This window comes from Burkholderia orbicola, assembly GCF_900100915.1.
GTDB lineage: Bacteria > Pseudomonadota > Gammaproteobacteria > Burkholderiales > Burkholderiaceae > Burkholderia > Burkholderia orbicola.
Genome location: NZ_FNKW01000003.1, coordinates 739,699 through 1,081,412 on the forward strand (window position 1 = coordinate 739,699; position 341,714 = coordinate 1,081,412).

The 341,714-nt window shown below is 66.9% G+C and carries 304 protein-coding genes, 2 tRNA genes, 3 rRNA genes and 1 pseudogene (1 of these 310 running past the window's edge); 166 read left to right on the forward strand and 144 right to left on the reverse strand.

The features are described 5' to 3' along the window. The 18 genes in view from BLS50_RS33175 to BLS50_RS33260 are tightly spaced (at most 58 nt apart) and all read left to right on the forward strand, a layout consistent with a single transcriptional unit that may run on beyond the window. A protein-coding gene (locus tag BLS50_RS33175) for a hypothetical protein (protein ID WP_074808071.1) crosses the window boundary here: on the forward strand, positions 1 to 925 show its 3' portion. 173 nt of this gene lie to the left of the window's left edge; the window shows 925 of its 1,098 coding nt (coding positions 174-1,098); its start codon lies beyond the left edge, outside the window; the stop codon is at positions 923 to 925. Positions 926 to 983: 58 nt separating this feature from the next. Further along, positions 984 to 1,238 (forward strand): acyl carrier protein, encoded by a 255-nt coding sequence (locus BLS50_RS33180; RefSeq protein WP_006481176.1) that lies wholly within the window; start codon positions 984 to 986, stop codon positions 1,236 to 1,238. Positions 1,239 to 1,245: 7 nt separating this feature from the next. Next, positions 1,246 to 2,121 carry a hypothetical protein gene (locus tag BLS50_RS33185; protein ID WP_074808074.1) on the forward strand — a complete coding sequence of 292 codons (876 nt, stop codon included), beginning with the start codon at positions 1,246 to 1,248 and terminating at the stop codon, positions 2,119 to 2,121. A gap of 1 nt (position 2,122) precedes the next feature. Beyond that, positions 2,123 to 2,752 (forward strand): hypothetical protein, encoded by a 630-nt coding sequence (locus BLS50_RS33190; protein ID WP_074808077.1) that lies wholly within the window; start codon positions 2,123 to 2,125, stop codon positions 2,750 to 2,752. Between the two features lies 1 nt (position 2,753). Further along, on the forward strand, positions 2,754 to 3,737 hold the full coding sequence (locus BLS50_RS33195) for a ferritin-like domain-containing protein (RefSeq protein ID WP_034176080.1): 984 nt from the start codon (positions 2,754 to 2,756) through the stop codon (positions 3,735 to 3,737). A 3-nt stretch (positions 3,738 to 3,740) separates the two neighbouring features. Beyond that, positions 3,741 to 4,724 (forward strand): ketoacyl-ACP synthase III family protein, encoded by a 984-nt coding sequence (locus BLS50_RS33200; RefSeq protein WP_074808079.1) that lies wholly within the window; start codon positions 3,741 to 3,743, stop codon positions 4,722 to 4,724. Continuing rightward, on the forward strand, positions 4,714 to 5,889 hold the full coding sequence (locus BLS50_RS33205; RefSeq protein WP_074808082.1) for a PLP-dependent decarboxylase: 1,176 nt from the start codon (positions 4,714 to 4,716) through the stop codon (positions 5,887 to 5,889). Before BLS50_RS33200 ends, BLS50_RS33205 begins: the two co-directional genes overlap by 11 nt. A 16-nt stretch (positions 5,890 to 5,905) precedes the next feature. After that, positions 5,906 to 7,489, forward strand: a complete 1,584-nt coding sequence (locus tag BLS50_RS33210; RefSeq protein ID WP_074808085.1) for an acyl-CoA ligase (AMP-forming), exosortase A system-associated — start codon at positions 5,906 to 5,908, stop codon at positions 7,487 to 7,489. Then, the gene (locus BLS50_RS33215; RefSeq protein WP_074808087.1) at positions 7,486 to 8,580 is read left to right on the forward strand and encodes a beta-ketoacyl-[acyl-carrier-protein] synthase family protein; all 1,095 of its coding nucleotides are present in this window, start codon (positions 7,486 to 7,488) and stop codon (positions 8,578 to 8,580) included. The genes BLS50_RS33210 and BLS50_RS33215 overlap by 4 nt, the downstream gene beginning before the upstream one ends. Next, entirely contained in the window at positions 8,580 to 10,430 is a 1,851-nt protein-coding gene (locus tag BLS50_RS33220; protein ID WP_074808091.1) for an acyl-CoA dehydrogenase, read from the forward strand. Before BLS50_RS33215 ends, BLS50_RS33220 begins: the two co-directional genes overlap by 1 nt. Position 10,431: 1 nt before the next feature. Then, positions 10,432 to 11,682: a citrate/2-methylcitrate synthase gene (locus tag BLS50_RS33225; protein WP_074808094.1), complete on the forward strand. Its 1,251-nt coding sequence runs from the start codon at positions 10,432 to 10,434 to the stop codon at positions 11,680 to 11,682. 28 nt (positions 11,683 to 11,710) lie between these two features. Further along, positions 11,711 to 12,373, forward strand: coding sequence for a class I SAM-dependent methyltransferase (locus tag BLS50_RS33230; RefSeq protein WP_074808097.1), 663 nt, complete (start codon positions 11,711 to 11,713; stop codon positions 12,371 to 12,373). Between the two features lie 3 nt (positions 12,374 to 12,376). Then, positions 12,377 to 13,450, forward strand: coding sequence for a TauD/TfdA family dioxygenase (locus BLS50_RS33235; RefSeq protein WP_074808100.1), 1,074 nt, complete (start codon positions 12,377 to 12,379; stop codon positions 13,448 to 13,450). 11 nt (positions 13,451 to 13,461) lie between these two features. Then, the gene (locus BLS50_RS33240; RefSeq protein WP_074808727.1) at positions 13,462 to 14,475 is read left to right on the forward strand and encodes an ATP-binding cassette domain-containing protein; all 1,014 of its coding nucleotides are present in this window, start codon (positions 13,462 to 13,464) and stop codon (positions 14,473 to 14,475) included. After that, positions 14,468 to 15,547, forward strand: coding sequence for an ABC transporter permease (locus BLS50_RS33245; protein ID WP_074808103.1), 1,080 nt, complete (start codon positions 14,468 to 14,470; stop codon positions 15,545 to 15,547). Before BLS50_RS33240 ends, BLS50_RS33245 begins: the two co-directional genes overlap by 8 nt. A gap of 36 nt (positions 15,548 to 15,583) precedes the next feature. Next, positions 15,584 to 16,126 carry a permease gene (locus tag BLS50_RS33250; RefSeq protein ID WP_074808106.1) on the forward strand — a complete coding sequence of 181 codons (543 nt, stop codon included), beginning with the start codon at positions 15,584 to 15,586 and terminating at the stop codon, positions 16,124 to 16,126. 2 nt (positions 16,127 to 16,128) lie between these two features. After that, positions 16,129 to 17,547, forward strand: a complete 1,419-nt coding sequence (locus BLS50_RS33255; protein WP_074808109.1) for an FAD-binding oxidoreductase — start codon at positions 16,129 to 16,131, stop codon at positions 17,545 to 17,547. Between the two features lie 32 nt (positions 17,548 to 17,579). Further along, positions 17,580 to 17,822 carry a hypothetical protein gene (locus BLS50_RS33260; RefSeq protein ID WP_074808112.1) on the forward strand — a complete coding sequence of 81 codons (243 nt, stop codon included), beginning with the start codon at positions 17,580 to 17,582 and terminating at the stop codon, positions 17,820 to 17,822. A 102-nt stretch (positions 17,823 to 17,924) separates the two neighbouring features. On the opposite strand, the gene BLS50_RS33265 is transcribed toward BLS50_RS33260, so the two are convergent. The 3 genes from BLS50_RS33265 to BLS50_RS33275 are packed head-to-tail and all read right to left on the reverse strand — an operon-like array spanning position 17,925 to position 20,837. Continuing rightward, a complete protein-coding gene (locus BLS50_RS33265; RefSeq protein ID WP_006481162.1) occupies positions 17,925 to 19,277 on the reverse strand; it encodes a TRAP transporter large permease in 1,353 nt (450 codons plus the stop codon). 4 nt (positions 19,278 to 19,281) lie between these two features. Beyond that, a complete protein-coding gene (locus BLS50_RS33270) occupies positions 19,282 to 19,854 on the reverse strand; it encodes a TRAP transporter small permease (protein WP_074808115.1) in 573 nt (190 codons plus the stop codon). Beyond that, a complete protein-coding gene (locus tag BLS50_RS33275; protein WP_027805969.1) occupies positions 19,851 to 20,837 on the reverse strand; it encodes a TRAP transporter substrate-binding protein in 987 nt (328 codons plus the stop codon). Before BLS50_RS33275 ends, BLS50_RS33270 begins: the two co-directional genes overlap by 4 nt. Positions 20,838 to 21,421: 584 nt before the next feature. On the opposite strand from BLS50_RS33275, the gene BLS50_RS33280 reads away from it, so the two are divergent. Together BLS50_RS33280 and BLS50_RS36485 are read left to right on the forward strand one after the other, a co-directional pair. Next, a complete protein-coding gene (locus BLS50_RS33280; protein ID WP_074808118.1) occupies positions 21,422 to 23,599 on the forward strand; it encodes a glycoside hydrolase family 28 protein in 2,178 nt (725 codons plus the stop codon). A gap of 90 nt (positions 23,600 to 23,689) precedes the next feature. Continuing rightward, complete coding sequence (locus BLS50_RS36485; RefSeq protein WP_074808121.1) at positions 23,690 to 23,884, forward strand: hypothetical protein; 195 nt, start codon at positions 23,690 to 23,692, stop codon at positions 23,882 to 23,884. A gap of 20 nt (positions 23,885 to 23,904) precedes the next feature. Here BLS50_RS36485 and BLS50_RS33290 read toward each other — a convergent pair whose 3' ends face one another. Both BLS50_RS33290 and BLS50_RS33295 read right to left on the reverse strand, forming a co-directional pair. Further along, positions 23,905 to 24,990 carry a helix-turn-helix transcriptional regulator gene (locus BLS50_RS33290; protein WP_244109199.1) on the reverse strand — a complete coding sequence of 362 codons (1,086 nt, stop codon included), beginning with the start codon at positions 24,988 to 24,990 and terminating at the stop codon, positions 23,905 to 23,907. Between the two features lie 299 nt (positions 24,991 to 25,289). Continuing rightward, positions 25,290 to 25,541, reverse strand: a complete 252-nt coding sequence (locus BLS50_RS33295) for a hypothetical protein (RefSeq protein WP_027805970.1) — start codon at positions 25,539 to 25,541, stop codon at positions 25,290 to 25,292. A gap of 507 nt (positions 25,542 to 26,048) precedes the next feature. On the opposite strand from BLS50_RS33295, the gene BLS50_RS33300 reads away from it, so the two are divergent. Both BLS50_RS33300 and BLS50_RS33305 read left to right on the forward strand, forming a co-directional pair. Next, positions 26,049 to 27,107, forward strand: a complete 1,059-nt coding sequence (locus BLS50_RS33300) for an NAD-dependent epimerase/dehydratase family protein (RefSeq protein WP_175849104.1) — start codon at positions 26,049 to 26,051, stop codon at positions 27,105 to 27,107. Further along, positions 27,104 to 28,093 (forward strand): AraC family transcriptional regulator, encoded by a 990-nt coding sequence (locus BLS50_RS33305; protein ID WP_074808127.1) that lies wholly within the window; start codon positions 27,104 to 27,106, stop codon positions 28,091 to 28,093. The genes BLS50_RS33300 and BLS50_RS33305 overlap by 4 nt, the downstream gene beginning before the upstream one ends. Positions 28,094 to 28,135: 42 nt before the next feature. On the opposite strand, the gene BLS50_RS33310 is transcribed toward BLS50_RS33305, so the two are convergent. Continuing rightward, positions 28,136 to 28,624 carry a RidA family protein gene (locus tag BLS50_RS33310; RefSeq protein WP_074808129.1) on the reverse strand — a complete coding sequence of 163 codons (489 nt, stop codon included), beginning with the start codon at positions 28,622 to 28,624 and terminating at the stop codon, positions 28,136 to 28,138. A 227-nt stretch (positions 28,625 to 28,851) separates the two neighbouring features. Here BLS50_RS33310 and BLS50_RS33315 point away from each other — a divergent pair, with 227 nt between their 5' ends. Then, on the forward strand, positions 28,852 to 29,151 hold the full coding sequence (locus BLS50_RS33315; RefSeq protein ID WP_006481154.1) for an H-NS histone family protein: 300 nt from the start codon (positions 28,852 to 28,854) through the stop codon (positions 29,149 to 29,151). Positions 29,152 to 29,323: 172 nt separating this feature from the next. On the opposite strand, the gene BLS50_RS33320 is transcribed toward BLS50_RS33315, so the two are convergent. Continuing rightward, positions 29,324 to 29,656: a cupin domain-containing protein gene (locus BLS50_RS33320; protein WP_011549219.1), complete on the reverse strand. Its 333-nt coding sequence runs from the start codon at positions 29,654 to 29,656 to the stop codon at positions 29,324 to 29,326. A gap of 741 nt (positions 29,657 to 30,397) precedes the next feature. Here BLS50_RS33320 and BLS50_RS36490 point away from each other — a divergent pair. Then, the gene (locus BLS50_RS36490; RefSeq protein ID WP_234044130.1) at positions 30,398 to 31,399 is read left to right on the forward strand and encodes a hypothetical protein; all 1,002 of its coding nucleotides are present in this window, start codon (positions 30,398 to 30,400) and stop codon (positions 31,397 to 31,399) included. Positions 31,400 to 31,497: 98 nt separating this feature from the next. Here BLS50_RS36490 and BLS50_RS33330 read toward each other — a convergent pair whose 3' ends face one another. After that, positions 31,498 to 32,421 carry a LysR family transcriptional regulator gene (locus tag BLS50_RS33330; RefSeq protein ID WP_074808131.1) on the reverse strand — a complete coding sequence of 308 codons (924 nt, stop codon included), beginning with the start codon at positions 32,419 to 32,421 and terminating at the stop codon, positions 31,498 to 31,500. A 66-nt stretch (positions 32,422 to 32,487) separates the two neighbouring features. Between BLS50_RS33330 and BLS50_RS33335 the strand changes: the two genes are divergently transcribed. Beyond that, the gene (locus BLS50_RS33335; RefSeq protein ID WP_074808133.1) at positions 32,488 to 33,105 is read left to right on the forward strand and encodes a LysE family translocator; all 618 of its coding nucleotides are present in this window, start codon (positions 32,488 to 32,490) and stop codon (positions 33,103 to 33,105) included. A 49-nt stretch (positions 33,106 to 33,154) separates the two neighbouring features. Here the strand turns inward: BLS50_RS33335 and BLS50_RS33340 are convergent, their stop codons facing one another. Then, positions 33,155 to 33,787 carry an FMN-dependent NADH-azoreductase gene (locus BLS50_RS33340; RefSeq protein WP_074808137.1) on the reverse strand — a complete coding sequence of 211 codons (633 nt, stop codon included), beginning with the start codon at positions 33,785 to 33,787 and terminating at the stop codon, positions 33,155 to 33,157. Between the two features lie 132 nt (positions 33,788 to 33,919). On the opposite strand from BLS50_RS33340, the gene BLS50_RS33345 reads away from it, so the two are divergent. Then, complete coding sequence (locus BLS50_RS33345) at positions 33,920 to 34,798, forward strand: LysR substrate-binding domain-containing protein (protein ID WP_074808139.1); 879 nt, start codon at positions 33,920 to 33,922, stop codon at positions 34,796 to 34,798. Between the two features lie 52 nt (positions 34,799 to 34,850). Here the strand turns inward: BLS50_RS33345 and BLS50_RS33350 are convergent, their stop codons facing one another. Next, positions 34,851 to 36,326, reverse strand: coding sequence for a coniferyl aldehyde dehydrogenase (locus BLS50_RS33350; protein ID WP_027805981.1), 1,476 nt, complete (start codon positions 36,324 to 36,326; stop codon positions 34,851 to 34,853). A 99-nt stretch (positions 36,327 to 36,425) separates the two neighbouring features. On the opposite strand from BLS50_RS33350, the gene BLS50_RS33355 reads away from it, so the two are divergent. After that, positions 36,426 to 37,079, forward strand: coding sequence for a TetR/AcrR family transcriptional regulator (locus BLS50_RS33355; RefSeq protein WP_074808142.1), 654 nt, complete (start codon positions 36,426 to 36,428; stop codon positions 37,077 to 37,079). A gap of 132 nt (positions 37,080 to 37,211) precedes the next feature. Further along, positions 37,212 to 37,919, forward strand: coding sequence for a type 1 glutamine amidotransferase domain-containing protein (locus BLS50_RS33360; protein ID WP_041489521.1), 708 nt, complete (start codon positions 37,212 to 37,214; stop codon positions 37,917 to 37,919). Here BLS50_RS33360 and BLS50_RS33365 read toward each other — a convergent pair. From BLS50_RS33365 to BLS50_RS33380, 4 genes are all read right to left on the reverse strand, one after another. Next, a complete protein-coding gene (locus tag BLS50_RS33365; protein WP_175849106.1) occupies positions 37,916 to 38,395 on the reverse strand; it encodes a MerR family transcriptional regulator in 480 nt (159 codons plus the stop codon). The genes BLS50_RS33360 and BLS50_RS33365 overlap by 4 nt on opposite strands. Before the next feature lie 123 nt (positions 38,396 to 38,518). Next, on the reverse strand, positions 38,519 to 39,769 hold the full coding sequence (locus BLS50_RS33370; protein WP_074808149.1) for a saccharopine dehydrogenase family protein: 1,251 nt from the start codon (positions 39,767 to 39,769) through the stop codon (positions 38,519 to 38,521). 43 nt (positions 39,770 to 39,812) lie between these two features. Continuing rightward, positions 39,813 to 40,730: an acetoacetate decarboxylase family protein gene (locus BLS50_RS33375; RefSeq protein WP_074808152.1), complete on the reverse strand. Its 918-nt coding sequence runs from the start codon at positions 40,728 to 40,730 to the stop codon at positions 39,813 to 39,815. A 158-nt stretch (positions 40,731 to 40,888) separates the two neighbouring features. Further along, positions 40,889 to 41,338: a MerR family transcriptional regulator gene (locus BLS50_RS33380; RefSeq protein WP_074808155.1), complete on the reverse strand. Its 450-nt coding sequence runs from the start codon at positions 41,336 to 41,338 to the stop codon at positions 40,889 to 40,891. Between the two features lie 167 nt (positions 41,339 to 41,505). On the opposite strand from BLS50_RS33380, the gene BLS50_RS33385 reads away from it, so the two are divergent. Then, a complete protein-coding gene (locus BLS50_RS33385; RefSeq protein ID WP_074808159.1) occupies positions 41,506 to 42,336 on the forward strand; it encodes an alpha/beta fold hydrolase in 831 nt (276 codons plus the stop codon). A 221-nt stretch (positions 42,337 to 42,557) separates the two neighbouring features. Further along, positions 42,558 to 42,965 (forward strand): DUF3224 domain-containing protein, encoded by a 408-nt coding sequence (locus BLS50_RS33390; protein WP_074808162.1) that lies wholly within the window; start codon positions 42,558 to 42,560, stop codon positions 42,963 to 42,965. A gap of 9 nt (positions 42,966 to 42,974) precedes the next feature. Here BLS50_RS33390 and BLS50_RS33395 read toward each other — a convergent pair whose 3' ends face one another. The 4 genes from BLS50_RS33395 to BLS50_RS33415 all read right to left on the reverse strand — a co-directional run bounded on the left by BLS50_RS33395 (position 42,975) and on the right by BLS50_RS33415 (position 46,666). Further along, positions 42,975 to 44,540 (reverse strand): methyl-accepting chemotaxis protein, encoded by a 1,566-nt coding sequence (locus BLS50_RS33395; protein WP_074808164.1) that lies wholly within the window; start codon positions 44,538 to 44,540, stop codon positions 42,975 to 42,977. 412 nt (positions 44,541 to 44,952) lie between these two features. Then, the gene (locus BLS50_RS33405; RefSeq protein WP_074808166.1) at positions 44,953 to 45,798 is read right to left on the reverse strand and encodes an MBL fold metallo-hydrolase; all 846 of its coding nucleotides are present in this window, start codon (positions 45,796 to 45,798) and stop codon (positions 44,953 to 44,955) included. 18 nt (positions 45,799 to 45,816) lie between these two features. Further along, positions 45,817 to 46,143, reverse strand: coding sequence for a hypothetical protein (locus BLS50_RS33410; protein WP_027805988.1), 327 nt, complete (start codon positions 46,141 to 46,143; stop codon positions 45,817 to 45,819). Next, complete coding sequence (locus BLS50_RS33415) at positions 46,136 to 46,666, reverse strand: sugar ABC transporter (RefSeq protein ID WP_074808170.1); 531 nt, start codon at positions 46,664 to 46,666, stop codon at positions 46,136 to 46,138. Before BLS50_RS33415 ends, BLS50_RS33410 begins: the two co-directional genes overlap by 8 nt. Positions 46,667 to 46,835: 169 nt before the next feature. Here BLS50_RS33415 and BLS50_RS33420 point away from each other — a divergent pair, with 169 nt between their 5' ends. Then, complete coding sequence (locus BLS50_RS33420) at positions 46,836 to 47,729, forward strand: LysR substrate-binding domain-containing protein (protein WP_074808735.1); 894 nt, start codon at positions 46,836 to 46,838, stop codon at positions 47,727 to 47,729. 57 nt (positions 47,730 to 47,786) lie between these two features. Here the strand turns inward: BLS50_RS33420 and BLS50_RS33425 are convergent, their stop codons facing one another. Further along, the gene (locus BLS50_RS33425; protein WP_074808174.1) at positions 47,787 to 48,692 is read right to left on the reverse strand and encodes a LysR family transcriptional regulator; all 906 of its coding nucleotides are present in this window, start codon (positions 48,690 to 48,692) and stop codon (positions 47,787 to 47,789) included. A gap of 116 nt (positions 48,693 to 48,808) precedes the next feature. On the opposite strand from BLS50_RS33425, the gene BLS50_RS33430 reads away from it, so the two are divergent. Both BLS50_RS33430 and BLS50_RS33435 read left to right on the forward strand, forming a co-directional pair. Further along, positions 48,809 to 49,399, forward strand: a complete 591-nt coding sequence (locus BLS50_RS33430; RefSeq protein ID WP_023476726.1) for a flavodoxin family protein — start codon at positions 48,809 to 48,811, stop codon at positions 49,397 to 49,399. 74 nt (positions 49,400 to 49,473) lie between these two features. Then, positions 49,474 to 50,529 carry an aldo/keto reductase gene (locus tag BLS50_RS33435; RefSeq protein WP_027812068.1) on the forward strand — a complete coding sequence of 352 codons (1,056 nt, stop codon included), beginning with the start codon at positions 49,474 to 49,476 and terminating at the stop codon, positions 50,527 to 50,529. Positions 50,530 to 50,616: 87 nt separating this feature from the next. Here BLS50_RS33435 and BLS50_RS33440 read toward each other — a convergent pair whose 3' ends face one another. Continuing rightward, positions 50,617 to 50,844 (reverse strand): tautomerase family protein, encoded by a 228-nt coding sequence (locus BLS50_RS33440; protein ID WP_023476728.1) that lies wholly within the window; start codon positions 50,842 to 50,844, stop codon positions 50,617 to 50,619. 42 nt (positions 50,845 to 50,886) lie between these two features. Continuing rightward, positions 50,887 to 51,588 (reverse strand): carboxymuconolactone decarboxylase family protein, encoded by a 702-nt coding sequence (locus BLS50_RS33445; RefSeq protein ID WP_230462051.1) that lies wholly within the window; start codon positions 51,586 to 51,588, stop codon positions 50,887 to 50,889. On the opposite strand from BLS50_RS33445, the gene BLS50_RS36140 reads away from it, so the two are divergent. Beyond that, positions 51,587 to 51,931, forward strand: a complete 345-nt coding sequence (locus BLS50_RS36140) for a hypothetical protein (protein ID WP_175784825.1) — start codon at positions 51,587 to 51,589, stop codon at positions 51,929 to 51,931. The genes BLS50_RS33445 and BLS50_RS36140 overlap by 2 nt on opposite strands. Here the strand turns inward: BLS50_RS36140 and BLS50_RS33450 are convergent. Continuing rightward, positions 51,891 to 52,301: a (R)-mandelonitrile lyase gene (locus tag BLS50_RS33450; RefSeq protein WP_027812070.1), complete on the reverse strand. Its 411-nt coding sequence runs from the start codon at positions 52,299 to 52,301 to the stop codon at positions 51,891 to 51,893. The two genes, BLS50_RS36140 and BLS50_RS33450, sit on opposite strands and share 41 nt — an antisense overlap. A gap of 130 nt (positions 52,302 to 52,431) precedes the next feature. On the opposite strand from BLS50_RS33450, the gene BLS50_RS33455 reads away from it, so the two are divergent. Next, entirely contained in the window at positions 52,432 to 53,340 is a 909-nt protein-coding gene (locus BLS50_RS33455; RefSeq protein WP_027812071.1) for a LysR family transcriptional regulator, read from the forward strand. A gap of 218 nt (positions 53,341 to 53,558) precedes the next feature. On the opposite strand, the gene BLS50_RS33460 is transcribed toward BLS50_RS33455, so the two are convergent. Continuing rightward, the gene (locus BLS50_RS33460; protein ID WP_074808177.1) at positions 53,559 to 54,242 is read right to left on the reverse strand and encodes a TetR/AcrR family transcriptional regulator; all 684 of its coding nucleotides are present in this window, start codon (positions 54,240 to 54,242) and stop codon (positions 53,559 to 53,561) included. Positions 54,243 to 54,294: 52 nt separating this feature from the next. Here BLS50_RS33460 and shc point away from each other — a divergent pair, with 52 nt between their 5' ends. Next, positions 54,295 to 56,349 carry a squalene--hopene cyclase gene (gene shc / locus BLS50_RS33465; RefSeq protein WP_074808179.1) on the forward strand — a complete coding sequence of 685 codons (2,055 nt, stop codon included), beginning with the start codon at positions 54,295 to 54,297 and terminating at the stop codon, positions 56,347 to 56,349. 85 nt (positions 56,350 to 56,434) lie between these two features. Here the strand turns inward: shc and BLS50_RS33470 are convergent, their stop codons facing one another. After that, on the reverse strand, positions 56,435 to 57,349 hold the full coding sequence (locus tag BLS50_RS33470; protein ID WP_074808183.1) for a LysR family transcriptional regulator: 915 nt from the start codon (positions 57,347 to 57,349) through the stop codon (positions 56,435 to 56,437). 149 nt (positions 57,350 to 57,498) lie between these two features. On the opposite strand from BLS50_RS33470, the gene BLS50_RS33475 reads away from it, so the two are divergent. From BLS50_RS33475 to BLS50_RS33490, 4 genes are read left to right on the forward strand one after another with little or no spacing between them, the layout of a single operon-like run. Further along, on the forward strand, positions 57,499 to 58,623 hold the full coding sequence (locus BLS50_RS33475) for an NAD(P)/FAD-dependent oxidoreductase (RefSeq protein ID WP_074808185.1): 1,125 nt from the start codon (positions 57,499 to 57,501) through the stop codon (positions 58,621 to 58,623). Further along, positions 58,616 to 58,915, forward strand: a complete 300-nt coding sequence (locus BLS50_RS33480; protein ID WP_074808188.1) for a (2Fe-2S)-binding protein — start codon at positions 58,616 to 58,618, stop codon at positions 58,913 to 58,915. Before BLS50_RS33475 ends, BLS50_RS33480 begins: the two co-directional genes overlap by 8 nt. Then, complete coding sequence (locus BLS50_RS33485; RefSeq protein ID WP_074808191.1) at positions 58,912 to 60,348, forward strand: FAD/NAD(P)-dependent oxidoreductase; 1,437 nt, start codon at positions 58,912 to 58,914, stop codon at positions 60,346 to 60,348. The genes BLS50_RS33480 and BLS50_RS33485 overlap by 4 nt, the downstream gene beginning before the upstream one ends. A 40-nt stretch (positions 60,349 to 60,388) precedes the next feature. After that, positions 60,389 to 61,171, forward strand: a complete 783-nt coding sequence (locus BLS50_RS33490) for an ABC transporter substrate-binding protein (RefSeq protein WP_027812078.1) — start codon at positions 60,389 to 60,391, stop codon at positions 61,169 to 61,171. A gap of 32 nt (positions 61,172 to 61,203) precedes the next feature. Here BLS50_RS33490 and BLS50_RS35775 read toward each other — a convergent pair whose 3' ends face one another. Then, positions 61,204 to 61,437, reverse strand: a complete 234-nt coding sequence (locus tag BLS50_RS35775; RefSeq protein ID WP_124623268.1) for a hypothetical protein — start codon at positions 61,435 to 61,437, stop codon at positions 61,204 to 61,206. 26 nt (positions 61,438 to 61,463) lie between these two features. Between BLS50_RS35775 and BLS50_RS33495 the strand changes: the two genes are divergently transcribed. Beyond that, positions 61,464 to 62,375, forward strand: coding sequence for a LysR family transcriptional regulator (locus BLS50_RS33495; protein ID WP_011549250.1), 912 nt, complete (start codon positions 61,464 to 61,466; stop codon positions 62,373 to 62,375). 218 nt (positions 62,376 to 62,593) lie between these two features. On the opposite strand, the gene BLS50_RS33500 is transcribed toward BLS50_RS33495, so the two are convergent. Together BLS50_RS33500 and BLS50_RS33505 are read right to left on the reverse strand one after the other, a co-directional pair. Beyond that, entirely contained in the window at positions 62,594 to 63,010 is a 417-nt protein-coding gene (locus BLS50_RS33500; RefSeq protein ID WP_011549251.1) for an SRPBCC family protein, read from the reverse strand. 17 nt (positions 63,011 to 63,027) lie between these two features. Continuing rightward, a complete protein-coding gene (locus BLS50_RS33505) occupies positions 63,028 to 64,047 on the reverse strand; it encodes an aldo/keto reductase (RefSeq protein WP_074808194.1) in 1,020 nt (339 codons plus the stop codon). 334 nt (positions 64,048 to 64,381) lie between these two features. Here BLS50_RS33505 and BLS50_RS33510 point away from each other — a divergent pair, with 334 nt between their 5' ends. From BLS50_RS33510 to BLS50_RS33525, 4 genes are all read left to right on the forward strand, one after another. Then, the gene (locus tag BLS50_RS33510; protein ID WP_074808196.1) at positions 64,382 to 64,723 is read left to right on the forward strand and encodes a DUF4148 domain-containing protein; all 342 of its coding nucleotides are present in this window, start codon (positions 64,382 to 64,384) and stop codon (positions 64,721 to 64,723) included. A gap of 293 nt (positions 64,724 to 65,016) precedes the next feature. Further along, positions 65,017 to 66,216 (forward strand): efflux RND transporter periplasmic adaptor subunit, encoded by a 1,200-nt coding sequence (locus BLS50_RS33515; RefSeq protein ID WP_074808199.1) that lies wholly within the window; start codon positions 65,017 to 65,019, stop codon positions 66,214 to 66,216. Next, on the forward strand, positions 66,213 to 69,404 hold the full coding sequence (locus tag BLS50_RS33520; RefSeq protein WP_074808202.1) for an efflux RND transporter permease subunit: 3,192 nt from the start codon (positions 66,213 to 66,215) through the stop codon (positions 69,402 to 69,404). Before BLS50_RS33515 ends, BLS50_RS33520 begins: the two co-directional genes overlap by 4 nt. Next, on the forward strand, positions 69,401 to 70,795 hold the full coding sequence (locus BLS50_RS33525; RefSeq protein ID WP_074808206.1) for an efflux transporter outer membrane subunit: 1,395 nt from the start codon (positions 69,401 to 69,403) through the stop codon (positions 70,793 to 70,795). The genes BLS50_RS33520 and BLS50_RS33525 overlap by 4 nt, the downstream gene beginning before the upstream one ends. Positions 70,796 to 70,900: 105 nt before the next feature. Here the strand turns inward: BLS50_RS33525 and BLS50_RS33530 are convergent, their stop codons facing one another. The 4 genes from BLS50_RS33530 to BLS50_RS36145 form a co-directional block, all read right to left on the reverse strand. Next, a complete protein-coding gene (locus tag BLS50_RS33530) occupies positions 70,901 to 71,803 on the reverse strand; it encodes a LysR substrate-binding domain-containing protein (RefSeq protein ID WP_074808208.1) in 903 nt (300 codons plus the stop codon). Between the two features lie 208 nt (positions 71,804 to 72,011). Then, positions 72,012 to 72,923 (reverse strand): NAD-dependent epimerase/dehydratase family protein, encoded by a 912-nt coding sequence (locus tag BLS50_RS33535; RefSeq protein ID WP_011549258.1) that lies wholly within the window; start codon positions 72,921 to 72,923, stop codon positions 72,012 to 72,014. A 343-nt stretch (positions 72,924 to 73,266) separates the two neighbouring features. After that, positions 73,267 to 74,436 carry a class C beta-lactamase gene (gene ampC, locus BLS50_RS33540; protein WP_074808211.1) on the reverse strand — a complete coding sequence of 390 codons (1,170 nt, stop codon included), beginning with the start codon at positions 74,434 to 74,436 and terminating at the stop codon, positions 73,267 to 73,269. A 92-nt stretch (positions 74,437 to 74,528) separates the two neighbouring features. Next, on the reverse strand, positions 74,529 to 74,837 hold the full coding sequence (locus BLS50_RS36145) for a hypothetical protein (RefSeq protein ID WP_175849108.1): 309 nt from the start codon (positions 74,835 to 74,837) through the stop codon (positions 74,529 to 74,531). 210 nt (positions 74,838 to 75,047) lie between these two features. On the opposite strand from BLS50_RS36145, the gene BLS50_RS33545 reads away from it, so the two are divergent. Genes BLS50_RS33545 through BLS50_RS33555 form a run of 3 tightly spaced genes read left to right on the forward strand, consistent with a single transcriptional unit; the run spans position 75,048 to position 79,143 of the window. Continuing rightward, positions 75,048 to 76,364 (forward strand): hypothetical protein, encoded by a 1,317-nt coding sequence (locus tag BLS50_RS33545; protein WP_074808214.1) that lies wholly within the window; start codon positions 75,048 to 75,050, stop codon positions 76,362 to 76,364. Beyond that, positions 76,358 to 77,140, forward strand: coding sequence for a DUF1266 domain-containing protein (locus BLS50_RS33550; RefSeq protein ID WP_027812087.1), 783 nt, complete (start codon positions 76,358 to 76,360; stop codon positions 77,138 to 77,140). Before BLS50_RS33545 ends, BLS50_RS33550 begins: the two co-directional genes overlap by 7 nt. Positions 77,141 to 77,154: 14 nt before the next feature. Then, positions 77,155 to 79,143 carry a DUF4034 domain-containing protein gene (locus BLS50_RS33555; RefSeq protein WP_229278430.1) on the forward strand — a complete coding sequence of 663 codons (1,989 nt, stop codon included), beginning with the start codon at positions 77,155 to 77,157 and terminating at the stop codon, positions 79,141 to 79,143. A gap of 46 nt (positions 79,144 to 79,189) precedes the next feature. Here BLS50_RS33555 and BLS50_RS33560 read toward each other — a convergent pair whose 3' ends face one another. After that, the gene (locus BLS50_RS33560) at positions 79,190 to 80,002 is read right to left on the reverse strand and encodes an alpha/beta fold hydrolase (RefSeq protein WP_027812089.1); all 813 of its coding nucleotides are present in this window, start codon (positions 80,000 to 80,002) and stop codon (positions 79,190 to 79,192) included. A 70-nt stretch (positions 80,003 to 80,072) separates the two neighbouring features. Then, positions 80,073 to 80,546, reverse strand: coding sequence for a hypothetical protein (locus BLS50_RS33565; RefSeq protein ID WP_027812090.1), 474 nt, complete (start codon positions 80,544 to 80,546; stop codon positions 80,073 to 80,075). 406 nt (positions 80,547 to 80,952) lie between these two features. Between BLS50_RS33565 and BLS50_RS36495 the strand changes: the two genes are divergently transcribed. Next, entirely contained in the window at positions 80,953 to 81,087 is a 135-nt protein-coding gene (locus BLS50_RS36495; RefSeq protein WP_006767081.1) for a hypothetical protein, read from the forward strand. Positions 81,088 to 81,223: 136 nt separating this feature from the next. Here BLS50_RS36495 and BLS50_RS33570 read toward each other — a convergent pair whose 3' ends face one another. The 8 genes from BLS50_RS33570 to BLS50_RS33605 form a co-directional block, all read right to left on the reverse strand. Then, a complete protein-coding gene (locus tag BLS50_RS33570; protein ID WP_074808216.1) occupies positions 81,224 to 82,411 on the reverse strand; it encodes a beta-propeller fold lactonase family protein in 1,188 nt (395 codons plus the stop codon). A gap of 148 nt (positions 82,412 to 82,559) precedes the next feature. Beyond that, on the reverse strand, positions 82,560 to 84,062 hold the full coding sequence (locus BLS50_RS33575) for a M81 family metallopeptidase (protein ID WP_074808218.1): 1,503 nt from the start codon (positions 84,060 to 84,062) through the stop codon (positions 82,560 to 82,562). Beyond that, positions 84,059 to 85,348 (reverse strand): Zn-dependent hydrolase, encoded by a 1,290-nt coding sequence (locus BLS50_RS33580; protein WP_074808738.1) that lies wholly within the window; start codon positions 85,346 to 85,348, stop codon positions 84,059 to 84,061. The genes BLS50_RS33575 and BLS50_RS33580 overlap by 4 nt, the downstream gene beginning before the upstream one ends. Before the next feature lie 34 nt (positions 85,349 to 85,382). Then, the gene (locus tag BLS50_RS33585) at positions 85,383 to 86,084 is read right to left on the reverse strand and encodes an ABC transporter ATP-binding protein (RefSeq protein WP_074808221.1); all 702 of its coding nucleotides are present in this window, start codon (positions 86,082 to 86,084) and stop codon (positions 85,383 to 85,385) included. Continuing rightward, positions 86,081 to 86,848, reverse strand: coding sequence for an ABC transporter ATP-binding protein (locus tag BLS50_RS33590; RefSeq protein ID WP_074808224.1), 768 nt, complete (start codon positions 86,846 to 86,848; stop codon positions 86,081 to 86,083). Before BLS50_RS33590 ends, BLS50_RS33585 begins: the two co-directional genes overlap by 4 nt. After that, positions 86,845 to 87,888 (reverse strand): branched-chain amino acid ABC transporter permease, encoded by a 1,044-nt coding sequence (locus BLS50_RS33595; protein ID WP_011549271.1) that lies wholly within the window; start codon positions 87,886 to 87,888, stop codon positions 86,845 to 86,847. Before BLS50_RS33595 ends, BLS50_RS33590 begins: the two co-directional genes overlap by 4 nt. Then, the gene (locus BLS50_RS33600) at positions 87,885 to 88,745 is read right to left on the reverse strand and encodes a branched-chain amino acid ABC transporter permease (protein WP_027808159.1); all 861 of its coding nucleotides are present in this window, start codon (positions 88,743 to 88,745) and stop codon (positions 87,885 to 87,887) included. Before BLS50_RS33600 ends, BLS50_RS33595 begins: the two co-directional genes overlap by 4 nt. A gap of 70 nt (positions 88,746 to 88,815) precedes the next feature. Further along, on the reverse strand, positions 88,816 to 90,024 hold the full coding sequence (locus tag BLS50_RS33605; RefSeq protein ID WP_023476392.1) for an ABC transporter substrate-binding protein: 1,209 nt from the start codon (positions 90,022 to 90,024) through the stop codon (positions 88,816 to 88,818). 229 nt (positions 90,025 to 90,253) lie between these two features. Between BLS50_RS33605 and BLS50_RS33610 the strand changes: the two genes are divergently transcribed. Beyond that, on the forward strand, positions 90,254 to 91,111 hold the full coding sequence (locus BLS50_RS33610; RefSeq protein WP_011549274.1) for a FadR/GntR family transcriptional regulator: 858 nt from the start codon (positions 90,254 to 90,256) through the stop codon (positions 91,109 to 91,111). A 130-nt stretch (positions 91,112 to 91,241) separates the two neighbouring features. Here the strand turns inward: BLS50_RS33610 and BLS50_RS33615 are convergent, their stop codons facing one another. From BLS50_RS33615 to BLS50_RS33625, 3 genes are read right to left on the reverse strand one after another with little or no spacing between them, the layout of a single operon-like run. Continuing rightward, positions 91,242 to 92,681, reverse strand: a complete 1,440-nt coding sequence (locus BLS50_RS33615; protein WP_074808228.1) for an aldehyde dehydrogenase family protein — start codon at positions 92,679 to 92,681, stop codon at positions 91,242 to 91,244. Positions 92,682 to 92,709: 28 nt separating this feature from the next. Then, on the reverse strand, positions 92,710 to 94,107 hold the full coding sequence (locus tag BLS50_RS33620) for an aspartate aminotransferase family protein (RefSeq protein WP_012337078.1): 1,398 nt from the start codon (positions 94,105 to 94,107) through the stop codon (positions 92,710 to 92,712). Between the two features lie 51 nt (positions 94,108 to 94,158). Next, positions 94,159 to 95,547 (reverse strand): APC family permease, encoded by a 1,389-nt coding sequence (locus tag BLS50_RS33625; protein ID WP_074808230.1) that lies wholly within the window; start codon positions 95,545 to 95,547, stop codon positions 94,159 to 94,161. A 251-nt stretch (positions 95,548 to 95,798) separates the two neighbouring features. Between BLS50_RS33625 and BLS50_RS33630 the strand changes: the two genes are divergently transcribed. Continuing rightward, the gene (locus BLS50_RS33630; RefSeq protein ID WP_074808232.1) at positions 95,799 to 96,893 is read left to right on the forward strand and encodes an AraC family transcriptional regulator; all 1,095 of its coding nucleotides are present in this window, start codon (positions 95,799 to 95,801) and stop codon (positions 96,891 to 96,893) included. Between the two features lie 481 nt (positions 96,894 to 97,374). Here the strand turns inward: BLS50_RS33630 and BLS50_RS33640 are convergent, their stop codons facing one another. Further along, positions 97,375 to 97,557 carry a hypothetical protein gene (locus BLS50_RS33640; protein ID WP_023476396.1) on the reverse strand — a complete coding sequence of 61 codons (183 nt, stop codon included), beginning with the start codon at positions 97,555 to 97,557 and terminating at the stop codon, positions 97,375 to 97,377. Between BLS50_RS33640 and BLS50_RS33645 the strand changes: the two genes are divergently transcribed. From BLS50_RS33645 to BLS50_RS33660, 4 genes are read left to right on the forward strand one after another with little or no spacing between them, the layout of a single operon-like run. Continuing rightward, positions 97,556 to 98,272, forward strand: a complete 717-nt coding sequence (locus BLS50_RS33645; protein ID WP_012337081.1) for an ABC transporter permease — start codon at positions 97,556 to 97,558, stop codon at positions 98,270 to 98,272. The genes BLS50_RS33640 and BLS50_RS33645 overlap by 2 nt on opposite strands. Further along, positions 98,269 to 99,180 carry a glycine betaine ABC transporter substrate-binding protein gene (locus BLS50_RS33650; protein WP_074808238.1) on the forward strand — a complete coding sequence of 304 codons (912 nt, stop codon included), beginning with the start codon at positions 98,269 to 98,271 and terminating at the stop codon, positions 99,178 to 99,180. Before BLS50_RS33645 ends, BLS50_RS33650 begins: the two co-directional genes overlap by 4 nt. Before the next feature lie 11 nt (positions 99,181 to 99,191). Beyond that, positions 99,192 to 99,845 carry an ABC transporter permease gene (locus tag BLS50_RS33655; protein ID WP_074808240.1) on the forward strand — a complete coding sequence of 218 codons (654 nt, stop codon included), beginning with the start codon at positions 99,192 to 99,194 and terminating at the stop codon, positions 99,843 to 99,845. Then, positions 99,842 to 101,020 (forward strand): ABC transporter ATP-binding protein, encoded by a 1,179-nt coding sequence (locus BLS50_RS33660; protein WP_027808150.1) that lies wholly within the window; start codon positions 99,842 to 99,844, stop codon positions 101,018 to 101,020. Before BLS50_RS33655 ends, BLS50_RS33660 begins: the two co-directional genes overlap by 4 nt. A gap of 155 nt (positions 101,021 to 101,175) precedes the next feature. Here the strand turns inward: BLS50_RS33660 and BLS50_RS33665 are convergent, their stop codons facing one another. Further along, complete coding sequence (locus BLS50_RS33665) at positions 101,176 to 101,553, reverse strand: sugar ABC transporter ATPase (RefSeq protein ID WP_074808243.1); 378 nt, start codon at positions 101,551 to 101,553, stop codon at positions 101,176 to 101,178. Positions 101,554 to 101,839: 286 nt separating this feature from the next. Between BLS50_RS33665 and BLS50_RS33670 the strand changes: the two genes are divergently transcribed. Next, entirely contained in the window at positions 101,840 to 102,820 is a 981-nt protein-coding gene (locus BLS50_RS33670) for a bifunctional helix-turn-helix transcriptional regulator/GNAT family N-acetyltransferase (protein ID WP_074808245.1), read from the forward strand. A gap of 96 nt (positions 102,821 to 102,916) precedes the next feature. Here the strand turns inward: BLS50_RS33670 and BLS50_RS33675 are convergent, their stop codons facing one another. The 13 genes from BLS50_RS33675 to BLS50_RS33735 all read right to left on the reverse strand — a co-directional run bounded on the left by BLS50_RS33675 (position 102,917) and on the right by BLS50_RS33735 (position 115,876). Then, positions 102,917 to 103,474: an SLOG cluster 4 domain-containing protein gene (locus tag BLS50_RS33675; RefSeq protein ID WP_234044126.1), complete on the reverse strand. Its 558-nt coding sequence runs from the start codon at positions 103,472 to 103,474 to the stop codon at positions 102,917 to 102,919. 44 nt (positions 103,475 to 103,518) lie between these two features. Further along, positions 103,519 to 104,766 carry an MFS transporter gene (locus tag BLS50_RS33680; RefSeq protein ID WP_074808249.1) on the reverse strand — a complete coding sequence of 416 codons (1,248 nt, stop codon included), beginning with the start codon at positions 104,764 to 104,766 and terminating at the stop codon, positions 103,519 to 103,521. A gap of 285 nt (positions 104,767 to 105,051) precedes the next feature. Further along, positions 105,052 to 105,381, reverse strand: coding sequence for an H-NS histone family protein (locus BLS50_RS33685; RefSeq protein WP_011549287.1), 330 nt, complete (start codon positions 105,379 to 105,381; stop codon positions 105,052 to 105,054). Positions 105,382 to 105,699: 318 nt separating this feature from the next. After that, on the reverse strand, positions 105,700 to 107,049 hold the full coding sequence (locus tag BLS50_RS33690; protein WP_074808252.1) for a reverse transcriptase family protein: 1,350 nt from the start codon (positions 107,047 to 107,049) through the stop codon (positions 105,700 to 105,702). Between the two features lie 252 nt (positions 107,050 to 107,301). After that, entirely contained in the window at positions 107,302 to 107,874 is a 573-nt protein-coding gene (locus tag BLS50_RS33695) for a plasmid fertility inhibition factor family protein (RefSeq protein ID WP_074808256.1), read from the reverse strand. A gap of 222 nt (positions 107,875 to 108,096) precedes the next feature. Further along, positions 108,097 to 108,852, reverse strand: coding sequence for a histidine utilization repressor (gene hutC / locus BLS50_RS33700; RefSeq protein ID WP_011549290.1), 756 nt, complete (start codon positions 108,850 to 108,852; stop codon positions 108,097 to 108,099). A 50-nt stretch (positions 108,853 to 108,902) separates the two neighbouring features. Then, on the reverse strand, positions 108,903 to 110,396 hold the full coding sequence (locus BLS50_RS33705) for an HAL/PAL/TAL family ammonia-lyase (RefSeq protein ID WP_074808260.1): 1,494 nt from the start codon (positions 110,394 to 110,396) through the stop codon (positions 108,903 to 108,905). A 7-nt stretch (positions 110,397 to 110,403) separates the two neighbouring features. After that, a complete protein-coding gene (locus BLS50_RS33710; RefSeq protein ID WP_006481065.1) occupies positions 110,404 to 111,195 on the reverse strand; it encodes an ABC transporter ATP-binding protein in 792 nt (263 codons plus the stop codon). A gap of 27 nt (positions 111,196 to 111,222) precedes the next feature. Next, positions 111,223 to 111,969, reverse strand: a complete 747-nt coding sequence (locus BLS50_RS33715) for an ABC transporter permease (RefSeq protein ID WP_006481064.1) — start codon at positions 111,967 to 111,969, stop codon at positions 111,223 to 111,225. A gap of 12 nt (positions 111,970 to 111,981) precedes the next feature. Then, positions 111,982 to 112,704, reverse strand: coding sequence for an ABC transporter permease (locus tag BLS50_RS33720; RefSeq protein WP_006481063.1), 723 nt, complete (start codon positions 112,702 to 112,704; stop codon positions 111,982 to 111,984). Positions 112,705 to 112,793: 89 nt separating this feature from the next. After that, a complete protein-coding gene (locus tag BLS50_RS33725) occupies positions 112,794 to 113,654 on the reverse strand; it encodes a transporter substrate-binding domain-containing protein (protein WP_012337095.1) in 861 nt (286 codons plus the stop codon). Positions 113,655 to 114,172: 518 nt separating this feature from the next. Continuing rightward, positions 114,173 to 115,138, reverse strand: coding sequence for a dTDP-4-dehydrorhamnose reductase family protein (locus BLS50_RS33730; RefSeq protein WP_074808741.1), 966 nt, complete (start codon positions 115,136 to 115,138; stop codon positions 114,173 to 114,175). Between the two features lie 324 nt (positions 115,139 to 115,462). After that, the gene (locus BLS50_RS33735; protein ID WP_006481060.1) at positions 115,463 to 115,876 is read right to left on the reverse strand and encodes a DoxX family protein; all 414 of its coding nucleotides are present in this window, start codon (positions 115,874 to 115,876) and stop codon (positions 115,463 to 115,465) included. Between the two features lie 591 nt (positions 115,877 to 116,467). On the opposite strand from BLS50_RS33735, the gene BLS50_RS33740 reads away from it, so the two are divergent. Next, complete coding sequence (locus tag BLS50_RS33740) at positions 116,468 to 118,693, forward strand: LamG-like jellyroll fold domain-containing protein (RefSeq protein WP_074808263.1); 2,226 nt, start codon at positions 116,468 to 116,470, stop codon at positions 118,691 to 118,693. Between the two features lie 216 nt (positions 118,694 to 118,909). On the opposite strand, the gene BLS50_RS33745 is transcribed toward BLS50_RS33740, so the two are convergent. After that, positions 118,910 to 119,752 carry a formate/nitrite transporter family protein gene (locus tag BLS50_RS33745; RefSeq protein ID WP_027808142.1) on the reverse strand — a complete coding sequence of 281 codons (843 nt, stop codon included), beginning with the start codon at positions 119,750 to 119,752 and terminating at the stop codon, positions 118,910 to 118,912. Between the two features lie 328 nt (positions 119,753 to 120,080). Next, positions 120,081 to 121,517 (reverse strand): nitrate- and nitrite sensing domain-containing protein, encoded by a 1,437-nt coding sequence (locus BLS50_RS33750; RefSeq protein WP_234044124.1) that lies wholly within the window; start codon positions 121,515 to 121,517, stop codon positions 120,081 to 120,083. 466 nt (positions 121,518 to 121,983) lie between these two features. Between BLS50_RS33750 and fliD the strand changes: the two genes are divergently transcribed. Then, a complete protein-coding gene (gene fliD / locus BLS50_RS33755) occupies positions 121,984 to 123,498 on the forward strand; it encodes a flagellar filament capping protein FliD (protein ID WP_074808268.1) in 1,515 nt (504 codons plus the stop codon). Between the two features lie 124 nt (positions 123,499 to 123,622). Here the strand turns inward: fliD and BLS50_RS33760 are convergent, their stop codons facing one another. From BLS50_RS33760 to rbsK (BLS50_RS33780), 4 genes are all read right to left on the reverse strand, one after another. Next, positions 123,623 to 124,270 (reverse strand): hypothetical protein, encoded by a 648-nt coding sequence (locus BLS50_RS33760; RefSeq protein ID WP_074808273.1) that lies wholly within the window; start codon positions 124,268 to 124,270, stop codon positions 123,623 to 123,625. A 418-nt stretch (positions 124,271 to 124,688) separates the two neighbouring features. After that, entirely contained in the window at positions 124,689 to 125,636 is a 948-nt protein-coding gene (locus BLS50_RS33770) for a dihydrodipicolinate synthase family protein (protein WP_027808139.1), read from the reverse strand. Positions 125,637 to 125,679: 43 nt separating this feature from the next. Beyond that, on the reverse strand, positions 125,680 to 126,999 hold the full coding sequence (locus BLS50_RS33775) for an MFS transporter (protein ID WP_074808277.1): 1,320 nt from the start codon (positions 126,997 to 126,999) through the stop codon (positions 125,680 to 125,682). Between the two features lie 60 nt (positions 127,000 to 127,059). Next, complete coding sequence (gene rbsK / locus BLS50_RS33780; RefSeq protein WP_074808279.1) at positions 127,060 to 127,986, reverse strand: ribokinase; 927 nt, start codon at positions 127,984 to 127,986, stop codon at positions 127,060 to 127,062. Positions 127,987 to 128,227: 241 nt separating this feature from the next. On the opposite strand from rbsK (BLS50_RS33780), the gene BLS50_RS33785 reads away from it, so the two are divergent. Continuing rightward, positions 128,228 to 129,319, forward strand: coding sequence for a LacI family DNA-binding transcriptional regulator (locus BLS50_RS33785; RefSeq protein WP_074808281.1), 1,092 nt, complete (start codon positions 128,228 to 128,230; stop codon positions 129,317 to 129,319). A 96-nt stretch (positions 129,320 to 129,415) separates the two neighbouring features. On the opposite strand, the gene BLS50_RS33790 is transcribed toward BLS50_RS33785, so the two are convergent. Next, positions 129,416 to 130,540, reverse strand: a complete 1,125-nt coding sequence (locus tag BLS50_RS33790; protein WP_074808284.1) for a Fic family protein — start codon at positions 130,538 to 130,540, stop codon at positions 129,416 to 129,418. A 90-nt stretch (positions 130,541 to 130,630) separates the two neighbouring features. Beyond that, a complete protein-coding gene (locus BLS50_RS33795) occupies positions 130,631 to 131,548 on the reverse strand; it encodes a LysR family transcriptional regulator (RefSeq protein ID WP_012337107.1) in 918 nt (305 codons plus the stop codon). Between the two features lie 129 nt (positions 131,549 to 131,677). Here BLS50_RS33795 and BLS50_RS33800 point away from each other — a divergent pair, with 129 nt between their 5' ends. Together BLS50_RS33800 and wrbA are read left to right on the forward strand one after the other, a co-directional pair. Then, positions 131,678 to 132,403 (forward strand): pirin family protein, encoded by a 726-nt coding sequence (locus tag BLS50_RS33800; protein WP_011549308.1) that lies wholly within the window; start codon positions 131,678 to 131,680, stop codon positions 132,401 to 132,403. A 62-nt stretch (positions 132,404 to 132,465) separates the two neighbouring features. Next, positions 132,466 to 133,068, forward strand: coding sequence for an NAD(P)H:quinone oxidoreductase (gene wrbA, locus BLS50_RS33805; protein ID WP_006481047.1), 603 nt, complete (start codon positions 132,466 to 132,468; stop codon positions 133,066 to 133,068). A gap of 105 nt (positions 133,069 to 133,173) precedes the next feature. Here the strand turns inward: wrbA and BLS50_RS33810 are convergent, their stop codons facing one another. From BLS50_RS33810 to BLS50_RS33840, 7 genes are all read right to left on the reverse strand, one after another. Further along, positions 133,174 to 133,479, reverse strand: a complete 306-nt coding sequence (locus BLS50_RS33810) for a hypothetical protein (RefSeq protein WP_011549310.1) — start codon at positions 133,477 to 133,479, stop codon at positions 133,174 to 133,176. 228 nt (positions 133,480 to 133,707) lie between these two features. Then, positions 133,708 to 134,442 carry an LrgB family protein gene (locus BLS50_RS33815; protein WP_011694966.1) on the reverse strand — a complete coding sequence of 245 codons (735 nt, stop codon included), beginning with the start codon at positions 134,440 to 134,442 and terminating at the stop codon, positions 133,708 to 133,710. Further along, positions 134,439 to 134,810, reverse strand: a complete 372-nt coding sequence (locus BLS50_RS33820) for a CidA/LrgA family protein (protein ID WP_011549311.1) — start codon at positions 134,808 to 134,810, stop codon at positions 134,439 to 134,441. The genes BLS50_RS33815 and BLS50_RS33820 overlap by 4 nt, the downstream gene beginning before the upstream one ends. 234 nt (positions 134,811 to 135,044) lie before the next feature. Then, on the reverse strand, positions 135,045 to 136,079 hold the full coding sequence (locus tag BLS50_RS33825) for an alpha/beta hydrolase (RefSeq protein WP_074808287.1): 1,035 nt from the start codon (positions 136,077 to 136,079) through the stop codon (positions 135,045 to 135,047). A gap of 57 nt (positions 136,080 to 136,136) precedes the next feature. Then, the gene (locus BLS50_RS33830) at positions 136,137 to 136,562 is read right to left on the reverse strand and encodes an organic hydroperoxide resistance protein (protein WP_006481042.1); all 426 of its coding nucleotides are present in this window, start codon (positions 136,560 to 136,562) and stop codon (positions 136,137 to 136,139) included. 223 nt (positions 136,563 to 136,785) lie between these two features. Then, entirely contained in the window at positions 136,786 to 137,352 is a 567-nt protein-coding gene (locus BLS50_RS33835) for a TetR/AcrR family transcriptional regulator (protein WP_012337111.1), read from the reverse strand. 150 nt (positions 137,353 to 137,502) lie between these two features. After that, entirely contained in the window at positions 137,503 to 138,099 is a 597-nt protein-coding gene (locus BLS50_RS33840; RefSeq protein ID WP_074808290.1) for a TetR/AcrR family transcriptional regulator, read from the reverse strand. Positions 138,100 to 138,246: 147 nt separating this feature from the next. Between BLS50_RS33840 and BLS50_RS33845 the strand changes: the two genes are divergently transcribed. The 5 genes from BLS50_RS33845 to BLS50_RS33865 all read left to right on the forward strand — a co-directional run bounded on the left by BLS50_RS33845 (position 138,247) and on the right by BLS50_RS33865 (position 144,627). Continuing rightward, positions 138,247 to 139,266: an alpha/beta hydrolase family protein gene (locus tag BLS50_RS33845; protein ID WP_074808293.1), complete on the forward strand. Its 1,020-nt coding sequence runs from the start codon at positions 138,247 to 138,249 to the stop codon at positions 139,264 to 139,266. 90 nt (positions 139,267 to 139,356) lie between these two features. After that, positions 139,357 to 141,210, forward strand: a complete 1,854-nt coding sequence (locus BLS50_RS33850; RefSeq protein ID WP_074808296.1) for an ABC transporter ATP-binding protein — start codon at positions 139,357 to 139,359, stop codon at positions 141,208 to 141,210. Between the two features lie 176 nt (positions 141,211 to 141,386). Continuing rightward, positions 141,387 to 142,559: a porin gene (locus BLS50_RS33855; protein WP_074808298.1), complete on the forward strand. Its 1,173-nt coding sequence runs from the start codon at positions 141,387 to 141,389 to the stop codon at positions 142,557 to 142,559. A gap of 103 nt (positions 142,560 to 142,662) precedes the next feature. Continuing rightward, the gene (locus BLS50_RS33860) at positions 142,663 to 143,307 is read left to right on the forward strand and encodes a glutathione S-transferase family protein (RefSeq protein ID WP_074808299.1); all 645 of its coding nucleotides are present in this window, start codon (positions 142,663 to 142,665) and stop codon (positions 143,305 to 143,307) included. Positions 143,308 to 143,469: 162 nt separating this feature from the next. Then, positions 143,470 to 144,627, forward strand: coding sequence for an acyltransferase family protein (locus BLS50_RS33865; protein ID WP_074808747.1), 1,158 nt, complete (start codon positions 143,470 to 143,472; stop codon positions 144,625 to 144,627). Between the two features lie 35 nt (positions 144,628 to 144,662). Here the strand turns inward: BLS50_RS33865 and BLS50_RS33870 are convergent, their stop codons facing one another. The 3 genes from BLS50_RS33870 to BLS50_RS33880 all read right to left on the reverse strand — a co-directional run bounded on the left by BLS50_RS33870 (position 144,663) and on the right by BLS50_RS33880 (position 147,073). Continuing rightward, the gene (locus tag BLS50_RS33870) at positions 144,663 to 145,136 is read right to left on the reverse strand and encodes a sodium:proline symporter (RefSeq protein WP_074808301.1); all 474 of its coding nucleotides are present in this window, start codon (positions 145,134 to 145,136) and stop codon (positions 144,663 to 144,665) included. A gap of 57 nt (positions 145,137 to 145,193) precedes the next feature. Next, the gene (locus tag BLS50_RS33875; protein ID WP_006481034.1) at positions 145,194 to 145,862 is read right to left on the reverse strand and encodes a hypothetical protein; all 669 of its coding nucleotides are present in this window, start codon (positions 145,860 to 145,862) and stop codon (positions 145,194 to 145,196) included. A gap of 233 nt (positions 145,863 to 146,095) precedes the next feature. Next, positions 146,096 to 147,073 (reverse strand): LysR substrate-binding domain-containing protein, encoded by a 978-nt coding sequence (locus BLS50_RS33880; protein WP_074808304.1) that lies wholly within the window; start codon positions 147,071 to 147,073, stop codon positions 146,096 to 146,098. A gap of 57 nt (positions 147,074 to 147,130) precedes the next feature. Between BLS50_RS33880 and BLS50_RS33885 the strand changes: the two genes are divergently transcribed. From BLS50_RS33885 to BLS50_RS33895, 3 genes are all read left to right on the forward strand, one after another. Further along, entirely contained in the window at positions 147,131 to 148,030 is a 900-nt protein-coding gene (locus BLS50_RS33885) for a DMT family transporter (protein WP_074808306.1), read from the forward strand. 625 nt (positions 148,031 to 148,655) lie between these two features. Further along, positions 148,656 to 149,810 (forward strand): branched-chain amino acid ABC transporter substrate-binding protein, encoded by a 1,155-nt coding sequence (locus tag BLS50_RS33890; protein ID WP_006481031.1) that lies wholly within the window; start codon positions 148,656 to 148,658, stop codon positions 149,808 to 149,810. An 87-nt stretch (positions 149,811 to 149,897) separates the two neighbouring features. Then, positions 149,898 to 150,200, forward strand: coding sequence for a DNA-binding protein (locus tag BLS50_RS33895; RefSeq protein ID WP_074808309.1), 303 nt, complete (start codon positions 149,898 to 149,900; stop codon positions 150,198 to 150,200). Positions 150,201 to 150,302: 102 nt separating this feature from the next. Here the strand turns inward: BLS50_RS33895 and ydiJ are convergent, their stop codons facing one another. Then, complete coding sequence (ydiJ, locus tag BLS50_RS33900; RefSeq protein ID WP_074808313.1) at positions 150,303 to 153,359, reverse strand: D-2-hydroxyglutarate dehydrogenase YdiJ; 3,057 nt, start codon at positions 153,357 to 153,359, stop codon at positions 150,303 to 150,305. A gap of 153 nt (positions 153,360 to 153,512) precedes the next feature. Here ydiJ and BLS50_RS33905 point away from each other — a divergent pair, with 153 nt between their 5' ends. After that, complete coding sequence (locus BLS50_RS33905; protein WP_074808316.1) at positions 153,513 to 154,403, forward strand: LysR substrate-binding domain-containing protein; 891 nt, start codon at positions 153,513 to 153,515, stop codon at positions 154,401 to 154,403. Positions 154,404 to 154,425: 22 nt separating this feature from the next. Here BLS50_RS33905 and BLS50_RS33910 read toward each other — a convergent pair whose 3' ends face one another. After that, positions 154,426 to 155,274, reverse strand: coding sequence for a LysR substrate-binding domain-containing protein (locus BLS50_RS33910; RefSeq protein WP_074808319.1), 849 nt, complete (start codon positions 155,272 to 155,274; stop codon positions 154,426 to 154,428). 111 nt (positions 155,275 to 155,385) lie between these two features. Here BLS50_RS33910 and BLS50_RS33915 point away from each other — a divergent pair, with 111 nt between their 5' ends. Beyond that, the gene (locus tag BLS50_RS33915) at positions 155,386 to 156,033 is read left to right on the forward strand and encodes a LysE family translocator (RefSeq protein ID WP_027808119.1); all 648 of its coding nucleotides are present in this window, start codon (positions 155,386 to 155,388) and stop codon (positions 156,031 to 156,033) included. Positions 156,034 to 156,090: 57 nt separating this feature from the next. Here BLS50_RS33915 and sfnG read toward each other — a convergent pair whose 3' ends face one another. Together sfnG and msuE are read right to left on the reverse strand one after the other, a co-directional pair. Next, positions 156,091 to 157,194: a dimethylsulfone monooxygenase SfnG gene (gene sfnG / locus BLS50_RS33920; RefSeq protein ID WP_027808118.1), complete on the reverse strand. Its 1,104-nt coding sequence runs from the start codon at positions 157,192 to 157,194 to the stop codon at positions 156,091 to 156,093. A 38-nt stretch (positions 157,195 to 157,232) separates the two neighbouring features. Then, on the reverse strand, positions 157,233 to 157,793 hold the full coding sequence (gene msuE, locus BLS50_RS33925) for an FMN reductase (RefSeq protein WP_011549327.1): 561 nt from the start codon (positions 157,791 to 157,793) through the stop codon (positions 157,233 to 157,235). A gap of 453 nt (positions 157,794 to 158,246) precedes the next feature. Between msuE and BLS50_RS33935 the strand changes: the two genes are divergently transcribed. Then, positions 158,247 to 159,356, forward strand: a complete 1,110-nt coding sequence (locus BLS50_RS33935; protein ID WP_074808322.1) for a sigma-54 interaction domain-containing protein — start codon at positions 158,247 to 158,249, stop codon at positions 159,354 to 159,356. A gap of 252 nt (positions 159,357 to 159,608) precedes the next feature. Next, positions 159,609 to 161,318: a dihydroxyacetone kinase subunit DhaL gene (dhaL, locus tag BLS50_RS33940; protein ID WP_074808326.1), complete on the forward strand. Its 1,710-nt coding sequence runs from the start codon at positions 159,609 to 159,611 to the stop codon at positions 161,316 to 161,318. A 19-nt stretch (positions 161,319 to 161,337) separates the two neighbouring features. On the opposite strand, the gene BLS50_RS33945 is transcribed toward dhaL, so the two are convergent. Beyond that, positions 161,338 to 161,625, reverse strand: a complete 288-nt coding sequence (locus BLS50_RS33945) for a DUF1330 domain-containing protein (RefSeq protein WP_011549330.1) — start codon at positions 161,623 to 161,625, stop codon at positions 161,338 to 161,340. Positions 161,626 to 161,888: 263 nt separating this feature from the next. On the opposite strand from BLS50_RS33945, the gene BLS50_RS33950 reads away from it, so the two are divergent. After that, positions 161,889 to 163,274: an MFS transporter gene (locus BLS50_RS33950; protein WP_074808329.1), complete on the forward strand. Its 1,386-nt coding sequence runs from the start codon at positions 161,889 to 161,891 to the stop codon at positions 163,272 to 163,274. Between the two features lie 401 nt (positions 163,275 to 163,675). Here the strand turns inward: BLS50_RS33950 and BLS50_RS33955 are convergent, their stop codons facing one another. Further along, a complete protein-coding gene (locus BLS50_RS33955; RefSeq protein WP_074808331.1) occupies positions 163,676 to 165,019 on the reverse strand; it encodes an aminotransferase-like domain-containing protein in 1,344 nt (447 codons plus the stop codon). Positions 165,020 to 165,321: 302 nt separating this feature from the next. On the opposite strand from BLS50_RS33955, the gene BLS50_RS33960 reads away from it, so the two are divergent. Together BLS50_RS33960 and BLS50_RS33965 are read left to right on the forward strand one after the other, a co-directional pair. Next, positions 165,322 to 166,104: a sulfite exporter TauE/SafE family protein gene (locus BLS50_RS33960; RefSeq protein ID WP_074808335.1), complete on the forward strand. Its 783-nt coding sequence runs from the start codon at positions 165,322 to 165,324 to the stop codon at positions 166,102 to 166,104. Between the two features lie 423 nt (positions 166,105 to 166,527). Continuing rightward, the gene (locus BLS50_RS33965) at positions 166,528 to 167,460 is read left to right on the forward strand and encodes an MBL fold metallo-hydrolase (protein ID WP_074808338.1); all 933 of its coding nucleotides are present in this window, start codon (positions 166,528 to 166,530) and stop codon (positions 167,458 to 167,460) included. A gap of 141 nt (positions 167,461 to 167,601) precedes the next feature. On the opposite strand, the gene BLS50_RS33970 is transcribed toward BLS50_RS33965, so the two are convergent. From BLS50_RS33970 to BLS50_RS34030, 13 genes are all read right to left on the reverse strand, one after another. Further along, entirely contained in the window at positions 167,602 to 168,996 is a 1,395-nt protein-coding gene (locus BLS50_RS33970) for an aspartate aminotransferase family protein (RefSeq protein WP_074808341.1), read from the reverse strand. 20 nt (positions 168,997 to 169,016) lie between these two features. Beyond that, on the reverse strand, positions 169,017 to 170,495 hold the full coding sequence (locus tag BLS50_RS33975; RefSeq protein WP_074808344.1) for an NAD-dependent succinate-semialdehyde dehydrogenase: 1,479 nt from the start codon (positions 170,493 to 170,495) through the stop codon (positions 169,017 to 169,019). Between the two features lie 121 nt (positions 170,496 to 170,616). Continuing rightward, the gene (locus BLS50_RS33980; protein WP_074808346.1) at positions 170,617 to 171,087 is read right to left on the reverse strand and encodes an Lrp/AsnC family transcriptional regulator; all 471 of its coding nucleotides are present in this window, start codon (positions 171,085 to 171,087) and stop codon (positions 170,617 to 170,619) included. Positions 171,088 to 171,100: 13 nt separating this feature from the next. Next, the gene (doeB, locus tag BLS50_RS33985; RefSeq protein ID WP_006481017.1) at positions 171,101 to 172,129 is read right to left on the reverse strand and encodes a N(2)-acetyl-L-2,4-diaminobutanoate deacetylase DoeB; all 1,029 of its coding nucleotides are present in this window, start codon (positions 172,127 to 172,129) and stop codon (positions 171,101 to 171,103) included. A 4-nt stretch (positions 172,130 to 172,133) separates the two neighbouring features. Beyond that, entirely contained in the window at positions 172,134 to 173,342 is a 1,209-nt protein-coding gene (gene doeA, locus BLS50_RS33990) for an ectoine hydrolase DoeA (RefSeq protein ID WP_074808349.1), read from the reverse strand. A 10-nt stretch (positions 173,343 to 173,352) separates the two neighbouring features. Continuing rightward, positions 173,353 to 174,357 carry a cyclodeaminase gene (locus tag BLS50_RS33995; RefSeq protein WP_074808351.1) on the reverse strand — a complete coding sequence of 335 codons (1,005 nt, stop codon included), beginning with the start codon at positions 174,355 to 174,357 and terminating at the stop codon, positions 173,353 to 173,355. A 1-nt stretch (position 174,358) separates the two neighbouring features. Then, a complete protein-coding gene (eutB, locus tag BLS50_RS34000; protein WP_074808353.1) occupies positions 174,359 to 175,330 on the reverse strand; it encodes a hydroxyectoine utilization dehydratase EutB in 972 nt (323 codons plus the stop codon). Between the two features lie 107 nt (positions 175,331 to 175,437). Then, complete coding sequence (ehuR, locus tag BLS50_RS34005; protein ID WP_027808488.1) at positions 175,438 to 176,850, reverse strand: MocR-like ectoine utilization transcription factor EhuR; 1,413 nt, start codon at positions 176,848 to 176,850, stop codon at positions 175,438 to 175,440. 179 nt (positions 176,851 to 177,029) lie between these two features. Beyond that, entirely contained in the window at positions 177,030 to 177,833 is an 804-nt protein-coding gene (locus BLS50_RS34010) for an HpcH/HpaI aldolase/citrate lyase family protein (protein WP_074808356.1), read from the reverse strand. Further along, positions 177,830 to 179,221 (reverse strand): MmgE/PrpD family protein, encoded by a 1,392-nt coding sequence (locus tag BLS50_RS34015; RefSeq protein WP_074808750.1) that lies wholly within the window; start codon positions 179,219 to 179,221, stop codon positions 177,830 to 177,832. Before BLS50_RS34015 ends, BLS50_RS34010 begins: the two co-directional genes overlap by 4 nt. A gap of 19 nt (positions 179,222 to 179,240) precedes the next feature. Next, on the reverse strand, positions 179,241 to 180,419 hold the full coding sequence (locus BLS50_RS34020) for a CaiB/BaiF CoA transferase family protein (protein ID WP_074808359.1): 1,179 nt from the start codon (positions 180,417 to 180,419) through the stop codon (positions 179,241 to 179,243). A 12-nt stretch (positions 180,420 to 180,431) separates the two neighbouring features. Next, the gene (locus tag BLS50_RS34025) at positions 180,432 to 181,595 is read right to left on the reverse strand and encodes an acyl-CoA dehydrogenase family protein (RefSeq protein WP_034175416.1); all 1,164 of its coding nucleotides are present in this window, start codon (positions 181,593 to 181,595) and stop codon (positions 180,432 to 180,434) included. A gap of 38 nt (positions 181,596 to 181,633) precedes the next feature. Then, positions 181,634 to 182,494 (reverse strand): HTD2 family dehydratase, encoded by an 861-nt coding sequence (locus BLS50_RS34030; protein WP_074808361.1) that lies wholly within the window; start codon positions 182,492 to 182,494, stop codon positions 181,634 to 181,636. A 322-nt stretch (positions 182,495 to 182,816) separates the two neighbouring features. On the opposite strand from BLS50_RS34030, the gene BLS50_RS34035 reads away from it, so the two are divergent. The 7 genes from BLS50_RS34035 (at position 182,817) to BLS50_RS34065 (ending at position 189,395) form a co-directional block, all read left to right on the forward strand. Further along, positions 182,817 to 183,296 (forward strand): MarR family winged helix-turn-helix transcriptional regulator, encoded by a 480-nt coding sequence (locus BLS50_RS34035; RefSeq protein ID WP_053526009.1) that lies wholly within the window; start codon positions 182,817 to 182,819, stop codon positions 183,294 to 183,296. Continuing rightward, positions 183,293 to 185,416, forward strand: coding sequence for an FUSC family protein (locus tag BLS50_RS34040; protein ID WP_074808364.1), 2,124 nt, complete (start codon positions 183,293 to 183,295; stop codon positions 185,414 to 185,416). The genes BLS50_RS34035 and BLS50_RS34040 overlap by 4 nt, the downstream gene beginning before the upstream one ends. A gap of 34 nt (positions 185,417 to 185,450) precedes the next feature. Then, complete coding sequence (locus BLS50_RS34045; protein WP_006481008.1) at positions 185,451 to 185,663, forward strand: DUF1656 domain-containing protein; 213 nt, start codon at positions 185,451 to 185,453, stop codon at positions 185,661 to 185,663. 1 nt (position 185,664) lies between these two features. Continuing rightward, positions 185,665 to 186,639: an efflux RND transporter periplasmic adaptor subunit gene (locus tag BLS50_RS34050; RefSeq protein ID WP_074808366.1), complete on the forward strand. Its 975-nt coding sequence runs from the start codon at positions 185,665 to 185,667 to the stop codon at positions 186,637 to 186,639. Further along, positions 186,636 to 188,132: an efflux transporter outer membrane subunit gene (locus BLS50_RS34055; RefSeq protein WP_074808369.1), complete on the forward strand. Its 1,497-nt coding sequence runs from the start codon at positions 186,636 to 186,638 to the stop codon at positions 188,130 to 188,132. The genes BLS50_RS34050 and BLS50_RS34055 overlap by 4 nt, the downstream gene beginning before the upstream one ends. A 174-nt stretch (positions 188,133 to 188,306) precedes the next feature. Continuing rightward, positions 188,307 to 188,732 (forward strand): TOBE domain-containing protein, encoded by a 426-nt coding sequence (locus tag BLS50_RS34060; protein ID WP_074808370.1) that lies wholly within the window; start codon positions 188,307 to 188,309, stop codon positions 188,730 to 188,732. Positions 188,733 to 188,807: 75 nt separating this feature from the next. Then, the gene (locus tag BLS50_RS34065) at positions 188,808 to 189,395 is read left to right on the forward strand and encodes a nitrogen fixation protein NifQ (RefSeq protein ID WP_074808373.1); all 588 of its coding nucleotides are present in this window, start codon (positions 188,808 to 188,810) and stop codon (positions 189,393 to 189,395) included. 94 nt (positions 189,396 to 189,489) lie between these two features. On the opposite strand, the gene BLS50_RS36150 is transcribed toward BLS50_RS34065, so the two are convergent. The 3 genes from BLS50_RS36150 to BLS50_RS34080 form a co-directional block, all read right to left on the reverse strand. Continuing rightward, positions 189,490 to 189,732 carry a hypothetical protein gene (locus BLS50_RS36150; protein ID WP_176934357.1) on the reverse strand — a complete coding sequence of 81 codons (243 nt, stop codon included), beginning with the start codon at positions 189,730 to 189,732 and terminating at the stop codon, positions 189,490 to 189,492. A gap of 11 nt (positions 189,733 to 189,743) precedes the next feature. Beyond that, positions 189,744 to 190,805, reverse strand: a complete 1,062-nt coding sequence (locus tag BLS50_RS34075) for a DMT family transporter (protein WP_074808376.1) — start codon at positions 190,803 to 190,805, stop codon at positions 189,744 to 189,746. 489 nt (positions 190,806 to 191,294) lie between these two features. Beyond that, entirely contained in the window at positions 191,295 to 191,969 is a 675-nt protein-coding gene (locus tag BLS50_RS34080; protein ID WP_027805478.1) for a ProQ/FinO family protein, read from the reverse strand. A 654-nt stretch (positions 191,970 to 192,623) separates the two neighbouring features. Here BLS50_RS34080 and BLS50_RS34085 point away from each other — a divergent pair. Next, positions 192,624 to 193,208 carry a DUF2889 domain-containing protein gene (locus tag BLS50_RS34085; protein ID WP_074808380.1) on the forward strand — a complete coding sequence of 195 codons (585 nt, stop codon included), beginning with the start codon at positions 192,624 to 192,626 and terminating at the stop codon, positions 193,206 to 193,208. A 117-nt stretch (positions 193,209 to 193,325) separates the two neighbouring features. Here BLS50_RS34085 and BLS50_RS34090 read toward each other — a convergent pair whose 3' ends face one another. Together BLS50_RS34090 and BLS50_RS34095 are read right to left on the reverse strand one after the other, a co-directional pair. Beyond that, positions 193,326 to 193,817 (reverse strand): flavodoxin family protein, encoded by a 492-nt coding sequence (locus BLS50_RS34090; RefSeq protein ID WP_074808383.1) that lies wholly within the window; start codon positions 193,815 to 193,817, stop codon positions 193,326 to 193,328. A 203-nt stretch (positions 193,818 to 194,020) separates the two neighbouring features. Beyond that, positions 194,021 to 194,674 (reverse strand): TetR/AcrR family transcriptional regulator, encoded by a 654-nt coding sequence (locus tag BLS50_RS34095; protein ID WP_027811953.1) that lies wholly within the window; start codon positions 194,672 to 194,674, stop codon positions 194,021 to 194,023. 83 nt (positions 194,675 to 194,757) lie between these two features. Between BLS50_RS34095 and BLS50_RS34100 the strand changes: the two genes are divergently transcribed. From BLS50_RS34100 to BLS50_RS34120, 4 genes are all read left to right on the forward strand, one after another. Beyond that, complete coding sequence (locus tag BLS50_RS34100) at positions 194,758 to 195,882, forward strand: MBL fold metallo-hydrolase (protein ID WP_074808385.1); 1,125 nt, start codon at positions 194,758 to 194,760, stop codon at positions 195,880 to 195,882. Between the two features lie 127 nt (positions 195,883 to 196,009). After that, positions 196,010 to 197,026, forward strand: coding sequence for an AraC family transcriptional regulator (locus BLS50_RS34105; RefSeq protein ID WP_027811951.1), 1,017 nt, complete (start codon positions 196,010 to 196,012; stop codon positions 197,024 to 197,026). Positions 197,027 to 198,787: 1,761 nt separating this feature from the next. After that, on the forward strand, positions 198,788 to 199,483 hold the full coding sequence (locus tag BLS50_RS34115) for a ParA family protein (protein WP_074808390.1): 696 nt from the start codon (positions 198,788 to 198,790) through the stop codon (positions 199,481 to 199,483). Beyond that, a complete protein-coding gene (locus tag BLS50_RS34120; protein ID WP_074808392.1) occupies positions 199,476 to 200,507 on the forward strand; it encodes a ParB/RepB/Spo0J family partition protein in 1,032 nt (343 codons plus the stop codon). The genes BLS50_RS34115 and BLS50_RS34120 overlap by 8 nt, the downstream gene beginning before the upstream one ends. Positions 200,508 to 200,602: 95 nt before the next feature. Here BLS50_RS34120 and BLS50_RS34125 read toward each other — a convergent pair whose 3' ends face one another. Beyond that, complete coding sequence (locus BLS50_RS34125; protein ID WP_006480994.1) at positions 200,603 to 201,919, reverse strand: replication initiation protein; 1,317 nt, start codon at positions 201,917 to 201,919, stop codon at positions 200,603 to 200,605. 2,391 nt (positions 201,920 to 204,310) lie between these two features. Between BLS50_RS34125 and BLS50_RS34135 the strand changes: the two genes are divergently transcribed. After that, positions 204,311 to 204,673 (forward strand): hypothetical protein, encoded by a 363-nt coding sequence (locus BLS50_RS34135; RefSeq protein WP_034175899.1) that lies wholly within the window; start codon positions 204,311 to 204,313, stop codon positions 204,671 to 204,673. A gap of 165 nt (positions 204,674 to 204,838) precedes the next feature. On the opposite strand, the gene gcvA is transcribed toward BLS50_RS34135, so the two are convergent. Continuing rightward, positions 204,839 to 205,729, reverse strand: coding sequence for a transcriptional regulator GcvA (gene gcvA / locus BLS50_RS34140; RefSeq protein ID WP_027811947.1), 891 nt, complete (start codon positions 205,727 to 205,729; stop codon positions 204,839 to 204,841). A gap of 140 nt (positions 205,730 to 205,869) precedes the next feature. On the opposite strand from gcvA, the gene BLS50_RS34145 reads away from it, so the two are divergent. The 3 genes from BLS50_RS34145 to BLS50_RS34160 all read left to right on the forward strand — a co-directional run bounded on the left by BLS50_RS34145 (position 205,870) and on the right by BLS50_RS34160 (position 209,663). Further along, positions 205,870 to 207,168: an adenylosuccinate synthase gene (locus tag BLS50_RS34145; protein ID WP_074808395.1), complete on the forward strand. Its 1,299-nt coding sequence runs from the start codon at positions 205,870 to 205,872 to the stop codon at positions 207,166 to 207,168. Positions 207,169 to 207,468: 300 nt separating this feature from the next. Beyond that, positions 207,469 to 208,419 carry a LysR family transcriptional regulator gene (locus tag BLS50_RS34150; RefSeq protein WP_011549364.1) on the forward strand — a complete coding sequence of 317 codons (951 nt, stop codon included), beginning with the start codon at positions 207,469 to 207,471 and terminating at the stop codon, positions 208,417 to 208,419. A gap of 272 nt (positions 208,420 to 208,691) precedes the next feature. Next, positions 208,692 to 209,663: a sulfonate ABC transporter substrate-binding protein gene (locus tag BLS50_RS34160; RefSeq protein WP_074808398.1), complete on the forward strand. Its 972-nt coding sequence runs from the start codon at positions 208,692 to 208,694 to the stop codon at positions 209,661 to 209,663. Positions 209,664 to 209,724: 61 nt separating this feature from the next. Here BLS50_RS34160 and BLS50_RS34165 read toward each other — a convergent pair whose 3' ends face one another. After that, on the reverse strand, positions 209,725 to 210,705 hold the full coding sequence (locus tag BLS50_RS34165; RefSeq protein ID WP_175849125.1) for an AraC family transcriptional regulator: 981 nt from the start codon (positions 210,703 to 210,705) through the stop codon (positions 209,725 to 209,727). A 597-nt stretch (positions 210,706 to 211,302) separates the two neighbouring features. On the opposite strand from BLS50_RS34165, the gene BLS50_RS34175 reads away from it, so the two are divergent. The 4 genes from BLS50_RS34175 (at position 211,303) to BLS50_RS34190 (ending at position 218,384) form a co-directional block, all read left to right on the forward strand. Then, entirely contained in the window at positions 211,303 to 212,184 is an 882-nt protein-coding gene (locus BLS50_RS34175; RefSeq protein ID WP_074808404.1) for a LysR family transcriptional regulator, read from the forward strand. Positions 212,185 to 212,409: 225 nt separating this feature from the next. Then, on the forward strand, positions 212,410 to 213,648 hold the full coding sequence (locus BLS50_RS34180; protein ID WP_074808407.1) for an efflux RND transporter periplasmic adaptor subunit: 1,239 nt from the start codon (positions 212,410 to 212,412) through the stop codon (positions 213,646 to 213,648). 15 nt (positions 213,649 to 213,663) lie between these two features. Continuing rightward, complete coding sequence (locus BLS50_RS34185; protein WP_074808411.1) at positions 213,664 to 216,855, forward strand: efflux RND transporter permease subunit; 3,192 nt, start codon at positions 213,664 to 213,666, stop codon at positions 216,853 to 216,855. Between the two features lie 2 nt (positions 216,856 to 216,857). After that, the gene (locus BLS50_RS34190) at positions 216,858 to 218,384 is read left to right on the forward strand and encodes an efflux transporter outer membrane subunit (protein WP_074808414.1); all 1,527 of its coding nucleotides are present in this window, start codon (positions 216,858 to 216,860) and stop codon (positions 218,382 to 218,384) included. Positions 218,385 to 218,490: 106 nt separating this feature from the next. On the opposite strand, the gene BLS50_RS34195 is transcribed toward BLS50_RS34190, so the two are convergent. From BLS50_RS34195 to BLS50_RS34210, 3 genes and pseudogenes are all read right to left on the reverse strand, one after another. Then, the gene (locus tag BLS50_RS34195; protein ID WP_027809700.1) at positions 218,491 to 219,204 is read right to left on the reverse strand and encodes a dienelactone hydrolase family protein; all 714 of its coding nucleotides are present in this window, start codon (positions 219,202 to 219,204) and stop codon (positions 218,491 to 218,493) included. A 275-nt stretch (positions 219,205 to 219,479) separates the two neighbouring features. Further along, positions 219,480 to 219,791 carry a DUF4148 domain-containing protein gene (locus BLS50_RS34200; protein WP_074808416.1) on the reverse strand — a complete coding sequence of 104 codons (312 nt, stop codon included), beginning with the start codon at positions 219,789 to 219,791 and terminating at the stop codon, positions 219,480 to 219,482. Between the two features lie 288 nt (positions 219,792 to 220,079). Continuing rightward, a pseudogene (locus BLS50_RS34210) lies at positions 220,080 to 221,044 on the reverse strand (GlxA family transcriptional regulator). Positions 221,045 to 221,217: 173 nt separating this feature from the next. Between BLS50_RS34210 and BLS50_RS34215 the strand changes: the two are divergent. Beyond that, on the forward strand, positions 221,218 to 221,859 hold the full coding sequence (locus BLS50_RS34215) for an HD domain-containing protein (protein ID WP_011549374.1): 642 nt from the start codon (positions 221,218 to 221,220) through the stop codon (positions 221,857 to 221,859). A 71-nt stretch (positions 221,860 to 221,930) separates the two neighbouring features. Here BLS50_RS34215 and BLS50_RS36155 read toward each other — a convergent pair whose 3' ends face one another. After that, on the reverse strand, positions 221,931 to 222,266 hold the full coding sequence (locus tag BLS50_RS36155) for a hypothetical protein (RefSeq protein WP_176934359.1): 336 nt from the start codon (positions 222,264 to 222,266) through the stop codon (positions 221,931 to 221,933). Positions 222,267 to 222,624: 358 nt separating this feature from the next. Between BLS50_RS36155 and parS the strand changes: the two genes are divergently transcribed. Together parS and BLS50_RS34230 are read left to right on the forward strand one after the other, a co-directional pair. Then, the gene (gene parS, locus BLS50_RS34225) at positions 222,625 to 223,080 is read left to right on the forward strand and encodes a type II RES/Xre toxin-antitoxin system antitoxin (RefSeq protein ID WP_027809696.1); all 456 of its coding nucleotides are present in this window, start codon (positions 222,625 to 222,627) and stop codon (positions 223,078 to 223,080) included. Next, complete coding sequence (locus tag BLS50_RS34230) at positions 223,077 to 223,556, forward strand: RES family NAD+ phosphorylase (protein WP_011549376.1); 480 nt, start codon at positions 223,077 to 223,079, stop codon at positions 223,554 to 223,556. Before parS ends, BLS50_RS34230 begins: the two co-directional genes overlap by 4 nt. 47 nt (positions 223,557 to 223,603) lie before the next feature. Here BLS50_RS34230 and BLS50_RS34235 read toward each other — a convergent pair whose 3' ends face one another. The 4 genes from BLS50_RS34235 to BLS50_RS34250 all read right to left on the reverse strand — a co-directional run bounded on the left by BLS50_RS34235 (position 223,604) and on the right by BLS50_RS34250 (position 227,948). Beyond that, positions 223,604 to 224,539 carry a tyrosine-type recombinase/integrase gene (locus BLS50_RS34235; protein ID WP_074808425.1) on the reverse strand — a complete coding sequence of 312 codons (936 nt, stop codon included), beginning with the start codon at positions 224,537 to 224,539 and terminating at the stop codon, positions 223,604 to 223,606. 79 nt (positions 224,540 to 224,618) lie between these two features. After that, a complete protein-coding gene (locus BLS50_RS34240; RefSeq protein ID WP_074808752.1) occupies positions 224,619 to 225,131 on the reverse strand; it encodes a DUF2165 family protein in 513 nt (170 codons plus the stop codon). Positions 225,132 to 225,409: 278 nt separating this feature from the next. Then, on the reverse strand, positions 225,410 to 226,765 hold the full coding sequence (locus BLS50_RS34245) for a uracil-xanthine permease family protein (RefSeq protein WP_074808427.1): 1,356 nt from the start codon (positions 226,763 to 226,765) through the stop codon (positions 225,410 to 225,412). 58 nt (positions 226,766 to 226,823) lie between these two features. Beyond that, on the reverse strand, positions 226,824 to 227,948 hold the full coding sequence (locus tag BLS50_RS34250; protein ID WP_074808429.1) for an aryl-sulfate sulfotransferase: 1,125 nt from the start codon (positions 227,946 to 227,948) through the stop codon (positions 226,824 to 226,826). Positions 227,949 to 228,050: 102 nt separating this feature from the next. Here BLS50_RS34250 and BLS50_RS34255 point away from each other — a divergent pair, with 102 nt between their 5' ends. The 7 genes from BLS50_RS34255 to BLS50_RS34285 all read left to right on the forward strand — a co-directional run bounded on the left by BLS50_RS34255 (position 228,051) and on the right by BLS50_RS34285 (position 238,877). Beyond that, a complete protein-coding gene (locus BLS50_RS34255; RefSeq protein ID WP_074808434.1) occupies positions 228,051 to 229,016 on the forward strand; it encodes a LysR family transcriptional regulator in 966 nt (321 codons plus the stop codon). Between the two features lie 223 nt (positions 229,017 to 229,239). Beyond that, the gene (locus BLS50_RS34260; RefSeq protein WP_074808437.1) at positions 229,240 to 231,225 is read left to right on the forward strand and encodes a gamma-glutamyltransferase family protein; all 1,986 of its coding nucleotides are present in this window, start codon (positions 229,240 to 229,242) and stop codon (positions 231,223 to 231,225) included. Between the two features lie 410 nt (positions 231,226 to 231,635). Next, on the forward strand, positions 231,636 to 232,178 hold the full coding sequence (locus tag BLS50_RS34265; RefSeq protein WP_011549383.1) for a hypothetical protein: 543 nt from the start codon (positions 231,636 to 231,638) through the stop codon (positions 232,176 to 232,178). A gap of 642 nt (positions 232,179 to 232,820) precedes the next feature. Then, positions 232,821 to 234,071: a metallophosphoesterase family protein gene (locus tag BLS50_RS34270; protein ID WP_053526451.1), complete on the forward strand. Its 1,251-nt coding sequence runs from the start codon at positions 232,821 to 232,823 to the stop codon at positions 234,069 to 234,071. A gap of 3 nt (positions 234,072 to 234,074) precedes the next feature. Then, positions 234,075 to 237,545, forward strand: a complete 3,471-nt coding sequence (locus tag BLS50_RS34275) for an ATP-binding protein (protein WP_074808439.1) — start codon at positions 234,075 to 234,077, stop codon at positions 237,543 to 237,545. A gap of 120 nt (positions 237,546 to 237,665) precedes the next feature. Continuing rightward, positions 237,666 to 238,190, forward strand: a complete 525-nt coding sequence (locus tag BLS50_RS34280; RefSeq protein ID WP_006489846.1) for an HD domain-containing protein — start codon at positions 237,666 to 237,668, stop codon at positions 238,188 to 238,190. Between the two features lie 9 nt (positions 238,191 to 238,199). Next, positions 238,200 to 238,877, forward strand: coding sequence for a DUF429 domain-containing protein (locus tag BLS50_RS34285; protein ID WP_074808442.1), 678 nt, complete (start codon positions 238,200 to 238,202; stop codon positions 238,875 to 238,877). A 153-nt stretch (positions 238,878 to 239,030) separates the two neighbouring features. Here BLS50_RS34285 and BLS50_RS34290 read toward each other — a convergent pair whose 3' ends face one another. Continuing rightward, complete coding sequence (locus BLS50_RS34290; protein WP_011549388.1) at positions 239,031 to 239,501, reverse strand: hypothetical protein; 471 nt, start codon at positions 239,499 to 239,501, stop codon at positions 239,031 to 239,033. 206 nt (positions 239,502 to 239,707) lie between these two features. Next, positions 239,708 to 240,052 (reverse strand): hypothetical protein, encoded by a 345-nt coding sequence (locus BLS50_RS36160; RefSeq protein WP_176934346.1) that lies wholly within the window; start codon positions 240,050 to 240,052, stop codon positions 239,708 to 239,710. Positions 240,053 to 240,111: 59 nt separating this feature from the next. Between BLS50_RS36160 and BLS50_RS34300 the strand changes: the two genes are divergently transcribed. The 5 genes from BLS50_RS34300 to rrf all read left to right on the forward strand — a co-directional run bounded on the left by BLS50_RS34300 (position 240,112) and on the right by rrf (position 245,355). Continuing rightward, positions 240,112 to 241,644: ribosomal RNA gene (locus BLS50_RS34300) — 16S ribosomal RNA — on the forward strand. 63 nt (positions 241,645 to 241,707) lie between these two features. Beyond that, positions 241,708 to 241,784 (forward strand) — tRNA-Ile (locus BLS50_RS34305). Between the two features lie 42 nt (positions 241,785 to 241,826). Continuing rightward, positions 241,827 to 241,902: transfer RNA gene (locus BLS50_RS34310), tRNA-Ala, on the forward strand. Between the two features lie 331 nt (positions 241,903 to 242,233). After that, positions 242,234 to 245,115, forward strand: a 23S ribosomal RNA gene (locus BLS50_RS34320). Between the two features lie 127 nt (positions 245,116 to 245,242). Next, positions 245,243 to 245,355, forward strand: a 5S ribosomal RNA gene (gene rrf, locus BLS50_RS34325). The 16S, 23S and 5S rRNA genes sit together here with 2 tRNA genes alongside, the layout of an rRNA operon. A gap of 186 nt (positions 245,356 to 245,541) precedes the next feature. Here the strand turns inward: rrf and BLS50_RS34330 are convergent. The 4 genes from BLS50_RS34330 to BLS50_RS34345 all read right to left on the reverse strand — a co-directional run bounded on the left by BLS50_RS34330 (position 245,542) and on the right by BLS50_RS34345 (position 248,357). Then, complete coding sequence (locus BLS50_RS34330) at positions 245,542 to 246,021, reverse strand: GNAT family N-acetyltransferase (RefSeq protein ID WP_074808753.1); 480 nt, start codon at positions 246,019 to 246,021, stop codon at positions 245,542 to 245,544. Between the two features lie 131 nt (positions 246,022 to 246,152). Beyond that, on the reverse strand, positions 246,153 to 246,524 hold the full coding sequence (locus tag BLS50_RS34335; protein WP_074808450.1) for a nuclear transport factor 2 family protein: 372 nt from the start codon (positions 246,522 to 246,524) through the stop codon (positions 246,153 to 246,155). A 53-nt stretch (positions 246,525 to 246,577) separates the two neighbouring features. After that, the gene (locus BLS50_RS34340; protein WP_074808454.1) at positions 246,578 to 247,177 is read right to left on the reverse strand and encodes a hypothetical protein; all 600 of its coding nucleotides are present in this window, start codon (positions 247,175 to 247,177) and stop codon (positions 246,578 to 246,580) included. Between the two features lie 175 nt (positions 247,178 to 247,352). Continuing rightward, positions 247,353 to 248,357, reverse strand: coding sequence for an AraC family transcriptional regulator (locus BLS50_RS34345; RefSeq protein ID WP_027807596.1), 1,005 nt, complete (start codon positions 248,355 to 248,357; stop codon positions 247,353 to 247,355). A 143-nt stretch (positions 248,358 to 248,500) separates the two neighbouring features. Between BLS50_RS34345 and BLS50_RS34355 the strand changes: the two genes are divergently transcribed. From BLS50_RS34355 to BLS50_RS34365, 3 genes are read left to right on the forward strand one after another with little or no spacing between them, the layout of a single operon-like run. After that, entirely contained in the window at positions 248,501 to 250,168 is a 1,668-nt protein-coding gene (locus BLS50_RS34355) for an acyl-CoA synthetase (protein WP_074808457.1), read from the forward strand. A 13-nt stretch (positions 250,169 to 250,181) separates the two neighbouring features. Continuing rightward, positions 250,182 to 250,949 carry a 3-hydroxyacyl-CoA dehydrogenase gene (locus BLS50_RS34360; RefSeq protein ID WP_053525812.1) on the forward strand — a complete coding sequence of 256 codons (768 nt, stop codon included), beginning with the start codon at positions 250,182 to 250,184 and terminating at the stop codon, positions 250,947 to 250,949. Positions 250,950 to 250,967: 18 nt separating this feature from the next. Beyond that, the gene (locus BLS50_RS34365; RefSeq protein ID WP_074808463.1) at positions 250,968 to 252,158 is read left to right on the forward strand and encodes an acetyl-CoA C-acetyltransferase; all 1,191 of its coding nucleotides are present in this window, start codon (positions 250,968 to 250,970) and stop codon (positions 252,156 to 252,158) included. Positions 252,159 to 252,283: 125 nt separating this feature from the next. Here BLS50_RS34365 and BLS50_RS34370 read toward each other — a convergent pair whose 3' ends face one another. Beyond that, entirely contained in the window at positions 252,284 to 252,976 is a 693-nt protein-coding gene (locus BLS50_RS34370; RefSeq protein ID WP_074808466.1) for a TetR/AcrR family transcriptional regulator, read from the reverse strand. A gap of 319 nt (positions 252,977 to 253,295) precedes the next feature. Here BLS50_RS34370 and BLS50_RS34375 point away from each other — a divergent pair, with 319 nt between their 5' ends. From BLS50_RS34375 to BLS50_RS34410, 8 genes are all read left to right on the forward strand, one after another. After that, a complete protein-coding gene (locus tag BLS50_RS34375; protein ID WP_053525815.1) occupies positions 253,296 to 254,576 on the forward strand; it encodes a Zn-dependent hydrolase in 1,281 nt (426 codons plus the stop codon). 127 nt (positions 254,577 to 254,703) lie between these two features. After that, a complete protein-coding gene (locus BLS50_RS34380; protein WP_074808472.1) occupies positions 254,704 to 256,041 on the forward strand; it encodes an NAD(P)-dependent oxidoreductase in 1,338 nt (445 codons plus the stop codon). Positions 256,042 to 256,096: 55 nt separating this feature from the next. Continuing rightward, positions 256,097 to 257,410, forward strand: a complete 1,314-nt coding sequence (preA, locus tag BLS50_RS34385; RefSeq protein WP_027811374.1) for an NAD-dependent dihydropyrimidine dehydrogenase subunit PreA — start codon at positions 256,097 to 256,099, stop codon at positions 257,408 to 257,410. Between the two features lie 100 nt (positions 257,411 to 257,510). After that, positions 257,511 to 259,019: an NCS1 family nucleobase:cation symporter-1 gene (locus BLS50_RS34390; protein WP_074808475.1), complete on the forward strand. Its 1,509-nt coding sequence runs from the start codon at positions 257,511 to 257,513 to the stop codon at positions 259,017 to 259,019. A gap of 69 nt (positions 259,020 to 259,088) precedes the next feature. Beyond that, complete coding sequence (gene hydA, locus BLS50_RS34395) at positions 259,089 to 260,546, forward strand: dihydropyrimidinase (RefSeq protein WP_023476503.1); 1,458 nt, start codon at positions 259,089 to 259,091, stop codon at positions 260,544 to 260,546. A 247-nt stretch (positions 260,547 to 260,793) separates the two neighbouring features. Continuing rightward, complete coding sequence (locus BLS50_RS34400) at positions 260,794 to 262,068, forward strand: NupC/NupG family nucleoside CNT transporter (protein ID WP_011545785.1); 1,275 nt, start codon at positions 260,794 to 260,796, stop codon at positions 262,066 to 262,068. Positions 262,069 to 262,103: 35 nt separating this feature from the next. Beyond that, positions 262,104 to 263,420: a thymidine phosphorylase gene (gene deoA / locus BLS50_RS34405; protein WP_074808478.1), complete on the forward strand. Its 1,317-nt coding sequence runs from the start codon at positions 262,104 to 262,106 to the stop codon at positions 263,418 to 263,420. Positions 263,421 to 263,445: 25 nt separating this feature from the next. Next, entirely contained in the window at positions 263,446 to 263,835 is a 390-nt protein-coding gene (locus tag BLS50_RS34410) for a cytidine deaminase (protein ID WP_012337201.1), read from the forward strand. 26 nt (positions 263,836 to 263,861) lie between these two features. Here BLS50_RS34410 and BLS50_RS34415 read toward each other — a convergent pair whose 3' ends face one another. From BLS50_RS34415 to BLS50_RS34435, 5 genes are all read right to left on the reverse strand, one after another. Further along, the gene (locus BLS50_RS34415; protein ID WP_011545782.1) at positions 263,862 to 264,977 is read right to left on the reverse strand and encodes an aromatic ring-hydroxylating oxygenase subunit alpha; all 1,116 of its coding nucleotides are present in this window, start codon (positions 264,975 to 264,977) and stop codon (positions 263,862 to 263,864) included. A 235-nt stretch (positions 264,978 to 265,212) separates the two neighbouring features. After that, positions 265,213 to 265,956: a peptide-methionine (S)-S-oxide reductase MsrA gene (gene msrA, locus BLS50_RS34420; protein WP_027807586.1), complete on the reverse strand. Its 744-nt coding sequence runs from the start codon at positions 265,954 to 265,956 to the stop codon at positions 265,213 to 265,215. 60 nt (positions 265,957 to 266,016) lie between these two features. Continuing rightward, complete coding sequence (locus tag BLS50_RS34425; protein ID WP_074808479.1) at positions 266,017 to 267,876, reverse strand: cytochrome c biogenesis protein DipZ; 1,860 nt, start codon at positions 267,874 to 267,876, stop codon at positions 266,017 to 266,019. Between the two features lie 35 nt (positions 267,877 to 267,911). After that, on the reverse strand, positions 267,912 to 268,442 hold the full coding sequence (gene msrB, locus BLS50_RS34430; protein WP_074808481.1) for a peptide-methionine (R)-S-oxide reductase MsrB: 531 nt from the start codon (positions 268,440 to 268,442) through the stop codon (positions 267,912 to 267,914). Positions 268,443 to 268,649: 207 nt separating this feature from the next. Further along, entirely contained in the window at positions 268,650 to 269,582 is a 933-nt protein-coding gene (locus tag BLS50_RS34435) for a LysR family transcriptional regulator (RefSeq protein ID WP_074808488.1), read from the reverse strand. 68 nt (positions 269,583 to 269,650) lie between these two features. Here BLS50_RS34435 and BLS50_RS34440 point away from each other — a divergent pair, with 68 nt between their 5' ends. Beyond that, on the forward strand, positions 269,651 to 270,427 hold the full coding sequence (locus BLS50_RS34440; protein ID WP_027809461.1) for an SDR family oxidoreductase: 777 nt from the start codon (positions 269,651 to 269,653) through the stop codon (positions 270,425 to 270,427). Beyond that, positions 270,420 to 270,818: a GlcG/HbpS family heme-binding protein gene (locus tag BLS50_RS34445; protein WP_011545776.1), complete on the forward strand. Its 399-nt coding sequence runs from the start codon at positions 270,420 to 270,422 to the stop codon at positions 270,816 to 270,818. Before BLS50_RS34440 ends, BLS50_RS34445 begins: the two co-directional genes overlap by 8 nt. 144 nt (positions 270,819 to 270,962) lie before the next feature. On the opposite strand, the gene BLS50_RS34450 is transcribed toward BLS50_RS34445, so the two are convergent. Beyond that, positions 270,963 to 271,241, reverse strand: coding sequence for a hypothetical protein (locus tag BLS50_RS34450; protein WP_012337208.1), 279 nt, complete (start codon positions 271,239 to 271,241; stop codon positions 270,963 to 270,965). After that, positions 271,235 to 271,558 (reverse strand): hypothetical protein, encoded by a 324-nt coding sequence (locus BLS50_RS34455; RefSeq protein ID WP_074808756.1) that lies wholly within the window; start codon positions 271,556 to 271,558, stop codon positions 271,235 to 271,237. Before BLS50_RS34455 ends, BLS50_RS34450 begins: the two co-directional genes overlap by 7 nt. Before the next feature lie 446 nt (positions 271,559 to 272,004). Between BLS50_RS34455 and BLS50_RS34460 the strand changes: the two genes are divergently transcribed. The 3 genes from BLS50_RS34460 to BLS50_RS34470 all read left to right on the forward strand — a co-directional run bounded on the left by BLS50_RS34460 (position 272,005) and on the right by BLS50_RS34470 (position 274,429). Continuing rightward, positions 272,005 to 272,322: a co-chaperone GroES gene (locus BLS50_RS34460; RefSeq protein WP_006482399.1), complete on the forward strand. Its 318-nt coding sequence runs from the start codon at positions 272,005 to 272,007 to the stop codon at positions 272,320 to 272,322. Between the two features lie 80 nt (positions 272,323 to 272,402). Further along, positions 272,403 to 274,025, forward strand: coding sequence for a chaperonin GroEL (gene groL, locus BLS50_RS34465; RefSeq protein ID WP_011545773.1), 1,623 nt, complete (start codon positions 272,403 to 272,405; stop codon positions 274,023 to 274,025). Positions 274,026 to 274,141: 116 nt separating this feature from the next. After that, positions 274,142 to 274,429 (forward strand): hypothetical protein, encoded by a 288-nt coding sequence (locus BLS50_RS34470; protein WP_027809463.1) that lies wholly within the window; start codon positions 274,142 to 274,144, stop codon positions 274,427 to 274,429. 199 nt (positions 274,430 to 274,628) lie between these two features. On the opposite strand, the gene BLS50_RS34475 is transcribed toward BLS50_RS34470, so the two are convergent. Further along, the gene (locus tag BLS50_RS34475; protein WP_027811247.1) at positions 274,629 to 275,534 is read right to left on the reverse strand and encodes a manganese catalase family protein; all 906 of its coding nucleotides are present in this window, start codon (positions 275,532 to 275,534) and stop codon (positions 274,629 to 274,631) included. A gap of 252 nt (positions 275,535 to 275,786) precedes the next feature. On the opposite strand from BLS50_RS34475, the gene BLS50_RS34480 reads away from it, so the two are divergent. Then, on the forward strand, positions 275,787 to 275,960 hold the full coding sequence (locus BLS50_RS34480; protein ID WP_256334295.1) for a manganese transporter: 174 nt from the start codon (positions 275,787 to 275,789) through the stop codon (positions 275,958 to 275,960). Between the two features lie 141 nt (positions 275,961 to 276,101). Here the strand turns inward: BLS50_RS34480 and BLS50_RS34485 are convergent, their stop codons facing one another. After that, positions 276,102 to 276,383 carry a hypothetical protein gene (locus BLS50_RS34485; protein WP_027809465.1) on the reverse strand — a complete coding sequence of 94 codons (282 nt, stop codon included), beginning with the start codon at positions 276,381 to 276,383 and terminating at the stop codon, positions 276,102 to 276,104. A 528-nt stretch (positions 276,384 to 276,911) separates the two neighbouring features. On the opposite strand from BLS50_RS34485, the gene BLS50_RS34490 reads away from it, so the two are divergent. Together BLS50_RS34490 and BLS50_RS34495 are read left to right on the forward strand one after the other, a co-directional pair. Beyond that, positions 276,912 to 281,054, forward strand: coding sequence for a CheR family methyltransferase (locus tag BLS50_RS34490; RefSeq protein WP_074808491.1), 4,143 nt, complete (start codon positions 276,912 to 276,914; stop codon positions 281,052 to 281,054). A 166-nt stretch (positions 281,055 to 281,220) separates the two neighbouring features. Beyond that, the gene (locus BLS50_RS34495; RefSeq protein WP_074808495.1) at positions 281,221 to 282,225 is read left to right on the forward strand and encodes a chemotaxis protein CheB; all 1,005 of its coding nucleotides are present in this window, start codon (positions 281,221 to 281,223) and stop codon (positions 282,223 to 282,225) included. A gap of 33 nt (positions 282,226 to 282,258) precedes the next feature. Here the strand turns inward: BLS50_RS34495 and BLS50_RS34500 are convergent, their stop codons facing one another. The 3 genes from BLS50_RS34500 to BLS50_RS34510 form a co-directional block, all read right to left on the reverse strand. Next, the gene (locus BLS50_RS34500) at positions 282,259 to 283,551 is read right to left on the reverse strand and encodes an NRAMP family divalent metal transporter (protein ID WP_074808500.1); all 1,293 of its coding nucleotides are present in this window, start codon (positions 283,549 to 283,551) and stop codon (positions 282,259 to 282,261) included. 83 nt (positions 283,552 to 283,634) lie between these two features. Next, positions 283,635 to 284,150: a hypothetical protein gene (locus BLS50_RS34505; protein ID WP_074808503.1), complete on the reverse strand. Its 516-nt coding sequence runs from the start codon at positions 284,148 to 284,150 to the stop codon at positions 283,635 to 283,637. 61 nt (positions 284,151 to 284,211) lie between these two features. Next, positions 284,212 to 284,814, reverse strand: a complete 603-nt coding sequence (locus tag BLS50_RS34510; protein ID WP_027811252.1) for a TetR/AcrR family transcriptional regulator — start codon at positions 284,812 to 284,814, stop codon at positions 284,212 to 284,214. 423 nt (positions 284,815 to 285,237) lie between these two features. Here BLS50_RS34510 and BLS50_RS34515 point away from each other — a divergent pair, with 423 nt between their 5' ends. The 3 genes from BLS50_RS34515 (at position 285,238) to BLS50_RS34525 (ending at position 287,713) form a co-directional block, all read left to right on the forward strand. After that, the gene (locus tag BLS50_RS34515) at positions 285,238 to 285,825 is read left to right on the forward strand and encodes a tetratricopeptide repeat protein (RefSeq protein WP_074808505.1); all 588 of its coding nucleotides are present in this window, start codon (positions 285,238 to 285,240) and stop codon (positions 285,823 to 285,825) included. Between the two features lie 119 nt (positions 285,826 to 285,944). Then, positions 285,945 to 286,772, forward strand: a complete 828-nt coding sequence (locus BLS50_RS34520; RefSeq protein WP_011545763.1) for a hypothetical protein — start codon at positions 285,945 to 285,947, stop codon at positions 286,770 to 286,772. 137 nt (positions 286,773 to 286,909) lie between these two features. After that, on the forward strand, positions 286,910 to 287,713 hold the full coding sequence (locus BLS50_RS34525; protein WP_074808759.1) for a hypothetical protein: 804 nt from the start codon (positions 286,910 to 286,912) through the stop codon (positions 287,711 to 287,713). A 135-nt stretch (positions 287,714 to 287,848) separates the two neighbouring features. Here the strand turns inward: BLS50_RS34525 and BLS50_RS34530 are convergent, their stop codons facing one another. After that, entirely contained in the window at positions 287,849 to 288,793 is a 945-nt protein-coding gene (locus BLS50_RS34530; protein ID WP_074808507.1) for a LysR family transcriptional regulator, read from the reverse strand. A gap of 182 nt (positions 288,794 to 288,975) precedes the next feature. On the opposite strand from BLS50_RS34530, the gene BLS50_RS34535 reads away from it, so the two are divergent. From BLS50_RS34535 to BLS50_RS34560, 6 genes are all read left to right on the forward strand, one after another. Beyond that, on the forward strand, positions 288,976 to 289,899 hold the full coding sequence (locus tag BLS50_RS34535) for a dihydrodipicolinate synthase family protein (protein ID WP_011545759.1): 924 nt from the start codon (positions 288,976 to 288,978) through the stop codon (positions 289,897 to 289,899). Between the two features lie 233 nt (positions 289,900 to 290,132). Continuing rightward, positions 290,133 to 291,575 (forward strand): MFS transporter, encoded by a 1,443-nt coding sequence (locus tag BLS50_RS34540; protein WP_074808509.1) that lies wholly within the window; start codon positions 290,133 to 290,135, stop codon positions 291,573 to 291,575. 186 nt (positions 291,576 to 291,761) lie between these two features. Then, on the forward strand, positions 291,762 to 292,835 hold the full coding sequence (locus BLS50_RS34545; RefSeq protein ID WP_074808512.1) for a porin: 1,074 nt from the start codon (positions 291,762 to 291,764) through the stop codon (positions 292,833 to 292,835). A gap of 234 nt (positions 292,836 to 293,069) precedes the next feature. Beyond that, on the forward strand, positions 293,070 to 295,151 hold the full coding sequence (locus tag BLS50_RS34550) for a bifunctional diguanylate cyclase/phosphodiesterase (RefSeq protein WP_074808515.1): 2,082 nt from the start codon (positions 293,070 to 293,072) through the stop codon (positions 295,149 to 295,151). A 173-nt stretch (positions 295,152 to 295,324) separates the two neighbouring features. Further along, positions 295,325 to 296,044, forward strand: coding sequence for a response regulator transcription factor (locus BLS50_RS34555; protein WP_011545754.1), 720 nt, complete (start codon positions 295,325 to 295,327; stop codon positions 296,042 to 296,044). Then, positions 296,044 to 297,555, forward strand: coding sequence for a sensor histidine kinase (locus BLS50_RS34560; RefSeq protein WP_074808518.1), 1,512 nt, complete (start codon positions 296,044 to 296,046; stop codon positions 297,553 to 297,555). The genes BLS50_RS34555 and BLS50_RS34560 overlap by 1 nt, the downstream gene beginning before the upstream one ends. 15 nt (positions 297,556 to 297,570) lie before the next feature. On the opposite strand, the gene BLS50_RS34565 is transcribed toward BLS50_RS34560, so the two are convergent. Continuing rightward, the gene (locus tag BLS50_RS34565; protein WP_074808522.1) at positions 297,571 to 298,671 is read right to left on the reverse strand and encodes an AraC family transcriptional regulator; all 1,101 of its coding nucleotides are present in this window, start codon (positions 298,669 to 298,671) and stop codon (positions 297,571 to 297,573) included. Positions 298,672 to 298,855: 184 nt separating this feature from the next. Next, positions 298,856 to 299,647 carry an HAD-IIB family hydrolase gene (locus tag BLS50_RS34570; RefSeq protein ID WP_012337237.1) on the reverse strand — a complete coding sequence of 264 codons (792 nt, stop codon included), beginning with the start codon at positions 299,645 to 299,647 and terminating at the stop codon, positions 298,856 to 298,858. A gap of 301 nt (positions 299,648 to 299,948) precedes the next feature. Between BLS50_RS34570 and BLS50_RS34575 the strand changes: the two genes are divergently transcribed. Together BLS50_RS34575 and BLS50_RS34580 are read left to right on the forward strand one after the other, a co-directional pair. Beyond that, positions 299,949 to 301,583, forward strand: a complete 1,635-nt coding sequence (locus BLS50_RS34575; protein ID WP_074808523.1) for an AMP-binding protein — start codon at positions 299,949 to 299,951, stop codon at positions 301,581 to 301,583. After that, positions 301,583 to 302,743 (forward strand): AraC family transcriptional regulator, encoded by a 1,161-nt coding sequence (locus BLS50_RS34580; protein WP_074808526.1) that lies wholly within the window; start codon positions 301,583 to 301,585, stop codon positions 302,741 to 302,743. Before BLS50_RS34575 ends, BLS50_RS34580 begins: the two co-directional genes overlap by 1 nt. Positions 302,744 to 302,955: 212 nt before the next feature. Here the strand turns inward: BLS50_RS34580 and BLS50_RS34585 are convergent, their stop codons facing one another. After that, a complete protein-coding gene (locus BLS50_RS34585; protein ID WP_074808529.1) occupies positions 302,956 to 304,158 on the reverse strand; it encodes an FAD-dependent oxidoreductase in 1,203 nt (400 codons plus the stop codon). A gap of 111 nt (positions 304,159 to 304,269) precedes the next feature. Between BLS50_RS34585 and BLS50_RS34590 the strand changes: the two genes are divergently transcribed. The 5 genes from BLS50_RS34590 (at position 304,270) to BLS50_RS34610 (ending at position 310,946) form a co-directional block, all read left to right on the forward strand. After that, on the forward strand, positions 304,270 to 305,106 hold the full coding sequence (locus BLS50_RS34590; RefSeq protein ID WP_027805602.1) for an AraC family transcriptional regulator: 837 nt from the start codon (positions 304,270 to 304,272) through the stop codon (positions 305,104 to 305,106). 204 nt (positions 305,107 to 305,310) lie between these two features. Further along, the gene (locus BLS50_RS34595) at positions 305,311 to 307,101 is read left to right on the forward strand and encodes an acyl-CoA dehydrogenase (protein ID WP_074808531.1); all 1,791 of its coding nucleotides are present in this window, start codon (positions 305,311 to 305,313) and stop codon (positions 307,099 to 307,101) included. A gap of 81 nt (positions 307,102 to 307,182) precedes the next feature. After that, positions 307,183 to 308,811, forward strand: coding sequence for an electron transfer flavoprotein-ubiquinone oxidoreductase (locus BLS50_RS34600; protein WP_124625373.1), 1,629 nt, complete (start codon positions 307,183 to 307,185; stop codon positions 308,809 to 308,811). 48 nt (positions 308,812 to 308,859) lie between these two features. Further along, on the forward strand, positions 308,860 to 310,053 hold the full coding sequence (bktB, locus tag BLS50_RS34605) for a beta-ketothiolase BktB (RefSeq protein ID WP_074808536.1): 1,194 nt from the start codon (positions 308,860 to 308,862) through the stop codon (positions 310,051 to 310,053). Between the two features lie 38 nt (positions 310,054 to 310,091). Further along, positions 310,092 to 310,946 (forward strand): 3-hydroxybutyryl-CoA dehydrogenase, encoded by an 855-nt coding sequence (locus BLS50_RS34610; RefSeq protein WP_074808540.1) that lies wholly within the window; start codon positions 310,092 to 310,094, stop codon positions 310,944 to 310,946. Positions 310,947 to 311,016: 70 nt separating this feature from the next. Here BLS50_RS34610 and BLS50_RS34615 read toward each other — a convergent pair whose 3' ends face one another. Continuing rightward, on the reverse strand, positions 311,017 to 311,682 hold the full coding sequence (locus BLS50_RS34615; RefSeq protein WP_074808543.1) for a TetR/AcrR family transcriptional regulator: 666 nt from the start codon (positions 311,680 to 311,682) through the stop codon (positions 311,017 to 311,019). Between the two features lie 95 nt (positions 311,683 to 311,777). On the opposite strand from BLS50_RS34615, the gene BLS50_RS34620 reads away from it, so the two are divergent. Continuing rightward, the gene (locus tag BLS50_RS34620) at positions 311,778 to 312,602 is read left to right on the forward strand and encodes a Rossmann-fold NAD(P)-binding domain-containing protein (protein ID WP_074808546.1); all 825 of its coding nucleotides are present in this window, start codon (positions 311,778 to 311,780) and stop codon (positions 312,600 to 312,602) included. A 2-nt stretch (positions 312,603 to 312,604) separates the two neighbouring features. Next, positions 312,605 to 313,090 carry an anthrone oxygenase family protein gene (locus BLS50_RS34625; protein ID WP_011545743.1) on the forward strand — a complete coding sequence of 162 codons (486 nt, stop codon included), beginning with the start codon at positions 312,605 to 312,607 and terminating at the stop codon, positions 313,088 to 313,090. A 20-nt stretch (positions 313,091 to 313,110) separates the two neighbouring features. Here the strand turns inward: BLS50_RS34625 and BLS50_RS34630 are convergent, their stop codons facing one another. After that, positions 313,111 to 313,911, reverse strand: a complete 801-nt coding sequence (locus BLS50_RS34630; RefSeq protein ID WP_074808549.1) for an AraC family transcriptional regulator — start codon at positions 313,909 to 313,911, stop codon at positions 313,111 to 313,113. Positions 313,912 to 314,001: 90 nt separating this feature from the next. On the opposite strand from BLS50_RS34630, the gene BLS50_RS34635 reads away from it, so the two are divergent. Further along, positions 314,002 to 314,910: a DMT family transporter gene (locus tag BLS50_RS34635; RefSeq protein WP_074808553.1), complete on the forward strand. Its 909-nt coding sequence runs from the start codon at positions 314,002 to 314,004 to the stop codon at positions 314,908 to 314,910. A 26-nt stretch (positions 314,911 to 314,936) separates the two neighbouring features. Continuing rightward, positions 314,937 to 315,878, forward strand: coding sequence for an ATP-binding protein (locus BLS50_RS34640; protein ID WP_074808762.1), 942 nt, complete (start codon positions 314,937 to 314,939; stop codon positions 315,876 to 315,878). Between the two features lie 8 nt (positions 315,879 to 315,886). On the opposite strand, the gene BLS50_RS34645 is transcribed toward BLS50_RS34640, so the two are convergent. From BLS50_RS34645 to deoC, 3 genes are all read right to left on the reverse strand, one after another. After that, positions 315,887 to 316,753, reverse strand: coding sequence for a DUF2071 domain-containing protein (locus BLS50_RS34645; RefSeq protein ID WP_074808555.1), 867 nt, complete (start codon positions 316,751 to 316,753; stop codon positions 315,887 to 315,889). A 110-nt stretch (positions 316,754 to 316,863) separates the two neighbouring features. Next, a complete protein-coding gene (locus tag BLS50_RS34650) occupies positions 316,864 to 317,775 on the reverse strand; it encodes a phytanoyl-CoA dioxygenase family protein (RefSeq protein ID WP_074808558.1) in 912 nt (303 codons plus the stop codon). A 238-nt stretch (positions 317,776 to 318,013) separates the two neighbouring features. Next, positions 318,014 to 318,694 carry a deoxyribose-phosphate aldolase gene (deoC, locus tag BLS50_RS34655; protein WP_074808561.1) on the reverse strand — a complete coding sequence of 227 codons (681 nt, stop codon included), beginning with the start codon at positions 318,692 to 318,694 and terminating at the stop codon, positions 318,014 to 318,016. A 146-nt stretch (positions 318,695 to 318,840) separates the two neighbouring features. On the opposite strand from deoC, the gene deoR reads away from it, so the two are divergent. Continuing rightward, positions 318,841 to 319,611, forward strand: a complete 771-nt coding sequence (gene deoR / locus BLS50_RS34660) for a DNA-binding transcriptional repressor DeoR (protein ID WP_012337409.1) — start codon at positions 318,841 to 318,843, stop codon at positions 319,609 to 319,611. A 58-nt stretch (positions 319,612 to 319,669) separates the two neighbouring features. On the opposite strand, the gene BLS50_RS34665 is transcribed toward deoR, so the two are convergent. From BLS50_RS34665 to rbsK (BLS50_RS34675), 3 genes are read right to left on the reverse strand one after another with little or no spacing between them, the layout of a single operon-like run. Then, complete coding sequence (locus tag BLS50_RS34665; protein ID WP_074808564.1) at positions 319,670 to 320,722, reverse strand: aldose 1-epimerase family protein; 1,053 nt, start codon at positions 320,720 to 320,722, stop codon at positions 319,670 to 319,672. Between the two features lie 2 nt (positions 320,723 to 320,724). Further along, entirely contained in the window at positions 320,725 to 322,098 is a 1,374-nt protein-coding gene (fucP, locus tag BLS50_RS34670) for an L-fucose:H+ symporter permease (RefSeq protein ID WP_074808567.1), read from the reverse strand. 40 nt (positions 322,099 to 322,138) lie between these two features. Further along, positions 322,139 to 323,065: a ribokinase gene (gene rbsK / locus BLS50_RS34675; RefSeq protein WP_074808570.1), complete on the reverse strand. Its 927-nt coding sequence runs from the start codon at positions 323,063 to 323,065 to the stop codon at positions 322,139 to 322,141. A 606-nt stretch (positions 323,066 to 323,671) separates the two neighbouring features. Between rbsK (BLS50_RS34675) and dapA the strand changes: the two genes are divergently transcribed. The 10 genes from dapA to BLS50_RS34730 all read left to right on the forward strand — a co-directional run bounded on the left by dapA (position 323,672) and on the right by BLS50_RS34730 (position 335,546). Continuing rightward, complete coding sequence (gene dapA, locus BLS50_RS34685) at positions 323,672 to 324,568, forward strand: 4-hydroxy-tetrahydrodipicolinate synthase (RefSeq protein WP_074808573.1); 897 nt, start codon at positions 323,672 to 323,674, stop codon at positions 324,566 to 324,568. A gap of 13 nt (positions 324,569 to 324,581) precedes the next feature. Then, the gene (locus tag BLS50_RS34690) at positions 324,582 to 325,748 is read left to right on the forward strand and encodes an iron-containing alcohol dehydrogenase (protein WP_074808576.1); all 1,167 of its coding nucleotides are present in this window, start codon (positions 324,582 to 324,584) and stop codon (positions 325,746 to 325,748) included. Then, positions 325,745 to 327,022 (forward strand): four-carbon acid sugar kinase family protein, encoded by a 1,278-nt coding sequence (locus BLS50_RS34695; protein ID WP_074808579.1) that lies wholly within the window; start codon positions 325,745 to 325,747, stop codon positions 327,020 to 327,022. Before BLS50_RS34690 ends, BLS50_RS34695 begins: the two co-directional genes overlap by 4 nt. A gap of 11 nt (positions 327,023 to 327,033) precedes the next feature. Beyond that, positions 327,034 to 328,059, forward strand: a complete 1,026-nt coding sequence (gene pdxA, locus BLS50_RS34700) for a 4-hydroxythreonine-4-phosphate dehydrogenase PdxA (protein ID WP_011545728.1) — start codon at positions 327,034 to 327,036, stop codon at positions 328,057 to 328,059. A 111-nt stretch (positions 328,060 to 328,170) separates the two neighbouring features. Further along, positions 328,171 to 329,589: a sodium:solute symporter family protein gene (locus BLS50_RS34705; RefSeq protein WP_074808582.1), complete on the forward strand. Its 1,419-nt coding sequence runs from the start codon at positions 328,171 to 328,173 to the stop codon at positions 329,587 to 329,589. A gap of 24 nt (positions 329,590 to 329,613) precedes the next feature. Beyond that, positions 329,614 to 330,801: a sialidase family protein gene (locus tag BLS50_RS34710; protein ID WP_074808585.1), complete on the forward strand. Its 1,188-nt coding sequence runs from the start codon at positions 329,614 to 329,616 to the stop codon at positions 330,799 to 330,801. Positions 330,802 to 330,905: 104 nt separating this feature from the next. Next, complete coding sequence (locus BLS50_RS34715; protein ID WP_012337418.1) at positions 330,906 to 331,712, forward strand: DeoR/GlpR family DNA-binding transcription regulator; 807 nt, start codon at positions 330,906 to 330,908, stop codon at positions 331,710 to 331,712. An 11-nt stretch (positions 331,713 to 331,723) separates the two neighbouring features. Further along, positions 331,724 to 332,428 (forward strand): SDR family NAD(P)-dependent oxidoreductase, encoded by a 705-nt coding sequence (locus BLS50_RS34720; RefSeq protein ID WP_074808588.1) that lies wholly within the window; start codon positions 331,724 to 331,726, stop codon positions 332,426 to 332,428. A 391-nt stretch (positions 332,429 to 332,819) separates the two neighbouring features. Continuing rightward, entirely contained in the window at positions 332,820 to 334,241 is a 1,422-nt protein-coding gene (locus BLS50_RS34725) for an APC family permease (RefSeq protein ID WP_074808592.1), read from the forward strand. 141 nt (positions 334,242 to 334,382) lie between these two features. Further along, a complete protein-coding gene (locus tag BLS50_RS34730; protein ID WP_074808595.1) occupies positions 334,383 to 335,546 on the forward strand; it encodes an MFS transporter in 1,164 nt (387 codons plus the stop codon). 360 nt (positions 335,547 to 335,906) lie between these two features. On the opposite strand, the gene BLS50_RS34735 is transcribed toward BLS50_RS34730, so the two are convergent. Next, on the reverse strand, positions 335,907 to 336,866 hold the full coding sequence (locus BLS50_RS34735) for a helix-turn-helix domain-containing protein (protein WP_226110029.1): 960 nt from the start codon (positions 336,864 to 336,866) through the stop codon (positions 335,907 to 335,909). Positions 336,867 to 337,155: 289 nt separating this feature from the next. On the opposite strand from BLS50_RS34735, the gene BLS50_RS34740 reads away from it, so the two are divergent. The 5 genes from BLS50_RS34740 to BLS50_RS34760 form a co-directional block, all read left to right on the forward strand. Then, positions 337,156 to 338,085, forward strand: a complete 930-nt coding sequence (locus BLS50_RS34740) for a carbohydrate ABC transporter permease (RefSeq protein WP_050768789.1) — start codon at positions 337,156 to 337,158, stop codon at positions 338,083 to 338,085. Between the two features lie 79 nt (positions 338,086 to 338,164). Next, positions 338,165 to 338,980, forward strand: a complete 816-nt coding sequence (locus tag BLS50_RS34745) for a carbohydrate ABC transporter permease (protein WP_212113526.1) — start codon at positions 338,165 to 338,167, stop codon at positions 338,978 to 338,980. A gap of 2 nt (positions 338,981 to 338,982) precedes the next feature. Continuing rightward, positions 338,983 to 340,074, forward strand: a complete 1,092-nt coding sequence (locus tag BLS50_RS34750) for an ABC transporter ATP-binding protein (RefSeq protein WP_074808600.1) — start codon at positions 338,983 to 338,985, stop codon at positions 340,072 to 340,074. An 82-nt stretch (positions 340,075 to 340,156) separates the two neighbouring features. After that, positions 340,157 to 340,963, forward strand: a complete 807-nt coding sequence (locus tag BLS50_RS34755) for an inositol monophosphatase family protein (RefSeq protein WP_256334300.1) — start codon at positions 340,157 to 340,159, stop codon at positions 340,961 to 340,963. A gap of 65 nt (positions 340,964 to 341,028) precedes the next feature. Further along, positions 341,029 to 341,714: LacI family DNA-binding transcriptional regulator (locus tag BLS50_RS34760; RefSeq protein WP_176934361.1), on the forward strand; the 686-nt coding region annotated here is incomplete at its 3' end.

The following is a 341,714-nucleotide window of genomic DNA, read 5'->3' on the forward strand; positions in this document are numbered from 1 at the left end:
CGAGATGGTGATCGCACTGCGCTCCACGGCACCGGACGTGCTGCCCGACGCGTCCGCGTCGACCCCGCTGCGGCACGACGAAGCGCCGCTCACCGAAGCGCTGCTCGAGCAGATCGGCCGCGAAGGGTTTCATCACCTGTTCAAGCCGTTCATGCGCGCGTTCATCCGCATCATGTTCGGGCTGTTCTTCTCGGACGACCAGAATCGCCGCGCCTGCGAGTGCATCGACGCCGGCCACAACTTCGCGTTCCTGATGAGCGACGGCGGCGGCCCGACGCTCGCTGCCTGGCGCACGGTCGTGCGCAGCGACGACAACGGCCTCGCGCTGACCGTCGACAAGGTGTGGGGCATCGAGGCGCATCGCGACTGCATGGCCGTCGTCGCCGCGCGCTTGCCCGGCGTGATGTTCCCGGCCGCGTACCTCGTGTGGCCCGACGAATACCGAAAGCTGAAACGCTCGACCTGCGGCGCGCCGTTCCTCGCGGGCAACCTGCAGCTCGCGAACGTCGGCGGCCAGGTGCGCGTCGCCGCCGAGGACCGGCTGCGGATCGGCGGCCCGACCGTATTCAACAAATACCTGACCGTCGTGCGGCCGTACTTCGTCCGCGCGCTGATGGCGCACGTCGGCTGGCTCGAGCGGACCGGCCGCGTCGAACTCGACGCCGATGCGCGCGCCGTGCACCGCTTCATCGCGGACGCCGCGCGCAGCCAGACCGACGATGCGCACTACAGCTTCGGCAAGGTGCAGCGCGTGCTCGCGATCAAGCTGCTGTCGAACGAGTTCCTGAGCGCGCTCGTACGCGACGGCAAGGTGCCGCTGTTCGACGACCAGCGCGACCTGCTGGCATTTTCGAAGATGGAAGGCAGTTCGTACCGTTGTTATCACGAGCTTCGCAAGAGCCTGCGCTGCGAAGCCGGCAGTTGACCCACGCGACAGGCCGATCGATCCCGATCAAATCCACTCAACTTCAGGAGCTCCCCTCATGACGACCCAGAACGTTCCGGCCGACGCGCTCGACATCCTGTCCCGCGAAGTCGCGAAGATCCTCAACGTCGAAACCGTCGACACGGACGCCGGCATCGGCGAACTCGGCATCGATTCGCTGAACATCGTCGAGCTGATCGTGTTCTGCGAACAGCTTTACGGTTCGATCGATCCGGAAGCGCTGAACATCACGCAGTACACGACGCTGCAGCAGCTCGACGCGCAACTGCGCAGCCAGCAGCACGCGGCCTGATACGGCGATGCTCGCGCCCCTTGCCCCCGTGGCGGCCGCCGCCGTCCAGCCGGCCCCGGCGACCGCGCTGACCGTGCAGGCGCTCGCGTACCGGCGCGTCGCGCCGTCGCGCGACGGCGCGGCCGTGCCGCTCGACGATACGGCCCGCGCGATCGGCACGCTCGCGTGCGCCGAACGCGAGCGGCTGTGCGGTGCGATCGGCGCGGACGACTACGTGGTCAGCTCGACGATCCTGTCGATGCTGCTGATGAACGATTCGCCGCAGCACCGCGTGTTCGCGCAGGCCCTTGCCGGCGCGAACGACTACACGCCCGACTGGATGACCTGCTCGTACGAATGCGCGGGCTGGGGCTACGTGCTGCGCCGCGCGCTCGCGACCGCGGCCGAGACCGGGCCGCGTACGCTGCTGCTGCAGATCGTCGACGTCGACGTGCACGGCTACACGTACTGGCACGGCAATCCCGCCTGGGGGCGCTCGGGCTTCGGCGTCTGCACGCTGCTCGTCGACGTCGACCGCGAACCGGCGCAGTCGGTCATCGCGGACGCCGCGCCGCCGGCCAGCGCGGTCGTGCGGCTCGGCCGCGACATCCGCACGTTCTGCGCGGCGCGCCCCGGCCTGCACGCGGCGCTGCCGTTCTTTCCGGCCACGTCGCGCCGCGCGCTGCTCGCGTCGGTCGGCAAGACGCCGCTGCTGCCGGACGGCCACGGCGTGTTCGGTCATGCGTTCGGCAGCGACCCGTGGCTGTCGGTGCTGCTCGCGCACCGCGACGGCGACACGCCGCGCCGCGCGGCCGTCTGCTCGCTCGCGCTGAACGGCTATTACGCGATCGCCGACGTCGCGTTCGCGCCGGACGCGACGTTTTCTCTCGACGGCGAGGCGTGACATGGTGCGACCCGTTCACTTCACCTACCGGATCGAGCGCGACGCGCGACAACCCGTGGCGGTCGCGGCCAGCGCGTACCGGATGCCGCTCGACACGCCGGCCGACTATGCTCGCGCCGCGCTCGCGGAAGCGGCCGGCGATGCGTACGACGCGGGCAATACGTACGACGTGGCCGGTGGCGAGCGCCGCGTGCTGCTCGACCATGTCCAGTATTTCGCATTCCTCGCGGAAGTCACCGCGCGGATTCGCGACGCCGTGCATCCGGATGCCCGCCTGTTCATCGAAGTCTGCGCACCGTATTTCGGCGCGCTGCCGGCCGAACTGCTCGCCCCGCACGTGCTGCTCGGCGTGCACCTGTACGACGAAGCATTGCGCGACGCATCGCGCGGCGCGCCGGTCGTGTGGATCGGCGACCGCATCCTGCGCGACGCGGAGTTCGCCGGCGACAACCGCGTGTGCTGCGCAATCTGGCCCGCGCGGCTCGCCGATGCATTCGACGTGCAACTGCGCGGCGCGTGGCCGTCGTTCGCGATCCGCCTCGAACCGCACCCGGGTGCGTCGCGCGCCGCCGCCCCGTTCACCGATTCCGCCCATCATTCCGGCGCCGCCGCGCGGCCGGGGAGACCCTGACATGAATGACACGCTTACCGTGATGCAGGACACGGCCGACATCCGCTGGTCGATGCCCGTCGACGCGCTGATGTCGAACGACTACGCACTGCGCGAAGAGGCGCTGAACCGGCTGTACGAGAAGGCGAAGGCCGCGCAGTGGGACGTCGCGACCGACGTCGACTGGAGCCACGACCTCGACCCGGCGAACCCGCTCGGCATGCCCGACCCGACGCTGCTGATCTACGGCACCGAGCTATGGGGCAAGCTCGCGGACGCCGACAAGCGCGAGGTGCGCCATCACGCGCAGGGCTGGCTGCTGTCGCAGATCCTGCACGGCGAGCAGGCCGCGCTGATCTGCGCGTCGAAGCTCGCGTCGGCCGAGGACGGCCTGAGCGCGCGGCTGTGCGCGGCCGCGCAGATGATGGACGAAGCGCGCCACGTCGAGGCGTACGCGAAGCTCGTCAACGAAAAGCTCGACGTCAGCTACCCGATGAGCCGCTCGCTGAAGGGGCTGCTGCACGACACGATCACGAGCAGCGCGCTCGACATGACGAACCTCGGGATGCAGGTGCTGGTCGAGGGCATCGCGCTGTCGATCTTCCAGAGCGTCGTCGCGTACAGCACCGATCCGTTCATCAAGGACCTGTTCCTGCGAATCCAGCGCGACGAAGCACGCCACTTCGCGGTCGGCCGGATCACGCTGTGCCGCGTGTACGCGGAGATGAGTTCGCACGAACTGCGCGAGCGCGAGGAGTTCATCTGCGAAGGCGCGGCCGTGCTGTACGAGCACCTGTGCGCGGACGACATCTGGGAACCGATGGGGCTGTCCAAGCGCGAATGCAGCGCAATGGTGCGCGAATCGCCGGTGTCGAGCTCGATCCGCCGCTCGATCTTCCGGCGCCTGGTGCCGACGATCCGCGAGATGGGGCTGCTCACGCCGACCGTGCAGGCGACTTTCGAAAAGCTCGACGTCCTCGACTACGCGGCGATGCCGCTCAACTGAACCATGACGACGACCTCCTCCCAAGCGTCACGCGATTTCTGGATCGGCATCGACGCGGTGGCCTACGAGCTGCCGGGCCCGCCCGTCGATATCGAGGCCTGGGCCGCCGAACGCGACTATCCGGCGCAGCGGGCGGCCGCGATCGCGCAGTCGGGCAGCCGCTATTTCCACATGGCGCTCGACACCAGCGAAACCGATCTCGCGATCGCGGCGGTCGGCCGGCTGCTCGACACCGCGCGCGTGCATCCGTCCGACGTCGGCGCGATCGTGCACGTCCACACGCAGCAATTCAGCGTGCCGCCCGCGCCGCGCAGCCTGCCGCACGAAGTGGCCGCGCAATTCGGCATCGAGCCGCTGTGGCTCGGCTCCGTCGCGCAACTGAACTGCGTGTCGGTCGCGGCTGGCATCGAGACGGTTCGCGCGCTGATGCGCCGCCATCCGCAGCTCGACGCGGCGCTCGTCGTGTCGTCCGACCGCGTGTACGGCGAGGATTACCGGATGCGGCAGATGACCGGCGTGCAGTGCGACGGCGCGGCCGCGATGCTGATCACGCGCAACAGCACGAAGAACCGGCTCGGCGGCATTGCGATCGAGACGCATGCGAAATGGCATCGCGGCTCGGACACGGTCGCCGCGAACGAGGCGGACCTGATCATGATGGAATGGCCGTACACGCGCCGTGCGATCGACGCGGCCGTCGCGCTCGAGCCTCATGCGCTCGACGCGTACGACCTCGTGCTGCCGCACAACGCCGACCTGCCCGGCTGGAACGCGCTGTGCCGCGCGATGCGCGTACCGGCCGAGCGGCTCTACGCGGACAACATCCGTGCGCGCGGCCACGCGTGCTGTTCGGATTTTCCGATCAACCTGGCCGACGTCGGGCTCGATGCGCTCGCGCATGGCCGGCGCGTGCTCGGCGTGATGCAGTCGAACTGCGGCGCGTATGCGGCCGCCACGCTCCATCCGGTGGGCCGCCATGACGCCTGAGCGCCCGCTTCCGCCCGCCGCCGATCACGCGTGGATCGCCGATCTGCGCACGCCGTGCTACGTGTACGAGCCGGAGGTCGCGATCGCCCGCTACCGGTCGCTGAAGGCGCGGCTCGGCACGCGGCTGATCGTGTCGCTGAAGGCGAACCCGAACCAGGACATGCTCGCGCGCTGCGCGCATGCGTACGAGGACGGCGTCGAACTCGCGAGCCGCGGCGAACTTGACGCGGTGATCGGCCGGATCAAGACGGCGCGCTACCTGAACAATCCGTCGATGGACGAGATGTTCATGCGCGCGGGGCTCGCGTCGCGCTGCCATTTCGTACTCGACAACCCGGACGCGGTCGCGCGCTTCGTGCCGCTCGCCCGCGAAGCGGCGGCCGGCGGCAGCACGCCGGGCGCGGTGCTGCTGCGCGTGAATGCCGGCGCGCTGGCGGGTGAACAGGCGCGCGCGCTATGGCACGACCACTTCGGGATGACGCCGAACGAGACGCACGACGCGGTGCGCACGCTCGCGGCTGCCGGCCTGCCGGTGGCCGGGCTGCATGTGTTCTCCGGCCCGCATTCGTTCATCCGCCAGGACCCGACGCAGCCCGACACGCTCGTGTTGCCCGAATTGCTCGCCGCGCTGGCCCGCGATCTCGCACCCGCCAACGGCGCGCCGCTCGGTTCGTTGAGCCTCGGCGGCGGTTTTGCCGACGATCACCCGGGCGATGCCGCGTTCGACCGCTATGCCGCCGCGCTCGCGCCGCTGGCCGGCCCCTATTCGCTCGCGCACGAATCGGGCCGCGCGATCTTCGCCGATGCGGGCGTGTTCGCGACGCGCGTCGTCGCGGTCAAGACATGGCAGGACCGCACGATCGCCGTCTGCGACGGCGGGCTGTCGCATGCGTTCCTGCTCGCGCAGACCGAATCGGTGATGCGCCGCCTCGCCGCGCCGTCGCTCGTGCGCCGCACGCCCGCGCCGCCGCCCCGTGGCGTGCCGACGCTCTACGTCGGCAGCACCTGCAGCCGCGCGGACGTGATCGGCCGCGACGACACAGGCGCACCGCCGCAGGTCGGCGACATCGCGGTGTTCGAGCGCTGCGGCGCGTATCACCGCACGTACTCGATGGCGCATTTCCTGTCCCACGAAGCCGCGCACGTGTACGTGCGGCCGGCCTGAACCCGAGGAGCCGATCATGAACGCATTGATCAGCATCGCCGACCTGCTCGAACACGGCGCCGAGCGCTGGCCGCATCATCCGGCGTATGCCGACGGCGGCGGCACCCTGACTTACGACAAGCTCGCCCGCGCGGTCCGGCGCGCCGCCGCCGTGCTCGCGGCGCGCGGCGTGCAGCCCGGCGAACGCGTCGCGATCTACGCGCCGAAGCGCATCGAAACCGTGGTCGCGATACTCGCGGCCAACGCACTCGGCGCGATCTTCGTACCGGTCAATCCGCAGTTGAAGGAAGCGCAGATCGAACACATCGTCGCCGACAGCGGCGCCGCGCTGTTCGTGACCGGCGCGCAGCGGCTCAAGCGCCTGCCGGCGCTCGCCGCGCTCGTCGGCACGCGCACGCTGCTGATCGAGGAGCTGGCCGACGCGATCGACTCGCCGGGCACCGATACGCCGGCGACGGCAGCGGCCCCCGCCGGCCGCCCGGTCGACGACGATCCGGCCGCGCTGCTCTACACGTCCGGCTCGACCGGCAAGCCGAAGGGCGTCGTCGTGTCGCATCGCAACCTGGTGTCGGGCGCGTTCAGCGTCGCGGCGTACCAGCGGCTCGCCGACGACGACGTCGTGCTCGGCGTGCTGCCGCTCAGCTTCGATGCGGGCCTGAGCCAGCTCACGACCGCGCTGGCGTCCGGCGCGTGCTACACGCCGCTCGACTTCCTGCAGCCGGCCGAGGTGCCGCGCCATTGCGACGCGTTCGGCGTGACGTCGATCACCGGTGTGCCGCCGCTGTGGATGCAGATCGCGTCGGCCGGCTGGAGCGACACCGCACGCACGCGGCTCCGCCGCTTCGCGAACACCGGTGGCCATCTCGCGACGCCGCTGCTGCACCGCCTGCAGGCGCTGTTCACGCAGGCTTCGCCGTACCTGATGTACGGGCTGACCGAGGCATTCCGCTCGACTTACCTGGCGCCGGCCGACGCGGCGCTGCGCCCGACGTCGATCGGCAAGGCCGTGCCGAACGCGGAGATCCTCGTGCTGCGCGCTGACGGCAGCGAATGCGCGGCCGACGAACCCGGCGAGCTCGTGCACCGCGGCGCGTTCGTCACGCTCGGCTACTGGAACCGGCCCGAGCTGACCGCGCAGCGCTTTCGTCCGCTGCCGCGCCGGCACGGCGAGATTCCGCGCCCGGACGTCGCCGTGTGGTCGGGCGACATCGTGCGGCGCGACGCGGACGGTTACCTGTACTTCGTCGCGCGCGGCGACGACATGATCAAGACCTCCGGCTATCGCGTGAGCCCGACCGAGGTCGAGGACGTGCTGTTCGCGCTACCGCACATCCGCGAGGCCGCGGTATTCAGCGTCCCGCATCCCGCACTCGGTGAAGCGATCGCCGCGTGCGTCGTGTCGACGCTCGACGCCGACGCGTGCCGCGCCGACATCGCCCGCGCATGCCGCGACGCGTTGCCCACCTACATGAACCCGCTCGTCGTCGAGCCGCTGCCGACGTTGCCGCGCAACCCGAACGGCAAGATCGACCGACCCGCATTGAAAGCGCAGTATCGCGACGCGTTCGCGCGCCCGAACCTCGAGGAGACCGCAGCATGAGCCTGTCGACGCTCGATGAAACCTGTGTCGGCGCGCCGCGCGTCGCCGCGCCCGGCACGCTCGCGTTGTCCGGCGGCGTCGTGGTGCTGCCGCCCGCCGTCGTGTTCAGCGCGATCCAGGCGCAGGAGCGCCACCCCGGCTACCGGCACCTGCTGCTGCCGCAGGCGCGCTTTGCGCGGCCGCGCGGCATGGGCGCGCTGACGCCCGACGAAGGCACGCGCCTTGCGCCGGGCGGCCGGCCCGCGCTGCGCGTCGCGCCGCCGGGGCGCAGCCTCGCCGATCTCGCCGCCGACGCGGCGCTGGACCTGCGCGACCAGCTCGGCTCCGGCGCGCTGGCCCGCACGACGCACGTGATCGTCGCCAGTTGCGCGCTCAACGAAGGGATCGGCGACTCGGTCGTCGGCCGCATGCAGTACGAACTCGGGCTGCAGCGCGTGACGCCGTTCGCGCTCGGCCAGAACGGCACGCTCGGCTGGTATTCGGCGCTGATGCTGCTCGACGGGCTGCTGCTCGACGAAGGCGACCAGGCGCTCGTGATCCTCAGCGACAAGTGGCTCTACCCGTTCTTCCGCCAGTTTGGCGACCTGGTCGGCTACGGCGACGCGGCCGCCGCGCTGCTCGTGTCGCGCGCGGGCCCGGCGCCGGAACCTGCGGCGTGGGGTGGCATACGGTCCGTCGCGCTCGAATTCGGGCCATCGATCACGGACCCGTGGGCCGATGCGCCAACCGCGCTGCGCGACACGCTCGCGCCGGTCGCCGCCCGCGCGATCCGCCGCGCGCTCGAACAGGCCAACTTGCGCGCGAACCAGATCGACTGGTGCGTGCCGCCCGGCTTCGATCCCGGCTTCGCGGCGCGCGTGGCCGACGCCGCGTCGATTCCGGTCGCCGCGCGCATCCAGCACGACGGCTCGGGCCATCTGTCGTCGGCCGAATCGGCCGCCGCGCTGATCCGGCTCGCGGGCGCGCTCGACGAAGGCGAGCGCCGCACGGTGCTCGTGTGGGACGCGGCGCTGCATGGCGCGGCGGCCGCCGCCGTGGTCGACCTGGCCGGCGGCCTCGACGCCGCACTCGATATCGAAGGAGACGCATGATGAGCGCATACAAGGTGAGCCTGCGCGAGCTGCGCTTCTTTCTGTGGGAACTGTTCGAGGCCGACAAGCGGTTCCTGGCGGAACACGGCCTGTACGGCACGCACGATCGCGCGTCGATCGATGCGCTGCTCGAACGCGCCCGCGATTTCGCGCTCGACCTCGGCCGCAGCTACCAGCAGGCCGACGTCGAGGGCTGCACGCTGCTCGACGACGGCCAGGTACGGATTCCTTCGCATTTCCACGCGCTGTGGGCGCGCTTTCGCGACGAATGGTCGAACACGCTGTTCGGCACCGCGCACGGGCTGCCGCCGATCGTCACGCAGATGATCTACGAGATGTTCATGGGCGCGAACCCGTCGTTCATGACCTACGGCGGCTTCACGCGCCCCGCGGTCAAGCTGCTGCAGATGCACGGCACGCCGCACCAGAAGGCGCTGATCGCACCGCTCGAAGCGTATCGCTGGGACGCGTGCTTCTGCGCGACCGAACCGCAGGCCGGCACCGACCTCACCGCCGTGGCGCTGCGCGCGACGCCGCTCGAACGCGATATCTACGCGATCGACGGCGAGAAGGTCTATATCTCGGCCGGCATGCACGAACTGACGGAAAACACGCTGTATTTCGTGCTCGGGCGCATCGATACCGCGTCGCCGGATTCGTTCTCGCTGTCGTGCCTCGTCGTGCCGCGCTTCTGGCCCGACGAGGAAACCGGCGAGCTGCAGCCGAACCACGTCGACTGCATCGGCCTGCCGCGCAAGATGGGGCTCAAGGGCTGCGCGAACACACATCTCGTGTTCGGTTCGAACGGCACGACGAAAGGCTGGCTGCTCGGCGGCCGGCGCAACGTCGGCCTGCTGCAGCTGATGCCGCTGATGAACCAGGCGCGGATGAGCACCGGGATGTTCGGCGTCGGCGTCGCGTCGAGCGCGTACCTGCACGCGGTCGAGTATGCAGGCCGCCGGCTGCAGGGCCGGCCGATCGAGCGCGCATCGAATACCCACGCCGCGCGCGTCGCGATCGTCGAGCACGCGGACGTGCAGCGCATGCTGGTCGACATGAAAAGCCGCGTCGACGGCTGCCGCGGCCTGCTCGGCAAGCTCGCGGCGACCGCGACGCGTGCGGCGATGCTCGAAGCCACGCCCGACGCCGACCCGGCCGAGATCGAGCGCCATCGCAAGCTGCAACTGTTGCTGACGCCGATCTGCAAGGCGTTCATCTCGGACCAGGCGTGGCGCATCTGCGAAACGGCGATCCAGGTGCACGGCGGGCTCGGCTATACCGATGCGAGCCCGGTCGAGCAGAACGCGCGCGACGTGAAGATCCTGTCGATCTGGGAAGGCACGAACTACATCCAGGCGCAGGATCTCGTGCGCGACAAGCTCGGCTTCGGCCGCCATTCGCGACTGATCCAGTACTACCGCGACGAACTCGACGCGTTCCTCGCGCAGCAGCATCACGCCGGCACGCACGCGGAGTTGCGGCCGCTGTTCGATGCGCTGCGCGCGGGCGCCGACCGGATCGCCGCCGCGCTCGACGACATCGCCCGCGACGTGCAGGACGGCCACACGCATCGCAGCAGCCAGTTCTATACGCGCTTTCTGGAGATGTTCGGCGTGGTCACGTCGGCGTGGGTGCTGCTCGAATCGGCGACGATCGCCGCGCGCCGGCTCGATGCGCCGGAAACGGCCGACGCGCCGGCCGAACTCGCGTTCTATCGCGGCAAGCTGAAGAGCGCGCGCTACTACTTCGCGAACGTGCTGCCCGTCGTCGATCAGCACGCGGCCGTGATCGCCGCGATGGCGCACGCGGCGATCAGCGTCAGCAGCGACGAACTCGCCGCGGTGGAATGACATGGACACGACACTCGACTCCGGCACCTCCGCCACCACGACCGCGACCGGCGCTGCGCCGCGCAACCTGCTCGGCCGACCGACGACGCGCCATCGCGGCACCGATATCGACGGCGCGACGCTCGACCCCGAAGCGCTGCGGGTACGCGATCTCGACCTGAACGCGCTGATCGGCGCGGCGACGTTCGAAGGCGCGCTCGCGCATCTGTGGTTCGACGTCGCGCCCGGCCGCGCCGACCATCGCACGCACGAGGCGGCGATCGCCGCGCGGCTCGCGGCGTTCGCCGACGCGCTGGCGCCGGGCTCGGTCGCCCAGTCGGTCGCCGCCGACCTCGGCGCGGCGGGCGTCGCGCCGGTATTCGCGGCGGCGTCCGGCCTGCTGCGCGGCCTCGACGACGTGGCCGGCCGGGTGCACGGCCCGGCGCCCGACGATGCCGATCTCGACACGATGCTGCTGTGCGCGGCCGCCGCGCCGTTCCTGCTGCATGCGGCGATCGAGGGCCGGCCGTTCACGGCCGGCCCACAGGGCCGCGGCGGCACGGCGCTCGATGCAGCGCAGACGCAAGCGCAACGCATGCTCGTGCTGACCGGCGCGACGCGTGCCGATGCACCGGCGCAAGCGGCGATGGACATGCTGCTCGTCGCGTGGCACGCCGGCTTCGGCTACATCACGCCGACCGTGCTCGCGCCGCGCGTCGCGATCGGCACCGGCGTCACGCTGACGCAGGCGATCGCGTCCGGCTTCCTCGCGAGCGGGCCGTCGCACGTCGGCGCGGCACTCGAAGCGATGCAGTGGCTCGCCGCGCTCGCACGGTCGATACCGAGCGGCACCGACGCGCCGGCCGCCGCGCTCGACGCGGCAGGCCGCGCGGCGATCGATGCGACGCTCGACGCGAAACGCACGCTGTACGGCTTCGGCCATCCGCTGTTCGTCGCCGATCCGCGTCCACCGCATATGCGCGGTCAATTTGCGAAAGCAGGCTTCGACGGCGCATACGTCACGCTGTTCGACGCGTGCTGCGCGCAGGCCGACGCGCGCCGCGCGCTGCGGCCGAACATCGATTTCCTGACCGCCGCGACGCTGCTCGAACTCGGTGTCGCCGCGCCGTCGTGGGGCGTCGGCATCGGGCTCGGCGCGCGCATCGCGGCGATGGCCGCGCATGCGGTGGAACGCCGCCGCCGCCCGGCGTTCGGCGTCAACAGCGCGACCGCGCGACGGCTGCTGGCCGCCGTGCCGGTCGGCTGGCTGTGAACCCTCACTCTCTCGCACAAGGAACGTCATGCTGCTCAAGAACCTGCGCCCGGCGAACGACTACGATCGCTTCGCCACCGAAACGCTCGAACCGTGGGACCTGCTGTTCATCAGCCGCATCCGCCAGCTGGCGCGCGGGATGACGGCCGGCACGATCGCCGACATCGGCACGGCCACCGGCGTCGTGCCGGTGCGGCTCGCGACCGATCCGGCGATGCGCGGCTGGCGCTACGTCGGCATCGACCTCGATCCGGCGATGCTCGACGAAGGTCGCCCGCGCATCCACGAACTCGGGCTCGACGACACGATCGAGATGCGCGTCGGCGACGCGCTCGCGCTGCCGTTCGACGACGGCACGCTGACGATGGCGGTCGGCCGCGCGACGCTGCACCACCTGCCCGACAAGGCGCTCAGCCTGACCGAGATGTACCGCGTGCTGGAGCCGGGCGGCATCGCGCTCGTGCACGACATGCGCCGCGACGCGCCACAGCACCTGCTCGACCGCTTCACCGAGATGCGCGCCGCTGCCGACTATCCGCCGACCCACGTCGAGGAAAAGATCACGCTCGACGAAGCGCATGCACTGGTGGCCGAAGCCGGCCTGACGGCGGTGGCGTCGATCTACAGCCCGAGCATGGGGCTCGGCGCGCTCGGCTTCGAAATCCTGCTGAAGAAACCGGCGCTGGCCTGAGCGATGACCGATCTCGCCTTCCTCGCCGCGCATGCCGCCGTGCGGCTCGGCGCCGACGACGTGCACTGCGCGCCGGTCGCGCCCGGCGCGACGCTGCCGCTGTGCGTGACGCCGCGCAGCGCCGAACTCGCGACGTCGCCGGAGATGTTCGTCGCGTGGTACCGCTCGCGGCTCGACACGATCGACACGCTGCTCGACGCGTGCGGCGCGCTGCTGTGGCGCGGCTTCGCGGTGCCCGACACCGCCGCGTTCGGCCGCCTCGGCGCGCTGTATCCGGCGCACGCGAACGGCTACACGGCCGGCGCCGCGCCACGCAAGCAGATCGACGGCCAGGTCTATGAATCGACCCGCATGCCGCCGCCGTTCAGGATCGGGCTGCATCAGGAGATGGCCTACATGCCCGCGTTTCCGCGCCTCGTCGCGTTCTACTGCCGGCAGCCGGCCGACGCGGGCGGCGAAACGCCGATCTGCGACATGCGGCGCGTGACCGCGCGCGTGCCGGCCGCGCTGCGTGAGCGGTTCGCCGAACGCGGCGTAATGTACCTGCGCAATTTCGCGGCGCCGGGCGACCGCGCGGACGGCCTCGCGGCGAACCCGAACCTGCCGTTCGCCGCGTACCACCGGCCGTGGGACGACGCCTTCGGCACGACCGAGCGCGACGAAGTCGAGCGGCTGTGCGCTGAGCGCGGCGTCGGCTGCCATTGGCTCGACGACGGCAGCGTGACGGTATCGCACGTCGGCAGCGCGCTGCGCACGCATCCGCGCACCGGCGAGACGGTGTGGTTCAACCAGGCGAGCGCACAGCACCCGAACCCGCGCTCGATGGGCGAGCTCAGCTATCGCTACCTGCAGCGCATGTACGGCGCGCGCGCCGCGTTCCCGTACGAGATCCGCTACGGCGACGGCACGCCGATGCCGTTCGACGATCTGGTGGCGATCTACGACGCGCTCGACGACGAGGAATGCGCGTTCCCGTGGCAGGCCGGCGACGTGCTCGTCGTCGACAACATGCTGGTCGCGCACGGCCGCAACCCGTACCGGGGCGCGCGCGACACGCAGGTCATGCTGTTCGACTGAGGATGCCGACGATGAGCGTTTCGTTTCTTGCGTCCGTGCGCGCGATGTTCGCCCCGGCCGCCGCGTTCGACCGGCCGCGGCGCGCGGGCACGCCGCCGTTGCCCGACGCACATGCGCCGGGTGCGGCGCTCGGCGCGCGCGCGATTGACGTCGCGGCCGGCGATTTCCGCTTCTCCGCGCGCCACGTGCGGTTCCGGCTCGGCGCGATCACCGCGATCGTCGGGCCGAACGGCTCGGGCAAGACCACGCTGCTCGAAACGCTGCTCGGCTTCCGGCGCGGCGGCAGCGACGTGCGCGTGCTCGACGTGCCGGCCGAGCGCTTCATGCGCGATTCGCGCTCGCTGCAGCGAATCGGCGCGCAATTGCAGAAGGTCGAGTATCCCGATCATCTGCGTGTATCCGAGATCGTCGCGCTGCACCGCGCGATGTATGCGCACACCGATGCGGCGATCACCGACGCACTCGGCATCGCCGAGTTGCTCGACAAGCCGTGCCGCGCGCTGTCGAAGGGGCAGCGCCAGCGCGTGGACCTGTACGTCGCGCTCGCGCACCGGCCCGAGCTGGCCGTGCTCGACGAGCCGTTCACGGGCCTCGACCGCCGCTATGCGGGCGTCGTGATCGACCTGCTGCGCCACCGCGCAAACGGCACGAGCGTCGCGATGATCTGCCATTCCGAGGAGGAACTGAGCGTGGTCGACGATCTCGTCTGGGTGCGCGACGGCGGCGTGCGCTACCAGGGCGACCAGGACACGCTGCGCGCCGAACTCGTCGGCGATGCGCGCGCGGTCCTGCATTGCCGCGACGCAGCCGATGCACGCGCGCTGCGCAAGCGGCTCGCGGCGCTGCCCGGCGTGACCGGCGTGCGCGTGTCGGCCACGCATGTGGTCGAGGCGTTCGGCGATGCGACGCTGCATCCGAACGTGCACCGGATCGTCGGCGAACAGGGTATCCAGCATCTCGCGCTCGCGCCGAGCACGCCGGGCGACCTGCTGCGCCTGTGCACCGAGGGCCCGACCCATGACTAAGGTGTTCCTGATCCTCGTGCGCAACGAGCTGCTCGGCTATCTGCGCAGCCGCTCGTCGCTGTTCTGGACGCTGGTGTTCCCGGTGTTCTTGCTGAGCGTGATGCTGTTCGCGTTCGGCGGCTCGGGCTCGCTCGGCACGGCCGACATCGCGTTCGACGTGCCCGGCGGCGCGACGCCGTACAACGAGGCGTGCAAGGCGCAGATCGTCGCCAGCCTGTCGCACAGCGACACGGTGAAGGCGACCTTCGGCGGCCGCGGCACGCCGGCCGAGCGCGTGACCGTCGTGCTCGGCGCCGACGAGCGCACGCCGGCGACGATCCGCTACGACTTCAACGGCTCGCTCGCGGTAAAGGCCGCGTCGCGGGTCGTCGAGATCGCGCTCGCGCGCTGCGCCGCGCAGCGGCTCGGGCTGCCGGCCGCGCAGGCACGCTTCGAGAATGCCGCGCCCACGCGCCGCCCGTTCGACTATGGCGCGTTCTTCGCGACCGGCATCCTCGTGATGGCGTTCATGGCGATCGGCCTCAACTCGACGACCACCGCGATCGCCGCGCTGCGTGAGCGCAATACGTTCAAGCTGTACGTGTGCTTCCCGGTGTCGCGCGGCGTGTTCCTCGCCGCACTGATCGTCGCGCGGATGGCGATGATGGCGCTGTCGGCGCTCGTGCTGCTGACGGTCGCGCGCGTCGCGTTCGGCATCGCGCTGCCGATCGCGACGCCGGACGGGCTGCGCGCGTTGCCGATCGTGCTGCTCGGCGCGGCGATGGTGCTGAGCATCGGCGTGCTGCTGGCCAGCCGCACCCGCTCGCTCGCGGCCGCCGAACTCGCGTGCAACGTCACCTACTACCCGCTGCTGTTCTTCAGCGACCTGACGATCCCGATGCACGACGCGCCCGCATGGCTGAAGGCCGGGCTCGCGTTCCTGCCGACCAACCAGTTCGCCGTCGCGCTGCGCGGCGCGCTGGTCGACGGCGCGCCGTACGCGCAGCTCGCGCCGCAACTGCTCGGCATGACCGCATGCACCGCGCTGTTCCTGTTCGCCGCCGCGCGGCTGTTCCGCTGGCACGACGCCTGACGCGTCGCCACGCTGTTTCGACGAAGGAGAGACACGATGAAATCGAACCATCCCATAACCGACTACCTGCTGCACGCGAGCAACTTCCTGCCGGCGATCGTGTTCCTGTTCTACGGCCGGCTCGGCCCCGAGCAGCCGGACCTGCGCTGGACCCACGCGTTCCTGATCGGCGGCGTGCTCGCGCTCGTGCACGGCGCGTGGCTGATGCGCCGCGCGGAGCGCAACAGCATCGCGCTCGGCGTCGACCTGTTTCTCGTGATCGGCGCGGTGCTCGCGCTCGTGTCGCCGACAGGTAGCCGTCTGTGGGGCGAGGAACTCGGGCCGGCGGCGATGCTCGTCTGCGTGCTGGTGGTCGGCATCGTGCATACCGCGTGGTCGGACGGCGGCTTCGTCGACGGCACGTTCGTCGACCACGCGCGTGCGCGGTCGCTGTCGCTCGTGCTGCTCGCCGTCACCGTCGTCGCGCTCGCGGTGTCGATCGCGATGCGCCACAGCCCGCTGTGGGGCGGCGTCGTGCCGCTGATCGCGCTGGTCGTCGTGCGCGGCCGGCTGCGCAAGCAGCTCGCGCGGGCCAGCTGACGATGAACGCGCTGCCCGCCCCCGCCGCACACGCCGCGCAACGGCACGCGCTCGCCGCGGCACTCGGCGACGGCTGGCTCGAAGGCGCGGCCTGCGAGCCGTATGCGACCGACGTCGTGCAGCACGGCGGCGTGCCGCTCGGCGTCGCGCGGCCGGGCTCGACCGCCGACGTGCGTGCGCTGGCACGCGTCGCCGTCGCGCACCGGATCGCGCTCGTCGCCCAGGGCGCGCGCACCGGGCTCGTCGGCGCGGCCGTGCCCGATCGCAGCGGCACGCAATGCGTGGTGTCGTTCGAGCGGATGCGCGCCGTGCGCGCGTTCGATCCGGCCAATCGCAGCATCACGGTCGAGGCCGGCGTACGGCTGTCCGACATCAACCGTCTGGCGGGCGAAGCGGGGCTCTGCGTGCCGATCGATCTCGGCAGCGATCCGGCGGCCGGCGGCCTCGTCGGCGCGAACGCGGGCGGCAGCCGCCTGATCAAGTACGGCGACGTGCGCCGTCACGTGCTCGGCGTCGAAGTGGTTCTCGCGGATGAAGCCGGCACCGTGATCGACGCGCTCGCGCCGCTGCGCAAGCGCAACGCGGGCTTCGACGTCGCGCAGTGCTTCATCGGCGCGAATGGCGCGAACGGCCTCGTCACCGCCGTGTCGTTCGCGCTCGCGCCGCTCGAACGGTCATCGTGCGCGGCGTTCGTCGCGTTCGCGTCGTACGACGCGGCACTCGCCGGCCTGCTCGCGTTCGAGCGCGCATTCGGCGAGTTGCTGTCGGCATTCGAGTTCATGTCGGCGACGGCGGTCGGCTGTGTCGCCGCCGCGTTTCCGACATTGCGCGTGCCGTTCGAGGCCGACGCTGCCGCGTGCTACGCGCTCGTCGAAATCGCGACCGGCATGCCTGGGCTCGATGCGTTGCTCGAGGAACGCACCGTCGCGACGCTCGACGCGCTGGCGAACGAACGCGTCGTGCTCGACGCGGCGTGCGCGCCGGCGGAACGGTTCTGGCGGATTCGCGACGCGCTGCCGGCCGCGGTCGCGCAGGACGGCCTGCCGCTGTCGTTCGACGTGTCGTTTCCGCGCGGCGCGCTCGCCGGATTCGTCGCCGCCGCCGAGCAGTGGCTCACCGCCGTGCATCCGTCGCTGCGCTGTCATGCGTTCGGCCATTTCGGCGACGGCGGCTGCCATCTCGTCGTGTCGATTCCGCATGCCGAGGCAGCACGCTACGGGCCGCTGCAGCAGGTGGCGCTGCGCGGCGCGCTCTACGACCGCGTCGTGCAGGCAGGCGGCTGCTTCAGCGCGGAACACGGCGTCGGGCCGGTCAATATCGCGTACTACCGCAAGCACGTGCCGGCCGCGCAACGACAGGTCGCATCCGCCATCCAGCACGCCGTCGACCCACTCGGCCTGGTCGGGCGGGTCCGCTACTGACGCGCCGATTCGCGGCGCCACGGAGATTTCGCATGATGTTTCGACACTCGCCCGGCCCGGGCACGCCTCCCGAACCCGATGCCGACCCTTCGTCCTCCGGCATCCCGGCCACGCTGCCCGACTCGGGCGTGGTGGTCAGCGTGCGGGGCGTCGCTTGCGTGATCCCGTTGCCGCCGCGCGACCATGCACGCCCGGCGCTGTGGCGCGAACTGGCGGACTGGCGCGACGAACGGTCGGTCGCTCGCGACCTCGAGGCGGATGGACGGCAGGATTGAGCAGCCGGCTCGCGACGGCCCGGCGAACGCGCCGCGCATGCAACCGCGGCGCCGGACCCCCTCGGTCGTCCGGCGCCGCAGCGGGCGAAACGCGCGACGCAATCAGAACACCGCGTGCCCGCTGATCAGGCTCGGCAGCCACGTCGAGAAGAACGGCATGTACGTGACGATGTTGATCGCACTGAAGATCGCGAGGTAGTACGGCCACGCCATCTTCGTCGTCTCGCCGATCGACACGTTGCCGATCGCGCAGCCGACGAACTGCACCGACCCGATCGGCGGGTGCACGAGACCGAGCGAGCAGTTCAGCAGCAGCATGATCCCGAACTGCACCGGCCCGACGCCGCACGCCATCGCGATCGGCAGGAACAGCGGCGTCGTGATCAGGATGTGCGCGGCCATGTCGACGAACGTGCCGAGGAACACCTGGATGATGTTGATGTACAGCAGCATCAGCCACGGCGCCGCGGTCGACTGCTTCAGCAGCCCTTCGATCGCATCCGGAATCTCCAGGTACGACATCTGGAAGCGCAGCATGTTGGACACCGCGATCAGCAGCAGCACGACGCCCGTCGTGCGTGCCGCATGCGACAGCGCGCGGCGCAGCTTCTCGGCCGTCAGCGTCCGGTAGACCACCGCGGTCAGCACCAGCGAGTACACGACGGCGATCGCGGCCGCTTCGGTCGCGGTGGCGATGCCCTTCGCGACGCACACCAGGATGATCGCGATCACCATCAGCCCCGGCACCGCGCCGACGAAGCTGCGCAGCACCGCATACCAGCCGGGAAACCGCGGCAGCGCGGACGAGCCGTCCTCGCGGCGCGGATAGCCGTGACGCACGGCCTGCCAGTACGCGGCGGCGAGCACGAAGCCCATCACCCACAACACCGGCAGGAGCCCCGAGAACAGCAGGTCGCCGATCGACACGCCGCTCACCGGCTGGCCGTGCAGCATCCCGGTGATGCCCTGCGCGGCGAACGCGTAGATGATCATGTTGGTCGACGTCGGCATCAGCGCGCCGGCGAGCGACGCATGCGTCGTCACGTTGACCGCGTACGCGGCGCTGTAGCCTTCGCGCTTCATCAGCGGAATCACCACGCCGCCCATCGCCGACGTATCGGCGGTCGGCGAGCCCGACACGCCGCCGAACAGCGTGCACGCGACGACGTTCGCCATCCCGAGGCCGCCGCGGAAGTGGCCGACGGTCGCCTGCGCGAAGCGCAGGATGCGGTCGGCGATGCCGCCGTGCAGCATCAGTTCGCCGGAGAAGATGAAGAACGGCACCGCGAGGAACGAGAACGCGTTCATCCCCGAGATCATCGCCTGCATCGCGGTCGCGATCGGCAGGCCTTCGACCATGTAGGTCAGCACGCACGCAATGCCGAGCGCGAACGACACGGGCACGCCGAGCACGAGAAATATCAGAAAACTGACGGACAGGATCGCGAGTTCCATGGCGTTATTGTCCCGACGAAGAACGACGAAGCGCGAGCAGGTGCTCGAGCGAGAAGAAGATGATCGCAACCGCCGCGGGCATCGTGATCAGGTAGCGCACGCCTTCGGGCAGCCCGATGATCGGGATGCGGTCGCCCATCGTCTCGACGGCCATGCTGCCGCAGCCGATCATGATCATGATCGCGAACGCGATCAGGCTCAGGTGCTGGATCGCGATGACCACCGTACGCGCCTTCGGCGACAGCCGGCGCACCAGCGAATCGAGGCCGATATGGCCGCCGTCGCGCACCTTCATCGCGGCGCCGAACATCGCGATCACGATCACGAGCAACAGCGCGATCGGCTCGACGAAATCCGGCGCGTTCTCGAACACGTAGCGCATCACGACCGCGTAGAACACCAGCACCGTGAGCACCGCGAGACACGACGATGCGATCACCGCCAGCACGCGGAACAGCACGTCGTTCACGCAGCGCAGCAGCGGCGCGGCATGCGGCCGCGCGGGCGGCGTGCCGTCCGGGGCGGCGGCCGACCCGCCCGCGGCCGCCGCGCTGTTCAGGGAAGTGCGACGCGTCACTTGGTGGCCTCGATCTCGTCGACGATCTGCTTCATCTGCGGCGTCTTTTCATACTTGGTCCACAGCGGCTGCATCGCCTTCACGAACGCCGCGCGGTCGATCTGCGCGGCCGGCAGGATCTTCGCGCCGCCCTTCGTCACCAGCTGCTGCGCGGACGCCTCGCGCGCGGTCCACAGCTTCTGGTAGTACGGCACCGAGTCGGCCGCCGCCTTCCGGATCGCCGCCTGCTCCTGCGGCGACAGCGTGTCCCAGATCTTCTTCGAGAACACCAGCACTTCCGGCGTCATCGCGTGCTGCGTCTCCGAGTAATCTGGCGCGACTTCGTAATGCTTGGTTTCCTCGTACGACGGCAGGTTGTTTTCCGCCGCATCGACGAGGCCCGTCTTCAGGCCCGTGTACACCTCGGCGAACGGCATCGGCGTCGGCGTGCCGCCCATCGCGCGGATCTCGTCGACCATCAGGTCGGACGGTTGCACGCGCACCTTCAGCCCCTTCATGTCGGCCGGCGAGCGCACCGGGCGCTTCGCGTAGATCGAGCGCGCGCCGCTCTCGTAGAACGTCAGCGCGATCATCCCCTTCGCGGTGAACGCATCGAGGATCTTCTGGCCGGCCGGGCCGTACATCGCCTTGCGGAAGTGATCGACGTCGCGGAACAGGAACGGGAACGACGGAATCAGCGACTCCGGCACGATCTCGTTGAACGATGCGCCGTTCACGCGCGCCATGTCGATCGCACCGATCCGCACCTGGTCGACGGTGTCCTTCTCGGAGCCCAGCGCGCTGTTGCCGAACACCTTGATCGAATCCTTGCCGCCCGTCTGCTTCGACAGCGCGTCGCCCATGAACTTCACGGCCATGTTGGTCGGGAAGTTGTCGCCGTGCACGTCCGCCGAACGGAACACGCGCGCCTGCGCGGACATCGCGAAGCCGGCCATCAACGCGACGGCGAGTGCGGTACGGGAGCCGGTGAATCGGTGCTTCATGGTGAGTCTCCTGGATGGTCGATCGTTGTTGTGCGGCGATCCGTCGGCAGGCGCCTGCTTCACCTAGGCGCGTCCTTGAACCGCAGAGTCATACGTCGTATGACGTGTTGAACGAATGTACGTCGGTTAACCGTTTAACTCACTTGGTGCATACCCCTATAACCCCAACTACCAAGGGCTTTTGGCGGAAATCGGGGAATCGATTTCTCTGTTTATAGGTTTTTCAGCGAAACGTTTTCCGGAAACGGGTCGGAAGGCGAATGGGGCGTGATCGTCACGGTTTCCTGACACTCGACGGCCTTCTTTCGCTTCGTTTGCCATCGTTATAGGATGACTGACCACGAAATCGTCACGCCATCGCGATGCCACGAGCGCGTGCCGGCCTGCCTTCCGCGCGACGCGATTTCGCGTCCGTGGCGCTCCGCCCGGCGCCCGCCCGCGTCGGCGGCCGCATCCGCTCCGCCTCAGCCTGACCGGCAGCCCGTCTCCAGCCCGCACGCACGCGTCGCGGAGCACGCGCCGCCCGAACGACCCGATACCAACCCGGCATCGCGCAGCCGATGCCTCTTCAGGAGATCTCCGTCATGACACTCCCCCTTTCCCGGCCCAATGTCGGGCCCAATGCCCGGCCGAACCGGCGCCCGCGCGTGCTCGGCCTGCTCGCCGCGCTGCTCGCCACCGCCGCGGCGCTCACCGCGTGCGGCGGCGACGATGCGAGTACCGGCGGCGGCGCGTCGTCCACCGCACCGCCCGCCACCAGCGTGTTCCAGGTCGGCACGACGACCGTCGACCCGAACCTGCCGGCCGAACCGGCGCTGCCCGCCGATACGCAGGTATGCAGCACGCTCGAAGCCGCCAATACGCTCGTGAGCCGCCCCGACGGCTCGCTGCCGCCGGAGGCCGACCCGTCGACGGCCGGCGTCGGCAAGGCCGTGCCGGCCGCGACGGCCAACCCCGACCAGGCGCGCATCCAGGCCGCGCTCGACGCGTGCGGCGCGGCGGTCGACGCTGAAGTCGGCGCGACGATCGCGGCGGCGGACGCCGCGGCCACCGCCGCGCAAAAGGCGGCCGCCGCGCCGAACGTGAACCTCGCCGGCGCGTCCGGCGAGGAGTTCGCGAAGCCGAAGTACCGCGCGGGCAAGTTCGCGGTGCGGCTCGTCGTCAATCACGCGGGGCCCGGTAACGGCTTCATCAGCGGGCCGCTGACGCTACCGTCCGGCGTCACGCTGTGGATCGACAAGGGCGTCACGCTGTATGCATCGCGCGACGTGAAAGCGTATTCGCCGAACGCCGCCGGGCCGTACTGCGGCAACACGGCCGTCAGCGCGACGAAAGCCGGCAGTTCGTCGAACTGCACCGCGCTGATCACCGGCACCAACCTCGTCAACGCGGCGGTGGTCGGCGACGGCCGGATCGACGGCCGCGGCTACGCGGAGCTCGTGACGTCCGACGCGAAATACCCGCTGATGAAGGTCGACCTGACGTGCTCGAACACCTACGCGGCCTACAAGAGCGGCACCGTGGCGCCCGACGGCACCGCATGCGACGACGGCGGCACCGTCGTCGACTCGAAATCGACGGTGCGCAACATGACGTGGTGGGATCTCGCGTATCTCGGCAACATGGTGCAGAACGGCACGACCGGCTTCGGCTCGCAGTCGAATTTCCGGCTGATGGTGTTCAACTACGCGAAGAACCTCACGCTGTACCGCATCACGCTGAACAACAGCCCAAATTTCCACGTGGTGCCGAGCGGCGTCGACGGGCTGACGATCTGGAACGTCAAGGTGCAGACGCCGACGCTCGCCGCGTTCGCGAACCCGGCCGGCAACGGCAATCCGCTGTACAACGGGCAGACCTTCAACGCGGACAACGTGAAGAACACCGACGCGTTCGACCCGGGCGCCGCGTCGAAGCCGACCTCGGCGGCGCTGTCGACCGGCAGCACGACGACGTCCGCCGCCCCGATCTCGTTCGACGGCTACCTGAAGAACTTCGTGTTCGCATACAACTACGTGAGCACCGGCGACGACGACATCGCGCTCAAGGGCAGCAACAATCCGGCGCCCGCCGGCTCCGGGCTGTTCGGCATCGACGGCAATCGCGACGTGCGCGCCGATCGCAAATGGGGCGTCGTGATCGCGCACAACCACATCTACTGGGGGCACGGCATCTCGATCGGCAGCGAGACCAACGGCGGCGTGACCAACGTTCAGGTGTACGACAATGCGTTCCGCGATTCGGAAGAAGGGCTGCGCATCAAGTCCGACTATGCGCGCGGCGGCGAAGTGAGCAACATCCACTACGCGAACATCTGCATCCGCGACGCGAAGAACGCGCTGCTGTTCACGCCGTACTACAGCACGAAGGCCGTGCCCGCGAGCGGCCCGCTGTACCCGAACTTCCACGACATCTCGCTCGCGAACGTCGTGATCGAGGGGGCGGCCGGCGTGAAGCTGCAGGGGTTCGAGGCGAACACCGGCGGCTACGGCGAGCCCGCGTTCCCGCTCGTGATGTCGCTGACCGACGTGGTGGCCGATACGCCCGACAGCATCGCGACGATCGCATCCGACGCGAACCTCACGCTGCGCAACGTGAACCTGCCGGTGTTCCCGTCGACCGCGAACCGGGTCGCCGTCAACGGCACGGCGGTCCATGCGATCGACCCGGCCAGCGTGCTCGACTGCAGCAAGGCGTTCGTCGACTTCCCGGGCATCGACCAGTCGAACCCGTTCGGGTCGACGTGGGCGCCGGCGCTGTAGCGCGCGGTCGTTCCGTCGTCATCGCGCGTGCCGCCTGGCAGGCACGTGCGATGCTCGCCGCGACATCATGCAACGCAAAAGGAGCCAGTGATGTCGACCACGAAGCCATCAGCGCCCCCCGACCCGGCTACCCCGCCGAACGCCGGCGACGAAGGCCCCGCAGGCGCGCCGGGTATCGGCGAGGACACGTGCCGCGTCTGCCGCGGCACCGGCAGGGTGGAGGGCCAGCCCTGCACCGTCTGCGGCGGGACCGGCAAGATACTGCAGGGAATCGGCGGCGGATAGGTAAAAAGGCCGGCGCGCGCTCAGGTCTGCATGACCAGCGACGTCAGTTGCGCGGCGCGCGCCACGTCCGTCTTCGTGTAGATCGACTTGATCTGCGCGCGGACCGTGCCGATCGACACGCCGCGCAGCGCCGCGCACTCCTGCGGCGAGCGTCCGTCGCAGCACAGCAGCACGGCCAGCTCGGCTTCCGCCGACGACAACCCGTAGAACACCCGCAAGCGTTGCGCGCGCGCCGACGGCGCACGCAGGTCCGCTGCCGTCATCAGCGCCGCGACGCCGGGCCGTTCGCGCGCGAGGCGCGACTGTTCGGGAACGGGGATCAGCGCAAGCGGCAGCGGCTCGCCCGTCGTACGCCGCAGCAATAGCCCGCCGCGCGCGAACGCGTACCGCCATTGCGTGTCATCGACGCAGCCTTCCGGCGCGAAACGGCCGTTGACGATCCGCAGCGCCGGTTCGGCGGCGATCAGCTGATCGGCCGCGCGGTTCGTATAGCGCAGTTCGCGCCGCGGGCCGAGCAGGAACACGGGCACCGGCACCGCATCGAGCGCCGACTCCGCGGCAGCCACGCGCGCTTCGAGTTCGCCGATGCGCGCATGGATGCGCAGCGCGCGACTGATGTGGCCGCCCATGATTTCGATGGTGCGGCGCTGCGCGTCGGACAACCCGTGCGATTCCGGGCCGCTCTGTACGCTGAGGAAAGCACCGGCGCCCTCGCCGCGATGGATGTACAGGCCCGAGACGCCGCCGAGCCCGAACGGATGCATGAATTCCCGATAGAACACGCCATGTGTACGCTGCCGCACCGACAGGTGCTTGACGTCTTCGAACCAGCGCCCTGCCGGCCAGTCGGCGGCAACCGGTACGACCGGGTCGTACAGGTAGAACTCGGTGTTGTAGCGGTGGTGGCATGCGGCGACCCATGACGGATCGTCGCCGGCTGCCCGCTCGATTGCCGGCATCCGCGCCGCGTCGTCGAACGACAGCAGTGTGGCCATGCGCGTGCCGACCGTCAGACGCAGCCCGTCCAGCACCGCTTCCCATCGTTGATCGCCCAGTGCCGCAGCGTAGACGTCATCGATCCATGCCGAGGGAATCAATCCGTTCATCTGCATCTGGCCACCCCGCGCCGTGCGTTTTTGTCGAACGCCGTTCGGGCATCTTACTCAATCGGTCTGATTGTTCAAATTGCCGATGCGGATTTGGCCGAAATACCACGTTTGTCACCGTTTCTCGTCAGACGTAATGGCGGTTTTTGACACGGCGGGCGTGGAATCGGTGGTGATGCAGACGGCGGATGGCGGCCTGCTGCGCGGTCGCGCGGAACGAAATCTTGTCGCAGGTAGAGGGGTTCGAGGCTGGATGCGACGCGATGAAACGCGGTTCGGTACCCGCCCCGACGATGCACTTACTTCATCGTCAAGAACCGCGCTTCCATCTGGTCGATCTTCGCGAGCACGGCTTCGCTCAGCTTCCTGACGTGACGCGGCACGTCGGGCGTCGACAGCAGTTCCTCGATACGTCCGCGCCAGTATCTCGGATGCCGGACGCGCCCCGCGCCCGACATCGATACATCGTCGACGTCCGTCTCGCTGTCCAGCAGCGCCACCATGCGCTGGATATGGGAGAGCTCTCGTTCTACGTAGTCTCGTGCGAGCATATTGATTGAAATTCCCCGAAATACGACATCAGGCCTTCCGTCATCAACGCGCCGTCGGCCGCGGCGCCAACGACGCACTGCGGACCTGTACATCAGCGTACGCGACGACCGTGTCAATCGACTGTGGGAACGCTTACAGCGATCGACACGCAACGACAGGCCTGTTCGATTGTTCTGGTGATATCCGGTCCCCGGCGCCTTGTAGACCATCGTAGGCGTACCGCTCGGCGACGGCATCCCCAAAAGTGGGGATGGCGGCCAATATGGGTCGGGGAATCGTTGCCGGAAACGACGAGGGCGAAAAACGCAAGCGGGCGCGACGGCGCGACGGACCATTGTTGTCCGGCAATACGATGGGGACGATTCCGGCGCTCCGCTCACTTTCACCTCCGACGAATCGGCCGTCGTGCCTGTCGCCCCTCGCATGTCGATTGGCGCGCTTTGCGAGTGAAGTGGCGCGCAAAAGGCGGCATCATGGCGCATCACTTCTGCAACGGAATCCCGCCCATGAATATCGATACCGACCTCCCCGTCATGGTGACCGGCGCGACCGGCTACGTCGCGGGCTGGCTCGTGCAGCGGCTGCTCGAAGCTGGCGTGACGGTCCATGCGGCCGTCCGCGACCCCGACAGCCCCGACAAGCTCGAGCATCTCCAGCGCATCGCGGCCGGCAAGCCCGGCACCCTCCGCTATTTCCGCGCGGACCTGCTCGAACCCGGGTCGTACGCCGACGCGATGGCCGGTTGCGGGACCGTGTTCCATACCGCGTCGCCCTTCACCGTCACCGTCCGCGATCCGCAGAAGGAGCTGGTCGATCCGGCGCTGCTCGGCACGCGCAACGTACTCGAGACGGCCAACCGCACGCCGTCGGTGCGGCGCGTCGTGCTGACCAGCAGCTGCGCGGCGATCTACGGCGACAACGCCGACCTCGCCGCGACGCCCGATGGTGTGTTCACCGAAGCAATCTGGAACACCAGTTCGTCGCTGACCCACCAGCCCTATTCGTATTCGAAGACGGTCGCCGAGCGCGAAGCGTGGAAGATCGCCCGCCAGCAGCAACGCTGGGATCTCGTCACCATCAACCCGTCGCTCGTGATCGGGCCCGGCATCAACCCGTACGCGACGTCGGAAAGCTTCGAAATCGTGCGGCAGATGGGCAACGGCACGATGAAGGCCGGCGTGCCGGATCTCGGCCTGGGTGCGGTGGATGTCCGCGACGTGGCCGACGCGCATCTGCGTGCGGCGTTCCTGCCGGGCGCCAACGGCCGCTACATCGTGTCAGCGCACGACACGAACCTGCCGGCGATGGCCGCCACGCTGCTGGAACGGTATGGCGCCGACTATCCGATTCCGCGGCGCATCCTGCCGAAGTGGCTGGTGTGGCTGATCGGCCCGCTCGCGAACAAGAGCGTGACGCGCCGCGTGGTCGCCCGCAACATCGGGCTGCCCTGGCGCGCCGACAACAGCCGCAGCCGCAACGAGCTCGGGATGCGCTATCGCCCGCTCGCCGAGTCGATGAACGACTTCTTTCAGCAACTCGTCGAAACCGGGCAATTGCGGCAATGAACCGCTTCGCGATCTCGCCCGGCTGGCAGGTCATGATGGTCGACCTTGGTCTGCGCGCCGACGAACTGCTGCGACGCGCGCAGTTGCCCGCCGATCTGTTCACGCGCCCCGAGAACGGGTTGACGACCCGCGAGTACTTCGGTCTGTGGCGCGCGATGGAAGACATGGCGAATACGCCGGCCGTCGCGCTGCGCATCCTCGATCTGCTCTCCGTCGAAACCTTCGATCCGCCGCTGTTCGCCGCGTTGTGCAGCCCGAATCTGGAGATCGCGATCCGGCGCATCGGCCAGTTCAAGCCGCTGATCGGCCCGATGCGGTTGCGTGTATCGCACGAGGCCGACGCGCTCACCCTCGCCGTCGACTTCCTGGAACGCGACGTACCGCCGCCCGGCATGCTGGTCGCGGCCGAACTCGGCTTCTTCGTGAAACTCGCGCGGCTGGCGACCCGCACCGAGTTGCCGGCGCGCGCCGTCACGCTGCCGCGCGAAGTCAGGCCCCATCCCGGCTATGCGCGTTTTTTCGGCGTGACGCCGCAGTACGGCGATGCGCCTTCCGTGAGCGTGGCGCTGCAGGATGCGCGGCGTCCGTTCGTGACCGCGAACCATGCGATGTGGCAGATTTTCGAACCCGACCTGCGCCGCCGCCTCGACGCACTGTCGGCCGAGGCCGGCATCGTCGAGCGCGTGCGCGCGGCGCTGCTCGAACTGATTCCGGGCGGGCTCGCCACCGCGGACGGCGTCGCGCAAACGCTTGCGATCAGCAAACGGACGCTGCAGCGGCGGCTCGGCGACGAAGGCGCGAACTTCAAGACCCTGCTTGCGGAAGTCCGCGAGAAGCTCGCGTGGCATTACCTCGATCGCTCGGATCTGCCCTACAGCCAGATCGCTTTCCTGCTCGGCTACCAGGACCCGAATTCGTTCTTCCGCGCATTCAATGAATGGACCGGAATGACGCCCGAAGCCGCCCGTTCACGCACGGCGCGTTGATCGACGCGAAGCGGACCGCCCTGTCTATCCGGCCATTCCATATCAGCCGGGCGTGCCGCTGCGCTTCAAACCGAAAATGAAATCGGCTTCGACCGACGCACCCTTCGGCAATTGCAGCACGCCCACCGACGAACGCGTATGGATGCCGGCGTCGCCGAGCACCGCGACCAACACGTCCGACGCGCCGTCGGCCACTTCGCTCTGCATCGTGAAGCCGGGCGCACTTCGCACGTACACGGTCATGCGCGGTACCGTCGCGATCGCATCGAGCGTGCCGCAATGCTTGCGGATCAGCGACAACGCGCGCAGCGTCGAGATACCGGCTGCCCGGCGGCCATCGTCCAGCGAAACGGATTCGCCCACGACGCCGACGAAATGCACGACTTCACCGATTCGCGGCACCTGGCCGGCAATGTAGGCCGTGCTTCCGTCGACCAGAACGGGCGTGTACTTTCCGCCGATCCTGATCGTTTCGTCCGGATCGAATCCGAATTCGGCTGCGACCTGTTTCAGTTTGTCATCCCTGTTCATCAGTGAATTCCCCAATCCCTCTGAAAAAAGATAAAGAATAATTGAGTCTCCGAAGCTTGTCCCGCACGAAAAGATCGGTCACGAACGATCCAGTCAAACCACTTCTCAGGTGTTCGAAGCAGTCGCGGATTGCCATATCGGCAATGGAATTCACCGTCTCAGCAATTTTCTTCATCATTTCGGTTGAAACCGCTATCATGTATGGACACAAACCTGAAGAGTGATATATGGCAACTTACAAGGAACTGAAGGCTCAAATGGACGCTTTGGCCGAGAAAGCCGAAGCCGCGCGCGCCGCTGAATTCCAGGCGGTCGTCGACGACATCCGCACCAAAGTCGCGGAATACGGCATTACCGAAAAAGACATTTTCGGTACACGCCGTGGTCGGCCGGCCAAACAAGCGGGCGCCCCCGTGCAGGCAAAGTATCGCGATCCGAAGACCGGGGCGACCTGGTCGGGCCGCGGTCGCGCGCCCGCATGGATCAAGGATGCGAAGAATCGCAATCGATTCCTGATTCAGGAATAAGCATCCCGGCATGGGCCGACGCGCGATTCAACGCGCCGTCCGGCGATTTGGGCATTGATTGGCGCATCGATACCGGCGGGTTTCCAACGCCGCTCCGGTTGACGAGGTCTTGCCCGATCGGCGTGTCGCGCACTGGCCAATCGGCCAATCGCACCGCACGCCAATCCTTTCTTCAGCGTTCGTAATAGACGGCAAGCCAGACGGTTTGCACTTCGTCATGCGTCCACGCGACACGATGACGGCAATGCGGCTCGATCAGCACGTAATCTCCCGCGCGCATATCGAGCCGCGTTGCATCTTCTTCGAATTCGAGCACGGCCGCGCCGGACAGCAACACGACCCATTCGGCCCGCGCGTCGTCATACCAGAACCCGTCCGGGCTCGCATGGCCCATCGATACGATGCGCTCGACGTTCACGCGCGGGCTCGTCACGAGCAGGTCGATTCGCTCGTCGCCGCCGCGCCGCCCGTCGACGCTGAATAAATTACCGGTTTGAAGTTGCATGGCTTCGCCTCGTCGTTGATCGTCGGGTAAATGCTGCGGCTTTAAAGACGACGGGAAATGTTCGCTGCAGCCCGACATCGCCCAGGGTTGCACGCGCGTCGTTAAATGTTTTGTAAAAAAGATGAAGAATGAGTGCAACTTTATCCACGCTCATTCACGGGTGCGATAAAGCACATCGCAACGATCTTTTAGCGACGTGCACGCCATCATGCGCCATTTCGGCAAAGTCGGTCGAAATCTGCCACGCCCGTGCGTCTGGCCGGCTATCCGGTATTGCCCTTGCAACACTCGGGGTTTGCACGCAATGGTGCCGATTTCGATCTTTGCGCCAACTCTGTTCGTCGCCTGCAATGTCGATCGCGACGGCTTGTCCCCGGGAAAACCCCGCGTCGTGTGCAATTGAATTCGGCAAAGACCAGTCTGGCATCTGCGTCGATCAATGCCGACGAGCGTAGCGCGGAACCACTGCGCTGCCCATTCCGGATACAGAGACAATCGTCGCTCCCCTGCCCAAGGCGACCTTGAAGCCGCTCGACGAACTTGCCACAATCCAAAAAATCCTCGAATGCTATATCGTCGACTGAACTTTCCTTGCGCTCGGGCAGCGCGATCAAGATCGCGCATCGGCCTGTTTGATGAACGACGCGAACGTTCAGCCTCAGGCTGCAAGCCACATGACTATCCTCGAGTGGCAGGACAGCGGCGACTACGGTATCTGATATCGGTACATCGGGAACTACCATGCGATATCCGCAAACTTCTTTCATTCTGTCGGCCATCGACGCGGATCTGCTTTACCCGTGCCTGGAAGTTCGCTTCGAAACCGACGACCTCGATACGCTGCGACGACTCGTCGATCTGGACGCACCCGAAGAGGCGAAACTCGACGACTGGTATCGCCTGACTTCGGCGCAGGTCATCGCCGTGTGCGAGGTCTTCGGGATCGAGTTCGGACATGATTCGCGCCAGGGATACCTCCGCAGGCATGTCGATACAGGCGCTCACATGCCTTACCTGGTCCATACCGGTTACGAACTGGCTTTGATGGTGCACGGGCGGAAGCCGTTCGGGTTCATTGAATTCAACAGCGAATGGTTACCGTCGGTGGAACTGAAGGCACGCTTCGACGCGTATGTCGCTCGAGGTGTCCTGCACGCTCACGAAATCATCCAGGACGCACCGGCTCGCCCGGCTCGTCGCGCCCGTCGTATCGGGCAAATCTTCTATGCGCGCAAAGGTGAGGAGTGGCGCTTCCGCGCGCTGGAATTGATCCGGCAGCACATCAACCTGGAAGGGGACGGTTGCGAGAACATGGAACGCCTCGAGGGCGCGTTGCTCGGATACGAGCGATGGCAGAACGACTGGTGGATCGACCACCTCGCGCGCAGTGGTATCAGCCTGTACGGTGCATCCTGTATCGTCAAGGCGAACCGGACGCAATTCGAGTGGCTCGTTCATGCAGGTTTCCGGGCGCTTCCGCCAGTCGACACGCCCACGTTCACGCTGTATTGGTCACACTGGCTCGATGATGACGCAATGAAAGCGGCCATCCGGGACGACCCGGACATCGAAGCATTCGTTCAGTTCAACGTCGGGTTGGTTCATATCGTGCACGTAGCCGATTTTCGAACTGCCGGCCCTCACGAGATTCCCGCCTCGCTGATTCCGACGATCAATCGCCATCTCGTGCGGGCGGTACGAGTCCTGGTTCAACGCGACGACCGGTCCGTGCCGGCCCCTTGACAGCGGCGAGGCATGCCACGCCTGGCATCGCATGAATCACCCCGGCTCTTCGGGCACACGCTTCGCCGCCTGTTTGAAAGCCCGCTTGGCAACCGCCGTCAAACCCGCCCCCTCAACCACGCCAGCAACGCCGCCTGCGCACTTCCTTCCGCCACCGGCGCCGGCGTCAACAGGTAGTAATCCGATCCATCCTCGACGAACCCCATTGGCGCGACCAGCGCACCGCTTTCGATGTCGTCGCGCACCAGATGCCACGGCCCGATCGCGACGCCCAACCCCGCAACGGCCGCCTGCAAACTGAAGTAGAAGTGATCGAACCGCTGCCCGCGCCCGTTCGCGGCCGGCTGATTCGACGCCGCCGCCCACGCGTTCCATGCGTCCGGCCGGGTTCGCGTGTGCAGCAGCGCGGCGTCGGGCTTCAACGCGCGGCCGCCGCGCCGCGATGCAAACCACGCGCCGACCTTGTCCGGCCGGCAAACCGGCCCCACCCGCTCGGCGAACAGATGCTCGGCGTGATACCCCGCCGGCCACGCGAAATCGTTGCGACGTATCGCCATGTCGATACCGCTGTCGAACGAGAACGGGCCGCCCGCGGCGGCCAGATGGATATCGATGCCCGCATGCCGCGCCTGGAAATCCGGCCAGCGCGGGATCAGCCAGCGCATCAGCAGCGTCGGCTCGCACGACAGGACCGAACGCCGCGCACGGGCGGCCTCGGTGCGCAACGCGTGGGCGGCGTGACGCATCAGGCCCAGCCCATCATGGACGGCCCGGGCGAGTGTGCGGCCCGCCTCGGTCAGGAACACGCGACGACTGCGCCGCTCGAACAGCGCCACGCCCAGATCGTCCTCGAGCAGACGCACCGCGCGGCTGACCGCGCCGTGGGTCAGGCACAGCTCGTCGGCCGCGCGACTGAAATTCTCGTGACGCGCCGCCGCGTCGAAACAACGCAGCGCCATCAGCGACGGCAGGTTCGTACGAATCGATTGTGATTCGAACTCACTATTCTGGTCAGAAATCATCGTTTTTCCTGGTGAAGCACGATCGATACGATTGTGCCATCAACCCGTTCAGCGCAGGAGAAACGCATGACCGAATGGATAGTCGTAGTCACCATTACGCTGCTGGCCGTCATCAGCCCGGGGCCGGACTTCGCGATGGTCACGCGCAACAGCCTGATGCTGTCGCGTCGTTCCGGCGTGCTCACCGCATGCGGAATCGGGCTCGGTGTAACCGTCCACGTGAGCTACACGCTGCTGGGCGTCGGGCTGCTGATCCGCCAGTCGCCGTGGCTCTTCAATGCCGTCAAGCTGATCGGCGCGATCTACCTGATCTACCTCGGTGCGAAGATGCTCATGACGAAAGCCGGCGGCGTGCAGGCCGACAGCCGCGTGGCGGCGCTGTCGGATCTCGCCGCGCTGCGCACGGGCTTCCTGACCAACGCGCTGAATCCCAAAACCACGGTGTTCATCGTCAGCCTGTTCATGCAGGCCGTCCGGCCCGACACGCCGTTGATCGTGCAACTCGGCTACGGCGCGTTCATCGCGGCCGCACATGCCGGCTGGTTCAGCCTCGTCGCGATGTGTTTCTCGGCCACGACTGTCCGCGATCGGCTGCTGTCGCTGCGACACTGGATCGATCGCACGTTCGGCTGCCTGCTGGTGGGCTTCGGCGTCGCGCTCGCCATCGCACGCGGCGGGCGGTGACGCTCGACCCGTACGGACGCGCGGCGCCGGGTGCTCCGCGCCACCAACCTCAGAACGTCCGTGCGATCGTTCGTGCCTCGTCGATCGCCCGACTCCGGTCGACCTTCCCGTCCGGGCCGAACAGCGTGCGCTCGACGACGATCCCCGTGATGTCCGTCACGCCCACGAACTTGAGCCACGTTTCCATGTAAGGGCGCTGCAGATCGAACTCGGCGGCCGGCGTAAACGACCCCGGCGACTGATAGGCGAGCCCGCGCGCGTAGACCACCGCCGCCTTTTTACCGGCCAGCTTGCCGGTGAAACCCGTTCCGTCGAACGTGAACAGCACGTCCTTCTGCGAGATCACGTCGATCAGGTGCTTGAGCTTGTACGGAATGCTGAAATTCCACAGCGGCACGCCGAACAGGAACTTGTCCGTTTCGTGGAACGGCGCCGCGAGCCGCTCGATCTGCTGCCACGCAGCCGCCTGCTCCTGCGTCAACGCCGTGCCGCTCAGTCCGGCATATTTCGCGGCCAGCGCGGCGCCATCGAATTCGGGCATCGCCAGATCCCAGATGTCGAGCTTCCGGATCTCGTGATCGGGATGGGCCTGCCGGTACGCGTCGAGAAACGCATCGCACACCTCGATGGACGCCGAATAGGCCTTGTTGGGTGAGCCTTCGATATAGAGCACGCGTGTCATGGCGCCGATCCTTGTCAAGCGTGACGGCGGCGCGCGGGATGCGCGCTCGCCCACTGCCCTTCGCAGCCTAGCGGGTCGGCCTATAATCCGGAAACGATATTAATTGATCAAACTAACCCGGATTGGTGATGAATGAACGCTCCCCTCGACACGGCGCTGCTTCATACGTTCGTCGCGGTCGCCGACGTGCGCAGCTTCACCGGCGCCGGGCGCCGGCTGAACTTCAGCCAGTCCGCGGTCAGCGCGCAGATCGTTCGCCTCGAAGAACAGGTCGGCCAGGCGCTGCTGGTGCGCAACACGCGCAGCGTCACACTCACCGCGCATGGCGAGACGCTGCTCGGCTACGCGCGCGCGATGCTCAATCTGAGCGAGGAAGCGCGCGCCAGGCTGGGAACGGGTGACGCGATCGACATCAAGCTGCGGATCGGTGTATCGGAGGACTTCGCCACTGGCTGGCTGCCGGACCTGATGCGCCGTCATGGCGCCGCGCGGCGCGGCCTGCGGCTGGATCTGGTCGTCGACATCGGCGACAGCCTGTTTCAACGGCACGCCAATGGCGAATTCGATCTCGTGATCGGCAGCCGGTGCTCGCACGCGGGCCACGGCGCGACGTTGTGGCAGGAACCGCTCGTCTGGGCGTTCGCGCGCCACGAGCCGCTTCCGGAAGGCGACGTGCCGCTCGCGTGCTTCCCCGATCCGTGCCCGTACCGCGGCGCCGCCATCAAGGTGCTCGCGCTGGCCGGCATGCGCTACCGGATCGCGTGCGAAAGCCCGAGCGTGGCCGGCATCCGCACCTTCGCGCGGGCCGGCATCGCGATCGCGCCGGTGCCGCGCAGCGCGATCGACGACACGCTTCGCGAATTGGGTTTGCCCGAGGGCTTGCCGGAATTGCCGGCGATGGAATTCGTGATGATGCACGACGCGCGGATGCCGGCGGCCGCCGAATTCGCCGCGATGATTCTGGACGAGACGGCTGCCCGCACGGGCGCGGGGAAGCGCGGCCGTGCGTAGCGGGTAGCGCCCGCGAAGATACCCGCGGGGCACGCCCGGCGCCCCGCCTCGCTCAACGCTTCGCACTCCATTCGATACGTCCGCCGGCCGGCTCCCGGCTCCGCCCGAGCAGCGCCGCCAGCGACATGTCCGCGAGCTTGCCGAACGGCGCGCGCAGCAGGCTCGGCAGACTCCAGCGCCCCTGCACGAACACGCCCTTCGCATGACTCATCGCGCGGAATCCCTCGATACCGTGATACGCGCCCATCCCGCTCGGCCCGACGCCGCCGAACGGCAAGTCTTCCTGCGCGACGTGCAGGACCGTGTTGTTGATGCCGACGTTGCCCGACGTGGTCCGCTTGAGCAACGTCTCGCAGTCGCCATCCCGCACACCGAAGTAATACAGCGCCAGCGGCCGCGGCCGCGCGTTCACGTAATCGACGACCTCGTCGATCGTGCGATACGTGCGCACCGGCAGGATCGGCCCGAAGATCTCTTCGCGCATGACGGCCGTGTCGTCGGCCGCGCCGACGATCAGCGTCGGCGCGAGCGTCCGCTTGCGGGTCGCCGCGCCTTGCGGATTCACGCCCGCCTCGATCACCCGCGCCCCGCGGCTGCGCGCTTCGTCGACGAGGCCTTTCAGGCGGTCGTAATGCCGGTCGCTGACGATCGACGTGTAGTCCGGGCTGGTCGGCCCGTCCGGATAGAAACGCGCGACGGCCGCGTCGTATTGCGCGACGAACGCGTCCAGATCGTCTTCGTGCACCAGCGCATAGTCGGGCGCCACGCACGTCTGTCCGCCGTTCGACAGCTTGCCGAACACGATGCTCGACATCGTGCGGCCGTCGACGTGCCCCCTTGCGACGATCGCCGGGCTCTTACCGCCCAGTTCGAGCGTGACCGGCACGAGATTGTCGCTCGCCGCCTTCATGACCTGGCGGCCCACCTGCGTGCTGCCGGTAAACAGCAGATGATCGAACGGCAACCCGCTGAACGCGGCGCCGACGTCCGGGCCGCCGAGCACGACCGCGACTTCCTCGCTCGGGAAGGTATCGGCAAGCATGCGGCGCATCACTTCGCTGGTGCGCGGCGTCAGCTCCGACGGCTTGAGCATCGCCCGGTTGCCGGCGGCCAGCGCGGTCGCCAGCGGAATGAACGTCAGCGCGAACGGGTAATTCCACGGCGCCATCACGCCGATCACGCCCAGCGGCTGGTATTCCACGTGAGCCTGCCCTGCGCGATAGAAGAGGCCGACGTGCCGGCGCTGCGGCTTCATGAAGCGACGCAGGTTGCGCGTCAGGTAATCGATCGCCTGGATCACGCCGACCAGTTCCATGATCGCGGTTTCGTGGCGCGAGCGATGGCCGAAATCGGCGCTGACCGCCTCTTCCACGTCGCGGCGGTGGGCCAGCACCACGGCCCGCAATCGCGCGAGCCGCGCCTTGCGCAGTTGCAGGCTCGGCGGCCCCTCGGCGACGAACGCGCTGCGCTGGCGGGCCAGCAATGCCGCCGGATCGATGCTCGAAGGGGATTCTGCGGGGACGGCCATGGTGCACCTCACGAGGTTGCGTCAATGTAGACACTGTCAACTTGCCTGCGACGGATCATAGGACCACAATGTGTTCCTTGTCAACATAGGGGCAATACGATGTCGTTGGATGAGGATGCGGATGCCGGACAAAAGACTTATCACCACGGGGATCTGCGTCGCGCGATCATCGAAACGGCGCTCGATACGCTGCAGGAACAACAGGGCTGGCAGTTCACGTTGCGCGAAATCGCGCGGCGCGCGAACGTCAGCCACTCCGCGCCGTACCGGCATTTCCCGGACAAGGCCGCGCTGCTGCACGAGCTCGCGCTGATCGGTTTCGATCGCCTGCACGACGATCTCGTCGCGTCCGTCGATCCCTCGGCCGATGCACCGGATGTCCTGCTGGCGCTCGCCCATGCCCATCTCGCGTTCGGGCAACGCAACCCGGATCTGTATCGCCTGATGTTTGCCGCGGACGCGGGAGAACCTTCGGATATCCATCTCGACCCGCGCGTGCAGGCCCCCTTCCTGCTGGTCGTCGAGATCCTCGAACACGGGCAGCGTGCCGGCACGATTCGCCCGCGCCCGGCGCTGGGTCAGGCAACCGCGTGCTGGGCCCACCTCCATGGCCTGACGATGCTCGCGATCGACCGGCGGCTGGTGCGCGAGAAGGTCGGCGATCACGCGATCGAAGATGCGCTGACGACGTTGCTGGACGGACTCGTGCTGCCTGAGAAGCGCGCGCGGGCGACCAAGGCGAAAAAATCTTGACCTTTAACTTCACTTGAAGGTTATGGTTTGCCTCGGCAGCGTATCGAGGCCATGGATATGTGTACTGCCATCCGACAATCAGGCGGCGCGTCGAAGACGTCCGCCCGTGGCCGGTCACCAGGAAACCGCATCATGAGCAAGCGTATCCTTCACGTCGTCAGCAATGTCGCGCACTACGCCGATCCGTCGCAACCGACCGGCCTGTGGCTGTCGGAACTCACCCATGCCCATCACATCTTCGCGGCAAGAGGCTATGAGCAGCAGCTCGTGAGCCCGAAAGGCGGCGTGTCACCACTGGAACCGCGCTCGCTCAAATGGCCGCACGCCGACGCCGCGTCGAAGGCATGGCGCGCCGACAAGGCGAACGCGGCGCTGCTCGCGCACACCGCGCGCCCGGACGAGATCGATCCGGCCGGGTTCGACGCGATTTACTTCACCGGCGGCCATGCGGTGATGTGGGACTACCCGGACGATGCGGGACTGCAACGGCTCACGCGCGAGATCTACGAGCACGGTGGCATCGTGTCGTCGGTCTGCCACGGCTATTGCGGGTTGCTGAATACGAAGCTGTCGAACGGTTCGCTGCTGGTCGCCGGGCGCCGGATCACCGGCTACTCGTGGGTGGAGGAAATCCTGGCCGGCGTCGCGAAGAAGGTGCCGTACAACGTCGAACAGCAGATGCGGGAGCGTGGCGCGCGCTACGAGAAGGCGCTGCTGCCGTTCACGTCGAACGTCGTCGTCGACGGCCGCATCGTGACCGGCCAGAATCCGCAATCGGCAAAGGCAACGGCCGAACAGGTCGTCGCGCTGCTGTCACTCGGCGCGCCGGCGCACGTCTAACGGCCGGTCGTCCGGCGCGGCACCGGTTCGTCGCCGGTGTCGGCAGCGGCGGCATCGCCCGGGTGCGCCGCATGCTCCGACCGGATTCGCGACAGCGGTCTTTTCGCGCGTGCCGCACGATCGACCGTATCGGGTTTCGCGCCGAGCCCGGCGATCAGTGCGACGACGTGCGCCTTGCTGCGCGCGAGCCGCACCTCCAGCGCCTCGATGTCCCGCACCTTGCGGTACAGTGCATCCAGCAACGGTCCGCATTGCCACTGCGTCAGGTCGGACGGCACCAGCGTGCGAATCTCGTCCAGACTGAAGTCCGCCCTCTGCGCCGCCGTGATCAGATCGAGCACCGTCACCGCTTCCTGCGGATACGTGCGATAGCCGTTCGCTTCGCGTTCGACCAGCGTCAACAAGCCGATGCGTTCGTAGAAACGGATGCGAGAAGGCGTAATTCCGGTGCGTTGCGCCAGTTCCCCGATCTTCATGTCCCGATACTCCCCGGCCGGAACGGTTCCGGCCATTCATCCCCACCGCGACAGCCAGCAATCTCCTCACGTTGATTCACTATCCGATATTTATCGTTACCTGCCCGATGACTGGATTCGCGCTCAGATCACCTCGAAACGCAAGCCCGCGTGGCGAACGAGACGGTCGATGAAACGCTGGTCGAACATCGTCGCGGGCGTCCAGAAACCGCCGCCGCGCCCGGTCTTCACACCGTCACGGCTGCCATCGAGCGCGAGACTGATCGCAGCCTGGCCGAGCATCTTGCCGGTGGAGCCATACCCCGGATCGCGATCGCCGGCGACTTTCACACGCAAGGTGCGCCCGTCGTCGGCGCGGCCGAAAAAGCGCAAATCGTAGCGGCCGGCCTGCTGGGCTGCGACGCTCGGCCCCTCGCCGGGCTTCGGCAGCAGGAAGCGCTCCATCAGGCCGCGCACCGGCCCGATGAGGACGCCCACCATGAACGCACCGAGGCCCGCCACCATCGTCAACGCGGTCACGCGCCCCTTCAGGCCCGTGCCCGTCATCACGGCTTCGTCATAGGTGAAGCGGCTGCCGTATGCATTGCCTGCCAGCGCATTGGAGCGGTGCACGACGCGCTCGTTGATCGCCGCCATCACGAACGGTGCGATCCACGCATCGCAGTCGCGATCGAATTCGGCGGATCGAACCGCATGCTGCCGCACCGTGAAGCCATGTCCTGGCGGGCACAGCGAATAAGGATCGAGGAGTTCCCGGCGCAATGCCGGATCGGCCGCCGCTTCGCGCACGACGTTGATCACGCTGGCCACGGTGCCGCCCGACGCCCCGCCCTTCAGCGTCCTGACGCGCATCTTCACGTGAGTGGCCGGCACACTCCACTGCTGCCGCGCCTGTTGCTGCAGGAAGAACACGCCCATGTCCGACGGCACCGAATCGAAGCCGCAGCAATGCACGATGCGCGCGCCCGATTGCCGGGCCGCGGGCTCGTACTTGTCGATCATTCGTCTGATCCACTGCGTCTCGCCGGTGAGATCGCAATAATCAGTGCCGGTCTGCGCGCAGACCCTGACCAGCGGCTCGCCGTACAACGCGTAGGGACCGACGGTAGACACCACCACCTGCGTTTGCGCGCACAGCGCCCGTAGCTGCGCTTCGTCGGCCGCGTCGGCGACGAGGATCGGCACCGACTGTCCGGCCGCGCCGAGCGTATCCCGAACTTGCCTGAGCTTTGCGTCGGACCGTCCCGCGATCGCCCAGCGCAGCGTCTCGCCAGCACCCGCGCCGGACAGATAGTCGGACAGATAGCGGGCCAGAATCTGCCCGACGAAACTGGTGGCGCCAAATACGACGAGATCGTAGCTCGGTTGCGGCATGGATGACTCCTTCGGCGCGCGCACGTCGCACGCAGCCGTATCGTTAGCGTGGCTTTCGGGGTTCATCGAAGGCCGTCAACGGCGTCGGCAGATTCAGCACCAGTTGCGCATCCTCGACCACGTCGAGACGCATGATCGTGGATGCACCGAGCCCGTCGAGCAACTGGCTCAGCGGGCCGCCGTGCCGCACCAGCTCGACGTTGCGCGGCAACAGGCGCTGCACGAACGACAGCATGTTGGTCTGCACCGACGACTGGTGCCATTCACCGTCGATGCGATTGATCATCGTCGTGGTGCCCATGTGCGATTGCGACGGAACTTGCGTCAGCGCCGGCAGCGGCACGCTCAGGCTCAAATCCGGCCGGCCGCCCGGGCCGGCGATACGTGCGCGCGCCGTGGCGCCGATGTCCACGTCGATATCCGCGAGCCATTTCGGCAACTGATAACCGTGTACACCACGCACCCGTGCGATTTCAGTCGTGACCGGCAACGCCAGCACGTGCGCGAAGAAACTCCGGCGCCGCATCGAGTCGATCAGCTCGAGCGCGTGCGAGCCTTTCGCGCCGGGCCGGCGGATCACCACCGCGACCGATACTTCGTCATACGGATCGTTGTCGCACACCGCGTACGAAAAGAACGTCAGCGCGACGAGCCCGTAGCCGGGCAGCGCCCGCAGCGGCTCGAGCGGTACGGGGAGCATGGTTCTCAGGCGGTCGAGCGGCGCCAGGAACAGCAGCTGAATGCTGCTGGAGCGATAGTAGAAGTTCGGCGCCCACGTCGGGCCCACGCGCGACATCACCTGACGCTTCGGAATCCGCCGGAAAAAATCGATGTTCCCCGCGGCAGGGTCGCGCGCCACCGCGTCCAGGTCCGGATTCATCCGAAACCGGTCGTAGTAGCCGCCCTCGGGCACGTCGACCGTATGCGGTCCGAATTCGACCTGTGTAAAACGCCTGTCCATGTTCGTTGTCTCCCGTCGATGGTCGACCGTGGCAGGCAACACCCGGAGCCTGCTGATTCACCGTCGTCAGCAAGCACTCTAAGCTTTAAGTCAACTTCAAGGTCAAGGCACTGAATAGAGGAATGAGTCGGACTGCGGCTGCGCGTTTTGCCAGCCGGTCATTTGGCCGCCGCACGGCTCTTCTTGCCGCGAATCGGCACCACGCCGTGATCGCGCAGCCGCTCCATCACCCAGCGCGTGCGCTCGGTACAGTCCAGCTCGGTCGGCCGGTTCCTGATACTGTCGATCGCGACGAGCAGCTGCGCCTTGTTTTCCTTGAGGCGCTTCTGCATCGCCTCGATCTCGGCGACCTTCCGTTCGAGTGCCGCCACCAGTCCGTCGTGCTGCCAGTTGCCGGCTTTCACCGGCAGCAGATGACGGATCTGTTCGAGCGAGAACCCCGCGCTCTGCGCGCTCGAAATGATCTCGAGCATCCACACCGCGTTGTCGGCGTAATCGCGATAGCCGTTCGCGCTGCGTTCGACGGCCGTGATGAGCCCTTCAGCCTCGTAAAAGCGGATCCGTGACGCCGAAATCCCGCTGAGCTTCGCGAGCTCCCCGATTCTCATACCTGCCTCGCCTGCGTATTGACATTAAACCTAACTTTAAACCTAGAGTTGTCGTGTCGCCAAGCCGGGCAGACGGCCGATACCGCCGTACATGCCGCGCCGGTCTGGCGATCGCGGCACCCGCAAGTGCGCCGTGCATCGATATCGCCCACCGAACAGGAGCAGACATGGGATACGTCACCACGAAAGATGGCGTCGACATCTTCTACAAGGACTGGGGTCCGCGCGACGCCCAGGTGATCTTTTTTCATCATGGCTGGCCGCTCAGCGCCGACGACTGGGATGCGCAGATGCTGTTCTTCCTCGCCCAGGGCTACCGCGTGATCGCGCATGACCGTCGCGGCCACGGACGCTCCAGCCAGGTGTGGGACGGCCACGACATGGATCACTATGCGGACGACGTCGCCGCGGTCGTGAATCATCTCGGCGTGCAGGGTGCCGTTCACGTCGGCCATTCCACCGGCGGCGGCGAAGTCATCCACTATGTCGCGCGTCACGGCGAGGATCGCGTCGCCAAGGCCGTGCTGATCAGCGCCGTCCCGCCGCTGATGGTCAAGACCGACAGCAATCCCGGCGGCCTGCCGAAGGACGTGTTCGACAATCTCCAGGCACAGCTCGCGGCGAACCGCGCGCAGTTCTACTACGACGTGCCGGCCGGCCCGTTCTACGGCTACAACCGCACCGGCTCGACACCGTCGCAGGGCGTCATCTGGAACTGGTGGCGACAAGGCATGATGGGCAGCGCGAAAGCTCACTACGACGGGATCGTCGCGTTCTCGCAGACCGACTTCACCGAAGACCTGAAAAGCACCGCGATTCCCGTTCTCGTGATGCACGGCGACGACGACCAGATCGTTCCGTATGCGGATTCCGGCCTCCTGTCGGCGAAACTGGCGAGGAACAGCACGCTGAAGGTCTACGCGGGCTTTCCGCACGGCATGCCGACGTCCAACGCCGACACGATCAACGCCGATCTGCTCGCGTTCATCCGCAGCTGAACGCGGCGGATGCCGGCGCGGCCTTCAGTCTGGGCGCAGGCGGGAGGCCGCGTGAAAACGGCGGGCAAACGGGCCGCAGGCGCTCAAGGATCGATTCATCGACGAGTGGTCTCAGTTGAAAGCGCTTTATCGGCCGGCCGGCGATTGACGCATCACGATCCGCCCATCGCCGACAGCATTCGCCTATAGTGCCGATTGCCCATTCAACGAGGAGAACAGTCATGACACTGCAGGCCCGCGGTCCGTTCGAAGTGAAGCTGAATCCGGAACCCTTGAGCAACGTCGCGGAAGGCAGCGGGCTCGGCCGCATGTCGCTGGACAAGCATTTTCACGGCGATCTGAAAGCCGTGAGCCAAGGAGAAATGCTCGCGTTTCGCAGCAGCGTTCAGGGCTCGGCCGGCTACGTGGCGATGGAAACCGTCAAAGGCGTGCTCGGCGGACGCAAGGGCAGCTTCGTGCTGCAGCACAGCTCCATCATGACGCGCGGGCAGCCGACACAGTCGATCACGGTCGTGCCCGATTCCGGCACGGACGAATTGCTCGGGCTGTCCGGTGCGATGCGCATCGACATCGACGACGGCCAGCATGCGTACCGCTTCGACTACGCATTGCCTGACGCGCCGCAATAAGCCCGCCCGTCACGCGAGCGCTGCTTCGCGCAGGCGGAACTGCGCGACGGCCGCGCTCAGCCGCGCGCCCTGTTCGTCGAGCGACAGCGCCGCGGCCGCCGCCTCCTCGACCAGCGCGGCATTGCGCTGCATCGTCTGCTCCATCTGGATCACCGCGGCGTTCACCTGCTCGATGCCCGACGACTGCTCGTCGAACGCCTGGCTCGTTTCGCCCATGATCGCGTTGACGCGCTCGACCGCCGCGACGAGCTCGGTCATCGCCGAGCCGGCCAGCGCGACGAGACCGCTGCCGTCTTCGACGCGTCGCGCGGAATGACCGATCAGGTCGCGAATTTCCTTCGCCGCCGCCGCACAGCGCTGCGCGAGCCCGCGCACCTCGGTCGCGACGACCGCGAACCCGCGCCCCTGCTCGCCCGCGCGCGCGGCTTCGACGGCGGCGTTCAACGCGAGGATGTTGGTCTGGAACGCGATGCTCTCGATTACGCCGACGATGCCGGAAATGCGCGTAGAGCTCGTCGAAATTTCCGACATGGTCGCGACGACGCGCTGCATCGCTTCGCCGCCGCGCGACGCGATGCCGGCCGTGCCCTCGACGTAGGTGCGCGCATTGCGTGCGTTGTCCGCGTTCTGGCGCACGGCCGCCGTCAGTTGCTCGACGCTCGCGGCCGCCTGCTGCAGCGACACGGCCTGCTGCTCGGTGCGTGCGGACAGGTCGACGTTGCCGCTCGCGATCGTGCGCACGTCGCCGACGATCGTCTCGGTGCTCGCACGCACCTGGCTCACGGTATCGACGAGGCCGTCCTGCATCCGCTTCAGCGCATTCAGCAGATACGCCATCTCGTTCTCGCCCGGGACAACGACGGTGCCGGTCAGGTCGCCTTTCGAGATTTTCTCGAACTGATCGACCGCGAGATTGATCGGCCCGATGATCGCCTTCGCGAGCACGCGCTGCGCAACGAAGCCGACGACGAGCGCCAGCACCGCAACCGCCCCCATCCCCCACACGATCCGGTGGAAATTCACGCCGGCCGCCTCGTAGCGGGCCTTCTGGCGCGTGACCTGGAACGATTCGAGCGCGTCGATCGCCTCCTGGTAGGCGGCGAACAGCGCAGGCGGCGCGGTGCGCTGCGTGTCGAGGAAGTTGAATGCGTCGTCGCCGTCGAGTTGCGACAGCGCCTTCAGGAACACGCGCTCGAGCAGCGCGCGCCGACGGTTCTGCAGCGTGTCGAACAGCGCCTGCTCGCTGGCGTCGCGCGCGTGCAGACGCGTATACGCGTCCAGTTCGTCGTTGCTCTGCTTGAGCAATGTGTGAAGTTGCGCGACTTCCTCCTTCGCGGGCTGGCCGGCGCTGATGATCTGCGCGACGTCGCTCATGCGTTCGCGCAGCACGAGCATCCGCTCGGAGCTGGTCTTCAGGTGCAGCAGCGACGCGGTGTCGTCGCGGTACATCGCCTCGAGCGAACCGTTGCCGATGGTGAGGGCCGCGATGCCCGCACCGACCACCAGCACGAGCAGCACGGTATAGCCGGCGATGGTCGCGACGAGTCCACCACGGATAGTGAGTTGTTTTCGCATGACGTTCCCTTGAGCCGGCCGGGCACGGCCAGCGGCGGAGGTGAATTCCGGAACACGAACGACGCGCGCCATGACGCACTACGCGGCGCGGGGGCTGCGAACGAGTTAACGGCGCGGGGAACGGGCGGCTTTTATCCGCATGCGACGCGAATCTTGACGATTGCGACAGAGGGGGAAGGCGCAGCGCGGCTACCGGCAGTCGGCGAGCCTCGAACGAATTTCGTCGGCCGATGCGCCGCGCTGGTGCGTGGCGATCGGCCAAACGTTTTCGCACGCGTCCGTCACCATCAACCGCCTGTCGCCAGCCGAGATGTCGGCGGGCGCTTCCAGCGGAATCGCTTACGCAGCGAGCGTCCGTCGACAGATCGAATCGGAGTCGTCGACATACACGTACGGAAACACCTGTATTGCGTCAAGCATCGGTCTCGTAAAACAGGCCGTATTCACCGCTCGCCCGCCTGATTCGCGCGAACCCGGGTTCGCCCAGATGCATGCCGGCGATCAGCAGCCCTTCCGAGCTGACCCGGTCCAGCAGCCGCGAACGCGTCGTCGCTGCCTGCGACGCATCCTGGTCGAACGCAATCGACACGTCCGGCCGCTTGATCTGGATGTGCGGAAAATGCACGATGTCGCCCCACACGAGCAGGCCCTGATCGCCGGATGCGAGCAGGTATCCGGTATGTCCGTCGGTATGCCCCGGTAGCGGAATGGCGGCGATACCGGGAAGCACCTCGCCTTCCTCGAAGGTCCGGAGCGCGTCGCTGTAAGCGTCGAAGACCTGACGCGCGATCCGGAAATTGCCGCGGGCACGCTCGCTGGCGCGGCTCAGGTTGCCGTCGTCCCGCCAGAATGCAACCTCGTGTCGATGCGCGACCAGCTCCGCATTCGGAAACGCGACGTGTCCATCGGCATGCACCAGCCCGCCGACGTGGTCGGGATGGGCGTGGGTGAGGAGGACGGTGTCGATCGCGGCCGGCTCGATGCCGGCGAGCCGCAAATTGTCCATCAGGCGGCCGCCCCATTGTTTGATGCCGCCGGCCCCGGCGTCGATGAGCACCGTGCGGCCCGCGCCGCGCACCACGTAGCAGTTGATGTGCACGGCGGACGGCGCCTGCTGCCCGGCCGCACGCTGCATCCCGGCGGCGTCGGTCGCGTCGATATTCGACAGGAAATCGAGGCTGGCCGTGAGGTAGCCGTCGCTGATCGCGGTGATCGTGAAATCCCCGACACGCTGGCCGGGAAACGTAACGTTGGACATCGTGCTTCTCCGTAGCGGCTAGTTTCGGGCGTGAAGGTTCGGCGCGGCGTGACCGAAGCAACGGATGCGTGCGGTCAACCCGGTGCGCCGGACGATGGCGTGATCAAGCGCTTCCATGAATGCATTCATGACCGCGGGCGGGCGAGACGGCGCGTCGCGATACTGGATTTCCGCGAAAACGGGATGCCCGCAGCCATGCCGAACCGCGACGTAAATGACGTGGACGTTCGTGATTTCTGCCTGAAGGACCCGCGTACAAAGGTCGATGCAGTCGTCGGACAGCTCGGCGAGGCGCGCGTCCGGCGGCATGCGTTCCGCATCGATATGGAAAGTCACGTTAGGCATCGCGGGCCGCCTTCGTCAGTTGTTCGGTCATCGGCGTGTAAAGGTAAAGGCCGGCCGGCACGTTGTCCCCAAGCGGAGCGGCGCGCCGCGGCAGGACCGCGAGCCAGCGGCGCGCCGGAAACTGTTCCAGTGCGACGGCCTGCATGGCCAGCGGCTTCAGGCCCAGTTCGATCAGCGAGTCGGGCCCGCCGGCGCTCAGCACGAGTAGCTCGTCGGCATTGACCGCCGGCGCACGACCGATGTCGCTGTAGAGATTGCGATGCCAGTCGGTGATGTGCTGCTGCCATCGCGCGAAATTGCCGCCGCCTTTTTGCCGATATTCATCGCCGGTCAGCACGTCGAGGCCGTCGATCGTGTGAACGGCCAGATAGACGGGGCAGCCGTCGCTGATCGCCCTGAAGCGCTGCGACGTATGAAAGCCGGTCACCGAGATGAGGGCCGGCAGCTTGTCGAGGCTGTAGAAGTCGTTCCATTCGGCTTCGCTGGCAGGGTCGGCGAAGCTGCATTCCACGGTGTAGATCATCGGATTTTCCTTCGTGACGGATGCACATCCCGCACGTCGAATGCAGGATATTCAGTGCAGTGACGTAATGCTAATCTGCTGGTTTCCGCGTAGATATCGACTTAAAGTCAGCCTTCAGTGATATTTGTTCAAGCTGACGGCAGAACGCGGTACGACCCACGAGACCCCGATGCGACGCAAGATCCCGAGCAATTCCGCGCTCCTGGCCTTCGAGGCGGCGGCCCGACATGGCAGCTTCGCCCGCGCCGCCGACGAGCTGGCCCGCACCGAGGGCGCCGTCAGTCGCCAGATCGGCCGGCTGGAGGCGTTCCTCGGCGTGACGCTGTTCGAGCGCGTCGGCAACCGGGTGCGGCTTGCCCCCAACGGCACGCGATACGCAGTGCAGGTGCGCGAGATTCTGGATCGGCTGGAACGGGACAGCCTGTATCTGATGGGGCAGCCCGTGGCAGGCGCGAGCATCGACATCGCCGCGATTCCGACCTTCGCGACCCGCTGGCTGATCCCGCGGCTGAAGCGCTTTCAGGATCGCCATCCGAACGTCACCGTGCATATCGCCGAACGGATGGAACCCTTCCTGCTGGCCGGCAGCGGATTCGACGCGGCCATTCACTTCGAGCATCCGGCCTGGGCCGGCATGCATCTGCATCCGCTGCTGGAGGAAGTGCTGGTGCCCGTCTGCAGTCCGGCGCTTCTCGAACGCGTTGGCGCGAACCCGTTGCTGGACGCGCTGCCGCGCCTTCACCGGCGGCAGAATCCGGACGCGTGGCAGCGCTATGCCGACGAGACCGGCATCGTGCTGACCAATTCGGCGGTCGGCCCTCGATACGATCTTCATTCGATGCTGATCGAGGCCGCGCTGGCCGGCCTGGGCGTCGCGCTGGTGCCGCGTCTTTACATCGGGGCCGAGCTCGAACAGGGGCGCCTGGTCGCGCCTTGGCCCGACGGCAAGGCGGTGACGAAAAACTTCTGCCTCGTGCTGCCCGAGCCGATCGAATTGAGCGCGGCGCCGGTGCGGGCGTTTGCGGAATGGGTGCTGGGCGAGGCGCAGGGTTTGGCGCGTTAATGCCGCGCCCGCTGTTCATCGCGACACGGATTCGGAAGGGCCTGCTCCGCCGCCCCGCTAATCGAGGTACGGCTCCAACACGCCCCCGATCCAGTCCATGAAAGCCCGCACGCGCGGCGAAAGATTGCGCCGATGCGCGACGACGAGCGACGCGGCAAGCGGCTCGGGCCGCAAGTCGGGCAACACCTCCACGAGCGCGCCGCTTTCGATGTGATGCGCGAGCGCCGAATAGCCGGCCTGGATCAGTCCGATGCCCGCCAGCCCCGCCGCGTGATAGGTCTGCACACTGTTGACCTGCATCGCGCTGGGCAACGGCAACCACGCATAGCCGTCGCCGTCCGGGTATTCCCAGCCGGGATGCCGCGCGCCGAGCGTCAGCGTGTAGTGAATCATCCTGTGCCCCTGGCTGTGCAGATCGGCGAGCGTATGCGGCACGCCATGCCGCGCCAGATAATCGGGGCTCGCCGCATTCGTCATGCGCAGCCTGCCGAGCGGCCGGGCAATCAGCGTCTCGTCGGCGATCGGGCCCAGCCGGATCACGCAGTCGAACCCTTCCCGAACGAGATCGACACGCCGGTCGGTGCTGGAAAGCTCCAACTCCAGATCCGGATGCGCGGCCATCAGTTGCGGCAGCGCCGGCACCACGACGCTGCGCGCCAGTTCCGTGGGCATGTCCACGCGCAACCTGCCGCGCAGCGATGCGCCACGCCCCGAGAACATCGACTGCAATTCCTGCACTTCGGCGAGCAGGTCGGTTGCGCGCGCATAGAACGCGCGTCCGTCTTCGGTGAGCTGCACGCGCCGCGTGGTCCGATGCAGCAGTGCGACGCCCATGTCCCGTTCGAGCGTGCGGACGACCGTCGATACCCGTCCTTTCTGAATTCCGAGGCTTTCAGCCGCACGCGTGAAGCTCGCCATTTCGGCGACACGGGCAAAAATCAAAAGCGCATCAAGGTTCTGCATTGTTCATCCGGAAAGTAACAGAACGTTCAATCTGTCGTCGTTTATCACCCGATCGCGGCTCGCTAGAGTGATTTCCCACGTCGCCTGAACGACGCTCCAAACGAAAGGAAACCCTCATGGATCAACTCAACCCGCCGGTGAAAACGGCCGTCGTCTACCACTCCGGCTACGGCCATACGCAACGGATGGCCGCCGCCGTCGCGGACGGCGCCGGCGCCGCACTCGTCGCGATCGATGCCGACGGCAACCTTGCCGACGACGCGTGGAACACATTGGCCGACGCCGATGCAATCCTGTTCGGCTCGCCGACCTACATGGGCGGCCCGAGCTGGCAGTTCAAGAAGTTCGCGGACGCGTCGTCGAAGGTCTGGTTCGAAAGCGGATGGCAGAACAAGATCTTCGGCGGCTTCACCAATAGCGCCAGCATCAACGGCGACAAGCTCAATACGCTCGAATACTTCTTCCTGCTGGCCGGCCAGCACGGCGGCATCTGGGTCAGCATGGACATCAAGCCGGCGAATCTGAAAGCGTCGACGCGCGACGACCTGAACCGCATGGGCGCCTACATCGCGCCGATGGCGCAGACGCCGGCCGATGCGTCGCCCGAAGAGATGTCGCCGGGCGATCTCGAAACGGCCCGCCGCTATGGCGCACGCGTCGCGGCGATTGCCGGGCAGTTGCGGGCCGGCCAATCACGCTCCAACTAACATTCCGCCGTTCATGCGGGGCGCCACCGGCCGACGCCCCGCATCGTGTCCGGCCGATTCTGAAGGGCGCTGCAATGAAATACAAGCAATTGGGCCGCACGGGCCTGTATGTGTCCGAGCTGTGTCTCGGCACGATGACGATGGGCGGCAACGCGGATGCCGGCATGTGGGCGGCGATCGGCGCGGTCGGCCAGGACGACGCGAACCGCTTGATTGCCCGCGCGCTCGACGCGGGCATCAACTTCATCGACACCGCGGATATTTACTCGTTCGGCCAGGCCGAACGCGTGGTCGGGCAGGCGCTGCGCGATCTCGGCGTCCCGCGCCACGAGATCGTGCTGGCGACGAAGACGGCCGGCGTGATGGGCGCGGGCCCGAACGACCAGGGCGCGTCGCGCGGTCACATCATGGATTCGGCGCAGCGCAGCCTCGAGCGGCTTCAGGTCGACCATATCGACCTGTACCAGATTCACGCGAGCGACCCCGTCACGCCGATCGAGGAGACGCTGCGCGCGCTCGACGATCTCACGCGACAGGGGCTGATCCGTTACGTCGGCGTGTCGAACTGGCGCGCGGGCAAGATCGGCAAGGCGCTCGGCCTGAGTGCCGCGCTGCACGCCACGCGCTTCGAGACGCTGCAGGCCTACTACTCGATCGCCGGGCGCGACATGGAGCGCGAACTCGTTCCGCTCGCCGTCGACGAGCAGATGGGGCTGCTCGTGTGGTCGCCGCTCGCCGGCGGATTGCTGTCGGGCAAGTTCGGCCCCGGTGCGGCGACCGAAGCAGGTTCGCGGCGCGGTCATTTCGATTTTCCGCCGGTCGATCTGGATCGGGCCTGGCCGTGCGTCGCGGAAATGCGCGCGATTGCCGGCGCGCATCGCGTGTCGGTCGCGCGGATCGCGCTCGCGTGGCTGCTCGCGAAGCCCGCGGTCACGAGCGTCATCATCGGCGCGAAGCGGATCGACCAGCTCGACGACAATCTCGGCGCCGTCGATGTCGTCCTGACCGACGATGAGCTGGCGCGTCTCGACGCCGTGAGCGCGTTGCCGCCCTGCTATCCCGGCTGGATGATCGCGCGTCAGGAAGCGGGCAGGGTTCCCGGGCCGTTCATGCACACCGCGTCGCAATAGGATCGGCGGCACTTCATCTCATCGGTGGTTCGACGCGGGCGGTGGCGAAGCTGCTCGTGTCGAACCGGGTGGGCGTGCGACGTGTGCTCACATCCGATAGCCCGGTTTCTTGTACAACGTTCCGGAACGCGCATCGATATCCGGACGATAGACTTCCTCCTTCCATCTATCCGCCGGAATTTCCTCGAAACCAACTGAAACGGATTCCTCACCATAACCGAGTATGTCCATCACGTCGCGCGTGATGGCGTCCGCGAGACGTTGCTTCTGTTCCTCGGTCTTCCCGGGCCAGGCTTTGACGATGACGTGGGGCATGACATCCTTCTCCGAAATTCGAAACGACCGCGTGCACGCGCGTCACGCCGCGCGCCGTGAAAACACGTCCTTGAACACGGGCATCGCCGAAAAGACGTTCGGCCATCCCGCGTAGAACGCCAGTTGCGTCAACGTCTCGGACGCTTCGGCCTGCGTGAGCCCGTTGTCCATCGCACGATTCAGGTGATACGGGATCTGCGCGACCTGGCCGTTGGCGACGAGCGCGCTCACCGTCACCAGGCTGCGGTCGCGCGGCGCGAGCCCGGGGCGCAGCCACAAGTCGCGGAACAGCGCATCGGTCGTGTACTCGACCACGCCCGGCGCGACGGCGCCGAAGTTTTCCGAGACCGTCCGCGCACGCTGCGCCTCGGCCGCCTCGTTCAGCGGCAGCGGCGTGACGTCCGCCGGCGCGAGCTGATCGGGCCCGATGCCGCGTTCGTCATAGACGTGCTTGACGATGATCGATGCGGCGCTCGCGTTGGCCCATCCCGCGTAAAAAGCCAGATGCGCGATCATTTCCGATATTTCCGCAGGCTTCACGCCGTGATCCAGCGCGAGGCGCGCATGCAGCGGCATCTCGACGGTCTGGCCGCGGGCGATCAGCACCGACAGCGTCACGATGCTGCGATCGCGCGGCGACAGGTGCGGCCGCTTCCACAGGCCGTCGAATACGGTATGGCTCGTGTATCGCTCGAAGGCCGGGGCAACCGCCTTCAAGGCGTCAGCAGACAAGGGTTCCTGCATGGTGTCGATCCTTTGCATGGTGGTGCACGCGGCGGCGAGCAATGCCAGGCCCGTCGCGGCGACGAATCGCGACAGGCGCCGCGTGCGGTGGTCAACGCGCGCCGTGCTGCGCATCGGTGACGTGTTCGAGCCGGTTGACGTCGCGCCCATCGAGTGCCTCCCGAAGCACGACCTGCGTGCCGCTGCGCGCAACCGCGATGCCCGCGCTCCCGCCGCGTCGGCCGCGTCGGCCGATGCGGCCGCTGCGGCCGCTGCGGCGAACGACGCGCGGGCCGGCATCGAATTCAAGGCTGCTGGCGTATTCATCGCGGTCCGCCGCTGCCGAGGTATTGCTCGTCCGTAACCTTCTCCAGCCAGTAGACGTTCTTGCCGTCGAGCGCTTCCTGAATCGCGACGTGAGTCATCGCGGTGGTCGACGTCGCACCGTGCCAGTGCCTGTGGCCCGGCGGGCACCAGATCACGTCGCCCGCGCGGATCTCGACGCGCGGTTCGCCGTCGCATTGCGTCCAGCCGCAGCCGGCGGTCACGAGCAGCGTCTGGCCGAGCGGATGCGTATGCCACGCGGTGCGGGCGCCCGGCTCGAACGTCACGCTGGCGCACGATACGCGCGCCGGCGGCGGCGGTGCGTTCAGCGGGTCGATCCGGACCGTGCCGGTGAACCATTCGTCGGGGCCCTTGATCGAGGGCTGTGAGCCCGCGCGCTTCAGTTCCATGATGTCGTCCTCTGCCGAAAAGGGTGCCGCATGGATCGCTCCAGCGGCCAGCCATCCCACTTTAATGACTCGCGATTCATGCGACTAGATGGCAAAATCGGCATAGGCCTATGCTGTGGTGCATGAATCAATGGAAGACTTCAACGATCTGGTGGCGTTCATGGCGGTCGCGCGCGAACGCAATTTCACGCGGGCGGCCGCGCAGCTCGGCGTGTCTCAATCGGCGTTGAGCCGAACGGTGCGGGCGCTGGAAGCGCGCATGGGCATTCCGTTGCTGACGCGCACGACGCGCAGCGTATCGCCGACCGAGGCCGGCGAGCGCTTGCTGGAATCGATCGCCCCGCGCTTTCAGGAAATCGAGGCGGAGCTGGAGTCGCTGCGCGCGATGACGGATCAGCCGGCCGGCAACGTCCGGATCACCGCGACCGACTACGCGGCGAACGAATACGTGTGGCCGCGGCTGCAACCGCTGCTGCGTCGCTATCCCGCGCTCAAGGTCGAACTGGTGAACGACTATGGCCTGACCGATCTCGTCGCCGGCCGCTACGACATCGGCATACGGCTCGGCGACCAGGTCGCCAGGGACATGGTCGCGCAGCGTATCGCGCCGGACATGACGATGTCGATCATCGGGTCTCCCGATTACCTGGCGTCCCGACCCGTGACAAAAACGCCTCAGGATCTGACGCAACACAACTGCATCAACCTTCGGCTGCCGACCAGAAACGCGCTGCTATCGTGGGAGTTGAGCAAGGGGCGCCGCGAATTGCAGGTTCGCGTCGAAGGCCAACTGACGTTCAACAACGTCTATCAGATGGTCGACGCGGCGCTTGCCGGCTTCGGGCTCGCCTATGTGCCGAAGGATCTGGTCGCGCATCACGTTGAAGCCGGCCGGCTCGGCTGGGTGCTGGAGGACTGGTTTCCGACGTTCGTCGGGCACCACGTCTATTACCCGAGCCGGCGCAAATCGTCGCGGGCCGTCGAGCTCGTGGTCGATGCGCTCAGGAGCGGGTATCAACGCAATGCGCGGCAAGCTTGAGCGGTCACGCCGGCGTGTCGACAGCGGGCAGCGCTGGAAACGCGATGCCCGCATGGATGCGCCACCGCGGTATTGAACGGAAATCGAGCACCGCCGGTACCACTGCGTCGAGTAACGGGCAGACGTGATCGGCAATCACGGCTTCGATACGCGCGGTACGTCGAACAGCGCCGTCGAGCGACGTGACTCGCCTGACGACCTCGATCCGGCGTCGCGCATCACTTCGGAAACACGCCCCTGCTCATCGCATCGAGCTGCCGAACGATCTCCGCGCGCAATTCGGCCGATACCTCGACGCTGTCGAGCAGTTCCGAAATCCATAACCCGTCGGCCGCGAGCCGGCAGATCATCAGCGTCGCGGCCTGCTCGAGCGGCACCGGGTCGGGCCGCGTCCATTCGCGCATCGGCACCGACCAGCGCGCACGCGTGTCCTGCTCGGTGATCATCGACGCGACCAGCACGCGCAGCACCTCGATACTCGCGGCCGGATTGGCCGCGTCGAGCACCGCATGCAGATACGCGCGCGCCGCCGCGCCGTCGCCGCTGGAATCGGCCGCCATCCGCGCGGCCAGCTGCGCGCCGAACCGCTCGGTCGCCTGCCCGAACAGCGCATCCAGCAGCCCCTGCTTGTTCGCGAAATGATATTGCAGCGCGCCTTTCGTCACGCCGGCCCGTTCGGCCACCGCATCGAGCGTCAACGCGGCCACGCCGTGATGCGTCGCAATCTCCGACGCGGCCGCCAGCAATTGCGCGCGCACCTGGTCCGGCGCTTTTTTTCGCCGCACGCCGGCCACGGGCGCGGCCGGCGCCGATGATCCTTCGGAGGCCCGTGTATCGGGCGTTCCAGCCGGTTCGACAGGCGCGGACACGTCGCGCGGCGCGGGTTCGAGGCGTTTTTTCATGGTGCGGATGGTAGCACCGCACGTCTCGAGATAAACATTCCGTCTGGATGGTATGATCCGCCGCATGAACAAATCGGCCCCCTCTTCCTGGTCCGCGCTCGACGCTGCCATCGCCCGTGGACGCGACGCACTCGTGCGCCTTCAGCAGCCCGACGGCAGCTGGTGTTTCGAACTCGAATCCGACGCGACGATCACCGCGGAATACATCCTGATGATGCATTTCATGGACAGGATCGACGACGTGCGCCAGGAGAAGATGGCACGCTACCTGCGCGCGAACCAGCGGCTCGACACGCACGGCGCATGGGATCTGTACGTCGACGGCGCGCCGGATGTGTCGTGCAGCGTGAAGGCGTACTTCGCGCTGAAGGCGGCCGGCGACAGCGAACACGCGCCGCACATGGTCCGCGCGCGCGACGCGATCCTGAAGCTCGGCGGCGCGGCCCGTTCGAACGTGTTCACGCGCATCCTGCTCGCGACGTTCGGCCAGGTGCCGTGGCGCGCGGCGCCGCTCATGCCGATCGAATTCGTGCTGTTCCCGAAGTGGGTGCCGATCTCGATGTACAAGGTCGCGTACTGGGCGCGCACGACGATGGTGCCGCTGCTGGTGCTGTGCTCGCTGAAGGCGCGTGCGCGCAATCCGCGCAACGTGTCGATCCGCGAGCTGTTCGTCACGCCGCCCGAACAGGAGCGCCACTACTTCCCGCCCGCGCGCGGCATGCGCCGGCTGTTCCTCGCGCTCGACCGCACGGTGCGCCCTATCGAGCCGCTGCTGCCGAAGCGTTTGCGCCAGCGTGCGATCCGGCATGCGGAAGCGTGGTGCGCGGAACGGATGAACGGCGAGGACGGGCTCGGCGGCATCTTCCCGCCGATCGTGTACAGCTACCAGATGATGCAGGTGCTCGGCTATCCGGACGACCATCCGCTGCGGCGCGATTGCGAAAACGCGCTGGAGAAGCTGCTGGTCACGCGGCCGGACGGCAGCATGTATTGCCAGCCGTGCCTGTCACCGGTGTGGGACACCGCGTGGAGCACGATGGCGCTCGAGCAGGCGCGCGGTGTCGCGGCGCCGGAAACCGGCGACACGGCTTCCGGCGCACTGCGCGAACTCGACGAGCGCATCGCTCGCGCGTACGACTGGCTGGCCACGCGCCAGGTGAACGACCTGCGCGGCGACTGGATCGAGAACGCCCCGGCCGACGTCGAACCGGGCGGCTGGGCATTCCAGTACGCGAACCCGTACTACCCGGACATCGACGACACGGCGCTCGTCACCGCGATGCTCGATCGCCGCGGTCGCACGCATCGCGCCGCGGACGGCACGCACCCTTATGCGTCGCGCGTCGCACGCGCGCTCGACTGGATGCGCGGGCTGCAATCGCGCAACGGCGGCTTCGCCGCGTTCGACGCGGACTGCGACCGCATGTATCTGAACGCGATTCCGTTCGCCGATCACGGCGCGCTGCTCGACCCGCCGACCGAGGACGTATCGGGCCGCGTGCTGCTGTGCTTCGGCGTGACGAAGCGCACCGCAGACCGCGCGTCGCTCGCCCGCGCGATCGACTACGTGAAGCGCACGCAGCAGCCCGACGGCAGCTGGTGGGGCCGCTGGGGCACGAACTACCTCTACGGCACGTGGAGCGTGCTGGCCGGCCTCGCGCTCGCCGGCGAGGACAAGTCGCAGCCCTACATCACCCGCGCGCTCGACTGGCTGCGCGCGCGGCAGCATGCGGACGGCGGCTGGGGCGAGACGAACGACAGTTACCTCGATCCGAAGCTGGCCGGCACGAACGGCGGCGAGAGCACGTCGAACTGCACCGCGTGGGCGCTGCTCGCGCAGATGGCGTTCGGCGACTGCGAATCCGATTCGGTGAAGCGCGGCATCGCGTATCTGCAGTCGGTGCAGCAGGAAGACGGCTTCTGGTGGCATCGCTCGCACAATGCGCCGGGCTTTCCGCGCATCTTCTATCTGAAGTATCACGGCTATACCGCTTACTTCCCGCTGTGGGCGCTCGCGCGTTATCGACGGCTGGCAGGGGCGAAGGATGCGGACGCAACCAAGTCGCCTGCATCCGCCACACCCGCAACGGACGACGCGCTCGCCTGAGCCGGGACCCCGGCCGAAACGGCAACGCGCCGGCACGCCCGACGGCGTCCGGCGCGCTCGAGGCGACTCCCCTCCCTATTCCCGTTTACGCGTCGCGCGACGCCCGCATCCGTGCGAACGCATCCCGCAAATCCGCGCAGAATGCGTCGCCGATCATCGACAGCGGCTGCGATGCGGACGTCACCAGATAGAAGTGATCGGGCACGGCCGGCTCGAACGGCTTGACGGCCACGCGATGCCCCGCATACGCGGCCGTCACCGGATCGATCAGCGCGACGCCGGCACCGTTCGCGACGAACGCGACGATCGTCTGCGACAGTTGCGCCTCGATCGACAGCACGCGCGACACGCCGGCTTCGACGAATACGCGATCGATCGCGCTGCGCGCCTCGAAGCTCGGCGGAAACGAGATGAACGACTCGTCGCGCAGATCGGCCGGCTGCACGACGCGCTTGCGCGCGAGCCGATGCCCGCGCGGCACGATGCAGCGCATCGCGCTTTCCGCGAGCCGCTCGCCGCGCACGGCCGGATGCGGGACGGGTTCGGCGATCAGCCCGACATCGCATTGCCCCGACGCGACCTTGTCGACGACAGTGGACGCACTGTGCGCGAGCAACGTGATGTCGACACCCGGATGCGCGTGCGAGAAACGCGTGACGAGCTGCGGCAGCAGGTCGAGCGCGACGGCCGGCGAGCCGGCCACGCGCAGCGTGCCGCGCCGCATCGCGCGGATCTGCTCGGCGGCCTGCGCGACGCGGTCGAGGCCGACGAACGCGCGTTCGACCTCCTCGTACAGCACACGCGCCTGCGCGGTCGGCGTGAAGCGCCCCTGTTGCCGCTCGAACAGCACGAAGCCGACCCGGTCCTCGAGATCGGCGATCAGCCGACTCACCGCCGGCTGCGAGATATGGAGATCGCGTGCCGCACGCGTGACGGTATGGCGCTGCATCACCGCGCGAAACGCTTCGATCTGACGAATCCTGAGCGAGGGCGTGGTCATAACACTGGATTATGGGTCGTTGATCAAGCTGTATTGGACAGCCCATTTTGCCTGCCCGAACATCGGTTCCGCAACGTATTGAAAGCAAGGAGCCGCGCCGCCATGGGATATAACACGCAACCGCCTCACCCGCGACACCGGAGCCGCGCATGACCGTACGCCGCTTCGACGTCGTCGTGGCCGGCGGCGGTCTCGTCGGCATGGCCATCGCGTGGGGCATCGCGCGTCTCGGCCAGCGCGTCGCGGTGTGCGACGGCGACGACATCGCGTTTCGCGCGGCGCGCGGCAACTTCGGGCTCGTGTGGGTGCAGGGCAAGGGCGGCCGCTGCCTGCCCTATGCGCGCTGGTCGCGCGAATCGTCGGCGCGCTGGCACGCTTTCGCCGCGCAGTTGCAGCGCGAAACGGGCGTGGACTGCGCGTTCGAGCGCCCGGGCGGCATCGAGCTGTTCGAGCAGCGCGCGGAACTCGACCGCGCGGCCGACCTGCTCGAATCGCTGCGCCGGCAGGAAGCCGCGCTGTCGTACGAGGTGCTCGATCCGGCGGCGCTGCGCCGGCGCATTCCCGCGGCGTCGCCGTCGCTGGCCGGCGCGCTGTGGGCGCCGAACGACGGTCACGCGAATCCGCTCACCACGCTGCGCGCGATGCTGCAGGCGTTTCAGCAGTGCGGCGGCGTCTATCTGCCGCGCAGCGAAGTCGCCGAGATCCGGCCGCGCGCCGGGCGCTTCGAGATCGACACGCGCCACGCGCAGCTCGAAGCCGGGCGCGTGGTGCTCGCGGCCGGCCTCGACAACGCGCGGCTCGCGCCGATGGTCGACCTGCGCGCACCGATCTCGCCGTTGCGCGGCCAGATCATGGTCACCGAACGCCTCGCGCCGTTTCTCGACTATCCGACACTCGTCGTCCGGCAGACGCCGGAAGGCTCGGTGCTCCTCGGCGATTCGGCCGAAGACGTCGGCTTCGACGACGGCCAGACACGCCCCGCGATGGTCGACATCGCACGCCGCGCCCGCACCGCGTTCCCGGCGCTGGCCCATGCGCGCATCGTGCGCGCATGGGGTGCGCTGCGCATCATGACGCCCGACGGCCTGCCCGTCTACGAGGCGTCGGCCACGTACCCCGGCGCGTTCATCGCGATCTGCCACAGCGGCGTCACGCTCGCGGCGACCCACGCCGACCTCGTCGCGCCGTGGATCGCCGGCGGCGCCGCGCCGGCCGACCTGTCCGCCTTTACCACCGCGCGCTTCGCCGCGCCCACGGAAGCCCGGCATGTTTGAATCCCTCGTTCCCGCCGCCGCGCTGCTCGAGCGCGTGCGCATCCATATCGACGGCACGCCGCACGACGTGCCCGCGCATTACAGCGTCGCGGCCGCGATGCTCGCCGCCGGCTCGGCCGCGTGCCGCACGAGCGCCGTGAGCGGCGCGCCGCGCGGCCCGTTCTGCATGATGGGCGTGTGCTTCGACTGCCTCGTCGAAATCGACGGCGTACCGAACGTGCAAGGCTGCATGACGCCCGTTGCCGACGGCATGCAGGTGCGCGCGATGCACGGCAAGGCGAGGCTCGCATGACGCGCCGCCAGTGCGACCTGCTGATCGTCGGCGCCGGGCCGGCCGGCATGGCGGCGGCGACTGCCGCGCGTGCGGCCGGCTTGTCGGTCGTCGTCGCGGACGAAGGCCGCGCGCCCGGCGGCCAGATCTACCGCAACGTGGCCGATGCGGCGGCGCCGCTCACGCAATGGCTCGGTGCCGACTACACGGCGGGCCGCCCGCTCGTCGACGGCCTGCTCGCCAGCGGCACGCATTACCTGCCGCGCAGCGTCGTGTGGCAAATCGCGTTCGAGCCGGCGCCCGTCGCGATGCTCACGCAAGGCGGCCCGTCGCGCGGCACGCTCGAAATCGGCGCGCGCGCGGTGCTGATCGCGACCGGCGCGCAGGAGCGTCCGTGGCCGGTATCCGGCTGGACGTTGCCCGGCGTGATGGGCGTCGGCGCCGCGCAGACGCTGCTGAAGGCGTCCGGCCTCGCGCCGTCCGCCGACGCCGTGCTCGCCGGCAGCGGCCCGCTGCTGTGGCTGTTCGCCGCGCAATTGCTGAATGCCGGCCGGCGCGTGCGCGCGCTGGTCGACACGACACCGCGCGATGCGTGGCGCCGCGCGCTCCCGCATGCGCTGCCGGCGCTGCGCGGCGCCGACTATCTGCTCAAGGGCTGGCGCATGCTGCGCGCGGTGCGCCGCGCCGAGATTCCGGTGTATCGCGGCGCGACCGACGTCCGCATCGACGGCGAAAGCCGCGCCGAACGCATCCGCTTTCGCGACGAAGACGGCGTCGTACAAACACTCGACACGTCGCTCGTGCTGCTGCATCAGGGCGTCATTCCGTCGACGCAGCTTGCGCGCTCGCTCGGCTGCGCACACGAATGGGATGAATCGTCGGCATGCTGGCGGCCTCAGTGCGACGCGCGCGGCCGCAGCAGCGTGCCGCACGTGTGGATCGCGGGCGACGGCGCGGGCATCGGCGGCGCGCGGGCGGCGGCACTCGCCGGCGAAGTGTCGGCGCTCGACATCGCCGCGCAACTCGGCGCGCTCGACACGCAACGACAGGCCGCACGCGAACGCCCGGTGCTGCGCGCGTTGCACCGCCACCGCGCGGTGCGCCCGCTGCTCGACGCGCTGTACACGCCGCCCGCCGCGCTGCGCCGCCCCGACGACGACACGATCGTGTGCCGCTGCGAGGAAGTCACGGCCGGCGAGATCCGCCGGCTCGCGGCGCTCGGCTGCCAGGGGCCAAACCAGATGAAGGCGTTTACGCGCTGCGGCATGGGCCCGTGCCAGGGACGCTGGTGCGGCACGACGGTCGGCGAGCTGATCGCCGACGTGCAGCAGCGCGGCGTCGGCGACGTCGGTCACTACCGGATTCGCGCGCCGATCAAGCCGGTCACCGTCGGCGAGATGGCCGACGCCCTCGAACTGTCGAACGATTTTCAGCGCGGCGAATTTCCGAGCTGACATGCATGCCCACTCTTCCCCACACGAACGGAGCCTGACCATGAAGACGCGCCTCACGATTCTCCTGTCCGCCGCCGCGATGGCCTTCGCGTCGCTGGCGTCGGCGAAGGAATGGACGACCATCCGCATCGGCGTCGACCCGACCTACCCGCCGTTCGAATCGACCGCGACCGACGGCAGCGTGAAGGGTTTCGACATCGATCTCGGCAACGCGCTGTGCGCGAAGCTGAAGGCGAAATGCGTGTGGGTGTCGAGCAGTTTCGACGGGCTGATTCCCGGGCTGCAGGCGCGCAAGTTCGACGTGATCCTGTCGTCGATGGCCGCGACCGAACAGCGGCGCCAGCAGATCGACTTCACCGATCGCCTGTACCGCAACCAGACGCGGCTGATCGCGCGCACCGGGTCGGGGCTGCTGCCGGACGCGGCGAAGCTCGCCGGCAAGCGCATCGCGGTCGAACAGGGCACGGTCCAGGAAACCTATGCGCGTGAGAAGTGGGCGCCCGCGAAGGTCGAGGTCGTGCCGTATCCGAGCTACGACCAGGCGTATGCGGACCTCGTCACCGGGCGCGTCGACGGCGTGCTGATGGACGCCGTGCAAGGCCAGCTGGGGTTCCTCGCGACGCCGCGCGGCAAGGGCTTCTCGTTCGCGGGCGGCGTGGTGTACGACGCGAAGATCATGGGCAACGGCGATGCGGCCGGCGTGCGCAAGGCCGACACCGACCTGCGCGACGCGCTGAATCGCGCCATCGCGCAGATTCGCGGCGACGGCACCTACAACACGATCCAGGCGAAATATTTCGACTTCGACATGTACGGGAACTGACGGCAGCGCGGGCCTGGTTTCGCTCGTGTGATTCACGCGAGCGCGACGTCTAGCCGTCGCGCCGCAGCCGGTTCGCGCGGGCCAGGCGCGAACATCCCGCGCTTTTCTCCGTCGATGGACGTCGCCGCCGACTTTCGTGCTGACGCAGCTTTCGCGGCGGCGATGGTCGGCGGCATATCGTCGAGGCTCATGCGTTTCTCCTGGTGCGGCAGGAAAGTGAATCCGGCCCAGGTTGCACGAATAAGTCCGAATGGGACATAATTCATCAATATTGAGTCCCGCAAGGTCTGACATGCTCGACATCCGCCAGCTTCAATATTTCATCGCGGTCGCGGAAGAGGAACACGTCGGCCGTGCGGCCGAACGCCTGCACATCTCGCAGTCGCCGCTCAGCCGCCAGATCGCGCAGCTCGAGGAAAAGCTCGGCCTGACGCTGTTCGAACGCAGCCAGCAACGCATTCGTCTGACGCGTGACGGGCGCACGTTCCTCAGCGAAGCGCACGCGTTCCTGCGCCATGCGAACCGGCTCGAATCGCTCGCGCGCCGGCTCGGCCGCGGCGACGAAGGCGGCCTGTGCATCGGCTACCTGGAAACGGCCACCCACTCGGGCGTGCTGCCGCGTGCGCTGAAAACGCTGCGCGCCGAGCGCCCGTCGGTGCATATCGCGCTGTACAACTATCCATCCGCCGCGCAGCTCGAAGGCCTGCGCGAACGCAGCCTCGACATCGCGCTCGTGACCGAGCCGCCTGCGCCGGACGATCCCGAACTCGATTCGACGATGGTGCTGAACGATCCGATGCTGCTCGCGCTGCCCGACGGACACCCGCTCGCGAAGAAGAAGACGCTGAGCGCCGACGATCTCGCCGCGCAAGCGTGGATCGGCGTCACGCAGCAGGAAAGCGCGCCGCGTCACGGCGCGTTCGTCGCGGCCTGTGCGAAGGCCGGTTTTTCGCCGGACATTTCGGTGGAGGCGACCGAGCCGCTCGCGGCGCTCGGGCTCGTCGCCGCGGGGCTCGGCGTGACGATGATCCAGCAAAGCCTGCGTCACCAGGTGCCAGAAGGCGTCGTGCTGCGCGAGCTGCCGTGGTTCAGCTACCGCACGCCGCTGTGGGCCGCATGGCACAAGGTCAACCTGCGGCCGCTGGTCGGCATCTTCCGCGAGATCCTGACCGGCGAGGAGGTCGTCGCGGCAGCTGGAAAATGAAGCCGTGAACGCACGAAGCGTCGTTGCATCACGGCGCGTTGCGCACCCATAGCGAGTGTGCCGATTGCTTCGCAACCCTGATCTTCATTACGGTGCGCGATTTCCGATCGACGCGCGCCACGGGTGCGCCAACGCCTTCGCAGCGGGTCGAAACCGCGGCGAAGGCGTGGCCGGAGCCGGAAAGCCCGACTCCCATCGCACGATGCGACGTGCCGCCGTCACGCCGCCGCGAAGCGCTTCGCCAGTTCCGCGAGGCCGTCTTCATAAATCCCGCGGAACAGCCGGACGGTTTCGTCGTCGGTCGCGCCGTGCGGCGTGAACGTGCCCGACCACTCGACCTTCGATGCGTTCGGGCCGTTCTCGCGCACGCGCAGCGTGGAGCGATAGTTCACGACCGGGAACGGTGCTTCGAGAATCGCGTACGTATAGCTGCGTTCCGCTTCGTCGAACGCGACCAGCCGCTCGACGATCGCGTCGCCCGCCGGATTCGCGAGACGCCGCACGCGCCCGCCTTCGCTCAGTTCGCTGGCCGGAATGTACGACAGCCAGTCGGGCAGCGCGCCGAAGCCGCCGATCAGTTGCCAGACCGTGTCGGCCGAAGCCGCGATCTCGATACCTGCATGGGCCTGTGCCATGTCGTCACCTTTCAGGATCAACGATCGGTCGGCAGCGGCGCATTGGCCGCAATCAGACCTTGTTCACGCATCTCGCGCCAGAAGTCGGCCGGAATCGCCACGTTCAGCGCCGCCTGGTCTTCCGCGATCCGCTCCGGACGGCTCGCGCCCGGAATCACCGCGACGGTGGCCGGATGCGACATCGAGAACTGCAGCGCGGCGGCCTTGATCGGCACGTCGTAACGCGCGGCGATCGCCTTGATCCGGTCGACCTTCGCGAGGATGTCCGGCGACGCCTTCTGGTATTCGAAGTGCGTGCCGCCCGCGAGCACGCCCGAGCTGTACGGGCCGCCGACGACGATCCCGACGTTCTGCGCAGCCGCCGCCGGCATCACGCGTTGCAGCGCGCGTTCGTGATCGAGCAGCGTGTAGCGGCCGGCCAGCAGCATGCCGTCGGGTTGCGGTTCGGCGAGGTCGAGCACCAGTTCGATCGGCTCGACGCGGTTCACGCCGAGGCCCCATGCATTGATCACGCCTTCCTCGCGCAGCTTGCTCAGCACGCGAAACGCGCCCTTGCGCGCCACTTCGAATTGCGCGAGCCATTCGTCGCCGTAGAAATCCTGCGCGATGTCGTGCACCCACACGATATCGAGGCGGTCGGTGCGCAGGCGCTTCAGGCTGTCCTCGATCGAGCGCAGCGTCGCGTCGGCCGAGTAATCGTTGACGATGCGGTTCGGCCGGCCGTGTTCGAACAGGCCGCCCTTTTCGCCGAGATCGCGCGCCGACACGTCTTCGATTTCGTCGAGGATCACGCGGCCGACCTTCGTGCTCAGCACGTATTCGTCACGCGGATGGTGCGCGAGCGCGTCGCCGAGGCGGATTTCCGCGAGGCCCGCGCCATAGAACGGGGCCGAGTCGAAATAACGGATGCCGTGTTGCCATGCCGCTTCAACGGTGGCCGCGGCTTCCGCGTCGGGGATGTTGCGGAACATGTTGCCGAGCGGGGCCGTACCGAAACCGAGGATCTTGTTGCCGGGCAGCTTGTCTTCGAGACTCATGATTTTCTCCAGGGAGTAAAGGAAAGCGAGTTCAGTCTAGGGAGACGGGTTAAGTCTGTCCAAGACGGAATTCGACATACTTGAGTCCCGCGAGGTCTGATGCAGGGATTTGCGGCCTGTTTCGATCACCGGCTCCGGCGCTGTGTTCGACCGAGACGCCCGACCGGCAAGGCTGCCGACTGAATCCACGTTCGATTCATGACGCAGGATCAAAAATGATTTGGCGCGGCGGCCGTTTTTCCCGGATGCCGGCGTACCTATATTGACTGCACTCGCAACGACATCGACGTGGTCGACGGTGGTTGCGGCTCACTCAACCAGACAGGTACCCACGATGAAAACGCTCGTTTCTTCCACCCTTGCCGCACTGATCCTTTCCGCACCGGCGCTGTCGTTCGCGCAACAAGCCGACCATCAGCTGACCCGCGCCGAAGTGAAGGCCGAGATGACCCGTCTCGCGGCCGTCGGCTACACCCCGGCGCTGGATCACAACCAGTACCCGGCCGCGATCCTCGCCGCCGAACAGCGTGTGCGTGAAAACGCCGTCGCGCAATCCGCCCCGAACGCCGCCCCGACCGCGGACAACACCGGTTACGGCAGCGAAGCCCGCACGACCGGCGAATCCGGCCGTGCGATGATGATCAACGGCCGCAACTCGATCTATCGCGGTCATTGAGTCACGTCGGCGTGCAAGCGAGCACGCCTTTCGATACGCGCAACCGCTCGTCCATCCCCTCCGCATGGCCGGCCCGAATCGCCTGAACAGGCATTCGGGCCGCGCGTCGTCGCTGCCCTTGCACTCCGTCGCCCTGCTCCGCGAAACCGGCTCGCGCGTGGCCGCCGCAGGCAGCGATTCGTGACTGCGCAGTACAAGTTCTTATGCCGCTTCATCCGTTTATCCGGCGCGCGCCGCGCACGATACTTCGCACCGTCAGGCGCCACGCGCCCCACTCGACATCTCGTACGCATATGAACCGATATCCAGGATTGAAGCGCATCGCGCGATCGGCCGCGCTGGCCGCCATTCCGCTGGCCGCGCTGTTCGCGTTGTCCGGCTGCCAGTCGGACGACAAGGCTCCGGCCGCGACGCCGAGCGTGATCGTCAGCGCGCCTGTCGCGCGCGACGTCAACGACGTCGACGTCTACACCGGCCGCTTCGAGGCGGTCGACACCGTCGACGTGCGCCCGCGCGTGAGCGGCTATCTCGACAAGGTCGCGTTCCAGGACGGCGCGACCGTCCGCAAGGGCGACCTGCTGTTCGTCATCGACCCGCGCCCGTACCAGGCGGCCGTCACCGCCGCGCAGGGCGCGCTCGAACGCGCGCAGTCGCAACTGAAGCTGAGCCGGCAGGATTTCGAGCGCGCGAGCATCCTGATCAAGACCGACACGATCGCGCAGAGCCTCTACGACCAGCGCAGGCAGGCGGTGCAAAGCGCGCAAGCCGAGGTGACGAGCGCGCAAGGCGCGCTCGAACGCGCGCGGCTCGACCTGTCGTTCACGCGCATCGTCGCGCCGATGTCCGGCCGCATCAGCCGCAAACTCGTGAGCGAGGGCAATCTCGTGAAAGGCGGCGACAGCGATGCGACCGTGCTGACGACGATCGTGTCGCAGGACCCGATCGACATCTATTTCGACGTCGACGAGGAAAGCTACCTGCGCTATACGCGCGAAGCACGGAAAAGCGGCGGCAACGCGTCGTCGCGGCAGGTCGCGATCGCGCTGCCGGGCGACGCGCAGCCGTCGCTGGCAGGCACGATGGATTTCGTCGACAACCGCCTCGACGACTCGACCGGCACGCTGCGCCAGCGCGCGCGCGTCGCGAATCCGGACCGGCGCCTGAGCCCTGGCCAGTTCGGCCGCGTGTATCTGTCGAGCCGCGTCGCGCACCCTGCGCTGCTCGTGCCGGATGCGGCCGTCGCGACCGATGCGACGCGCCGCGTGCTGTACTTCGTCGACGCGAACGGCACCGTCGCGATCCGCCCGGTGACGCCTGGCCGTCTGCATGGCAACCTGCGCGAGATCGACGCGGGGCTGAACGCGGGCGATACCGTGATCGTCGACGGCTTCCAGCGCGTGCAGGCCGGCGACAAGGTCAAGGCCGTGCCGCGCGCGATCGAAGCGGCCGCGGTGGCCCGCGCGGCGAGCGGCACGACCGGGAGCGCGCAATGAACCTCGGCCGCCTGTCCGTCCAGCAGCCGGTGCTCGCGATCGTCCTGTCGATCGTGCTGACGATCGCCGGCGCGCTGGCCTATTTCTCGCTCGCGGTATCCGAGTATCCGGACATCGCGCCGCCGACCGTCGTGATCCAGGCGACCTATCCGGGCGCCTCCGCGGAAACGGTCTCGCAAACGGTGTCGACGCCGATCGAACTGGAAGTGAACGGCGTGGAAGACATGCTGTACATGTACAGCCAGGCAACGTCCGACGGCAGCCTGAACATCACCGTGACGTTCAAGCCCGGCACCGACGTCGACAAGGCGCAGGTGCTCGTGCAGAACCGCGTCGCGCTCGCCACGCCGCGCCTGCCCGAGCCCGTGCAGCGCAGCGGCGTGTCGGTACGCAAGTCGTCGCCGACGCAGCTCGCCACGATCTTCCTGTACTCGCCGGACCAGCGCTACGATCCGCTGTACGTATCGAACTATGCGATCCGCAACGTCGCGGACGTGCTCAAGCGGATCGAAGGCGTAGGCGACATCAACGCGCTCGGCGCGCGCGAATACTCGATGCGCATCTGGCTCGACCCCGAGCGCGTCGCGTCGTTCGGCCTGAGCCCGGCCGACCTGATCGCCGCGGTACGTTCGCAGAACACGCAGCTCGCGGGCGGCGTGGTCGCGCAGGCGCCGATCACGAACCAGGCGTTCCAGCCGAACCTGATCTTCGAGGGACGGCTCAAGCGCCCCGAGGACTTCAGCGACATCGTCGTCAAGCAGGGCAAGGACGGCAGGCTCGTACGGCTGAAGGACGTGGCTCGCGTCGAAGTCGGCGCGCTCGCGTATGCGACCGACAGCTACATGCTGCGCCATCCGACGATCGCGCTGCAGGTGCTGCAGCAGCCCGGCGCGAACGCGGTCGCGACGATGGCCGCGGTCGAGAAGAAGATGGCCGAACTGTCCCGCGACTTCCCGAAGGGCATCGTCTACAACATCGGCTACAACCCGACCGCGTTCATCGGCGACAGCATCCACGAACTCGTCAAGACGATCTACGAAGCCGTCGTGCTCGTCGTGTTCGTCGTGCTGCTGTTCCTGCAGGGCTGGCGGCCGTCGATCATCCCGATCCTGTCGATTCCGGTGTCGCTCGTCGGCACGTTCGCGGCGATGGCCGTGCTCGGCTATTCGATCAACAACCTGACGCTGTTCGGCCTCGTGCTCGCGGTCGGGATCGTCGTCGACAACGCGATCGTCGTGGTCGAGAACGTCGAGCGGCACCTGGCGGCCGGCGCCGGGCCACGCGACGCGACGCTGCTGACGATGAAGGAAGTCGGCGGCGCGCTGTTCGCGATCACGCTCGTGCTGTGCGCGGTGTTCGTGCCGACCTCGTTCATTCCCGGCATCTCGGGCCAGTTCTTCCGCCAGTTCGGCGTGACGATCGCCGTGTCGACCGCGATCTCGTTCTTCACGTCGGTGACGCTCGCGCCCGCGCTGTCGGCGATGATGCTGAAAGCGCACGCCGGCGACCATGACGCACCCGCGCCGACATCACGCATCGCCACGCTGTTCGCGCCGGCGCTGCGCGTCGCGCGACGCTTCTCGAACGCGTTCAACCGCCTGTTCCAGCGCCTGTCCGATGCGTATGGACGGCTGGTCCGGAGAGTCGTCCGGATCATCCCCGCCATGACCGCACTGTACGTGGTACTGATCGCCGCGACCGGCTATCTGCTCGTATCGAGCCCGAAGGGCTTCATTCCCGCGCAGGATCGCGGCTACCTCGTCGTGCTCGTGCGGATGCCCGACGGCGCGACGCTCGAACGCACCAGCGCGGTCGCGCGCAAGATCGAGGACATCGCGCTGTCGGTGCCCGGGGTCGCGCGCGTACCGGTGTTCTCCGGCGTCAACGCGGCGACCGGCACGAACTCGGCGAACAGCGCCGGCCTGTTCCCGGTGTTCCAGCCCTGGCCGGAACGCAAGGCGCGCGGCCTGACGATCGACACGATCGCCGCCGAGATGCGCAAGCGGCTCGCGACCATCACCGAAGCGTCAATCGTCGTCGCGATGCCGCCGCCGGTGCAGGGCCTCGGCAGCACGGGCGGCTTCGCGATGCGGCTCGAAGACCGCAACGGCCTCGGCACCGCCGCGCTCGCGAAGGCCACGCAGGATCTCGTCGCGGCCGCGAACCGCACGCCCGGCATGGTCGGCGTCTACACGCCCTACTCCGCGACGAGCCCGCAGGTGCACGTCGAACTCGACCGCGAGAAGGCCGAGATGCTCGGCGTGCCGAGCCAGGCGATCAACGATGCGGTCGAGACGTATTTCGGTTCGACCTATATCAACGACTTCAACATCGTCGGGCGCACCTATCGCGTGACCGCGCAGGCGGACCTGCCGTTCCGCGTCGGCGCGTCGGATCTCGCGCGGCTGAAGGTGCGCAACCGCGACGGCGAGATGGTGCCGATCGGCAGCGTGACGCGCATCGACGACATGCTCGGCGTCGACCGCGCACCGCGCTACAACCTGTATCCGGCCACCGAAATCAACGGCGATACCGCGCCGGGCCTCGGCTCGGGCTTCGCGATCAAGACGATGGAAACGCTGGCGAAGCAGGTGCTGCCGCCCGGCATTTCGTTCGAGTGGACCGATCTGTCCTATCAGCAGACCACGGCCGGCAACACGGGGCTGCTCGTGTTCCCGCTGTGCGTGCTGCTCGTCTACCTGGTGCTCGCCGCGCAGTACGGCAGCTGGAGCCTGCCCGTCTCGATCCTGCTGATCGTGCCGATGTGCCTGCTGGCCGCCTCGCTCGGCGTGCGCGCGCTCGGCCAGGACGTGAACATCCTCACGCAGATCGGCTTCATCGTGCTGGTCGGGCTCGCCGCGAAGAACGCGATCCTGATCGTCGAGGTCGCCCGGCAGCTGGAGGCCGACGGCGCCGAGCTCGTCGAGGCCGTCGTCGAGGCCTGCGTGCAGCGGCTGCGCCCGATCGTGATGACGTCGCTCGCGTTCATCCTCGGCGTGCTGCCGCTCGTGATCTCCGAAGGCGCGGGCGCGGAAATGCGCCAGGCCGTCGGCGCGGCGGTGTTCTTCGGGATGATCGGCGTGACGTTCTTCGGGCTGCTGTTTACGCCCGTGTTCTATGTGATGGTTCGCCGGCTCGCGATGCGCAAGACCGCTGTCGCAGCCGTCGCGACGGAGGCTGTGCAATGAAGTTCGTTCGACTCGTGGCCGCGCTGTCCGCGGCGGCCATCCTGACCGCGTGCACGAGCGCGCCGGTCGCCACCGTCACCCCGCCGCCGCTGGCCGCGACCTATGCGAACGCGGATCTCGCGGCCGGCGGCCCGGCCGCCGACACCGGTGCGTGGTGGCATGGCTTCCACGATCCGATCCTCGACCGGCTGGTCGACACCGCGCTCGCGAACAACCTCGACCTGCAGGCGGCCGTCGCTCGCATCGACGCGGCGCGCGCGGTGCGGATCGGCGCGGCGTCGCAATGGTTCCCGTCCGTCGACCTGAATGCCGGCGCCAGCCGTCAGCGGCAGTCCGCATCGCAGGCGTTCCCGACCGATACGCCGACGACCGGCAACGCGTTCGACCTGAATGCGAGCCTCGCATGGGAGATCGACATCTTCGGCCGCATCCGCCAGGGTGTGTCGGCAGCCGACGCGGATATCGCATCGGCGCAAAACGATGCGGCGGCCGTGCGGATCGCGACGATCGACGAAACGGTGCGCACCTACGTGACGGTGCGCGGCCTCGAACAGCGGCTCGCGCTGGTCGAGGCCAACGCGTTGAGCCAGCGCGGCACCGAGGAATCGACACGGCGCCTGTTCGACGCGGGCGTCGTGCCGATCGCCGACGTCGACCGCGCCGCCGCGCAGACGGAAACGACGCTGGCCGAGCTGCCCGCGCTGCAACTGCAGCGGCAGGCCGCGATCCACCGGCTGTCGATCATCACCGCGTCGACGCCGCAGGACATCTATGCGCGGCTCGACCCGCCCGCGCCCGAGCCGGTGTGGACCGCCGCCGCGCCGGGCATCGGCACGCCGGCCGACCTGCTGCGTCGGCGGCCCGACGTGCGCGCGGCCGAGGCACGCGTCGTCGCGGCCTATGCGCGCATCGGCGTCGCCGAGGCCGACCTGAAGCCGCACCTGCAACTGATCGGCGTGATCGGCGCGGCGATCGACGGTTTCTCGGGCGCGTCGCTCGCACGTTCGCTCGCGTGGATGGCCGGCGCCGGCGCGAGCGCGCCGCTGTTCGACGGCGGCCGGCGCCGCAGCGTCGTCGCGTTGCGGCGCGCGCAGGCCGATCAGGCGCTCGCCGCCTATCGCACGGCGGTGCTGACGGCCGTCGGCGACGTCGAGACGTCGGTGGCCGCGACCGCCCGAAATCACGGCCGGACCGAGCGCCTCGAGCGCGCGGTATCGAATGCGCGGGGTGCGTATACGCAGATCAACCGGTCGTGGCGCAGCGGCGAATCGGCGTTCATCGATACGCTGGAAGTGCAGCGTGCGCTGCTCGCGGCCGAGGATTCGCTCGCACAGGCGCGCACCGAGGAAACGCTGAGCCGGGTCAGGCTGATGAGCGCGCTGGGGCAGTAAGCGCGCGGTTCGGGTTCGATCGATGCGCGAAGGGCGACGGGTTCGATGTCATGCGAACCCGTCGCCCTTTTTACGTGGCGTGACCCCGTGCGGGCGGCATCGACATCAATCGATGTCGCCGCCTGCCTTCAACTGCGCGCTCACATAGTCGAGAAAGCTGACGATGCGCGACGACAGCGTCGTGTTGCGATAGAACACCGCATGAATCGGCTGGCGGAACTCGAGGGTGTCGTCGACGAGCAGTTCGACGAGGCTGCCATCGCGGCGATGCGTGCCCGTCATGTAATCGGCGAGGCATACGACGCCCGCGCCATTGAGCGCGAGCGTCAGCAGCGTCTCGCCGCTCGACGCCTGCAGCGCCGGATGAATGCGGTACACGGCATCGTCCGCGGTGCGCAGCGGCCAGTGGTTCAGCGTTTCCGGCTGCACGAAGCCGAGCAGCGTATGGTTCGCGAGATCGGCGACGCTCGCCGGCACGCCGGCTTTCTCCAGATAGGCCGGGCTCGCCAGAATGCGCAGCCGGCTGCCGCCGAGCCGGCGCGCGTGCAGCGTCGAATCGCGCAGCTCGCCGATCCGGATCGCGACGTCAGTGCGGTGTTCGAGCAGGTCGATGACCTCGTCGCTCGTATGAAGTTCGGCCTCGATCGCCGGATACGCGTCGCGAAAGCCCGACATCATCGGCGCGATCACATGCTGCATGAACGGCATCGCCGCATTGATCCGCAACCGCCCGGCCGGCGCCTCGCGCTGGCTGACGATCTGTTCCTCGGCGAATTCGACCGACGCGATGATCTCGCGCGCGTAGTCGAGAAAGAGCTTGCCCTCCTCGGTCATTTCGAGGCGGCGTGTCGTGCGGCGGATCAGCGTGGTGTCGAGTTTTTCCTCGAGGCGCCGCAGAATCCGGCTCATCACCGAGGTCGGCTGATGCAGTTTGTCCGCCGCGCCCGTCAATGAACCGGTATCGGCGATGGTCACGAACGCGAGCATCTCGTCGAGGGTCGTCTTCATGGTCGGCAGTCGTCAGCGGTGTCAGGGACCGTCACGATAGTGCCGCCGCGCCGCTTTGATAAGCGGGTTCGCGCGCGAATCATAGTTGATTTCGATTCAATAATGCGCGGCGAATATTGTCGGAATATTCGGGCGTGAAACGGGCGGCCGGGTCTGCAAGCACGCGCGGATCGACGCGCGTTTCGTCAGGCAACGCGGTGCGGCAGCGTCAGGCCGCGACGGGCATCTCGTGGCGAATCCAGTCGAGCATCGCGCCGTGCCGCGGCGCCCACCCGAGTTCCCGTCGCGCCCGCAGCGCCTTCACGCGGCTGTTCGAGGCGAGCGAGAAATGCGCACGCGAGTGACCGAGCACCTCGGCGGCATCGGCGACGTCCCATTCGACGACCGAGCGCAAACCGAGCCGCGCGGCGAGCGCGAGACCGATTTCCGCGAACGACGCTTCGCCGTTTTCCGCGAAGTAGAACGCGCCCGGCGGCGCGGCATGGACCGCGCGCAGATAGAGATCGGCGACATCGTCGACGTGCACGTTCGACCAGCGGTTCAGCCCCTTGCCGATCACGCGCACCGCGCCGGCGTCGCGCGCAATGGCCGCGAGCAGCGGCAGTTGCGCGCTGTCGCGACGCAGTCCGAGGCCGTCGCCGTAGATCATGCTGTTGCAGATCACGGCCGAGCGGATGCCGAGGGTGGCGGCCGACATCACGAGCCGGTCGATCGCGCGGCGCTCGGCCTTCGCGGGGTGGACGATCGGCGTCGTTTCGTCGAACACGATCGCGTCGCCGTGCGCGCCCTGCGCATCGTCCGCGATCACGCTCGTGCCGCTCGTGTGCAGGAACGCCTTGCCCGAGCCGCTCAGCGCCGCGATGATCGTCTCGACGGCCTCGCGGTGATCGCTGCTCGCCGCGTTGACGACGCAATCCGCGTCGCGCGCGAACGCATGCAGCAGCGCCGTATCGTCGAGCGTGCCGACGACCGGCATGATGCCGGCCGCCGCGAGTTTCGCGGCGTTGTCGCCATCGCGCGTCAAACCGGTGACGACGTGCCCGGCCGCGACGAGCCGCGCGGCCACCGATCCGCCGATGTAGCCGGTCGCGCCCGTCACGAATATCCTGCTGCCTTTCATCCGCTGCTCCGGGAAGCGAGGCGGGCCATGCGGCGCACGTCTCGCGAAATATCGTGCGTCGCAGTATCGACGGCCGGTGCCGTCGGCGGAAGAGGTGAATCGCTAAAACAGTTTTGCGCGCGGCGGGATGATGGGTCGTGTCGGACGAAACCGGCTTCGATGGGCGTGCAGCCGTTCGCGGTGATCTCGTGCCACCGGCCGCACGTCGTCAAGCGCGGCCCCGCCCGTGATTCCGCTCCATGCGATGCTCGATCGGCCCGCCTCCGTCGACCGGTATCGCGCTCGCCGCGCACCGGCTTGCCCGCTCCTCATCGGTATTTCCCGACAGGCGGACATGGCGACGTCACCGCCCATCGCCGAGCGACCCGAGAATCCGGTAGGCGACCTTCACGCGGTCCTCGATCGGCACGTTGCCGTTCGCGAGCATCACGATCCCGATCCGCTTCGCGGGCACGAACGCGACGTACGTGCTGAAGCCGCCGGTCGAGCCCGTCTTGTTGATCCAGGTCGCGGGGTTCGGCGCGAGCGGCGGCTGGATCGCGCTGGCCGGCACCGCGTCGAACAGCATCTTCGGCGCGTTGCCGGCGAGCAGCGTCGGCAATGCGACCGGGTACGGATACTGTTCCCAGATCAAGTCCTGCGTCAGCGGCCCCGCGCGGAAATAGCCGGTGTGCGTGCGTTCGATCGCGCGCTGCAGGCGCGGCGCCGTCTGGATCATCCCCAGGTTCGCCTGCACGAAGCGCAGCAGGTCGGCCGCCGTGGTCCGCACGCCGTACGCCGGCTGCCACAGCATGCCTTGCGACATCCGCACCGGCTTGCCGTCCTTCGTGTAGCCCTGCGCATAGTCGGTCATGCGCGCGGCGGGCACGTCGATGTACGTGTGCGTCATCCCGAGCGCGGGAAAGAGCCGCTGCTCCATCAGCGTCGCGAAATCCTCGTGCATCGCCTTCGCGGTGAGCCAGCCGAGCATGCCGATCGCGACGTTCGAATACTTGCGGTGCGTGCCCGGCGCATACTCGGGCCGCCACGCGTCGAGATAGCGGATCAAGCCCGCATCGTCGCGGATGCTGTCCGGCACCTGCAGCGGCGTCCCGCCGGGCGTGTGCGTGCCGAGCTGAAGCAGCGTGACGACGCCGAACGGCTTGCCCTGCAACTCGGGCAGATATCTGGCCACCGGGTCCGCGAGCGACAGTTCGCCGCCCTCCTGCGCGTCTGCGGCGAGCGTCGCGGTCAGCGTCTTGCTGACCGAGCCGATCTCGAACAGCGTGTCGCCGGTCACCGGCTTGCCGGTCTGCTTCGACATCACGCCGTAGTCGAACACCTGCGGCTTGCCGTCGGCGACGATGCCGATCGCCATGCCGGGGATCGCATACTGCTTCATCAACGGAGCGATATGGCGCGTGACGGTGTCGTGGAGGTCGTCCTGCGTGACGGCGGCCGCGCGACCGGCCGTGGCGGTCGCGCATGCGGCGACGAACAGGGTCGCGACGACGCGTGTCGCATTGAATCGCATGAGTGCGGTTCCTTCTATTTCCGATGGTTGCATGGACAACAGATCCGGCCGCGTCGCGCGGAAAAGGCGGCGGCCGGCCTGTCGAAGCAGGACTATCTGCTACCGTCCGATCGCCAACAATCGACGATATGTTGCGCGAGCCGAAAGAAAAACTTATGAGATAGGCGGAATGCGGGACGAGGCAGCCGCCATGCCGGGCCACTCACCCGTTTTCCGCGAAAACCTGTCGGTTTTAACAGCATCGAATCCGGCGACCGAATGGCGCCGCGTCGAAAATCGGCAAAAAAGAGATAAGTCTTGTCAGATCCACGGGCGCCGGCCAGCCGCGCGATTGATTCATCCGCACGGATCGAAGTAGACTCGCGGAAGCCAAAAATAAAATCCGCCCTGAGAGAATCCATGAATCGCCCTTTTCCGTTCGTCCGCTCCCGAGTCATCGGCTCCCGCGCGCTCGCGTGACGTTCACGCACCGACCGACCTGAAACGGAATACGCGACGCCGCCGCGTTTGTTTGCGCGCGTCCGCTCGCCGTTTCGCCCTTGAGCCAGAAGAACCGCCAGGGTCGCGCGCGCACCGCCCGCGCACGCCCTGCCCGACCGGAGAGTGAGCCCGTGACCGAAACCGTGGCCGCGTCGGCCTATCGGCCGCGCGATGTCGTCAATGCGCCCGACGTCAAGGCGGCCATCGCCCGCCGCAGCACCGCGCGCGGCGATCCGGCCGAGATCCGCGCGTGGCTCGGCAACCATTTCTTCCGCTGGGTCGTCGGTGCGTTCGAGCAGGCGCAGCCGCTCGCTTCGCTCGCCGATTACCGCGCGCTCGCCGGGGCTGATCGGCCGGCACCCGAATGGCTCGTGCGCCGGTTCCGCGCGCAACCGGCATCTGCGACCTCAGCGGCATCCCCGGCCTCCGGCCCGGCGGCCGACGCGGCGCGGCCGCCCGCCGCCGAGCCGGCGCCGCTCTACTTCATCGATCCCGAGCACATGCTGCTGATCGACCGCGAACGCGTGCTGGTCGAATTCCTGCGCTCGCGCGCCGGCACGCGGCTCGCCCAGAAACTGCAGCGCATCACCTGTGCGATGGCGCTCGACATGTGGGAACGCGAGCACCAGCGGATGCAGGCGCGCCGCGACAAAGGCTGGGTGCCGAGCAGCGGCCTCGCGTTGCGCGAGGTACTGCGTACGCCGAACGGGATCGTGTTCGAATTCGTCGGCGATCATGCGGCGCTGCGTGAGGAGCTCGCATACGAGTCGTACTACATGCAGCACTGCCTCGGCCAGTTCGCCGATCGCCGACGGCTGCGCGGCGGCTACGGCGAGCAGTACGCGCAAGCCGCGCAGGACGGCCGGCTGCGCCTGTTCACGCTGCGCGGCGCGGGCAACCAGCCGCACGTGACGATCAGTCTGCAAGCGAGCGGCGACGGCCTGCGCATCGACCAGATCAAGGGCAAGCAGAATCGCCATCCGGTGCGCCGCTATGCCGACGACGTCCGCCAGTTCCTGCGCGCGCTCGCGCCGCGCGGCGAGCGTCACCCCGATTGCGAGGGCATGGGCCTCGTGTTCGAGCCGGATGCACCGGGCGCGGCCACCGGCGCCTGGACCTTCGTCACCGACGTGCGCTCGCCCGACCATCTGCTGAGCGTGATGAGCGCCAACTTCCACCTGATCGAGCATTTCGAGCAGCCGCCGGCCGTGCTGCAATGGCTGCTGCTGCGCAACGCACCCTATGCGCTCGGCCAGTTGCGGCAGATCGATCCGGCCGTCGCGGCGGCCGCGCGCCATGCATTGCCGGCCGATGCGCTGCCCGCCGCGCGTGCGCCCGACGCACCGCCGGCCACGGCCGCATTCGAGATCGAAGGCATCGCGATCGACCCCGCGCTGTGCGCGGCGTTCGCGTTGCCCGCGCCGGCGGACGGGAGTCCGTCATGCTGAAACTGCTGCTTGGCGCGGTCGCGCTTTGGCTCGTGTGGTACGTATGGCGCTCGTTCCGGGTCGCCGCGCGGCTGGTGCGCGAAGTCGACGCCGACCAGGCCGCAGGCGCCGACAGCGCGGTGCCGGTGCGGCAAACCACGGCCGTCCGGCTCGCGCATGCGCAGGCCGAGCAGGCGCCGCCGAACCGCCGCCGCTGGGCGCTCGCGCTGGCCGACATCCTGCTGATCCGCAACGGGCTGCGCTGCGATTGCGACGACCTCGTCTATACGCTGCCCGACTCGCAGCGCGAACAGCTCGCGCGCCAGCTGCGGCGCGAACTCGACCTGCCGGCCGACCTGCCCGAGTGGCAAATCGTGCAGCGCGTGCCGTCGATCCTCGCGGGCTGGATTCGCGGCGTCGGTCGCTCGCACGACGGCTTCTACGAACAACTCGCCGCGCTCGGGCGCGTGCGCGACGCGCTCGCGTTCGACTGCGCGCGCACCGCGTTTCTCGTGCGCTGCATCGCGCTGCTCGGCTGGGCGTCCGAACAGCACGCGTGGGTCGTGCTGCTGCTCAATGCGCAGCGCGCGCAGGACAGCTTCGAGAGCTGGGAAGATTTCGGGCTCGCGTATGCGCGGGCGCGCCAGCAGTGGCTGCGCGGCAGCGGCCAGGACGGCCCCGCGTCGTCGCGCGCCACGCAGGAAGTGCGCGAGTACCTGCGCAATCCGTCCGGAAACTGGCTTGCGCTGCCGTGGAAGCGCTACCGCATCTTCGATCCCCAACCCGTTTCGTCATGACCGCCGATACCGACATGTCCTCCGCTTCCGCCGACCTGATTCCGCCCGCGCCATCCCGCTGGCACATTTGCGACGTCGACGCGCTGCTGCGCGCGGGCGACCATGCTGCGCTCGACGCGCAACTCGATGCCGCGCTCGCCGCCAGCTTCGCCGATCGCACCGCCGAAGCACGGTACGTCGACGCGCTGCCGGCCGACGTGCAGCCGTGCATCGACGCCGGCACCGAAGGCCTCGCGCGCCTGCGCGCGTGGCAGGCCGCGAACCCGCGCTCCGCGCATGCGTGGCTGTGCGAAGCGCACTACTGGCATCACTGGGCCTACGAATACCGCGGCAGCGGCTGGGCCGAAACGGTGACCGAAGCCGGCTGGATCGGCGCGCATGCGTGCGCGACGCTGACGCTCGTCGCCGCGCTGCGCGCGCTGGTGCTCGCGCCGACGATGTGGAGCGCGCCGATGGTGATCTTCACGAGCGTGTCGTCGTTCGGCGAACCCGAATGGCTCACGCAGCTGGTGCGCGAGCGCCGCTGGCCCGTCACCGAGTTGCACCTGAACGCCGGCGCCGAAGACGAAGCCACGCGCGCCGAACTGCAGCACATGTTCGCGCGTTCGGGACTGAATCCCGACGTGCCGGCCGCCTGCCCGCCGGAATTTCCGGACGCGCTGCCCGGCGCCGTCCAGGGCAAGAAGCTGCGCAAGGAAAAGTGGTACTGGATGGAAGCGACGCTGCACGTCCACCCGAAGCTGTTCTTCCCGATGCGCACGTTCATCTGGTACATGCAGCCGCGCTGGGGCGGCTCGCACGATCACATCCGCGCGTTCGTCGCGTCCGACGCGTGCGCGCACCTCGACGCGGTCGAGAAGGACCGGCTGCTGCACGAGATCTGGCGCGACGACTACGCCGGCAACACGCTCGACGCGGATGACGACGAAGACGATGCGCGCCGCGCGATGACCGCGACGCTCGCGCGTGCGCAGGCCGCGCTGCATCCGTATCACCGCTGGGAGACGCTGCACTGGCTCGCGTACAGCCATTTCAAGCGCAGCGAGTACGAACAGGCCTACGCGCGGCTGCAGGAAGCCGAACGCAACGAGCCGATCGACGACAACCGCGCCATGGCGATGGGTTTGCGGCTGGCGCTCGGCCTCGATCCACAGGGCGGCTGGCTGCCCCGCGCGATCGAACGTGCATCGGACGCACGCGCGTGCACGTCGGCGATGATCCTGCGCGGCTACGCCCATCGCACCGGCACGTTCGGCTTCGCCCAGGACGACGCGCGCGGCGACGCCTGGCTCGAAGCTGCGCGCGAGAACGAGCCCGGCTCGCTCGCATGGAACCAGATCGCCACCGCGTTCGAGTATGAAAACCGGCGCCCCGCCGATGCCCTCGCCATCTGCCAGCTCGGCTACGAGGCCGGCGGCGATTCGTGCGACTACCTGCTCGGCTGCTTCTACAAGGAAGGCATGCATGTCGAGGCCGACCCGTACCGCGCCGCCCACTACTTCCGCGAATCGATGGAGGCCGGCGGCAACATGGCAGCGTACCGGCTCGGCTACACGTACCATCACATCGGGCAGACCAGCACGGACCGTGCCGAACGCGTGCGCATGCAGACCGAGGCCGTCGAGGCCGCGCGCAAGGCGCACGAGATGGGGCATACGGACGGCCTCGAGTGCATGCTGATGTTCATCGGCGACATCGAGGACTATCCGTCGCGCCATCGCTACGTCGACGAACTGCGCCGACATGCCGAAGGCGGTCACCCGGCCGCGATGGCCGCGCTGTCGTTCTTCCTTGCCGACATCAACGACAAGTCGCTGTACGACTATCGTGAAAGCGTGCGATGGATCATGGGCGCGCAGGCCATCGCACCGGACGACGAATACGTGCTGAACATCACGCGTGTCAGCCACGAAGACGGCATGCTCGGGAAGCTGCGCTACAAGCTGCAGCGCAAGCAGATCAAGGCGCACGAGATTCCGGGCGCCGACAACGCAATGGTCTGAACCCGGGCCGACGCACGCGCCCGCTCGCCGGCGGGCCGTGCGTGCATCATCCCGGCAGCCGGTCGAGAAACGCCAGCATCGCCGCATTGAAGCGCGCGGGCCGCTGCAGCGGCGCGAAATGGCTCACGCCGGGCAGGATCGTCAGCGTCGCGCCCGGGATCGTCCGCGCCAGGTACGCCGCATGCTCGGGCCGGATGAATTCGTCGTGCTCGCCCTGCACGATCGCGACCGGCACGGCGATCGCCGCGAGATCCTGCGCGGTGTAATTCGGTTGCGTGCGCATCATTTCGCTGACGGCCGCGACGAACGCGTCGAACTGCTCCGGCGTCGCGGACAGTCGCACATAGTCCTTGCGATGCCGCGCGAAGCAGCGGTCGATCAGCGGGCTCGGCGCCATCTCCTTCGTGCCGCCCGGATCCATGTTGCAGGCGAAGAAGAACACGCCGGCCGCGCGTTCCGGTGCGCGCGCGGCCAGCACGAGCGCGATGCACGCGCCGTCGCTCCAGCCGACAAAGCGTGCACGGTCGACCTGCAGCGCGTCGAGGACGGCCAGCACGTCCGATGCCATGCGTTCGTAGGAATAGGGCCGGTCGTCGCGCGTGCTGCGGCCGTGGCCGCGGCTGTCGATCACGATCGCGCGGTAGCCGGCCGCGAGCAGTGCCGGCACCTGGTTGCCCCAGTTGCCGGCATGACCGAGGCCGCCGTGCAGCAGCACGACCGCCGGCCCCCGGCCGAACGACGCGTGCCAGATGCGCGCGCCGTCGTGGTCGAGCCATCCTTCGGCGTCGGCTGCCGGCAGCGGCGTGCCGCCGTGCGTGTCGAAGCGAACGAGTTCGTCGTCGTCGAGTTCCGCATTCATCGTTCAGCCATCCTCGAGAAGGAGACGAGCTTGCGATTGTAATGCGGGCGGCCGATGAGGTCGTGGCCCCTCAGGCCTGCGTCGACACCAGTCCGCCCGACGGCGAGCCGCCAGATTTCTCGAGCGCCGCGGCGAGTTGCGAGATCGCCGTCGCCAGCGCAGCCGAAATCGCACTGGCTTCCGCGCTCAGCGACTGCTGTTCGACGGCCGCGGCCGGATCGTCCTTCGCGCGCTGGGCGGCGGTGGCCATCTGCCGCTCCAGCGTCGCGAGTTGCTTCTGCAGCCGCTCGATCAGCGCCTTCAACTGGGCAACCGCCGGGTCTTCCGACGATGCGCCCGCCGCACCGAGCGTTTCGCCGGTCGCGCCGGCCGCATCCTTCGCGCCGGAGGGGCTGGTCGTGCCGCTCGCACCCGTCGTGCCGTCCGTGCCCGTCGTGCTCGCGGCATTCGTTGCGCCGGTGGGCGACGTCGGGGCGGACGGGTTCGCGGCCACGCCGCTATCCGCGAGCGGGGATCGGGCGGTCGGGGAGAAATCGATCTGCATCGTGTCGGTCCGTAATGTCGATAAACGAAGTGACAGGGCGAAAATCGCCTTCCAGTTCGTTTACGGCATTCGTCACACGAAACTTGAATATCGGGGCCGGGTGGATTGCCGCGCGATGAGCACAATGGATCGGGAAAGGGCCAGATTGGCGGCATGACGGCGCTGGTAAAATCGCCGCTTCGCCGGCTGGCTACGCACGTCGAGCGCCTCCCTCGGGCCCGACCGCGACGCCGCCGGCTTCGACTCCCGGCCCCGTTGCGCGCGGCATGCGACATGGGCCGGCGCCGCGATCGCGGCTTCCCGAGTTGCCGTTTCCGTCCGTCCGCATGCGTACTCCGCTCGCCCGCTCGAGCGGCGAACGCCGCGCGGCACACATTCACCTCATCACGCATTCGAGGAACACACGATGGCCCGCATCGGCGCCTTCTGCATCACGACGTGGCTCGCCGCCGCGATTCTCTACTTCGGCCAGCACTCCGTCGCGATGATCGTGCTCAGCGGTGTCGTGGTGTTCGGCGGATTCGATCTGCTGCGTCCGTAAGTGCGCGGCCGAACGGCGTGCCGTCGTAAGCGCCGCCGCCGGCTTGCAATCCACGACGCTTCGTCGAGCCGCGCGATGATGGCTTCCCCCCTCTCACGGCTGACCCGCGCGCCGCGAACAAGCCCTGCGTCGCGCGTCAGCGCGGCAACGTCCTCAACGAAGACGGCCCGCCCGTCAGCGCGATCCGCTTGCCCGTATCGCGCAGCTTGCCGCCTTCCACCGCATACAGCGCAAGCTGCCGTTCGACGTTGAATTGCACGATCACGTGCCGGCTGTCGGCGGTAAACACGATGCCCTGCGCGGCTTCGCCGCCCGGCACCTCGTTCACCTTCACGGCCCGCCCGTCGCGGATCTCGAACAGCAGCACCTTGCCGAGCTTGTGGCGGCCCGGGTTGTCGGTCGTGAGGTTCGAGCCGTCCATCGCCTGCACGGCGATCCACTTGCCGTTCGGCGAAATCGCGACGCCTTCCGGCAGCGACGGCACCGTCAGGTACTGAACCGTGCGGAACGGCACGCGCGACACGTCGATCAGCGCGACCGAATCGGCGTCGCCCGCCAGCGTGCCGGCGTAACCCGGCAGCCCGGCGAGCCCGACGTTGCTGACGACGGCCCAACGGTTGTCGCTCGACACGTCGATCGTGTAAGGCGCGACGCCCGTGCTCAGGCGCGTGCCGCTGTCGGTCACCTTGCCGTCGTCGACGTTCAGCACCGCGATGCCCTGCTCGTCGCGCAGCGACACGAGCGCATGCTTGCCGTCGTGCGTGAAGCTGATCCCGGCCAGCCGCTTCTTGCCGATTTTCAGCGTGCCGTCGAGCGTCACCTGCGTGCCGTCGATGCGCAGGATCGACACGCTGCCGTCGACGTTGGCGACGAGCGCGAGCCGGCCCGAGCGATCGATCGCGATCCCTTGCGGATGCGTGCCGAGCTCGATGCGCGTGATTGCAGGCGGTGCGCTGTCGAGATTCACGACTTGTAGAAACGTGTCGAATACGAGCTGCTTCGCGGCGGTGTCATAGCGCGTCGGCGCGCCGACCAGCGCAAGCTTCGCGTCGGGCGTGATCGCGACGGCCTGCGGCGGCCCCTGGATGCCGTTCTCGACGTCGACCTGCAGCGCGACCTTCGGCGGGAAGGTGCTCGCATCGAGCAGCGTGAGCGTGTCGGCGGGCGGGGAAGGCAAATAGGTGTCGCGGCCCTCGACGCGCTGGTACTTGCCGTCGTTGCCGGACACGATCCAGTCGGCGGCGTGCACGGCAACGGCCGTCGTGGCGAGGGTCAGCGCGGCGAGCAGGCGCGCGCTGCGCAGGTGGAAAGGATTCGAATGCATGGCGGTCGGTTCTCCGGATCGGTTGCGGACGCAATGGATTGCCCGACCCTGCTGCTCGACGGGCCGGCGCCATCGCATGATGCCCGAAAGCGGGCCGACCCGGCGTCTCGTTCCGGTTCGGTTCCGCTGCGGTTCCGCTTCGGTTCCGTCAATCCGTGCGTCGCGTGTCGGACGACCACTCGACGATGTCGTCGAGCGGATACACCGGCCGCGCGAGCCGCTCGTAGCGAAACAGCCCGTAGTCCGAGCCCGTCACGCCGCGGCTGTCGCATTCGACCAGCGCGGACGAAATCGGTACGAACACCGGCCGGCAATACATCCGCGACTTCAGCAGCAGGAAGCGCGCACGGCGTGGATCGACACCCACGCTCTCGAACACGCCAAGATCCCACGGCTCCTGCGTGCGCTCGGTGACGACCAGCGTGGCCGTGCCGATGTCGAGCACGGCCGCGCGGCCCATGTACGCACGCTGCCCGGTATACGTCGGCCCGGTGATCACGTATTCGCCGTCGGTGATCGCGCGCACGATGCCCGTCGCGCGAAACGGTTCGCGCCGCACGCCGCCGTGCGACGGCAACCGGTTGCCGACCGGCACCGTGACGGTGGCGCCGACGCCCGCATCGATCAGCGTCGCGACCGCCTCGGGGTCGCACAACGGTCCGCTGACGATCCCGTCGAGCCCGTGCGCGAGCGCGGCTTCAAGCAGGTCCATCGTGTCGCACGGGCCGCCCGACATGCAGTTGTCGCCGTGATCGAGCATCAGCACCGGGCGGTCCGCGCCCTGTGCGAGCGCCGCAGCCTGCGCAACCGATTCGGCGAGCGGCGCGCTGCGATAGACGAATTCATCGCGCGCGTCCCAGATCTGCCGCGCGATGCGCTCGGCCACTGCGTCGGCGGCGGCGCGGTCGCCATCGGCCACCACGACCACACTGATGCACGGCGCGGGAATATCCGCGAGCGAGAAGCCGGGCAGGATCGACACCGCGAGCATCCCTTCAGCCTCGGCCGCGCGCGCGGCCTCCACCGCGCGCCGCATCGCGCCTTCGGCGCTCGCGCTGCGCAGCGTCGACGTCATCAGCGGCGGCTGCCGCCACGCGAGCACGGGCCGCGCGCGGCCATGAAGCCGGTCGAGCAGCAGCCGCGCCGCGTGCTCGCCCGTCTCATACATGTCGACGTGTGGATAGGTCTTGAAACTGACGATCACGTCCGCGTTGTCGATCATCTTCTGCGTGACGTTCGCGTGCAGGTCGAGCGCGACCGCGATCGGCGCAGCGGGCAACGCCGCGCGCACGCGCGCGAGCAGGTCGCCCTCGCCGTCCGCGCTCTGCTCGGCGACCATCGCGCCGTGCAGGTCGAGCATCACCGCGTCGCAGCCGGGCACGGCGGCGACGATCGCATCGCAGATCGCCGCATACGCATCGGCCGCGACCGGCCCGCTCGGGTTCGCGGCCGCCGACACGGGCGTCACGATGTCCGCGCCCGCGCGTTCGGCCGCGTCGATGAACGCCGCCATCGCGGTACGCATCCCGCGATTCGCGCGATACGCGTCGTCGCCCCAGTCGGGGCCGTTGCGGCCGAACGCGGCGAGCGGCGTCGGCACCGGCGAGAACGTGTTGGTCTCGTGGTTCATCCGGGCGATCAGGATCTTCATCGCGCTTGGCCCCCCGCGATCCCGGCCGCGCCCAGCATCGCATGCAGCAGCACGTTGCAGCCGGCTTCCAGATGAACCGGATCGGCGTCTTCGATCTCGTTATGACTGATGCCGTCCTTGCACGGCACGAAGATCATCGCGGTCGGCGCGACGCGCGCGAGATACACCGCGTCGTGGCCCGCACCGCTGATCACGTTCATCGACGACAGCCCGAGCGCGCTCGCGCCGGCGCGGACCTGCTCGACCAGCGCCGGATCGAACGGCTGCGGCGGAAAGTACACGACCGGCTCGATGTCGATCCGCATCCCGGCCGCCGCGCCGTGGTCGGCGCATGCCGCACGCAATTCCGCATCCATCGCCGCCAGCGTCGCGTCGTCGGCCGCGCGCAGGTCGACGGTCAACGTCACGCGGCCGGGAATCACGTTGCGCGAATTCGGGTGCACGTCGACCCAGCCGACCGTGCCGCGTCCGTGCGGCGGATGCGCACGCGCGATGCCGTTCACCGCACGCACGAGATCGGCCGCGACCAGCAGCGCGTCGCGGCGCAGTTCCATCGGCGTCGGGCCCGCATGCGCCTCCATCCCGTGGACGGTCACGTCGTACCAGCGCTGCCCGAGCGCGCCCTCGACCACACCGATCGTCGTGTCATGCGCTTCCAGCACCGGCCCCTGCTCGATGTGCGCTTCGAAATACGCGCCGACCGGATGCGCGCCGTGCCCGTCGTCCGCACTGCCCGCATAGCCGATCGCGGCCAGCGCATCGCGCACCGACACGCCGTCGCGATCGCATTGCGCGAGTGCATGGTCGAGCGTGAACGCGCCCGCGAACACGCCGGAACCCATCATCACCGGCACGAAGCGCGACCCTTCCTCGTTGGTCCAGACGGCCACCTCGAGCGGCGCGCGCGTGCGCACCCCGGCTTCATCGAGCGTACGCAGCACCTCGAGGCCGGCCAGCACGCCGTAGTTGCCGTCGAACTTGCCGCCAGTGGGCTGCGTGTCGATATGGCTGCCCGTCGTCACGGGCGGCAGGTCGTCCCGTTCGCCCGCGCGCCGCGCAAAGATATTGCCGATCGCATCGACGCGCATCGTGCAGCCGATGTCCTTCGCCCATGCGACGAACAGGTCGCGCGCGTCGCGATCGAGTTCGGTGAGCGCGAGACGGCACACGCCGCCCTTGTCGGTCGCACCGATCCGCGCGAGCCGCATCAGGCTGTCCCACAGCCGCGCGCCATCGACGCGCAAGCCGGACGCCGCGACGCCCGGAGTCAAATCCTGTACTTGCATCGTTGCCATTCCTCGCATTGAAAGGGCACGGCGCTCATGCCACACCGACACCCAGGTAGCGGTCCTTCACGTCATGATCGGCCGCGAACGCCGCGTTGCTGCCTTCGTAGACGATCACGCCCTGTTCGATCACGAAGTGGCGGTCCGCGAGTTGCGTGCACACTTCGAGGTTCTGCTCGACGAGCAGGATCGCGACGCCGGCCGCCTTGATTCGCTTCAACTGCTCGACGATCTCCTCGACGATCACCGGCGCGAGTCCCTCGACCGGCTCGTCGAGCATCAGCAGCCGCGGATGACTCATCAGCGCGCGGCCGATCGCGAGCATCTGCTGCTCGCCGCCCGACAACTGCGCACCGCCGTTGCGGCGGCGCTCCTTCAGACGCGGAAAGATCCGGTAGATATCGTCGAGCTGCCACGGCGAATCGCGGCGCGCGCCGAGCCGCAGGTTTTCCTCGACCGACAGCAGCCGGAAAATTCCGCGATGCTCGGGCACGAAGCACAGTCCGCCCGCGGCGATCCGGTGCGCCGGCTGCCCGGCCACCGGCCGGCCCGCGAACGTCACCGTGCCGCCGGTCGGCGCGACGACGCCCGCGATCGTCTTCAGCGTCGTCGATTTACCCGCGCCGTTGCGGCCGAGCAGCGTCACCGTCTCGCCTTCGTTCACGTTCAGCGAAATGCCCTGCAGCACGTGGCTCTTGCCGTAGCACGCGTGCACCTCCTTCACGTCGAGCATCATGCGCGGCCTCCGGTGATCATGTTGCCGAGATACGCGCTGCGCACGCGCTCGTCGCCGCGGATCGCATCTGGTTTGCCTTCGACGAGCACGCGCCCCTGCTGCATCACCGTGATCGTGTCCGAGATGTCCATCACGATGCCCATGTTGTGCTCGATCAGCACGACCGTGTAGTCGTCGCGCAGGCCGCGGATCAGCGCCTTCATGTCGTCGAGATCGTCGATGCCCATGCCCGACGTCGGCTCGTCGAGGAAGATCGCGCGCGGCCGCGCCGCCAGCGCCATGCCAACCTCGAGCCGGCGCTGCTGGCCATGCGACAGCACGCCGGCCGCCGTATCGGCGAAGCGCTGCAGGCCGAGCCGCTCGAGGACGTCGTCGACGATGCCGTCATGCGCGAGCGCGCCGCGCGGCGGCGTCCACGGATTCAGCGCCCGCCGCGATTCGACGCCCTGTGCGGCGACGCGCAGGTTCTCGCGCACGCTCAGGTTCGGAAACAGGCTCGTCACCTGGAACGAGCGTGCGATGCCGCGCCGCACGCGCTTGTAATCGGGTTCGTGCGACACGTCGTGGCCGTCGAACAGGATCGAGCCCGACGTGATCGGCAGCGTGCCCGTCAGCGTATGGAACAGCGTCGTCTTGCCCGCGCCGTTCGGGCCGATCACCGAATGCACGGTGCGCGGCATGATGCGCAGATCGACGCCGCCCAGCGCCGTGAACTTGCCGTAACGCTTGACGATGCCGCGTGCTTCGAGAATCGCTTCGCTCATTGCCGCTCCTTGACCGTGGCCGCCGCGCGATCGCCACGCCGCAGCGACGCCACGATGCGTTCGCCCAGCCCCCACAACCCGCGCTGCATGAACAGGCTGACCGCGATCAGCACGAGGCCGAGCAGCAGCAGCCAGCGCGGCCACAGCGTCGACAGCCAGTCCGCGAACAGCACGTAGAACGCCGCGCCGAGCACCGACGCGAACAGGTTGCCCGTGCCGCCGATCACCGTCATCACGAGGATCATTTCGCTCGTGTGATAGTCGATGTTCGACAGCGGCGCGATGCCCGTCATCAGCGCGTGCAACGCCCCCGCCAGGCCCGTGACCGCGCCCGAGATCACGAACGCCGCGAGCTTGAAGCGCTTCACGTCGTAGCCGGCCGCCGCCGCGCGCGCCTCGTTGTCGCGAATCGCGAGCAGCGTGCGGCCGAACACCGAGCGCGACACGCGCAGCAGCAGCCAGAACACCGCGACGAACAGCACCGCGACGAAGCCGTAGTAGCGCCACGGCGAATCCAGCGCGACGAGCGGATGCCCGAACGCGGCAAGCGCGGGGCGCGGGATGTCGAGCAGCCCGTTGTCGCCGCCCGTCACATCCGGCGTCGTATACGCGAGGAAGTAGAACAACTGCCCGAACGCGAGCGTCAGCATCACGAAGTAAGTGCCGCGCTGCCGGATCGAGAACCAGCCGACGAGTGCGGCCGCGACGGCGCCGAGCACCGCCGCCGCCAGCAGTGCGACGCTCACCGATGCGACACCGCGCGTCAGCACCAGCCCCGCCGCGTAGCTGCCGAGCCCGAAGAAGATGCCCTGCCCGAACGACAGCAGGCCCGTGTACCCGAGCAGCAGGTTGCAGCCGAGCGCGGCGAGCGCGAACACCAGCACTTCGGTCGCGAGCGAGCCTGAACTCAACACGAGCGGCAACACGCACGCGGCGACCACCGCGAGCCAGCCTTCCGGCCGCTGCAGCAGGCCACGCCACGGCCGCAGGCGTTGCGACGCCGCCGCGCCCGGCGGCAACGGTTTCGACGAATCGATCATGCGGCCCTCCCCAGCAAACCGTTCGGACGCAGCAGCAGCACGGCCGCCATCGCGACGTAGATCATCAACCGCGCGCCTTCCGGCCACAGCGTGCTCATCAGGCTCTGCACGATGCCGACCAGCAGCCCGCCGACCAGCGCACCGAGAAAATTCCCCATCCCGCCGACGACGACCACGACGAACGCGACGCCGAGCGCCTCGATCCCCATGAACGGATCGACGCCGCGGATCGGTGCGGCGAGCACGCCGGCCAGCGCGGCCGTCGCCGCGCCGAGCGCGAACACGAGGCTGAACACACGCGTCACGTTGATGCCGAGCAACGACACCATCTCCGTCGACTCGCTGCCCGCGCGCACCGTACTGCCGAGCCGCGTACCTTCGAGTACCCACCACAGCAACGCGGCGAGCACGGCCGTGAACGCGATCACGAACAGCCGGTACTTCGGGTAGACGAAGCCGCCCCAGATCACGACGCCGTTCAGCGCGTCGGGCGGCGGCACGTTGTCGCCGAGCGGCCCCCACGCGAGGATCGCGCACTCCTGCAGCACGAGCGCGAGGCCGACCGTCGCGAGGATGTGGAATTCGTGCTGCTGCGCGTACACGTGGCGCAGCACCAGCTTCTCGACGATCCATGCGAACGCGCCGACGACGAGCGGCACGACCGCCAGCGCGACCCAGAAATTCGCCGACCATTGCAGCGCCTGGTAGCAGAGATACGCGCCAAGCAGATAGAACGCGCCGTGAGCGAAATTCACGAAGCGCAGCAGGCCGAACACGATCGACAGGCCGACGGCGAGCAGGAAATACAGCATGCCCACGCCGATGCCGTTGACGATCTGCAGCAGATAGACGTTCATGGCTTCCGTGTCGGAAAGGAAGGGAACGGACGCCCGCGGCGCGCGCTGCGCCGCGAACGCATGCACGGCGTCACGCGAGCTTGCAGCCCGTCTTGTCGAGCGGCAGGAACGACTGGCCGGAGCTGACGATGTCGGCATAGTCGTCCGCGTTCTTCATCCGGCTCTTCGGCTTGCCCTTCAGCAGGTAGTAGTTCTTCAGCACCTGGTGGTCGCCCTTGCGGATTTCCTCGGGGCCCGTGAGCCCGTCGTACTTCATCCCTTCCATCGCCGCGACGACCTTCTTCGGATCGGCGCTGCCGGCCTTCACCATCGCGTCGATCAGGATCTTCGAGCAGATGTACGAGCCCGCGAGGCTGTAGTTCGGGTTCGCCTTGAACGCGGCGTTCGCGCGCTTCACGAGATCGCGGTTCAGCGGCGAATCGATGCCGTGCCAGTATTGCGCGCCGAAATACACGCCGTCGCAGATGTCCGGCCCGAGCGCCTCGAATTGCTCGAGGCCCGATGCCCACGCGAGCAGGATCGTGCAGTTGCGCTTCATTCCGAAGCTGACGGCCTGGCGCAGCGTGTCCGACGATTGCGAGCCGAAGTTCAGGATCAGCAGCACGTCCGGCTGCGCGGCCGCCGCATTCGTCAGGTAGCCGCTGAACTCCTTTTCGGCGAGCGAGTGATAGCTGTTGCCGACGTGCTCGATGCCCTTCTCCTTGAAGACCGCCTTCGCGGCCGACAGCAGGCCATCGCCGAACACGTATTGCGGCGTGATCGTGTACCAGCGCTTCGCCTTCGGCAGCATCTGGATCAACGGGCGCACCGTCTGCTCGATCGCGCCGAAGGTCGGCACCGACCAACGGAACGTCGCCGCGTTGCAGTCCTTGCCGGTGATCTCGTCCGCGCCGGCCGTCGTGATGAACACGCCGTCCGCCTTCTGGACTTCCTTGCCCATCGCCAGCGATTCGGACGACAGGATGCCGCCCGCGAAGAAACGCACGCCCTTCTGCTGCGCGATCTCCTGCACGCGCCGCACGGCCGTCGCGGGCTTGCCCTCGGTGTCGAGCGCCGTATAGGCGAGCGGCGCGCCGAGCACCTTGCCGTATTGCTTGACGGCGAGCTGCATGCCGAGATCGGCGTACTTGCCGTTGGCGGCGAACGGGCCGGACATCGGCACCGGGCAGGCAAGCTGGATGGGCGCGCCCTGCGCGAACGCGACCCGGGACGACATGCTGCCGAGCGCGCCCGGCACGGCCGACAGCGCGGCCAGTTTCAACAGTTCTCGGCGATTCAAGTTGACGCTCCTCATGAGGGGGACACACGCGATACGACCGACTGCCAAACCGTGCCCACGCCACTCTTCGATGCGCGCCGCCGGTTGATCCTATTTATCATGATAAATAGAATGAACCTGATGCTAGAGTTGATCAAAATTGGTGTCAATCAGGCAAAATTCCGTACCCGCGCCGGGACCGATCGTCGACGATGACGCGGGCGCGCGGTCAGACAAAGGAGTCGTGAAGATGGTCATGGACCGAGCCAGGGCGGGCCTCGCGGTCGAAATCAAGCAGCCGAAGCGGGCCGACCTCGTCGCCGAGGAGATCAAGCGGCTGATCACCGAGAAGGACCTGAAGCCGGGCGACCGCCTGCCGCGCGAGGCAGAGCTGCAGCAGCTCTATGCGGTGAGCAAGAGCACGATCCGGGAGGCGCTGAAATCGCTCGAGGTGCAGGGGCTCATCAAGGTCACGACAGGGCCGTCGGGCGGCGGGATGGTCGTCGAGGTGCCGCTCGACCGCACGCTTCAGCTGCTGCAGAACTACCTGTTCTTCAAGGACGTGACGATCGACGACATCTATACGGTGCGCAAGCTGCTCGAACCCGAGCTGGCCGCCGGCGCCGTGCCGCACCTGACCGAGCGCGACTTCGCGGCGCTGGAATCCAACATCGCGTGCTGCGACGGCGGGTCGGGCGTGCACGACCGCGGCCACATGTTGCGTCAGCGGCAGGAGGACACGACGTTCCACGACATCCTCGCGGCCGCGAATCCCAATCCGTTCCTGCGCTTCAGCTGCGAACTGATCAACGAGATGATCCGGCAATTGATCGAGTTCCGGAACGATACGCCGCTCGCCGAGCACAAGCGCTTCGGCGAGGCGAACGTATCGATCCACAAGGCGATCCTGCAGGCCGCGCGCGAGCGCGATGTCGAACGCGTCCGTGCGCTGATGGTCGAGCACATGACCGAAGCGCCCAAGCATGTGAAGCGGATGAAAGGCAAGCTGCGCGGGCGGCTGATCCTCGATTCCGAGATCCGCAGGCGGGCCGCCGCCGCACCCGTCGCCGAATCCGGTACGGCCGCGGCGGACCCGGAAGAACGCTGAGCGGCGGCACATGCGGCGTGGCGTCGAGGGCTGCAAGGGCCGACCGCTTCGCGGCGGCCCGAGGGCTTCTCCTGCGCCAGAGTGTCGCGATGTGCCGGGCCGCTGCCGCTGAGCGCGGTCGATCAGATCGTCATCGCGCGTCGCCTTCCGTGTACCCGGTCGTGCCCTTCGTTTCCAGATACTCGACGAGGCCGAACTCCGCGTATTCGCGCCCGTTGCCCGAGCGCTTGTAGCCGCCGAACGGCGCGGCCGGGTTCCACGCCGGGTAGTTGATGTGGACGTTACCGACGCGCAACCGCGCCGCGATCCGGCGTGCGCGTTCGAGGTCCTTCGACTGCACGTAGGCCGCGAGCCCGTAGACCGAATCGTTCGCGAGCGCGACGGCCTCGTCCTCGGTCCGGTAGGTCATGATCGCCAATACCGGCCCGAAGATTTCCTCGGTTGCGATCGTCATGCCCGGCGTGACGTTCGAAAACACCGTCGGCCGCACGTAGAACCCGTCCGTCAGCCCCTCCGGCCGGCCGGGGCCACCGGCGACGAGCGTCGCGCCTTCCTCGATCCCGAGCCGGATGAACTGCTGGATGCGATCGAACTGCGTGCGGCTGACCACCGGCCCGATGCCGGTTTCCGTCGATCGCGGATCGCCGACGACGGTGCGTTCCGCTTCCCGGCGCGCCGCCTGCTCGGCCCGCGCCAGATGATCGACGTGCACGAGCATGCGCGTCGGCGCGTTGCACGACTGGCCGCTGTTGCTGAAGCAGCTACGCGCGCCGCGTGTGACGGCATCCTCGATGTCCGCATCGGGCAGGATCAGGTTCGGGCTCTTGCTGCCGAGCTCCTGGTGCACGCGCTTCACGGTATCGGCCGCCGCCTTCGCGACCTCGACGCCCGCGCGCGTCGAACCCGTGAACGACACCATGTCGACCTCCGGATGCCGCGACAGCGCGTCGCCCACTTCATGCCCGTAGCCGTGCACGAGGTTGAACACGCCGCGCGGCACGCCCGCTTCGTGCAGGATCTCCGCGAACAGGATCGCGCTGAACGGCGCGATTTCGCTCGGCTTGAGCACCATCGTGCAGCCGGCCGCGAGCGCCGGCGCGACCTTGCACACGATCTGGTTGATCGGCCAGTTCCACGGCGTGATCAGCGCGCACACGCCGATCGGCTCGTGCGATACCAGCAGCGAACCGGTCTGCGTGCTGAAGCGGAACGACTGCAGCGCGCGGATCGTCTGTTCGAGATGCGCGGTGCCGACCGCGGCCTGCATTGCCCGCGCGAACGCGATCGGCGCGCCCATTTCCTGGCTGATCGTCTGCGCGACCTCTTCGTAGCGGCGCTGGTAGATCTCGACGATGCGCTTCAGCAACGCGACGCGCTCGTCGACCGACCAGCACGAATACGTGTCGAAGGCCTGCCGCGCCGCGCCAACCGCACGGTCGACATCTATCGCGCCGCCGATCGCGAGCCGCGCATACGGCCGCGCGGTGGCCGGGTCGATCACGTCGATCGATCGCGCGCCGGCCGGATCGAGCCACTGGCCGTCAATGTAGGACTGTTGTGACGTTCGCATCGAATGCTCCTGAAATGAAGGCTGCCGCTCAGCGCGTCGCCCGTGCGTAGGACTCGACGAGGATGTCGCGAATCTGCGCGACGAACCAGACGATCTCGTCGCGCGACATCACGAGCGGCGGCGAGAACTGCAGGATCGGCGTGCCTTCGTGGTCGACGCCCGCGCGGCACAGCAACCCCGCGTCGAAGATCGCCGGCGCGAGTATCGTCGACACGAACGCCTGCGCGCCGAGGCCCGCCGCCCAGCGGCGCGCGGCCTTGTCGGTCACGAGTTCGAGCGAGTAGTGATAGCCGTCGCCGCGCACGTCGCCGACGCACGGCAGTTCGAGCAGCCCGTCGAGCGTCTGGCGAAACACCGCTTCGTTGTCACGAACGTTCGCAAGTACGCCCTCGCGCTCCATGATCGCGAGGTTCGCGAGCGCGGCCGTGCATGCGACCGGATGGCCGCCGTACGTCGCGCCGTGCAGGAACATCTGCTGCGGCCCGTCGAGCACCGTGTCGACGACCGCGTCGCTCGCGATCACGCCGCCGAGCGGCACGTAACCCGACGCGATGCCTTTCGCGAACGTGATGATGTCCGGCTTCAGCCCGTAGCGCGCCGACCCGAAGTACTCGCCGAGCCGGCCGAACCCGCAGATCACCTCGTCGGCCACGAGCAGCACGCCGTGCCGGTCGCAGATGTCGCGCAGGCCGGCCGCGTAGCCGGCCGGCGGCGTCAGGCTGCCGCCCGCGTTCTGCAGCGGCTCGACGACGATCGCGGCGACCGTGTCCGGCCCTTCCTGCACGATCAGCGATTCGATCTCGTCGAGCAGATGGCGCGTGAACTGCGCTTCCGTCTCGCCCGCCGGGCGCCCGTAGCGCTTCGTGTTGCCCACATGGCGCACGCCCGACATCAGCGGCTCGAAATGCTTGCGGAAGTTCGTCATCCCGTTCAGCGCGAGCGCGCCGAACGACGTGCCGTGATACGCGACGCGCCGCGCGATGAACTTGCGCCGCTGCGGCTCGCCGCGCGACTGGTGATACTGGCGCACCAGCTTGATCGCCGACTCGTTCGACTCCGAGCCGCTCGACGTGAAGAACACGCGGTTCAAGCCTTCTGGCGCGAGCGCGGCGAGCTGGTGCGCGAGCCGGATCGCCGGTTCGTGGCCCACGCCCCAGTTGGTCGCGAACGGCAGCCGCGCCATCTGCTCGCGGATCGCATCGCCGATCTCCGCGCCGTGGCTGTAGCCGACCTGCACGCAGTACAACCCGGCGAGCCCGTCGAAATAGCGCTTGCCGTTGCGGTCGACGAGCCAGCAGCCTTCGCCGCGGTCGAACACGGTCAGCGCGTTCTCGCGGTATGCATCGGCATGCGTGAAGTGCATCAGCAGATGGCGCTTGCCGAGCGCCTGCAGGTCCGCAGCGGAATTGACGTCAACAGCGTGCATGGATCACTCCTCCTTCAGGGTTTCAAAACCGGCATCGCGCATGCCGGCCATTCAATTCATCGACAACGTCGGCGCCGGGCGCGTGAAGCCGCGCGTCAGCCATACGAGCTGGCAGAGCCCGAGCACGAGCCAGCCGATGCCGACATAGAACGTCTGGCGCGACAGCCCCGACCAGAGCCACACGTTCATCGCGAAGCCGATCGCCGGCATCAGGCCGTACGCGATCCAGCCCGCGGCGTGGCGATGCTCCGGCCGGCCCAGATAGCTGCGCATCACGCACAGGTTCACGATCGCGAACGCGACGAGCGCGCCGAAACTGATCATCGTCGACGCAAGATCGAGCGTGATGAACAGCGCGGACAGCGACACGACGCCGACCGCGAGCGTCGCGCGCACCGGCGTGCGCAGCCGCGCATGCAGATGACCGAACACGGATTCGGGCAGCACGCGGTCGCGGCCCATCGCGAACAGCACGCGCGTCACGCTCGCCTGGCCCGCCATCGCACTCGCGAAGCAGCCGGCCACGTACACCGCCACGAAGAACGCCGACAGCGTGCGGCCGCCGACTCGCCGCATCAGGTCGAGGCTCGCCGAATCGAGATCCTTGAACGCGTGCCAGTCGGGAAACACCAGTTGCCCGACATATGCGATCAGCATGAACAGCAGACCGCTCGCAAGCGTGCAGAGCAGGATGGCGCGCGGCACCGTGCGCCGCGGCTCGCGCGTTTCCTCCGACAGCGTGGTGACCGCATCGAAGCCGAGGAACGACAGGCACAGGATCGCGGAGCCGGCGAAGATCGCGCGCGCATCGCCGGACGACGGCAACGCGACGGCCATCGACAGCCCTTCGCCGGCCGCGACGTGCGCCGACGCGATCACGAAGACCGCGATGAACACGAGCTGGCTCGCGATCAGGATCAGGTTCACGCGATTGACGAGCCGGATGCCGACGATGTTCAGCCCGGTGATCAGCGCGATGCTGCCGACGATCCACACGCTGGCCGGCACCGCCTGAAAGATCTGCTTCATGTAGATACCGATCGCGAGGTAGCTGATCATCGGGATGAACAGGTAATCCATCAGCAACGCCCAGCCGACCATGAAGCCGGCCGACGTACCGAAGTTGCGGCTCGCGAACGTGTAGGCCGACCCGGCGCTCGGCATCAGCCGCGCCATGTGGCCGTAGCTGCGCGCGGTGAACAGCATCGCGATCAGCGTGACCGCGTACGCGGCCGTCAGATGCCCGTTCGTCTCGCTCGTGACGAGGCCGTAGGTCGTGAACACCGTCATCGGCAGCATGTACGCGAGGCCGAAGATCACCAGCGTCGAGAGTCCGAGCAGATGCGACTTGCGTGCGTCCGTGTCGCCGCGCTGCGCGTCCGCGCCGCATTCATGCATCGCGGCGGCCGATGCGGTTCGACCTGGCCTGTCGTTGTCCATGCTGTCCTCACGTGGGTGGCGTCCATGACTTCAACACGCGTGCGTCCGGCGCTGCCGGCGGGGCACGACTGGAAGAAAGTGTGGTGCGCCAAAAAATCGACGACGAATGAGAAAAGCGGACGTAATCGAGGGATATTTCCGGACATGTGGTCGCGCATCGCGCCATTCCGCCCTGCATGCTGCTGTGCCGCACTGGCGTTTTGCGGACATTCCGGCTATGTTCTGTGCGACCCCGTCACCGCATCGGCACCATGGACAGCCGTTCCCAACGAAACCAGAGTCGGGCCGAGCGCAGCCTGCGTTCGGCGCTCGGCCTCGCGCGCCCGGCCGGACGCCAGGAGGACATTCCCGCCACGGTCCACGCGATCGCGGTCGCGCTGGACGAGTGCCGCGTGCGGCACATCGACGGCGCCGCGCTGCTCGAAGGCACCGGCCTCGGCGCGGACGAAGTCGCGTCGCCGAACCTGCACGTGAATCGCGGCCAGGAGCAACGTTGCTTCCGCAACCTGCTGCGCTGCAGCGGCGTACCGTCGATCGGGCTGTCGATCGGCGCGCGGCTGCATGTGTCGACGCTGGGTCTCGCCGGCTACGCGATGCTGATCAGCGGCTCCGTGATGCAGGCGTTCCGCTGCATGGGCCAGTTTCCGCTGTTCATGGGGCTGTATTTCGACGTGCGCATCGACGCGCACGCCGGCGGCATGAGCGTGACCATCGGCCGCTACAACGGCGAGCCCGATCTCGAGGTGTTCCAGGCCGACATGTGCCTGTCGAGCCTGCGCCTGATCGTGTCCGATCTCGTCGGCAAGCCGGTGTGGCCCGAGCAGGTGCAGCTCGCGCGGCGCACGCCGCGCAACGCGGCCGACTACGCGCGCCACTTCGGCTGCCCGGTCGTCTTCAATGCAGCCGACAACCGGCTCGTGTTCACGTCCGTGGACGGCACGGAGGCGCCGCGTCTCGCGAACGAAGTCAGCTTCAATGCATTGCACGGCCAGTGCGAGGTGCTCGAACGGCAGTGGGCCGCGTCGGTCGGCACGCGCTTCGCCGATCGCGCGAAGGAGTTGATGGCGCGCGACCTCGTGCGCTTCAAGTCGATGACGGCGCTCGCCGGCGCGCTGCATCTGACCGAACGCACGCTGCGCCGACGGCTCGACAAGGACGGCATCACGTTCCAGTCGTTGCTCGACGACGTGCGTCGCGACGAAGCCGTGCGGTTGCTCGACGATCATGCGTTGACGGTCGCCGCGATCGCCGAGCGGCTCGGCTACAGCGAGCCGCGCAGCTTCCGCCATGCGTACCGGCGCTGGACCGGCAAGACGCCGCGCTCGGAGTCGGACGCCGACGCGTGAACCCGATGCGCGGTATTCGTCGTTCACGCGCGTCGCGGGAATCGAAGTCGTCGAATATCGCGCGGCACTCGGCGTGCGCGGGAAGGGCGCGCCGACGATCGCGCGACTGCCGACCAACGTGATCGGCACGCGTGCGCCGCGACGACGGTTTTACCGAACTGATTCGGTCTTCGAATCAATTTTTACGCACGCAGCACTTCGCTACCGCGCTCCCGGCGACGCATCGCCGCGATCGTCCGCGGGTAGACGCGATTTATCGATTGTTCTATACTCGCGTCAACTTCATCACAAAACGCATGATCTCGTGCGCAACGTGATGTCATTTCGCACTTCGTTGCGCATGCATCCGTTTCGCCACGTCAAAGGGGCCTCCGGCCCCAGCGGTCGGCTTCCAGCCGCCCGCATCCATGCCGTCTTCACAAGACGGTGCCCTGCTCGAACGCGCCTCGCCGTTACGGCGCCGCCGGGCTGAACCTGACAATCAGACGAACGCGTCGTTGCGTTCACCCGACCGCCAGCCGCACCTCGGTGCAGCCGGCAGCACTGTTTCCGTCAGTTCAATCGCGGCCATGCCGGGATCACGAACTTCCATCGCGACGCCATGCGGCGTCATCGCGGCGTGCGCCTGCGCGCGCCGCACCGAATCGAGGAGGCGTATCTTCATGACTCGACGCACTGTCCAGCTGGTGGGCAGCCTGGTGGCAATCATCGCCGTGGGATGGGCATTGGCGCGCGGCATCGGCGCCGAAACGTTCCATCAGCGCGCGGACGATCTCGCCTACTACGCGGGCCAGCACATGCTGCTGGTCGTCTATTCGATGACATTGGCCATCGCCGTGGGCGTGCCCGCCGGCGTGCTGCTGAGCCGGCCGCGATTCCAGCATCAGGCCGAGCGCTTCATGCAGGTCTTCAACATCGGTAACACGATCCCGTCGCTCGCGGTGCTCGCCATCGCGCTCGGCATCTTCGGCATCGGCAACGTGCCCGCGATCGTCGCGCTGTTCCTCGCGTCGCTGCTGCCCGTCACGCGCAATGCCTACGAAGGCATGAAGAACGTGCCGGCCGCGCTGCGCGAGGCCGCCAAGGGCATCGGCATGACCGGCTGGCAGTCGCTGGTTCGCGTGGAACTGCCCAATGCACTGCCGATCATCGTCGGCGGCGTGCGCACCGCGCTCGCGATCAACGTCGGGACGGCGCCACTCGCTTACCTGATCGGCGCGGACAGCCTCGGCTCGCTGATCTTCCCCGGCATCTACCTCGACAACCAGCCGCTGCTGCTGCTCGGCGCATCGCTCACCGCGATCCTCGCACTGGTGCTGGACGGCATCGTCGCGGCCGGCAGCCGCCATTGGCTCGCACGCCACGGAGGTGCCGCATGACGCTTCATCGCATCCTTCGATCGCTCGCACGCCTGTGCGCCGCCGGCGCGCTGTGCGTCGCGGCCAGCACGCCGGCATTCGCCGCGAAGCTCGTGCTCGGCGCGAAGAACTTCACCGAGCAATACGTGCTCGCGGAACTCACGTCGCAGTACCTGCGCTCGCGCGGCTACGACGTCGAAGTCCGCGCCGGGCTCGGCAGTACGCTCGCCCGCAGCGCGCTGGAGAACGGCCAGTTCGACCTGATGTGGGATTACACGGGCACCGCGGCGCTCGTCTACAACAAGATCCAGGACAAGCTGTCGCCCGAGGAAATGTACCGGCGCGTCAAGGCGCTCGACGTGCCGCGCGGGCTCGTGTGGCTCGACGCGTCGCCGCTCAACGACACCTACGCGATCGGCCTGCCGAGCCAGCTCGCGCAGGCCACCGGCATCCGCACGGTGTCGCAGCTCGCCGAGCACCTGAAGACCGATCCGGCGGCGAAGCATTACGTGTTCGGCATGGACGCGGAATTCGCGAATCGCCCCGACGGCCTCAAGCCGCTGCTCGCCGCCTACGGCATGCAGTTCAGCCGCGCGCAACTGAAGCAGATGGACCCGGGGCTCGTCTATACGGCCCTGCACAACAACCAGTTGAAGATCGGCCTCGTCTACACGACCGACGGACGCGTGAAGGGCTTCGGCATCGTGCCGCTCGAGGACGACAGGCACTTCTTCCCGCCGTACAACGCGACGCCCGTGGTGCGCCAGGGCACGCTCGCGCACAACCCGAAGCTCGCGACGCAGCTCAACGCGCTGTCGGCCGCGCTCGACAACGACGCGATGCAGGCGATGGCCAAGGCGGTCGATCTCGACGGCAAATCGCCGCGCGACGTGGCCGACGAATTCCTGCGTACCCACCCGCTACCTTGAAGGAGCAACCGATGAGCGTATTCGACTATCTCGCTTCGAGCTGGCCCGAGCTGCTGCAGCTCACGCTGCAGCACATGTGGCTCGTCGCGATCGCCGTGGGCTGCGCGATCGTCGCCGGCGTACCGCTCGGTATCCTGATCAATCGCCACGACTGGCTCGCCGGGCCGCTGCTCGGCATTGCCACGCTCGTGCTCACGCTGCCGTCCATCGCGCTGTTCGGCCTGATGATCCCGTTGTTCTCGCGCTTCGGCCAGGGTATCGGCGCCGCGCCCGCGATCACCGCCGTGTTCCTCTACTCGCTGCTGCCGATCATGCGCAACACCTACCTCGCGTTGCACAACGTGGAGGCGGGGATCAAGGAAGCCGGCACCGGCATCGGCATGACGTCGTGGCAGCGCCTGCGCCTCGTCGAGCTGCCGCTGGCGGTGCCCGTGATTCTCGCGGGCGTGCGCACCGCGGTCGTGATGAACATCGGCGTGATGACGATCGCCGCCGTGATCGGCGCGGGCGGCCTCGGCACGCTGATCCTGCGTGCGATCGGCCAGAGCAGCATGATGAAACTGCTGGTGGGCGCGGTGCTCGTGAGCCTGCTCGCGATCGTCGCCGACCGGCTGCTGCAGATGCTGCAACGTGCATTGACACCGAAGGGAGTGCAGAAGACATGATCGAACTCGACAAACTGACCAAGACCTTCACGCGCAAGGACGGCCAGGCCGTACGCGCGGTGGACTCCGTGAGCCTGTCGGTGCCCGAAGGGGAAATCTGCGTGTTCCTCGGCCCGTCGGGCTGCGGCAAGACCACCACGCTCAAGATGATCAACCGGCTGATCGCCGCGACGTCGGGCCGCGTGCTCATCAACGGCGAGGATACGGCGCAACTCAATGAAGTCGACCTGCGGCGTCACATCGGCTACGTGATCCAGCAGATCGGGCTGTTTCCGAACATGACGATCGAGGAGAACATCACCGTCGTGCCGCGCCTGCTCGGCTGGGACAAGAAACGCTGCGCCGAACGCGCGCGCGACCTGATGTCGATGGTCGCGCTCGATCCGAAGCTGTACCTGAAACGCTATCCGCGCGAGCTGTCGGGCGGGCAGCAGCAGCGCATCGGCGTGATTCGCGCGCTGGCCGCCGATCCGCCCGTGCTGCTGATGGACGAGCCGTTCGGCGCGGTCGATCCGATCAACCGCGAATCGATCCAGAACGAGTTCTTCCAGATGCAGCGGCAACTGAACAAGACCGTGATCATGGTAAGCCACGACATCGACGAAGCGATCAAGCTGGGCGATCGCATCGCCGTGTTCCGGCGCGGCCAGCTCGTGCAGTACGATCACCCGGACACGTTGCTGGCACGCCCGCGCGACGAGTTCGTCGCGCAGTTCGTCGGCCAGGACAGCACGCTCAAGCGCCTGCTGCTCGTGAAGGCCGGCGACGCCGCGACGCAACCCGAAACGGCGCGCGTCGATACGCCACTCGCGCATGCCTTGGCGGTCATGGACGAAACCGACTGCCGCTATCTGACCGTGCTCGACGACGCGGGCCGGGCGCTCGGCTACGTGACGCGCCGCGCGGCACGCACCGACGGCGGCGGCGTGTGCGGCGAACGCGTGACGCCGTTCCCGGCCGGCGTCGCGGCGGACGACAACCTGCGCATCGTGCTGTCGAAGATGTATCAATACAGTGTGTCATGGATGCCGGTGCTCGACCCCGACGGGGCGTGGCTCGGCGAGATCACGCAGGATTCGATCGCCGCGTACCTCAGCTCGGGCCGATCGCGCCGGCAAACCGGCCAGCCGCCGGGCAGCCCGGCCGAGGCGGTTGCGGCGGTCGCCACGTCCTGAGTCGCGCCCGGGCCGGCGCTTCGTGGCGCCGGCTTCGGGAAGCGGATCGATGCCGCGCGTTTTGGAAAAATGTCATCGTGGTCGTTCGAGCATCGCGCGGCGAAAACCACTGCAATGACAACCGTCATCCGTTTTTCCGGCACACGCGATCCGCCTCAGCGCTGCGGCGTGCGGACTTTTCCGTCGACCTTCAACGTGCGCCGGTCGCGCGCGGCCTCGTATTCGACCGTCTGCGCCGGCGCGACCGCGCCATAGGATCGCCCGTTCACATAGACGACGCCGTCGCGCAACTCGATCCTGTCGCCGTCGACCGTCGCAGTAGCCCGGTCGCCCTGCAATACCGCGCCCGAACACCCGGCGGTCGAGAAGCTGCGGACCGAGGTGCCCGGCATCGCGCCGTTCCCGCCGGCCCAATCCGCCGCATGCGCGGCGCTGCACGGCGGCGCGTCCATCGCGCCGGCGGCATGGAGCGGCGCCGCCCCGATGCCGCTCCCGGCAAGCAACGCGATCGTCATCGGCAACAGCTTGTTCATGGTGATCTCCGTGGTCCGCGGCCGTCGATCGAGGATCGGTCGATGCCCCTGCTCGCAGGCCGGCCAGCTCCGGCCAGTATGCGGCCACTTCACCGCGCCGGGCCATCCGCTTCTGTACCAGTCGCGAGCGCGCCGTTCCGGCTGCCCCCCACGTCTCGTCGGCCTGGCCGACCGGCCGCGCGCAAGCGCCACTGCGAAGCAATCGGTCCCGCATGAAAATCCGCCTTGCTCAAGTTGCGACTCGCAACTATTATTGATTGCGATACGCAACCTTTCAGGGGTAACCATGGACCTCATCGACGCACCGGCCAAGCCGCGCGACGCGACCATCCTCGAACTGCGCGACTTCTCGCGCAAACTGGTGCGCGAGCTCGGCTTCATGCGTGCGACGCTGGCCGACAGCGACTGGGCGCCGTCGGCCGTGCACGCGATCCTCGAGATCGGGATGGCGCCCGGCATCAACGCGAAGGATCTCGGCGCGATCCTGCGGCTCGACAAGTCGAACACGAGCCGGCAACTCGCGCGGCTCGAAGCGGCCGGCGTCGTGGAGCGGCGCGTGTCGAGCGAGGACGCGCGCGCGATCGAGCTGTACCTGACCGCCGAAGGCAAAAAGCTTCAGAAAAGAATCGACACGTTCGCGACCGACCAGGTGTCGAATGCGCTGCGTCGCATGATTCCAGCCGACCAGCAGGCGCTGCTGCGTTCGCTCGCGCTGTATGCCGATGCGCTCGCCCAGGACAACGCGGCCAGGGCGAGCGTCGCGCCTGCCGACGCGCCGTCGATTCGCGAGGGCTATCAGCCGGGCTGCATCGGCGACATCGCGAGCCTGCATGCGCGCTTCTATGCGGAACACTGGGGTTTCGGCGCCTTCTTCGAACAACGCGTGGCGACCGAGCTGGCCGCCTTCGCGGGTGCGCTGCCGGCCGACGGCAAGGCGCTCTGGCTGTGCCGGGAAGACGGCCGGACGCTCGCGTCGCTCGCGATCGACGGCGACCCTGCGACGGGCGTCGCGCACCTGCGCTGGTTCATCGTCAACGACGCGTTGCGCGGCTCGGGCGTCGGGCGTCAGTTGATGACGCTCGCGATGCGTTTCGTCGACGAGCACCGGTTTCGCGAAACCTATCTGTGGACCTTCAAGGGGCTCGATGCCGCACGCCATCTGTACGAGTCGTTCGGCTTTGCGCTGACGAGCGAAAGCGCGGGCACGCAGTGGGGGACCGAGGTCGTCGAGCAGCGCTTCAGCCGACCCGGGCCGTCCGGCGGCTGAGATCGGCGGACGCCGTCGCTGCGCAGGTCGTCATGCGTTCTCGTCTTGAACGACACACGCGCATTCCGACGAAAGGAATCGCATCGATCCCGTGAACTATCGACCCGCCTGCGCCTGCTCCGCCGCAAACGCATCGTCGATGAACCGGATCACGTCGTCGAGCGACGACGTGCACACCGCGTCCGCGGCAAGCGACCGAAACGCACCGTCCGGCCCGAAGCAGACGAGCGGCTTGCGCCAGCGCTGCGCGAGCGCAATTTCCTCGGCGGTACCGGGCCCGCCCGGCAGCGCGACGATCAGGTCGCTGCTCAGCACGTTCACGTAGTTGCGGTTGATCGTGCCCGGCGCGGCGCCCGGTTCGCGGCGCGGCAGCGGCGTGAGGACCGGAATGTCGACGAACGGATGCGGATAGCCGTCGAGCGGCACGAAGCCCGCGACCGGATCGGCCTGTGTCGGCAGGATGCCGATCGACCGGCCGGCCCGACCGGGCACGCCGGCGAACGCGCGCGCGACCGCCAACATCACGCCCTGCCCGCCGCCCGTCAGCAGGTTGAAGCCGGCCTGCGCGAGCCACGCGCCGAGCGGTTCCGAAAACGCGAGCCACGGCTCCTTGCCCGAGCCCATCACGCCGATCGTCCTGTTGTTCCGTTGCATCGTGGTTTCCGGTGAAATCGTGGCGGTGCATGCACGCACCGTGTTCATTCGAGCTCGACGCCCTTGAGCTCGGGGATCAGGAACAGCGTCGCGACCATGTCGAGCACGTACAGGCCGGCGAGCAGCGCGATGGCTGTCTGGAACGAGTAGTGCGCGGCGAGCGCGCCGACCGCGACCGGGCCGAAGCCGCCGACCGCGCGGCCGATGTTCCACAGCACGTTCTGCGCGGTCGCGCGTGCGGCCGTCGGATAGCCTTCCGACATCAGCGTCCCGTAGCCGCCGACCATCCCGTTGACGAACATCCCCATCAGCGCGCCGGCCCACAGCATCGCCGTCGGGTCCGACAGCCGCGCATAGGCGATGACCGTCACGACCGAGCCGAGCTGGTACAGCAGGAACGTCGGCTTGCGGCCGATGCGGTCGGCCAGTTGGCCGAACACCCAGACGCCGATCATCATCCCGACGACGGTCGCCGCCGTCCACAGCCCCGATTTCGTCAGCGAGAAGCCCATCTGCTTCGACAGGAAGGTCGGCAGCCAGATCATGATCCCGTAGTAGCCGAAATTCTGGACCGAACACAGGATCACGATGCCGACGCTCGTGCGCGCGGTGCGGCCGTCGGCGACGAGCATGCGGAACGCGTTGGATTTCGGCTGCGTCGCGCGCTGCACGAACGCTTCCGGCTCGTGCAGCTTGTTGCGCATCACCCACGCGAGCAGCGCGGGCAGCACGCCGACCACGAACATGCCGCGCCAGCCGATGTGGAGCAGCAGCAACGGCGTCAGCAGCGCGGCCAGCAGCACGCCGACCTGCCAGCCGAGCGCGACGTAGCACGACACGCGGGCGCGTTTGGCTGCCGGCCATGCTTCGGCCGCGAGCGCCATGCCGATCCCGAACTCGCCGCCGAGGCCGATGCCCGCGATGGTGCGATAGACGAGCAGATCCTCGAAACCGCGCGCGAATGCGCACAGGCCGGTGAAGATCGCGAACAGCAGGATCGTCCAGGTCAGCACGCGCACGCGCCCGTAGCGGTCGCTCAGCGCGCCGAACACGATGCCGCCCGCGACCGCGCCGACCAGCGTCCACGTGACCAGCGCGCCGCCCTGCCCGGGCGTCAGGTGCAACGCCGCCGTGATCGCCGGCAGCATGAAGCCGAGGATCAGCAGGTCGAAGCCGTCCATCGCATAGCCGATCGCCGACCCGGCCAGCGCTTTCCACGCGTACGCCCCGACCTGCTCGACGCGCGGGGCCGACGGGCCGCCGAGCGCCGAAGATTTCATGTTTGCTGCCATGGTGTCCTGCCACGAATGTCCGGCGACATTCTAAGGCCTGTGCCCGCGAACGACGGAGGCGGACGCACGTCGGCCCGCGCTGGCGGGGCGGCAGGCGGAAAATGACAGGCAACGAGCGGAAAAGAGAAAAGAAAAGGGAAAACGTCGATCCGGTGCGGCGGCGAGGCCGGCGATGTCGCGATCAGGCCGGACACCGGATGAAAGACAGCGGGCAGGCGGAGGATTGCCGGCCGGCCCGCCCGCGCGAACCGGGCGGCGCCGGATGGTCTTGCAATGCGACGGGCTTCAGCCCTGATCGTCCCCGGGCCACCAGGTCTTGGCCTCGCGATCGACCGCAAGCGTTTCGAGATCCTTGCCTTCGAGCCATTTCGGCCGCGGGCCGCGCCCCGACCATGAGCGGCCGGTCGACGGATCGTAGTACTTGGCAGGCGCCTTGCGCTTGCGCTGGACGATGTAGCCGAGCGCGCTCAGCACTTCCTGTTGCGAAATTCCCAGCAACTCGACCTGTTCCTTGAACGCCGCGAGCGCGGCTTGCTTCTCCTTCTGCTTCGCCTCTGACAGCTTGATGTTCAGGTCCCGAAGTTGTGCTTCGAGTTCCTGCAGGGCCTGGGTCATGTATTCATCCTCTTTGGGCATGTTTTTGCAAAAAGCTCCGATGGCCGAACCTACCACGAAGTTCAGCCGATCGGGGCTGTCAAATAGGTGAATCGTCCACCTGAGCCGGCATGATTGCGCGATGCGCACTAAACGACGTCGTGCGTCACTGACAGACAAGGCCAGGCCGGCAAAGGCGGCGCCGCGTACGCATGCGAGGGGCGACGGCGGCGGCGAATGATCGCCGCGCGTGGCACGGGCGCGGCATGGCGCGAATGATAGCAGTGCGCGGCGTCGTGATGCAGAAGTCGCTGACCGGCGTCGCGCGGGCCCGACGGTTCAGCGATCGGCGCCGCTCGGCTCCCATGCGATGCGGTCGAACAGCGCGCGCAGCTTCGCGCCGCGCGCCGCGTTCAACGCCGCCGCATGCGCGACGCGTCCGGCCAGATGCGCACGAAAATCCGGATGCGCGTCGCGGTTCTGCGACGCCGGGCCATGCCGGATGCAATTGGTCAGGATGGCCTTCAGGCGATCGAATTCGTCGCGCGCCAGATTCGGGTGACGGTTGACGACCACGCCGGCCAGTTGCTGGCGCGCACCGCGCCGCATCACGCGGGTCTTGCGCAATTGCAGCGCGAAACCTTCCTCGAGCGCGATCGCGGCGACCCGGATCTGCAGCCGCTCGATGTCGCGCGCGAGCGCGCCGCCGCCGGAGAACGCGAGATCGTCCGCATAGCGCGTGTAGGTCGCATCGAGCGAACGCGCGAGCGCGGCGAGCCGCAGGTCGAACCGGAACGCGCACAGGTTCGCGAGCGCCGGCGACGTCGGCGCCCCCTGCGGCAGATGCCGTTCGCGATAGCGCTGGCGACCGATCCAGTCGAACCGGTCGCGCAGGTCCGGCGCGAGCAGCCGCGCCGACGGCACGCGATTGGTACACAGCCCGGTGAGCGTACGCGCGACTTCGGCCGGATACCCGAGCGTCGCGAACAGCGCATGGACGCGCGCGGCGCGCACCGACACGAAGAAATCCGCGAGATCGAAGCGCACGACGACATCGCGATCCGCATGCGGCCCCGCGAACGACACGATCCCGTGCCCCTTGCGAAAACCGTGTACCGCGCCGTGCGGCGCAATGCGATCGAGCAGCCCGTGCAGGATGCGGCGCTGCGCTTCGCGCAGCCGCCCCTTCGGGATTTCGACGAGGCGGCACCCGCCGCTGCGCTTGTCGACCGCGACGTACGTGTAGTGATGCAGCGGCGTGGCGCTGCTGCGCGCGTCGACACGCCAGTGATCGGCCAGCCAGTCGAGTTCCGGCACGCTCACCCCGAGCCAGCCGGCGAGATCGCCGGGCGTCGGCCAGTGCGGCACGTCGCAGCCGGCGAGCGGCACGGGCAGCGGTCGCTGGATCAGCGGCCGCCACACGATGCGGATCACCGCCGGCCGACGGTCGCCATACCATGCGCGCACGAACGCGGGCGCCTCGGCCAGGACCGCCGCGAGCGCGTCGGTGTCGGTATCGGCCCAGTCCGCGCCGAAGCGGGCGAGCGCGAGGTCCGCGCATTCGTGCGTCCACGGTGGTGCTTCGCCGAGCACGGCGGCCATCCGCGCGACGATGCCGTCGCGTTCGGGCGGACCGGCGAGCATCGCCTCGGCAATCGTGCGGGTGGTGTCGCGCAGGGATGAGTGCATGGGAAACGGAGGCGGGACGATGAGTCAACGTGGCTGGTGCTGCGAGAGCCGTCGTTGCGCAACGCGCAACTTGCGCACTTGCGACGCATCGGTGTATCGATCTGATCCACGGGGTAGCCCCGTAGTCCTGGAACATCGGCTGCCTGTTCCGGGCGTGTGCTTGACCCAACGCCCCGCGGCCCGACTTTAATCGGCGGCCGCGTCAGGTGTCAAATCGAGCCGGACGATGCGCGCCGCGCGGCGGCCCCGCGCTTATGCGCGCCGGCTGAACAGCTCGCTGAACGCGATCGGCGCCACGCCGATGCCGGCCAGGCCGTTCAGTATCGTTGCCCAGCTCGCGTCGGCCACGCTGACCGGAAACGACCGCACGCGATGGGCGAGCAGCCAGAAGGTGCGCGTCATGCCGTCGCTCATCGCGACCTCGTAGCCGCTTGCCGCCGCCCAGTAGCCGACCGAAGGCAACGTCACAGGTGCGTCGCGGCCGCTTCCGAACGCGGCGGCCGCCGTCGCGAACTTGCTGTCGAGCGACATGGCGCGGCGCGGTACGCAATCCTGCGAATTCTGTTTGGGGAACGTGGGGCTCGTCTCGAGCCAGCGGCGATAGAACATGTCCGCGTCGATATGGATGACGAACCGCTCCGCGCCACCCGGCTCGGCCTTCAGATAGCAGTCCGCCTGGTTCGGCACGGGAACGCGCCACGTCGCGCGCTTCGCACTCAGGTCGACCAGTTCGCACGCCATCGACGGGCGCTGGGCGGGTATAGCGGCTCCGGATTCGCGCAGGTCCTGTGCGCGAAGGATGCCGTTACGAAGACGTGTCAGCATGGGCCCTCTCTCTTTCTCTCGATTTTTTCGCATGAGTCAGGGCCCGTCGCGCGATCCGCGCCGGCATCGCGATGCGGTCGCCCGGTTCCCCGACGCTCCCGACCGAATCGGGAACCCGCGCAGTGTATCGCCTTTCGATGCAGGTACGACAGGGCTCCGTCACGACCCTTGCGACGGCACCGGCCAGCACGGCTGACGCGGCAAACGGGCCACCCCGCTTCCCTACATGTTGCCCGCCAGATGAAACCGCGACGCCGGATGCCACAGCCTGACCGACGTGGCGACCTGATCGCCGACCCACGTACGGCGTCGCAACAGCAAGCACGGTTCACCGATTTCCATCACGAGATGCCGACGCACCTGCGCATTGGGTTTCTCCGCGTAGATCCGGAACTCCGCACGCTGGATCGGCGCCAGTCGCACCATGTAGTGATTCGGCGTCTCGAGCGTGAAGTCCTGCTCCAGATACGCGGGAAACAAGGCCGGATTCACGTAGCGATCCTCGAACTGGATCGGTTCGTCCTCCTCGTAATGGACGATACGCGAATGAAACACGGGCCCGGCGCGCAACCCGAGCGCATCGATCGCGTCCGGGTCGACGCTGCGCTCGATCAGCAGCACGCGCGCACTGTGCCGGTGGCCGCGCTCGGCAATCTCGTCCGCGATGTTGCGGATCTCCAGCACCGTCGACTCGTAATGCCGGCGCTCGACGAACGTGCCGGCCCCCTGGATGCGGGTCAGCACGCGCTCGGCCGTCAGTTCGCGCAGCGCGCGCGACACCGTCATCCGCGCCACGCCAAATTCCTTGACCAGTTCCGCCTCGGTCGGGATCGCACCGCCGGGCTTCCAGTCGCCCTTCGCGATCCGCTCGACGACGTAGCGCTTGATCTGCTGGTAGGCCGGCAATGCCCGCGCCGGCACGGTGTCGGCCGATGCCGACGCCTGCCGGGCGGAAAGTCTGCGTTCCGTTTCGCTCATGCGCCCTCGACCGAATGAATGTGGGGTGATCGGCTCGCCGTTGACCGTCGTCATCGCAACGACGGCGGCACACCGGCGACGATGCCGGCCGCGATCGCGATATCGTCCGCGAGCGGCCGGTCGTCGTGATACGCCGGCGCACGTTCGCGCACGTGTCGCCACAGCGCGTCGGTCGATGCGGCGCGCCCCGTTTCGCCGGGCTGCAGATCGTACGCCTGCGCGGCGGCCAGCAGCTCGATCGCAAGCACGCGCGTCGTGTTCTCGATGATGTCGAGCGCTTTCAGCGCGGCCGGCGTCGCATGACACAGGTGATCTTCCTGCAGCCCCGACGTGATGCCGCCGTCGAGGCTCGCCGGCGCCGCGAGCCGCTGATTCTGCGCGACCAGCGCGACCGCCGTGTACTGCGCGATCATGAAACCCGAACAGCTGCCGCCCGGCGTGGCAAGAAACGCCGGCAGCCCGCTGACGAGCGGATTCACGAGCCGGTCGAGACGCCGCTCGGCGATCGCCGCGACCTGCGCCATCGCGCTCGCGAGGCTGTCCATCGCGAGCGCGATGCCGGCGCCGACCGCATGCGCCTGCGAATGCACGGCCGGCGCGTCGCGCGTGCCGGCGACGATCGGATTGTCGGTGACGGATGCGAGTTCGCGATCGACAACCTCCGCCGTGACGTCGAACACGTCGCGCGCCGCTCCATGGACGTGCGGAATCGTGCGCAGGCTGAGCGGGTCCTGCGTATGCCGGCCGCTCGCCGCGGCAAGCATGCCGCTGTCCGCCAGCAGCGCACGCAAACGGGCGCCGACCTGCCCGATACCGGGCGAAATCCGCAGCGCGAGCGAAGCCGGATCGAATGCGGCGAGTTGCCCGCCGAGGTTCTCGAAGCTCATCGCCGCGATCCAGTCGGCCCAGTCGAGCAACCGTTCCGCGCGGGCCAGCGCGAGCGCCGCCAGCCCCGTGACGCACGGCGTCCCGTTGACGAGGCTCAACCCCTCCTTCGCGCCGAGGACGAGCGGTTCGCGGCCGATGCGCCGCAGCGCCTCGTCGCCGCGTAGGCGTTCGCCGCGATGGCGCGCATGGCCGTGCCCGACACAGACGAGCGCGACGTGCGCCATGTGGGTCAGGTACCCGACCGAGCCGTGCGCCGGCACTTCGGGAAGGCAATCGTGCTCGAGCAGCGCGACGAGTTGGTCGACGATGTCGGCACGCACGCCCGAATGCCCGTGCGCATAGTTGTTGATCGCGGCCGCGATGATCGCGCGCGTTTCGGCCGCGCCGAGCGGCATGCCGACACCCACCGCGTGACTCATCAGGATGTTGTGCGACAGCGTGCTCTGCTGGGCCGGCGACACGATCACGTCGCACAGCGCGCCGACGCCGGTATTGACGCCGTAGGCGCGAATCCCGCGCGCGACGATCTCGTCGACGAGTTCGCGAGCGGCCACGACCCGCGCGCGCGTCTCGTCGGCCAATGCCAGCGGCTCGCCGGCCGCCACCGCCGCAACCTGTCGCCAGTCGAGCGGCTGCGCCGCACGGAATACGGTCATGGCAGCCTCAGTTCGTGGTGCGGTCGTGGTGGCTCGACACGAATTGCCGGAAGCGCTCGGAGGTCTGGCCGCCGAAGACTTCGTCGGGCGTCCCGTCCGTATCGACCTCGCCCTGATGCAGGAACATCACGCGGTTCGACACGTGGCGTGCAAAGCCCATTTCATGCGTGACGACCAGCATCGTGCGCCCCTCTTCCGCCAGCGAGCGCATCACGCGCAGCACCTCGCCGACCAGTTCCGGGTCGAGCGCCGACGTCGGTTCGTCGAACAGCATCACCTTCGGATGCATCGCCAGCGCGCGGGCAATGGCGACACGTTGCTGCTGGCCGCCCGACAGGTGCGCGGGATAGTAGCCGCGCTTGTCCGCGAGGCCAACGCGTGCGAGCAGCGCCTCGGCTTCCTCCACCGCTTCCGCGCGACTGCGCTTCTGCACGCGCAGCGGCCCTTCGACGAGGTTGTCAAGCACCGTCATGTGCGACCACAGGTTGAAGTTCTGGAACACCATGCCGAGCTGCGAGCGAATCCGGTCGACCTGGCGCCGGTCGCTCGGATGCAGCTTGCCGTCGCGTGCGCGCTTCATCGCCAGCTCTTCGCCCGCGAGCGCGACGGAGCCGTCGTCGGGGGTCTCGAGCAGGTTCAGGCAACGCAGGAACGTGCTCTTGCCCGATCCGCTCGCGCCGAGGATCGAGATGACGTCGCCCTCGTGCGCGTCGAGCGAAATGCCCTTCAGCACATGGTGATCGCCGAACGACTTGTGGATGTTTCTGACCGACAGCGCAACGGGAGCAGCGGTGTTCATCGGTTTCTCCTGGAAAGAATGGCGCGCTCAGGACGCGACGCGCTGGGCATTGCGGGTCGCCGCGGCAGGCGCGCCGGACGGCTTCGGCGCACGCAGGTGCCCCGAGAGCCGCCATTCGAGCGCGCCGAGCACGCGCACGACGATGAAGTTCAGGCCCAGATAGATGATGGCCGCGCAGACGAACACTTCGGTCGTCCGGTAGGTTTGCTGAATGATCTGCTGCGCGACGCCCGTCACTTCCCACACCGTGACGAGGCTCGCCAGCGCGGTCGACTTGACGAGCAGCACCGCTTCGGTCGAATACGCGGGCAGACACTGGCGCAACGCGATCGGGCCGATCACGCGCCGCAGCAGCGAGAAGCCCGACAGGCCGATGGAATACCCGGCCTCGATCTGCCCGACCGGTACGGCCATCAGTCCGCCGCGCAGGATCTCGGCCGTGTAGCCGGCCGTGCACAGCGCAAGCGACAGCACCGCGCAGACGTACGGCTCGCGCAGCAGCGGCCACATGAAGCTCTCGCGGATCACGCCGAACTGGCCGAGCCCGTAATACACGAGAAACATCTGGATCAGCAGCGGCGAGCCGCGAAACACGAGGATGTAGGCCCGTGCGAAGCGGTTCGGCAGCCAGCGCGGCGACACGCGCATCGTGACGATCACGAGCGACAGCAGGCCGCCGAGCACGAGCGATGCGAAGAACAGGCCGAGCGTGGTCGGCACGGCCGCGAGCAGTTGGCGCAGCGTATCGAGGAGAAAAGCGAAATCGATGGACATGCCCGTACTCCGTCAGTTGCGCGCGAAATTGCGGCGGAACGACCGGCCGACGATCGCCTCGGCCCGGTTGAACACACGGTTCGACAAGCCCGTCATCAGCAGATACAACGCCCCGCCCGCGACGAAGAACACGAAGTACTGGTGAGTCGAATTGGCAGCGATCTGGCTCGTGCGGAGCAACTCGGCAAGACCGGTGACCGAGATCAGTGCGGAATCCTTCAGGCTCAGTTGCCACACGTTGCCGATACCGGGCAACGCGAAGCGCAGCACCTGCGGCACCAGGATGCGCCGCAGCACCATGCTGCGCGGCATGCCGATCGAGCGCGCCGCTTCGAGCTCGCCTTTCGACACGGCGAGCACCGCCGCGCGATAGACCTCTGCCTGATAGGCGCCCGAGATCATCCCGACCGCGAGCGCACCGATCACGAACGGCGGCACGCCGATGAAGCCTTCCGCGCCGAACCACTGGCCGACGGCCGTCACGAGCGTCGAGCCGCCGAAGTAGAACAGATAAATGACGAGCAGTTCGGGCACGCCGCGAAATACCGTCGTATACAGATCGCCGAGCAGGCGGAGGGTGCGGTAGCGCGACAGCTTCGCGGCCGCGATCGCCGCGCCGATCACGGCGCCGACCGCGAGCGCGGCGAGCGTCAGCGCGACCGTCATCAATGCGGCGAGCAGCAGCACACCGCCCCAGCCTTCGGTACCGAAGCCGAGCATTTCAAGAATCGCCATGCGTGCCTCCCTGCATGCGTTGAGTGAATCCGCTGGATGCGTGCCGCCGCGCGTCGTTCGACGAACTTACGCGGCGGCCGAACGCGCGCTTACGGCGTGACGTCGGTCTTGAACCACTTGTCGGCGAGCTTCTTCACGGTGCCGTCCGCGAGCGCCGCGGCGATCGCCGTATCGAACTTCGTCTTCAGGTCGGCATCCTGCTTGCGGAACGCGAGCCCCTCGCCCGGCCCCCAGATCGGGCCGCCGAGCTTCGGCCCCGCGAGCACGATCGACGCGTTGTCCTTCTTCGCGTTGTTCGCCGCGTAGTACGTGACGTCGTCGAACGATGCATCGATGCGCCCGGCGACCAGATCGAGATCGCGTTCGGGCGACGTCTTGTACACGCGAATCGACGCGATGTCCTTGAAGCTGTCGTTGATGAATTTCGTATAGACGGTGCCCGACTGAATACCGATCGTCTTGCCCTTCAGCTGCTTGCGCAGCGTGTCGACGGTAGGCTTGTCCGCGTTGGCGTCACCTGTAAGCTTGACGATCGGTGCGCCGGGCGCGGCCTTCGGCAGGATCTTCGTATCGGTGACGGCGAACGTCGCCGGCGTCGCCGCATACGGACGCGAGAACAGCAGGATCTTTTCGCGCTCCGGCGTGATCGAAATCGCATCCATCAGGACATCGAACTTGCCGGCCTGCAGGCCCGGAATCATCCCGTCCCAGTCCTGCGCGACCATGTTGCACTGCACCTTGATGCGCTCGCACACGTTGGCGAGCAGCTCCGGTTCGAAACCGCCCAGCTTGCCGCCCGGCAGCGTGAGGTTCCACGGCGCGTAGCCGCCTTCGAGCGCGACCGTCACCGTCTTCCATTCCTTTGCCTGCACCGGCGCCGCGAGCGTTGCCGCCGCAGCCGCGATGACGCCGATCGTCCTGATTGCCCACTTGATGCGCTTGCCGTTCACGAGAGTTCTCCTTGCGTTGAAGTTCGCCATCCCTTCGGTGCAGCAAGCCGCCTCAGGAATTTGTCTATACAAGCATGCAAGAAGAAAAACAGCGAGACAAGTGGTGATCAATAAAAACGGGGTAAACGCGGGAAATCCCCTAATTTCAAGGGTCTAGCGTGCCTTGTTACGGGGAATTCCGGCACACGTTTGGTGCAATTCGGGCGGCCGAATCGCAAGGATGACTAGACAAATTTTGAATTCGACCACGAGGCCGCGACCCCTGTGACGCATGTCTGAGGATTGGCGAGTCGCAATGCCTGCGCGTGGCCGCATCGATGGCCCCGTGATGTGCGGCACCTGCGTCTGCATCGGCGTCGCGCGGCCGCGCCATCGTCGGGGGCGGATGCTTCGTTGGTCAAATGAATACCGGGCGGAAGATCGCCCGGCTGCCAGGTAGGCGGTGAACGGCGGCACGAACCTCAGCGAATCGGCTCGTTGATATCGGCGAGTGCCGCGAGCCGCGGCCGGTGTCGCGCCTACAGCGCCCGCGGCGCGTCGCGCAGCACGGTCCGCAGCGCCGTATCGAACGGCGTCGCGTAATCGATCCCGAGCGCGCGCACGCGCGCGGCATCCAGATGGCAGTCGTACGGGCGCGGCGTCGCGTCGGTCGGCTGCGTGATCGGCGTGAGCGACGCGTCGATGCCGAGCGCGGCGGCGATGCGTTGCGCGATGTCGTACTTCGTCATCGGCTCCTCGCCCGACCAATGGCGGATGCCCGTGACGGAGTCACCCGCGAGATGGCGCAGCGTCAGGTCGCGGATGACCTGCGCGACGTCGGGCGTGTAAGTCGGGTAACGGATCGCCCATGCGTCCATGCCGACCGCATCGGCGCCCGGCCGCGAAGACGCGACGACGGCCGGCACGAGGCTCGTGACGGCCGATTCGCTCCAGTCGGCGATCGGGCCGAACAGCAACGGCAGGCGCAGCACGCACGACAGCGGCGACGCGGCAAGCAGCGCGGCCTCGCCTTCGAGCTTGGTGCGGCCGTAGATGTTCAGCGGGTTCGGGGTCGCGTCTTCGCGGTAGGGCGCCGCCTTGCCGTCGAAGACGTAGTCGGTCGAAATGCCGAGCGTCCATGCGCCGTATCGCGTGGCGAGTGCACCGATGCGGGCGGGCGCGGTGACGTTGATCGCGCGAGCCGCGTCCGGGTCGCGTTCGCAGACGTCGGGGCGGCGTTCGGCGGCGCAGAGAATCACCGCTGCCGGTCGGTGGGTTTCAAAAATGCGCTCGAGGGACGGCTGGTCGAGGACGTCCAGCTCGGCGATGTTTTCCGGCGGCAACGCGAGCAGTTTTGCACCGGCGCTTTGCGGGTTCCGTATGGTGGCGAGCAGCGTCAACGACGATTCGCGAGCCAGGCAGGCGGCAACCGCACGGCCGAGCAGGCCGGAGGCGCCGATGAGGAGGACAGTGGAACGGCCCGTTGGCGAAATCTGGTTTGGCATGAGGTGGCGATCGATCATGGAAACGAAGGGATTATCGGGCCTATTGGATAACATGAACGGCTCGCATCCGGTCGCGAACATGATCGCCTCCGTGCTTCGCCCATTTCGCGCTGGCCAACATTCGCGCTGGCCAACAGCTTCGTGCAATACAGGATCTGTGATGTAGATTCCGACCGCGAGCGCATGCGCTGAGCGCCGTGCTTCGACACGACACCGGCTCGGTAGTCGACCCGCGCGCCGATCGCTCCGTCGCCCGCAAAAAGCGAAACCCGGCACGCTTGCGCGCACCGGGCTCCCGATACCGAACGGAAACGACGTCCCGCCTTACTTCCGGTCAACCGAATACCGACCCGGCCCGGTCAATGCGAGCAACAGCAGTCCACCGATGATGCTCACGTTCTTGTAGAAGTTGATCATCGCCATGTACTGCTCCATCCCCTGCAACGCCCAGTAGCGATGGCCGATCAGCGCGGTCGCGAGCGTATAGGCGGCGAACAGCAGTGCGAGCGGACGCGTATAGAAGCCGATCGCGATCAGCACGCCGCCGACCAGTTCGACCGCCACCGCGATCACGGCCGCGAGCTCGGGCGCCGGGTTCCCCGTCGACGCCATATACGCGACCGTGCCCGAAAAACCGTTCAGCTTCTGCCAGCCGAACAGCACGAACAGGATCATCATCAGCACGCGAGCCGCCAGCAGCAGCTCGTCCTTCTTCGACTCCAGCGAAACGTAACGCATGGCAAATCACCCTTGAATTGACGGTTTGATGCAGCCGGTGCCGCTGCGCGCCGAATCGGCGCGCGAAGCCGGCAACGGACCACTCTTCGCACGATCGGACGGCAAGCCGCATGGCCCGCCGCCGAAGAATCCGACAGGTGACGCCGCGACTGGCGGCGCACGCCGGATCGGTTCTGGCAAAGCACGGGTGCAGTCTACTGTCCCGCCAAGAATCATCAATCCCTCAAAACATGATTCGCTGTCTCGATTAAGTGGACAATCAGGAAAGAGCGCCCCGTCACTCCGACGGCCGTGGTTCATCGCAAACAAAATTTGAACCGACGCAAACAAACTTGTGCCACGGCCTTTTGAGCAAAGAAAACTGCTCCATGCCGTACCGGGAAATAAAATCGTCGCCGCGCGTGGTATCGCGAAGACCGCATCAATTCCCTCGCAGCGCCGGCTGTCGCAGTCACGCGATGTACCACCCTCGCGTTTGAACAGGCGACCGTCGATCGCGCGTGCAACTTCCGGATGTGCTTTGTCACACTGACCCACTGTCGCGTAATCCATACTGTCGCGCAGTTCAACAAGACGACAGGGGAAATAAAGATGTCGAAACGGTTCGTGGAGCGTGCCATCCTCGAGGAGTTGCCGAATCCCGCGCGTCGAGCGTTGTCGCTGGGCCTGGGGCTATTCCCTATGCTGCCGCTGCTGCCGGGACTCGGAGCCCAAGCGGCACGGGCCGCTGTTGCAGGTCCGGCGCGCGCGCCGGCTTCGGCGAGTGGTGTCTTCCGTCACCCGGGACTGCTGGTCACCGAAGACGACTTCGCCCGCATCCGCGGCTACATCAAGGCCGGCCAGGAGCCGTGGGTGCACTGGTGGAGCACGCTGTGCGCCGAGCGCTTCGCTTCCCTCGACGCCCGACCTTTCCCGCTGGCGGGCGTCTACCGCGCCGATGGCAGCTCGCGGGACATGTACGTCGATATCTGGCGCGCCTGGACCCTGGTCCTGCGATGGAAGCTGTCCGACCCGCAGGACAACCGCTATGCCGACAAGGCCGTGGAGTTCCTGGACGCCTGGGCGAACACGCTGAAGGTGGTTGGAACGGTGCCTCCCGGCTCGACCGCCCATGACGACCACACCTTCATCATCCTGGCCGGCATACAGGGCCATCAGTGGGCGCAGATCGGCGAAGTCCTGCGCACCTACCCAGGCTGGGCCCCGGCAAACCTGAAGCGGTTCCAGGACATGCTGCTCAACGTCTTCGCCCCGGTATCGTCGTGGTTCCTCAGCGACGGGCGCATCGGGTCCCATGCCAACTGGGACATGGCCTCGATGGTGGGCGCCATGGCGATCGGCGTGTTCTGCGACAAGCCCGACCTGTACCGGCTGGCCTGCGATTGCTATGCGGGCAACAACCGCGGCACGCTCCGGAACTTCGGCAATGGCGCCATCGGGCACGGCGTATACTTCATGCACCCGGGCCATTTCGGGCAGTGGGAGGAAAGCGGCCGCGACCAGGGCCACTCCACGCTGGGCATGTCGCTGGGCGGTGACCTGCTGGAGATCGCCTGGAACCAGGGCGACGATCTCTACGGGCTGTACAACAACCGCTTCCTCGCAGCGGCAGAGTATGTGGCGCGCTCGAACCTGCTCGACGAGAACGGCAAGAACTACCCGATGCCCTATGTGCGCGAGAACAATCCGTCCCAGCCCCACCCGTCGTTCTGGACGCAAGTGAACTACGGTCAGATGGGCCGCAATTGCTGGGAGCCCATCTACAACCACTACGTCAACCGCCTGGGGCTGTCGGCGCCGAACGTCGCGCGCATGGTGAAGTTGTGCGAGCCGAAGTACGGGGGCAGCAGCGACGACGTCTGGTGGCCGACGCTGATCCATCGCCGCCCGGACTATGCCGGCTCCATGAAGCCGCCGTCTGGCCTCACGGCCTGCCTGCGCGGCAATCGCGTCGTGCTGTCGTGGTGGGGCAGCGTCGGCGCGACCTCGTACGAGATCAAGCGCGCAAGCCGGGCCAGCGGCCCCTTCAACCTGCTGGGCACGGTTTCGGCGAGCGAGGTGCTCACCTACAGCGATATACCGTCCAACGGCGTCTGGTTCTACCAGATCACGGCGCAGGGCGCTGGCGCGCCGGGAGCCGGCTCCAATGTGGTTCGTATCGCCGTTCCCGGCGAGGTCCGCCTGTCCCTGCCGCTGAACGACCCGAGCGGCACCGGCACGCACGGCGCGCTGCGGACCGCCGCCGGCACCATGACCTTCATCGAGGGCACGCTGCTGGACGGCGCGACCTGGGGCGACGGGCGCCGCAACGACAAGGCCATCGTGTTCGACGGTCTGAAGGCCGGCCTGCAACTGCCGTCGGGCGTGTTCGGCGACCTCGACGACTTCAGCCTTTCCTTGTGGGTCTACGCGAACGGGTTGCACTGGGACAGCTGCGTGTTCTATGCAGGGCTCGACGCGAACGCAGCCATGTGCATCGCACCCCAGACCGGCTCAGGCACGCTGTGCTTCTCGATCTTTGGCGCGACATTCAAGGATTCACAGGTGGTGGCGGCGCCGTGGGCCCTGCCGATTCGACGCTGGGTCCATCTCGCGGTCACGCTGCAGGGCAATACCTGCCGCCTGTACGTCGACGGCACCGAGGCTGCGAAATCCGACGAAATCCTGCTGTCGCCGCGCCAGGTCGGCGACCAGGTCACGTTCCTTGGCCGCAATTGGGCGCATCCATCTTTCAACGGCCGCATCCAGGGCTTCCGCGTGTACGCAGGCGCATGGAGTGCCGCGGAGGTTGCAGCGCTGGCCCGTGATGCGATGTGATGCTGCATCGCTCATCCCTGCCGGCAATGCCGGCGGGGACTGTGCGAAGTTGTTTTCGATCCTGTCGTGCGCCCGGTCGGCCCCGCGCGCGACAACGCGCGTCGACGTGATCGCGTCGTAGATCAACCCCGACGCATCCGCCGACGTGACGGTCGCGCGCCCCCGGTACGCGTTTCAGCGCGTCGCCGGCAGCCGGTTGCGGCTTGCGCAGCGCGATCAGGCCTTGCGCGCGACGACACCCACCGGCGAAGCGGACGCGCGTTTCGGTGCGGTCTTGTAGTGCGTGCTGTATAGCGCCGCGCCGACGAACACCAGCCCGCCGACCAGGTTGCCGAGTACCGTCGGGATCTCGTTCCACAGCAGATAGTCGACGACCGTGAAGTGGGCGCCGAGCATCAGGCCGGACGGGAACAGGAACATGTTCACGACCGAGTGCTCGAAGCCCATGTAGAAGAACACGAGGATCGGCATCCACATCGCGATCACCTTGCCCGGTACGGACGTCGACATCATCGCGGCGACCACGCCGGTCGACACCATCCAGTTGCACATCACGCCGCGCACGAACAGCGTGAGCATGCCGGCGGCGCCGTGCGCCGCATAACCGAGCGTGCGTGCTTCGCCGATGCCGCCGATCTTCTGTCCGATTGCGTTCGGCGCTTCCGAAAAGCCGAATGTGAAGATGATCGCCATGAACAGCGCAACCGTCAGCGCGCCCGCGAAATTGCCGAAGAACACCAGCGTCCAGTTGCGGAACACGCCACCCCAGGTCGCGCCGGGCCGGCGATCGATCACCGCGAGCGGCGCGAGCGTGAAGACGCCGGTGAGCAGGTCGAAGCCGAGCAGGTACAGCATGCAGAATCCCACCGGAAACAGCAGCGAACCGGCCAGTGCGTTGCCGGTGTTGATCGTGATGCTGACCGCGAAGGCGGCGGCGAGCGCGAGGATCGCGCCCGCCATGTACGCGCGAATCAGCGTATCGCGGGTCGACATCGACAGCTTCGATTCACCGGCATCGACCATCCTGGTGACGAATTCGTTGGGCGTGAGGTAGGCCATGGTGTGCGCTCGTAAAGTTGGACAGGCAAAAAAAACGCGCCAGGCACTCGCTCGACATGCGAGTGCCTGGCGCGGACGCTGTTATCCACGTGATCGGTCGCCACGGTTCGACATGGCGTGATCGTCAGGCCGCCATTAGCCCGACGAGCGAGATGTTCGCAATTCTCGTACCAGTGACGGGGATATCGCGATGCAGGCTGGCCGGATGCGAAATGCCGGGGAAGAAAGCCGCGGCCGATCGCAGCGAATCGCACTCGCGCGGTGCAAACTGCACCTCGCGCATGCGCTTCGGGCGCAGCTGCGGTGCGTGAAGCGCGGTGCGTTCCGGTCAGGTCGTGCCGTCGTCGTGCGGTGTGTCCGGCGTGCTTCGCTGCGTACGACGTCGCGCGGAAAGCTGCGCGTGCTCGTCGACGAATCGCTCGGGCGACGTCAGCGCGTCTTCCGCGATATCGGCAAGCGGCCGATTGCCGTCCATCGACGCTTTCTGCAGCATCCGATACGCTTCGTCCTCCCGCAGGCTGAAGCGCGTCATCAGCGTATTTTTCGCGCGCTGCACGAGCTTTCGTTCGTAGAGCGCGCGACGCGCCGCGTCGAGCTCGACCTCCGCGCCGGCCAGTCGCGCCGATTGCGACTCCAGCAGGGATTTCAGGCTGGCGAGCGTCCCCACGTCGGAGCCGGAGAGGCGTTCCGGCAGCTCGTGAACCGCCGCGCGCGCCGACAACGGATCGCCGGCGAAGAACTGGGCGAGCGCCTGGGTATGCGGGGGCGGATTGTTCCGCAATTGCGCCATCAGGCGCTCGGAGTCGCGCAGCGTTCGGTGCGCGTCGTCGATTCGCGCGTTGCACGTTTCCTGCACCTGCAGCGTCAGCGCAATCTGAAGGTGCCAGAGATCATCGATGCGGGCGCTCGCGGCGTCGAACCATGCTTCGCTCAGGACAGCGTCGAGCGCATCGCCGGCGTGCGCCGTGCACAGTACGCGGCGCAGCTTCTCGAGCGCCGCCATGTGCGGCTCCGTCATGCGCGTTTCCCACCATGCGCTTTGCGCCGTGCTTGCGAAGCTCGCGAAGACTTCGAGACTGCGCTCCTGCGCGGCTATCAGATACAGCAGGCGCTGCTGCTGGTCCGCCGAAAACGTGCCCGCCGCGAACATGTGCGCGCCGACGGCACGTTCCTGTCCCGCTTCCTCCTTGCCCTCGACGACATGGACGAGGGCAATCAGCATGCGTGACACCGACGGGTCCGCCGCACTGTCGGCAAACTGGAAAATCAGCTCCACCAGGCCGCCGATCACGGTACTGAACGCCTGGACGGAATCCGGCGCCGACAGCGCAAGATGGTCGATCTGTTCGCGCAGCACATCCAGCGATTCCAGGTCGAGCAGCACCCAGGCGATCAGCGACAGCAGGCGCGACGTCGAACCGCGCGCGGGCGTCAGTTCCAGATCCAGGCGCTCGCGCAACTGCGCGACGAGCGGCACCGATTCGCCGCGCGAAGCCGCGCGTTCGGCGACGAAGCGCTTGCCGCTCGACGCCAGATAGATGCTGGTGGCGCCGCGCTCGCGCTGCAGCGCATGGATCAGGCGGCCGAGCAGGTCGACCAATTCGATCTGCTCGGCCAGGTGGCGCAGGGACGCGATTTCCTGATGCTTGGCGAGCAGCGCGAATTGCAGGGCGGTGGCGGGCATGGTGGAGACTGACCGTCGACAGGGACTCGGTGCAGTGTAGAGCGGACAATAATCGTCATTTTTTGACGCCTTGCAGGTCAAGATCCGTGACGAAGGTACGGTCCGCAGCTTCGCTACCCAATACTTCCCGAGCATAGGCGTGCAATGCCTCGGCAACGTTCACGAGGCGCACTGCCAATAAACGCTCTCAATCTTTTGAGCTTGCCCGCCGTACACAACCCAAGGTTTCATGTCCGCTTCGGGCCGGCTACGATTTTCTACCGTCGGAATAACCGACTTCTTTTAGAAATCGGGCTCCGCATCCCTCATTCTTTTTCCACATTTTTCACAAGAATAATTACAAAAAATTACCAACCAATACCGATTTAATAATACGATAGCCCACCCATCATTCTTACGTTTTCCCGACACTCCCGCGATCCGCGGCGGCATCGGGCGAGAAGCGCGAGAAACGACACGCACGCGGCTCGCCACGGACCCACCCGGATCGCCGCAGGCCGGCCCGACCGCCGTTCGCCACTGGATCGCCTTCAACCGGAGCTCACCCATGCCAACGAACACGCCCGTCAACAGCGGCGCGAACGCGAACAGCCTGATGCAACAGGCGGCGCAATCGATCATCAACGGCTCGACCGGCAATCCGGCGATGGATGTCGGCTCGCTCGTCAAGACGCTCGTGAACGCGAAAACGGCCGGCCGGGCCGCGACGCTTGCCGCATCGCAAACGACCGGCAACACGCGGATTTCCGCATTCGGCGCGCTGTCGTCCGCGCTCGGCGCGCTCGACGCGGGCCTGACGTCGCTGAAGAACGGCGCGTTGCAGTCGACGTTCAACGCGGTCGCGAGCGGCAAGGGCCTGACCGCGACGGCCGGCGCGGGCGCGGTCGCCGGCATCTACACGGTCGGCGTCACGCAGATCGCGACCGCGCAGGCGCTGTCTTCCGCCGGCTTCAACGGCAGCAAGGCGCTCGGTACCGGCACGCTGACGCTGTCGCTCGGCAGCCAGTCGTTCAAGGTCGAGGTCGGCGGCACGAACAACACGCTCGCGGGCATCGCGGCGGCGATCAACGGCGCGGCGGGCAACCCGGGGATCAGCGCGACGGTCATCAACGGCACGGACGGCGCACACCTCGTGCTGGCATCGTCGAAGACGGGCGCGGCGAACGCGATCAGCGTCGCGGTCGGCAACGTGTCCAACGACGGCGGCCTGTCGAACCTCGGCGTCACGTCGACGGCCGACCCGTCCGGCGGCGCATCGAAAATCGAGTCGGCGAACGGCGCGGCCGCGTGGCGGCAGAGCACCGCCGCGCAGGATGCGATGTTCACGCTCAACGGAATCGCCTCGACCAGCGCGAGCAACGCGGTATCGGGCGTGCTGACCGGTATCACGTTGAATCTGTCGGCGGCCGCGGTCAGCGCGACCGATACGCAGACGTTGACGGTCAGCACCGACACGAAGTCGCAGGCCGCCACGATCACGAATTTCGTGAGCCTGTACAACACGGTGGTCAAGACGATGGGCGCGCTGTCGAGCTACACGGCCGGAGCCAGCTCGCAAGGCGCGCTGATCGGCGATTCGACGTTGAACACGATCCGCAACTCGCTCGCGTCGATCATCGCGCGCGGCGTCGATAGCGGCGCCACTACCGAGAAGGGCAACGGACACGTGAACCTGTTGTCGATCGGCATCAAGCTCGAGAAGGACGGCACGCTGAACGTCGACAGCGCGAAGCTCGACAGCGCGTTGTCGGCCAATCCGTCGGGCGTCGCGCGCCTGTTCAATCCGGAGAACGGGATCGGCACGCGCCTGGCCGACCAGATCACGCAGTTCACGAAGAAAAACGGGATGATCGACGTGCGCACGACCGCACTGACCGCCGATCTGAAGCGCGTCACGCAGCAGCAGTCGGATCTGTCCGACTATGCCGCGCAACTGACGAAGCAGTACCAGGCGCAGTTCACGGCGCTCAACACGTTGATGGCGCGGATGAACACCAACACGCAGTACCTGACGCGATTGTTTGGCGGTGCGAACAGCAGCGGCACGCTGTCCAGCAAGTGAGCAGTCGGGTCGCGCGATGCGCGCGGCCCGCGGCTGTCGCTCATGTCCGGCGACGCACCAGCGCTCGCCGGATGTGCATCATCACGGATAGCCAGCCCGTGGCTGTCCTTGAAGCAGGCAACGGTCAGCCGAGACCTTCAACGCGATCGGCGAACCGATCGATCGCACGCGACACCTGACGCCCGAAATAGCCGGGCCGTTCGTGCTCGTACGCACGCAGCAGCGACGTGCATTCGCGCTCGGCCCAGCGCCACACGGGCCCCTGCTTCGCGAATACCGGATGATCGTGCAACTCGGCCGGTACCGCATGCTCATCCTCCCAACCCCAGAAATAAGCCTGGTAAGCACGGGCGAACGGCATGCCCAGCTGGTTCGCGACGGTCTCGTCGTGGCGCAGCGTGAAGTCGACGATCTCCTTGCGCGTGCGCCCGAGCGCATCGTCGTGGCGCGCTTCGATCCAGCAGTGATACCGCGCGAGCTGCGACAGATGCCGCGCGGTGCGGCGACGCTCGCGCGTCGTGCAGAGCGCGTACAGGTTGCCGCCGCCGAAATCCATCACCTCGCCGCCCGCGAACGGCCGATAGGGCTTGCCGGTCAGCAGCGTCAGCACCCGCGCGCCGACGATCGCATAGTCGGCGCAGCGCATGTAGCCGCCGCGCGTCGTCGCTTCCGACACGCTCCGGTGGACGACTTCGTCGATCACGGCGTGCAGCATGGCATCCACCGGCGCCGCCAGAATCGGCGGCCGGCTTGTCGTCGTTACGTGTTGCATGGGCGAATGCGGCTTCAGCGGTTCGTCGTAAAAATCACTCCGCGGCATGGTATTACGAGCGGTTACAACGGATGGGCGCGGGATTGCGCAGATTTGTGCGCTTTTCTCGCGTCGCGCAAGACATGTCGACAGTCCGTCGGACATGGTCGATGCAACGCGCGGCAGGTTGGGCAGACGAGCATCGACGCCGCGCTCGCGGATCGCGGGCGGTTCGCGTTCATGATGTCGTGAATGACGGCAGGAGAAACGCGGCGGCAGGCGTTGCCGCCATCGACGAGAGGGAAATCGCGATGAGTGCGCCGCGATTGCGGCGCATCGCGCAAAGCGGGTCGTGCTTGCTGGCACCGGGCGCGCCGGCCGCGCGCACGGCACGCGATGCGATCACGTGCCACGCGACTGGCGCGGCACGCGTCGTACTTTATGACGCAGCGATCCGCCGGCGGAAATGTTCGGTGCCGGCCACGATCTTGTCGAGCACCGCGTCGAGCGCCCAGAAGCGTTCGCGCACGTCGTAGTCGATCGCACGGCATTTGATCGACCCGAACGTGCCGATCCGCTGGTGATAGAGCTTCGCGAGCGCCGGGTAGCCCAGCGCCTCCGATACCGCCGAGACGACCAGGAACGTCGACAGTTCGTCGGCCAGCGCCGGATTCGACTCGCCGTGCGTACGCAGCCACTGGTAGAGATCGGGATGGAAGTTCGTGAACACGCCGTTGAAACCGGCGGACCCGGCCTTCATCGCGTCCCAGGCGATCGCGGCGTTCGCGTTCAGGATCTTCAGCGGCGATCCCTCGGCAAGCGCGACGCGCCGCTTCACCGTCGCGAGATCGCAACTCACGTCCTTGAGCATCACGAACCGGCCCGTGTCGATGCACGCGCGCAGTTCGTCATCCGACAGAAGCCGCCGGTAAGGCGCCGGACATTCGTACAGGCCGAGCGGGAGATCAGACGGCAGTCGCGCGAGCAGCCGGTGCAGATGGTCGAGCAACGCGGCGCTGCCCTTGCGTTGAGGATCGAGTCGGTTGGTCACGAGCACGACACCCTGCGCGCCCGATTCGGCCGCCGCGCACAGTTCGGTAACCTGAGCGTCGAGATCGTCGCTGATGTGCCCGGACGCGACGACCGGCACGCGCCCGGCCACCCGCTCGACCACGAAGCGCGCGAGTGCCGCGCGTTCGGCGAGGCTCAGGAACTGCATCTCGCTCGATTGCGCAACCGCGAACAACGCGTCCGAGCCGTGCGCCAGATACCATTCGATGAGCCGCTCGAGCCCGGCGTAGTCGATCGCGCCGGCGTCGTCGAACGGCGTCAGCATCACCGGTACGATCCCCTCGATGGTCACGTTCGATTGCTGCGGATGTTGCATCGGTTTCTCCTTCCTTCAGTGAATGCGAATGCAGGCTGCACGATTACGCCGGCAACGGTCCGGGCGCGGCGTTCGCGGCCTGTTCGGGAATCGGCTTGCGCACGAGCAGCAGATAGGCCATCGCGCCGGCGAACGCGATCGCCGCCGCCGTGAGCAGCGCGGGCACGAACGACCACTTCTGCGCGATGATGCCGGTCAGGATCGGCGCCAGCGCGCCGCCGATGAAGCCGCCGAAATTCTGGATCGCGCCGAGCGACGCGATGCGGCTCGGCGGCGCAGCCGCCGTCGCGAGTGCCCACGAGCACGCCGACGCCGCGTTGGCGAGAAAGATCACCACCGAAATGCATGCGAGCGCAACCGTATTGCTCTGCACGAGCGCGGCCGGAATCGTGAACGCGACCATCCCGAGCATCGCGGCCACCACCGCATTGCGCCGGCTCACGACCGGCGACCGGCTGCGCCGTGTGACGAGATCCGACAGCCAGCCGGCGACCAGCGAACCGACGAACCCGCACAGGAACGGCACCGATGCGGCAAAGCCCGTGCGGATCAGGCTCATGTGCCGCTCCATCGTCAGGTAGCCCGGCAGCCAGGTCAGGTAGACCCAGTTCAGGTACACGGAGCCGAAGAAGCCGATCAGCATCCCCCAGGTCGTACCGTGCGAGAACAGGCTGCGCCATTCGGCGAAGGTCAGTTTCGGCGCCGCGGCGACGCTCTGCGCATCGGCATCGAGATAATTGCGCTCGGCGGCAGATAGTTGCGCGCGCACCGGATCGCGATAGAACGCGAACCACACGACGGCGACGATGAGGCCGAGCGCACCGGTCACGATGAACGCCCAGCGCCAGTGGAACGATGCAACGAGCACCGACAGCAGCAGCGGCGCAAGCGCGGTACCGAGCGGGGACGCGGCATTGAAAATACCGGTCGGCGTGCCGCGCGCCCGCAGCGGAAACCAGTTGCTCACCACGCGCGCGGCCGACGGGAATTGCGGCGCCTCGCCGATGCCGAGCACGATGCGCGCGACGATGAACCACCCAAACGTGGACACGAGGCCGCCCGACGCCTGCGCGAACGACCAGACGATCAGCCCGATGCCGAGCAGCCGGCGCGGGCCGATGCGGTCGACCAGCCCGCCGACCGGAAACTGGCACAGCGCATAGCTCCATGAGAATGCCGACAGCAGCAGCCCCATCTGCGCGAGCGACAGGCCGAGATCGCCGCGGATCGCCGAACTCGCGACGGCCAGCGTGCCGCGATCGAGGTAGTTGACGATCCCGCTCGCCATCAACAGCGCGAGCGCGATGCGTTGACCGCGCCGAATCCGGGGCGGCGCGTGCGGAACAGGTGGGTTGTCGTTCATGTCGATTGTCTCCATGTCACTGGTAGGGGCCGGGTTCGGCCGTTCCGTCGCATGCGGAATTCAGGTATCCATAGGGTTGACTTCGTCGCGCGTCGGAATCGACGTCTGCGCGCCATGGCGCGTAACGCTGATCGCGGCCGCACGCTGGCCGAAGCCGATCGCGTCGTCCATCGACGCGCCGCCGGCCCGCGCGACCGCGAACCCGCCGACGAACGTGTCGCCGGCCGCGGTCGTATCGACGGCCGCCACCGCCATCGCACAATGGCGGCCGCGCCCTGCGCTGCCGCGCCAGCACACGCCGCGCGCGCCGAGCGTGACCAGCACGTTGCCGACGCCCTTCGCGCACAGCGCATCGGCGGCGCGCACAGCCGATGCGTCGTCGCCCACGGCGATGCCGGTCAGCGACTCGGCCTCGGTTTCGTTGACGACGAGATAGTCGACCCGCGCCAGCAACGCATCGAAAAGCGGTTGCGCGGGCGCCGGGTTGAGCAGCACCGGCGTGTGGTGGGCGCTTGCGCAGGCAATCGCTCGCGCCACGCTGGCGACCGGCACTTCGAGCTGGCACACGAGCAGCGCGGCTCCGGCGATCGCGTCGCGCGCCGCGTCGATCCGGTCGGCATCGACGCATGCATTCGCGCCGGGCACTACGACGATGCTGTTCGCGCCGCCGTCGTCGACCGTGATCGTGGCCACGCCGGTTGCCGTGCCCGCGATCCGGTGCAGGTGCGTCACGTCGATGCGCTCGGCCGCCAGCGCGGCGTGCAGGCGCGTGCCGAACGCGTCGTCTCCGACGCAGCCGATCATCGCGACCGATGCACCGAGGCGCGCGGCCGCGACCGCCTGGTTCGCGCCCTTGCCGCCGTGAACGGTCTCGAACGTCGTGCCGAGCAGCGTTTCGCCCGGCACCGGAAGGCGCGGCGCCCGTGTGACGAGGTCGATGTTGACGCTGCCGACGACAGCGATACGCGGTGAGGTGAGATCGCTCATGCCTGAATGTAATCGCTTACATTTGAGATCGACAAAATGGCCGGAAAGGCTGTCGTCTCTGAAAATTTCGCGGTGCGGGTGTAATCCATGTCTGACATAATACGGAACAGCATCAAGATAGCGCTTACATTCTCACAGGATCGAATGAGGATGCAAGCGCGACCACCATGAATCGAGGGTAAACAATGACGCGACTGGCAACGCATGGCGCAGGCACGCCTACCCCACCGGGAGACGGCCGATGAGCACGGCCCCGCCCCGCGGCGGCGCATCGCGGGCACGCCGTGGCAGCGGCCGCTCGGTGCTCGGCGACGTCGCGAAACTGGCAGGCGTGTCGACCGCGACCGTCTCGCGCGTGTACAACGACCCCGGCAAGGTGTCGGCCGACGTGCAGCAGCGCGTGCGCGACGCGGCGCTCGCACTGAACTGGATTCCGAATGCGGCCGGCCGCGCGCTGGCGTCCACGCGTACCCACATTACCGGCGCGATCATTCCGACCCTCGACGACCAGGTGTTCGCGTCGCAGGTCGCCGGCATGCAGACGATCATGGCCGAGCACGGCATCACGCTGTTCCTCGGCTGTTCGAACTACGACCCCACGCAGGCGCTCGCGCAGGTGCGCGCGATGCTGTCGCGCGGCGTGGAAGCGGTGTCGCTGGTCGGCGAAGCGTACCCGCCCGAACTGTTCGAACTCCTTGCGATGCATCGCGTGCCGTACGTCGTCACGTATGCATACCGCGACGACAGCCCGCACTGCTGCATCGGCTTCGACAACCGTGCGGCGTTCGCACGGCTCACCACGCACCTGCTCGACCTCGGCCATCGCGATTTCGCGATCATCATGCAGCCGTCGACGGACAACGACCGTGTCCAGGCCCGCCTGCGCGGCATTCACGACACGCTGGCCGCGCACGGGCTCGCGGTGCGCCCCGTGCATCAGCACGAAGGCGCGGCCACGATCGCGTTCGGGCGGGCCAGCCTGCGCGCGATCGCCGGCAGCGATGCGGCGACGCGGCCGACCGCCGTGATCTGCGGCAACGACGCGCTCGCGCTCGGCGCGTTGCTCGAAGCGCAGGCGCTCGGCATCGACGTGCCCGCGCAGTTGTCGATCACCGGGTTCGACGACGTCGCGCTCGCGCGCGAGATCCAGCCGCCGCTGACGACGATGTGGGTCGACACCGACGCGATCGGGCGCCAGGCCGCGCACGCGTTGCTCGACGCGCTCGAGAACGGCGCCACGGGGCCCGGCCATGCCATCCAGCCCGAGTTGCGCATACGGGAATCCGCCGCGCCGCCGGCGCAGACGCAGGCGCGCGCGGCACGCAGGAAATAGCCGGGCAGCGCCCGGCTGACTGCATCACGTCGATCGGCAGCGTCTTGCCGAGCTTGTCGTGCCACGCGTGGCTCGTCTTCGGTGCCGGCGACGACATCACCCGTCGAACGGCACCAGCTCGTAACTCGTGCTGCGGCCGCCGGACGCCGAGCGACGCAGCATGCCCTGCTCGACCAGCTCCGTGATGTCGCGCAATGCCGTGTCCTGCGAGCATTTCGCGAGGGCCGCCCACTTGGTGGTCGTCAGCTTGCCTTCGAAGCCGTCGAGCAGGCGATTCATCACCTTGACCTGGCGTTCGTTCATCGCGACGCCCGCGCACCGCTGCCAGAAGCGCGCCTTGATCAGCACCGCATCGAGCGTCGTGTGCGCATGATCGATGGCCCGGCCCAGCGTATTCAGAAACCACGCGAGCCACTCCGTGACGTCGAGCGAGCCGCGCTGCGTGCGCTCCAGCACGTCGTAATACGCGTTGCGCTCGCGCTGGATCTGCGCGGACAGGCTGTAGAAACGCTGCGGGCTTCGGTCCGCGCGCGCCAGCACCAGATCGCCGAGCGCGCGTGCGATACGACCGTTGCCGTCGTCGAACGGGTGGAGCGTGACGAACCACAGATGGGCGAGCCCGGCCCGGATCAGCAACGGTTCGGCCGGCGGCGCGTTGAGCCACGCGAGAAAACGCCCGATCTCGTCGGGCAGGCGCGCGGCCGGCGGCGCCTCGAAATGCACGCGCTGCCGGCCGATCGGCCCGGAAACCACCTGCATCGGCCCGCTCGCATCCGTGCGCCAGCCGCCGACCGTGATGCGCGACAGCCCCGAGTAGCCGGTCGGAAACAGCGCGGCATGCCACCCGAACAGCCGCGCTTCGGTGACCGGCGCCGCCGAATGGGTCGTCGCATCCAGCACCATGTCGACGACGCCCTCGACATGGCGATCGACCGGCGCCAGCGCGCCGATATCGACGCCGAGCCTGCGCGCGATCGACGACCGGACCGATGCGACATTCAGGTTCTCGCCCTCGATCGCGCTGGTCTTCACGACGTCATCCGTCAGCGCAGCCAGGCTCGCCTCGTCGCGCAACGCCAGCCCGACATCCGCCAGCCGCCCGGCCAGCATGCCTTGCGCACGGCTGACGTCGGCGAGCGGCGTGGCGAGGGCCGGGAGGTCGAAACGCCATGCCGGCCAGTCGGCCGCTTCCCAGATAAAGGTGTAATCTCCGCTCATCATGCGGAGATTATCCGCCCATTCGCCGCGCGACTCAACAATCTCCGCAAAATGTGCAGAGATTAATCACCCCATTCACCGCAAATCGGCCGGCTACCGTACCCGGCCCGCCCCGTTCCCACCCGTGGGCGCCGGCTCCCCGAGCCGCTCCGCGAGAAACCCGATGAACGTGCGCAGCGTGACGAACCCTTCCCGGTGCTGCGGAAACACCGCATTAAGCGTGATCGGCGGCGGCACGTACGCGTCGAGCACCGGCACGAGCGCACCGCTGTCGAGCGCCGCGCCGACGATGAAGTGCGGCAGCAGCGCAATGCCGAGCCCTGCGATCGCGGCGTCGCGCACCACTTCGCCGTTGTTCGCGACGAGCGGCCCCTGCACGTCGAACGTCCGCACCGCACCGTCAACGCGGAACTCCCAGCCGACCCGCCGCTCGCGCCCGTACAGCACACAGGTGTGGCCGGCGAGATCGGCCGGCGTCTGCGGCGTGCCGTGCCGCTTCAGGTAGGCGGGGCTCGCGCACGCGATCATCCGCCACGCGCCGAGCGGACGCGCGATCAACGTGGAATCCTCGAGCGAGCCGATCCGCAGCACGAGGTCGAAGCCCTCGCCGATCAGGTCGACGCGCCGGTCGGTCAGGTCGAGGTTCAGCCGCACGGCCGGGTGCGCGGACAGGAATTCGGCGATCAGCGGCGACACGTGCGTGATCCCGAACGACAGCGGCGCGCTGATCTTCAGCGAGCCATGCAGCTCGGTGCTGCGTACCGACATCGCCTGCTCGGCGTCGGCGATCTCCGCGAGGATGCGCTGCGCGCGCACGTAGAACTCCTGCCCCGATTCGGTCACCGCCAGATTGCGGGTATTCCGGTGCAGCAGCCGGACACCCAGCGACGCCTCCAGCGCCATCGTGCGCCGGCTGACGAACTGCTTGGACAGCATCAGCTGATCGGCCGCCGCCGTGAAGCTGCCGGCGTCGACGGTCGCGACGAAGATCCTCAGGTCGTTGATTTCCATATTGTCCACTCCATGGCGACAGTCATTATCTCTACAGCGATTTATTTGTCAAATAGATTGACCTAAGATTCATCTCAACGAACGGCCGGTCTCACTTCCGAGGTCCGGCGACTTCAAGGACAAAAAATCATGATCGATATCCGTGCAGCAAACCAACGTGGCCGTGCGGAGCATGGCTGGCTCAGCTCCCGTCATACGTTTTCGTTCGCGAATTACTACGATCCGAAGCAAGTCGGCTTCTCCGACCTGCTCGTGATCAACGACGACCGCGTCGCTCCGGGCCGCGGGTTCGGCACGCACCCGCACCGCGACATGGAAATCCTGTCGTACGTGCTCGACGGCGCGCTCGAACACAAGGACTCGATGGGCACCGGTTCGGTGATCGTGCCGGGCGACGTGCAGTTGATGAGCGCGGGCACGGGCGTGCGCCACAGCGAGTTCAACCACTCGCAGGACACGCCGGTCCACTTCCTGCAGATCTGGGTCGGGCCGGCCGAAAAGGGTGCCGAGCCGCGCTATCAGCAGACCAATGTCGCGGCCGACGACAAGCGCGGCAAGCTCGCCCTCGTCGTGTCGCCGAACGGCGATGCCGGTTCGCTGAAGATCCGGCAGGACACCCGCATTTACGCGGGCCTGTTCGACGGCGACGAAAGCACGACGCTGGAACTTGATCCGAGCCGTTTTGCTTACGTCCACGTGGCACGCGGCAGCGTGACGGTCAACGGCGTGACGCTCGGCGAAGGCGACGGCGCGCGCATCCGCGGCGAACAGGCGCTGACGATCGCCGACGGCAAGGATGCCGAAGTGCTGGTGTTCGACCTGCGTCCGGTCGAAGTGACGGCCGAATGGGCGTGACGCCCGTTCGGGAAACCGGGCCCCGCGGAAACGCGGGGCCCTTTTAATCGGAGATTCGCAACATGGCCAAGGTTCTCGTTCTTTACTACTCGTCCTACGGGCACGTCGAAACGATGGCGCAGCACATCGTGGAGGGCGCGAAATCGGTGCCCGGCGTCGAGGTCACGCTCAAGCGCGTGCCGGAAACGATCCCCGTCGACCAGGCCCGCGCGATCGGCGTGAAGGTCGACCAGGCCGCACCGGTCGCCACGGTGGACGAACTCGCCGACTACGATGCGATCATCTTCGGCACGCCGACCCGCTTCGGCAACATGGCCGGCCAGATGCGCACGTTCCTCGACCAGACCGGCGGCCTGTGGATGAAAGGCGCGCTCGTCGGCAAGATCGGCAGCGTGTTCGCGTCGACCGGCACGCAGCACGGCGGCCAGGAAACGACGATCACGTCGTTCCACACGACGCTGCTGCACCACGGGATGGTGATCGTGGGCGTGCCGTATGCGTGCAGCGGGCTCGTCAACATGAGCGAAATCACCGGCGGCACGCCGTATGGCGCGACCACGCTCGCCGGCGCGGACGGCAGCCGCCAGCCGAGCGCGAACGAGCTCGACATCGCGCGCTACCAGGGCAAGCACGTCGCGGAACTCGCGAGCAAGCTCGCGTCGTAACGCGGGGGCCTCGCCCCTCGCTGCCCCGCAGTCGTGCAGTTCCGCACATGAACGAACGGCGCCGGTTCAACCGGCGCCGTTCGTGCTGTGCAACGCTTTCGACCGTTACTGGCCCGACGCCGGCGCGGCCGGCGCCGCCTTCGTCGCGGGCGCCTTCTGCACGGCGTTCTGCGGATAGTTGCTCTGGTCGCCGGTCAACCGGTAGCCGCTGCCGGTGCCGATCGCCTTCAGGTCCGACGCGTGCCGCGCGCGGGCCGCCTTGCGCGCCGCCTTCTTCTGCGCCTTGTCGAGCTGCTTCTGCGCCGGCGCGGACGCCGGGTCCTGCGCGTATGCCGCCGGCGCGGCGGTCAACGACAGACCGAACGACGCCGCTACTGCTACTGCCACCGAAACCACGCGAGACTGCTTCATGACCGATCTCCTTGTCGATTGTTGAGTGTGGGTCGGACACCGGCGCGCACGCGACGGCCTGCGACAACGGCACCGATGCAACGTTAGCCGATCGCCGCACAAATGTCCGTGTGCGTTCCTGAATTGTCCTGATAACGTCAACGATACATGCGCGCCGGGGGCGCCGTCCTTTCGGCCTGTCGCCCGCGCCATCAGGGAAACCGATACCCGGGCGGCGCGGGCCGGCGCTCAGATCCAGCGCGACAGCACCGGCAGCAGGATCGGCACGACGAACGCCGTCAGCACGCCGTTCAGCCCCATCCCGAGCCCGGCGAACGCGCCGGCTTCCTCGCTGACCTGGAATGCGCGCGCGGTGCCGATCCCGTGCGACGCGACACCGAGCGCGAAGCCGCGCACGGCCGGCTCGTCGATCCGCAGCAGATTGAGGATCGCGCGCGCACACACCGCGCCGAAAATCCCGGTCGAGATCACGAGCACGGCCGTGAGCGACGGAATGCCGCCGATCTCCGCGGCGACGGCCATCGCGATCGGCGTCGTCGCCGATTTCGGGGCGAGCGACGCGATCGTCTGATGGGACGCCCCGAACAGCGCGGCGATACCGACCGCCGACACGATCGCGGTCAGCGACCCCGCGAGCAGGCCGACGAGCAGCGGCAACGCGGTGCGCCGCAGCTTCGACCACTGGCGGTACAGCGGCAGTGCGAGCGCGACGGTCGCCGGGCCGAGCAGGAAGTGGACGAACTGCGCGCCTTCGAAATACGTGGGATACGGCGTATGCGTGAGCGTCAGCAGCACGACGATCACCGCGACCGCGATCAGCACCGGATTCGCCAGCGGATTGAAACGCGCCCGCGCATAGACGGCCTGCGCGAACAGATACGCGACCAGCGTGATGGTCAGGCCGAGCAGCGGGCTCGCGGCGAGATAGACCCAGATCGCGCCGAGCTTCGGGAACGCCGTCATTGCGCGCCCTCCGCGGTGCCGCCCGCGCGGCGCTGGCGCCGCAGCAGCGCGCGCGTGACGAGCGCCGTCACCGCGATCGCGAGCGTCGTGCTGACGGCCAGCGCGACGACGACCGCGACCGCGTCGCCGCGCACGCGGTCGGCCGACACCATGATGCCGACGCCGGCCGGCACGAACAGCAGCGACAGGTGACGCAGCAGCTCGAGCGCGGTCGGCTCGATCGCATCGGCGACCTGCGGGCGCAGCATCACGAAGCCGAACAGCAGCAGCATGCCGATGACGGGGCCCGGCACCGGCAGGCCGAACAGATAGGACACGCCTTCCCCGAGACACTGGAAGATCAGCAAGACCGCGAATGCCTGCAACATGAACCGCTTCTCCCGAACGTGGCCGCGCGAACGGGCAGCCGCGCGGCCGATGAGCCGGCGGCGTGCGACGCCGGCGTGGACGATACGCGCGATCGTACCAACAATGCCGGCGGGCGGGCGCGATCGCCATTCAACCGTTTCGCCCCGCTGCCGGGCCGGAACCACACCTCACGCAAAAACGGCGGGCACGTGCCCGCCGTCCTGTCGTTCAGGGTCGAACGACCGCCGATCGCGTTACTTCAGCCGCGTCGCGATTTCGTTGGCCATCGCCTTCGTCGCGGCCTTCGTCGGCGCATCGTCGGCCAGCGCGTTCAGCAGACCGAAATCGTGAATCGTGCCGTCGTAACGCGTGGTCGTCGCGTCCACGCCGGCCGCGTCGAGCTTGCGGCCGTACGCTTCGCCTTCGTCACGCAGCACGTCGAACTGCGCAACCTGGATCAGCGCGGGCGGCAAACCCTTCAGCTGCGCGACGCTCGCGCGCAGCGGCGACGCGTAGATCTCGTTGCGTTGCGCTTCGTTCTTCGTATAGGCATCCCAGAACCACTTCATCATCGGCCGCGTCAGGAAGTGGCCTTGCTGATACGCGTTGTACGAACCCGTGTTGAAGTTGTGGTCCGTGACCGGCCACATCAGCCCCTGGAAGCGGATCGCCGGGCCGCCCTTGTCCTTCGCCATCAGCGCGACGACAGCCGACATGTTGCCGCCGACGCTGTTGCCGACCACCGCGAGGCGGCTGCCGTCGACGCCGATCTCCGCGCCGTGCGCGGCCACCCACTTCGTCGTCGCATACGCCTGGTTGATCGCGACCGGGTAACGCGCTTCCGGCGACGGCGTGTAGTTCACGAACACCGCGACGGCGCCCGACTGCACGACGAGATCGCGCACGAGCCGCTCATGCGTCGGGAAATCGCCGAGCACCCAGCCGCCGCCGTGGATGAACACGAATACCGGCAGCGTGCCCGTCACGCCTTGCGGACGCACGATCGTGACCGGCACCGACAGGCCGTCCTGCTCGATCGTGCGGTTCGACACGTCGATGCCCGACAGATCGACCTTCACGCCGTTCTGCGCGTCGACCAGCACCTGGCGCGCCTTCGCGGGGCTCAGCGTTTCGAGGCCCGGGCCCTTCGGGCCGTTCAGTGCGGCGAGAAACGCGCTCGTCTTCGCATCGGGACCGACGGCGTCGGCGCCCGCGGCAAACACGGCAGGTGCGGTGGACAGTGCGGCTGCCACGGCGGCAGCGATCAACAGCGGCTTGACGATCTTCATGGTGCAACTCCTTGGTCAGGTCTTTGAATGGCGATGAATGGTTTGCAGTGCGATTGATCAGACGAGCGTGAGCGTGACGTCGATGTTGCCGCGCGTCGCATTCGAGTACGGGCAGACGACGTGCGCACGGTCGATCAGCGTTTGCGCGATGTCGCGATCGAGGCCCGGCAGCGAGATCTTCAGTTCGACTTCGATGCCGAAGCCGTTCGGGATCGCGCCGATGCCGACGCTGCCTTCGATCGCGGCGTCCGCGGGGATCGCGATCTTGTCGCGCGCCGCGACGAACTTCATCGCGCCGATGAAGCACGCGCTGTAGCCGGCGGCGAACAGTTGCTCGGGGTTCGCGCCCGCACCGCCCGCGCCGCCGAGTTCGCGCGGCGTGGTCAGCTTCAGGTCCAGGCCGCTTTCGGGCACCGTCGCACGGCCGTCACGGCCGCCGGTGGCTTTTGCATGGGCGCGGTACAGCACTTTTTCGATCGACATGACAGACTCCTTTTCCACAAATGAATGAAACAGCCTTTGAACCGGGGTCCGCGTGCCGGCGGCTGCTCCGCCGGTCTCGCAACAATTTATCTACCCATAGATAGACAAACACCCCCAAAAAATGCAGATGGTTGAGCCATCTGCGCCAATCATCTATCTACTACATGATAGATAACGAGATCCAATAAAAGGCGGCGAACCGCCCGACTCCTTGCGCCGTCCGTCAGGACCGCGTTTTCCAGACGGCCTCGACATCCTCGAGACGCGCCCGCGTGTGAAACAACCGGCTGGCCAGCACGCTGCCCTGAAACGCCGCGTACAACGTGCGCGCCGCGGTTTCGGGTTCGCCGCTGAACTGCAGCGTGCCTTCCTTCGCGCCTTGCTTCAGCAATTCCGCGAGCCAGCGCTCGTTGGCCGTGAAGAACGCCTGCACGGCCTGCCGCACGTTCTCCGGCAGCGTTTCGATGTCGGCCGCGAGCATCCCGCACAGGCAGATCAGATTGCCGTCGCCGAGCGTGCGGCCGAACATCTTCGTGTACAGGCTCAGCTTCACGTCGGCCGGCAACGCCGGATCGATCGTCCGCATGGCCGCGAGGACTTCGTCGCTGTACGCCGCCACCGCTTCCAGCACGAGATCGTCCTTCGACGGGAAGTAGTAGTGGATGCTCGACGTCTTCACGCCCACCAGGTCGGACAGGTCTCGATAGCTGAAGCCGTTGTAACCGCGCTGCATCATCAACGTGATCGCATGGTCGAGAATCTGTTCGCGGACGGTCGGTTTCGTTTCCATGGATCGAACTTTATCTACTCATAGATAGATAGTCAAGCACTTTTTTGCGGCCGCGGCGGAACGCGTGCCGATGCCTGCCGGCCGGGCACGGCCCCGGCGGGCGGTGTGCCGCGCTCGGGCGCGGGCCGGGGCGCCGGCCGCGCCCTTCCGTCACTGCGGCTTCAACATCCGCTGAATGATCGTCCGCAGCATCGCGCGATGCGCGCGCGGCTTGAACCCCGGCTCGAACACGACCCGCCCGACCGCCCCTTCCGCCAGCGCGAGCAGCCAGGTCGCGACGAGATCCGGCTTCAGGCTTCCGTCGATCCGCCCTTGCGCGACACCACGCTTGATCAGCGCGACCATCCGCCCTTTCACCTGCGCCTCGTTCGCCGCGAACAACGCGGCGACGTCCGGATTGCGCGTCGCCTCCGCCGCGGTCTCGACGCAGATGCGCGCATAGACGGGATCGCTCGACAGTTCCATCAACGTCAGCGCGATCTCCTCGATCGCGGCCAGCGCATCGTCGGCGTCCGCATGCTTCGCGAACAGCTCGGCCATCTCGCGCTGATCGTCCTGCGCGATCGCCTCGATGATCGCCGCCTTGGTCGGGAAATAGTGAAACAGGTTGCCCGGACTCATCCCGGCCGCCTTGCAGATCGCGGCTGTGGACGTCGCATGGAAGCCGTCGCGCGCAAAACAGTCGATCGCGGCATCGAGGATCTGGCGCCGCTTCGCTTCCACTCTTTCAGGATCGATCTTTCTCAACGGGAACTCCGTGCTCGACGATGGCTCAAATATTTATTAGACTGATTAGTCGATCTATTATCTCCGCGAGACGTCGGAAGCGTCAAGGCAGCGTGCGCATGCATGTGCCGCCCGTGGCATTCGCTCACACAAACGATCAGAGGACCAATGAAACGCATCGTCATCGCCGGTATCGCATTCGTCCTGTTCGGCTGCGTCGCGGCGGGCGCGCTTGCGCTGCGCGGCCTGTCCGATTTCGAGCTGAAGGGCGCGAACGTATCGACACTGACGTTCCACACGGGCGACGCCGACCTCGTCGGCACGCTCGCGCTGCCGGCGCACGCACCCGACGCGCCGATCGCGCTGCTCGTCCACGGCGACGGGCCGCGCACGCGCTTCTCGGACGACGCGATGCTGCCGCTCGTCAACAGCCTGCTCGACGCCGGCATCGGCGTGTTCGCTTGGGACAAGCAGGGCACCGGCCGCAGCAGCGGCGACTGGCTCGCGCAATCGATGCAGGACCGCGCGAACGAAACGATCGCCGCGATGGCGCGCGTGCGCGCCGCCGCCGGGCCCACGCACAAGATCGGCCTGCTCGGTTTCTCGCAGGGCGGCTGGGTGATTCCGCGCGTGGCGAATGCGGTGCGGCCCGCGTTCTCGGTGATCGTCGGTGGCGCCGTCAGCTGGCGGCGCCAAGGCGCCTACCTGACGCGCCGGCAACTCGAGGCAACCGGCCTGCAGCCGGATCGAATCGATGCGACACTGGCCGCCGAGCGACGCAGCAACGACGCAATCTTCGGCCGGGCGGACGTGCCGGCCGATCCGGCCCGGCGCCCGGACATCGAGCCGCGCCGCTTCGGTTTCATCGCGCTGAACTACCTGGAAGACGCATCGCAGGCGCTGGTGACGATGCAAGGGCCGGTGCTGGCCGTGTGGGGCGCGCTGGACCGCAACGTCGATCCGGCCGACGAAGCGAACGCTTACGCGCACGCATTCGGGAAGCGGGCCGACCGGCACGTCGTCGTGGTGCCGGGCGCGACGCATGCGTTGCTGCGCGGCCGCTGGTTCGACTATCAGCTCGAGTCCGACTGGCCGAAATGGAAGACGTGGCTGTACATGGCGCTCGGGCGTCACGCTTATGCGCCGGACACGCTCGGCCCGATCGAGGCGTGGATCCGGTCGCAGTAAGCGCGTGCGCCGCGGGCCGCCGTGCAGCTCACAGGCGTCACGTAATATCGGTCGCGCCCGCCCGCACGACCGCATCAAGGAGAGGTTTCAATGTATTCGTGGTTTGAACGGCGCCTGCCGACTTTCCCGCTTGAAGATCCCGTCACGCCGCCGAAGGGATTCTTCTCGTTCGTCTGGGCGTGCACGAAAGGCGCACGCGGCTGGATCCTGCTGATCGCGCTGACGTCGGCCGCGCTGGCCGCGTACGAAGCCGCGCTGTTCGCGATGATGGGGCACGTGGTCGACTGGCTGTCGTCGTCGACACCGGCCGGATTCGGCGGCCGCCACTTCGGCACGCTCGCCGGTTTCGCGGCGATCCTCGCCGGCAGCGCGCTGCTGATCGCGCTGCATACGATGGTCAAGCACCAGGTGCTCGCGATCAATTTCCCGATGCGGTTGCGCTGGCTGTTTCACCGGCTGATGCTCGACCAGAGCCTGTCGTTCTACGCGAACGAATTCGCGGGCCGCGTGACGACCAAGATCATGCAGACCGCGCTCGCGGTGCGCGACGCGCTGTTCATGTCGGTCGACGTCGTGATCGGCGTCACCGCCTACCTGATCGGCATCCTCGTGCTCGCCGCCAGCTTCGACTCGCGGCTGATGATTCCGCTCGCGCTGTGGGCGCTCGGCTACGGCGCGGCATGCGCGTATTTCGTGCCGCGCCTGGGCGCGGTCGGCAGCCGGCAGGCCGACGCACGCGCACTGATGACGGGCCGCATCACCGACGCGTATTCGAACATCACGACCGTGAAGCTGTTCTCGCATACGCGACGCGAAGCCGACCACGCGCGGCGCGCGATGGAAGCGTTCAAGGCGACCGGCGACGCGCAGATGCGGCTCGTCAGCGCGTTCGAGATCGTCAACCACCTGCTGTCGACGCTGCTGCTGATCGGCTCGGCCGGGCTCGCGCTGTATCTGTGGATGCACGGCGAGGCGAGCGCGGGCGTCGTCGCGGCCGTGATCGCGATGGCGCTGCGCCTGTCGAGCTACTCGCACTGGATCATGTGGGAAATGACCGAGCTGTTCGAGAACGTCGGCACGATCCAGGACGGCATCAACACGCTGACGAAGGTGCGCAGCGTGGTCGACGCGCCCGATGCGAAGCCGCTCACGGTGCGGCGCGGCGAAATCGTGTTCGACAACGTGCAGTTCGCGCACGAGGACAACGATCGCGCGGTATTCGACGGGCTGAACCTGACGATCCGCCCGGGCGAGCGAATCGGCCTGATCGGCCGCTCGGGCGCCGGCAAGTCGACGCTCGTGAACCTGCTGCTGCGCTTCTACGACGTGGGTGGCGGCTCGATCCGGATCGACGGGCAGGACATCGCGCACGTGACGCAGGACAGCCTGCGCGCCGCGATCGGGATGGTCACGCAGGATACGTCGCTGCTGCATCGGACGATGCGCGAGAACCTGCTGTACGGCCGCCCCGACGCGACCGAGCGCGAGATGCAGGATGCGGCCGTGCGCGCGGAGGCGTCCGAGTTCATCGGCCGGCTGCGCGACCGCCACGGCCGCAGCGGCTACGACGTCGAAGTCGGCGAGCGCGGCGTGAAACTGTCGGGCGGCCAGCGGCAGCGCGTCGCGATCGCGCGCGTGATGCTCAAGGATGCGCCGATCCTCGTGCTCGACGAGGCGACCAGCGCGCTCGACTCCGAGGTCGAGGTCGCGATCCAGCGCGGCCTCGACACCCTGATGAGCGGCAAGACGGTGATCGCGATCGCGCACCGGCTGTCGACGATCGCCGCGATGGACCGGCTGATCGTGCTCGACGAAGGGCGCATCGTCGAGGAAGGCACGCACCAGCAGTTGCTGCAGGCGGGCGGCATTTACGCGGCGCTGTGGGCGCACCAGAGCGGCGGGTTCCTCGGCGAGACGGCGGACGCGGAAAGCGTGGCGCAGTAGGCACTGCCCTGTCGCGATGCACGGGATGTCCGCGCGCCCCGTGTCGATCCGTTGCGCGCGCATCCATCTCCGCCCCGCCTCATAACGATCCGACAATTTATTGGTTCCCTTGACGATGCGCGGTCCGTATCGTTCACCGATTCATCAGACCAATCGACCAACGGGGGAATCCAACGATGAAACAGATCCGTTCATTCGCGCTGCTCGCCCTGCCGGCCGCGCTCGTCGCCGCCGGCGCGCACGCACAAAGCAGCGTCACGCTGTACGGCATCGCCGACGCGGGCATCGCATACGTCCACAACGCGCAGAACGCGAACGGCAGCAACGCGTCGAGCCTCGTGAAGTTCAGCAGCGGCAACCTGTCGGGCAGCCGCTGGGGGCTGCGCGGCATCGAGGATCTCGGCAGTGGCCTGTCCGCGCTGTTCCAGCTCGAGAACGGCTTCAACATCGGCACCGGCGCGCTCGGCCAGGGCGGGCGCGAATTCGGCCGCAAGGCCGTCGTCGGCCTCGCGAGCACCACCTACGGCACCGTGACGCTCGGCCGCCAGTACGACCCGATCGTCGATCTCGTGCAGGGCCTCACGCAGGACAACTACTTCGGCGGCGTGTTCGCGACGCCGGGCGATCTCGACAACTACGACAACAGCCTGCGCGTCAGCAACTCGGTGAAATACACGAGCCCGCTGATCTCCGGCTTCCAGTTCGAGGCGCTGTACGGCTTCGGCGGCGTCGCGGGCGCGACCGGCAGCGGCCGCACGTACAGCTTCGGCGCGAGCTATGCGAACGGCCCGCTGTCGCTCGGTGCCGGCTACTTCTACGCGAACGGCGGCACGACGGTCGCGAACGGCGTGCGCACGTGGTCGAGCAGCTCGGACACGCTGTTCAACACCGTGATCAACCAGGGCTTCTCGAGCGCGAAGTCGATCCAGATCGTGCGCGTGGCTGGCCAGTACGTGGCCGGGCCGGCGACCTTCGGCCTCGCGTATTCGAACACGCAGTACGGCGCGGACACGCTGTCGGCATTCAGCCAGAACGCGAAGTTCAACAACGGCTCGGCATTCTTCAACTGGCAGTTCTCGCCGGCGCTGCGCGCGGGCGTCGGCTACAACTACACGTCGCTGACGGGCCCGGCTTCCGCGCACTACAACCAGGTCAACCTCGGCGCGGATTACGCGCTGTCGAAACGCACCGACCTGTATGCGCTGTTCGGCTATCAGAAGGCGAGCGGCAACACGCTCAACGCGAGCGGAGCGACCGTGAAAGCGGCCGCGTCGGTCGGCTCGTACGGCGTGAATTCCGGCACCGATACGCAGGAACTCGCGATCGTCGGCATTCGCCACAAGTTCTGATCGTCACGTTGCACGACGATCGCCGGCAGGCGCGCACCGCGGTGCGCGCCTGCCGCGTTTACACTGTCCCTCTTCACGTTCGTCACGACACAGGGAGCCCGGCATGCTGACGGTATGGGGACGACGCAACGCATTCAATGTCCAGAAAGTGATGTGGCTCGTCGACGAGCTCGCGCTCGCGCATCGCCACGTGCCGGCCGGCGGCCGGTTCGGCGTGCTCGATACACCCGAATTCCTCGCGATGAACCCGCACGGGCGCATCCCGGTGATCGACGACGACGGTATCGTCGTGTGGGAATCGCACAGCATCCTGCGCTACCTCGCCGCGCGCCACGGACGCCCGGGCTTCTGGCGCGACGATCCCGCCGAGCAGTCGCGGGCGGACCGCTGGATGGACTGGGCGCAAACCACGCTGCAGCCGGCATTCCTCAACGGCGTGTTCCGCGACTACTACCGCACGCCGCCCGAGCAGCGCGACACCGTGCGCGTCGAGCAGAGCATCGCGCAATCCGCGCAGTATTTCCGGGTGCTCGATACCGTGCTGGCCGGGCAGCCGTTTCTCGCGGGCGACGCGATCACGCTCGCCGACATCGCGGCCGGCACGCACCTTTACCGGTATTTCGAACTCGATATCGCGCGGCCCGACGTGCCGCATGTCACGGCGTGGTACGAACGCCTGAAGGCACGACCCGCGTATCGCACGAACGTGATGATTCCGTTCGACGATCTGCGCGGCAAGCTCGGCTGAGCGACTGATCGACTGTTGCGCCGGCAGCGGAGCGGCTTGTTGGATGGTTGTAAGAACAACCGCGTATGTTGCCGACTTGCACACCCGCCGGATAGGCATACGTCGCCGCGACGACGATCGTAGCCAAGCGGGTCATGACTGACCAACCACGCAGGCAAGATGATGAGCGCCCAGGACGTTCCGGTCGAGTTCGCTTCTCGGAAGGACAACGCGGTTGCCGTGCATCGAAACGCCGGGCTGGACGCGTTGCGGGCCTGCCTGACGTTGCTGGTGGTCTTTCACCACTGTGCGATCACGTATGGCGCAGTCGGCGGGTGGTACTACCACGAGGTGGCCGCAGGCCCTTCGGTGGCGTCCGCGCTGTTGACGCTCTTCTGCGCGATCAACCAGGCGTTCTTCATGGGCCTGTTCTTTTTCCTCGCGGGCTATTACACGCCGCCATCCATCGAGCGCAAGGGTGCCGTCCGCTTCCTCGCCGACCGGTTTCTCCGGCTTGGCCTGCCGTTGCTCATCTACGGCTTCCTGATCGGCCCCGCGACGATTGCTCTGGCTCAGTCGGGCGCGGGTCATCCGTTTCCAGATACGCTGCGACATCTGTGGCGAAAAGCTACGTTCGAAAACGGACCGATGTGGTTCGCCGAGGCATTGCTGATTTTCAGCGCGGCGGCGGCGCTGCTGCATATCGTCTTCCCGCGCACCGTGGCGCGCGATACGAACCGCGTCGCGCGCGTCCCTTCCGACACGACGCTGGCCGCCGCCGCACTGCTCACTGGTATCGCGGCACTGGCATTGCGGTCGCGATGGCCGGTAGGTATCAACGTATGGGGGCTGCAGCTCGGCTACTTCGCGAGCTACGTCGTGTTGTATGCAGCGGGTTGCCGGACGGCGCGCGCGCACTGGATCGAGCATCTGCCGGCGCCGCAGGTCCGACTTTGGTCACGCATCGCGCTCATGGCGTTGCCGGTCCTGCCGATCGCCTACCTGATCGCGAAGCACGTGCCCGCGTGGCGCGGCCGTCCGCAGGACGTCATCTACGCATTCTGGGAGCCGCTGGTCGCGTGGGGCGCAATCCTGTTTCTCGTCGATCGTTTTCAACAGCGCTTCGACACATTGACGGGCGCGTGGCGGCCGCTGTCGCGACGCGCGTACGCGATCTACGTCATCCATCCGCCCGTGCTGGTCGCGGTCGCCCTCGCGTGGCGAAACGTACCGGCGTCCCCGTTCCTGAAATTCGCCGTGACCGGTAGCATCGCCTGCGTCGCGTGCTATCTGATTGCCGGCCTCCTGCTTCGCGTGCCGCGGTTCGCGTCGATTCTGTAGACGCATCGGCTCGCGCCGCTCGTTCGTACAGGGTATCAGCGGCTGGCGTCGCGCCGGGCGACGTGGGCGACGTAATAGACAGCCGCTGCCGTAATCCCGAATACCAGATGCGCGATCAGCGTGATCGCGCCGCGCACCGCGACGAACCACGGAAAGATCGTCGTGAATCCGTACAGGTTCACGCCGTACAGGAGAAGCCCGAACGCGCCGCCCGCAACCAGCCCGGCCACGCACGACAGACCGCGGACCAGCCGTGCCAGCACGGCCGCATAGACCAGCGAAAGCGCCGCATGGACGAGCGTCGCCACGCCCATGACCAGCGGATCGAAGCCGCCGGCACCGAGCACGCTTCGCCCCATCACGATCGCGGCCGTGAGGCGCGCGTCGCGCAACAGATTCCGGACGGCGTCATCGCCGACGATTGCCCACAGCAGCAGCTCGATGACGGTCGATCCGACCGCCGCGCCGAACGCTGCCCAGAGAATCGGGACCCCACTCACTCGTTTCAATGATCGCCCTCATGGCGGGCCGGTCGATGCATCGAGCGAACCGCCGTGCAAACCGGTTTACGACGCCCCTTCGCAGTCCGACCAGTATGCAAACGGGTCGCGATGCTTCGGATAATGCTCGTCGAGCCATTTCAGCAGCGTCGCCCGCGCATTGTCCATGTCGGCCTTCAACGACGACGTCGTCAGTTCGTGCACTTCGACGGACTTTTCCCGATCGACCACGAAGCAGTTCCAGTCGGGACCGTCGAGATCCGGATCGTCGGACGCCTTCGACGACTTGCTCCAGCCGAAACGCTTGCGCGCATCGATGTAGTAGCGCGGATGCACCTTCAGATACGACATCTCGCCGCCCTGCAGGCTGCTCTCGGCGCGCAGCACGTCGCGTTCGTCGACGATCTGCGTGACTTCCGGCAACCGGCGCGAGCGCCATCCGGCAGGCAGCGTCGCCACTGCACGGATGCTGTCGTAGGTACCCCACTCGAGGCCCCATGCTTCGGCCATGCGTTTCATGAACGCGTCGGCGCTCGGATACCCGCGCAGCTGGATGCGGGTCGACAACGTGACTTCCACGCCGCCGCGACCGCCGGATGCGCTCGACACCTCGTCGTCCGTTGCGAACGGATTGCCCGGACGCGGCGATTCGCGCTTCGCGTCCGCAGGCGCCAGGCCGGAAAAAAGTTGATCCAGCGCCGCACGCGCCTTCGACGATTTGTCTGGTCTATTCATCGGTTCCCTTTTGTACAAATTTGAACCCGTACTGCAATGGTTGGTGATTGCCCTGCCATCGGGCAAAGGCTCGATTCCGCTTCACTGCGGCGATCTCGCCGTTTTCCGCGGCTGCATTGTAACGACTTGGCGGCCGCGACCGAACGAACCGGCGCAAGCGGCCGGCCGCAGTCGCGACGCGCGTGCCGGTGCTGGTGCCAAAGCGGTCGCTTGCGCAAACCGCCGGGTATGCGCTACCCCAGCGCCTTCACCATCCGCTCCATCAACGCGAGGACTTCCGGCCGATTCTCGCCCTTCGCATGCACGAAGTGATAGCTGAGCAGCGAATCGACCTCGTGACGGCTCACGCGCACGAGTGCGCTGCGCCGCAGATACGCATCCGCAAGCGGCGTGCGCGCAAGCGCCACGCCCAGCCCCGCTTCGGCCGCCGCCAGCACGAGGTTGTAATCCTCGAACCGGCGATCCTGAGCCCGCGGCTTGAACGGAATGCCGAGCGCGTCGAACCACGTGCGCCAGCCGGTCACGTCGGAATCGTGCAGCAACGGCATGTCGAGCAGCGCGGCGTCGCCCGTTGCGCGACGCATCCTGGCCAGTTGCGCGGCCAGCCGCGGATGCGCGACCGGATACAGCCGTTCCGGCATGAACGGGCGGGTTTCCAGCCGACGCCAGTTGCCGCGCCCGTACCGGATCGACAGATCGGCTTCGCCGCCGGCGATATCCACGTTGCGCAGCTCGATGCCGAGCTCGATGCGCAACGCGGGCGCTTCGCTCTCGAGCGCGGGCTGCCGCTCCAGCAGCCACAGCTGCGCGAACGCGGGCACCACGCTCATCCGCACCAGCCGCGGCGTACGCGGCGAGCGCCACTGATCGGCCGCGCCGTCGATGATCGCGAACGCCTGCTCGATCCGACCGACGAAGCGCTGCCCGTCCGGCGTCAGGCGCACGCCGCGCGCATGCCGTTCGAACAGCGCCATCCCGAGCCAGTTTTCCACGGCGGCCACGCGTCGGCTGATCGCGCCGTGCGTGACGCCGGAGACGTCGGCGGCCGCGAGAAACGAACCCTCGCGCGCCACCGTGCAGACCGTCTCCAGGCTCGCGAGCGGCGGCCGCGGGGCCGGCATCGGCGCGGCGACCGACAGCCCGCCGGCGACCTGCCGCGCCCGCGCCGGACCGTCGGCACGCCGCGCGTCCGAGCTGTGAGCCATATTCATATCCGGATGTTGATCTGTGCGCTAGCTTAGCATCTCGCCACGCCGCACCATTACCGCATGAATACTCTTTCGTCATCGACGTCGCGCGGCGCGCGACAGCCGCTCGTCGCGGCAGCCGCGGTGGCTTTCACGATCGTCTCGTGGGCGTCCGCCTTCCCGTTCATCCGGATCGGCCTGCACGGCCTCGCGCCGCTGCAGCTCGCGGCGGCGCGCTTCGCGACCGCGGCGGTGCTCGTGATCGCGTGGCTCGCATGGCGGCGGCCGCCGCTGCCGACGAAAGCCGATGCGTGGCGCTTTCTCGCGTGCGGCCTGCTCGGCATCGCACTCTACAACGCGCTGCTCAATACCGGCGAACAGACCGTGTCGGCCGGCGCGGCGAGCTTCATCGTGAACACGCTGCCGATCTTCACCGCGTTGCTGGCCGCCGTGTTTCTGCGCGAGCGCTTCAATCGCTGGGGCTGGCTCGGGTCGCTGGTCAGCCTGGCCGGCATCGCGGTGATCGCGCAAGGGCAGCCCGGCGGCCTCGTCCTCGGCTCCGGAAGCACGCTGATCCTCGGCGCGGCGCTGTGTTCCGCCAGCTATTTCGTGTTGCAGCGGCGGCTGATTCCCGTGTACGGCGCGCTGCCGTGCACCGCGTACACGCTGCTGGCCGGCGCGGTATTGCTCGTGCCCTGGCTGCCCGGCGCGCTCGTGTCGCTCGGCGGCGGGTCGCGCGACACGGCGCTGGCCGTCGTGGTGCTCGGCGTCTTTCCCGCCGCGCTCGGGTACGCGACCTGGACCTTCGCGCTCGGCTACTTCGGCGCGGCGCGCGCGGCCAGCTTTCTCTACCTGACGCCGGCGGTCGCGACGCTGCTGTCGGTGGCGCTGACAGGCGAGCGACCCGGCATCGCGACGGCATGCGGCGGCCTGCTGGCGATTGCAGGGGTGATCGTCGTCGCGTTGCGCGGACGGTCGTAGGGTCGAGCTTGTAGTGGATTGCATGGCGACGCGACGCTCCGAAGGCCCATGCGGGCCGGCCCAACACGCCCCCGTCTCTGCCGAACCCGATAAATGGTTCGTCCGGTGCAATCGGCACCCACTCACGTGGCGTTATCGAACTTGACCGTTAGTTGCATATAAACAGCAATCGCGCTCGATGATGCATGACCTCGAAACCGGATACGCGATTCTCGAGTAACCAAACTGTGCAGACAAATCGACCGAACAGTTCCCGATTGACCGCGCGTCAGTGTCCATGGCTTCGCCGCGGCGACCGGCCGAATAATGGATGCGGCCGTAAGGCCGACGACAGCGAATCGCAACCTGCGGCTCGCCGCAGTGCACGATTTCCGGCATCCGGAGCCTTCGACGGCCGGGCGTCGACCCGTGCCGCGCCGGCCCGCTACGGGATTCGCCGCAGCGCGCAAAAGCGGCTTCATATATATTCATACGATTGCGTGACGTCCAGCGGCAACGCAGGTCCCTCGGCCCGGCGCCATGCAAGTGAAGCCCGTGATGGGTATGGAGACTCGTCCGACCGCCCCGGCCCCGCAGCCGGCCAGTCGAGACGTCAATAGAAAGACATTCAATTCGGAGATGGCAGATGGAACGAAGCACTGTCGGCATGCGCTGCAAACCCCTGATCACCGTTGCACTGGCAGCCGCCGCGTTCGCGGCCGCGTCGAGCGCGATGGCCGACCAGGTCGTGAAGATCGGCAGCGTCGAACCGACGACGGGCGGTATCTCGCACCTCGGCAAGGACAATGAGAACGGCGCGCGCCTCGCGGTCGAGGAAATCAATGCGAAGGGCCTGACGATCGGCGGCAAGAAGATCACGCTGCAATTCGACGCGCAGGATGACGCGGCCGACCCGCGCCAGGCCACCCAGGTTGCGCAGAAGCTCGTCGACGACAAGGTCGTCGCCGTCATCGGCCACCTGAACTCGGGCACGTCGATTCCGGCGTCGAAGATCTACAGCGACGCGGGCATCGTGCAGATCTCGCCGTCGGCCACGAACCCGACCTACACGCAGCAAGGCTTCAAGACCACGTACCGCGTGGTCGCCACCGACGCGCAGCAGGGCCCCGCGCTCGCGAGCTACGCGCAGTCGAAGGGCGTGAAGAGCGTCGCGGTGGTCGACGATTCGACCGCGTACGGCCAGGGCCTCGCGAACGAGTTCGAGAAGAAGGCGAAGGCGCTCGGCCTGAAGGTGCTGTCGCACGACGCGACCAACGACAAGGCGGTCGACTTCCGCGCGATCCTGACGAAGATCAAGGGCGAGAACCCCGACGCGATCATGTACGGCGGCATGGACGCCACCGGCGGCCCGCTCGCGAAGCAGGCGAAGCAGCTCGGCCTGCGCGCGAAGATCCTGTCCGGCGACGGCGTGTGCACCGATTCGCTGGCCGAACTGGCCGGCCCGGCGGCCGACAACGTGCTGTGCTCGCAGGCAGGCGCGGCGCTCGAGAAGATGCCGGGCGGCGCGGGCTTCCTCGCGAAGTACCAGAAACGCTTCAACCAGGGCATCAAGTTCGATGCGCCGTTCGCGTATGACGCGGTCTACATCGTGGTCGACGCGATGAAGCGCGCGAACTCGACCGACCCGGCGAAGATCCTCGCGGCGATGCCGGCGACGAAGTACGACGGCGTGATCGGCACGACGACGTTCGACGCGAAGGGCGACCTGACGCACGGGATCATCTCGATCTACGGCTACAAGGGCGGCAAGAAGACCTTCCTCGACCAGGTGAAGATGTAATCCGACGCGGCGCCGGCACGACGGGAACGCCACCCGTCGACGCCGGCGCCGTGCGGACAGAATACCGATTCACGGAGACGAAGCATCATGTGTGCAATGGCGTATGCGGAATTCCAACAGGAGTTGAAGAAGGCGCAGTTGACGGCGCGCGAGTTCGCCCGCCTGATCCGGATGAACGAAAGTTCGATCACCAACTATTCGAGCAAGGGCACCGTCCCATCCCACCTCGCGGTCATCGCGAAACTGATCGGCACGCTGGCCGCGCACGAGATCGACTTCCGGCGCGTGATCCGGCAAATGCGGATCGAGCCGAAACGGCCGCGCGGCGTCGGCGTGTTTCCCGCAGCGGAAAAACCGCGCTCGCGGAAAGCGGCGAAAGCCGGCGCCTGACCAGCGCCGGCCCAGGTCGACAGCGGCACGGGGATTGCCGCTCGACGCGCGACACTTGATCGACGCTCCCTTACGGCCAGCGCGACCCGCACCGCCCCGGTATCACCCCACCGCCCGCACATGATCGAGCAGCACCTGCAGCGGATGGCGCACCTGCTTCGACGACAGGCGTTTCACCTGGCTGCGACACGAATACCCGGTCGCCAGCGCCTCGCCCTCCTGCTGCACCCCGTCGACGTGCGCGGCCCACGACTGCGCATAGATCGTCTTCGACGTCGCGAGATTGCGCGCCTCGTGCCCGTACGTGCCCGACATCCCGCAGCACCCGGTCGCCTGAACCTGCAAGCGCAGCCCGCGACGCGCGAACACCTGCGCCCATTGCTTGCCGCTGTCGGGCGCATTGGTTCTTTCGGTGCAGTGCGGCAGCAACCGGTATGAAACCGTCGCCCCGCCCGCACCGGCTTGCGGCAGCGCATCCAGCAACCATTCCTGCGGCAGCGCGACCTTCGGCACGTCGGCGAGCCCGGTCACCTTCAGGTATTCCTGCCGATACGTGAGCGTCATCGCCGGATCGAGGCCGACCAGCGCGACACCCGAGCGCGCCAGTGCGGCCAGTTGCGTCGCGTTGCGGATCGCCGCCTTTTCGAATGCGTGAAGAAAGCCCTGCACGTGCAGCGCCTTGCCGTTCGGCGCGAGCGGTGCGAGCCACACCTGAAAGCCCAGGCGCGCCGCCAGCTCGATCAGCGTCGCCAGCTGCTCGGTATCGAAATAGCGCGTGAACGTGTCCTGCACGATGACGACGCTGCGCGCACGCTGCGCGTCGCTCAGCGCGGCGAGCGCATGCGGGTCGGCCGGCTTCACGCGCCATGCGCGGATCACGGCCGCGAGATCGAAGCGGCTCAGCAGCGGGCTATCGACCATGCCGACCTGGCGCTCGAGCAGCGTCCTCACCCAGCCGGCGCCCATCAGCCCGTTGTACAGCGCGGGCACGCGCGCCATCCACGGCATCGTGAATTCGAGCGAGCCGATCAGGTAGTCGCGCAACGGCCGCAGGTAACGCTGGTGATACAGCTCGAGAAAGCGCGAGCGAAACTCGGGCACGTTGACCTTGACCGGGCACTGCCCCGCGCACGATTTGCATGCGAGGCACCCGGCCATCGCGTCATACACCTCGTGCGAGAAATCCGCGCCGCCATCGCGGGCGTTGCGGGCGTTGCGGCTGTTGCGCCAGCGCTCGGCCAGACCGCGCAGGAACGGCTGCCGCGTGCGCGCCGCCGCGACGACGTCGACGCCGGCCTGCCCTTGCAGACGCAACCATTCGCGCATCAGCGACGCGCGCCCCTTCGGCGACTGCACGCGTTCGCGCGTCGCCTTCCACGACGGGCACATCGCGTCGTCCGGGTCGAAGTTGTAGCACGCGCCGTTGCCGTTGCAATGCATCGCAGTGCCGTAGCTTTGCCACACGCGCTCGTCGATCTGCCGGTCGTGTTCGCCGCGCGTCGGCACCTCGTCGATCTTCAGCAGCCGCAGCGTGGGGTCCGGCGGCGTCGCGATCTTGCCCGGGTTGAACTGGTTGTGCGGATCGAACGCGGCCTTCAGCTGCTGCAGCGACGGATACAGCTCGCCGAAAAACGCCGGCGCATATTCGGAGCGCACGCCCTTGCCGTGCTCGCCCCATAACAGGCCACCATGGCGCTGCGTGAGCTCGGCCACCGCATCCGACACGGGCCGCACCAGCGCGGCCTGCTTCGGGTCCTTCATGTCGAGCGCCGGACGCACGTGCAGCACGCCGGCATCGACGTGGCCGAACATCCCGTACTGCAGCCCGTGGCCGTCGAGCAGCGCGCGGAATTCGGCGATGTACGCGGCGAGATTCTCGGGCGGCACCGCGGTGTCCTCGACGAACGGCTGCGGACGCGCCTCGCCCTGCACGTTGCCGAGCAGGCCGACCGCGCGCTTGCGCATCGCATACACGCGCTTCACCGCGTCGTCGCCGGCCGCGAGCGTATGGCCGAGACGCTCGACGCTCGTATCGGTGCGCAGATGATCGACGAACGCACGCACGCGTGCGTCGACGTCGTGTTCGTCGTCGCCGCTGAATTCGATCAGGTTGATGCCGAGCGTCGGACGCGCGTCGTCCTGCGGGAAATACTCGGCCACGCTGCTCCACACGAAGTCCTTCATCGCGAGCATCAGCACCTTCGAGTCGACCGTCTCGATCGACAGCGGCGCGAGTTCGAGCAGCGCGCGCGCATCGCGCAGCGCGTCCATGAAGCCCGCGTAGCGCACGTTGACCAGCACCGAATATTTCGGAATCGGCAGCACGTTGAGCTTCGCCTCGACGACGAAGCCGAGCGACCCCTCCGCGCCGCACAGCACGCTGTTCAGGTTGAAGCGGCCGTCGGGTTCGCGCAGGTGCGCGAGGTCATAGCCGGTCAGGCAGCGGTTGAGCTTCGGAAATTTCGCGTCGATCAGCGCGGCCTTGTCGTCGCTGATGCGCCGCGCGGTGCGATACACCTTGCCGACGCGGTCCTGCCGCGCGCAGCGGCGCGCCAGCTCGTCATCGTCGAGCGCGTCGCTGCGCAACCGCTCGCCGCCCATCAGCACGAAATCGAGTTCGAGCACGTGGTCGCGCGTCTTGCCGTACGTGCAACTGCCCTGCCCGCTCGCGTCGGTGTTGATCATCCCGCCGACGGTCGCACGGTTCGACGTCGACAGCTCCGGCGCGAAGAACAGCCCGTGCGGCTTCAACGCTGCATTGAGCTGATCCTTGACGACGCCCGCCTGCACGCGCACCCAGCGCTCTTCCGCGTTGATTTCGAGGATCCCGTTCATGTTGCGCGACAGGTCGACGACGATGCCGTCGGTCAGCGACTGCCCGTTGGTGCCGGTGCCGCCGCCGCGCGCAGCGACCGCGACGTCGTGGTGCGCGGGTTCGGCCAGCAGCCGGGCCAGCAGCTGGACGTCATCCGCATGCGCGGGGCAGATCACCGCCTGCGGCAGGCGCTGGTAGATCGAGTTGTCGGTGGCCTGCACGGTCCGGTTCGCGTGGTCCGCACGGATTTCCCCGGCGAAGCCGGCGGCCTGCAGCGCGGCGAGAAAATCGCGGTAAACGTTCGCGGACGGGCTGGCGGGACGGGGCAACGGGGCGATCGACATGGGGCAAAGGCGCAATGTGGGTGGAGCCGGCCGGTTCACGTACGCCAAAACATGATTTTTTGGCAAGTTTCCGCACAACCGGGAATTGCAGTATCTTTCTATATTCCGCCAGAAACAAACGAATTCTTACCCGGCGAAGCTTGCATAAAACTCATGAATTACCGCCGCCTCACCCCGTCGATGTCGCTGCTGCTCGTGTTCGAGACCGCCGCGCGGCATGAAAGCTACACGCGTGCGGCCGAAGAACTGTCGCTGAGCCAGAGCGCGATCAGCCGGCAGGTGCAGACGCTCGAGGATCAGCTCGGCGTGCCGCTGTTCCGGCGCGAGGGCCGCTCGGTCAAGCTGACCGAAGTCGGCCGCCGCTACTTCGCCGAGCTGAGCGGCGCGCTCGGGCGTATCCGCGGCGCGACGCTGCAGGCGATGTCGCACCAAGCGGGCGCCGGCACGCTGCGGCTGGCCACCCTGCCGACGTTCGGCTCGAAGTGGCTGCTGCCGCACCTGCACGGCTTCTACGCCGCGCATCCGGGCGTGACCGTGCACCTTCATTCACGGATCGGTGCGATCGATTTCCTCCACGACGACCTCGACGCGGCGATCACCGTCGGCGCGGGCGACTGGCCGGGCCTGCACGCGCACCGGCTGTACAACGAGTTCCTGATCGCGATCGCGCCGCCCGACACGGGCCGCGGCCGCAAGGCCGATGCGCGCACGCCGGCCTGGGCCGCAAAGCAGACGCTGCTGGGCGTGACGAGCAATCAGCAGGCCTGGGCAGAGTGGTTCTCGCACTATCGGCTCGACCATCGCGAGATGCGCGTCGGCCCGAGCTTCGAGCTGACGTCGCATCTGATCCAGGCCGTGCGTGCCGGAATGGGGATCGGGCTGGTGCCGAAAGTGCTGGTGGAGGACGAATTGAGCCGCGGCGAGCTCGTGTCGATCGGCGACGCGATTACCAGCCAGCGCAGCTATTACCTCGTCTACCCGCCGGGCAACGAAACGCTGCCGTCGCTCGTCGCATTCCGCGAATGGCTGCTGGCGTCGTGCTGACGCGCTTCCGGCGACGTGCCGGTCAGGCCCGCCATTCGCCGAGAATCTGCTCGGCGAGGTAGTCACATGGCGGGCGCGCGGACTGCGCGCTGCGCGCGAGCACAACGTCGAGTTCGCCGAGCGACGGCAGCCCGTGGCTCTCCGACAGCTGCAACAGGTGATCGGGCACGCAGCAGCGCGCAAGCGGCGCGATCGCGAGGCCGGCCTCGACCATGCTGAGCAGCCCGAGGAAACTCGGGCTTTCGTACGACATCCGGAACGGAATCTTCTGCCGGTTCAGCGCCTTGATCGCATGGTCGCGCGCCGTGCTGCCATGCGAGAACAGCGCGACCGGCAGCGGCCGCTCTTCCCACACGTTCCGTTTCGGCGATCCCGTCCAGACGATCGGCTCGAGCCGGATCAGCTCGCCGGACACGCCCTTGACGCGGGTCAGGCACGCGAGGTCGACCGTGTTGTCCTTCAGCATCGGCACGAGCGCACTGCTCGGCTGGCCGATCACGCGCACTTCCACGCGCGGATGCATCGCGGCGAACTTGCCGAGCACCTGCGGCAGCAGCGACGAGATGTAGTCGTCGGGCACGCCGATCGTCACGCGGCCGCGGATCTCCGGACGCACGACCGATGCCCACGCCTCGTCGCGCATCGCAAGCATCCGGCGGCCATAGTCGGCGAGCATCCTGCCGTCGTCGGTCGGCGTCACGTTGCGCGTGTCGCGGATGAACAGCGGCTTGCCGAGCGCGTCTTCCAGCGTCTTGATCTGCATGCTCACCGCCGACGGCGACCGGTGCACGGCCTGCGCGCCCTGCGCGAACGATCCGGATTCCGCGACGGCCACCACCATCGCGAGCACATCGAGGTCGAGCTTCTTCATGTGAATTCAGAAAAACTGATCAATCGATTCAGTTTATCCCGTTTTACTGTTCACCTCCATCGCCGGAGAATGAATTCCGTCAGCACTCACTCGACGCAGGAAGCGGAAAACATGCAAACGTCCGGATCGCTCTACGGGTTTCTCGTCATCGGCGGCATGCTCGCGGTCACGCCGGGACCGAACATGGTCTACGTGATGTCGCGCTCGATCGCGCAGGGGCGGGCGGCGGGCCTCGTTTCGCTCGCGGGCGTGATGCTCGGCTACCTGTTCTACATGTTCGCCGCGGCGTTCGGCATCACGACGCTGTTCATGAGCGTGCCCTATGCGGGCAGCGTGCTGGGCGCGGTCGGGGCGACCTATCTGCTGTACCTCGCATGGCAGGCGGTGCGGCCCGGCGGCCGCTCGCCGTTCGAGGTGAAAGCGTTGCCGAACGAGCAGCCGCTGCGGCTGCTCGCGATGGGCGCGACGACCAGCGTGCTGAACCCGAAGCTCGCGATGCTGTTCGTGTCGCTGTTGCCGCAGTTCATCGACTACGGGCATGGCAGCGTGTTCGGCCAGTCGCTGTTTCTCGGTTCGCTGCTGATTGCCGCGTTCGCGTCGGCCAACGGGCTGGTGGCGATCTGCTCGGGCAGCCTGGCGAAGTTCCTGCACGGCCGCCCGACGCTGCTGCTCGCGCAGCGCTGGGCGATGGGCGCGGTGCTCGGCGGCCTTGGCGTGGAAATGCTCGTCGAGGCGTCGAAGTCGGCGGGCATCGCGTAAGCATCGTGCCGCCGCGCGCGCCCGCACGATCGCGGGCTGCGCGCTGGCGGCGGGGCGTCACGCGGCCACTGCCTGCCGCTGCGCCTCGAGTTCGCGCACGAGCGGCAGCACGCGCTTGCCGAAATACTCGACTTCCTCGATGAAATGCAGGAATCCGGCCAGCACCAGATCGACGCCGATCGCCTTCAGCGCGACGATCCGCTCGGCGATCTGCTGCGGCGTGCCGATCAGGTTCGTGCGGAAGCCGTCGTTGTACTGCACGAGATCCTCGAACGTCGATTTCGCCCAGTTGCCCTCGCCTTCGGGCGACGCCTTGCCGGCCTGCTTCACCGCATCGCCGAACGCGTGCACGGCCTCGACGTGCGCATGCCGGATGATGTCGTCGAGCACGGCCTTCGCTTCTTCCTCGGTGTCGCGCGCGATCACGAATGCATTGACGCCGATGCGCACGCGATGGTTGTTCGCCGCCGCCTTCGCGCGAATGTCGTCGATCTGCGCCTTCAGGTTCTCCGGCGTATTGCCGTTCGTGAAATACCAGTCCGACACGCTCGCCGCGTTGTCGCGCGCCGCGCGTGAGCTGCCGCCCTGGAAGATTTCCGGATGCGGCTTCTGCAAAGGCTTCGGGCTCAGCGTGTAGTCGTTGAAGCGGTAGAAGTCGCCCTTAAACGTGAAGTTGTCCTGCGTCCAGATACCCTTGAGCGCCTGGATGAATTCCTTCGAGCGTCGATAGCGTTCGTCGTGCTCGAGCCACGGCTCGCCGATCGCGGTGAATTCGCCCTTGAACCAGCCGCTCACGACGTTGATCGCGATGCGCCCGTTCGAAATGTGGTCGATCGTCGCGAGCTGCTTCGCGACCACGGCCGGATGCCACGGCCCCGGCAGGATCGCGGCGAGCACCTTGAGCTTCGTCGTCGCATGCAGCAGCGCCTGGCTGAACGACACCGACTCGTGCTGGTATTCGGCGCCGTAGCCGGCCGTGAAGCGGATCTGGCTCAGCGCGTAGTCGAAGCCGGCCGCCTCGGCCGTGCGCGCGAGCTTCTGGTTGTATTCGAGGCTCCAGTCGGTGCGCTGCTCGATCGTGCTGACGACGAGGCCGCCGCTGACGTTCGGCACCCAGTACGCGAATTTGACGCCGTCGGCGGAAGGGTCGGGAAGGCTCATGAAGGTGTCCTGGTCGAAGGGGAAACGAAAAAAGCGGCTTACGCGGCCGCAGCGGAAAGCACGGGCGCGCGCAGTTGCGGCACCGCGCGATTCACGGCGAGCGCGATACGCTCGCGCAACGCCGGACTGGCGATCTGGTACTGGTCGAAATCGCTTTCGGACGCATACACGCCGATCGGCAGCGTGCGCGCCTGGAAGAAGCTGAACAGCGGGCGCAGCTGATGGTCGATCACGAGCGCATGGCGTTCGCTGCCGCCGGTGGCCGCGAGCAGCACCGGCACGTCGACGAGCGCGTCGTGGCGCACGAGGTCGAACAGGTGCTTGAAGAGGCCCGTGTACGACGCGCGATACACCGGGCTCGCGACGACGAGTGCGTCCGCCGTCTCGATCGCGCGGATCAGCGCATCGAGATCAGGCGGTACCTGCGCACGCGTGAGCGCGCCGGCCAGCCGGCTGCCGATCTCGCCGAGTTCGATCAATCGCGTCTCGATCGGCAGCGCGGCGCCGAGCGCCGTGACGATCGCGTCGGTCAGCGCGAGCGTGCGCGACGGCCGCTGCAGGCTGCCCGATATCGCGACGACGTTGAGGGTGTGGCTCATGCAATGCGTTCCCGTGGTGAAGCCGCGCGCAATGCGGCGATACCGGTTCGGGTCAGCAAGGAGCGTGCCATTAGCGCGGTTGCGTGACGGAAATTTCGTCTGCACCGCGAAGTTTCTCGCCATCGGCCGCCAGAAATGGCGCGCGACCTAATGCGCGGCAGTGGCAAGCGTTCCGGTTCACGCGTCACATCGATATTCCATCACGCGATGAATCCGGTGCAGCGGGCCTGCTGATGCGCTGCTGATCAGGCAGCAGCGCATCACGCGCGATAGCGCTGAATTTGATGCTGCGGCATCACTGCACCGCCGCTCTTCCGCGCCATTGCGGGTTCCGCAGCAATCGCGCTTTGGTTATCAGAAATCGATGCTTTTCGCGCGCGGCGAAACGTTCAACACTTTGCTGATCACGCAGCAGCCGGCCCGCATTGCCCGGCCATCCAACGATTCATCGCCATGACTTCCATTTCCGCATCGCCGCGCCCGCTCAATCTTCGTGTCGTTACCGCTTCCCGCGACCCCGCCGGGCTTCAAGCCGCGACGCCCGTGCACACGCTGCCCGAACGTCACGCGCAGGTGTTCGCCGATCCGCGTTCGCTCGCGCTGCTCGAACAGGTTCGCCGCGTCGCGCCGAGCGACGCGAACGTGCTGATCGTCGGCGAGACGGGCACCGGCAAGGAACTGATCGCGCGCCACGTGCACGAGCTCGGCGCCCGTCGCGACGGGCCGTTCGTCGCGGTGAACTGCGGCGCATTCTCCGAAACGCTCGTCGATAGCGAACTATTCGGCCACGAGAAAGGCGCGTTTACCGGCGCATTCAGCGCGAAGCCCGGCTGGTTCGAAGCCGCGCACGGCGGCACGCTGTTTCTCGACGAAATCGGCGACTTGCCGCTCGCGATGCAGGTCAAGCTGCTGCGCGTGCTGCAGGAACGCGAGGTCGTGCGGCTCGGTTCGCGCACGGGCATTCCGGTCGACGTGCGTGTGGTCGCGGCGACCAACGTCGACTTGCAACAGGCGGTCGCGGCCGGGCAGTTTCGCGGCGACCTGTTCTACCGGCTCAACGTCGTGCAGCTCCCGATCCCGCCGTTGCGCGACCGCCCGGGCGACATCCTGCCGCTCGCGCGCCACTTCTTCGACATGTACCGCGACCGGCTCGGCGGCGGGCCGCGCCGCATCGATCCGCGCGCCGAGCGACGGCTCCAGGCGCACGGCTGGCCCGGCAATATCCGTGAACTGGAGAACGTGATCCATCATGCGCTGCTCGTGAGCCGTCACGACGTGCTGCAGGACACCGACCTGCACATCGCGCCGCCGTGTGTGCCGGCCGTGGTCGCGCAGGCAACCGAGTCGTCCGCCGATGCACAGGCGGCGCTCGAGCATGCGCTGCGCGACCTGTTCGACGACGGGCACGGCAACCTGTTCGAACACCTCGAGGACACCGTGATGCGTGTCGCGTTCGAATTCAGTCACCGCAACCAGATCCGCGCCGCGCAGTTGCTCGGCATCAGCCGCAACGTGCTGCGCGCCCGGCTGATCCGCGCGAAGGCAATCACCGCGCTGAAATAGCGGCACCCGGCACGCGCCGCCGTTCCGCCCCGGCGCCATCGCGCCATCGCAGCGCGATCCGTGCCGCAACGTCCGAACCTGATGTATCTTGGCGCGAAGCGTACGCTTCGTTGTCCACCCCGCATCCGGTCACCCGTTACGCGGCCATCCGCGACCGGCAACGACGCACGCACGATCCTCCGCAACACGAAAGCCGTCCGGCGCCCGTGCGCGCCCGGCCGAGCCCTGTTCACCCGTCCGGAATCCGTCGCCATGAAAAAGCTTGTGAACCGCCCGTCCGACGTCGTGCGAGAAATGCTGGAAGGCATCGCACGGCAATCGCCACATCTCGCGATCCTCGGCGACGAGCACGTGCTCGTTCGCCAGCCGCTGCCGGAGCCGTCGCAGCGGCCGGTCGCGATCCTGTCCGGCGGCGGCAGCGGCCACGAGCCCGCGCATGGCGGCTACGTCGGCGAAGGGATGCTGAGCGCGGCCGTGTGCGGCGAAGTGTTCACGTCGCCGTCGACCGACGCCGTGCTTGCCGCGATCCGCGCGAGCGCCGGCCCGAACGGCGCGCTGCTGATCGTGAAGAACTACACCGGCGACCGGCTCAATTTCGGGCTCGCCGCCGAACTGGCGCGCGCGGAAGGCATTCCGGTCGAAGCCGTCATCGTCGCCGACGACGTATCGCTGCGCGGCCGCGTCGAACGCGGCCAGCGGCGCGGGATCGCCGGCACGGTGCTGATCCACAAGCTCGCGGGCGCCGCCGCCGCGCGCGGACTGCCGCTGGCCCGCGTCGCGAGCATTGCGCGCGACGCGGCGGCCGAGCTCGGCACGATGGGCGTCGCGCTCGACGGCTGCACGATCCCGGGCGCCGACAAGTCGGGCTTCAGCCTCGCCGATCACGAGATCGAACTGGGCCTCGGCATCCACGGCGAGAAAGGCGTCGAGCGCCGCGCGCCGCTGCCGGCCGATGCGCTGGCCGACACGCTGCTGTCGAGCATCGTCGCCGATCTCGTGCTCGACCGCGACGAACGCGTCGCGCTGTTCGTCAACGGCCTCGGCGCGACGCCGGACATGGAGCTCGCGATCGTGCTGCGCGCCGCGTTCGACAACCTGAGCCGGCGCGGCATCGTCGTCGCGCGCGCGTGGGCCGGCACGTTCCTGTCCGCGCTGAACATGCCGGGCTGCTCGATCTCGGTGCTGCGGCTGAACGACGAACGCGCGGCGCTACTCGACGCGCCGACGCAAGCGCGCGCCTGGCCGGGCGGCGGCCTCGTGAACACGCGAATTCGCATGGCCGCGGCCGTGGCGCAAGATGCACCGCCGCCGCCGCTCGATGCGGCCGGCCGCGCGTGGGCCGCGCGCCTGCAACCGGCGCTGCACGCCGTGGCGCAGACGCTGATCGACCACGAGCAGACGCTGACGGATCTCGACGCGGCAGCCGGCGACGGCGATCTCGGCGCGAGCATGCGGCGTGCCGCACAGGCGATCCTCGAATTGCCCGACACCGCGTACGGCACGCCGGCCGGTGCGCTCGCGGCGCTCGGCGCCGCATTGCGCCGCGCGATCGCCGGCAGCTCCGGCCCGTTCTATGCGACCGCGCTGCTGCGCGCGTCGCGCCGGCTGGCCGATGGCGCCGATAGCGCCGAGCCGTCGCCGCGCGACTGGGCCGCGGCGTTCCGCGCGGCGGTGGATGCGATCAGCGAACTCGGCGGCGCACAGGCGGGCGACCGGACGATGCTCGATGCGCTGGTGCCGGCCGTCGACGCATTCGGCCGCGCGCTCGACGGCGATCGCGATCCCGCGAATGCCTGGGCGGCGGCCGTCGAAGCGGCGGAACGAGGCGCGGAGGAAACGACGCGCATGACACCGCGCGCGGGGCGGGCCAGCTATCTCGGCGAGCGCGCGATCGGCACGCCGGACGGCGGCGCGGTGGCCGTGTCGTACTGGCTGCGCGCGCTGCTGCCGCACGTGCGGTAACGGGCGCGCGCAGCCGCGCTCAGACGCCTTCGACCAGCACCGCGCGATAGCGCGCGCCCTTGAACCGGTGCTGGACGACCGCCTGGTATTCAGGGCCGCGATACCACGCGTGCGCGGCCTCCTTCGACGGGAACTCGACGATCACGACGCCTTCCGGGCCTTCGCCTTCGAGGATTTCCTGCGGCCCGTAGGCGGCGAGCACTTTCACTGGATGGCCGGCAAGGGTCGCACCGACCTGGCTCGCGTAGATGTCGAGCTCATGCTGGTCCTGCGTGCTTTCCCGCGTAAAGACGATGTAGGTCGCCACGATATGCGCTCCTGATCAAGGGTGAAAAAAGGGACGCCACGCGCGGCACGGTCCGAGGAATCCGGCGTGGCAGCGCGCAGCTTACCGCCGTTCGCCGGCCGGCGCCGCGACGAGCCGGCCACACCTCCGCGTGCCGCCCCGCCCCGGCGCGGGAAAACCCCGATTCCCACATCGTCCTATGACATCCGGCATCGCAAATTGGCGGGATTACTTTGATCCTCGTCGGCGCCCGCCCGGGCGCATGCTGATAGCGAGGACCCCTCATGCGATACGTGCCATCGTGGACTTCCGTTTCCGCCGCGTCGTCGATTCCCGACGACGCGGCCACCCAACGCGGCGACGAGCCGCACAGCCTGCCGCGGGTCGCGATCGCGGCCGCCGCGCTCGGCAATGCGACCGAATGGTTCGATTACGGTATTTACGCGTACGGCCTCGCGTACATTTCCGCCGCGCTGTTTCCCGGCAACACCGCGAGCGCGACGCTGTTCGCCCTCGGCACGTTCGCGATCTCGTTCCTGATCCGCCCGCTCGGCGGCCTGTTCTGGGGGCCGCTCGGCGACCGGCTCGGCCGCAAGCGCGTGCTCGCGCTGACGGTCCTGACGATGTCGGGCGCCACGTTGCTCGTCGGCGTGCTGCCGAGCTATGCGACGGCCGGCTGGCTCGCGCCGGCCGCGCTGATCGTGCTGCGCATGGTGCAAGGTTTCTCGACCGGCGGCGAATACGGCGGTGCGGCGACCTTCATCGCCGAATACGCACCCGATTCGCGGCGCGGCCTGTGCGGCAGCTTCCTCGAATTCGCGACGCTCGCCGGCTTCTCGCTCGGCGCATTCCTGATGCTCGGCTTCGCGCTGCTGCTCGGCGATTCGGCGATGCATGCGTGGGGCTGGCGCTTGCCGTTCCTCGTCGCGGCGCCGCTCGGCCTGATCGGCTTCTACCTGCGCTCGCGCCTCGAGGAAACGCCGGTGTTCCGCGAGCTGGAGGGACAGGCGCACCGCCGCGAGAAAAGCGCCACCGCCGCGTTGCCGATCCGGCTGCTGCTGGTGCGTTATGCGAAGCCGCTGCTGCTGCTCGGCGGGCTGGTCGTCGCGCTGAACGTCGTCAACTACGTGCTGCTCGCGTACATGCCGACCTACATGCACAAGGAACTCGGCGTGAGCGAGAACATGTCGCTGCTGATTCCGCTGATCGGCATGCTCGCGATGATGGTGCTGCTGCCGTTCGCCGGCTGGCTGTCGGACCGCGTCGGCCGCAAGACGATGTGGTGGTTCTCGCTGGTCGGGCTGTTCGTCGCGGCCGTGCCGATGTTCACGCTGATGACGCACGGTCCGCTCGGCGCCTTCATCGGCTTCGCGGTGCTCGGCGTGCTCTACGTGCCGCAGCTCGCCACCATTTCCGCGATGTTCCCGGCGATGTTCCCGACCCACGTCCGCTATGCGGGCATGGCGATCGCGTACAACGTGTCGACGTCGCTGTTCGGCGGCACCGCGCCAATCGTCAACGACTGGCTGATCGGCAAGACCGGCAACGCGCTGATTCCCGCGTACTACATGATGGCTGCCTGCGCGGTCGGGTTGATCGCGCTGCTGGCGGTGATCGAGACGCGCGGGTGTTCGTTGCGCGGGGAAGCCGTGCCGGGACAACCGGGTTGACGCATTCGCGAAGGATCGCCTCCGGCTTCCCATAAGCGACAACCTTCATCGCCCGCCTTCCGGAAACGGAGGCGGGCGATGTTCGTTTCGGGAGGGGTCGACGGTCGTTGCGGCTCCCATGTGCTCCGGCCAGAAGCAGTCACTCGCCGTCGACGGAATTGACGGTCGTTGGCTCGCCCGAATCTGGCAGGAATGCGAAGCATTTGGTCACTATTGGTTTTCGCGTCGGCCGTATCTTCAAGCCGCCGGGATCGCGGTTTCGGCTCGGCCAGATGTGCCGGTCCGAGGTTCGCGAGTGCGTGCGCCTGAATCGATGCGGCTTGACCATTGGGGGTGTCGGCGCAGAATGACTGTCCGACAATCACGCGCGAGAGGCCAATCCAGAGTCTCCGGCGCAGACCTTATTCGGTCGAATCGAAATCCTCTTCTCTTGCATTCAGGATTCCGCTCAGCGTGAGCAGACCCGCGTCGAGCTGGTCCATCGTGGGTGCGGCAAGCGCAAGCCTGACGGCGTTCGGCGCATGGCCGGGCGCGGCTGCAAAGGTGGTCGAGGGCGTCAACGCGATGTCTCGCCGGGCTGCCGCTGCGACCAACGCCTGCGAGCGCCAATGCGCCGGCAGCGTCAACCACAGATGAAAGCATTTGCCGTTCGTCTGAATGTCGAAATCCGACAGACGGTCGGCGGCCAGCTTCTGACGGGCCACCGCATCGATGCGTTTCAGTCGGGCGAGTTCGGCAACCGTACCGTCGCTCATCAATCGTTGCGCGGCCGCGAATGCAAATCCCGATGCCGTCCATCCCCCCGAGCGCACCGACGCCATCACGGTTTCACGCAACCGATGCGGCGACACGATGAAGCCGAGCGTCAACCCCGGCGCCACCTTCTTCGACAAGCTGTCGATCACGATGCAATTGTCCGGTGAGAGGGCGGCAAGCGGCGGCTGGTCGTCGAGGAAGCCGTACACGTTGTCCTCGATGACAGGAATGCCGAGCTTTTCCACGACGCGCAACAGATCTTCCCGTCGCGCGGCATTCATCGTCATGCCCAACGGATTCTGGATGGCAGGCTGAATGTAGATTGCCGAAAGATTCGCGTCCCGGTGCGCCTTGAGTACAGCGTCGGGGCGCACGCCGCCTTCGTCCATCGCGAGCGGGACCAGCGTGATACCGAGGCGAGCCGCGATGCCCTTGATGAACGGGTAAGTCAAGGTTTCGACGCCGCAGCGCCCGCCCGTCGGAACAATGGCGCCAACCGCGGCGGCAATGCTCTGTCGTCCGTTCCCCGTGAAGACCAGTTGCTCGGGAGAAGGCGCCCAACCACTGCCCGCCAGACATGCGGCGGAGACGTTCCTGAGAGCGGGCGTCCCACTGCTGGTTGCCTGACCCAGGGCGCTCGCGAGCTCCGCAACGCTTTCGAGCCCGCTCAGGCTTCTCGCGATGAGTGTCGTCTGGTCGGGAAGTATCGGGTAATTGAACTCCAGATCGATCCGAACATCACGCGGCTCACCCGGCGCCGCTGCGCCGCGCCTTGCGTCGCCCGAAACGAACGTTCCCCGCCCGACCTCGCCGACGACGAGCCCTCGCCGCAACAACTCTGCATAGACCCTGCTGGCCGTCGACACGGCGATCTTTCGCTGGTCCGCGAAATTGCGCTGTGGCGGAAGCCGGTCGCCCGGCCTGAGCGTTCCGTCAGCAATGTCTGCGGCGATCGTGTCGGCCAACTTCAGGTATTCGGACTTTGACATTCAATGCACCGAGTTCAATATATATTGCACCGAGATCAATGTTTTGATTGTACCGAGTTTAACGCCGGTGCATTCTGTCTTCATCGCCCGATTGTATCGGGATTACCCAGCTTCCACGGCCAATATGCATGCGCCTCGTTTCGACGAAATCCGCGCAGCGCCGAATTGTCCTCGGAGCATTCATGGAGACGCAATATGCCTTTCACCGCTTCGATGACCGCCCACCCTGTGTCTGCGAGAAGGACGACGGGGCCTTCACGCCTGTTGGGCGTGTGTGACGTCGACCGCGCGAGGTCATCGTGATGATTTCGTCGACCGGAATGGATCTGCAACTGACCCTCATCACGATACTGATCGCCTTTGCGGGCGTGTTCCTGATCTCGTTCATGAAAGGGGCCTTCGGCGGCGGCTTTTCGATCGTCGGCATTCCGTTGCTGTCGTTGGTGATGGATCCGGTGACCGCGGGCGGAATGCTCGCACCGCTGTTCATCGCAATGGATCTGTTCGCACTGCGCTACTGGAAACCTTCGACATGGTCGAAGCCGGACCTGATGCTGCTTTTGCCGGGACTCGTGACGGGCATCGGCGTCGGCTATCTGACCTTCCGACTCCTCGACCACCGCGCGATCGCGATCGTGATGGCGGCGATCACGCTGATCTTCGTCGGACTGTGGTGGGTCGGAGGCGCAGCATTGACGGTCCGTCCGCGTTCCACGCCGAAGGCGATCACAGCGGGCCTTGCCTCCGGCGTGACCACGATGGTCGCGCATTCGGGCGGCCCGCCTCTTGCCATGTATCTGCTGCCGCTCGGCCTCGGCAAGGAAGTCTATGCGGGGACGACAAGCATGTTCTTTACCGTTGGTAACGCGACCAAGGCAGTGCCATGGCTGCTGCTGGCCAGGCCGACGGGCAATGCCTGGATCGTGATAGGGGTCTGCCTGTGTGCCATTCCCGCTGGTGTCGTCGCCGGTTGGCGGCTCCACGCGAAACTGGATCAACGCCAGGTTTATCGAGCCTGCTACGGGCTGCTGGTGATAGCCGCGGTGAAACTGCTTTGGGATGGCGTGACGGGGTATCTCGCGTAAGCGTGGCTCCCGCGTACTACATGATGGCTGCCTGCGCGGTCGGGTTGATCGCGCTGCTGGCGGTGATCGAGACGCGCGGGTGCTCGTTGCGCGGAGAAACGCTCCCTGGTCAACTAGGCTGACCCGCACGCCGGCGGCGCCCGGCATCCCATAAACGGCATCCAGTGCATCGCCCGCCTTCCGGCAACGGACGGCGGGCAATGTGCATTTCGGGCGGCGAAGGCCACTGCCGGATTGTTGTCGTCCGGACAACACGATGTGCGCCCCTGCGGCGCTGTTGGCGTGTGTAGGCCGTCACTACAATCGCTGACACGCTCGACCGGAATTCGGGCCCACCGAAGCGCGACCTTCTCGACCGCGCTCGCGAACCGCTCTGCGCCACACAGCGCGGATGACCTCAACCAAAGAACAGGATTACTGAACATGAACGCACCCATCCGCAACGTCCAGCCGGTCATCGTCCCCCTGGGCAACGAAGGTTCAGGCGAGCTCGTTCCGTCCCGCTACGCCGTGCGCATCGGCGATGTCGATGTCGTGCTGATCAGCGACGGCGTGCTGCCGCTGCCGACTTCCACCATGTCCACCAATGTGAGCGAAGCGGACCGCAACGTCTGGTTCGATGGCCGTTTCCTGCAACGCGACATGTTCGACTGGGCGCTCAACATCGCGCTCCTGCGCAGCGCCGATCGCCTGATCCTGATCGACTCGGGCGTGGGCGACGGTTTCGAATACTTCACGCGCGCCGGGCGCTCGGTGATGCGCCTGGAATCGGCCGGCATCGACCTGGCCGCGATCACCGATATCGTGATCACGCACATGCACATGGATCACGTCGGCGGGCTGAACGTCGACGGCGTCAAGGCGAAGCTGCGCCCCGACGTACGCATTCACGTATCGGCAGCGGAAGTGGCGTTCTGGAAGAATCCGGACTTCAGCAAGACGGTGATGCCGGAAACCGTTCCGCCCGCGCTGCGCAAGGCGGCGGCGAGGTTCGTCGAACTGTATGGCGAAAACATCGTGCAATTCGACCGCACCGTGGAAGTCGCCGCGGGCGTGTCGGCGCGCGTGACGGGCGGGCATACGCCGGGGCACTGCGTGGTCGACATCGCATCGAACGGGGAAAAGCTGACGTTCGCGGGCGACGCGATCTTCGAAGTCAACTTCGACAATCCCGACTGGCAAAACGGCTTCGAACACGATCCGGACGCGGCGGTCGACGTGCGTCTCGCGCTGTTCACCGAAGCGGCCGAAACCGGTGCGCTGCTGGCCGCGGCGCATGTCGCGTTCCCGTCCATCGGGCATGTTGCACGGAACGGCGACGGCTTCCGTTTCGTTCCGGTCGTGTGGGATTACTGAATGACGATCGGTAGCCGACGCGCTACCGTACACCACGCATTGACGTTTTCCCGAACCGTACCGGCAAGAAAAAACGCCGCCGCACTTGCATGCGGCGGCGTCACCTCGCGCGTCGAAACGCGCATCAGGACCACTTGAATATCACGCGACAGCCGAAATATTCCGCTCGGCGACCTCGTCCACCGCACTCTTCACGACCCCGACGATCTCGTCGGCTTCCTCGCGCGTCATCACGAGCGGCGGCGCAAAGCCGAGAATGTCGCCGTGCGGCATCGCCCGCGCGATCACGCCGCGCTGCAGCGCGGCAGCCGACACCTGCGCACCGATCTTCAGCGCGGGATCGAACGGCGTGCGCGCGTCTTTGTCGGCCATGAATTCGAGCGCGGCCAGCATGCCGACGCTGCGCACCTCACCGACGAGCGGATGCGTGCCGAAGGCGTCGCGCAGCTTTGCGCCGAAATACGCGCCCACTTCCGCCGCGTTGCCGACCAGGTTCTCGCGCTCCAGAATCGCGAGATTCGCGAGCGCGGCGGCCGCGCACACCGGATGGCCCGAATACGTCCAGCCGTGCCCCATCGGCCCGTATTCCTGCGAGCCGCGCGCGATCACGTCCCACACCTTCTCGCCGACGATCACGCCCGACAGCGGCGCATACGCGCTCGTCAGCCCCTTCGCGACGGTAATCAGGTCGGGCTCGATCCCGAAGTGCTGCGCACCCATCTTCGAGCCGAGACGCCCGAACCCGCACACGACCTCATCGGAAATCAGCAGGATGTCGTGCTTGCGCAGCACGGCCTGGATCGCGGGCCAGTAGCCGGCCGGCGGCTCGATGATGCCGCCCGTGCCCATCACCGGCTCCGCGATGAACGCGGCGACCGTGTCGGCGCCCTCGCGCGCGATCAGCTTCTCGAGCTCGTCGACGCAGTACGCGACGAACTGCGCTTCGTTCATGCCGGCCGGCGCCTTGCGGTACCAGTGCGGACACACCGTATGCTTCACGCGATCGATCGGCAGGTCGAAATGCTGGTGGAAGCTCGGCAGCCCCGTGAGGCTGCCCGTCACGATGCCCGAGCCGTGATAGCCGCGCTCGCGCGAAATGATCTTCTTCTTGTTCGGGCGGCCGAGCACGTTGTTGTAGTACCAGACGATCTTGACCTGCGTCTCGTTCGCGTCGGAACCCGACATCCCGTAATAGACCTTCTTCATCCCGGCCGGCGACCAGTCGATGATGCGCGACGACAGCTCGATGATCGCGTCCGACGAATGGCCGACATACGTGTGGTAGTACGCGAGCTGCTTCGCCTGCTCGTACATCGCGTCGGCCACTTCGGTGCGGCCGTAGCCGATGTTCACGCAATAGAGGCCGGCGAACGCGTCGATATAACGCTTGCCCTGGTGATCCTCGATGCGGATGCCTTCGCCGCCGCGCACGATCTTGCCCGGCAGCGCGCCGGTCTCGTGGTCGTACGCGTGCGTCGACGGGTGCATGAAGTGGGCGCGATCCTCGCGCAGCAGTGCGTCGATCGATTTTTGCATGATGTGCTCCTTTGAATGGGTCAGGCCGTCGCCGCGACCGGCAGGCCGAGATTACCGAGGCAGAAGTATTTGATTTCGGTGAACGGCTCGAAGCCTTCGGCGCCGCCTTCGCGCCCGAGGCCCGACGCCTTCATTCCGCCGAACGGGATCGGCGCACCGGTGAATTTCACGCCGTTGACCGACACCATCGCGAAATCGAGCCGTCGCACGAGTTGGAAGATCGTGTCGATGCGCGTGGCGCATACGTAGGCGGCGAGGCCGTACTCGGTGTCGTTGGCCGTTTCGACCGCTCCGTCGAGCGTGTCGAACGCGCTGACGGCCGAGATCGGCGCGAAGTTTTCCTCGTCGACCACGCGCATGCCGGGCGCGGCATCCGCGATCACGGTCGGCTCGTAGAACCAGCCGCCGAGCGCATGCGGCCGGCCGCCCGCGACGATGCGCGCGCCGCGCGCCCGCGCGTCCTCGACGCGCGCCACGGTCGCGTCGAACGCGGCCTGATGCATCAGCGGCCCGACGTCCACGCCCTGCTCGAACGCCGGCCCCGTCTTCAGCGCGCGCACCGCGTGCGTATACCGTTCGACGAACGCGTCGTACAGCGGGCGCGCGACGAGTATCCGGTTCGCGGCGCAGCAGTCCTGGCCGGAGGTCTGGAACTTCGCGCCGACGGCGATCCGCACCGCCTGATCGAGATCCGCATCCTCGGTCACGATGAACGGCGCATTGCCGCCCAGTTCGAGCGCGACCTTGCGGATGCCCGCCTTCGCGGCGGTTTCGGTGACGAGCCGCCCGACGCGCGTCGAGCCGGTGAAGCTCACCGCACGCACGCGCGCATCGCCGACCAGCGTTTCCATCGCCATCTGCGGCTCGCCGAGCACCACGTTGAACACGCCGGCCGGGAAGCCGGCCTCGTCGGCGAGCTGCGCGAGTGCGAGCGCGGAGAACGGTGTTTCGTGCGCAGGCTTCACGACCACCGCGCAACCGACCGCGATCGCGGCCGCCGCCTTGCGCGTGATCATCGCGGCCGGGAAATTCCACGGCGTGATCAGCGCCGCGACGCCGACCGGCTCCATCACGGTGCCGAGATGCGCGCCGTCGATGTGGGTCGGGATCGTGCGCCCGGCGACGCGCTTCGCCTCGTTCGCGAACCATTCGACGAAGCTCGCCGCATAGCGGATCTCGCCGCGCGCTTCGGCCAGCGGCTTGCCCTGTTCGAGCGACAGCAGCGCGGCCAGATCGTCGACGTGACGCAGGATCAGCGCATGCCAGCGCAGCAATGCGGCGCTGCGTACGGCCTGCGGTGTCCAGCGCCAGGTGTCGTACGCGCGCTGCGCGGCGTCGACGGCCGCGACGATCTGCGCGCGTTCGAGCATCGGCACGTGGCCGATCACGGCCTGGTCGGCGGGGTTCACGACGGCGACCGTCGCGGCACTGTCGCTGTGAATCCAGCGACCGTCGACGTAGCAGGTCGACTTGAACAGAACGGGGTGTCCGGGCAGCATGCTGCGTCTCCTCGTTGGTGGGCACGAGCTTCATTGTGTCGCGCCGGTGCATGCGGAAATTTCGGTTTGCACGGCTCGAAATGCCGGTTTTTTCCGTATTGCCGCGCGCCGGCGCGAACTTTTACAGCCAGTCCGGCGCGCCGCCGGATGCGCACTTCACGACCTTCGTCACGATGTACGTGAAGTAGCGCTCGATGCCGAGGTCTTCCATCAGCAACGCATCGATGAAGCGCTGGTAATGGTCGATGTCGCGCGCGACCACGTGCAGCACGTAATCGACGCCGCCGCCCGTCGCATAGCATTGCGCGACCTCGGGTGCCGCGGTCACGCGATCCTCGAAGCGCCGCATGTCGGGCGCGGTGTGCCGCGACAGCGTCACCTCGACGACGATGCGGCTGCCGGAGAACGTGCCGATCCAGTCGACGTCCGCGCGATAGCCACGGATCACGCCGCTTTCCTCGAGCTTGCGCACGCGCTCCCATGCCGGCGAAATCGACAGGTTCACGGCTTCCGCGAGCTTCGACTTCGTGATGCGCCCGTCGCGCTCGAGCAGGCGCAGGATCGCGAGGTCGTATCGGTCGAGCTTGATCACGTCGTGCGCGTCCTCATACGGCCACCGGAATGTTCCGCTCGACGATGTCGGCGACCACCGCGATCGTGTCGCCCGGCTGCACGATGCCCGGGAAGTGCCGGGCCGCGAGCAGCCCGCGCCGCCGTGCGACGTATTCGATCGGCGTGACGCCCGTGCGGTCGATATCGTGCACGCGCGCGAGCACGTCGCCCGCCTCCACCTCACTGCCGAGATCGCGGCACATCTCGAGCAGCCCGCGATGCTCGCTCGTCGTGAAGCACGAGCCGTCCGGCATGTCGAGCAGCGTCGTCGTGCTGCGAGGGGCATTGCCGTCGATGACGTCCTTCGCGATCACGCCCGCATGCGCGAGAAATCCATACACGCCGCGCTCGGCGATCGCGACACTCGCCGCCGTCGACGTGCCGCCACCGCCCAGCTCGGTCGACACGAACACCTTGCCGGCTTCCTCGGCCGCGCTGTCGTAGAGGCCGACGCTGTCGAGTTCCAGCATGCGCATCGAATACGGCGCGCCGAACGCGCGCATCGCGCGCTCGCAGCGTGCTTCTTGATCGCGGTTCTCCAGCACGTGAATCGCCGCGAACGGCACGAAGTCGAGCGTGCGGCCGCCCGCGTGAATATCGAGCACGTGCGTCGCGAGCGGCAGCAAATGGCGCTGGAAGTAATCGGCGATCTTCTCGGTCACGGTGCCGTCCGGGCGGCCCGGGAAGCTGCGGTTCAGGTTGCCGGCATCGATCGGCGACGTGCGGCAACCGGCGCGGAACGCCGGATAGTTCATGAACGGCACGACGATCACGCGGCCGGTCACGTCGGCCGCCTTCAGCGAACCGGCGAGCTTCGACAGCGCGACCGGCCCTTCGTATTCGTCGCCGTGATTGCCGCCGGTCAGCAACACCGTCGGCCCGTCGCCGCGCTTCACGACGGTCACCGGAATCATGATCGCGCCCCACGCGGAATCGTCGCGCGAGTAAGGCAGCTTCAGGAAGCCGTGCTGTTCGCCGTCCGCGTCGAAATCGACGGTCGGCGTAATCGGGGAAGCACGCATCGCCCTACTCCTTCACGAACAGCTTGCGCGGCACGTTGCAGAACGTCTCGACGCCGGTCTCGGTGATCAGGATGCTCTCCGTGATCTCCAGCCCCCAGTCGTCGAGCCACAGTCCGGGCATGAAATGGAACGTCATGCCGGGTTCGAGCACCGTCCGGTCGCCCGGACGCAGGCTCATCGTGCGCTCGCCCCAGTCGGGCGGATAGCTCGCGCCGATCGGATAGCCGCAGCGGCTGTCCTTGTCGATGCCCGCGCGGCGCAGCACCGCGAAGAACGCGTTCGCGATGTCCTCGCATACGTTGCCGGGTTTCGCGGCCGCGAGCCCGGCCTCGATTCCTTCGACCACCGCGCGCTCGCCTTCGATGAAATGCGCGGGCGGCTTGCCGAGATAGACGGTGCGCGACAACGGGCAGTGATAGCGGCGGTAGCAGCCGGCGATCTCGAAGAACGTGCCGGCGCCACGCGCGAACGTCGAATCGTCCCAGGTCAGGTGCGGCGCGGCCGCGTCGGCGCCGGTCGGCAACAGCGGCACGATCGCCGGATAGTCGCCGCCGAAGCCGTCCGCGCCGCCGATCCCGGTCGCATAGATCTGCGCGACCAGGTCGCTCTTCTTCATGCCCGGCTCGATCGTCTCGACGATGTGCGCATGCATCCGCTCGACGATGCGCGCGGCCACGCGCATGTATTCGATCTCGCGCGGCGACTTCACCGCGCGCTGCCAGTTGACGAGCGCGGTCGCGTCGACCCAGCGCGCGGCCGGCAGGTGCTTTTGCAGCGACGCGTACGCCGCCGCGCTGAAGTAGTAGTTGTCGAGCTCGACGCCGATCCGCAGCGTGCTCCAGCCGCGCGCGGCGATGACTTCGGTCGACAGGTAATCCATCGGGTGGCGTGCGCTCGACTGCACGTAATGGTCGGGATAGCCGACGATGTTCTCGTGCGCCATGAACGCGGTGCGCTTCGCGCCGTTCGCGTCCTGGTTGCGGCCGAACCACACGGGTTCACCGTCCAGCGCGAGCAGCACGCACTGGTGCACGTAGAACGACCAGCCGTCATAGCCGGTCAGCCAGCCCATGTTGGTCGGGTCGGTGACGATCAGCAGGTCGATGCCGGCCCGCTCCATCGCCGCGCGCGTCTTCGCGATGCGCGCGGCATATTCGCTGCGCGCGAACGCGAGACGCGGCGCGGCTGTCTGGGTTTCGATGACTGCGGACATCTGTCTCCTCTCAAGTCGTGAGGTCGTTGTGAAAAATCGTGCCCACTTCCGCCGCCCGCGCGCGTTGCAGCGCGAGCACGGCGATTGCGGTGTCCTGCGCGCCGGTGCCGGTCAGGTCGCAGATCGTGATGTCGTCGCGATGCGTACGGCCGTCGCGGCGGCCGGCGATCACTTCGCCGAGTTCGGGAAACATGGCGTCGGCTGCAACGGCCCCGGCCGCGATCGCATGCGCGAGTTCGCCGGCCACGCGGGTCTGCTGCAGCCGGTCGCAGAAATAGCGTGCGGCGCCGAACACCGACGGCGCGAGTTCGGTCTTGTAATCGGCGTCCGAGCCCATCGCCGTCACGTGCAGCCCGGGATGCAGGTCTTCCGCGTGCACGAGCGGCGCGCGGCTCGGCGTGGTCGTCACCGCGATGTCCGCATCGGCCAGCGCCGCGTGCACCGAGCGCGCGACGATCGCGTCGATTCCATGCGCGGCACGCACGTCGGCCGCGAAGCGCGCGGCACGTTCGGCGTCGCGCGCCCACACCGTCACGTGCGTGATGTCGCGCACCAGCATCAGCGCGGCCAGTTGCAGCCGGGCCTGCTCGCCCGCGCCGACGATCGCCGCGCGGCGCGCATCGGCGCGCGCGAGCCGGCGCGCGGCCACGGCGCCGGCCGCCGCGGTGCGCACGGCCGTCAGGTAGCCGTTGTCGAGCAGGACGGCCTCGGTCAGGCCGGTGCGCGCGGACAGCACGAGCATCAGCCCGTTCAGGCTCGGCAACCCGAGCGACGGGTTGTCGAAGAAACCGGGGCTGACCTTGATCGCGAAGCTGTCGAAGCGCGGCAGGTACGCGGTCTTCACGTCCACTTCGGCGTGGCGCGCCGGCAGCGCGAGATTCAGGATCGGCGGCATCACGACCGCGTCGGTCGCGAGCGACGCGAACGCGGCCTCGACCTGGTCGATCGCGGCGAGATCGAGCGGCACCAGCGCACGCAATTGCGCCTGGCCGAGCAACGTGACGGGATGGGCCATGTCAGTTCTCCGAAACGAGCCGACGGTGCGCGGCCATGTCGATGTTCGCGCCGCTCACGACGACCACGATCGGGCCGCCGCGGTCGCGGCGCACGATCCGCTCGTCCAGCAACGCGGCGAGGCCGACTGCGCCGGCGCCTTCGACGACCAGCCGCTCTTCGCGATACGCATGCGCGATGCCGCGCGCGATCGACGGCTCGTCGAGCAGCACGACGTCGTCGGCCAGCGCGCGCGTCATGTCGAACGTGTAGCGGTTGTCGAGGCCGATGCCGCCGCCGAGCGAATCGGCCAGCGTCGGCTGCTCGGCGACGTCGACCGGGCGGCCGGCCGCGAGGCTCGCGTGCATCGCGGCGCCGCGCACCATCGATACGCCGATCACCTCGATCGGCGGCCGGATCGCCTTCGCGGCAAACGCGACGCCGCTGAACAGGCCGCCGCCCGACAGCGGCACGACGAGCGTCGCCGTATCGGGCAGCGCCTCTAGGATCTCGACGCCGATCGTCGCCTGGCCCGCGATGATGCGCGGATCGTCGAACGGCGGTACGTACGCATAGCCTTCGTCGCGCACCAGGCGCCGTGCTTCGACCTGCGCGTCGTCCTGGCTCTCGCCGACGATCACCACGCGCGCGCCGAGCGCCGCGACCGCATCGACCTTGTTGGCCGGCACCAGCGACGACATGCAGACGGCCGCGTCGATGCCGAGCGCGCGTGCCGCATGCGCGACCGCGCGGCCGTGGTTGCCGGTCGACGCGGTGACCACGCGCGTCACGCGTTGCGCTGCGAGTTCCGCGAGCGCATTGGTCGCGCCACGCAGCTTGAAGCTGCCGGTCGGCTGCAGCGTCTCGAGTTTCAGGTAGACGGGGGCGCCCGCGCGCGCGGACAGCGCGGCGGACGCGACGAGCGGCGTGCCGTCGGCGCGCCCGGCGAGGCGACGGCGCGCGCGGTAAACGTCGGACAGCGACAGGAAGGACATGGAACGCGCGCCTCGCGACGAATGTGATGCGATCCAGTCTAATGTTCCAAATCGCGCTTTCGAATGTCCTGATACATTGCGCGCGACATCGCGGCGGCGCCGCCGGTTCAGTGGAAATCGTTCAGGTGCGGATACTGTTCGAACACGCCCGCGATCGTCTCGAGCGCCGCGTTGCACGCGGCATCGGAAGTTTCGGCGCCGATGCACACGCGTACCGCGTTCGGCCGCTCCGTGCCGCCGACGAGGAACGGATCGGGCGACGTCACCGCGATCTTGCGGGTGCGCAGTTCGCGCACGATCCGCTCGGCCTGCCAGTAGTCGGGCACGCGCAGCCATGCCGACAGCGCGTTCGGGTGCGCACCGAGCACATACGGCCCCAGCGCGGCCTTCACCATCTCCTGACGCACCGCGAGCCGCTGGCGCTGCAGTTCGACGAGCCGCCGCGCGGTGCCGTCGGCGATCCAGCGCGTCGCGATCTCCGCGATCGGCGACGTCGCCATCCAGCTGCTCACGCGCAGCACGCTCTCGACGCGCAACGCGAGCCGCCGCGGCATCGCGAGATAGCCGGTGCGCAATCCGGTCAGCACCGATTTCGTCATGCTCGTGCAGTAGAAGCCGAGCTCCGGAATCAGGCTGGCGATCGGCGTGCCCGTCTTCTCGGGCAGCGGGCCGTACACGTCGTCCTCGATCACGTACACGCCGTAGCGCGTCGCGATGCGCGCGATCGAGCGCCGCCGCGACTCGGGCATCAGCGACACGGTCGGATTATTGAGGGTCGGCGTGCAGACGAGCGCACTGATCCGCTCGCCGTCGCACATCTCCTCGAAATGTTCGGGACGGATGCCGTGCTCGTCCATCTCGAGCCCCTTCAGCGTAAACCCGAGCACGTTCGCGGAGCCGATCACGCCGTGATCGGTCAGGCTCTCGCACAACACGGTGTCGCCCGGCCCGACGATCGACGCGAGCGCGAGAAAGATCCCGTGCGCCGCGCCGTTCGTGACCAGCAGCGATTCGCGATGCACCGGCATGTTCAGCGACGCGAGCCACGCGGCGCCGGCGTCGCGATGCGCGTCGAGCCCGGCGATCGGCCGGAACGAGCGGATCCACGGCTGATCGTCGGTGCCGGCCAGCGCCGTGCACACGCTGCGCCACGCGGCATCGTGCTCGGGCGTGTGCACGATGCGGGCGATCGAGAAGTCGACCAATTCGCGCTCGGTCGTATCGAGGATGTAGTTCGACATCGATTCCGTCACGCGCGCGGCCACGAAGCTGCCGCGGCCGACCTCGCAGCGGATCAGCCCCTGGCGTTCCAGCTCCTTGTACGCGTTGGTGACGGTCTGCACGCTGACGCCGAGGCTCGATGCGACGTCGCGCTGCGGCGCGAGCCGGGCGCCCGGCGCGAGCGCGCCGTTCTCGATGTCGCTGGCGATCGCCTTCACGAGCCGCTTGTATTTCGACTCGATGCCGTGCACCGCGCCGAGCGCGTCACGCCAGCCTGCCGATACCTCGGTCCGTCCCATCTCGATGTCTCCGTCGTGGCTTCCGCATGGTCGCTCAGAAAGACACCCTGAAAATATTGTCCTAGTGCAATCGCGCGCGAAAGCAGGACGTTGCGGGTCGAATCGGACAGTGCAATCGGCGTGCCCGCACGGACGCCGGCGCGGCACTTCGATTGTTCGGAGGAATGTCGCGGGAGCGGCTACCCGCGCAGCATGCGCCGTGCCTTCAGGATCACCGGCATGTCGATCATCCTGCCGTCGAGCGCGACCGCCGCACCGCCGCTCGCGTCAACGGCATCGAGCACGCGCCGCGCCCACGCCTGCTCCGCGTCGGTCCACGCATACGCGCGATGCACCGCGTCGAGCTGCTTCGGGTGAATGCACAGTTTTCCGCCGAAGCCGAACCGCCGCGCGTCGCGCGCATGCCGTTCGATCGCGGCGGGATCGTCGATGATCGTCGACACGCCGTCGACCGGCGGCGCGATGCCGGCCAGCCGCGACGCCAGCACGATCCACGAACGGAATGCGTTCAGTTCTTCCCCGTCGCCGTCGATGCCGAGATCGACCTGGAAATCGAGCGTGCCGAACGCCACGCGCACGACGCGCGGCGCGGCACACACCTGATCGAGCCCCGCGATGCCGGCCGCCGTCTCGACGATCGGCAGCAGTTCCAGCGTGCCGTGCGCGTGCGCGAGCACGGCATCGAGCTGCGCACGCGTCTCGCACTTCGGCAGCATCACGCCGGCTGTGCCCGGATGCGGGGCGATCGCGGCGAGGTCGTCGGCGAACCACGCGGTATCGGCCGCATTCACACGCACCCACACGGGCCGCGCGACATCGAGCCACGCGACGACCGCGTCGCGCGCCGCTGGCTTGCCGTCCGGCGGCACCGCGTCCTCGAGATCCACGATCACCGCGTCGGCGCCGGCCGCGCGCGCCTTCTCGAAGCGCTCCGGCCGATTGCCGGGAACGAACAGCCACGAACGGGCGCAGGCGGACGTCATGCCGAGACCTCCGGAAACAGCGTGCCGATCGCATCGCACGACGCGACCTGCCACGCGCCGGCGAGGAGCCGCTCGACCTCGGCGTCCGACGCCGCGCCCGAAAACGCGGCGAGCGTGCGTACCTTGCGCGCGATCTCGTCGCGCGACAGCGTGTTGCCCGGATCGCCCTTCGGCTCGTCGACGCGGCCCGCGAACGTGCGGCCGTCGCGCGTCGTGACCGTCACCTTGCCGATCCAGCGGGCCGGATACGCGCGATCGACTTCGTCGTCGAGTGCCATCGACACGCGGTCGCGGAACACGGCGACGTGGGCAGCAGCGTAATCGCGCTCGAATTCGTCGACGCCCGCGTGGCCGTGCAGCGCGGCCAGCGCGAGCACGGTGCCCATGTTGAACTTTGCCTGATGCACGGTGCGCGGCACCGTCACCGCACCGAGCACGTCGAGCGCGCCCTGGTGCACGTGCGCGACGACCGTCTCGATGTCCGCCGCGGCGAGCCGCTCGCGCGCCATCACCGCGAGCAACGCATCGGCGACCGGATGCGCGTGGCGGCACGACGCGTGATACTTGAACGACGTTTCCGCAGTCGCCCAGCGGTCGCCGAGCCGATCGGTCAGGCGGGCCGGGTCCGCATCGGTCGACATGCCGGCCGCCATCCCCTGTGTGCCTTCGAGAATCCGCGTGGCGCCGCGGAATCCGTCGCGCGCGAGTTCGGCCGCCATCAACCCGTTCGCGGCGGCCATCGCCGTATGCAGTTGTTTCGAATCGGCCGCGTCGCGCAGGAATTCCCACAACCCGCTCGCCTGCGTGCCGGCCGAGCCGAACGCGTCGAGCATCCGCTCCGGCGACAAGCCGAGCAGCCGCCCGGCCGTCGCGGCCGCGGCGACCGTGCCGGCGGTGCCGGTCGTATGGAACACCTTGTAGTGCGAGCGCCCGAGAAACTCGCCGACGCGGATGCCGACTTCATAGCCCGCGACCGCCGCCGCGATGAAGTCGCGGCCGCTCACGCCGCGTGCCTGCGCCAGCGCGAGCGCGACCGGAAACACGACGGTCGCCGGATGAAACACCGAGCCGTTGTGCACGTCGTCCTGTTCAGCGAAGTGCGATGCCGCGCCGTTCGTCATCGCCGCGAAGTACGGCGTCGCGTGCGTGCGGTCGATCAGCACGTCGGCCGTGCCGGGCCCGCCGCGCGAGCCGCCCGCGCGGCGCGCGAACGCGGCGATCGTTTCGACCGGACGCGCGCCCTTGCCGGCCAGCGCGGAGCCGAGCCAGTCGACGTAGAGATTGACGGTGCGCGCGACGACGTCGGCGGGAATCACATCGAAGCGCAGTTGCGACGCGAACGTCGCGAGCGTGCGGCCGGGGGCAGTGGCGGGAATCGTGTTGGTCATCATCGTCGTGAAAGCGCAATCAGATCGTGCCGTTCGCGCGCAGCGCATCGATCCGCGCGCGGTCGTAGCCGAGTTCGGCGAGGATCGCGTCGGTGTGCTGGCCGAGCGCCGGCACCGCATCCATACGCGGCTCGACGCCGGCGGGCAGACCGGGCGGCAATAGCGCGGGCACCGGGCCCGCGGCCGTGTCGACGCTGCGCCAGCGCTCCCGCGCCTGCAATTGCGGGTGAAGCCATACGTCGTCGAGCGTGTTCATCCGCGCGTTCGCGATACCGGCCGCGTCGAGCCGCTGCATCACGTCGGCGGCCGTCAGCGTCGCAAATGCATCGACGATCAGCGCATCCACCACGTCGCGCGCCGCATGCCGTTTCGAATTCGCGTTGAAACGCGGATCGTCGGCCAGCGCCGGCTGCCGCAGCACCTGCTCGCAGAACAGTTTCCATTCGCGCTCGTTCTGCAGCCCGAGCATCACGGTCTTGCCGTCGCCGGCCGGGAATGGCCCGTACGGGCAGATCGTCGCGTGCGACGCGCCCGATGGCGCGGGCGGGCTTTGGCCGTCGATCGCGTAGTAGAGCGGGTAGCCCATCCACTCGACCATGCTCTCCAGCATCGACACGTCGATCCGGCAACCTTCGCCGGTGCGGCCGCGCATCAGCAGCGCGCTCAGGATGCTGGTGTACGCGTACATGCCGGCCGCGATGTCCGCGATCGAGCAGCCGGCCTTCGCAGGTTGCCCGGGCGAGCCCGTGATCGACAGGAACCCGGCTTCGCTCTGGATCAGCAGGTCGTAGGCCTTGCGATCGCGATACGGGCCGTCGCCGCCGTAACCCGAGATGTCGCAGACGATCAGGCGCGGATGCGTGTGCTTCAACGCGTCGTAGCCGAGGCCGAGCCGCTCGGCCGCGCCGGGCGCGAGATTCTGCACGAGCACGTCGGCATCCGCGAGCAGCGCGTCGAGCACGGCGGCCGCATCGGGCTGCTTGACGTCGAGCGTCAAGCTCTCCTTCGAGCGGTTCACCCACACGAAGTGCGACGACAGCCCGTGCACGCGTTCGTCGTAGCCGCGCGCGAAATCGCCGCTGCCGGGCCGTTCGATCTTGATCACGCGCGCGCCGAGATCGGCGAGCTGGCGCGTGCAGAACGGCGCCGCGATCGCATGTTCGAGGGTGATCACCTTGATGCCGTCGAGGGGTCGCATCGTCGGCCTCCGTCAGAATGAGCGCGGCAGGTCGAGGATGTGCTCCGCGACGTAGGCCAGGATCAGGTTGGTCGAGATCGGCGCGACCTGGTACAGCCGCGTCTCGCGAAACTTGCGCTCGACGTCGTATTCGCATGCGAAGCCGAAGCCGCCGTGAAATTGCAGGCATGCGTTCGCGGCCTCCCACGACGCGTCGGCCGCGAGCAGCTTCGCCATGTTCGCCTGCGCGCCGCACGGCGCGTGCGCATCGAACCGGCGCGCGGCGTCGAAACGCATCAGGCTCGCGGCCTCGACGTTCACGAATGCGCGCGCGATCGGAAACTGCACGCCCTGGTTCTGCCCGATCGGGCGACCGAACACGACGCGCTCCTTCACGTACTGCGACACCTTGTCGATGAACCAGTAGCCGTCGCCGATGCATTCGGCCGCGATCAGCGTGCGCTCCGCGTTCAGCCCGTCGAGGATGTACTTGAAGCCCTGCCCCTCCTCGCCGATCAGGTTCTCGGCCGGAATCTCGAGGTTGTCGAAGAACAGCTCGTTGGTCTCGTGATTGACCATGTTCGGAATCGGCCGCACCGTCAGCCCGTGACCGATGGCGTCGTGCAGGTCGACGACGAAGATCGACATCCCTTCGGACTTTTTCTTCACGTCGGCGAGCGGCGTCGTGCGCGCGAGCAGGATCATCAGGTCCGAATGCTGCACGCGCGAGATCCATACCTTCTGCCCGTTGATCACGTAACGATCGCCGCGCCGCTCGGCAGTCGTCTTGATCTTCGTCGTATCGGTGCCGGTGGTCGGCTCGGTCACGGCCATCGACTGCAGGCGCAGCTCGCCGCTCGCGATCTTCGGCAGGTACGCGCGCTTCTGTTCGGCCGAACCGTGGCGCAACAGCGTACCCATGTTGTACATCTGCCCGTGGCACGCGCCGGAGTTGCCGCCCGCACGGTTGATCTCCTCCATGATGATCGACGCCTCGGTGAGCCCGAGCCCCGAGCCGCCGTATTCCTGCGGAATCAGCGCGGCGAGCCAGCCGGCTTTGGTCAGCGCGTCGACGAACGCGTCGGGATAGCCGCGCGCGTCGTCGATCTGGCGGAAATACTCGCCGGGAAACTGGCTGCACAGGTCGCGCACCGCTTCGCGGATGTCCTGGTACGGGTCGTGTTGCGTCGTCTGCATGTCCGTCGTCGATGAAGGAAGAAAGGAAAGGGAGCGCGTCATGCGAGGGTCGCGGTGGCCTGCATCGTCAGCCAGCCGTCGCGGTCCTTCGCCCACAGCTCGATCGTGCGGCCGTCGTCCGACGGCTTGCCGCACAACGTGAACGGCTGCCCGTCGAAGGTCGGGCGCACCGCGCGAAACGCGAAGCTCGCGAGCGTCGCGTCCGGCCGTTCGCGGTGCACGAGATCGACGAGCAGCGTCGCGATCAGCGGGCCGTGCACGACGAGCCCCGGATAGCCTTCTTCCTGCGTCACGTAGCTGCGGTCGTAGTGAATGCGATGACCGTTGAAGGTCAGCGCCGAATAGCGGAACAGCATCACCGCGTCGGCCGTGACCGTGCGCGACCACGCTTCGCCGGCAGGCGGCGCGACCGGCTTCGGTGCGGGCGCACCCGGCTGCGGCGCGTCGCGATAAACGATGTCGTGCTCCTCCTCGACGCACAGCGCGCCGCCGGCTTCGATCCGGTGCTGCACCGTCACGAACACGAGCCGGCCGCTGCGGCCCGTCTTGTCCTCGATGTTCGCGATCGTCGATTCGCGCGTCGCGCGCTGCCCGGCACGCAGCGGCGCATGGAACGTCAGCCGGCCGCCGGCCCACATGCGACGCGGCAGCGGCACCGGCGGCAGGAAGCCGCCGCGCTTCGGATGGCCGTCGGGGCCGACCTCGGCCAGCGGCGCGACCGGCAGGAAGTAGAGCCAGTGCCACATCGGCGGCACGACGTCGCCGGGCGACGGGCGGTCGAGCGTGGCGGCCAGCGCGTTCAGCGGGAACGCGGTGATGTCGTCACCGAGCGTTTCGGTCTTGCCGAGCCACGCGTCGAGCGACGCGGGGGCGGCAGGCTGCGGGGATGAGGTCGGCACGTCGGTCTCCGGTGCGCTTGCAATGACCCTAATATGCACGCCACGCGCGGCTTCGCGAAGTCGGCTTTCCCGAACCGGGGCTTCGAATTTGCTTAACGCGCGCGGGCGGGCGCCGTGCTGCCGGACGGTTCTCGTCTGACTATTCAATATAGTCGGCCCGCCGAACGTGCGCGGCTCGCGGTCGCCGGCCTTGCCGCTTGACCCCGGCCGACACGCCGCCTAAATTGCTTCAGACGGGCCGGCCGGGCCGCATGCGACGTGTCATCCGGGTGACAAAAACGATAGTTTGCTATCGAATGTTTTTGCCCCTATCATCTCGCCCATGACCAATCTGCATGACCTCCGCCTCGCCGTCAGCAGCCTGCTCGTGCTCACCGCGCGCAAGTGGCGCCGCACCAGCGACGGCGTGCTGACCGCGTACAACGTGTCCGAGGCCTGCGCGACGCCGCTGCTGATCGCCGGGCGCCTCGGCGAAGGCGTGCGGCAAGGCACGCTCGCCGAGCACGTCGGCATCGAAGGGCCGTCGCTCGTGCGCCTGCTCGATCAATTGTGCGCGGCCGGCCTCGCGCGCCGCGACGAGGACCCGCACGATCGCCGCGCGAAGACGATCTCGCTGACGGCCGCCGGCCGCGCGGTCACCGCGCAGATGGAGGACGACCTGCGCGCGCTGCGCGCCCAGGTGCTCAAGGGCGTGTCGCGCGCCGATCTCGAAGCCACGCTGCGCGTGCTGAACGCGTTTAACGCAGCCGACCCGCATCCGCCGGCGTCGCGCCCGCCCCACTCCGCCGATTCCGCGTCATGACCTATCCGAGTCTCCGCGACTGGCTGTTCTCGGGCAAGACGTTCGCCGCGTCGATGCTGGCGCTCTACCTCGGCCTGTATTTCCAGTTGCCGCGCCCGTACTGGGCGATGGCGAGCGTCTACATCGTGTCGAACCCGTTCGTCGGCGCGACGCGCTCGAAGGCGCTGTACCGCGCGCTCGGCACCGCGCTCGGGGCAGCCGCCGCGATCTTCTTCGTGCCGCCGTTCGTCGAGACGCCGCTCCTGTTCAGCATCATCGTCGCGACCTGGTGCGGCACGCTGCTGTACCTCGCGATCTCCGACCGCACCGCGCGCAGCTACGTCTTCATGCTCGCCGGCTATACGATGCCGCTGGTCGCGCTGCCCACGGTCACCGATCCGTCCACCATCTTCGACGTCGCGATCGCGCGCACCGAGGAAATCGTGCTCGGCATCGTATGCGCGAGCGTGGTCGGCAGTGCCGTGTTCCCGAACCGGCTCGCGCCGACGCTGATCGAGCGCACCGACGCGTGGTTCAAGGACGCCGCGTTCTACGGCCGCGAAACGCTGTCCGGGCACCTGGCCGGCAAGGCGCTGTCTGCATGCCGGCAGCGGCTCGCCGCGACCATCACCGGCCTCGAGTTCCTGCTGAGCCAGCTGGGCTACGACCATGCGCATCCGCGCGTGCTGGCCCGCGCGCAGGCGCTCGCGGGCCGGATGCAGCTGTTCCTGCCGCTGATGTCGTCGCTCGCCGATCCGCTGATCGCGCTGATGCGCGACCTGCACGTGCGCCCGCCCGCGCTCGACGCGCTGCTGGCCGACGCCGCGAAGTGGTTCGACGCGCCGCTGCCGGCCGTGAAGGCCGGCTCCGACGGCGCCATGGCGCACGATCCGGTCGCGGACGACCTGCGCGAGCGCATCGCCGCGCTGCAGCCGCCCGACAGCGCACTGGCGAGCTGGGACGGCGCGCTGCTGTCGAATGCGCTGTGGCGGCTGCGCCAGGTCATCGACATCTGGCAGGACTGCCGTTCGCTGCGCGCATTGATCGCGAACGAGTCGGGTGTATGGCAGCCGCGCTACCGGCACTGGCGGCTCGGCGGCACCGAGCGCTTCTTCGATCGCGGGATGATGCTGTTCTCGACGCTGACCGTCGTGTTCGCGATCGTGTTCGCGTGCTGGCTGTGGATCTCGTCCGGCTGGCACGACGGCGCGGCCGCCGTCACGCTCGTGGCCGTATCGTGCAGCTTCTTCGCCGCGCTCGACGAGCCGGCGCCGCTGGTGTTCAAGTTTTTCCTGTCGACCACCGCGAGCGTCGTGTTCGCGGGCCTGTACCTGTTCGTCGTGCTGCCGCACGTGCACGATTTCGCGATGCTCGTGCTGATGTTCGCGGGCCCGTTCATCCTGATCGGCACGCTGCTGCCGCGCCCGCAGTTCAACATGGTGACGATGCTCGTCGCGGTGAACACGGCCACCTTCATCAGCATCCAGAGTGCGTACGAGGCCGATTTCTTCGTGTTCCTGAACAGCAACCTCGCGGGCGTCGCCGGGCTGCTGTTCGCATACGTGTGGACGCGCGCGACGCGGCCGTTCGGCGCCGAACTCGCGGTGCGGCGCCTGCTGCGCTCGGGCTGGGAGGACGTCGCGCGCTCCGCGTCGACGCAGCCGCTCGACGATCAGCGCAACCACGCATCGCGGATGCTCGATCGCGTCACGCAACTGCTGCCGCGCCTCGGCGCGTCCGACGACCACCGCCACCCGTCGATCGAAAGCTTTCGCGACCTGCGCATCGCGCTGAATGCGCTCGACCTGCGCCGCTCGCGGCGCCGGCTGTCGGGCGACGTGCCCGACGCGATCGATCGCGTGCTGGCCGGCGTCACCGATCACTACGCCCGCTGCGCGGCCGCGAACGCGCGCCAGCCCGTGCCGCCCGCGCTGCTCGCGACGATCGACGACGCGCTGCGGCGCGTGGCCGGCCGCAACCTGCCGGGCGCCGCGCCGGCCGACGGCGCAGCCGCGCCCACGGTGCCAGCCACGCACCGCCGGCTGCGCGACACGCTGCATGCGCTCGTCGGCCTGCGCCTGTCGCTGTATCCGGCCGCGGCCGCGCAAGCGCCGCAGGCGCCGGACGGAGCACGCGCATGAGCCGGCTTTCCACCTTGTCATTCCGACCGCGACCATGATCGGCGAAATCGATATCTTCGGCGTGTTCGTGCCGGCCCCGCTCGTGCTGATGCTGATCGCATACCTGATCAACATCGTCGTGCGCGCGGTGCTCGAGCGCGTCGGCTTCTACCGCCTCGTCTGGCACCGTTCGATCTTCGACCTCGGCATCTACGTATTCGTGCTGGCCGCCGTCGTGATCGTGTCCCACCAACTCGTGGCTACCTAACGTGAAAAAAACCTGGCTCTCGGCAGGGCAAGTCCTGCTCACCCTGATCGTCGTCATCGTGGCCGGCCTCGTGCTCTGGCGGATCATCAACTACTACATGTTCTCGCCGTGGACGCGCGACGGGCACGTACGCGCCGACGTGATCCAGGTCGCGCCGGACGTGTCGGGCCTCATCACGTCGGTGCAGGTGGCCGACAACCAGGAGGTCAAGCGCGGCCAGGTGCTGTTCGTGATCGACCAGGCGCGCTACACGCTCGCGGAGCGGCTCGCCGAAGCGACGCTCGCGCAGCGCCGCGCGACGCTGGCGCAGGCGAAGCGCGAATACGCGCGCAACCTCCAGCTCGGCAACCTGGTCGCGAGCGAACAGGTCGAGGAAAGCCACACGCGCGTCGAGCAGGGCGAAGCCAGCGTCGCCGATGCGCAGGTGTCGCTCGACACCGCGAAGCTGAACCTGCAGCGCACGACGATCGTCAGCCCCGTGGACGGCTACCTGAACGATCGCGCCCCGCGCGTCGGCGAATACGTGCCGGCCGGTCGCGCGGTGCTGTCGGTGGTCGACCGCAACTCGTTCCGCGTCGATGGCTACTTCGAGGAAACCAAGCTGCGCGGCATCCATATCGGGCAGCCGGTCGACATCATCGTGATGGGCGAGCCGCATGCGCTGCGCGGCCACGTACAGAGCATCGTCGCCGCGATCGAGGATCGCGACCGCACGCAGGGCGCGAACCTGCTGCCGAACGTGAACCCGGCGTTCAGCTGGGTGCGGCTCGCGCAGCGCGTGCCGGTGCGCGTCGTGCTCGACGAGGTGCCCGACGATTTCCGGATGATCGCGGGCCGCACCGCGACCGTGTCGATGCGCGGCGCCGACGCGCGCCGCAACGACGCGAAGCCGGCTGGCGCCAGCACCGCATCGGCGGCCGCGCCGGTTCCCGCTGCGTCCGGTACGGCCGCGAGCGCCGCGGGAGCATCGCAATGAAGCGGCACGGTCTGCGCATCGCGGCGACGCTCGCCCCGCTTGCACTCGCACTCGGTGCGTGCAAGTCGGTCGGCCCCGACTACACGCTGCCGCAGCACGCGTACGTCAATGCGCCGCTGGCGAACCATGCGCTCGACGACGCGAACGGTGCGCTGGTGTCGCGCGACGCGGTGCCCGGCAACTGGTGGCAGCTGTACGACGACCCGGTACTCGACGGGCTCGTGCGCGATGCGCTGAAGTCGAACACCGACCTGCGCGTCGCCGCGGCCAACCTCGCCCGCTCGCGCGCGGCGCTGGTGGTCGCGAACGAACAGGGCGGCTTCTCGGGCAGCGCGGAAGCGGCCGTGCAGCGCGCGCAGGAATCGGCCGAGCAATACCTGCTCGAAAACAAGCTGCCGGTCGTCAACGAAGGCACGGTCGGCATCAACGTGTCGTACGAGCTCGACCTGTTCGGCAAGCTGCGGCGCGGCGTCGAAGCCGCGCGCGCGGACAGCGAGGCCGTCAAGGCGGCCGGCGACCTGGCACGCATAACCGTCGTGGCCGACGTCGTGCGTGCGTACGTCGAAGCGTGCTCGGCCGGCGACGAACTGGCGATCGCGAAGCAGTCGCTCGCGCTGCAGCAGCAGCGCGTGAAACTGTCGCAACGGCTGCGCGATGCCGGACGCGGCAACCAGACCGACGTGACCCGCGGCGTGACGCAGGTGCGCACGCTCTCCGCCGACATTCCGCGCTTCGAAGGCCGCCGCAAGGTCGCGCAGTACCAGCTCGCCGCGCTGCTCGCGCGCGCGCCGGCCGACCTGCCGAAAGCCGCCGCCGAGTGCGAACGCCTGCCGAAGCTGCGTCAGCCGATTCCGATCGGCGACGGCGCCGCGCTGCTGCGCCGCCGCCCCGACGTGCGCGAGGCCGAGCGGCAGCTCGCCGCCGCGACCGCGCGGATCGGCGTGGCGACCGCCGCGCTGTACCCGTCGGTCAGCATCGGTGCGTCGGCCGGCTCGGTCGGCGTCGCCGCCGACCTGTTCTCGTCCACCACGAATCGCTGGTCGTTCGGTCCGCTGATCAGCTGGTCGTTCCCGGTCAACGGCCAGCGTGCGCGCGTGCGCGAAGCCGAAGCCGCGACGGGCGGCGCGCTCGCACACTTCGACGGTGTCGTGCTGAACGCGCTGCGCGAAACGCAGTCGAGCCTCGCGACCTACGCGGCCGACGTGCAGCGCACGGACGCACTGCGCACCGCGTACGAGTCGGCCCGCAATTCCGCCGACGAAACCCATCGTCTCTATGCGGCCGGCCGCGAATCGTTCATTTCCGATCTCGACGCAACGCGCACGTTGACGAGTGTGCGGGCGCAGGTCGCCGCGGCCGAAGGCCAGGTCGCGGCCGACCAGGTGCGGCTCTTTCTCGCGCTCGGCGGTGGATGGGACGGCGACGGTGCGGCAGCCGCCGCGGACGCCGGCTCTGCGGCCTCGACACCCGCGGCCGCCCAGTCGACGCCGTAGCACCGTCGCAGTCGGGGATATGACGCCTGCGTGACGACACGCCCCGCGGCGACGCTTTTACCGATTCGCGCCATCGCATTCGCAGGGCCTGCGTTGACGGTACACTGGCCGATGCATTTCCATTCATCTGCTACCGCGGCCGGCCCGGCCGCGGCATCCACCCGGAGAGCCATCATGCGAACCAGCGCCCGCAACCAATTCGCCGGCCAGATCGGCGCCGTCAAACCCGGTGCCGTCAACGACGAAATCACGCTGCGCACGCAGGACGGCCTCGAGATCGTCGCGGTGATCACCCACGGCAGCGCGGCATCGCTGGGCCTCGCGGCCGGTACGAAGGCGTTCGCGCTCGTCAAGGCATCGTCGGTCATCGTGATGGTCGATGTCGACAGCAGCAAGGTGTCGGCCCGCAACTGCGTCGCGGGCACCGTCGCGTCGGTCGCGAAGGGCGCGGTCAATTCGGAAGTGGTGATCAAGGCCGCGGGTGGCGCGGAAATCGTCGCGATCGTCACCAACGACAGCGTCGATCGTCTCGGCCTCGCGAGCGGCACCGCCGCATCCGCGATCTTCAAAGCATCGAGCGTGATCGTCGGCGTCGAGTGATCGCGTGACGATCGCGACGGCGATTCGTTGTGCCCCTCGCATGCGTGCGGTCCGGTTCTCGTCCGGAGGCTGACGATGACCGCTTCGGCCGATCGCACGTACGAACAGGCGTTGCAGTTACTGCAATCCGCTGCGGCCAACACCGACGTGCCCGATGCGCAGCTGTTCGGCACCCTCGTTACGGCACGCGCCGGGCGCAACGAACTCTCGCTGCTGGGCTTGCCTCCCGACCAGTTCGCCGACCTGCTGGCCCGACAGTTTCCGCATCTGCGATCGGTCGATACCGTTGCACTCACGTCGGCGGTCGCACCGCCACCCTTGCCGGCCACGCACTCGACATTCGTCGCGACGCTGCATGTGCGGCTGATGGACGATGCGAATCCCGCCGTCGCCCGCGACGATGCCGACTGCCTCGCCGCGATCATCGCGCATGCGTGTCTGCGCCCCGATCATCTGTGGCGCGACCTCGGGCTCGACGGACGCGACGCGGTGTCCGCGATGCTCGCGCGCTTTTTCCCGGCGCTCGCCGCGCGCAACGTCGCTCATCTGCGCTGGAAGAAATTCCTCGGGCAGGAAGTGGCCACATCGCTCGGCGTGCCGCCCGGGCCCGCACCCGGATGTCCGGGCTGCGAGGATTTCGGCTTCTGCTTTCCTCGTGCGTGACGGGTATCGCAGCGACGGGCGGGCCGATAGCCGTTTCGTCGCGTCGTCGGCTGGAAAAGCCGCGTTGACCGGCATGACGAGCGCGAACCCGCCGTTACGCGACTTCGACGCCACATTCGGCTTCCACGAAAAAGCCGCGGATGATGTCCATCCGATCAACAACGGTTGAACGATCGTCAAACCGCAGACCGGTTGCCGGCACGCGTTGCGCTCCTCCACCCGATCGGCAACGCGCGGCTTCCGGCACGCGAATGCCGGCAACCCACATTGCCGAACCGATGACCGGCTTTTCCCGCTTCCCATAAACGGTCACCTTGCGATGCAAGGCACGCGTCACTCACGACACAGTCAATGCCGATGCCGGTGATGAATGTCCGGAAAATGCGCGTGGCTGTGCGTGATCGGCAGATGCACATGCGGATGCGTGTGCGGTTCGGCGCCGTCATACGGAAAGTCGTGCGCGTGCTGGTGATGGTCGTCGTGCCGATGCCGATGCGTATGCTCGAGTCGCTCGTGCGCATGCGTGTGTTCGTGCCGTTCGCGCACGTGCAGCCAGAGGCCGAGCGCCATCAGCGCGGCCGCGATCCAGAACGTCGCGGGCGGCAGCGCGGGCCAGATCAGCAGCGACAGTGCGACTCCGAATAGCGGGGCGACCGAAAAATATGCGCCGGTGCGCGCGCTGCCGAGATGACGCAGCGCGACCACGAACAACACGAGGCTGATCCCGTAGCCGCCGAGCCCCGTCAGCATCGCCGCGGCCGTGACCGGTAACGCAGGTAGCGTCGCGCCGGCCGCCAGCGCGATGCCGATGTTCACCGGCCCCGCGATCAGCCCTTTCATGCATGCGATCACCATCGCGTCGTTCGCGGCCACCTTGCGGGTCAGGTTGTTGTCGACCGCCCAGCACAGGCACGCACCGACGATCAGCAGCGCGCCGACCGGCACGCCGGCCCGGCCTGGCGTCCACGACAACAGCGTGCCGCCAGCGACGATCGCCACCATGCCGAGGAACACCTGCGTATCCACGTTCTCGCGAAACACGACCCACGCGATCACCGCCGTCAACACGCCTTCGAGATTGAGCAGCAACGCGCTCGTCGCCGCCGGCGTACTCGACAGCCCGAGCATCAGCAAAGCGGGGCCGGCCACGCCGCCCGCCGCGATCGCACCGGCCAGCCACGGCAGATCGGCACGATGCAACGGCGCGGCGTCCGCGGCCGATGCGCGACGGCTGTGCCAACCGCGCAGCAGAATCCCGATACCGAGCCCGACGCCGCTGCCGAAATAGAAGAGGCCGGCAACCATGAACGGCGACATTGCACCGATCAGCGCCTTGGCGAGCGGTGTCGCGGCGCCGAACAGCGCGGCGGCGGCGAGCGCGACGAAAATCGCGGAATGTCTCGAGTTCATGGTCCGGGTCGAATTGACGTTGATGAAACTGGGCGTGGCTTTGGGTCGAGGCGGGCGCGCCTTACTTTTCGAAAGGCTGGCTGTATCGTGGTGCCCGGCTTGCCTGCGGCCTGACGATCCCGTCGTGATTATCGCGCGCCGTTTTGTCGGAGTGGACAGACGGGATCGCGCGCGCGTCGATCGACGATTTCCACCTCATCATTTCGGAAAACGAATTATCTGGTCGACATGTTTTCATGAATAGTCCTGCATATTATTGATGTTCGATCAGCACGGTCGAAACATCACGCGCGCCGTGGCCGATCGACGAATGTGGGTCGTCCGGTCGCGTTGACTGTTCGACGAGGGAGGGGATGTACCAGCAGGTTCAGCGCCGGTGGAGACAGTCCCGACCTGCCTCTGGCGAGGCAAGTCGGTCTGGGGTGTCATGCACCGCACGCGGCTTGCATGCGGCTACGCGCTGCTCGATGGACGGCAGTGCGGTGCGGATTACTCGTTGCCGGCCGATTGCTGCTCGACCTGCGGCGCGGCGTCGGTCTGCACCGGCGCTTCCGCTTCGGCCTGCGCCGGTTGCGGCGCGGCAGCAGCGGCCTCGGCCTGCTGCTCGGCCTTCGGCTGCTGCGGTGCGCCCTTGGCCGCTTGTGCCGCGCCCTTGCCCGGGCGGCGAGCCTTCAGGCGGCGCGCACGCGCCGCGTCGTCGTGCGTCACGCGTCCGGCTTCGTTGCCCTGCAAGTCGACGCGCACCGCGTCTTCGACGAGGCAGGACCAGTAGCGATTGCCGCGGCACCACGTCGACATCGCTTCGCGCAGTTCGGCTTCGTTGAGGCCGACGGCCTGCGCTTCGCGTGCGAGATCGTCCCAGATACCGACCTTGAGCGGCACTTTGGGGGCCGGATTCTTCGGGAACGCGCGCGGAAACTTCCGCTGCAGTTTGCCGATCGCGACGATGACCGGATCGACCGGCGCCGCCGGCTTCGCCGAAGCAGGCTTCGCCCGATGCTGCGTCTTCGCGCCGGCACCCGGCTTGGCGCCGCGGGACGGCTGGTCGCCGGACTTCGGCTTCGCGCCGGCGTCCGTCGGCGCTGCCGGCCGCTTTGCGTTGCGCTCCTGCTTGGCCTTCGCCGCGAGCTGCGCCCGCAATTCGGCAAGTTGTTCAAAACCCATAAATTCAATCCACCAGGAATATAAGGTGTGGTTCGTGCGGCCATGCCGCGCGGCACAACAGCTTCGCCGCCATGCGTGCGGCCGGCCTGCCGCCGGTGCGGAACACTACGGGGCCGCATCGCGCACGCCACTCTGTTTTCAGGCACCCGGCCTCGATGCCGGACAAGGCAGGAGTGGAAGTATACCGGTACGCGCGACAGCCGGTTGACTCGCCGGTCTGCATTTGCCCGATCCGGGGTGCCGGAAATGCGTCCGCGCGGTCGTGTTGCGCATTATATGGATACGCTTCCGGATGTCACGCCATTCGCGGCCCCTGCTGGAAAATTGCGCCGGGCCGGGCCGACGCGCAAGGCGCAAAGTGCGATCTTCCGCGCGACGGACGTCGAACGGCGTCGTGTCGCAACCGCGACGCATGGTGTAGCCGCCGACCTCGCACGACCCGCCCACTCGACACCCGTTTGCGCCGGCCGCGATACGCGACTCGTTGCGTGCGCATCGATCGCGTCGCGGACGAAGATCTCGGAAAGTGCGTAGTATGGCCGAATCGACTTCGTTGGCAGCATGTCCCCGCCTGCTTTTCTCCGCGCGTCCGATCGACCGGGCGCGATTCCGTTGCCTGCGAAACGACCTGGTTACACGAGATGGAGCGCAAGCATGGTTTCCCAAGACGACACCCCGCATGACGGCCTCACGCGCGAGGAGATTCACCATCGGCAGATCGACATGCGCGGTTATCGGCGCAGCGATGGCCTGTTCGAAGTGACGGCCTGCCTCGCGGACCGCAAGACCAGCGATTTCACGCCGCCCGGCGGCGCGCGAACGGTCGCGGCACTGACACCGCTCCACGATCTCGGCGTCACGCTGGTGTTCGACGTCGACATGGTCGTTCGCGGCGTCTCCACGTTCATGCGTTCGCATCCGTATGCGCAGTGTTCGGGCGGCGGCGACTCGCTGCAGGCGCTCGTCGGATTGAACATCGGCGCCGGCTGGAACAGCGAGGTTCGCAAGCGCCTGCCGTCCTGCGATACGTGCACGCACTTGAAGGAACTGCTCGGCCCGATCGCGACGACGGCCTACCAGACGATGGTCGGCATGCGGCGATCGTCGCTCGATTACCGCGACAGCGAAGGAAAGCCGCTCAAGATCGACAGTTGCTACGCCTACGGTGCATCGCGCGATCTCGTGAAACGTCTTTGGCCCGAGTACCACCAGCCTTCGGCACCGACGAAGGGCAGTTGAAGTTCCGACGCTCGGCGGTTCGGCGCTGTTTGCGGAAGTTTGCGAAACCGATAGTGCGCGAACGGCTGCGGGCCGTGCCGGTGTCGATCCGGCAGATCGGAGCCGCCGCACTCGTCATCAGAACACGCCCAGTGCCAGCCCTGCAGCAAGACCCGCGCCGAGTTCGGCGCAGCGCGCGAGCGCGTCGCTGTCGATCGTCTTCGTTGCGAGAATACGCTCCGGCGTCTGCGCATGCGTGCAGACGATCAGGCCGGGCGCCACGTTCTTCAGCCGCCATCCGGTCGCGATCCGGTCGATCTGGCGCAACGCGTTCTGCCCGTCGCTTCCCGCGCAGATCATTGCCGCATACGGGCGGCCGTTCACGCGATCGAGCGCCGCGTAGTAGCAGCGATCGAAGAAATCCTTCATCAGCCCGGACATCGCCGCAAGGTTCTCCGGCGTCGCGAACAGGTATGCGTCGGCGGCCAGCACGTCGTCGGCGCTCGTCGCGTCCGCACGCTGCAGCCTGACGTCGACGCCAGGCTGCTCGCGAGCCGCACCGGCAGCCGCTTCGGCCATCTGTTGCGTCCCTCCGGTCATCGTGTGATAGACGATCAACAGCGTTTTCATGGGTCGTTGCTCGCATTCGGCTTCGGGTGCGTCGGCAGTATCGTTGAGCCCAGGTCAAATGGCCAGCCGGCACGGATGGGCGTCATTTGGCGTTCGTTTTTCCCCGGATCGACCGGTTTGCCTGCTCGCCGACAGCGCGCGCATCGCAATGGATTCGATCTGCCCGGGGAGCCGGATGCTTCCGGATGTGTCCGGGACCGCGTTCAGTCTTGCCGGCGATGCCGTGCAACGCCGTCGTCGGGTCGCGCGTAGTACGCAAGGAACATATCGGCAGCCGATTCCGCGACCTTCTGCTGCTCCTGCGCCGTCAGCGGCGGCTGGCCCATCGTGATCTGCGGCCAGAACGCGAATGCCTTCACCGCGCCATGCAACTGATGTGCGGCGAACACCGGATCGGTGACTGTCAGGCGGCCGGCCGCCGCGGCCGCACGCACCCAGACCGTGACATCTTCCTCGCGCTCGCCGAGACGCTCGACCATGTCGCGCGCCCGTTCCGGCGAATGGATGGCCGCGCCGATCGCGACACGCGCCAGCGCGAGAAAGGCCTCGTCGTTCATCAACCGCAATTTGCGGTCGAGCAACGCGAGCAGTTGCTCGCGCAGCGGCACGTCGGCGCGATAGGTCGGCGAACTGCCGGTGCGAGTCGCATCCCACAACTTGTTCAGGATCGCGGCGAACAGCGTCTCCTTACCGGGGAAGTGGTTATAGACGGTGCGCTTCGACACGTCCGCGCGCGCAGCGATACGATCCATGCTCGTCGCATCGTAGCCCGCGGCGAGAAATTCCTCGATCGCCGCATCGACGATGGCCGCGCGCTTTCGGTCGGTCAGACGCTGAGGGGGAGTACTGGTATCCATACAGAAATTTTACACCGGGCAGTTTACTTATCCTAAAAATAAACTACACTGTTTAGTGTACTTTATTCTCCGGACGAACCGACATGGCATCGCCTCTCGTTTTGATTCATCGCATTTTGGGTTTCGCGGCCGCCCGACGCGGCCGGACGCTCTCGGGCAGTTCGCCGCAGCACAATGGCGAGCGCTTTGCCAATGTCGCGCCCCGCTCCGCCGAAGGATTGGGCAAGACACTGGGAATCGCCTGGAACATGCTGGTCAACAAGCCGCGTCATACCGTGCCCGCCGGCGCATTGCCCGTCGATTCGCTGACCCGCGCGGAACTCGATGCGGCGCCCGATCGCAGCCTGTATCGGCTCGGCCATTCGACGCTGCTGCTGAAGCTGCGTGGCGAATTCTGGCTGACCGATCCGGTGTTCGCGGAGCGCGCGTCGCCATTTCGGCGCATCGGCCCCAAGCGCTTTCATGCGCCGCCGATCGCGCTGGAAGATCTTCCGCCGCTGCGCGGCGTGATCCTGTCGCACGATCATTACGATCACCTCGACCGCGACACGGTGCTCGCGCTGGCCGCCACCACCGACGTGTTCGTGACGACGCTGGGCGTCGGCGATCGGCTCATCGAATGGGGTATCGATGCGAACAAGGTCCGCCAGCTCGACTGGTGGCAAAGCATCGATGTGGCCGGGCTGACGCTGACGGCGACGCCTGCCCAGCACTTCTCCGGGCGCAGCCTGTTCGACGGCAACAGTACGCTGTGGGCGTCGTGGGTGATCGTCGACGACGACCTGCGCGTGTTCTTTAGCGGCGATACGGGTTATTTCGACGGCTTCCGGGAGATCGGCGAGCGCCTCGGGCCGTTCGACGTCACGCTGATCGAAACGGGCGCCTATGATGCGCAATGGCCGTACGTTCACATGCAGCCGGAAGAAACCGTGCAGGCGCACATCGATTTGCGCGGGCGCTGGTTGATGCCGATCCACAACGGTACGTTCGACCTCGCGATGCATCGCTGGCAGGAGCCGTTCGAGCGGGTCACGGCGCTGGCGCTCGTGCGCGGTATCGAGCTGTCGACGCCCAGAATGGGCGAACGCCTCGATCTCCGCGCGCCGCATCGCGGCGAGCGCTGGTGGCGCACGGTCGACGAGCGCGCGGCAACGCCGGCGGCAAAATCGCGACGCTGGCAGCTTTGCGCATCGCAGGCGACGAAGTAGTCCGCAATCGCCGCACGCGCCTTCCGGGAGGATGGCCGTGCAGCGGCGCCGGGTGGTGCATTCGTTGCCGGCTTCCCCTGCACGTCGACGGCCTGCCTGTCGATCCGATTACTAGAGTAGAGAAGTCATGCATCCGGCATCCCTCCGATACATATCCGGCCAACGAAACGATGACGTCGCCATCGCGGCATTCGACCAGGCGAGCGACCGTTCGACCGGTCGCAGCCGCGAGAACGAGCTACGACAGACGCTCGCGGAGCGCGTCGCGAGATGGACCGAAGGAGTCGATCATCTTGACACGGCCATTCCCAACCTGAGCTTTCATCGAAGGGAAGCGCCGACGCAGCCGATGGAATGCATGGTCGAGCCGAGCTTCGGTCTCGTCGTTCAAGGCGCGAAGCGGGTCATGCAGAGCGGAGATGCCTATATCTATGACACGGACCGCTTTCTGATCACGTCACTCGACCTGCCCGGTTCGACGCAGATCATCGAAGCCAGCCCCGACAAACCGTTTCTCGGGCTCGGCCTCAAGCTCGATTTTCGCGTCATGGCCGAATTGATGATGCAAGTCGCGCCGGATCACGACGATGCGCCGGCCGGCCGCGGGCTCGTCGTCGGCGACATGACCGAGCCTCTGTACGACGCGCTGAACCGGTTACTCGCGCTGCTGGACGACCCGAACGCGATTGCCGTTCTCGCACCGTATGTCGAGCGGGAAATTTACTATCGGCTGCTGACGAGCGACCAGGGCGCCCGCCTGCGTCAGATTGCGTCCGCCGGCAGTCAGTGCAACCGCGTGTCACGCGCGATCCGGTGGTTGCGCGCTCACTACGACGAGTCGTTGCGTGTCGATGATCTCGCGGCGCAGGTTCAGATGAGCAGCTCGACCTTCCATCACCACTTCCGTCAACTCACCGGCATGAGTCCTCTGCAGTACCAGAAATGGATACGGCTCAACGAGGCACGTCGGCTGATGCTGGCGGAGCGGCTCGACGCCGCGTCGGCGGCGTTCAGGGTCGGGTATGCGAGCCCGACCCAGTTCAACCGGGAATATAGCCGGCTGTTCGGCAACTCTCCGCGAAGGGATATCGATAGCCTGCGAGGTGGCGGGGACGTCGCCTTGTCGATCGTCGCGAGTTATTGATGGCGGCACGGTGGGGGGATGTGTCGGCTATTACGGGTGAGCGGCGCAGGACTGGCGCCTCGCATGCGGGGTCGAGCGGGCTCAGACTGAAATGAAGCGCCCAACGCCGATATGTTTTCAACTCGGATGAATTGCTCGGCGTCTCCCTTCCTGCTTATTGTCAAACATCGCCGCCGTGTATCGTGCGGCCGGGTCCCACACTTTCACCTCTCCTTCGGCTACAGACGAACCGCCCCGAGCTGACGATTTCGGCGGACCGTCCCCTCCCCTCCCAACGGCTACGTCGGACCGGCCGCCTATAAATCCCCAATGTCAGCATTGTCTCGCGATGCTTCGCGACTCCGTTAATAGGGAGGCCGACGCATGCGTTGTCACGTGACAACTGGCGCTAAATATCAGAGCGCCCACCAGTCAATGGAGGGGGCGACGCGATCCAGTGATGCACTGATCCCCGCACTTCGACACCCGGAACAGTTGCCCCACCGCGAAGCGTATTGAAAACTACGAATTACGTATTCACCACAACGAATCTCGGTGAAGCCGCGCCAGTCTTCGTTGCCCACATGCCAAAAAACCATACGCCCCCATTTCCGGGTGTCACCACGCTCATTTGCCGTGAAACAGCATGAAGAATATGGCGCAAACCATTGCCACACAAGGATTTCTGGCAAGCGTCGATTTTCGTAAAATGTTTCACGGACCGACCCCCTCGCGTTGCTACACGTCGCCAACACACGGATTCGACGCCAATAGTGACCCAGATTGCATGAATCTCCTGCATATCGGGGCCCTCCAGCGCGGGAATCTGATACTCGCCACGAAACCAGCCCCTGCCCTATTGGCCCATGCGAGCGGCAATGCAGGGTTTCGTACCCTCTATAAATAGGGACACATCAAAACCATCCCTATATCCCGCACGAACATGCGCAGCAATCGCTCAGCGCGTTGCGCCAGCACCCCGAGCGTACACACGAAGATAAGGGAATCAAGCTGCTGACTACACAGTTCGTACCGCGCCACCCCAGACGCGCCTTGCAACGCCTCCCCGGGATACTCCGCTCCCATATAGCCATCCGTTGCCCGAGCTTTCAGGCGCCCGCTCCCGTTGTCACGTGACAACCGGCGACTCACCCACGAGCCGGAGGGACCAGAAATATCCGCATCGGCTTTCTTCCTGAGCAACATGCCAGCTACGCAGCGGGCATCGGCAACCACGACTACGTCTTGACGATCGGAAAGTTGCTCCTGGGAGGCGCGCTTGAATGTGTTTGTCACGTGACAACCCGTCTCACCACCGGATAGACGTACGTCAGGATTATGTGAAGCACCTCTGTAATTGAAATGAAGCGATTCTTCCGCAGCCCACGTCGCAATCGCATCGAGAACTTTCGCTCGATGTGGCCGGACCTCGAAGCAATCAATGTCCGGAGACTTGTCACGTGACAACCGGCTCCTTCCTCGATACCACGCAACACCGTCGTCTCGGTTCGTATCGAATTCCGTATGAGACCAAGTGCGACGAGACATCAATTCTCCATGCAACGGTTTCATTGTCGATGTCAACGACAGTTGAATTTGCCCGCGTTCGTGCAGCCGTGATTTGTTATTTTTTAGTCAATACGCATAAATGACGCCTTGGCCGTTCGGCCTATTTGTCACGTAACAACCGCAGAGATCAAAAGATATTCACCACATCGAACACTTTTCTGGACATTTCGGTAATAACTGCATATATTACGCAAAACTCCTTGGAGGGATTTAATGGCTTTCAAGATCGCCGTCAGTAATCAAAAAGGTGGGACTGGAAAGACGACCATCTCCGTCAACATCGCGGCTGCGTTCGAAGCCGGCGGCAACAAAGTCGCGTTGATCGATGCCGACCCTCAGGGCACTTCCGTCCGTTGGGTCACGAGCGGCGAGAACACGCTGCCGATGACGGTCCTTTCGCTGGCTCCCGCCGGCCGCGGCATCGGGGGCGAGATCAAGAAGCAGGACGCGAATTTTGACGTGATCGTCGTCGACTGCCCCGGCAACCTTGAGGACCCGCGTATCGCATCCGTCCTGGAAGTGGCCGACTTCTGCCTGGTGCCGCTTTCGCCATCGCCGGCCGATCTGTACAGCACGGTCGCGATGATCCGCATGATCGAGTCGATGCGCGCCGTTCGAAATCCTCAACTTTCTTCCGCATTAATGCTGAATAGCGTCAATGGAAAAACTAAAATGCGTGAAGAAATTTTAAAAATTCTACGGGCTGAAGAAATAGGGGAGCATCTGCTCGACAGTCAGATCGCGCAACGCGAGGTCTATCGTCAGACGTTCGCGCTCGGCACCACGATCCATCACCACAATCGATACCTGAAGGGCCTGAAGGAAGCCCGCGCGGAAATCGAAAAGCTGGTCACGGAAATGGCCCAATACATCGCGTCGACGCGCGCTACCGGAACCGCCCATGGCTAAGGACACCTCGAAAGACAAGAAACCGACCGGCAACCTGCATCTCGCAGCCGGCCTGTTGCGCGGACTCGCGCAAGAAAATGCGGCGCTCGAAACGCGGCTGCCCGAGCCGGCGGCCGCACCGGCTGCCGTCGTCGAAGCGGCGCCTGCCAGTGGCCCGGCCGCAACCGCGCCCGCCGGTACGCCCGAGCTTGGCGCGCCGCAGAAGGTCCTGGTCAAGGACTGCATCCCGAACCCGTTCAACCCGCGCGTGTTCTACTCGGAATCGAGCCTGCACGAGCTCGCACTGACGTTGAAGCGAGAAGGGCAGATCGAGCCGATCAAGGTCACGCGGCTTCCCGAGTTCCCGGGCAAGCTCGTCGTGATCGACGGGCAACGCCGGCTGCGCGCGACGAGCATCAACGGCGACGAGACGATCAATGCGACGTTCCGCACCGATCACACGCCCGAGCAGCTCTATACGATCGCGTATCGGGCGAACCACGACCACGAACGCCAGACGATCTTCGATGATGCGATCGCGTGGAAACGTCTCCTGGACGAGAAGGTCTTTTCCGACCAGAACACGCTGGCGGAGAAAATCGGCAAGGACAAGGCTTCGATCAGCAAGACGCTGTCGCTCAACGCGCTGCCGAACACGCTGCTGGAGCGGATGGCCAGTGCGAACGACGTGGTCGGTCTGCAGGCTGCGTACTTCCTGAAACTGATCTTCGAACGCCTCGGCGAGGCGACGGCCGATCGGCTGCTGACGGCCGTGATCGACCGGAAAAAATCCGTCCGCGATCTCGAGAATTTCCTGCGTGCGCAGAGTGACGGCGCCAGGAAGGCCGGGCGTACGCGCTATAGCGTTCGTCATGACTTCGCGCTCGAATCCCGCGCGATCGGCCAGTTGAAGACGTATCCCGACGGGCGTCTGGACCTGCAGCTCAAGGGCGTCGACGCATCCCACCAGGAAGCGCTTGCCGACAAGCTCAAGACCGTCATCGACGCGTACGTCACGGAGCTGGCCACGGCCCCGTCGAAATAACACGCTAGCGGCAAAAGGCCTCGCCTTCGCGCTGCACCGCCAAGCCGGACCTCGACATGGTCCGGCAAATGGTGCGCACGACGGCGAGGCCTCGTTCAGTTGCCTGCGAGACTGCTTTTGAGCAGGAATTCCAGCAGGTCGTCCGAGGTCGGCTCGCCCCACGTATCGAGCGCCAGCCACCGGAAGAAACTGGTTTGCGCCAGCTTGCTCGCCTTCTTCTTCGGCGACAGCGTCAGGTCCTTCGAACCCGCCACCGTCTCGTTGTAACGCTCGATCAGCTTGGTCTGGTCGTCGATCTCCAGTTCGCGGAAATACGCGCCGGCTTCCTCGACCTTCGCCGCCAGATACTTGTCGCGAATCTGTTCCTGCTTGCTCTGCGCGGATTCCTTCGCCGGTGCGGCCGCTTCGGTTCCCTGCCCATCGGCCAGCGTGTAGCCGTGCGTCAGCGCCTTGCGGAAGTACGCGGCGACGTTGTCGACCGGCGTCGCATTCTTCTTCGTAGTCCGATTGAGCGTATAGGCGATCGCCGCCTTAATGCGCTGCACGCCGTATTGCGTGATCAACCGGCGCGCTTCCGAGCGCGGAATGCCGAACTTCGCGACCTCCTCGACCAGCGCTTCGTTCTTGACGTCGCCGTCTTCGACCGTATCGGTGCTCTGCTTGCGCGTCACCTTGAACTGCACGGCTTCCACGCTACGGCCGGATTTGTGTTCGATCAGCTCGAGCGTGTGGTCCGATACTTCGTTCACCTCCTGGATGCACGGCACCAGGACCTTGCTCTTGAACAGCTTGTATTCCTTGTACGACTGCGACGCCTTGTCCTGGCCGAGAATGAGGTCACGGAATTTCGGCAGCGGAATCTTCGCGGTGATGCCGATCCCCTCGTAACGCACCGTGTTTTCCCACAGCGCGAGCGAATGCGACCGCCGGAACTCGCGGGCGATCCGCATATCGATCAGCGCGTAGATTTCGGGATTGAGCAGTTCGCTGCGAATCTGGTCGGAGAAGCTGTACTTCAGCACCGATTGCTCGAGCTCCGCGCCGGCGAGCAGGCCCGACGCTTTCCAGACCGTCGAACGGTCCGCGGCCAGGTAGTCCCAGTTGACGACGGTACTGATCAACGAGTTGACCGTGTCCTTCACGTACTTCGTGTTGTTGCTGTTCAGCCCGCTCTCGTGCGACAGCGACGCGATCGAAATCGAGAAGCTCGTTCGGCCCGGTTCGAACGCCTCCTGCCGAAGCGCGTTCTTGATCAGCGAGCTGAACATCTTGCGCTGCTGCAGACCGATCTTGCCGGACTTCGGCGCGATATGAATCGCCTGGACCGCCTTGCGCAGCAAGTCGGGAGGCTCGGGGGTCTGAAACAGCGAAACCTGTTTGTCTGAGCCTTTGCTTGCGGGCTTGCGCGGCATCGTGGTGTCCGGGTAAGGTTGCCTTATTGAAAGCGGACTTTATACCTTTTCGCGCCACGGGGCAACGTCCTTGCTCTAGCATCACTTTCACTATTTTGTCTAAGTATCAGATATGGAAGGAAAAATACGGATTCGACGATTTGCGCAGAACCCCATATCCGTCTACCTTTTGACCAAAATTCCTCCCAAAAGCCGCTACCTTTCCCGTCCGCGTCGCGAAACCCGGCACAAGATTTGCCACCACGAAGGTACCCATCCATGGGGGCAAACGGATGGAATCGAGATCGCAAGAGGGATTCGTGGTGCCCTGCAATACGGCCGCGATTTCTCCCATAACTTGCTACCTTTGTTGGTTCCCATACGAGGGTACCTGTCAGCGTCGTCGACCGCATTGCTTTCCGGCCCGAAGGGAGAAATCGCTCCCATAAAAGGCAACCTTCCGATTTCCCCATAAAAGGTAACCTGTCCGCAGCCCCGCTCCTGTCTATGGGAAAGCTTTATAGGACTGTTGAGCGAAGGACAGCGAATCGATCGAAACCGGCTCCCATAAATGGGTACCTTTGAAACGCCCCATAACTGGCTACCCGAAGAAAATCTCTGTGCATCGATTCGACTATCGACGCAAAAAAGCGCCCCATAAAAGGCTACCTCCACGCGTTCCCATAGACGACTACCTCACGCGATGGACGGTCGATTTCCCATAACCGGATACGTTCGCCCCATATCCACAACCCTGATTTCCCACAACCCGGTACCCCAAACCCCAAATCCACAGACCTGAAGCCCCAAACCCTTCCACCTGTGCTCCCATAAATGGGTACCGAACACCGCTCAAACCCATGCCAGGCAAGGCTGTGAGCCGTCTAAAAGTAGTTAAAGAAGTAAACGTGGTTTACCAAAGATGTAAACACACGTGCGCTTGCACAGAAAAACGAACCCCATAAACCGCTACCAATGGGAGTCGTCTATAGGAAGCCAACCACCCAGATCTCCCCATCCACGCCCCCTTTGGCCCCGTTTGACCCGCCGTTCCTGAAAGGCTTCAGGCGTGGCAAGGCATCCCGAGAAGGTGAGTACCCACTCACAAGCACCGAAACGTAGAAACTTATGGGAGGAAATCCCTGGATTCGACGTAGAGGTTCCCGCTTATGGGACCCGAAAACGGGCCGCACGACCCTCCTGCCGCCTGTGATCGACCAGCCGAACGGATCGGTCGCTTTCCTTCACAGCAGTTCGAAATCATCCGGGACTGTCTGCGAATGGTTTTTTGTACTCGCACGACCTCGTCTACGGACAAATTATTGTCGATCGCCTGTGACGCTGCTCGCCAAATTTAGCCTGTGGACTGTGCCCGGAGGAATCCGCGCCGGGCTGTTTTTCATCCCCACGCCGTGTCCGTTTTTCTACCTTTGAAACCACGGCCGGGAAGTTTTGCAGTGGCCGCTGCAGGCAACGAGGGACTCATACCACGGCCCGAAAAGCAGACCGGATGCCGAAAAGCCTTCGCACAGTGTGCCCCTTGGGACAACTTGGCAAACTTCATCGATATCGTTACCACCCAACGTGAAGATGCCGTCGGTGCCGACGCTCACCGCAACCGATTTCCGCGATGCTCCCGAACCTGCTCACCTTTCCCCGAAGCGGCATCCCGGAAAAGCTCACCGATCGGATAAAGCACAGGTAGAAGCAAGCTGTGCAGATCGCCGCTCCGTCCACATAAGGCACCATCGATGGGAGCAAACAAGAAACGATCGGCATCGATACGTGACGCCCGACGCGTCGGCAAGCACGGCCGCATCGACGGACAAGCCTTCGCTCCATATGTATCTCCACCGGACGCGCGCTGATCGCTCATGTCGGGTTGTAGCGCATGCGTGCAACCAATCGAGCCGACGTCTTCACCGCTCGCACTAGCCGGCCTTTTTCGTCAGACCTGTCCATCGACAGGGAGCCTTGTCTCCACAGGTAACCTTTTGCATCACGAGGCGGCAACGGTTGCCGCACGAATCACCGCACCCGCAACGACGCAACGTAATCGCCTTGATCGTCGACGAAGCGAATCGTGGTCGTTTATGGGAGGAACCGTCGCTCGAGCCGCATCGAACGATGACGTGACGTGTGGATCGACTGCCGCTGCGGTGATCGCGCAAGCACGACGAGACTCACGTCGTGTATCGGCGTATCGGTATCACCACCCGTGAAACAGCCATCAGGGTCTCGCGCCGTATCGCGTACCGCGATTTCCGTCATCGAGCGCAGGACCCACGTTGTCTCCCATACGTATATCCCCAATTCCGTCAGCACGTTGACGCCACAATTCTTGCGACACGGTTATGATGCACAGGTCCTGATCGCGACATGACGACCGATCAGGGCAGGGGCGGTATCTCGATGGTTTTTCAAACCGTGATGGTCATCAAAAAAGAGAGTTCAGCGATGCGAATCCAGATCAGAAAACTCACGCTGGCTGCTACCGCAGCCGCTTTCCTGTTCGGCTCGGCCGTTCCGGCTTTTGCGCAGGAAACCGCCAGCGCACCGGCTGCACCGGCAGCACAGGACGCCAAGGCCGCGAAGAGCGAAGCACGCAAGGCGGCCAGGGCCAAACGCAAGGCCGAACACAAGGCCGCGCGTGCGAAGAACAACGCCGAGCTGAAGAAACTCGAAGACGCCGGTTACAAGCCGGCGGCCAATGATCCGAACTATCCGCAGAACCTGCAGAACGCGGAGAAGAAGGCCGGCGCAGCCAGCCAGTAAGCGTTGTCTGGCGGCAAGCCACGGCTCCATCCGCGGCTTGCCGCGTGCGCCGCGATCATGCGATGCACGAAGGTAAACACGTTCCGCAGGTTTATCCAATTTGATTTGGAATCCTGCTCATATCGAAAATATACGGCACACATGCAGGGGTGAGCGCCACCCACCCTACACAGTCGCGCTTCCCGTTGCCTTCAGCCAGTCCTTGAACGCGCGTACGGCGTCATCGTCCGCCCGTGCGGACGCCACATACGTGAAGTAGCGCCATGGCGGCAGCGCCGGTTCGCTGAACGGCTGCACGAGCCGGCCTTCGGCGATGTCGTCGGCGACGAGCGCGATCGGCCCCATCGCGACGCCGAGCCCGTCGAGCGCGCCTTGCAGCGTCAGGTAGAAATGCTCGAGGGTGAGCGAGTGCCGCGGCACGAGATTCGGATGCCCGGCCGCCGCGAGCCATTCCGGCCACATGCCCGGATAGGTTGCCGCGTGCAGCAGCGTGAAGCCGGCGAGATCGGCGGGCGTATCCAGCGACCGGCCCTCCAGCAACTTCGGCGCGCACACCGGCAGCCGCACTTCGGACAGGAATTCCTCCGCGACGTACCCGTCGATGGCCTGCGGGCCGCCGCGAACGATCAGGTCGACCTTGTCGCGCAACTTGTCGATCGGCTCGTTCGACGTCGACAGCCGCACCTCGATGGCCGGATGCGCGACCTGGAACGACGACAGCTTCGGGACGAGCCAGCGCAGCGAGAACGTCGCGGGCGCGCTGACGCGCAGCACGCGCTGCTGTGCGTGGCCGAAATGCTGTGCGGTGGCGAGCGCGATCCGGTCGAACGAAGCGCCGACCTCGGCGAGGTACGCGCGCCCGGCCGCGGTCAGTTCGACGCGCCGGTTGTGGCGTTCGAACAGCGGCCGGCCAAGCCATGCTTCCAGTTGCTGCACATGCCGGCTGATCGCGCCGTGCGTCACGCACAGCTCGTCCGCGGCCAGCGTGAAGCTGCCGAGCCGCGCGGCGGCTTCGAATGCGCGCAGCGAATTCAACGGAGGGAGTCGTCGGGCCATTGCATCGTTTCGTGTGAAATTTACTCACACGATGGTTCAGGTTTAATCGTTTGATCGGGTGATCCGGCTCCGTCAATATGGCACACAAACGGCCGACCTGGCCGAACCAGTGTCTGAATTTCTCACATGGAGTACGGAGCATGCCGAACGTGGTGGTCGTGGGCGCCCAATGGGGCGACGAAGGCAAGGGGCGCGTCGTGGACTGGCTGGCGGCGCAGGCCGATCTCGTCGCACGCTACAACGGTGGCCACAATGCGGGCCACACGCTGGTCGTCGGCGGCAACACGTACAAGCTCGCGCTGCTGCCGAGCGGCATCGTGCGCGGCAAGCGTGGCGTGATCGGCAACGGCGTGGCGCTCGACCCCGAAGCGCTGCTCGCGGAAATCGGGCGGATGGCCGAGCTCGGGCTGTCGGTGACGCCGGACAACCTGTCGATCGCCGAGAACGCGACGCTGGTGCTGCCGATTCACCGTGCGATCGACCAGGCGCAGGAGCGTTTGCGCCGCGAGCCGATCGGCACCACGCTGCGCGGGATCGGGCCGGCCTACGAGGACAAGGTCGGGCGTCGCGGGCTGCGCGTCGGTGATCTCGCGGAACCGGACGGACTCGCCGCCAAACTCGACGTGCTGGTCGACCATCACAACGCATGGTTCCGCGGCCTGGGGCTCGACGAGTACGATCGCGACGCGATGCTGGCGACGCTGGTCGCGCTCGCACCGAAGATCCTGCCGTTCGTGCGTCCTGTCTGGGCCGACCTCAACGACGCGACCGATCGCGGCGAGCGCATCCTGTTCGAGGGTTCGCAGGCCGTGATGCTGGATATCGACTGGGGCACGTACCCGTTCGTGACGTCGTCGGGCACCGTGGCCTCGGCCGCGGCCGCCGGCACCGGGCTCGGTGCGGCGAAGCTCGGCCACGTGCTGGGTGTCACGAAGGCGTATGCGACGCGGGTCGGCGGCGGCCCGTTCCTCACCGAGCTGACCGACGCCACCGGCGAAACGCTGCGTGCGCGCGGACAGGAGTTCGGCGTCAACACCGGCCGGCCGCGACGCTGCGGATGGCTCGACGCCGCGCAACTGCGCCAGGCCGTCAGGATCTCGGGCATCGATTCGCTGGCGCTCACCAAGCTCGACGTGCTCGACGGCTTCGAGTCGATCGCGCTGTGCGTCGGTTACGAATTCGACGGCGCGCGCGTCGATCATCTGCCCGCGAGCCTCGATGCGCAGTCGCGCGCGAAGCCGCTCTACGAACGGTTCGAAGGCTGGCAAGGCTCCGTGAAGGGCGTGCGCGAGCGGGCGGCGCTGCCGCGCGCCGCGCAGGATTTCATTGCGCGCATCGAAGCTGTGGCGGGGGCGCCGGTTTCGATGATCACGACCGGCGCGGAGCGCGACGACACGATCGTGTTGCGCGATCCGTTCGATGCGGCCGCCGCCGCGTAACGCGCGAGACGCGAAGAGCGTCGATCGACGCGCGGTATCGTGGTCGGCCGGTCGTTTTTGCCGACCGTTCCCGTTGGTTCGTCGACCCATTCGGTACGGACGGACGACCGGCCCGGATGCCGTGCGGCGAACGGCTCGGCGGCACGATTCGGCATCCGGATCGTGCCGCATACGGCGAACTGGACACGCCTGCAACGCTGCTGTACTGTTCCGCACAATTCGCGCCAGACCGGCTCGTGCCGGCGCCGCCGGCCCCCTGGCCGCACGGCGGTGCGACGTGACAATCCCGGGGGCAGGTCGATGGACACGTTACAGATGATGCGCATTTTCGTCCGGGTCGCGGAGGAGGGCAGCTTCACGAGCGCGGCCCAGCGCCTGGACATCACGACGGCCTACGCGTCACGCTCGGTCGCGCAACTCGAAACGCATCTGCGCACGCGCCTGCTCAACCGCAGCACGCGCCGCATCGCGCTGACCGACGCCGGGCAGCGCTATCTCGACCGCTGCCAGCGCATCCTCGGCTATATCGACGAAGCGGAAGCCGAGGCGGCCGACGCGCAGGCGAAGCCGTCCGGACGGCTGCACGTTCACGCGACGACGAGTTTCGGCCAGTCCTACGTGATGCCTGCGGTCGTGCGCTACCGCGAACGCTATCCGTCGGTCGCGGTCGAGCTGACGCTGTCGCAGCACGTGCCCGACATCATCGACGAAGGCTACGACGTGTCGCTGCAGCTGAGCACGACGGAGCTGCCCGATTCCGGGCTGGTGTCGCAGCGGCTCGGCGACGTGGGCAGCGTGCTGTGCGCGTCGCCTGCCTATCTGAAGGCGCGCGGCACGCCGCGCACGGTGAGCGATCTCGCCGGGCATGCGTGCCTGCGGCTCGTCACGCCGCTGTTTCCGCGCGACCGCTGGCATCTCGACGGCCCGAACGGCCGCGAAACGGTCGAATTGCCGCTGCCGGATTTCCAGGTGAATATCGCCGATGCGCTCGGCACCGCGCTGCGCGCGGGGCTCGGGATCGGCTCGCTGCCGATGTCGGCGGCGCTGCCCGCGCTCGCGAGCGGCGCGCTGGTGCGTGTGCTGCCCGATTACCGGCTGCAGAAGCTGACGGTCTACACGTTGTATGCGTCGCGTCAGTATCTCGATGCGAAGATCCGCACGTTCGTCGATTTCCTGCGGGAATGCGTGCCGGAGATGCTGGCCGCCGACGAGGCTGCGTTGAACGCTTGTTGCGCGTCCCGTCAATCCTGATTCACGCATGATCGGCACGTGAGTGCCGCGCACGGTCTTTCAGCTTGACGGAAATGGTTCGTATTCCTTTATTAAAAGCGGGTGGCGCAGGAATGTGTGCGGACCGTTCCCGCCAACGATGCCCGTGCCATCGGCATGCCTTTATGAAAACGCTCGCTTTCGATATCGAACATCGTTGGTTCGGCCAGCGGTAGGCGCCTTTTAGAATCGGTTCGACCTGCTTCATCGCATGCGCGCTTCGTGCGCGCCCACTTCATCGAACCCGAAACGACATGGCAGATCGACACTCCAGCATCCGCCGCCGGCTCATTCATGCCGGCCTGGCGATCGCGGCAGGTGCCGCCGCCCACCCGGGCCTTGCGCTAGCCAGCGCGGCCGGCGCGCGGACGTTGCGCATCGGATATCAGAAAGGGCCGCTCAGCCTGCTGAAGGCGCGCGGCACGCTGCAGGGCAAGCTCGCGACACTCGGCGTGAACGTCACGTGGACCGAGTTCCCGTCGGGCCCGCCGCAACTCGAGGCGCTGAACGCGGGATCGATCGATTTCGGCGATGTCGGCGAAGCGCCGCCGATCTTCGCGCTCGCGGCCGGTGCGCCGCTCGTCTACTACGCGCAGACGCTGGCCGGTCCGGCGACCGAAGCGGTGGTCGTCGCGAAGGATTCGCCGATCAAGACCTTTGCCGATCTGCGCGGCAAGCGCATCGCGCTGGTGAAGGGATCGAATACGCACTTCCTGCTGGTGAGGCTGCTGCAGGCCGCGAAGCTCGGCTATACCGACGTCACGCCGGTCTGGCTGTCGCCGTCCGATGCGCGGGCGGCGTTCGAGAACCGTTCGGTCGATGCGTGGATCATCTGGGATCCGTTTCTCGCGGTGGTCCAGCAGGCATTTGGCGCGCGTATCGTCGCGGACGGCACGGGGCTCGTCGAGAACCGCAGCTACTATTTCGCGTCGCGTACGTACGCGCAGCGCAATGCCGACGTGCTCGACGCGGTCGTGTCGGAACTGGCGACGGTCCAGCGCTGGCTCGACGCGAACCGCGCGCAGGGCGCGGCCGAATTCTCGAAGCTGTGGGGCATTCCGGAGCCGGCCGTGGCGCTCGCGTTTCGCCGTGCGCGCTTCGGCGTCGAGCCCGTCACCCGCGACACGCTCGCGTACCAGCAGCGCATCGCGGACGTGTTCTATCAGGCCGGCATCCTGCCGAAACGCGTCGACGTCAGCCTCGCTGCGCCGCCCTCGCTCGCGTGAACGAATAGCCGGCCCGACGATCGGGGGCGCGGCGAGCAACTTCCTCGCTTGCGAAATCCGGTCATGGCGCGACCCGCGACAGAGGCACCGCTTCGCCGCGCAGCCTCGCGACGTCGCGGCCCGGTGCGTCGCCGAACAGCCGGGCGTATTCGCGGCTGAACTGCGACGCACTCACGTAGCCGACGCTTCGGCACGCCTGCCGCGCATCCATCGCCGACAGGCACATCAGGCGGCGCGCCTCCTGCAGCCGCAGCACCTTCTGGCATTGCAGCGGACTCATCGACGTAACCGCACGGAAGTGATGGTGGAAGGTCGACGGACTCATCTCCACCTGTCGCGCGAGCGCGTCGACCGCCATCGGATCGAGGTAGTGGTCGCGAATCCATGCGACGGCGCGCGAGATGCGCTGGGTCGTCGAACCGGCGTCGCCGATCTGCGCGACGCGCGCGCCCGACGGGCCGCGCAGCAGCCGGATGAGGATTTCGTCGACGATCAGCGGTGCGAGCAGGTCGAGGTCGTCCGGTTGTGCGATCAGTTGCATCAGCCGCGCGACGGCGTCGACGATTTCGGGCGTTGCGTCGAGCGTGTCGAGCGCGCCGTAGTCGACCGCCTTCGGCAGTCCGTGCGGAAAGACGACCGGCGTGAGCGCCGCGATACGGTGCGAATCGAGCTCGAGTTGCGCGTAAAGGAATGGCTCGGTCGGGTTCGCGCGCGTCACGCGTCCGGTCACGGGCAGGTCGGCGGTGGCGACCAGCATCCGCGATTCGTCGATCCCGTAGGTAGCGTCGCCGACCCGCATCGATTTCGCGCCTTGCCCGACGAGGCTCAGGCACGCGTGGTGCACACCGTGGTTCCACTGCGGCGACGGTGCGGAAGCGCGCGCGACGCGCATGCCGCGCAATGGAAGGTCGAACATGCCGTCGTGCGGCGCGTACGCGGCGATCAGCGCCGCGAGCCGGGCCGTGGGTAACCGGGCGGGCGACCGGGCATCGTGATCCGGCGGGGTGCGCGGTTGCGGCGGCGTTCGGGCGTCGATTTCCATGTTGGGTAAGCGGTTGGCGGAGTGAGCGATGCAATGCGTGCGGCCGCGATCCCCTGTCGAGGCGCATGGCACGGCGCTCACATCGTACGGCGAGTCGCGTGCGCGGGATTGCCTAAACCTGTCCGAAATTAGCCCGATCATCCGGACCTGCGTGGTCGGCGGCCGCGTCGCCCGTCGGTGCAACGTGTGCAGCGCACAAATTCGGAAATTAAGGCAAAACAATCGCAGGATCGGGCAAGCCATTTTCCGGCGGTTTCCCTACCATTGCACCTGCTGAAGGAAATGCGATTCAGCGCGCCCGGATGATGCGGGCGACACCGTCCGCGTGATGCGCGGACGCCGCCGGCCTTGCCGCGTGCGTCGCCGCCGCGAATCGCCGGAAAAGACTCAGGACTGCTACTGAACGATCGTGCATCGGGCTTGCCGAGGCCGGTTTGCGCCTGTTGCAAGCCGGTGCGTGCCTGTCGCGAGCGTGCCGACCGACCCGGCTGAGCCGGTGGCGGGGCCGCTGCATTGGCCGGGCCGATGCGGGCCGGCTGCGGCGCGGCGTCGGGTGCAGGTAGACGGGCAGTCGTCCGCGCAGGGGAATCCGGACAAATGGACCAACTTCAATCGATTCGGGCATTCGTGACGGTGGCAAGGGAAGGCGGATTTCGCCGGGCGGCGACGCGGTTGCGCGTGTCGACCGCGATGGCGAGCCGGCTGGTCGACGCGCTCGAGACGCGCCTCGGCGCGCGCCTGCTTCAACGCAGTACGAGCCATCAGTCGCTGACGGAAATCGGCGAGCTGTATCTCGCGCGCGTCGAGCGGATTCTCGGTGCGATCGACGAGATCGACGGTCGTTTCGTCGCGATGGGCAGCAAGCCGGAAGGCGTGCTGCGCGTGGCCGCGCCGGTTGCGTTCGGGCTCAGCCAGTTGAGCGCGCTGCTCGATCGTTTCGTGCACCGGTTTCCGGACGTGCGGCCGACCGTGACGCTGACCGATGCCCACGTCGACCTGACTGCCGAGGACATCGACGTCGCGTTCCTGACGGACGGCATGCCGGTGTCCGGCGCACACGCGTTGCATACGCTGGCCGCGTACGAATCCGTGCGGGTCGCGGCGCCCGATTATGTCGCCGCGCACGGCGGCGCTGCGGCATCGGGCGACTGGCCGGACATCGCGGCCGTGCGGCTGGAGCTGCCGGCGGCCGACGACGATCCCATGGCCGGGGTGCGATCCGGTGCGGCAACGAGCAATGCGGGCGTCGGCCATCTCGAGATGGCGCGGCGGCTGGCCGTGGCCGGCATGGGCGCCGCGGTGCTGCCCGCGTATCTCGTCGACGCCGATCTGGCAGCCGGCACGCTGGTGCGCGTGGCCCCGCTGCACCCGCTCGCGCCCGTCACGTTGAAGCTCGCGCATGCGCGTGCCGCGCGTTTGCCGGCCGCCGCGCGCGCGTTCATCGAATTCGCCGGCGCCGCATTCCGGCCCGCGCACTAGCAGTCTGGCCGAACCCCCGGCACCGTGCGCCCGCGAAGGCCGCGGGCTCGCCGTTCTTTTTTCGGAAGCAGTTCGGCAAACGAACGCTCCGCAGGGTGCAACGCACACCCGCAACACGCGTCCGCATCCGCGGCGGACAGGACATTGCAGGTCCGCCGCGCGTCAGGGCCATGAGGAGATCTGGTGATTCCCATTGAAGGTCGTCTAATTGTGAGAGGTCGCTCCATGCGCGTCGAACGGGTTCCATACCGCTTAATCACTGCCGCAACGGTTGCCGTTTTCCTGGCCGCGTGCGGGAAAAAAGAAGCGGCGCCGCCGCCGCAAACGCCGGAAGTCGGCGTCGTCACCGTGCAACCGCAAGCCGTGCCGGCGGTGACCGAACTGCCGGGCCGCACCAGCGCGTTCCTGGTCGCGCAAGTGCGCGCGCGGGTCGACGGCATCGTGCTGCGCCGTGAATTCACCGAAGGCACCGACGTCAAGGCCGGTCAGCGCCTCTACAAGATCGATCCGGCGCCGTACATCGCGGCGCTGAACAGCGCGAAGGCGACGCTCGCGAGGGCGCAGGCGAACCTCGTCACGCAGAACGCGCTGGTCGCGCGCTACAAGGTGCTGGTCGCCGCGAACGCGGTCAGCAAGCAGGATTACGACAACGCAGTCGCCACGCAAGGCCAGGCCGCGGCGGACGTCGCAGCCGGCAGGGCGGCGGTCGATACCGCGCAGATCAACCTCGGCTATACGGACGTCGTGTCGCCGATCAGCGGCCGCGTCGGCATCTCGCAAGTGACGCCGGGCGCTTACGTGCAGGCGAGCCAGGCGACGCTGATGTCGACCGTGCAGCAGCTCGATCCGGTGTACGTCGACCTCACGCAGTCGAGCCTCGAAGGGCTGAAGCTGCGTCAGGACGTGCAGAGCGGCCGTCTGAAGACGAGCGGCCCGGGCGCGGCCAAGGTGTCGCTGATCCTCGAGGACGGCAAGACCTACTCGGAGCCGGGCAAGCTGCAGTTCTCGGATGTGACGGTCGACCAGACCACCGGCTCGGTGACGATCCGCGCGGTGTTCCCGAACCCGAATCGCGTGCTGCTGCCGGGGATGTTCGTGCGCGCACGGATCGAGGAAGGCGTGAACGAGAACGCGTTCCTGGTGCCGCAGATCGGCGTCACGCATGACCAGAAGGGTCAGGCGATCGCACTCGTCGTGAGCGCGGCCAACAAGGTCGAGATGCGTCCGTTGACGACGACCGGCACGTACGGTCAGAACTGGATCGTCGAAGGCGGTCTGCAGGCGGGCGATCACGTGATCGTACAAGGCGTCGACAAGGTGCGCCCGGGCGCGACCGTGAAGACCGTCGCCGCGCAGCTCGCCCCGGCGCCGGACGCCGCATCCGCCACATCGGCAGGCGCCGCGCCGGCGAGTACCGCGACGAGTGCCGCAGCGAGTTCGGCCGCCGCGTCGAGCGCGCAATAACAGGGAGTCCTTTTCATGGCCAAGTTCTTTATCGATCGCCCGATCTTCGCGTGGGTGATCGCGATCGTGCTGATGCTGGCCGGCGTTGCATCGATCTTCAAGATGCCGATCGCGCAGTATCCGACGATCGCACCGCCGACGATCCAGATCCAGGCGAACTATCCGGGCGCTTCCGCGAAGACGGTGGAAGACACGGTGACGCAGGTGATCGAGCAGCAGATGAGCGGTCTCGACAACTTCCTGTACATGTCGTCGACGAGCGACGATTCGGGCAACGCGACGATCACGCTGACCTTCTCGCCGGGCACGAATCCGGACGTCGCGCAGGTGCAGGTGCAGAACAAGCTGTCGCTCGCGACGCCGAACCTGCCGCAGGTCGTGCAGCAGCTCGGCATGCAGGTCACGAAGTCGAGCAGCAACTGGCTGATGTGGTTCGCGTTCAACTCCGAGGACGGCCGGATGTCGAAGGAGGACCTGACGAACTACGTGGCCTCGCACGTGCTCGATCCGCTGAGCCGCGTGAACGGCGTCGGCCAGACGCTGCTGCTCGGTTCGCAGTTCTCGATGCGGATCTGGCTCGACCCGATCAAGCTGACCAACTACAGCCTCACGCCGACCGACGTGACGGCCGCGATCACGCAGCAGAACGTGCAGATCGCGGGCGGCCAGATCGGCGGCACGCCGGCGAAGCCGGGCACCGTGCTGCAGGCGACGATCACCGAATCGACGCTGCTGCGCACGCCCGAGCAATTCGGCAACATCCTGCTGAAGGTCAATCAGGACGGCTCGCAGGTTCGCCTGAAGGACGTCGGCCGCGCGGCGCTGGGTTCGGAGAACTACACGTTCGACACGAAGTACATGGGACAGCCGACAGCCGGCCTCGGTATCCAGCTCGCGACCGGTGCGAACGCGCTGGCGACCGCCAACGCGCTGCGGGCCAAGATCGACGAGCTGTCGAAGTACTTCCCGCACGGTCTCGTCGTGCACTACCCGTACGACACGACGCCGTTCGTGCGCCTGTCGATCGAGGAAGTGGTCAAGACGCTGATCGAGGGCATCGTGCTCGTGTTCCTCGTGATGTACCTGTTCCTGCAGAACTTGCGCGCGACGATCATCCCGACGATCGCGGTGCCGGTCGTGCTGCTCGGTACGTTCGCGATCATGGGCCTCGCCGGGTTCTCGATCAACACGCTGTCGATGTTCGGCCTCGTGCTCGCGATCGGCCTGCTGGTCGACGATGCGATCGTGGTGGTGGAGAACGTCGAACGCGTGATGGCGGAAGAGGGGCTGTCGCCGAAGGAGGCGACCCGCAAGGCGATGAGCCAGATCACCGGCGCGCTCGTCGGCGTGGCGCTCGTGCTGTCGGCGGTGTTCGTGCCGGTGGCGTTCTCCGGCGGCTCGGTCGGTGCGATCTATCGTCAGTTCTCGCTGACGATCGTGTCGGCGATGGTGCTGTCCGTGCTCGTCGCGTTGGTCCTGACGCCGGCCCTGTGCGCGACGATCCTCAAGCCGATCCCGCAAGGGCATCACGAAGAGAAGAAGGGCTTCTTCGGCTGGTTCAACCGGACGTTCGATCGCAGCCGCGATCGCTACACGAGCGGCGTGAACCACGTGATCAAGCGCTCGGGCCGCTGGCTCGTGATCTATCTCGCCGTGTTTCTCGCGGTCGGCGTGATGTTCGCGCGGCTGCCGAAGTCGTTCCTGCCCGATGAAGACCAGGGCTACATGTTCATGATCGTGCAGACGCCGTCCGGCTCCACGCAGGAAACGACCGGCAAGACGCTCGACAACATCAACACGTACCTGACCACCGCCGAGAAGGACGTGGTCGACTCGGTGTTCACGGTCAACGGCTTCAGCTTCGCGGGCCGCGGCCAGAATGCGGGCCTCGTGTTCGTGAAGCTGAAACCGTACGAGCAGCGCCAGCGTTCGGACCAGAAGGTGCAGGCGCTGATCGGCCGGACCTTCGCGCATTATTCGACGTACAAGGACGGGATGGTGATTCCGTTCAACCCGCCGTCGATTCCCGAACTCGGCACGGCTGCCGGTTTCGACTTCGAGCTGACGGACAACGCCGGCCTCGGTCACGAAGCGCTGATGGCCGCGCGCGGCCAGTTGCTCGGGCTGGCCGCGAAGGACCCGGCGCTGGCGCTGGTGCGCCCGAACGGCCTGAACGACACGCCGCAGTACAAGGTCGACATCGATCGCGAGAAGGCGAACGCGCTCGGCGTGACGGCCGCGGCGATCGACCAGACGTTCTCGATCGCATGGGCGTCGCAGTACGTGAACAACTTCCTCGATACCGACGGCCGGATCAAGAAGGTGTACGTACAGTCGGACGCGCCGTTCCGGATGACGCCGGAGGACATGAACATCTGGTACGTGCGCAACAGCGGTGGCGGGATGGTGCCGTTCAGCGCGTTCTCGACCGGCCACTGGATCTACGGGTCGCCGAAGCTCGAGCGTTACAACGGCGTGTCGTCGATCGAGATCCAGGGGCAGGCCGCGGAAGGCAAGTCGACCGGCCAGGCGATGGCCGCGATGGAAGCGCTCGCGAGCAAGCTGCCGGAAGGCATCGGCTATTCGTGGACGGGCCTGTCGTTCCAGGAAATCCAGTCCGGCTCGCAGGCGCCGATCCTGTACGCGATCTCGATTCTCGTCGTGTTCCTGTGTCTGGCGGCGCTATATGAAAGCTGGTCGATTCCGTTCTCGGTGATCATGGTCGTGCCGCTCGGCGTGGTCGGCGCGCTGCTCGCGACGATGCTGCGCGGTCTCGAGAACGACGTGTTCTTCCAGGTCGGCCTGCTGACCACCGTCGGCTTGTCTGCAAAGAACGCGATCCTGATCGTCGAGTTCGCGCGCGAGCTGCAAGCGGGCGGGAACATGGGGCCGGTGCGTGCGGCGATCGAGGCGGCGCGCCTGCGGCTGCGTCCGATCCTGATGACGTCGCTCGCGTTCATGCTGGGCGTGCTGCCGCTCGCGATCAGCAACGGCGCGGGCTCGGCCAGCCAGCATGCGATCGGTACGGGCGTGATCGGCGGGATGATCACGGCGACGTTCCTCGCCATTTTCATGATCCCGATGTTCTTCGTGCGGGTTCGCGCGATCTTCAGCGGCGAGACGGAAAACGTCGACGACGCATGGCGTCTCGTGCAGGGCGACCTGCAGCGCGGTCACGACGACGCACACGATTCGAAGGGGCAGTAACGATGCAAAAACATGCTTTGACTGCAACCGCGGTCGCACTGGCTGCCGCGCTGTTTGCCACGGGCTGCACGATGGCGCCGCACTACAAGCGGCCCGACGCACCCGTCGCGCAGGCGTATCCGGCGGGCGGCGTCTACGCGACGCAGCCGGGTGCGGCCGGCGCGCACAGCGCGAACGGCCAGGCGGCGACTGCCATCGGCTGGCGCGAGTTCTTCGTCGATCCGCGCCTGCAGCGGCTGATCGAAATCGCGCTGAAAAACAACCGCGACCTGCGCGTATCGGTGCTGAACATCGAGGCGGCGCGTGCGCAGTACCAGATCACGCGTGCGGGGCTTTTCCCGACGCTCGACGGTACGGGCACGGGCAGCATCCAGCGCTATCCGCAAGGTGTCTCGCCGACCAACCAGGCCTACATTTCGCGCGTCTACAACGTCGGATTGTCCGCGTCGTGGGAGCTCGACCTGTTCGGCCGCGTGCAGAGCCTGAAGGATCAGGCGCTCGCGCAATACCTGTCGACCGCGTATGCGCGACAGGCGTCGGAGATCTCGCTGGTGTCGCAGGTGGCCGATCAATACCTGACGCTGCTGTCGACCGATGACCTGCTGAAGGTCACGGAAGACACGCTGAAGACCGCGCAGGCATCGTACGACCTGACCAAGCTGCAGTTCGACAACGGTACGGGCTCGGAGCTCGAGCTGCGTCAGGCGCAGACGGTCGTCGAGACGGCGCTCGCGAACCAGCAGGCGCAGGCCCGTGCCCGCGCGCAGGCGTTGAACGCGCTGGTGCTGCTGATCGGCGAGCCGCTGCCGGACGATCTGCCGGCGGGCATGCCGCTCGATGCGCAGAACCTGCTGACGGACGTGCCGGCCGGGTTGCCGTCGGACTTGCTCACGCGTCGCCCGGACGTGATGCAGGCCGAGCAGACGCTGTTGGCCGCGAACGCGAACATCGGCGCGGCGCGCGCGGCGTTCTTCCCGCGCATCTCGCTGACAGCCGCGTTCGGTACCGCGAGCCCGACGCTCGGCGGCCTGTTCAAGGCCGGCACGGCGGCGTGGTCGTTCGCGCCGAACATCGCGCTGCCGATCTTCGAGGGCGGCCAGAACATCGCGAACCTCGATCTCGCGAACGTGCAGAAGCGCATCGAGATCGCGAACTACGAGAAGGCGATCCAGTCGGCATTCCGCGAAGTGTCGGACGGCCTCGCCGCACGCGGCACGTACGACCAGCAGATCGCGGCGCTGGAGCGCAACGAGCACGCGCAGCAACGTCGTTTCGACTTGTCGGACCTGCGTTACAAGAATGGTGTCGACAGCTACCTGTCGGTGCTGACCGCGCAGACGGATCTGTACTCGGCGCAGCAGTCGCTGATCAGCGCGCGCCTGGCGCGCTGGACGAACCTGGTCGACCTGTACCGCGCACTCGGCGGCGGCTGGATTCAGCGTGCAGGCGAAGCGCCACGCGCGCCGGATACACCGGTCGACTACGGCAAGGCGTCAGCACCGGCGCCTGCGTCGGCCGCGAACGGGTAAGCCGCCTGTCAGCACGTCTGAAGGGATGTGAAAACGAAAACGCCACGGACGGTAAATCCGTGGCGTTTTCTTTTGTACCGTCGCCCGCGCGGCGAGCGGTGTTACGTCAGGCCTGCTTCGTCCACAGCGTCCGGCCGAAGAACGTGAGCGTGCGGTCCCACGCCGTTTCCGACCACACCGGATCGAACTGCGTGCCGGCGATGCGGCCGGGGCCGACGGCCGTTTCGTTCGCGAACGCATGGTGCGCGAGATAGCGATGGAATTCGAAACCGACCTTCGCATCGGTCAGCTTCTTTTCCAGTGCGTCGACCTGGTCGATCTTGAAGAACGCATCCTGCGTCGCCCAGTGTCCCATCAGCGGCACCTTGAGCTTGGCTGGATCGATATAGTCGAGCGGCGGCAGGCCGTACCACGTGACGCCGGCGTCCGCCTCGGCGTACTGCAGCGACAGCAGCGTGAGGGCGCCGCCCATGCAGTAGCCCGTCACCGCGACCCGCGGCGCCAGCGTCTTCAGGTACGCGACTGCGCCGGGAATGTCCTGCGACGCGGCGTCGCCGAAATCGAGGCCCGTCATCAGGTGGTGTGCTTCCTCTTCCTCGACCGTCGACTTGCCGCGATACAGGTCGGGCACGAGCGCGAAGTAGCCGCAGCGCGCGAGGCGATCCGCGACGCCGCGGATCTGGTCGTTCAGCCCCCACCATTCCTGGATGACGACGACCGCGGGCGCGCCTTCGGTCCGTGCCGGCGTGGCGAGATAGCCCTGTAGCTCCTGGCCGTCGGGGCGGCGAAACGTGATCGTGGAACCGGATGTTTGAGACATGAAACCGCTCCTTTTCGAAAAATACGCCGAGTGCGACATCGGGCCGGCCAGCGGGCGTCGTGATACCGCTCGCGTTCGTTCTGGCCGGCACCGACCACGCGGCCATTCTATGCGCAAACACCGGACGCTTGCGTGAACGGTGCCGCGCGGCGCGCGACCGGCGAAGGGAGCGGACGACCGGAAAGCAAACACCCCGCCCCGATGAACGGGAGCGGGTGTCGCGGGTACGCCGTGCGGATCGGAATGCGCCCGGAATACGCCGGTGCGTATCAGGCTTACTGGCCGAAATAGACAGAGTCGCGGCCTTCCTGTTTGACCGCGATCGCGCGGCCGGCACGCGTGCCGGCGGCCGCTTGCGCGCCGTAGCCGGCTTCCTCGGCATTCGTCACGCGGGCCTGCGCGGTTTGCAGCGCACGCGGGTAATACTGGTCGGAGACTTCGGGCTTGTAGCCGGCCTGTTCGAGCTGGACGAGTTCCGCACGCACCTGCGCGCGCGTCAACTGGCCGGACGGGTTCGACTGGGCGAATGCGCCGTACGACGCGCAGAGCGCAGCTGCGGCGACGACAGCGGTGATGAACGATTTCATGGTGACCTCCGGTTCTGTTGATTTCGCGCTTCGCACGTTGCGTTCAGCGGGTGATTGCATCGTAACGATCGCGTTACCGGCCGGAAATACGCGTTGCGGCGAATCATTATTGCAACGGAGTAAACGATTCGCGCGGCATGCAATTTCATCCGAAGATTGCCGCGAGCCGGAGCAGGAGCATGGCTTTCAGCGGACGACAGGGGCGATCGGCGCAGCAGCAGCGGGATGGACAGTTGAGTCGGATTCCGAATTATTTTTTGCGAGGCCGCCGGCGTCGCTCGTTCCACATCACGCAGCCAGCGTCATCTGCCGTTCCGGTATTCGGCGGGTGTGATGCCGACATGCCGGGTGAACGCCCGCCTGAGCGTATCGACGTTCGCGAAGCCGCATTTCGCGGCGACCTGCTTCGGCGTGTCGCGGCCGTCCTCGAGTAGCTGGCGGGCAACCGAGATGCGCGTCGCCTCCACCCATGCGGCTGGCGTCATGCCGACTTCCGCGCGAAACAGCCGTGCGAAGTGGCGCGGGCTCATGCCCGCATGCTTCGCCATGTCGGCCACCGAATGCTCGAGTTCCGGATGCGCCGCGATCCAGCGCTGGACTTCCTGCAGCACCGAACGCCCGGCGGGGCGCGCCTCGCCCTTGCGGCTGAATTGGAGCTGCCCGCCCGGGCGCTTGAAGAACATCACCAGTTGCGCGGCGACGCGTCGTGCGATCTCGTGGCCCAGATCCTCCTCGACCAGCGCGAGCGCGAGATCGAGCCCGGCCGTGACGCCGGCGCCGGTGCGCAGCTTGCCGTCGCGCACGTACAGCGCGTCGGCGTCGACGGCGACGGACGGATACGCTTGCGCGAATGCCTCGGCGGCGGCCCAGTGCGTGGTCAGGTGACGCCCTTTCAGCAGGCCGGTGGCCGCGAGGATGAACGCGCCGGTGCAGATCGAGCCGTAGCGCCTGCTTTGCACGGCCGCCGAGCGCAGCCATGCAAGGACGTCCGTGCGCAGCAAGATCTGGCCGGCGTGCGGCGCGCCGGCGACCAGCAGCGTGTCGATGCGCTCGGGGATGTCGGGCGCGATCCAGTCGGGCAGCAGCCGTGCGCCGGACGAACTGCGGATCGGCCCAGGCCCGCTCGCGATGATCCGCGGCGTATAGAACGGCTTCCCGCATTCGACGTTCGCTTGCGCGAACACGTCGAGCGGCGCGGAGACGTCGAGCAGTTGCACACCCGGAACGGCGAAAATACCCACGACCTTCGGCATGATCGATTGCGTGTCGTATCGAACCTGATGCGCAGCAGTATAGGGGCGCTGGCTTGGCCGCGCAGGCACCGTGTCCGTTCGTCGCGCGAAATGGCAGGATTCGTCGTAACACGTCCATTGGAGACATCTGTCGGACTCCGGAGAATCGAGGCTGTCTTCCATGGAGGTCGATCATGACTGTGAACGTTGCCGGCATCACCCTTCCCGATACGCGTCTGACGCGCGAGATCACCGAGCTCGTGCGCGATACCGAGTCCGAGCTGCTGTTCCACCACTCGAGCCGCGTGTTCTATTTCGCGGCGCTGGCGGGCCGGCGCCGCGGGCTCGAGTACGACCCGGAGCTGCTCTATTGCGGCTGCATGTTTCATGACATGGGGCTCACGCACCGGCACAGCAGCGCATGCGAGCGCTTCGAAGTGGACGGCGCGAACGCCGCGCGCGATTTTCTGAAGGGCAAGGGGATTTCGCAACAGGACATCGATGTCGTGTGGACCTCGATCGCACTGCACACCACGCCCGGCATCCCGCAACACATGCATCCGGTCGTCGCGTTGGTCACCGCGGGCGTCGAGATGGACGTGCTGGGGCTCGCTTACCCGGAATACAGCGACGTCGAGCGGGAAGCGGTCGTGCGTGCGCATCCGCGCACGCCGCATTTCAAGGAGGACATCATCCAGGCGTTCTACGACGGCATCAAGCACAAGCCCGGCACGACGTTCGGCAACGTGAAGGCCGACGTGCTCGCGGACAAGGATCCGCATTTCCATGCGGGCAATTTCTGCAGCGTGATCCGGTCGTCCGCGTGGGCCGGCTGACCACGGACGGGCGACCGTGCATCACCCCACGTTGATCGGTTGCCCGACGTGCGGCAGGTTCGGCGCCGACGTCACGCTTGGGCCTTTGCGGAGCCGCTGAGCGTGGTGATCGTCTTGTCGCAGACTTCCGAGCCCGCGAATTTCGCCGCGCCGGCCGCACCATCGGCACGATGGTTGAGCCAGTTGCCGCGCGCGCCGGCGTTGATGCTTCGGTTGTGTTCCAGCGCAAGCCGATATCGGGCGGGGATTTCATCATGCTCGAGCCGATCGCCGTGTCCACCATTACCGCGCCCGCGAAGTTCAGCGCGCTGCTGACCAATGCGCTGAGGCCGGTTGTGTCGAACAGTAAGTAGGCCGTCCGGTGCGAGGTGCGATTTCGAATGTACGGAAACGGTTGGAGCGGGCACGGGAGCGATTCGTCACGCGCGACGAGGGTGAGTCGACTGGTTCGGCTTGCTGGAGCGGTCGAGGGGTAATCCGTAGAACCCTGCGTGTTGCCGGGGACGGTGAGGAATTGGACAGGGAAAAGAGGCGATTCCTCCAATTCGCGTATTACCGTTGGAAATTTGTTACGTGACAACTTCATATCATCAGGGACGATGACTTTATATACTGAATTTCTACGCCCCCTCACCAAGGCGAATCTCCGATTCGCGTCCCCCTGAATACTGGTCTCCCAGCCCCGATCGGCAAGCCCACGCTCAACGATCCGCATGCTTGCGGCAAAACGCCTATAATAATTGGGCAAATTGCCGGAGACAGGTCATGAGCACCATCGCTTTTCATCCTTCGGGCGTCGCCCATCCGCGCCAGGCCGAATTCACGATTCTCGAGCAGCTACTGGCGGTCCGCGTCCGGTCGGGCGCCGATCTGGCCGAGCTGGCGAGCGCGCGCGTCGACGTGTCGGTGATCGACCGGCTGTCGGAGCGCGGGCTGAAATCGGACGAGCTGGCTTTCATCATTCCGCGCCGCACGCTGAGCCATCGCCGCCAGGCGCACGAACGCCTGTCGCCGGAAGAGTCGGACAAGGCGATTCGCCTCGCGCGCATCGTCGCGCAGGCGACGGCCACCTTCGGCGACCAGGACAAGGCGATGGCGTGGCTGCGCAACGGGCTCCAGCGCTTCGGCGGCCGCACGTCGCTCGACATGGCGAGCACCGAGCATGGCGCGCGGCTCGTCGAAGAGGCCCTTACGCAGATCGACGAGGGGTACTTCGCTTGACGACGCTGTGGCGGATCAGCAATTACGCCGATCTGAAAGGCATCGGCGGGTTGCGGGCCGGCGGGCGCTGGCATTTCGCCGGGCAGCCCGTCGTGTATCTCGCCGAGCATCCGGCGCTCGCGTTGCTCGAGACGCTCGTGCATTTCGAAATCGCCACCGTCGCGCAATTGCCGAGCGGATATCAGTTGCTGCGTATCGAGGTGCCCGAGTCGGTGGACGTCGCCGAAATCGCGGAAGGCGATGCGCCGGACGACTGGCGCACGAACGTCGACTGGACCCGCAGCGCCGGCACCGAGTGGCTGCACACGCAGCCGAGCGCGCTGCTGCGCGTGCCGAGCGTCGTCGTGCCGCACGCGCACAACTTCCTGTTGAATCCGCTGCATCCGGCCGCGTCCGAGATCCACATCGCGGAAGTGATGCAATCGCCGTACGACACGCGGATCTTGCGGCTGGTTCAGTCGAAGCCGGGCGAGTAACGAACCGGAACGAGCACGATGCGCGCAGGGCGGCGCGCGACGCGCGATCAATGCTCGTGGGCAGCGCGATCCGCGGCCGCGTCGGGCGGCAGTGTCTGCCGAATGCGCGTGACCGTCCGCATGCTGGCCAGGCCGAGCATCGCCGTGACGTCGGCATGCGCGTGGCCGGCGAGCAACTGGCGGCGCGCATACGTATTGCGCAGTACGCGCGGGCTCATGTCCGCTGCGCGAAAGCCGATCGCGTTCAGCGCGTCACGCACCACGAGCAGCAGGAACATGTCGTTCATTGCGCCTCCGCGCGGCGCGGGAAACAGCAGCGCCGACGGCGGCACGTCGGTCGAGCGCGCGCGCCATGCGGCGAGCGGCGCTATCGCGAACGTGGGTAGCTCGATTCGGCGCGCCGGCCGCGCGCGATTGCGCGGCACCAAAAACACCGGCGGCCGCGCGTCGAACTCGGGCGCGTCGGCGCTCGCCGCGCGAATTTCGGCCGACGTGATACCGCTCGCGAGCAGCAGCGCGACGATCGCGCGATTCCGGCAATCGGCCGGCGTGTCGTCCGCTTGAGGCTGCACATGGCGCTGCAGCGCCGCGTCGGCATCGGGCGGCAGGTAGCACGGCTCGGGCTCGCCGTCCGGCCAGGCGAGATCGCGCGTCGATCGGCCGGCCGGATGGATCGTCCGCACGCCGGCGTCGACCAGATGCCGGCCGAGCCGGTCGATCAGCTTCGCATAGCGCACGCGCGTCGACGTGCCGGGCGTGCAGGTGCGGTCGAGTTCCGCGAGGAAGGCCGCGACGTGGTCGGGCCCGAACGTGGCGAGCGATACGCGTTGCGCGCTCAGGTGGCGCATGAATCGCTCGAACATCGCGACGTGCTGCACGACCGAGCGCGGCGCGAACGGCCGGCGGCCGGCGCCGGTCGCGGCGGTTTCCTGCCAGGCGCGAAACGCGCCGACGGGGTCGTGAATCCAGCGAGCCGTGTCCATCTCCGCTTTATAGCCGGACACGGTGACGCCGGCAATCGTCCGGATGTCCGGTCGGTCGGCACGCGACGAAACTGGCCCGTCAGTGCGCGGTACGCGTGTCGTCGACGCCGTCGTTGTTCATCGTCAGGTAAACGAGCACGAGCAGCAGCGTGATGAAGAACCGGAACGCGTCCGGCACGCCGTTCCATTGCTTCGACATCCACATCCCGAACCATTCGCCACCGATCGACATGAACGCGACCTGCCACGTCAGGAAGCCGAGCGTCAGGCCGGCGATCGCATGGCCCTTGGCCGCACGGAATGCCGCATCGCCGGCGCGCCGCGCGCGCAGCAGCCGGGCACCGCCGATCCAGCACAGCACGGCCGTCAGTGTTTCCATCGAAATGATGCCGATATAGCCGGCGTGATGAACCCACGTCGTGCCGATCGCGCGATACATGATTCCGTTGCCGGGGAAGGTGGTATCCATCAGGAACACGTGGTGTACGAACGCGAAATTCGTCGCGTAGTCGGTGATGTTGCCGAACGCGACGAGCGACGCGAAAAAGGCCATGGCCAGCACCATGGCTGCCTTGGAAAGACGAGTGATCATCATGGACTCCGAAATGAACGGGCAGGCACGTGCGTGACCGCGCGGCAATGAGCTGGCGTTCAGGGGCGGTACCTGCATCAAGTGTGTCCGGCGAGGCCGGTCGAATGGCGTGCGCGTGCACGGCGGCGCGGAGATCGGGACTGGAAAACCTGAAGCCGGGGCGGCGTCGAGGAGACGCACGCGCCGGCTGGATCGAGTGCCCGCGCCAGAAGGGAGCGGCGATTGTCGGTCGAACCGCAGGCGTCGTCAAGCGGCGCCGCGTGGGCGTGCAGCTGCCTTTATGCGTCGTGCGAAGGCGCCGCAGCCGCCCCCGCGTGTGCGTGCCCGCCCAGCCGCGCGAGCGCGGCGAACGCCAGTTGCGTCGCGATGGCCGCGAGCGTGCCGGCCGCCATGCCGTTGCCGAGCACGATCTGCACGGGTGCGCCGAAATGGCGATACAGGTTCGGCACCAGGATCGGCGCGAGGCCGACCACCAGTGCGGCTGCGAGCGTGTACTGGTTTGCGCGCGCATGCAGGTCGACGCTCGCGAGCAGCCGGATGCCCATCACGCCGATCATCGCGAACACGATCAGCGCGGTGCCGCCGACCACCGCGGCCGGAATCGCATACGCGAGCCGCGCGAGCGGCGCGAACAGCGCGATGACGATCAGGACCGCGCCGGCGGCGGCCGTCACGTAGCGCGAGCGTACGCCGGTCGTCTGCACGACGCCGATGTTCTCGGCGCTCGTCACGATCAGCGGCGTGCCGAACAGCGCGCCGGCCAGCGACGCGAGCGCATCGCCGCGTATCGTCTTCGGCACGTCACGCCGGAGCGAAATCGCCTTGCCGCACGTTTCGCCGACGGCGACCGTCTGCGCGGTGGCCTCGGCCATCGAGATCGCGGTGAAAATCAGCAGCGGCAGCGCAGCCAGCACGTCGAACCGCGGCATGCCGAACGGTAGCCACACCGGATGCGTGAAGAGCGGCCCATGCCACACGTCGGCGAGCGCCGGCATCGCGCCGAGCGCCCAGCCGAGCGTTGCGCCGGCCATCAGCCCGATCAGCACCGCGAGGCGCCCGGCCGTGCCGCGGAGAGTGCCCGCGACGATGACGGTGGCGACGATCGTCGCGAGCGCGAGACCGAGCGCGCGCGGCTGCGCGAAGTCGGCCGAGCCGGGCTGGCCGACGACGATCGTCGCGTAGATCCGGATCAGGTTGATCGACACCAGCAACAGCATCGCGCCGACGACGACGCGCGGAAAGAGCCGCAGGCAGCGCGTGAAGACGGGCAGCAGCACCCAGTAGAACGCGCTGGCGAGCAGTGCCGCCCCGGCCGCGGTCGGCAGGCCCGCCTGCGCGGCGATGCCCGCGAACAACATCGTCGGTGCGCCGCCGGGCACCATCACGAACGGCATGCGCGCGCCGATCGGGCCGGCGCCGAGCGATTGCAGCAGCGTGCCGATGCCGCATGCGAAGAACGTCGCGCCGATCAGCTGGACCGTCAGGTCGGCCGGCAGCGCGAGCACTTTCGCGATCAGGAAGACGGCCGTGATCGGCGACGCGGCCATCGACAGCACGTGCTGCAGCCCGAACAACGCGAGCTGCCACGCGGGCAGCCGGGCATCGACGGGCGGGGAAATCGGTTCGTGCGACACGGCAGGCCCCTCGGAAACGAACGGCGACGATGGCCGGAAACCGGCGATGAACGGACGCTCAGGTCCGTAGCCAGGGCAACTGGGCGGCGCTGTAGCGGAACGTCTGGAACACGCTGTTCAACTGGCCGGGGCCGGTCTTGCGCGCCGCTTCGTCCGGGTATTCGGCGAACCACGGGATCACGTATTCCCAGACGACCTCGCCGGCCGGCGTCACTTCGAACAGCCGGCCCGTCGACGATTCGGTGATGTGCGTGTTGCCGTTCGGCAAGCGCTGCGCGTTGCCCATGAACGGCGAATAGAACAGGTTCACGACGTCGTCCGCATACGACCATACGACGCGCTGCGTCGCCGGATCGATTTCCACGACGCGCGAGAACACGACGTGCGCACCGTGACGGAAATTGCCGTTGTCGAACGCGAGGATGTGGCCGTTCGGGAGCGGCACTGGCGCATGCTGGTGCGACACGACGTCGGGCCCGATGTGCAGATCAACGCGGCCGGTTGCACGGTTCACGCCGATGATCCCCGACGTCGTGCGCAGGCTCATCAGCACGCGGCCGTTCGCATCGACCGCGAGACCGTTGACGAGCGGCCAGTGATAGCGGCCGAAGCCTGCCGCGATCGGGAAATCCTCCGGCCGCAGATGCTCGCGCGCGTGCCATTCCCAGACGATCTGGCCGGCGCGATTCACTTCGCGGATCACGTCCGCATACATCACCTCGTCGTCGCCGTGCGCGGTGCCGCCCGGCACGCGCCGCGCGAACGCCGCGTCGACCGGTTCGCACGCGGCGTACAGCAGGTTGCCGTTCGGCAGCCACTGTGCGTCGTGGTGATGCGCGGGGTCCTCGTAGCGCCACACCGTTTCGCCCTGCGGCGTGACCTCGTAGAAATCGCCGCCATGCCACATCGACCACGGCGCGTAGCGCGATTCGGAACGCGGATGATTGCCGTTGTAGCCGAGGTTGCCGTTCGCGAGGATGACCGCGTGGCGCCCGGGGCGCACGGGCATCTTCCACTGGTGGACGACCTCGCCGTCGATGCCGACGAGATAGACGTTACCGTCGGCCGTTTGCGGCGCGATGAGCGTATAGCCGCCCGCGGACAGCGCGGGATCGTGGGCGATGAGGCCGACGCCGCGGCGCCGCTGAGTAATCTGGTCGACGGTCGTCACTGCGGTCTCCATTCGAATCGGATACGGGGATGCAGCGGAATCTAGACGATTCGTCCGGTCAGTAAAATCGGATTATTCTTGACGCCCTGTTCGAAAAAATCTAACGGCCACTCCATGCGTTCGATATCGCAGACATTCCGCTGTTTCGACGAGGTCGCCCGACGCGGCTCGATTCGCAAGGCGGCCGACGCGCTGCACCTGACCGCCGCGGCGGTGCACCAGCAGATCCGCAATCTCGAGGAGCAGGTCGGCGTGCCGCTGTTCGACCGGCTGCCGCGCGGCATGCAGTTGACGCTCGCCGGTGAGATCGTGATCGCGGCCGTGCGGCGCGGCCAGCGTGATTTCGACAACGCGCTGACGCAGGTCGAGGACCTGCGCGCGCTGCGGCGCGGTCACGTGAATCTCGCGGTACCGGCATCGACGGCGGAAAAGCTCGTGCCCGACGCGATCCTCGCCGCGATGCAGCGCTACCCCGGCGTCACGTACAGCGTGCGCTCGGGAAACGGCGAGAGCATCGTGCGCTGGGTCGAGACGGGCGAGGTGGACATCGGTTACGCGCTGCGCCGGCGCACCGCGCCTGGCGTCGTCGAGGTGCGCGCGTTCGCGCAGCCGCTGGGTGTCGTCACGGCGCCCGGCCATCCGCTGGCGTCGACGGGCGGCAAGGTGCGCATGCGCGACTGCTTCGCGCATCCGCTGATCCTGATGACGCCCGACACGGAGCTGCGCGCGATGTTCGACCAGATCGATGCGCGGCAGCCGCGCGGCGTGCGGCCGCTGGTCGAAACCGGGTCGGTGTCGATGGTGCGGCGTCTCGCGGCCGAAGGCGCCGGCGTCGGTTTCCTGATCGCGGAAAACGTCGCGGACGACGTGGCCGCCGGCCGGCTCGCGTGGACGCCGCTGGCGGATGCGGGTGCGCGCTCGTTCAGTTGCATCTACCAGCGGGCGGACATGAGCGCGACGGTCGCGATGGCGATGTTTCTCGAGCTCTTTTCCGAGGCGATCGACGCGATGGAGCACGGTTTCGCACGTGGCGGCCCGGCGAGCGGCACGCGTCGCCGGGCGAAAAAGGTAACGACGTGACGATGCGAGCCGCATGGGCGTCTCGGGATACGCTGCAATGCAGCAGGCAAACCCGCATGCCGGTTCGGTGACGTCGCGCACCGGCCGTCCGGTGGCATGACGTCATTTCCTTATTGCGGGAAAAATTTTGTTCATGGGACTATCGAACGCGTTGCCCGTGCACCGAGGGGGTTGCAGGCAACGGGATGTCCATCGCAACGATCGACAAGAACATCGGCAGACAATGAACAGAACAGCGATTTTTCCGTATGCGTCCGCGTTGCTCGCGGCTGCCCTGTTGACCGCCTGCGGCGGCGACGTCGAAAACGAGGCGGCCCGCACGACCGCACCGTCCACCGATGCGAGCTGCCTCGCGGTCGACAACAGCGGCGCGACGGTCGTGGTGGGCTCGAACCAGCCGGGCGACCCGTCGCTGCCGGAAGCGTCGTCGGGCTATCGCACCGGGATGAAGCCCGTCTATGCGAAAACGTACCTGGTGGCCACGTCGAACGCGTACGCGAGCGCAGCCGGTTGCGCGGTGCTGAAGAAGGGCGGCACGGCCGCCGACGCGGCGGTCGCCGTGCAGGCCGTGCTCGGTCTGACCGTCCCCGAGGCGACGGGTCTCGGGTCGGGCGGCGTGCTGCTCTACTACGATGCGCGCGGCAAGACGGTGCAGGCATACGACGGCCGCGAAACCGCGCCGGCCGCCGCCACCGAGAACTACCTGCGCTACGTCGACGACGCCACCGATCATTCGGCGCCGCTGCCGAACGCGCGTGCGAGCGGCCGCTCGATCGGCACGATCGGCGTGCCGCGGCTCATCGAGGCGCTGCAACAGGATCACGGCCGCCTGCCGTGGCAGAGCCTGTTCGGCGACGCGATCACGCTGGCGACCAACGGTTTCCCGATCGGCGGCCGGCTGGCCGACGCGATCGCGGCGAACGCCGCGAACCTGAAGCGCGACCCCGAAGCCGCCGCGTATTTCCTGAACGCCGACGGGTCGCCGAAGACGCTCGGCACCGTACTGAAGAATCCCGCCTACGCGCACACGCTGTCGCTGATGGCGCAGTCGGGCGCGAACGCGCTGTACACCGGGCAGATCGCGCAGGACATCGTCGCGAAGATCGCGGCGACCAAGGGCGCGGACGGCTCGACGCTCACGCCGGGCAAGACGACCGTCGCCGATCTCGCCGCGTATCAGGCGAAGCGCCGCGAACCGGTGTGCACGACCTATCGCAGCTACTGGGTGTGCGGGATGCCGCCGCCGTCGTCGGGCGGTATCGCGGTTGCATCGGCGCTCGGCATTCTCGAGAACTTCGACCTGAAGTCGCTGAAGCCGACGGCGATCGATCTCGAAGGCGGCAAGCCGACCGTCGCGGGCGTTCACCTCGTCACCGAGGCCGAACGGCTCGCGTATGCGGACCGCGACAAGTACGTGGCAGATACCGACTTCGTGCCGCTGCCGGGCGGCACGTGGGACACGTTGCTGAACAAGCCGTACCTGAAATCGCGCGCGGCGCTGATCGACACGACCAAGAGCATGGGCACCGCGCAGCCCGGCAATCTCGGCGCGGTGCCGCTCGGCGTCGACACGACGCTGATCGAGCACGGCACGAACCAGTTCACGATCGTGGACGGCGACGGCAACGTGCTGAGCGCGACGACGACGGTCGAGTCGAGCATGGGCTCGTTCCACATGACCAACGGCTTCCTGCTGAACAACCAGTTGACCGACTTCTCCGCGAATCCGCTCGACACGTCCGGCAATCCGGTGGCCAACCGCCTGCAGCCGGGCAAGCGACCGCGCAGCTCGATGGCGCCGACGATCGTGTTCGGGCAGGCCGCCGACGGTTCGCGCGGCGACTTCGTGATGGCGACCGGCTCGCCGGGCGGCGGCACGATTCCGCAATACGTGGTCAAGACGCTGGTCGGCGCGCTCGACTGGGGGCTCGACGCGCAGCAGTCGGCGGGCCTCGTCGACTTCGGCGCGAGCAACAGCCCGACCACCACGATCGGCGGCGAGCATCCGAACGTCAACGCGGCGAACAACGGCGCGAACGATCCGCTGATCACGGGGCTGCTCGCGCTCGGGCACAAGGTGTCGACGTCCGCGCAGGCGAGCGGCGTCAACACGGTGATGCGCGTGACGGTCGGCCAGTCGCCGGCGTTGCAGGGCGGCACCGATCCGCGTCGCGAAGGCGTCGTGCTCGGCGATACGTTCCGGCCGTAACCGGGCAGCGTGCGCACGGCTCCGGTCGCTTGTCGGCGGTCGGGGCCGTGCATCAGACGAGGCTGCATCGACGGACGGGCAAGCCTCGTCATTCGGAATGCAGATCAATCGACCGGCTTCCCCGATGCACGACGGTCGGGCGAGCGCCGGCGTGAAGCCGTCTGCCGTGCCAGCTCACGGTTCATGCCCACCCATTGTCAAATACGGCGCTCACCCCGCCGCAAGCCCCCGATTGTCAAACAGTGTGAGTCAATCGTCAGCATTTGCAACGGAAGTAACAGTCCCCGCAATTCAATCGTTTTGCCCGGCGGCGCCGCTACATTAGCTTCACCTGCCGCATGTCGCGGTGAGGCATGCGACAAGCCGCTCGAAGGCGGCCCGCAGCAACAACGTCTTTGGGGAGAATGACCATGAACAAGATCCATACGATTCTGCTGGGTGCCGCTCTGACGGCGATGGCGACGTCGGCTGCATTTGCCCAGACGGCCCAGACCGGCGCGCAGGGTTCCGCAGGGGTCGGCGCCCAGGTCCAGACGCCGCTGCTCGGCGGCGGCGTGGGCGTGCAGGCTGGTGCCGGCGCGAATGCGGCAGGCTCGGGTGCGGGTGCGGGCAATGTCGTCGGCGGCGCGCTGAGCGGTGTCGGCAAGACGGTCGGCGGCGTGGGCTCGGCAGCCGGCACGGCAGTGGGCGGCGCGACGCAGGCAGTCGGTTCGGCGGCCGGTGCGACGAAGGATGCGGCGGCATCGACCGTGCACGCGACGAAGTCGCACGTGAAGCACGTCGCAAGCTCGACGAAGAGCCATGCGCAAGGCGCGGTGTCGACGGCAGGCGACGTCGCGGGCGGTGCGAAGGCGAAGGCCGGTGAAGCGCTCGAAGGCGCGACGAACTCGGTGCAGGGCGGCGCATCGGTCGGCGTGAAGGGTTCGGCGTCGGCGCAAGGCGGCGCGCTGTAACAAGCGGCACGCATTCCGCCACGGCCCGGCCCGCTTCGATGCGGGCCGGGCTTTTTTTATCGGCGCGCGGCCCCCCTGCCCATTGCCCGCGCGCCATGCTTGAATGGCAGGGCTCCCAACCACCGGCCGCCACGATGACGGCGCCGGCCGGCATGGTCCAGCATGTTCGATCGATACCGTGACGCGGCGAGTGACAGCAGGTAGCCGGATGCCTGCGTGCGGTGCGACGCACGCGGGGTGATCCGGCGTGTTTTCCTGATTCCCGTTCAACGCCCTGCCGGCTTCCTTCGTTGCGCTCGAAACCGGGTCTCGAGCGCAACTGCCATATCGAACGATTGCATGGCCGTCGTTTCGTGAGCGGATCGTTATTCAGCGGCGCGGTTTCGCTGTCACGCGATCGTGCTGCGGCACAATGGCGGTTCGTATCGGTATCGCGTGCTTCCCCACCGTCCGGACCGACGCAGAACGCATGTCGTTATCCGCTTTCAGGTACCATCCCGACCCGCTTGCAACGGGCGGCGCGACCCGGTTCGGCGCACGCCGCGCGTGCTGCGGCAAGTCCAGCGACTACCGGGACGACACTTGACGGCGCGGGCCCGTGCGAGCGGCGTCGCCCCTTCGCCATGAAACAGAGGAACCTTCGTGAAGTTCATCCACGCGGCAGACATTCACCTCGACAGCCCGTTGCACGGCCTGAGCGCGTATCCCGACGCGCCGGCCGCGCAGTTGCGCAACGCGTCGCGCGAGGCGCTGCGGCAACTCGTGGATCGGGCGATCGAAGAGGAAGTTGCGTTCCTCGTGATCGCGGGCGACCTGTACGACGGCGACTGGAAGGATCACAACACCGGCATCTTCTTCGGCCAGCAGATGGGGCGGTTGCGCCGGGCCGGCATCCGTGCGTTCGTGCTCGGCGGCAACCACGATGCCGAAAGCGAGATGACGAAGAAGCTGACGCTGCCCGACAACGTCACCGTGTTCGGCCACCGCAAGCCGGAAACCTTCCGGCTGCCGGAATTCGACGTCGCGCTGCACGGGCAGAGCTTCAAGGACAAGGCCGTCGTCGACAATCTCGCGATCGGCTATCCGGACCCGGTGCCCGGGTACTACAACATCGGCGTGCTGCACACGGCGCTCGAAGGGTATGCGGCGCATGCGAACTATGCGCCCTGCACGCTGGCCGAACTGCATGCGAAAGGCTACGACTACTGGGCGCTCGGCCACGTGCATGAATTCCAGCAATGGACGGGCCCGTCCACCGTCGTGTTTCCCGGCAACCTGCAGGGGCGCCATATCCGCGAGACGGGCCGGCGCGGCGCGGTGCTCGTGACGGTCGAGCAAGGCAACACGCAGGTCGAGCGCCTGTATCTCGACGTGCTGCGCTGGGAAGCCGTGTCCGTCGATGCGTCCGATTGCCTGTCGGTGGCCGATCTGTCGAGAAAGATCGGCCAATCGCTGGAGGCGCTGTTGACCGTCGACGGCCACGTGCCGCGCGCGGTGCGCGTCACCGTTACCGGGCGCACCCCCGCGCACGGCCTCTTTTTCGGCCGCGCGCCGCAGTTGCGTGCGGAGGTGCTGAACCAGATCGGCATCATCGGCAACGAGCGGCTGTGGCTCGAGAAGGTCCGGCTCGCGACGTCCGCGGCCGATCAGCAGCCGGGCGAAAGCGAACCGCTCGAGGCGCTGGAGGACCTGAAGCAGATCCTGGCCGACGCCGCACACGATCCGGATTTCCTCGCGTTGCTCGAGCGCGACCTGAAGCCGTTCGTCGGCAAGGTCCGCAGCGACGTGAAGGAGGAGGTACCGTTGTTGACGATGGCGCGCGCGGGCGAGCTGACCGCGCTGGTCGAGCAGGTCGGGCCCGCGCTGCTCGCGCGGCTGGCGAGGGGGGAATAAGCGATGCGCATCAGTCAGCTCGATCTGATCAAGTACGGCAAGTTCACCGACGAGACGCTGCGGTTCCCGTCGGCCAGCGAGGATTTTCATGTGATCGTCGGGCCGAACGAGGCCGGCAAGTCGACGATTCGCACGGCCGTGTCCGAATTGCTTTTCGGGATGAAGCTGCAGACGCCGCTCGATTTTCTGCACAACACGCCCGAGTTGCGGATCGGCGGCGTGCTGGAGAGCGGCACGGGCGAACTCGCGTTCCACCGTGCGCGCGGGCGCAGCCCGTTGCGCACGCCCGCCGACGACAAGCTGCCCGACGACTATCTGGCGTCGATCCTCGACGGCGCGACGCGCGAGTTCTTCGAGCAGATGTTCGGGCTCGATCACGGGCGGCTGGTCGAGGGCGGCCGCAGCATTCTCGACGCATCGGACAAGCTCGGCCAGGTGCTGTTCGAATCGGCTGCCGGAGTCGGCAGCCTCGGGCCGGTGCGCGAGGAACTCGACGCGCGCGCGCTCGAATTGTGGGCGCCGCGTCGCAGCGGCAGCGCGTTCGCGTTGGCCGAAACGGCATTCAACGAAGCCGTCACCGAACTGAAGACGGTCCAGGTGCGCACGCGCGACTGGGTCGATCGCAAGGACGCGCGCGAAGCGGTCGAGCAGCAGATCGAGCAGGCACGTGCGGAACAGCGCCGGCTCGAAGCGCTGCGCTCGAAGCTCGAACGCGTGCGGCGGCTCGCGCCGTACCTGAAGGAACTGACGGTCAAGGACGCGGCGTTGGCCGAACTGGGCGCGGTCGTCGAGTTGCCGCCGACCGCGTACGCGGATCTGCTGAAGGCGCAGGGCGATCTCGCGGCCGAACAGAAGGTGCTCGAGGAGCGGCGTGCCGACCTGCTCGCGAAGCGGCAGGCGCGCGATGCGATCGCCGCGGACGCCGACACGCTGGCGCTCGAAGCCGATATCGAGGCGCTCGATCGGCTGCGCGGCGCGTGCATGAATCACGCGCAGGATCTGCTGCTGCTCGGCGCGGACGTCGAACGGCACCTGTTAGCCGCGTCGTCGGCGGCCGCGCAACTCGGCTGGCCGACGGACGAAGCGTCGCTGCGCGCCGCGTTGCCGACGGCGCTGTCGCTGAAGACGGTCGCGAATCTGCTGCGCGAGCACGGCGCGTTGCACCAGGCGCTTGCCGGCGCACGCGAATCGCTCGACGAGCGCACGCGCGAACTGGCGCAGGTCCGCGAACAACAGGCGCGCCTGTCGACCGTCGACGTGCCCGAAGCATTGCGCGCGGCGCTGGCCGATGCGCAGGGCTTTCGCAACAGCGGCCCGCGTGAGCAGGCGCTGGCGCACGAAATCGCGGCCGCCGAACGCACGCTGTCCGGCGCGCTCGACGCGCTCGGCCAGTGGCGCATGCCGGTCGATGCGCTGCGTGCGCTCGACGTGCCGTCGGCGGCGCGGCTCGGTGCGCTGCTGAAGGAAGACAGCGAGCGTGCCAGCGCGGCCGCTGCCGCGCGCGACGCGCGGGATGGCGCACTCGAAGAGCTCGAGCGGCTCGAACTGCAGGAGAAGCATTTCGCGGAAAACCACAAGGTCGTCACGACCGCCGACGTGCTGGCGGCGCGTGCGCGGCGCGACGACGCGTGGGGCGAGATTCGCAGCGGCGCCGTCGATCTCGCCACGGGCGCACCGGCGTTCGACGATGCGATTCGCCTCGCCGACGAACTCGTCGATGCGCAGCTCGGCGCGACCCAGGCCGCGGCGACGCTGCAATCGCTGCGTCAACAGGTCGAATCCGCGCGTGCGGGCGTGACGCGCCGGCAGGCCGCGCTTGACGAACGCGAGCGCGAGCTCGCCGCCCATCGCGACGCCTGGGCCGCGCTCGCGACGGCGGCCGCGGTGCCCGGCATGCCGCTGGCGGCGATGGGCGACTGGCTCGCGAAGCGCGACACGGTGTTCGCCGCGCAGGCCGATCTCGATCGTCTGCGCCGCGAATTCGACACGATGCGGGCTGCGCGGGCCGGCGCGGAAGCCGCGTTGCGGGCGGCGCTGCTGACGGTATCGCGAGGCGGCGAGGCGGACGGGTTGGCCGCGCTCGTCGCCGTCGCCGAGACGTTTGTCCAGTCGGCCGAGAAAGCGGCCGCACAGAAGGACAGCCTCGACGATCGTGAGCGCGAAGCCGAACGCGGCTGTGCGACCGCGCAGTCGCGGGCCGATCATGCGCAAACGGCTTACGACGCGTGGCAAGCGCAATGGCGCGACGCGCTGGCCGACGCGAAACTGTCCGCGAGCGCGACGACGCTGGCCGCGGCGGAAGGCGCGCTCGGGCTTGCGAATACGGTGACGGCCGAACTGGCCGAGGCCGACGCGCCACGCAACCGGATTGCGACGATCCGCGCGGAGCTGAACGCGCTCGAGGCCGGCGCGCGGCGGCTCGCCGAAGCGCTCGCGCCGGAATGGCTGGCGAGCGGCGACTGGCTGGACGTGGCGCGCCGGCTGACGATGCGTCTCGCGGCCGCCCGGGAAATCGCCCGAGCGATCGATCGTGCCGACGAGGCCGTGCGGCAGGCCGACGGCAAGGTCGCGGACGCGGCTGCCGCAGTGGCCGGCGCCGACGCGCGCATCCAGCCGCTGCTGCAACTGGCCGGCGTCGCGTCGATCGACGCGGCGCTGCCGCTGGCCGAGCGCTCGGATCGGCAGCGCCAGCTTCGGCAGGCGGTCGATGCCGCGCACGAGGCGCTGGTGCGCGACGGCGACGGGCTGTCCCGGTCCGCCGTCGAGGCCGAGGTGGCGGAACAGGACATCGCCGACGTGCCGGCGCAGCTCGAAGCGGTGAAGCAGTCGCTCGCCGATATCGGCAAGCGGCTGAACGAGCTGTCGCAGCAGCAGGTCGTGGCCGACCAGGCGTTCGGCGCGATCGACGGCCAGGCGAACGCGGCCGTCGCCGAGGCGAAACGGCAGGAGGCGCTGGCGGCGATGGGCGACGCGGCCGAACAGTATCTGGAGGCGGCCACCGCGAGCCGCTTGCTGAAGTGGGCGACGGATCGCTACCGCGACCAGAAGCAGGGGCCGATGCTCCGGCGCGCGGGCGAGATTTTCGCCGGGCTCACGCTGGGCGAATTCGCGAAGCTGACCGTCGACACCGAACGGACGCCGCCCGCGCTGTATGCGCGGCGCACGAGGGGAACGTCGGTCGAGGTCGCGGGGCTCAGCGAAGGGACCCGCGATCAGCTGTTCCTCGCGCTGCGGATCGCGGCGCTGGAGTTGCAGCTCGGCAGCCGCACGGCGCTGCCGTTCGTCGCCGACGACCTGTTCATCAATTTCGACGATGCGCGCGCGAAGGCCGGGCTCGATGCGTTGCGCGATCTGTCGACGCGCACGCAGGTGCTGTTCCTGACGCACCACGACCACCTGCTGCCGCTCGTGAGGGACGTATTCGGCGCGCGGGTCAACGTGGTCGAGTTGCAGCGCGCGCCGGCCGGCGCGTGACACGGGGTACGCCGGGATGCCGGCGCACGGGAAGGGTCATCGCGTACAGGTAGTATGAGCAGTTCCGAAACGCACGCGGCCGGTTCGACGGCCGCGGGTCTGGCCACACGAGGGGGGAATATGAAGAAGCTGGTAGCCGCGATTGCGTTCGCGGCGGACAAGCATCGCAATCAGCGGCGCAAGGATGAAGAGGCGTCGCCGTACATCAATCATCCGATCGCGCTCGCCGACGTGCTGGCCAACGAGGCCGGCGTCGAGGACGAACGCGTGATCGTCGCGGCCGTGTTGCACGACACGGTCGAGGATACGGAGACGACCGAGCAGGAGTTGCTGCGGCTGTTCGGCAAGGACGTGGCGGACATCGTGATGGAAGTCACCGACGACAAGTCGCTGCCGAAGGAGGAGCGCAAGCGTCTGCAGGTCGAGCACGCGGCCACCATCAGCCGGCGCGCGAAGCTCGTGAAGCTGGCCGACAAGATCTGCAACCTGCGCGACATCGCCCGGCATCCGCCCGCGGACTGGCCGCTCGAACGCAAGCAGGCGTACTTCGACTGGGCGAAGTCGGTCGTCGACCCGATGCGCGGCGTCCATCCCGGTCTCGAGGCGATCTTCGACACCGCGTACGCCGCGCGGCCGGCGGACTGACGCACGCGCATGTGCTCGGCCCGATTCGCCGCACGACAACCCGCTGCCGTGGCGGGTGTCGACGTCGGCGGCGACAGGAAGCTGTGCGATCTCGTGATCCTGCGTGGCTCGACGGTCGTCTGCCGGGAAGCGCGGATCGCGCCCGAGTCGCTGCCCGCACTGTGTCTCGCCCATGATGTCGTCGCCGTCGGCGTCGACGCACCGAGCCTGTGGTGGACCGGGAGCGGCCGCCGCGCGGCCGAGCAGGCGCTCGCGCGCGAACGGATCTCGTGCTTCCCGACCCCGTCGCGGGAGCAGGCCGTCGCGAGCACGTCGGGCTTCTTCGACTGGATGTTCATGGGGGAGCGCGTCTACCGCGCGCTCGCAGACGCTTATCCGTTATTGACCGACGCGCACTACGCGGGTGGGCGGGCGAGCTTCGAAACCTATCCTTATGCGATTACCTGCGCGATGCTGGGCAAGGCCGTGGCGTCGGCGAAGCAGAAGCGCAACCAGCGCCGGCAACTGCTGGAGCGGCTGGGCATCGACGTATCGACGCTGCGCTCCGTCGATGCGCGCGATGCGACCCTGTGCGCATTGACGGCGCAATACGTGATCGAAGGGAATGCGCATGCGTACGGCGATGCGGCGGGCGGATACATCCGCGTGCCGATGATGCGCGAGACGATCGTGCTGGATGCGTCGTAGCGCCGGCGTGCGGTTCCGCGCGGGGTGAAGGTCGCACGGTGGTCGCTTCGTGCGGGAATCGGCGGCAGGCCCGGCGATGCAGGGGAAGCAGCTAACGGTTGTCGGCGGGCACGACGTGAGTCCGGTGCACCGCGCGGTTCCGGTCGAGCCGGGTCAATCCTCGAGGATGGATGTCGGCACGCTGGACAGGTCGCAGGCTTGTGCTTGCTCGAAGTAGCTGTCCGCATCGTCGATCATCACGACCGCGACGTCGATCAGCTCGTCCAGCCGTTGCAGCAGCGATTCCCGCCACTCGATGTCTTCGTCGCGCTCGGGCGTCTTGTCCAGTTGCTCGATGATCGAGTCGGCCGTCTGCAGGAATGGAATTGCCTGCTGATAGTTTTCGATCGAGACCAGCGCTGCATTGCGTGCGCCGACGAGCCGCTCGCGATGCGTGTCCGCCAGTTCGGATTCGCCGCTGATGCGCGGCAACATGTCCGAGATGCGTTGCAGAAGCGGCGGCACCTGTTGTTCCAGCAGGATCGCGCGCTCGCGCAGTGCGGCATATTCGTCGCGAAGGTCGGCGTCGCCGGGTTGAGTCGTGCTGTCCATCATCGATATGAGTGCGTGGTTCGGTCGCGGCATGATACTCGACCGCGCCGGGTTCCTTGCCGGTTCCGCGCCCTCGTATATATGGGAGGGAAGAGACGTGTTCGTCATATCTTTGGAGGGCGGCGCGTGTGGCGTTTTACCGCCCGTCGAGCGCAAAACCTCCGTGCGCGGCAGCGCACGGAGGCTTTTTCAAACTTTCTTCACAAAGCGCTTGCGTGGATGGGAGCGGATGCTTAGAATCACGCCTCTTTCGCGCTAACGGAAACGCAGCGCGGGAGGAAGGGAAGCAGTGCTGTTGAGATTCGGCGGTAGCGAGCCTCGGCGGTACGGAAGTTGAGCCCCGCAGTCGCAACGAAGTCGTTCAGAAAGTTGTTGACGAACTGCGAAACACGGTTCATAATCTCGCTTCTCTGCTGCTGAAAACGCAGCGCTGCTGAGGGTTCAGATCCCTCGCAGAAATGCTCTTTAAAAATTAACAGCCGATAAGTGTGGGCGCTTGATGAAAGCGAGCTGATCCTCGGATCAGATAGCGAAAGTATCAAGAGTCTCACACTAAAGTAAGTCAGGTTTATGAAGTGATTCATATTCCTGTCAGCTTTGAGTGAGCGACCGGTTCGAAAGAACCGAAAACAGTAACAGGTTTGAACTGAAGAGTTTGATCCTGGCTCAGATTGAACGCTGGCGGCATGCCTTACACATGCAAGTCGAACGGCAGCACGGGTGCTTGCACCTGGTGGCGAGTGGCGAACGGGTGAGTAATACATCGGAACATGTCCTGTAGTGGGGGATAGCCCGGCGAAAGCCGGATTAATACCGCATACGATCTACGGATGAAAGCGGGGGACCTTCGGGCCTCGTGCTATAGGGTTGGCCGATGGCTGATTAGCTAGTTGGTGGGGTAAAGGCCTACCAAGGCGACGATCAGTAGCTGGTCTGAGAGGACGACCAGCCACACTGGGACTGAGACACGGCCCAGACTCCTACGGGAGGCAGCAGTGGGGAATTTTGGACAATGGGCGAAAGCCTGATCCAGCAATGCCGCGTGTGTGAAGAAGGCCTTCGGGTTGTAAAGCACTTTTGTCCGGAAAGAAATCCTTGGCTCTAATACAGCCGGGGGATGACGGTACCGGAAGAATAAGCACCGGCTAACTACGTGCCAGCAGCCGCGGTAATACGTAGGGTGCGAGCGTTAATCGGAATTACTGGGCGTAAAGCGTGCGCAGGCGGTTTGCTAAGACCGATGTGAAATCCCCGGGCTCAACCTGGGAACTGCATTGGTGACTGGCAGGCTAGAGTATGGCAGAGGGGGGTAGAATTCCACGTGTAGCAGTGAAATGCGTAGAGATGTGGAGGAATACCGATGGCGAAGGCAGCCCCCTGGGCCAATACTGACGCTCATGCACGAAAGCGTGGGGAGCAAACAGGATTAGATACCCTGGTAGTCCACGCCCTAAACGATGTCAACTAGTTGTTGGGGATTCATTTCCTTAGTAACGTAGCTAACGCGTGAAGTTGACCGCCTGGGGAGTACGGTCGCAAGATTAAAACTCAAAGGAATTGACGGGGACCCGCACAAGCGGTGGATGATGTGGATTAATTCGATGCAACGCGAAAAACCTTACCTACCCTTGACATGGTCGGAATCCTGCTGAGAGGCGGGAGTGCTCGAAAGAGAACCGGCGCACAGGTGCTGCATGGCTGTCGTCAGCTCGTGTCGTGAGATGTTGGGTTAAGTCCCGCAACGAGCGCAACCCTTGTCCTTAGTTGCTACGCAAGAGCACTCTAAGGAGACTGCCGGTGACAAACCGGAGGAAGGTGGGGATGACGTCAAGTCCTCATGGCCCTTATGGGTAGGGCTTCACACGTCATACAATGGTCGGAACAGAGGGTTGCCAACCCGCGAGGGGGAGCTAATCCCAGAAAACCGATCGTAGTCCGGATTGCACTCTGCAACTCGAGTGCATGAAGCTGGAATCGCTAGTAATCGCGGATCAGCATGCCGCGGTGAATACGTTCCCGGGTCTTGTACACACCGCCCGTCACACCATGGGAGTGGGTTTTACCAGAAGTGGCTAGTCTAACCGCAAGGAGGACGGTCACCACGGTAGGATTCATGACTGGGGTGAAGTCGTAACAAGGTAGCCGTATCGGAAGGTGCGGCTGGATCACCTCCTTTCCAGAGCTTCTCGCACAAGTTGAGCGCTCACGCTTATCGGCTGTAAATTAAAGACAGACTCAGGGGTCTGTAGCTCAGTCGGTTAGAGCACCGTCTTGATAAGGCGGGGGTCGTTGGTTCGAATCCAACCAGACCCACCACCGTCTTGTGTGGCGGTACACACCTGAGGCAAATCTGTACATGGGGGCATAGCTCAGCTGGGAGAGCACCTGCTTTGCAAGCAGGGGGTCGTCGGTTCGATCCCGTCTGCCTCCACCAATCCTCAATGACAAACATTCGAATGATGATTGTTCGAGTCTTTGTCATTGGCGATTGAGCCAGTCAGAGGATATCAACAGATATCGGCTGTCGTTCTTTAACAATCTGGAAGAAGTAAGTAATTTGGATAGCGGAAGCGTCTCGAGATGGACGTGGAAGTTATCCGGGTTGTGATTGTATCGATGTATCTCAAGATGATTCGGGTCTACTCCCTTCGGGAGTGGGGCCTGCGTAAGCGCTAAAGCGCTAACGCCGGACCGACATCAATTGGAATACGGCACAACGCGAGAACTCAACCTGTAGCGGCTGTCGAGAGACAGACTCGTTATAGGGTCAAGCGAACAAGTGCATGTGGTGGATGCCTTGGCGATCACAGGCGATGAAGGACGCGGTAGCCTGCGAAAAGCTACGGGGAGCTGGCAAACGAGCTTTGATCCGTAGATGTCCGAATGGGGAAACCCACTCCTTTTGGAGTATCCATGGCTGAATACATAGGCCATGTGAAGCGAACGCGGTGAACTGAAACATCTAAGTAACCGCAGGAAAAGAAATCAACCGAGATTCCCAAAGTAGTGGCGAGCGAAATGGGATGAGCCTTGCACTCTTTATTTGTATTGTTAGCCGAACGCTCTGGAAAGTGCGGCCATAGCAGGTGATAGCCCTGTAGGCGAAAACAGTATGAAAGAACTAGGTGTGCGACAAGTAGGGCGGGACACGTGAAATCCTGTCTGAAGATGGGGGGACCATCCTCCAAGGCTAAATACTCGTGATCGACCGATAGTGAACCAGTACCGTGAGGGAAAGGCGAAAAGAACCCCGGGAGGGGAGTGAAATAGATCCTGAAACCGCATGCATACAAACAGTCGGAGCCTCGTAAGGGGTGACGGCGTACCTTTTGTATAATGGGTCAGCGACTTACGTTCAGTAGCAAGCTTAACCGTATAGGGCAGGCGTAGCGAAAGCGAGTCCGAATAGGGCGTTCAGTTGCTGGGCGTAGACCCGAAACCAGGTGATCTATCCATGGCCAGGATGAAGGTGCGGTAACACGTACTGGAGGTCCGAACCCACTAACGTTGAAAAGTTAGGGGATGAGCTGTGGATAGGGGTGAAAGGCTAAACAAACCTGGAAATAGCTGGTTCTCTCCGAAAACTATTTAGGTAGTGCCTCGTGTCTCACCTTCGGGGGTAGAGCACTGTCATGGTTGGGGGGTCTATTGCAGATTACCCCGCCATAGCAAACTCCGAATACCGAAGAGTGCAATCACGGGAGACAGACATCGGGTGCTAACGTCCGGTGTCAAGAGGGAAACAACCCAGACCGCCAGCTAAGGTCCCCAAATATAGCTAAGTGGGAAACGAAGTGGGAAGGCTAAAACAGTCAGGAGGTTGGCTTAGAAGCAGCCACCCTTTAAAGAAAGCGTAATAGCTCACTGATCGAGTCGTCCTGCGCGGAAGATGTAACGGGGCTAAGCTATATACCGAAGCTGCGGATGCGAGCTTTGCTCGCATGGTAGGAGAGCGTTCCGTAAGCCTGCGAAGGTGCCTTGTAAAGGGTGCTGGAGGTATCGGAAGTGCGAATGCTGACATGAGTAGCGATAAAGGGGGTGAAAGGCCCCCTCGCCGTAAGCCCAAGGTTTCCTACGCAACGTTCATCGGCGTAGGGTGAGTCGGCCCCTAAGGCGAGGCAGAAATGCGTAGCTGATGGGAAGCAGGTCAATATTCCTGCACCATTGTTAGATGCGATGGGGGGACGGATCGCGGAAGGTTGTCCGGGTGTTGGAAGTCCCGGTCGCTGCATTGGAGAAGGCGCTTAGGCAAATCCGGGCGCGTAATTCAAGGGTGTGGCGCGAGCTCCCTAGGGAGCGAAGCAATTGGAAGTGGTTCCAAGAAAAGCCTCTAAGCTTCAGTCTAATGATGACCGTACCGCAAACCGACACAGGTGGGCGAGATGAGTATTCTAAGGCGCTTGAGAGAACTCGGGAGAAGGAACTCGGCAAATTGGTACCGTAACTTCGGGATAAGGTACGCCCTTGTAGCTTGACTGGCCTGCGCCAGGAGGGTGAAGGGGTTGCAATAAACTGGTGGCTGCGACTGTTTAATAAAAACACAGCACTCTGCAAACACGAAAGTGGACGTATAGGGTGTGACGCCTGCCCGGTGCCGGAAGATTAAATGATGGGGTGCAAGCTCTTGATTGAAGTCCCGGTAAACGGCGGCCGTAACTATAACGGTCCTAAGGTAGCGAAATTCCTTGTCGGGTAAGTTCCGACCTGCACGAATGGCGTAACGATGGCCACACTGTCTCCTCCCGAGACTCAGCGAAGTTGAAGTGTTTGTGATGATGCAATCTACCCGCGGCTAGACGGAAAGACCCCATGAACCTTTACTGTAGCTTTGCATTGGACTTTGAACCGATCTGTGTAGGATAGGTGGGAGGCTATGAAACCGGAACGCTAGTTTCGGTGGAGCCGTCCTTGAAATACCACCCTGGTTTGTTTGAGGTTCTAACCTTGGCCCGTGATCCGGGTCGGGGACAGTGCATGGTAGGCAGTTTGACTGGGGCGGTCTCCTCCCAAAGCGTAACGGAGGAGTACGAAGGTACGCTAGGTACGGTCGGAAATCGTGCTGATAGTGCAATGGCATAAGCGTGCTTAACTGCGAGACCGACAAGTCGAGCAGGTGCGAAAGCAGGTCATAGTGATCCGGTGGTTCTGTATGGAAGGGCCATCGCTCAACGGATAAAAGGTACTCTGGGGATAACAGGCTGATACCGCCCAAGAGTTCATATCGACGGCGGTGTTTGGCACCTCGATGTCGGCTCATCTCATCCTGGGGCTGTAGCCGGTCCCAAGGGTATGGCTGTTCGCCATTTAAAGAGGTACGTGAGCTGGGTTTAAAACGTCGTGAGACAGTTTGGTCCCTATCTGCCGTGGGCGTTGGATATTTGAAGGGGGCTGCTCCTAGTACGAGAGGACCGGAGTGGACGAACCTCTGGTGTACCGGTTGTCACGCCAGTGGCATCGCCGGGTAGCTATGTTCGGAAGAGATAACCGCTGAAAGCATCTAAGCGGGAAACTCGCCTTAAGATGAGATATCCCTGGGGACTAGATCCCCTTGAAGGGTCGTTCGAGACCAGGACGTTGATAGGTCAGGTGTGTAAGCGCAGTAATGCGTTCAGCTAACTGATACTAATTGCCCGTAAGGCTTGATCCTATAACAAGTCTGTTTCGCGCTACAGAGCGCGTCGGACGGTTGGATTCTCGTGTGTGATACACACAACCTAATTACTGCTTCTTCCAAGATTGGTTGTGCTGCGAAGCCAGCACAACACCCCCCTTTGCCTGATGACCATAGCGAGTCGGTCCCACCCCTTCCCATCCCGAACAGGACCGTGAAACGACTCTACGCCGATGATAGTGCGGATTCCCGTGTGAAAGTAGGTAATCGTCAGGCTCCCTCAAGCCAGAAACCCCCGCCCGACAAGGCGGGGGTTTTTGCATTGCGGCGGCGGAAATGTGCACGGTTCGCGGGACTGAGCGAACCTCGGTATTTCTCCGCTGCAACCTCTCTTACCGCAGCTGGTAGCCCAATCTCATCGACCGTACGCAGTGAGTCATCTTGCTGCGATCTCCTCACCCATCAGACCATGATCCGCAAGATTGGAAAAAATCTGCCCGGGATGGCGCTCGATTCCTTTTCGCCGATCTTTTCGGCCCCCAGTGTCAGATAGAACGGCGCGGCATTGGGATCGGCTTCGATCACAAAGCTCTTGATTCCTCTCGCGGCGGCCTCGGTTCGAACCGATTCCCACAGCGCACGGGCGACGCCCTGACCCATGTGATCGAGATGAACGAACAGCCATCCGGGCGTTGGCCGATCCGAATTCAACGGTGCTCGGATCCAGAATCCGATGATCGACTCACCTGATTCCGCGACGTAACCGATTGCCCCTTCGATCGTCTCCGGCGAGATCGTGAGATCGTTTTGCCACACGTCCAGCCATTCCTTCGGATAGCCCCAGTGCGCCTTCGAAAGGCGCGCCAGTCGTGTGAGTTCATCCGCGTCCGCGGCACGCGCAGCACGTACGGTAAATAGCTTGTGCATTTCGGCTCTCGTCATGGCGGACACCCCCTCGGTCGGCGTTTTCATGAGTGCATCATCCGGATCGTACGGTCTCATCGCCCGATCGACAGCCGACCCGCTCGCCGCAGCGTTGCACGATGCCATTCAACCGCACACGCCCGGCGCGGCTATATGACCTGCGACGCATGTCCGGCGACGACGCGCCAGTGGACGCCCGATCGACGCCAGAGGCGTGTATAGGCAAACGTGCCGGCGAATGCCGCGCCATCGAAATGGCCGGCAAGAGCCGCTCGCGTCGTGGTGAGGATCATCTCGTCGACCGCGGATGCGCGCATTTCGATGACGTCGAGTGTGTCGAGGCGCAAAAGCTTCGCGCGATGCGCGGCCAGGTCGTCCTCTTTCGAGATGACCTGGCCGGTCGGGACTGTGAACACCAGATCGTCGTCCAGCAGCGCGTCGAGCGCTGCGACGTCGTTGGCCAGCATCGCCGCGCGGAGCGCGGTTTCGCTGGGTTCGATGACGGTACGGATTGCATCCATGTCAGGCCTCGCATCATTCGAAGGGAAAGCGGCACGGGGACGACAAATTCGGCCTATCGCGCATTCGACAGCGACTGACGCCGGATCAGCATCACCATGCAGATGCCGATCGACGCGATCAGGTTGACGGCCGGATAGAACGCGACCGCGACACTCCACGTGCTCAGTGCCAGCAACGCCAGCGCGTACTTGAGCACGCACAGCGCGAAATAGACGAGGCTCTCGCTCCACGGATCGCGGATCGTCTTGCGCACGGTCGGGCCGAGGCCGGCCAGCTCGATCAGCGTGACCAGGCAGATCGACACCGTCGGATCGTCGGTCAGCATCCACAGCGGAATGGCTGACAGTGCTGCACAGAGGAACAGCCAGTCGAGGCCCGTCCAGCCGTGCTCGCCGCGAAACAGGCTGGCGATCAGCGTCAGAAAGCACGTGACGGCAATCGCCGCCGTGCACCATGCGGACGGGCCCGCGCCCGCGACGAACTGGCCGGCGGCCGCGATCGCTGTGACGACCGACCACACGAGCCACGTGAACAGATGCGGGCGAACGGTGCGCCGATAGATCGCGAGCCCGTAAGGAATCGCCGCCAGCAGCGACACGGCCGTTCCGATCACGCCGAAGATCGAAGCGACGCTTTCATCGACATTCACCATCGACGCAACCTTGTTCGGATTGCCGATCAGTATGTGGTCAGACGGATCAGGGCGCAACGTCCTGCGTTTTCCGCGGTGCGGTGAGCGCCACGCAGATTCGCACCGGAATGCGGAAGAAGCAGGACGGGCGCGTATCGACTGCACATGACGAGACGCTCCGCATCCACCTAGCCAGTCAAGACTCCGCCTTCGCCGCATGCACGTCGCGCCGAAACGCACCGGGGCTCGTGCCTGTCCATTTCCGGAACGCGCGATGAAACGCGCTCGGCTCGGTGAAGCCGAGCTCGACCGCGATCTCCGAGACGCTGAGCGCGTGCCCGCGCAGCAGCGACTGGGCCAGCGCGCCGCGTAATTCGTCCTTGATCGCCGCGAAACTTTGCCCTTCGCTGCGCAAACGCCGCCGCAGCGTCGCGGGCGTCGTGTCGAGGCGCACGGCCAGCGTGTCGAAGTCGGGCCATTCGGCGGCCGGCAGCGCTTTCAGGTGCGCGCGCGTCTTCGCGACCCAGCCTGTGTCGTGCCGGTAGCGCACGAGGAGATTGCCGGGTGCGCCGCGCAGGAAGGTCCGCAGTGTCTGCTCCGAGCGGATCGTCGGCAGCGCGAGGTACGCGGCGTTGAACGCGAGCCGGCTGTCAGGCCGGTCGAAATGCACCGGGACGCCGAAGAACTGGTGATAGTCGCTGCGCTGGCCGAGGCTCGGGCACGCGAAATCGATGCGCTGCAGCGGGATGCGCCGGCCGATCAGCCAGCACGCGACGCCGAGCAGGATCAGCCAGAACGTCCGGTACGCGAATGCCGGATACGGCGCGCCCGATTGCGCCAGCACGATCTGCGCCTGCCCGTCGGCCACCACGAGTTCGCCGTGCGGCTCGTCGAGCACCACACGCAGAAACTTCAGCGCGCGCCGCAGCGCCTTGTCGAGCGTGCCGGCGTGCAGCACCGCGTGACACAGCAGCGTAAAGCTGCCGCGCCGCATCGGGCGCGCGGCCAGCCCGAAGAATTCGTCGTCGAGCGTACCGGCGATCGCGAGCCACAGCCGGCCGTACTGCTGCGGCGTGACGGGCTCGTGCACGGCGGCCGGCAGCCCGGCGGCACGCAGCACGGGCGCGGTCGGCAAGTCGCGCCGGCGCAGGCACGCGAGCGCATCGTCGACGAAATCCGGCGAAATCATCTGCGGCCCCATTTCCTGCGTCCTCTCGACATGGCAAAAGCGATCATGATTCTAGATTCCGTTTGTCATTGATTGCAATGTAGGGGCTGTCTACTATCGATGTATCCCCGTCGCGCCCCTGGCGCGTCGGCGGCCATAACGCACAGGAGACACGCATGCCTGAAGGAGCTACCGCCCGGGCGGTGCCGGCTTACGCCGACGCCGTGGCCCGTTTCAGTATCGAGACCGCTGCCGCGCAACTGAGCGGCGATCTGGAGCGCGGCCTGAACGCGTGTGTCGAATGTTGCGACCGGCACGCGAAGGCGGATGCGATCGCACTCGACTGGATCGACGCCGGCGGGCAGCACCACCGCTTTACGTTCGCGCAAATGCAGGCGTTGTCGGCCCGGGTCGCGAACCTGCTCGTCGCGCAGGGCGTGAAGCCGGGCGACGTGGTGGCCGGCCTGCTGCCGCGCACGCCGGAGCTCGTCGCGACGATCCTCGGCACGTGGCGCGCGGGCGCCGTGTACCAGCCGCTGTTTACCGCGTTCGGCCCGAAGGCGATCGAGCACCGGCTGCGCATGAGCGATGCGCGGCTCGTCGTGACCAACGTCGCGAATCGCGCGAAGCTCGACGAAATCGCCGATTGCCCGCTGGTCGCGACGGTACGCGAAGCAGGCGAGGCGCTACCGGTGCACGACATCGATTTCCACGCGGCGCTCGACGCGCAGTCCGATACGTTCGAGCCCGTGCCGCGCAAGGGGTCGGACCTGTTCATGATGATGTCGACGTCGGGCACGACGGGCTTGCCGAAGGGCGTACCGGTGCCGCTGTACGCGCTGCTCGCGTTCGGCGCGTACATGCGCGAAGCGGTCGACCTGCGTGCCGGCGACCGGTTCTGGAACATCGCCGATCCGGGCTGGGCGTACGGCCTCTATTACGCGATCACGGGCCCGCTGCTCCTCGGTCATGCAACGACGCTGTACGAGGGCAGCTTCACGGTCGACAGCACGTACGACGTGATCGACCGGCTCGGCATCACGAGCCTCGCGGGTTCGCCGACCGCATTCCGGATGCTGATGGCGGCCGGGACGGAAGCGGCCGCGCGCGTGAAGGGCCGGCTGCGCGTGGTGAGCAGCGCGGGCGAACCGTTGAACCCGGAGGTCGTGCGCTGGTTCCACGCGGCGCTCGGCGCGCCGATCCACGATCACTACGGCCAGACCGAGCTGGGCATGGTCGTGAACAACCATCACGGTCTTACGCACGTAGTGCACGTCGGTTCGGCCGGCTTCGCGATGCCGGGCTACCGTGTCGCGGTGCTCGACGAAGCGGGCCGCGAACTCGGCCCCGGCGAGCCCGGCAACCTTGCGATCGACATCGCGCGCTCGCCGCTGCTGTGGTTCCGCGGCTACTGGCAGCAGGACACGCCGGCGATCGCGGGCGGCTATTACCGGACCGGCGACAACGTGGAGCTGGAGCCGGACGGCGCCGTGAGCTTCATCGGCCGCGCGGACGACGTGATCACGTCGTCCGGCTACCGGATCGGCCCGTTCGACGTGGAGAGCGCGCTGATCGAGCATCCGGCCGTCAGCGAGGCCGCCGTGATCGGCGTGCCCGACCCGGAGCGCACGGAGATCGTGAAGGCGTTCGTCGTCCTGTCGAAGGGCTTCGACGGCACGCCGGAACTGGCCGAGGAATTGAGTCTGCACGTGAAGCGGCGGCTGTCCGCTCACGCTTATCCGCGCGCGATCGACTTCGTCGACGCGCTGCCGAAAACCCCGAGCGGCAAGATCCAGCGCTTCGTGTTGCGCAAGATGGAAGCCGAGAAGGTCGCTCAACCCTGAATACGGACTGCCAATGAATATCAAGGATCGCGTTTTTCTGATTACGGGCGCCGGTTCCGGCCTCGGCGCCGCGGTGGCGCGCATGGTCGTCGCGCAAGGCGGCAAGGCTGTGCTGCTGGACGTCAATGACGAGGCGGGCGCGGGTCTCGCGAACGAACTCGGCGCGGCCGCGCGCTTCGTGAAGACCGACGTGACGAGCGAAGCCGACGGCCAGGCGGCCGTCGCGGCCGCGCGCGATGCGTTCGGCCGCGTCGATGCGCTCGTCAACTGTGCGGGCGTCGCGCCGGGCGAGAAGGTCGTCGGCCGCGATGGCCCACACTCGCTCGACCGCTTCGCGCGGGCGGTGTCGATCAACCTCGTCGGCACGTTCAACATGATTCGGCTGGCTGCCGACGCGATGTCGAAGCAGGACGCCGATGCGGAGGGCGAGCGCGGCGTGATCATCAACACCGCGTCGGTCGCGGCGTTCGACGGACAGATCGGACAGGCCGCGTATGCGGCGTCGAAGAGCGGCGTGGTGGGCATGACGCTGCCGATCGCGCGCGAACTCGCGCGCTTCGGCATTCGCGTCGTGACGGTCGCGCCCGGCATCTTCGCGACGCCGATGATGGCCGGCATGCCGCAGGACGTGCAGGACGCGCTCGGCAAGAGCGTGCCGTTTCCGCCGCGGCTCGGCCGCCCGGAAGAATTTGCGGCGCTGGTGCGCCACATCGCCGAGAACACGATGCTGAACGGCGAAGTCATCCGTCTCGATGGCGCGTTGCGCATGGCACCGCGCTGACACTGGAGGAAGCGAATCATGACGACTCAGGATCCGATCGTAATCGTGGGCGCGGCGCGCACGCCGATGGGTGGTTTTCAGGGCGACCTGGCGGCGGCGAGCGCGAGCGACCTTGGCGCGGTGGCGATTCGCGCCGCGCTCGAGCGCGCGAACGTGCCGGCCGAACGCATCGACGAAATCGTGTTCGGCTGCGTGCTGCCGGCCGGCCAGGGCCAGGCGCCCGCGCGACAGGCCGCGCTGAAGGCCGGGCTGCCGCTCGCGGCGGGCGCGACCACGGTCAACAAGATGTGCGGTTCGGGGATGAAGGCGGCGATGTTCGCGCACGACCTGCTGCTGGCGGGTTCGGCGCGCGTGGCCGTGGCGGGCGGGATGGAGAGCATGACGAATGCGCCGTACCTGCTGCCGAAGGCGCGCGCGGGCATGCGCATGGGTCACGGACAGGTGCTCGACCACATGTTCCTCGACGGGCTCGAGGACGCGTATGAAAAGGGTCGCCTGATGGGCACCTTCGCCGAGGATTGCGCGCAGGCGTACCAGTTCACCCGCGAAGCGCAGGATGCGTTCGCGATTGCGTCGCTGACGCGGGCGCAGCGTGCGATCGCGGAAGGGCGTTTCGTGTCGGAAATCGCGCCGGTGACCGTGAAGGCCGGCAAGACGGAAAGCGTCGTGTCGATCGACGAGCAGCCCGGCAAGGCGAAACTCGACAAGATCCCGACGCTGAAGCCGGCGTTTCGCGACGGCGGCACGGTGACGGCCGCGAACGCATCGTCGATCTCTGACGGTGCGGCCGCGCTGGTGATGATGCGCCGCTCGGAAGCCGAGCGCCTCGGCCTCACGCCGAAGGCCGTGATCGTCGGGCATTCGACTCATGCGGACAAGCCCGGCCTGTTCGCGACCGCGCCGATCGGCGCGCTGCGCAAGCTGTCGGAGAAAACCGGCTGGAACCTGCGCGACGTCGACCTGTTCGAAATCAACGAAGCGTTCGCGGTGGTGCCGATGGCCGCGATGCGCGACCTCGACCTGCCGCACGAGAAGGTGAACGTGCACGGCGGCGCGTGCGCGCTCGGGCATCCGATCGGCGCATCGGGTGCGCGCGTGATGGTGACGCTGCTGGCCGCGCTCGAAACGTATGGCCTGACGCGCGGCGTCGCATCGCTGTGTATCGGCGGCGGCGAAGCGACGGCCATTGCGATCGAGCGCATCTCGTAAGACGTCGCGCATCGCATCGCATCGTTCGCAAGCGCGAACGCGGCATCACGGGCGGCGCGTATCGCACGGGACATCCCCGTGCGGTACGCGCCGCCCGCTTTTGTTGGGGGGATCGCCGTATCGCGCTAAGGCTTCGCGTTCGGCGACACCGCACCGCACGCGCGAATCACGAGCTGCACGACCTGCTCGGTTTTTTCGTCGAACGCCTTCTTCGCGAACGCGCGCTTGCCGCTCAGCGCGCGAATCTGCGCATCGAAATCCGCATAGTGCTGCGTGGTCGCCCAGATCAGGTACATCAGCGCGTGCGGGTCGATCGGCGCGAGCAGCCCGCGCGCGATCCAGCCTTCGATCACCCTGACGCGCGCGTCGAACCACGGCTTCACGCGTTGCGACAGGATGTCCTGCATGTGCTCCGCGCCGTGGATGATCTCGTTGGCCCACACCTTCGAGCCGAGCGGGCGCCGCTGCGACAGCGTCATCTTCGCGCGCACGTAGCCGCCGATCGCTTCGACCGGATCGTCGTCGGCCTCGAACGAGCCGGCCGCGCGATGCCAGTCCTCGAACAGGTCGTCGAGCACGCGGCGGTACAGCGCGAGCTTGGTCGGGAAGTAGTAGTGCACGTTCGCCTTCGGCAGGCCGGCGCGCTCCGCGATCATCGCGGTGCTGGCGCCGGCGAGTCCGCGTTCCGCGAATACGGCTTCCGCGCACGCGAGCAGATGCGCTTCGTTGGACTCGCGAATATGCGCCTTGCGTCGCCGCAAAGGCGCCGGCGTTTCGTCACGGTCGGTGGCTGCGATTGCCGCCTCGTCATGTCTCATCGTTACCCTCGCGCGGCGGCCATGCCGCGTTGGGCTTCATTCTAGCCGCTGATTCGCGTCGCGCGCACGGATGTGGCTGCGCTACGGTCACGGCGATGCTGCGTTGCGATGGCACGTTTCTCGCTCTGTCGCGTCACGCAAGAAAGACGTTGCGCTGGTCATTTTGATCGTCTAAAACCTGTCCAATCGGACAGGATTTAACGCGTTGCCTGCATCGACGGACATGCACTGCATCCGTGCGGCGTGCCCCGAAACAGGCCTCGCACGCACCGGCACAGACCGGGCTGGCGACATCACCGACCCCACAGGAGCGATACGAATGAGCGCGGTATCGGAAACAGTGAAGCGGGCAGCTTTCGACACGTCGATCAGGGTCGACGGCAAGCGGTTGTGGGACAGCCTGATGGAAGTCGCGAAGATCGGCGCGACGCCGAAGGGCGGCGTGTGCCGCCTCGCGCTGACCGATCTCGACAAGGCCGGCCGCGACCTGATCGTCGGCTGGGCGAAGGCCGCCGGCTGTACGGTGAAGGTCGATACGATGGGCAACGTGTTCATGCGTCGCGCGGGCCGCGTGGCCGATGCAGCGCCGGTCGTCACGGGCTCGCACGCGGATTCTCAGCCGACCGGCGGGCGCTTCGACGGTATCTACGGCGTGCTCGGCGGCCTCGAGGTGATTCGCAGTCTGAACGATCACGGCATCGAGACCGAGCATCCGGTCGAGGTCGTGATCTGGACCAACGAGGAAGGCTCGCGCTTCGCGCCAGCGATGGTCGCGTCGGGCGTGTTCGCGGGTGTGTTTCCGCTCGAATACGGGCTGTCGCGCAAGGACGTGGACGGTAAGACGATCGGCGAGGAGCTCGCACGCATCGGCTATGCGGGCGACGTGCCGTGCGGCGGGCGCAAGCTGCACGCGGCGTTCGAGCTGCATATCGAGCAAGGGCCGATTCTCGAAGCGGAATGCAAGACGATCGGCGTCGTGACCGACGCGCAGGGGCAGCGCTGGTACGAGATCACGTTCACCGGCCAGGAAGCACATGCGGGGCCGACGCCGATGCCGCGCCGCCGCGACGCGCTGCTCGGCGCGTCCCGCGTGGTCGATCTCGTCAACCGGATCGGCCTCGATCATGCACCGTTCGGCTGCGCGACGGTCGGCATGATGCAGGTCCACCCGAACTCGCGCAACGTGATTCCCGGCCGCGTGTTCTTCACCGTCGATTTCCGTCATCCGGACGACGCCGTGCTCGCAAAGATGGATGCGGCGCTGCGCGACGGCGTCGCGCGTATCGCGGCCGACATCGGGCTCGAAACCGAACTCGAGCAGATTTTCTACTACAAGCCGGTCGCGTTCGATCCTGAGTGCGTGGCGGCCGTGCGCGGCGCGGCCGACCGCTTCGGCTACTCGCATCGCGACATCGTGTCGGGTGCGGGCCACGACGCGTGCTATCTGGCGCAGGTCGCGCCGACGTCGATGGTGTTCGTGCCCTGCATCGACGGCATCAGCCACAACGAGATCGAGGACGCGACGCCCGCATGGATCGAGGCCGGCGCGAACGTGCTGTTGCACGCGATGTTGTCGCGCGCATGCGAGCCGGCCTCGTGACGGAGCGACCGTAGCGGCCGTGAGGCTGCATCACGTCAGATATTTGTATTCCTAAGCATGACCGCCCAGACTGTGCATCCGCAGCCGGCGGGGACGGCTTTGTCTCCACCCAGTCGAAGGAACGCGTATGACCACCCAGCCAACCGGCGATATCGCCGCGCATCGCCTGTCGTCCACGCAACTCTCGTGCGAATTCGCCGATATCGCGCCGCTGCTCGATCCGACTGCCGCGGCGGCCGGCGCAAGCCGCTGTCATTACTGCTACGACGCGCCGTGCGTGCATGCGTGCCCGACGCAGATCGACATCCCGAGCTTCATCCGCAAGATCGGCAACGGCAACCTGAAAGGCGCGGCGACCGACATCCTGTCCGCGAATCCGCTCGGCGGGATGTGCGCACGCGTGTGCCCGACCGAGATCCTGTGTGAAGGCGCGTGCGTGCGCAACCATCAGGATGCGCAGCCCGTCGCGATCGGCGCGCTGCAGCGGCACGCGACCGACTGGGCGATGCAGACCGGTGCGGTGCAGTTCCGGCGCGCGCCCGAGACGGGCCGCCATGTGGCGGTGGTCGGCGCGGGACCGGCCGGGCTCGCGTGTGCGCACCGGCTCGCACTCGCCGGGCACCGCGTCACGTTGTTCGACGCGCGTCCGAAGGCGGGCGGCCTCAACGAATACGGGATCGCCGCGTACAAGACCGTCGACGATTTCGCGCAGCGTGAAGTCGAGTGGCTCTTGTCGGTGGGCGGCATCACGCTGGAAACGGGTATGGCGCTCGGGCGCGACGTGACGCTCGACGCCTTGCGCGAGCAGCACGACGCGGTATTCCTTGCGATGGGCCTCGGCGGCGTGCGTGCGCTCGCGATCGACGGCGAGCAACTGGGCGGCGTGATGAACGCGGTCGATTTCATCGAGCAGGTGCGGCAGGCCGACACGCTCGCGAACGTGCCGGTCGGGCGGCGCGTGGTCGTGATCGGCGGCGGCAATACGGCGATCGATGCGGCGGTGCAGAGTCGCAAGCTCGGCGCCGAGCGCGTGACGATGGTGTACCGGCGCGGCGTGGAGGCAATGAGCGCGACGTGGGCCGAGCGCGAGTTCGCGCAGAAGAGCGGCGTCACGCTCGTCACGCACGCGAAGCCGGTGCGCATCGCGGGCACGGACGGGCAGGTGACAGGCGTCGAATTCGAGGGCGCATCGGGCGAGCGCTTCACCGTCGACGCGGACATGGTGCTGAAGGCGATCGGCCAGACGCTGGTGCCGGACGGTGTCGAAGCCGCGCTGCTGACCGCGGACGGCACACGGATCGCGGTGGATGCGGACGGGCGCACGGCGCTGCCGGACGTATGGGCCGGTGGCGACTGCGCGGCGACGGACGGCGTCGACCTCACGGTGCAGGCCGTGCAGGACGGCAAGCGCGCGGCCGCGTCGATCGACGCGACGCTCGCGGCGCGCGACGCGAAGGCGGCCTGAACGCGCGACGCACCGCCGGTACACCGAACACGACCCCATTCTCACGGAGCCGAACATGGCCGACCTTCGCTGCACCATCGCAGGCATCACTTCGCCGAACCCCTTCTGGCTGGCGTCCGCGCCGCCCACCGACAAGGCCTACAACGTCAATCGCGCCTTCGAGGCGGGCTGGGGCGGTGTCGTCTGGAAGACGCTCGGGCTCGATCCGCACGTCGTGAACGTCAGTTCGCGTTACGGCGCCGTGCAGTGGAACGGCCAGCGCATCGCGGGGCTGAACAACATCGAGCTGATCACCGACCGTCCGCTCGACGTGAACCTGAGAGAGATCGCGCAGGTGAAGCGCGACTGGCCGGACCGCGCGCTGATCGTGTCGCTGATGGTGCCGTGCAACGAGCGCGACTGGAAATGGATCCTGCCGCTCGTCGAGGACACCGGGGCCGACGCGGTCGAGCTTAACTTCGGCTGCCCGCACGGAATGAGCGAGCGCGGGATGGGCGCGGCGGTCGGGCAGGTGCCCGAATACGTCGAGATGGTCACGCGCTGGGTGAAGGAAGGCACGAAGCTGCCGTGCCTCGTGAAGCTCACGCCGAACATCAGCGATATCCGGATGGGCTCGCGCGCCGCGTACAAGGGCGGCGCGGACGGCGTGTCGCTGATCAACACGATCAACTCGATCGTCGCGGTCGATCTCGACCAGATGGCACCGATGCCGACCGTCGACGGCAAGGGCACGCACGGCGGCTATTGCGGGCCGGCGGTCAAGCCGATCGCGCTGAACATGGTCGCGGAGATCGCACGCGACCCGGAAACGCCGAACCTGCCGATCTCGGGCATCGGCGGCATCTCGTCGTGGCGTGATGCGGCCGAGTTCATGGTGCTCGGCGCCGGCAGCGTGCAGGTGTGCACCGCCGCGATGCATTACGGATTCCGGATCGTGTCGGATCTCGCCGATGGCCTGTCGAACTGGATGGACGAGAAGGGCTACGCGACGCTCGATGACATTCGCGGCCGCGCGGTGCCGAACGTGACCGACTGGAAATATCTGAACCTGAAGTACGACATCAAGGCGCGCATCGACCAGGATCGCTGCATCCAGTGCGGGCTGTGCCATATCGCATGCGAGGACACGTCGCACCAGGCGATTACGGCGACGAAGGACGGCGTGCGGCACTTCGAAGTGGTCGATTCGGAATGCGTCGGGTGCAATCTTTGCATGCATGTGTGTCCGGTCGAGCAATGCATCACGATGGAGCGCGTCGATTCGGGCGACTACGCGAACTGGACCACGCATCCGAACAATCCGGCGAGCGCGGAGGCCGGTGCGAGTGGCCCGGCGGCGGCGCCCGAGAAGCACGCGAAGGCGGCCTGACCGAGGTCCGGCGGCGCGGCATGGACCGCGCCGCCGCTTTTCGTTTCCCCGGGCCGGCATCGCACGATGCCGGCGCTGACGTTTTCGTGGAGTGTGTTCGATGAATCACGCAGCGAATCCCGCCGATCCCGACAGCGCCGCGGCGCACGGCGGCAGCCTGTACAACGACGACCTCGCGCCGACGACGCCGGCGCAGCGCACGTGGAAGTGGTACCACTTCGCGGCGCTGTGGGTCGGGATGGTGATGAACATCGCGTCGTACATGCTCGCGGCCGGCTTGATCCAGGAAGGCATGTCGCCGTGGCAGGCGGTGACGACGGTGCTGCTCGGCAACCTGATCGTGCTCGTGCCGATGCTGCTGATCGGCCATGCAGGCGCGAAGCACGGGATTCCGTATGCGGTGCTCGTGCGCGCGTCGTTCGGCACGCAGGGCGCGAAGCTGCCCGCGCTGCTGCGTGCGATCGTCGCCTGCGGCTGGTACGGCATCCAGACCTGGCTCGGCGGCAGCGCGATCTACACGCTGCTGAACATCCTGACCGGCAACGCGCTGCACGGCGCGGCGCTGCCCGTCATCGGCATCTCGTTCGGGCAACTCGCGTGCTTCCTCGTGTTCTGGGCGCTGCAGCTGTATTTCATCTGGCACGGCACCGATTCGATCCGCTGGCTCGAAAGCTGGTCCGCGCCGATCAAGGTCGTGATGTGTGTGGCGCTCGTGTGGTGGGCGACGTCGAAGGCCGGTGGCGTCGGCTCGATGCTGTCGGCGCCGTCGCAGTTCGCGGCGGGCGGCAAGAAGGCCGGGCTGTTCTGGGCGACCTTCTGGCCGGGCCTGACCGCGATGGTCGGCTTCTGGGCGACGCTCGCGCTGAACATTCCCGATTTCACGCGTTTCGCGCATTCGCAGCGCGACCAGATGATCGGGCAGTCGATCGGGCTGCCGCTGCCGATGGCGCTGCTGTCGGTGGTGTCGGTCGTCGTGACGTCGGCGACCGTCGTGATCTACGGCAACGCGATCTGGGATCCGATCGACCTGACGAGCCGGATGACGGGCATCGGCGTGGGCATCGCGCTCGTGATTCTCACGCTCGACACGATGTGCTGCAACCTCGCGGCGAACCTGGTCGGGCCTGCATACGATTTTTCGAGCCTGTGGCCGAAAGCGATCTCGTACCGCGTGGGCGGGATGATCACCGCGACGATCGCGATCGTGATGATGCCGTGGAAGATCCTCGCGACGACGGACGGCTACATCTTCACCTGGCTCGTCGGTTATTCGGCGCTGCTCGGGCCGGTCGCGGGCATCCTGATGGTCGACTATTTCCTGATTCGCGGCACGCAGCTCGACACGCGCGCACTGTTCGACGAGCGCGGCGATTTCAGCTACGCGCGGGGCTGGAATCCGGCCGCACTGGTCGCGCTCGCGGTCGGCGTGCTGCCGAACCTGCCGGGCTTCCTGCATACGGCGTTTCCGGCGTCGTTCCCGAACGTGCCGGCGTTCTTCAACACGCTTTACACGTACGCATGGTTCGTCGGCCTCGTGCTGGCGTCCGGCGTGTACGGCACCTGGATGAAGTGGCGCGCCGGACAGCGCGCGCAGATCGCGAGCGCATGACGCACGCGCGGGCCGGATGCGGCTCGCGCGCGGCATGCGGCACCCGACAGTCAACGAGGAGGCAACGAAATGGCAATCCTGATTCGTGGCGGCACCGTGGTCGATGCGGACCGTTCCTATCGTGCGGACGTGCTCTGCGCGGACCCGCAGGACGGCGGCACGATCCTGCAGATTGCGGAGCAGATCGACGCGCCGGCCGGCGCAACCGTCGTCGACGCGCACGACCAGTACGTGATGCCGGGCGGCATCGACCCGCACACGCACATGGAACTGCCGTTCATGGGCACCACCGCGAGCGACGATTTCTACTCGGGCACCGCGGCCGGGCTGTCGGGCGGCACGACGAGCATCATCGATTTCGTGATTCCGAGCCCAAAGCAGCCGCTGATGGAGGCGTTCCGCGAATGGCGCGGCTGGGCCGAGAAGGCGGCTTCCGATTACGGTTTCCACGTGGCCGTGACGTGGTGGGACGACAGCGTGCACCGCGACATGGGCACGCTCGTGCGCGAGCATGGCGTGTCGAGCTTCAAGCACTTCATGGCGTACAAGAACGCGATCATGGCCGACGACGAGGTGCTCGTGAACAGCTTCACGCGTTCGCTCGAACTCGGCGCGCTGCCGACCGTGCACGCGGAAAACGGTGAGCTCGTGTTCCAGCTGCAAAAGGCGCTGCTCGCGCGCGGGATCACGGGGCCGGAGGCGCATCCGCTGTCGCGGCCGCCGGAGGTGGAAGGCGAGGCGGCGAACCGCGCGATCCGCATCGCGCAGGTGCTCGGTGTGCCCGTGTATATCGTGCACGTGTCGGCGAAGGACGCGGTGGACGTGATCACCCGCGCGCGCAGCGAAGGGCTGCGTGTGTTCGGCGAAGTGCTGCCGGGCCACCTGGTGATCGACGAGGCCGTCTATCGCGACCCGGACTGGACGCGCGCGGCGGCTCACGTGATGAGCCCGCCGTTCCGCTCGGCCGAGCATCGCGAGGCGCTGTGGCGTGGGCTGCAGTCGGGCCAGCTGCATACGACGGCGACCGATCACTGCGTATTCTGCGCGTCGCAGAAGGCGATGGGCCGCGAGGATTTCACGAAGATCCCGAACGGCTGCGGCGGTGTCGAGGATCGCATGTCGGTGCTGTGGCATCACGGCGTGAATCACGGCCGCATCACGCCGAACGAGTTCGTGCGGATCACGTCGACCAATGCCGCGCAGATCTTCAACCTGTATCCGCGCAAGGGCGCCGTGCAGGTCGGCGCCGATGCCGACCTTGTCGTGTGGGACCCGGCCGCGACGAAGACGATCTCGGTGAAGACCCATCACCAGCAGGTCGACTTCAACGTGTTCGAGGGGATGACGGTGCAGGGCGTCGCGACGCACACGCTCACGCGCGGCGCGCTCGCATGGGCCGACGGCGAATTGCGCGCGGTGCGCGGCGCGGGCCGCTACCTGAAGCGCCCGCCGGGCGCGGGCTACTACGAGGCCGCGCGGATCGCGAACCGGCTGCGCGAGCCGCATCCGGTCGAGCGCGCGGGCTGAACGATGCGTGTCGCGCGGGGCGTGTCCGTTCTGACGGCACGCCCCGCGTCGGTTTTGGCTGCGTAGATAGAACAACTGATCAAATCGGCGAGGACGAAAAAAGAAACGATCGATACCATTGACCGCGGCGATTTTGGCGACGTTGCCGGCGCGCATATCGAGCGAGTAACATCCACCAACCCGATCGCACGGGTCGCGGGCACGGGCCGCCCGCCGGACAGTTCAAATAGTGAGAAAGGAGCACAAGGTGGATATTCTGCGCAGTCTCCTCGGCATGCTGTTTCTGTTGCTGGTCGCGTATCTGCTGTCGAACAACCGTCGTGCGGTCAGCGCGCGGACCATGATCGCCGCGCTGCTCACGCAGTTCGCGATCGGTGCGCTCGTCCTGTTCGTGCCGTCGGGCCGCGCGGCGCTGGCCGGGGCCGCGAACGGCGTCAACCGCGTGCTCGACATGGGCAATCACGGCATCGCGTTCGTGTTCGGCGGGCTGGTCGACGCGCGCATGTTCCAGTTGTTCGGCGACGGCGGGTTCGTGTTCGGCCTGCGCGTGCTGCCGATGATCATCTTCGTCACCGCGCTGATCTCGGTGCTGTACTACATCGGCGTGATGAAGTGGATCGTCGCGATCCTCGGCGCGGGGTTGGCGAAGGTGCTCGGCGTGAGCCGCATCGAGGCATGCTCGGCCGTCGCGACGATCTTCCTCGGGCAGAGCGAGATGCCCGCGCTCGTGAAGCCGTTCGTGCGCAACATGACGAGCGCCGAGATCTTCACGGTGATGGCGAGCGGGATGGCGTCGGTCGCGGGCTCGGTGCTGGTCGGCTATGCCGGCCTCGGCGTGAAGATGGAGTACCTGCTCGCCGCGTCGTTCATGGCGGTGCCGGGCGGGCTGCTGTTCGGCAAGCTGCTGTTTCCGACCGTCGAGCCGAGCCGCGTGGTGGTCGACGGCCTCGATTTCGACGACAAGCGCGCCGCCAACGTGATCGAGGCGGCCGCCTCCGGTGCATCGGTCGGCCTGCGCATCGCGATCAACGTCGGCGCGATGCTGATCGCGTTCGTCGGGCTCATCGCGCTGATGAACCTGATCGTGGGCGGCGCGGCCGCGTTCGCGGGCTTTCCGCAGGTGACGCTGGTCGGTATCATCGGCCACCTGTTCGCGCCGCTCGCGTGGATCATCGGCGTGCCGTGGCACGATGCGACGCTGGCCGGCAACTTCATCGGCGAGAAACTGATCTTCAACGAATTCGTCGCGTACGGCGACCTGTCGCCGTATCTGAAGGGCGGCGCGCACGCGGCGGCGGCCGGCCTGCAGGTGCTCGACCCGAAGACGCTCGCGATCGTGTCGTTCGCGCTGTGCGGCTTCGCGAACTTCTCGTCGATCGCGATTCTCGCGGGCGGCTTCAGCGCGGTCGCGCCCGAGCGCCGCTCGGACGTCGCGCGGCTCGGCTTGCGCGCGCTGACGGCCGCGACGCTGTCGAACCTGATGAGCGCGGCGATTGCCGGCCTGTTCTTTTCGCTGCATTGAACCGTGCAGTCGACTCCGATCGAAGCGAGGCAACGATGTTTCTACCGCAGGAATTCATTCGCAGGAAGCGCGACGGGCAGCCGCTCGATCGCGACGGCATGGCCGCGTTCGTGCGCGGCGTGACCGACGGCAGCGTGACCGAGGGCCAGGTGGCCGCGTTCGCGATGGCCGTGTATTTCAACGACCTGAGCACCGACGAGCGCATCGCGCTGACGCTCGCGCAGCGCGATTCGGGCGACGTGCTCGACTGGCGCGCGCTCGATCTCGGCGGGCCGGTGATCGACAAGCATTCGACGGGCGGCGTCGGCGATGTCGTGTCGCTGATGCTCGGGCCAATGGTGGCGGCGTGCGGCGGCTACGTGCCGATGATCTCGGGGCGCGGGCTCGGCCATACCGGCGGCACGCTCGACAAGTTGAGCGCGATTCCCGGTTACGACGTGATGCCCGATACGGATGCGTTTCGCCGCACGGTGCGCGAGGTCGGCGTCGCGATCATCGGCCAGACCGCGCGGCTCGCGCCGGCCGACAAGCGCATCTATGCGATCCGCGACGTGACGGCGACCGTCGAATCGGTCGCGATGATCACCGCGTCGATCCTGTCGAAGAAGCTCGCGGCGGGGCTCGACGGGCTCGTGATGGACGTCAAGGTCGGCTCCGGCGCGTTCATGCCGACCGCGGAGAAATCGGCGGAACTGGCGCGCAGCATCGTCGACGTCGGCAATGGCGCCGGCATGAAGACGACCGCGATCCTCACCGACATGAACCAGTCGCTCGCGCCGTGCGCGGGCAATGCGCTCGAGGTCGCGTGCGCGATCGAGTACCTGACGGGCAAATCGCGTCCCGCACGTTTGCACGACGTGACGATGGCGCTGTCGGCGGAGCTGCTCGTCACCGGCGGGCTGGCGCGCGATGCCGCCCATGCGCGCGAGAAGCTGCAGCAGGCGCTCGATTCGGGCGCGGCCGCCGAGCGTTTCGCGCGCATGGTCGTCGCGCTCGGCGGCCCGGCCGACCTGCTCGACGCGCCCGCACGGCATCTGGCGCGGGCGGCGGTGATCGTGCCGGTTCCTGCGCCCGCGAGCGGCGTGGTGCAGCGGGTCGATTGCCGCGCGCTCGGGCTCGCGGTGGTCGCGCTCGGCGGCGGCCGCACGCGCGCCGAGGACGCGATCGACGTCAGCGTCGGCCTGTCGGCGCTTGCCGAGATCGGGCAGCGCATCGAGGCCGGCGAGCCGCTGGGTTTCGTGCACGCCCGCGACGAAGCGGCCGCGGCGCACGCGGTGGACGCGATCCGCCGCGGCTACGTGCTCGGCGAGACCGGCGAAGCGCCGCCGACCCTTTACCAGCGCGTCGACTGACCGCGCTCCCGGAGGCTTCACCACGATGGAACGAGACGAACTGATCGAACAGGCGAAGGCGGCGCGCGAACGCGCGTATGCGCCGTATTCGCGCTTCAAGGTCGGCGCGGCGCTGCTGGCGCGCGACGGGACGGTCTTCCACGGCTGCAACGTCGAGAACGCGTCGTACGGCCTGTGCAATTGCGCGGAACGCACGGCGCTGTTCGCGGCGATCGCCGCCGGCTATCGGCCCGGGGATTTCGCGCGGCTCGCGGTGGTGGGCGACACGGACGGCCCGATCGCGCCGTGCGGCGCATGTCGTCAGGTGATCATCGAGATCGGCAAGCCCGACATCGAAGTGATCCTCACGAACCTGAAAGGGGCCGTCGAGATCACGACGGCCCACGCATTGCTGCCGGGCGCATTCACGCTGTAGCGGCGCGCGCCGCGGCGCGCCGCGCGTTACGCGCTGTCGCGCACGTCGCGAATCGGGATCACGGTGCGCGCGCCGCACTGGCGCAGCAGGTCGCGCAGCTCGTTGATGACCGGAAACACCTCGTGGTTCCAGTCGGCGCCTTGGGCGTCGTGCGCTTCCTGTTCGCGTTCGACGATCCAGCGATCCTCGCGGAAGATCCGCTCGGTGAACCACACGAGCAGCGGCCATGCGAGATCGAGTGCGAACGGGATGCCGGGCTTGTGGATCGACAGTAGCCCGAACGTGCGGTTGGTGCGCTGCTCGGCGTCGAGCGGCACGTAGACGATCCACAGGTCCATCACGAGCGTGCCTTCGCTCGAGCGAATCTGCAGCGTCTGGTACGGGTAGCCGGTGCGCACCGTCATCACGCTCTTGTCGGACTGGTCGGCCGGCTTCTTGCTCGCGCCGAACACGAGCGCCTCGCCGACCGGCTGCTTGCCTTCCATCCGCGCGAACGTGTAGTCGACCTCGACCCAGTCGTCGCCGCGGCGGCGGCCTACCGAGCGCGCGCGCATCTGCCCCATCTGCTTGCGATGCAGGAACTGATGGTTCATGTCCATCAGGTTCTCGTGCATGAACGAGTAGTGGCACTTGACCTCGCGACCGAAGCGGCGCGTCTTGTACGCGGGGTTGTCCGCCGATTCGAGCGCGGGGAACGGCCGTGTTTCGGCGAGCGTGGCGTCGCCCGGAAACACGAAGATCAGCCCGTGCGCCTCGCGGCACGGATACGCGCGCACGCCGTTGGGCAAGCGCTCGCGGCCGAGGTAGGGCACGTCGACGCAACGGCCGCTGTCGCACGCGTAGGTCCAGCCGTGATAGCAGCAGCGCAGCGTTTCGCCGCTCACGACGCCCGCGTGCAGCGGCACCTGGCGGTGCGCGCAACGATCTTCGAGCGCATACACGGCGCCCGATTCGGTGCGCACGAGCACGATCGGATCGCCGGCGAAGCGCACGCCGAGCGTCTTGCCGCGCTTGAGCTCGCGCGACCACGCGAGCGGATACCAGTGATCCGGATGAATGGGCACGCGGCGCAGGTCGCGCACGACCGCGCCGGTGGACGGTTCTTCGAGGGTGTTGCTGTCAGGCAAAGGCACTGCGCGCATGCGTGACGCCTCCTGGCTGGGCGGGTGGTCCGGGTGCCGCATCATGCGGCGGGGATCAGGAGAAGTCTACGCGAAGTTGCCGACCCCGGCGGATGCGATGCGGGTTTGCCCCGGCATCGCGTCCGCCGATTCGTTGATGTGGCGCAAAGAGGCCCCCGCCGATGCGTGACGGTCGTGGCGCGGTGGTGCGGCGGGTGGTATGCCGTCATGCGGCGAGCGGACGGTCACCAGCGGCTCACGAGCGCGCTTCGCGCCACAGCACCGGGTCGGTACGGTACAGCGCCGGGAAGTACTGCTTCAGTCCGGCGACCTTCGGCAGGTCGTTGAACGCGATGTACGGCGCATCGGGATGCAGTTCGAGATAGTTCTGGTGATAGGCCTCGGCCGGATAGAAGCCCTTGTAGGCCTCGACGCGCGTGACCACGGGCGCCGGAAACGCATGCGCGGCGCCGAGCTGCGCGATGTACGCGGTCGCGACCGCGCGTTGCTGCGCGGTGGTCGGGAAGATCGCGGAGCGGTACTGCGAGCCTTCGTCGGGGCCTTGCCGGTTCAGTTGGGTCGGGTCGTGCGCGACCGAGAAGAACACCTGCAGCAGCCGGCCGTACGTGATCTGCGTCGGGTCGTAGACGATCCGCACCGATTCCGCGTGCCCCGTCAGCCCCGAGCCGACGAGCGCGTAGTGCGCGGTTTCGGACGCGCCGCCCGCATAGCCGGCGGTGACCTGCTTCACGCCCTTCACGTGTTCGAATACGCCCTGTACGCCCCAGAAGCAGCCGCCGGCGAGCACGGCCGTTTCGTCGTGCGACGCGCCGGGCGTTTCGTCGAGCGTCGCTGCAGGCACGGTGCGCATCGGCTCGGCGGAATTGACGATGCGCTGGTAGCCGAATACGGCCGCCGCCGCGACGGCGATGGCGCCGATGCGGCGCAGCATGACCGCGCGCCGGCGGGCGGCGGCATCGCGGGTCGGGATCGGGATCATGTTTTGCTCCTTCGGAATGCGTTGAAAAAGACGGTGCTCGGATCGCGGCGGCGTGTGCGATCAACCGAACGTGAAGGCGTACGCATCGACGCCCGGATCGAGGAACTCGATCGCGAACGTGCGATCGGCGATCGCGCCGGGCTGGCGGACGAGCTGGTACAGGCGCTGGCCGGTGACGGTGCCGTAGCCTTGCGCGTCGACGTCGGCGCCATGCGCGGCGCCGGGCGCCGTGCCGTCGAGCGTCACGCGAAAGCGCACGGGCCGGCCGTTCGCGCCCGGACCGAGCACGAGATGCAGATCGCGTGCATGGAAGCGGTAGACGATCCGGCCATCCGGCGCGGCGAGTGCCGCGCGTTCGGCGCCGACGCTCCACGTGCCGGCGAGGCCCCAGCCGTTGAGATCCGGCTGAGCCGGCGCGTCGTAGCGGTGCGCCGCATCGCGCACGACGCCGCCCGGCGACGCGAAGCTTTCCGCGCGGGCATAGCCGACGTAGGTCTCGGGCGAACGGACGTCCGCGCTGTCGGCCGCCGCGAGCGCACCCTTCGCGGGGGCGCCGGCGAGCCCGAGCGGCACGTTCAGCGCGTCCGGATGACCGGCTTCGGCGAGCAGCGACTGGATCGCGCGTTCGGACTGCACATATTCGCCTTCGCCGAAGTGGTGATGGCGGACCCGTCCCTGTGCGTCGATGAAGTAGTGCGCGGGCCAGTATTCGTTGTTGAACGCGCGCCAGATCGAATAGCCGTTGTCGATCGCGACCGGGTAGTCGATGCCGAGATCGTGCACGGCTTTCTTCACGTTGCCGATGTCGCGCTCGAACGCGAATTCCGGCGCGTGCACGCCGATCACGACGAGCCCGTACGGCGCGTACTTGCGTGCCCAGGCAGTCGTGTACGGCAGCGTGCGCAGGCAGTTAATGCACGAATACGTCCAGAAATCGACCAGCACGACCTTGCCGCGCAGCCCGGCCGCCGTCAGCGGCGGCGAGTTCAGCCACTGCACCGCGCCGTCGAGCGACGGCAGCGTGCCTTCGACGGGCAGCGCGGACGGGGTCGCGCCGACCGCACGCATCATCGCGCTGCCGGCCATCGCACCTTCGCCGGCCTGCTTGCCATCCGCGGCGGCAGCCATCATCGCGCCGCCCGCCACGTTGTCGGTGGCACCGGGTGCGGCCGTTGCCGCCGGCGCGCCGTTCGAGCGCCCGCCGAGGCGGTCGACGAGCTTCGTTTCGAGCCCGCCCGTGGTGACGGTCGACAGTTGCGCGAGGGCGCCCGTGTCGAGGCCGAGTGCGATCGCGCCGACGCCGGCCAGCAGCGCCGCGCCGATCCCGCGCCGGATCCATTCGCCGGCGCCGAGCGAACGCTTCATCGCGGCGAACACCTTGCCGCCGATCACGAGCGCGACGCCGAGCGACGTCGCCGCGCCGGCCGCATACGCGACGAGCAGCAGCGTCGTGCCGACGCTCGCGCCGCGCAGCGCGGCGCCGGTCAGCACGAGGCCGAGGATCGGGCCGGCGCAGGGCGCCCACAGCAGGCCCGTCGCGATGCCGAGCAGCAGCGACGACGCCGGGCCGGCCGCGCGGCCGTCGCGTTGCGCGAACCCGGTGAGCCGGTTGCCGGCGGCCACGAGCGGACGCGTCAGGTGTTCCGCGAAGCGTGGCATCAGCAGCGTCAGGCCGAACACCGCGAGCAGCACGATCGCGATCCAGCGGCCGGCCTGGTTGGCCTGCGCGACCCAGCCGCCGCCGACGGCGGCGAGCGTCGCGACGACGGCGAACGTGAGCGCCATGCCGGCGAGCAGCGGCAGGCCGGTGCGCACGAACGGCTGGTCGGCGCGCGCGAACACGAACGGCAGCACGGGCAGGATGCACGGGCTCAGGATCGTGAGCACGCCGCCGAGATAGGCAAGGACGATGAGCAGCATGATGCGTTCTCCAGTCGGTCGGGAGCGGGGCCGGATCAGGCGGCGGCCGGGTGGAAGGCGAGCGCCAGGCCGTTCATGCAGTAGCGCAGGCCGGTCGGCGCCGGGCCGTCGTCGAACACGTGGCCGAGATGGCCGCCGCAGCGACGGCAGTGCACTTCGGTGCGGACCATTCCGAACGACGCGTCGGCGTCGGTGCCGACCGCATGGTCGAGCGGCTTCCAGAAGCTGGGCCAGCCCGTATGGCTGTCGAACTTGGTGGCCGACGAGAACAGCGCGAGGTCGCAGCCGGCGCACGCGAACGTGCCGTGCCGGTGCTCGTCGTTCAGCGGGCTGGTGAACGGCCGCTCGGTGCCGGCTTCGCGCAGGACCGTGTATTGGGCGGGCGTGAGCCGGCGATGCCATTCGGCGTCGCTGAGGGTGATTTCGAACGGGGCGGCCTTCGATGAGCCGGCCGGCGGCGCGGCGAACGCGCGGCCGACCAGTGCGCGGCGGCCGGCGGACGACAGCGCCGCGAGCGCGGCGAGGCCGGTGGCGCCGGCGAACAGCAGATGTCTGCGGGTGGGCATGATGGGCTCCTGGAAGCAGGTCCTGAAAACATGCGCCCATCGTAGGCGGCGGCCGGTGTCGAAGTCCTCACGGAAAGTTAAATGAATCGTGATGTTTGGCCGGGGTACGGCCAGGTTCGCTGAAATCCCACTGGGCCCGCTCCGGCACGGCTGCCGGTGAGCCGCTGTTGACCGATCCCGACGGCTCGCTGCCGGCGGTGCAAAAACTCAACTGCGCGGCTGCTCGCTCTTGATAAAGGCAATCAGGGCACGCAGCGCCTGTGAAACATGGCGATGGCCGGGATAGTAAAGACGTAGCCCCGGAAAAGGGGCGCACCAGTCGTCAAGAACGCGTTCGAGGCGTCCGTCACGCAAGGGCTCGATGACGAGGTGGTCGGGGACGAAAGCGATGCCGATGCCGTCCATGGCGGCGTCGACCATCAGCGGTTGGTCCGTCAAGGTAAGCGAACCCGAGACATCGATGGTCTCGCTGACACCGCGCCGCTCGAATTCCCACTGGTAGATCGAACCGCTCTCGAAGCGAAAGCGAATACAGTCGTGTCGATAAAGATCGTGCGGCGTAGCGGGGCGTCCATGTGCAGCGAAATACGCGGGCGACGCGACTGCTGCGAAACGAACGTTGCCCATGAGCGGAATGGCCACCATGTCCTGCGGCACGGCCTCGGCCAGTCGAATGCCCGCGTCGAATCCCGCTGCAACGATGTCAGTGAGGCGGCCGTCGCTCACGATGTCGAGATGCACTTCCGGATACGACTTCAGGAAGCGCGCCAGGACGGGGCGCAGGATGAGGCGAATGGCGCCTTCGCTTGCGTTGATGCGCACGGTTCCGCTGGGAGCCGAGCGTAGATCGTCGACTTCGCGCATCGCTTCGTCGATGATCGAAACGGCTGGCCGGAGTTTGGCTGCCAGACGCTCGCCGGCCTCGGTGAGCGAGGTGCTGCGAGTCGTTCGATTCAGGAGCCGGACGCCCAGACGCCGCTCGAGCGCTTTCACCGAATGACTGACCGCCGACGGCGTGATCTCGAGTTCGGTCGCTGCGCCGCGAAAGCTTCGTCGTGCTGCAACCGCCAGGAACACGGTGAAAGAGAAAAAATCGACGTTCCTTGATTGGTGAGTAACTCTCATCGTGTCATCAAGCATTGGTGATCTTGTTTTGATACTAGGGGCTCCCTACACTGGGCGCAACTACTTCAGTCAAGGAGCGCCAGATGTCTCGAAAGATATTGATCACGGGTGCCAGTTCAGGCTTTGGTCGGGGTGCGGCAATCGAACTTGCGCGCCTCGGCCACCAAGTCGTCGCGACGGCCGAGACGTGGCCGCAGGTTCGCGGCCTGCGTGCGGATGCAGCGGAGGCCGGTGTGGTGCTGGAAGTGATCAAGCTGAATCTGCTCGACGCAATCGACATCGCTCACGCGGGCTCGTTCGATCCCGACGTCCTAGTGCTGAACGCCGGCGTCATGGAAGGCGGATCGATCGTCGACATCCCGATGCAACGCGTTCGGGAGTCCTTCGAAATCAACGTTTTCGGCCATCTTCAACTGGTGCAGGCGATCGTGCCGAAGATGGTGGGGCGCAGGTCCGGAAAAGTCGTATGGACCTCGTCGATGGGGGGCATTCTGGTTGTCCCGTTTGTCGGTGCCTACTGCGCGACCAAGCATGCGATCGAGGCCATCGCCGGGTCGATGAAAGCGGAACTCGAACCCTTTGGCGTCAAGGTCGCGACCGTGAATCCGGGCGTTTTCGGCACCGGATTCAACGACACCGGCGCCGAGAGCTACGTGCAGTGGTACGACGCCGATTCCGCCGTTGTGCCGATGCCGGATTTTGGCGACAGCCTGACGAACCAGGCCGACCCCAAGGAGATGATCGACGCCATGGTCGAGATCATTCCGGCCGATACGCATTTGTATCGAACCATGCGCCCGTTTGCGACGATTGACGCGGCGAAGCAGTGGCAAGAGACGGAGTGGACGCAAAATGCCTGAGCTCACGCTGGAGCGGGCGGACCGGATTGTGGCCCGGGGGCGTGCCGCGGCGCGGGACGCGGGACTCGATGCCGTGTTTGCCATTCTCGATACGGGTGCGCATTTGGTCGCTTTCTCGCGGATGGACGGGGCATGGCTTGCGTCGAATGAACTGGCAATAGCAAAGGCCCGGACGTCGGTGATGTTCCGGATGCCGAGCGAAGCGCTCGACGTGCCGCTGCAGGTAGGCCAGCCGTATCCACGCTTCGATCACATCCATGCAGGCGGGCTGTTGCTGATGGGAGGGGGCGTGCCTCTTTTCAATGGCGATGGCCAGCTGATCGGCGCACTCGGCGTGTCCGGCGGTACGCCCGAGCAAGATGCGGTACTTGCTCGGGCTGCGATTGCATGACAGCGGCTCGGGTTTGCTGCGCGCGACGTATCGCGGGGGGCGGCCGGTTGCCGGACCGCGTGCCGCTCGGGTCGAGCGGCACGTGTTGACCGGAACCGCATTCGGGCGCGGCCATGCATGCCTGTCGGCCGCCTGAGCAGCGCGTCATCCGGCCTCGTCCGATAGGGCGACGGGCGCTTCATACTGACCGCCGCGCTCCGCCGTCGACCCGTGACGCCGGTGGGAAGCGATGTCGGCGCCGAGCGCATGGAGAATCGATCGACCCTTCTTCGTCAGATGAGCACGTCGGCGGCCGGGCGCGCCATGTTCGAGCATGACGAGTTGTCGTTCGAGCAATGCATCGAGTTCGGCGCGATTCATGTCGAGCTGATCCGGCGCCTGGCACACCAGCATCAGCGTCGCGAATTCGTGCGGGCTCAGCATGGCTGCCTCCCGTCGCGCATGGAGCCGCCGCCCGCAGGCATGACGCGGAACAACGAAATAGGGTGCAGCATGCGTCCAAACCCGGCGACTCGACGGCGCGGCAGCTTCGGTCGGCCGATCGCAGCGGGTTGGGGCGCGCCGCGCAACGCGAATGGCTTGCGCTCGGCACGTACGCGAGCGCCGATTGGCGCGAAGCGACTCGTGCCGTTGCGCGCTTTCCGCAGGCCGGTCGGCAGACCCGTGACGACGCGGGCGGCGCGTCGTGGTCGGCGGCCGACCTCCGGCAGCCGATCGAAGATAAAGAAAGGATGGTTCATGATTCGCTCCCGGTTGGACCCCGCATGGAGGACGAACCGGACCACGCGCTCCAGTTCGTCGATCCGCGAGAGACCTCGCTGACAAACAAATCGAAACACGCAGCGCGTAAGCCGCGGCTGCTTGAGCGATACCCAAAATAGGATGGGAAGCGCGGATTTCAAGCGCCGTCGCGCGACGATTTGCGTGGCCCGCAGCAGTGACCGTCGAGGCCGTGTTGCCGCTCGTCACGGAGAGCCTCTCGACACAACCGCCGGTCGTGCGAACGCCGATTTCGCGATGAAACATTTTGTTACATATTGGGCGTTCGTCACCCTCTTGAAGCGTGCCTGCCCGCCACTATTTCGCTTTTCGCCAATCGATGGCACGCCGGCGCAGCGCAGCCCTTGCGCGTGCATGCGCCGACGGATTCCCTTTTCCAGGTGATCTCATCGCTCAGGAGATGAAAATGCAGATTCGTCCCCTCTACGACCGGGTTATCGTCAAGCGAATCGAACAGCAGCGGACGACGGCCTCCGGCATCGTGATTCCCGATTCGGCCGCCGAACGGCCCGAGCAGGGTGAAGTGATTGCAGTCGGCAGCGGCCGGCTGCTCCAGGACGGCTCGCAGCGCCCGCTGCAGCTCCAGGTCGGCGACCAGGTCCTCTTCGGCAAATATGCAGGCCAGACCGTGAAGGTGAACGGCGAGGAACTGCTCGTGATGCGCGAAGAGGACGTCATGGGCGTGCTCGAACCCGAATCGCCGGCCGCCAGGAAAGCGGCCTGAATGCCGATTCGACCGCGTCGCACGGGTGTGTGCCCGCTGCGCGCGGCATCCCGTTCAACGACTGTATCCGGAGCAAGAAAATGACTGCAAAAGACGTGAAATTCCGCGATGGCGCGCGCCAGCAGATCGTCAAGGGCGTGAACGTGCTGGCCGACGCGGTGAAGGTGACGCTCGGCCCGAAAGGCCGCAACGTCGTGATCGAGCGCGGCTTCGGCGCGCCGGTGATCACGAAGGACGGCGTGTCGGTCGCGAAGGAAATCGAGCTGAAGGACCGCTTCGAGAACATGGGCGCGCAGATCGTCAAGCAGGTCGCGTCGAAGACGGCCGACGTGGCTGGCGACGGGACCACCACCGCCACCGTGCTCGCGCAGGCGATCGTGCAGGAAGGCATGAAGCACGTCGCGGCCGGCATGAACCCGATGGATCTGAAGCGCGGTATCGACAAGGCCGTCGGCGCGGTGCTCGACGAGCTGCGCAAGCTGTCCCGGCCGATTTCGACCCACAAGGAAATCGCGCAGGTCGGCGCGATTTCCGCGAACTCGGACGAGGCGATCGGCAAGATCATCGCCGACGCGATGGAGAAGGTCGGCAAGGACGGCGTGATCACCGTCGAGGACGGCAAGTCGCTCGAGAACGAACTCGACGTGGTCGAAGGCATGCAGTTCGATCGCGGTTACGTGAGCCCGTATTTCATCAACGATCCGGCGAAGCAGGCGGCCTATCTCGACGACGCGCTGATTCTGCTGCACGACAAGAAGATCTCCAGTGTCCGCGACCTGCTGCCGATTCTCGAAGCGGCGTCCAAGGCCGGCAAGCCGCTGCTGATCGTCGCCGAGGACGTCGAGGCCGAAGCGCTCGCGACGCTCGTCGTGAATTCGATGCGCGGCATCCTGAAGGTCGCCGCCGTCAAGGCGCCGGGCTTCGGCGACCGACGCAAGGCCATGCTGGAGGATCTCGCGATCCTGACCGGCGCGACCGTCATCTCGGAGGAAACCGGCAAGCAGCTCGACAAGGCCACGCTGGAAGATCTTGGCAGTGCGAAGCGTGTCGAGGTGCGCAAGGACGACACGATCATCATCGACGGCGCGGGCGATGCGGCGCGCATCGAGGCGCGCGTGAAGTCGATTCGCGTTCAGATCGACGAAGCGACGAGCGACTACGATCGCGAGAAGCTGCAGGAGCGTGTCGCGAAGCTCGCGGGCGGCGTGGCGGTGATCAAGGTCGGCGCGGTTACCGAAGTCGAAATGAAGGAGAAGAAGGACCGCGTCGACGATGCGCTGCATGCGACGCGTGCGGCGGTCGAGGAGGGCATCGTGCCGGGCGGCGGCGTCGCGCTGCTGCGTGCGCGCGCGGCGCTGTCGGACATCCGGGGCGCGAATGCGGACCAGGATGCCGGCATCCGGATCGTGCTGCGTGCGCTGGAGGCGCCATTGCGTGTCATCGCGGCCAACGCCGGCGACGAACCGTCGGTCGTGATCTCGAAGGTGCTCGAAGGCAAAGGGAACTTCGGCTACAACGCGGCGACCGGCGAGTACGGCGATCTGGTGGACGCAGGCGTGGTCGACCCGACCAAGGTCACGCGTACTGCGCTGCAGAACGCTGCGTCGATCGCGAGCCTGGTGCTGACGACCGATGCGACCGTCGCCCAGGCGCCGAAAGAGGAGAGCGCCGAGTCGGCTCCCGCGCCCGAGCTCGGCTACTGACCGGCGTCGCAGGCCTGCCTGCGACCGTCGAACAGCCGCTGGCCGGAGCGGCTTTGGTCGGCGCGCGCGACAGTGGGGACGCGCCGCGCCGCTTTTTCATGTTTGCGAGACCGACCATGAAGCTCGAACTTTCGATCGATTCCAGGCCGCTGCACGTCGAACTCGACGACGTCATCGCCGGCCTGCTCGCCGCGCGGCTCGGCCTGCCGCCCGACGGCGACCATCGCGGCGCGATCGGCCGCTACCTCGGTGACGCGGCGGGGCCGTGGACGCTGGATGACGACCATATGCGCAAGCGTGTGATGCGCCGCCTGATTCTCGACATCGCCGATCCGACGCTGGTCATTCAGTACCTGATGGCCGACCAGACCGACCAGGCCGGGCCGGGCGAAGCGGGCGCCTGATGCGGGTCGAACGCGCGCGCACGGTCGGCGATGCATCAGGCATGCGGCTCCTGCCGCTTGGACGGTGCGTCGGCATCCAAGTCGCACGCCGATAGACGAGAACCCTCCCGCCCAACGGAACTTGTTTCCATTTCGGTATCCATATCAAATCGAAGCGACGCCCGCGATCACGCCCGGGCGTCCGTCGTCGCGCTTGCGTTCAGGCGCCGTCCGGCTTGCCTAGCTTGCGCCCCTGCGGGGCCGGCGGACCCGCGCCGAGTTCGGCACCCGTCACCGGGTCGCTGTTCGGGTCGGACGCGAGTCGCTGCGCCATCGCTTCGATGGCATCCGCTTGCTGCGCGTCGAGCATGCCTTCCGGAATACCGGTGCCGCCATCGACCGCCGGTTCGGCGGGACGGATTTCGAGTTCGCCGCCGTGGTTCCACGGGCCGACCAGCGGCGCCGCGTCCGGCTGCATCCGGAAGTACACGTGATCGTACGGCGTCTTCGGCGGCAGCTTGCCGGGCGGGAAGTTCGCGGTGATCGCATACAGCGCCTTCTCGAACGACATCTGGTGCGACACCTCGCGCGTCATCAGGAAGCCGAGCGCGTCGCGGATATCCGGATCGTCGGACACGTTGATCAGCCGCTCGTAGATGATCTTCGCGCGCGCTTCGGCCGCGATGTTCGAGCGCAGGTCGGCGGTCGGTTCGCCGATCGTGTCGATGTACGCGGCCGACCACGGCACGCCGCCCGAATTGGTCAATGGCGCGCCCGCGCCGTACAACACCTGTGTCACGTGGCTGTCGTTGCCCGCGCCGTGCAGCTTGCGGTACAGCTCGGCCTGTTCGTCGACCGCTTCGGCGAGTTCGCCTTTGGCGCCGCGGTTGAGCATCGCGGCCATCGAGCCGATCACCTCCAGGTGGCTGAGTTCCTCGGTCGCGATGTCGAGCAGCATGTCCTTGCGGCCGGGGTCTTCCTCGGTGATCGCCTGCGTGAAGTAGCGCATCGCGGCGGCGAGTTCGCCCTGCGGGCCGCCGAACTGCTCGAGTAGCAGGTTGGCGAGGCCGGGATTCGGCGCGCCCACGCGCACCGTGTACTGAAGCCGTGTGTTGTGGATGAACATGGCATCTCCGTGGAAAGGGTTGCGCGACATTCGCCGTGGCGAAACAGCACGAATCGATCCCGTGCGGATGACGAAGGCGCGACCGGTTCGCAACGAGGCGCTTCTCGCGTACGGAGCGGACTGCCGCCGATGCAAGGACGCGGCACACGGGAGGGGCGGCGTCGGCTGCAGTACGAGCGTGCATCGCGTGACCTGCAACCCTCGCTGCCGGATTTTCAAGCGGTTGCATTTGTCGGCACGATGGCCGGGCAGATGATCAGGTGGGGCTTCATGGGGTGCCGGAGTCTGGCCTGGGCGCACGGGCTCGTCACGACGACGCCTGCGTTCGTCGCCGTCGGGATGGGCGGCGATTCGATACGGGCGCGCGTGATCGACCAGGTCGCGCTGTCCGTCGTGTTGCCGGTATCGATGCTGGCGCTGGCTTGATGCTGCGGCCGGCGTGACGTCATGGGCGCCTTCACGAGCGCACGCATGGCGCGCCGGGAGCGCTCGGCGCGACTGCCGCCGTCGTCGGCATGAAGGTCATGTTGCCGGCGCGGCCCGACCGGCGCCGGCCGGTGTGTCGGTTCATCGCGCTTTCAGCATTTCGTCGGCAAGCCGATAGGCGCTGACCGCGCGCTTCGATTCGTAGTCGGCGATCGTCGACACGTTGCGCCCGGCGTCGCGCGACAGCAACCCTTGCAACGCGGCGGCGGCGAAGAAATCGCGCAGGTCCGGCGTCGTGGATTTCGGCTCGGGCGGAGCGGTTTCGACGAGCGGCCCCGCTTTCCAGAAAACGGGCGACGGCGTGGCTGCCTTGGAGACGGCGGCGGTTTGCTTGATGCTCACATCCTGGGAAAACGGCGTCATTTCTTCCCCTTCGATTCGGTATCTGTTGGCGAAGCAGCGTAACGTCCCCGATTGCATGAGCGAGCATCGTTTCGTTTTGTTTTTGAGCGGTACTAATCGCTTGATCGACGCGAATATTCGCTGTTAATACGGTATTCGTCAAAGAAAATAAATTGGTTTCGACGGCCCGAAGCGGGAGCACGATTCGTTCCCGCTGGCAGTCGAGGAAACCCGTCGCGTTTCGCAAGCCGAGGTGGATGGTATGTCGGCACGAATGACGTTCCGGTGACACCCCGACGTGCGGCCGCGGCGGTCTTTGCGGGGTATCTCGACGCCCCCGCGCGCACATGCCCCGGGCCCTTTACCACACGAGGATTGCAAGCCTTCAGTCAGGGGCAGTCGCGCGCTTGCCGGTGCCGTACAATGCGCACGGAAGCACAGGGGGAAGTATCACGAGCGGGATCGTGGGACGACCGGACGAGGGCGATACGACCCGGTATCGCTCGGCGTCCGGTACACGAGGTCCCACAACACCATCAGGAGAAGTCAATGGCACGGCAAGCGCCTACGCACAAGGAGCGGCCTGCATCGCCCGCGACGTTGAAGAGCGATCTGTCGTTTCCGGTCGTGGGCATCGGTGCGTCGGCGGGCGGTACGATGGCGTTGCAGACCTTTTTCGAGAGCGCGCCGACGAACATGGACATGGCGTTCGTCGTCGTCGTCCATCTAGCGCCGGAGCAGGTCAGTCATATGGACGCCGTCCTGCAGCGCACGACGGGCATGCCGGTGCATCAGGTGACGTCCACGGTCCCGATCGAAAAAAACCACATCTACGTGATCGCACCGGGCATGCAGCTCGAGATGTTGGACGGTTGCCTTCGCTGCCGCAGTCGGGAGCAGTCCGACGACGCTCCGTTCACGATCGACCACTTCTTTCGGACGCTGGCGGACGCGCACGACTGGCGCGCGATCGGCATCGTGATGTCCGGCACCGGCTCCGACGGCGCGGCAGGCTTGAGCCGCATCAAGGAGGCGGGCGGCATCACGCTCGCGCAGACACCGGACGACGCCGAGCATGCGGAGATGCCGCAGCACGCGATTGCCATGGCGCGCGTCGATATCGTGCTGCCGGCGGCCGACATGCCGCAACGGCTGCTCGATCTCTGGTCGAATGCGCGCCGCATCGAACAGCAAAGCCTGGAATTCACGCAATCGCTGCACAGCGTCGATCGCCCGACGGCCAACGATCCCGAACGGGCACTCTCCGACATTCTGATGCACCTGCGGGTACGCACCGGCCACGATTTCAGGCTATACAAGCGGGCCACGGTGCTGCGGCGGATCGAGCGGCGCATGCAGGTCAACGGCCAGCGCGATCTCCTCGCGTACCGGGATTTCCTGCGGGCCGCGCCGGACGAGGCGAACGCGCTGCTGGCGGACATGCTGATCGGGGTGACCCAGTTCTTCCGCGATCGCGAGGCGTTCGATTTCCTCGAACGGGAAGTGATCGGCTCGTTGTTCGCGGCGGAATCCGGCGAGGAGCAGGTACGTGTGTGGGTGGCCGGATGTGCGACCGGCGAAGAGGCGTACTCGATCTCGCTGTTGCTGGCGCGGGCGCGCGAGGCCGCGATGTCGAGCCAGGCCATCCAGGTATTCGCGACCGATATCGATGAAGCGGCGATCGTCCGCGCGCGAACCGGCTCCTATCCGCTGTCGATTGCGAGCGACGTGCCCGCCGGGCTGCTGCAGCGGTATTTCACGCGGGAAGGCGCGCACTATGTGATCGCGAAGGCGGTGCGCGAACGCATCCTGTTCGCCGCGCACAGCCTGCTGCGCGATCCGCCGTTCTCGCATCTCGACCTGATCTCGTGCCGCAACGTGCTGATCTATCTCGAGCGGGCGGTGCAGCGGCAAATCCTGGAGCTGTTCCATTTCGCGTTGCGCCCGAACGGCTACCTGTTTCTCGGCACCGCGGAATCTGCCGACGCGGCGGACGACCTGTTTTCCGTCGTGGACAAGAAGCGCCGGATCTACCGCGCCCGTGTCGTCACGCATCGCGCGAAGCCGGTCACGGGTTTTCCGCCGCTGTTCCAGATCGAAGCCGGCGCATCCGACGAGCGTGCTATACCGCAGCCCCCCCTGCGCGTGCCGGCCAGCCCGGCACAACGCAATTTCTCCTATTCGGAACTCCATCAGCGCGCGCTCGAAACGTATTCGCCGCCGAGCGTCATCATCGACAAGGAATCGAACGTCGTGCATCTGTCGGACAACGCCGGCCGGTTCCTCAGGCATGTCGGCGGCGAGCTGTCCAGCAACATCATGACGCTGGTGCTGCCGGATCTGCGCCTCGATCTGCGCACCGCGATCTTCCGTGCGCTGCAAACGGGCACGAGCGTGGAGGCGCGCCGGGTCAAGTGGGCACACGACACCCGCGTGTCGTGGATCAACATGACCGTCAGGCCGTTTCACGACAAGGTCGCGAACGCGGAATTCCTGCTCATCGTGTTCGACGAGGTGGCCGGCCGGATGACCGAGGAGGATCAGGCCGAGACGAGCGGGCAGGACCCGGTTCTGGCGCAGCTCGAACAGGAACTGCAGCACAGTCGCGAGCAGCTCGCGACGATCATCGAGCAGTACGAAACGTCCGTCGAGGAATTGAAGGCGTCGAACGAGGAGCTGCAGGCGATCAACGAAGAGCTGCGTTCCACGAGCGAGGAACTGGAAAGCAGCAAGGAGGAACTGCAATCGGTCAACGAGGAATTGACCACGGCCAACGCCGAAATGCAGGCGAGGATCGAAGACACCGCAAAGGCGAACGACGACCTCCACAACATCATCGCGTCGAGCGAGATCGCGACCGTGTTCGTCGACAAGGAAATCCGGGTCAAACGGTTTACGCCCAACGCCACGGCGATTTTCAATCTGATCGATACGGACCTGGGCCGGTCGCTGTTTCATATCACCCACGCGCTGCGGTATCCCACGCTGGCCGACGATGTCAGGCAGTCGTTTCAGTCGCTGCGGCTGATCGAGCGCGAGATCGAGAGCGAGGCCGGCCGGTGGTATCTGATGCGGTTGCTGCCCTATCGCACCGCGGACGACCACATCGACGGCGCGGTGATCACGCTGATCGACATCACCGACCGCCATCACGCGGAAGAGGCGGCGCGGGCGGGCGAGCAGCGCCTGCGTCTGGTCGCGCAGTCCACCAAGGACTACGCGATCATCATCCAGGACGGCCACGGCGCGATCGTGAGCTGGAACGCCGGTGCGGAGCGCATCTTCGGCTATACGGAAGAAGAGATGATCGGCCAGGACGTGGAGCTGATCTACGAACCCAACGATCGACAGGCGCTCGTGCCGATGCGCGAGCGCGAAGTCGCGACCCGGGAAGGGCGCGCGGACGACGAACGCTGGCACCGGACCAAGGACGGGCGGCGGATTTTCTGTAGCGGCGTCGTCACGCCGATTTCCGATACGTCGTTCAACGGATTCGCGAAGATCGTGCGCGACATGACGCTGCGCAAGCAGAGCGACGACGCGAACCGCGAAGCGCTCGCGCGGGAGCAGGCGGCACGCGAGCAGGCGCTCAGTTCGAACCAGCTGAAGGACGAGTTCATCGCCGTGCTGTCGCACGAGCTGAGGCATCCGCTCAACCTGATCGGCGTCAAGTCGGAAATGCTGCCGCGCCTGCCGGAAACGCGCGACATTCCCGCCGTGCGCGAAGCCGCGGACTCGATTCGGCAGGCCGTGCGTGCGCAGGCGCAGATCATCGACGACCTGCTCGATCTGTCGCGCATCCAGACCGGCAAGCTGGCGCTCGAACTGAACCGGGTCGATCTGACGGCGATGTTGCGCAGCATCGCGGATACCTGCGAGCGTGACGTGCACGCGCGCGGGCTGGTCCTCAAAACGGAGTTGCCGACGGAGCCGGCCATCGCGCTCGCCGATCCGGTGCGATGCGAGCAGATCTTCTGGAACCTGATGTCCAACGCGCTCAAGTACACGCAATCGCATGGCGAGATCGTCGTGCGTCTCGCGCATGAAGGGCGGATGCTGCGGGTCGACGTCGTCGACGACGGGCAGGGGATCGACGGCGATACGCTCCCGCATGTCTTCGACATGTTCCGGCAGGCGCCGCGCGACAGGACCCGCGGCGGTCTGGGCATCGGGCTGGCGCTGGTTCGGCAGCTCGTCGAAATGCATGGCGGCCGGATCGCCGCTGCGTCCGATGGACCGGGAGCCGGCACCACGATGACGGTATGGTTGCCGGCCGCATCGGACGAGCGTGCCGTGTCTTCCGGCAACGGCGCGGCGGAGGGGAGTATCGCCGGCCTTCGCGTGCTGCTGGTCGAGGACGACCAGGAGACGGCGCTGTCGCTCACGACGCTGCTGGAACTGGCGGGGGCAATGGTCACCACCGCGAAGAGCGGGGCCGAGGCGCTGGAGCGGCTGCCGCAGACGCCAGTCGACGCCGTCGTGTCCGACATCGGGCTGCCCGACATGGATGGTTACGAGTTGATTCGCCACATCAAGGCCGAGCCCCGCTGGGCCACGCTGCGGACCGTTGCGCTGACGGGCCGTAATCGCCAGGACGATGTCCGGGCCGCGGCGGAGGCCGGTTTCGACACCCATCTGTCCAAGCCGCTGGATTTCGGGATGTTGCTCGCGGCGCTCGGCGACGCACATTAGCCGACCGGTGACGACCCGCGCGTGCGTCGCGGGTCGTTCGCGCCGCGCCTTCCGTCGGCGGGTTGCATCAACCGCCATCCGACCCGCATTGCCTCATCTGTCACCGCGCGTGACGGAATTCCGGTTCGGGAACCCGATTTGCGGCTCTATCCGCAAAGGGGGGGCTATGGATCGTCGAGATATCGTGGTAATTGCGTCGTCCCGAGGCGGTCTCCCGGTCCTCCGGACGCTGGTGGCAGGTATCGCCGCGGATTTTCCGGTGCCGATTTGCATCGTGCAGCACATTGGTCGACATCGGACGATTCTGCCCGAGCTGTTGTCGCGATGGGGCAGGCTGGATGCAAGCGAGGCGCTACACGGAGAACCGCCGCAGGCCGGCCGAATTTACGTGGCCCCGTCCGACCGGCACATGATCGTGCGCGGCGGCGATCTCTGGCTGCTCGATACGGCCGCCGAGAACTTCACCCGGCCGGCCGCCGATCCGCTGTTCCGCTCTGCCGCACGCGAATATGGGGCCGGTGCGATCGGCGTGGTGCTCAGCGGCGATCTCGACGACGGCGCGGCCGGCCTCGCGGCGATTCGTGCCCGGGGCGGGTACGGTATCGTTCAGGACCCCGACGAATGCGAGGCGCCGTCGATGCCGCGTAGTGCGTTGGCTGCGGCGGGCGCCGATGCGGTCGCAAGGGCCGGAGAACTGCCGCAGGCCATTCATGCAGCGGTCTACGGCGCACGTGTGAAGGAGCAGCGAAAGATGGCAGACTTGCGCGACCTGGACCGTGAGAGCCGGATTGCCGAGGGTGGCCTCGTCGATCCCAGGATTCTCGACGAAATCGGCACGCGTTCCGCACTCACGTGCCCCAGTTGCAACGGCGTGCTCTGGCGCATGCTCGACGATCGTCCGTTGCGATACCGATGTCATACCGGGCATGCGTTTTCCGCGCTTTCTCTCGACGACGCGGAAGCCCAGAAAGCGGAAGATGCGATATGGGCGGCGATCCGCGCGGTTCACGAGCGCATGATCTTTGCGCGCGAGCGCCAGGAATGGGCGCGTCGGACCGGCAACGCCGAGGACGTCGCGATCGAACAGGCCCGCATCGACGAGAACCAGCGGCTCGCGGACGTGCTGCGCAATGCAGTCGGCACCGCGATGAACACGGGCGAACTCGAGTAAGCGCGGCGAGCCGCGGCATTCACGCCGCCGCTTCTATCCGGGCACGAACACGCCCATCGCCGCGATCGCCATCGCGAGCGTCGCGATCCATCCTCCCCATGCAAGCGCGCCTCTGACGGCAAACTCGCCCATGACCCGCTTGCTTCTCGCCATCAGCATCATCACGACCATGATCGGAACGGCGCTCACGCCGTTGATGACGGCGCTCCAGTAAAGCGCGCGGATCGGGTCGAAATGCATGAACGTGAACGCGATCCCGCCGACGATCGCCAATACGATCACCGCATAGAATTCCGGCGCGACGCCCCACTGCAGCGCGAGACTGTTGCGCCAGCGGAATGTGCCCGCCGCCGCATAGGCCGCCGACCCTGCGAGCACCGGTAGCGCGAGCAGGCCGGTGCCGACGATGCCGAGCGCAAACAGCACGTACGCGAAATGACCGGCAAGCGGCTCGAGCGCCCGCGCGGCATCCGCCGACGTCTTGACGTCGATGTGATGCGCGTTGAGCGTGGCGGCCGCCGTCAGCACGATGAAGAAGGCGATCACGTTCGAGACGCCCATGCCGAACCACGTGTCGAAGCTGATCCGGCGCAACTGGGCGGGCGCCTGGCGCGGCATGCGCCGCAGCGGCCGCGCGTCCGGCACGGCGCGCAATTCTTCGACTTCCTGGGACGCCTGCCAGAAAAACAGATACGGGCTGATGGTCGTGCCGAGCACGGCGACGAGCGTGGTCAGATACGCGGCGCTCAACTGCGCGTGGGGCTGCACGATCGCGCGACCGACCTCGGCCCAGCTGACCGGCACGATGAGGGCGACCGCGACATAGGCGAGCAGCGTCAGCGCCGTCCATTTGAGCAATCGCGAATAGCGGTCGTACGGGACGAACACCTGCAGCGCGACCGACACGCCGCCGAGGCACACGATGTAGAGCTGTTGCGGGCCGGGCAGCAACAAATTGACGGCCGCGCCCATGGCCGACAGGTCGGCCGCGATGTTGATCACGTTGGCCGTGATCAGCAGCACGACCGTCCCGTACAGCAGCCATGGCGGGTAGTGCTTGCGCATGTTGGACGCGAGACCCTTGCCCGTCACGCGGCCGATTCGCGCGCTGACCAGCTGGATGGCCGTCATCAGCGGGTACGTGAGCAACAGCGACCACAGCAGTTCGAAGCCGAATTGGGCGCCCGCCTGCGAGTAGGTGCCGATGCCGGAAGGATCGTCGTCGGCGGCGCCGGTGATCAGGCCGGGGCCGAGACGCCGGACCCACGTGACCGCGTTCGGCGCCGGTTCCGTCGGCTCGGGCTGGAGAAAATCGTTGTCGTTCATGATGGCGGGCCTCCCGGGAGTGCAGCATGCGCAATCGCCGTGCCCGCTCGACGGGTGTCGCGCGCCCCGGGGCCACGCGGGTATTACGGCCCGCCCGGTTTCGCTACGTCGCCCGCGTCGACGTTGATCGCGTGTTCCTTCGACACCAGCCGGGTTCCGGCCATGCTTGCGCCGCCGATGTGCAACTTCAGGCGCGCCGGTTCGCTGGCATCGAGTCCCGACACATAGTCGAGGCCATGCAGCCCCACGCGATCATGGAACGGAATGAACCAGGAGGAGCAGAAGTCCGACGTGGGGACCGGGCAGTGGGCGTGGATGTCGATCCGGCGGGCAGAGAACGGATAGTCGTCGAGATCGGTTGCGCCCACATCGAATCGCTCGAGGATGGTGACCGGCGTGACCGCGTAGCGGAGGTAGACGTGGTCGGCCCACGGCGTCTTGTCGAGCGACGCGAGGTCTTCCGTGGTGTACGCAATGATCGTGAGGCCGTTTCGGTCGCGGTGCTGGATTTCATATCGGCTGACATTCACCGACTTGCAGCCGGCACATGCGATTGCCGCACCCAGCACGAAACCGATCAAGCGCATCCGCTCCTGCATGTCGTCCTCCCGGCGTCCTTCGGCCTCGGTTTGCCTGCAATACGACGGCGCGCGACGTGCGTTACGTCGGGTTGGCCGCACCGTCGGCGGGCGAGGCCGTCGCGTGCATCGCCTGTTCGAGAAGGGCATGCGCGGCCTGCCATGCGCGCGCGGCAGCGGCGGAATCGTTGAACGCCCGCGCGTCGACCGTGGCGCCGTCCAGCAGCATCATGAAGACGGTCGCCAGCCGGTTCGCGGTTTCGGGCGGCACGAGGGCTTCGATCAGTTCTGCGATCCATTCGACCATTTTGCGGCGATAGCGGATCGCGACATCCGAGATCGGCGCGTAAGCGGTGCCGAATTCGGCCAGCGCACGTTCGAACAGGCAGCCGGCAAATTCCGGTGTGCGGAACCACGCTTCATACCAGTCGAAGATGGTCTTGACGCGCTCGACCGGATCGACGACGTGCTGCAACTGCGCGTCGATGCTGCCGACGATCAGGTCGTAGCGCTGGACCAGCACTTCGCGGATGAGCTCGTCCTTGCTCGCAAAATGCCGGTACAGCGTCATTCGGGCGACACCGGAATCGTCGATGATCCAGTCCACGCCCACCGGGTGGAATCCGTGCCTCGAGAACAGTTCGGTCGCTTTGTCTACCACCAGCTGGCGTTTGTTGGCTCGCACGAACGGCTTCCTCCTCGATATTTCAGCAGCATAGACCGATTATTCTAGCATCAGGCGACTCGTTGAGATTGACCTCCCGGGCCTGTTTGATGGTACTTTCGCGTCGGTAAACCGCGCTCGGCGAACCGGTTCTCAGGTCACCTTGACTATTAGATAGACCGATATGTATCATTTGAACTCAATGAGCAATGATCGATATTGCGTGGATTGAAGAGACGGAACGGTGGCTAGTGTCCCCATTTTCCGTCGTCTGCGGCAGCAAACGCTGCACAATGTTTCAAGCCGACAACAGAACCTGAGAGAGCCTTGGCATGCGGGCCCGCGGATGATCTTCGCCGCGCAGCGCCTCGCATCAGCCGGGGGTATGCTCGCGGGCGAGTGCGCGAAGCAATACGGCGCCAATAAAACGTGAGGAAAATACCCATGTATCGCCGTTTACTCGCACCGGGGCTGCTGTTGCTGTTGGCCGCGTGCGCGCAAGACCCGTCGGTCACCGCCAGCACGGTACGGATCTGCGACGACACAGGGTGTTCCGATCGCCCTAAAGATCAGGTCTCCTATCAAAAAAGGGACGATGCGGAAGACCGGGACGATCCGCGCATCGCCGCGCTCAAGCAAACCGCTAAAACCCAGCCGAAGGCCGCCTACGACCTCGGCCTGCGCTATTTCCGCGGCGACGGCGTGCGCCAGGACAGCTACCGGGCGCTCAAGTGGATGCGCGAAGCGGCCGAGCGCGGCGACCTGAACGCGCAGAAGGCGCTCGGCAGTTTCTACCTGTTCGGCCTCGAGGAAATGGGCTCGGACGCGCGCGAAGCGGAGAAGTGGCTGTCGATCGCGGCCGCTCGCGGCGACAAGGAATCGAAAAAGCTGCTCGATCTCGCGCGCAAGGCGAAGAAAGAAGACGAAGAAGACTGGAAATGGCGCACGCAATGGCGTGACACCTATTACGGCTACTGGTACTCGGGCTATCCGTACTACGGCGTCTGGCAGCAGACGTACTGGTACTACTGACCGGGCATCGGGCAACGGGGCAGCCGCGGGGAGACCACCATCGCGCGCCACGCCGGGGGCTTATCGAAGTTCGCACGGACACATAAGCCGAACAACGACTCTAATCGATCGACAACGACATGAAGACCAACCTTTCCCAACGTCTCACTCAAGGTGCGCTGGTGGCAGCGCTTGGCGCGTCCGTCGCGGGCTGCGGCGGCGTGGTGACGCCCGGCGGCCAGAACGCCGGCGTGACGGGCGCGGCGGCAGGCGGCGCGAGCGCCGGCGCCGATTCGCAACTGCAGCGCTGCACGTCGCCGCTCGGCACGATCGCGGTCGACGACGGCCGCAACGCCGACTGGTGGGGCCAGTTCGGCAGCGCCACCAAGGTGACGAGCATCGATCCGCTGCTGCGGCTGGCGGTGCAGCAGTCGAACTGCTTCGTGATCACGTCGATCGGCAACCAGAAGAGTGACGCGCGCCTGTCGCGCATCACGCAGCTGCAGCGCAACTCGGGTGAATACCGGGCGGGCTCGAAGCAGCAGAAGGGCCAGCGTGTCGCGGCCGACTACTACATGGAGCCGCAGATCGTGATCAACGATTCGCCGATCGGCGGGATCGGCAGCATGATCGGCGGGCTGATCGGCAATAGCGCGGTGGCAGCGGTGGCGGGCCATCTGCAGACGAAGGCGTCGGTGGTGACGTTGACGCTGTTCGACGTGCGCTCGGCGGTGCAGATCGCGGCGTCGGAAGGCAGCTCGACGGCGACGAACTACGGCGCGGCGCTGGGCGGCTTTGGCGGCGGGGTGGGCGGCGCGCTGGCGGGCTTCTCGTCGACGCCGGAAGGCAAGGCGACGGTCGTGGCGTTCATCGACGCGTACAACAAGATGGTCGTCGCGCTGCGCAGCTACAAGGCGCAGGACGTGAAGGGCGGGCTGGGCCGCGGTGGCCAGTTGCAGGTGAACTGACGTTGCCGGGCCGGCGGGATGCCGCCGGCCGATTCCTGATCTCTGATTCGTGATTCTTGATTCGTGATGGCCGGTGCGTGCGGCGTGATTCGCGCGTACGGGCTGCGTTCGTCCTCTTCGTCCAGAAGGTGATCCCGATGAAAGCCGTTGCACTGATCGCATTGACCTGCCTCGCGCTGACCGCTTGCGGCGGCGGTGACGACAATTCCTCGCCCGCGGCGTCCGGCGGATCGGGCACGAGCAACAACGGCGGCAGTGGCGGAAGTGGCGGAACGCCGACCACGGGCACATCCGGTGGCAATCCGGGCTCGCCGACCGCATCGAACGTCGAGTGCGATCCGGTTTACCAGCAGGGCGATACCGTGCAGTTGCACACGTATACGCAAGCGACGTCGCAGAGCCCGTCGGTCGACAACGGCGTGTACACGCGGACTTACGCGCCGGCGACGTTCGACGGCGTGGCGCTCACGCAGCAGGCCGAAACCACGACAGGCTCGCCGATCCAGACCAATCACTACTACCTCGTCGGCAACGGCGTACGCACGTACTACGGCAGCGAGGTTTACAGCGGCGGCACGCTCGCGTTGCGGGACGTGAACTCGCCGCCCTATGTCGAGACGATCGGGCTCGCGGGAAGCGAGACGGTGAACTACGTGGATACGCCCGTCGTTCCGTCAGGCGGCGCGCAAACGTCCGTCTCGATCCAGCGGACCTACGTCGCGCGCGAAACGGTCAGCCTCAGGAACGGCAAGGTCTTCGCGAACGCCTGCCACTATCAGACCACGGAGACTACCGCCAACCAGGCGGTGACGACCAAGACGAGCGCTGACGACTGGCTCGCGCCGGGCGTCGGCCTGGTCAAGTCGGTCGCCAACGTCGGCGGCACGCAGATCATCACGCGCGAACTGGAAGCAGCGACGGTGGGCGGCAAGTCGTACTAGGGGGCGACGCGAGATGCGCGCGGCGGATGGAGCAGTTGCGTCATCCCGGCGCGCCGTTCGTCCGACAACACGACGCGGTGGCGGACATCGATATCCCGCTCGATCAGGACTGCGAACACACCGTACCCCGGCCCTTCAGATGGAACGCAGGAACGCGGCGGACACGCCCAACCGAAGATCCGACGAGAGATTGCGCGACCGTGCGATCTCCTTCGTGAGCTGCATGACCGTGCGGCACGCCAGCGTCAGTTCGCCGTGAGGCGACATGGCGAGCGCGATGAAGCGCGGCACGGACGGATCGACCACCATCGACGCCTGCAACCGGCATTCCCGTTCCAGATTGGCGATCGCGTAAGGGCCCAGCAACGCATGGATGCCGCCGTCGGCGACGATGTGCCCCTGCAGGCTCAGTGAATCCGCTTCCGCCGCGAAATTGAGCGACACCTGATGTTCGCCCGCGATTTGTTCGAGCCGTTCGCGCCAGCTATTGGGGCGGCAGAAAGAGACCAGCGGAATGCCATCGAGCCTGGAAAACGCGATCGTCGGCTGACTGGTCAAAGGGTCGCCTTCCGCCCCCACCAGGTAAGTCGCGGCCTCGACCAGATATTCGTCGCCGTTTCTCGGCGTCGGACTATTTCGAAACAGGATGGCGAGATCGACGCTGCCGTTCTCGAGCCAGGTTTCCAGCAACGCCCCTTGACCCTCGCGCACCTGTAACTGCACCAGCGGGTAACGCTCTCGAAGCTGGTGGTAAAGGGTGCTGACGAGGGGATGAGCGGTGGAGGGCAGGATTCCGAGCCTGACCACGCCGATCGGTTCGCCCGCCGTGCTGCGGATGTCGTTGGACAACTGCTCCGTGCTGGCCAGCCAGGTCCTCACGCGCGGCGCGATACGCGCGCCCAGCTCGGTCAATACCACGCCGCGGCCTGTCCGTTGAAACAGACGGCCGCCGCAATACTGCTCGAGCTCGACGATCTGCCGGCTGATGTGGGGTTGGCTGGTTCCGTAAGCAATGGCCGTCTTGCTCAGGCTCCCGAGTTCCGCCGCGTCGATGAATTGCTTCCAGGCCGCATAGTCCATCGCGAAGCCTCCCCCCGAGATATGTCAAATCAGTATAGCTGAAATGTGCAATCTGGCCGTTCTCGCATGGGTCGGGCGTCCCTACACTGCAACGCATGCACCGTTGTTCCGGCGCGATGCGAAACGGGCGGCGGGCTCTCCTCCGGCAAAGAGGAGCGGAAAAGCTCACATTTGGAGACGTCATGAAGGCAATCGATCTGCGCGGTTTGGTCCCGGCACCCGTTACCCCTTTCACCCGCGAGGGCGCGGTGGACCATGCCGCCATTCAACGGCTGGGCGCATGGCTCGGCGGCATCGAAGGCGTCAAAGGTCTGACGGTGCTCGGACACGCAGGCGAAGGCACGTTCCTCTCGCAGAAAGAACAGGCCCAAGTCATCGAAAGCTTCGTGAAGTCCGTCGACGGCAAGATTCCGGTCATCGCCGGTATCACGCTCGAAGGCACGGAAGTGGCGGTGGAAGAGGCGAAGCGCGCGGTGGAGGCCGGCGCGTCGGCCGGTCTGGTGTATCCGTCGCACGGCTGGCTGCGCTTCGGCTATCAGAAAGGCGCGCCGCAGGATCGCTACCGCGCGATCCACGAGGGCAGCGGCCTGCCGCTCATCCTGTTCCAGTACCCGGACGCCACCAAGGCGACCTACAACCTCGAAACACAGCTGGAAATCGCCGCGCAACCGGGCGTCTTCGCGATGAAAAACGGCGTACGCAACATGCGTCGCTGGGACGTCGAGATTCCGATCATCCGACGCGAGCGTCCGGAACTGCAAATCCTGACGTGCCACGACGAGTATCTGCTTCACACGATGTTCGACGTCGACGGCGCGCTCGTCGGCTACGGCGGTCTGGCTCCCGAGCCGCTCATCGAACTGATCAAGGCAGGCAAGGCGAAAGACTACCCGGCCGCCCGCGCGATTCACGATCGCCTGCTGCCGGTGACGCGCAACGTGTATCACCGCGGGTCGCACATGGAAGGCACCGTCGCGCTCAAGCATGGCCTGGTGGCCCGCGGCATCCTCGAGCATGCCACCGTGCGCTCGCCGTTGCTGCCGCTCGCGCAAGGCGCGGACGTTGAAATCGCGGACGCGCTTCGTTCGGCCGGCCTCGTCGACTGACTCCCGCGCGGTACGTCCATAGCCGGATGCCGACGGCGCAGCGCCGCCCGCTGTGCCGTCGGCATCGAGCAGTCGGGGCGGCGCGAAACCTCGTTGCGCGCGCCGCTGCCGACAGGCTCGGCAAACGATAAAAAACGCGCCGACGTCGCGGCAAACGATAAAAAAACGCGACCGGTGCTGCAAAACAAGAAGCAAGCCGAAGGTCCATAAAATGCAGCTTTTCAGGAGACAGCATGAACACCCCTTCGACCGTCTGCGGCGTCGACCTTGGTCGATCCGCGAGCGAAACGCGTCCCACGAGCGAGCAACTGCGGGCGGCGAACCTGCTGTTCCGCATCGAGAACGTGCCGTTCTGCAAGTGGCACACCCACGCACGGATCGTCATGGGCAGCGCGACCCTCTTCGATGCATTCGACGCGCTTTCGCTGGCTTTCGTGCTGCCCGTACTGGTGGGGCTGTGGCATCTTTCTCCCGGTCAGATCGGGGTGCTGATCGCTGCCGGCTATCTGGGCCAGGTCGTCGGCGCGTTGGTGTTCGGCTGGCTGGCCGAGCGCCTGGGGCGAGTGCCCAGCGCTACCGTCGCGGTGGGCGTCATGTCGGCGATGAGCGTCGTATGCGCGTTCACCGGCAGCTTTCACATGCTGTTTCTGATGCGCTTCCTGCAAGGCATCGGCGTGGGCGGAGAAGTGCCCGTGGCCGCTACGTACATCAACGAGCTGTCTCAGGCGCACGGCCGCGGGCGTTTTTTCATCCTGTACGAGCTCATTTTCCCGTTGGGGCTGCTCGCGGCCGCGCAGCTCGGTGCGTTCGTCGTCCCGCGCTTCGGCTGGGAAACTATGTTCCTGATCGGCGGGATTCCCGGCATGGTCGTCGCGATCCTGATCGCGCGTCTTCCGGAATCGCCGCGCTGGCTCGTTTCACGCGGGCGTTTCGATAAGGCCGAACGCATCATCGAGCGGCTGGAAGCCAGCACGACGAAACGCAACCTCGACACGCAGACCCAAAGGGCCGAGGTGGACGCGCGCGTGGCGGGCCTTCTGACCGGACGACAGTCGAAGCGGAAGGGAACGTGGAAGGAACTCTTCTCGCCGTTCTATCGAGGCCGCACCGTCGTCGTGTGGCTGCTTTGGGCGAGCGCGTATTTCGTGGCCAACGGCATCAACAACTGGCTGCCGAGCCTCTACAGGACGGTCTACCATCTGCCGCTGCAGACGTCGCTTCAGATGGCATCCATCTCGAACGTCCTGAGTACGTGCGGGGTGCTTGCCTGTGCGCTGCTGATCGATCGGGTCGGGCGCCGCCGGTGGGCAATGGCCTGCTTCATCATCAGTGCAGCCCTGCTCGCCGTACTCGGCATTCATGGCGCAGGCAGCGCCTGGTCCGTGATGTTGCTCGGATCGTCGGCGTACGCGGTGATGGCAACGACCACGGTCCTTCTGTACCTGTACACCCCGGAGATCTACCCCACCCGGATGCGCGCCATCGGTACCGGTCTTGCGACTTCGTGGCTGCGCGCGGCGTCTGCTGCCGCGCCGGCGATCGTCGGCGTCGTATTGACCGGGAAAGGCATCGCCGCGGTATTCGTCATGTTTGCCGCGGTCAGTGCGGTGGGCTTCTTCGTCGCCGCGCGAATGGTGGAGACGACCAATCGTTCGCTCGAAGAAATTTCACCGTAGTCACTCGCATGCCTGACGGCGCCTTCCCCTGAGAAGCCTCGCGGGAAGGCGTTTCCTCGCTCGTCACGCCCGCGACTTCGGCGACGTGCTCGAAACAGGGGCCGCCGTTCCCGCTATTCAATAAGTACTACAGATGGATGGTCACGGAAAAGGCTGCTCACAAAAATATGAATGGAGACAATCGAAATGAAAAAGACACGACAGGTCGTGGTGCGCGTTGCCGCTCGACGCGGTGTCGGTACGCTCGGCGTGACGGCGATATTCAGCGCCGGTCTGGTATTGAATTCCGTCGGGGCATACGCGGATAGCGGCTCCCAGGTCCAGCTTTATGGCCTCATCGGCACCTACGTCGGCAGTATCAAACGCAGCGACACGCCGCAGTCCGCGGTACAGATGGGGAGCGGCGGGCTGACCACGTCGTTCTGGGGAATCCGCGGCAAGGAAGACCTTGGCGGCGGCGTCGGCGCCATTTTTGTCCTCGAGAGTTTCTTTCAACCCGCAAACGGCGCGCTGGGGCGCAGTGCGGCGGACCCGTTCTGGTCGCGCAATGCGTACGTGGGCTTTCAAGGCGACTTCGGGCAGGTGACCTTCGGGCGACAAAGAAACCCGGCCTATACGGCCGAATCCCTCGTCAACCCGTTCGGATCCTCGACCGTCTTCTCTCCGCTCGTCCTGCAAACGTTCGTGACCAACTATGGCGGGACGATCATCGGCGATACGGTGTGGAACAACACCGTCAAGTACACGACGCCCGACTTCAAGGGGTTCGCCGCCACCGTCATCTATGGTCTTGGCGGCGTGGCGGGTTCGCCGGGCGTCGGTAATCTCGGCGTTCACCTGAACTATCAAGGGCATGGCCTCACGGCCGTGCTGTCCGGCCAGCGCGTGCGGTATACCGCGGCAGGGCCGGTCGGCGCGCAGTACGCCTATCTGGCCGGCGCGGCATACGACTTCAAGCTCGTCACGCTCTACGGCGCGTGGGCGATGACGAGCGACGCGAGTACGCCGACCGGCAGCCACACCTATGAGGCGGGTTTGTCGATCCCGTTGTCGCCCGCCGACTTCCTGCTTGCAGAGTGGGCGCGCACGAAGCGGTCCGGCGCTACCCGAGCGGCGAGCGGCCTGCGGAACACCGCGTCTGTCGGCTACAACCACCTGCTGTCGAAACGGACGGACATCTACGCAATTTACGCTTACGACAAGCTGAGCGCACACCCCATCGGCAACTCGTTTGCGGTGGGCATTCGCCACACGTTCTGATTCCCTCCCGCACCCTTCCACACCCCGCAGCGGTAAATCCTTCCCTGAACGGAAGGTCGCGTTTATGATCCGCCATGCAAGCGGTGGTCGCTGGAATCGTCTGGTTGGTCGCACAACCATTCCGTTCCTTTGGCACCGCTTTCCTTTTGCGCCCAACCTTCACACGAATTCACGAAGATCCCATGCAACGCGTGGTCTCGTCGTCGCCGAATCGAAAGCGATCTGTAAACAACAATGCTGCCGACCAGTTATAACGCGTTGCTCGTTCTTCTTTCGCTCCTGATTGCCATCCTGGCGTCCTACACCGTGCTGGACATGGCCGGGCGTATCAAGGCCGCTCAGGGGCATGCCGCACGGTGGTGGCTGGTCGGCGGGGCTTGCGTGATGGGCACCGGCATCTGGTCGATGCATTTCGTCGGCATGCTTGCCTTCGCATTGCCGATTCCACTCGGATACGATCCGGCCATTACCGTGCTGTCGTTGCTGATCGCCATCGTCTGCTCCACGTGCGCGCTGTGGCTCGTCTGCCGGGACACGCTGAAGTGGCGCCGGCTGTGCGGCGGGGCCATGTTGATGGGGGCCGGCGTGGCGGGCATGCATTACACGGGCATGGCGTCGATGCGCATGTCGCCCGGCATCCAGTACGACCCGTTGCTCGTTTGCCTGTCGGTCGCGATTGCCGTGGTCGCATCGGGTGCCGTGCTGTGGATCGTATTCATCCGGCGTGCCAACTCGTCGCGCGTGCGCCTGCTCAACCTGGGATCGGCCGTCCTGATGGGCGCCGCCATCGCCGGCATGCACTATACCGGGATGGCCGCCGCCCGCTTCCCGCTCGGCAGCCTCTGCGGGGCAGCCGGCTCGCGCATGGACGCCGGCTGGCTTGCACTGGTCATCATCGTGGCCACGTTGGCCATACTCGCGATCGCGTTGGTCGTCTCCATCCTCGACCTGCGTCTGGAGGCCCGCACGGCGGTACTGGCCACGTCACTGGCCGAAGCCAACCAGGAATTGACGTATCTGGCGCTGCACGACAACCTCACCAAGCTCCCCAATCGCGTGCTGCTCGAGGACCGGATCGATCAGGCGATCCAGGGCGCCGACCGCGAGCACGGGAGCTTCGCGCTGATGTTCATGGACCTCGATGGATTCAAGGCGGTCAACGATGCCTATGGTCATCACGTCGGCGATCTGTTGCTGGTCGACGTGGCGCGGCGCATCGGCGCGAACCTGCGTTCGCAGGACACGATTGCCCGCCTGGGGGGCGATGAATTCGTGCTGGCCGTGGCAGTGGACGAGCCCGCGGACGCGGCCGACGTGGCGGACAAGATATTGGCGGTGATCCGGAAACCGTTCCGCGTGTCCGAACACGAATTGCGCGTGTCGGCCAGTATCGGCATTGCGCTCTATCCCGGCAACGGCAGCGATTTCCGCGACCTGATGACCAACGCCGATGCAGCGATGTATCACGCCAAGGCACTCGGCCGGAACGCGTACTGCTTCTTCGAGGCATCGATGAACGCGAATGTCCGCGAGCACCTGAAAATCGTGCAGGAGCTCCGTCTGGCGCTGGAGCGGCGTGAACTGGTCCTGCATTACCAGCCGAAGTTCGACGTTCCCCATGGACCGATCATCGGCGTCGAGGCGCTGTTGCGATGGATGCACCCGACGCGCGGTCTCATTTCACCCGATCAGTTCATCTCGATTGCGGAAAAGACCGGCTTGATCGTGCCGATCGGCGAGTGGGTGCTGGACGAGGCCTGCCGGCAGATGCGCGTGTGGTGCGATGCGGGTCGAACCGACTGGACGATGGCCGTCAACCTGTCGCCGCTGCAATTCGGTCACGCGAGCCTGATCCGGGTCGTGGAGGCCACCTTGCAGCGGCACGCGCTGGAGCCGCACTGCCTGACGCTGGAGATCACGGAATCGACCGCGATGCGCGATGCGGACGCCAGCTTGAGAATCCTTCAGCAGCTTCACGACATGGGCGTGCGCATTTCCATCGACGACTTCGGAACGGGTTATTCAAGCTTGCTGTATCTGAAGCGCTTGCCGGCCAGCGAGCTCAAGATCGACCGGGGATTCATCCGCGATCTCGAGCACGATACCGAAGACGCCGCGATCATTTCGGCGATCGTCGCGCTCGGCCGGGCACTCGACCTGAAGATCGTCGCGGAGGGCGTTGAAACGGCGGCCCAGCAGCAGTTCCTGACCCGCCTCGGTTGCAACTCGCTGCAGGGTTTTCTGCTCGGGCGCCCGATGCCGGCGGATCACTTCGTCGAAATGACCGCGCAAGGCACTGCGATCAAGCCTGTTTGATTCCGGGTGGGAATGCGTCGGGGTCCAGAGTTAAACGAAATGTGATCACTCTCCGCCGCAAAATTTTGCACAATGACGGCAGCGCGGCCTTCCACCGCGTTTCGATCCGGGCCGCCGATCGCCGCCCGACAACCCTTCCCGAGCCTCGCTCCGACGTGCCGCCGCCCACCGCCATGGACCAACCGAAACGCATCCTGATCGTCGAGGACGACGCCGACATCGCCGACGTGCTGAGCCTGCACCTGCGCGACGAGCGCTACGAGGTCGTGCACAGCGCGGACGGCGCCGAAGGGTTGCGCCTGCTCGAACAGGGCAACTGGGACGCGCTGATCCTCGACCTGATGCTGCCGGGCGTCGACGGCCTCGAGATCTGCCGGCGGGCGCGGGCGATGACGCGCTATACGCCGATCATCATCACGAGCGCGCGGTCGAGCGAGGTGCATCGCATCCTCGGCCTCGAACTCGGCGCCGACGACTACCTCGCGAAACCGTTCTCGGTGCTCGAACTCGTCGCGCGCGTGAAGGCGCTGCTGCGGCGCGTCGATGCGCTCGCACGCGATTCGCGGATCGACGCGGGCACGCTCGACGTCGCGGGGCTGGCGATCGATCCGATCGCACGCGAGGCGAGCGTCGACGGCGCACGCCTCGACCTCACGCCGCGCGAATTCGACCTGCTGTATTTCTTCGCGCGGCACCCGGGCAAGGTGTTCTCGCGGATGGACCTGCTCAATGCGGTGTGGGGCTATCAGCACGAAGGCTACGAACATACGGTCAACACCCACATCAACCGGCTGCGCGCGAAGATCGAGGCCGATCCGGCCGAGCCGGTGCGCATCCTCACGGTGTGGGGACGCGGCTACAAGCTCGCCGCGCCGGGCCAGCGGGACGCGTGATGAAGCTCACGCTCACCCGGCGGCTGTCGCTCGTGTTCTCGATCCTGCTGATCGCGTGCTCGGGCGCGTCGGCATGGCTGCAGATCCGTGCGAACGACATGCGCGAGAAGGAAGTCGTGCAGGCGCTGTCGCGCGACCTGGCCACGAACATCGCCAACAGCGCGCCGCTGATGGACGCGAACGGGCTGCGCCCCGACGCCGTGCGCACGCTGTTCGGCCAGTTGATGGGCGTGAACCCGAGCGTCGAGGTGTACCTGCTCGACAACGCGGGGCGCATCAAGGGCGACGATGCGCCGCCGGGCCACGTGAAGCGCGACCGCGTCGATCTCGCGCCCGTGCAGCGCTTCATTGCGGGCCAGCCGCTGCCGATCCTCGGCGACGATCCGCGCAGCCCGGACGCGCGCAAGGTGTTCAGCGCCGCGCCGCTGCAGCGCGCGGGGCAGCCGCCGTCGGGCTACATCTACGTGGTGCTGCTCGGCGAGGCGCATGACCGGCTCGCCGCGCGCGTCGACGCCGGCAACGTGCTGCGCACGACGCTGTGGTCGATGGCGATCGTCGCGCTGCTCGGCCTGATCGCGGGCCTCGTCGCATTCAGCTTCATCACGCGTCCGCTGCGCCGGCTGACGGCCGCGATGCGCGGCTTCGACGCGAACGGTGCGCCTGGCGCGCCGGGTGCGGCTGAGGTGCAGCCGCCGGTGCTGCGCTTGCCGCCGGGCCAGCGCGGCGACGATATCGCGGTGCTCGAATCTGCGTTCGCGCAGATGGCCGACCGGATCGGCGACCAGTGGCGCGCGCTGACGCGCCAGGACCAGCAGCGGCGCGAACTGATCACGAACATTTCCCATGACCTGCGTACGCCGCTCACGTCGCTGCACGGTTATCTGGAGACGCTGTCGCTGAAGGCCGACACGCTGCCCGAGCCCGAGCGGCGGCGCTACCTGTCGATCGCGCTCGCGCAGAGCGCGAAGGTCGGACGGCTCGCGCAGGCGCTGTTCGAGCTCGCGCGGCTCGAATCGGGCGGCGTGCAGGCCGAGCGCGAGCCGTTCTCGCTCGTCGATCTCGTGCAGGACGTGTTCCAGAAATTCGAGCTGGCCGCGCAATCGCGCGGCGTCGCGCTGCATGCGCGGATTCCGCCGCGCGTGCCGGTGGTGTCGGCCGATCTCGGGATGATCGAGCGCGTGCTGACCAACCTGCTCGACAACGCGCTGCGGCACACGCCTTCGCATGGCGAGGTCGAGATCGCGCTGGAGCCGCAGGGCGAGCGCGTGATCGTGACCGTGTCGGATACCGGTGAAGGGATTCCGGCGGCGCGGCGCGAAGGGCTGTTCCAGCGGCCGCAGCGGCCGATGAGCGGCGGCACCGCGACGAGCGGCGGGCTCGGCCTGTTGATCGTGCACCGGATGCTCGTGCTCAACGGCAGCGGCATCCGGCTCGTCGACCGGCCCGGGCGCGGCGCGGTGTTCGAGTTTGCGCTGGCGGTCGCGTCGCCGGCGGCGGGCGACGCGCGCTGACCGAGAGCGGCGGCGTCATCCGCCGCGCTTGCGCCGCACGTCGCTCGGCGTCGTGCCGGTCCAGCGCTTGAACGCGTGGCGAAATCCCACTGCATCGCTGAAGCCGAGGGTCAGCGCGATGTCCTCGGTGCTGAGCGTGGTCGTGCTGAGGTAGTCGATCGCGAGCGCCTTGCGCACGCTCGTCAGCAGTTCGCTGTACGACGTGCCTTCGGCTTCGAGCTTGCGGCGCAGCGTGCGCGAGGTCATGCACAGGATCTCGGCGATCGCGTCGATGTCCGGGAATTGTCCCGGCGTGCGGGTGAGTTCCTCGTAGACGCGTCGCGTGATGCCCGACTGGCTGCGCAATTCGTCGAGCAACTGCGCGCAGTGCGACGACACCTGCGCGGCGGTGATCGGGTTCGCGAGCTGCGGCGCGCGCGCGAGCCACGCCGCCGGATAGCTGAGCACGTGATGCGGCTGGTCGAACGCGATCGGGCATTCGAGCGCGTCGGCCAGCAGTGCCCCGTGCGGCGGCCGCGGCTGCGCGAACTGTGCGCGCGCCGGCACGCACCATCCGCCCATCACGTCCTTGATGATCGTCACGTGCAGCGCGAACTGCATGTCGATCAGGAAACGGTACAGCGGCTCGTCGAGATCGGGCAGCGCGACTTCGTGCCGGTCCGGGAACAGCCACGATGCGGTATCACCCTGTTCGACCCAGCGGATCGGCAGCATGCCGTTCGCGAGCCGGTGATACTTGACGGCCGAATCGAACGCATGCGCGAGCGATTCCGAGCACAGCATCGCGTAGCCGTACATGCCGTAGCTCGACGCGTGCAGCCGGCGGCCGACGCGCACGCCGAGGTCGGTGCCGTCGTACCGGCCGACCGCATTGCGCGCGGCCGTCAGGAACTGCAGCGGCGACGTGAGCGCGAACGGGTCCGCGACGTCGGCCAGGGTGAGGCCGGTGCCGGCGAGCACCGTCGCCGGGTCGAGGCCGGCTTGCGCGGCCACGTCGACCAGCACGGCCAGCTTGGCCGGCGTGAAGCGCTGCTCGCGCAACGCGTGGGTGGGAGCGGCATCCGGCAGCCGGGCGGGACGGGTGTCGGTCGGTTTCAAGAGCGCACTGCGCGGCATGGCGGGTCCTGCGTCCGAATCGATATCGTTGACGGCACGCAATTCTGCGCGGGAACGGTCCCATCCGCCACCGGGTTCACCCTGATACACGCCGGCGCCACGCGGCATCACCCGGCCTGGAAGACGCCTGCCTGCCGCGCGAACGGTTTCGCGAGGCGGTCCACGTGTTGACCTGCGCGAGTGGTCAGCCCCGATCGCCGGGCTGCGCGCGCAGGATCGCGTCGGCGAATTCGACGAAGCCGCTGCCGCCCGGGCCTTGCGTGATCCAGCGCGGCGGCGCGGGCAACTGCGGCAGATACTCGACCACGGTGCTCATGCCGGCCGTATGCGCGAAATAGCCGAACATCGGCGCGTCGTTCGTGGAGTCGCCCGAATAGGCGACGCAACCGGGCGCCGCACCGGCATCGACGCCGAACGTATCCGCCAGCACGCGCAGCGACATCGACAGCTTGTCGTACCCGCCGACCCAGCCGATCACCCACAGATTGTTGATGGTCGCGTCCGCGCCGGCCTCGATCAGCGCGTCGAGAATCCGCTGATCGTGGTCGCCGCCGCCGCGGGCGTACGCGAGCGACGTCAGGCGGAAGTCCTGGTCGTCCGCGTGGCGGGCGGCGGGCACGACCTTCCCGACATGCTGCGCGATGCGCCGCAGCGCGTCGCGCGCGCCGTCGAGCGCATCGTCCGCGTGCCAGTAGCGGCGTTCGGCGCCGTGTCCGTCCGCGCCGCGCCGGATGAAGAGCCCGCCGTTCTCCGCGATCACGCCGTCGACCGGCCACATCCGCGCCATCTGGTCGCACCAGCCGGCCGGCGCGGCGGTGACCGGAATCACGCGGATGCCGCGTGTCTGCAGCCGCTCGAGCGCCGCATAGGTCTGCGCGGCCAGACGACCGCGATGGGTCAGGGTTTCGTCCATGTCGGTCAGCAGGAAGCGAACGGACGAGAAGGTGTCGGCGGGGGCCAGGGCGAGCGGCTGCATGGTCTCGGCGAATGAGGGACGGTCGTCGATTATGAGGAACGGCGGCACGCCGCGCCATGCCGCTTGCTGCTTTGCAATTCGCGCCCGGGAATATGCGCGTGGCGGCGTCCGGCGGGGTTGCCCGGACACGCCGGCGTGCGCGCGTGTCCGTTTCGATCATGTTTTCGGCCGCCCGGATCATTTGCAAAGCGCGTCGCGCGGGCGATAGTCGCCGGTCAGGCGGCGGCCCGCGTCCTTCGGGCGTGCAGGCCGCCGTGCGAACGGTACGCAGGCTGGCGTGCCGTCCAAAGAGGAGTGAGACATGACGAAGAGACACTGGACCGGGTCGTATGGCTCGATCCCCGCCGAGATCGATGCCGATCGCCATCCGTCCGTCAGCGCGCTGCTGGACGACGCGATGCGCCGCTTCGCCGACCGTCCGGCGTTCCATGCGTTCGGCCGCACGCTCACCTATGCCGACGTCGAGCGCCTGTCGACCGCGCTGGCCGCGTACCTGCAGCAGGTGGTCGGCGTGCGCAAGGGCGATCGCGTGGCCGTGATGCTGCCCAACGTGCTCGCGTTCCCGGTCGTGTTCGTCGCCGTCGCGAAGATCGGCGCGATCCAGGTCAACGTGAATCCGCACTACACCGCGCGCGAGCTCGAGCATCAGCTCAACGACGCCGGGGTCGAGGTGGCGGTCGTCTGCGGCGGGTCGATGGGCACGTTCGCGGACGTGGTCGGCGGCACGCGCGTGCGCACCGTGCTGAGCGTGGGGCGCGAGGATCTCGGCGTCGTCGATGCGCCGGCCGGCACGTGCGATGCGCTGCCGCCCGGTTCGACCGCGCTCGCGCAAGCCATCGCCGCCGGCGAATCGCTCGCGTGCGAGCCGGTTGCGCTGAGCGGCGCGGACCTGTTGCTGCTGCAATACACGGGCGGCACGACCGGCTTGTCGAAGGGCGCGGCGCTGTCGCATCGCAACCTCGTCGCGAACATCGCGCAGTTCGCGGCGATCGTGCCGGATGCGCGCCGGCCGGGCGAGGAAGTCGTCGTCACCGCGATCCCGCTGTATCACATCTTCGCGCTGACGGTGAACTTCCTGTCCTACTTCGCGATCGGCGCGCAGAACTGGCTCGTCGCGAACCCGCGCGACATGGACGGGTTCATCGACGTGCTGAAGGCCGCGCGGCCGACGGTGTTCGTCGGCGTGAACACGCTGTACGCGGGGCTGGCCGGCCATCCGCGGTTGAAGGAGGTCGACTGGTCGCGGCTGAAGCTGTCGGCCGGCGGCGGCGCGGCGGTGATCGACGTGATCTCGTCGCGCTGGAAGGCGGTGACCGGCAACTTCATCCGCGAGGGCTACGGGCTGTCGGAAACGTCGCCGGTCGTGTCGTTCAACCCGCAGTCGATCGACCGGTTCACGGGCACCACGGGCCTGCCGCTGCCGTCGACCGACGTGAAGCTGCTCGACGACCAGGATCGCGAGGTGGCGGTCGGCGAAGCGGGCGAGATCTGCGTGAAGGGGCCGCAGGTGATGAGCGGCTACTGGCAGAAGCCGGACGCGAATGCGGCCGCGTTCACGGCGGACGGCTATTTCCGCACCGGCGACGTCGGCGTGTTCGACGCGGCCGGCTTCCTGCGGATCGTCGACCGCAAGAAGGACATGATCATCGTGTCCGGCTTCAACGTGTACCCGAACGAGGTGGAAGCGGTCGCGACCGCGCTGCCGGGCGTCGCGGAATGCGCGTGCATCGGCGTGCCGGACCCGCGCACGGGCGAGGCCGTCAAGCTGTTCGTGGTGCTCGCGCCGGACGCAGACGTGACGGAAGCGCAACTCGTCGCGCATTGCCGCGCGAGCCTGGCCGCGTACAAGGTGCCGAAGCTCGTGCGCTTCGTCGACCGGCTGCCGAAGTCGACGGTCGGCAAGATCCTGCGCCGGGAACTCAGCCGCACCGACTGATGAGAGCGGCGCGCCGCGCGGCCTCGGCTGCGCGGCTCGGTGCGCCGACGACCCCGAAGGTGGCGCGCGGGCCGCTCAAGTACAATGCGCTCGGTTCGATCGACGGGGACGCGATGACCGGCTCAGATTCACTTTCCGCCCGGCCCGGGCGTGCGCTGCCTTCGCCGAGCGCGACGGTGCCGATCTCGCTCGTCAACGGCTTTCTCGCGAGCGCGGGCGTGCAGCGCGACGTGGTCGAGCGCTACCTGCGCGGCGCCGGCATTCCGATCGAGCTGCTCGGCGAGCCGCACGCGCGTGTGACGGAGGAGCAGTTCTCGACGCTGTACCGCACGCTCGCGATCGATCTCGACGACGAGATGCCCGGCATCTTCTCGCGGCCGCTGCGCGGCGGCACGCTGAAGTACCTGTGCCTGAGCCTGCTCGATGCGCGCAACCTCGAAACGGCGCTGCATCGTTTCGGGCAATTCTTCCATATCCTGCTCGACGACTTCTTCGTCGAATCGAAGCGCGACGATCTCGTCGCGCAGGTGCTGCTGCGCCCGAACGACGCCATTGGGCCGATCGGCGCGCTCGGCCAGGAGCTGATGCTCAAGCTCGTGCACGGCGTGTGCTCCTGGCTGATCGGCCAGAAGATCCCGCTGCTGCAGATCGAGTTCGCGTGCCCGCGGCCGCGCCACGCGGTCGATCACCTGTACTTCTTCACCGGCGCCGTGCAGTTCGACTGCGCGCGCACGCTGATGCGCTTCAGCGCCGATTACCTCGACGCGCCGATCCGGCAGAGCAAGCGCAATCTGAGCAAGTTCCTCGCGCGTGCGCCCGGCGACTGGATCTTCGAATCGTTCAGCGAACAGCTCGTGTGCCACCGCGTGCGGCAGTACCTGTCGGCCGCGCTGCCGGATCTGCCCGCGATCGACCAGGCGGCCGAGCACCTGCATTGTTCGGTGCGCACGCTGAGCCGCCACCTGGCCGCCGAAGGGACGACGTTCCAGGTGCTGAAGGACGAGCTGCGGCGCGATATCGCGATCCAGCGGCTGACCGATACGCCGGACACGATCGCGGCGATCGGCGCCGATATCGGCTTCGACGATCCGAGCGCGTTTCATCGCGCGTTCCGGCACTGGACGGGGAGTACGCCGGGGACGTACCGGCGTCGGGCGTGACGCCGGCGCGGGGCGGTAAGTCGCAGCTTTCCGGATCGAATCCCATAAGCGGCTCCCTTGCGGTTTTCATGGCTGGTTTTTCAGCGGACACTCCCATAACAGGCGCCCTTCGTTCCTCGGGCCGTGCAGGCGCGCACCCGGTCGGTCGTTTCCTTCGGTGTGCGTTGCCGCGATTGTCGATCTGTCTTTCCGGCCTGACGAACGCATTCCATTCAACAACCCCCGGCAAACAGCAGCGTGGCCGCGCGATCGGACGCGATCACCGCGTCGGTCGCCCACCCACGCATGTCTTCGGCATATCGCGTCAGTGCGTGCCGGATATCGCCACCGTTGGCGGTCTGCCCGGCCAGCCACGCTGCCAGCGCGCCGGCATCACGGAGCGCCGTATTGGCGCCCACGCCGCCGGCGGGACTCATGGCATGGATCGCGTCGCCCAGTAACGTGACGGGGCCGGCCGGCAGCGCCACGTCGGGGCGTCCGCGACGCACGGGCAGCGCGGTGACGGCGCCGGGCGGTGTGTCGAGCAGCAGGCGGCGAAGCACCGGGTGCCAGTCTCGCACAACATGTCGGAGTGCGGCCGGGAGTCGCGCTGCAAGCGCGGCCGTCGTGTCGGCGCCATCCAGCCCGAAGCGGCTCGACGGTCCGATCACGGCCCAGTAGAAATAGTCGTCCGGCCGTGTGAAGCGGCTGCGCGGCGCCACATGGGCGGCGAGCGCCCGCAGGTCGCCGCGGAATCGCATGTCCTCGAGGACCGCCGCGCACCCGTCGGCCACGATCACCGTGGTGGCGGCGCGCAACCCGGCGGCTTCGGCGAAGGCGGGATCATCGGTCGGCAGCCGGGTCCTTCCGTAGACGCACAGGGCGCCCGTCCTGACCGGCGCGGCCGCCGCAACGAGCTGTGCGCGGATGGTCGAATGGACGCCGTCCGCGCCGACCAGCACGTCGCACATGACCGACCCGGACGTGCCGCTCGCGAACGTCACGTGTGCGCGGCCGTCGGGCAGCAGTCGATAGCGGTCGACCGCGTGGCCGAAATGCACGCGATCCTCGATGCCGGCCATCAGGATCTCCCGCAGGGTCAGCCGGTTCACGCTCAGGTCCGCCGTGTCCGGCGCAGTGTGCCAGCCGGCGGGCGCATGTCCGGCGGCCGGTGTGAGCCGGGGTGTCGCGAGCCGCAAACCGCCGGTGCCCTGCGACGCCGATGCCCGGAACAATGCCGCCAGCCCGGCCGGCAGGCAGGCTGCCAGCGCGCGCTGGCCGGTCGCGTCGATCCGGATGCGGTAGCCCTGCCTCCGGCTGTCGAGGGCGGCGTCGCGCTCGTAGACATCGAACGCGATGCCGGCCTGTTTCAATGCCTGGGCGAGGGCCAGGCCGCCGAGACCCGCACCGACGATGGCGACGTGAATGTTTTGCATGGAATGCTCTCCGTTAACCGCGCGGGGCGTGCGGTCCGGCATGCATTGTTCCGTGCGGAACCGGTGGTCGGATAACGGCATCTGGCCGTTCAATGCCGTAGACTGGCCAACATGGATAACAGTACCGCCGCCGACGTGGCGCTTCCCGACTACAGCGAATGGCTGGACGGTCCCGCGCTGATCGCGCTGCGCGGCAACGACGATCCGGCCAGCGCGTATCGGCTCGGCACACGCGACTATGACTGGCACGCGCACGCGCGCGGTCAGGTGCTGTGTGTCGAGGCGGGGTTGATCCACGTTCATACGCCGCGCGGTGCGTGGCTGCTGCCGCCGCATCGTGCGGGCTGGGTGCCACCCGGCATGCCGCACAAGGTGCGGGTGAGCGGTGCGCCCGATGGCTGGGTGCTGCTGGCCGCACCGCCGTTCTGCGCGGGCCTGCCGGACGAGCCGTGCGTGATCGGCATCAGCGCGGTGCTGCGCTCGCTCGTGCATCGTGCGATCGAATGGGGCAGGCACGCGCCGCTGGCGCCGGAGCATGCGAGGATGGCTGCGGTTATCCATGACGAAATCCGTCGCACGCCGCGCGAGGCGTTGCACGTGCCGATGCCCGCCGATCCGCGGCTCGCGCGGGTGGCCGGGGCGCTCCTCGACGATCCGGGCAGCCGGCGCACGCTCGACGCATGGGCGACGTTCGGTGCGATGTCGCCTCGTACGTTGCGGCGGCTCATGTCGGCCGAAACCGGGTTGAGCTTCGCGCAATGGCGCCAGCAGGTTCGACTCGCGCATGGTCTCGACCTGCTCGCCCGCGGCTGTCCGGTGGCTGAGGTGTCGGACCGGGTGGGTTACGCATCGCCCAGCAACTTCATCGCGATGTTCCGCAAGGCGCTCGGCGATTCGCCCGCGCACTATTTCGCAACCCGACCGGAACGGCAGCCGGACGGGCGCTGATGCCCGCCGGACGGGCTTTCGCGGCCAGATGCGACGGCCGCCGCCCGCGCGCGACGTGGCCGATTTTGTCACCATGTGGGCCGGATATGACAATGAAAATCCGGCACCCCGGCGTTAGGATGGCCCATCACGTCGCCGGTTCTGGCCGGTTTTGCCGTACCGGACCCCCGGCGCCCTATTCACTGCCTGATTGGAACATCGACCATGAGCTATAACGCCCCCGTCAAGGACATGCTGTTCGTGCTGAAGGAACTCGCGGGCATCGACGCCGTTGCGCAGTTGCCGGGCTTCGAGGATGCGGGTTACGACACGGCGCAGGCCGTGCTCGACGAGTCCGCGAAATTCTGCGGCGAGGTGCTGGCGCCGCTGAACGTCGAAGGCGACCGCAACCCGAGCAGCTGGAAGGATGGCGTCGTGACCGCGACGCCGGGCTTCGGCGAAGCGTTCCGCCAGTTCGTCGAAGGCGGCTGGCAGGGGCTGCAGCATCCGGCCGAATACGACGGCCAGGGGTTGCCGAAGCTGATCGCGACGCCGTGCATCGAGATGCTGAACGCATCGAACCTGTCGTTCGCGCTGTGTCCGCTGCTCACCGACGGCGCGATCGAAGCGCTGCTGACGGCCGGCACCGACGAGCAGAAGCAGCGCTACGTGCCGAAGCTGATCTCCGGCGAATGGACCGGCACGATGAACCTGACCGAGCCGCAGGCCGGCTCCGATCTGGCGCTGGTGCGCTCGCGCGCGGAGCCGCAGGGCGACGGCACCTACAAGGTATTCGGCACCAAGATCTTCATCACGTGGGGCGAGCACGACATGGCGGACAACATCGTCCACCTGGTGCTGGCGCGCACGCCGAACGCGCCGGAAGGCGTGAAGGGCATCTCGCTGTTCATCGTGCCGAAGTTCATGGTCAACGACGACGGCTCGCTCGGTGCGCGCAACGACGTGCACTGCGTGTCGATCGAGCACAAGCTCGGGATCAAGGCGAGCCCGACCGCGGTGCTGCAATACGGCGACCACGGCGGCGCGATCGGCTATCTCGTGGGCGAGGAAAACCGCGGCCTCGAATACATGTTCATCATGATGAACGCGGCGCGCTTCGGGGTCGGGATGCAGGGGATCGGCGTGGCCGACCGCGCGTACCAGAAGGCGGCCGAATTCGCGAAGGAACGCGTGCAGAGCCGCCCGGTGGACGGCTCGGCCAAGCAGTCGGTGACGATCATCCATCACCCGGACGTGCGCCGGATGCTGGGCACGATGCGTGCGCTGACCGAAGGCGCGCGGGCGCTGGCCTATGTGGCCGCCGCGCACAGCGACATTGCCCACCGCCATCCTGACGAGGCGACGCGCGCGCGTCATCAGGCCATCTACGAATATCTGGTGCCGGTCGTGAAGGGCTGGAGCACGGAGATGGTGAACGATGTGGCGAGCCTGGGCGTGCAGGTGCACGGCGGGATGGGCTTCATCGAGGAAACCGGCGCCGCGCAGTACTACCGCGATGCACGGATTCTCGCGATCTACGAAGGCACGACCGCGATCCAGGCGAACGACCTCGTCGGCCGCAAGACGCTGCGCGACGGCGGCGCGGTTGCCAAGGCGCTGATCGCCGAGATCGGCGAGACCGTCGCGGCGCTCGGCAAGCTGGACGGTGCGGCGGCCGCCTCGATGAAGGCGCAGCTGGAGAAGGGCGCACGCTCGCTGTCGTCGGCGGTGGACTACGTGCTGGCGAACGCGAAGCAGGACCCGAATGCGGTGTTCGCGGGCAGCGTGCCGTACCTGAAGCTCGCGGGCGTCGTGCTGTGCGGATGGCAAATGGCGCGCGCGCTGCTGGCCGCTCACGCGAACCGTGCGAGCGACGTTGCGTTCTTCGACGCGAAGATCGCGATCGCGCAATGCTATGCGGAGCACGTGCTGGTGCAGGCGGGCGCACTCGAAGCGTCGATCGTCGGCGCGAAGGGCAACGAGAGCGTGCTCGCGTTGACGGAAGACCAGTTCTGACCCACTGACGGTCGGGACGCAGCAGGAGACAGGATTTTGACCACACAGGACTTGCTCGCGCAATACGGCCCGCGCGAATCGATGGAATACGACGTTGTGATCGTCGGCGGCGGCCCCGCCGGGCTGTCGGCGGCGATCCGGCTCAAGCAGCTGGCCGCCGAGAAAGGCACCGAGATCGGCGTGTGCGTGCTCGAGAAGGGTTCCGAGATCGGCGCGCACATCCTGTCGGGCGCGGTGATGGACCCGCGCGCGATCACCGAGCTGTTTCCCGACTGGAAGGAGCGCGGCGCGCCGCTCGACGTCGAGGTGACGGAAGACCGCTTCCTGTTCCTGTCCGAGAAGAGCGCGGTGACCACGCCGAACTGGGCGCTGCCGGACAACTTCAAGAATCACGGCAACTACGTGATCTCGCTGGGCAACGTCACGCGCTGGCTTGGGGCACAGGCCGAGGCGCTGGGCGTCGAGATTTTCCCCGGCTTCCCCGCCGCGGAAATTCTTTACAACGACGACGGCTCGGTCAAAGGCGTCGCCACCGGCAACATGGGCGTGGGCAAGGACGGCGAGCCGACCGAGAACTTCCAGCTCGGCATGGAGCTGCATGCGAAGTACACACTGTTCGCCGAAGGCTGCCGCGGCCATCTGGGCCGCCAGCTGATCTCGAAGTTCAAGCTCGACGCGAACGCCGATCCGCAGGCGTACGGGATCGGCATCAAGGAACTGTGGGAAATCGACCCGGCCAAGCACAAGCCGGGCCTCGTGATCCACACGGCCGGCTGGCCGCTGAAGTCCGACACGTACGGCGGCTCGTTCCTGTATCACATGGACAACAACCAGGTGGTGGTCGGCTTCGTGGTGGGCCTCGGCTACACGAACCCGTACCTGTCGCCGTTCGAGGAATTCCAGCGCTACAAGACGCATCCGTCGATCCGCGCGTTCCTCGAAGGCGGCAAGCGCGTGTCGTACGGCGCACGCGCGATCACGGCCGGCGGCCTGCTGTCGCTGCCGAAGACGGTGTTCCCGGGCGGCGCGCTGATCGGCGACGACGCGGGCTTCCTGAACGCATCGCGGATCAAGGGCAGCCACGCGGCGATCAAGACCGGCATGCTGGCAGCGGACGCCGCATTCGACGCGGTGCAGGCCGGCCGCCAGTCGGATGAACTCAATGCGTACCCGGATGCGTTCAAGCAATCGTGGCTGTACACGGAGCTGTACCGCGCGCGCAACTTCAAGCAGTGGATGGCCAAGGGCCTGTACCTCGGCACGCTGATGGTGGGGCTCGAGCAGAAGGTGATGGGCGGCAACGTGCCGTGGACGCTGCATCACCAGCACGCGGACCACGAGATGCTGAAGCCGGCGTCGCAGTGCGAGCCGATCGCGTATCCGAAGCCGGATGGCAAGCTGACGTTCGACCGGCTGTCGTCGGTGTTCATCTCGAACACGAACCACGAGGAGAACCAGCCGGCGCACCTGACGCTGAAGGACGCGAGCGTGCCGGTGAACGTGAACCTGCGCACGTACGCAGGGCCGGAGGCGCGCTTCTGCCCGGCGGCGGTGTACGAGTTCGTGAAGAACGATGATGGCAGCGAGCGCCTCGTGATCAACGCGCAGAACTGCGTGCACTGCAAGACCTGCGACATCAAGGACCCGACGCAGAACATCGTGTGGGTCACGCCCGAAGGCGGCGGCGGGCCGAATTATCCGAACATGTAACGCAACGCATCCCCGCGCCCATGGGCGCGAACGAACCGGAGTGAGACGATGAGCAATGCAGCGAAGGAAGTCGTGGTGGTGAGCGGTGTCCGTACCGCGATCGGTGATTTCGGCGGCAGCCTGAAGGATTTCTCGCCGACCGACCTCGGCGCGAAGGTGGTCGCCGAAGTGCTGTCGCGCGCGAACGTGCCGGGCGACGCGGTCGGGCACGTCGTGTTCGGCCACGTCGTGAACACCGAGCCGAAGGACATGTATCTCGCGCGTGTCGCGGCGATCAACGGCGGCGTCGCGCAGCACACGCCGGCGCTGACCGTGAACCGCCTGTGCGGCTCGGGCCTGCAGGCGATCGTATCGGCCGCGCAGACGATCATGCTCGGCGATGCCGACGTCGCGATCGGCGGCGGCTCGGAGAGCATGAGCCGCGCGCCGTACACCGTGCCGGCCGCGCGCTTCGGCCAGCGCATGGGCGACGGCAAGCTCGTCGACATGATGCTCGGCGCGCTGCACGACCCGTTCCAGACGATCCACATGGGCGTGACCGCCGAGAACGTCGCGAAGAAATACGACATCTCGCGTGACGCGCAGGATGCGCTGGCGCTCGAATCGCATCGTCGCGCGGCGCGTGCGATCGCGGAAGGGCGCTTCAAGGGCCAGATCCTGCCGATCTCGATCCGCACGAAGAAGGGCGAAGTCGCGTTCGATACCGACGAGCACGTGCGTCACGACGCGAGCGCGGACGATTTCACGAAGCTCAAGCCGGTGTTCGCGAAGGAGAACGGCACCGTGACGGCCGGCAACGCGTCGGGCATCAACGATGCCGCGGCCGCCGTGCTGATGATGAGCGCGGACGCCGCACGCGCGCAGGGCGTGAAGCCGCTCGCCCGCCTCGTCGCGTATGCGCACGCAGGCGTCGATCCGGCGTACATGGGTATCGGCCCGGTGCCGGCCACGCAGAAGGCGCTCGAACGCGCGGGCCTGAAGATCAGCGATCTCGACGTGATCGAAGCCAACGAGGCGTTCGCGGCCCAGGCGTGCGCGGTCACGCAGGAGCTCGGCCTCGATCCGGCGAAGGTCAACCCGAACGGCTCGGGCATCTCGCTCGGTCACCCGATCGGTGCGACCGGCGCGCTGATCACGGTGAAGGCGCTGTACGAGCTGAAGCGCATCGGCGGGCGTTACGCGCTCGTGACGATGTGCATCGGCGGCGGCCAGGGGATTGCGGCGATCTTCGAGAACATCTGATAATCGACCGCTCAGCCTCCGAATACACAGGAATCGTCATGGCCATCGAAACCGTCGGCGTCGTGGGCGCCGGAACCATGGGTAACGGCATTGCGCAAACCGCCGCCGTTGCAGGACTGAACGTCGTGATGATCGACGTCAGCGACGCCGCGCTCGACAAGGGCCTCGCGACGCTCAAGGGCAGCCTCGAGCGGCTCGTGTCGAAGGACAAGCTCGACGCGGCCGCACGCGATGCGGCGCTCGCGCGCATCGCGACGTCGACCGACTACGCGAAGCTCGCCGCCGTCGACATCGTGATCGAAGCCGCGACCGAGAACGTCGAGCTGAAGGGCCGCATCCTGAAGCAGATCGAGGCGGTCGCGCGTCCGGACGCGATCATCGCGACCAACACGTCGTCGATCTCGATCACCGCGCTCGCGGCGCCGCTCGCCGATCCGTCGCGTTTTCTCGGCATGCACTTCTTCAACCCGGTGCCGCTGATGCCGCTCGTCGAGATCATTCGCGGGCTGCAGACGAGCGACGCGACCGCGTCGGCCGTGCGTGCGCTGACCGAGCGTTTCGACAAGTCGCCGATCGGCGTGCGCAATTCGCCGGGCTTCGTCGTGAACCGGATCCTGGTGCCGATGATCAACGAAGCGTTCTTCGTGCTGGCCGAAGGCATCGCGTCGGCCGAGGAGATCGATGCGGGGATGAAGCTCGGCGCGAACCACCCGATCGGGCCGCTCGCGCTGGCCGACCTCGTGGGCCTCGACGTGTGCCTCGCGGTGATGGACGTGTTCGTGAAGGACTTCGGCGATCCGAAGTATCGTGCGTGCCCGCTGCTGCGCGAGATGGTGTCGGCCGGGCGGCTCGGGCGCAAGACCGGGCGTGGGGTGTACGACTACAGCAAGTAAGCGGCCTTCATCCTACTTCGCGCGGCCGCCTTCGGGCGGCCGCGTGCTTTGTGCGGCATGCATGGCGCGATCACGCGTCGAGCACCGACAAGTCGCGCGGCAGCATGCGCTTGAACATCGTGAGCAGCTGCCGCGCCGCCTTCGGCGGCAGCGTGATCGCGTGGCGCACGGCCGCCGCGATCTGGATCATCATCAACTCGGCGAATGCGCTGCGCTGCGCGCGGGTCGTGTCGGGCGCGACTTCCGCCAACGCATCCGCGAACAGGCCGGCCAGGAATGCTCCATCCGCGCGGTCCAGCGCCTGCAGCGCGCGATCGGCCTGGGTCGCGCGCCAGATGTCGCGCATCAGCGGCTCGTCGACGAACATCCGGTAGTAGCTGTCGGTGATGCGCGCGAGCGTGGCGTGCAGGTCGTCGATGGTCTTCATTCCCGCGAGGTCGCGCCGCACGCAGTCGTGCCCGACTGCGTTGTAGCGCTCCGCGAGCGTGCCGATCACGGCCGCCTTGTCCGGAAAGTACTGGTACAGCGAACCGAACGAGATGCCCGTGCGTTCGACGATGTCGCTCATCCGGAACGCATCGCAGCCTTTCTCGATCATCACGTCCGACGCGCACGCGAGGATGCGCTCGAACCGCTCGCGGCTGCGCTGCTGCGTCGGTACCAGCCGCGCGCGCGCCGGCGCGTCCGCTGCCGCCGCGTCGGGCTCGTCGTTCTGCCCCGATTTTTGTCGGCCCATGCCGTCTCCCGAAAAACTTGACGTTGCTAATGCGAGAGTCTATCGTGTTTTTAAAACGCGAGACATTCTCGTGTTTTTCAAAAAAGGAGACGCACATGTCGGCCCTTCCCATCCTCATCGTCGGCGGTTCGGGCAAGACGGGCGCTCGCGTCGATGCCCGGCTGCGCGCGCGCGGCCTCGCGACGCGGCCGGTGTCGCGCACGTCGGCCGTTCGCTTCGACTGGACGGCGCCCGGGACCTGGCCCGCCGCGCTCGACGGCGTGTCGGCCGCCTATGTGACCTACCAGCCCGATCTGGCCGTCGAAGGCGCGGTGGAGGCGATCGCCGGATTCGCGCGGCTGGCGCGGGGGAGCGGCGTCGAGCGCGTGGTGCTGCTGTCCGGGCGCGGCGAGCCGCGTGCGCAGGCGGCCGAGGCGGCATTGCAGGCGTCGGGCGTGGGCTGGGGCGTCGTGCGCGCAAGCTGGTTCAACCAGAACTTCTCCGAGGGCTATCTGCTCGAGGGCGTGCTGGCCGGCGAAGTCGCGCTGCCGGCCGGCGCGGTGCGCGAGCCGTTCGTCGATGCGGACGACATCGCGGACGTTGCCGTGGCCGCGCTCACCGATGCGCGCTTCGCGAGCCGCGTGATCGAGGTCACGGGCCCGCGCGCGCTGACGTTCGCGGAAGCGGTCGGCGAAATCGCGCGGGCCGCCGGGCGGCCGATCGCCTACCGCAGGATTCCGCACGATGCGTTCGTCGCGGGGCTGCGCGAGGCCGGCGTGCCGGAGCCGGTCGTCGCGCTGCTCGACGACCTGTTCGACGTGGTGCTCGACGGGCGCAACAGCGCGGTGACGCATGGGGTCGAGGCCACGCTCGGGCGCCCGGCGCGCGATTTCACCGACTATGCGCGCGCGGTCGCCGCGACCGGCGTATGGAGCGCCTGACCATGATCGCGTTCGTGACTTCAGCGTTGCTGTGGGGTTCCGCCATCGGCTGCGGGCTGATGGCCGGCGTGTACTTCGCGTTCTCGACGTTCGTGATGACGTCGCTCGGACGGCTCGCGCCGCAGGCCGGCGCGGCCGCGATGAACGCGATCAACGTCGACATCGTGCGTTCGCCGTTCATGCCGCTGTTCCTCGGCACGACGTTGATGGCGCTCGCGCTCGTCGTGATCGCGCTGTTCGATCGCGACTCGCCGGGCGCGATGGCGGCGCTCGCCGGCGGCGTGCTTTACGTGTTCGGCATGTTCGCGGTGACGATGGCCGTCAACGTGCCGCTCAACGACGCGCTCGCCGCGGCCGATCCGGCCACGGCGCAAGGCGCGGCGCTGTGGACGCGCTACCTGCACGACTGGACGAGGTGGAATCACGTGCGCACGGTGGCGTCGGCCGCCGCATGCGCATGCTTCATCGCGGCAATCGCGGCGCGCTAGCGGTATCGACAGCGCAGCCGTTACGCGTAAAACGCCGACGGCGACATCCCGAAGTGCCGCTTGAACATCGCGGAGAACGCGCTCTGGCTGCTGTAGCCGTGATCCATCGCGACGGTCAGCACTTTCTCGCCGTGCGCCAGGCGCTTGAGCGCGAGCAGCAGCCGCGCCTGCTCGCGCCAGCGGCGGAAGCTGAGCCCCGTCTCGCGCCGGAACGCGCGATGCAGCGTGCGCACCGACAGGCCGAGCAGGTTGGCCCACTCGGCGATCGTGCGCAGGTCGTCGGGCGTGGCGACCAGCGTGTCACAGATCGTCCGCAGGCGCGCGTCGTGCGGCCACGGCAGGTACAGCGGCAACAGCGGCGCGACGGTCACTTCGGCAAGCAGCAGGTGCATCAGGTGATCGTGGCGCGAGCCCGGCGCGTAATCGAGCGGCACGTCGACCGCGGCGAGGATCAGCTCGCGCAGCAGCGGATGCACTTCGACGACGCAACTGCGCGCGGGCAGGTGCTCGACCGCGCCCGGTTCGACGAATACGGTGCGCATCTGCACGTCGCCGCTCATCTGCACCGTATGGTCGAGGCCGGCTTCGAGCCACACGCCGCGCGTCGGCGGCACGACCCACGACGCGCCTTCCGATTCCACGTGCATCACGCCCTCGATCGCATAGAGCAGTTGCGCGCGGCGATGGCGGTGCGGCGCGATCGACGTGCCGTGCACGTACGTGGCCGCCATCGCCGACACGGGCATCGGCGTCGATTCGTAGCGCAGGTGCGCAAACGGCGGGGTGGACTCGCGTGTCCGATTGGCGACAAGTCGTGACATTTTGGCGTGAGACAGGCAGTGGGCGGGCGGGCACGATGGCGTTCCGATTCACGCCAGCCTCCCTGTCACGATATTAATCCGTCAAACGCGATGAACAAGTCTCCTTTTCTGCTCCCCTTCTGCGCGATCGCGCTGTGGGCCGGCAACGTCGTCGTGTCGAAGCTGTCCGCCTCGACGATCGACCCGTCGGCCATCACGTTTTACCGGTTGCTGCTTGCGGTGGCGCTGATGAGCGTCTTCACGCTGCGCCCCGCGTGGCGTAATCGCGCGGTGCTCGTCGCGCACCTGCCGAAGCTCGCGGTACTCGGCTTTCTCGCGATGGCGCTGTTCCAGAGCCTGTCCTACGAGGCCGCGAAGACGACCAGCGCGACCAACATGGCGATCATCACCGCGCTCGTACCGCTGATGACGATGCTGCTGAGCTCGCTGCTGCTCGGCGATCCGCCCGGCGCCGGCATGATCGGCGGCGGGGTGCTGTCGCTCGCGGGCGTCGTCTACCTGATCGCCGAGGGGCATCCAACGGCGATCGCCGCGCGCGGCGTGCATCTCGGCGACCTGCTGATGCTGGCCGCATCGGCCGCGTACGCGCTTTACGGCGTGCTGCTCAAGCGCTGGCGCATCGGCGCGCTGCCAGCCTGGCAGTCGACCTACGTGCAGGCGCTGGCCTCGCTCGTATTCATGGTGCCGATGCTGTTGCGCTTGCCCGCGCAGGCCGCGTGGCCGACGCGCGCGAGCGTGCCGCTGATCCTCTACGCCGGCGTGCTGGCGTCGGTGGTGCTCCCGTATCTGTGGATGCAGGGCGTGCGGCTGCTCGGCCCGAGCCGTTGCGCGATGTTCATGAACCTGCTGCCCGTGATGACGGCCGCCGGCGCGATCGTGCTGCTCGGCGAATCGCTGCGGCTGTATCACCTGATCGGCGGCAGCGTCGCGCTGCTCGGCGTCGCGATCGCGCAGCGCTTTCCGTTTCAGGCCGGCGGGGCGCAAGGAGTCCGTCAATGAGCGCTCATCCCGACATGCAGGACCTGATGGCCGCGCTGCCGGACGGACGGGCGCCGGTCGCCGCGCCGGCGCTCGCGCGTCAGCTCGAACGGATCGCGACCGCGCTCGAGGCGCTCGCGGGCACCCGCGCGCCGGCGGCCGTCGATTTCGATGCGGCCATCGCGTTTCGCTGGCGCGGTTTCGGCGCGGGCCATCAAACGGCGCCGCTCGAACCGATCGCCGCGCCCGCGCTCGTCGCGTTCGACGCGCTGCGCAACGTCGGCCGCCAGGCGGCGATCGTCGAGCGGAACACGCGGCAGTTCGTGCACGGGTTCGCGGCCAATCACGTGTTGCTGACCGGCGCGCGCGGCACCGGCAAGTCGTCGATCGTGAAGGCGTGCCTGCATGCGTTCGCAGCGCACGGCTTGCGGCTGATCGAGGTCAGCAAGGAAGGGCTGAACGATCTGCCGGCGATCGTCGAGCTGGTGCGCGCGCGGCCCGAGCGCTACCTGGTGTTTTGCGACGACCTGTCGTTCGAGGCCGGCGAGACCGGCTACAAGGGGCTCAAGACGGTGCTCGACGGCTCGGTCGCGAGCGACCTGTCGAACGTGCTGGTGTACGCGACGTCGAATCGGCGCCACCTGATGCCCGAGCAGGCGAGCGACAACGCGAACGTGACGCGCGCGGAGAACGGCGAGCTGCATCCGGGCGATGCGGTCGAGGAGCGGATTTCGCTGTCCGAGCGCTTCGGGATCTGGGTGACGTTCTACGGCTTCACGCAGGACGAGTACCTTGCCGTCGTCGAGAGCCGCCTCGGCGCGGCCGGTTTCGATGACGCGCAGATTTGTGCGGCGCGCGAGCCCGCGCTGCAGTGGGCGCTCGAACGCGGCGCGCGCTCGGGCCGTATCGCGGTGCAATTCGCGCGCGATTACGCGGGACGGCTCGCGGACGAAAGCGGCGAGGGCGCGCCTGTGCGCCCGGCTGTCTGAGCCGCGCGCTACAGCAGCCGCTCGGACAGCACGCGGAATGCGACGTCCGGCACGACGAAGCACAGCGGTTCTCCGGTCGCGCCGATGCGGGCGAGGAAGTCGCCGCCGCCGGTGGGCCCGACCGTCTTCAGCGGCCGCACCGCGTCGACGTCGATCGGCAGGTCGATCGACGCATGGGCAAGACGATCGCAGTCTTCCACATGGGCGACGGCCGCGTGCTGCAGCGACAGCGCGGCGACGGCCGCGCGCCAGTCGTCGAAGAACGGCGCGAAGGCGTCCGGCAGCGTCCGGTCGTGCGACGCCTCGGCCGTGCAGCGGAAGTCGGGCGCGCTGCCGCCGCTGCCCGCCAGCCGCGTGTCGTAGCGGCCATCGCGTGCCGCATGCGTGAAGGGCCGCGCGAGATGCGACGGCAGCGCGTCGCTGAACAGCCGGCTGCCGAGTGCATAAAGCGGATGGTCGAACACGTTCTTCACGAACAGCACGGTGCGCTCGGCCGGTGCGCCGTGCGGCAGCGTGTCGACGTAGAGGCGCCAGTTGCTCTGCAGCGGCGACGGAAACACGCGCCGCAGCGGGCCGGCGAGACGCGGGCCGAAGTGCCGGTGCCGGTAGGTGAGCGTCGTGAACGGCGTGCGGCCGCCGCGGCTCGCGAGCGTGACGCCACGCGGCACGAGGTGCGCGACGGCCGCGACATCGACGATCCACGTGCAATACACGACCTGTTCGACGTCGCTCGCGAGCTGCAGGAACGGCAGCCGCGACAGCAGCGCGCGGCGTGCGCGCAGCAGCGGGCCGCTCGCGACGATCCGGTTGGCGAGCCGGCCGGCGAGGCCGGTGGACGGGTAGACGAAGGCGTTGTCGTAGCGCATGGCCGGCATTGTGCCGGGGTTGCGGCGTGCGCGGAAGAGGCGAGGTCTTTGGCCGAACCGCGTGCATTTGCCGGGCGCCGCCGCATGGTGTCGCTCGTGCGGCGGAATCCCGCCACGATTCATTCCGGCCCGGGTTCGCGCAGCTGCCGCCGCGGCACGTTCAGCCAACGCGCGATCCTGCCGCCTGCGAGTCGCCACTCGAACGGATTGCGGAAATCGAACGTGTATAGTTCGCGTCGAAGATACGGCCAGTACCCACGCAGGCTACGGGACGCCCGGGCGCGCTCGATGCGCGAGGGCCGCCAGGTGTTGTGCCAGGGGAAGTTCGTCGCCACGCTGGAGCGCCGTCGTGGCAACCGGAAATTGAGCGCATACGCGTACCGCGGCTGATCCGACAGGTTTGCCCCCGCGGCATGCAGCGTGCGCCCCGCATGCACGGTGCAGTCTCCCGGCATCAACGGACATGCCACGGCGCGCGTCGGATCGAATCCGCCCACACACTCGAGCCCATGTGCGGTCACGTCACCCCCGAGCGGACCATGCGGAAGGACGTCGTACAGATGAGATCCGGGGATGAACTGCATGCATCCGTTGTCGACCGAGACGGCTTGCAGCGGAATCCAGAAGTTGACTTCGCGATGCTCGATACGCGCGTCGGTAAACGCGTCGTCCTGGTGCCAGGGCGTCACGGTGCCCGTACGCGGCTGCTTCAGGAAAAAGCTGTCGCCGGCAAAACGAACCTCCGGGCCGAGCAGCGCCTGGGCGATCTCGAACGCGGCGCGACGGATACGGAGTGCCGATAGCCGACGCTCGAAATAGGAGGCCCAGTGGAGCTGGAGCAGTTGAGGCCCGGCATCGCGCCCGTTCGTCTCGGGATAGAAATCGAACATCAGGCCCTCGGCGTAGCCCGTGCGGCCGCCGAGCAGACGATGGCCGATTTTGCGCAAGTCTTCGATCTCCGATGCGTCGATCAGCCGGTCGATAACCGCAAAGCCGTCGTGATGGAACCGGGATCGAAGATTGGCTTGCATTGGAGCCTTGACGATGAGTTCACGGATCGCGAAGCGATGCGGATGGCCGCTGGTTTTTCGATTTTCGTATTTTCGCGCGCGGCGCTTCTGTTCGATACCTTACGTTGGCTGCCGAGCGCGGCAACCCGGACGATTTTTTCCCATTCGCCGAGCGACGCCGCACGGTGCGGCGCGTGCGAGCCATGTCGACGGCCGGTCTTGACGCGCGAGGCATGCGTGAAGGCCGGCCGTTCGCGCGTCAGTACCCCGCCGCGCCGCCGCCCTGATCGGTGACGATCGCCACCCCCGAGCTCGTGCCGAGCCGCGTCGCGCCGGCTTCGAGCATCGCGAGCGCGGTCGCGCGGTCGCGCACGCCGCCCGACGCCTTCACGCCGAGCGTCGGCCCGACCGTCCGGCGCATCAGCGCGACATCGGCGAGCGTCGCGCCGCCATGGCCGAAGCCGGTCGACGTCTTCACGAACGCGACGCCGAGATCGCGGCACATCTCGCACACGCGCACCTTCTCGTCGTCGGTCAGCAACCCCGTTTCGAGGATCACCTTGAGCGGCACCGTGCCGCAAGCGCGATGCACGGCGTCGATGTCGGCCTTCACGTCGTCGGCGCGGCCGCTTTTCAGCGCGCCGATATTGATCACCATGTCGATCTCGCCCGCGCCCGCCGCGATCGCGGCGGTGGCTTCGAATGCCTTCGCGGCGGACAGCCCCGCGCCGAGCGGAAAGCCGACCACGGCGCAGACGAGCACGCCGGTTTCGGCCAGTTCGCGCGCGGCGAGCGGCACGTTCGCCGAATTCACGCAGACCGAGTAAAAGCGATGCTCGGCCGCCTGGCGGCAGAGTTCGCGGATCTGCGCGTCGCTCGCGTCGGGCGCGAGCAGCGTGTGATCGATGGTTTGGGCGAGTTGGGCGTTGGAAAGCGGCATGTGTCAGGACTCCACGGATCGTGTGCGGAAAGGGCACACGGAAAGTTGATGTTTTCACATCGGTTTGTTACAAATACGACATTCCGGCCGGGCCTACGCGCCCGGCACGACGGGCGACTCACGCGGCGGGCACGCAGGATACAGGCATGGAAACAAAGAAGGGCGAACGGATCAAGACATTGATGAACGTGCTGCAAGGGCAGAACGCGATTCATCTGAGGGAAGTCGCCGAGCTGTTCGGCGTGTCCGAAATGACGATCCGCCGCGATCTCGCGGACAATCCGCACGGCCTCAGCCTGATCGGCGGCTACGTGACGCGCCATTTCGCCGCGCAGCGCAGCGATATCGGCGAATACCTGATCAGCGCCGAGAACAACCGGCAGACCGAGGAAAAGCGCCGCATCGGCAAGCTGGCCGCGCAGTTCGTGACGACCGGCGACACGATCTTCGTCGACTGCGGGTCGACCACGCCGTTCATCGTCGATTTCATTCCGGACGACCTCGAATTCACGGCGGTCTGCAATTCGCTGAACGTGTTCGCGAAGCTGCAGCAAAAGCCGCATTGCAACGTGATCCTGTGCGGCGGCGCGTATCACCGCCAGAACATGGTGTTCGAATCGGTCGCCGAAACGGGCATCCTCGATTCCGTGCGCGTGTCGAAGGCGTTCATCTCGGCGGCCGGCGTGAGCGAACGCTGCGGCGTCACGTGCTTCAATTTCCACGAAGTCGATGCGAAGAAGAAGGTGATGGCGCGCGCGCAGAACCGCTTTCTGCTGGTCGACCATACGAAATTCGACGAAGTGCGCGCGGCCTATTTCGCCGAACTGACCGATTTCAACTACGTGATCTCCGACGGGCAACTGAGCCGCCGCTACGAAACGGCGATCCGCGAGCACGGGATTGCGCTCGTGACCTGATGCGGCGCGGGCGTGCGGCGCGCGCTGCGTCGCACTTTTCGTCGCGCTTTTCATCACATCACGCATCGCGGGCTTCCGCCGCGCTCAGGTAGCCGGTGACCACTTCGAAGCGGCGGGATGCGCGCGGCGCCAGTGCCGCGACGTGGCCCTTGCGACGTTCGGCTTCGTAACCCTCCGGCTCGCAGGTCGACGGCAGCGCGAACGCGGCGACCTGCTGATCCGCGTTGTGCAGGACCCAGCGCGTCGCATGCGGAAATTGCGTGGGGCGGTACGCGGTGTGGAATGCGCCGCCGTCCGGATGCACGAGCCGGAAATGCGCGACGCCGTCGGCATCCGTTTCCACGTCGTTCATGAAGAACACGATCTCCGGGTCGTACAGCGCGGGCGCATCGAGCGTCGCGAGCCGCGCCGGTTCGCGCGCGAGCGTGGCCGTGTAGCCGCGCCACGCGGCGGTCGGCTTCACGTGTGCGGGCACGCTGTCGCGCAGCCGCATGCCGCCGGGCGGCAGCGACTGCACGAAGCGGCCGCCCGGCACGTACGCGTAGTTCAGGTGGGCCATGTACATCAGGTCCATCGGTGCGCCGCCGAGGTTCGTCACCTCCATTGCGATCGTCATCCGCGCATCGTGCTCCGCCAGCCGCACCGACGGACGCGCGACGTAGTGGCTGCCGAAGCCCTGCACGTATTCGTATTCGCCGGTCACTTCGACCGTCGCGCCGCGCGCATCCGTGCCGACGACGAGGCTTGCGCGGTCCATCGGCGCGCACGGCATCTCGCCGTGCAGCGCGTGCGTGTCGTCCGGCCCCGGGCAGCCGTTGCGCAGCAGCCCGCTGTGGAACATGAAGCAGCCGTACGTATCGATGATCGACGCCGCGCGCTTCGGCTGCCGGAACATGTGCTTCATCGTCAGGTCGCGGCCGTCGAATTCGGCGGTCCAGATCATCTGGCCGAGATACGGCAGCACGACGAGATGGCCGCGGCGGTTCTCGAGCTTCAGCGCCTCGACGCCGGACGGATAGGCGAACGCGGTGACGGTGAGGCCGTCGGTGCGGTACAGCGTGCGCGGCGCTTCGCGGAAGTCGTCGCGCCGCAGTTCGATCTCGCCGCGCATGGTCAGGCTCCCGACGTGTTGCGCGTCGCGGCGTAGCGCGTGGACGCATGGCCGTCGGCCGCCGCGTCGGGCGTCGCCGCCGGCAGGTGACGCAGGCAGTAGAAGCCGTAGTACACGATCACGACGAAGCACAGCAGCGGCACGACGAACGCGAGCTGCATGTTGCCGCCGGTGTGATCGGAGATCAGCCCCTGGATCAGCGGCACGACCGCGCCGCCGACGATGCTCATCACGAGGATCGAGCCGCCGTATTCGGTGTCCTTGCCGAGGCCGTCGATCGTCAGCCCGTAGATCGTCGGCCAGCACGGGCCGAGGAAGATGCTCACGCACACGGCCGCATACACGGCGGTGATGTTGTGCACGCTGATCGTGTACGCGAGCAGTGCGATGCACAGGATGCCGTAGACGATCAGCACCTTGGCCGGGCCGACGCGCTTCATCACGAGCGTCGCGATCAGCTTGCCGACGAAGAACGCGAAGAAGGTCGCGAGCAGGTAGCGCGACGCGCCGCGTTCGGTGAGGCCGCCGATCTGCATCGCGAGCCGGATCGTGAAGCTCCACACGCCGACCTGCGCGCCGACATACAGGAATTGCGCGACCACGCCCGCGACGAAGCGCCGGTTGCCGAACAGGCGCGCGAGCGTGCCGCGTGCGTCGATCCGGTGCGTGACCGTACTCGCCGCATTGCCCTTGCACGCCGGATAGGGCGTAAGCGCGAACACGATGAACACGGCGATGAGCACGACGATCAGCCACTTGTACGGCTCGAGCGTGGCCTGGATCATCGCGAGCTGGTGCGTGTGCGCGTCGGCGGCCGACATCGCCGCGAGCTGCGCATGCGACGCGTCGCCTTCCTTGAAGATCAGGAAACTGCCCATGTAGACGCCGGCCATCGCGCCGAACGGATAGAACGTCTGCGAGATGTTCAGCCGCCGCGTGCTGGTGTCGCGCGGGCCCATCAGCGTCGAATACGAGTTCGACGCCGTTTCGAGGAACGACAGGCCCGCGGCGATCACGAACAGCGCGACGAGGAACATCCCGTACTTCGCCATCGACGCGGCCGGGAAGAACAGCAGGCAGCCGGTCGTGTAGAGCAGCAGGCCGACGAGGATCGTCGTCTTGTAGCTGAACTTCTTCACGACGGTCGCGGCCGGAATCGCGAGGAAGAAGTAGCCGAGATAGAACGCGGACTGCACGAATGCCGATTCGAAATCGGACAGGAAGAACGACTTCTTGAACTGCGCGATCAGCACGTCGTTCAGGTTCGCGGCGGTGCCCCACAGCGCGAACAGGCAGCACAGCAGCGTGAACGCGAAGAGGGGCGTGCGATTAAGGTAATAGCCGTCGGGGGCGTGTTCGATCCGGGTTCGGCTCATGGGTGTCTCCTTCCCAATGTCTCGTCGATGAAGGCGCCGGTCAGAAGCCGGCGTCGCGGAGGAAGCGTTCGAACGTCGCGGCGTCGGCATACGATTTCTGCGTGCCGAGGCCCGTGACCGAATGCGCGGCGTACGCGGACGCGTAGCGCATCGCATCGACCGCGTCGCGCGACGCGGCATAGCAGCGCGCGAAGCAGCCGATATACGCGTCGCCGGCGCCCGTCGTGTCGCGCGCGTCGACCGGGACGCCCGGCACGTGATGCACGCCGTCGTGCGACACCAGCAGCGAACCATTGCTGCCGAGCGTGACGAGCACATGCTTGAGCCCGCGTGCGACCAGCGCTTCGGCGGCGCGGGCGGCGCTCTCGCGCGAATCGACCGGCAGGCCCGACACGATCGCGAGCTCGGTTTCGTTCGGCACGAAGAATTCGACGGAACGGATACGTTCGAAATCGAGGTCGGCGACCGCCGGCGCGGGATTCAGCAGCACCGGAATGCCGTGCCGCGCGCCGAATTCGATCGCGTGATAGACGGTATCGAGCTCGATCTCGAGCTGCAGCACGATCAGCGCGCATTCGGCGAGCATCGGCGCGGCTGCGTCGATGTCGGCCGGCTGCAGGTGGCGGTTCGCGCCCTTGACGATCAGGATGCTGTTGCTCGAATCGGGCTCGACGAAGATCGGCGCGACGCCGCTCGGCACGCCGGCGACCTTGCGCACGTGCGTGGTGTCGATCCCTTCGCGTTCGAAGTTGCGGATCGTGTTGTCGGCGAACACGTCGTCGCCGACCTTCGTGACCATCACGACGCGCGCGCCGAGGCGCGCCGCCGCGACGGCCTGGTTCGCGCCCTTGCCGCCGCAGCCGAGCTCGAAGTTCGGCGCCTCCAGCGTTTCGCCGCGGGCGGGCATGCGCGCGACATAGGTCACGAGGTCGACCATGTTGCTGCCGATGACGGCGATTGTCTCCATCTGCGTCTCTTCCTTGGTATGGGGGCGCCACGCGCACGCGGTCGGCGGCGGGTCGCGACAGGTGATAATAAAATCACATTGAATGTGAAAATGCAATCCTGTGATGTTAGGAGGGTCACTTTGTGGGGGTGGTCCGAGGATGGGGAAGCGGCTAAGCCGGGTTTCGCGCCTCTCCGTGAATTGCCTGCGGCCGGCGCCTTCACCGTCGATCCGGTTTGGCTATTGCTTCATGCGAATTTCGGATTGTTCCGCTATTGCGCCCACTCGATTTCCGCGACGGCGGCACACGTCGGCAAACTGAGCCTTCCGCGCATTCCCGATTGCTCCGCGAACAAAAAAAATGATCGATTCGATCATATAAGGGTTTTCATTGACTGCTGTCGTCATGAATCAGACTAGAATGCACACATCGAGCAGTTATTTTGATTGAAGTGATCATGTGTGCGGAGAGCACCCCGGACACCGCGTTTCCTCATACGAGCTGCCCTGGCTGGCGTACGTGGCGGCGTGGTCGCGACCGCAAACGCGCCATCCGCGCCGCTATCGACACGAGACAACCCTGCAGACGGCGATCCCGTTCGCCGTCCCTTCCGCGATGGAGCCTGCATGTCAATTGCGTTCAAGGGAATCGTTCCCGCGCTGATTACGCCGATGACGGCGAACGAGAACGTCGATGAAGACGGCCTGCGCGCGCTGGTCGAGCGGCTCATCGAGGCCGGCGTGCACGGGCTGTTCGTGCTCGGCACCAACGGTGAATTCATCGCGCTGAATGAAGAAGAGAAGCTGCGCATCGCGCGGATCGCGGTCAGTCAGGCACGTTCGCGCGTGCCGGTCATCGCGGGAACCGGTGCGTATGCGACGCGCGACGTGATCGACCTGAACCGGAAGATGGCCGATGCCGGCGTCGATGCCGTGTCCGTGATCACGCCGTATTTCAACGGCGCCACGCAGCCGGAACTCTACGCGCACTACAAGCAGATCGCCGACGCGACGCCGCTGCCGGTCATGCTTTACACGATTCCCGCGAAAGCGGGCGTCACGCTGACCGTCGATACGGTGCGCCGTCTTGCGGAGATTCCGAACATCCGCGGCATCAAGGATAGCGGCGGCGATTTCGACCGGTTGCTGCAACTGATCGACCTGCGGCGCGACGATTTCGCGGTCTTCACCGGCACCGACTCGATGATCCTCTGGACGCTGATCGCCGGTGGCGACGGCGCGGTCGCCGCGACGACCAACGCCGTCCCGCATGTCGTGATGTCGATCTGGAACAAGTTCCACGCCGGCGATATCGCCGGCGCACGCGCCGCGCAGGAATCGCTGCGCGCGCTGCGCGACGCATTCGCACTCGGCACGATGCCCGTCGTGCTGAAAACCGCCGCGCAGATGCTCGGGATGCCGGCCGGCCCCGCGCGCTCGCCCGCGCAGCCGCTCGATGCCCAGGCCCGCGAGCGCCTCGCGCAAGCGCTTTCCGTCTACCGCGACGCCGCGCGCGGCCACTGAAACAGGTCTCAGCATGACGACTTACCATTTCCAGACAGTCAGGCACATCGTTCACGGTGCAGGCAGCCTTGCCACGCTTCCCGACAAGCTCGCGCTGCTCGATACGCCGGTCAAGCGCATCGCGCTGATCACGCAACCGTCGATGGAAGCGCTCGGCATCGTCGATCGCGTGATCGAATCGCTCGACGCGAAGGACGTCGACGTGCGCATCATTCGCGGCGTTGAGCCGGAGCCGACCATCGGCAACGTCGAGACGGTGTTCAACGAGCAGATCGCGCCGTTTGCGCCGCAGGCGATCCTTTCAATCGGCGGCGGCAGCGTGCTCGACGCGGCGAAACTGTTCGCCGTCCGGCTCACCAACGACGAGCCGCTGCGGAACTGGCTCGGCATCGACCTGATCAAGCACCCCGGCGTGCCGACGATCCTGGTGCCGACGACGGCCGGCACCGGCTCCGAGGTCACGCCGAACGCGATCGTGACGCTGCCGGACGAATCGTTGAAGGTCGGTATCGTCAGCCGTCACCTGCTGCCGCAAATCGTCATTCTGGACCCCGAACTGACGCTCGGCCTGCCGAAGCCGATCACCGCTGCGACCGGCATGGATGCGTTCGTGCACGCACTCGAATCGTACATTTCGACGAAGGCGAACCCGATCAGCGACATGTACGCGATGGAGTCGATGCGCCTGATCGGCGCGAACATCGTCGACGCGTATGAAAACGGCCAGTCACTGAAGGCGCGCGAGGCGATGATGCTCGGATCGATGTATGGCGGTCTCGCGCTCACCGCCGCCGGTACCGCTGCGGTACATGCGCTCGCGTACCCGCTCGGCGGAATGTTCAACGTCACGCACGGCGTCGCGAACGCGATGCTGCTGCCGCACGTGATGGCGTTCAACCTCGATGCGATCGAAGACCGGCTGGCGAACGTGGCGCGCGCACTCGATCTCGCGTCGAAAGCCGACACGGACGCCGACGCGGCCCGCAAGCTGATCGACAAGATGGAGGAGTGGACGGCCGCCGTCGACATTCCCCAGGATCTGCGCAAGTTCGGCGTGTCCGAAGCACATCTCGACGCGCTCGCGGTTGCCGCATCGAAGGTCAAGCGCCTGCTCGGCAACAACCCGAAGGCGCTGACGCTCGACGACATGAAGTCCATCTACCGGCGCCTGCTGCCGTGAACGCGCTCGCCCCGCACGCAGCACGGCTGCTGATCGTCGCCGACGACCTGTCGGGCGCGGCCGACTGCGCGGTTGCCGGGTTGCGTCACGGCCTGACGGCCATGGTCGTGCTCGATGCCGCGCATGCGCCGCCGCCGCCGCAAGGGGTCGACATCCTGTCGATCGACGTGGATTCGCGCCGCTTGCCGAAGGACGTGGCCGCGCGACGCACCGCCGATGCGGTCGCGTCGTTGTCGAGTGCCGGCACGCGCCTCTACAAGAAGGTGGACTCGACGCTGCGCGGCAACTTCGCGGCGGAAGTCGCCGCGCTGGTGTCGCGTGCCGGCATGGCGATCGTATGCCCGGCCTACCCGGCCTCGGGGCGCACGACCATCGACGGCCGCCAATGGGTGCGCGGCGTGCCCGTGGAAGCGAGCGAATACTGGCGCAACGAACACATCCCGGGCACGGCAGATCTCGTTGCATTGCTGTCCGCCGAAGACCTGCGTGTCGCCTACACGGCAATCGGCACGGTGCGCGGCAACGCAAACGCGCTCACCGCGCATCTGCGCGAGCTGCAATCCGACCGCGTGCAAGCCGTCGTGTGCGACGCGGAATCCGACGACGACCTGCAACGCATCGCGCGTGCATCCGCGGCGCTCGACGGCGTGTTCTGGGTCGGCTCGGCCGGCCTGGCCCCCGGCGTCATCGAAGCGCTGGGGCCGCCGCATGGCGCGAGCGGCCCGACGGCCGGCGGCCCGCATTCGAAAGGCCCCGTGCTGACGGTCGTAGGCAGCATGTCGAGCATTTCGCATGCGCAGCTGGACTGCCTCAAGGCGAACGCGGGCACCCATCTCGTTGCGCTCGAAGTCAGCGTCTGCGCGCTGGACGACCCGCGCAGCGACGTCACGACCGTGGTAAGCGACGCGCTGCGTGGCGGCCGGCATGTCGTCGTCTCGTTGAGCCAGGCACGGCGCGGCGACGTCGACGACGGGCAGCTGTTCTCCACGCGCCTCGCCGCGCTGCTCGCGCCAGCCGTGCGCCACGCCGGCGCAATCATCGCGACCGGCGGCGAAACGGCACGCGCGCTGCTCACCGCGGCCGGCGCGAGCGCGCTGCGTGTCGTCGACGAAATCGAGGACGGCATGCCGCTGCTCGAATGCCGGCTGCACGGCAACGCACTGCCCGTCGTGACCAAGGCCGGCGGTTTCGGCCAGCCCGAATCGATTTATCACGCCTGGCGCCGGCTTGCGAACACAGGCGAGCCGGCCGACACGGCCCAACCCAATCAGTGAAGGGAATTGCCATGGACAACCGTCCCATCATCGGCATCACCATGGGCGACGCGGCCGGCGTCGGACCGGAAATCATCATGAAGAGCCTCGCGCATGCGTCCGTGTACGAGGAGTGCCGCCCCGTGGTCGTCGGCGACGCCGCGCGCCTGCGCGATGCAGGCCGCAGAGCCGGTGTCGATCTCGAGGTGAGCGCGATCGGCCGTCCGTCCGAAGGCGCGTTCCGCGTGGGCGTCGTCGATTGCATCGACCTCGCGCTGATTCCGGCCGACCTGCCTTATGGAAAGCTGTCGGCGATCGCGGGAGACGCTGCGTACCAATACATCGCGCGCACCGTCGAACTGACGTCGAAAGGCGAGCTCGACGCGATTTGCACCGCGCCGCTGAACAAGGAAGCGCTGCATGCCGGCGGCCACATCTTCCCCGGCCACACGGAAATGCTCGCGCATCTGACCGGCATCGACGAGGTGTCGATGATGCTGGTCGCACCCAATCTCCGGGTGATCCACGTGACGACGCACATCGGCCTGCTCGACGCGATCCGCAAGATCGAGCCGGGCCTCGTGCAACGCACGATCGAACGCGGGCACGACACGCTCGTGCGCGCCGGCATCGCGAATCCGCGCATCGGCGTCTGCGGGATCAACCCGCATGCCGGCGAGAACGGGCTGTTCGGCTACGGCGAAGAGGAAGAGAAGATCGTGCCGGCCGTCGAAGTCCTGCAGGCGCGCGGCTGGGACGTGGAAGGCCCGCTGCCGGCCGATACGCTGTTTTTCCGCGCGGGCCGCGGCGATTTCGACGTGGTCGTCGCGATGTATCACGACCAGGGACACGGGCCGGTGAAGGTGATGGGCCTCGAAGCTGGCGTCAACGTGACGGTCGGCCTGCCCGTGATCCGCACGTCCGTCGACCATGGCACCGCGTTCGACATCGCGGGCAAGGGCATCGCCGACGAACGCAGCCTGCTCGAAGCGTTCCGCCAGGCCGTGGATCTCGCGACGCGGCGCAACGAATCGTCGCCCGTGGCCAGCGCCGCGTAAGCGGCCCCGTACGCCACGACACGCAGCACCGGCGAGCGATACCGGCAGGCACAGGCCGGATCGCTCGACGCATCGAACGCACATCAACCGAAGGTAACGTGGAGACAAGCGATGGCCACCTTCAGTTATTGGGATACCGCCACCATCATCGGGATGGTGGTTGCCTACATCGTGGTGACGAGCGTGGTCAGCATCCGGCTGCGCAGCCGCAATTCCGAACAGTTCATGGTGGCCGGGCGTTCGATGCCGGCGCTGGTGGTCGCGATCCTGCTGATGTCGGAATTCATCGGCGCGAAATCGACCGTCGGCACGTCGCAGGAGGCGTTCTCGGCCGGCATCGCCGCGTCGTGGTCGGTGCTCGCGGCCGCCATTGGTTTCCTGCTCTTCGGCCTGTTCATGGCCAGGCGCCTGTACGCATCCGGTGAATTCACGATCTCCGGATTCATCGCGCAGCGATACGGGCACGGTGCGAAGCTCGCCGTTTCCGCGATCATGATCTATGCGCTGTTCGTCGTGAACGTCGGCAACTACGTGAGCGGCGCGGCGGCGATCTCGACGGTCATGCGCATCAACCTGCCGACGGCCGCCGTCATCACCGCGATCGTCAGCACGATCTATTTCGTGTGGGGCGGCCTCAAGAGCGTCGCATACCTGACGGTCGTGCACAGCGCCGTGAAGCTGCTCGGCATCGCCATTCTGGTCGGCGTCGCGTGGAAGCTGTCGGGCGGTATCGCGCCGATGGCACGGAGCCTGCCCGCGCACTACTTCACGTGGTCCGGTGCGCTGTCGGGCGGCACGATCGGCGCATGGATCATCGGCACGGCCGGCGCGGTCTTCTCGACGCAGTTCATCATCCAGGCGATCTCGGCCACGCGCAGCCCCGAGGGGGCGCGTGCATCGTCGCTGATCGCCGCGTTCCTGTGCGTGCCGATCGCGCTCGCGCTCGGCTTCATCGGCGTGGCGGCCAAGTACCTGTATCCCGGCGTCAAGAGCCTGTACGCGCTGCCGGTGTTCCTGCAGCACATGAATCCGATCCTGGCCGGCATCGTCACGACGTCGCTCGTGGCATCGATCTTCGTCAGCGTATGCACCGTCGCACTGGCGATCGCGTCGCTGATCGTGAAGGACTTCTATGTGCCGCGTTTCAATCCGACGCCCGACGTCGAACTGAGAATGACGCGCTGGATCTCGCTGATCGTCGGCTTCCTGCCGCTGATCTTCGTGCTGTTCGTCCCGCAGATCCTCGCGCTGTCGTTCTTCAGCCGCGCGCTGCGGCTGTCCGTGTCGGTCGTCGCGCTGATCGGCATCTATCTGCCGTTCTTCAGCGGCAAGCGCGGTGCCGTGTCGGCCCTCGTCGTCGCGACGCTCGCCACGACGTTCTGGTACCTGCTCGGCAACCCGTTCGGCATCGACAACATGTACGTCGCACTCGTGACGCCGGCCATCGTGCTGGTGATCGGCAAGCTGCTGTTTCATGGCGATGGCGCGAACCTTCGCGACAAGCCGCTCACGCATCGCGAATCGCACTGACGTCGCCCACCCCAGAGAGATTTCATGAGCACGAACCTCGTTGAAGCGGCGAGCGCCGCGTCCGATCATTGCGTTCGCACGGCCTATGCCGACGCGGAACGGCAAGAGGCGTTTCTGCCCGCCGCCTGCGTGCAGAACCACGCGGCCAACCTGCACTGCCTCGACAACGGCGACCTGCTGTGCGTGTGGTTCGGCGGCACGCAGGAGGGCATTCCCGACGTGTCGATCTACCTGTCGCGTCTTGCGGCCGGGAGCGACGAATGGTCTGCGCCGCGCAAGCTGTCGGACGACCCGACGCGCTCCGAACAGAACCCGGTGCTGTTCACCGCGCCTGACGGCCGCCTGTGGCTGATCTACACCGCGCAGTTGTCCGGGCATCAGAACACCGCGATCGTGCGCCGCCGCGTGTCGACCGACGGCGGCCTCACGTGGGGGCCCGTCGACACGCTGTTCGACCGGCCGGGGACGTTCGTGCGCCAACCGATCGTCGCGCTCGACGACGGCACGTGGATCTGCCCGATCTTCCTGTGCCGCACGGAGCCCGGCGAGCGCTGGGTCGGCAACGACGACGTCAGCGCGGTCATGGTGTCCGACGACCAGGGGCGGACGTGGACGCTGCACGAAGTGCCGGACAGCGTCGGGTGCGTGCACATGAACGTTCACGTGCTGCACGATGGGTCGCTGCTGGCCCTCTACCGCAGCCGCTGGGCGGACTTCGTCCACGCGAGCCGCTCGACGGACGGCCGTACCTGGAGCGCGCCCGAGCGCACCGACTTGCCGAACAACAACTCGTCGATCCAGTTCACGGTGCTGCAGAACGGTCATCTCGCGCTCGTGTTCAACGAAAGCGACGCGTCGCACGGCAAGGAGCGCCGTGCTTCGCTGTACGACGACATCGACGACTCGGAGGACAGCGGCGAGCTGCGCGACCAGCAGGCGTCCGTGCGCGGCACCGCGTTCTGGGGCGCGCCGCGCGCGCCGATGTCGCTCGCCATCTCGGAGGACGGCGGCCGGACGTGGCCGCGCCGCCGCAACCTCGAAATCGGCGACGGGTACTGCATGACGAACAACTCGGCCGACCAGCGCAACCGCGAATACTCGTATCCGTCGATTGTGCAGTCGCGGGACGGCGCGTTGCACATCGCGTTCACCTGGTTCCGCCAGAAGATCAAGTACGTGCGCGTCGACGAAACATGGGTTCGCGGCCGATGACGCTCCCCGCGGCAACTGGCCGGTCACTGCGGCAATTCGATAAACTTGTCGGTCCAGAGGCGCGCCATGGCGTGCCGAATCGATCAGACCAGGAATTCACGCACATGAAAGTGACCAGGCGCCGGGAGGCGATGCTGCAGGCCGTGCTCGGGGGCATGACGGACGTCGCGACGCTGTGCGAGCACTTCGGGATGTCCGAGGCGACGGTGCGTCGCGACCTGCGTGCGCTGGCGAGCGACCGCCGCATTCTGCGCACGTACGGCGGTGCCGCCGCGGTCGGCGGCCACGAGCCCGAACCGTCGCTCGAGGAGCGGCGCGTCAGCTCGCAGGAACAGAAGGAAGCGATCGCGCACGCGGCGAGTTCGTTCGTCGAGGACGGCGACACCGTGTTTCTCGACGGCGGCACCACGACGGCGGCGCTCGCGCGTCTTCTCGCCGGCCGGACGGACGTTCACGTGGTCACCAACAACCTGCTGGTCGTGAGCCCGCTCGTGTCGTCGGGCGTGCACGTGACGGTGATCGGCGGCGACGTGCGGTCGTCCAGCATGAGCACGCTCGGGCCGCTCGCGCAAATCGCGCTGAGCCGGCTGAGCGTCGACAAGGCATTCCTCGGCGCCGATGGCGTGGTGGCCGAGCTGGGATTGTGCGAGGCGAGCAGCGAGCAGTCGTATCTGAAGGAATGCGTGATGCGGCAGGCAGCCGAGGTGTTCGTGTTGGTGACCGCGGACAAGCTCGGGCGCGCGAGCCAACAGCACTGGACGCCGCTCGAGCGCGACTGGACGCTCGTGACGGATGACGGCGCGCTGCACGAGCAGCTCGAACCGTTTCATGCGCAGGCGAGGGTCACCGTTCAGGCGGTCAGCACGAAAGCAACGGCCGCATCCGGCGGGCCGCTGCAAGTTCAAACGTAACGGGAGACATCGTGGCGCAACGGGAGCAGCCGGGTCTGGATTCACGTCATGCCGTCGTCACCGGTGCGTCGTCGGGAATCGGCCGCGCGATCGTCGAGCGCCTGCTCGCCGACGGCTGGCGCGTCACCGGACTGTGCCGGTCGTACGTCGAAACGGCGCACGATTCGTTGAAGATCGTGCCGGTCGACGTGACCGACTTCGCGGCGCTCGCGCCCGTATGCGACGCGCTCGGCGTGGTCGACGCGCTCGTGCATGCGGCCGGCTTCATGCGCACCGCGCCGCTCGGCCAACTGTCGCGCGACGACGGCGCGGCAATGTGGCGCCTGCATGTCGAATCCGCGACCTTTCTCGCCGATCGGCTGGTGCCGCGGATGCCTGCCGGCGGACGCATCGTGCTGCTCGGCAGCCGCACCGCGAACGGCGCGGCCACGCGCAGCCAGTATGCGGCGACCAAATCCGCGCTGGTCGGGCTCGCACGATCGTGGGCCGCGGAACTCGCGCCGCACGGCATCACGGTCAATGTCGTCGCGCCCGGTGCGACGGACACGCCGTTCCTGCGGGATCCGGCGCGTGCGGCCACGCCGCCCAGGCTGCCGCCGATCGGGCGATTCATCACGCCCGATGAAGTCGCCGCGCTGACCGCTTTTCTGCTGAGCGCGAATGCGGATGCGATCACCGGGCAGCAGATCGTCATGTGCGGCGGGGCGTCGCTTTAGCGCGGCGTGCCAGGTGCGGACTTTGAGTCGCCGTATCGCGCATAGAGTCGACGATTCAAATATGAAGATAAATCGCGAAGAATATTCGAGGCTGTGAAATGTGACGCAGCCTGACGCAAGTGCGCGTCGAATCCTTCTCAACGAGACGCATACTTTCGCGCGTCGCGACGCATACGGTGTCGCCGATCGGCCGGAGTTTACCGCTCGAACCGAAAATAACCATCCACTCCGGGTAAACGCTCTCCCACAGCCCGTTGACAGCACAATTTGAAGCGTCGAGCATTTGACTTATACGTATAAGTCAATGTTCAGTCTCATGGTCGGCTCAGGGCGACTGTCGGAGGCTGGATTCCGATCATGCCTCGAGCAACGAAGTGGAAGGATGTCTGGAATGGATACTCATATTTCGCGCGGATCTGGAAGTCAGGCCGCTATTTCGTCAGCAGGGTTCGCCGGTGCGAATCCGTCTGAACAAACTGCCGGAATAAGCGAATCGTCCTTGAAATTGAGCCGCGAATTGAGTGTGCTCGATTTGATCGTGTACGGCATGGTTTACATGCTTCCAATTGCGCCGTTCGCACTTTACGGAATCATTTCCAATGTCAGCGGCGGTATGGTGCCGCTGGTATACATCGTGAGTGTCGTCGCGATGATGTTTACGGCCCGGAGTTACCAGATACTCAGCAAGGAATTTCCGGCAGCCGGGTCGGCCTATACCTATGCTCAAAACGGCATCGGCGACCTGGCCGGTTTTCTGGCCGGATGGCTGGTGTTTCTCGACTACATCATCGCGCCGGGATTGCTCGCGGTCGTCAGCGCGGTTGCGATGAACAGCCTGGTGCCCGAGATTCTCCGTTCCGTCTGGGTGATCGGATTCGTCGGCCTCGGAACGATCCTGAATCTGGTCGGTATCTCGGTGACCGCGAAAGTGAACCAGGCGTTCCTCGTGATCATGCTGGTCATTCTGGCCGCGTTCGTCGGAGTCGGTCTCTTTGCGCTTTACAGCGGCATGGGGCACGGCCGGCTCACGTTCGGTTCGCTCTTCAATGTCCATACTTTCACATGGGCGGGGCTCGGCACCGGCATCCTCATCGGTTCGACGAACTTTCTCGGCTTCGACGCGATCACGACGCTCGGAGAAGAAGTCAGGAGCGAGAAGCGCCATCTGGCCAGCTTTGCCGGCATGGCATCGCTGGTCATCATCGCGATCCTGTTCGTGCTGCAGACCTGGATTGCCGCCGACCTCGCGCCTGGCGCGAAGGTACTGTCGCCGGATAGCGCCTTTTACGACATATCCGGTTACGCGGGCGGCCACTGGCTGTTCGCGATGACGTCCATCAGCACTGCACTGGCATTCGGCGTGCCGTGCACGATCGTCTGCCAGATGGCAATCGCCCGCATCATCTTCGCGATGGGGCGCGACCGGCAGCTTCCCAAGGTGTTTTCCCGTCTGTCGCGCAGATCGAAGCAACCGTATGTGGCGAATATTTTCGTTGCATCCATCTCGCTGATCATTGCATTGGTCTTTCAGGATCGGCTCGACGACCTGGCCTTGTTCCAGAACTTCGGCGCATTCTCTGCATTCATCCTGGTCAACCTTTCCGTCATCGGTTACTTCAGGATCAGGAAGCAGTCGAAGGACACATGGAATCACGTGGTTCTGCCGGCGATCGGATTTCTCGTCATCGTTGCACTCATGGTCGCGATGAGGGCCGCAACGTTGAAGATGGGCATCATCTGGCTCGTGATCGGGCTCGTCTATTACTTTGTGATGCGTCATGTGTTTGGACGCAGTGCAGCACTGAAGATCTGAGAACGACATCGATGATTCCGTCGCTCACGAGAAATTTTCGCTTGCAGGCTTGATGTGCGATGACTCGACGCCGGCCCTTCGTGATGAAGGGCTCGTCGGGTCATGTTTCGTTGTGGGTGCGTGACAGGGCACGTCTATTTCATGAGTACTTTCGCAGTCGATGGTCAGTCCCGCAGTGGCGTCTGGGCGCGCCTTTCGACCCGGGCGGGCTTTTATTCGTTCGGTTTCATCCTGTCCGCGTGGGCGCCGCTCGCGCCTCTTGCGAAATCCCGAATTGGCCTGAGCGATGGCGACTTCGGGCTTGCGCTGCTGTGGTTCGGCGTCGGCAGCCTGGTTGCGATGCCGGTCGGTAGCGCAGCGGTTGCGCGCGTGGGATGTCGACGGATCATCCTGCTGGCCGGCCCGATCACGTGCGCATGCCTGTTTGGACTTGCGTCGACCGTCCGCGCCGACATCCTGTCCGTGTGCCTCTTCCTGTTCGGTTTCGGTATCGGCGCCACGGAGTCGGCGATGAACCTGCAGGCTGCCGTGGTGCAGCGTATGCACGACGAGCCGCTCATGTCGGGATTTCATGCATGGTGCAGTATCGGGACCATTGCGGGTTCTGCCGGCGTCAGCACGTTGTTGTCCCTGCAGATCTCACCGGTCGGGGCGATCGCGTGCGTCTTTGCGGTCATGGTTGCCCTTTGGTGTGTCGTCGGCCGGCATTTCATCGCGCGAACGGGTACCGCGCAAACGCACCGATTCGCACGCCCCACGTTGTATATCGTCTGGATCGGCATGCTCTGCTTTGTCGCTTTTCTGGCGGAAGGGGCCGTACTCGACTGGAGCGGTGTGTTCCTGGTAACCGAAAAGGCGTTCCCGCAGTCCAGTGCGGGCTACGGCTACGCCGCCTTCGCGCTGGCGATGACGATCGCGCGCTTGACAGGCGACCGCCTGGCCCGTGTGTCGGGTGCGCGATCGATTCTCGTCGCCGGTTCGGTCGGAACTGCGGCCGCCCTCGTCGCGCTGGTTTTCGCGCGACACTGGATGATCCTGATCGCGCTGTTCGCAGCGGTCGGTTTCGGCCTGGCCAACATCGTCCCGCTGTTCTTTTTGCACGTCTCGCGGCAACGCCGGATGCGGGTCGAGCTGGCAATGCCGGTCGTCGCGACGCTGGGCTATGCCGGCATGCTTGCCGGGCCGGCCGTTCTGGGCGCGATAGGTGAACTGGCGGGGCTTTCGGTTTCGCTTCTGACGATCGCCGCGATGCTTTTGCCGATAGCGTTGTCGGCGCACACCATCGTATCCCGCGACGTCGGCTAGGGCCTGTTCACGCTAATAACGGGCTTGCGCTGGTCCCCAGAAGGGCCGAGCGCGAGGATTGCGACGAAGCGAATACTCGACGTATTCGCGAGGAGCATGACGCGGCGATCGGCCCTTCTGGGGACCAGCCCGACGAATGCAATTTTCCAAACAGGGGAACGTGCCTTTGCGCCCGCATGGCGGCGTCGTTCGTCGTTGCAATAGCTACGGCTATTGCGCCTCCTCACTCCTTGCCCTGCGGGCGCAAAGGCACGTTCGCAAGCCCGTTATTAGCGTGAACAGGCCCTAGGCGGGCGGCCTGCCTCGCCGGCACGATTGCCGGTGTTCAAGCGGCGGTGCCCCGGCGGACACCGCCAGGCCCTAACCCTCGCCACCCCACAGCACGGTCGATTGATCGCCGGTCATGTAGTCGCGGATTTCCGCGGGCAGCGACCTGTCCGTCGGCAGCAGTACCGTCGCGTTGCGCAGGTGCTTCCTTTGCATGTGTCCGCGGTCGGCGAAATTCAACGCGATGCGCGTCGAGAAGGGCTGGCGAAACGACGACGACGCCACGCCGGTGACCACGCCGTACAGGAAGCGGATCGGGCGACGGTGCTGAGGCGTCAGGACCGAGAACGTCATTTCGTTCTTCTGCCGCCCTTCGAAATCGATCATGAAGATCCGGTCGCCCATCAGGAAACAGAAGCCGTGGTACTTGAACGAGTAGCCGACCTTGCCGTCCTGATCCAGTAACGGGAAACGCTCCACGGTAACGTACTGCACCACCGAATCGCGCTCGTAGAGGCACGTCACGGAGCGCAGGATGCGCCCCTTGTAGATCGACGAGTTGTGGTACCGGTAGTACACCCCGAGAAAATCCTGCAGCGCGGCGCTCGACGACTTGATCAGCGGCAGAAATCGCAGAAAGCTCGGTGCGGATTTCAAATCGAACGGCAGTTCGTATTCGAGCCCTTCGTAAAAACTGCGGAATTCCGGCGGCGCCCGGAACAGGTCGGCCGGCTCCATCAGAAAAAACTTGGCGATCTTCAGCAGCACCTTCTGCGACGGAACGTGGTGGCCCGCCAGATATTTGTTGAACTGCTGACGATTGATGTTCAGCTTCCGGCAAAAATCCGCGATGGAGTCGAAGGACGCCACGAGCAGCGACAGATTGCTGGCGAGGTTTGAAAGGTCGTGCTGACGATCCATGTCGTTTCTGAAGAAATGATCGAAGGGACCTGCGATGAACGGCGAACCGGCGTGCAACGGTCGGTCGCGGGCCGCGATGCGTCGATTCCCGTGCGGGATTTTCCGTATGGAAACCGAAGGAAACCGACGCATTGAGCGCATCGTGCGGTATCCGAAGCGTGGGCCGCCGCACTGCCTCCGCGCGTGATCGAGTGTACTGCGTTTCGTGCGTCACTGTGCGTCTCTTTTGAGCGCTCCGCGAAATTGAGCACGTGTTTTTAGCGGCAAATACTCCAGCCACCGATCGCATGATCCCGACACGGTCGTGCACGGAACGAGCGGCACCATCCGGGCATGACGCGCCGCGGTGATGCCGCAAGCATTGCGTGACCGTATCAGGAGAGGGGAGCGCATGAAAGCAGAAACCACACGGAGATTCGAGATGTCTTTTTCCCCAGGAGGCGGCATCCATGCCGGAGCGCCCGGGCAGCGGCGACGCTGGCTGCGCGCGAGCCCCGCGGCCCTTACGCTGGCGCCGAGTGTCGTCGTACTTTTGATTGCCGTCTATGTGTTCATCGGCTGGTCGATCGTCATCTCGTTTACCAGCTCGAAGTTCGCGCCGAACTACGACTTCGTCGGTCTTGCGCAGTATGCAAGGCTATGGGATTCGGATCGATGGAATGTCGCGGTAACGAACCTCGGTTTGTTCTCGATCGCGTTCATGCTGATCTCGCTCGTGCTCGGCCTGCTGCTCGCGATTTTTCTCGACCAGAAAGTGCGGGGCGAGGGGGCGTTCCGGATGATCTATCTGTATCCGATGGCCGTGTCGTTGATCGTGACCGGCACCGCGTGGAAGTGGATCCTGAATCCCGGCCTCGGGCTGGAAAAGCTGCTGCAGGATCTCGGCATCACCGGCATCCATGTCAACTGGCTGATCGACCCGCAGATGGCGGTCTATACGCTTGTCGTCGCCGCCGTCTGGCAAACCGCGGGCTTCGTGATGGCGATCTTCCTGGCGGGCCTGCGCGGGATCGACGGCGAAATCATCAAGGCGGCGCGCATGGAAGGCGCCGGCACGCTGCGCATCTACCTGACCATCATCATCCCGATGCTGCGCGCGTCCGTATTCAGCGTGGTCGTGATCCTGATCTACCAGGCGGTGCGGTCGTTCGACCTTGTCGTGGCGCTGACGAACGGCGGCCCGGGTTTCTCGAGCGACCTGCCGACGACGTTCATGTACAACCTGACGTTCAGCCGCGGCCAGCTCGCGCAGGGCGCCGCCAGCTCCGTCATGATCCTGCTCGTCGTGGTTGCCCTTACCGTCCCGTATCTCTACTCGGAGTTCAAGCGTGAACACAACGACAGTCTCTGACACGGCCCGGCACGTGCGTCGCGTGTCCCGCCCGTCGAGCACGACGCTGCGTGTGGTCGCGCGTGCGGTGCTCTATGCGATGCTCGTCGGCAGCGCGGCTTTCTTCGTGATGCCGCTCGTCGTGATGGTCTTCGCTTCGTTCAAGGACATGGCGGAGATCCGGTCGACGTCGATTCTGTCCTTTCCGCTCGCGCCCACGGTCCAGCCGTGGATCGATGCGTGGCAAAACGCGTGCGTCGGCATCGACTGCGTGGGCCTGAACGGGTTCTACGTGCGGACCGTGCTGATCGTCGTGCCTGCCGTCGTGTTGTCCACGCTGCTTGGCGCATTGAATGGCTACGCGTTGACGAAATTCAATTTCAGAGGATCGAAGTTCGTCTATGGGGTGATCCTGTTCGGCACCTTTACGCCATATCAATCCGTGTTGATACCGCTTGCGAAGACGCTGGGCGTACTCGGCCTGTCAGGCAGCCTTGCAGGCCTCGTGCTCGTGCATACGGTCTACGGCTTGCCGTTCACGACGATGTTCTTTCGCAACTACTTCATGACGGTGCCGCAGGATCTCGTGAAGGCGGCGCGGGTCGATGGAGCGGGTTTCTGGACGACGTTCGCGTACATCATCCTGCCGCTGTCGGTACCGATGATCGTCGTTACCGTGATCTGGCAGTTCACGTCGATCTGGAATGACTTCCTGTTCGGCGTGTCGTTCACGAGCGGTCAGAACACGCCCATCATGGTTGCGCTGAACAACATGGTGAGCGCGAGCGCGGGCGAACGTCCGTACAACGTCCATATGGCCGGTGCGTTGCTGGCCGCTCTTCCAACCCTCGTCATTTATTTCCTGGCGGGCAAGTATTTCGTGCGCGGCCTGATGGCCGGCGCGGTCAAGGGGTAATCATGGCTTCTCTGCATATTCGCGACGTCCGCAAGAACTACGGCAGCGTTGCGTGCCTCAAGGCAATCAACATCGATGCCGACGACGGTGAATTCCTCGTGCTGCTCGGCCCGTCCGGCTGCGGGAAGTCGACCTTGCTGAACGCGATCGCGGGGCTCGAACCGGTCAACGACGGCGAGATCGTCATCGACGGTTCGGTCGTCAACGACGTCGAATCCGCGAAGCGCGACATCGCGATGGTGTTTCAGTCGTATGCGCTTTACCCGACGATGACGGTGCGCAACAACCTGACATTCGGGATGCGCGTACGGGGGGCATCGCGATCGGAGCAGGAGGAGGCGGTCAAGCGGGTCGCCGCGATCCTGCAGCTCGATCAGTTGCTCGATCGCAAGCCCAGCCAGCTGTCGGGCGGGCAGCGCCAGCGCGTGGCCATGGGGCGCGCGATGGTGCGGGAACCGAAGATCTTCCTGTTCGACGAGCCGTTGTCGAATCTCGACGCGAAACTGCGCACGGAAATGCGCGCGGAAATCAAGAAGCTGCACCAGCGTGTCGGCACGACCACGGTCTACGTGACGCATGACCAGATCGAAGCGATGACGCTGGCGACGAAGATCGTCGTCATGCGGGGCGGCGAGGTGCAACAGATCGGCACGCCGGAGGACGTTTACGATCGTCCGGCGAACCTGTTCGTCGCGCGTTTCATCGGGTCGCCCGCGATGAACTGCCTGACGGGCGTGCTGCGTGGCCGTGACGCCCAAGCGGTTTTCATCGGCGGCGATGGCAGCGGGCACACTGTCGAGATCGCGCTGGGCGCGCTGAGCGACGCGCAACGCGGCTACCTCGACCGGGACGTCGTACTGGGCGTTCGCCCGGAATGGCTCGCGCCGGGCGTCGGGGCAGCGAGCTTCCAGGCGACGGTCGACGTCGTGGAGCCGACCGGCGCCGACAACTTCGTGCTGCTGTCGGTCGCGGGCGAATCGATCATGGCCCGGTTCGCGCCCGGTGTCGGACGCGTCGGGGACGTGATGCAGCTCGTCGTCAATGCCGACAAGGCACTCATCTTCGACCCGGCGACCGAACAGCGCGTCGTATAAAAGGACGGGTCGGTCGGGATCGTGGCGTGCCCGACCGGCCCGTATCACGACGATGAACGTGGAGTGGAATGACGAACCTTCGATGGCGGGACCGATGTCGGGTATCGACGAACAATACTATCGGGACACGGTGATCGAGCTCTGCGACCTGGCTCGCACGCTGTGCGGCGCCGTGGCGCACGACACGCTCGCGATTACGCGAAAGGGCGACGCATCGCCCGTCACCGAACTCGACAAGCGTATCGAGCTGGCGCTACGCAGCCGCATTCAGGCGCGGCACCCGCTTGATTCGATCGTCGGCGAGGAGTTCGGCGTGGTCGACGGCTGCGCACACGGCGTGTCGAACCGGAGATGGGTCATCGACCCGCTCGACGGGACGCGCGCCTTCGTGACGGGCAGTCCACTATGGGGCACGCTCGTCGGCGTGCTGTGCGACGGCGTGCCGTGGCTCGGCGCGATCGACATGCCCGCCCTCGGGCAACGGATGATCGCGGGCAGCACCGATGCCGCGACGCACGTCGAGCCGGCTGCCGGCACGGCGGTGCTGCTGTCGGCGGCGCGCATGTGCACGACGACGCCGGACAAGTTCACACCCGATCAGCACGCGGTGTACGCCAGGCTCGTCGCGCGTGTCGCCGTGCATCGATACGGCGGCGATTGCTTCAATTACGCGGCGCTGGCCAGCGGGCGGTGCGACCTCGTCGTCGAATCGGGACTCGCCCCCCACGATTTCCTGCCGATCGTGCCGATCGTCGAAGCGGCCGGCGGCCGGATGACGGACTGGCGCGGACGACGATTGACCGAGCGCTCGGCCGGCGACGTCGTCGCGGCGTCGAGCGGCGCGCTTCATGCAAGCGTGATGGCCTTGCTGGCCGGCTCGAATGCGTGAAGGGTCCGGCGTGTATCCCTGTAAAATGCGGCATTGCCAGCCCACAGGCGGATGCCTTCCCATCGATGAAGCGTGCCGTATCCATGAAGGACGTCGCATTGGCCGCCGGCGTCTCTCAGCCCGCGGTCTCCTATGCGTACAACAAGCCGTCGGAAATCTCCGAGGCGCAGCGCGAGCATATTTTCGCCGTGGCGAAAAAGCTCGGCTATCCCGGGCCCAACGTCCGCGGGCGCAGCCTGCGCTCCGGGCGGGTCGGTGCCGTCGGCTTGATGATCATGGACGAGTTGCCGTACGCATTCGCCGATCCGGCGACCACCTGCCTGCTGCGTGGCATCGGTGAAATCAGCGAACTCGCGAACGTCGCACTCGCGCTCTTCCCGCTACAGAAGGATCTGGCGAATCATGCCGGCGACGCCGCGAACGGCAGCCTCGCGGTACGCGGGTTCGTCGACGGCCTGATCGCGTACTCGCTGCCGGACCACTATCCGGTCATCGAGGTCGCGCGCCGGCAGGGCATCCCGGTCGTGATCGTGGACGCACCAATCATCGACAAGGTGCCGTTCGTCGGGATCGACGATCTGCAATCCGCCATCGTCCAGATGCGGCATCTGGTCGAGCTCGGTCACCGGCGGATCGGCATCGTGGCCGACCGGCTGCGCCCGGACGGCGTCAGGGGCATCGTCAGCAGGCAGCGCTTCCAGGAAGCCACGGAAAACGTCGTGCGCGCCCGCATCGACGGCTATCTGCGCGC

Excerpts from the sequence above, each read along its gene's own strand:
- BLS50_RS34135 (WP_034175899.1), top strand. The coding sequence starts at position 204,311 with ATGGTTTTTCAAACCGTGATGGTCATCAAAAAAGAGAGTTCAGCGATG.
- BLS50_RS34500 (WP_074808500.1), bottom strand. The coding sequence starts at position 283,551 with ATGAACGACAACGATTTTCTCCAGCCCGAGCCGACGGAACCGGCGCCG.
- BLS50_RS34740 (WP_050768789.1), top strand. The coding sequence starts at position 337,156 with ATGTCTTTTTCCCCAGGAGGCGGCATCCATGCCGGAGCGCCCGGGCAG.
- BLS50_RS34535 (WP_011545759.1), top strand. The coding sequence starts at position 288,976 with ATGAAGGCAATCGATCTGCGCGGTTTGGTCCCGGCACCCGTTACCCCT.
- dapA (WP_074808573.1), top strand. The coding sequence starts at position 323,672 with ATGTCAATTGCGTTCAAGGGAATCGTTCCCGCGCTGATTACGCCGATG.
- BLS50_RS33410 (WP_027805988.1), bottom strand. The coding sequence starts at position 46,143 with ATGCCTAACGTGACTTTCCATATCGATGCGGAACGCATGCCGCCGGAC.
- BLS50_RS34530 (WP_074808507.1), bottom strand. The coding sequence starts at position 288,793 with ATGGACTATGCGGCCTGGAAGCAATTCATCGACGCGGCGGAACTCGGG.
- rbsK (WP_074808570.1), bottom strand. The coding sequence starts at position 323,065 with ATGGAGACAATCGCCGTCATCGGCAGCAACATGGTCGACCTCGTGACC.
- BLS50_RS34595 (WP_074808531.1), top strand. The coding sequence starts at position 305,311 with ATGAGCTATAACGCCCCCGTCAAGGACATGCTGTTCGTGCTGAAGGAA.
- BLS50_RS34690 (WP_074808576.1), top strand. The coding sequence starts at position 324,582 with ATGACGACTTACCATTTCCAGACAGTCAGGCACATCGTTCACGGTGCA.
- BLS50_RS33615 (WP_074808228.1), bottom strand. The coding sequence starts at position 92,681 with ATGCGAACGTCACAACAGTCCTACATTGACGGCCAGTGGCTCGATCCG.
- BLS50_RS34345 (WP_027807596.1), bottom strand. The coding sequence starts at position 248,357 with ATGGGGCCGCAGATGATTTCGCCGGATTTCGTCGACGATGCGCTCGCG.
- BLS50_RS33885 (WP_074808306.1), top strand. The coding sequence starts at position 147,131 with ATGAATACTCTTTCGTCATCGACGTCGCGCGGCGCGCGACAGCCGCTC.
- pdxA (WP_011545728.1), top strand. The coding sequence starts at position 327,034 with ATGGACAACCGTCCCATCATCGGCATCACCATGGGCGACGCGGCCGGC.
- BLS50_RS34755 (WP_256334300.1), top strand. The coding sequence starts at position 340,157 with ATGGCGGGACCGATGTCGGGTATCGACGAACAATACTATCGGGACACG.
- BLS50_RS34610 (WP_074808540.1), top strand. The coding sequence starts at position 310,092 with ATGGCCATCGAAACCGTCGGCGTCGTGGGCGCCGGAACCATGGGTAAC.
- BLS50_RS34335 (WP_074808450.1), bottom strand. The coding sequence starts at position 246,524 with ATGGATGCAATCCGTACCGTCATCGAACCCAGCGAAACCGCGCTCCGC.
- BLS50_RS33835 (WP_012337111.1), bottom strand. The coding sequence starts at position 137,352 with ATGGAAACGAAACCGACCGTCCGCGAACAGATTCTCGACCATGCGATC.
- BLS50_RS33530 (WP_074808208.1), bottom strand. The coding sequence starts at position 71,803 with ATGAAGACGACCCTCGACGAGATGCTCGCGTTCGTGACCATCGCCGAT.
- BLS50_RS34440 (WP_027809461.1), top strand. The coding sequence starts at position 269,651 with ATGTCTCGAAAGATATTGATCACGGGTGCCAGTTCAGGCTTTGGTCGG.
- wrbA (WP_006481047.1), top strand. The coding sequence starts at position 132,466 with ATGGCCAAGGTTCTCGTTCTTTACTACTCGTCCTACGGGCACGTCGAA.
- sfnG (WP_027808118.1), bottom strand. The coding sequence starts at position 157,194 with ATGAGCCTTCCCGACCCTTCCGCCGACGGCGTCAAATTCGCGTACTGG.
- BLS50_RS35775 (WP_124623268.1), bottom strand. The coding sequence starts at position 61,437 with ATGAATTATGTCCCATTCGGACTTATTCGTGCAACCTGGGCCGGATTC.
- BLS50_RS36485 (WP_074808121.1), top strand. The coding sequence starts at position 23,690 with ATGTCGACCACGAAGCCATCAGCGCCCCCCGACCCGGCTACCCCGCCG.
- BLS50_RS33590 (WP_074808224.1), bottom strand. The coding sequence starts at position 86,848 with ATGAGCGAAGCGATTCTCGAAGCACGCGGCATCGTCAAGCGTTACGGC.
- BLS50_RS33360 (WP_041489521.1), top strand. The coding sequence starts at position 37,212 with ATGAGCAAGCGTATCCTTCACGTCGTCAGCAATGTCGCGCACTACGCC.
- BLS50_RS33205 (WP_074808082.1), top strand. The coding sequence starts at position 4,714 with ATGACGCCTGAGCGCCCGCTTCCGCCCGCCGCCGATCACGCGTGGATC.
- BLS50_RS34120 (WP_074808392.1), top strand. The coding sequence starts at position 199,476 with ATGGCTAAGGACACCTCGAAAGACAAGAAACCGACCGGCAACCTGCAT.
- BLS50_RS33525 (WP_074808206.1), top strand. The coding sequence starts at position 69,401 with ATGAAGTTCGTTCGACTCGTGGCCGCGCTGTCCGCGGCGGCCATCCTG.
- BLS50_RS34415 (WP_011545782.1), bottom strand. The coding sequence starts at position 264,977 with ATGCGCGCAGTGCCTTTGCCTGACAGCAACACCCTCGAAGAACCGTCC.
- BLS50_RS34195 (WP_027809700.1), bottom strand. The coding sequence starts at position 219,204 with ATGTCTCAAACATCCGGTTCCACGATCACGTTTCGCCGCCCCGACGGC.
- BLS50_RS34260 (WP_074808437.1), top strand. The coding sequence starts at position 229,240 with ATGAACAGAACAGCGATTTTTCCGTATGCGTCCGCGTTGCTCGCGGCT.
- parS (WP_027809696.1), top strand. The coding sequence starts at position 222,625 with ATGAGCACCATCGCTTTTCATCCTTCGGGCGTCGCCCATCCGCGCCAG.
- BLS50_RS33250 (WP_074808106.1), top strand. The coding sequence starts at position 15,584 with ATGAAATCGAACCATCCCATAACCGACTACCTGCTGCACGCGAGCAAC.
- BLS50_RS34580 (WP_074808526.1), top strand. The coding sequence starts at position 301,583 with ATGAGAGCGGCGCGCCGCGCGGCCTCGGCTGCGCGGCTCGGTGCGCCG.
- BLS50_RS33815 (WP_011694966.1), bottom strand. The coding sequence starts at position 134,442 with ATGACGGCGTTCCCGAAGCTCGGCGCGATCTGGGTCTATCTCGCCGCG.
- BLS50_RS33380 (WP_074808155.1), bottom strand. The coding sequence starts at position 41,338 with ATGAGAATCGGGGAGCTCGCGAAGCTCAGCGGGATTTCGGCGTCACGG.
- BLS50_RS33280 (WP_074808118.1), top strand. The coding sequence starts at position 21,422 with ATGACACTCCCCCTTTCCCGGCCCAATGTCGGGCCCAATGCCCGGCCG.
- BLS50_RS34045 (WP_006481008.1), top strand. The coding sequence starts at position 185,451 with ATGATCGGCGAAATCGATATCTTCGGCGTGTTCGTGCCGGCCCCGCTC.
- BLS50_RS34455 (WP_074808756.1), bottom strand. The coding sequence starts at position 271,558 with ATGAACCATCCTTTCTTTATCTTCGATCGGCTGCCGGAGGTCGGCCGC.
- BLS50_RS34055 (WP_074808369.1), top strand. The coding sequence starts at position 186,636 with ATGAAGCGGCACGGTCTGCGCATCGCGGCGACGCTCGCCCCGCTTGCA.
- BLS50_RS33505 (WP_074808194.1), bottom strand. The coding sequence starts at position 64,047 with ATGAGTCTCGAAGACAAGCTGCCCGGCAACAAGATCCTCGGTTTCGGT.
- BLS50_RS33640 (WP_023476396.1), bottom strand. The coding sequence starts at position 97,557 with ATGAAGATACGCCTCCTCGATTCGGTGCGGCGCGCGCAGGCGCACGCC.
- BLS50_RS33215 (WP_074808087.1), top strand. The coding sequence starts at position 7,486 with ATGAGCCTGTCGACGCTCGATGAAACCTGTGTCGGCGCGCCGCGCGTC.
- groL (WP_011545773.1), top strand. The coding sequence starts at position 272,403 with ATGACTGCAAAAGACGTGAAATTCCGCGATGGCGCGCGCCAGCAGATC.
- BLS50_RS34235 (WP_074808425.1), bottom strand. The coding sequence starts at position 224,539 with ATGGACACGGCTCGCTGGATTCACGACCCCGTCGGCGCGTTTCGCGCC.
- BLS50_RS33310 (WP_074808129.1), bottom strand. The coding sequence starts at position 28,624 with ATGAACAGGGATGACAAACTGAAACAGGTCGCAGCCGAATTCGGATTC.
- BLS50_RS34280 (WP_006489846.1), top strand. The coding sequence starts at position 237,666 with ATGAAGAAGCTGGTAGCCGCGATTGCGTTCGCGGCGGACAAGCATCGC.
- BLS50_RS34165 (WP_175849125.1), bottom strand. The coding sequence starts at position 210,705 with ATGGAAATCGACGCCCGAACGCCGCCGCAACCGCGCACCCCGCCGGAT.
- BLS50_RS34425 (WP_074808479.1), bottom strand. The coding sequence starts at position 267,876 with ATGCTGCTCATCGTCCTTGCCTATCTCGGCGGCGTGCTCACGATCCTG.
- BLS50_RS34615 (WP_074808543.1), bottom strand. The coding sequence starts at position 311,682 with ATGGGCCGACAAAAATCGGGGCAGAACGACGAGCCCGACGCGGCGGCA.
- eutB (WP_074808353.1), bottom strand. The coding sequence starts at position 175,330 with ATGTCCTTCCTGTCGCTGTCCGACGTTTACCGCGCGCGCCGTCGCCTC.
- ehuR (WP_027808488.1), bottom strand. The coding sequence starts at position 176,850 with ATGGGACGGACCGAGGTATCGGCAGGCTGGCGTGACGCGCTCGGCGCG.
- BLS50_RS34275 (WP_074808439.1), top strand. The coding sequence starts at position 234,075 with ATGCGCATCAGTCAGCTCGATCTGATCAAGTACGGCAAGTTCACCGAC.
- BLS50_RS33335 (WP_074808133.1), top strand. The coding sequence starts at position 32,488 with ATGACCGAATGGATAGTCGTAGTCACCATTACGCTGCTGGCCGTCATC.
- BLS50_RS33825 (WP_074808287.1), bottom strand. The coding sequence starts at position 136,079 with ATGAAGATCGTCAAGCCGCTGTTGATCGCTGCCGCCGTGGCAGCCGCA.
- BLS50_RS34010 (WP_074808356.1), bottom strand. The coding sequence starts at position 177,833 with ATGACGTCCGCCTGCGCCCGTTCGTGGCTGTTCGTTCCCGGCAATCGG.
- BLS50_RS33520 (WP_074808202.1), top strand. The coding sequence starts at position 66,213 with ATGAACCTCGGCCGCCTGTCCGTCCAGCAGCCGGTGCTCGCGATCGTC.
- BLS50_RS34540 (WP_074808509.1), top strand. The coding sequence starts at position 290,133 with ATGAACACCCCTTCGACCGTCTGCGGCGTCGACCTTGGTCGATCCGCG.
- BLS50_RS33955 (WP_074808331.1), bottom strand. The coding sequence starts at position 165,019 with ATGTCAAAGTCCGAATACCTGAAGTTGGCCGACACGATCGCCGCAGAC.
- bktB (WP_074808536.1), top strand. The coding sequence starts at position 308,860 with ATGAGCAATGCAGCGAAGGAAGTCGTGGTGGTGAGCGGTGTCCGTACC.
- BLS50_RS33855 (WP_074808298.1), top strand. The coding sequence starts at position 141,387 with ATGAAACAGATCCGTTCATTCGCGCTGCTCGCCCTGCCGGCCGCGCTC.
- BLS50_RS33865 (WP_074808747.1), top strand. The coding sequence starts at position 143,470 with ATGAGCGCCCAGGACGTTCCGGTCGAGTTCGCTTCTCGGAAGGACAAC.
- BLS50_RS34450 (WP_012337208.1), bottom strand. The coding sequence starts at position 271,241 with ATGCTGAGCCCGCACGAATTCGCGACGCTGATGCTGGTGTGCCAGGCG.
- BLS50_RS33620 (WP_012337078.1), bottom strand. The coding sequence starts at position 94,107 with ATGCACGCTGTTGACGTCAATTCCGCTGCGGACCTGCAGGCGCTCGGC.
- BLS50_RS33235 (WP_074808100.1), top strand. The coding sequence starts at position 12,377 with ATGACCGATCTCGCCTTCCTCGCCGCGCATGCCGCCGTGCGGCTCGGC.
- BLS50_RS33565 (WP_027812090.1), bottom strand. The coding sequence starts at position 80,546 with ATGCAGATCGATTTCTCCCCGACCGCCCGATCCCCGCTCGCGGATAGC.
- BLS50_RS33435 (WP_027812068.1), top strand. The coding sequence starts at position 49,474 with ATGAAATACAAGCAATTGGGCCGCACGGGCCTGTATGTGTCCGAGCTG.
- BLS50_RS34745 (WP_212113526.1), top strand. The coding sequence starts at position 338,165 with ATGCTCGTCGGCAGCGCGGCTTTCTTCGTGATGCCGCTCGTCGTGATG.
- BLS50_RS33185 (WP_074808074.1), top strand. The coding sequence starts at position 1,246 with ATGCTCGCGCCCCTTGCCCCCGTGGCGGCCGCCGCCGTCCAGCCGGCC.
- BLS50_RS33810 (WP_011549310.1), bottom strand. The coding sequence starts at position 133,479 with ATGAAGCAGTCTCGCGTGGTTTCGGTGGCAGTAGCAGTAGCGGCGTCG.
- deoA (WP_074808478.1), top strand. The coding sequence starts at position 262,104 with ATGTTTCTACCGCAGGAATTCATTCGCAGGAAGCGCGACGGGCAGCCG.
- BLS50_RS33735 (WP_006481060.1), bottom strand. The coding sequence starts at position 115,876 with ATGCGTTACGTTTCGCTGGAGTCGAAGAAGGACGAGCTGCTGCTGGCG.
- BLS50_RS33965 (WP_074808338.1), top strand. The coding sequence starts at position 166,528 with ATGAACGCACCCATCCGCAACGTCCAGCCGGTCATCGTCCCCCTGGGC.
- BLS50_RS33740 (WP_074808263.1), top strand. The coding sequence starts at position 116,468 with ATGTCGAAACGGTTCGTGGAGCGTGCCATCCTCGAGGAGTTGCCGAAT.
- BLS50_RS33560 (WP_027812089.1), bottom strand. The coding sequence starts at position 80,002 with ATGAATGCGGAACTCGACGACGACGAACTCGTTCGCTTCGACACGCAC.
- BLS50_RS33660 (WP_027808150.1), top strand. The coding sequence starts at position 99,842 with ATGATCGAACTCGACAAACTGACCAAGACCTTCACGCGCAAGGACGGC.
- BLS50_RS34600 (WP_124625373.1), top strand. The coding sequence starts at position 307,183 with ATGGAATACGACGTTGTGATCGTCGGCGGCGGCCCCGCCGGGCTGTCG.
- BLS50_RS33245 (WP_074808103.1), top strand. The coding sequence starts at position 14,468 with ATGACTAAGGTGTTCCTGATCCTCGTGCGCAACGAGCTGCTCGGCTAT.
- BLS50_RS33575 (WP_074808218.1), bottom strand. The coding sequence starts at position 84,062 with ATGAAGATCCTGATCGCCCGGATGAACCACGAGACCAACACGTTCTCG.
- BLS50_RS34290 (WP_011549388.1), bottom strand. The coding sequence starts at position 239,501 with ATGCCGCGACCGAACCACGCACTCATATCGATGATGGACAGCACGACT.
- fliD (WP_074808268.1), top strand. The coding sequence starts at position 121,984 with ATGCCAACGAACACGCCCGTCAACAGCGGCGCGAACGCGAACAGCCTG.
- BLS50_RS33220 (WP_074808091.1), top strand. The coding sequence starts at position 8,580 with ATGAGCGCATACAAGGTGAGCCTGCGCGAGCTGCGCTTCTTTCTGTGG.
- BLS50_RS34100 (WP_074808385.1), top strand. The coding sequence starts at position 194,758 with ATGGCATCGCCTCTCGTTTTGATTCATCGCATTTTGGGTTTCGCGGCC.
- BLS50_RS33800 (WP_011549308.1), top strand. The coding sequence starts at position 131,678 with ATGATCGATATCCGTGCAGCAAACCAACGTGGCCGTGCGGAGCATGGC.
- BLS50_RS36160 (WP_176934346.1), bottom strand. The coding sequence starts at position 240,052 with ATGAATCACTTCATAAACCTGACTTACTTTAGTGTGAGACTCTTGATA.
- BLS50_RS34365 (WP_074808463.1), top strand. The coding sequence starts at position 250,968 with ATGACGACTCAGGATCCGATCGTAATCGTGGGCGCGGCGCGCACGCCG.
- BLS50_RS33330 (WP_074808131.1), bottom strand. The coding sequence starts at position 32,421 with ATGATTTCTGACCAGAATAGTGAGTTCGAATCACAATCGATTCGTACG.
- BLS50_RS33745 (WP_027808142.1), bottom strand. The coding sequence starts at position 119,752 with ATGGCCTACCTCACGCCCAACGAATTCGTCACCAGGATGGTCGATGCC.
- shc (WP_074808179.1), top strand. The coding sequence starts at position 54,295 with ATGATCCGCCGCATGAACAAATCGGCCCCCTCTTCCTGGTCCGCGCTC.
- BLS50_RS34520 (WP_011545763.1), top strand. The coding sequence starts at position 285,945 with ATGAAGACCAACCTTTCCCAACGTCTCACTCAAGGTGCGCTGGTGGCA.
- BLS50_RS34180 (WP_074808407.1), top strand. The coding sequence starts at position 212,410 with ATGCGCGTCGAACGGGTTCCATACCGCTTAATCACTGCCGCAACGGTT.
- ydiJ (WP_074808313.1), bottom strand. The coding sequence starts at position 153,359 with ATGTCGATCGCCCCGTTGCCCCGTCCCGCCAGCCCGTCCGCGAACGTT.
- BLS50_RS33355 (WP_074808142.1), top strand. The coding sequence starts at position 36,426 with ATGTCGTTGGATGAGGATGCGGATGCCGGACAAAAGACTTATCACCAC.
- BLS50_RS33650 (WP_074808238.1), top strand. The coding sequence starts at position 98,269 with ATGACGCTTCATCGCATCCTTCGATCGCTCGCACGCCTGTGCGCCGCC.
- BLS50_RS34625 (WP_011545743.1), top strand. The coding sequence starts at position 312,605 with ATGATCGCGTTCGTGACTTCAGCGTTGCTGTGGGGTTCCGCCATCGGC.
- BLS50_RS34575 (WP_074808523.1), top strand. The coding sequence starts at position 299,949 with ATGACGAAGAGACACTGGACCGGGTCGTATGGCTCGATCCCCGCCGAG.
- BLS50_RS33300 (WP_175849104.1), top strand. The coding sequence starts at position 26,049 with ATGAATATCGATACCGACCTCCCCGTCATGGTGACCGGCGCGACCGGC.
- BLS50_RS34145 (WP_074808395.1), top strand. The coding sequence starts at position 205,870 with ATGCCGAACGTGGTGGTCGTGGGCGCCCAATGGGGCGACGAAGGCAAG.
- BLS50_RS34265 (WP_011549383.1), top strand. The coding sequence starts at position 231,636 with ATGAACAAGATCCATACGATTCTGCTGGGTGCCGCTCTGACGGCGATG.
- BLS50_RS33490 (WP_027812078.1), top strand. The coding sequence starts at position 60,389 with ATGAAGACGCGCCTCACGATTCTCCTGTCCGCCGCCGCGATGGCCTTC.
- BLS50_RS36145 (WP_175849108.1), bottom strand. The coding sequence starts at position 74,837 with ATGGATTCTCTCAGGGCGGATTTTATTTTTGGCTTCCGCGAGTCTACT.
- BLS50_RS34330 (WP_074808753.1), bottom strand. The coding sequence starts at position 246,021 with ATGACGAGAGCCGAAATGCACAAGCTATTTACCGTACGTGCTGCGCGT.
- BLS50_RS33905 (WP_074808316.1), top strand. The coding sequence starts at position 153,513 with ATGAATTACCGCCGCCTCACCCCGTCGATGTCGCTGCTGCTCGTGTTC.
- BLS50_RS33315 (WP_006481154.1), top strand. The coding sequence starts at position 28,852 with ATGGCAACTTACAAGGAACTGAAGGCTCAAATGGACGCTTTGGCCGAG.
- BLS50_RS33385 (WP_074808159.1), top strand. The coding sequence starts at position 41,506 with ATGGGATACGTCACCACGAAAGATGGCGTCGACATCTTCTACAAGGAC.
- hydA (WP_023476503.1), top strand. The coding sequence starts at position 259,089 with ATGGCAATCCTGATTCGTGGCGGCACCGTGGTCGATGCGGACCGTTCC.
- BLS50_RS34125 (WP_006480994.1), bottom strand. The coding sequence starts at position 201,919 with ATGCCGCGCAAGCCCGCAAGCAAAGGCTCAGACAAACAGGTTTCGCTG.
- BLS50_RS33420 (WP_074808735.1), top strand. The coding sequence starts at position 46,836 with ATGCGACGCAAGATCCCGAGCAATTCCGCGCTCCTGGCCTTCGAGGCG.
- BLS50_RS33710 (WP_006481065.1), bottom strand. The coding sequence starts at position 111,195 with ATGAACACCGCTGCTCCCGTTGCGCTGTCGGTCAGAAACATCCACAAG.
- BLS50_RS33935 (WP_074808322.1), top strand. The coding sequence starts at position 158,247 with ATGACTTCCATTTCCGCATCGCCGCGCCCGCTCAATCTTCGTGTCGTT.
- msrA (WP_027807586.1), bottom strand. The coding sequence starts at position 265,956 with ATGATCCCGATCCCGACCCGCGATGCCGCCGCCCGCCGGCGCGCGGTC.
- BLS50_RS34640 (WP_074808762.1), top strand. The coding sequence starts at position 314,937 with ATGGCCGCGCTGCCGGACGGACGGGCGCCGGTCGCCGCGCCGGCGCTC.
- BLS50_RS33830 (WP_006481042.1), bottom strand. The coding sequence starts at position 136,562 with ATGTCGATCGAAAAAGTGCTGTACCGCGCCCATGCAAAAGCCACCGGC.
- BLS50_RS34505 (WP_074808503.1), bottom strand. The coding sequence starts at position 284,150 with ATGCAGGAGCGGATGCGCTTGATCGGTTTCGTGCTGGGTGCGGCAATC.
- BLS50_RS34515 (WP_074808505.1), top strand. The coding sequence starts at position 285,238 with ATGTATCGCCGTTTACTCGCACCGGGGCTGCTGTTGCTGTTGGCCGCG.
- BLS50_RS34390 (WP_074808475.1), top strand. The coding sequence starts at position 257,511 with ATGAATCACGCAGCGAATCCCGCCGATCCCGACAGCGCCGCGGCGCAC.
- BLS50_RS33180 (WP_006481176.1), top strand. The coding sequence starts at position 984 with ATGACGACCCAGAACGTTCCGGCCGACGCGCTCGACATCCTGTCCCGC.
- BLS50_RS33340 (WP_074808137.1), bottom strand. The coding sequence starts at position 33,787 with ATGACACGCGTGCTCTATATCGAAGGCTCACCCAACAAGGCCTATTCG.
- BLS50_RS33970 (WP_074808341.1), bottom strand. The coding sequence starts at position 168,996 with ATGCAAAAATCGATCGACGCACTGCTGCGCGAGGATCGCGCCCACTTC.
- BLS50_RS33645 (WP_012337081.1), top strand. The coding sequence starts at position 97,556 with ATGACTCGACGCACTGTCCAGCTGGTGGGCAGCCTGGTGGCAATCATC.
- BLS50_RS33655 (WP_074808240.1), top strand. The coding sequence starts at position 99,192 with ATGAGCGTATTCGACTATCTCGCTTCGAGCTGGCCCGAGCTGCTGCAG.
- BLS50_RS34525 (WP_074808759.1), top strand. The coding sequence starts at position 286,910 with ATGAAAGCCGTTGCACTGATCGCATTGACCTGCCTCGCGCTGACCGCT.
- BLS50_RS33275 (WP_027805969.1), bottom strand. The coding sequence starts at position 20,837 with ATGAAGCACCGATTCACCGGCTCCCGTACCGCACTCGCCGTCGCGTTG.
- BLS50_RS33375 (WP_074808152.1), bottom strand. The coding sequence starts at position 40,730 with ATGGACAGGCGTTTTACACAGGTCGAATTCGGACCGCATACGGTCGAC.
- BLS50_RS33430 (WP_023476726.1), top strand. The coding sequence starts at position 48,809 with ATGGATCAACTCAACCCGCCGGTGAAAACGGCCGTCGTCTACCACTCC.
- BLS50_RS33675 (WP_234044126.1), bottom strand. The coding sequence starts at position 103,474 with ATGCAACGGAACAACAGGACGATCGGCGTGATGGGCTCGGGCAAGGAG.
- BLS50_RS34705 (WP_074808582.1), top strand. The coding sequence starts at position 328,171 with ATGGCCACCTTCAGTTATTGGGATACCGCCACCATCATCGGGATGGTG.
- BLS50_RS34015 (WP_074808750.1), bottom strand. The coding sequence starts at position 179,221 with ATGACCAACACGATTCCCGCCACTGCCCCCGGCCGCACGCTCGCGACG.
- BLS50_RS34360 (WP_053525812.1), top strand. The coding sequence starts at position 250,182 with ATGAATATCAAGGATCGCGTTTTTCTGATTACGGGCGCCGGTTCCGGC.
- BLS50_RS33910 (WP_074808319.1), bottom strand. The coding sequence starts at position 155,274 with ATGAAGAAGCTCGACCTCGATGTGCTCGCGATGGTGGTGGCCGTCGCG.
- BLS50_RS34570 (WP_012337237.1), bottom strand. The coding sequence starts at position 299,647 with ATGCAGCCGCTCGCCCTGGCCCCCGCCGACACCTTCTCGTCCGTTCGC.
- BLS50_RS33760 (WP_074808273.1), bottom strand. The coding sequence starts at position 124,270 with ATGCAACACGTAACGACGACAAGCCGGCCGCCGATTCTGGCGGCGCCG.
- BLS50_RS34460 (WP_006482399.1), top strand. The coding sequence starts at position 272,005 with ATGCAGATTCGTCCCCTCTACGACCGGGTTATCGTCAAGCGAATCGAA.
- BLS50_RS33795 (WP_012337107.1), bottom strand. The coding sequence starts at position 131,548 with ATGGAAATCAACGACCTGAGGATCTTCGTCGCGACCGTCGACGCCGGC.
- BLS50_RS33895 (WP_074808309.1), top strand. The coding sequence starts at position 149,898 with ATGTGTGCAATGGCGTATGCGGAATTCCAACAGGAGTTGAAGAAGGCG.
- BLS50_RS33860 (WP_074808299.1), top strand. The coding sequence starts at position 142,663 with ATGCTGACGGTATGGGGACGACGCAACGCATTCAATGTCCAGAAAGTG.
- hutC (WP_011549290.1), bottom strand. The coding sequence starts at position 108,852 with ATGAGCGAAACGGAACGCAGACTTTCCGCCCGGCAGGCGTCGGCATCG.
- BLS50_RS34185 (WP_074808411.1), top strand. The coding sequence starts at position 213,664 with ATGGCCAAGTTCTTTATCGATCGCCCGATCTTCGCGTGGGTGATCGCG.
- BLS50_RS33405 (WP_074808166.1), bottom strand. The coding sequence starts at position 45,798 with ATGTCCAACGTTACGTTTCCCGGCCAGCGTGTCGGGGATTTCACGATC.
- BLS50_RS36495 (WP_006767081.1), top strand. The coding sequence starts at position 80,953 with ATGGCCCGCATCGGCGCCTTCTGCATCACGACGTGGCTCGCCGCCGCG.
- BLS50_RS33370 (WP_074808149.1), bottom strand. The coding sequence starts at position 39,769 with ATGCCGCAACCGAGCTACGATCTCGTCGTATTTGGCGCCACCAGTTTC.
- BLS50_RS33890 (WP_006481031.1), top strand. The coding sequence starts at position 148,656 with ATGGAACGAAGCACTGTCGGCATGCGCTGCAAACCCCTGATCACCGTT.
- BLS50_RS34730 (WP_074808595.1), top strand. The coding sequence starts at position 334,383 with ATGAGTACTTTCGCAGTCGATGGTCAGTCCCGCAGTGGCGTCTGGGCG.
- BLS50_RS34750 (WP_074808600.1), top strand. The coding sequence starts at position 338,983 with ATGGCTTCTCTGCATATTCGCGACGTCCGCAAGAACTACGGCAGCGTT.
- BLS50_RS34375 (WP_053525815.1), top strand. The coding sequence starts at position 253,296 with ATGAGCGCGGTATCGGAAACAGTGAAGCGGGCAGCTTTCGACACGTCG.
- BLS50_RS34200 (WP_074808416.1), bottom strand. The coding sequence starts at position 219,791 with ATGAAATCGTTCATCACCGCTGTCGTCGCCGCAGCTGCGCTCTGCGCG.
- BLS50_RS33455 (WP_027812071.1), top strand. The coding sequence starts at position 52,432 with ATGGAAGACTTCAACGATCTGGTGGCGTTCATGGCGGTCGCGCGCGAA.
- BLS50_RS33850 (WP_074808296.1), top strand. The coding sequence starts at position 139,357 with ATGTATTCGTGGTTTGAACGGCGCCTGCCGACTTTCCCGCTTGAAGAT.
- BLS50_RS33845 (WP_074808293.1), top strand. The coding sequence starts at position 138,247 with ATGAAACGCATCGTCATCGCCGGTATCGCATTCGTCCTGTTCGGCTGC.
- BLS50_RS33425 (WP_074808174.1), bottom strand. The coding sequence starts at position 48,692 with ATGCAGAACCTTGATGCGCTTTTGATTTTTGCCCGTGTCGCCGAAATG.
- msuE (WP_011549327.1), bottom strand. The coding sequence starts at position 157,793 with ATGAGCCACACCCTCAACGTCGTCGCGATATCGGGCAGCCTGCAGCGG.
- BLS50_RS33230 (WP_074808097.1), top strand. The coding sequence starts at position 11,711 with ATGCTGCTCAAGAACCTGCGCCCGGCGAACGACTACGATCGCTTCGCC.
- fucP (WP_074808567.1), bottom strand. The coding sequence starts at position 322,098 with ATGAGCCGAACCCGGATCGAACACGCCCCCGACGGCTATTACCTTAAT.
- BLS50_RS34585 (WP_074808529.1), bottom strand. The coding sequence starts at position 304,158 with ATGCAAAACATTCACGTCGCCATCGTCGGTGCGGGTCTCGGCGGCCTG.
- BLS50_RS34355 (WP_074808457.1), top strand. The coding sequence starts at position 248,501 with ATGCCTGAAGGAGCTACCGCCCGGGCGGTGCCGGCTTACGCCGACGCC.
- BLS50_RS34020 (WP_074808359.1), bottom strand. The coding sequence starts at position 180,419 with ATGCGACCCCTCGACGGCATCAAGGTGATCACCCTCGAACATGCGATC.
- BLS50_RS33880 (WP_074808304.1), bottom strand. The coding sequence starts at position 147,073 with ATGAATATGGCTCACAGCTCGGACGCGCGGCGTGCCGACGGTCCGGCG.
- BLS50_RS34370 (WP_074808466.1), bottom strand. The coding sequence starts at position 252,976 with ATGAGACATGACGAGGCGGCAATCGCAGCCACCGACCGTGACGAAACG.
- BLS50_RS33770 (WP_027808139.1), bottom strand. The coding sequence starts at position 125,636 with ATGCAACATCCGCAGCAATCGAACGTGACCATCGAGGGGATCGTACCG.
- BLS50_RS34060 (WP_074808370.1), top strand. The coding sequence starts at position 188,307 with ATGCGAACCAGCGCCCGCAACCAATTCGCCGGCCAGATCGGCGCCGTC.
- BLS50_RS33445 (WP_230462051.1), bottom strand. The coding sequence starts at position 51,588 with ATGCAGGAACCCTTGTCTGCTGACGCCTTGAAGGCGGTTGCCCCGGCC.
- BLS50_RS34490 (WP_074808491.1), top strand. The coding sequence starts at position 276,912 with ATGGCACGGCAAGCGCCTACGCACAAGGAGCGGCCTGCATCGCCCGCG.
- BLS50_RS34590 (WP_027805602.1), top strand. The coding sequence starts at position 304,270 with ATGGATAACAGTACCGCCGCCGACGTGGCGCTTCCCGACTACAGCGAA.
- BLS50_RS34725 (WP_074808592.1), top strand. The coding sequence starts at position 332,820 with ATGGATACTCATATTTCGCGCGGATCTGGAAGTCAGGCCGCTATTTCG.
- BLS50_RS33715 (WP_006481064.1), bottom strand. The coding sequence starts at position 111,969 with ATGTCCATCGATTTCGCTTTTCTCCTCGATACGCTGCGCCAACTGCTC.
- BLS50_RS34025 (WP_034175416.1), bottom strand. The coding sequence starts at position 181,595 with ATGCAGACGACGCAACACGACCCGTACCAGGACATCCGCGAAGCGGTG.
- BLS50_RS33535 (WP_011549258.1), bottom strand. The coding sequence starts at position 72,923 with ATGAAAGGCAGCAGGATATTCGTGACGGGCGCGACCGGCTACATCGGC.
- BLS50_RS34665 (WP_074808564.1), bottom strand. The coding sequence starts at position 320,722 with ATGCGCGGCGAGATCGAACTGCGGCGCGACGACTTCCGCGAAGCGCCG.
- BLS50_RS34630 (WP_074808549.1), bottom strand. The coding sequence starts at position 313,911 with ATGTCACGACTTGTCGCCAATCGGACACGCGAGTCCACCCCGCCGTTT.
- BLS50_RS33390 (WP_074808162.1), top strand. The coding sequence starts at position 42,558 with ATGACACTGCAGGCCCGCGGTCCGTTCGAAGTGAAGCTGAATCCGGAA.
- BLS50_RS33515 (WP_074808199.1), top strand. The coding sequence starts at position 65,017 with ATGAACCGATATCCAGGATTGAAGCGCATCGCGCGATCGGCCGCGCTG.
- BLS50_RS33395 (WP_074808164.1), bottom strand. The coding sequence starts at position 44,540 with ATGCGAAAACAACTCACTATCCGTGGTGGACTCGTCGCGACCATCGCC.
- BLS50_RS34035 (WP_053526009.1), top strand. The coding sequence starts at position 182,817 with ATGACCAATCTGCATGACCTCCGCCTCGCCGTCAGCAGCCTGCTCGTG.
- BLS50_RS33600 (WP_027808159.1), bottom strand. The coding sequence starts at position 88,745 with ATGAACGTCTATCTGCTGCAGATCGTCAACGGCATCGGCGTGGGCATG.
- BLS50_RS33265 (WP_006481162.1), bottom strand. The coding sequence starts at position 19,277 with ATGGAACTCGCGATCCTGTCCGTCAGTTTTCTGATATTTCTCGTGCTC.
- BLS50_RS33495 (WP_011549250.1), top strand. The coding sequence starts at position 61,464 with ATGCTCGACATCCGCCAGCTTCAATATTTCATCGCGGTCGCGGAAGAG.
- BLS50_RS34410 (WP_012337201.1), top strand. The coding sequence starts at position 263,446 with ATGGAACGAGACGAACTGATCGAACAGGCGAAGGCGGCGCGCGAACGC.
- BLS50_RS33915 (WP_027808119.1), top strand. The coding sequence starts at position 155,386 with ATGCAAACGTCCGGATCGCTCTACGGGTTTCTCGTCATCGGCGGCATG.
- BLS50_RS33350 (WP_027805981.1), bottom strand. The coding sequence starts at position 36,326 with ATGGCCGTCCCCGCAGAATCCCCTTCGAGCATCGATCCGGCGGCATTG.
- BLS50_RS33290 (WP_244109199.1), bottom strand. The coding sequence starts at position 24,990 with ATGAACGGATTGATTCCCTCGGCATGGATCGATGACGTCTACGCTGCG.
- BLS50_RS34475 (WP_027811247.1), bottom strand. The coding sequence starts at position 275,534 with ATGTTCATCCACAACACACGGCTTCAGTACACGGTGCGCGTGGGCGCG.
- BLS50_RS34040 (WP_074808364.1), top strand. The coding sequence starts at position 183,293 with ATGACCTATCCGAGTCTCCGCGACTGGCTGTTCTCGGGCAAGACGTTC.
- ampC (WP_074808211.1), bottom strand. The coding sequence starts at position 74,436 with ATGCGATTCAATGCGACACGCGTCGTCGCGACCCTGTTCGTCGCCGCA.
- BLS50_RS34115 (WP_074808390.1), top strand. The coding sequence starts at position 198,788 with ATGGCTTTCAAGATCGCCGTCAGTAATCAAAAAGGTGGGACTGGAAAG.
- BLS50_RS34175 (WP_074808404.1), top strand. The coding sequence starts at position 211,303 with ATGGACCAACTTCAATCGATTCGGGCATTCGTGACGGTGGCAAGGGAA.
- gcvA (WP_027811947.1), bottom strand. The coding sequence starts at position 205,729 with ATGGCCCGACGACTCCCTCCGTTGAATTCGCTGCGCGCATTCGAAGCC.
- BLS50_RS33415 (WP_074808170.1), bottom strand. The coding sequence starts at position 46,666 with ATGATCTACACCGTGGAATGCAGCTTCGCCGACCCTGCCAGCGAAGCC.
- BLS50_RS34215 (WP_011549374.1), top strand. The coding sequence starts at position 221,218 with ATGACTGTGAACGTTGCCGGCATCACCCTTCCCGATACGCGTCTGACG.
- BLS50_RS33555 (WP_229278430.1), top strand. The coding sequence starts at position 77,155 with ATGTCCTCCGCTTCCGCCGACCTGATTCCGCCCGCGCCATCCCGCTGG.
- doeB (WP_006481017.1), bottom strand. The coding sequence starts at position 172,129 with ATGCGTGCTTCCCCGATTACGCCGACCGTCGATTTCGACGCGGACGGC.
- BLS50_RS34495 (WP_074808495.1), top strand. The coding sequence starts at position 281,221 with ATGGATCGTCGAGATATCGTGGTAATTGCGTCGTCCCGAGGCGGTCTC.
- BLS50_RS33685 (WP_011549287.1), bottom strand. The coding sequence starts at position 105,381 with ATGACCCAGGCCCTGCAGGAACTCGAAGCACAACTTCGGGACCTGAAC.
- BLS50_RS33610 (WP_011549274.1), top strand. The coding sequence starts at position 90,254 with ATGGTCATGGACCGAGCCAGGGCGGGCCTCGCGGTCGAAATCAAGCAG.
- BLS50_RS34470 (WP_027809463.1), top strand. The coding sequence starts at position 274,142 with ATGAAGCTCGAACTTTCGATCGATTCCAGGCCGCTGCACGTCGAACTC.
- BLS50_RS33320 (WP_011549219.1), bottom strand. The coding sequence starts at position 29,656 with ATGCAACTTCAAACCGGTAATTTATTCAGCGTCGACGGGCGGCGCGGC.
- BLS50_RS33440 (WP_023476728.1), bottom strand. The coding sequence starts at position 50,844 with ATGCCCCACGTCATCGTCAAAGCCTGGCCCGGGAAGACCGAGGAACAG.
- BLS50_RS33470 (WP_074808183.1), bottom strand. The coding sequence starts at position 57,349 with ATGACCACGCCCTCGCTCAGGATTCGTCAGATCGAAGCGTTTCGCGCG.
- BLS50_RS33450 (WP_027812070.1), bottom strand. The coding sequence starts at position 52,301 with ATGGAACTGAAGCGCGCGGGCTCACAGCCCTCGATCAAGGGCCCCGAC.
- BLS50_RS34485 (WP_027809465.1), bottom strand. The coding sequence starts at position 276,383 with ATGACGCCGTTTTCCCAGGATGTGAGCATCAAGCAAACCGCCGCCGTC.
- msrB (WP_074808481.1), bottom strand. The coding sequence starts at position 268,442 with ATGCCCACCCGCAGACATCTGCTGTTCGCCGGCGCCACCGGCCTCGCC.
- BLS50_RS33785 (WP_074808281.1), top strand. The coding sequence starts at position 128,228 with ATGAGCACGGCCCCGCCCCGCGGCGGCGCATCGCGGGCACGCCGTGGC.
- BLS50_RS34095 (WP_027811953.1), bottom strand. The coding sequence starts at position 194,674 with ATGGATACCAGTACTCCCCCTCAGCGTCTGACCGACCGAAAGCGCGCG.
- BLS50_RS34085 (WP_074808380.1), top strand. The coding sequence starts at position 192,624 with ATGGTTTCCCAAGACGACACCCCGCATGACGGCCTCACGCGCGAGGAG.
- BLS50_RS33510 (WP_074808196.1), top strand. The coding sequence starts at position 64,382 with ATGAAAACGCTCGTTTCTTCCACCCTTGCCGCACTGATCCTTTCCGCA.
- BLS50_RS33570 (WP_074808216.1), bottom strand. The coding sequence starts at position 82,411 with ATGCATTCGAATCCTTTCCACCTGCGCAGCGCGCGCCTGCTCGCCGCG.
- BLS50_RS34380 (WP_074808472.1), top strand. The coding sequence starts at position 254,704 with ATGACCACCCAGCCAACCGGCGATATCGCCGCGCATCGCCTGTCGTCC.
- BLS50_RS33720 (WP_006481063.1), bottom strand. The coding sequence starts at position 112,704 with ATGGCGATTCTTGAAATGCTCGGCTTCGGTACCGAAGGCTGGGGCGGT.
- BLS50_RS34065 (WP_074808373.1), top strand. The coding sequence starts at position 188,808 with ATGACCGCTTCGGCCGATCGCACGTACGAACAGGCGTTGCAGTTACTG.
- BLS50_RS34480 (WP_256334295.1), top strand. The coding sequence starts at position 275,787 with ATGATCAGGTGGGGCTTCATGGGGTGCCGGAGTCTGGCCTGGGCGCAC.
- BLS50_RS33345 (WP_074808139.1), top strand. The coding sequence starts at position 33,920 with ATGAACGCTCCCCTCGACACGGCGCTGCTTCATACGTTCGTCGCGGTC.
- BLS50_RS34150 (WP_011549364.1), top strand. The coding sequence starts at position 207,469 with ATGGACACGTTACAGATGATGCGCATTTTCGTCCGGGTCGCGGAGGAG.
- BLS50_RS34190 (WP_074808414.1), top strand. The coding sequence starts at position 216,858 with ATGCAAAAACATGCTTTGACTGCAACCGCGGTCGCACTGGCTGCCGCG.
- BLS50_RS33625 (WP_074808230.1), bottom strand. The coding sequence starts at position 95,547 with ATGGACAACGACAGGCCAGGTCGAACCGCATCGGCCGCCGCGATGCAT.
- deoR (WP_012337409.1), top strand. The coding sequence starts at position 318,841 with ATGGAAACAAAGAAGGGCGAACGGATCAAGACATTGATGAACGTGCTG.
- BLS50_RS34090 (WP_074808383.1), bottom strand. The coding sequence starts at position 193,817 with ATGAAAACGCTGTTGATCGTCTATCACACGATGACCGGAGGGACGCAA.
- BLS50_RS34105 (WP_027811951.1), top strand. The coding sequence starts at position 196,010 with ATGCATCCGGCATCCCTCCGATACATATCCGGCCAACGAAACGATGAC.
- BLS50_RS33875 (WP_006481034.1), bottom strand. The coding sequence starts at position 145,862 with ATGAATAGACCAGACAAATCGTCGAAGGCGCGTGCGGCGCTGGATCAA.
- BLS50_RS33950 (WP_074808329.1), top strand. The coding sequence starts at position 161,889 with ATGCGATACGTGCCATCGTGGACTTCCGTTTCCGCCGCGTCGTCGATT.
- BLS50_RS34715 (WP_012337418.1), top strand. The coding sequence starts at position 330,906 with ATGAAAGTGACCAGGCGCCGGGAGGCGATGCTGCAGGCCGTGCTCGGG.
- BLS50_RS34160 (WP_074808398.1), top strand. The coding sequence starts at position 208,692 with ATGGCAGATCGACACTCCAGCATCCGCCGCCGGCTCATTCATGCCGGC.
- BLS50_RS34240 (WP_074808752.1), bottom strand. The coding sequence starts at position 225,131 with ATGATCACTCGTCTTTCCAAGGCAGCCATGGTGCTGGCCATGGCCTTT.
- BLS50_RS33240 (WP_074808727.1), top strand. The coding sequence starts at position 13,462 with ATGAGCGTTTCGTTTCTTGCGTCCGTGCGCGCGATGTTCGCCCCGGCC.
- BLS50_RS33775 (WP_074808277.1), bottom strand. The coding sequence starts at position 126,999 with ATGAACGACAACCCACCTGTTCCGCACGCGCCGCCCCGGATTCGGCGC.
- preA (WP_027811374.1), top strand. The coding sequence starts at position 256,097 with ATGGCCGACCTTCGCTGCACCATCGCAGGCATCACTTCGCCGAACCCC.
- BLS50_RS33665 (WP_074808243.1), bottom strand. The coding sequence starts at position 101,553 with ATGAACAAGCTGTTGCCGATGACGATCGCGTTGCTTGCCGGGAGCGGC.
- BLS50_RS33680 (WP_074808249.1), bottom strand. The coding sequence starts at position 104,766 with ATGGCAGCAAACATGAAATCTTCGGCGCTCGGCGGCCCGTCGGCCCCG.
- BLS50_RS33480 (WP_074808188.1), top strand. The coding sequence starts at position 58,616 with ATGTTTGAATCCCTCGTTCCCGCCGCCGCGCTGCTCGAGCGCGTGCGC.
- BLS50_RS33995 (WP_074808351.1), bottom strand. The coding sequence starts at position 174,357 with ATGGCCCATCCCGTCACGTTGCTCGGCCAGGCGCAATTGCGTGCGCTG.
- deoC (WP_074808561.1), bottom strand. The coding sequence starts at position 318,694 with ATGCCGCTTTCCAACGCCCAACTCGCCCAAACCATCGATCACACGCTG.
- BLS50_RS33255 (WP_074808109.1), top strand. The coding sequence starts at position 16,129 with ATGAACGCGCTGCCCGCCCCCGCCGCACACGCCGCGCAACGGCACGCG.
- BLS50_RS34285 (WP_074808442.1), top strand. The coding sequence starts at position 238,200 with ATGTGCTCGGCCCGATTCGCCGCACGACAACCCGCTGCCGTGGCGGGT.
- rbsK (WP_074808279.1), bottom strand. The coding sequence starts at position 127,986 with ATGAGCGATCTCACCTCACCGCGTATCGCTGTCGTCGGCAGCGTCAAC.
- BLS50_RS33790 (WP_074808284.1), bottom strand. The coding sequence starts at position 130,540 with ATGATGAGCGGAGATTACACCTTTATCTGGGAAGCGGCCGACTGGCCG.
- BLS50_RS33200 (WP_074808079.1), top strand. The coding sequence starts at position 3,741 with ATGACGACGACCTCCTCCCAAGCGTCACGCGATTTCTGGATCGGCATC.
- BLS50_RS33690 (WP_074808252.1), bottom strand. The coding sequence starts at position 107,049 with ATGCACTCATCCCTGCGCGACACCACCCGCACGATTGCCGAGGCGATG.
- BLS50_RS34620 (WP_074808546.1), top strand. The coding sequence starts at position 311,778 with ATGTCGGCCCTTCCCATCCTCATCGTCGGCGGTTCGGGCAAGACGGGC.
- BLS50_RS33820 (WP_011549311.1), bottom strand. The coding sequence starts at position 134,810 with ATGTTGCAGGCATTCGCGGTCTTGCTGATCTTCCAGTGTCTCGGGGAA.
- BLS50_RS34555 (WP_011545754.1), top strand. The coding sequence starts at position 295,325 with ATGGACCAACCGAAACGCATCCTGATCGTCGAGGACGACGCCGACATC.
- BLS50_RS36490 (WP_234044130.1), top strand. The coding sequence starts at position 30,398 with ATGCGATATCCGCAAACTTCTTTCATTCTGTCGGCCATCGACGCGGAT.
- BLS50_RS33580 (WP_074808738.1), bottom strand. The coding sequence starts at position 85,348 with ATGCAAGTACAGGATTTGACTCCGGGCGTCGCGGCGTCCGGCTTGCGC.
- BLS50_RS36140 (WP_175784825.1), top strand. The coding sequence starts at position 51,587 with ATGGTGTCGATCCTTTGCATGGTGGTGCACGCGGCGGCGAGCAATGCC.
- BLS50_RS34560 (WP_074808518.1), top strand. The coding sequence starts at position 296,044 with ATGAAGCTCACGCTCACCCGGCGGCTGTCGCTCGTGTTCTCGATCCTG.
- BLS50_RS33695 (WP_074808256.1), bottom strand. The coding sequence starts at position 107,874 with ATGCTGACACGTCTTCGTAACGGCATCCTTCGCGCACAGGACCTGCGC.
- BLS50_RS34650 (WP_074808558.1), bottom strand. The coding sequence starts at position 317,775 with ATGCAAGCCAATCTTCGATCCCGGTTCCATCACGACGGCTTTGCGGTT.
- BLS50_RS33550 (WP_027812087.1), top strand. The coding sequence starts at position 76,358 with ATGCTGAAACTGCTGCTTGGCGCGGTCGCGCTTTGGCTCGTGTGGTAC.
- BLS50_RS34550 (WP_074808515.1), top strand. The coding sequence starts at position 293,070 with ATGCTGCCGACCAGTTATAACGCGTTGCTCGTTCTTCTTTCGCTCCTG.
- BLS50_RS33295 (WP_027805970.1), bottom strand. The coding sequence starts at position 25,541 with ATGCTCGCACGAGACTACGTAGAACGAGAGCTCTCCCATATCCAGCGC.
- BLS50_RS33225 (WP_074808094.1), top strand. The coding sequence starts at position 10,432 with ATGGACACGACACTCGACTCCGGCACCTCCGCCACCACGACCGCGACC.
- BLS50_RS33260 (WP_074808112.1), top strand. The coding sequence starts at position 17,580 with ATGATGTTTCGACACTCGCCCGGCCCGGGCACGCCTCCCGAACCCGAT.
- dhaL (WP_074808326.1), top strand. The coding sequence starts at position 159,609 with ATGAAAAAGCTTGTGAACCGCCCGTCCGACGTCGTGCGAGAAATGCTG.
- BLS50_RS34250 (WP_074808429.1), bottom strand. The coding sequence starts at position 227,948 with ATGGAGACCGCAGTGACGACCGTCGACCAGATTACTCAGCGGCGCCGC.
- BLS50_RS34340 (WP_074808454.1), bottom strand. The coding sequence starts at position 247,177 with ATGGTGAATGTCGATGAAAGCGTCGCTTCGATCTTCGGCGTGATCGGA.
- BLS50_RS33975 (WP_074808344.1), bottom strand. The coding sequence starts at position 170,495 with ATGCTGCCCGGACACCCCGTTCTGTTCAAGTCGACCTGCTACGTCGAC.
- BLS50_RS33195 (WP_034176080.1), top strand. The coding sequence starts at position 2,754 with ATGAATGACACGCTTACCGTGATGCAGGACACGGCCGACATCCGCTGG.
- BLS50_RS34075 (WP_074808376.1), bottom strand. The coding sequence starts at position 190,805 with ATGAACTCGAGACATTCCGCGATTTTCGTCGCGCTCGCCGCCGCCGCG.
- BLS50_RS33960 (WP_074808335.1), top strand. The coding sequence starts at position 165,322 with ATGATTTCGTCGACCGGAATGGATCTGCAACTGACCCTCATCACGATA.
- BLS50_RS34735 (WP_226110029.1), bottom strand. The coding sequence starts at position 336,866 with ATGCGTCGGTTTCCTTCGGTTTCCATACGGAAAATCCCGCACGGGAAT.
- BLS50_RS34545 (WP_074808512.1), top strand. The coding sequence starts at position 291,762 with ATGAAAAAGACACGACAGGTCGTGGTGCGCGTTGCCGCTCGACGCGGT.
- BLS50_RS34435 (WP_074808488.1), bottom strand. The coding sequence starts at position 269,582 with ATGCTTGATGACACGATGAGAGTTACTCACCAATCAAGGAACGTCGAT.
- BLS50_RS34445 (WP_011545776.1), top strand. The coding sequence starts at position 270,420 with ATGCCTGAGCTCACGCTGGAGCGGGCGGACCGGATTGTGGCCCGGGGG.
- BLS50_RS34635 (WP_074808553.1), top strand. The coding sequence starts at position 314,002 with ATGAACAAGTCTCCTTTTCTGCTCCCCTTCTGCGCGATCGCGCTGTGG.
- BLS50_RS33730 (WP_074808741.1), bottom strand. The coding sequence starts at position 115,138 with ATGCCAAACCAGATTTCGCCAACGGGCCGTTCCACTGTCCTCCTCATC.
- BLS50_RS34565 (WP_074808522.1), bottom strand. The coding sequence starts at position 298,671 with ATGCCGCGCAGTGCGCTCTTGAAACCGACCGACACCCGTCCCGCCCGG.
- BLS50_RS33365 (WP_175849106.1), bottom strand. The coding sequence starts at position 38,395 with ATGAAGATCGGGGAACTGGCGCAACGCACCGGAATTACGCCTTCTCGC.
- BLS50_RS34710 (WP_074808585.1), top strand. The coding sequence starts at position 329,614 with ATGAGCACGAACCTCGTTGAAGCGGCGAGCGCCGCGTCCGATCATTGC.
- BLS50_RS33705 (WP_074808260.1), bottom strand. The coding sequence starts at position 110,396 with ATGACCGTATTCCGTGCGGCGCAGCCGCTCGACTGGCGACAGGTTGCG.
- BLS50_RS33630 (WP_074808232.1), top strand. The coding sequence starts at position 95,799 with ATGGACAGCCGTTCCCAACGAAACCAGAGTCGGGCCGAGCGCAGCCTG.
- BLS50_RS34645 (WP_074808555.1), bottom strand. The coding sequence starts at position 316,753 with ATGCCGGCCATGCGCTACGACAACGCCTTCGTCTACCCGTCCACCGGC.
- BLS50_RS33460 (WP_074808177.1), bottom strand. The coding sequence starts at position 54,242 with ATGAAAAAACGCCTCGAACCCGCGCCGCGCGACGTGTCCGCGCCTGTC.
- doeA (WP_074808349.1), bottom strand. The coding sequence starts at position 173,342 with ATGTCCGCAGTCATCGAAACCCAGACAGCCGCGCCGCGTCTCGCGTTC.
- BLS50_RS33500 (WP_011549251.1), bottom strand. The coding sequence starts at position 63,010 with ATGGCACAGGCCCATGCAGGTATCGAGATCGCGGCTTCGGCCGACACG.
- BLS50_RS33670 (WP_074808245.1), top strand. The coding sequence starts at position 101,840 with ATGGACCTCATCGACGCACCGGCCAAGCCGCGCGACGCGACCATCCTC.
- BLS50_RS34255 (WP_074808434.1), top strand. The coding sequence starts at position 228,051 with ATGCGTTCGATATCGCAGACATTCCGCTGTTTCGACGAGGTCGCCCGA.
- BLS50_RS33595 (WP_011549271.1), bottom strand. The coding sequence starts at position 87,888 with ATGATCGATTCGTCGAAACCGTTGCCGCCGGGCGCGGCGGCGTCGCAA.
- BLS50_RS33305 (WP_074808127.1), top strand. The coding sequence starts at position 27,104 with ATGAACCGCTTCGCGATCTCGCCCGGCTGGCAGGTCATGATGGTCGAC.
- BLS50_RS33190 (WP_074808077.1), top strand. The coding sequence starts at position 2,123 with ATGGTGCGACCCGTTCACTTCACCTACCGGATCGAGCGCGACGCGCGA.
- BLS50_RS33475 (WP_074808185.1), top strand. The coding sequence starts at position 57,499 with ATGACCGTACGCCGCTTCGACGTCGTCGTGGCCGGCGGCGGTCTCGTC.
- BLS50_RS34080 (WP_027805478.1), bottom strand. The coding sequence starts at position 191,969 with ATGGGTTTTGAACAACTTGCCGAATTGCGGGCGCAGCTCGCGGCGAAG.
- BLS50_RS33210 (WP_074808085.1), top strand. The coding sequence starts at position 5,906 with ATGAACGCATTGATCAGCATCGCCGACCTGCTCGAACACGGCGCCGAG.
- BLS50_RS33485 (WP_074808191.1), top strand. The coding sequence starts at position 58,912 with ATGACGCGCCGCCAGTGCGACCTGCTGATCGTCGGCGCCGGGCCGGCC.
- BLS50_RS33585 (WP_074808221.1), bottom strand. The coding sequence starts at position 86,084 with ATGATGCTCGACGTGAAGGAGGTGCACGCGTGCTACGGCAAGAGCCAC.